420 protein-coding genes, 13 tRNA genes and 1 pseudogene (1 of these 434 running past the window's edge) are annotated in these 442,582 nt (G+C 66.0%); 220 read left to right on the top strand and 214 right to left on the bottom strand.

What is annotated here, in order from left to right; all coding sequences use genetic code 11:
* Nucleotides 1-46 precede the first annotated feature (46 nt).
* Entirely contained in the window at nt 47-316 is a 270-nt protein-coding gene (locus tag ACSFBF_RS14225; protein WP_435467963.1) for a hypothetical protein, read from the top strand.
* A 29-nt stretch (nt 317-345) separates the two neighbouring features.
* On the opposite strand, the gene ACSFBF_RS14230 is transcribed toward ACSFBF_RS14225, so the two are convergent.
* The 7 genes from ACSFBF_RS14230 to ACSFBF_RS14260 all read right to left on the bottom strand — a co-directional run bounded on the left by ACSFBF_RS14230 (nt 346) and on the right by ACSFBF_RS14260 (nt 3,443).
* On the bottom strand, nt 346-777 hold the full coding sequence (locus ACSFBF_RS14230; RefSeq protein WP_435467965.1) for a hypothetical protein: 432 nt from the start codon (nt 775-777) through the stop codon (nt 346-348).
* A gap of 86 nt (nt 778-863) precedes the next feature.
* Nucleotides 864-1,148, bottom strand: coding sequence for a hypothetical protein (locus ACSFBF_RS14235; RefSeq protein ID WP_435467967.1), 285 nt, complete (start codon nt 1,146-1,148; stop codon nt 864-866).
* Between the two features lie 47 nt (nt 1,149-1,195).
* Complete coding sequence (locus tag ACSFBF_RS14240) at nt 1,196-1,486, bottom strand: hypothetical protein (protein WP_435467969.1); 291 nt, start codon at nt 1,484-1,486, stop codon at nt 1,196-1,198.
* Between the two features lie 131 nt (nt 1,487-1,617).
* Nucleotides 1,618-1,896, bottom strand: coding sequence for a barstar family protein (locus ACSFBF_RS14245; protein WP_435467971.1), 279 nt, complete (start codon nt 1,894-1,896; stop codon nt 1,618-1,620).
* Nucleotides 1,897-1,995: 99 nt separating this feature from the next.
* Nucleotides 1,996-2,271 carry a hypothetical protein gene (locus ACSFBF_RS14250; RefSeq protein ID WP_435467973.1) on the bottom strand — a complete coding sequence of 92 codons (276 nt, stop codon included), beginning with the start codon at nt 2,269-2,271 and terminating at the stop codon, nt 1,996-1,998.
* 394 nt (nt 2,272-2,665) lie between these two features.
* Nucleotides 2,666-3,118: a hypothetical protein gene (locus ACSFBF_RS14255; RefSeq protein WP_435467975.1), complete on the bottom strand. Its 453-nt coding sequence runs from the start codon at nt 3,116-3,118 to the stop codon at nt 2,666-2,668.
* Nucleotides 3,108-3,443 (bottom strand): DUF6959 family protein, encoded by a 336-nt coding sequence (locus ACSFBF_RS14260; RefSeq protein WP_435467977.1) that lies wholly within the window; start codon nt 3,441-3,443, stop codon nt 3,108-3,110. The genes ACSFBF_RS14255 and ACSFBF_RS14260 overlap by 11 nt, the downstream gene beginning before the upstream one ends.
* A 270-nt stretch (nt 3,444-3,713) precedes the next feature.
* Between ACSFBF_RS14260 and ACSFBF_RS14265 the strand changes: the two genes are divergently transcribed.
* Genes ACSFBF_RS14265 through ACSFBF_RS14275 form a run of 3 tightly spaced genes read left to right on the top strand, consistent with a single transcriptional unit; the run spans nt 3,714 to nt 6,582 of the window.
* The gene (locus ACSFBF_RS14265; RefSeq protein WP_435467979.1) at nt 3,714-4,757 is read left to right on the top strand and encodes an SAM-dependent methyltransferase; all 1,044 of its coding nucleotides are present in this window, start codon (nt 3,714-3,716) and stop codon (nt 4,755-4,757) included.
* The gene (locus ACSFBF_RS14270; RefSeq protein ID WP_435467981.1) at nt 4,754-5,557 is read left to right on the top strand and encodes a DUF1295 domain-containing protein; all 804 of its coding nucleotides are present in this window, start codon (nt 4,754-4,756) and stop codon (nt 5,555-5,557) included. The genes ACSFBF_RS14265 and ACSFBF_RS14270 overlap by 4 nt, the downstream gene beginning before the upstream one ends.
* Before the next feature lie 23 nt (nt 5,558-5,580).
* On the top strand, nt 5,581-6,582 hold the full coding sequence (locus ACSFBF_RS14275; protein WP_435467983.1) for an alpha/beta fold hydrolase: 1,002 nt from the start codon (nt 5,581-5,583) through the stop codon (nt 6,580-6,582).
* Nucleotides 6,583-6,591: 9 nt separating this feature from the next.
* Here ACSFBF_RS14275 and ACSFBF_RS14280 read toward each other — a convergent pair whose 3' ends face one another.
* From ACSFBF_RS14280 to ACSFBF_RS14290, 3 genes are all read right to left on the bottom strand, one after another.
* A complete protein-coding gene (locus ACSFBF_RS14280) occupies nt 6,592-9,624 on the bottom strand; it encodes an autotransporter outer membrane beta-barrel domain-containing protein (protein ID WP_435467985.1) in 3,033 nt (1,010 codons plus the stop codon).
* Between the two features lie 322 nt (nt 9,625-9,946).
* The gene (locus ACSFBF_RS14285; protein WP_435467987.1) at nt 9,947-10,585 is read right to left on the bottom strand and encodes a LysE family translocator; all 639 of its coding nucleotides are present in this window, start codon (nt 10,583-10,585) and stop codon (nt 9,947-9,949) included.
* On the bottom strand, nt 10,573-10,815 hold the full coding sequence (locus ACSFBF_RS14290) for a DUF2917 domain-containing protein (protein ID WP_435467989.1): 243 nt from the start codon (nt 10,813-10,815) through the stop codon (nt 10,573-10,575). Before ACSFBF_RS14290 ends, ACSFBF_RS14285 begins: the two co-directional genes overlap by 13 nt.
* A 214-nt stretch (nt 10,816-11,029) precedes the next feature.
* Here ACSFBF_RS14290 and ACSFBF_RS14295 point away from each other — a divergent pair, with 214 nt between their 5' ends.
* Complete coding sequence (locus ACSFBF_RS14295) at nt 11,030-12,484, top strand: aminotransferase-like domain-containing protein (protein ID WP_435467991.1); 1,455 nt, start codon at nt 11,030-11,032, stop codon at nt 12,482-12,484.
* Here ACSFBF_RS14295 and ACSFBF_RS14300 read toward each other — a convergent pair.
* The gene (locus ACSFBF_RS14300; protein ID WP_435467993.1) at nt 12,470-13,147 is read right to left on the bottom strand and encodes a TetR/AcrR family transcriptional regulator; all 678 of its coding nucleotides are present in this window, start codon (nt 13,145-13,147) and stop codon (nt 12,470-12,472) included. The genes ACSFBF_RS14295 and ACSFBF_RS14300 overlap by 15 nt on opposite strands.
* An 82-nt stretch (nt 13,148-13,229) precedes the next feature.
* Here ACSFBF_RS14300 and ACSFBF_RS14305 point away from each other — a divergent pair, with 82 nt between their 5' ends.
* Together ACSFBF_RS14305 and ACSFBF_RS14310 are read left to right on the top strand one after the other, a co-directional pair.
* Nucleotides 13,230-13,895 carry an O-methyltransferase gene (locus tag ACSFBF_RS14305; protein ID WP_435467995.1) on the top strand — a complete coding sequence of 222 codons (666 nt, stop codon included), beginning with the start codon at nt 13,230-13,232 and terminating at the stop codon, nt 13,893-13,895.
* A gap of 149 nt (nt 13,896-14,044) precedes the next feature.
* Complete coding sequence (locus ACSFBF_RS14310) at nt 14,045-15,250, top strand: MFS transporter (RefSeq protein WP_435467997.1); 1,206 nt, start codon at nt 14,045-14,047, stop codon at nt 15,248-15,250.
* Here the strand turns inward: ACSFBF_RS14310 and ACSFBF_RS14315 are convergent.
* The 6 genes from ACSFBF_RS14315 to ACSFBF_RS14340 all read right to left on the bottom strand — a co-directional run bounded on the left by ACSFBF_RS14315 (nt 15,213) and on the right by ACSFBF_RS14340 (nt 21,117).
* The gene (locus ACSFBF_RS14315) at nt 15,213-15,554 is read right to left on the bottom strand and encodes a hypothetical protein (protein ID WP_435467999.1); all 342 of its coding nucleotides are present in this window, start codon (nt 15,552-15,554) and stop codon (nt 15,213-15,215) included. The two genes, ACSFBF_RS14310 and ACSFBF_RS14315, sit on opposite strands and share 38 nt — an antisense overlap.
* 36 nt (nt 15,555-15,590) lie before the next feature.
* Nucleotides 15,591-16,898: a c-type cytochrome gene (locus tag ACSFBF_RS14320; protein WP_435468001.1), complete on the bottom strand. Its 1,308-nt coding sequence runs from the start codon at nt 16,896-16,898 to the stop codon at nt 15,591-15,593.
* Nucleotides 16,895-19,150: a xanthine dehydrogenase family protein molybdopterin-binding subunit gene (locus ACSFBF_RS14325; protein WP_435468003.1), complete on the bottom strand. Its 2,256-nt coding sequence runs from the start codon at nt 19,148-19,150 to the stop codon at nt 16,895-16,897. Before ACSFBF_RS14325 ends, ACSFBF_RS14320 begins: the two co-directional genes overlap by 4 nt.
* The gene (locus tag ACSFBF_RS14330) at nt 19,147-19,650 is read right to left on the bottom strand and encodes a (2Fe-2S)-binding protein (RefSeq protein WP_258353721.1); all 504 of its coding nucleotides are present in this window, start codon (nt 19,648-19,650) and stop codon (nt 19,147-19,149) included. Before ACSFBF_RS14330 ends, ACSFBF_RS14325 begins: the two co-directional genes overlap by 4 nt.
* 164 nt (nt 19,651-19,814) lie before the next feature.
* Nucleotides 19,815-20,036 (bottom strand): DUF1059 domain-containing protein, encoded by a 222-nt coding sequence (locus ACSFBF_RS14335; RefSeq protein ID WP_093059467.1) that lies wholly within the window; start codon nt 20,034-20,036, stop codon nt 19,815-19,817.
* A gap of 19 nt (nt 20,037-20,055) precedes the next feature.
* Nucleotides 20,056-21,117, bottom strand: a complete 1,062-nt coding sequence (locus ACSFBF_RS14340) for a class I SAM-dependent methyltransferase (protein ID WP_435468005.1) — start codon at nt 21,115-21,117, stop codon at nt 20,056-20,058.
* A gap of 147 nt (nt 21,118-21,264) precedes the next feature.
* Here ACSFBF_RS14340 and ACSFBF_RS14345 point away from each other — a divergent pair, with 147 nt between their 5' ends.
* On the top strand, nt 21,265-21,741 hold the full coding sequence (locus ACSFBF_RS14345) for a helix-turn-helix transcriptional regulator (RefSeq protein WP_435468007.1): 477 nt from the start codon (nt 21,265-21,267) through the stop codon (nt 21,739-21,741).
* A 17-nt stretch (nt 21,742-21,758) separates the two neighbouring features.
* On the opposite strand, the gene ACSFBF_RS14350 is transcribed toward ACSFBF_RS14345, so the two are convergent.
* Together ACSFBF_RS14350 and ACSFBF_RS14355 are read right to left on the bottom strand one after the other, a co-directional pair.
* Complete coding sequence (locus ACSFBF_RS14350) at nt 21,759-23,072, bottom strand: MFS transporter (protein ID WP_435468009.1); 1,314 nt, start codon at nt 23,070-23,072, stop codon at nt 21,759-21,761.
* A gap of 59 nt (nt 23,073-23,131) precedes the next feature.
* Complete coding sequence (locus tag ACSFBF_RS14355; protein WP_435468011.1) at nt 23,132-24,772, bottom strand: GMC family oxidoreductase; 1,641 nt, start codon at nt 24,770-24,772, stop codon at nt 23,132-23,134.
* Between the two features lie 115 nt (nt 24,773-24,887).
* Here ACSFBF_RS14355 and ACSFBF_RS14360 point away from each other — a divergent pair, with 115 nt between their 5' ends.
* The gene (locus tag ACSFBF_RS14360) at nt 24,888-25,706 is read left to right on the top strand and encodes an IclR family transcriptional regulator (RefSeq protein ID WP_435468013.1); all 819 of its coding nucleotides are present in this window, start codon (nt 24,888-24,890) and stop codon (nt 25,704-25,706) included.
* 12 nt (nt 25,707-25,718) lie between these two features.
* Here ACSFBF_RS14360 and ACSFBF_RS14365 read toward each other — a convergent pair whose 3' ends face one another.
* The gene (locus tag ACSFBF_RS14365) at nt 25,719-26,774 is read right to left on the bottom strand and encodes a DNA methyltransferase (protein WP_435468015.1); all 1,056 of its coding nucleotides are present in this window, start codon (nt 26,772-26,774) and stop codon (nt 25,719-25,721) included.
* On the bottom strand, nt 26,767-27,951 hold the full coding sequence (locus ACSFBF_RS14370) for a hypothetical protein (RefSeq protein WP_435468017.1): 1,185 nt from the start codon (nt 27,949-27,951) through the stop codon (nt 26,767-26,769). The genes ACSFBF_RS14365 and ACSFBF_RS14370 overlap by 8 nt, the downstream gene beginning before the upstream one ends.
* Nucleotides 27,952-28,054: 103 nt before the next feature.
* On the opposite strand from ACSFBF_RS14370, the gene ACSFBF_RS14375 reads away from it, so the two are divergent.
* Entirely contained in the window at nt 28,055-29,266 is a 1,212-nt protein-coding gene (locus tag ACSFBF_RS14375; RefSeq protein WP_435468019.1) for a DUF2252 domain-containing protein, read from the top strand.
* Between the two features lie 21 nt (nt 29,267-29,287).
* Here the strand turns inward: ACSFBF_RS14375 and ACSFBF_RS14380 are convergent, their stop codons facing one another.
* From ACSFBF_RS14380 to ACSFBF_RS14395, 4 genes are read right to left on the bottom strand one after another with little or no spacing between them, the layout of a single operon-like run.
* Complete coding sequence (locus ACSFBF_RS14380) at nt 29,288-29,707, bottom strand: Lrp/AsnC family transcriptional regulator (protein ID WP_435468021.1); 420 nt, start codon at nt 29,705-29,707, stop codon at nt 29,288-29,290.
* A 24-nt stretch (nt 29,708-29,731) separates the two neighbouring features.
* Nucleotides 29,732-31,141: an amidase family protein gene (locus ACSFBF_RS14385; protein WP_435468023.1), complete on the bottom strand. Its 1,410-nt coding sequence runs from the start codon at nt 31,139-31,141 to the stop codon at nt 29,732-29,734.
* A gap of 37 nt (nt 31,142-31,178) precedes the next feature.
* A complete protein-coding gene (locus ACSFBF_RS14390) occupies nt 31,179-32,501 on the bottom strand; it encodes an MFS transporter (RefSeq protein WP_435468025.1) in 1,323 nt (440 codons plus the stop codon).
* 55 nt (nt 32,502-32,556) lie between these two features.
* The gene (locus ACSFBF_RS14395) at nt 32,557-33,732 is read right to left on the bottom strand and encodes a M20 aminoacylase family protein (RefSeq protein ID WP_435468790.1); all 1,176 of its coding nucleotides are present in this window, start codon (nt 33,730-33,732) and stop codon (nt 32,557-32,559) included.
* A gap of 190 nt (nt 33,733-33,922) precedes the next feature.
* Here ACSFBF_RS14395 and ACSFBF_RS14400 point away from each other — a divergent pair, with 190 nt between their 5' ends.
* The gene (locus ACSFBF_RS14400; RefSeq protein WP_435468027.1) at nt 33,923-34,819 is read left to right on the top strand and encodes a LysR substrate-binding domain-containing protein; all 897 of its coding nucleotides are present in this window, start codon (nt 33,923-33,925) and stop codon (nt 34,817-34,819) included.
* Here the strand turns inward: ACSFBF_RS14400 and ACSFBF_RS14405 are convergent.
* From ACSFBF_RS14405 to ACSFBF_RS14440, 8 genes are all read right to left on the bottom strand, one after another.
* Nucleotides 34,803-35,600, bottom strand: a complete 798-nt coding sequence (locus tag ACSFBF_RS14405; protein ID WP_435468029.1) for a sulfite exporter TauE/SafE family protein — start codon at nt 35,598-35,600, stop codon at nt 34,803-34,805. The two genes, ACSFBF_RS14400 and ACSFBF_RS14405, sit on opposite strands and share 17 nt — an antisense overlap.
* Nucleotides 35,597-37,114 (bottom strand): AMP-binding protein, encoded by a 1,518-nt coding sequence (locus ACSFBF_RS14410; RefSeq protein ID WP_435468031.1) that lies wholly within the window; start codon nt 37,112-37,114, stop codon nt 35,597-35,599. Before ACSFBF_RS14410 ends, ACSFBF_RS14405 begins: the two co-directional genes overlap by 4 nt.
* Before the next feature lie 2 nt (nt 37,115-37,116).
* Nucleotides 37,117-38,553 (bottom strand): acylating sulfoacetaldehyde dehydrogenase, encoded by a 1,437-nt coding sequence (gene sauS / locus ACSFBF_RS14415; RefSeq protein WP_435468033.1) that lies wholly within the window; start codon nt 38,551-38,553, stop codon nt 37,117-37,119.
* A gap of 17 nt (nt 38,554-38,570) precedes the next feature.
* Nucleotides 38,571-39,560: a tripartite tricarboxylate transporter substrate binding protein gene (locus tag ACSFBF_RS14420; protein ID WP_435468035.1), complete on the bottom strand. Its 990-nt coding sequence runs from the start codon at nt 39,558-39,560 to the stop codon at nt 38,571-38,573.
* Nucleotides 39,557-40,369, bottom strand: coding sequence for an IclR family transcriptional regulator (locus tag ACSFBF_RS14425; protein WP_435468037.1), 813 nt, complete (start codon nt 40,367-40,369; stop codon nt 39,557-39,559). Before ACSFBF_RS14425 ends, ACSFBF_RS14420 begins: the two co-directional genes overlap by 4 nt.
* A 136-nt stretch (nt 40,370-40,505) precedes the next feature.
* Complete coding sequence (locus ACSFBF_RS14430) at nt 40,506-42,242, bottom strand: cobaltochelatase CobT-related protein (protein ID WP_435468039.1); 1,737 nt, start codon at nt 42,240-42,242, stop codon at nt 40,506-40,508.
* Entirely contained in the window at nt 42,239-43,231 is a 993-nt protein-coding gene (locus tag ACSFBF_RS14435; RefSeq protein ID WP_435468041.1) for an AAA family ATPase, read from the bottom strand. Before ACSFBF_RS14435 ends, ACSFBF_RS14430 begins: the two co-directional genes overlap by 4 nt.
* 28 nt (nt 43,232-43,259) lie before the next feature.
* Complete coding sequence (locus ACSFBF_RS14440) at nt 43,260-44,090, bottom strand: IclR family transcriptional regulator (protein ID WP_435468043.1); 831 nt, start codon at nt 44,088-44,090, stop codon at nt 43,260-43,262.
* 159 nt (nt 44,091-44,249) lie between these two features.
* Between ACSFBF_RS14440 and xsc the strand changes: the two genes are divergently transcribed.
* Together xsc and ACSFBF_RS14450 are read left to right on the top strand one after the other, a co-directional pair.
* A complete protein-coding gene (xsc, locus tag ACSFBF_RS14445; protein WP_435468045.1) occupies nt 44,250-46,073 on the top strand; it encodes a sulfoacetaldehyde acetyltransferase in 1,824 nt (607 codons plus the stop codon).
* Between the two features lie 8 nt (nt 46,074-46,081).
* The gene (locus ACSFBF_RS14450) at nt 46,082-47,284 is read left to right on the top strand and encodes an acetate/propionate family kinase (RefSeq protein ID WP_435468047.1); all 1,203 of its coding nucleotides are present in this window, start codon (nt 46,082-46,084) and stop codon (nt 47,282-47,284) included.
* A 3-nt stretch (nt 47,285-47,287) separates the two neighbouring features.
* Here the strand turns inward: ACSFBF_RS14450 and ACSFBF_RS14455 are convergent, their stop codons facing one another.
* Nucleotides 47,288-48,232, bottom strand: a complete 945-nt coding sequence (locus tag ACSFBF_RS14455) for a LysR family transcriptional regulator (RefSeq protein WP_435468049.1) — start codon at nt 48,230-48,232, stop codon at nt 47,288-47,290.
* Nucleotides 48,233-48,314: 82 nt separating this feature from the next.
* Between ACSFBF_RS14455 and ACSFBF_RS14460 the strand changes: the two genes are divergently transcribed.
* Genes ACSFBF_RS14460 through ACSFBF_RS14470 form a run of 3 tightly spaced genes read left to right on the top strand, consistent with a single transcriptional unit; the run spans nt 48,315 to nt 53,027 of the window.
* A complete protein-coding gene (locus ACSFBF_RS14460) occupies nt 48,315-51,254 on the top strand; it encodes a molybdopterin oxidoreductase family protein (protein WP_435468051.1) in 2,940 nt (979 codons plus the stop codon).
* Nucleotides 51,251-52,090 carry a 4Fe-4S dicluster domain-containing protein gene (locus ACSFBF_RS14465; RefSeq protein WP_435468053.1) on the top strand — a complete coding sequence of 280 codons (840 nt, stop codon included), beginning with the start codon at nt 51,251-51,253 and terminating at the stop codon, nt 52,088-52,090. The genes ACSFBF_RS14460 and ACSFBF_RS14465 overlap by 4 nt, the downstream gene beginning before the upstream one ends.
* A gap of 4 nt (nt 52,091-52,094) precedes the next feature.
* The gene (locus tag ACSFBF_RS14470) at nt 52,095-53,027 is read left to right on the top strand and encodes a dimethyl sulfoxide reductase anchor subunit family protein (protein ID WP_435468055.1); all 933 of its coding nucleotides are present in this window, start codon (nt 52,095-52,097) and stop codon (nt 53,025-53,027) included.
* On the opposite strand, the gene ACSFBF_RS14475 is transcribed toward ACSFBF_RS14470, so the two are convergent.
* The 3 genes from ACSFBF_RS14475 to ACSFBF_RS14485 form a co-directional block, all read right to left on the bottom strand.
* On the bottom strand, nt 53,024-53,953 hold the full coding sequence (locus tag ACSFBF_RS14475; RefSeq protein ID WP_435468057.1) for an SMP-30/gluconolactonase/LRE family protein: 930 nt from the start codon (nt 53,951-53,953) through the stop codon (nt 53,024-53,026). The two genes, ACSFBF_RS14470 and ACSFBF_RS14475, sit on opposite strands and share 4 nt — an antisense overlap.
* 25 nt (nt 53,954-53,978) lie before the next feature.
* Complete coding sequence (locus ACSFBF_RS14480) at nt 53,979-55,421, bottom strand: DUF2314 domain-containing protein (protein WP_435468059.1); 1,443 nt, start codon at nt 55,419-55,421, stop codon at nt 53,979-53,981.
* Nucleotides 55,422-55,491: 70 nt separating this feature from the next.
* The gene (locus ACSFBF_RS14485; RefSeq protein ID WP_435468061.1) at nt 55,492-56,022 is read right to left on the bottom strand and encodes an Lrp/AsnC family transcriptional regulator; all 531 of its coding nucleotides are present in this window, start codon (nt 56,020-56,022) and stop codon (nt 55,492-55,494) included.
* Between the two features lie 92 nt (nt 56,023-56,114).
* On the opposite strand from ACSFBF_RS14485, the gene ACSFBF_RS14490 reads away from it, so the two are divergent.
* On the top strand, nt 56,115-59,723 hold the full coding sequence (locus tag ACSFBF_RS14490; RefSeq protein WP_435468063.1) for an indolepyruvate ferredoxin oxidoreductase family protein: 3,609 nt from the start codon (nt 56,115-56,117) through the stop codon (nt 59,721-59,723).
* 10 nt (nt 59,724-59,733) lie between these two features.
* On the opposite strand, the gene ACSFBF_RS14495 is transcribed toward ACSFBF_RS14490, so the two are convergent.
* Nucleotides 59,734-60,687, bottom strand: coding sequence for a phosphate acetyltransferase (locus ACSFBF_RS14495; RefSeq protein WP_435468065.1), 954 nt, complete (start codon nt 60,685-60,687; stop codon nt 59,734-59,736).
* A gap of 135 nt (nt 60,688-60,822) precedes the next feature.
* Here ACSFBF_RS14495 and ACSFBF_RS14500 point away from each other — a divergent pair, with 135 nt between their 5' ends.
* The 19 genes from ACSFBF_RS14500 (at nt 60,823) to ACSFBF_RS14590 (ending at nt 72,838) form a co-directional block, all read left to right on the top strand.
* Nucleotides 60,823-61,032 carry a hypothetical protein gene (locus ACSFBF_RS14500; RefSeq protein WP_435468067.1) on the top strand — a complete coding sequence of 70 codons (210 nt, stop codon included), beginning with the start codon at nt 60,823-60,825 and terminating at the stop codon, nt 61,030-61,032.
* Nucleotides 61,033-61,240: 208 nt separating this feature from the next.
* Nucleotides 61,241-61,317: transfer RNA gene (locus tag ACSFBF_RS14505), tRNA-Leu, on the top strand.
* 8 nt (nt 61,318-61,325) lie between these two features.
* A tRNA-Pro gene (locus tag ACSFBF_RS14510) sits at nt 61,326-61,403 on the top strand.
* A 33-nt stretch (nt 61,404-61,436) separates the two neighbouring features.
* Nucleotides 61,437-61,512 (top strand) — tRNA-Trp (locus ACSFBF_RS14515).
* A gap of 13 nt (nt 61,513-61,525) precedes the next feature.
* Nucleotides 61,526-61,602: transfer RNA gene (locus ACSFBF_RS14520), tRNA-Glu, on the top strand.
* A 106-nt stretch (nt 61,603-61,708) separates the two neighbouring features.
* A tRNA-Asp gene (locus tag ACSFBF_RS14525) sits at nt 61,709-61,784 on the top strand.
* Nucleotides 61,785-61,792: 8 nt separating this feature from the next.
* Nucleotides 61,793-61,866, top strand: a tRNA-Cys gene (locus ACSFBF_RS14530).
* A 25-nt stretch (nt 61,867-61,891) separates the two neighbouring features.
* A tRNA-Asn gene (locus ACSFBF_RS14535) sits at nt 61,892-61,968 on the top strand.
* Nucleotides 61,969-62,040: 72 nt separating this feature from the next.
* On the top strand, nt 62,041-62,757 hold the full coding sequence (locus ACSFBF_RS14540) for an SIR2 family NAD-dependent protein deacylase (protein ID WP_435468069.1): 717 nt from the start codon (nt 62,041-62,043) through the stop codon (nt 62,755-62,757).
* Between the two features lie 490 nt (nt 62,758-63,247).
* Nucleotides 63,248-63,730: an Hcp family type VI secretion system effector gene (locus ACSFBF_RS14545; RefSeq protein WP_435468071.1), complete on the top strand. Its 483-nt coding sequence runs from the start codon at nt 63,248-63,250 to the stop codon at nt 63,728-63,730.
* Between the two features lie 110 nt (nt 63,731-63,840).
* Nucleotides 63,841-65,886 carry a type VI secretion system Vgr family protein gene (locus ACSFBF_RS14550; RefSeq protein ID WP_435468073.1) on the top strand — a complete coding sequence of 682 codons (2,046 nt, stop codon included), beginning with the start codon at nt 63,841-63,843 and terminating at the stop codon, nt 65,884-65,886.
* A 24-nt stretch (nt 65,887-65,910) separates the two neighbouring features.
* The gene (locus ACSFBF_RS14555) at nt 65,911-67,590 is read left to right on the top strand and encodes a DUF4150 domain-containing protein (protein WP_435468075.1); all 1,680 of its coding nucleotides are present in this window, start codon (nt 65,911-65,913) and stop codon (nt 67,588-67,590) included.
* Nucleotides 67,591-67,626: 36 nt separating this feature from the next.
* Nucleotides 67,627-68,631 carry a hypothetical protein gene (locus ACSFBF_RS14560; RefSeq protein ID WP_435468077.1) on the top strand — a complete coding sequence of 335 codons (1,005 nt, stop codon included), beginning with the start codon at nt 67,627-67,629 and terminating at the stop codon, nt 68,629-68,631.
* Nucleotides 68,632-68,644: 13 nt separating this feature from the next.
* Nucleotides 68,645-69,028 carry a hypothetical protein gene (locus ACSFBF_RS14565; RefSeq protein ID WP_435468079.1) on the top strand — a complete coding sequence of 128 codons (384 nt, stop codon included), beginning with the start codon at nt 68,645-68,647 and terminating at the stop codon, nt 69,026-69,028.
* Between the two features lie 115 nt (nt 69,029-69,143).
* Nucleotides 69,144-69,446: a sulfurtransferase TusA family protein gene (locus ACSFBF_RS14570; protein ID WP_435468081.1), complete on the top strand. Its 303-nt coding sequence runs from the start codon at nt 69,144-69,146 to the stop codon at nt 69,444-69,446.
* 57 nt (nt 69,447-69,503) lie between these two features.
* Entirely contained in the window at nt 69,504-70,652 is a 1,149-nt protein-coding gene (locus ACSFBF_RS14575; RefSeq protein WP_435468083.1) for a DUF2169 family type VI secretion system accessory protein, read from the top strand.
* Nucleotides 70,653-70,683: 31 nt separating this feature from the next.
* The gene (locus ACSFBF_RS14580) at nt 70,684-71,175 is read left to right on the top strand and encodes a hypothetical protein (RefSeq protein WP_435468085.1); all 492 of its coding nucleotides are present in this window, start codon (nt 70,684-70,686) and stop codon (nt 71,173-71,175) included.
* A 322-nt stretch (nt 71,176-71,497) separates the two neighbouring features.
* The gene (locus tag ACSFBF_RS14585; RefSeq protein ID WP_435468087.1) at nt 71,498-71,752 is read left to right on the top strand and encodes a hypothetical protein; all 255 of its coding nucleotides are present in this window, start codon (nt 71,498-71,500) and stop codon (nt 71,750-71,752) included.
* 153 nt (nt 71,753-71,905) lie between these two features.
* Nucleotides 71,906-72,838, top strand: a complete 933-nt coding sequence (locus ACSFBF_RS14590) for a restriction endonuclease (protein ID WP_435468089.1) — start codon at nt 71,906-71,908, stop codon at nt 72,836-72,838.
* Between the two features lie 144 nt (nt 72,839-72,982).
* On the opposite strand, the gene ACSFBF_RS14595 is transcribed toward ACSFBF_RS14590, so the two are convergent.
* The 7 genes from ACSFBF_RS14595 to ACSFBF_RS14625 all read right to left on the bottom strand — a co-directional run bounded on the left by ACSFBF_RS14595 (nt 72,983) and on the right by ACSFBF_RS14625 (nt 80,372).
* Nucleotides 72,983-73,058, bottom strand: a tRNA-Thr gene (locus ACSFBF_RS14595).
* A gap of 25 nt (nt 73,059-73,083) precedes the next feature.
* Entirely contained in the window at nt 73,084-74,097 is a 1,014-nt protein-coding gene (locus ACSFBF_RS14600; RefSeq protein WP_435468091.1) for a class 1 fructose-bisphosphatase, read from the bottom strand.
* A 23-nt stretch (nt 74,098-74,120) separates the two neighbouring features.
* Complete coding sequence (gene pepN / locus ACSFBF_RS14605; RefSeq protein WP_435468093.1) at nt 74,121-76,814, bottom strand: aminopeptidase N; 2,694 nt, start codon at nt 76,812-76,814, stop codon at nt 74,121-74,123.
* Nucleotides 76,801-77,487 (bottom strand): HAD family hydrolase, encoded by a 687-nt coding sequence (locus ACSFBF_RS14610; protein ID WP_435468095.1) that lies wholly within the window; start codon nt 77,485-77,487, stop codon nt 76,801-76,803. Before ACSFBF_RS14610 ends, pepN begins: the two co-directional genes overlap by 14 nt.
* A gap of 3 nt (nt 77,488-77,490) precedes the next feature.
* Nucleotides 77,491-78,595, bottom strand: a protein-coding gene (prfB, locus tag ACSFBF_RS14615; RefSeq protein WP_108137465.1) for a peptide chain release factor 2 whose coding sequence is annotated in 2 segments (ribosomal slippage) — nt 77,491-78,513 and nt 78,515-78,595 — 1,104 coding nt in all. Because the reading frame shifts where the segments join, the coding sequence is not laid out codon by codon here.
* Nucleotides 78,596-78,665: 70 nt separating this feature from the next.
* Nucleotides 78,666-79,415: an SIMPL domain-containing protein gene (locus ACSFBF_RS14620; protein WP_435468097.1), complete on the bottom strand. Its 750-nt coding sequence runs from the start codon at nt 79,413-79,415 to the stop codon at nt 78,666-78,668.
* Between the two features lie 144 nt (nt 79,416-79,559).
* Nucleotides 79,560-80,372, bottom strand: coding sequence for a MetQ/NlpA family ABC transporter substrate-binding protein (locus ACSFBF_RS14625; RefSeq protein ID WP_435468099.1), 813 nt, complete (start codon nt 80,370-80,372; stop codon nt 79,560-79,562).
* Nucleotides 80,373-80,609: 237 nt separating this feature from the next.
* Between ACSFBF_RS14625 and ACSFBF_RS14630 the strand changes: the two genes are divergently transcribed.
* The 4 genes from ACSFBF_RS14630 to ACSFBF_RS14645 are packed head-to-tail and all read left to right on the top strand — an operon-like array spanning nt 80,610 to nt 83,369.
* Nucleotides 80,610-81,479 carry a methionine ABC transporter ATP-binding protein gene (locus ACSFBF_RS14630; RefSeq protein WP_435468100.1) on the top strand — a complete coding sequence of 290 codons (870 nt, stop codon included), beginning with the start codon at nt 80,610-80,612 and terminating at the stop codon, nt 81,477-81,479.
* A complete protein-coding gene (locus tag ACSFBF_RS14635; protein WP_007835547.1) occupies nt 81,472-82,134 on the top strand; it encodes a methionine ABC transporter permease in 663 nt (220 codons plus the stop codon). Before ACSFBF_RS14630 ends, ACSFBF_RS14635 begins: the two co-directional genes overlap by 8 nt.
* 31 nt (nt 82,135-82,165) lie before the next feature.
* Nucleotides 82,166-82,993 (top strand): MetQ/NlpA family ABC transporter substrate-binding protein, encoded by an 828-nt coding sequence (locus ACSFBF_RS14640; RefSeq protein ID WP_435468101.1) that lies wholly within the window; start codon nt 82,166-82,168, stop codon nt 82,991-82,993.
* A gap of 25 nt (nt 82,994-83,018) precedes the next feature.
* Nucleotides 83,019-83,369: a cupin domain-containing protein gene (locus ACSFBF_RS14645; protein ID WP_093176862.1), complete on the top strand. Its 351-nt coding sequence runs from the start codon at nt 83,019-83,021 to the stop codon at nt 83,367-83,369.
* A 288-nt stretch (nt 83,370-83,657) separates the two neighbouring features.
* Here ACSFBF_RS14645 and ACSFBF_RS14650 read toward each other — a convergent pair whose 3' ends face one another.
* From ACSFBF_RS14650 to ACSFBF_RS14660, 3 genes are all read right to left on the bottom strand, one after another.
* Nucleotides 83,658-85,010, bottom strand: a complete 1,353-nt coding sequence (locus ACSFBF_RS14650) for an LLM class flavin-dependent oxidoreductase (RefSeq protein ID WP_435468102.1) — start codon at nt 85,008-85,010, stop codon at nt 83,658-83,660.
* Complete coding sequence (locus ACSFBF_RS14655) at nt 85,007-85,840, bottom strand: MetQ/NlpA family ABC transporter substrate-binding protein (protein WP_435468104.1); 834 nt, start codon at nt 85,838-85,840, stop codon at nt 85,007-85,009. Before ACSFBF_RS14655 ends, ACSFBF_RS14650 begins: the two co-directional genes overlap by 4 nt.
* A gap of 113 nt (nt 85,841-85,953) precedes the next feature.
* Entirely contained in the window at nt 85,954-86,853 is a 900-nt protein-coding gene (locus tag ACSFBF_RS14660) for a LysR substrate-binding domain-containing protein (protein WP_435468106.1), read from the bottom strand.
* Between the two features lie 136 nt (nt 86,854-86,989).
* Here ACSFBF_RS14660 and ACSFBF_RS14665 point away from each other — a divergent pair, with 136 nt between their 5' ends.
* Nucleotides 86,990-88,009 (top strand): aldo/keto reductase, encoded by a 1,020-nt coding sequence (locus tag ACSFBF_RS14665; protein WP_435468108.1) that lies wholly within the window; start codon nt 86,990-86,992, stop codon nt 88,007-88,009.
* Nucleotides 88,010-88,012: 3 nt separating this feature from the next.
* Here ACSFBF_RS14665 and ACSFBF_RS14670 read toward each other — a convergent pair whose 3' ends face one another.
* Nucleotides 88,013-88,942, bottom strand: a complete 930-nt coding sequence (locus tag ACSFBF_RS14670; protein ID WP_435468110.1) for an alpha/beta fold hydrolase — start codon at nt 88,940-88,942, stop codon at nt 88,013-88,015.
* A gap of 126 nt (nt 88,943-89,068) precedes the next feature.
* On the opposite strand from ACSFBF_RS14670, the gene ACSFBF_RS14675 reads away from it, so the two are divergent.
* Nucleotides 89,069-90,130: an aldo/keto reductase gene (locus ACSFBF_RS14675; RefSeq protein ID WP_258353773.1), complete on the top strand. Its 1,062-nt coding sequence runs from the start codon at nt 89,069-89,071 to the stop codon at nt 90,128-90,130.
* 3 nt (nt 90,131-90,133) lie between these two features.
* Here the strand turns inward: ACSFBF_RS14675 and ACSFBF_RS14680 are convergent, their stop codons facing one another.
* On the bottom strand, nt 90,134-90,679 hold the full coding sequence (locus ACSFBF_RS14680; RefSeq protein WP_435468113.1) for a hypothetical protein: 546 nt from the start codon (nt 90,677-90,679) through the stop codon (nt 90,134-90,136).
* A gap of 145 nt (nt 90,680-90,824) precedes the next feature.
* On the opposite strand from ACSFBF_RS14680, the gene ACSFBF_RS14685 reads away from it, so the two are divergent.
* From ACSFBF_RS14685 to ACSFBF_RS14695, 3 genes are read left to right on the top strand one after another with little or no spacing between them, the layout of a single operon-like run.
* On the top strand, nt 90,825-91,319 hold the full coding sequence (locus ACSFBF_RS14685) for an aminoacyl-tRNA deacylase (protein WP_435468115.1): 495 nt from the start codon (nt 90,825-90,827) through the stop codon (nt 91,317-91,319).
* 44 nt (nt 91,320-91,363) lie between these two features.
* A complete protein-coding gene (gene plsY, locus ACSFBF_RS14690; protein WP_435468117.1) occupies nt 91,364-92,002 on the top strand; it encodes a glycerol-3-phosphate 1-O-acyltransferase PlsY in 639 nt (212 codons plus the stop codon).
* 12 nt (nt 92,003-92,014) lie between these two features.
* Nucleotides 92,015-92,368 (top strand): RidA family protein, encoded by a 354-nt coding sequence (locus ACSFBF_RS14695; RefSeq protein WP_093051722.1) that lies wholly within the window; start codon nt 92,015-92,017, stop codon nt 92,366-92,368.
* Nucleotides 92,369-92,378: 10 nt separating this feature from the next.
* On the opposite strand, the gene ACSFBF_RS14700 is transcribed toward ACSFBF_RS14695, so the two are convergent.
* Nucleotides 92,379-93,023 (bottom strand): retropepsin-like aspartic protease family protein, encoded by a 645-nt coding sequence (locus tag ACSFBF_RS14700; protein ID WP_435468119.1) that lies wholly within the window; start codon nt 93,021-93,023, stop codon nt 92,379-92,381.
* 11 nt (nt 93,024-93,034) lie between these two features.
* Nucleotides 93,035-93,520 carry a YajQ family cyclic di-GMP-binding protein gene (locus ACSFBF_RS14705; protein ID WP_435468121.1) on the bottom strand — a complete coding sequence of 162 codons (486 nt, stop codon included), beginning with the start codon at nt 93,518-93,520 and terminating at the stop codon, nt 93,035-93,037.
* 45 nt (nt 93,521-93,565) lie between these two features.
* Between ACSFBF_RS14705 and murB the strand changes: the two genes are divergently transcribed.
* Both murB and ACSFBF_RS14715 read left to right on the top strand, forming a co-directional pair.
* Complete coding sequence (murB, locus tag ACSFBF_RS14710) at nt 93,566-94,618, top strand: UDP-N-acetylmuramate dehydrogenase (RefSeq protein WP_435468123.1); 1,053 nt, start codon at nt 93,566-93,568, stop codon at nt 94,616-94,618.
* A 4-nt stretch (nt 94,619-94,622) separates the two neighbouring features.
* Nucleotides 94,623-95,465, top strand: a complete 843-nt coding sequence (locus ACSFBF_RS14715; protein WP_435468125.1) for a glycine-rich domain-containing protein — start codon at nt 94,623-94,625, stop codon at nt 95,463-95,465.
* A gap of 80 nt (nt 95,466-95,545) precedes the next feature.
* Here ACSFBF_RS14715 and argG read toward each other — a convergent pair whose 3' ends face one another.
* The 4 genes from argG to ACSFBF_RS14735 all read right to left on the bottom strand — a co-directional run bounded on the left by argG (nt 95,546) and on the right by ACSFBF_RS14735 (nt 98,368).
* Nucleotides 95,546-96,886: an argininosuccinate synthase gene (gene argG / locus ACSFBF_RS14720; protein WP_093051703.1), complete on the bottom strand. Its 1,341-nt coding sequence runs from the start codon at nt 96,884-96,886 to the stop codon at nt 95,546-95,548.
* A 30-nt stretch (nt 96,887-96,916) separates the two neighbouring features.
* On the bottom strand, nt 96,917-97,243 hold the full coding sequence (gene ppnP / locus ACSFBF_RS14725; RefSeq protein ID WP_432726527.1) for a pyrimidine/purine nucleoside phosphorylase: 327 nt from the start codon (nt 97,241-97,243) through the stop codon (nt 96,917-96,919).
* Nucleotides 97,244-97,368: 125 nt separating this feature from the next.
* The gene (locus tag ACSFBF_RS14730) at nt 97,369-97,956 is read right to left on the bottom strand and encodes a hypothetical protein (RefSeq protein WP_435468128.1); all 588 of its coding nucleotides are present in this window, start codon (nt 97,954-97,956) and stop codon (nt 97,369-97,371) included.
* Nucleotides 97,957-98,014: 58 nt separating this feature from the next.
* A complete protein-coding gene (locus ACSFBF_RS14735) occupies nt 98,015-98,368 on the bottom strand; it encodes an ArsC family reductase (protein ID WP_435468130.1) in 354 nt (117 codons plus the stop codon).
* 36 nt (nt 98,369-98,404) lie between these two features.
* On the opposite strand from ACSFBF_RS14735, the gene folC reads away from it, so the two are divergent.
* From folC to ACSFBF_RS14800, 13 genes are all read left to right on the top strand, one after another.
* The gene (gene folC / locus ACSFBF_RS14740; protein WP_435468132.1) at nt 98,405-99,712 is read left to right on the top strand and encodes a bifunctional tetrahydrofolate synthase/dihydrofolate synthase; all 1,308 of its coding nucleotides are present in this window, start codon (nt 98,405-98,407) and stop codon (nt 99,710-99,712) included.
* 61 nt (nt 99,713-99,773) lie between these two features.
* Nucleotides 99,774-100,649, top strand: a complete 876-nt coding sequence (locus tag ACSFBF_RS14745; protein WP_435468134.1) for an SPOR domain-containing protein — start codon at nt 99,774-99,776, stop codon at nt 100,647-100,649.
* 21 nt (nt 100,650-100,670) lie between these two features.
* Nucleotides 100,671-101,156, top strand: coding sequence for a CvpA family protein (locus tag ACSFBF_RS14750; RefSeq protein WP_435468136.1), 486 nt, complete (start codon nt 100,671-100,673; stop codon nt 101,154-101,156).
* 12 nt (nt 101,157-101,168) lie between these two features.
* The gene (purF, locus tag ACSFBF_RS14755) at nt 101,169-102,671 is read left to right on the top strand and encodes an amidophosphoribosyltransferase (protein WP_435468138.1); all 1,503 of its coding nucleotides are present in this window, start codon (nt 101,169-101,171) and stop codon (nt 102,669-102,671) included.
* Between the two features lie 11 nt (nt 102,672-102,682).
* Nucleotides 102,683-103,903 (top strand): O-succinylhomoserine sulfhydrylase, encoded by a 1,221-nt coding sequence (locus ACSFBF_RS14760; RefSeq protein ID WP_435468140.1) that lies wholly within the window; start codon nt 102,683-102,685, stop codon nt 103,901-103,903.
* A 7-nt stretch (nt 103,904-103,910) separates the two neighbouring features.
* Nucleotides 103,911-105,299, top strand: a complete 1,389-nt coding sequence (gltX, locus tag ACSFBF_RS14765; RefSeq protein ID WP_435468142.1) for a glutamate--tRNA ligase — start codon at nt 103,911-103,913, stop codon at nt 105,297-105,299.
* Nucleotides 105,300-105,335: 36 nt separating this feature from the next.
* Nucleotides 105,336-105,411, top strand: a tRNA-Ala gene (locus tag ACSFBF_RS14770).
* Nucleotides 105,412-105,462: 51 nt separating this feature from the next.
* Nucleotides 105,463-105,538, top strand: a tRNA-Glu gene (locus tag ACSFBF_RS14775).
* Nucleotides 105,539-105,608: 70 nt separating this feature from the next.
* Nucleotides 105,609-105,685: transfer RNA gene (locus ACSFBF_RS14780), tRNA-Asp, on the top strand.
* A gap of 74 nt (nt 105,686-105,759) precedes the next feature.
* Complete coding sequence (locus ACSFBF_RS14785) at nt 105,760-107,025, top strand: phage integrase SAM-like domain-containing protein (protein ID WP_435468144.1); 1,266 nt, start codon at nt 105,760-105,762, stop codon at nt 107,023-107,025.
* Between the two features lie 121 nt (nt 107,026-107,146).
* Nucleotides 107,147-107,362 carry a ribbon-helix-helix domain-containing protein gene (locus tag ACSFBF_RS14790; RefSeq protein WP_435468146.1) on the top strand — a complete coding sequence of 72 codons (216 nt, stop codon included), beginning with the start codon at nt 107,147-107,149 and terminating at the stop codon, nt 107,360-107,362.
* 269 nt (nt 107,363-107,631) lie between these two features.
* Entirely contained in the window at nt 107,632-108,732 is a 1,101-nt protein-coding gene (locus tag ACSFBF_RS14795) for a plasmid recombination protein (protein WP_435468148.1), read from the top strand.
* A 31-nt stretch (nt 108,733-108,763) separates the two neighbouring features.
* Entirely contained in the window at nt 108,764-109,201 is a 438-nt protein-coding gene (locus ACSFBF_RS14800; RefSeq protein WP_435468150.1) for a hypothetical protein, read from the top strand.
* 63 nt (nt 109,202-109,264) lie between these two features.
* Here the strand turns inward: ACSFBF_RS14800 and ACSFBF_RS14805 are convergent, their stop codons facing one another.
* Nucleotides 109,265-109,675, bottom strand: a complete 411-nt coding sequence (locus ACSFBF_RS14805) for a hypothetical protein (protein WP_435468152.1) — start codon at nt 109,673-109,675, stop codon at nt 109,265-109,267.
* Nucleotides 109,672-110,199, bottom strand: coding sequence for a hypothetical protein (locus tag ACSFBF_RS14810; protein ID WP_435468154.1), 528 nt, complete (start codon nt 110,197-110,199; stop codon nt 109,672-109,674). The genes ACSFBF_RS14805 and ACSFBF_RS14810 overlap by 4 nt, the downstream gene beginning before the upstream one ends.
* Nucleotides 110,200-110,320: 121 nt before the next feature.
* Between ACSFBF_RS14810 and ACSFBF_RS14815 the strand changes: the two genes are divergently transcribed.
* Entirely contained in the window at nt 110,321-110,674 is a 354-nt protein-coding gene (locus tag ACSFBF_RS14815; protein WP_435468156.1) for a helix-turn-helix domain-containing protein, read from the top strand.
* Nucleotides 110,675-111,547: 873 nt separating this feature from the next.
* Here the strand turns inward: ACSFBF_RS14815 and ACSFBF_RS14820 are convergent.
* Together ACSFBF_RS14820 and ACSFBF_RS14825 are read right to left on the bottom strand one after the other, a co-directional pair.
* Nucleotides 111,548-111,748, bottom strand: coding sequence for a hypothetical protein (locus ACSFBF_RS14820; RefSeq protein WP_435468158.1), 201 nt, complete (start codon nt 111,746-111,748; stop codon nt 111,548-111,550).
* Between the two features lie 14 nt (nt 111,749-111,762).
* Nucleotides 111,763-112,305: an NYN domain-containing protein gene (locus ACSFBF_RS14825; protein ID WP_435468160.1), complete on the bottom strand. Its 543-nt coding sequence runs from the start codon at nt 112,303-112,305 to the stop codon at nt 111,763-111,765.
* 363 nt (nt 112,306-112,668) lie between these two features.
* On the opposite strand from ACSFBF_RS14825, the gene ACSFBF_RS14830 reads away from it, so the two are divergent.
* The gene (locus ACSFBF_RS14830; RefSeq protein WP_435468162.1) at nt 112,669-112,878 is read left to right on the top strand and encodes a DUF2158 domain-containing protein; all 210 of its coding nucleotides are present in this window, start codon (nt 112,669-112,671) and stop codon (nt 112,876-112,878) included.
* Between the two features lie 161 nt (nt 112,879-113,039).
* On the opposite strand, the gene ACSFBF_RS14835 is transcribed toward ACSFBF_RS14830, so the two are convergent.
* Nucleotides 113,040-114,032, bottom strand: coding sequence for a LysR family transcriptional regulator (locus tag ACSFBF_RS14835; protein ID WP_435468164.1), 993 nt, complete (start codon nt 114,030-114,032; stop codon nt 113,040-113,042).
* Between the two features lie 64 nt (nt 114,033-114,096).
* Between ACSFBF_RS14835 and gstA the strand changes: the two genes are divergently transcribed.
* Both gstA and ACSFBF_RS14845 read left to right on the top strand, forming a co-directional pair.
* On the top strand, nt 114,097-114,708 hold the full coding sequence (gene gstA, locus ACSFBF_RS14840; RefSeq protein WP_435468166.1) for a glutathione transferase GstA: 612 nt from the start codon (nt 114,097-114,099) through the stop codon (nt 114,706-114,708).
* A gap of 132 nt (nt 114,709-114,840) precedes the next feature.
* Nucleotides 114,841-115,218, top strand: coding sequence for an HU family DNA-binding protein (locus ACSFBF_RS14845; protein ID WP_130428910.1), 378 nt, complete (start codon nt 114,841-114,843; stop codon nt 115,216-115,218).
* A gap of 73 nt (nt 115,219-115,291) precedes the next feature.
* On the opposite strand, the gene ACSFBF_RS14850 is transcribed toward ACSFBF_RS14845, so the two are convergent.
* Nucleotides 115,292-115,501, bottom strand: coding sequence for a hypothetical protein (locus ACSFBF_RS14850; protein WP_093051663.1), 210 nt, complete (start codon nt 115,499-115,501; stop codon nt 115,292-115,294).
* A gap of 163 nt (nt 115,502-115,664) precedes the next feature.
* On the opposite strand from ACSFBF_RS14850, the gene ACSFBF_RS14855 reads away from it, so the two are divergent.
* Nucleotides 115,665-116,138 carry a hypothetical protein gene (locus ACSFBF_RS14855; protein ID WP_435468169.1) on the top strand — a complete coding sequence of 158 codons (474 nt, stop codon included), beginning with the start codon at nt 115,665-115,667 and terminating at the stop codon, nt 116,136-116,138.
* 97 nt (nt 116,139-116,235) lie between these two features.
* Nucleotides 116,236-118,065, top strand: coding sequence for a bifunctional metallophosphatase/5'-nucleotidase (locus ACSFBF_RS14860; RefSeq protein ID WP_435468171.1), 1,830 nt, complete (start codon nt 116,236-116,238; stop codon nt 118,063-118,065).
* Here ACSFBF_RS14860 and ACSFBF_RS14865 read toward each other — a convergent pair.
* Entirely contained in the window at nt 118,049-118,741 is a 693-nt protein-coding gene (locus ACSFBF_RS14865; protein WP_435468173.1) for a DUF418 domain-containing protein, read from the bottom strand. The two genes, ACSFBF_RS14860 and ACSFBF_RS14865, sit on opposite strands and share 17 nt — an antisense overlap.
* Nucleotides 118,742-118,976: 235 nt before the next feature.
* On the opposite strand from ACSFBF_RS14865, the gene ACSFBF_RS14870 reads away from it, so the two are divergent.
* Complete coding sequence (locus ACSFBF_RS14870; protein WP_435468175.1) at nt 118,977-119,561, top strand: BPSL1445 family SYLF domain-containing lipoprotein; 585 nt, start codon at nt 118,977-118,979, stop codon at nt 119,559-119,561.
* A gap of 13 nt (nt 119,562-119,574) precedes the next feature.
* Here the strand turns inward: ACSFBF_RS14870 and ACSFBF_RS14875 are convergent, their stop codons facing one another.
* On the bottom strand, nt 119,575-120,420 hold the full coding sequence (locus ACSFBF_RS14875) for a ParB N-terminal domain-containing protein (protein WP_435468177.1): 846 nt from the start codon (nt 120,418-120,420) through the stop codon (nt 119,575-119,577).
* Between the two features lie 267 nt (nt 120,421-120,687).
* Here ACSFBF_RS14875 and ACSFBF_RS14880 point away from each other — a divergent pair, with 267 nt between their 5' ends.
* From ACSFBF_RS14880 to ACSFBF_RS14925, 10 genes are all read left to right on the top strand, one after another.
* Nucleotides 120,688-121,209 carry a sigma-70 family RNA polymerase sigma factor gene (locus ACSFBF_RS14880; RefSeq protein ID WP_258353795.1) on the top strand — a complete coding sequence of 174 codons (522 nt, stop codon included), beginning with the start codon at nt 120,688-120,690 and terminating at the stop codon, nt 121,207-121,209.
* Between the two features lie 48 nt (nt 121,210-121,257).
* Nucleotides 121,258-121,530: a DUF4880 domain-containing protein gene (locus tag ACSFBF_RS14885; protein WP_435468179.1), complete on the top strand. Its 273-nt coding sequence runs from the start codon at nt 121,258-121,260 to the stop codon at nt 121,528-121,530.
* A 134-nt stretch (nt 121,531-121,664) separates the two neighbouring features.
* Nucleotides 121,665-121,916: an MbtH family protein gene (locus ACSFBF_RS14890; protein ID WP_435468181.1), complete on the top strand. Its 252-nt coding sequence runs from the start codon at nt 121,665-121,667 to the stop codon at nt 121,914-121,916.
* A complete protein-coding gene (locus tag ACSFBF_RS14895; protein WP_435468183.1) occupies nt 121,916-122,662 on the top strand; it encodes a thioesterase II family protein in 747 nt (248 codons plus the stop codon). Before ACSFBF_RS14890 ends, ACSFBF_RS14895 begins: the two co-directional genes overlap by 1 nt.
* 115 nt (nt 122,663-122,777) lie before the next feature.
* Nucleotides 122,778-128,075 carry an amino acid adenylation domain-containing protein gene (locus tag ACSFBF_RS14900; RefSeq protein WP_435468185.1) on the top strand — a complete coding sequence of 1,766 codons (5,298 nt, stop codon included), beginning with the start codon at nt 122,778-122,780 and terminating at the stop codon, nt 128,073-128,075.
* The gene (locus ACSFBF_RS14905; RefSeq protein ID WP_435468187.1) at nt 128,075-132,703 is read left to right on the top strand and encodes a type I polyketide synthase; all 4,629 of its coding nucleotides are present in this window, start codon (nt 128,075-128,077) and stop codon (nt 132,701-132,703) included. The genes ACSFBF_RS14900 and ACSFBF_RS14905 overlap by 1 nt, the downstream gene beginning before the upstream one ends.
* A gap of 13 nt (nt 132,704-132,716) precedes the next feature.
* Nucleotides 132,717-139,199: an amino acid adenylation domain-containing protein gene (locus ACSFBF_RS14910; protein ID WP_435468189.1), complete on the top strand. Its 6,483-nt coding sequence runs from the start codon at nt 132,717-132,719 to the stop codon at nt 139,197-139,199.
* Nucleotides 139,199-148,231, top strand: coding sequence for an amino acid adenylation domain-containing protein (locus tag ACSFBF_RS14915; protein ID WP_435468191.1), 9,033 nt, complete (start codon nt 139,199-139,201; stop codon nt 148,229-148,231). The genes ACSFBF_RS14910 and ACSFBF_RS14915 overlap by 1 nt, the downstream gene beginning before the upstream one ends.
* Nucleotides 148,232-148,235: 4 nt before the next feature.
* On the top strand, nt 148,236-151,421 hold the full coding sequence (locus ACSFBF_RS14920; protein ID WP_435468193.1) for a non-ribosomal peptide synthetase: 3,186 nt from the start codon (nt 148,236-148,238) through the stop codon (nt 151,419-151,421).
* Between the two features lie 52 nt (nt 151,422-151,473).
* Nucleotides 151,474-155,508, top strand: coding sequence for an amino acid adenylation domain-containing protein (locus ACSFBF_RS14925; protein ID WP_435468195.1), 4,035 nt, complete (start codon nt 151,474-151,476; stop codon nt 155,506-155,508).
* 64 nt (nt 155,509-155,572) lie between these two features.
* On the opposite strand, the gene ACSFBF_RS14930 is transcribed toward ACSFBF_RS14925, so the two are convergent.
* From ACSFBF_RS14930 to fhuF, 4 genes are all read right to left on the bottom strand, one after another.
* Entirely contained in the window at nt 155,573-157,960 is a 2,388-nt protein-coding gene (locus tag ACSFBF_RS14930; RefSeq protein ID WP_435468197.1) for a TonB-dependent siderophore receptor, read from the bottom strand.
* A 167-nt stretch (nt 157,961-158,127) separates the two neighbouring features.
* Nucleotides 158,128-159,429, bottom strand: coding sequence for a lysine N(6)-hydroxylase/L-ornithine N(5)-oxygenase family protein (locus ACSFBF_RS14935; protein WP_435468199.1), 1,302 nt, complete (start codon nt 159,427-159,429; stop codon nt 158,128-158,130).
* Nucleotides 159,430-159,520: 91 nt separating this feature from the next.
* On the bottom strand, nt 159,521-160,357 hold the full coding sequence (locus tag ACSFBF_RS14940; RefSeq protein WP_435468201.1) for a N(5)-hydroxyornithine transformylase PvdF: 837 nt from the start codon (nt 160,355-160,357) through the stop codon (nt 159,521-159,523).
* 54 nt (nt 160,358-160,411) lie between these two features.
* Entirely contained in the window at nt 160,412-161,176 is a 765-nt protein-coding gene (gene fhuF / locus ACSFBF_RS14945; RefSeq protein WP_435468203.1) for a siderophore-iron reductase FhuF, read from the bottom strand.
* A gap of 268 nt (nt 161,177-161,444) precedes the next feature.
* On the opposite strand from fhuF, the gene ACSFBF_RS14950 reads away from it, so the two are divergent.
* The 7 genes from ACSFBF_RS14950 (at nt 161,445) to ACSFBF_RS14980 (ending at nt 169,998) form a co-directional block, all read left to right on the top strand.
* Nucleotides 161,445-163,136, top strand: coding sequence for a cyclic peptide export ABC transporter (locus ACSFBF_RS14950; protein ID WP_435468205.1), 1,692 nt, complete (start codon nt 161,445-161,447; stop codon nt 163,134-163,136).
* Entirely contained in the window at nt 163,133-163,717 is a 585-nt protein-coding gene (locus ACSFBF_RS14955) for a Fur family transcriptional regulator (protein ID WP_435468207.1), read from the top strand. Before ACSFBF_RS14950 ends, ACSFBF_RS14955 begins: the two co-directional genes overlap by 4 nt.
* Before the next feature lie 21 nt (nt 163,718-163,738).
* The gene (locus tag ACSFBF_RS14960) at nt 163,739-164,902 is read left to right on the top strand and encodes an efflux RND transporter periplasmic adaptor subunit (protein WP_435468792.1); all 1,164 of its coding nucleotides are present in this window, start codon (nt 163,739-163,741) and stop codon (nt 164,900-164,902) included.
* A complete protein-coding gene (locus tag ACSFBF_RS14965) occupies nt 164,899-166,911 on the top strand; it encodes an ABC transporter permease (RefSeq protein ID WP_435468209.1) in 2,013 nt (670 codons plus the stop codon). The genes ACSFBF_RS14960 and ACSFBF_RS14965 overlap by 4 nt, the downstream gene beginning before the upstream one ends.
* Entirely contained in the window at nt 166,908-168,365 is a 1,458-nt protein-coding gene (locus ACSFBF_RS14970; RefSeq protein WP_435468211.1) for an efflux transporter outer membrane subunit, read from the top strand. The genes ACSFBF_RS14965 and ACSFBF_RS14970 overlap by 4 nt, the downstream gene beginning before the upstream one ends.
* The gene (locus ACSFBF_RS14975) at nt 168,356-169,642 is read left to right on the top strand and encodes a PepSY-associated TM helix domain-containing protein (RefSeq protein WP_435468213.1); all 1,287 of its coding nucleotides are present in this window, start codon (nt 168,356-168,358) and stop codon (nt 169,640-169,642) included. The genes ACSFBF_RS14970 and ACSFBF_RS14975 overlap by 10 nt, the downstream gene beginning before the upstream one ends.
* Nucleotides 169,643-169,818: 176 nt before the next feature.
* The gene (locus ACSFBF_RS14980; RefSeq protein WP_435468215.1) at nt 169,819-169,998 is read left to right on the top strand and encodes a hypothetical protein; all 180 of its coding nucleotides are present in this window, start codon (nt 169,819-169,821) and stop codon (nt 169,996-169,998) included.
* Between the two features lie 247 nt (nt 169,999-170,245).
* On the opposite strand, the gene ACSFBF_RS14985 is transcribed toward ACSFBF_RS14980, so the two are convergent.
* Together ACSFBF_RS14985 and ACSFBF_RS14990 are read right to left on the bottom strand one after the other, a co-directional pair.
* Nucleotides 170,246-171,310, bottom strand: coding sequence for a FecR family protein (locus ACSFBF_RS14985; RefSeq protein ID WP_435468217.1), 1,065 nt, complete (start codon nt 171,308-171,310; stop codon nt 170,246-170,248).
* Nucleotides 171,307-171,924 carry an RNA polymerase sigma factor gene (locus tag ACSFBF_RS14990; RefSeq protein WP_093051594.1) on the bottom strand — a complete coding sequence of 206 codons (618 nt, stop codon included), beginning with the start codon at nt 171,922-171,924 and terminating at the stop codon, nt 171,307-171,309. The genes ACSFBF_RS14985 and ACSFBF_RS14990 overlap by 4 nt, the downstream gene beginning before the upstream one ends.
* 304 nt (nt 171,925-172,228) lie before the next feature.
* Between ACSFBF_RS14990 and ACSFBF_RS14995 the strand changes: the two genes are divergently transcribed.
* A complete protein-coding gene (locus ACSFBF_RS14995) occupies nt 172,229-172,981 on the top strand; it encodes a siderophore-interacting protein (RefSeq protein ID WP_435468219.1) in 753 nt (250 codons plus the stop codon).
* A gap of 15 nt (nt 172,982-172,996) precedes the next feature.
* Here the strand turns inward: ACSFBF_RS14995 and ACSFBF_RS15000 are convergent, their stop codons facing one another.
* Together ACSFBF_RS15000 and ACSFBF_RS15005 are read right to left on the bottom strand one after the other, a co-directional pair.
* Nucleotides 172,997-174,430, bottom strand: coding sequence for an FAD-binding oxidoreductase (locus tag ACSFBF_RS15000; RefSeq protein WP_435468221.1), 1,434 nt, complete (start codon nt 174,428-174,430; stop codon nt 172,997-172,999).
* A complete protein-coding gene (locus tag ACSFBF_RS15005) occupies nt 174,427-174,900 on the bottom strand; it encodes a DUF2069 domain-containing protein (protein ID WP_307614962.1) in 474 nt (157 codons plus the stop codon). The genes ACSFBF_RS15000 and ACSFBF_RS15005 overlap by 4 nt, the downstream gene beginning before the upstream one ends.
* On the opposite strand from ACSFBF_RS15005, the gene ACSFBF_RS15010 reads away from it, so the two are divergent.
* A complete protein-coding gene (locus ACSFBF_RS15010) occupies nt 174,899-176,110 on the top strand; it encodes a YihY family inner membrane protein (RefSeq protein ID WP_435468223.1) in 1,212 nt (403 codons plus the stop codon). The genes ACSFBF_RS15005 and ACSFBF_RS15010 overlap by 2 nt on opposite strands.
* Before the next feature lie 3 nt (nt 176,111-176,113).
* On the opposite strand, the gene ACSFBF_RS15015 is transcribed toward ACSFBF_RS15010, so the two are convergent.
* Nucleotides 176,114-176,452: an Mpo1-like protein gene (locus tag ACSFBF_RS15015; RefSeq protein ID WP_435468225.1), complete on the bottom strand. Its 339-nt coding sequence runs from the start codon at nt 176,450-176,452 to the stop codon at nt 176,114-176,116.
* Nucleotides 176,453-176,566: 114 nt separating this feature from the next.
* Between ACSFBF_RS15015 and ACSFBF_RS15020 the strand changes: the two genes are divergently transcribed.
* Both ACSFBF_RS15020 and ACSFBF_RS15025 read left to right on the top strand, forming a co-directional pair.
* Complete coding sequence (locus ACSFBF_RS15020; protein ID WP_435468227.1) at nt 176,567-176,953, top strand: thioredoxin family protein; 387 nt, start codon at nt 176,567-176,569, stop codon at nt 176,951-176,953.
* A gap of 15 nt (nt 176,954-176,968) precedes the next feature.
* Nucleotides 176,969-177,631, top strand: a complete 663-nt coding sequence (locus ACSFBF_RS15025; protein WP_435468229.1) for an NAD-dependent epimerase/dehydratase family protein — start codon at nt 176,969-176,971, stop codon at nt 177,629-177,631.
* 9 nt (nt 177,632-177,640) lie between these two features.
* Here the strand turns inward: ACSFBF_RS15025 and ACSFBF_RS15030 are convergent, their stop codons facing one another.
* Nucleotides 177,641-178,582 carry a LysR family transcriptional regulator gene (locus ACSFBF_RS15030; protein ID WP_435468231.1) on the bottom strand — a complete coding sequence of 314 codons (942 nt, stop codon included), beginning with the start codon at nt 178,580-178,582 and terminating at the stop codon, nt 177,641-177,643.
* A gap of 116 nt (nt 178,583-178,698) precedes the next feature.
* Between ACSFBF_RS15030 and ACSFBF_RS15035 the strand changes: the two genes are divergently transcribed.
* Both ACSFBF_RS15035 and ACSFBF_RS15040 read left to right on the top strand, forming a co-directional pair.
* Nucleotides 178,699-180,126 (top strand): M20 family metallopeptidase, encoded by a 1,428-nt coding sequence (locus ACSFBF_RS15035; RefSeq protein WP_435468233.1) that lies wholly within the window; start codon nt 178,699-178,701, stop codon nt 180,124-180,126.
* Nucleotides 180,127-180,134: 8 nt separating this feature from the next.
* Nucleotides 180,135-181,124, top strand: coding sequence for a Bug family tripartite tricarboxylate transporter substrate binding protein (locus ACSFBF_RS15040; protein ID WP_435468235.1), 990 nt, complete (start codon nt 180,135-180,137; stop codon nt 181,122-181,124).
* A gap of 12 nt (nt 181,125-181,136) precedes the next feature.
* Here the strand turns inward: ACSFBF_RS15040 and ACSFBF_RS15045 are convergent, their stop codons facing one another.
* Together ACSFBF_RS15045 and ACSFBF_RS15050 are read right to left on the bottom strand one after the other, a co-directional pair.
* Nucleotides 181,137-181,943, bottom strand: coding sequence for an alpha/beta fold hydrolase (locus ACSFBF_RS15045; RefSeq protein ID WP_435468237.1), 807 nt, complete (start codon nt 181,941-181,943; stop codon nt 181,137-181,139).
* 1 nt (nt 181,944) lies between these two features.
* Nucleotides 181,945-183,255 (bottom strand): O-acetylhomoserine aminocarboxypropyltransferase, encoded by a 1,311-nt coding sequence (locus ACSFBF_RS15050; RefSeq protein WP_435468239.1) that lies wholly within the window; start codon nt 183,253-183,255, stop codon nt 181,945-181,947.
* A gap of 164 nt (nt 183,256-183,419) precedes the next feature.
* Between ACSFBF_RS15050 and ACSFBF_RS15055 the strand changes: the two genes are divergently transcribed.
* Entirely contained in the window at nt 183,420-183,872 is a 453-nt protein-coding gene (locus tag ACSFBF_RS15055; RefSeq protein ID WP_093051560.1) for a CBS domain-containing protein, read from the top strand.
* A 15-nt stretch (nt 183,873-183,887) separates the two neighbouring features.
* Here ACSFBF_RS15055 and ACSFBF_RS15060 read toward each other — a convergent pair whose 3' ends face one another.
* From ACSFBF_RS15060 to ACSFBF_RS15070, 3 genes are read right to left on the bottom strand one after another with little or no spacing between them, the layout of a single operon-like run.
* Nucleotides 183,888-184,973 carry a nucleoside hydrolase gene (locus ACSFBF_RS15060; protein WP_435468794.1) on the bottom strand — a complete coding sequence of 362 codons (1,086 nt, stop codon included), beginning with the start codon at nt 184,971-184,973 and terminating at the stop codon, nt 183,888-183,890.
* A 16-nt stretch (nt 184,974-184,989) separates the two neighbouring features.
* Entirely contained in the window at nt 184,990-185,967 is a 978-nt protein-coding gene (locus tag ACSFBF_RS15065; protein ID WP_435468241.1) for a Bug family tripartite tricarboxylate transporter substrate binding protein, read from the bottom strand.
* Between the two features lie 8 nt (nt 185,968-185,975).
* Nucleotides 185,976-187,076, bottom strand: a complete 1,101-nt coding sequence (locus tag ACSFBF_RS15070) for an adenosine deaminase family protein (RefSeq protein WP_435468243.1) — start codon at nt 187,074-187,076, stop codon at nt 185,976-185,978.
* A gap of 88 nt (nt 187,077-187,164) precedes the next feature.
* On the opposite strand from ACSFBF_RS15070, the gene ACSFBF_RS15075 reads away from it, so the two are divergent.
* A complete protein-coding gene (locus ACSFBF_RS15075; protein WP_435468245.1) occupies nt 187,165-188,127 on the top strand; it encodes a LysR family transcriptional regulator in 963 nt (320 codons plus the stop codon).
* On the opposite strand, the gene ACSFBF_RS15080 is transcribed toward ACSFBF_RS15075, so the two are convergent.
* Nucleotides 188,124-189,344 carry a polyhydroxyalkanoate depolymerase gene (locus ACSFBF_RS15080; RefSeq protein WP_435468247.1) on the bottom strand — a complete coding sequence of 407 codons (1,221 nt, stop codon included), beginning with the start codon at nt 189,342-189,344 and terminating at the stop codon, nt 188,124-188,126. The genes ACSFBF_RS15075 and ACSFBF_RS15080 overlap by 4 nt on opposite strands.
* An 81-nt stretch (nt 189,345-189,425) precedes the next feature.
* On the opposite strand from ACSFBF_RS15080, the gene ACSFBF_RS15085 reads away from it, so the two are divergent.
* Complete coding sequence (locus ACSFBF_RS15085; protein WP_435468249.1) at nt 189,426-190,082, top strand: glutathione S-transferase; 657 nt, start codon at nt 189,426-189,428, stop codon at nt 190,080-190,082.
* Between the two features lie 10 nt (nt 190,083-190,092).
* Here the strand turns inward: ACSFBF_RS15085 and ACSFBF_RS15090 are convergent, their stop codons facing one another.
* Entirely contained in the window at nt 190,093-190,920 is an 828-nt protein-coding gene (locus ACSFBF_RS15090; RefSeq protein WP_435468251.1) for a helix-turn-helix domain-containing protein, read from the bottom strand.
* Between the two features lie 110 nt (nt 190,921-191,030).
* Between ACSFBF_RS15090 and ACSFBF_RS15095 the strand changes: the two genes are divergently transcribed.
* The gene (locus ACSFBF_RS15095) at nt 191,031-192,017 is read left to right on the top strand and encodes a tripartite tricarboxylate transporter substrate binding protein (RefSeq protein WP_435468253.1); all 987 of its coding nucleotides are present in this window, start codon (nt 191,031-191,033) and stop codon (nt 192,015-192,017) included.
* A gap of 24 nt (nt 192,018-192,041) precedes the next feature.
* Nucleotides 192,042-193,358, top strand: coding sequence for a Rieske 2Fe-2S domain-containing protein (locus ACSFBF_RS15100; protein ID WP_435468255.1), 1,317 nt, complete (start codon nt 192,042-192,044; stop codon nt 193,356-193,358).
* Nucleotides 193,359-193,363: 5 nt separating this feature from the next.
* Here ACSFBF_RS15100 and ACSFBF_RS15105 read toward each other — a convergent pair whose 3' ends face one another.
* The 6 genes from ACSFBF_RS15105 to ACSFBF_RS15130 are packed head-to-tail and all read right to left on the bottom strand — an operon-like array spanning nt 193,364 to nt 197,517.
* Complete coding sequence (locus ACSFBF_RS15105; protein ID WP_435468257.1) at nt 193,364-193,711, bottom strand: DOPA 4,5-dioxygenase family protein; 348 nt, start codon at nt 193,709-193,711, stop codon at nt 193,364-193,366.
* A gap of 7 nt (nt 193,712-193,718) precedes the next feature.
* Nucleotides 193,719-194,342: a DUF4166 domain-containing protein gene (locus tag ACSFBF_RS15110; protein ID WP_435468259.1), complete on the bottom strand. Its 624-nt coding sequence runs from the start codon at nt 194,340-194,342 to the stop codon at nt 193,719-193,721.
* A gap of 2 nt (nt 194,343-194,344) precedes the next feature.
* Nucleotides 194,345-195,394 (bottom strand): SRPBCC family protein, encoded by a 1,050-nt coding sequence (locus tag ACSFBF_RS15115; protein ID WP_435468261.1) that lies wholly within the window; start codon nt 195,392-195,394, stop codon nt 194,345-194,347.
* A gap of 52 nt (nt 195,395-195,446) precedes the next feature.
* Nucleotides 195,447-196,403 carry an SAM-dependent methyltransferase gene (locus ACSFBF_RS15120; RefSeq protein WP_435468263.1) on the bottom strand — a complete coding sequence of 319 codons (957 nt, stop codon included), beginning with the start codon at nt 196,401-196,403 and terminating at the stop codon, nt 195,447-195,449.
* Between the two features lie 35 nt (nt 196,404-196,438).
* Nucleotides 196,439-196,861, bottom strand: a complete 423-nt coding sequence (locus tag ACSFBF_RS15125) for a thiol-disulfide oxidoreductase DCC family protein (RefSeq protein WP_435459996.1) — start codon at nt 196,859-196,861, stop codon at nt 196,439-196,441.
* A gap of 59 nt (nt 196,862-196,920) precedes the next feature.
* Complete coding sequence (locus ACSFBF_RS15130) at nt 196,921-197,517, bottom strand: GbsR/MarR family transcriptional regulator (protein ID WP_435468265.1); 597 nt, start codon at nt 197,515-197,517, stop codon at nt 196,921-196,923.
* Nucleotides 197,518-197,638: 121 nt separating this feature from the next.
* Here ACSFBF_RS15130 and ACSFBF_RS15135 point away from each other — a divergent pair, with 121 nt between their 5' ends.
* Entirely contained in the window at nt 197,639-198,733 is a 1,095-nt protein-coding gene (locus ACSFBF_RS15135) for a PA0069 family radical SAM protein (RefSeq protein WP_435468267.1), read from the top strand.
* Here ACSFBF_RS15135 and ACSFBF_RS15140 read toward each other — a convergent pair.
* Nucleotides 198,730-199,287: a MarR family winged helix-turn-helix transcriptional regulator gene (locus ACSFBF_RS15140; protein ID WP_435468269.1), complete on the bottom strand. Its 558-nt coding sequence runs from the start codon at nt 199,285-199,287 to the stop codon at nt 198,730-198,732. The two genes, ACSFBF_RS15135 and ACSFBF_RS15140, sit on opposite strands and share 4 nt — an antisense overlap.
* A 331-nt stretch (nt 199,288-199,618) precedes the next feature.
* Here ACSFBF_RS15140 and ACSFBF_RS15145 point away from each other — a divergent pair, with 331 nt between their 5' ends.
* From ACSFBF_RS15145 to ACSFBF_RS15200, 12 genes are all read left to right on the top strand, one after another.
* Nucleotides 199,619-200,563, top strand: a complete 945-nt coding sequence (locus ACSFBF_RS15145) for a LysR family transcriptional regulator (protein WP_435468271.1) — start codon at nt 199,619-199,621, stop codon at nt 200,561-200,563.
* 396 nt (nt 200,564-200,959) lie between these two features.
* Nucleotides 200,960-201,418, top strand: coding sequence for a type IV pilin protein (locus ACSFBF_RS15150; protein WP_435468273.1), 459 nt, complete (start codon nt 200,960-200,962; stop codon nt 201,416-201,418).
* Nucleotides 201,415-202,005, top strand: coding sequence for a pilus assembly FimT family protein (locus ACSFBF_RS15155; protein ID WP_435468275.1), 591 nt, complete (start codon nt 201,415-201,417; stop codon nt 202,003-202,005). The genes ACSFBF_RS15150 and ACSFBF_RS15155 overlap by 4 nt, the downstream gene beginning before the upstream one ends.
* Entirely contained in the window at nt 202,002-202,424 is a 423-nt protein-coding gene (gene pilV / locus ACSFBF_RS15160; protein WP_435468277.1) for a type IV pilus modification protein PilV, read from the top strand. Before ACSFBF_RS15155 ends, pilV begins: the two co-directional genes overlap by 4 nt.
* Entirely contained in the window at nt 202,421-203,578 is a 1,158-nt protein-coding gene (locus ACSFBF_RS15165) for a PilW family protein (protein ID WP_435468279.1), read from the top strand. Before pilV ends, ACSFBF_RS15165 begins: the two co-directional genes overlap by 4 nt.
* The gene (locus tag ACSFBF_RS15170) at nt 203,575-204,168 is read left to right on the top strand and encodes a pilus assembly PilX family protein (protein ID WP_435468281.1); all 594 of its coding nucleotides are present in this window, start codon (nt 203,575-203,577) and stop codon (nt 204,166-204,168) included. Before ACSFBF_RS15165 ends, ACSFBF_RS15170 begins: the two co-directional genes overlap by 4 nt.
* Nucleotides 204,169-204,185: 17 nt before the next feature.
* Entirely contained in the window at nt 204,186-207,956 is a 3,771-nt protein-coding gene (locus ACSFBF_RS15175; RefSeq protein ID WP_435468283.1) for a pilus assembly protein, read from the top strand.
* Between the two features lie 21 nt (nt 207,957-207,977).
* The gene (locus tag ACSFBF_RS15180; protein ID WP_435468285.1) at nt 207,978-208,658 is read left to right on the top strand and encodes a hypothetical protein; all 681 of its coding nucleotides are present in this window, start codon (nt 207,978-207,980) and stop codon (nt 208,656-208,658) included.
* Nucleotides 208,655-209,197, top strand: a complete 543-nt coding sequence (locus tag ACSFBF_RS15185; RefSeq protein WP_435468287.1) for a GTP-binding protein — start codon at nt 208,655-208,657, stop codon at nt 209,195-209,197. Before ACSFBF_RS15180 ends, ACSFBF_RS15185 begins: the two co-directional genes overlap by 4 nt.
* A complete protein-coding gene (locus ACSFBF_RS15190; protein ID WP_435468289.1) occupies nt 209,194-209,589 on the top strand; it encodes a roadblock/LC7 domain-containing protein in 396 nt (131 codons plus the stop codon). The genes ACSFBF_RS15185 and ACSFBF_RS15190 overlap by 4 nt, the downstream gene beginning before the upstream one ends.
* A gap of 145 nt (nt 209,590-209,734) precedes the next feature.
* Nucleotides 209,735-210,094 (top strand): hypothetical protein, encoded by a 360-nt coding sequence (locus tag ACSFBF_RS15195; protein ID WP_435468291.1) that lies wholly within the window; start codon nt 209,735-209,737, stop codon nt 210,092-210,094.
* A gap of 28 nt (nt 210,095-210,122) precedes the next feature.
* Nucleotides 210,123-211,049 (top strand): LysR family transcriptional regulator, encoded by a 927-nt coding sequence (locus ACSFBF_RS15200; RefSeq protein ID WP_435468293.1) that lies wholly within the window; start codon nt 210,123-210,125, stop codon nt 211,047-211,049.
* A gap of 32 nt (nt 211,050-211,081) precedes the next feature.
* On the opposite strand, the gene ACSFBF_RS15205 is transcribed toward ACSFBF_RS15200, so the two are convergent.
* From ACSFBF_RS15205 to ACSFBF_RS15215, 3 genes are read right to left on the bottom strand one after another with little or no spacing between them, the layout of a single operon-like run.
* Nucleotides 211,082-212,581, bottom strand: a complete 1,500-nt coding sequence (locus ACSFBF_RS15205) for an efflux transporter outer membrane subunit (RefSeq protein ID WP_435468295.1) — start codon at nt 212,579-212,581, stop codon at nt 211,082-211,084.
* Complete coding sequence (locus ACSFBF_RS15210; RefSeq protein WP_435468297.1) at nt 212,578-213,843, bottom strand: efflux RND transporter periplasmic adaptor subunit; 1,266 nt, start codon at nt 213,841-213,843, stop codon at nt 212,578-212,580. The genes ACSFBF_RS15205 and ACSFBF_RS15210 overlap by 4 nt, the downstream gene beginning before the upstream one ends.
* A gap of 4 nt (nt 213,844-213,847) precedes the next feature.
* Nucleotides 213,848-217,066, bottom strand: a complete 3,219-nt coding sequence (locus tag ACSFBF_RS15215; RefSeq protein WP_435468299.1) for an efflux RND transporter permease subunit — start codon at nt 217,064-217,066, stop codon at nt 213,848-213,850.
* Nucleotides 217,067-217,175: 109 nt separating this feature from the next.
* Here ACSFBF_RS15215 and ACSFBF_RS15220 point away from each other — a divergent pair, with 109 nt between their 5' ends.
* Nucleotides 217,176-217,682, top strand: a complete 507-nt coding sequence (locus ACSFBF_RS15220; protein ID WP_435468301.1) for a gluconokinase — start codon at nt 217,176-217,178, stop codon at nt 217,680-217,682.
* On the opposite strand, the gene ACSFBF_RS15225 is transcribed toward ACSFBF_RS15220, so the two are convergent.
* The gene (locus tag ACSFBF_RS15225; protein WP_435468303.1) at nt 217,672-218,166 is read right to left on the bottom strand and encodes a MarR family winged helix-turn-helix transcriptional regulator; all 495 of its coding nucleotides are present in this window, start codon (nt 218,164-218,166) and stop codon (nt 217,672-217,674) included. The genes ACSFBF_RS15220 and ACSFBF_RS15225 overlap by 11 nt on opposite strands.
* Nucleotides 218,167-218,223: 57 nt before the next feature.
* Between ACSFBF_RS15225 and ACSFBF_RS15230 the strand changes: the two genes are divergently transcribed.
* The gene (locus ACSFBF_RS15230; protein WP_435468305.1) at nt 218,224-218,751 is read left to right on the top strand and encodes a thioesterase family protein; all 528 of its coding nucleotides are present in this window, start codon (nt 218,224-218,226) and stop codon (nt 218,749-218,751) included.
* A gap of 3 nt (nt 218,752-218,754) precedes the next feature.
* On the opposite strand, the gene ACSFBF_RS15235 is transcribed toward ACSFBF_RS15230, so the two are convergent.
* Nucleotides 218,755-219,312, bottom strand: a complete 558-nt coding sequence (locus ACSFBF_RS15235) for a GNAT family N-acetyltransferase (RefSeq protein WP_435468307.1) — start codon at nt 219,310-219,312, stop codon at nt 218,755-218,757.
* A gap of 17 nt (nt 219,313-219,329) precedes the next feature.
* Nucleotides 219,330-220,757, bottom strand: coding sequence for a decarboxylating NADP(+)-dependent phosphogluconate dehydrogenase (gnd, locus tag ACSFBF_RS15240; protein ID WP_435468309.1), 1,428 nt, complete (start codon nt 220,755-220,757; stop codon nt 219,330-219,332).
* Nucleotides 220,758-220,911: 154 nt separating this feature from the next.
* On the opposite strand from gnd, the gene ACSFBF_RS15245 reads away from it, so the two are divergent.
* Nucleotides 220,912-221,871 carry an AraC-like ligand-binding domain-containing protein gene (locus ACSFBF_RS15245; protein ID WP_435468311.1) on the top strand — a complete coding sequence of 320 codons (960 nt, stop codon included), beginning with the start codon at nt 220,912-220,914 and terminating at the stop codon, nt 221,869-221,871.
* Between the two features lie 14 nt (nt 221,872-221,885).
* Here ACSFBF_RS15245 and ACSFBF_RS15250 read toward each other — a convergent pair whose 3' ends face one another.
* Genes ACSFBF_RS15250 through ACSFBF_RS15285 form a run of 8 tightly spaced genes read right to left on the bottom strand, consistent with a single transcriptional unit; the run spans nt 221,886 to nt 227,123 of the window.
* Nucleotides 221,886-223,079 (bottom strand): MFS transporter, encoded by a 1,194-nt coding sequence (locus ACSFBF_RS15250; RefSeq protein WP_435468313.1) that lies wholly within the window; start codon nt 223,077-223,079, stop codon nt 221,886-221,888.
* A gap of 16 nt (nt 223,080-223,095) precedes the next feature.
* Complete coding sequence (gene arsH / locus ACSFBF_RS15255) at nt 223,096-223,809, bottom strand: arsenical resistance protein ArsH (RefSeq protein WP_435468315.1); 714 nt, start codon at nt 223,807-223,809, stop codon at nt 223,096-223,098.
* Nucleotides 223,799-224,857, bottom strand: coding sequence for an ACR3 family arsenite efflux transporter (gene arsB, locus ACSFBF_RS15260; RefSeq protein WP_435468317.1), 1,059 nt, complete (start codon nt 224,855-224,857; stop codon nt 223,799-223,801). Before arsB ends, arsH begins: the two co-directional genes overlap by 11 nt.
* Before the next feature lie 4 nt (nt 224,858-224,861).
* Nucleotides 224,862-225,350, bottom strand: a complete 489-nt coding sequence (locus ACSFBF_RS15265; RefSeq protein WP_435468319.1) for an arsenate reductase ArsC — start codon at nt 225,348-225,350, stop codon at nt 224,862-224,864.
* Complete coding sequence (locus ACSFBF_RS15270) at nt 225,347-225,856, bottom strand: arsenate reductase ArsC (RefSeq protein WP_435468321.1); 510 nt, start codon at nt 225,854-225,856, stop codon at nt 225,347-225,349. Before ACSFBF_RS15270 ends, ACSFBF_RS15265 begins: the two co-directional genes overlap by 4 nt.
* Nucleotides 225,849-226,349, bottom strand: a complete 501-nt coding sequence (gene arsN2, locus ACSFBF_RS15275; RefSeq protein WP_435468323.1) for an arsenic resistance N-acetyltransferase ArsN2 — start codon at nt 226,347-226,349, stop codon at nt 225,849-225,851. Before arsN2 ends, ACSFBF_RS15270 begins: the two co-directional genes overlap by 8 nt.
* A gap of 10 nt (nt 226,350-226,359) precedes the next feature.
* Nucleotides 226,360-226,776, bottom strand: a complete 417-nt coding sequence (locus ACSFBF_RS15280) for an ArsI/CadI family heavy metal resistance metalloenzyme (protein WP_435468325.1) — start codon at nt 226,774-226,776, stop codon at nt 226,360-226,362.
* 11 nt (nt 226,777-226,787) lie between these two features.
* On the bottom strand, nt 226,788-227,123 hold the full coding sequence (locus ACSFBF_RS15285; RefSeq protein ID WP_435468327.1) for an ArsR/SmtB family transcription factor: 336 nt from the start codon (nt 227,121-227,123) through the stop codon (nt 226,788-226,790).
* Between the two features lie 143 nt (nt 227,124-227,266).
* Between ACSFBF_RS15285 and ACSFBF_RS15290 the strand changes: the two genes are divergently transcribed.
* Nucleotides 227,267-227,995, top strand: a complete 729-nt coding sequence (locus tag ACSFBF_RS15290) for an alpha/beta fold hydrolase (protein WP_435468329.1) — start codon at nt 227,267-227,269, stop codon at nt 227,993-227,995.
* Between the two features lie 9 nt (nt 227,996-228,004).
* Here ACSFBF_RS15290 and ACSFBF_RS15295 read toward each other — a convergent pair whose 3' ends face one another.
* Genes ACSFBF_RS15295 through ACSFBF_RS15340 form a run of 10 tightly spaced genes read right to left on the bottom strand, consistent with a single transcriptional unit; the run spans nt 228,005 to nt 235,119 of the window.
* Complete coding sequence (locus tag ACSFBF_RS15295; protein ID WP_435468331.1) at nt 228,005-228,613, bottom strand: 3'-5' exonuclease; 609 nt, start codon at nt 228,611-228,613, stop codon at nt 228,005-228,007.
* On the bottom strand, nt 228,610-229,020 hold the full coding sequence (locus ACSFBF_RS15300; protein ID WP_435468333.1) for a TfoX/Sxy family protein: 411 nt from the start codon (nt 229,018-229,020) through the stop codon (nt 228,610-228,612). The genes ACSFBF_RS15295 and ACSFBF_RS15300 overlap by 4 nt, the downstream gene beginning before the upstream one ends.
* Nucleotides 229,017-229,406: a VOC family protein gene (locus ACSFBF_RS15305; protein WP_435468796.1), complete on the bottom strand. Its 390-nt coding sequence runs from the start codon at nt 229,404-229,406 to the stop codon at nt 229,017-229,019. The genes ACSFBF_RS15300 and ACSFBF_RS15305 overlap by 4 nt, the downstream gene beginning before the upstream one ends.
* A 22-nt stretch (nt 229,407-229,428) precedes the next feature.
* Nucleotides 229,429-229,923: a GNAT family N-acetyltransferase gene (locus tag ACSFBF_RS15310; protein ID WP_307614993.1), complete on the bottom strand. Its 495-nt coding sequence runs from the start codon at nt 229,921-229,923 to the stop codon at nt 229,429-229,431.
* Nucleotides 229,924-229,971: 48 nt separating this feature from the next.
* Nucleotides 229,972-230,850 carry an S-formylglutathione hydrolase gene (fghA, locus tag ACSFBF_RS15315; RefSeq protein ID WP_435468336.1) on the bottom strand — a complete coding sequence of 293 codons (879 nt, stop codon included), beginning with the start codon at nt 230,848-230,850 and terminating at the stop codon, nt 229,972-229,974.
* Nucleotides 230,847-231,770 (bottom strand): alpha/beta fold hydrolase, encoded by a 924-nt coding sequence (locus ACSFBF_RS15320; RefSeq protein ID WP_435468338.1) that lies wholly within the window; start codon nt 231,768-231,770, stop codon nt 230,847-230,849. The genes fghA and ACSFBF_RS15320 overlap by 4 nt, the downstream gene beginning before the upstream one ends.
* A gap of 19 nt (nt 231,771-231,789) precedes the next feature.
* Nucleotides 231,790-232,896 carry an S-(hydroxymethyl)glutathione dehydrogenase/class III alcohol dehydrogenase gene (locus tag ACSFBF_RS15325; RefSeq protein ID WP_435468340.1) on the bottom strand — a complete coding sequence of 369 codons (1,107 nt, stop codon included), beginning with the start codon at nt 232,894-232,896 and terminating at the stop codon, nt 231,790-231,792.
* A 52-nt stretch (nt 232,897-232,948) separates the two neighbouring features.
* Complete coding sequence (locus ACSFBF_RS15330; protein WP_435468342.1) at nt 232,949-233,593, bottom strand: glutathione S-transferase family protein; 645 nt, start codon at nt 233,591-233,593, stop codon at nt 232,949-232,951.
* Nucleotides 233,590-234,432, bottom strand: a complete 843-nt coding sequence (locus tag ACSFBF_RS15335) for an aromatic ring-hydroxylating dioxygenase subunit alpha (RefSeq protein WP_435468344.1) — start codon at nt 234,430-234,432, stop codon at nt 233,590-233,592. Before ACSFBF_RS15335 ends, ACSFBF_RS15330 begins: the two co-directional genes overlap by 4 nt.
* Nucleotides 234,433-234,441: 9 nt before the next feature.
* Complete coding sequence (locus ACSFBF_RS15340) at nt 234,442-235,119, bottom strand: Rieske 2Fe-2S domain-containing protein (protein WP_435468346.1); 678 nt, start codon at nt 235,117-235,119, stop codon at nt 234,442-234,444.
* Between the two features lie 109 nt (nt 235,120-235,228).
* Here ACSFBF_RS15340 and ACSFBF_RS15345 point away from each other — a divergent pair, with 109 nt between their 5' ends.
* Entirely contained in the window at nt 235,229-236,197 is a 969-nt protein-coding gene (locus tag ACSFBF_RS15345) for a LysR family transcriptional regulator (RefSeq protein WP_435468348.1), read from the top strand.
* Nucleotides 236,198-236,224: 27 nt separating this feature from the next.
* The gene (gene aroQ, locus ACSFBF_RS15350) at nt 236,225-236,665 is read left to right on the top strand and encodes a type II 3-dehydroquinate dehydratase (RefSeq protein WP_093051415.1); all 441 of its coding nucleotides are present in this window, start codon (nt 236,225-236,227) and stop codon (nt 236,663-236,665) included.
* 7 nt (nt 236,666-236,672) lie between these two features.
* Here aroQ and ACSFBF_RS15355 read toward each other — a convergent pair whose 3' ends face one another.
* The 19 genes from ACSFBF_RS15355 to ACSFBF_RS15445 all read right to left on the bottom strand — a co-directional run bounded on the left by ACSFBF_RS15355 (nt 236,673) and on the right by ACSFBF_RS15445 (nt 258,364).
* Entirely contained in the window at nt 236,673-238,205 is a 1,533-nt protein-coding gene (locus tag ACSFBF_RS15355; RefSeq protein ID WP_435468350.1) for a SpoVR family protein, read from the bottom strand.
* Nucleotides 238,202-239,494 (bottom strand): YeaH/YhbH family protein, encoded by a 1,293-nt coding sequence (locus ACSFBF_RS15360; RefSeq protein WP_435468352.1) that lies wholly within the window; start codon nt 239,492-239,494, stop codon nt 238,202-238,204. Before ACSFBF_RS15360 ends, ACSFBF_RS15355 begins: the two co-directional genes overlap by 4 nt.
* 51 nt (nt 239,495-239,545) lie before the next feature.
* Complete coding sequence (locus tag ACSFBF_RS15365) at nt 239,546-241,468, bottom strand: PrkA family serine protein kinase (protein ID WP_093051862.1); 1,923 nt, start codon at nt 241,466-241,468, stop codon at nt 239,546-239,548.
* Between the two features lie 762 nt (nt 241,469-242,230).
* Entirely contained in the window at nt 242,231-243,370 is a 1,140-nt protein-coding gene (gene dnaJ / locus ACSFBF_RS15370; RefSeq protein ID WP_435468355.1) for a molecular chaperone DnaJ, read from the bottom strand.
* Between the two features lie 108 nt (nt 243,371-243,478).
* Entirely contained in the window at nt 243,479-245,416 is a 1,938-nt protein-coding gene (gene dnaK / locus ACSFBF_RS15375) for a molecular chaperone DnaK (protein ID WP_435468357.1), read from the bottom strand.
* 128 nt (nt 245,417-245,544) lie between these two features.
* The gene (grpE, locus tag ACSFBF_RS15380; RefSeq protein ID WP_435468359.1) at nt 245,545-246,120 is read right to left on the bottom strand and encodes a nucleotide exchange factor GrpE; all 576 of its coding nucleotides are present in this window, start codon (nt 246,118-246,120) and stop codon (nt 245,545-245,547) included.
* A 151-nt stretch (nt 246,121-246,271) separates the two neighbouring features.
* The gene (locus ACSFBF_RS15385) at nt 246,272-246,622 is read right to left on the bottom strand and encodes an FKBP-type peptidyl-prolyl cis-trans isomerase (protein WP_435468361.1); all 351 of its coding nucleotides are present in this window, start codon (nt 246,620-246,622) and stop codon (nt 246,272-246,274) included.
* Between the two features lie 84 nt (nt 246,623-246,706).
* The gene (locus ACSFBF_RS15390) at nt 246,707-247,138 is read right to left on the bottom strand and encodes a winged helix-turn-helix transcriptional regulator (RefSeq protein ID WP_435468363.1); all 432 of its coding nucleotides are present in this window, start codon (nt 247,136-247,138) and stop codon (nt 246,707-246,709) included.
* Nucleotides 247,139-247,274: 136 nt separating this feature from the next.
* Nucleotides 247,275-248,126: an archaetidylserine decarboxylase gene (gene asd / locus ACSFBF_RS15395; RefSeq protein ID WP_435468365.1), complete on the bottom strand. Its 852-nt coding sequence runs from the start codon at nt 248,124-248,126 to the stop codon at nt 247,275-247,277.
* 104 nt (nt 248,127-248,230) lie between these two features.
* Complete coding sequence (locus ACSFBF_RS15400) at nt 248,231-249,226, bottom strand: Bug family tripartite tricarboxylate transporter substrate binding protein (protein WP_093077771.1); 996 nt, start codon at nt 249,224-249,226, stop codon at nt 248,231-248,233.
* A gap of 48 nt (nt 249,227-249,274) precedes the next feature.
* Nucleotides 249,275-250,342, bottom strand: a complete 1,068-nt coding sequence (locus tag ACSFBF_RS15405) for a lactonase family protein (protein ID WP_435468367.1) — start codon at nt 250,340-250,342, stop codon at nt 249,275-249,277.
* 11 nt (nt 250,343-250,353) lie between these two features.
* A complete protein-coding gene (locus ACSFBF_RS15410) occupies nt 250,354-251,331 on the bottom strand; it encodes a tripartite tricarboxylate transporter substrate binding protein (RefSeq protein WP_093077768.1) in 978 nt (325 codons plus the stop codon).
* A gap of 81 nt (nt 251,332-251,412) precedes the next feature.
* Nucleotides 251,413-252,174, bottom strand: coding sequence for an SDR family NAD(P)-dependent oxidoreductase (locus tag ACSFBF_RS15415; RefSeq protein WP_093051385.1), 762 nt, complete (start codon nt 252,172-252,174; stop codon nt 251,413-251,415).
* Nucleotides 252,175-252,197: 23 nt separating this feature from the next.
* Nucleotides 252,198-253,781, bottom strand: coding sequence for a galactarate dehydratase (garD, locus tag ACSFBF_RS15420; protein ID WP_435468370.1), 1,584 nt, complete (start codon nt 253,779-253,781; stop codon nt 252,198-252,200).
* 14 nt (nt 253,782-253,795) lie between these two features.
* Nucleotides 253,796-255,091: a TRAP transporter large permease gene (locus ACSFBF_RS15425; RefSeq protein ID WP_435468372.1), complete on the bottom strand. Its 1,296-nt coding sequence runs from the start codon at nt 255,089-255,091 to the stop codon at nt 253,796-253,798.
* Between the two features lie 6 nt (nt 255,092-255,097).
* On the bottom strand, nt 255,098-255,586 hold the full coding sequence (locus ACSFBF_RS15430; RefSeq protein ID WP_435468374.1) for a TRAP transporter small permease: 489 nt from the start codon (nt 255,584-255,586) through the stop codon (nt 255,098-255,100).
* 64 nt (nt 255,587-255,650) lie between these two features.
* Entirely contained in the window at nt 255,651-256,631 is a 981-nt protein-coding gene (locus ACSFBF_RS15435; RefSeq protein ID WP_435468376.1) for a TRAP transporter substrate-binding protein, read from the bottom strand.
* 37 nt (nt 256,632-256,668) lie between these two features.
* Complete coding sequence (locus ACSFBF_RS15440; RefSeq protein WP_435468378.1) at nt 256,669-257,559, bottom strand: SMP-30/gluconolactonase/LRE family protein; 891 nt, start codon at nt 257,557-257,559, stop codon at nt 256,669-256,671.
* Nucleotides 257,549-258,364, bottom strand: coding sequence for an NAD-dependent epimerase/dehydratase family protein (locus ACSFBF_RS15445; protein WP_435468380.1), 816 nt, complete (start codon nt 258,362-258,364; stop codon nt 257,549-257,551). Before ACSFBF_RS15445 ends, ACSFBF_RS15440 begins: the two co-directional genes overlap by 11 nt.
* A gap of 228 nt (nt 258,365-258,592) precedes the next feature.
* Here ACSFBF_RS15445 and ACSFBF_RS15450 point away from each other — a divergent pair, with 228 nt between their 5' ends.
* The 7 genes from ACSFBF_RS15450 (at nt 258,593) to ACSFBF_RS15480 (ending at nt 265,864) form a co-directional block, all read left to right on the top strand.
* On the top strand, nt 258,593-259,459 hold the full coding sequence (locus tag ACSFBF_RS15450) for a FadR/GntR family transcriptional regulator (RefSeq protein ID WP_435468798.1): 867 nt from the start codon (nt 258,593-258,595) through the stop codon (nt 259,457-259,459).
* Nucleotides 259,460-259,571: 112 nt separating this feature from the next.
* Nucleotides 259,572-260,582: a Bug family tripartite tricarboxylate transporter substrate binding protein gene (locus ACSFBF_RS15455; RefSeq protein WP_435468382.1), complete on the top strand. Its 1,011-nt coding sequence runs from the start codon at nt 259,572-259,574 to the stop codon at nt 260,580-260,582.
* A 55-nt stretch (nt 260,583-260,637) separates the two neighbouring features.
* Nucleotides 260,638-261,549 carry a 5-dehydro-4-deoxyglucarate dehydratase gene (gene kdgD, locus ACSFBF_RS15460; RefSeq protein WP_258353885.1) on the top strand — a complete coding sequence of 304 codons (912 nt, stop codon included), beginning with the start codon at nt 260,638-260,640 and terminating at the stop codon, nt 261,547-261,549.
* 45 nt (nt 261,550-261,594) lie between these two features.
* Nucleotides 261,595-262,044: a nuclear transport factor 2 family protein gene (locus tag ACSFBF_RS15465; RefSeq protein WP_435468384.1), complete on the top strand. Its 450-nt coding sequence runs from the start codon at nt 261,595-261,597 to the stop codon at nt 262,042-262,044.
* 5 nt (nt 262,045-262,049) lie between these two features.
* Nucleotides 262,050-263,036, top strand: a complete 987-nt coding sequence (locus ACSFBF_RS15470) for a Bug family tripartite tricarboxylate transporter substrate binding protein (protein WP_435468386.1) — start codon at nt 262,050-262,052, stop codon at nt 263,034-263,036.
* A 16-nt stretch (nt 263,037-263,052) separates the two neighbouring features.
* Nucleotides 263,053-264,414, top strand: coding sequence for a glucarate dehydratase (gene gudD / locus ACSFBF_RS15475; protein ID WP_435468388.1), 1,362 nt, complete (start codon nt 263,053-263,055; stop codon nt 264,412-264,414).
* 13 nt (nt 264,415-264,427) lie between these two features.
* Nucleotides 264,428-265,864, top strand: coding sequence for an aldehyde dehydrogenase family protein (locus ACSFBF_RS15480; protein WP_093077759.1), 1,437 nt, complete (start codon nt 264,428-264,430; stop codon nt 265,862-265,864).
* A gap of 7 nt (nt 265,865-265,871) precedes the next feature.
* Here ACSFBF_RS15480 and ACSFBF_RS15485 read toward each other — a convergent pair whose 3' ends face one another.
* Nucleotides 265,872-267,425: an ABC transporter permease/substrate-binding protein gene (locus ACSFBF_RS15485; protein WP_435468391.1), complete on the bottom strand. Its 1,554-nt coding sequence runs from the start codon at nt 267,423-267,425 to the stop codon at nt 265,872-265,874.
* 105 nt (nt 267,426-267,530) lie between these two features.
* Here ACSFBF_RS15485 and ACSFBF_RS15490 point away from each other — a divergent pair, with 105 nt between their 5' ends.
* Nucleotides 267,531-268,601 (top strand): ROK family protein, encoded by a 1,071-nt coding sequence (locus ACSFBF_RS15490; protein ID WP_435468392.1) that lies wholly within the window; start codon nt 267,531-267,533, stop codon nt 268,599-268,601.
* Between the two features lie 8 nt (nt 268,602-268,609).
* On the opposite strand, the gene ACSFBF_RS15495 is transcribed toward ACSFBF_RS15490, so the two are convergent.
* The 6 genes from ACSFBF_RS15495 to ACSFBF_RS15520 all read right to left on the bottom strand — a co-directional run bounded on the left by ACSFBF_RS15495 (nt 268,610) and on the right by ACSFBF_RS15520 (nt 277,187).
* Nucleotides 268,610-270,256 carry an Ig-like domain-containing protein gene (locus tag ACSFBF_RS15495; protein WP_435468394.1) on the bottom strand — a complete coding sequence of 549 codons (1,647 nt, stop codon included), beginning with the start codon at nt 270,254-270,256 and terminating at the stop codon, nt 268,610-268,612.
* Nucleotides 270,257-270,557: 301 nt separating this feature from the next.
* Nucleotides 270,558-272,090 (bottom strand): efflux transporter outer membrane subunit, encoded by a 1,533-nt coding sequence (locus ACSFBF_RS15500; RefSeq protein ID WP_435468396.1) that lies wholly within the window; start codon nt 272,088-272,090, stop codon nt 270,558-270,560.
* A 15-nt stretch (nt 272,091-272,105) separates the two neighbouring features.
* A complete protein-coding gene (locus tag ACSFBF_RS15505) occupies nt 272,106-273,233 on the bottom strand; it encodes an ABC transporter permease (protein ID WP_426389376.1) in 1,128 nt (375 codons plus the stop codon).
* A gap of 11 nt (nt 273,234-273,244) precedes the next feature.
* Nucleotides 273,245-274,381 carry an ABC transporter permease gene (locus tag ACSFBF_RS15510; RefSeq protein WP_435468398.1) on the bottom strand — a complete coding sequence of 379 codons (1,137 nt, stop codon included), beginning with the start codon at nt 274,379-274,381 and terminating at the stop codon, nt 273,245-273,247.
* Nucleotides 274,378-276,168, bottom strand: a complete 1,791-nt coding sequence (locus ACSFBF_RS15515; RefSeq protein ID WP_435468400.1) for an ATP-binding cassette domain-containing protein — start codon at nt 276,166-276,168, stop codon at nt 274,378-274,380. Before ACSFBF_RS15515 ends, ACSFBF_RS15510 begins: the two co-directional genes overlap by 4 nt.
* On the bottom strand, nt 276,168-277,187 hold the full coding sequence (locus ACSFBF_RS15520) for an HlyD family secretion protein (RefSeq protein ID WP_435468402.1): 1,020 nt from the start codon (nt 277,185-277,187) through the stop codon (nt 276,168-276,170). Before ACSFBF_RS15520 ends, ACSFBF_RS15515 begins: the two co-directional genes overlap by 1 nt.
* A 100-nt stretch (nt 277,188-277,287) precedes the next feature.
* Between ACSFBF_RS15520 and ACSFBF_RS15525 the strand changes: the two genes are divergently transcribed.
* Nucleotides 277,288-277,968: a TetR/AcrR family transcriptional regulator gene (locus ACSFBF_RS15525; RefSeq protein WP_435468404.1), complete on the top strand. Its 681-nt coding sequence runs from the start codon at nt 277,288-277,290 to the stop codon at nt 277,966-277,968.
* Here the strand turns inward: ACSFBF_RS15525 and ACSFBF_RS15530 are convergent.
* The 3 genes from ACSFBF_RS15530 to ACSFBF_RS15540 are packed head-to-tail and all read right to left on the bottom strand — an operon-like array spanning nt 277,946 to nt 281,193.
* The gene (locus ACSFBF_RS15530) at nt 277,946-279,334 is read right to left on the bottom strand and encodes a phospholipase D-like domain-containing protein (protein WP_435468406.1); all 1,389 of its coding nucleotides are present in this window, start codon (nt 279,332-279,334) and stop codon (nt 277,946-277,948) included. The two genes, ACSFBF_RS15525 and ACSFBF_RS15530, sit on opposite strands and share 23 nt — an antisense overlap.
* A 44-nt stretch (nt 279,335-279,378) precedes the next feature.
* Complete coding sequence (locus ACSFBF_RS15535) at nt 279,379-280,044, bottom strand: glutathione S-transferase family protein (protein WP_435468408.1); 666 nt, start codon at nt 280,042-280,044, stop codon at nt 279,379-279,381.
* Between the two features lie 27 nt (nt 280,045-280,071).
* A complete protein-coding gene (locus tag ACSFBF_RS15540; protein WP_435459949.1) occupies nt 280,072-281,193 on the bottom strand; it encodes a 5-methyltetrahydropteroyltriglutamate--homocysteine S-methyltransferase in 1,122 nt (373 codons plus the stop codon).
* Nucleotides 281,194-281,340: 147 nt separating this feature from the next.
* On the opposite strand from ACSFBF_RS15540, the gene ACSFBF_RS15545 reads away from it, so the two are divergent.
* The 8 genes from ACSFBF_RS15545 (at nt 281,341) to ACSFBF_RS15580 (ending at nt 289,245) form a co-directional block, all read left to right on the top strand.
* A complete protein-coding gene (locus ACSFBF_RS15545; protein WP_435468410.1) occupies nt 281,341-282,447 on the top strand; it encodes an aromatic ring-hydroxylating dioxygenase subunit alpha in 1,107 nt (368 codons plus the stop codon).
* Nucleotides 282,444-283,220: a GntR family transcriptional regulator gene (locus ACSFBF_RS15550; RefSeq protein ID WP_093051306.1), complete on the top strand. Its 777-nt coding sequence runs from the start codon at nt 282,444-282,446 to the stop codon at nt 283,218-283,220. The genes ACSFBF_RS15545 and ACSFBF_RS15550 overlap by 4 nt, the downstream gene beginning before the upstream one ends.
* A 42-nt stretch (nt 283,221-283,262) precedes the next feature.
* Nucleotides 283,263-284,249 carry a PDR/VanB family oxidoreductase gene (locus ACSFBF_RS15555; protein ID WP_435468413.1) on the top strand — a complete coding sequence of 329 codons (987 nt, stop codon included), beginning with the start codon at nt 283,263-283,265 and terminating at the stop codon, nt 284,247-284,249.
* A gap of 166 nt (nt 284,250-284,415) precedes the next feature.
* On the top strand, nt 284,416-285,591 hold the full coding sequence (locus ACSFBF_RS15560) for an ABC transporter substrate-binding protein (protein ID WP_435468415.1): 1,176 nt from the start codon (nt 284,416-284,418) through the stop codon (nt 285,589-285,591).
* Between the two features lie 319 nt (nt 285,592-285,910).
* The gene (locus ACSFBF_RS15565) at nt 285,911-286,783 is read left to right on the top strand and encodes a branched-chain amino acid ABC transporter permease (protein WP_435468417.1); all 873 of its coding nucleotides are present in this window, start codon (nt 285,911-285,913) and stop codon (nt 286,781-286,783) included.
* On the top strand, nt 286,783-287,790 hold the full coding sequence (locus tag ACSFBF_RS15570; RefSeq protein WP_435468419.1) for a branched-chain amino acid ABC transporter permease: 1,008 nt from the start codon (nt 286,783-286,785) through the stop codon (nt 287,788-287,790). The genes ACSFBF_RS15565 and ACSFBF_RS15570 overlap by 1 nt, the downstream gene beginning before the upstream one ends.
* Nucleotides 287,787-288,548, top strand: a complete 762-nt coding sequence (locus ACSFBF_RS15575; RefSeq protein WP_435468421.1) for an ABC transporter ATP-binding protein — start codon at nt 287,787-287,789, stop codon at nt 288,546-288,548. Before ACSFBF_RS15570 ends, ACSFBF_RS15575 begins: the two co-directional genes overlap by 4 nt.
* Nucleotides 288,541-289,245 carry an ABC transporter ATP-binding protein gene (locus ACSFBF_RS15580; RefSeq protein WP_435468423.1) on the top strand — a complete coding sequence of 235 codons (705 nt, stop codon included), beginning with the start codon at nt 288,541-288,543 and terminating at the stop codon, nt 289,243-289,245. The genes ACSFBF_RS15575 and ACSFBF_RS15580 overlap by 8 nt, the downstream gene beginning before the upstream one ends.
* Here ACSFBF_RS15580 and ACSFBF_RS15585 read toward each other — a convergent pair.
* From ACSFBF_RS15585 to ACSFBF_RS15595, 3 genes and pseudogenes are all read right to left on the bottom strand, one after another.
* Nucleotides 289,242-289,934, bottom strand: a complete 693-nt coding sequence (locus tag ACSFBF_RS15585) for a DsbA family protein (RefSeq protein WP_435468425.1) — start codon at nt 289,932-289,934, stop codon at nt 289,242-289,244. The genes ACSFBF_RS15580 and ACSFBF_RS15585 overlap by 4 nt on opposite strands.
* Nucleotides 289,928-290,821, bottom strand: a pseudogene (locus tag ACSFBF_RS15590) (MBL fold metallo-hydrolase); the annotation flags it as partial. The gene ACSFBF_RS15585 and the pseudogene ACSFBF_RS15590, both read right to left, overlap by 7 nt.
* A gap of 135 nt (nt 290,822-290,956) precedes the next feature.
* Nucleotides 290,957-291,859, bottom strand: coding sequence for a LysR family transcriptional regulator (locus ACSFBF_RS15595; RefSeq protein ID WP_435468427.1), 903 nt, complete (start codon nt 291,857-291,859; stop codon nt 290,957-290,959).
* A 100-nt stretch (nt 291,860-291,959) separates the two neighbouring features.
* Between ACSFBF_RS15595 and ACSFBF_RS15600 the strand changes: the two genes are divergently transcribed.
* The 3 genes from ACSFBF_RS15600 to ACSFBF_RS15610 are packed head-to-tail and all read left to right on the top strand — an operon-like array spanning nt 291,960 to nt 295,138.
* Nucleotides 291,960-292,907 carry a hydroxymethylglutaryl-CoA lyase gene (locus ACSFBF_RS15600; RefSeq protein WP_435468429.1) on the top strand — a complete coding sequence of 316 codons (948 nt, stop codon included), beginning with the start codon at nt 291,960-291,962 and terminating at the stop codon, nt 292,905-292,907.
* Nucleotides 292,904-294,112: a CaiB/BaiF CoA transferase family protein gene (locus ACSFBF_RS15605; RefSeq protein WP_435468431.1), complete on the top strand. Its 1,209-nt coding sequence runs from the start codon at nt 292,904-292,906 to the stop codon at nt 294,110-294,112. Before ACSFBF_RS15600 ends, ACSFBF_RS15605 begins: the two co-directional genes overlap by 4 nt.
* Nucleotides 294,113-294,151: 39 nt before the next feature.
* On the top strand, nt 294,152-295,138 hold the full coding sequence (locus ACSFBF_RS15610; protein WP_435468433.1) for a tripartite tricarboxylate transporter substrate binding protein: 987 nt from the start codon (nt 294,152-294,154) through the stop codon (nt 295,136-295,138).
* 11 nt (nt 295,139-295,149) lie between these two features.
* On the opposite strand, the gene ACSFBF_RS15615 is transcribed toward ACSFBF_RS15610, so the two are convergent.
* The 3 genes from ACSFBF_RS15615 to rpoD form a co-directional block, all read right to left on the bottom strand.
* Nucleotides 295,150-296,277 (bottom strand): HPP family protein, encoded by a 1,128-nt coding sequence (locus ACSFBF_RS15615; protein WP_435468435.1) that lies wholly within the window; start codon nt 296,275-296,277, stop codon nt 295,150-295,152.
* A 19-nt stretch (nt 296,278-296,296) separates the two neighbouring features.
* Complete coding sequence (locus tag ACSFBF_RS15620) at nt 296,297-297,532, bottom strand: multidrug effflux MFS transporter (protein ID WP_093051261.1); 1,236 nt, start codon at nt 297,530-297,532, stop codon at nt 296,297-296,299.
* A gap of 90 nt (nt 297,533-297,622) precedes the next feature.
* Nucleotides 297,623-299,809, bottom strand: coding sequence for an RNA polymerase sigma factor RpoD (gene rpoD / locus ACSFBF_RS15625; protein ID WP_435468437.1), 2,187 nt, complete (start codon nt 299,807-299,809; stop codon nt 297,623-297,625).
* Between rpoD and ACSFBF_RS15630 the strand changes: the two genes are divergently transcribed.
* Nucleotides 299,802-300,134, top strand: a complete 333-nt coding sequence (locus ACSFBF_RS15630; RefSeq protein ID WP_435468439.1) for a hypothetical protein — start codon at nt 299,802-299,804, stop codon at nt 300,132-300,134. The genes rpoD and ACSFBF_RS15630 overlap by 8 nt on opposite strands.
* Before the next feature lie 123 nt (nt 300,135-300,257).
* On the opposite strand, the gene dnaG is transcribed toward ACSFBF_RS15630, so the two are convergent.
* Nucleotides 300,258-302,285 carry a DNA primase gene (gene dnaG / locus ACSFBF_RS15635; RefSeq protein WP_435468441.1) on the bottom strand — a complete coding sequence of 676 codons (2,028 nt, stop codon included), beginning with the start codon at nt 302,283-302,285 and terminating at the stop codon, nt 300,258-300,260.
* Nucleotides 302,286-302,367: 82 nt separating this feature from the next.
* On the opposite strand from dnaG, the gene ACSFBF_RS15640 reads away from it, so the two are divergent.
* On the top strand, nt 302,368-303,315 hold the full coding sequence (locus ACSFBF_RS15640; protein WP_435468443.1) for a YihY/virulence factor BrkB family protein: 948 nt from the start codon (nt 302,368-302,370) through the stop codon (nt 303,313-303,315).
* Here the strand turns inward: ACSFBF_RS15640 and ACSFBF_RS15645 are convergent.
* Together ACSFBF_RS15645 and ACSFBF_RS15650 are read right to left on the bottom strand one after the other, a co-directional pair.
* The gene (locus tag ACSFBF_RS15645) at nt 303,263-304,021 is read right to left on the bottom strand and encodes a 3-hydroxyacyl-CoA dehydrogenase (protein WP_435468445.1); all 759 of its coding nucleotides are present in this window, start codon (nt 304,019-304,021) and stop codon (nt 303,263-303,265) included. The genes ACSFBF_RS15640 and ACSFBF_RS15645 overlap by 53 nt on opposite strands.
* 129 nt (nt 304,022-304,150) lie before the next feature.
* A complete protein-coding gene (locus ACSFBF_RS15650) occupies nt 304,151-304,702 on the bottom strand; it encodes a phasin family protein (protein ID WP_093077725.1) in 552 nt (183 codons plus the stop codon).
* Between the two features lie 230 nt (nt 304,703-304,932).
* Between ACSFBF_RS15650 and ACSFBF_RS15655 the strand changes: the two genes are divergently transcribed.
* Complete coding sequence (locus tag ACSFBF_RS15655) at nt 304,933-305,379, top strand: acyl-CoA thioesterase (protein ID WP_435468447.1); 447 nt, start codon at nt 304,933-304,935, stop codon at nt 305,377-305,379.
* Between the two features lie 33 nt (nt 305,380-305,412).
* On the opposite strand, the gene ACSFBF_RS15660 is transcribed toward ACSFBF_RS15655, so the two are convergent.
* The gene (locus tag ACSFBF_RS15660) at nt 305,413-305,820 is read right to left on the bottom strand and encodes a hypothetical protein (RefSeq protein WP_435468449.1); all 408 of its coding nucleotides are present in this window, start codon (nt 305,818-305,820) and stop codon (nt 305,413-305,415) included.
* Nucleotides 305,821-305,867: 47 nt separating this feature from the next.
* On the bottom strand, nt 305,868-306,101 hold the full coding sequence (locus ACSFBF_RS15665; RefSeq protein ID WP_258353921.1) for a CsbD family protein: 234 nt from the start codon (nt 306,099-306,101) through the stop codon (nt 305,868-305,870).
* A gap of 177 nt (nt 306,102-306,278) precedes the next feature.
* Here ACSFBF_RS15665 and pncB point away from each other — a divergent pair, with 177 nt between their 5' ends.
* The 8 genes from pncB to ACSFBF_RS15705 all read left to right on the top strand — a co-directional run bounded on the left by pncB (nt 306,279) and on the right by ACSFBF_RS15705 (nt 315,382).
* The gene (pncB, locus tag ACSFBF_RS15670; RefSeq protein WP_435468452.1) at nt 306,279-307,499 is read left to right on the top strand and encodes a nicotinate phosphoribosyltransferase; all 1,221 of its coding nucleotides are present in this window, start codon (nt 306,279-306,281) and stop codon (nt 307,497-307,499) included.
* A gap of 37 nt (nt 307,500-307,536) precedes the next feature.
* A complete protein-coding gene (locus tag ACSFBF_RS15675) occupies nt 307,537-308,955 on the top strand; it encodes a sodium:proton antiporter (RefSeq protein ID WP_435468454.1) in 1,419 nt (472 codons plus the stop codon).
* A 25-nt stretch (nt 308,956-308,980) separates the two neighbouring features.
* Nucleotides 308,981-309,961, top strand: a complete 981-nt coding sequence (locus ACSFBF_RS15680) for a 2-hydroxyacid dehydrogenase (RefSeq protein WP_435468456.1) — start codon at nt 308,981-308,983, stop codon at nt 309,959-309,961.
* A 20-nt stretch (nt 309,962-309,981) separates the two neighbouring features.
* Nucleotides 309,982-311,367 (top strand): DNA recombination protein RmuC, encoded by a 1,386-nt coding sequence (locus ACSFBF_RS15685; protein ID WP_435468458.1) that lies wholly within the window; start codon nt 309,982-309,984, stop codon nt 311,365-311,367.
* On the top strand, nt 311,364-312,527 hold the full coding sequence (locus ACSFBF_RS15690) for an MFS transporter (protein WP_435468460.1): 1,164 nt from the start codon (nt 311,364-311,366) through the stop codon (nt 312,525-312,527). Before ACSFBF_RS15685 ends, ACSFBF_RS15690 begins: the two co-directional genes overlap by 4 nt.
* A gap of 112 nt (nt 312,528-312,639) precedes the next feature.
* Nucleotides 312,640-314,169: an MFS transporter gene (locus ACSFBF_RS15695; RefSeq protein ID WP_435468462.1), complete on the top strand. Its 1,530-nt coding sequence runs from the start codon at nt 312,640-312,642 to the stop codon at nt 314,167-314,169.
* 83 nt (nt 314,170-314,252) lie between these two features.
* Complete coding sequence (locus ACSFBF_RS15700) at nt 314,253-314,708, top strand: hypothetical protein (RefSeq protein WP_435468464.1); 456 nt, start codon at nt 314,253-314,255, stop codon at nt 314,706-314,708.
* Nucleotides 314,709-314,716: 8 nt separating this feature from the next.
* Nucleotides 314,717-315,382, top strand: coding sequence for a TetR/AcrR family transcriptional regulator (locus ACSFBF_RS15705; protein ID WP_435468466.1), 666 nt, complete (start codon nt 314,717-314,719; stop codon nt 315,380-315,382).
* Nucleotides 315,383-315,399: 17 nt separating this feature from the next.
* Here ACSFBF_RS15705 and ACSFBF_RS15710 read toward each other — a convergent pair whose 3' ends face one another.
* The 3 genes from ACSFBF_RS15710 to earP form a co-directional block, all read right to left on the bottom strand.
* Nucleotides 315,400-316,263: an LOG family protein gene (locus tag ACSFBF_RS15710; RefSeq protein ID WP_093051216.1), complete on the bottom strand. Its 864-nt coding sequence runs from the start codon at nt 316,261-316,263 to the stop codon at nt 315,400-315,402.
* A 120-nt stretch (nt 316,264-316,383) separates the two neighbouring features.
* Nucleotides 316,384-316,938 carry an elongation factor P gene (efp, locus tag ACSFBF_RS15715; protein WP_007830687.1) on the bottom strand — a complete coding sequence of 185 codons (555 nt, stop codon included), beginning with the start codon at nt 316,936-316,938 and terminating at the stop codon, nt 316,384-316,386.
* 172 nt (nt 316,939-317,110) lie between these two features.
* A complete protein-coding gene (earP, locus tag ACSFBF_RS15720) occupies nt 317,111-318,199 on the bottom strand; it encodes an elongation factor P maturation arginine rhamnosyltransferase EarP (protein ID WP_435468469.1) in 1,089 nt (362 codons plus the stop codon).
* A 74-nt stretch (nt 318,200-318,273) separates the two neighbouring features.
* On the opposite strand from earP, the gene ACSFBF_RS15725 reads away from it, so the two are divergent.
* Complete coding sequence (locus tag ACSFBF_RS15725) at nt 318,274-319,716, top strand: M20/M25/M40 family metallo-hydrolase (RefSeq protein WP_435468471.1); 1,443 nt, start codon at nt 318,274-318,276, stop codon at nt 319,714-319,716.
* 10 nt (nt 319,717-319,726) lie between these two features.
* The gene (locus ACSFBF_RS15730; protein ID WP_435468473.1) at nt 319,727-320,617 is read left to right on the top strand and encodes an alpha/beta fold hydrolase; all 891 of its coding nucleotides are present in this window, start codon (nt 319,727-319,729) and stop codon (nt 320,615-320,617) included.
* On the opposite strand, the gene ggt is transcribed toward ACSFBF_RS15730, so the two are convergent.
* The gene (gene ggt / locus ACSFBF_RS15735) at nt 320,607-322,673 is read right to left on the bottom strand and encodes a gamma-glutamyltransferase (RefSeq protein ID WP_435468475.1); all 2,067 of its coding nucleotides are present in this window, start codon (nt 322,671-322,673) and stop codon (nt 320,607-320,609) included. The genes ACSFBF_RS15730 and ggt overlap by 11 nt on opposite strands.
* A gap of 143 nt (nt 322,674-322,816) precedes the next feature.
* On the opposite strand from ggt, the gene uvrC reads away from it, so the two are divergent.
* From uvrC to ACSFBF_RS15750, 3 genes are read left to right on the top strand one after another with little or no spacing between them, the layout of a single operon-like run.
* The gene (uvrC, locus tag ACSFBF_RS15740; protein ID WP_435468477.1) at nt 322,817-324,781 is read left to right on the top strand and encodes an excinuclease ABC subunit UvrC; all 1,965 of its coding nucleotides are present in this window, start codon (nt 322,817-322,819) and stop codon (nt 324,779-324,781) included.
* Nucleotides 324,782-324,829: 48 nt separating this feature from the next.
* On the top strand, nt 324,830-325,396 hold the full coding sequence (pgsA, locus tag ACSFBF_RS15745) for a CDP-diacylglycerol--glycerol-3-phosphate 3-phosphatidyltransferase (RefSeq protein WP_093051202.1): 567 nt from the start codon (nt 324,830-324,832) through the stop codon (nt 325,394-325,396).
* Complete coding sequence (locus ACSFBF_RS15750) at nt 325,393-326,280, top strand: DMT family transporter (RefSeq protein WP_435468479.1); 888 nt, start codon at nt 325,393-325,395, stop codon at nt 326,278-326,280. Before pgsA ends, ACSFBF_RS15750 begins: the two co-directional genes overlap by 4 nt.
* Before the next feature lie 21 nt (nt 326,281-326,301).
* On the opposite strand, the gene ACSFBF_RS15755 is transcribed toward ACSFBF_RS15750, so the two are convergent.
* Nucleotides 326,302-327,261, bottom strand: coding sequence for a LysR substrate-binding domain-containing protein (locus ACSFBF_RS15755; RefSeq protein ID WP_435468481.1), 960 nt, complete (start codon nt 327,259-327,261; stop codon nt 326,302-326,304).
* A gap of 38 nt (nt 327,262-327,299) precedes the next feature.
* Here ACSFBF_RS15755 and ACSFBF_RS15760 point away from each other — a divergent pair, with 38 nt between their 5' ends.
* The 6 genes from ACSFBF_RS15760 to ACSFBF_RS15785 all read left to right on the top strand — a co-directional run bounded on the left by ACSFBF_RS15760 (nt 327,300) and on the right by ACSFBF_RS15785 (nt 332,716).
* On the top strand, nt 327,300-328,253 hold the full coding sequence (locus ACSFBF_RS15760; RefSeq protein WP_435468800.1) for an alpha/beta fold hydrolase: 954 nt from the start codon (nt 327,300-327,302) through the stop codon (nt 328,251-328,253).
* Entirely contained in the window at nt 328,250-329,335 is a 1,086-nt protein-coding gene (locus tag ACSFBF_RS15765) for a tartrate dehydrogenase (protein WP_435468483.1), read from the top strand. The genes ACSFBF_RS15760 and ACSFBF_RS15765 overlap by 4 nt, the downstream gene beginning before the upstream one ends.
* Before the next feature lie 210 nt (nt 329,336-329,545).
* On the top strand, nt 329,546-329,818 hold the full coding sequence (locus tag ACSFBF_RS15770; RefSeq protein ID WP_007830705.1) for an HU family DNA-binding protein: 273 nt from the start codon (nt 329,546-329,548) through the stop codon (nt 329,816-329,818).
* Nucleotides 329,819-329,847: 29 nt separating this feature from the next.
* Nucleotides 329,848-329,923 (top strand) — tRNA-Val (locus ACSFBF_RS15775).
* Between the two features lie 77 nt (nt 329,924-330,000).
* On the top strand, nt 330,001-331,917 hold the full coding sequence (locus tag ACSFBF_RS15780; RefSeq protein ID WP_435468485.1) for a SurA N-terminal domain-containing protein: 1,917 nt from the start codon (nt 330,001-330,003) through the stop codon (nt 331,915-331,917).
* Between the two features lie 124 nt (nt 331,918-332,041).
* Entirely contained in the window at nt 332,042-332,716 is a 675-nt protein-coding gene (locus ACSFBF_RS15785) for a histidine phosphatase family protein (RefSeq protein WP_435468487.1), read from the top strand.
* A gap of 12 nt (nt 332,717-332,728) precedes the next feature.
* Here ACSFBF_RS15785 and ACSFBF_RS15790 read toward each other — a convergent pair whose 3' ends face one another.
* On the bottom strand, nt 332,729-333,061 hold the full coding sequence (locus ACSFBF_RS15790; RefSeq protein ID WP_093051185.1) for a hypothetical protein: 333 nt from the start codon (nt 333,059-333,061) through the stop codon (nt 332,729-332,731).
* Nucleotides 333,062-333,101: 40 nt separating this feature from the next.
* Nucleotides 333,102-333,350 (bottom strand): GlsB/YeaQ/YmgE family stress response membrane protein, encoded by a 249-nt coding sequence (locus ACSFBF_RS15795; protein ID WP_435468489.1) that lies wholly within the window; start codon nt 333,348-333,350, stop codon nt 333,102-333,104.
* Between the two features lie 208 nt (nt 333,351-333,558).
* On the opposite strand from ACSFBF_RS15795, the gene ACSFBF_RS15800 reads away from it, so the two are divergent.
* The 3 genes from ACSFBF_RS15800 to ACSFBF_RS15810 all read left to right on the top strand — a co-directional run bounded on the left by ACSFBF_RS15800 (nt 333,559) and on the right by ACSFBF_RS15810 (nt 334,980).
* Nucleotides 333,559-334,191 (top strand): YbhB/YbcL family Raf kinase inhibitor-like protein, encoded by a 633-nt coding sequence (locus ACSFBF_RS15800; RefSeq protein ID WP_435468491.1) that lies wholly within the window; start codon nt 333,559-333,561, stop codon nt 334,189-334,191.
* A 78-nt stretch (nt 334,192-334,269) separates the two neighbouring features.
* Nucleotides 334,270-334,345: transfer RNA gene (locus tag ACSFBF_RS15805), tRNA-His, on the top strand.
* A 290-nt stretch (nt 334,346-334,635) separates the two neighbouring features.
* Entirely contained in the window at nt 334,636-334,980 is a 345-nt protein-coding gene (locus tag ACSFBF_RS15810; RefSeq protein WP_093051178.1) for an H-NS histone family protein, read from the top strand.
* A gap of 84 nt (nt 334,981-335,064) precedes the next feature.
* Here the strand turns inward: ACSFBF_RS15810 and ACSFBF_RS15815 are convergent, their stop codons facing one another.
* Nucleotides 335,065-336,051 carry an NADPH:quinone oxidoreductase family protein gene (locus ACSFBF_RS15815; RefSeq protein ID WP_435468493.1) on the bottom strand — a complete coding sequence of 329 codons (987 nt, stop codon included), beginning with the start codon at nt 336,049-336,051 and terminating at the stop codon, nt 335,065-335,067.
* A gap of 128 nt (nt 336,052-336,179) precedes the next feature.
* Between ACSFBF_RS15815 and surE the strand changes: the two genes are divergently transcribed.
* From surE to rlmD, 5 genes are read left to right on the top strand one after another with little or no spacing between them, the layout of a single operon-like run.
* The gene (gene surE, locus ACSFBF_RS15820) at nt 336,180-336,938 is read left to right on the top strand and encodes a 5'/3'-nucleotidase SurE (protein WP_435468495.1); all 759 of its coding nucleotides are present in this window, start codon (nt 336,180-336,182) and stop codon (nt 336,936-336,938) included.
* 1 nt (nt 336,939) lies between these two features.
* Nucleotides 336,940-337,713 (top strand): protein-L-isoaspartate(D-aspartate) O-methyltransferase, encoded by a 774-nt coding sequence (locus ACSFBF_RS15825; protein ID WP_435468497.1) that lies wholly within the window; start codon nt 336,940-336,942, stop codon nt 337,711-337,713.
* 11 nt (nt 337,714-337,724) lie between these two features.
* Nucleotides 337,725-338,639: a peptidoglycan DD-metalloendopeptidase family protein gene (locus ACSFBF_RS15830; protein WP_435468499.1), complete on the top strand. Its 915-nt coding sequence runs from the start codon at nt 337,725-337,727 to the stop codon at nt 338,637-338,639.
* A 4-nt stretch (nt 338,640-338,643) separates the two neighbouring features.
* Nucleotides 338,644-339,690 (top strand): sigma-70 family RNA polymerase sigma factor, encoded by a 1,047-nt coding sequence (locus ACSFBF_RS15835; RefSeq protein ID WP_435468501.1) that lies wholly within the window; start codon nt 338,644-338,646, stop codon nt 339,688-339,690.
* A gap of 31 nt (nt 339,691-339,721) precedes the next feature.
* Nucleotides 339,722-341,158, top strand: a complete 1,437-nt coding sequence (gene rlmD / locus ACSFBF_RS15840; protein ID WP_435468503.1) for a 23S rRNA (uracil(1939)-C(5))-methyltransferase RlmD — start codon at nt 339,722-339,724, stop codon at nt 341,156-341,158.
* Between the two features lie 52 nt (nt 341,159-341,210).
* Here the strand turns inward: rlmD and ACSFBF_RS15845 are convergent, their stop codons facing one another.
* Nucleotides 341,211-341,912 carry a Bax inhibitor-1/YccA family protein gene (locus ACSFBF_RS15845; protein ID WP_435468505.1) on the bottom strand — a complete coding sequence of 234 codons (702 nt, stop codon included), beginning with the start codon at nt 341,910-341,912 and terminating at the stop codon, nt 341,211-341,213.
* 164 nt (nt 341,913-342,076) lie between these two features.
* On the opposite strand from ACSFBF_RS15845, the gene ACSFBF_RS15850 reads away from it, so the two are divergent.
* Nucleotides 342,077-342,484, top strand: coding sequence for a GlcG/HbpS family heme-binding protein (locus tag ACSFBF_RS15850; RefSeq protein ID WP_019655898.1), 408 nt, complete (start codon nt 342,077-342,079; stop codon nt 342,482-342,484).
* Between the two features lie 181 nt (nt 342,485-342,665).
* On the opposite strand, the gene hemP is transcribed toward ACSFBF_RS15850, so the two are convergent.
* From hemP to bfr, 13 genes are all read right to left on the bottom strand, one after another.
* Nucleotides 342,666-342,878, bottom strand: coding sequence for a hemin uptake protein HemP (gene hemP, locus ACSFBF_RS15855; protein ID WP_093051151.1), 213 nt, complete (start codon nt 342,876-342,878; stop codon nt 342,666-342,668).
* 95 nt (nt 342,879-342,973) lie between these two features.
* Nucleotides 342,974-343,387 carry an ExbD/TolR family protein gene (locus ACSFBF_RS15860; protein WP_013540501.1) on the bottom strand — a complete coding sequence of 138 codons (414 nt, stop codon included), beginning with the start codon at nt 343,385-343,387 and terminating at the stop codon, nt 342,974-342,976.
* A 5-nt stretch (nt 343,388-343,392) separates the two neighbouring features.
* The gene (locus tag ACSFBF_RS15865; RefSeq protein WP_435468508.1) at nt 343,393-344,109 is read right to left on the bottom strand and encodes a MotA/TolQ/ExbB proton channel family protein; all 717 of its coding nucleotides are present in this window, start codon (nt 344,107-344,109) and stop codon (nt 343,393-343,395) included.
* 22 nt (nt 344,110-344,131) lie between these two features.
* Entirely contained in the window at nt 344,132-344,824 is a 693-nt protein-coding gene (locus ACSFBF_RS15870) for an energy transducer TonB (RefSeq protein ID WP_435468802.1), read from the bottom strand.
* Between the two features lie 114 nt (nt 344,825-344,938).
* Nucleotides 344,939-345,211 (bottom strand): (2Fe-2S)-binding protein, encoded by a 273-nt coding sequence (locus ACSFBF_RS15875; RefSeq protein WP_093051142.1) that lies wholly within the window; start codon nt 345,209-345,211, stop codon nt 344,939-344,941.
* A 114-nt stretch (nt 345,212-345,325) separates the two neighbouring features.
* Nucleotides 345,326-346,006 carry a Fe2+-dependent dioxygenase gene (locus ACSFBF_RS15880; protein WP_435468511.1) on the bottom strand — a complete coding sequence of 227 codons (681 nt, stop codon included), beginning with the start codon at nt 346,004-346,006 and terminating at the stop codon, nt 345,326-345,328.
* A gap of 91 nt (nt 346,007-346,097) precedes the next feature.
* Nucleotides 346,098-348,494, bottom strand: coding sequence for a catecholate siderophore receptor Fiu (locus ACSFBF_RS15885; RefSeq protein WP_435468513.1), 2,397 nt, complete (start codon nt 348,492-348,494; stop codon nt 346,098-346,100).
* Between the two features lie 232 nt (nt 348,495-348,726).
* A complete protein-coding gene (locus ACSFBF_RS15890) occupies nt 348,727-350,106 on the bottom strand; it encodes a sulfite reductase subunit alpha (protein WP_435468515.1) in 1,380 nt (459 codons plus the stop codon).
* Nucleotides 350,082-351,086: an FAD:protein FMN transferase gene (locus ACSFBF_RS15895; protein ID WP_435468517.1), complete on the bottom strand. Its 1,005-nt coding sequence runs from the start codon at nt 351,084-351,086 to the stop codon at nt 350,082-350,084. Before ACSFBF_RS15895 ends, ACSFBF_RS15890 begins: the two co-directional genes overlap by 25 nt.
* 14 nt (nt 351,087-351,100) lie before the next feature.
* The gene (locus tag ACSFBF_RS15900) at nt 351,101-351,910 is read right to left on the bottom strand and encodes a DUF4198 domain-containing protein (protein ID WP_435468519.1); all 810 of its coding nucleotides are present in this window, start codon (nt 351,908-351,910) and stop codon (nt 351,101-351,103) included.
* Between the two features lie 56 nt (nt 351,911-351,966).
* A complete protein-coding gene (locus ACSFBF_RS15905) occupies nt 351,967-352,467 on the bottom strand; it encodes a DUF2271 domain-containing protein (RefSeq protein ID WP_371127353.1) in 501 nt (166 codons plus the stop codon).
* Nucleotides 352,468-352,539: 72 nt separating this feature from the next.
* Complete coding sequence (locus ACSFBF_RS15910) at nt 352,540-353,184, bottom strand: PepSY-associated TM helix domain-containing protein (RefSeq protein ID WP_435468521.1); 645 nt, start codon at nt 353,182-353,184, stop codon at nt 352,540-352,542.
* 121 nt (nt 353,185-353,305) lie between these two features.
* Nucleotides 353,306-353,782: a bacterioferritin gene (gene bfr / locus ACSFBF_RS15915; RefSeq protein WP_007830763.1), complete on the bottom strand. Its 477-nt coding sequence runs from the start codon at nt 353,780-353,782 to the stop codon at nt 353,306-353,308.
* 255 nt (nt 353,783-354,037) lie between these two features.
* On the opposite strand from bfr, the gene ahpC reads away from it, so the two are divergent.
* The 7 genes from ahpC (at nt 354,038) to ACSFBF_RS15950 (ending at nt 362,502) form a co-directional block, all read left to right on the top strand.
* Nucleotides 354,038-354,610 (top strand): alkyl hydroperoxide reductase subunit C, encoded by a 573-nt coding sequence (gene ahpC, locus ACSFBF_RS15920; RefSeq protein WP_093051124.1) that lies wholly within the window; start codon nt 354,038-354,040, stop codon nt 354,608-354,610.
* A 91-nt stretch (nt 354,611-354,701) separates the two neighbouring features.
* Nucleotides 354,702-356,258, top strand: coding sequence for an alkyl hydroperoxide reductase subunit F (ahpF, locus tag ACSFBF_RS15925; protein WP_093051121.1), 1,557 nt, complete (start codon nt 354,702-354,704; stop codon nt 356,256-356,258).
* 147 nt (nt 356,259-356,405) lie between these two features.
* Entirely contained in the window at nt 356,406-358,619 is a 2,214-nt protein-coding gene (locus ACSFBF_RS15930; protein ID WP_435468523.1) for a TonB-dependent hemoglobin/transferrin/lactoferrin family receptor, read from the top strand.
* Nucleotides 358,620-358,662: 43 nt separating this feature from the next.
* Complete coding sequence (locus tag ACSFBF_RS15935) at nt 358,663-359,763, top strand: hemin-degrading factor (RefSeq protein WP_435468804.1); 1,101 nt, start codon at nt 358,663-358,665, stop codon at nt 359,761-359,763.
* A complete protein-coding gene (locus tag ACSFBF_RS15940; RefSeq protein WP_435468525.1) occupies nt 359,760-360,662 on the top strand; it encodes a heme/hemin ABC transporter substrate-binding protein in 903 nt (300 codons plus the stop codon). Before ACSFBF_RS15935 ends, ACSFBF_RS15940 begins: the two co-directional genes overlap by 4 nt.
* Nucleotides 360,659-361,693 carry a FecCD family ABC transporter permease gene (locus tag ACSFBF_RS15945; RefSeq protein ID WP_435468527.1) on the top strand — a complete coding sequence of 345 codons (1,035 nt, stop codon included), beginning with the start codon at nt 360,659-360,661 and terminating at the stop codon, nt 361,691-361,693. Before ACSFBF_RS15940 ends, ACSFBF_RS15945 begins: the two co-directional genes overlap by 4 nt.
* 26 nt (nt 361,694-361,719) lie before the next feature.
* The gene (locus tag ACSFBF_RS15950) at nt 361,720-362,502 is read left to right on the top strand and encodes a heme ABC transporter ATP-binding protein (RefSeq protein WP_435468806.1); all 783 of its coding nucleotides are present in this window, start codon (nt 361,720-361,722) and stop codon (nt 362,500-362,502) included.
* A 49-nt stretch (nt 362,503-362,551) separates the two neighbouring features.
* Here ACSFBF_RS15950 and ppsR read toward each other — a convergent pair whose 3' ends face one another.
* A complete protein-coding gene (gene ppsR, locus ACSFBF_RS15955; RefSeq protein ID WP_435468809.1) occupies nt 362,552-363,373 on the bottom strand; it encodes a posphoenolpyruvate synthetase regulatory kinase/phosphorylase PpsR in 822 nt (273 codons plus the stop codon).
* 184 nt (nt 363,374-363,557) lie between these two features.
* On the opposite strand from ppsR, the gene ppsA reads away from it, so the two are divergent.
* The 7 genes from ppsA to dnaB all read left to right on the top strand — a co-directional run bounded on the left by ppsA (nt 363,558) and on the right by dnaB (nt 369,731).
* A complete protein-coding gene (gene ppsA / locus ACSFBF_RS15960) occupies nt 363,558-365,951 on the top strand; it encodes a phosphoenolpyruvate synthase (protein WP_435468529.1) in 2,394 nt (797 codons plus the stop codon).
* Nucleotides 365,952-366,074: 123 nt separating this feature from the next.
* Nucleotides 366,075-366,572, top strand: a complete 498-nt coding sequence (locus tag ACSFBF_RS15965; RefSeq protein WP_435468531.1) for a hypothetical protein — start codon at nt 366,075-366,077, stop codon at nt 366,570-366,572.
* A gap of 116 nt (nt 366,573-366,688) precedes the next feature.
* On the top strand, nt 366,689-367,063 hold the full coding sequence (rpsF, locus tag ACSFBF_RS15970) for a 30S ribosomal protein S6 (protein ID WP_093051100.1): 375 nt from the start codon (nt 366,689-366,691) through the stop codon (nt 367,061-367,063).
* Nucleotides 367,064-367,067: 4 nt separating this feature from the next.
* Nucleotides 367,068-367,382: a primosomal replication protein N gene (gene priB / locus ACSFBF_RS15975; protein WP_093051097.1), complete on the top strand. Its 315-nt coding sequence runs from the start codon at nt 367,068-367,070 to the stop codon at nt 367,380-367,382.
* Between the two features lie 21 nt (nt 367,383-367,403).
* Complete coding sequence (rpsR, locus tag ACSFBF_RS15980) at nt 367,404-367,685, top strand: 30S ribosomal protein S18 (protein ID WP_007830781.1); 282 nt, start codon at nt 367,404-367,406, stop codon at nt 367,683-367,685.
* Between the two features lie 12 nt (nt 367,686-367,697).
* Nucleotides 367,698-368,150, top strand: coding sequence for a 50S ribosomal protein L9 (gene rplI, locus ACSFBF_RS15985; RefSeq protein WP_258353962.1), 453 nt, complete (start codon nt 367,698-367,700; stop codon nt 368,148-368,150).
* 174 nt (nt 368,151-368,324) lie between these two features.
* Nucleotides 368,325-369,731 carry a replicative DNA helicase gene (dnaB, locus tag ACSFBF_RS15990; RefSeq protein ID WP_435468535.1) on the top strand — a complete coding sequence of 469 codons (1,407 nt, stop codon included), beginning with the start codon at nt 368,325-368,327 and terminating at the stop codon, nt 369,729-369,731.
* Nucleotides 369,732-369,748: 17 nt separating this feature from the next.
* On the opposite strand, the gene ACSFBF_RS15995 is transcribed toward dnaB, so the two are convergent.
* The 8 genes from ACSFBF_RS15995 to ACSFBF_RS16030 all read right to left on the bottom strand — a co-directional run bounded on the left by ACSFBF_RS15995 (nt 369,749) and on the right by ACSFBF_RS16030 (nt 375,415).
* Nucleotides 369,749-370,498: a helix-turn-helix transcriptional regulator gene (locus ACSFBF_RS15995; protein WP_435468537.1), complete on the bottom strand. Its 750-nt coding sequence runs from the start codon at nt 370,496-370,498 to the stop codon at nt 369,749-369,751.
* Entirely contained in the window at nt 370,498-370,965 is a 468-nt protein-coding gene (locus tag ACSFBF_RS16000) for an MGMT family protein (protein WP_435468539.1), read from the bottom strand. Before ACSFBF_RS16000 ends, ACSFBF_RS15995 begins: the two co-directional genes overlap by 1 nt.
* On the bottom strand, nt 370,962-371,411 hold the full coding sequence (locus ACSFBF_RS16005) for a GyrI-like domain-containing protein (RefSeq protein WP_435468541.1): 450 nt from the start codon (nt 371,409-371,411) through the stop codon (nt 370,962-370,964). The genes ACSFBF_RS16000 and ACSFBF_RS16005 overlap by 4 nt, the downstream gene beginning before the upstream one ends.
* A 13-nt stretch (nt 371,412-371,424) precedes the next feature.
* Complete coding sequence (locus tag ACSFBF_RS16010) at nt 371,425-371,874, bottom strand: EVE domain-containing protein (RefSeq protein ID WP_435468543.1); 450 nt, start codon at nt 371,872-371,874, stop codon at nt 371,425-371,427.
* A gap of 7 nt (nt 371,875-371,881) precedes the next feature.
* Nucleotides 371,882-372,259: a VOC family protein gene (locus ACSFBF_RS16015; protein WP_435468545.1), complete on the bottom strand. Its 378-nt coding sequence runs from the start codon at nt 372,257-372,259 to the stop codon at nt 371,882-371,884.
* Nucleotides 372,260-372,412: 153 nt separating this feature from the next.
* Nucleotides 372,413-374,194 carry a PhoH family protein gene (locus ACSFBF_RS16020; protein WP_435468547.1) on the bottom strand — a complete coding sequence of 594 codons (1,782 nt, stop codon included), beginning with the start codon at nt 374,192-374,194 and terminating at the stop codon, nt 372,413-372,415.
* Nucleotides 374,195-374,405: 211 nt separating this feature from the next.
* A complete protein-coding gene (locus ACSFBF_RS16025) occupies nt 374,406-374,882 on the bottom strand; it encodes a peroxiredoxin (protein ID WP_007830801.1) in 477 nt (158 codons plus the stop codon).
* Nucleotides 374,883-375,031: 149 nt separating this feature from the next.
* Nucleotides 375,032-375,415, bottom strand: a complete 384-nt coding sequence (locus tag ACSFBF_RS16030; protein WP_093203314.1) for an Mth938-like domain-containing protein — start codon at nt 375,413-375,415, stop codon at nt 375,032-375,034.
* Nucleotides 375,416-375,548: 133 nt separating this feature from the next.
* Between ACSFBF_RS16030 and ACSFBF_RS16035 the strand changes: the two genes are divergently transcribed.
* From ACSFBF_RS16035 to moaD, 8 genes are read left to right on the top strand one after another with little or no spacing between them, the layout of a single operon-like run.
* Entirely contained in the window at nt 375,549-376,781 is a 1,233-nt protein-coding gene (locus ACSFBF_RS16035; RefSeq protein WP_435468549.1) for a pyridoxal phosphate-dependent aminotransferase, read from the top strand.
* The gene (locus ACSFBF_RS16040) at nt 376,778-377,809 is read left to right on the top strand and encodes a DUF1176 domain-containing protein (RefSeq protein ID WP_435468551.1); all 1,032 of its coding nucleotides are present in this window, start codon (nt 376,778-376,780) and stop codon (nt 377,807-377,809) included. Before ACSFBF_RS16035 ends, ACSFBF_RS16040 begins: the two co-directional genes overlap by 4 nt.
* A gap of 14 nt (nt 377,810-377,823) precedes the next feature.
* Nucleotides 377,824-379,146, top strand: coding sequence for a homoserine dehydrogenase (locus ACSFBF_RS16045; protein ID WP_435468553.1), 1,323 nt, complete (start codon nt 377,824-377,826; stop codon nt 379,144-379,146).
* Between the two features lie 26 nt (nt 379,147-379,172).
* Nucleotides 379,173-379,487 carry a response regulator gene (locus tag ACSFBF_RS16050; protein ID WP_435468555.1) on the top strand — a complete coding sequence of 105 codons (315 nt, stop codon included), beginning with the start codon at nt 379,173-379,175 and terminating at the stop codon, nt 379,485-379,487.
* 9 nt (nt 379,488-379,496) lie between these two features.
* Complete coding sequence (gene thrC, locus ACSFBF_RS16055) at nt 379,497-380,912, top strand: threonine synthase (RefSeq protein ID WP_435468557.1); 1,416 nt, start codon at nt 379,497-379,499, stop codon at nt 380,910-380,912.
* 18 nt (nt 380,913-380,930) lie between these two features.
* Complete coding sequence (mobB, locus tag ACSFBF_RS16060; protein ID WP_435468559.1) at nt 380,931-381,476, top strand: molybdopterin-guanine dinucleotide biosynthesis protein B; 546 nt, start codon at nt 380,931-380,933, stop codon at nt 381,474-381,476.
* On the top strand, nt 381,469-382,755 hold the full coding sequence (locus ACSFBF_RS16065) for a molybdopterin molybdotransferase MoeA (protein WP_435468561.1): 1,287 nt from the start codon (nt 381,469-381,471) through the stop codon (nt 382,753-382,755). Before mobB ends, ACSFBF_RS16065 begins: the two co-directional genes overlap by 8 nt.
* Nucleotides 382,756-382,760: 5 nt before the next feature.
* Complete coding sequence (gene moaD / locus ACSFBF_RS16070; RefSeq protein WP_435468563.1) at nt 382,761-383,012, top strand: molybdopterin converting factor subunit 1; 252 nt, start codon at nt 382,761-382,763, stop codon at nt 383,010-383,012.
* Here moaD and dapA (ACSFBF_RS16075) read toward each other — a convergent pair.
* Complete coding sequence (dapA, locus tag ACSFBF_RS16075; protein ID WP_435468565.1) at nt 382,999-383,895, bottom strand: 4-hydroxy-tetrahydrodipicolinate synthase; 897 nt, start codon at nt 383,893-383,895, stop codon at nt 382,999-383,001. The genes moaD and dapA (ACSFBF_RS16075) overlap by 14 nt on opposite strands.
* A gap of 255 nt (nt 383,896-384,150) precedes the next feature.
* On the opposite strand from dapA (ACSFBF_RS16075), the gene ACSFBF_RS16080 reads away from it, so the two are divergent.
* Entirely contained in the window at nt 384,151-384,711 is a 561-nt protein-coding gene (locus ACSFBF_RS16080) for a molybdenum cofactor biosynthesis protein MoaE (RefSeq protein ID WP_435468567.1), read from the top strand.
* 6 nt (nt 384,712-384,717) lie between these two features.
* Here the strand turns inward: ACSFBF_RS16080 and ACSFBF_RS16085 are convergent, their stop codons facing one another.
* A complete protein-coding gene (locus ACSFBF_RS16085) occupies nt 384,718-385,710 on the bottom strand; it encodes a Bug family tripartite tricarboxylate transporter substrate binding protein (protein ID WP_435468569.1) in 993 nt (330 codons plus the stop codon).
* A gap of 109 nt (nt 385,711-385,819) precedes the next feature.
* Between ACSFBF_RS16085 and clpB the strand changes: the two genes are divergently transcribed.
* From clpB to arfB, 4 genes are all read left to right on the top strand, one after another.
* Complete coding sequence (gene clpB, locus ACSFBF_RS16090) at nt 385,820-388,441, top strand: ATP-dependent chaperone ClpB (RefSeq protein ID WP_435468571.1); 2,622 nt, start codon at nt 385,820-385,822, stop codon at nt 388,439-388,441.
* 9 nt (nt 388,442-388,450) lie between these two features.
* Nucleotides 388,451-388,780, top strand: coding sequence for a hypothetical protein (locus ACSFBF_RS16095; protein WP_256216808.1), 330 nt, complete (start codon nt 388,451-388,453; stop codon nt 388,778-388,780).
* A 109-nt stretch (nt 388,781-388,889) separates the two neighbouring features.
* Complete coding sequence (locus ACSFBF_RS16100; RefSeq protein ID WP_435468573.1) at nt 388,890-390,074, top strand: acetyl-CoA C-acyltransferase family protein; 1,185 nt, start codon at nt 388,890-388,892, stop codon at nt 390,072-390,074.
* A gap of 5 nt (nt 390,075-390,079) precedes the next feature.
* Nucleotides 390,080-390,487 carry an alternative ribosome rescue aminoacyl-tRNA hydrolase ArfB gene (gene arfB / locus ACSFBF_RS16105; protein WP_354339363.1) on the top strand — a complete coding sequence of 136 codons (408 nt, stop codon included), beginning with the start codon at nt 390,080-390,082 and terminating at the stop codon, nt 390,485-390,487.
* Here the strand turns inward: arfB and ACSFBF_RS16110 are convergent.
* Nucleotides 390,456-390,989 (bottom strand): DUF2306 domain-containing protein, encoded by a 534-nt coding sequence (locus ACSFBF_RS16110; RefSeq protein WP_435468575.1) that lies wholly within the window; start codon nt 390,987-390,989, stop codon nt 390,456-390,458. The genes arfB and ACSFBF_RS16110 overlap by 32 nt on opposite strands.
* A 129-nt stretch (nt 390,990-391,118) precedes the next feature.
* Between ACSFBF_RS16110 and ACSFBF_RS16115 the strand changes: the two genes are divergently transcribed.
* Nucleotides 391,119-391,700, top strand: coding sequence for a DUF3299 domain-containing protein (locus ACSFBF_RS16115; RefSeq protein ID WP_435468577.1), 582 nt, complete (start codon nt 391,119-391,121; stop codon nt 391,698-391,700).
* 26 nt (nt 391,701-391,726) lie between these two features.
* Here ACSFBF_RS16115 and ACSFBF_RS16120 read toward each other — a convergent pair whose 3' ends face one another.
* The 4 genes from ACSFBF_RS16120 to ACSFBF_RS16135 form a co-directional block, all read right to left on the bottom strand.
* Nucleotides 391,727-392,611, bottom strand: coding sequence for a LysR substrate-binding domain-containing protein (locus tag ACSFBF_RS16120; RefSeq protein ID WP_435468579.1), 885 nt, complete (start codon nt 392,609-392,611; stop codon nt 391,727-391,729).
* A gap of 13 nt (nt 392,612-392,624) precedes the next feature.
* The gene (locus ACSFBF_RS16125) at nt 392,625-394,346 is read right to left on the bottom strand and encodes a SulP family inorganic anion transporter (protein WP_435468581.1); all 1,722 of its coding nucleotides are present in this window, start codon (nt 394,344-394,346) and stop codon (nt 392,625-392,627) included.
* Nucleotides 394,347-394,428: 82 nt separating this feature from the next.
* On the bottom strand, nt 394,429-394,881 hold the full coding sequence (locus ACSFBF_RS16130; RefSeq protein ID WP_435468583.1) for a DUF2501 domain-containing protein: 453 nt from the start codon (nt 394,879-394,881) through the stop codon (nt 394,429-394,431).
* Between the two features lie 86 nt (nt 394,882-394,967).
* Complete coding sequence (locus ACSFBF_RS16135) at nt 394,968-396,323, bottom strand: M20/M25/M40 family metallo-hydrolase (RefSeq protein WP_435468584.1); 1,356 nt, start codon at nt 396,321-396,323, stop codon at nt 394,968-394,970.
* Between the two features lie 124 nt (nt 396,324-396,447).
* Between ACSFBF_RS16135 and ACSFBF_RS16140 the strand changes: the two genes are divergently transcribed.
* A complete protein-coding gene (locus ACSFBF_RS16140) occupies nt 396,448-397,356 on the top strand; it encodes a LysR substrate-binding domain-containing protein (RefSeq protein ID WP_435468586.1) in 909 nt (302 codons plus the stop codon).
* On the opposite strand, the gene ACSFBF_RS16145 is transcribed toward ACSFBF_RS16140, so the two are convergent.
* From ACSFBF_RS16145 to ACSFBF_RS16160, 4 genes are all read right to left on the bottom strand, one after another.
* Complete coding sequence (locus tag ACSFBF_RS16145; RefSeq protein WP_435468588.1) at nt 397,353-398,561, bottom strand: beta-ketoacyl-[acyl-carrier-protein] synthase family protein; 1,209 nt, start codon at nt 398,559-398,561, stop codon at nt 397,353-397,355. The genes ACSFBF_RS16140 and ACSFBF_RS16145 overlap by 4 nt on opposite strands.
* Nucleotides 398,558-398,800 (bottom strand): acyl carrier protein, encoded by a 243-nt coding sequence (locus ACSFBF_RS16150; RefSeq protein WP_093050999.1) that lies wholly within the window; start codon nt 398,798-398,800, stop codon nt 398,558-398,560. Before ACSFBF_RS16150 ends, ACSFBF_RS16145 begins: the two co-directional genes overlap by 4 nt.
* Nucleotides 398,801-398,944: 144 nt before the next feature.
* Entirely contained in the window at nt 398,945-399,631 is a 687-nt protein-coding gene (locus ACSFBF_RS16155; protein WP_435468590.1) for a phosphatase PAP2 family protein, read from the bottom strand.
* A 63-nt stretch (nt 399,632-399,694) separates the two neighbouring features.
* Nucleotides 399,695-400,576: an AraC family transcriptional regulator gene (locus tag ACSFBF_RS16160; RefSeq protein WP_435468592.1), complete on the bottom strand. Its 882-nt coding sequence runs from the start codon at nt 400,574-400,576 to the stop codon at nt 399,695-399,697.
* Nucleotides 400,577-400,665: 89 nt separating this feature from the next.
* On the opposite strand from ACSFBF_RS16160, the gene ACSFBF_RS16165 reads away from it, so the two are divergent.
* Together ACSFBF_RS16165 and ACSFBF_RS16170 are read left to right on the top strand one after the other, a co-directional pair.
* Nucleotides 400,666-401,934, top strand: a complete 1,269-nt coding sequence (locus ACSFBF_RS16165; RefSeq protein ID WP_435468594.1) for an MFS transporter — start codon at nt 400,666-400,668, stop codon at nt 401,932-401,934.
* 40 nt (nt 401,935-401,974) lie between these two features.
* Nucleotides 401,975-402,724 carry a sulfite exporter TauE/SafE family protein gene (locus tag ACSFBF_RS16170; protein ID WP_435468596.1) on the top strand — a complete coding sequence of 250 codons (750 nt, stop codon included), beginning with the start codon at nt 401,975-401,977 and terminating at the stop codon, nt 402,722-402,724.
* 615 nt (nt 402,725-403,339) lie between these two features.
* Here the strand turns inward: ACSFBF_RS16170 and ACSFBF_RS16175 are convergent.
* On the bottom strand, nt 403,340-404,257 hold the full coding sequence (locus ACSFBF_RS16175) for an AEC family transporter (RefSeq protein WP_435468811.1): 918 nt from the start codon (nt 404,255-404,257) through the stop codon (nt 403,340-403,342).
* A 107-nt stretch (nt 404,258-404,364) separates the two neighbouring features.
* Between ACSFBF_RS16175 and ACSFBF_RS16180 the strand changes: the two genes are divergently transcribed.
* The 6 genes from ACSFBF_RS16180 to ACSFBF_RS16205 all read left to right on the top strand — a co-directional run bounded on the left by ACSFBF_RS16180 (nt 404,365) and on the right by ACSFBF_RS16205 (nt 409,742).
* Nucleotides 404,365-405,339 (top strand): tripartite tricarboxylate transporter substrate binding protein BugE, encoded by a 975-nt coding sequence (locus ACSFBF_RS16180; protein ID WP_258353987.1) that lies wholly within the window; start codon nt 404,365-404,367, stop codon nt 405,337-405,339.
* 74 nt (nt 405,340-405,413) lie between these two features.
* A complete protein-coding gene (gene xerD / locus ACSFBF_RS16185; RefSeq protein ID WP_435468598.1) occupies nt 405,414-406,322 on the top strand; it encodes a site-specific tyrosine recombinase XerD in 909 nt (302 codons plus the stop codon).
* 50 nt (nt 406,323-406,372) lie between these two features.
* A complete protein-coding gene (locus tag ACSFBF_RS16190; RefSeq protein ID WP_435468600.1) occupies nt 406,373-407,365 on the top strand; it encodes a Bug family tripartite tricarboxylate transporter substrate binding protein in 993 nt (330 codons plus the stop codon).
* A 55-nt stretch (nt 407,366-407,420) separates the two neighbouring features.
* Complete coding sequence (locus ACSFBF_RS16195; RefSeq protein WP_435468602.1) at nt 407,421-407,996, top strand: TetR/AcrR family transcriptional regulator; 576 nt, start codon at nt 407,421-407,423, stop codon at nt 407,994-407,996.
* A 94-nt stretch (nt 407,997-408,090) separates the two neighbouring features.
* Nucleotides 408,091-409,224, top strand: a complete 1,134-nt coding sequence (locus ACSFBF_RS16200) for a thiolase family protein (protein ID WP_435468604.1) — start codon at nt 408,091-408,093, stop codon at nt 409,222-409,224.
* Between the two features lie 38 nt (nt 409,225-409,262).
* Nucleotides 409,263-409,742 (top strand): MaoC family dehydratase, encoded by a 480-nt coding sequence (locus tag ACSFBF_RS16205; protein WP_435468605.1) that lies wholly within the window; start codon nt 409,263-409,265, stop codon nt 409,740-409,742.
* A gap of 2 nt (nt 409,743-409,744) precedes the next feature.
* Here ACSFBF_RS16205 and ACSFBF_RS16210 read toward each other — a convergent pair whose 3' ends face one another.
* Together ACSFBF_RS16210 and ACSFBF_RS16215 are read right to left on the bottom strand one after the other, a co-directional pair.
* Entirely contained in the window at nt 409,745-410,431 is a 687-nt protein-coding gene (locus ACSFBF_RS16210) for a pentapeptide repeat-containing protein (RefSeq protein ID WP_435468607.1), read from the bottom strand.
* Nucleotides 410,428-411,240, bottom strand: coding sequence for a ferritin-like domain-containing protein (locus ACSFBF_RS16215; RefSeq protein WP_435468609.1), 813 nt, complete (start codon nt 411,238-411,240; stop codon nt 410,428-410,430). Before ACSFBF_RS16215 ends, ACSFBF_RS16210 begins: the two co-directional genes overlap by 4 nt.
* A 41-nt stretch (nt 411,241-411,281) precedes the next feature.
* On the opposite strand from ACSFBF_RS16215, the gene ACSFBF_RS16220 reads away from it, so the two are divergent.
* The gene (locus ACSFBF_RS16220; RefSeq protein ID WP_435468611.1) at nt 411,282-411,806 is read left to right on the top strand and encodes a gamma carbonic anhydrase family protein; all 525 of its coding nucleotides are present in this window, start codon (nt 411,282-411,284) and stop codon (nt 411,804-411,806) included.
* Nucleotides 411,807-411,843: 37 nt separating this feature from the next.
* Entirely contained in the window at nt 411,844-412,842 is a 999-nt protein-coding gene (hslO, locus tag ACSFBF_RS16225) for an Hsp33 family molecular chaperone HslO (RefSeq protein WP_435468613.1), read from the top strand.
* A 24-nt stretch (nt 412,843-412,866) separates the two neighbouring features.
* On the opposite strand, the gene ACSFBF_RS16230 is transcribed toward hslO, so the two are convergent.
* Both ACSFBF_RS16230 and ACSFBF_RS16235 read right to left on the bottom strand, forming a co-directional pair.
* Entirely contained in the window at nt 412,867-413,721 is an 855-nt protein-coding gene (locus ACSFBF_RS16230; protein ID WP_435468615.1) for an NAD(P)-dependent oxidoreductase, read from the bottom strand.
* 34 nt (nt 413,722-413,755) lie between these two features.
* Nucleotides 413,756-414,526: an SDR family oxidoreductase gene (locus ACSFBF_RS16235; protein WP_435468617.1), complete on the bottom strand. Its 771-nt coding sequence runs from the start codon at nt 414,524-414,526 to the stop codon at nt 413,756-413,758.
* 138 nt (nt 414,527-414,664) lie between these two features.
* On the opposite strand from ACSFBF_RS16235, the gene ACSFBF_RS16240 reads away from it, so the two are divergent.
* Nucleotides 414,665-415,462: a helix-turn-helix domain-containing protein gene (locus tag ACSFBF_RS16240; RefSeq protein WP_435468619.1), complete on the top strand. Its 798-nt coding sequence runs from the start codon at nt 414,665-414,667 to the stop codon at nt 415,460-415,462.
* 6 nt (nt 415,463-415,468) lie between these two features.
* Here ACSFBF_RS16240 and ACSFBF_RS16245 read toward each other — a convergent pair whose 3' ends face one another.
* The 7 genes from ACSFBF_RS16245 to ACSFBF_RS16275 are packed head-to-tail and all read right to left on the bottom strand — an operon-like array spanning nt 415,469 to nt 421,378.
* On the bottom strand, nt 415,469-416,428 hold the full coding sequence (locus ACSFBF_RS16245) for a hypothetical protein (RefSeq protein WP_435468621.1): 960 nt from the start codon (nt 416,426-416,428) through the stop codon (nt 415,469-415,471).
* 36 nt (nt 416,429-416,464) lie between these two features.
* Nucleotides 416,465-417,136 (bottom strand): AAA family ATPase, encoded by a 672-nt coding sequence (locus tag ACSFBF_RS16250; protein WP_435468623.1) that lies wholly within the window; start codon nt 417,134-417,136, stop codon nt 416,465-416,467.
* Nucleotides 417,133-417,756: a nicotinamide riboside transporter PnuC gene (gene pnuC / locus ACSFBF_RS16255; protein WP_435468625.1), complete on the bottom strand. Its 624-nt coding sequence runs from the start codon at nt 417,754-417,756 to the stop codon at nt 417,133-417,135. Before pnuC ends, ACSFBF_RS16250 begins: the two co-directional genes overlap by 4 nt.
* A gap of 22 nt (nt 417,757-417,778) precedes the next feature.
* Nucleotides 417,779-418,057 carry a cell division protein FtsB gene (gene ftsB, locus ACSFBF_RS16260; RefSeq protein ID WP_435468627.1) on the bottom strand — a complete coding sequence of 93 codons (279 nt, stop codon included), beginning with the start codon at nt 418,055-418,057 and terminating at the stop codon, nt 417,779-417,781.
* Nucleotides 418,058-418,076: 19 nt separating this feature from the next.
* Nucleotides 418,077-419,360, bottom strand: a complete 1,284-nt coding sequence (eno, locus tag ACSFBF_RS16265; RefSeq protein WP_435468629.1) for a phosphopyruvate hydratase — start codon at nt 419,358-419,360, stop codon at nt 418,077-418,079.
* Between the two features lie 48 nt (nt 419,361-419,408).
* Entirely contained in the window at nt 419,409-419,699 is a 291-nt protein-coding gene (locus tag ACSFBF_RS16270) for a DUF1330 domain-containing protein (protein WP_435468631.1), read from the bottom strand.
* Nucleotides 419,696-421,378 carry a CTP synthase gene (locus tag ACSFBF_RS16275; protein ID WP_435468633.1) on the bottom strand — a complete coding sequence of 561 codons (1,683 nt, stop codon included), beginning with the start codon at nt 421,376-421,378 and terminating at the stop codon, nt 419,696-419,698. The genes ACSFBF_RS16270 and ACSFBF_RS16275 overlap by 4 nt, the downstream gene beginning before the upstream one ends.
* Nucleotides 421,379-421,502: 124 nt before the next feature.
* Between ACSFBF_RS16275 and coaBC the strand changes: the two genes are divergently transcribed.
* From coaBC to ACSFBF_RS16295, 4 genes are all read left to right on the top strand, one after another.
* Nucleotides 421,503-422,726, top strand: a complete 1,224-nt coding sequence (gene coaBC, locus ACSFBF_RS16280) for a bifunctional phosphopantothenoylcysteine decarboxylase/phosphopantothenate--cysteine ligase CoaBC (RefSeq protein WP_435468635.1) — start codon at nt 421,503-421,505, stop codon at nt 422,724-422,726.
* Nucleotides 422,726-423,193 carry a hypothetical protein gene (locus tag ACSFBF_RS16285; protein ID WP_435468637.1) on the top strand — a complete coding sequence of 156 codons (468 nt, stop codon included), beginning with the start codon at nt 422,726-422,728 and terminating at the stop codon, nt 423,191-423,193. Before coaBC ends, ACSFBF_RS16285 begins: the two co-directional genes overlap by 1 nt.
* Nucleotides 423,194-423,640 carry a dUTP diphosphatase gene (gene dut, locus ACSFBF_RS16290; protein ID WP_007835673.1) on the top strand — a complete coding sequence of 149 codons (447 nt, stop codon included), beginning with the start codon at nt 423,194-423,196 and terminating at the stop codon, nt 423,638-423,640.
* Between the two features lie 183 nt (nt 423,641-423,823).
* On the top strand, nt 423,824-424,324 hold the full coding sequence (locus ACSFBF_RS16295; RefSeq protein WP_093080054.1) for a glycine zipper 2TM domain-containing protein: 501 nt from the start codon (nt 423,824-423,826) through the stop codon (nt 424,322-424,324).
* A 77-nt stretch (nt 424,325-424,401) separates the two neighbouring features.
* On the opposite strand, the gene ACSFBF_RS16300 is transcribed toward ACSFBF_RS16295, so the two are convergent.
* A complete protein-coding gene (locus ACSFBF_RS16300; RefSeq protein WP_435468641.1) occupies nt 424,402-424,926 on the bottom strand; it encodes an FKBP-type peptidyl-prolyl cis-trans isomerase in 525 nt (174 codons plus the stop codon).
* Nucleotides 424,927-424,940: 14 nt separating this feature from the next.
* Here ACSFBF_RS16300 and ACSFBF_RS16305 point away from each other — a divergent pair, with 14 nt between their 5' ends.
* The 3 genes from ACSFBF_RS16305 to ACSFBF_RS16315 all read left to right on the top strand — a co-directional run bounded on the left by ACSFBF_RS16305 (nt 424,941) and on the right by ACSFBF_RS16315 (nt 426,931).
* Entirely contained in the window at nt 424,941-426,083 is a 1,143-nt protein-coding gene (locus tag ACSFBF_RS16305) for a JmjC domain-containing protein (RefSeq protein WP_435468643.1), read from the top strand.
* The gene (locus ACSFBF_RS16310; RefSeq protein ID WP_435468645.1) at nt 426,073-426,579 is read left to right on the top strand and encodes a hypothetical protein; all 507 of its coding nucleotides are present in this window, start codon (nt 426,073-426,075) and stop codon (nt 426,577-426,579) included. The genes ACSFBF_RS16305 and ACSFBF_RS16310 overlap by 11 nt, the downstream gene beginning before the upstream one ends.
* 94 nt (nt 426,580-426,673) lie before the next feature.
* A complete protein-coding gene (locus ACSFBF_RS16315; protein ID WP_435468647.1) occupies nt 426,674-426,931 on the top strand; it encodes a hypothetical protein in 258 nt (85 codons plus the stop codon).
* Nucleotides 426,932-427,013: 82 nt separating this feature from the next.
* On the opposite strand, the gene ACSFBF_RS16320 is transcribed toward ACSFBF_RS16315, so the two are convergent.
* The 6 genes from ACSFBF_RS16320 to ACSFBF_RS16345 all read right to left on the bottom strand — a co-directional run bounded on the left by ACSFBF_RS16320 (nt 427,014) and on the right by ACSFBF_RS16345 (nt 431,956).
* A complete protein-coding gene (locus ACSFBF_RS16320; RefSeq protein ID WP_435468649.1) occupies nt 427,014-427,790 on the bottom strand; it encodes an MBL fold metallo-hydrolase in 777 nt (258 codons plus the stop codon).
* A gap of 5 nt (nt 427,791-427,795) precedes the next feature.
* Nucleotides 427,796-428,875, bottom strand: a complete 1,080-nt coding sequence (gene bamC / locus ACSFBF_RS16325; protein ID WP_435468651.1) for an outer membrane protein assembly factor BamC — start codon at nt 428,873-428,875, stop codon at nt 427,796-427,798.
* A gap of 141 nt (nt 428,876-429,016) precedes the next feature.
* Complete coding sequence (dapA, locus tag ACSFBF_RS16330) at nt 429,017-429,943, bottom strand: 4-hydroxy-tetrahydrodipicolinate synthase (RefSeq protein ID WP_371127351.1); 927 nt, start codon at nt 429,941-429,943, stop codon at nt 429,017-429,019.
* Nucleotides 429,944-429,986: 43 nt separating this feature from the next.
* The gene (locus ACSFBF_RS16335; RefSeq protein WP_435468653.1) at nt 429,987-430,556 is read right to left on the bottom strand and encodes a class I SAM-dependent methyltransferase; all 570 of its coding nucleotides are present in this window, start codon (nt 430,554-430,556) and stop codon (nt 429,987-429,989) included.
* A 13-nt stretch (nt 430,557-430,569) separates the two neighbouring features.
* Nucleotides 430,570-430,710, bottom strand: coding sequence for a hypothetical protein (locus tag ACSFBF_RS16340; RefSeq protein WP_200936025.1), 141 nt, complete (start codon nt 430,708-430,710; stop codon nt 430,570-430,572).
* A gap of 16 nt (nt 430,711-430,726) precedes the next feature.
* Nucleotides 430,727-431,956, bottom strand: coding sequence for an MFS transporter (locus tag ACSFBF_RS16345; RefSeq protein WP_435468655.1), 1,230 nt, complete (start codon nt 431,954-431,956; stop codon nt 430,727-430,729).
* 166 nt (nt 431,957-432,122) lie between these two features.
* Between ACSFBF_RS16345 and ACSFBF_RS16350 the strand changes: the two genes are divergently transcribed.
* The 5 genes from ACSFBF_RS16350 to ACSFBF_RS16370 are packed head-to-tail and all read left to right on the top strand — an operon-like array spanning nt 432,123 to nt 438,834.
* On the top strand, nt 432,123-434,120 hold the full coding sequence (locus ACSFBF_RS16350) for a DNA topoisomerase IV subunit B (RefSeq protein WP_435468657.1): 1,998 nt from the start codon (nt 432,123-432,125) through the stop codon (nt 434,118-434,120).
* Between the two features lie 14 nt (nt 434,121-434,134).
* Nucleotides 434,135-435,043: a lytic transglycosylase domain-containing protein gene (locus ACSFBF_RS16355; RefSeq protein WP_435468659.1), complete on the top strand. Its 909-nt coding sequence runs from the start codon at nt 434,135-434,137 to the stop codon at nt 435,041-435,043.
* 14 nt (nt 435,044-435,057) lie between these two features.
* On the top strand, nt 435,058-436,179 hold the full coding sequence (locus ACSFBF_RS16360) for a Kelch repeat-containing protein (RefSeq protein ID WP_435468661.1): 1,122 nt from the start codon (nt 435,058-435,060) through the stop codon (nt 436,177-436,179).
* Nucleotides 436,180-436,234: 55 nt separating this feature from the next.
* Nucleotides 436,235-438,643, top strand: coding sequence for a DNA topoisomerase IV subunit A (parC, locus tag ACSFBF_RS16365; RefSeq protein WP_435468663.1), 2,409 nt, complete (start codon nt 436,235-436,237; stop codon nt 438,641-438,643).
* Nucleotides 438,643-438,834, top strand: coding sequence for a hypothetical protein (locus tag ACSFBF_RS16370; RefSeq protein WP_093050889.1), 192 nt, complete (start codon nt 438,643-438,645; stop codon nt 438,832-438,834). The genes parC and ACSFBF_RS16370 overlap by 1 nt, the downstream gene beginning before the upstream one ends.
* A 21-nt stretch (nt 438,835-438,855) precedes the next feature.
* Here ACSFBF_RS16370 and ACSFBF_RS16375 read toward each other — a convergent pair whose 3' ends face one another.
* Nucleotides 438,856-439,977 carry an MBL fold metallo-hydrolase gene (locus tag ACSFBF_RS16375; RefSeq protein WP_435468665.1) on the bottom strand — a complete coding sequence of 374 codons (1,122 nt, stop codon included), beginning with the start codon at nt 439,975-439,977 and terminating at the stop codon, nt 438,856-438,858.
* A 471-nt stretch (nt 439,978-440,448) separates the two neighbouring features.
* Here ACSFBF_RS16375 and ACSFBF_RS16380 point away from each other — a divergent pair, with 471 nt between their 5' ends.
* The 3 genes from ACSFBF_RS16380 to ACSFBF_RS16390 all read left to right on the top strand — a co-directional run.
* Nucleotides 440,449-442,041 (top strand): esterase/lipase family protein, encoded by a 1,593-nt coding sequence (locus tag ACSFBF_RS16380; protein WP_435468667.1) that lies wholly within the window; start codon nt 440,449-440,451, stop codon nt 442,039-442,041.
* 66 nt (nt 442,042-442,107) lie between these two features.
* Nucleotides 442,108-442,524 carry a hypothetical protein gene (locus ACSFBF_RS16385; RefSeq protein ID WP_435468669.1) on the top strand — a complete coding sequence of 139 codons (417 nt, stop codon included), beginning with the start codon at nt 442,108-442,110 and terminating at the stop codon, nt 442,522-442,524.
* Between the two features lie 5 nt (nt 442,525-442,529).
* On the top strand, nt 442,530-442,582 hold the 5' portion of the coding sequence (locus tag ACSFBF_RS16390; protein ID WP_435468671.1) for a cysteine hydrolase family protein. It continues 478 nt past the right edge of the window; the window shows 53 of its 531 coding nt (coding positions 1-53); its start codon is at nt 442,530-442,532; the stop codon falls past the right edge of the window.

Genomic DNA, 442,582 nt, shown 5'->3' on the forward strand with positions numbered 1-442,582 from the left:
CGGTGACGAACGCTATCCTCTCACTCCCAACCGAGGAGCTACTGACATGGGTGCTAGCAAGATTCGCTTTAACGATGTTCCCTATCGACAGGGATTCTTGGAAGTCACCAATATTCACCCTGGTCACATCAACATCGAGACCTGGGAAATTCATCCTGATCTCGACATCTCCGAAAAGCAATTCGACGACAAAGCGATCACCGACGATTGTGTAGTGGCGAACACGGAGATCGAGTTGAGCGTCGAGCAGGCAAAGGCATTGGTTGCAGGCCTTGAAGCCGCTATCGCGAATGCCTCAGAAAGCGGACGTGATTGAGCGGCAGGTAGTGGCCGACGGCGGCCATCCTAGCTGCCCAAGGCCACCCGATCTACACGCCCGGCGTCTAAGGTCTTGCCAACGATCCTCGTGGCCAGCGCAGCAACCCGAAGGGACGGCGGCAACTGGTCAACTGTCAAAGGACTGACAGGTCGGCAAACCATTTCGTACGCGGACGTTGCATGGATGGAAGTCTTGTGCACATCCGTCCAGTCGAACGAAAAAAATCCTCGCTCAGCCAACGCCACGAAATCATCGGGTCGGGGATAGGGAATTTTCAACTCGACTGCACACACAACCGACAGCATCAGTGCCTGTTCTTCCGCGTTGTGAATCCAAGGCCGTGCAGTCCAGGGGATAGGGCCATCACCGCCAGTCGCAAACATGCCGACTTGCTGCAGTGAATCAGCAGCTATCCAGAAAATATCGAATCCTTCAGATGAAGGCGTGTCAGGTTGCATGGTGAGACCGTACTTGGATTTCCGCTTCTGGCCGACATTGGCCGGTCGCCTGGCGGTTTCGATGCAAGCATCTCAGATGCTTGGCTTCAGCGGTAATCAGAAAGACGGGTTGGATTGCCGGCCTTGATAACTCGGCCTCTGAATCTGACGTGCCAATCCGGGTCCCACTCTTTGTGTGCGTGTATGTGGAGACCGTCCTCCACGGGGGCCACGTCGAGAGGCAGCAGGTTGTCAGTGGGTTGCGCAAGCAGTTCCACCTCATCGCCAGGCTCAAGGATTACCTCTTCAGGGGCCATTTCAAGATACAGCGTCATAGCGAAAGCGGTTTCGTTCTTGAATCTGCCAACCACTGGGTAATTTTCTGACGTCATGGCGAAGGTCTGTTATGGCCGATAGCAGGCTTGCTCGCAGCGTGCCATTACTCAAGTGTCGATGACTGCTCCAGCCATTGGCTCGCCGTCATATCTCCAGTCCCGATCACATGATGGATGTACATCTTCGCACTCTGCAGGCCGCCTCGTCCGTCCAGTCGGTGCAAAAGGTAGGTAGCTGTGATCACTCCTCCACTCGACCAGAGCCGGCGCAAGTCGTCTAAATCGGCGTCAGCGATTTCGTTATAGCCAGCTAAGTCACCACGCTGCGTCGCGATTGAGCGGCCAAGAATCCGCTCGATCGTGTTTCGAGTCCCCTCGTCTATCTCGAATGCCATTTGCACCTCTCTGTGTGTTATGTCTTGGTTGTGCCCGGCATGAAGGAATATCTGCTACTAGTCAATGTTCACCCAACGGGTGAACGGCTGGTTGTGGCCGCGAGGCGTCATGCCTCGCGGCGCCCTGGAATCTAGTTCATATGGATCACGATGGCCTTCGAATCGATCGCAATCTTTCGCAGCGCGTGATAGAACTTGCCGTCCTGCCAAAGGCGCAGAACGTCGGTGTTCACAAAGCGGAGCACGCACTCCCCAGGCCAACCTGGCCCCCCTGCGCTCAGTGCATCCCAGAGCGCGTCGAAATTGCGACCAAAGAACGTTGCGCCCTCCGGTTGCGTCGTCGAAAGGTAAGCCGTCCAAAAATCTGCTTCGTTGTTGAGCCCGCTGCAGTCGATGATGAATTCACGCATTGCTCATGTCGGTCGAAATTGTGAGACAGGGATGAACGTCTGCTCTTGACCGGATTCTGCCGTCCCACGGCAGACCGAGCAGGCCTGTAGTAAGCATCATTAACCTGCGATGTCGCAGAAGCCATTGGTGTCAAATCGGCAGCACCACTTGACGTGAGACCAGGTGCCTGTGGAGTTGGCCTCAACGACTCCCCGAGCAAACAGCACTTCGTGCGTGCCGTTGTCATAGAGGTTTTCTTCTTGGACCTCAACAGGTAGACCTTCAACGAGTAGCACGGACGAGCCGTCGATGTCCTTCCGGACATCGGTCTGGGACAGCATTATGAGATCGCGCTCAAGGAGTTCGTTGAAATCAACGGAGAAGCGAGGTGTCATGTCGAATGTCTGGTTCTGGCTGATAGTCGTCAACGGCTCCTGGTGCGTCGCGTTCGTCCAATCAGCACTAGCAAAATTCCGAGCACAGAGAGAGCTACTGCCATGATCCAACTGCTCTCGGCGGGCGCTACACGGTAGTAATGATGCTCTCCACCGAAGAGATTGATCGGTAGGACAACGCTAAGCAGTATCAGCAGCAAGATGCCAACGCCGGCTAGAACATAGCCTGTCCGTTCAAGCCATGTTCGGCGCGTCCGTGTCACCTTATTCGACGTATTTCGCATGAAGTCTTGAATGTCCGGTAGCACCACTCGAGTTTTTCAACAGAATCGGCCGAAAAGAACCGCGGGAACTGTCTCGAAACGGCTATGGCAAAACAAGAAAGGGCTCACTCTCAGCACAAGCTCCATGTGGACATCGACACTCTCTCTTTGGCGGTGCGCCACGCCCATTGCATGTTCCCCAGCAGCCTTTGGTCGGATTGTTCGAGCACCAACTGGGCATTGGAGCGCCGAAAACTCTCTGTCGAAACATTGACTAGAAGCTCATACGTACAAGCTGCGACACGATGTTGAATCTCGTTGATCCGGCGAAGATGAGTGGGGTGCTCCAGCTCTGCGGTCTGAGGGACGTAGCTATCACGGCCGGCGACGGTCAAAGTGTGACTGAGTGCCGTCAGGAAAAGAACTTGATGTTTGGGTGGCAGAGACACCATCCACTCGCCTTGCACTTCATACTCAGCCATCTTGTGATTCTTTTGTTGAACGCCGGCTTCCGGCCGACTGTGGCCGGAGCACCGTTGACGGCGCCGGGCCAAATCCAGACGCCAGTGGCCGTCAATGATCACCGCCTCTTTCCTGTTCGGTCAAGACAACTAGATCCGAACGCGCAGCGGCTTTCATGTATGGCAGATCGATTCCGTTTTCCTTCAACACCGTCTGATAGTGGAGCAGGCGGGAGAGAAGAGCCTCTTGAAGCCCTTGTGCCAGCCAACGCACATCGTCATTCGCATCGCTGTTCACCTTGATCCACAGAGAAAGCCGTTGCGCATCCGCACAAAGATTTGCCAGTGAATCACCTTGAATTACAGAGCCCGGAAAACTACGACCAGGTGCTTGAACAACGGCTTGATTCGGAGCGTCAGAGTAAACCTCAAGTTCCACCTTCACCATCGAGCGTTCCTTTGTCCATGCCACACAGAATGTCCGAATCCGGGCTGCATTGTGCCGGCATGGCGAGCGGCAGGTTGTGGCCGATAGTACCTATCCGCGCACACCCCATCGAACGACGGCAACCAGTCTGAAGGGGGCGGAGCCCGATCCCGAACGACCGCTCTTGGTGCTGATGCCCACAATTGACAAAGGCTCATCCAAAACTCATTCAGCCGCGTACACGCACCTACGGCACACACTCCGACGTGCCCCTCAACGAGGAACCCGCACATGCCGCAGGACATCGCATTCGCCATCCGCTGGGTCGAAAAGGGCCTGGTACCCGACACTGTCGTCCGCCAGGGCATCCGCCGCCTGCTGAAAGACCGGCTCACCGAACTGCACGCCGGCAACGCCCTGGCAGTGGCCGATCTAACGCAAGACTTCGTCGCCCGCATGGGCGCAGCGAACCTGGCGCCCCTGCCCGAGAAGGCCAACGAACAGCACTACGAAGTCCCCGCCGCCTTCTTCGCCGAGGTGCTGGGCAATCACCGCAAGTACAGCAGCTGCTACTGGCCCGAGGGCACCCGCACGCTGGAAGATGCCGAGTCCGCCGCGCTGGCCGCCACCTGCGAGCGTGCCGGCCTGGGCAACGGGCAAGACGTGCTGGAGCTGGGCTGTGGCTGGGGCTCGCTCACGCTGTGGATGGCCGAGCGCTATCCGGGCAGCCGGATCACGGCGCTGTCGAACTCGAATTCGCAGCGCGAGTACATCGAGACGCAGGCGGCGCAGCGGGGGCTGGGCAACGTGCGCGTGCTGACGCGCGACATCAACGTCTTCGACACCGACGAGCGCTTCGACCGCGTGGTGTCCGTCGAAATGTTCGAGCATCTGCGCAACTGGCCGCAGGCCTTTGCCAATGTGGCGCGCTGGCTCAAGCCCGGGGGGCGCTTCTTCATGCATGTGTTTGCTCATCGCGAGGCGCCGTACCCGTTCGAGGTGCGCGACCCGAGCGACTGGATGAGCAAGTATTTTTTCTCCGGCGGCATGATGCCCAGCGACGATCTGGCGCTGCACTGCCAGGACGACTTGCGGCTGCTGCGCCGCTGGCGCTGGGAAGGCAGTCACTACCAGCGCACGGCCGAGGCCTGGCTGCGCAACATGGACGAGCGACGCGACGCGCTGCGTCCGCTGTTCCAGGCCACCTATGGCGCCGAGGCCAATGTGTGGTGGACGCGCTGGCGGTTGTTCTTCATGTCGGTGGCGGAGCTGTTCGGTTTCGACCATGGGCAGCGCTGGTGGGTGAGCCACTACCTGTTCGAGCGCAGGGCATGAGCGGCACGGCGGAGGTAGCGCTGGCGGGCCTGGCATGGACCGCATCGCTGGCGCTGCTGACGTGGGCGGTGAGCCTCGTGCGGCACGACGCGAGTCTTATCGACCGCATGTGGCCGGTCTTCATCGTGGGCGCGGGCCTCGTGTATTTCGCGCTGCTGCCGGTGCACACGGTGCGCGGGTTGTGGATGGCGGTGCTTGGCGCAGCGTGGGCAGTGCGGCTGTGCCTGTACATCACCTGGCGCAACTGGGGCCACGGTGAAGACCGGCGCTACCAGACGATTCGCGCGCGCAATCAGCCGAACTTCGGCCTCAGGAGCCTGTACCTCGTGTTCGCGTTGCAGGCGGTGCTGGCGTGGATCGTCTCCGCGCCGTTTCTGCCGGGCATGGCTGCGGCACGGCCGCTGGGATTGTTCGACGTGCTGGGCGCAGCACTGGCGCTGTTCGGCATTTTCTTCGAGGCCATCGGCGATGCGCAGATGGCGCGCTTCAGGGCCGACCCGAAGAATGCGGGCCAGGTGATGGACCGCGGCCTGTGGCGCTACACGCGGCACCCCAACTACTTCGGTGAGGCCTGTGTCTGGTGGGGCATCTGGCTCATGGCTGTGGGCGGGGCAGGGTGGAGCGGCGCGTGGGGCGTGGTGTCGCCGCTGCTCATGACGTGGCTGTTGCTCAAGGTTTCGGGCGTGCGCATGCTCGAGGCCGACATCGGCGAGCGTCGCCCCGCATACCGCGAGTACATCGCGCGCACCAATGCCTTTGTTCCGGGGCCGGTGCGGCGGTGGCACTATCCGGATCAGTGAAGCTCTCGTTCAAAAGTCTGGTGATGCGCATCGTTCTCTGGAGCACGGCAATCGTCGCGCTGGTCGTCCTCGTGGGCGTCGTGTACGAGCAGGTCGGCCGCTACCGCGCGGCGCGCGACTTTCCCGCGCCAGGGAAGATGGTCGACATCGGCGGGCGAAAAATCCAGCTGGACTGCCGGGGCTACGGCTCGCCCACCGTCGTGTTCGAGGCGGGGTTGAGCGTCGACGGTTCGTTGAGCTGGTCGGCCGTGCAGTCGAAGATCGCGGCACACACGCGTGCGTGCTCGTACAGCCGCGCGGGCCTGATGTGGAGCGACGCTTCGGACGAGCCTTACAGCGCAAGGCAGGTGGCGCAAGACCTTCACGAGGCGTTGACCCGCGCGGGCGAGCACGGCCCCTTCGTGCTGGTCGGCCAGTCGCTGGGCGGCCTTTATGCGACGAGCTTCACGCAGTACTTCGGCGCCGAGGTGGCGGGGCTGGTTCTTGTCGACCCGTCGCATCCGGACCAGGTCGCGCGTGTCGCGGCCTTCATGACGGAAACGCGCTCGCTGCGCTCCCGCATCGCCGTGTGGCTGGCGTGGTCTGGCCTGTTGCGCGCGGCGGCTCCCTCGCTCTTGCCGCAGGCGCCGAACCAGACGGCGCGCGATGCGCAGGCGGTTCGCGCCTTTGCACCGAAATCGATGGTCACGCAACTGGTGGAGAGCGATGCGACCGATGCCTCGCTCGCCGAGGCCAGCGCCTTCCGGAATCTGGGCAGCCGCCCGCTGGTGGTGCTCACCGCGATGGCGCCTTACACCGAGGCGGAACTCCGGGGAATGAAGATCACGCCAGAGCAGGGCAAACAGGTGCAGGCCATCTGGGAGAAGCTGCACGAGGACATGGCGACATGGTCCTCGCGAAGCACGCACCGGCTGTTGCCGAACGCTGGGCACGACATCCAGTTCGACGACCCGGCAGCGGTGATCGACGCAGTGCTGTCAGTCGTCGAAACGGTTCGTGCGGACCGCGACAACGGGTCGCACTGACGCCGCGCCTCACCAGCGGATCTTCACGCCCACGCTGCCGTTGACACCGCTCTTCGTGCGCGTTGCGCCTCCCGAGTCCCACAGCTTGCCCAGTTCCGCATACACGCTCGTGCTTGGCGTCACTTGCAGCGTGGCGCCCACCGCGAGCTCGGTGCTCGTGCCGCCCGTGCGGGTGGCGATGTCGGTGTACGCCGCCGGACCGATGAAGCGGCTGACGTCGGTGCCACTGCTGCTGCGGTAGACATTGGCCCGCACATAGGGCTGCAGCAGGCCGGCGGATGTGGCGATCTCGCCCTTGACCCGCACGCCCGCGCGCGCCAGCCAGCCGTTGTGGCTGTCTTGCTGCACCAGGGCGCCGGCGATGCTGCCGTCGTCGAGGCTCACGCGCTGGTGCACCAGCTGCAGCTGGGGCTCGATGGTCCAGCCCGGGGCAATGCTGAAGGCCTGGCCCACCTCGATGGAGGCCAGCAGGCTGCTGCCCTTGCCGGAACTGCCGAAGCCCAGCGTGGGCGACACCGTGTAGCGGTGGCGCCCGGCTTGCAGCACGCCGTCGACATACAGGCCGCTGTCGTTCTTCCATGTGGCGTAGGCGCCCAGGTACTGGCTGCGCAGGTCGTTCGAGCCGGCTGCGTAGTTCACGATGCCGCGTGCGAAGCCGGTCACGCTCATGTCGCCGTCGAGCTGGCCGACGTAGACGCCGGCGCGCCAGTTGGCGTCGGCCCACAGGTCGGTGCCGGCCTGGAAGCCCGTGAGGCGCCCCTTGCTGGTGGGGCTGACGGTGCCGCTCTGGCTGATGGTGCGGTCGGTGCTGATGATGCGGGCCCAGGCCTGGCGGTAGCCTTGGTCGGGGCTGGCGGTGTTGGCGCCGGCCGTGCCGTCGTCGCCCACGCGCTGGTGCATGTTGCCCAGCATCGACAGGTTGGCTTGGCGGAACTGCTCGGGCAGCGCGGCGTAGAGCGGTACTTCGGTGCGGTAGGTGGGCACGGTCACGCCGCCGCCACCGGCCGGTGGAGTGACGGTGGCTGTGGAGCGCAAGTACCAGTTCTCGCCCGCGCCATTCGCGTCGGCGGCGTACAGCCGGTACTCGTAGGCGCCGGCATCGACGTGGCCGCCTGCCAGGGCGAAGGCGCTCTTCGTGGTCTGGGCGGTGGTCGTGGCCCCGTTCAGCGCGCTGACGACTTCGATGCCGCTGCCGCTGGTCAGCGCGCCCAGGCCTCCGAGGTTGGTGATCTGCATGTTGGTCGTGCCGCTGGCAATGGCGGTGCTGCCGCTGAGGATCAGCCGGTCGCTCGCGCTGCTGCTGTCGCCCAGCGCGGTGCCAAGGCGCAGCATGCCGCCGCTGCCCACCCACGGGCCGGTCACCGTGAGGGTGGTGCCGGGTGCGGTGCCCACCAGCGAGACGGTGCCGCTGTTGGCCATCGATGCGATGGTCTGGCTCCGGCCGGCCAGGTCGAGCGTGGCGCCCGATGCGACCGTGAAGGCGCTGGCGCTGCTGAAGGTGTTGGCCGCGCCAGCGCGCAAGGTGCCGGCGGCGACGTTGGTGGCGCCGGTGTAGATGTTGGCGCCGGCCAGGGTCAGGGTGCCCGCGCCGCTCTTCACCAGATCGCCGGCGCCCGAGATCGGGCCCGACCAGCCCATGTCGTGGCCGTTGGTGTTGATGGTGCCGGTGCCGCCCAGCAGAAGGGCATTGCTCAGGCTCAGGCCGTCGGCGCCGGCAATCACGCTGGCAGTGGCGCCGCTGTCGATGGCAACGGCGCCCGTCAGCGCCGCGCCGGCGTTCAGGGTCAGGCTGTTGCTGCCGCTGGTGAATTCCACGGCCGATGCACGGGTGAGGCCGTCGCCACCCAGGCCGCCCGAGATGGCGCCGCTGTTGGCGATGGTGAGGTTGGCGCCCATCACGCCCACGCCGCCAACGCCGTTGGCGCCGCTCGCGCCCCCGTTGCTGTTGGCTCCGCCGGTGCTGCCGGCCCCGCCGGCGATGGTGCCGCTGTTGGTGATCGTTGCGCTGGCGCCCGTGGCCCACAGGCCGGTGCCGCCGTCGCCGCCAGCTCCCGGCGCACCGGTGCCGCCCGCGCCGCCGCCGCCGGCTCCGCCTGCACCCCCCGCGCCACCGGTGACCGTGCCGGTGTTGGTCACCGACACCGCGCTGCCTGCGAGCGTGATGCCGTTGCCGCCGGCCCCGCCGCCGCCGCCCGATGCGTTGCTGCGCGCCGGCAGCAATTCTGATCCGCCGGTGCCACCCACACCGCCCGCGATGGTGCCGCTGTTGGTGAACGTGAGCCCCGACGTGGTGGCGTTCAGGAAGAACCCACCGCCGCCACTGCCGCCGCCACCGGCTTGCGAGAAGGCATCGCCGCCGTTGCCGCCCGCGCCGCCCGTGGAACTGCCGGAGGCCGTGTAGTTGCCGGTGGGGCCGATGAGGATGGAGCCGAACCCGCCCGCGCCGCCGCCGCCAGCGGCCCAATAGCCGTTGCCGCCCAGGCCTCCGGTGCCGCCGGTGTAGCTGTCGGAAGAGGAAGTAACGGCGCTGCCAATCGACGAGCCCTGGAATCCGCCGCCGCCACCGCCGCCGTACCCGTTGCCGCTGGTGGCGTCGCCGGTCTGCGATTGGCCCGCGCCGCCGTTGTCGCCTTGCAGCACGCCGGGGCTGACGACGTTGCTGGTCGTGCCCGCCGCGCCGCCCGTGCCCGCGGTGGCGCCGGCGAAGGAGCCGATGTTGGCAGCGGAGCCCGCCGTGACGCCGGCATCGGTCGACGATCCGCCGGCTCCGCCGTTCGCACCCACCGTGGTGTCGTTGAGCCCGCCGCTGCCACCGCTGCCGTTGCTGCCGCCCGCGCCGGCGTGCAGCGACGTGTCTCCGATGGGCTGGCCGCCAGCGCCGCCGGCAGCCATCGCCGGCCCGGTGCCCAGGAGCAGCGCCGCGACGGCGACGGCCCCCAGTTCGCCCAGTCTGGCCGATCGCGCGTGGCCACGCGAGGTTTCGGGGGCGGCTACCCAAGTGCCGAGCGTGGGATTCCAGAGGGTGCGAAAAATCTTGTTCATGGCTTCAATTTGTTCGTTTGTTGTTACCTGACAGGCAGGCTCCCGTGTGCAGGTGCGCTCTCTCTTGCGCCTGCGCGTTCCGTCGTTTTCCATTTACAAGTCAAAAATGTAAGTACGCGTACACGCTGGCGATATGCCTGAAAGCGGGTACCCCCTGAGGGGGCGATTGGCGAGAGACGGGAGCACCAAGCCCGTCCCGAGGCTGCGTACTGAGGCCTACGGCACTACAGGCGCAGCGCCGCCTGACGCAGGTCTACCCTGAACTGCGTCTGAAAGTAACCAATGATTCGTGGCGGATACAAAGATCCGGCCGCAAGGCGAGCTATGCGCCTGGCTTTTGAGAGACCGCCAGGCGTGCGGCCAGGCCGGCCAGCACCGAGCCCATCGCATAGCGCTGCACGGCCAGCCAATGCGGGTTGTGCTCGAACCATCCGGCAATGCTGGAGGCAGACATCGCCATGGCCAGCAGCACGACGAAGCTGATCGCGATCTGCGTGGCGCCGAGGATCAGGCTCTGCGCGAACAAGGAGCCGTGCTCCGGCGAAATGAACTGCGGGAACAGCGAGAGATAGAAGAACGCGACCTTCGGGTTCAGCAGGTTCGTCAGCAGCCCCATGACGAAGAGCTTGCGGGGTGAGTCATGCGGCAGCTCCCGCCCCTGGAACGGCGAGCGCGCGCCGGGCCGCACGGCTTGCCAGGCCAGATACGCCAGGTACACGGCGCCCACCCACTTCAGCAGCTCATACGCCAGAGGCACCGTCACGAACAGCGCAGACAAGCCCAGCGCGGCCGCCATCATGTGCGCGATGAATCCGGCGAGCACGCCGAGCAGCGAAACAAAGCCGGCCTGGCGGCCCTGGCAGATCGACCGCGAGATCAGATACACCATGTTGGGCCCGGGCGTGATGGCCAGCAGAACCACCGCACCGGCAAAGATCGCCAGATCGGTCAGGGGGACCATGGCAGCCTCCGTGAGGAAGATGTGGCGACGATGCGCAGCACCGCGTCGCTTGCACCGTCGCTTTGGACCACGACCGGCCCGTTGTGGTGCAGCAGCAGCGATTCGCCGCTGGCGACGAAGTAGTCGTCGAGGTCGCCGGGTTCGGTGAGCCACACGCGGCCGCTCGTCACTTCGAGGCGTGCGCCGGCGCGGTGGCGCAGCGTGCGCGCCTCGCCGATGGGTAGCGTCATGAGAGACGGGGCGGAAGCGCCGTGGCGTGTTCCGGACGATGGGGTTTGGGTGTGTGTGTTCATGGACTCGACGGTAAAGATCGGGCCCCGTGTCGCACAGCCACAGGCATGAGCCATCTGATGTAGTACAGCGTGGGCACAAGCGCATCTGTGCCAGTCGCTACGGGCCCCGTCTGTACCTGTCGGTCTGCGACGCACCGGTACAGAATGCGCCATGCCCGAGCACGACCACGCCGAAATGCTGTACCTGCAGATCGCCGAATCGATCGCCATGCCGATCCGTGCCGGCACGCTCGCGCGAGGCGAGCGCATTCCGTCGGTGCGCGAGTTGGCGCGCCACCACAGCGTTTCGCTGGGCACGGTGGTGCAGGCCTACCGCATGCTGGAGGACTCGCGCCTGATCGTGGCGCGGCCGCGCTCGGGCTACTTCGTCGCGGCGCGCCCGCCGAGACCGCCCGAGCCCGAAGCCTCCAACCCGCCCCCGGACTCCATGGCGGTGGACGTCAGCTCGCTCGCGGCGCGCGTGATGCAGCTGGCGCACGATCCGGGTTACGTCTCTTTCGGCGCTGTATGCCCGAGCCCGGACCTGTTCGCCGAGGAGCGCGTGCGCCGCGCCGTCAGCCGCGCCGTGCAGCGCCACCGCGCGACGCTCACCCAGTACACCATCGGCTCCGGCGACGAGAGCCTGCGCCGCGCGGTCGCGCGCCACGCGCTGCGCATGGGCTGCCAGCTCGACGCGCGCGACGTCATCGTGACGAACAGCTGCCTCGAATCGATCGCGCTGTGCCTGCGGGCCGTGACGACGCCCGGCGACGTGGTCGCGCTCGAATCGCCGACGCTCTTCAGCTTTCTGGAGATCCTCGAAGACCTGCACCTGCGCGCGCTCGAGATACCGACGCATCCGCGCACCGGGCTCTCGCTGGACGCGCTGCGGCTGGCCTTCGACACCCAGCCGGTGAAGGCCGTGCTTGCCGTGCCCACGCTCTCGAACCCGATGGGCGCGAGCATGCCCACTGCCGAGCGTCGGCGCCTCGCGCAGATGGTTGCCGAGCGGGGCATCCCGCTGATCGAGGACGTGATCTACAACGACCTCGCCGAGCAGGACGAGCAGCGCCGCGCCGTGCGCTCGTTCGACACGACGGGGCACGTGATGATGTGCGGCTCCTTCTCCAAGACCATTGCGCCCGGGCTGCGGCTGGGCTGGGTCGATGCGGGGCGCTGGGGCACGAAGGTGGCGCGCATGAAGCAGGTGACCAGCGGCAGCCAGTCGGCGATGCTCGAGCGCGCGATGGCCGACCTGATGACGCAGCCGGGCATCGAGGCCAACTACCGGCAGATGCGCGCGACCATCGCGGCACGCGTCGACGAGGTGCGGGGGCTGATCGCGCAGCACTTTCCGAAGGGCACGCGCGTTACCGATCCGCCGGGCGGGTTCATCCTGTGGGTCGAGCTGCCGCAAGGCGTCGATTCGCTTGCGCTGTTCCAGGCCTGCCTTGCCGAGGGCATCGTCATTTCTCCGGGCACGATGTTCAGTGCCACGAATCACTTCCGCAATTGCATCCGGCTGGCACTGGCCGGCCTCTGGGACGACGCGCATCGCCATGCGCTGCGGCGCGTGGGCGCGTTGGCCGCGACGATGGTGCGGCCGGGGGATTCAACGACGCGTTGAGCGGCGCGGGCGCTTCTCTTGCCCATCTCCATGCCTGTGTCCGAGGCTTTGGAGGTAGGCACAGAACATGTCGGCCATGGCATCGGCATAGGCCTCGATCTCCGCGTCGGTTCGCGGGCTCTCCGAGAACTGCTTTCCCACCGCGCTGAACGTCGTCGTGATCAGGTCGCCGGCCAATGCGCGCGTGGCTTCGGAGGCGTCGGGCAGGGCCTCTTGCATGAAGGCCTGCACGGTGCGGTCTCCGGCGGCCCGTGCCTCATGCGCCTCGGGCGCATCGCGGTAGAGCGGGGCGGCGTCGCTGAGCGCCACGCGCATTCCGGCCTCTTCGCACTCCGAGCGGATGAAGGCGTGCACCAGCATGCGCAGCCGCTCCAGCGGCGGCCTTTGTGCGTCTTCGAGGATGCCGCAGAGCATTTCGGTCGTTTGCCGCCATTCATCGCTTTGCAGGCGAAAGAGGATCGACGCCTTGTTCGGAAAGTACTGATACACCGACCCCACACTGACGCCGGCTCTCTCGGCCACCCGCGTGGTGGTGAAGCGGTTTGCGCCTTCCTTCGCCAAAACCTGAAGGGCAGCTTCGAGGATCGTGGCGACGAGCCCGGTCGAGCGGGCCTGCTTGGGCTGTCTTCTAGAGGAGATCGGTGCGCTTTTGCGTTCGGTCATCGGTGGGGCTCGCAACGCGAATAGGAAATGTGAATGTTCCTTCATATTATGAGCACTCGTTCACTCCAACACGAAGACCCCTGTGACAACCCTGACCACCACACCGCTCGCACCCTTGCTGGAGCGCCTGTTTGAAGAGTCCTCTGCTGCATCGCCCGCGATGAGTTCCGCGGTCGCCGATCTTTCCACCGAAGAGCGCATGCGCCTGATGCGCAGCAAGACCGACTACCTCGACTTCTACGCAAAGTTGAAAGACGTTCCGCTGCCGGTCTCGCGCGAGACCGGCGCGCTGCTCTACATGCTGGCGCGCAACAGCGGCGCGCGAACCGTCGTCGAGTTCGGAACCTCGTTTGGCATCTCCACGCTGCACCTCGCCGCGGCCCTTCGGGACAACGGCGGCGGGCGCCTCATCACCACCGAGTTCGAGCCCTCCAAGGTGGCGCGGGCTCGCCAGAACCTGTCGGCAGGCGGCCTCGATGACCTGGTCGAAATCCGCGAGGGAGACGCGCTCCAGACTTTGAGCACTGATCTCCCGGAATCGATCGACCTGCTGCTGCTCGATGGCGCCAAAGCGCTCTATCCCGAGATCCTGGAGCTGGTCGAAAGCCGCCTCAGGCCGGGCGCTTTCATCGTCGCCGACAACGCCGACTACAGCCCTGAGTACCTGGCGCAGGTGCGTTCGCCTGGGGCGGGCTACATGTCTACGCCGTTCGGCGAAGACGTCGAGCTGTCGATGCGGCTCGGCTGACAACAACACCAGCGCGGACACAGCGTCCGCAGTGCCAGTCGCACTGGCCGTAAGCGTCTGACGTCAAGCAACGCACTCAACGATCCTTGTCGATCGGAGTGCGTTCGCTGGCGCGCTCAGGTCGATGGAGGAACAACCTGGACAACACCATGACTTCCCAATCGACACAGCCAACATCAACGACGCGCCACCCGGCGCAGGGCCGCCTGCTGCTGCTGACGGCCGTCCTTTTCATTTCCTATCTTTGCGTTGGCATGTCCCTGCCCATCGTGCCGATCTTCGTGACCGGGCGGCTGGGGCTCGGCAATGTGTGGGCCGGGCTCGGCGTCGGCATCGCCTTTCTCGCCACCGTCGTCAGCCGGGCGCATGCCGGCAGCCTTTCGGACCGTAGCGGGACCAAGGTCGCGGTGGCGCGCGGGCTGGCCTTCTATGTAGCCGGGGCGCTGGTCTCGCTGGTCGCAGGCCTGTCGTTCCTGGCGCCGTGGACGGCCTTTCTTGTCCTCATCGCCGGCCGGCTGCTTATCGGGCTTGGCGAGAGCCTTGTTGCGGTCGGCGTGATCGGCTGGGGCATCGGCCTTGTCGGCCCGGCGCGCTCGGGGCAGGTGCTGGCTCTGGTCGGCGCAGCCATCTACGGCGCGCTCGCGGTCGGTGGGCCGATCGGCCTGGCATTGCTCGATCGGTTCGGATTTGCCGGCGCGATGGGCGTCAGCGCTGTCTTGCCCTGCCTCGGGTTGCTGGCCATCTGGCGCATCGCCGGCGTTGCCCCGCACCCCGGCGCCGAGCGCCCGCCGTTCTGGAGCGTGATCGGCAGGATCTGGCCGCATGGGTCCATCGTCTGCCTCCAGGGCATCGGCTTCGCTGCGATCGGAGCGTTCTTCACGCTCCATTTTTTGGATCAGCACTGGCGCTATGCCGGGCTGGGCCTGACGGCCTTCGGCAGCGGATTCGTGCTGGTTCGCGTGCTCTTCGGCCACCTGCCGGATCGCGTGGGCGGCCTGCCCGTGGCGATCGGATCGCTCGCCGTCGAGACGCTTGGGCAGGTCCTGATCTGGAGCGCGGCCGATCCGGTTCTTGCCCTCGTCGGTGCGTTCCTCACGGGGCTCGGCTGCTCGATGATCTTTCCGGCCATGGGGCGCGAGGTCGTGCGCCTTGTAGAGCCGCATCTGCGCGGCACGGCCCTTGGCGGGTTCTCGGCATTCCAGGACATCGCCTACGGCCTGACGGGGCCTGTGGCCGGCCTGCTGGCCGACCGGGCGGGTTACAGCGGCGTCTTCCTCATCGGCGCAGGTGCTGCAGCGGCGGGTCTTGTGATTGCGATCAGCCTTCGCCGAGCGCAGACAACGGCTCTACGTTGAGTTCGCAGGCCGCCTGCAACGCGGCCGCGACCTTCTCCGGCTCCTGGCGCAGTTCAGCGATGTCGCGCTCCCCGACGCAGAGGCCGTCGAGCCGCACGTAGATACGCGAGAAGTCGCCGCCGAGTGCCCGCGCTACGTCGCTCAGGCAGTCGGCAAGCGTGGCGAAGCCGCCGTCGCGGTACGAGCTGGGCGGTATCACGCCCTTGGACCGTGGCGCGCGAACGGAGTAGGCGTACGACGCGGCTTCTTTCCGAAGCTCGACCACGGGCTGCAGGCAGCGCTGGACTTCCAGGGTTCTATCCATGGCCTCAGTTTAGATGCGGCGCTGCGCCCCATCCAGCTAGCGCGTGCGCTGCTTTGCAACGAATTCCGGCGTCACCGTGCCCTGCTTGTTGCCGAACTGCGCGATGACGTAGTTGGCCAGCGCCGCGACTTCGGTGTCGGTGTAGGCCTTGCCGAACGCCGGCATGTAGACCTCCCTGTCGTGCACGTGCATCCGCACGCCCTGCAGGATCATCTGCGTGACGTTGGAGCCGTCAGGGTCGTTCACGCCGCGCGTTCCAAGCAGCGATGCGTTGGCGGTCTGCTGGCCTTGTCCGTTCCACTGGTGGCAGCTCGCGCAGGCTGCCGCGAAGAGCCTTAGGCCTTGTTCGTGGCCCTCGGCAGTGTTGGCGGCGGGCGCCGCCGCGCTCGCGGCCACGGCCCATGGCGCCTTCGCATCGACCTCGATCGGGTCCTTGCCGGCCTTTGCAGGCACCGTGCGCAGATAGCTCACAAGCGCCGAGGCGTCTTCCGGCTTCAGGTACTGCAGGCTGTGCTCCACAGCCTCGCCCATCGGCCCCGAGGCCGAGCCGCGGCCATCGGCATGGCCGGTCGTCAGGTACGAGGCAATCTCTGCGTCGCTCCATGCACCGATGCCGTTCTTCGCATCCGACGTGATGTTGTAGGCGCGCCAGCCCTGGATCGATTCGCCCGCGAGGTTGTTGCCCGCATCCATCGCGAAGGCAAAGTTGCGCGGCGTGTGGCATTCAGCGCAGTGGCCGAGCGCCGTGGCGAGGTACTTGCCCTGGTTCCACGCAAGCGGCTTCGACGCATCGGCCTCGAAACGGCTGCTCTTGAAGAAGGCCGCATTCCAGAAGCCCATGGCCCAGCGCTGGTTGAACGGAAAGCCCAGGTCGGCTTCCCTGTTCGGCTGGTTCACCTTGGGCAGGCTGAAGATGTAGGCCTTGATCGCGAGCACGTCGTTGCGGCTCAGCGTGGTGTACGAGGTGTACGGGAACGCCGGGTACAGGCGTTTGCCGTCGGCGCGCACGCCGTCGTGCAGCGCGCGCACGAAGTCGTCGTCGCTCCATTTGCCGATGCCCGTTTCCGGGTCGGCGGTGATGTTCGACGAGTAGATCGTGCCGAATGGCAGCACGAAGGGAAGGCCGCCCGCAAAGGGCTGCCCCTTGCCGCCGGGCACCGTGTGGCATGCGATGCAGTCGGCGGCCTTGGTGAGATATTCGCCGCGCACGAGCAGCGCCGCATCGCTGGGCGCGCCGGCCAGCACCGGCGCCTCGCCTTCAGACTTGTCGGTGCGGTTCAGGAAGAAATACAGCGCCGCGCCAACGACGAACACCGCCACCAGAAGTTGGAGAAGCCGCTTCATGCTGCGCTCCTTTCGCCGAGCCCGGTGGGCCCAGCATCGGCAATCTTTTTCTTCAGCGCTTCCTTGTCCTGCGCCAGCAGCGCGCGGTTTACCGGCAGCTCGCGCAGGCGCACGCCCGTGGCCGCGAAGATCGCGTTGGCCAGCGCCGGTGCGGCAATGGCCGTGCCGACTTCGCCGAGCCCGCCGGGGGCTTCGCCGCTCTTGACGGTGTGCACCTCTATCGGCGGCGCTTCGTTGATGCGCAGCATCCGGTAGTCGTGGAAGTTGCTCTGCTCGATGGCCCCTTCACGCACCGTGATCTCGCTGAAGAGCGCCGAGCTCAACCCGAACAGCAGCCCGCCCTGGATCTGCGCTTCGATGGAGCTCGCGTTCACCGCAATGCCGCAGTCGAGCCCGACCACCGCGCGCCGCATGCGCACTTCGCCCTGCGGCGTGACCTCGGCCTCGACGATGGCGCACACGCGGCTGCCGAAGGCATCGCCCACCGCCACGCCCCGCCCGACGCGCGCCGGCAGCGCACCTTGCCCCCAGCCGATCTTGCTGGCCGCCAGGTCGAGCACCGCGAGCGTGCGCGGGTTCTTCTTCAGCATGGCGCGCCGATAGGCCACCGGGTCTTTCTTCGCGCGGTGCGCCAGCTCGTCGATGAAGCTCTCCATGACGAAGAGGTTGTGCGTCGGGCCCACGCCGCGCCACCAGCCGACGTTCAGGCCCGGCGGCATGTCGTGCCGCACCCACTCGACCTTGAGGTTCGGCAGGTCGTAGCAGGGCTCGGCCACGCATTCGATCAGGTCGCCGTCCATGCCGTCCTTGCCCATGAAGGCGGGGGCCCAGCGGCCCAGCACCGTGCCACCCGAGATGCGGTCGCCGAACCAGAGGATCTGGCCCTCGCCGTCGACCACGGCCGAGATGTCGTCGTGGTACATCGGGCGAACGATGTCGTGGCGGATGTCTTCCTCGCGCGTCCACACCACCTTGAGCGGGTAGGGCACCTGCTTGGCGAAGGCCACGGCCTGTTCGACCGAATCGGTTTCGAGCCGGCGGCCGAAGCCGCCGCCCAGGTACTGGTTGTGCACCACGACCTTGTCTTCGGCCAGGCCGGTGATCTTGGCCGCGGCGCTCACGCAGCGCGTAGGCACCTGCGTGCCGACCCATATCTCGCATTGGTCGGGCCGCACGTGCACCGTGGTGTTGAGCGGCTCCATGGTCGCGTGGGCCAGCATTGGCAGGTCGTAGGTAGCTTGCACCACCGTGCCCTCGGGCCGCTTGCCGGCCTCCTTGCCGATGATGGCCTTGTCTTTTGCCAGCGCGTTGGCCAGCGACGCGCGCAGCTGCTGTGTGGTGAGCGTGGCGTTCTGCCCCGGCGTCCACTGGATGTTCAATGCATCGAGGCCGCGCTTCGCGGCCCAGAAATGCTCGCCCACCACCGCGACCGCGTCCTTGATGCGCAGCACATCGATCACGCCGGGAATCGCCCGCGCCGCCTTGTCGTCCACCGAAGCCAGCACGCCCCCGAGCGTGGGGCTGGCCTTGACCGTTGCCACCTTCATGCCCGGCAGGCGCACGTCGATGCCGAACTGCGTCGTGCCGTTGACCTTGCCGGCCGAGTCGACGCGCCGCAGCGGCTGGCCGATGAGCTTGAAATCTTTCGGCTCCTTCAGCGTCACCTTGGCCGGCATCGGCAGCTTGGCCGCTGCACCGGCAAGCGCGCCGAAGCCGAGCTGCCGGTTGGATGCCGCATGGCTCACCACACCGCGCGCGACCGTGCAGCTCGCGGGGTCGACCTTCCACTGAGCGGCGGCGGCGCTCACCAGCAGCGTGCGCGCCACGGCGCCCGCCTCACGCAGCACGCCGTAGGTGCCGCGCGTGCTGGTCGATCCACCGGTAATCTGCCCGCCGAGCAGCGGCATGCCGTAGAGCGCCTCGTTCGGCGGCGAATGCTCCACGCGCACCTGGTCGAGTTCGACGCCGAGTTCCTCGGCCAGCAGCATCGCCGAACCGGTGTAGATCGCCTGGCCCATCTCGGCCATCGGCATCACGAGGCGCACGCCGCCATCGGCGTCAATGCGGATGAAGGCATTCGGCGCGAATGCCGGGTTGCCGTCAGCGAGTGCGGCGGCCGCGTCGGCCGGTTGCTGCCTGGGGCTGATCGCGGCGAAGGCCTTGCTGCCTCCGACCCAGGTGAAGGCCAGCGCAAGGCCGCCGGCCTGCAGGGCGGCGCGCCTGCTGATGCCACCGGTATCGGCGGCCTTCACGATGCGCTCCTTGCCGGCATCGCGACCACCGACTGCAGCACTTCGGCCTTGCCGGTGGCAGCCTGCTTGATGGCCGCGCGAATGCGCGAGTAGGTACAGCATCGACAGACGTTGCCCGACATGGCTAGGTCGATGTCGGCATCGCTCGGATTCGGCGTGCGCTGTATCAGCGCCGCCGCCGACATGATCTGCCCCGACTGGCAGTAGCCGCACTGCACCACGTCGACGTCGAGCCAGGCTTTCTGGATGCTCTTGCCCGCAGGCGTCTGCGAGATGGCTTCGATGGTGGTGACGGCCTTCTTGCCGATGGAGCCGACCGGCAGCACGCATGAGCGCACGGGCTGGCCGTCGAGGTGCACGGTGCAGGCGCCGCACTGCGCGATGCCGCAACCGAATTTGGTGCCGGTCAGGCCGACGATGTCGCGCAATGCCCAGAGCAGGGGCATGTCCTCGGGCGCGTTGAGGGCAACGGACTGGCCGTTGATGTTGAGATCGATCATGGGCCCCGCCTTTTTTCTGGTTCGCCGTGGGTGGCAGCGCGAACCATAGCGCGACTTCGGAAAGTGCGCTTGGCGGGCAGGGCAACGCTCAACCGGGTTACCCGGATTTCATCGACGGGCGCCTATCGAAAGCACCCGAAGGTATTCATCGCCGTGCAAGATCGTCAGGCCGGCACCTTCTGTGCGGGCGCCTGCAGCGGCGGCGTGCCGGTCTTGAACAGGCTTGCCAGCTGCGTGCGCAATTCCGGCGTGTCGGCATGGCCGTGGACGGCCACGGCGTGCTGCACGGCAGCATCGAGCAGTTCGCTCTCGCTGTCGGCCGAGAGCGCAACGCTGCAGTTCGTCGTGCTCGGATACTCGCGGCAGTCGATGTATTGGCGTGACATGGTGGCTCCTTGAATGTCCTCACGGACGTGCTTCGAAGATCAGGTTGAACGGGGTCTCGCTGGCGCGGCGGAAGTGCGAGAAGCCGCCCTGCGCGGCCACGTCGCGAAGGCGCGCCTCGCCGGCCTGCGCACCCAGGCACAGGCCCACTTCCTGGGAGCGCGAGGCCGGCGTGCAGATGAAGTTCGACGCCGAATAGAAAACCCGCCCCACGGGATTCATGTTGTCCTGCAGCCGGTCGTTGGCGAAGGGCTCCACGAGCATCCACGTGCCCTGCGGCTTCAGGCTGCCGCGCACGTGCGCCGCCGCGCCGACGGGGTCTCCCATGTCGTGCAGGCAGTCGAAGAACGCAACGAGGTCGTAGTCATTGCCCGGAAAGTCCTTCGCGCTCGCGACCTCGAAGCGCAGGCGCCGCTCGTCGTCGATGCCGGCCTTGCGCGCCGTCTCGCGCGCATGCTCGATCGAAGGCAGGTGATAGTCGAAGCCGACGAAGCTGGACTCGGGATAGGCCTGTGCCATCAGCAGCGTCGACGCACCGTGCCCGCAGCCCACGTCCGCCACGCGCGCGCCGCGCTTCAGCAGGGGCTCGACGCCTTCGAGCGCCGGGATCCACTGGCTCACCAGGTTGGCTGCATAGCCGGGTCGGAAGAAGCGCTCGGTGCCGTGGAAGAGCGCGGGATCGTGCTCGTGCCACCCGATGCCCAGGCCGGTGCGCATGGCCTGGACCATCTTGGGAATGGCCTTGAACTGCGCCACCGCGATCTGGAAGGCGCCGGGCACGAAGGCCGGGCTGCCTTCCTCGGCAAGCGCGAAGGCCTGTTCCTCGGTCAGCGAGAACAGCTCGCCTTTAGGCTCGTACTCCACGTAGCCGCTCGCGGCCTGGGCCGAGAGCCATTCGCGCAGGTAGCGCGGATCGGTCTCGGTGCGTTTGGCCAGTTCCTCGACGGTGCCGGGTCCCTTGGCCATCTCCTTGTACAGGCCCAGCTGGTCGCCCACGACGATGGTTGCCGCGTGCATCACGGCGCCGATGTCGTGGACGAAGTTACCCATGAACGCGTTAAGCCGTGTTTCGTCGATGGCCATGTGTATCCCCTTCGCCGGCAAGCGGTTTGCACGGCCCATGCATGCCTATACTGAATTTCGGCAAGGGGCCAGCGAGCATCCTGTGTCTCGATGCGAGCGGGCGCCATACGCAGCAATGCGTATGCATCGTGAAAGGGGCGTGCCGCTATGACGCATCTGACGCGCAACGATCGTGCGAGCGCACTCCGCCTGCTGGAGCAGCTCGAGTCAGGGCATTCGCCCGTGCGGCATCGCGTCAGCGGCGGCAGCAGCAATGGCTTGCGCACGACCCACCGCGTCGCGGCGAGGGCATTGGGCCGGCGTGAGTTCCGCCGCGCCACGCAGCAGGCCGACTACTACCGCCGCGTGGGGCTGGAGCATGCGGTAGCGGTCGCCTTCCTGTACCGGCTGGCCTGCCGCGCCGAGGCGCCGCTGCCCGAAGCACCGGCTGCCGGCCTCACACCCCGCGAGGGCGACGTCATGCACTGGCTCTCGTGCGGCAAGACCGACGCAGAGATCGCCGCCTTGCTGGAGATCAGCCCGCGCACCGTCCACAAGCACCTGGAGCATGTGTACGTGAAGCTGGGCGTCGAGACGCGCACGGCAGCCGTGATGCGCGCGCTCGCCATGGGCAGGGCCCCATAAGGAAGAAGGCTCCGCCGTCAGCGCGAGGCCACTGCCACCGGCGCATCGGCCGGCGAGGCAGACCGCCCGATCATCCACGCGCACACCGCCGACACCACACCCGCGAACAGCACATACAGGCAGATCTGCCATGGCTCGCCGCCGCCAGACTTGAGCAGTGCGGTTGCGATGATCGGCGTGATGCCCGAGGCGAAGATGCCCGAGAACTGGTAGACGAAGCTGATGCCCGTGTAGCGCACCTTCGCATCGAACAGGTCGCAGAACAGGGCAGCCTCGGGCCCGTACACAGATGCATACAGGATGCCGAAGGGCACGATGATCGACAGCCAGATGAGCAGCACGTTTCCGCCGCTGTGCGTCATGAGCCAGAAGCCCGGAAACGCCGACACGGCAGTAATGAGCGAACCCCACATGTATACACGCGGTCGCCCCAGCCGGTCGGACATGCGCCCGAAGAATGGAATGGCGAAGCACATCACCACCGCCGCGGCCATCACGCCCAGCAGCGCCTCGGTGCGGCTGATCTTGATGGTGGTCGTGAGGTAGTTGATGGAAAACACGCCGAAGATGTTGAAGAACACACCGTCGATGTAGCGCGCGCCCATGCCCTTGAGCACATTGCCCGGGTAGCGCCGGATCATGTCCATGAACGGAATGCGCAGCTCGGCGTTGCGTGCCTTCACTGCCGCGAACTCCGGCGTTTCCTTCACGTGCAGGCGGATGTACATGCCCACCATCACCATCGCGCCCGAGATCAGGAAGGCGATGCGCCAGCCCCACGAGAGAAACTGCTCGTCGGTCAGCAGCGACGACAGCAGCGCCACCACACCCGAGGCCAGGCACAGGCCGATGGCCAGCCCGATCTGCGGCAGCGAGGCATAGAAGCCGCGCTTTTCCTTCGGCGCGTATTCGTATGCCATGAGCACCGCGCCGCCCCATTCGCCGCCCAGGCCGATGCCCTGCGCCACGCGAAGCAGCAAAAGAAGCAATGGCGCCGCAATGCCGATCTGCGCATAGGTGGGCACCAGCCCTATGAGGAAGGTGGCCACGCCCATGATCATCAGCGTGATGATGAGCATGCTCTTGCGGCCGATCTTGTCGCCGAAGTGGCCGAAGATCACGCCGCCCAGCGGCCGCGTGACGAAGCCCACCGCGAAGGTCGTGTACGCCAGCAAGGTCGACACCACCGGGTCGCTGCCCGGAAAGTAGAGCTTGTTGAACACGATGCCGGCCACCACGCCGTACAGGAAGAAGTCGTACCACTCGATGGTGGCACCCACCAGGGCCGAGACCACCACCCTGCGAATCGCTTTCTCGTCGCTTGCGCTCATGTCGTTGTCTCCGATGAGGTTGTCGTGGCGGTCTCTGCGGACCGTGGTTTTGCAAAAACTCAGTGCGCGGCGGCTGCCGCTCTCACGTCCTCTCTGATCAGGTCGACGGCCTTCTCGGCCATCATCACGGCGGGTGCGTTGGTGTTGCCCGACACCAGCGTCGGCATCGCCGAGCAGTCGATCACGCGCAGGCCCGCCACGCCGTGCACGCGCAGCCGCGCATCGACGACCGCGAGCGCATCGCTGCCCATGCGGCAGGTGCCGGTGGGGTGGAAGATGGTGGCGCCGTTGTTGCGGCAGAACTCCAGCACATCGGCGTCGCTCGCGGCATCGGGACCGGGCTTCACCTCGCGCTTGACGTAGGGCCGCATCGCGGGTGAATCGGCAATCGCGCGAGCAGCCTTCACGCCGGCCACGGTGGTCGCGCGGTCGAGCTCGGTGGCGAGGTAGTTGGGCTGCATCTCGGGCGGCTCGGCCGCGTCGAGCGAGCGGATGCGCACATGGCCGCGCGACTCGGGCCGAAGCTGGCACACCGACATCGTGAAGCCCGAGTACGGATGCACCTTGCCGCCCGCCATGTCGGCCGAGAGCGTGGCGACGTGGAACTGGATGTCGGGCGTGGCCGCCACCGGCCTGCCGTTGTCGTCCTTCAGCGCGCGCATGAAGCAGCCGCCCTGGTTGATGCCCACTGCCAGCGGGCCGGTGCGGTGCAGTAGCCATTCCAGCCCCATGCCCACCTGGCCGAACCAGGAGTTGAGCTGGTCGTTGGTGGTGATGGGCTTGGTGCACTCGTAGCCAAGGCGAATTTGCAGATGGTCTTGCAGGTTCTCGCCGACGCCGGGCAGCTCGTGCACGACCGGAATGCCGAAGCGGTCAAGCAGTGCGCGCGGCCCGATGCCCGAGAGCTGCAGCAGCTGCGGCGACTGGATCGAGCCGGCCGACAGCAGCACCTCGGCGCGGCAGCGGGCGGTCTTCAGCTCGCCGCCTTGCCGGTACGTGACGCCGACGGTGCGCCGGCCATCGAACACCAGCTTCTGCGCCATCGCCTCGGTTTCGATGCGCAGGTTGGGCCGCCGCTTCACGGCCGGCGTCAGGTAGGCCTTGGCCGTGCTGCAGCGCCAGCCTTTGTGCGTGGTCAGCTGGTAGTAGCCCGCGCCTTCCTGCGCGGCACCGTTGAAATCGTCGGTGCGCGGCACGCCGGTCTGCCCGGCGCCGTCGATGAAGGCCTCGATCAGCTCATGCTTCGCGGCGATGTCCGAAACCTTCAGCGGGCCGCTGCCGCCATGGAAGGCGTCGCCGCCGCGCTGGTTGCCTTCTGATTTGATGAAGTAGGGCAGCACGTCGTCGTAGCCCCAGCCGGCGTTGCCCAGTGCGGCCCAGTGGTCGTAGTCCTCGCGCTGGCCGCGGATGTAGATCAGCCCGTTGATTGCGCTCGATCCGCCCAGCGTCTTGCCGCGCGGCCAGTAGATGCGCCGGCCGTTCATGTTCGGGTCGGGGTCGGTCTCGAAGCGCCAGTTATAGGTGGGGCTCCACATCGTCTTGCCGTAGCCGATGGGCAGATGAATCCACAGCGAGCGGTCGGCAGGCCCCGCTTCCAGCAGCAGCACGCGCGTGGCCGGGTCTTCGCTCAGCCGCCCAGCCAGCACGCAGCCGGCCGAGCCGGCACCGACGACGATGTAGTCGAACTCTTCTTCAGGCATGAAGGGGGTCCTGTAGGGGCCTGCGGGGTCCGGGAGTGGAACAATCGCTTCGCTCGGCCGCATCCTAGGCTAATGATTTTCGGAACGCAATGTTCCATTTTTAAGGTTTACCCGCATGCCCCGTCCCGCGCGCACGCCCGCCGCAGTGATCTCCGCAGTGATTTCTCCAGAGGAGCCTGAGTCCGCTTCCGGCTCCGGTTCCTCGGCCGAGCGCAGCCTGCGCCTGCTGGCGCTGCTGGCCAACGAAGGCCGTGCGCTCACGCTCGCCGAACTGGCCGCGCAGCTCGGCTTGCCCAAGGGCACGGCGCACCGCATCTGCACCCAGCTGCTGGCCACGGGCTTCCTGGCGCGCGACGTGGACGAGCGCTCGTTCAGCGTCGGCCCTGCGCTGCGCAAACTTGCCTTCGACACGCTGAACCACGGCGTGGTGCGCGGGCTGCGGCACGAGGTGCTGTCGGAACTGGTGCGCCAGGTGGGTGAAACCTGCAACCTCACCACGCTCGACGGCGCGCAGGTGCTGTATCTGGACCGCGTGGAAGCGCAATGGCCGCTGCGGCTGACGCTCGACGTGGGCTCGCACGTGCCGCTGCACTGCACGGCCAGCGGCAAGCTGTTTCTCGCGCAGATGCCGAAGAAGGAACGCGATGTGCTCATCGGCAAGCTGCCGCTGGAACGCATGACGGCCAACACCATCGTCAAGGCCGATGCGCTGCGCACCGAGTGCGAGGCGATCGCCAAAGGCGGCTACTCATGCGACCGCGAAGAGTTCATCGCCGGGCTGGTGGCGGTGGCCGTGCCGGTGCGCGATGCGGCGGGCGAGGTGCGTGCCGCGCTGGCGGTGCATGCGCCCACGGCGCGGATGTCGATGGACGATGCGGTCAAGCGCATCGACGCGTTGAAGGCGGCGGCCGAGAAGATGGGGGGGCTGCTCTGAGCTTGCCTGCTTCTATTCTTCGTAGCCGATGTCCAGCCTCACCATGGCGCCGCTGCTGTCGACTCTTTCCGCGCGGAAGTAATAGCGCCCGCGGTAGCTCTCGAAATGCAGGGGAAGGGCGACGGGTTCGTCCCAGCTCGTCAGCGCGAAGCCCTGGTTGCGTAGCTCATGCAGCAGTGCGTCCAGCCGCTGCGGATCGGGGTCGACGCGAATGTCCGCATCGGCCGGCGGTGTGCCTCGCGGGTCGTGCAGCCAGCGCGCGAAGCTGCCGATCAGGGTGAAGACGTGGCCCTGCGCGCGTAGGCCGTCGAGCAGCTGCGCCGTGGCCTGCAGGTCGATGCGGGCGCGTTGCTTGCGGAACACCAGCGCGTACTCGTGACGGCGATCCGTATGTGCTGCGAAAGCTTCGCTGTCGGCGGTCTGTTCCTCCTGATGCGGATAGATCAGCACACGCTCTTCCTCCATGGTGAAGAGCGCACCGAGGATGCGCGCGAGGTCGAAGGCCAAGGGCAGCACGCGTTCGCCGAGGCGAATGTTCTGCACCATCGCAATGCAATGGCCGTCTTCGCGCAAGCGCGTGCGAACGGCGTGGAACACGTTGCGCAGGCCCTCCAGGTGCTGCGCATAGCTGTGGCTGTCGTAGAGCTGCGAAGCCGCAGGGGCGCCCGACCACTGGCATCCGAAGTAGGGCACGTTGGTGAGGCAAAGCTCGAAGGGCTGCAGCGCGGTGGTGTCGAGCGCGTCGCATGAGCCCTGCAGCAGGGTGACGCCATCGTCTCCGATGCCGTGGCGCGCTAGCCGTTCGCGGATGAGCTGGATCCGGTCTGCGTCGACTTCGCAGCCGGCCGCCAGCCGGTCTTCCAGGTGCGCCGCAAGCAAGGTCGTGCCGAAGCCCGAGAAGGGATCGAAGACCGTGTCCCCGCGCTGCGAGAACTGGCGCACGAACGGGGTCATCTGCTCGACCCACCCGCAGTCGCGTGCACCCAGCGGGTCGCGCGCGCGCAAGTCGTCGGGCAGCCGGTGAAGCGGCGACTCGTGGTCGAGCATCAGCCAGCTGGGGCTAGGCATGGGCATGCACCTGAATCGAACGGGTGTCGAGCAGCACGTCGCGCCCGGGCTCCCAGCCGGCGCAGAGCTGTCCATCGGGAAAGTAGACCAGCTTGTAGATGTCTTCGGTCGCATGGCGCGCGTGCATCGCGCCGTAGTCGGAACTCTCGAAGATCACCGCCAAGCCATTCGCTGTGCGCAGGCGCAGGTTCCAGAAGTAGTAGCCCTCGGTCAGGCTCTCGACCGTCCAGCCGCGCGAGACGGCGGTGTCGTCGAGGCAAGCCGTCAGCAGCGCGTCCATTGGCACCCGCTGGGCGTGCAGGTAGCGCGCCGTGGCGTTGTCGCGGTAGCTGCCGTCGAGCCGGGAGAACTCCCGGAAGACGATGGTGCCGGCGCCGCAGTGCTGCTGCGCCCACGAGAGGTAGGCCGACACGTCCTGCGGCCGTGCGACGCCGTCGCGCTGAAGAATGCACACCATGCGCAGCGGCATCGCGTCGGCCAGTTGCCGTGCAGTGCGCTCGAACACCGTCTGGTCGCCGATCTCCAGCCTGGGCCTGAAACGCATGATGGCCTGGTTGGTTGCACCTTCATGGTGGTGGCGGGACAGTTCGAGCCAACTCAAGCCGAAGTCCTGCAGAGCACGCGTCAGAGTGGCTCCGCCCGCCTTGGCAAAGCCGGCGCCGTTGGTGTACAGCACGCGGTCTTCGACGCACGGTCCGTCGCCAGCTTCGGCGGCGGCCAGCGTGTCCAGCAGTTGCAGCATCCAGCCGGCGTCGTCGCTGGTTTCCAGGCCCGAGAGCGACCACGAGAGCGGCACGCCGCGCAAGGCCCGCAGCGCACGGGCAAGGCCATCGAAATACGTGCCGTCGGGCCGCAGCCGGGAGGCCGGCACACCGCCATCGGTCTTGCGAAGGTTCTCCGAGCAGAAGCCGCAGCGTGCCGAGCAGGGCTGAACGGCCGCATAGGGCGTGAAGGTCAGGGGTTGCGCAAGGCGCCGCCGGACACCGCCGATGGTGTGCGAGTGCCAGCGCGCCGCCTGTCGCGGGTCGGGCGTGCGCATGTTGACCTGTCCGACGGTGGCGCGCAGGCGCTCGAAGAACGGAGAACTTGCGCTGCGCGGCAGGTCGGCGACGGCCACGCTGTCCATGGGAATGGTGGGCGCGCGCGTGGCACTGTCGCAAGGCGTTGCGGAAAGCATGTCGGGCGGAGGGACCAAGAGTCGATGCACCCGCAACGATACGACACTGCGCTGCGCGCGTTGAACGAGAATCTGCCGCTCACCAACCGGGAGAAGCAACGCCATGGTCAACGTCGTCAAAACCATCCGCAACTTCAACGCCGGCCGTGACCCCGAACGCCTGGCGATGAAGTACGAGAAGCTGCGCTCCAGTCCGTTCGTCTTCCTGCGCGGCACCTGCCACCTGTTCTACGACCGTCTGCCGGCCGATGCACTGTTCACCAGCAAGGCGCCGACGGCATGGCTGTGCGGCGATGCCCACCTGGAGAACTTCGGCAGCTACAAGGGCGACAACCGGCTCGCGTACTTCGATCTCAACGACTTCGACGAAGCGGCGCTCGCGCCTGTGACGTGGGAGCTGGTGCGATTCCTCACCAGCATCCTGGTGGCCGGCGACAGCCTGCGTGCCTCGCGCGACGATGCGAATGCGCTGTGCAAGGTGTTTCTCGATGGCTATGCCGGCGCACTGGCGCTCGGCAAGGCCCGCTGGGTGGAGCGCGACACAGCCAGCGGCCTGATCCATGAGCTGCTCGCGAAGCTCAAGGCTCGCAGTCGCCCCGATTTCCTGAACAAGCGCATTGAGCGAAAGAACGGTCGCCGAAGCATCCTGCGCGACGGCGAGCATGCGCTGCCAGCCAACAAGGCCGAGCACGAACGGGCGAAGAAGCTGATCGCCGCATTCGCGGCAACGCAGGACAACCCCGACTTCTTCAAGGTGCTCGACGTGGCGCGGCGCATCGCCGGCACCGGCAGCCTGGGCGTGGAGCGCTATGTCGTCCTCGTCAAAGGCAAGGGCTCGCCCGACGGCAACTACCTGCTCGACCTGAAGCAGGCGCCTGTGTCGTCGCTCGTGCCGCACCTGAAGAAGATCAAGCAGCCCGCGTGGCCGTCGAACGCGCACCGCGTGGTGGGGCTGCAGCGCCGCATGCAGGCCGTGTCGATGGCCTTCCTGCACCCGATCGTCGATGGCAAGTCTTCCTACGTGCTGCGCGACCTGCAGCCCAGCGAAGACCGGGTGACCCTCGACGTGCGCCACACCGGGCTCGACCAAGTCCGCGACGTGATCGGGGAGATGGGGCAGATGATGGCCTGGGCGCACCTGCGCAGCTCGGGGCGCCAGGGCTCGGCCATCGCGGATGCGCTGGTCGATTTCGGCGCTTCGGCGAAGTCGTGGCGCCGCGACCTGCTGGACGCGGCGCATCAGTGTGCCGCGCAGGTCGAGAGCGACTGGGAGGTCTACTGCGAGGCCTACGATGCCAAGGCCTTTGCGCCGTAAGCTGCGCGAAGGAAAACCCGCTCAGCGATAGGTAGCGAGCAGGATGCTGGTCTCGGTGTTCGCAATGCCCTTGATGAGGCGCACGCGCTCCAGCACGTTCGACAGTTCGGCCATGGTCGCGGCGCGCAGTTCGGCCAGCAGGTCCCAGCGCCCGTTGGTGTCGTGCAGCGCCTCCACCGCGGGTTCGCCCAGCAGGCTGGCAATTACCGCGCGGGTCTGGTTGCCCTCGACGAGAACGCCCATCCACGCGCGGATCTTTCCGGGTTCGGCGTCGGGGCGCAGGCGCACCGAATAGCCGACGATGACCTGCTCGTCCTCGAGCTTGCGCAGCCGGTTCGTCACCGTACCGCGCGACACGCCCAGTTTTGCGGAGAGCGTAGCGACGGTGGTGCGCGCATCCTTGCGCAGCAGCGCAATCAGGGTGCGGTCGGTGTCGTCCATGGTCCGCAAATCCAGCTCCTCAGCTCAGCCCGCGAGATGGTCCAGCGCCGAGAAGCCGGCGGCGCGTTCGATGATCTCGCCCGCGTCGAGGCACAGGTCTTCGCGGTAGCGCGTGGCGCACAGCTGCACGCCTACCGGCAGGCCGTCGACCACGCCGGTCGGCACCGACAGGCCGGGCAGGCCCAGCATGGCGAGCGTCGTCATCGGGGACTGGGCCGCGAGCATCTGCTCCATGCGCGCCTGCGAGCGCGTGTCGTCGTCGATGGGAAACTGCCGTTCCCACGACACAGGCATCAACAGCACCGGGTACTCCTCGAAGAAGAACGACCAGGCGCGTGCTACCGTCAGGCGACGCTGCAGCGCGGTCAGGAACTGGTCGCGGTTCCAGTTGGGTGCGCCGGCCAGGATGAATCCGAAGGCCGCCTTCACCGATGCGTCGCCGAGCGCGTCGATGGCCGGGGCTGCACTGCGGCGCAGGTCGTCGTGTAGCAGGTCGCGCCACAGCACGGCAGCCTCGTCGAAATGCGGTGGCTCCGCCTCCTCGACGATGCAGCCGGCCTGTTCGAGCCAGGCCGCTGCCTGGTCGAGCGCAGCGATCACCGAGGGGTGCACGCCGGGGCCCGGCGCGCGCTTGAAGAGCGCCACCTTCAGGGGCTTGCGGGTGGGCGGGTATTGCAGCGGCGCGGGAACCCACAGCGGGTCGCGCACGTCGCCCTCGGCCATGACCCGCAGCGCCAGCCGCGCGTCGGCCACCGTGCGCGTCAGCGGGCCCTGCACCGACATCAGCTGGTTGGTGATGGTGCGGTCTTCCTTGGCTGTGGCGTTGACTGCCGGCACGCGGCCCGGCGTGGTGCGTAGCCCGACCACGCCGCAGGCCCATGCGGGGTAACGCACCGAGCCGCCCAGGTCGTTGCCGTGGTGAATGGGGCCCATGCCGAGTGCGGCGGCCACCGCCGCGCCGCCGCTGGAGCCGCCCGGCGTGACCTGCGCGTTCCAGGGATTGAGCGAGCGGCCATGCAGGTCGTTGTCGGTGAACCAGCGCAGCGAGAACGACGGCGCGTTGTTGCGCCCGACGATCACGGCGCCCGCGCGCCTGAGGTTTGAGACCACCGGCGCGTCGGTCTCGGCCACGAGGTTTTTCAGCGCGACGATTCCGCCGTCGGTGGCGCCGCCGGCAACGTCCACGTTGACCTTGATGGTCACCGGCACGCCGTGCAACGGGCCGACCGCGTCGCCGCGCGCAAGGGCGCCGTCGCCCTTGTCGGCCGCCGCCAGTGCCTGGGCGTGCAGCACGGACGACAACGCGTTGAATTTCGGGTTGACCTCGTCGATGCGGGCCAGCACGCTGGCCGTGGCTTCGCGGCAGGACACATCCTTCTTGCGGATCAGCGCGGCGAGTTCTGTGGCGTCCAGGCGCCAGAGGGGAGTGGTCATGGAGGGGTTCCTTGAATGGGCAAAGAGGAAGGCGCGGTCAGTCTTCCAGCGCGCGATTGCGGCTTTCGGGCAACGCGAGCATCGCGACGATGGCGATCACGCTGGCCGCCGCCATGTACCAGGCCGGCGCGGCAGGGTTGCCGGTCGTGGCGATCAGCCAGGTGATCACGAATTGCGTCGTGCCGCCAAATATCGACACGCCGACGGCATAGGCAATCGACATGCCGGTGGCGCGAATGCCGCGCGGCAGCAGTTCCGGAATGGCAACGAACGAGGCGGCCCCGGCGATGGCGGTGAGCGCGGACAGCAAGGCCGCCACGCCCATCAGCATGCCGATGCCCGGATACGCCACCAGCAGCAAGAAGGCGGGCACCACGATCAGTGCGGCGAGCACGCGCGGCCAGAGCATCGTTGCCTTGCGGCTGAAGCGGTCGCTGAGCCAGCCACCCAGGAGCGCGCACAGCATCGAGACGAAACCGCCGACCACGGTGGCGCTCAGCGCCACGCCCGGCGACATCTTCAGCGTGGTGATCGCATAGGTCGTCATGAAGTTGATGACGTAGGTCGACACCGTGCCGCCAAGCACCAGCAGCACTGCCAGTGCGATCAGCCCGCGGTGCTTGACGAGCCCGGCCTTGCCGCGGTTCTCCATGCGCACCGGCGCGGCGTGCAGCGTCTCGGGCATGCTGCGGCGCAGGTAGATGGCCAGCGGCACCAGCAACAGCCCGACCAGGAATGGCACGCGCCAGCCCCAGGCGGCCATGTCCTGGGGCGTCAGCAGGCCGTTCATGGCCATGCCCACCAGGCCTGCCACGCATGCGGCACCGCCCTGGCTTGCGAGCTGCCAGCTTGCATAGAGGCCGCGTTGTTTTGGGGGCGCGGCCTCGATCAGGAAAGCACTGGCCGGGCCCACTTCGCCGCCGAGCGCAAGGCCCTGCACCAGCCGGCAGATCACCACGATCACAGGCGCCGCAATGCCGATGCTGGCGTAGGAAGGCGTAAGCGCCAGGCCCAGCGTGCCGACGGTGATCAGCCCGATGGTCAGCAGCATGGCCGGCCGGCGACCGGCGCGGTCGGCGTACGCCCCGATCAGCACGCCGCCCAGCGGCCGGGCGAAGAACCCGACACCGAAGACGGCAACCGACAGCAGCAGGCTGCCCATCGGCGTGGAGGCCGGGAAAAAGGCCTTGCCGATGTACACGGCAAAGAACGCATAGGTGACGAAGTCGTAGAACTCCAGCGCGTTGCCCGCGACCGTGGCCGCGACGACGCGCGTGGGCACGCGTTGCCCGCTGGCGACCGGCGCTTGCGCGGCGCCCGGGTTCAGGGAATGGGCACTCTGGCCGATGCTGGCGTTCATGGCGATGGCTCGCTTTCCGAAGAGTAAGACCTTGGGGCAAAAACAGGGGAAGGATTCAGGAGGCCACGAGGAAGCGCTGCGCAAGCAGCACCCAGTACGCCGCGCCGATGGCAACGTTGTCATCGTTGAAGTCGTAGCCCGGGTTGTGGACCATGCAGCTGCCCGGTCCGGCGCCGTTGCCAATCTGCAGGTAGCTGCCGGGGCAGTGCTCCAGCATCACGGCGAAGTCTTCGCTGCCGGTGGCCGCGAGGCCGTGCAGGATCACGCGTTCGGGCCCGAGCAGCTCCAGCGCCACCTTGCGCGCGAAGTCGGTCTCGGCGAGCGTGTTGACCAGCACCGGGTAGTCGCGCCGGTAATCGACCACGGCATGCACGTCCAGGCTTTGCGCCTGCGCCGCCACCAGCGCGCGGATGCGTGTCTCCAGCAGGTCGCGCACCACCGGGTCGAGCGAGCGCACGCTGAGCTCCAGCGTCGCCTGCTGCGGAATGACGTTGTTGGCGCGGCCCGCGTTGATGGCCCCGACGGTCACGATCGCCGTCTGCTGCGGATCGACGTTGCGCGACACGACGGTCTGCAGCGCCATCACGATGCTGGCCGCCGCCACGATGGGGTCGGCCGCCAGGTGCGGCATGGCGCCGTGGCCGCCGGTGCCTTCGAGCGTGATCGTCACGTCGTCGGAAGACGCCATGGTGGCGCCATCGCGAAACACCAGCGTGCCCTGCGGCGTGCCCGGCATGTTGTGCATGGCAAAGATCGCGTCGCACGGAAAGCGCTCGAACAGGCCCTGCTCGATCATCAGCTTCGCGCCGCCGGGGTGCTCCTCGGCCGGCTGGAAGATCAGATGCAGCGTGCCGTCGAAGTCGCCTTCCTCCGCGAGCTGGCGTGCTGCCGCGAGCAGCATCGCCGTGTGGCCGTCGTGGCCGCAGGCGTGCATCAGGCCGTCGTGCAGGCTGTGCCATGCCACGCCACTGCGCTCCTGCAGCGGCAGCGCGTCCATGTCGGCCCGCAGGCCGAGGCGCTTGCCGCCGGTGCCGCGGCGCAGCGTGCCGACCACGCCTGTCATCGCGAGACCGCGGCTCACTTCGTAGCCCCAGGCGGTCAGCCGTTCGGCAATCAGCTGCGACGTGCGGTGTTCGTTCAGGCCCAGTTCGGGGTGTTGGTGAATATCGCGCCGGACTGCGACGAACTCCGGTGCGCGGTCCTGCATGCGTTGAAGAAGAGAGGTGAACATCATCCGGGCGAATGCTAGGCTCGCGCACCAGAAACCATAAGACGATAAATTTGCGTCGTGAAAACCTTTGGTTGTCAGGTAAACACGGGTTTTGCCCTAGGCTTTGCGAGTGCCCTACAAAGGGGCTTGCGGTCTACCGACGGCACTGTGTCAGTGCGCTGAAACCTCACTTGAAAAGTTGTCGCTGATCATGAAACTGAGCCAACTCGAATCCCTGGTGGCCGTGGTCGAACACGGCGGTATCCGCGCGGCAGCGCGCGAACTCAACGTCTCGCAGGCGGCCGTGACCAAGTCGATGCGGCTGCTGGAAGAAGACGCCGGCATTCCGCTGCTGGTGCGCCAGTCGCGCGGCATTGCGCTCACCGCGGCGGGCACCCGCCTGCTGGAGCGCGCGCGCGTCATCACGCGGCAGACGGCACTGGCGCGCGAGGAACTGCGCCAGGGCAACGGCGAAGACTTCGGCACCGTGCAGATCGGCGTCACGCCCTTTCTCACCTTCACGGGGCTGGGCGAGGCGTTCAACTGGTTCCGGCACCGCTATCAGAACGTGCAGCTCAACGTGATCGAAGGCCTCATGTCGCGCGTGCTGCCGCGCCTGCGCAACGGCACGCTCGACATGGCCGCCGTTGCCGCGGACGTGGGCGAGGTGCAGGGCGACGAGTTTCGCGTGCAACGCATCTTCCAGGCGCGCCAGTGCATCGTGGTGCGAGAGGGCCACCCGATGCAGAAGAAGCCGACCGCGCGCGGACTGGCGTCGTGCGAATGGGTGCTGACGCAGCCCATCGGCGGCGGACAGCAGCCGCGCATCGAGGCCATGTTCAGCCTGGCCGGCGTGCCGCCCCCGTCACGCGTGGTGGTGTGCGAGGCACTGTCGGCCATGGCGCTCGTGCGCAGCACCGACGTGGTGAGCATCGTGCCCGAGCCGCTGCTCGGGCACTTCGAGTCGAGCGGCATCGTGCCGATCAGCGAGGCGGTCTTTCATCCATGCGACGTGGAGCTGCTGATCCTCACGCGCGCAGACGTGCCGTTGACGCCCGCTGCCGAGTACTTTGCGCACTGCCTGTCGAAGGTCAGCCAGCCAGGCTGACCAGCGCACGCACCACACTCACCGCCGCCAGCGCAATCAGCAAGTTCAGCACATGCCTCCTGAACTGCTCCGGCGACACTCCCTTGAACGAACGCTGCCCGTACCAGATGCCCGCAAGCATCGCCGGTGCCAGCCACAGAGCCCACTTGAGCGTGTCCGGCCCCAGCAGGTTGCCCGACGCATGGGTTGAAGAAGGCATCAGCGCCGCGCAGATCAGCGACACCACGTCGCTGAACAGCAGCAGTGCAATCAGCGTGGCCCTCAATGCGGCCGGTGCCATCTTCGCGGTGCTGAGCAACACCGCGATCGCGATGCCGCCGATGGCCGCCACGCCATTGATGAAGCCCGATGCCAGCCCGGCCGCCAGCCGCACGCTGCGCGTAGGCACCAGCGTGACATGCGCGCCGCCGCGCAGCAGCAGCGCGGCCGCCATCAGCAGCGCGCCTATCAGCAGGCGCAGCGGCGTCTCGGGCAGCCATGCGAGTAGCGCGACGCCAATGGGAATGCAGATCAGATTGCCCAGCATCAGCCAGCTGAGCCATGGCATGTCGACATCGCGCGCGATGCCGCGCAACTGGCTCAGGCTTGCCAGGATTTCGAGCATGAAGATCGCGGGCACCACCAGCGCGGGCGACACCACCAGCGACATGCCCGCCACGGTGATGGCCGAGAAGCCGAAGCCCGCGAAGCCGCGCACGATGCCCGCTGCGAACACCACGCACAGGCTGTAGACCAGCGTTACCGGCGCCAGCGGCGGCACCAGAAGCTCGGCCGCCGTCATGCCTCGAACAGCGGCAACAGCTTCAGGCGTTGCACCTTTCCGGAAGGGCCGCGTGGCAGGTCTTGCACGAAGCGGTAGTGGCTGGGCGTCTTGTAGCGGCCGAGTGCGGTGGCGCTGAATTCGCGCAGTTCGTCTTCGGTGCAGGCGCAGCCTTCGCGCAGCACGATGCACACGCCGATCTCCTGGCCGTAGTGGCGGTCGGGCACGCCCACGGCGGCAGCTTCGAGCACGGCGGGGTGCCGCAGCAGGGCTTCGTCGATCTCGCGCGGCGCGATGTTCTCGCCGCCCTTGATGATCAGCTCCTTGATGCGGCCGGTGACGAAGAAGAAGCCGTCCTCGTCGCGGTGGCCGAGGTCGCCGGTGCGCAGCCAGCCGTCGGGCGTGAAGCTCGCGCGGGTGGCTTCCTCGTTCTTGTAGTAGCCGAGCATCACGTTGGGCCCGCGAATCACGATCTCGCCGGTCACGCCGGTGGGCACGGCTGCGTGCTTGGCATCGACCACGCCGGCCATGCAGCCCGACGCACGGCCCACCGAACCTAGCTTGCGCGCGGCCGGGTCCATCGGGTTGGAGAAGGAGGGTGCCGCAGTTTCGGTGAGGCCCATGGTCTCGACGATGCCGATGCCGAACATCCGCTCGAAGGCACGCAGGTGCTCGGGCGGCAGCGCGGCCGAGGCCGAGCGGCAGAAGCGGATGGCGAGCGTCTGCGCGAGTGGCGGCTTCGGGCCTTCGAGCAGGTACGAGATCATGGTGGGCACCACGTTGATCCAGCTGCACTGCGTTTGCGTGGCTTGTTCCCAGAAGCGGCCAGCCGAGAACTTCGGCGGCATCGCAAGGCTGCCGCCATGCGCGAGCGGCGCGAGCATGGTCACGGCGAAGGCGTTGATGTGATACAGCGGCAGCACAGCGAGCACACGGTCGGAGGGCCGCAGCGCATGCTCGACGCTGATGGCGTGCGCGTTGGCCGCGAGGTTGCGCTGCGTGAGCATCACGCCCTTGGGCACGCCCGTGGTGCCGGAGGTGTACATCAGCAGCGCGACGGCGTCGGGTGAGGGCGGTGGCACGTCGATTGCCGCCTCTTCTTCGCCGGGCAACGCATCGCCTTCCGGGTCGACCACGAGCAGCGTCACGGGCCGTTCGAAGGTGTCGACGATGCCGCGCACGCGCGCCTCCCACTCGGGCGCGACGCAGACCACGCGGCAGTCGGAGTGCGAGAGCACATAGCGCATCTGCTCCGGCTGCGACAGCAGGTTGACGGGGTTCACGCAGAAGCCGCCATGCATCGCGCCCAGCAGCAGGCACAAGGTTTGCAGGCCGTTGGGCATGACGACGGACACGGTGTCGCCCGGCTGCATGCCGTGGCCACGCAGCACGGCGGCCACACGGCGGCAACCGGTCGCGAGGTCGCCGTAGCCCAGGTGGCGCTCGGTCTCGGTGGCGCGCGCATACACCGCGTGCGGCTGCTGCCGCGCCTGTTGCTCGATCAGCGCATGAACCGTTGTTGCAGCCGCCGTCATGCTTACTTCGCGCCGTGCTCGGCGAAGAAGGCGCCGAAGATTTCTTCCTCGCTCGGCACCTTCTCCGGAATCGGCCGCGACACGCGCGTGATGTTCAGGTAGTGCCGGTAGTTCATGTTGTCCGAGAAGTTGTTCTTGCCCCAGGTGCCGCAGCCCATCGACAGCGAGAACGGCAGACCGTTGTCGAAGCTGCCGCCGGTGGCGATGCAATGCGCCTGGTCGACGATGACGCGCGACACCGGCAGCGTGAGGCCCAGCGTGAGTGCGCGTTCGGGCACCGCACTGTGCAGGCCCACCGAGTGGCCCGCGCCTTCGTAGGCGTAGATGCGTTCGACAGTGGCCATGGCGTGCGCGAAGTCGCGCGCGGCATACACGGCGAGCACGGGGCTCAGCTTCTCGCCGGAGAACGGGTGGTCGTGGCCCACGCCGTCTTCGGCCACCATGAGGATGCGCGGATCGGCATCGGCAATTGCCAGCCATGCGGCGCGGTTGGCGCCGTCGATGGCGGCCGCGCGCTCGGCGATGGTGCGCGCCGACTGGCCGATGACTGCGGGCGACAGCTTGCCCTCGGGCCACATCAGCGCCTGCAGCGTGGCCTTCTGCGCATCGGCGAGCATGACGGCGCCGCGATCTTTCAGCGCGGCGAGCGTCTGCGCGCGCACCGCGTCGATGATGACGAGGCTGTTCTCCGACGAGCAACTGGTCGCGTTGTCGAAGGTCTTCGAACGCACGATGCGGTCTGCGGCCGCGGCGATGTCCGCCGTTTCGTCGACGATGCCCGCCACGTTGCCCGCGCCCACGCCGAAGGCCGGCGTGCCGCTCGCATAGGCCGCGCGCACGTTGGCCTGCGAGCCGGTCGCCACCACCAGGTCGCACAGGCGCATCAGCTCGGCGGTCGATTGCTTGTTGACCGGCGAGGGCAGCAGCTGCACCAGGTCGCGCGGCGCACCGATGCGATCGAACTGCTGGTGGATGAATTCGATGAGTCGCGCCGCCGTAGACCAGCCCTTGGGCGAGGGCGCGACGATGACCGCGTTGCGCCCCTTGAGCGCATTGATGATCTTGTTGGCCGGCGTGGCGCCCGGGTTGGTCGAGGGCGTGACGGCGCACACCACGCCCACGGGTCGCGCAATTTCGATGATGCCGCGCGCCGGGTCTTCGGCGATCACGCCGACCGAGCGCGCGCCGTGCAGGTCGCGCAGCAGGCCGAAGGTCTTGCGGTGGTTCTTGCGCACCTTGTCTTCGACGTTGCCCACGCCGGTGTCGGCCACGGCCAGCTCGGCCAGCTCGCGGTTGCGCGCCGGCTCGATGATGGCCCAGCCGGCCGCGACCACGGCGGTGTCGACCTGCGCCTGCGACCAGGTTTCGTAGATGCGCTGCGCGGCGCGTGCGCGCGCCACGAGTTCGGCGATGGGGGAAGAGGGGGCTGCGTTTTCCATAGGGTTGTCCGTGTCGATCAATCGACTTTGATGCTGGCTTCCTTGGCGAGCTTCTGCCAGCGCACGAGTTCGGTAGTGACGACCTTGCCGAGTTGCTCGGGCGTACCGCCGACGCCTTCGCTGCCCTGTGCGAGCAGCTTGTCGCGGATGTCCGGTTCCTTCACCACGGTGTTGATCACGCGGTTGAGCTTGTCGATGGCCGGCTGCGGCGTCTTCGCGGGCACGAACACGGCGTACCACGAGTCCACGTCGAAGTCGGGCACGCCGGCTTCTTGCATCGTCGGCACGTCGGGGAAGGCTGCGCTGCGCTTGGTGGTGGACACCGCGAGCGCCTTGAGCTTGCCCGCCTTCACGAACTGCGCGGCCGCCGGAATCGACACCCACAGCAACGGCACTTGCCCGCCCATCACGTCGGTCACGGCCGGGCCGCCGCCGCGGTAGGGGATGTGCGTCATGTGCGTGCCGGTGCGCAGCTTCAGCAGTTCGCCCGCAAGGTGCCCGGGCGAGCCGTTGCCCACCGAGGCGAAGGCGATGCTGTCGGGCTTGGCCTTGGCCAGCGCAATGAGTTCGGCCACGGTGTTGGGCGCAAACTGCGTGTTGGCCACCAGAATCTGCGGCAGCGAGGCGACCATGCCGACCGGCGCGAAGTCTTTGGCGGTGTCGAAGCCCAGCTTGGCGTAGATGGCCGGGTTGATGGTGTGCGAAGACAGCGTGAACAGCACCGTGTAGCCGTCGGGTGCCGACTTGGCCACCACCTCGGTGCCGATGGAGCCGGCTGCGCCGCCCCGGTTGTCGATCAGCACCGGCTGGCCCAGCAGCGTTTGAAAGCGCTCCTGCACGATGCGCGCAATCACGTCGGTGCCACCGCCGGGCGGGTAGGGCACGATCAGGCGGATCGGCTTCGTCGGGTAGTCGCTGCCGTTCTGCGCCTGTGCGGCGAAGGGCGACGACAGGGCGGCGAGAGCCAGCAGCCCGGCGTGCAGCCAGGGGGCGAAGAACAACTTCATTCGGATCTCCTTCTCTTGGTGATGGACGTCGGCGGCAACGGCGTGAGCGGTGCTGCGTTCAAGCGGTAGCCCAGCGTGACGCTGGCGTCGCGCGCGCAGGCCATCAGGTGGTCGGCCAGCCCGCGCGCCTGTGTGCGCGCGAAGCGGATCGAGGGCACGCTCATGCCGACGGCGGCCACGGCTTCGCCGCGCGCATTGAGCACGGGCACGCCGAGGCCGCAGACGCCGATGCGCCACTCTTCCCGGTTCTCGGCATAGCCGCGGGCGCGCGAGCGTTCGAGTTCGGTGAAGAGGGCGTCGAAGTCGGTGATGCTGTTCTTCGTGTGCGCCACCAGCGTGCCCAGGCGCTCTTGCAGCGCCGGCACGTCGAGCGCGGCCGCCGCGAGCAGCGCCTTGCCTGAAGCCACGCAGTACGCCGCCGCACGGCCGCCGATGCGCGAGTACGCGGCCACGGGCAGCGGGCTGTCGAACTTGTCGAGGTAGACGATCTCGGCGTCGTCGAGCACTGCGAGGTGGATGGTCTCGCCCGTGGCCTGCGCCAGCAGCGCGAGGTGGGGTCGCAGCAGCGCGCCGATGTCCGATGCATCGGACACCATGGCCCCCAGCTCGAACAGCCGCAGGCTTGGCCTGTAGGCGCTCGTGTCCGGGTCTTGCACGGCCCAGCCGCATTCGACCAGCGTCTGCAGCGTGCGGTGCGCATTGCTGCGTGCCATGCCGAAGGCCTGGGCCAGTTCGGTGACGCGGCAGTCGCGCTGCTGGCGCACCATCCATTCGATGGCGGCGAGGCCCTTGGCAAGCGTGGAGTCCATGAGGCTTTCTATGGCATATCCGATGTTCCAAATATTGGAACTGCGTTCCCGGATGTGAAACGCAATGTAAGAACCCTGGGTGCCCTTTGTCAATCGGGGACTTGGATGTAGTTCAAAACGCCTCAGGTCGAAGGCCTCAGCGGCGGTGGCGTCCGGCCATGAGTTCGATCACCTCGCGGAAGATGGTGTTGCCGCTGGAGGTGGCCAGGTCGAGCACGTGGCTGCGGCTGTAGTAGGTGCTCAGGTCGAGGCCCACGCCGATGCCCGCAATGGCGATGTCGCCGCGCTGTTCCTGGCGCGCGACCACGTCGCGCAGGTGGTGGTCGAGGTAGTGCGCGTCGTTGGCAAGATGCGTGGCGCTGTCCATCGGCGAGCCGTCGGAGATCACGAGCAGCAGCTTGCGCGCCTCGCTGCGCTGGCGCAGCCGCATGCAGGCCCAGTCGATGGCCTCGCCGTCGATGCCTTCGCGGAACAGGTCGGCTTTCAGCAGCGCAGCCATCGCGGGGCGCGCGCGCCGCCATGGCGTCGCAGCACTCTTGAAGACGAGGTGGCAGCGCTCATTGAGCCGGCCCGGGTGCGGCGGTCTGCCCGCGCGCACCCATTCGCGCTGCGGGCGCCCGCCGTTCCATGCGCCGGTGGTGAAGCCCAGTACCTCGCTGGTCACGCCAGCCTGTTCGAGCGCACGCGCGAACACGTCGGCCATCATCGCGACCGATTCGGCGTGCTCCTTCATCGAGCCCGAGCAGTCGATGAGAAAGGTGACGACGCAGTCGGCCACCGGCTCCATGCGCTCGGTGCGGAACAGGCGGCGCTCTGTGGGCGAGGCCACGAGTTGCGCGAGGCGGCGGCCGTCGATCAGGCCTTCTTCCTGCGCGCCGTCCCAGCCGTCGCGCTCGGGCTCGGCCAGCAGGGCGCGCAACTCACGCGCGAGGCGGGCGATGTTCACGCCCTGCGCAGCGATGCGGCGGTCGAGCTTTTCACGGTGGTCGGCGAGCACTTCCTTGCGTGCGAGCGTGGCGGCATCGTGTTCGCGGTCGTAGGCGTTGGAGAAGACGCGATACGCGCCGCCCGCGTCGTCGAGCACCGCGCTGCGGCCCGACTCGGCGGTGGTGAAGCGCTCGACGATCTCCTGGTCCATGTCGGCCACGAGGCTGAACACGCTGCGCTTGTCGTCCACATGCGGGTCGCGCGCGGCGTTGCTGCCTTCTTCATCGGCCTCGTGCAGCATCGCGGCGACGGTGCGTGCAATGGCGCGGGCGTGCACGGCGTAGGCGGCCTGGTCGGCGCGGTCTTTGCGCAAACCTGCCAGTGCGTGGCCGATCAATGGCGCGAGCGCGAAGCGCGTGGCTTCGAGCATGTCTTCGGTTTCTTCCACCACCTGCTGGCCGCTGACGCGGGCGCGGCAGATCTGCGCCACGGCGTACAGCAGCAGGCCGCGCGCGGTGTCGGTCAGGCCGGAGTGATGAAAGGAAAGCGACCACTGCTCGTGGCGGTGTCGCAGGTTGTGCCGCATGCCGGCCATGACCTCGGGCGCCATGGCCTCGACGCGGAACTGTTCGAGCATTTCGAACAGCATGCGTTCGACAGGCTCCTCGGGGCGCAGGCTTTCGTGCAGCGCCGCGTCCGATTCGGTGAGCCGCAATGCAAGCCCGTCGGCCACGCCGCGAAACGACGCAAAGTCGTCGGTGTCGGGCGAGGGATGCAGATGCGGCGCAAACCACGGCAGCGCCACGCGGCCACGGTGCAGCCGCCGGCCACGAAAGTGCAGGTCGCGCTCGCCGCTGAAGGCGCGCACCACCGCCGCGCAAAGCTCCGCAACCTGCTCCTCCTGCCGCACGCGGCGCTGCATCGCGCTCGCGGGTTCGGCAGTCATTCGCGCGGGCCCGCAGAGAGCTGGTGCGACTCCTTCAGTTCGCGGTCGAAGCAGCGCTGGAAATACTCGGCCACCAAGGGCCGCTCGGCGTCGTCGCACTTGTTGACGAACGACAGGCGAAACGCCAGCGCCGGGTCCTTGAAGATCTCGATGTTCTCGGCCCAGGTAATGACTGTGCGCGGCGACATCAGCGTAGACAGGTCGCCCGCCGCAAAGCCCTTGCGCGTGAGGTCGGCCACGGCCACCATCGATGCGACCAGCTTCGTGCCCGCCTCGTCGGCTAACGATGGCACACGCGCCTGCACGATGGCGATCTCTTCGGCGGCCGGCAGGTAGTTGAGCGAAGCCACGATGTTCCAGCGGTCGATCTGCGCATGGTTGAGCCGCTGCGCGCCGTGGTACAGGCCGTTGAGGTTGCCCAGGCCCACCGTGTTGGCGGTGGCGAACAGCCGGAAGAAGGGGTGTGGCCGCAGCACCTTGTTCTGGTCCATCAGCGTGAACTTGCCGTCGCGCTCCAGGATGCGCTGGATGACGAACATCACATCGGGCCGACCGGCGTCGTACTCGTCGAAGACCAGCGCCACGGGGCGTTGCAGCGACCAGGGCACGATGCCTTCCTGGAACTCTGTGACCTGCTTGCCTTCGCGCAGCACCACCGCGTCTTTGCCGACGAGGTCGAGCCGGCTGATGTGGCCGTCGAGGTTGAGCCGTACGCAGGGCCAGTTCAGCCGCGCCGCTACCTGCTCGATGTGCGTCGATTTGCCGGTGCCGTGCAGGCCCTGCACCATCACGCGCCGGTCGCGCGTGAAGCCCGCGAGGATGGCGAGCGTCACGTCGGGGTTGAAGCGGTAGACCGCGTCGACCTCGGGCACGTGGTCGTCGATGGCTTTGGACGGGCTGAAGGCGGGCACCTGCAGGTCGGTGTCGATGCCGAACACGTCGCGCACGCTGAGCATCCTGTCGGGTCGAAGGTCGGCGGTGTCGGTCACGGTGGGCTTTCGGGGAATGTGGGGTTCTTCAGGCCTGTGCGCGGTCGGGGGCCGCGTCGGCATCGATGCGGCTCAGCGCCTGTGCCGCGCGTTGCAACGCGGGCAGCAGCGTCTTCGCCTTGGCCGCGTCGAGCCGCATCACTGGCGCCTGCACCGCGATGCACAGGTTGGAGGGCGCGTCGTCGCCGGACGGCACCAGCGTGGCAATGCACAGCAGGCCCGGCAGGAACTCTTCATGGTCGATGGCGTAGCCGTCCTTGCGCACGCGCTGCACTTCCTTCTCCAGCGCCTCGGGGTCGGTCAGCGTCCTTGGTGTGTACGGCTCGAGCGGCGCGTTCGACAGCAGCCGGCGGCGCTGCGCCGCGCTCATCTGCGAAAGAAAGATCTTGCCGCTGGCCGAGCAATGCGCCGGCACGCGCGAACCCGAGTGCAGGTAGAAGCGCAGCGGCGCGGCGGTCTCCACGCGGTCGAGGTACACCACCTCGCTGCCCGAGAGGGCCGTGAGGTTGCAGCTCTCGCCGATTTCTTCCACCAACTGGCGCAGCACCGTGTGGCGCGCGCCGTGCAGGCTGTCGTTGAGCAGCAGGTTCTCGGCCAGCCGCCGCAGCCGCGTGCCGATGCCGTAGTGCCGGCCATCGCCTTCGCGCTGCAGCAGCCCCGCGCCTTCGAGCTGCTGGAGCATGCGGTGCAGCGTGGGCTTGGGCAGGCCGGTTTCTTCCACCAGGCCCTGCAGCGAATAGCGCTGGTCTTTTGCGGCCATGACTTCGAGCAGCGCGAACAGGCGCATGGTGGGCGTGTCGCCCGCCGGTTCCTGCGCTTCCGGTGAGAGGCCTTTGACGATCTTCATGGCGCGGATCATATGCTTTTTACAAAAAAAGAGACAAGGCGTACCGTTTTTTGTAAATTGTTTGACGCGAGGCCGATGCCGTCCTATATTCCGCCGAAACGAATTCCGGAACAAGAAGTTCCGACTTTTCGCGTTGCAACCACCGCCCCATCCCTTCAGGAGACGCCTTCCATGAGCCAGAAGCAACCCACCGCACCCGCACGCGAAGCCGTCACCGGCGTGCAGAAGATGACGCCTTCCGAGGCCTTCGTCGAGACCATGGTCGCCAATGGCGTGACCGACATCTTCGGCATCATGGGCTCGGCCTTCATGGACGCGATGGACATCTTTGCGCCCGCCGGCATCCGCCTGATTCCGGTGGTGCATGAGCAGGGCGGCGCCCACATGGCCGACGGCTATGCGCGCGTGTCGGGCCGCCACGGCCTCGTGATCGGCCAGAACGGCCCCGGCATCAGCAACTGCGTGACGGCCATCGCGGCCGCCTACTGGGCGCACAGCCCGGTCGTGATGATCACGCCCGAGACCGGCACCATGGGCATGGGCCTCGGCGGCTTCCAGGAAGCCAACCAGCTGCCGATGTTCCAGGAGTTCACCAAGTACCAGGGCCACGTGAACAACCCCAAGCGCATGGCCGAGTACACGGCGCGCTGCTTCGACCGCGCCATCTCCGAGATGGGCCCGACGCAGCTCAACATTCCGCGCGACTACTTCTACGGCGAGATCACCACCGAGATCCCGAAGCCGATGCGCGTGGAGCGCGGCGCGGGCGGCGAGAACAGCCTGAACGCCGCCGTCGAACTGCTGGCCTCGGCGAAGTTTCCGGTGATCCTCTCGGGCGGCGGCGTGGTCATGGGCGATGCGGTGGAAGAGTGCAAGGCACTCGCCGAGCGCCTGGGCGCGCCGGTGGCCAACGGCTACCTGCGCAACGACTCCTTCCCCGCGAGCCACCCGCTGGCAGCGGGGCCGTTGGGTTATCAAGGCTCCAAGGCCGCGATGAAGCTCATCGCGCAGGCCGACGTGGTGCTCGCACTCGGCTCGCGCATGGGCCCCTTCGGAACGCTGCCGCAGCACGGCATGGACTACTGGCCGAAGGACGCGAAGATCATCCAGGTAGAGGCCGATCACACCAACCTCGGCCTTGTGAAGAAGATCACTGTGGGCATTCACGGCGACGCCAAGGCCACCGCCAAGGAACTGCTCAAGCGCCTGCAAGGCAAGACGCTGGCCTGCGACGCCAGCAAGGCCGAGCGCGCCGCGAAGATCAAGGCCGAGAAGGCCGCATGGGAGAAAGAGCTCGACGAGTGGACCCACGAGCGTGACCAGTTCAGCCTCGACGCCATCGAGGAAGCCAAGGGCGAGAAGACGCCCACCGGCGGCAGCTATCTGCACCCGCGCCAGGTGCTGCGAGAACTCGAAAAAGCCATGCCACCACGCGTGATGGTCTCGACCGACATCGGCAACATCAACGCCATTGCCAACAGCTACCTGCGCTTCGAGGAGCCGCGCAGCTTCTTCGCGCCGATGAGCTTCGGCAACTGCGGCTACTCGCTGCCGACCATGATCGGCGCCAAATGCGCGGCCCCCGACCGCCCGGCCGTGGCCTATGCCGGCGACGGCGCCTGGGGCATGAGCATGGCGGAAATCATGACGGCCGTGCGCCACGACATCCCGGTGACGGCCGTGGTCTTCCACAACCGGCAGTGGGGTGCGGAGAAGAAGAACCAGGTCGACTTCTACAATCGCCGCTTCGTGGCTGGCGAGCTCGAAAGCGAAAGCTTCGCGGGCATTGCAAAGGCCATGGGCGCCGAGGGCATCGTGGTCGACAAGCTCGAAGACGTGGGCCCTGCACTGAAGAAAGCCATCGACATGCAGATGAATGAAGGCAAGACCTGCGTGATAGAGATCATGTGCACGCGCGAGCTGGGTGATCCGTTCCGCCGCGACGCGCTGTCGAAGCCGGTGCGCTTCCTCGACAAGTACAAGGACTACGTCTGAGCCATTCCATGACCGACTCGCTGCTGACGCTGAACGCGGGTTCGTCGTCGATCAAGGTCGCATTGTTCGATGCGGCCGGCGATGGCGATGCATCGTTGCCAGCAGCGCGTTGGTCGGGGCAGGCGGATGGACTTGGCGCAGGCCTGAAGGCGCGGCTGCGTGTTCGCGATGCCCAGGGGCAGACGTTGCACGATGCGGCGCTCGATGGCGCGCAGGCTTCGCATCAAGGTGCGTTGGCGGCTTTGCTCGAATGGCACGCGCAGCAGGCCGATGGCAGGCGCATCGCGGCGGTCGGGCACCGCATCGTGCATGGTGGTGCGGACTTTGTGACGCCGGTGCGTATCGATGCCTCGGTGCTCGATGCGCTCGCCAAGCTTGAGCCACTGGCGCCGCTGCATCAACCGCACAACCTTGCGGGCGTGCGTGCGGCGATGGCTGCGTTCGAGGGTGTGCCGCAGGTGGCGTGTTTCGACACGGCCTTTCATGCGGTGCAGCCCGAGGTCAATCGCCGCTTCGCTTTGCCGCGTGCGCTGCACGATGCGGGTGTGCGGCGCTATGGCTTTCACGGACTTTCCTACGAATCGATCGTCGCGCAGTTCGCGGGCATTGCGCCCGAGCTGGCGCAACGTCGCGTGATCGTCGCGCACCTCGGCAACGGTGCGTCGATGTGCGGCATCGCGCAGGGCCAATCGGTCGCGACGACGATGACTTTCTCGCCGCTCGACGGACTGACCATGGGCACGCGCTGCGGCCACATCGACGCGGCTGTCGTGCTGTACCTGATGCGCTCGCACGGCATGTCGGCCGACCAGGTCGAGGCGCTGCTGTTCCGCGAATCGGGCCTGCTCGGCATCTCGGGCGTGTCGAGCGACATGCGCGCACTGGAAGCATCGGCCGAGCCTGCCGCGGCCGAGGCCATCGGGCATTTCGCCGAACAGGTGGTGCAGCACATGGGCAGCCTCGCGGCCGCGCTGCGCGGTGTCGACGCCATCGTGTTCACCGGCGGCATCGGCGAGAACGCAGCCCCGCTGCGTGAACGCATCCTCGAAGACTGCGAATGGCTGGGTGTGAATGTCTATGCGGCGGCCAACAGTGGCGGTGCTGCGCGGCTCACGACGGCTGAGAGCCCGGTCAGTGCCTGGGTATTGCGCACCGACGAAGAAGCGGTGATTGCGCGGCACACGGCGAACGTGCTGCGCGCTACCGCCTGAGGGTCAGCGCGCCGATGACGCGCGCGGCACGCTGGCGCCGCAGTGGCGCAGGAAGTCGGCCGTAGCGCGGCCGAGCAGCTTGTCGCGGTGCATCACCGTCGCCAGCCGCCGCATGCCCGCCGGCAACCGCGTGCGCAGCTCGATCAGATGACCGTCTTCCAGCGCCTGCGCCACCGTGTAGCGCGACAGGCAGGCCAGCCCGGTGCCCGAGGCCACCACGCGCTTGATGGCCTCGGTGCTGCCCAGCTCGAAGCCCACGCGCACCTGTTCGAGGTTCTGGATCAGCCATGCGTCCGTTACCTGCCGTGTGCCCGAGCCATGCTCGCGCAGCACCCACGTGGCCTGCGACAGCTGCTTGTGCGTGGCGATGCGGCCCGCCAGCGGGTGGCCGGGTGCGGCGACGATCACCAGTTCGTCATCGCGCCATGCGCGCACCACGAGGTCGGGGTGCGTCTGCGGGCCTTCGATGAAGCCGACGTCCACGTCGAAGCCCGCAACCGCCTGGATCACGTCGTGCGTGTTCGCAATGTGCAGGTGCACCTGACTCTGCGGATGCAGGTGCGTCCATTGCGACACCTTCTCGGGCAGCAGGTATTCGCCGATGGTGAAGCTGGCCGCCACCCGCAGCGGCGCCGCATGCTCGCCGCTGAACAGCGCCTCGACCTCGCCCGCCTGATCGAGCAACGCCTGTGCCTTGGGCAGCAGCGCGCGGCCGTTCTCGTTGAGCACCAGCCGGCGCCCGAGCCGGTCGAAGAGCAGGGCGCCCACCGAAGACTCCAGGTCGGCCAGCGCGCTGCTTGCGGCCGACTGCGAGCGTGCGATGCGGTCGGCTGCGGCGCGGGTGCTGCCTTCGCGCGCGGTGGCGACGAACACTTCAAGCTGCCGCAGGTTGAGGCGCAGGCGCTGGCTTGGGGCCGGGCTCTGGAGCTGATCTGTTTTTCCGGTCATGGTGAGCGATATTCTCTGCTTTTTCGTTTGATCGAGGCTGCATAACATCGCACGGACCCCGCCTGAAAACAAAGGACCGCCAGTGTTCAGCTTCCTGTCTCGCGAGCCGGTGCATGACCCGTTGGTCGCGCCCACGCCCACGGCCGACACCACGGTCAAGACCACCACCTGCTACATGTGCGCCTGCCGCTGCGGCATTCGTGTGCACCTGCGTGAAGGTGAAAAGGGCCCCGAGGTTCGCTACATCGACGGCAACCCGAACCACCCGCTGAACCAGGGCGTGATCTGCGCCAAGGGCTCCTCGGGAATCATGAAGCAGGTGTCGCCCGCGCGCATCACGCAGCCGCTGCTGCGCAAGGCCGGTAGCGAGCGCGGGGCCGGCGAGTTCGAGCCGATCAGCTGGGAGCGCGCCTACGACATGCTCACAGAGCGGCTCGGCAAGATCCGCGCGACCGACCCGAAGAAGTTCGCGCTGTTCACGGGGCGCGACCAGATGCAGGCGCTCACGGGCTTGTTCGCGCGGCAGTTCGGCACGCCCAACTACGCGGCGCATGGCGGCTTCTGCTCGGTCAACATGGCCGCGGGAATGATCTACACCATCGGCGGCAGCTTCTGGGAATTCGGCGGGCCCGACCTGGAGCGCGCCAAGCTGTTCGTGATGATCGGCACGGCCGAGGACCATCACAGCAACCCGATGAAGATCGCGATCAGCAAGTTCAAGCGAGCTGGTGGGCGCTTCATCTCGATCAATCCGGTGCGCACGGGCTATTCGGCGATTGCCGACGAGTGGATTCCGATCAAGCCAGGGACCGATGGCGCGCTGTTCATGGCGCTGCTGCACGAGCTGATCGGCAATGAGCTGGTGGACCACGCCTTCCTCAAGCGCTTCACGAACGCGCCGCAGCTCGTGGTGCTCGACAACTGCGAGCGCGAAGGGCTGTTCGCCTTCGACCCCGAGCGCGGCCCACCGGGCGATGGCCGCAACCCGCACAACAAGCTGGTGTGGGACAAAGCCAGCGGCACCGTGAAGCCCGCATACCCCGAAGGCATTGCCGACGGCTGCGATCCGGCGCTCGAGGGCCACTACACGCTGGCCGATGGCACGCGCGTCGCACCCTCGTTTCAGCTGTTGCGCGAGCGCGTGGCGAGCTGCACGCCGGAGTGGGCACAGGCCATCACCGGTATCGACGCGGCGCGCATTCGCAAGCTGGCGCGCGAGATGGGCGAGACGGCGCTGCAGCAGGCCTTCGAGCTGCCCATTCCGTGGACCGATGCGTGGGGCAAGAAGCATGCGACAACGCAGGCGCGCCCCGTGGCCTTCCATGCGATGCGCGGGCTGGCGGCACACTCCAACGGCTTCCAGACCGTGCGTGCACTGGCAGTGCTGATGAGCGTGCTCGGCACCATCGACGCACCTGGCGGCTTTCGCCACAAGGCGCCGTACCCGCGTCACATCGTGCCGAACTACCGGGCCTTCAACGACCCCGGAATGATCCAGCCGAACACGCCGCTCAATGCCGCGCCGCTGGGTTTTCCGGCCAGCCCGGAAGAACTGGCGATCAACCCCGACGGCTCGCCGATCCGCATCGACCATGCCTTCTCGTGGGAGCACCCGTTGTCGGCGCACGGGCTCATGCACAACGTGATCACCAATGCGGCAAAGGGCGACCCGTACCGCATCGACACGCTGCTGATCTTCATGGCCAACATGGCCTGGAACTCCAGCATGAACACGATGGCGGTGCGCGAGATGCTGAACCGCAAGGACGAGAAGGGCGAGCACATGATCCCCTTCCTGGTGGTGTGCGACGCCTTTCAGAGCGAGACCGTGGCTTTTGCCGACCTGGTGCTGCCAGACACCACGTATCTCGAACGCCACGACGTGATGGGCATGCTCGACCGGCCGATCTCCGAGTTCGACGGGCCGGTGGATTCGGTGCGCGTGCCGGTGGTGCCGCCGACGGGGGAGTGCAGGCCGTTTCAGGAGGTGCTGATCGAGTTGGCTTCGCGGCTGAAGTTTCCGGCCTTCACCACGCCGGAGGGCGGGCGCAAGTTCACGGGCTACCCCGACTTCGTCGTCAACTTCGAGCCGCAGCCGGGCATCGGCTTTCTCATGGGCTGGCGCGGCAAGGATGGCACCGAGCACCTGCGCGGCGCGCCGAACCCGAAGCAATGGGAGGCCTATGCGCAGAACAACTGCGTGTTCCAGTACCACATGCCCGAGACCATGCACTACATGCGCAACTGGAACCGGGAGTACCTCGACTTCGCAAAAGACAAGGGCTGGCGCCAGCGCAACGACCCGGTGCAGCTGGCGCTGTACTCCGACACGCTGCAGAGCTTTCGCCTTGCGGCGCAGGGCAAGAGCGCGGGGCGGCAGCCGCCCGATGCGCTGCGCGAGCGCATCGACAAATACTTCGACCCGCTGCCGTTCTGGTACGCGCCGCTCGAAGAGGCCGCGACCGATCTCGACGCGTACCCGCTCAACGCGCTGACGCAACGGCCGATGGCGATGTACCACTCGTGGGACTCGCAGAACGCCTGGCTGCGGCAGATCCACAGCCACAACTACCTGCACGTGAACCCGCTGACCGCGCAGGCCGCGGGCATTGCCGACGGTGGCTGGTGTTGGGTAGAGAGCCGCTGGGGCAAGGTGCGTTGCATGCTGCGCTACAGCGAGGCGGTGGAGCCGGGTACGGTGTGGACATGGAATGCCATCGGCAAGGCGGATGGTGCATGGCAGCTGGCACCGGGTGCCGATGAGGCGCGCAAGGGCTTTCTGCTGAACCACCTGATCAGTGAAGAGCTGCCTTGCGCCGGCACCGCGAGCGGGACCATCAGCAACTCCGACCCGATCACCGGGCAGGCCGGCTGGTACGACGTGCGCGTGCGCATACGGCCGGCCGAGCCCGGCGAGCCCCAAGAGAGCTATCCGCAGATCGCGAGCATGCCGGCGGTGCCTGGGGTGCTGGGCAAGGCGGCGAGCGTGTTGACGTACTTTGCGGGGAGGGGGAAGAAATGATGCAGTGGTTGAAGGACTTGATGTCGTCGGCTCCGGTCTTGCCCCCTCTCCCGCAAGCGGGAGAGGGCTGGAGTGAGGGCGGCGGCGCTGGAGCTGGAAGCCTTGCCGTGATGAAGGCTGCTGCACCCTCACCCCAACCCTCTCCCGCAAGCGGGAGAGGGAGCAACACAGTGCGCGCGGCGCAGGGCGAGACACTCGCCAAGCAACTCGCCCTCGTCATCGACCTCAACGTCTGCGTCGGCTGCCATGCCTGCGTCACCTCGTGCAAGCAATGGAACACCTCCGGGAGCGCAGGCCCGCTCGCCGACGAGCGCCCCTATGCCGCCAACCCCACCGGCACCTTCTTCAACCGCGTGCAGACCTACGAGGCCGGCGCCTTCCCGGTCACCGAAACCATCCATTTCCCCAAGAGCTGCCTGCACTGCGAAGACCCTCCGTGCGTGCCCGTGTGCCCCACGGGCGCGAGCTACAAGCGCAAGGAAGACGGCATCGTGCTGGTTGATTACGACAAGTGCATCGGCTGCAAGTACTGCGCGTGGGCTTGCCCGTACGGTGCGCGCGAGCTCGACGAAGAGCGCCAGGTGATGACCAAGTGCACGCTGTGCGTGGACCGCATCTACGACGAGCAACTGCCCAAGGAAGACCGCAAGCCGGCCTGCGTGAAGGCCTGCCCCACGGGCGCGCGCATCTTCGGCGACGTGAAGGACCCAGACTCCGAAGTCTCGAAGGCGATCCGCGAGCGCGGCGGCTACCAGCTGATGCCCGAGTGGGAAACCAGCCCGGCCAACCAGTATCTGCCGCGGCACATCACGCAGGCCACGGACGCGAGGGAGTAGCCGGATGCATCCCGCGTTCTCCATTCTTTTCTTCACCACGCTGGCCGGCGCGGCTCAGGGGCTGGTCTTCACGCTTGCACTTGCGGCGCTGTTCGGTCTTGCGCTGGCACCGGGCTTTCTGACGCTGGCACTTGGTGTTGCCGAAGTGCTTCTCGTGGCCGGGCTTGCCGCATCGTTCATGCATCTGGGCCGCAAGACGCGTGCATGGCGCGCGGTACTGATGTGGCGCACCTCGTGGATGTCGCGCGAGGTGATCGTGCTGCCTGCGTTCATCGCGCTGGTGGCGCTGTGGTGGTTGTCGCTGCGGTTCGGCGTCGGTGCGCCGTGGTCGTGGCTGTTGCCGCTGCTCGTGCTTTTCGGGGCCGTCGCCCTTTGGTACTGCACCGCGATGATCTACGCCTGCCTGCGCTTCATCGAGGAATGGGCGCATCCGCTCACCGTCGTCAACTTCACGCTGATCGGGTTGTCGTCGGGGCTGGTGCTGGCCTGTGCGATGGCGGCATTGGCTGGCGAGGCGCGCTTCCTGCAGGTGTTCGGGCCGTGCGCGTTGGTTGCCACGTTGGCGGCATGGGGCGCGCGAGGATGCGCGCTGAGGCGAAACGCCGGGCTGCGCCACAAGTCGACGCTGCAATCGGCCACCGGCATCCGCACGCAGAAGCTGGTTCAGAAGTCGATGGGCATGTCGGCCGGGTCGTTCAACACGCGCGAGTTCTTTCATGGCGCATCGATTGCCGTGCTGAAGAACATGAAGCTCGGTTTTCTGTTGCTGGCCTTCGCGTTGCCAGCGTTGTTGTCGGTATGGGGTATTGCGAGTGCCGCGGTGTTGCCGTGGTTGCTCGCGGTGCTGGTGCAGGCGCCGGGCCTGCTGGCCGAGCGCTGGTTCTTCTTTGCGCAGGCGAAGCACCCGCAAAACCTGTACTACCAGGTCGTGTCCTAGGCTTCGAAGTTCAGAGCAAGGCCCGGAGTCGGCCAGTCGTCGATGGCAATCAGTCTCCCGCTGCCCGAGAGCGTGACGTAGGCCGTGCGCCGGTCGCGCCCGCCGAAGCAGATGTTGGTGGTGTAGCGGTCGGGCAGCGGCACATGCTCGACTGTGCTGCCATCGGGCGACACGATGCTGATGCCGCCGTGCAGCAGCGTCGCCACGCACAGGTTGCCGAGCGCATCGACCGCCATCGAATCGAAGCGCTGGTAGTGCCCGCCCGGCGAGGCACAGAGCATGCGGCCCCCGTGCGGCGAGGGCCAGCCGTCCTTGCGCACGCGGCCCGGCGCGGTGACGTCGAAGGCCCAGACGCGGGCGCCTTCGGTCTCGGCGTAGTAGAGCGTGTTGCCGTCCGGCGAAAGGGCGATGCCGTTGGGCGTCATCACCGGTCGCGCGATCGTGCTTGCGGCGCCGCCGCCGGCATGGCCGTAGAAGAGACCGCCGCGGTCCATGTCGCGCTCGCGCACCTTGCCCAGGTCTGTGAAGTAGAAGCCGCCATGTGCATCGAACACGATGTCGTTCGGGCCGCACAGCGCAGCGCCCTCGACCGTGTCGTACAGCCGCTCGGCGCGGCCGGTGGCGAGGTTCACGCGTTCGATGCGGCCGCCCGAGTAGTCGTCGGCCTGGCCGACCGGCCGCAGGCAGCCGTCGGCTTCTGTGTGCCACTTGAAGCCGCCGTTGTTGCAGACATAGACCGCGCCATCGGGCCCGATGGCTGCACCGTTCGGTCCGCCGCCGAGGTCGGCAACCACCTGCACCAGTCCGTCGGCGCGCACGCGCGTGAGCGTGCCGCGCGCGATCTCGACCAGCAGCACCGAGCCATCGTCCATGGCGATCGGGCCTTCGGGAAACTGCAGGCCGGTGGCGAGTTCGCGGATGTGCATTGGAGGGCCTCCGTGATCGATCCTCTTACTTTTTCGGATTCTGCATGCGCGCGATGATCTTCGAGGTCTCGTTGCCTTCCTCGCGGCCATCGGGATGCCGGCGCATGTAGTCGAAGACCTTGGCCTGCGAGACCTTCACCATCTGGCCCGCATGCAGGTTCGGCACCTCGACCGGCTCGTTCTTCAGCAGGCCTTCGATGACGTCGCCGTTCCAGCGCGCAATTTCGACCCACATCCATTCGTTGCCGCCGGTGCGTGTGGTGAAGGGCGCCTTCACGAGGATGTATTCGCCGGGCTGCAGGCCCTTGGCGAAGGCGTCGCGCAGCTTGGGTAGCTGTGCGTTGGCCGCCTTGCTGGCGGCGAGCAGTTCGTCGTTGTGCTTGAGCCGCGTGACCGCGTCTTCGTCTGCACCGAAGACCGAGACCAGCATGGCGGTCTGCTGCGCATAGCGGTCGGGGCCCTTGTAGCGGTCGAAGCGGATCTCGTACAGCCGGTTCTGCGGATCGCCGCTTTCCCATGTGCCATTGACCAGCGAGAGCCTGGCCACCGCGGCGGCATTGGGCTTCAGGTGCGTGAGCTGTGGGTCGCGCGCCGCGGCGTGCTTGAGTGCGCGCAGGTCCAGGTCGTACTGGCCGGGCTGCGCCAGCGTGGCGCCTTCGACCATTGCCTGCGAGAACATGTTGACGAGGTTGCCCATCGGCCGGTTGCTCGACCACGAGAAATCGCTCACCACCACGTCGGGCAAGCCGAACTTCGACATGCCGAGCGTGATGGCCCGCACGAGGTCGCCGCTGCGGTAGGCATGAATGGTCGTGTGCTGCGACATGTCAGGCACGCCGCCGGCCCAGGTGTCGATGCGCCGTTTCTGCCATTCGTCGGGGGAAAAGACCTCGCGCGTTTCTTCGTCCCACAGCAGGCCGTTGGTGTCGCGTGCGACCTGCAGCGTGATCTGCAGGGCTTTCTGCATGGCGGCCGAAGACTGTTGCACCGGGTGCGCGAAATCGAGGATCAGCGCCTTGTCCGCGGTCTGCAGGGCTTCGGCCTGCTCGCGCGAGATGCCGCGGCCGAAGCGCTGCAGCATCTCCATGCTCGGCGCGCGGTAATCCTTGAGCACCGTGGTGGTGTTCCAGTTGGCGTAGACCACGGGCTCGGTGGCCGTCGCTGGCGTGGGTGCCGCCTTCAGCAGCTTCGGGCTGCCGCCGAGCTTGGCAAGCCGGCTGCGCAACGCGGCCATCGGGTCGGTGGCCGGGGTCTTGGCGTAGTAGATGGCGAACTGGAAGCGGACCGGGCCGGTCTGCTGTGGCGAGCCTGCAGGCACCGGAGCGCCCGGTACGGCCTTGGCTGCGCTTTGCGCAGTCGCTGGTGCCGCGGTCGGCGTGGCCGCGAAGGCGACGGCACCGGCAGAAGAAAGAATCAGCGCGGCGAGCGCGAGGCGGGGGAAGAAGGCGGTCGTCTTTGGCGAGGGCATGGTCGGGACGTCTTCGTTGCTGCGGATGCCGGCATTCTCCACACGGCCAGAGGCAGGCCGAAGTCCTACCCTAGCTTCGCCGGCTCCCCGTCGCGCGAGGCTTACCCGGCGTGCCCGGCAGCAGGTGGTCGAGCGGCAACGCCGTCTCCGACTTGATCTCGCGCAGCACGATGCTCGAACGCACGTGCGTCACGCCGGGCAGGCTGAACAGCACCTCGTGCAGGAAGCGCTCGTAGTGCTTCATGTCCGGCACGGTCACGTTGAGGATGTAGTCCGCGGGCCCGGTGGCCGACACGCAGCGAATGATCTGCGGGCTCGCGGCCACGGCCTCCTCGAAGCGCTGCACCATCGCCTCGCTATGGCGGTCGAGGTTCACCTCGGCCACGGCAGACACGTGCAGGCCCACCAGTTCGGGGTCGACCAGCGCCGTGTAGCCGCGGATGACGCCGGCCGTTTCCATGTCTTTTATGCGCTTCCAGCAGGGCGTGGGCGACAGGCCGATGGTGTCTGAAATCTGCTGCACCGTCTGGCGGCCGTCGTGCTGCAGTGCAGAAAGGATCTTGAGGCAATGCTCGTCAAGGGAAAGAGAATCGACGTTCATGGCAAATTCCGAGAAGATTATTCTTCAAACAAGGGTCTGCGCCAGTGTATTGAAGAAGCACTTCCCTGGTGTGTCGCAGAACAATTCCGGGCATGAACGCCCCACACGACACAGCCGCACTCAGACGGCCCGGCTACCAACTCTCCGACAACCTCTGGGCCCCTTCGGGCTCGGTCTTCATCACGGGCACGCAGGCGCTGATACGCGTGCTGGTGATGCAGGGCCGGCGCGACGCGCAACGCGGCCTGCACACGCAAGGCTTCGTCAGCGGCTACCGCGGCTCGCCGCTGGGCATGGTCGACCAGGCGATCTGGAAGGCCGGCGAGCGCTTCAAGGAAACGGGTATTCGCTTTGTGCCGGCGGTCAACGAAGAACTGGCGGCCACGCAGGTGCTGGGCACGCAGCGCGTCGAGTCTGATCCGGAGCGCACCGTTGAAGGCGTGTTTGCCATGTGGTACGGCAAGGGGCCGGGCGTGGACCGCGCGGGCGATGCGCTCAAGCACGGCAATGCGTATGGCTCGTCGCCGCATGGCGGCGTGCTGGTGGTGGCGGGCGACGACCACGGCTGTGTGTCGTCGTCGATGCCGCACCAGAGCGACCATGCCTTCATGGCCTGGCGCATGCCGGTGATGCAGCCTTCGTGCGTGGCCGAGTACCTGGAGTTCGGGCTGTACGGCTACGAGCTGTCGCGCTACTCGGGCGCCTGGGTCGGCATGGCGGCGTTGTCTGAAGTGGTCGAAAGCGCCGGCACTGTCGACCTGGACGTGGTCAACGAGCGCGTCGATGCCTGGGAAGACGCCGACACCGTGAGCGCCGCCACCGGCCACCGCGCGCCGCCGGACGGCCTGCATTACCGCTGGCCCGACCTGCCGTCGCTGCGCATCGAATCGCGGCTCGAAGACAAGCTGGCGGCCGTGGCCGCCTTCACCAAGCGCAACAGCATCGACCGCGATGTGATCGTGAGCCCGCACGCGAAGGTGGGCATCGTTACCTGCGGCAAGGCGCATCACGATCTGATGGAGGTGCTGCGCCGGCTAGAGCTCTCGCCGGAGCAACTGGCCCGTGCCGGCGTGCGGCTCTACAAGATCGGCCTGAGCTTTCCGATCGAGCAGACGCGCATCAAGGCCTTTGCGCAAGGGCTCGAAGAAATTCTCATCGTCGAGGAGAAGGGCGCGGTCGTAGAGACGCAGCTGCGCGACATCTTCTACAACGCACCGGCGGATGCACGGCCCGTGCTCGTGGGCAAGCACGATCGCGATGGCCAGCCGCTGGTGTCGGCGCTGGGCGAGCTGCGCCCATCTCGACTCATCGAACTGGTGGCGCACTGGCTGGCCGTGCACTTCCCCGACAACCACGACCTGGGCGACCACCTGCAGCATGTGCGCGACTTCACGCCGCCGGAGCTACTCGGCAACGCGAGCGACGCGGTCAAGCGCGTGCCGTATTTCTGCGCCGGCTGCCCGCACAACACCAGCACCAAGGTGCCCGAAGGCTCGACGGCGCGCGCCGGCATCGGCTGCCACTTCATGGCGAACTGGATGGACCGCAGCACGGCGGGGCTGATCCAGATGGGCGGGGAGGGCGTCGACTGGATCTCGCACGCGATGTTCACGAAGACGCCGCATGTGTTCCAGAACCTGGGCGACGGCACGTACTACCACTCGGGCTATCTCGCGATCCGTCAGGCCGTGGCGGCCAAGGCGACGCTTACCTACAAGATCCTGTTCAACGACGCGGTGGCGATGACGGGCGGGCAGCCGGTCGATGGCGTCATCAGCGTGGATGCCATTGCGCGGCAGGTCGAATCGGAAGGAGTGCGGCAGGTTGTCGTCGTCAGCGATGAAATCGGCAAGTACGACGACATCAAGGACCGCTTTCCGAAAGGCACCGAGTTCCACGACCGAGCCGCGCTCGACGACGTGCAACGCCGCTTGCGCGAGATGCCGGGCGTGACGGTGCTCATCTACGAACAGACCTGCGCGGCTGAGAAGCGCCGCCGCCGAAAGAAGGGCGAGCTGGCCGACCCGCCCAAGCGTCTGTTCATCAATGAGGCCGTGTGCGAAGGCTGCGGCGACTGCACCGTGCAGAGCAACTGCGTGGCCGTGCTGCCGCACGAAACGCCGATGGGCCGCAAGCGCAAGATCGACCAGACCAGCTGCAACAAGGATTACTCCTGCGCCAAGGGCTTCTGCCCCAGCTTCGTGGGCGTGACGGGCGGCAAGCTGCGCCGCAAGAGCGGCGCGCTGGCGGCCGGGCGCGATGCCTTCCTGCATCGGGTGGCCGCATTGCCGCATCCGGCGGAGCATGCGTGGACCGGCCCCTACGATCTGCTAGTGACCGGCGTGGGCGGCACCGGCGTGGTGACGGTCGGCGCGGTGATCGCGATGGCCGCGCACCTGGAAGCCAAGGCCGCGAGCGTGCTCGACTTCATGGGCTTCGCGCAGAAGGGCGGCTCGGTGCTGAGCTTCGTGCGGCTGGCCGATTCACGCGAGCGGCTGCATCAGGTGCGCATCGACACGCAACAAGCCGATGCGATCCTGGCCTGCGACGTGGTCGTAGGCGCGTCGGCAGATGCGCTGCAGACCGTGCGGCATGGGCGCACGCGCGTGCTGGCCAACATCCACGAGATTCCGGTGGCCGAGTCGCTGCGCAACCCGGATGCGGATCTGCATGTGGACCTGCTGCTGGAGAAGATGCGCTTCGTCGCTGGCGAGGAGCAGGTCGAGACCTTCGATGCGCAAAGCCTGGCGGAAGAATTCCTGGGCGATACGCTGGCGGCGAACATCGTCGCGGCCGGCTATGCGTGGCAGCGCGGGCTGGTGCCGCTGAGCCTGGAGGCGCTGATGCACGCGATCGAGTTGAACGGCGTGGCGGTGACGGCCAATCAGTCGGCGTTTTCGCTGGGGCGGCTTGCTGCGGGCGACCCTGCAGCGCTTGATGGGTTGCGCGCCGCACCTGTCGATGCGCAGGCATCAACTGCTGACGAGCGCCCGCTTGACGTGTTGCTCGCCGATGCGCGCCGCCACCTGACCGGCTACCAGAACGCCGCATGGGCGGCCCGCTTCGAGACACGTATCCGCAGCCTGCAGGCGCGCGAGGCGGCACTGCCGGGTGGCGATGCGAGCCTGCCGTTCACGCGCAATGCAGCGCGCAGCTTGCTCAAGCTCATGAGCTACAAGGACGAGTACGAGGTGGCGCGCCTATACACCGACGGTGCGTTCATGCAGAAGCTGAAGGATCAATTCGAAGGCGAGCTGAAGCTCGAATTCCACATGGCACCGCCGCTGGTTTCTCGTGCGGCACACGGGCAGGCACCCGCCAAGATCCGCATCGGCGGCTGGATGCTGTCTGCGATGCGATGGCTGGCGCTTGGCAAGCGGGTGCGCGGCACGGCCTTCGATCCGTTCGGGCGCACTGGCGAACGACGCGCAGAGCGCGAGTTGATCGCGCATTTCGATGGCCTGCTCGAAGCCATGGCGGATGAGCTCTCGGCCGACAACCAAGCGACGGCCGCGCGCATTGCCGCACTGCCGCTGTCGATTCGCGGCTTCGGCCACGTCAAGCTCGCAAACCTCGAAGCCGCGAAGGTGCGGGAGGCGGAGCTGCTGCACCGGTTTGCACCGGCGCGCTATCCGAAGCCGGAGCGTGCGGTGGAGGCAGGGCAGATCCGGGGGATTGCGATCGTGGCCGGCGCGCGCTGACCTTGGCCGCTCAGCCGACCGCCTTGATGAGCTTGTCGCGCCCCGCCTTCGCCAGCATGGACGCGACGGCGCAAGAGGCGAGCCGCGCAGGTTCGGAATCGGCGCGGCTCGTGAGGATCACTGGCACTTTCGTGCCCAGCACGATGCCCGCCGCATAGGCGCCACCGAGAAAGGTGAGGCTCTTGGCGAGCATGTTGCCCGCGTCCAGGTCGGGCACGATGAGCACATTGGCGCGGCCCGCCACCGGCGAGGTGATGCCCTTGATGCGCGCGGCTTCGGCGTCGATGGCGTTGTCCATCGCAAGCGGACCGTCGAGCACCGCGCCGGTGATCTGGCCGCGGTCGGCCATCTTGCACAGCACTGCGGCATCGAGCGTCGATGGAACCTTGGGGTTGACGGTTTCCGTTGCCGAGAGAACGGCCACACGCACCGCCGGCATCTGCAGCGCATGCGCGAGATCGATCGCGTTCTGCACGATGTCGACCTTCTCTTCGAGCGTGGGTGCGATGTTGATGGCCGCGTCCGAAATGATCAGCGGCTGCGCGTGGCCGGGTATGTCCATCACGAAGCAATGGCTGATGCGGCGCGAGGTGCGCAGGCCGCCTTCGCGGCGCACGACGGCGCCCATCAGTTCGTCGGTGTGAAGGCTGCCCTTCATCAATGCATCGACTTCGCCACGCAGTGCCATCGCGACGGCGGCGTCGGCTGCGGCGTGGCTGTGTGGTGCATCGACGATGGCTATGTTCGAGAGATCGGCGCCGATCTCTCGTGCCGCGGCTTCGATCTTTGCGCGTGGGCCAATCAGCGTTGGAGCGATGAGGCCCAGTGCTGCGGAGGAGAGAGCAGCTTCGAGCGACACAGCGTTGGCGGGGTGGACCACCGCAACGCGCAATGGAGGCAGGTTGCGTGCGGTTGCAATCAGACGGTCGTAGTGCGGATGGGCTGCGAGGGTCGAAGACGCCATGCGGGCTCCTGGAGGTGAAGGGGGAGGGGATGTGTTGCCGCAACGGTACTTGAAAAAAAGTTGATCGAGGCGGTTGACGATCTTGTAAAGACTATTTACAGTCCAAACCCAGTCAACGCCAACAGGACACACATCGTGAAAGCCGCACAGATCCGCATCTACAGCACTTGCCCCGCATCGGGCAATGTGTTCGTGCGTGTCGCATCGCATGCCGGCCTCAGCTTTGGTCTGCTGCCGTCGTCGCAACAGCTCGATCAGTCCCCGTATTCCATGCAGAAGCCGCAGACCAATCTGTGGTCGTGCGATTACGAGGATCAGGTGCAACCGGGTGGAGGAAGCGCATAGGCGCAGACCTTCCAAGCTCTCTCGAAAAGAGGCCCGGACACCGCAAGGTTCCGGGCCTCTTTGTTTTTCGCTTCACTCAGTTTCTCAAGCAGCGATCGTGCTGCATGACACCGGGCTCCGGCCTCGTGAACGTTCCTTAAAAATTCGCAAGCACCGAGGCGAGACCGGCCACTGGAACGGATCGTCGCCTCGCACCATTTTTCATTCAGCCCTGGTGACGCAATTGGTAGACGTGTCCGCCTTAGAAGCGGAATTCTGGGAGTTCGAGTCTCCCCTGGGGCACCAAATTTTCTCTGGGTGTAGTGTCAATCTGGTAGACGGCCTGCCTTGGAAGCAGGAGGCTGCAGGTTCAAATCCTGCCACTCAGACCATCTCTTTTTTCTTCGTCTTTTCTTTTCTTCCACGCGTGTGTAGCTCAACTGGCAGAGCACTGGACTCCAAACCCAACGGTTGAAGGTTCGACTCCTTCCGCGCGCGCCATTTCTCTTTTCACGTCTCGTTCGTCTAGCGGTCAAGGACCTCGGAGTTTCATCCCGAAGATCGTGGGTTCGAATCCCACACGAGGCACCATTTTTTACTGGCCCTTCGCCTAGTGGCCCAAGGCACCGGGTTTTGATCCCGGCATCCAAGGTTCGAATCCTTGAGGGTCTGCCAGTTTTCTCTTCTCCGTCTTTTCGTTCCGCTAACTCAGTGGCCAGAGTGCCTCCCTGTCCAGGAGGAAGCCAGGGGTTCGACTCCCCTGCGGAACGCCACATATTCCGGCGCGATAGCAAAGTGGCTATGCAACGGATTGCAAATCCGTCCACCCCGGTTCGACTCCGGGTCGTGCCTCCATTCATCCATCGATCCATCCACTTTTTCCCCGATAGCTCAGTTGGTAGTAGCAGCGCACTGTTAATGCGCGTGTCACACGTTCGATCCGTGTTCGGGGAGCCAAAAACCTGCCCATCCTTCGCATGGGCGCCAGCGCCATACTCGAACGCAAAAATCCCAAAGGAGCAGCGAAGCATGAAACCCGAAGTCCAACCGAACAAGATCGTCGTGCTCTCTGGCTCCGGCGTGAGTGCCGAAAGCGGCCTGCCCACGTTCCGCGATGCCAAGGGCTTGTGGAACACCTACTCGTGGCAGGAGCTTGCAAGCCCTGAAGGCTGGCGAAAGCACCCCGAGGCGGTGCTGGCCTTCTACAACGAGCGGCGCGCGAAGGCGTGGCAAGCGCAGCCGAACGCCGCGCACCTTGCCATTGCGTCGCTCGAGTTGGCGTATGAAGTCGTGATCGTCACGCAGAACGTCGATGCGCTGCACGAGCGTGCGGGTTCGCGCAACGTGCTGCACGTGCACGGACAGCTCGCGTATGCGCGCGGCACGTCGGAGCCTGAACCCAGGCGCTACCGCATCGACGGCGAACCCATTGCCATGGGCCAGTTGTGCGAAGACGGCACGCAACTGCGGCCCGACATCGTGTGGTTCGGTGAAGCGGTGCAGCACTTCGAAGAAGCTGAGCTGCATGTGGCCACCGCGGCGCGCGTGTTGGTGGTGGGCACGTCGCTCACCGTCAACCCCGCGGCATCGCTTGTGCGGTACGCGGATCGCTCTGCCCAGAAGGTACTGGTTGCGCTCGACATGGAAGACGTGCCGTACGGATTCACCTTCCTGCAAGGCAAGGCCACCGATGTCGTGCCTGTGTTGGCGACGAGGTGGTTGAGTGAAGCGCAGACGGTTTCGTAGCCGCATCCAGCGCCGGCAAATTAAAACAAAAGGCCCGCCATCGTATCGATGGCGGGCCTTTTTACATGCGCGAAGAAATTAGGCTGATGAATTGTTTTGTTTTAAATGGCGCCAAGCTAATTCTTTTTTCCGATGCCTTAAGACTCTGGTGAACGTCGTGCGGCCTGGCTATCTTTGTCACGGACTCGATCGCATGCACCGAGGCCACTGTCGCTGGCCTCTCTTCGATACGGCACTGGTCAGAGGCTCCGCAGCACGTGCCAAGAGGCAATCTAAAACTAATTGCTTTATTTCTTGGATACCCACGAAAAGCTGTGAAAAATAAATCGTGAGGAATAACGTAATCAGGGAGGAAATTATTCAAATTCAATAGATTTGTCACAGTCAGACCCGAACATCGCAGCTAAGCGTTTTCGAGGTTGTCGTCCGTCACGACGGCAACTGTTCATCGTGCCCCGGCAGGGCATCACAACTGAGGGAGCAATCAATCATGGCAGTAGACATGTTCATGCGCGTCGAAGGCGCAAATGGCGAATCGAAGGACTCGAACCACAAGGAGTGGACGGACATCAAGTCGTTTGCGTGGGGAGCAACGCAGCCTGGAAACATGGTCAGCGGCGGCGGCGGCGGTGTGGGCAAGGCGAGCTTCAATGACCTGCAGGTGGTGGCACGCATCGACAAGGCGGCGCCGTCCGTCCTGAAGAACTGCGCCAGCGGCAAGCACCTGGCGAAGATCGAAGTGTCGGTCTGCAAGGCCGGCGGCGCGCAGATCGAATACACGCGCGTCACGCTCGAAGAAGTGCTGGTCACTTCGGTGCAGTACACGGCAGAGCAAGGTTCGGATGCCGTGCTCGTGCAGTACGCCTTCCAGGCCGCAAAGGTGAAGCAGCAGTACTGGGAACAGACCGACAAGGGCGGCAAGGGCGCCGAGACGGTGCTGGGCTGGAATATCAAGGAAAACAAAGAGGCTTGATGCCTCTTCGCGCATGAAACGGAAGCGAAGCGCTTCCGTTTCATCGAGCTGCAGGAGCCGGCTCGCTGTCTTGCCTTTCGTGCGTTGATCCGATTTCCGGGGAGAGTGTCATGCCAACAGGCGCAGCGCGAGCAATCCGCGTTCTGACCGCTTCTTGTGCCGCCTTGCCCACGCTGGGCGGGCAACCCGCACTGGAGCCAGTGGCCATAGAAGGCGACGAAGGCCTGAGCAGCCTGTTCCGCTACACCGTCACGTTCAGCACGCCCGAGCAGGCGGGCTACAACGAGCGGCAGGCCGCCAACGTGGACATCAAGAAGTTGGTGGGCGAGACGCTCACGGTGCACGTCGTGCTCGACGGGCGCCCCGGCGCGGACGGGGGCAAGCGCCACATCTCGGGCCTGGTCACGCGCGTTCGCTTCCTGCGCCTGGAGAATCGTCGCGCGCTGTACGAAGGCGTGATCGAGCCCTGGCTCACCCTGGCCACGCGCACGAGCGACTACCGCATCTTCCAGAGCAAGACCGTACTCGACATCCTGCGCGAGGTGCTGTCCGATTACGACTTCGCCCACGAAGTGAAGACCACCCACAGCTATCCGACGCGCGAATTCCAGGTGCAGTACGGCGAGAGCGACTTCGACTTTGTCGCACGCCTGATGCACGAGTGGGGGCTGTATTACTACTTCGAGCATGCCGAGGACAGCCACAAGCTCGTGATAGTCGACGACGTGTCCGCGCACCAGCCGTACGCCAATGCGGGCTACCAGAAGATTCCCTTCTACGGTGCCGACGACACCGTGCGCGCAGAGCACTGCGACCGGTTCAACGCCTGCGAGACTCTTCAAAGCGGCCGCTGGGTCACGGACGATTTCGATTTCAAGCGGCCGAAGGCGCGGCTGCAGCAGGTGAGTGCCATGCCGCGCAAGACCGCGCAAAGCAGCCAGGAGCGCTACGGCTGGCCGGGCGACTACGTCGTGGAGTCCGAGGGCGAGCAACTGGTGCGCACCCGCATGGAAGAAACCGGCAGCCAGGGCGAGCGTGCGAACGGTTCGGGCAACCTGCGCGCCGTGGTGCCGGGCTGCCTGATGTCGCTGGAGCGGCATCCGCAGAACGACTCCAACCGCGAATACCTCGTGACCGATGCGCACCTGCGGCTGCAGGACATCGGCGATGCCAGTGCGCAACAGGAGTTCGAATGCCGGGTTGACTTCGAAGTGATCCCGTCGAGCAAGGTCTTTCGCGCACCTGCACCCGAAGCGCCGCGCCCACGCACCACGGGCCCGCAGACCGCCATCGTCACCGGCCCGGCTGGGCGCGAGATCTGGACCGACGAATACGGCCGCGTGAAACTCAGCTTTCACTGGAACCGCTACTGCACCAAGGACGAGAACAGCTCGTGCTGGGTGCGCGTGTCGTCGCCCTGGGCTGGCACGAATTTCGGCGGCATCCAGATCCCCCGCATCGGGCAGGAGGTGATCGTCGATTTCGAGAACGGCGACCCTGACCGGCCCATCGTGACCGGCCGCGTCTACAACGCCGACAACATGCCGCCGTGGGAGCTGCCCGCCAACGCAACGCAAAGCGGCCTGCTTACGCGCAGTTCCGAGGGGGCGACCGACGCCAACGCCAACGCACTGCGCTTCGAGGACAAGAAAGGCGCCGAGCAACTGTGGCTGCATGCCGAGCGCAACCAGGACATTGAGGTCGAGAAAGACGAAACCCACTGGGTGGGCCACGACCGCACCAAGACCATCGACAACGACGAAACCGTAAAGGTGGGCCACGACCGCACCGAGACCGTGGGCCACGACGAGACCATCACCATCGGCAACAACCGCATGGAGACGATTAAGGCCAACGAGCTGCTGACCGTGCTGCAGAACATGAACCGCTTCGTCGCGCTCACGTCGTCGGAGGAAGTCGGCATCGCCAAGACCTCGCTGGTCGGCCTGACCCAGACGGTGGCTGTGGGCAAGAGCAAGAGCGAAACCATCGGGGAGGATTTCTCGCTCGATGTGGGCGACAAGCTCGTCATCACCGTGGGCAAGAGTCGGCTGGAGATGACCAAGGACGGGCAGGTGACACTCACCGGTTCGCGCTTCGACTTCCGCGCCACCGGCGCGGTGCGGATCAACGGCAAGGTCATAGATCTCTGCTGAGGACGCGGCGGAGACCTACCGAAGATGACGCTCGATCCCAAGGCCGGCACGTCACTCACCAAGCCTGACGGGATCACCGATGGCCTGTCTGGCATCTCTGGCGGCAACCGCATCACACGCGTGGCAGTGATCCTAGGCAAACCGAGGCCGAAGACGCCAGCCAGTGATGCAGCCCCCGAAGCCGGTCGCGACGTCAGCAAAGCGATCGTGGTATGTACCGCGCCCGACGTCTGCAAGACGCCCATCGGCTCGTCGACGCCGCCCATTCCCTACCAGATCACCGGCAAGCTCGGCGACGACGCCAGCACTTCGCAGAACGTGTTTCTCACAGGGCTCAAGGCTTTTAAGTTCGACAGCGTCGTCACCCACGTCACTGGCGACGAGCCTGGCACGGCCACTGGCATCAAGTCGGGCACGGTAGGCGACATCGCTGAGCCGAAGACCGCTTCCTCCGTTGTGCGCGTCAACGGCCAATGGCTGGTGCGCGATGGCGACACCTTCTGGATGAACAAGCGCAACACCGTCGGCGAGTTGATCTACAAGAAGGATCGCGGCAAGTACTGGTCGTCCGAGGATGGCGCAGCCATCGACGATAGCGAGGTACAGGCGCTGCTGGCAAAGGCGCAGGCGCAAGGCGCGATCATCGAGACGTACGAGACCGAACGGGAGAAAACGGGGAAGGCTCGCATCACTACTGCTGCCAGTGCCACGGGGTATGCGAGTCTTGTGCGAACAGCCCTTGGAGAAAAGCCGATCCTGCTGGCGCAGGCGCAACCGTTGCCGAATGCGCCAGTGACGGACGTGCCCAATCCCACGATCCCGCAGACCCGGCCGAACCCGGTATTTCAGCCGGGGCCGGCGGCCAACGACAACATATTCAAGCCATCCACGCCGCCCGACCTGAAGAGCCCCTATGAGCCGAGCCTCCTGAGGCCGATGGGTTGGGCCGGCATCATCATGGTCATCCTCAGCATGGAAGGCGACACCCCTGTCGACCTCCGGTTGCTGGGTCCGCGTCCTGGACCGGACGCTGATCCGGTCGAGCGAGAAATCGATCAGAAGGCACGCGATGCGCTCGGCCCGTTCCAGAGCACCGATGCGCGCCGGCAGATCAAGGAATGGAGAGATACCGAACTGGAACGGTACAGGGCGTCGAAGGTGAAGGCTGCCAGTCCGCAGCCGCAGCCGCAGCCGCAGCCCCAGGCCACGCCCAACCCGACGCCACAGCCTGACGCCGGCGTGCGGGTCGAGGGCAAGCCCGACCCTTGCAATCCGGGTGCGCACGGCAAGAACGAATGCCCGCCCGGTCAGGACTCCCATCACATCATTGCGGACTACATCCTGCGGCTCGGAACCCGCAAAGCGCCCGGCGCGCGCGTGCCGGGCGCGCCTTCGCTGGACGAGGGCCCGGCGATCTGCCTCAGTGAGGACGAGCACCGCGAGGTGCACCGCCTGATGGACAACGCGATCCGCGCCGCCGGAGGCGCCAGTGGCACCGTGCCCTTCGAGAAGGTCAAGCAGATCGCCTACGACGCGCTCGGGAAGGCCAAGCCCGACTGCAAGGGCAAGTTCGAGGCCGCCACCGACGAGTTCTTCAAGAAGATTTCGAACGATGCGCTGGTGCGGGCCTACAAGTCGGCTTCCAAGGCCGTGAAGGCGGCTGCGCGCGAGGCCCTCAAGGCCGCAGGTTGGCCAATCGAATAGAGTGAAGCGAAGCACCCCACCGACATCACCACGCACATGGAACAGTTCCCACCACCTCCCTCCACGCCCCAGTTGCGCATTGAAACCGGTATCGCGGTGAATCGCCAGTTCCTGATCGTCTCGTGCTCCAGGCTCGAGGAGCGCTTCGACGGTTTCGCGCGTCTTTGCCTCTTCACGCCCGACAAACCCCTGCAGTGGCGCTACTTCGACCTGCCGCTGACGATCAGCGCCGCCGCATTGCAAAGCGCGGCCGGGCCTGATGGCGAGGCGCAGGCCTTTGTCTTCGCGGCCGAGGACGGCGACGTCGTCCGGTTGCCGGTCGGCAAGCCGCCGGTGATGGAGCGCATAGCCGGCGCGGGCCTTTGGGACGACGACTCCGAGGGCTGGGGCTACATGAATGCGGTGCGCCAGATCGGTGGCCACCTCTACGCCTGCGGTGACGGCGGCCAAGTCTACCGCTGCGAAGGCGAGGGCGAGGGTGAGCGCGATTGGGTGCACGTCGACGACGGCATCCTGCAACCCGCGCAAGGCGAGCACAACCTGATGCTGAACGCGATCGGAGGACCTGGCGAGGACTCGATATACGTCGCCGGATGGGACTCGGACCGCAGCGCCGGCGTGCTGTTCCACCGTGGCACCGATGGTGCCTGGGTGAAGGTTCCGATCGAGGCGGCGAAGCTCACCGGGCTGTGCGTGGAAGGCCCCGACGCAGTCTGGGCCTGCGGCCACGGCGGCGTGCTGCTGCGCGGCAGCCATGCGGCGGGCTTCACCGACGTCTCGGCGCTCGACGATACCCGCAACTACAGCGACGTGGCGATCTACGGCGGCAAGGTCTACCTGGCCACCTCCGAGGGCCTGTTCGTGCGCGAGGGCGACGCAGTCAAACCGGTGGATACCGGCCTCGTGCCGGCGCACGGCGACGGCCATGTGCTGCAGGCGGTAGATGGCGTGCTCTGGTCGATTGGCTACCGGGACATCGCCCGCTTCGACGGCACCCGCTGGGAGCGCATTGTCTTCCCGGGCAATCCGCCCATCGCCTGAGGCAGGCGGCGTTATGCCCTTGTGGAAGCGCGACGTCGAATGGGTAGCCGAGGCTGCCCAGCGCATCGGCTGCCACGGCCTCGGCGACTGGCTGCCCGGCTTCGCCAACTGGGCGGAGTTCACGCCTGCGGCATGCCCGCCGCCCGAACCTTCATGCGCACCTGCGCACTACGCCAGCCTGTCGCGCGGCCTTCGCATGCTGCTGCGCAGCGCCTTCGCAGCGCAGGCCGTCGACCCGGAGCACTGGGTGCTGCACGAACTCGAGATCGATGCCGCCAGGTTGCCGCTGCCCTTCGGCCTCGATGTCGAGCGAGAGACTCCGCAGGGCGCGCGAAGAAAGCTGTCGGCCGCAGCGTCGATCTGCGTGCAGGCAAGCGCCGCATCGTTCACTTCCTGACAGACGGTCGCGTAGTTGGCGTGGACTTCAAGGTACCGATGGTGGGAATCGAATCCGTGCTGCTGCAGCGCGTGGTGGCCATGCCCGATTTCCGGACCATGAAGGCGGAGGCGCAGTGAAATCCTCCGATGTAGACCCGGCACGGTCCGCCACCTTCCTGCCGGTGCGCACTGCGCCTGGAGCCGGCGCCGAAATCCGTACGCTGCATGTCGACACCTGCGGCACTCGCTGCCCGACACCGCTGCTGCGTCTGCGCAAGGCGCTGCGGCGCTGTGAACCAGGGCAGGTGCTCGAACTCGCAGCCGACGATCCCGCCGCCTTCATCGACATTCCGCGCGCGCTCGCCGAACTGCCGGCGCAGTTGTTCGCCACGCGTGACGAGGGCGCATACCGGGTCTTCGTGGTCCTGCGGTGTTGATGAGGCGTGGCCGTCTCTTGTTCACTACCGTCTCACGACTCCCTGTTGCAACCTGACATGGCTCCCCATCTCGAGAACCGCACGCCTTTTCCTGCCCTGGCTTTCTCGCAGTTCCATCGTGACGGCACCGACATGGCCGTACTGACGGTGCGCGGCAGTTTCCATGTTGTGCCGAATGCACCGCTGGTGCTCGCACCCCGGCAGGACGAGCTTGAGTTCGCCGACCGCTACAAAGGCGATCCCGCCGATGGTCTGCTCGTGCGGACCTGCGACATCGTGCCCTTCAGGCCGGCAGCCGATCTCACCATCCTGGGTGCGAGCTGGGCACCGCAAGGCGTTGAGGCTCGTTCGTGGCTTGCCGGAGTGCGCCTGGGCAGGCTCGAGAAAGTCTTGCGGGTGCACGGCCCGAGAGCCTGGCAGTGCGCCGCGAGGCAAAAGGGCGATGACAAAGACGGAGCGTCCGGGAAGAAGAAGGATTGGGTGCTCTCACCAGCCCGGCCGGTAAAGGCCGTGGCACTCGACTGGCGCGGAGCTTTCGGGGGAGCGATACCCGGCACGGGCGACGAGCAGACGCCCGTCGACGTTCATCGCCACAACCCCATCGGATGCGGCATCGTGGACGCGGAGCACAGCCTCGGGGACGCTGACATTCCTGCCCCTTGCATCGAAGACCCCGCCGACCCGGTTCTCGACTGGCGACGCCACGACTATGTGCCGCAAGGCTTTGGCCTGCTGCCACCGGTATGGCGACCGCGCCAGCAGTTCACGGGCACCTTCGACGATGCGTGGCTGGAGACAAAGCATCCTCTGTTGCCCGACGACTTCGACTACCGCTTCTACCAATACGCCGCGCCGGGTCTCATTCACGAGGGACGGTTGAACGGCGATGAAGAACTGCAGCTTCTTCACATGCACCCTGACCACGCTCACATCCAGGTTTGGCTGCCCGGCGTGCGCTTGTCCGCCGCCGCGCATTGGAACGATGGAGACGCTGCCACGCTTGAGATGACCCTCGATGGCGTTCACGTGGACATGAACTCCGATCTGGCGTCGGTCTATCTGACATGGCGTTGTTGGGTGCCCAAGCGATCCGGCATTCACCTGATGGAACTGCAGATCGAGAATCCGTCCAGGCTTCTGGAAATCGGGAGTCGGTATGTCGGGCACGAGCGTGTGGTGGGGGCGCCGTATCCATTGGCCGCATAAACTTGAATTGCACCGATCAAGCGAACAACCCATGCAGCGAAATCCCTACAGTCCTCCGGAGAGCACCGTCCTCGCAACGCCTGAATCGCCGCGCAGTCCGCGGCCCATCTCGGCGTGGCTTCTGTTGATCCTCCTGGCACTGACGGAGCTCGCGCTTGCAACCGGAATCGTGCGGGAAGTCTTCCTGCTTGCGCCTTATTTCAGGCAGATACCCAATCAGTGGAGCATCTTGCTGGGTTTGGGCTTTCGCCTCGCTATCGCTGGAGTGATCTTGGTCGTCCTGGTAGGCATCTTCAAGCGAAAGCAGTGGGGGCGCTGGTTGGGCCTGCTGGCGTTGGCGCTTCTTGCCGCTACAGGCATCTTTGGGAATGACACAACCGTCTATGACAACCAGGCACAGCGGGCAGGCGGCCTGCTTGCCCAGTTCGTCCTTACACCACTGCTGATTGCGTGGTGGGTCTATGCATTCGGGTTCTCGGCCAAGGCCAAGCGATATTTCGGACTGCCAGACAAAGTGGCCTAGCCCTTTCTTGATATCTCCCGGCGCTTCAGGACGGGTTGCCCCGCTTGCTTGATCAAGGGAACGAGCTTGTGCATCGTCGAGCGCAGCAGCGATCACGGTGATGCGCTCAAAGTCGACGCGATCCCCAATTTGTTCACTGCATGGAGGCGTTCGCCAGCGCGCTTCTCCCATACATTTGAAGGTCCGCCGCGCCTCACGGCGGGACATCGATGCACACCGCAGCGATGTCGATGTGAGGCACAAAAGGCGACGGCCAAGGTGCGCTAACACCATGGCCGTCTGACCAAGTGACGTGCATGACTTTGGAAAGAGAGCACACCAGATGGCTGATCGAATTATCGCCGGGCAGAACTCGCCCGTTTCTGACGACGCAATCCACGAGCAGGACGCGTCAGGCACTCTTGAGAACAAGTTGACCCAATTGCAATCTCTGTTGAGTTGCTGCTATGGGGACGGGTGTGAGTGGTTCGATGCGATTGGGGCGACGCACCGGGACAACATCATGTGGATTGCGGCGGATTTGGCGGACGATGCGCTGCGCCTATTGCATGAAATATTGCCGCTAGTCGAGTCCTAGGAGGACGATCGCCACAGGCAAAGGAGCCTTAGCTCGGGAACGGTGATCGCGGACGTTGCCATGTCGTTGAACACTCGCTCCGGCTACGCTCGATCAATTGGGGCAGCGCAGCAAAAGCGGCGATCTCTCGCACCGTTTAGTTGAAAATGCGTCATGACTGTTCCCACCTACGATAAGTTCATCGAGCCGGTCCTTCGGTTTCTTGCCGCAAAGCCAAATGGTGCGCCGGCTCGCGATGCGCATGAGGCGGCGGCGCAGGCGCTCGGCGTCTCTGAGCCCGATCGCCAAGAACTGCTTCCGAGTGGAACGCAACCTATATATAAGAATCGGGCCGGCTGGGCGCACGATCGCCTAAAACGTGCTGGACTTTCTAGCAGCCCTCGCCGTGGATTTTGGCAACTTACCGATGAAGGCAGGGCCTTTGTGGCACAGCATCCAGCCACGCTCTTGCCAAAAGAAGTGGAGCAGCTGGCAATTGGATTCATCGATGTTCGACTGAAACCGTCGCCGACTGGCGAATCGCTCGCGTCGCCCTCGTTGCTCCAAGTTCCTCCTGCCGAATCTGCCGTCACTAGCCCTGATGATCGCCTCGGGGAAGCTCTTTCAGAGTTACGTCGATCTGTTGCAGCGGAACTCTTGGACTCGCTCAGCTCTGTCTCACCTTCTTTCTTCGAGACGATCGTTCTTGATCTACTTCACCGAATGGGATACGGCGCCAGCCGCGCAGACCTTCAGCGTGTCGGTGGTTCAGGCGATGGCGGTATTGATGGTGTTATTTCCCTGGACAAGTTGGGTCTGGAGAAAGTCTACGTTCAAGCCAAACGTTGGCAGAGTACCGTTGGGCGTCCTGAGATCCAAGGCTTCTATGGTGCCTTGGCTGGTCAGAGAGCCAACAAGGGCGTCTTCATTACGACGTCTAGCTATACCTCCCAAGCAATTGAATTTGCCAAATCGGTTGAGCGCATAGTTCTGGTTGATGGGCCGCGGATGGCTGAACTCATGATCGACCATGAGGTTGGGGTTTCAGCCCGAACGATCAAAGTACCCAAATTGGACAGTGATTACTTTGATGAAGAATCTGTCTAGTCAGCCTGTGGCGTAGGGCCTTGAAAGGCCTGATTCATAAAGAGGTGCAGTGGAAAACGAGGCGACACGCCGGTCAGGTGTGACTGCGCGGAGGCAAAAACGCAAAAAGCCCGCTATCTTTTGGATAGCGGGCTTTTGCTTTTTTGGTGCCGGAGAGATGAATCGAACACCCGACCTTCTCATTACGAATGAGCTGCTCTACCGACTGAGCTACACCGGCGAAGCCTCAGATTATAGCCAAGAAATCACGCCTTCTCGGCGTGGTACTGGGTCAACCGCTCAACTTCGTTACGCGAACCCAACATCACGCTCACCCGCTCGTGCAGTTTGGTGGGCTGCAGGTCCAGGATGCGTTGCTTGCCATTGGTGGCCGCGCCGCCGGCCTGCTCGACCAGCCAGCTCATGGGGTTGGCCTCGTACATCAGGCGCAGCTTGCCGGCCTTTTCGGGCTCGCGCTTGTCCCACGGGTACATGAAGACGCCGCCGCGCATCAGGATGCGGTGCACGTCGGCCACCATGCTGGCAATCCAGCGCATGTTGAAGTCCTTGCCGCGCGGGCCTTCCTTGCCGGCCAGGCATTCGTCGATGTAGCGCTTCATGGGCTCGTCCCAGTGGCGCATGTTGCTCATGTTGATGGCAAATTCCTTCGTGTCCGGCGGAATCTGGATGTCTTCCTGCGTCAGCACGAAGCTGCCTTGCTCGCGGTCTAGGGTGAACATGGCCACGCCGTTGCCCACGGTCAGCACCAACGTCGTTTGCGGGCCGTAGATGCAGTAGCCGGCGGCCACTTGTTGGGTGCCGGGCTGCAGAAAGTCGCCTTCCTGCACGCCGGGGTGGTCGTCGGGCTTCTTCAGCACGCTGAAGATGGTGCCGATGCTGACGTTCACGTCGATGTTGCTGCTGCCGTCGAGCGGGTCGAACATGAGCAGGTATTCGCCCTGCGGGTAGCGGTTGGGCACCACGTAGATGCTGTCCATTTCTTCGCTGGCCATGGCCGCGAGGTGGCCGCCCCATTCGTTGGCCTCAATCAGCACTTCATTGGCGATGATGTCCAGCTTCTTCTGGATCTCGCCCTGCACGTTCTCGCTCTCGGCGGTGCCGAGCACGCCACCCAGCGCGCCCTTGTTGACGGCCTGGCTGATGCTCTTGCAGGCGCGGGCGACCACTTCGAGCAGCAGGCGCAGTTGGCCGGGAATGAGGCCGTCGGCACGCTGTTGTTCGACGAGGTAGCGGGTGAGGGAAATCTTTTGTTGAGCCATGTGTCTTGTGGGGTTCGGTTGCTTCAGTTTCCGGCCAGGGCGCGGGTCACGACTTCGTGGGTGTCCTTGCTCAGGTCGGGCTTGGCGGCCACGCGGGCGATCGCTTCGCGCGCGGCGCTGCGGTACGGCTCGGCCAGCTTGCTCCAGCGGTCGAGTGCGCGCGCGAGGCGGGCAGCCACTTGCGGGTTGATGGCGTCGAGCTCGATCACGCGCTCGCTCCAGAACACGTAACCGGCCGCGTCGGGGCGGTGGAAGGCGCCGGGGTTGGCGCTGCAGTAGCTGAAGATCACGCTGCGTGCGCGGTTCGGGTTCTTCAGCGAGAAGTCGGGGTGCTTCATCAGCTGTTTCACCAGCGGCAGGATGTCGCCGCCGCGGTCGCTGGCGCCGGCCTGCAACGAGAACCACTTGTCGATGACCAGCGCTTCGTCTTTGAAGATCGAATGGAAGCGGGCCAGCGCCTGCGCCGCCAGGGTGTTGCCCGACGACACCAGTGCGTTGAGCGCATTGAAGCGGTCGGTCATGTTGCCCGCGTCTTTGAAGCGCTGCAGCGTCTTGCCCGGCCACACGACGTCGCCCGAGGCGCGCGCCGCCAGGCACAGAAAGTTGAGCGCCATGCCGGCCAGCGCGCGGCGGCCCGACGAGGTCGGGTCGGGGCTGTAGGCGCCGGTGTCGTGGTTCTCTTCATAGGCCCACTGCCAGTCGGCGAAGAGAGCGGTGGCCAACTGGGCGCGCATGGCTTCGCGCACGAGGTGCACGCGCTGCGGGTCGACCACGTCGAGCTGTTCGGCAATGTAGGTTTCCGACGGCAGCGTGAGCACCAGTTCCTTGAAGGCGGCGTCGAGCTGCGGGTTGCGCAGCACGCTGCGCATGGCGTCGATGTACGCGTCGTTAAGCACCGGCGTGGTGTCGGTGGCCAGTGCTGCAATGCCTTGCAGCGCGGCGCGCAGGCCCAGGCGCTGGCCGGCTTCCCAGCGATTGAACGGGTCGGGGTCGTTGGCCAGCAGGGTGAGCAGCTGGGCGTCGGTGTACTCGAAGTCGAGGATCACCGGTGCGCTGAAGCCGCGCAAGATGGAAGGCACGGGCTCGGCGTCGAGGCCCACGAAGGTGATCTGCTCGCCGGCGCGCGACAGCACCAGGGTGCGGGTGCCGCGGGTCACGTCGTTTTCGCCTTCGAGCTGCATCGGCAGTTCGCGGCCGTTGGCGTCGAGCAGGCCAATGTTCAGCGGAATGACGAAGGGCTCCTTCGTCGGCTGGCCCGGCGTGGGCGGGCAGCTTTGCACCACGCTCAGGGTGTAGCTGCGGTTCTGCGCGTCGTACACGCCGTGGGCTGCAAGGCGGGGCGTGCCGGCCTGGCTGTACCAGCGCTTGAACTGTGGCAGCAGGCGGGCGAGTTCCGATTCAGGGTTGGCATCGGCAATGGCCTGTGCAAAGTCGTCGCAAGTCACGGCCTGGCCGTCGTGGCGCTCGAAGTAGAGCGTGATGCCCTTCTCGAAGCCCTTGCGGCCGACCAGCGTCTGCATCATGCGCACCACCTCGGCACCCTTTTCGTAGATGGTGACGGTGTAGAAGTTGCTGATCTCGATGTAGCTGTCGGGCCGCACGGGGTGGGCCATGGGGCCCGCGTCTTCGGGGAACTGGGCGGTGCGCAGCACGCGCACGTCTTCGATGCGCTTCACGGCGCGGGCCGAGGCGTCGGCGCACAGGTCCTGGCTGAATTCCTGGTCGCGGAAGACGGTGAGGCCTTCCTTCAGCGAAAGCTGGAACCAGTCGCGGCAGGTCACGCGGTCGCCGCTCCAGTTGTGGAAGTACTCGTGGCCGACCACGCTTTCGATGTTGCTGTAGTCGGCGTCGGTGGCGGTGGCCTGGTTGGCCAGAACGTACTTCGTGTTGAAGATGTTCAGGCCCTTGTTCTCCATGGCGCCCATGTTGAAGTCGCTGGTGGCAACGATCATGAAGCGGTCCAGGTCCAGCGGCAGGCCGAAGCGGGCTTCGTCCCACAGCACCGAGTGAATCAGCGAGTTCATCGCGTGCTCGGTCTTGTCGAGGTCGCCGGCGCGCACGTACACCTGCAGCAGGTGCTCTTTGCCGTTGCGCGCCTTGATGCGCTGCTCGCGCGCCACCAGCTTGCCCGCCACCAGGGCGAACAGGTAGCTGGGTTTCTTGAAGGGGTCGACCCACTTGGCGAAGTGGCGGCCTTCGGGCAGTTCGCCCTGCTCGACCAGGTTGCCGTTCGACAGCAGCACCGGGTAGGCGGCCTTGGCGGCGCGCAGCGTCACGGTGTACATCGCCATCACGTCCGGACGGTCGAGGAAGTAGGTGATGCGGCGGAAGCCCTCGGCCTCGCACTGCGTGAAGAAGGTGTCTTCGCTCACGAACAGGCCCATCAGCTTGGTGTTCTTGATGGGGCAGCAGGTGGTGAAGATCTCGAGCTCGAAGGCATCGGGCAGGCCGTCGATGACGAGCTGTTCGCCTTCCATGCGGAAGGAAGCACCCTGGCCGTTGACCAGCACGCGCGCCAGGTTCAGCTCGTCGCCGTCCAGGCGCAGTGGCTGCACCGGCATCTCGGGGTTGCGGCGCATCTGCATGCGGTTGAGCACGCGGGTCTTGGCGGGGTCGAGGTCGAAGGTGAGGTCGACGGTGTCGATCCAGTACGCCGGAGCGGCATAGTCTTCGCGGCGGATGGCAATGGGTTGCCCTTGAGCGTCACGTAGCAGCATCGAGTGTCTCCAGAAAATTCGAATGGGCGAGTTCGTTGTAGTCGCGAACGGCGGCAATCACATGGGGGCCGGCAAGCTCGGCGGCGGTATGGGTGCTGCACACAGCCACGGCACGCATGCCGCCGCGGCGGGCGGCTTCTATGCCGAAGGGTGCGTCTTCAAAGACGATGCAGCGCTCGGGCGCAATACCGATGCGGCGCGCGGCTTCGAGAAAAATGGCGGGCGTGGGCTTGCCCGAGAAGCCTTCGTCGCCGCCCACGATGGCGAGCGGCAGCGGGTCCATCTTCAGGCGCGACATGGCGAAATCGATGTTGCCCTTGTCGCCGGCAGTGCCCACCGCCACCTTCAGGCCGCGCGCAACGGCGGCCTTGGCAAAGGCCGTGAAGCCTGCCACTTCAGTGAAGTTGTCGCTGAACATGGCGCGGTAGATCTCTTCCTTCTCGTGCACCAGCGCCTGGCACTCCTCGTCGGAGAGCTCGCGTTCGAACAGCTCGCGCATGCACTCGGTGCCGGTGCGGCCCGTGGTGCGCGCGAGGATGTCGCTCACGTCGAGCTTCAGCCCGTGGCGCGCCACGAACTCGACCCACGAGCGCGCATGCCAGGGCATGGAGTCGATCATGGTGCCGTCCATGTCGAAGATGAAGGCTTCGACCTTGCCGTGCGTCAGGCTCATCGTCTACACGCCTTGTTTCAACGAGGCTTCGATGAACACGTCGAGGTCGCCGTCCAGCACCTTCTGTGTGGCCGAAACTTCGACGTTGGTGCGCAGGTCCTTGATGCGGCTGTTGTCCAGCACGTAGCTGCGGATCTGGTGGCCCCAGCCCACGTCGGTCTTGCTGTCCTCGAGCTTCTGCTGCTCTTCCTGGCGCTTGCGCATCTCGTGGTCGTACAGGCGCGAGCGCAGGCGCTTCCACGCCACGTCGCGGTTGCTGTGCTGGCTGCGGCCGTCCTGGCACTGCACCACGATGCCGGTCGGAATGTGCGTCAGGCGCACGGCCGAGTCGGTCTTGTTGATGTGCTGGCCGCCCGCGCCGCTGGCGCGGAAGGTGTCGGTGCGCACGTCGGACGGGTTGATCTCGATCTCGATGGAGTCGTCGATTTCCGGGTACACGAAGATGCTGGCGAAGCTGGTGTGGCGGCCGCCCGACGAGTCGAACGGCGACTTGCGCACCAGGCGGTGCACGCCGGTCTCGGTGCGCAGCAGGCCGAAGGCGTAGTCGCCCTCAACCTTGATGGTCGCGCCCTTGATGCCGGCGGTGTCGCCGGGCGTTTCGTCTTCGATCTGCGTCTTGAAGCCCTTGCGCTCGGCGTACTTCAGGTACTGGCGCAGCAGCATGCTGGCCCAGTCGCAAGCCTCGGTGCCGCCGGCGCCAGCCTGGATGTCGACAAAGGCGTTCAGCGGATCGGCCGGGTTGTTGAACATCCGGCGGAATTCGAGTTGCTTGATGTCGGCTTCGAGCGTGGCGGCGTCATCGGCAATGGCCTGCAGGCCGTCCATGTCGCCGTCTTCCTTCGACATCTCGAAGAGTTCGGTGTTGTCCGAGAGCCCGTTGGTGAGCCGGTCGAGCGTGACGACCACGTCGTCGAGCGACTTCTTTTCCTTGCCCAGTTCCTGGGCCTTCTTCGGGTCGTTCCAGACGTTGGGATCTTCGAGCGATGCGTTGACCGTCCTCAGACGTTCGGCTTTGGCATCGTAGTCAAAGATACCTCCGTAAATCGACCGTACGGACGCTCAGGTCCGCGAGCATTGCGCCGATTTGGTTGATCTGTTCTGCGTCCATGGGGTGTCCTGACTGTGTTCGGGGAAACCGGGCATTTTCTCACGGGCCGGAAAGTGCCCCCGCGGCGGTGCTATTCGAGCTGGAAGTCGACGTTGATCGTGGCCGTGACGCTGATCTGGCCCACCGAAAGGTCGCCGTCCGCGCCTTCGCCCTGGCCCTCGGAGCGCGGGGCGGACTGGATCACGTTCTGCTGCATCATGCTTTGGTCGCCCCGGTAGCGGGCGCTCCAGCCACCCCAGTTCCAGCCGGAGTTTTCGCTGATCCGTATGGCCTTGCCGCGCTTCACGCCCAGCTGGGAGGTCAGCGCATCGGCTTTCTCGCGCGCGGCCACCGCGGCCAGCTCGCGGGCCTTGTCGCGGTGCTTGCGCATGTCGGAGTTGCGAAACTCGATGTTCTCGACCTGGTTGACGCCCACCCCGTACAGGTCGGTCAGCAGCGGCTCGAAGGTGTCGAGCCTGGTGATCTTGATGCCGATGCTCTTGTGGGCCCGATAGGCCACGGGGACGGTGCGGCTGACCCGGCTGTCGAACTCCGGCTCGACCTGGATGAAATTGAGCTGCACGTTCTTTTCGGGGATGCCGTAGCGCTGCTTGATCAGCGCGAGCGCCTTGGCCACGCGGTCGCTGTTGTCGCGGGTGGCCGTTTGCAGGTTGGCGTCGCGGCTCTCGACGCCTATCGTCAGGAACACTTCGTCGGGCGCTACACGCACAGCGGCCGAACCGCTCACGCTGATCTGGCCCGGCAATTGCGCAGAAGCAGCGCCGGCGCCCAGCAGCGCCAGCAGGCCGAAGCCAGCGGCGAGGATGTGTCGGGAAAACATGGTGCGTACCCTCCGGAATGGATGAAGCCCGGAAGATACCTTCAGATACGTGTCAGCAGTAAAAAGCCCTCTGGGCGTGGCGTGGGCGCACAGAGGGCAAGGGGGCAAGAAGTAAGGGGGAGCGTCGTCTGTCGGATCAGCGCCTCAGAACGCCGGCACGAGCGAGCCCTTGAACTGCGTCTCGATGAAGCTCTTCACTTCGGGCGACTGGTAGGCCGCCACCAGGCGCTTGGCCCAGGGCTTGTCCTTGTCGGCGCGGCGCACGGCGATCAGGTTGGCATACGGGCTCTTCGGCGATTCCTTGATCACGGCGTCCTTGTTCAGTGACAGGCCGGCCTTCTCGGCGTAGTCGTTGTTGATGGAGGCAATGGTCAGGTCGTCGAGCGAGCGCGGCAGCTGGGCTGCATCGAGAGCGACCAGCTTCAGCTTCTTGGGGTTCGTCACCACGTCCAGCGGCGTGGCCGTGTTGTTCTTCACCGCCTCGGGCTTCAGCGTGATCAGGCCGGCCTGCTGCAGCAGCAGCAATGCGCGGTTGCCGTTCGACGGGTCGTTCTGGATGCCGACCGAGGCGCCATCGGGCAGCTGGTCGATCGACTTGATCTTGCGCGAGTAGAAGCCCAGCGGCGCGGTGATGGTCAGGCCCACGGGCACGATGTCGAAGCCGCGCGCCTTGTTCTGGTTGTCGAGAAAGGGCTGGTGCTGGAAGGCGTTGGCGTCGAGGTCGCCCGAGGCCAGCGCCGCATTCGGCAGCTGGTAGTCGTTGAACACCACGACCTGGATGTTCAGGCCGTCCTTGGCGGCGACCTTCTTGACCACCTCGAAGATCTGCTCGCCGTTGCCGACGGAGACGCCGACCTTGAGCGTGTTCTTGTCCTGCGCGAAGGCGGCGCTGCCGGCGAAGAGGGCGGCGGCCAGCGTGGCAAGGGCGAGGGTGCGGCGGCGGAAAGTGGTGTGCATGTCGTTGCGCGAAATCAAAAAAAGAAGGCGCGAATGTGGCATTGCCGCCAGCGTTTGGGAACGAACCAATGCGCATATCGATATGGCGTGTCTTGCCCGCTACAAGATTTCCTTATGTGCATATGCGTATAAACAGCATCCTTTTTGTTCGTTCCCTTCTGGCGCTTTTGTTTTCATACTCGGCACCTTTTTGCGAACCTCCGCGACCTGCCTTTGCGCGGGCTGCGCTTCTTTTCCATGACCCACCCTACGCCTGACACGGGCCGCGGCAATCACGCGGCGCCAGTCATCCGTCTTCAATCGGTGCAGAAATCGTTCGCCTTGCCCAATGGCGAGGTGTTCGACGCCGTGCAGTCGCTGTCGCTCGACATCCAGCAGGGCGACGTGTTCGGCCTGATCGGCAAGAGCGGCGCCGGCAAATCGACGCTGCTGCGCCTCATCAACCTGCTGGAGCGGCCCGACTCGGGCCAGGTCTTCGTCGGCGGGCGCGACCTCACCACGCTCTCGCGCAGCGAACTGCGCGATACGCGCCAGAACATCGGCATGATCTTTCAGCAGTTCAACCTGCTGCAGAACGCCACGGTGTTCGACAACGTGGCCTTCCCGCTGAAGATTCACGGCCGCCATTCGAAGGCCGAGATCAACGCACGTGTGCGCGAGTGCCTGGCCCTCGTCGGCTTGGCCGAGAAGATCGACACCTACCCGGCCCAGCTCTCCGGCGGCCAGAAGCAGCGCGTGGCCATTGCCCGCGCACTGGCGCCGCGCCCGCAGGTGCTGCTGTGCGACGAGCCCACTTCGGCACTGGACTCCGAAACCACGCGCTCGCTGCTCGAAACGCTGCGCGAGATCAACCAGAAGATCGGCGTGACCATCGTGATCGTTACGCACGAGCTGTCGGTGGTCGAGGTGCTGTGCCGCAACGTGGCCATCCTCGAAAAGGGCCGGCTGGTGGAGCAGTTCGCGGTCGACGCGCCGAGCGTCGAGCGCAAGACTGCGCTGGGCCGCGAAATCGACGAACTGGTGCGCCGCCGCGAACGCGAAGCGCGCGAACCCTATTCGCCGCGCCCGCCGTCGCAGCTTGGTGCACAGGAGCTGGCCTATGTTTGAGAACATCGCCCCCATCCTCCCCGAGCTGTGGGTCGCCACCGGTCAGACCTTCATGATGCTGGCCATCGGCCTTTCGGCCGCCGTGCTCATCGGCGGGCCGCTGGGCATCCTGCTGTTCCTGCTGGGGCCCGGCCAGTCGCTCGAGAACAAGCCCGCGTTCCTGGTGCTCAACTGGCTCGTGAACACGGTGCGTTCGTTCCCTTTCATCATCCTGCTGGTGGCCCTGGTGCCGTTTACGCGGGTGATCGCGGGCACGTCGATCGGGCCACTGGCGGCCGCGGTGCCGCTGTCGTTCGCGGCCATTCCGTACCTGGCCCGGCTGGTCGACCAGTGCCTGCGCGAAGTGCCGCGCGGCGTGATCGAGGCGGCCCACGCCATGGGCGCGACCGAGCTGCAGATCGTCTGGCGCGTGCTGCTGGTCGAGGCCCGCTCGGGCCTGGTGCTGGCGCTGACAGTGCTGGCCGTGAGCTTTCTCTCGTACTCGGCCGTGGCCGGCGTGGTGGGCGGCGGCGGCATCGGCGACCTGGCCATCCGCTACGGCTACTACCGTTTCCAGACCGACGTGATGGTGCTCACCGTGGCGCTGCTCGTGGTGCTGGTACAGATCCTGCAATTCGTGGGCAACACCACGGCAAGCAGGCTCGACAAGCGTTGATCTTTCTTTTCTCCCAAGCTTTTTCTATCTCATGAAGACCGTATTCCTGCGTCGTTCCGTTCTCGCCCTGTCCCTGGCAGCCCTCTCTCTGGGCGGCCTTTCTCTGCAGGCCCACGCGCAAGACCCCGCCAAGAAGAACCTCGTGATCGGCGGCACCGCCGGCTCCAATACCGACCAGCTCAAGGCCGGCATCGTGCCGATCCTCGAGAAGAAGGGCTACAAGGTGAAGCTGGTCGAGTTCAACGACTACGTGCAGCCCAACCTTGCGCTGGCCCAGGGCTCGCTCGACGCCAATTTCTTCCAGCATCAGGTCTACCTGAAGAAGTTCGCTGCCGACCAGAAGCTCGACCTCGCCGAACTGGTGCAGGGCCCGATCGCGCCCATGGGCGTGTACTCGACCAAGCGCAAGACGCTGGCCGACGTGAAGGAAGGCGACCGCGTGACGCTGCCGAACGACCCGAGCAACCTGGCCCGCGCGCTGGTGCTGCTGGAGCAGAACAAGCTCATCACCATCAAGGCCGGCGTGGACCCGATCCGCGCGTCTGAAAAAGACGTGGCCGAGAACCCGAAGAAGCTGAAGTTCATTCCGCTCGAAGCCGCGCAGCTGCCACGTTCGCTGGGCGACACCGAATACGCCATCGTCAACGGCAACTTCGCGATCTCCTCGGGCCTGAAGCTCACCGAGGCTGTGGTGCTCGAGAAGACGCCCGACTACTACCTGAATGTGGTCGCCGTGAAGACCGCCGACAAGAACACCCAGTGGGCCAAGGACATCGCCGATGCCTACCGCTCGAAGGAGTTCAAGGCGGTGGTCGACAGCAAGTTCCAGGGCTACGCCAAGCCCAGCTTCCTGCAATAACCTTCCTTCAAGAAAAGGACGCCTCATGCCCGTTCTGGCCGTATTCGATGCTCAGGGAAGCTGGCGCGACACGCATGTGTGCGACGGCTGGATCACCGAACACCTGGCCGGGCAGGGCGTGAGCTGGGGGCGCGGCAAGAAGAAGGGGCAGCGCGTGCTCGACAGCGCGGGGCTGTTCTATGTGCCGACTGCCGACGGCTACCTGGGGCTGCTGCTGGAAGCCGGCGAGTGGGCAGCGATGCCGGCGGGCAAGCCGCATTTCTTCGATGCGGGCGAAGCCGAGTCGCTTGACGGTCTGCCTGCCGCGCTGCCGCTGTTCGAAGCCTTTGTCGAAGAAGTGCTGTCCCTCACGGGTAACGACGCCGACGAGGAGTGAAGGAGGGCGTTCTTGTTCGGGGTGCGTGCGAATGACACCGGGTGCTCCCCTCCGCGAATGTCCCCCGGCCTTCGGCCTCCTCCTTTATTTCGCTGCGGGGAGCACCCGATGCCATTCGCACATGGGCGCTGCCGGTGTGCGGCTGGATCAAGCGCTGCGCTGAACGATCACGTCGATGGGGTGCCTTGCGCAGCGAAATAAAGGGGGAGGCCGCAGGCCGGAGGACATTCGCGGAGCAAGGTACCCCATCGGCGTGATCGCACCCCCAACGGTGCCCCCCAACAGCCCTCAAGCCGCCAGCCGCTGCGCTGTCCGCCCGGCAGGCCGCGCCAGCCCCAGATGGTCGCGCAGCGTGCGGCCTTCGTACTCGGTGCGGAAGATCCCGCGCTTCTGCAGGATCGGCACCACGCCGTCGACGAAATCCTGCAGCCCATGCGGCAGCGCATCTGGCATCAGGTTGAACCCATCGGCTGCACCTGCCTTGAACCAGCGCTCGATATCGTCAGCGATCTGCTCTGGCGTGCCGACGATCACGCGGTGCCCGCCGCCGCCTGCCAGTTCGCGAATCAGCTGCCGCACTGTGTAGCCGTGCGTACGGCCTGCCGCGACCACGGCGTTGAAGAAGGTGTGGTTGCCGTTGCCATTGCCTGGCAGCGGGAGGTCTTCAGGCAGGCGCTCGTCGAGCTTCAGGCGGTCGGGGGTGATGCCCAGCGTGCCGGCGATGCGCGTCAGGCTGTAGTCCCACGGGATCAGGTCGACCAGCTCGTCGCGCCGGCGGAGGGCTTCGGCCTCGGTGCTGCCGACGATGGTGGTCAGGCCCGCGAGCACCTTCACTGCGTCAGGGCCGCGGCCCAACTCGGCGGCGCGCGTCTTCAGCGCGCGGGCATACGCGAGCGATTCCTCGAACGACTGCGAGGCCGAGAACACCGCCTCTGCATGGCGCGATGCCAGCTCGCGCCCGTCGGCCGAAGCCCCGGCCTGTACCAGCACCGGGTGGCCCTGCGGCGGGCGCGGCAGGTTCAGTGGGCCCTGCACCGCGAAGTGCTCGCCGCGGTGCGCAATGGGGTGCACCTTGGCCGTGTCGATGAAGCTGCCGGTGGCCTTGTCGCCGATGAAGGCGTCGTCTTCCCAGCTGTCCCACAGCGCCTTCACGATGTCGGTGAACTCCGAGGCGCGTGCGTAGCGCTTCGCATGGTCGGGCGTGGCGTCGAGGCCGAAGTTGCGTGCCGACGGCAGGTCAGCCGTGGTCACCACGTTCCAGCCCGCGCGGCCGCCGCTCACATGGTCGAGCGTGGCGAAGCGGCGGGCGATGTTGTAGGGCTCGTTGTAGCTGGTCGAGGCGGTGGCGATCAGGCCGATGTGCGTGGTGGCCGCGGCCACGCAGGCCAGCAGCACCGTGGGCTCCAGCGCGGTGATCGGGCGGAAGTTGATCTGGTCGACGATGGCCGCGTTGTCCGCGAGGAACACCGCATCGAGCTTGGCCGACTCGGCGATCTGCGCCGTGCGGATGTAGTGCTGGATGTCGGCAAAGGCCCACGGATCGCTCTCCGGCAGGCGCCAGGCCGAGGGCACGAAGCCCGAATGCAGGATGTTGACGTTGAGGTGCAGTTGCCGGGGCCTGGGGCTGTTCGAAAGGCTCATTGGGAGAAGTAGTCGGGCAGCCGGTAGCCGGCCCATGTCGGGTTGGCCCTGAAGAAGCGTTGGAACTCGGCCGACTGGTAGGCCGCCGCGATGTCTTTTGCGAACTGGGCTTGCTCGTTGCTGCGCTTGACGGCCACCACGTTCACATAGGGCAGCGTCATGTTCTCGAGCTTGAGCGCATCGGTGAGCTTCAGGCCCGAGGCCACTGCGAAGTTGCCCTGCACGGCGGCAATGTCTGCATCGGCCAGCGAGCGCGGGGCCTGCGCGGCTTCGAGCGGCACCAGCTTCAGGCGCTTCGGGTTGTTCACGATGTCGCGCTCCGAAACCGCGAGCGGGCTCACGCCCGGCTTGAGCGTGACCCAGCCGATGGCCGCGAGGATGTTGAGTGCGCGCGCCGCGTTCACCGGGTCGGACGGCAGCGTGACCGTGGCGCCGTCGGGCACCGCATCGAGCGACTTGTGGCGCTGCGAGTACAGGCCCATCGGCGGCGTTGGCACATGCACCACCGGCACGAGGTCGAAGCCCTGCTGCTTGTTGGTGGCGTTGAGGTACAGCGTGTGCTGGAAGATGTTGGCGTCGATCTGGCCGCGCTCCACCGCATCGTTGGGCTGCACGCCCTGGCTGAACTCGACGTACTTGACGGTGTAGCCCAGTTTCTTCAGCTGGGGCTCGATGCCGTTCGTGAAGGCATCGCGGTACGGGCCGGGCATGAAGCCCACGCGCAGGTCGGCGGCGTGGGCGGAAACCTGGAGAAGCAGGCTCAGGGCAAGGCTGCCGAGCAGCGGGGCGGACCAGCGCGCCAGCGAGGGCGCGCGCGAAGAAAAGCGCATGACAGGCAACTCCGGGGGAGGCAAAGGGAGCTGGGCACTCTAGGCCGCGGTGCCGGCGGCGCGAACGAAGATTCGCGCGCTTCTATATCCGCTCGTCGAATATCGAAGCAGCCTCAGCCACCGGCTTCGCTCTTCAGGAAGTCAACGAACGCGCGCAGCGGCGCAGGCATGTGCGTGCGGCTCGGGTAGTACAGGAACGGCCCTGAAAAACTCTGCCACCAGTCTTCGAGCACGGGCATCAGCGTGCCGCGGTCGATTGAGGGCCGCAGGTATTCATCGAAGGTGTAGATCACGCCCAGGCCCGACTCGGCGGCGTGCAGTCCGAGGTCGAGCATCGACGAGATCAGCGGCCCGACCGGCGTGATCTTGATGGCCTTGCCCTTGCGCACGAAGCCCCATGTCGCGAGCACGCCGCTCGGAAAGCGGTGGGCGATGCAGGCGTGCTGGAGCAGGTCGGTCGGGTGCTTGGGTGTGCCGCGTGCGGCCAGGTAGGCCGGCGATGCCGCGGCCACGAAGCGCTGTGTGCGCGGGCCCAGGGGCACGGCGATCATGTCGCGCGCAATGCTCTCGTCGTAGCGGATGCCGGCGTCGAAGCCTGCGGCGAGCACATCGATGAAGGTGTCGTTGGTCGTGATCTCCAGCGTGATGCCCGGGTGCTCCGCCAGGAATCGGCTGGCCAGCGGCGGCAGCACGCGCTGCGCCACGATCGTCGGCACGTTCAGCCGCAGCGTACCGGTGGGGCTGTCGCGAAAGCTGTTGAGCGTGTCGAGCGCACCCGCGATGTCGTCGAGCGCAGGCGAGATGCGGTCCAGCAGCCGCTGACCGGCTTCGGTGGGTGTGACGCTGCGCGTCGTGCGGTTCAAAAGCCGCACGCCGAGTTGCGCTTCGAGCCGCCGCATGGCCTCGCTGAGCGAGGAGGGCGATACGCCGCGCAGAGCTGCGGCACCGCGAAAGCCACGCGCCCGGGTCACGGCCACGAAGGCGCCGAGGTCGGAAAGATCGGGGTCGGTCATGGCGGGATTGTGCGTTTTCCTGCACAACCCGTGCGCTGCCGGACGGATTATCGAACGGGACGATTCCTTCCAGACTAGCGCCATGCCGTTCGCAGCCGCGTCCGGCCACAGCCAGAAAGTCAGAAAGGACACTGCAATGAAGACACTTCAACTCGGCACCAAGGGCATGAACGGCCCCAGGGTCTCCGCCTTCGGCCTCGGCTGCATGGGCATGTCGGGCATGTACGGCCCCTCGGACCGCGCGGAAAGCATCGCCACCATTTACGCCGCAATGGACGCGGGCATCACGCTGCTCGACACCGGCGACTTTTATGGCAGCGGCCACAACGAAATGCTGATCGGCGAGGCGCTCAGGGGCCTCAAGGGCTCGCAGCGCGACGCGGCGCTGGTCAGCGTGAAGTTCGGCGGCCTGCGCGATCCGGCCGGCGGCTGGGTCGGCTACGACGCGCGGCCAGCGGCGGTGAAGAACTTCGCTACTTACTCGCTGCAGCGCCTGGGCGTGGACCACATCGACATCTACCGCCCGGCGCGGCTCGACCCGAACGTGCCTATCGAGGACACCATCGGCGCCATCGCCGACCTGGTGAAGGCAGGCTACGTGCGTCACATCGGCCTGTCGGAAGTGGGCTCGCAGACCATCCGCAAGGCGGCGGCTGTGCACCCGATCTGCGACCTGCAGATCGAGTATTCGCTGATCTCGCGAGGCATCGAGGACGACATTCTCGCGACCTGTCGCGAGCTGGGCATCGGCATCACCGCGTACGGCGTGCTCTCGCGCGGCCTGATCAGCGGGCACTGGAAGAAGGATGCGGCGGGCGCGAAGGATTTTCGGGCGCACAGCCCGCGCTTCCAGGGCGAGAACGTGGACCGCAACCTCGCGCTGGTCGATGCGCTGCGCAAGATCGCCGAGGCCAAGGGCGTTACCGTCGCGCAGATCGCCATTGCATGGGTGGCGGCGCAGGGCGACGACATCGTGCCGCTGATCGGTGCACGGCAACGCACGCGGCTGGAAGAAGCGCTGGGCGCGCTGGACGTGAAGCTGGCGGCCGACGATTTCGCGGCCATCGAGCGCGCGGTACCGAAGGGCGCCGCAGCCGGCGACCGCTATGCGGCGGCGCAGATGGCGAGCCTGGACAGCGAGCCGCGCCGCACCTGAGCCTCAGTTCGCCAGGAACTCTTCGATCATCCGCGCCACGCGCTGCGGCTGATCGTGGTGGAGCATGTGACCCGCGTCTTCGAGGCGCTCGATGCGGGTGTCGGCAACCGACTTCAGGCGCTCGTGGAATTCGTCGAGCGTGTAGCGGTTCTTCCACCAGCCCTGCAGGCTGTCGTCCGAGGCCTCGACCATCAGCAGCGGCGCGGTGATGCGCGCGTAGAGCGCCAGCGTTTCGTCCACACGAAAGATGTGCGCGTTGACGATCTTGTGCGCCGCCTCGCCGAGGATCTGCCAGCGTTCGCTGCCGTCGGGCTGGGCATGGTTCACCGACCAGTGGCTGGCCAGCCAGTTGGCTTTGTCGGGCGTGAGGCGCGGGTTGGTCTTCATGAGGCGGCGCGCCACGCCGTCCACCGCCGAATAGCCGGCCAGCGCCATCTCGCCACTGTGCAGGCGCTTGAGCTCGTCGATCCACTGGCCGTAGCGCGCGGGTGCTTCCTCGGGCTTGCGCGCGGGCATGCCGAAGCCTTCGAGATTGACGAGGCGGCGGATGCGCTGGGGCCGCACGCCGGCGTAGTGCATGGCGACGTTGCCGCCCATGCTGTGGCCGACGAGGTCGACTTGCCTTGCGTTGTCATCCTCGCCCGCGTAGTGGTCGAGCAGCCATTCGAGGTCGGCCAGGTAGTCGGCGAGCCAGTAGTTGTCGACACCGCCACCATCGGTCAGGCCGAAGCCGCGCCAGTCGGGGGCGATGATGAAGCGGTCTTCCTCCATCGCATCGACCACAAACTGCCACGATGCGGCCACGTCCATCCAGCCATGCACCAGCACCAGCGGCGGGCGCGTGTCGGAGGGCTGGCCCCAGAGGCGCACGTGGTAGCTGAGGTTGCGCACGGGCACGAATTCGCTGCGGGAGGGGCGGAGGGCTTGGTACATGGACGTCGATGATAAGGAGGCCTTTGTGCTGACGCAGTCCGGCACAGGACAGCGGGTGGGGGCGGAACGCTCGGGTTTTGACGGGGCGGCCAGCGGGGTGTGGGGCGGGGCGGTAGCATCCCGCGCATGAAAAAGATCCAACTCGGTCAAAGCGACCTGCACGTCACCCCGATCTGCCTTGGCACGATGACCTTCGGCGAACAGGTCGACGAGCCCACCTCCCACGCCATCCTGAGCCGCTCGCTCGAGCGCGGCGTCGACTTCATCGACACCGCCGAGATGTACTCGGTGCCCACGCGCAAGGAAACCTACAGCGTCACCGAGACCATCATCGGCAACTGGTTCGCCGCCAACCCCGGCGCGCGCGAGAAGCTGGTGGTCGCGACCAAGGTGGCCGGCCCCTCGCGCGGCATGCCCTGGGTGCGCGAAGGCAGCGGCATGACGGCGGCCGACATCGAAGCCTCGTGCAACGCCAGCCTGAAGCGGCTGCGCACGGACGTCATCGACCTTTATCAGATCCACTGGCCGGAGCGCCACGTGCCGCTGTTCGGCAACATGTATTACGACCCGGCGAAGGAAACCTCGAAGACGCCGATCCACGAGCAACTCGAGGCGCTGGGCAAGCTGGTGAAGGCGGGCAAGGTGCGCGCCATTGGCCTGTCGAACGAAACGCCCTACGGCGTGCACGAGTTCGTGCGGCTGGCCGAGCAACACGGGCTGCCGCGCGTGGCGACGGTGCAGAACGTGTACAGCCTCATCAGCCGTGGCTACGAGAACGGGCTGGACGAGACGATGCACCGGCTGGGCGTGTCGCTGCTGGCGTACTCGCCGCTGGCCTTCGGCCTGCTGACGGGCAAGTACGACCAGAGCGGCATCGAGGGGCCGGATGCGCCGAAGGGCGCGCGTATTTCAAGCTACGAATCGGTGCGCAAGCAGCGTTGGGGCCGCCCCGATTCGCTGCGCGCGGCCAAGCGCTACAACCAGCTGGCCCGCGACAACGGCCTGACGCCGACTCAGCTGGCGCTGGCCTTCTGCTACACGAAGTGGCAGGTGGCGAGCACGATCATCGGCGTGACCTCGGTGGCGCAGCTGGAAGAAGACCTGGATGTGTACGGCACGACGCTGTCGCCGGAAATCCTGGCGGAGATCGATAAGATCCGCTGGGACATCCGCGACCCCGCGGCGTAATTTTCAACGGCCGCACTCGCCTTGGGCGGCGGCCAGCGCGAGGGCTGGCAGGCTCAGCAGGCCCATGTTGCTGCCTTTGAACTGGCCTTTCATGCAGTCGCCGTGTGCAGAGCTTGCGACGCCTGCGCTCAACCTGGAATCGAATGCGGAGCGTGGGCTGCCGTTGAGGTCCTGGCCGGCACGGTCGGCGAAGGAGCGTTCGCGGCCGATGTCGCGCAGGGCGCGGCGGGTGCTTTCCGAATGAAGGATCAGTGGCGCTGGGCTCGTTGTGGTTTGCGGCGATTCTGTGGCTGGTGCAGCGGGGGCGGTGGTCGCCTTGCCGCGAGCAGCTCGGGGCATGCGAGTGGTTGTCGCGCGTGTGGCCGTAGTCGTGGTTCGAGGGGGCTCGGCCTTCGCGGGGGCCTCGACCTGCACCACCTCCATGACCATCCGCTTCACCGGAACGGTCTTGCGGCCATGCGGCTGCGTGGCGACCAGCAGCAGCCAGAGCACCGCTGCGTGCATCGCCACCACGGCCAGCACGAGCACGGTCAGGGCGGGGCGGCGCATCGGTGCCCGAGGTAGAACGAAGCCGTGGCCACCGGGGCTGGCGTATGCTGCATGGCTGGACCGGAATTCAATGTAGTGCGGCAGATTTTTTGCCGTGGAACGCCAGGTTTTCTGAAGCGATCCTGAACCCGCAATTGCCACCGCGATGGCCAAGAAAAGCACCCACACCTCCGAGACGCCCGCCACCCAGCTGCTGCGCGCGCACAAGATCACTTTCACCGAGCACCCCTACGAGTACGTCGAGCACGGCGGCGCGCAGCGCGGCGCCGAGATGCTCGGGCTCGACCCGTTCACCGTCATCAAGACGCTGGTGATGCAAGACCAGGACGCCAAGCCGCTGATCGTGCTGATGCACGGCAACCGCACGGTGTCTACCAAGAACCTCGCGCGGCAGATCGGCGCCAAGTCGGTCGAGCCTTGCAAGCCCGAAGTGGCGCAGCGGCACAGCGGCTACATGGTGGGCGGCACCTCGCCGTTTGGCACGCGGCGCGAGATGCCGGTGTACGTGGAGTCGACCGTCCTCGAACTGCCGAGGATCGTGCTCAACGGCGGGCGCCGCGGCTACCTGATCGGCATCGATCCGCAGGTGTGCGTGGAGCTGCTGGGCGCGAAGCCCGTGCAGTGTGCGCTGGCAGAATAGCCGGCGCCGAACAGAACAACAACCATCCCCCGCGGAGTGCCGTCTTGAGTTTCAACTTGCCTTCCCTCATCGCCATCGTGGCGTCGTACCTGATCGGCTCGCTGTCCTTCGCGGTCATCGTGAGCAAGGCGCTCGGCATGGCCGATCCGCGCAGCTACGGCAGCAAGAACCCCGGCGCCACCAATGTGCTGCGCTCGGGCAACAAGGGCGCGGCGCTGGCCACGCTGCTGCTCGACGCTATCAAGGGCTGGGTGCCGGTGTTTTTGATTCACCGGTTCGGCGCGCAGTGGGGGCTGGGAGAGGGCGTTGCCGCGCTGGCTGGCCTGGCGGCGTTCCTCGGCCACCTGTATCCGGTGTTCTTCGGCTTCCAGGGTGGCAAGGGCGTGGCCACCGCGGCGGGCGTGCTGGTGGGCATTGCGCCCTGGCTGGGGCTGGCGACTGGCGCCACCTGGCTGATCATTGCGGTCTTTTTCCGCTACTCGTCGTTGTCTTCGCTGGTGGCGGCCTTCTTCGCACCGGCCTACTATCTGATCGGCGGCGGCATCGCGTGGACGCTCGACCGCACAGTGCTGATCGCGCTCATCGTCATGAGCCTGCTGCTGATCTGGCGGCACCGCGAAAACATCCGCCGGCTCGCGGCCGGCACGGAGTCGAAGCTCGGCTCCAAGAAGAAACAGGACTGAAGAAAGAACACCATGGCCTCCATCACCCGCTTCCACGTCGGCCCCCGTCTCTCGGAGACGGCCGTGCACAACGGCACCATCTACCTCGCGGGCCAGGTGCCCGACGACACCTCGCAGGACATCCGCGGCCAGACCACGCAGGTGCTGGGCATGGTCGATCGCCTGCTGGCCGAGGCCGGCAGCGACAAGTCGCGCATTCTCATGACGCAGATCTTCCTGGCGGACATCACCGACATCACGGCAATGAACGAGGTGTGGGACGCCTGGATTCCGGCCGGCAACACGCCGCCGCGTGCCACCGTGCAGGCCAAGATGGCCAATGCGGCCTACAAGATCGAGATCGTGGTGACGGCCGCGCAGGCCTGAGCGGCTGCGATCAGTACCGCTTCTCGAGGACCATCTGGTCCGCGTCGCGCCGCATCGAGAAGCGGTTGATAAAGCTGTTGCCCAGCAGCACGAAGGGCATGGCCTGCGGCGAGATGATGGCGTCGATGTCGTAGACCTCGACGTCGCCCACGCGCACCGATTGCAGGCGCAGCCGGTAGCCCGTCGTCGCGCCGTTGGCGGTGTTCATCATGACGCGCTCGCCCTTGCTGTAGTCGAGCCCGATGCGCTGGGCGTCGTCGGCCGAGAGCGCGACGGCCGTCGCGCCCGTGTCGAGCATGAACGTGACCGGCCGGCCGTTGATGGCGCCTTGCGTCATGAAATGCCCACGGCTGTCGGCCGACAGCACGACACGGTTTCCGCCTCCGCCCGAGCCACCCCCGCCGCCGATGCTGACCGGCGTGTCCATGCGCAGGCTGACGCGCTTGCCGTCGAGTTCGACCACGGCCTGCTCGGCCTGCAGCGAGAGCAGTTTCACGCCCTGGTAGCTCTCGCCGACCGCCACGGTCTTGGGCGGGTTGCCGTTCACGATCAGGATCGCGCGGCTGCCGATGCTGCCGGTCAGGGTGACCGAGCCGGCGGCATGCGCCACTGCAGCGGCAGCCAGCAGCTGCGCTGCGACGACGAGGGCTTTCATGAAGGAGCCGCTCAGTCGCGGAAGTTGTTGAACGTGAGCGGCATGTCCGACACGTCCTTCTTGATGAGCGCCATGGCGGCTTGCAGATCGTCGCGCTTGGCGCCGGTGATGCGCACTGCGTCGCCCTGGATCGCCGCCTGCACCTTGAGTTTGCTGTCCTTGACGATGCGGGTGATCTTCTTGGCCTGCTCGCTTTCGATGCCGCTCTTGACCTTGATGACCTGCTTGACCTTGTCGCCGCCCATCTTCTGGACGTCGCCCTTGTCGAGGAAGCGCACGTCGACGCTGCGCTTGGTGAGCTTGCTGCGCAGAATGTCTTCCACCTGAACGAGCTGGAACTCGGCGTCGCCGATCATGGTGATCTCTTTGTCCTTGAGCTCGACGGCGGCGGCCGTACCCTTGAAATCGAAGCGCGTTCCGATTTCCTTGGCGGTGTTCTCGACCGCGTTCTTCACCTCGGGCAGGTTGGGCTCGCAGACGGTATCGAAGGACGGCATGGACTCTCTCCTGAATTCACTGGTGCTGGATGCGACAATTCTCCCATGATCGTGGAGTCCAACGTCCCGCTGCAGCCCTACAACAGCTTCGGCATCGTCGCGCGTGCGCAGCATCTGGCGCGCATTGCAGGCGAGGCCGACCTGATTGCGCTGCGCGCCGATCCGACATGGCGCGACGCGCCCCGGTTCGTGCTGGGCGGCGGCAGCAACATCGTGCTCACGGGCGACGTCAAGCCGCTGGTGCTGAAGATCGAGATCAAGGGCCTGCGGCTGGTGGAAGAAACGCCACGCGCCTGGATCGTCGAGGCCGGTGCCGGCGAGATCTGGCACGACGCCGTCGAGTGGATGGTGCGCAGCGGCTACCCGGGGCTGGAAAACCTGGCCCTGATTCCGGGCACGGTGGGCGGCTCGCCGGTGCAGAACATCGGCGCCTACGGGGTCGAGCTGCAAGACCGCTTCGATTCACTCGACGCTTTCGACCTGGAAACCGGCCGCAGCTTTACGCTCGACGCCGCCCAATGCGCCTTCGGCTACCGCGACTCGGTGTTCAAGCACGTGCGCAGCGGCCCGAACGACTTCGGCCTGGCGGGCAGGGCGGTGATCACCCGGGTGCGCTTTCGCTTGCCCAAGCCCTGGAAGGCCGTGGTCGGCTACCTCGACCTCGAACGCAAGATGGAAGAAGCCGGCAACTTCACGCCGAGCGCGCAGGACGTCTTCGACTGGATCTGCGCCATCCGCCGCGCCAAGCTGCCCGACTGGCGCGTGCTGGGCAACGCCGGCAGCTTCTTCAAGAACCCGACCGTCACACCCGAGCAATGCGCCGACATCATTGCGCGCGACCCCAAGATCGTTCACTACCCGATGGACGACGGCAGCATCAAGCTGGCAGCCGGCTGGCTCATCGATGCCTGCGGCTGGAAGGGCAAGTCGGTGGGCAATGCCGGCGTGTACGAGCGGCAGGCGCTGGTGCTGGTCAACCGCGGCGGCCGCGAGAACCCGGTGACCGGCGGCGAAGTGATGACTCTGGCCAAGGCCATCCAGACCAGCGTGTACGAGCGTTTCGGTATCCGGCTGGAGCCGGAGCCGGTGGTCGTCTGACGGCATGGGTCTCGACTTTCTGCACCTGAATTTCCGCCGCCGCATCGGCGCGCTGCTATGGGCCCGGCGGGCGGTGCCGCTCATTGCGCTGCTCGCCCTGTTCCTGGGCTCGCGCCGCTGGGGCTCGGTGGTGGCTGTGATCGTGGTGGCGCTGCTGTTCTCGGCGGTGCTCAAGTTTCTCGAAACCAGCTTGCGGCGCCAGTTCATCCGCGAGGCGCGACTGCCGCCCTTCCTCGTCGGCAAGCTGTGCGAAGCGCACCCGCAACTCAGCCGGCGCGATGCCGAACTGGTGCTGCGCGGCCTGCGCCAGTTCTTCATGGCGCACCTGCGCAGCGAGCGCAAGTTCGTGGCGATGCCTTCGAAGGTGGTCGACACGGCCTGGCACGAGTTCATCCTGCACACGCAGGGCTACCAGAACTGGTGCAAGGCGGCCTTCGGCGGCATGCTGCACCACAGCCCGGCGGAGGTGCTGGGCAAGGATGCCCGGCGCAACGACGGCCTGCGCCGCACCTGGTATTGGGCCTGCAAGGAAGAGAGCATCGATCCGCGCAAGCCGGCGCGCCTGCCGCTGCTGTTTGCGCTGGACGTCAAGTTCGCGATCGATGGCGGCTTTCACTATGTGCCCGACTGCCGGGCGGTCGAGCGGTACATCGGCTCGGACGCCCAGTGCGGCACCAGCTTCGGGGAATCGTCTTCGTCGGATGGAGGCAGCGCGGGCGATGCCGGTGGGTTCGGCGGCAGCGAGTCGTCGAGCAGCAGCGGCGATGGCGGCTCCAGCGATGGAGGCGGCTCGTCCGACGGCGGTGGTGGGTGTGGCGGTGGCTGCGGTGGAGGCGGCGGCGACTGACCCTCGCAGCGCAACAATGAAAAACGGGCCCCGAGGGGCCCGTTGTCGTTTCTGCCTCGCTGAAGAGGCAGAGGCGGCGATCAGCTTGCGTCGCCGTCGTTGGCCAGCTTCGGCAGCGAAGCGCCTTCGCCCGACGACAGCAGGCCGACCCGGGTGTAGATCGCCAGCTTCTCGCGCGTGTCGACGATGTCGAGGTTGCGCATCGTCAGTTGGCCGATGCGGTCCAGCGGCGTGAACGCGCCCTCGACCTTTTCCATGCTCAGGCGCTCGGGCTTGTACGTGAGGTTGGCCGATTCGGTGTTCAGGATCGAGTAGTCGTTGCCGCGGCGCAGCTCGACCGTCACTTCGCCGGTGATGGCGCGCGCCACCCAACGTTGCGCCGTCTCGCGCAGCATGATGGCTTGCGGGTCGAACCAGCGGCCCTGGTACAGCAGGCGGCCGAGGCGGCGGCCGTTGTCGCGGTACTGCTCGATGGTGTCTTCGTTGTGGATGCCGGTGACGAGGCGTTCATAGGCGATGAACAGCAGCGCGAGGCCCGGAGCCTCGTAGATACCGCGGCTCTTGGCCTCGATGATGCGGTTCTCGATCTGGTCGCTCATGCCCAGGCCGTGGCGGCCGCCGATGCGGTTGGCTTCGAGGATCAGGTCGACCAGGTTCGCGTAGCGAACGCCGTTCAGCGCAACGGGCACGCCTTCTTCGAAGCGCACCGAGACGGTTTCGCGCTTGACTTCGACCTCGTCCTTCCAGAAGGCCACGCCCATGATGGGCTGCACGATCTGGATGCCGCTGTTCAGGTGCTCGAGGTCTTTGGCCTCGTGCGTGGCGCCGAGCATGTTCGAGTCGGTCGAGTAGGCCTTTTCGGCCGACATCTTGTAGGCGAAGCCGGCTTTCTGCATGAACGCCGACATTTCGGCGCGGCCGCCCAGCTCGTCGATGAAGACCTGGTCGAGCCAGGGCTTGTAGATCTTGAGGTTGGGGTTGGTCAACAGGCCGTAGCGGTAGAAGCGCTCGATGTCGTTGCCCTTGTAGGTGCTGCCGTCGCCCCAGATGTGGACGTCGTCTTCCTTCATGGCGGACACCAGCATCGTGCCGGTGACCGCGCGGCCCAGCGGCGTGGTGTTGAAGTAGGTGACGCCGGCGGTGGTCACGTGGAAGGCGCCAGCCTGCAGCGCGGCGATGCCTTCGTTGGCCAGCTGCACGCGGCAGTCGATCAGGCGGGCGTTCTCGGCGCCGTAGAGCATCGCCTTGCGCGGGATCTCGTCGTAGTCGGGCTCGTCGGGCTGGCCGAGGTTGGCGGTGTAGGCGTAGGGGATCGCGCCCTTGTTGCGCATCCAGTGGAGCGCTGCGCTGGTGTCCAGGCCGCCCGAGAAGGCAATGCCGACCTTCTGGCCGGCGGGAACGTTTTGGAGGATGGTCGACATGTCAGGGAGGTCCGGTTAGCGGTTCGCGGTTCAGCCGAAATGGCAGATGTAGCTGTAGGGCTCGCCGCTCACGCGGATCTGGAAGCTGGAGTTGCCCGGCACGCTGAACTTCTGGCCAGGGCCCGAGGCCACCCATTCGCTGGTGCCCGACAGCAGGTATTCGCAGCTGCCGGCGGTGCCTTCCATGATTTCGGGGGCGCCGGTGTTGAAGGTGAGGGTGGACGGCAAGATCACGCCGACCGATTTCTTCGTGCCGTCCGCGAGCGTGAGGCTGTGGCTCACGCATTTGCCGTCGAAGTACACATTGGCCTTGGTGGCCACTGCGGCGCTGTTCAGAGTGTCGGTAGTCGTCGTCATTGGGTGGCGCCGGCGCCTGGGCGGTCGGCAAATCGAGGACGCACCGCACCGGCGGCGCACCCGTCAAGGGTTGGAAAAGTCCTCGATTTTAGGGGCTCGGGCGGCATGGGCCGCCGGCCGGCGGCTCAGCGGTGCCAGCCGCGGTATCCGCCACCCCAGCCGCCGCGGTAGCCACCGCCGCCCCAGCCGCGCGAATAGCCGAGGTTCAGCGAGATGCCGACCGGCGGGTAGACGTAAGGATAGGCATAGGGGTACGGATAGGCCGGCTGCACGTAGACCGGAGCGGCATACACCGGCGCCGGCTGGTAGACCGGGGCGGGGGCGTTGGAGACGACGACGCCCGGTTCGGGCACCACGCTGTCCCAGGGGGAGCCGCCGGACTGCGGGTAGTAATTGCCGCTGTTGGCCTCGACCGGATAGGTTTGCACCTGCGGCTGCGGCGCCACCGGCGAGGTCGTCACGCCGTAGCCGCTGGCCTGGATCGGAATGGTCGCGCCGGGCTGGCTGTTCATGCGGGTGGTGTACTGGCGCCCGTTGTATTCGTAGGTGACGTTGTAGTTCACGTCGCTGCCGGTCGTTTCGCGGATCGGTGTGGCGGAGATCACCCGGGCCTGGACCACCTGGTTCTGCTGGGCGTGCACGAGGCCGGTGCCCGCGGCCAGCGCGCCGGCCACGGAAATGCCGGCGAAGGTGCGAAAAACGTGTTTGTTCATGGTGTGTTTCTCCTGCAGATCGCGATTTGACGCCGGGCCGCAGGCCGGGTTCCGGGGTTTACACGGCGTTGACAGCCCAGGATTCGGTGTCGAACCCTGTCGTAACGGGCTTTTTCGGGCCCCAGTTGACCACCGGCCGCTTGATCAGGCTGGGGTTGGCCAGCAGCACCGCGCGGGCCGAGCCAGCATCGATTACGCCCTCGCGGGTGGCGTCGTCGAGTTTGCGCCAGGTGGTGCCCTTGCGGTTGACCAGAGCCTCCCAGCCGGGCTTCTTCAGCCACTGGTCGAGCTCGGCCTCGGGCACGCCCTGTTTCTTGAAGTCGTGGAAGGTGTAGGCCACACCATGTTCATCGAGCCAGGCGCGGGCGCGCTTGACGGTGTCGCAGTTCGGAATGCCGTATAGGGTTGTCATGGCCGCGATGATGCCCCGAGCAGCGGGTCGGCGACAATGCCGGCCTCCATGGAAACCCTTAACGACTGGCTCGCGCGCGCCGAGCAACTCCATCCCAAGAACATCGAACTCGGACTGGAGCGCGCCAAAGAAATGGCGCAGCGCCTCGGCCTGCGCTTCGGCTGCCCCGTCATCACGGTGGCGGGCACCAACGGCAAGGGCTCGACCTGCGCCATGCTCGAATCGATCCTCACGCACGCGGGCTACCGCACGGCGGTATTCACCTCGCCGCACCTGGTGCGCTTCGAAGAGCGGCTGCGGCTCAAGGGCGAAGCCGTCGATGCTTCCAAACTGATAGCAAGCTTCGAAGTGGTGGAGAAGGCGCGCGGCGACATGGCCCTGACCTACTTCGAATTCACCACGCTCGGCATCCTGCATTGCATGATCGAGGAAAAGCCCGACGTGGCGATCCTCGAAGTCGGCCTGGGCGGGCGGCTCGATGCGGTCAACATCATCGACACCGACTGCGCGGTCATCACCAGCATCGACCTTGACCACATGGAATACCTCGGGCCCGACCGCGAAAGCATCGGCTTCGAGAAGGCCGGCATCCTGCGCCCGGGCAAGCCCGCCGTTGTCAGCGACCCGATGCCGCCGCAGAGCGTGATCGATCATGCGAACGCCATCGGTGCCGACCTGTGGCGCTTCGGGACCGACTTCAACGTGTCGGGCGACAAGCAGCAGTGGGGCTGGTCTGGGCGTGGCCGGCGCTACAGCGGGCTGGCCTATCCGGCACTGCGCGGGGCCAACCAACTCATCAATGCGGCCGGCGTGCTCGCGGCGCTCGAGGCGCTGCGCCCGCAACTGCCGATCACGGCGCAGGCCGTGCGCAACGGGCTCGCGATGGTCGAGCTGCCGGGCCGCTTCCAGATCGTGCCGGGCGAACCGGCGCTTGTGCTCGACGTGGCGCACAATGCCCACGCCGTGGCCGCGCTGGCCGAGAACCTCGATGCGATGGGCTTCTACCCCACCACGCACGGCGTGTTCGGCGTGATGGCCGACAAGGATCTCGCACCGATCCTCGCGCGCATCGGGCCGCTGATTGACCGCTGGTACTTCACCGACCTGCCCACGCCGCGCGCCGCCAAGGCGGCCGACCTGCTGGCCAGCTGGCAGGCGCAGAACACGCGCACCGATGCCTCTGGCAGCGTGTATGCGGGCCCGATGGAAGCGTTGCGCGCAGCCATCGAGCAGGCGGGGCCCGCTGATAGAATCGTGGTCTTCGGATCGTTCTTCACCGTGGGTGGCGTGCTCGAAAACGGCACCCCCCGGCTGCAAGCCAAACACCTGCTGCCAGGCGGCTGATCGTCGGGCTGTCCATACCATCTGGCACCACCTCGCTGCACTCCTTCAGGGATCGAACTTCATGGCGTTTTTCAAGTTCCGCACGCGCGGCCCACAAGGCAACGAAGGACGCAGCGCCCCGGCCGCTGTCCCCGCGGAAAGTGTCGAAACCATGCGTCGGCGTGCGCGCCACCGGCTGCTCGGCGCAGCGGTGCTGGTGCTGCTCGGCGTGATCGGTTTTCCGCTGCTGTTCGATACGCAGCCGCGCCCCGTGTCGGTCGACATTCCCATCGAGATTCCCGACCGCAACAAGGTCAAGCCGCTGCCCGTGCCCGCCACGCCGGCACCTGCCACGAGCACCGCGCCGGCTGCACCCGACAACAGCAGCTCGCGCGTGGCCTCGGCATCGGCCTCGTCCAGCGGCATGATCACCGAGACCGCCGACGGCACGGTGATCGACTCCGGCAAGCCCGTGCCCAGCACGCCGCCCGTTGCCGCCGTCGAGCCCAAGCCTGAACCGAAGCCCAAGCCCGAGCCCAAACCGGAGCCGAAGCCCGAACACAAGCCGGAACCCAAACCCGAGCCCAAGCCAAAGCCCGAAGCCAAGCCAGACCCCAAGCCCGAAGCGAAACCCAAGCCGGCCGCCTCTGATGATGGCGCCCGCGCCCGTGCGCTGCTCGAAGGCAAGCCTGTCACCACTGCCGCCAAGCCCGCCGCTGCCGATGAAGGTGGCCGCTTCGTGGTGCAGGTGGGTGCTTTCGCCGATGCCGACAAGGCGCGCGAAGTGCGCCAGAAGCTCGAAAAAGCCGGCCTCAAGACCTATGTTCACGTGGCGAAGACTGCCGATGGCGAGCGCACGCGTGTGCGTGTCGGCCCCTTCAGTTCACGTGCCGAGGCCGACCGCGCGGCGGAGAAGGTCAAGGGCTTGTCTTTGTCGGCCGCGATCCTCACGTTGTAAGAGCCGTCGCCTGCTGTTGCCGTGGCCTTGCTCGACTGGATCGCCGTCGCGCTCATCGGGGTGTCGATGCTGTTCGGCCTGATGCGCGGGCTGGTGTTCGAAGTGATTTCGCTGATCGGCTGGGTGGCAGCCTTCATTGCAGCCCAGTGGCTGGCTTCTGGTGTGGCGGCATGGCTGCCGTTCGGCGATCCGCAGGGGGCGTGGCGTTATCCGCTGGCCTTCGTGCTGGTGTTTGTGGCGGTGGTGTTCGGCGTGGGCCTGGTGGCCGCGCTCACGCGCAAGTTGATCACGGTCGTGGGCCTGCGGCCGGTGGACCGGATTTTGGGAGCAGCGTTCGGAGCGGCGCGGGGTGCGGTGGCCCTGCTCGTGCTGGCCGTCGTTGTTCATTTGCTGGTGTTGAGCGACAGTGCCTGGTGGCACGAGTCGCGCTGCGCCATTGTTCTCGATGCGGCATTGCAGGGCCTCAAACCCTCGTTGCCTGAAAAGTTGGCAAGCTACCTGCCCTGAGAGGAATCGTTCATGTGTGGAATCGTCGGCGTTGTCAGCAGCGCACCCGTCAATCAGCTGCTCTATGACGCGCTGCTGCTCCTGCAGCATCGCGGCCAGGATGCCGCTGGCATCGTGACCTTGCTCGAACGCAAGTTCTTCATGCACAAGGCCAAGGGCATGGTCCGCGACGTGTTTCGCACGCGCAACATGCGCGCGCTGCCGGGCAACGTGGGCCTGGGCCAGGTGCGCTACCCGACCGCCGGCAATGCATACAGCGAGGAAGAGGCCCAGCCCTTCTACGTGAACGCGCCGTTCGGCATCGTGCTCGTGCACAACGGCAACCTGACCAACGCGCATGCGCTGCGTTCGGAGCTGTTCTCCACCGACCACCGCCACACCAACACCGAGAGCGACTCCGAAGTGCTGCTCAACGTGCTGGCGCACGAGCTGGAGCGCTCTTCGCGCGGCGTGCCGTTGCATCCGGCCGAGGTGTTTGCTGCGGTCAAGAACATGCACAAGCGCCTGCGCGGCTCGTACGCCGTGGTGTCGCTGATCGCCGGCCACGGCCTGCTCGCTTTCCGCGACCCGTACGGCATCCGCCCGCTGTGCATGGGCCGCAGCGCCGACGGCACCGTGATGGTGGCGAGCGAATCGGTCGCGCTGGAAGGCTCGGGCCATGTGTTCGAGCGCAACATCAACCCGGGCGAGGCCGTGTTCATCGACCTCGAAGGCAACGTGCATTCGATGCAGTGCGCCGAAGCGCCGACGCTGAACCCCTGCATCTTCGAATTCGTGTACCTCGCGCGTCCGGACTCGGTGCTCGACGGCATCTCGGTCTACCAGGCGCGCCTGAACCTTGGCGAGACGCTGGCCAAGCGCGTGGTGTCTACCGTGCCGCCGAACCAGATCGACGTGATCATCCCGATTCCCGAGTCGAGCCGCCCGAGCGCCACGCAACTCGCGCACCTGCTGGGCGTGCCGTACCGCGAAGGCTTCGTGAAGAACCGCTACGTTGGCCGCACCTTCATCATGCCGGGGCAGGGCGTGCGCAAGAAGTCGGTGCGCCAGAAGCTCAACGTGATTGCCAGCGAGTTCAAGGGCCGCAACGTGCTGCTGGTCGACGACTCGATCGTGCGCGGCACCACCAGCCGCGAAATCGTGCAGATGGCGCGCGACGCCGGCGCCCGCAAGGTCTACCTGGCCAGCGCCGCGCCGCCGGTGCGCTACCCCAACGTCTACGGCATCGACATGCCGACCAAGGACGAGCTGGTGGCGCACGACCGCACCATTGAAGAAATCCGCGAACTGATCGGCTGCGACGCGCTGATCTACCAGGACGTCGACGCCATGAAGCGCGCCATTGGCTCGCTGAACACCAAGCTCGACGGCTTTGACGCCTCGTGCTTCGACGGCGTGTACGTGACCGGCGACATCGACACCGACGCCATCTCGCGCATGAACGGCAACCGTCCCCGCGTCGAAGAGACCGAAGAAGATTCTTCGCGTCTCGCACTCCCCAACCACAGCGAGTGAGAGCCCAAGAAGTGACCGACGAACGAACCCTGCCACCCGGACTGCATCGCGACACGCTCGCGCTGCGCACCGGACTGGCGCCGAGCCAGCACGGCGAGCACTCCGAGGCGCTGTTCCTGACGAGCGGCTTCGTGCAGCCTGATGCCGAAACCTCGGCGCGCCGCTTTGCGGGCACCGAAGCGGGCTTTACCTATTCGCGCACGTCCAACCCGACGGTGGCGAGCTTCGAGCAGCGCCTTGCTGCGCTCGAAGGCACCGAGGCAGCCATCGGCGCGTCGACGGGCATGGGCGCGATCCTCATGATGTGCATGGGCCTGCTGAAGGCCGGCGACCACGTGATCTGCTCGCGCTCGGTGTTCGGCTCCACGCTGAACCTGTTCGGCAAGGAGTTTGCCAAGTTCGGTGTGGAAACCACTTTCGTCTCGCAGACCGACGTGGCGGAATGGCGCGCTGCGCTGAAGTCCAATACGAAGTTGCTGTTTGCCGAGACGCCGACCAATCCGCTGACCGAGGTGTGCAACATCCGTGCGCTCGCCGATCTTGCGCACGGCGCTGGCGCGCTGCTGGCTGTAGACAACTGCTTCTGCACGCCGGCGCTGCAGCGCCCCACCGAGCTGGGCGCCGATCTCATCATCCATTCGGGTACCAAGTACCTCGACGGCCAGGGCCGCGTGATGGCCGGCGCGATCTGCGGGCCGTCGAAGCTCATCGTCGACGTGTTCGGCCCCGTGGTGCGTACCGCCGGCATGGCGCTGTCGCCGTTCAATGCGTGGGTCGTGCTCAAGGGCATGGAAACGCTGGGCATCCGCATGCAGGCCCAATGCGCGAACGCACTGGCCGTTGCGAAATGGCTCGAAGCGCAGCCGGGCATCGCTCGCGTCTATTACCCGGGGCTCGCTTCGCATCCGCAGCATGAACTGGCCATGCGCCAGCAGGCGGGGCAGGGCGGGGCGGTGGTGTCCTTCGACGTGGTCGGCAATGACCCCGAGACGGCGCGCGCCAATGCGTTCCACGTCATCAACAGCACGCGCGTGGTGAGCGTCGCCACCAACCTTGGCGACGTGAAGACCATCATCACGCATCCCGGCACGACCTCGCACGGGCGCCTCACCGAAGCACAGCGCCAGGCCGCAGGCATCGGCCAGGGGCTGATCCGCCTCGCGGTCGGCCTCGAGTACATCGACGACATCACGGCAGACCTCTCTCGTGGTCTCGGCACCCTGACAACCTGATTGATTCATGACCGGCAAAGTTCGCACCCGCATCGCACCGTCTCCCACCGGCTTTCTTCACCTGGGCACGGCCCGCACTGCGCTCTATTCGTGGGCCTATGCGCGCCACCACGGCGGCGAGTTCGTGCTGCGCATCGAGGACACCGACGTGGCCCGCTCCACGCAGGACTCGACCGACCAGATCCTCGCGTCGATGCACTGGCTCGGCCTCGACTACGACGAAGGCCCGATCTACCAGATGCAGCGCCTGGAGCGGTATCGCGAAGTGATCGCGCAGATGCTCGCGGCCGGCACGGCCTACCACTGCTACTGCACGCCGGCCGAGCTCGACGAGATGCGCGAGGCGCAACGCGCACGCGGCGAGAAGACGCTTTACGACCGCCGCTGGCGTCCCGAGCCGGGCAAGGTGCTGCCGCCCGTGCCCGAAGGCGTGCCGCCCGTGGTGCGCTTCTGCAATCCGCCTGAAGGCGACGTGACGTGGAACGACCTCGTTAAGGGCGAGATCACCATCAACAACCGCGAGATCGACGACCTCATCATCCTGCGGCCCGACGGTGTGCCGACCTACAACTTCGCGGTGGTGGTCGACGACTGGGACATGAACATCACGCACGTGTTCCGTGGCGACGAGCACATCAACAACACGCCGTGGCAGATCAACATCTTCCGCGCGCTCGGCGCACCGCTGCCCGAGTTCGGTCATGTGCCCGTGATCCTGGGCGACGACGGGCAGAAGCTGTCGAAGCGCCGCGGTGCCGTGAGCGTCACGGCCTACGAAGACAACGGCTACCTGCCTGAGGCGATGCTCAACTACCTCGCGCGCCTCGGCTGGAGCCACGGCGACGACGAACTCTTCACACGCGAGCAGATGGTGAGCTGGTTCGACGGTTCGCACCTTTCGAAGAGCCCCGCGCAGTGGGATGCGGCCAAGCTCGCGTGGGTCAACGCGCAATACATCAAGGCGAAGAGCGGTGAAGAGCTCGCACCGCTTGTTGCAGCACAGTTGCAAAAGCGCGGCATCGTGGCCGACGAGCGTTTGCCCGCGATCTGCGCGCTGTTCAAGGACCGTTGCGACACCACGGTAGCGCTGGCCGACTGGGCTGCGGCGTTCTATGCGGACATCAACGTGAGCGATGCCGATCGTGCGCAGCACATCACCGATGCAGTGAAGCCCGCGATCGCAACGCTCGCAGAAAAATTGATGACGGCTGCCTGGGATAAGGCCTCAATCGCAGTTACCATCAAGGAAGTTCTCGCCGCACATGCATTGAAAATGCCGGTGTTGGCGATGCCAGTACGAGTGCTTGTGATGGGAACATCGCAGACACCGTCCCTCGATTCAGTGCTCGAAATTTTTTCCCGCGAAAAAGTTATCGAGCGATTGAAAAAGGCCTGAAAAATCGGGCTATAATTCGAGGCTCGACACCCACACGGGGGTATAGCTCAGCTGGGAGAGCGCTTGCATGGCATGCAAGAGGTCATCGGTTCGATCCCGTTTACCTCCACCATCAAAGTGTCGAGAAGGTATGAAGTGCTGATCGCAGCACGTCCAAGGTTTTGACCCTATCGTCTAGAGGCCTAGGACACCACCCTTTCACGGTGGCTACCGGGGTTCGAATCCCCGTAGGGTCGCCAGTTTCACTTCGGTGAAGCAGGCACAAGTGGCAACACTTGGCTCCGTCAAACGAGCGAACGTTGTCTACCAGGAGTGGTAGTTCAGTTGGTTAGAATACCGGCCTGTCACGCCGGGGGTCGCGGGTTCGAGTCCCGTCCACTCCGCCAGCATTAAAGCCCTTGTAAGTCAATGACTTGCAAGGGCTTTTCCTTTTGGGTGGTAGCAGTTTTGGTAGCAATCTATGCTGAAACTGCCTGTGTACCTCAGGGGGCACACTTACTACTTTCACACCCGCATTAGTGGGGTTCAGTTCAAGCGCAGCCTTGGAACGAGCGACCCCCTCACCGCTAAACTGCGAGCAATCGAGTTCTTGCGTGTGATTGATATGCACAAACCCAAGCTGGAAGATTTCAAGTTCGAAGGTGTCGATCCGTCGAAGTATGAAATCGATTTGTCTCGGGGTATCGCCAACGCGACGGACCCGGAAGACCACAAGCGCCTCATGCAAGCTCTGAAGCTCATGGCTAAGGCTGCGCAAGGCCCACAGCCTACGGCTGTCGTTGAGCCCCTGAAGGTGGCTGCTCCCACAGAAGGCGCGTTGACACTGCCCGAGTTGGTGGGCAAATTCTTCACCCTGAAGAGCACCTTGAGCGACGCCACCAAGACCGACTACACGGCGACGGCTAACGAGCTGGACGAGTACCTGAAGAGCCCCGGGCTGGTGGATATTGGCGAAGACAATATCACCAGCTACATGGAGTTCCTGGCGGCTCGTGGCAACACGCCGCGCACCATTGATAAGAAGGTTGGCGCTGTCCGTGCACTGTTCAACTTCGCCAAGAAACAGAAGCTCTTCAAGGGTGAGAACCCGGCAGCAGATCGCAACTTGCTCACGCGCAAGCAAAAGAACGCGGCAGGCTCCAAGGCCTTCGATCTGGCAGACATTCAAACCCTCTTTGGGAATGAGCAGTTCGCAGAGTACAAGGCCAAGGAGCCGGCCTTCTACTGGATTGCTACAGCAGGCTTGATCACTGGTGTGCGTGTCTCTGCACTGGCAGCTATCACCAAAGCTTCTTTCAAGATCTCACCAGCGGGCACGCACTACATTTATATTGACTCGGACAAGACCGAGGCGGGCAAGCGCCCCGTTCCCTTGCCCAAGGGGTTTTTCGTACCCTTCTTCGAGTTCATTAAGTCGAGCGGCGGGTTTGGGTTCAAGGTGCGCCCAGACGGCAAGGGCGCCAGTGATCCGGTGCGCAAGCTCCTAGACGCTCACAAGAGCGCCATTGGCTATGAAGGCGGCAAGCAGACTTTCCACAGTCTCCGCAAGACCTTCAATACCTACCTCCAACACAGCAAGGTTCCCCTTGAAGCGCGCTGCCAAATCATTGGGCATGAATTGGATCACGTAAACGTCCAAGTTTACGGCGAGGAATATTCGCTTGAAGAATTGGCGGGCATGGTTGTACCGTGCCAACAAGAGCTTCTGAAAATTATCAAGTTCTGAAATGGTTTGAATCTGTGAAGCCTTCCGGGTCGCGTGCCCGGGAGGCTTTTCCTTTGCCTGCACTTGACAAATAGAAAGAAATCCACTTTATTAATCGATATAGATTTTTATGGAGGATTCTATGACAGAGAAAAAATTTCCAAAAAGTGTGTCAGTCGATTTTGATCAACAAACTTTTGACTCACTTAAAAAACTTGCAGACGCAGACGAAAGATCACTGAGCTGGGTTGTCAGGAAGGTTGTAAAGGAATTTTTGGTGAGGAAAGATTCTGAGCGGAATAAAATTCAATCAACCGCACCAGAAGCGCAGTCAATGATAAATAGATCAGTGAAATAATGATTGGCCGACCAGTAAAACAAACCCGCGTTCAGCGGGTTTTTTTATGGTCGGAAGGGAGATTCCAAAGAGGGTGAAACCCTTTTTGGCTTAAAAAGGAAAACGCCAGTTTTCCGCTACCAACCCAGAGGAAAAAACGCCAGTTTTTTTGAGGGTTGGTATTTTAAGTAATACCATGGCAAAAACCCCCTTTCGGAGGTTTTTTGACATTGCCGCACAACTCTGCTTTAATATAAGAAGCCAATCAAAACTAAAACAAGGAGGCATTTATGTATTGTATAGCACAATTCGAAAAAATCAAGGGCGCGGGGAATATGTCAAATATAGCCAAACATAACCTGCGAACACATCTAAGCGAGGCTGACAAAGAGAGGGTTGACTCTAGCCTGAGCCACTTAAATAAAATTTTATTTAACCCCTTGGGGATTGATGAAAAGTCGGCGCCCAGTGTCTGGGCAAAGCTGGAAGAGCATTGGGAAAAAAATAAAATTGAGCGCAAGTCTGATAGCGTTCACGCCGTAGATTTAATTCTGTCTACCTCGCCGGAGTTTTGGGGCGACTGGAGAGTTAAGGGGGTAATAACCCATGAGGGGCAAAAGAAGATAGACGATTGGTGCAAGGTACAGCTGGATTTTATCCAAAAACATTTTGGACCTGAAGCATTGAAGTTCGCAGTTTTGCACCTAGACGAGTCGAACCCGCACATTCACCTAATTTTGTCGCCAGAGCAAACCAAGATACTGCGATATAAAAACCAATACGGCTCCCAAGAAAAAAGAGTCACCAGCCTAAATGCGAAGCGTTGGAATCCGGTTTTTTGGAGAAAATTCTTGACGAGCTACGCCGCTGCAAATAATATGTTTGGATTAAAAAGAGGAACGGAGTTTAGTATGCTTGAAAAAATAACTATAAAAGACTACGCTAAATTGACGAAAATTGCAGCAAGCTTTGATTATGAAACTGCGCTTGGAAAAATTATCGCTGATGTAGTGAAAGGTTTAGGCATGGTGAATACCAAGGCCTCTGTCAAAGAGCTAATGGAGAAAAAGCTTGCCCCTAGATTAAAAATCTTGGCCGAATCTAACAAGGCACTGAAAAATCTCTTGGCATTAGATCGCGCTAAGGAATACGAGCTTTTGAAAAAATTGCAAGAAAAAGCCGAAATCCAACTAAAAGAAGCCCTGGCGTCGAAAGAATACCATGGCAATAAATTGAAAAAAATCGTGGAGTTAGAGGCTCAGAATAAAGAGCAGGCTAAAATTATTAAGGCTAAAGACGAGGTTATTGAGGCGCAACGATTAGAAATCGAGCGACTGGAACTCAAGCAAAAATTGACAGCCAACGACCCCAGCTACAAACTGAAAGCCTAATGATGCAAATTTTTCCAAGGATTTATTGCTAATGGAATACGTAGTCGGAGCGGTGATCGCTAGCATTCTTATATTTTTCTCTCTAGCCAAAAAGAAAACGGACAGTTTCAACAAACTATCTCGACTTCCATTTCCGGCTTGGCATTCTATTTACTCTTCTAGCAACACGCCCGAAACGATAGGAATAGCTAGGGCTTTAATACTCCAAACTTTCCATCTTGCAACAGAGTTAGGTGTTTTGAGTCAAGCCGAGAAAAAAGAGCTTGGCGATGGTTCCATGAAAGAAAACCCCGCTCAAGTTGTAAACGGATGGTTTGAGATTGGAATTCCCAATGTCTTGAAAGTTGTTGATGAGAAAAAATTGCTGGAATTCGAAGCTCGATTAGTAGGCGTACTTATTCTAATAACACTAAAAGGAGTTAACCCGGAAGCTGATTTGAGGCGTTTTTTAGAGCATCTTAAAGGCTAAATTGGTTGGCCCCGCCAAATAAGAAGGCCGCTTCACAGCGGCCTTTTTATTGGAGTAAATGAATTAACGAGCAGTCAACCCATAATTTTGGGTTTCGTCATTCTGCCATTGGGGGTTATCTTTCTTTCCCATGAGGGTCTGCTGAATCCCACCAGTTCCGTCTTTCTTGATCACAAGCCTGATCTTCTCGCAGTTGCCAAAGCGCGGGGTAGGGGTGATCGTGATAGTGGCGGTGTCTTCCTCCACCTGGGCGGCCTCGGCAGTCGAGTAGCAGCTGGGAGCAGTGTTGCCCCGGATACGGAAGGTGTAGCCGTCCTTTTCCTTGAAAAGCTCTGCCTTGTTCACACCGGAGGTGGGGCGTTGCGTACCGCTGGCGGGGCTGGTGCTCTGCATTTTGTAATCCCATTCTTGAGATTCTGCGGCCTGTGCCGCAAACGAACCAAAAGCGAGCGAGAGAGCGATAAGATTTTTCATGCTGAATTGCTGGGTTGATAATTCCAACGGGTGCCAGAAGCGGCGCGAATTTCGTTGGCTATAGCTTCTGCAAGGTGCAACGGAACATATTTCGTGATTTGGATCTGTTGCCCATGGGTGTTTGCATATACGTACGCGGTTCCCTTGGGGTTATTTGCTGCAATTTCATTGGCAGTGCCAATGTCGTCAATGTCCTTGTAGGGAAGATTTTTCCCGTCAAACGACAAGCCCACGCTTGGCAAAATTTTGAGAGTGCCTGTGGTTTTCAAAATTGCTTTAATTGCGAAATACATCAATGCCATTGAGATAATTGGCCAGACAACGAGCAAGAATTTTGCTTGCATTGCAAAAAACAAGATGGGTGAGGTGACGGCGCAGGAGGCGGGCACCAAAACAAGAATAAGAAGAAGTCCAAGGGCGCCAGCACCTTTGTGCGAGCCCCAGCGTTCTGCCTTGTAAGAAATGCTGATCGAGCCGTCGACACCGTGCAGTTTGTCGTAGCCCTTTGCGAAGCTGCTTTCCATGTGTTCCCTTAAGTTGAAGGACTTGCAACAGGCTGTCAACCTGTTGGGTTGATTTCAACCCATGAAGTCCTTCACGTCAAGAGGTGGAATCTCAACCATATGGGTTGACTAGGAGAAGCCCTTGAATGCAGACGAAGAAACCACACTCGCCAAGCTTGTAGGCGCCGCTCTGACGCAGAGCCGTACAGCAGCGGGCTTCACTCAAGAGCAAGCGGCCGAGGCACTAGGCATAGGCGCTGAGGCTGTATCGCGTATGGAGAGGGGGGTGGTGATTCCGTCGCTACCTAGGCTCGTAGAGTTCGCAGAACTCTACGAATGTTCGGTTGAGAGCTTCCTAGGCAAGGCTGCTGGCCAGCCTGCCGGCTTGGCTCTCACAATCGAGCGAATGCTGGGGAACTTGGATCGCGTTGATCGCCAATTTGTTTATGAACTGGTCGAAACTTCCTGCGAGCACTTAATTACGAGAAAAACGTAATTTTTTCGATTTGCCATTTTTTGTTCTCTTTTTGAATGGGAGAACTCAATGCATATTGAAAATGGTCTTGAGCTGCAAATACCCCGGAACTTGTTCTTTGTACCGGTTGCCTGACTCTTTGTCTCCCGTGTGCTATCACACGGTACGACAAAGTCTTACCCTAACCCAAATTAAAAATTTTGGGCTGGGACTTTGCCGGCGAGTGATAGCTACCACATAGCACGAGTGAAGAGCGCATAGACCGTCTTCAACTTTCCAGTTCGTGAGGTTCTATCTCACAGTAGCGGGGTCTGGTGATTGTCTTCCCTGTGGCTTTGCTACTAATCCATTCTGACCACTTTCCAAGATTACTCCTGGTTCAACCATTCTTGTGGCCTGTCCCAACCCCTTGCAGTTAGATTTTAATTGGGGTTCCTCTGCTAACAGGCTTTACTCAAGCTGTTGAGACTATATTGAATCGGGAATGGTACTGCAGAGAACAAGTTCCTGAGGAAGAATAACTGCATACTCACTGACGCTTAATAATAGTGATCAAGAGATAAATCTGATTATTCGATTTGTCAACCCCGGAAACAAAAAAACCAGAACTTTCATTCTGGCTTTTCTGCACTATTGTCAAAACGCGTCAGCGAGCTTGACAAAATACAATTTACAGGTAGATTGTTTAAATGTCAAGCTTTAGGAGATTTTAAATGAACGCAAGAGAAGTGCAAGAGTATTTTTATGCCAGACTGTTGGCGGAGCTTTATCGTTGTATGGCTGATCTAACTGCAACGGGAGGGAAGGACATACAAGACGATTTGGTCAGTTGTTTCAATTACTACCTGCCTGTCCTGACGCAATCTCCAAAGCTCAGCTTTGAGCAAAAGATAGCTAAGGGGCGGGCCCCTCAAGCATAATCCCTAGGTCTTTGGCGCGCTGGTCGTCGTCTTTGGTCCAATTTAGCCCTGCAAATTCCTGGCTAGTGATTGTGTAAATTTTGGCTCTGAATTCGTTGCCCGATTTGTAGCGCTCAATTTTTTTGATGTTGCTGACAATGAATTGATCACCTGCGTCAGTCTTGAAAATAGTCATTGCTTCGAATCTCCTTACAGCCTTAAATGATCGAGATGCGCATCAAGGCTTACAAATCGTGAGGCCGCTTCCCGCAATTCTCGCGATGCATGGTCCCAAAAGACGACTTCAACAAAGTACCCGTCCTTCTTCAATTCGTTAATGGTAGGAACGTAGTCTGCGTCGCCTGCTACTAGCACAAACACGTCCTCACTAACCTTGCCATGTTTGTATGCATCCTTGGTCAGAAGTGTTGCGATTCCTGTGTCGATTTTTTTCTCTTTGTTCCTGATATTTCTGTCTTCGAGGTGTAATTCAAAGCCGGCTCTCTTCGCATAGTCCCAGATTCCGTCATTGGGTGGGGGGCGAGAGCCAAACAATGCCGCGCGTTTCAGCGTGCGTTTGTCTTGGCCACAAAGGAATTCGTGCAGCTTTCCAAAGCTAATTGTGTACCCGTGGTCAAATATTCTATTTTCTATCGCGTCCCGAATATCGGTTGCAAGCCCTTGCCTCACTGCACTTGCTCGTCGCCCTTCAATATAAAGATTGGAATTGTCAACATAAACATAATCTGCCATGACATTCTTTCCCAAGTTTGATTGATTTTAAAAAAGCACCCAAGGGTGCTTCTTATTTATCCATTGCTCTAACTAGCAATTTCCATTGCATGGGTTTGCCGCCACAGTTGCTGCAAGGAGGCAGGGAGGTGCACTCTCGATTTATTACATCCTCGTAGCTGCAAATCTGGCATTTATAAACCCCAGGGTAATCGGGATTTTGACCAGGCTTCCAGATTTGATCGTATTTTTTGGCATTCTCACCAGTGGTTTGTTTGACGTTGGTCGCGTCACCATAAAAGGCCATAAATCCTCCAAGAATGAGTAAACCATAGTAGCATTTGGCTACTCAGATTACGAGTTGTTCTAACCTAGGAGAAACCCATGAGTGATGTCAAGCCGGGCGACGTTGTGAAGCTTAAGTCTGGTGGTGTAGCTATGACGGTCCAGTGGATCAGCGGGGAGGCCGCTTTATGTGTGTGGCAGGAGGGGGCTAGGCCAATTGAGCAAAAGTACAACGTGGTGGTCCTGGAGAAGTTCGAACCTGTAGACCTCAAAGCTTCCTTCGAGAAGTTGGGGAAAGCTTTGGGGTAGCATCTCTGCACTCGGTTTTTCGAGTGTTTTTGCTACCACCCCTAGCAAAATCAACGACTTACAACGGTCTGGGCAGTCCCGTCCACTCCGCCAGTCAGAAGCCCTTGCAGCTCAATGAGTTGCAAGGGCTTTTCACTTTCTGACGCCTCCACGCAATCACCTCATCCTGCTGTTTTGGGCTGTGTCACACCAGCGAGTTGCTGCTCGCTCGACAGCAGAAAGTCGATGAAGGCGCGTACGCGCCGTGGCATTGCCCAGCTCGCCGGATAGACCAGCGACGCGAGCTTCGGCGCGGGCTCGAAGTCTTGCAGCAATCTTTCGAGCCGGCCGTTGGCTAAGTGCTCGCCCACAACGAACATCGGCAGGTGCGCGATGCCCAACCCGGCCACCGCCATCGCCGCAAGGTGGTGCATGTCGTCCGACCGCACTGTGGCTCGTGGCTCGATCTGCAGCGGGCCCTCCGGTGTCTTGAAGCTCCACGGATCCTCGCGACCATCTGGCCGCGTGTAGGTCATGCATCGATGCTCGAGAAGCTCTTCAGGTCGTGATGGCCGCGACATCTCCCGAAAGCAGGCAGGTGCCGCGACGGTGACGAATTGACCGTATCCGAGCGGCCGCGCCACAAGACTCGAGTCGGGCAGGGCGCCCACCGCGATCGCGACATCCAGCCCCAGGTCGAAGAGGTCTGACAGCCGCATCGTCGACACGATCTCGATGCGCAGCTTCGGATGCCGCGCGAGCAGTGCTGGTAGCAACGGCGCCACGAGAAACGTTCCGAAGAGCGGCGGCAACCCCACGCGCACGGTGCCCGCTACCGCACGCGTGCCCGCGCCCGCTTCTTCCGCAGCTTCGGCTAGCAGGTCGAAGGCCCTTGCACAACGTTCGTGAAACGCCATGCCTTCCTCGGTCAGATGCAAGGCCCGCGTCGTGCGCGTCAGCAACTGCACGCCGAGATCGTTTTCGAGCCGGCCAATCGCCTTGCTCACGGCCGACGGTGTCATTGCGTGCAGCGCCGCGGCGGCGGTGAAGCTGCCCGCATCGGCCACGGTCACGAACACGCGCGCATCGGCCTCCGAGATCGGCAACTCGTGAGTCCGGCTCATCAATCTTGTGCCCTCAACCCGCTTTTTCATGAAGCCCCTCGCGGCCACCATTCGTGGCGTGCATATCGATCACGTCAACACACAACCCGTCTGACCTCACCAACAGGAGCCGATCATGAAACTCTTCTACAGCCCCGGCGCTTCTTCATTGTCCCCGCACATCGTGCTGCGCGAGGCCGGCCTGACCGCGGAGATGATCCGCGTCGACCTCGAGACCAAGACGCTGCCGGCCACAGGACAGAGCTATCTGTCGATCAACTCCATGGGCAAGGTGCCCGCGCTCGAACTCGACGACGGTGCGGTGCTCACCGAAGGCCTTGCCGTGCTGCAGTACCTTGCCGATCTCGCACCGGCCTCGCGGCTCGCGCCGGCTGCCGGCAGCATGGCCCGCTATCGCTTGGCCGAAGCCCTGAGTTTCGTGGCCACCGAACTGCACAAGGGCTTCGCGCCGATGTTCGATCCAGACGTGCCGGCAAGCTACAAGCACAGCCTGATCGCCGACACCCGCGCCTTCGACCGCATCGCATCGCTGGTGCAACCGGGGCCGTACATCCTCGGCGAACACTTCACTGTCGCGGATGCGTACCTCTATCCGATCCTGCGCCTCGGCCGTCACGCAGGACTCGATTTTTCCTCATGGCCGGCGATAGGCCACTACATGGAGCTGGTTGCTAAACGCCCCTCCGTGCGCGCCGCGATACAGGCCGAAGGCCTCATTGAAGACTGATCGACGAAGGCCTGAAGCGACCGCGTTACATCCGGGCTCTCGCAGTCGAATAAACTCCGCCCCGCTTGCAGCTTGCATTCGCGCTGCGCCGCCATAGGCAACATGGCGAAATCAAACCTAATAGGAACTCAGTTGAACCGCATCGAACTCGTCGAAAAAATCGTCACCGCCCACAACGTCAGCAAGGCAGAAGCCGCGCGCATTCTCGAGACCGTGACCGGCTCGATCGTCGCCGCAGTGAAGAAGGGTGACCCCGTCCAGATCGTCGGCTTCGGCACTTTCAAGCAAGTGGCGCGCGCCGCACGCTCGGGCTTCAACCCCAGCGCCGGCACCAAGATCAAGATCGCCGCACAGAAGGTGCCGAAGTTCGTGCCGGGCGCTGCCTTCAAGGCCGCCGTGGACCCGAAGGCTGCAAAGCGCAAGGCCGACAGCAAGGCCGTGGCCGCGAAGCCCGCAGCGAAGAAGGCCGCAGCACCCGCCAAGAAGGCCGTGGCTGCCAAGAAGAAGTAAGAAGCTGCGAATGCAGAAATAAGAACGGCCCCTCGGGGCCGTTTTTTATTTGGTGGCGCATTTATGCACCGCTTCAGTCGGGTTCGATCACGCCCTCGCTCAGATAGCGCTGGTACTCGGCAATGGGAATCGCCGTCGTCTGCGTGCTGCCGCCATCGCCCCAGCTCAGCACGGCGCTGTCGGGCGCCAGCTGGACCTCGATCGGTCCCTGGGGAATGAGGATCAGGGGGCCGTCGCCGGCCCGGTATTCGACATTTCCTGTGACTTTCGCGTTCGCTGCCATGGTTTCGTTCCTCGGGATGTTGGGGAATGCGGGGGCGGGCCTCAAGCGTATCGGATATGGCGGCTCGTGGGGCATCGCGCTGCCGCGATGCGTGTAGGTGAACGTCCATCGGAAGCGCCCGTCACACCGGCGTAACGCGCGGCGTGGCACGCTCGTGCCTCGAATGACGAAGCGTTTCAGAATTCTTGTTGCAGTCTCCGTGGCCTGCCTGGCGATCCTGGCCGCAGCCGTCGCGTGGCGCCTGGCTGCCGGCAGCGACGCTCAAGCCCGTGCGGCCGATGCATCCCCGTCGCTCGAAATCCGCTGGCATGGCGGCGGCATCGTGTTGCAGGGCGCGGTGCAGGACGTCGCCACGCAGCATGCGCTCGCAGAGGGCGCGGCCGCGCGCCTGGGCGGCGAGAGCGACCAGGTGACCGACTGGCTCGACATCACGCCCACAGCGCTGCCGGTGGCCGATGCAGCGTCGCTCGCCCGGCTCATCCTGCTTGGGCAGGAAGGCTGGCACTTGCAGCGGCGGCCGACCGAGGGCTGGCTCGCCGTGCAGTCGCTGACCGACGAGCGCAGCGTGCAGGCGAAGGCGCTGCTGCAGGCGGCCTTCGGCCCCGGCGTTGCGATGCGTCTCGTGCTCCTGCCCTGAGCGACCGATCTCCTTGTGGGGCAGAGGGGCCTTCATGGCACCGTCATCTGCCGTGCCCAGCATCCGCTGCATTCCAAAACAAAGGAGAGAGGTCCCCATGCATCCATCGTTCAAGCACCTTGCCGTTGCCAGCGTGGTGGCCGCCACCCTGACCGCCTGCGGCGGCAGCGGCAATTCAAACAATTTCATTCCTTTCGTACCACCGCCCGCGGCAACCAACCCGCCGCCAGCGTCGCCCGCAGTGCCTGGCACCATGGACGTGAAGCTCATCGCCTTCAACGACCTGCACGGCAACCTCGAGCCGCCGAAGCTGTCGATCAGCGCGCCCGCCAAGGGAGGCGGCACGGTGCCGGTGCCTGCCGGCGGCGCGGCCTATCTCGCCTCGGCCATTGCTTCGCTGAAGGCCAAGAACCCGAACAACGCGGTGGTGTCGGCCGGCGACATGATCGGTGCTTCGCCGCTGGTGTCGGCGCTGTTCCTCGACGAGTCGACCATCGAAGCCGTGAACGCGATGAAGATCGACTTCAACGCGGTCGGCAACCACGAGTTCGACAAGGGCCAGACCGAACTGCTGCGCATGAAGAACGGCGGCTGCGCGAAGAACACCGCGCTCGAACCCTGCCGCGTCAACAAGAGCTTCCCTGGCGCCAACTTCGGCTTTCTCGCGGCCAACACCGTGAAGGGCGACGGCAACACGCTGTTCCCCGCCACCGGCATGAAGAGCTTCACGAAGGATGGTGCCACGGTGAAAGTGGCGTTCATCGGCATGACGTTGAAGGGCACGCCGAACATCGTGACGCCGGCAGGCGTTGCGGGCCTGACTTTCAAGGACGAGGCCGACACCGCCAATGCGCTGATCCCGCAGCTGAAGTCGCAGGGCGCGGACGCCATCGTCGTCGTCATCCACGAAGGCGGCACCACCACCGTGGGCTACAACGACAAGAGCTGCGCCGGCCTGAGCGGCGACATCCTGCCGATCCTCAACAAGCTCGACACCTCGGTCGACGTCGTGATCTCGGGCCACACGCACCGCTCGTACGTGTGCGACTACGCCAAGACCAACCCGGCCAAGCCCTTCCTGCTGACCAGCGCCGGCCAGTACGGCACGCTGCTGACCGACATCAACCTCACCATCGACACGCGCACGCGCAAGGTGACGGCCAAGGCGGCCGACAACGTGATCGTGCAGGGCGAGGCCTACACCAGTGGCACAACCACCGTCGCGCTAACCGACCAGTACCCGACCTTCGACAAGAACCAGGAGGTGGCTGCGCTCATCAACCAGTACCTCACCATCGCCGGGCCGCTGGTGCAGCGCGTGGTGGGCTCGCTCACCGCGACGGCCACGCGCGCGCAGGTCGAGCCGTCGAAGGAAAGCGTGCTGGGCAATCTGATCGCCGACGCGCAACTCGCCGCCACCAGCCCGACCGGCAAGGGCGCGGCGCAGATCGCCTTCATGAACCCGGGCGGCGTGCGCGCCGACCTCGCGCCCGCTGGCGACGGCAGCGTGACCTACGGCCAGATCTTCGCCGTGCAGCCCTTCGGCAATAGCCTCGTGGTGAAGACCATGACAGGCGCGCAGATCAAGGCCGTGCTGGAGCAGCAGTTCAACAGCGGTTCCAACACCGTGAATACACCGAAAGTGTTGCTGCCTTCCGCAGGGTTCACCTACAGCTTCAGCGCCTCGGCGCCCGGTGGCTCGCGCATCAGCAACTTGTCGCTCAACGGCACTGCGATGGCCGATGGCACCAGCTACCGCGTGACGATGAACAGCTTTCTGGCCACCGGCGGCGACAACTTCACCGTATTCAACCAAGGCACCGACGCGCTCGGCGGCGACCAGGACGTGGATGCTCTGGAGGCTTATATCAAGGCGAACAGCCCGCTGGCTCCGCCGGTAGTGGGCCGCATCACGGTTCTGCCCTGAGCGGCTGGCGAAGGGGGCGGGCCGTATTCAGCCGGCCCGCCTGCCGGGATGACCAGCGCGCCAACCACCAGCAGCTGAGCATCGCCTGAAGCACGGCGATGCTCAACAAGAATCCGAAGCTCGGCCCGAGGGCGTAGAACAGGCCCAGCCCGAGCAGTGCCTGCGCGAGCCAGTTCGTCAGCGCCATGCGCCCCATGGGCGCGAGCTTGCGCAACCAGTGCCGCCAGCGGGTCTGCTGGAACAGCAGCACGAAGGCGGCCATGCAGAACAGGCCGAGCGCGACCTGATGCAGCAGGCGCACCACCCAGATGCTCGCACCGCCTGAGCTCCACAACATCACCAGCGTGGTCGCGATCAAGCTGATGGCGAGTGTCACCTTCAGCAGGCGGACCCAGAGGCGCCGGCAGGCGACAGACTCCTGCAGCATGCGTCGAACGAGCAGGCGTATGGCCCCGGGCTTCTTCCCAGGGCGCACCGCCTGCATCGCGAAGCCCACGCCGAGGAGTAGTGCGAGCAGCGCGATCGACGCCGCAATGAATTCTGGCAATGAGGAGTTGCGCAGATTGAACAGCGGTACGCCGAACAACGCGAAGCCGCGTAGCGCGTCCAGCAGTTCAAGGCGACGGATGCTGTTGGCGTTTGGGTAGCGCTGCGGCCTTGCGAGGTCGAATGTCATGGGAGTGCGCAAAGTTGGGTCGATGCCATGCTATGAATCAGCATTGCACGAACATTGCGTTTGGGGCGCCTCCAGACATGCCCTGGGCGCATCACCGTTCGCCTATGCCGTGACCTTGCGTAGGCCGATGTCTCCAACCGGATTTGCGCTGGTTTGGCGGTCTTAGCATGAGCAAATCTGCTGTCGAAGGCAGAGACTTCTTCGCCGACTCATGTTCTTTGCAAAGGATTTCGTCATGAAAACCATGAACCTCCGCATGCTGGCGCTTTCATCCGCCGTGGCGGCGTGCAGCCTGGCCTTTGTCGGGTGCACCACCACGCGACCGCAGGATCAGTCCAGCAGCGCGTCTTCTCGCGCCTCCATCGACGCCCAGGTCGATGCCTCGCTGTCCAAGCTGTACGACTCCGTGAGAGGCTCGCGTGAGTTGGTCGCCAAATCGAGCGGCGTGCTGGTGTTTCCCGCGGTGATGGGGGCCAGCTTGGGCGTGGGCGCCGAATACGGCCGGGGCGCCTTGCGTGTGAACGGGCGCACGCAGTCTTACTACAGCACCACCGCCGGGTCGGTGGGCTTCCAGGCAGGCGCGCAGTCGAAGGCCGTGATTTATCTGTTCACCACGCAGGCGGCGCTGGACAAATTCCGCAACAGCAAGGGCTGGACGGCAGGCGCTGACGCCACGGTGGCGCTCGCGACCATCGGGGCCAACGGCAGCATCGACACGAACACCCTGCGCCAGCCCGTGGTGGGCTTCGTGATGACGAACGTGGGGCTGGAAGCCGGCGTCTCGCTGTCGGGCGCGAAGATCAGCGAAATCCAGCCGTAGCAGGCTGCTGAGCTCAGTGGCCGAGCCGGGCCTGCAGCTCGGCCACTTGTTTGCGCAGGGCCTCGTTCTCGGCTGTGAGTTCGGCCACGCGCTGTTCCAGCGCCTGCACTGCGTCTGGCTTGGCCTGTTGCTGTTCGTCGTCCAAATGCGCTTCGGCGGACTCTTCACGCGGCTTCTTCTTTGACTCGCGCACGCGCTTGGCGGCCTGCTTGAGTTCGTCCTTGCCGGCGTTCGCCGCTGAGACCTGCTCCTCGGCCGGCAGTGTGGCTACGGCAGCTGCGGTGTTGATCGAGATCACGCCCGACTTCACGGCTGCCACCAATTCTGGCGCGGCCTGCTTCTGGATCTTTTCGATCATCCCGACCTGGCTGCTGCTCAGGCGTGCGGCCTTGGCGATCGCTTCGCGGCTGCTCAGCGGCGCGGGCGGCGGCAGGACGGGGGCTGACGCACTGCCGTCCGGCGAGCCGTCGGCGGGGGGATCGACGTCGAACGGGGCGTCGGACGCCGAGGCTGGCTCAGTAGCGGCACGGCTGCGCTGCTTGTCGACGATGTCTTTCTTCCGCAACGCCAGCACGCCGCGCAGGAAATCCGAAATGCTGCGCCGGCCCAGGTGCTGGTCGATCATCCAGAGATGCACGTCCTCGATGGTCTTGAAGCGCGTGTTCTGCACCGTTTTGAACGGCAGGTCGTGTTTCTGGCAGATGCCGTAGCGGTTGTGGCCGTCCACCAGCACGTCGCCCCACAGTACCAGCGCATCGCGGCAGCCCTCGGCCAGGATGCTCCTTTCCAGCGCCTCGTGTTCCTCCGGCGTCATGGGGTCGATATAGGCTTTGAGTTCTTCGTTGACGACGATGTTCATGAGGGGCGGGAAGCGGAACGGGGCAAAGGGGCGGAATTTTAGATGCGCCCGGCTGGCGGCTTTCGAGACGTCGCCGGGTGTCTCTGTTTGGTGCATCCAAACGTCTATAGAGGTAAGGACACAGTCGCAAATTTGCGCTGTCATCCTTTTGTAAATATTAATGATTCTTATTTAAATATGTAGCTGGAGAGCTGCAGATACGCCGATGCGCCCGACGCGCGCTGTTTCGAATTTCGACGCCTGGCCCTCATCTGGAGTTGTTCAAAAATGCTGTCACTCACGTCCGAATCTTCTCTGGGAGATGTTTTCGTCGCCAACCGGGCTCAGCTTCTGCACGTGGCCCGCAGGATCGTCCGCACCACGGACCTTGCCGACGATGTCGTGCAAGACGCCTACCTTCGCATTGCCGACGGCGCCTGCGACCGCAAGGTCGACAAGCCCATGGGCTACTGCTGCCAGGTGGTGCGCAATCTCGCGCTCGACCACTGCCGCCGCCAGTCCCTCGAGGCCACCTACCGCACCTTCGACGTGGACGTCGAGACGCTCGATGTCCCGGGACCAGCATCGCCAGACCGCGTGATGCGAGACCGGCAAGTCGTTGGCCTGATCGAGAAGGCGCTGTCGGCGCTGTCCCCGAGGACGCGCGTGGCCTTCCAGCTCTACCGTCTCGAAGGCCTCACGCAGCGCGACATCGCGGCGCAGATGGGCTGCGCGCTCGGCCTCGTGAACCGCCTGATCGCCGAGGCGGACGAGGCCATCGGTGCGATGCGCCACCTGATCAAGGATTGACGCAGAGAAGCTCTCGTGCCGCTTCGTGTAAGGTAAAACCGTACACGCATGGCACAAGAGCAAGACGACCTCATCTGGCGCACCGCATGGGACTGGGTGCGGCGCGAGCACGACCGCGAGAATTTCGGCGAAGGTGCGCGTGTCGAAATGGTGACATGGCTTCTTGCCGACCCTGCCCACCGCAAGGCCTACGACAAGGCCGCCCGGCTCTGGCTGCTCGCGGGGCTGGTGCCACCCACCATCGACGTCGATGCGTGGAAGAAGAGCCAGAAAAACCGGGCAACACCAGAAGACGCAGCACCCGGCGACGACGACGCCTGATCGTCGTCAGCACCCCGCACCGGGGGTGAACAGATTCGGTCCCGAATCGTCATGTTGATCAGAAGCGCAGCAATCGGCCGCCCGTCGGCCCGCTTGCCCGCCTGCTTCCTCAATCAACCGCACAAGGACTGCCCATGTCTACCAGCTGCTTCGATCGCGAAGACGAAACCTTCATCGTCCTGGTCAACCAGGAAGACCAATACTCCATCTGGCCGCACTGGAAGGCTGTGCCCAGCGGCTGGCAGGCTGTCGACGGCGTGAAGGGCGACAAGAAGACGGCGCTCGATTTCGTCGAGAAGAACTGGACCGACATGCGCCCCAAGTCGCTGCGCGACTGGATGGCCGCGCAAGACCTCACGCCGTCCGCGGAAGCTGCCGCAAGCTGATGGCCGGGCCGGCGAGGGTTTCGCTGCTGTGCCTGCCCTGCGCGGGCGCCAGTGCGACGATGTATTTGCGCTGGCGGCATCAGCTGCCGCGCTGGATCGAGCTCGTGCCCGTCGAACTGCCGGGCCGGGGCATGCGCATGGGCGAGCGCTTCGTCGAAACCTACGATGCCCAGGTCGCGCGAATCTGCGCCGAGCAGGCAAGCGCGATGCACGGCAGCTTCGCGATCTTGGGTCACAGCATGGGCGCTTTGCTGGCCTATGGCGTCGTGCAGCGGCTGTGCGCGCTCGGCCGGCCGTTGCCGCTGGCGCTTTTCGCGTCGGGCAGTTCCGCGCCGTCGCAGCGCGACCCGAACCGACTTCCCGACACGCACGACGACGCCGCGCTGATCGCCGACCTGCGCAAGCAGGGCGGCACTCCCGAAGAAGTCTTCGCCAGCGCCGAGCTGGTGCGCATCACCCTCGACACGCTGGGCGCGGACTACCGCGTCTGCCAGAGCTTCGAATACACGGCGGCGGATGCGCCTCTGCCCATGCCTGTGCATGCCTTCGCGGGCCGGCAGGACGACATCGACGCGGCGCGCATCGAGGCCTGGTCGGCGCATGCCGGCGGCGCGTTCACGCTCGACTGGTTCGATGGTGGCCACTTCTTCATCCGTCAGCACGAGGCGGCTTTCCTGGCCGCACTGGCGCGCCGTCTGGGGCAGACCATGGCCGGAGGACGACATGCGCCTCATGCAACTGCATGACGCCTTGCCGGCAGGCATCGAGGCTCATCGCATGGGTATCGACTTGACGCGGCATGAGTGAACGCTGCCGGCCCGGTGCCGGCCGCGCCCCTACTAATTTTCTGGAGTGAGCGAGATGGCACGCACGGCAGCAACGACGGTGAATCTGGGGCATCACCCGGTGTCCGCGAACTTTGTGGAACACCTGCAGGCATTGGCGCAAAGCCGGCCGGACGACGTCTGGCTCACGGTGGCGGGCGAGGCGGATGGCGCCTACTTCGAGAAGCCGATCACCTACGCCGTTTTCGAGGCGCGCGTGCGCGCGCTGGCATCCCGCCTGCAGCAACAGTTTGCGAAGGGCGAGCGCGCCCTCGTCATGCTGGACAACGACGACCATTACGCGGTGAGCATGCTGGCGTGTTTCTACGCCGGCGTGATCGCGGTGCCGGTGTTCCCGCCCGAATCCATGCGGCCGCAGCATCTCGCGCGGCTGACGGGCATTGCGCAAGATTCGCAGGCGCGCTGCGTGCTGACCTCGGCGGCGATGCGCGCCGCGATGGACGGCGCAGCCGAAGCATTCGCAGAGGCGGCAATGATTTCCGTTGACGAGGTGAGTCTCGCGCTCGCCGATGCATGGACGCCGTTCGCACCCGCAGCGGACGACGCCGCATTCCTGCAATACACCTCGGGCTCGACCTCCGCCCCCAAGGGCGTGATCGTGACCCACGGCAACCTCATCGCCAACGAGCGCGCCATTCGCGACGGCATGGGCATCGGGCCGGACGACAAGTTCGTGTCGTGGGCGCCGCTCTATCACGACATGGGCCTGATCGGTGGCCTCATGCAGCCGCTCTACAGCGGCATTCCGCTGGTGCTGACCTCGCCGCGCTACTTTCTCGAAAGCCCTGTGCGCTGGCTCGAACTGATCTCGCGCCACCGCGCCACCCTCAGCGGTGGCCCCGACTTTGCCTACCGTCTCTGCCTCGATCGTGTGAAGGGCGCGCGGCTGGCGGGGCTGGACCTTTCGACATGGCGTGTCGCCTACACCGGCGCCGAGCCCGTGCGCGCCGACACCGAAACCGAATTCATCGAGCGATTCGCGCCCGCGGGCTTTGGCCCCGACGCCGTGTATGCCTGCTACGGCCTCGCGGAAGCGACCCTGTTCGTCACCGGTGGACAGCGCGGCGCCGGGCTGGTCGCGCGCACCTTCTCCGCCGATGCACTTGCCAGGGGCGAGGGCGTGGAAGGCACGCAGGGCGCGATGCTGGTCGGCTGCGGCGCAGCGCCGGACGGCCACGACGTGCGCATCACCGACCCCGATTCACTGGCTGCGCTCGACGTCGGCCGCGTCGGCGAAATCTGGGCCAGCGGCCCGAGCATCTGCGCCGGCTACTGGGGCAAGGAGCGCGAAACCCGCGAGACCTTCGCCATGCACGAAGGGCAGCGCTGGTTGCGCACCGGCGATCTCGGCTTCATGCACGACGGGCAGCTCTACGTGACGGGTCGCATCAAGGACCTGATCATCGTGCGCGGCCACAACATCTACCCGCAGGACATCGAGCGCACGGTCGAGGCCGAGATCGAGGCCGTGCGCAAGGGGCGAGTCGCTGCCTTCGCAGTGTCTGGGCCGGATGGCGAAGGCATCGGCGTGGCAGCGGAGGTTTCGCGCAGCATGCAGAAGCTCGTGCCGCCGCACCTGCTGGTCGATGCGCTGGGCGCGGCGGTCAGCGAAGTGTTCGGCGAGGCGCCTGCCGCCGTGGTGCTGCTCAACCCGGGCGCGCTGCCCAAGACTTCGAGCGGCAAGCTGCAGCGCCAGGCGTGTCGCGCGGGGCTTGCTGCGCGCAGCCTCGATGCGTATGCGATTCACGAGCACGGCGTCTTCACGCACGGCGGCAGCGGAGCTTCGATTCCGGCGGAAGCACCGGTGCTCGACGAAATCGGAGAGGCGGTCTCGGCCATCTGGAAGGAAGTGCTCAAGTGGCCCGAAGACCGTGCGCTGGCGCATGACGCGCACTTCTTCACCTCGGGCGGCAATTCGCTGGCCGTGGTTCAAGCGTGCGCGCGTATTGCCCGGCACTGGAACATCGAATTCGATCTGCGCGACTTCTTCGAGCAGCCCCGGCTGAACGCTTGCGCGACCATCGTGCGCAGCCGCAAGGACCGTCCGGGCCGCGTGGCTGGCTCAACCACCATCGAGCCGCTGTCCGCCGAGCGCCGGCTGCAGCCCTTGCCGCTGTCGCACGCACAGGAGCGTCAATGGTTCCTGTGGAAGCTCGCGCCGCAGAGCACGGCGTACCACATGAGTGGCGCGCTGCGCCTGTCGGGCGCGCTGGACGCCGCCGCAATGCATGCCGCGTTCGAAGACATCGCCGCGCGCCACGAGTCGCTGCGCACGGTATTCCTGGCAGGCGCTGACGGAACGGCAGAGCAACTGATCAGCCCGTCGTGGGCGCCGCTTCTGAACCTGATCGACCTGCGCCACCTCGCGGCCAGCGAGTGCGAAGCACGTGCCGCAGAAGAAGCGCAGCGCCTGCATGCCACGCCATTCGATTTGACGCAGGGGCCGTTGCTGCGCGTGGCGTTGATCCGCCTGTCGGACACCTCGCATCTGCTGGTGGTGGTGATGCATCACATCATTTCCGACAGCGCGTCGATGCAGGTGCTGCTCGATGAGCTGGCGGCCGGCTATGCCGCGCGGCTGAAGGGCGATGCCCCGTCGCGCCGCGCAGTGCCGCGCATCCAGTACGTCGATCATGCGGCGTGGCAGCGCAACTGGCTGGCAGCGGGCGAGGCCGAGCGGCAACTGGCCTGGTGGCGCGCGCAGCTCGGCGAAGAACATCCTGTGCTGGCGCTGCCGATCGACCGCCCGCGCACGGCGCAAATCGGCTACCGCGCGGCACGCCACAGCGTAGAAATGCCCGCGGTGCTGCTGGCCGGCTTGCGCCAGGCCGCAGCGACCGAGGGCGCCACGCTGTTCATGGTGCTGCTGGCCGGCTTCCAGGCGCTGCTGTACCGCTACACCGGACAGGAAGACATCCGCGTCGGCGCGCCGGTGGCCAACCGCAGCCGTGTCGAGGCGGAAAACATCATCGGTTTCTTCGTCAACACGCTGGTGCTGCGCAACCGGGTCGGTGGGCGCATGCGGCTGTCGGATGTCGTGGCGCAGGCGAAAGAAGCGGTGCTGGGCGCGCAGACGCACCAGGACCTGCCCTTCGAGCAACTGGTCGAGGCGCTGCAGCCGCAGCGCAGCCTGAGCCAGAGCCCGCTGTTCCAGGTGATGTTCAACCACCTCGTCGAAGACTATCGGGCGCTGGCGCAGTTGCCGGGGCTCGAGGTTGCGCACCATGCGCTGCCCGATGGAACGGCGCAATTCGAACTCGTACTCGAAGCCCGCGAGACACCCGACGGCCGGTTGACGCTTGGGCTGGTCTATGCGGCGGAGCTGTTTGATCGGGAGACGGTCGAGCGGATGGCGGGGCACTACCTGTCGGTGCTGGAGGCATTGACTGCTCAGCCTGAGCTGGCAGTGGGTGACGTGGCGCTGGTGGGGGCTGCGGAGCGCGCACAGCTTGCAGCATGGAGCGAGAACCCGCGCCGCCACGAAGGTGCACAGCCCGTGCACCGCCAGATCGAGGCGCACGCGAAGCTCAAGCCGCAGGCGCCCGCTTTGGTCTTCGGCAACGAAGCCCTGAGCTATGCCGAGCTCAATGCCCGAGCGAACCGGCTTGCGCATCGCCTGATCGCATCGGGCGTAGGCCCCGATGTGCTGGTGGGCATCTGCGTGGAGCGCTCCACCGAGATGATGGTGGGCATCCTGGCAGTGCTCAAGGCGGGCGGTGCCTATGTGCCCCTGGACCCCGAGTACCCCGCAGACCGTTTGGCGTACATGGTCGAAGACAGCGGCATCGCGTTGCTGCTGACCCAGAGCCACCTGCGTTCGCTGATCCCGGGTGCCGACGCATTGCAGGTGCTGGAGCTCGACACGCTCGATACCTCTGCTGAATCCGAGGCCGACCCACAAGTCGCATTGCACGGCGAACACCTCGCCTACGTCATCTACACGTCCGGTTCGACCGGCCGCCCCAAGGGCGCAGCCATCCGGCATCAGGCCCTCTTCAGCTGCATGGCCTGGATGCAGGAGTTCTACACCCTTGCAGGCGCAGATACAGTCCTGCACAAAGCTCCCTTCGGCTTCGACGTGTCGGTCTGGGAGATGTTCTGGCCGCTCACCTCGGGTGCCCGACTGGTCATCGCCAACCCGGGCGATCACCGCGACCCGGTGCGCCTGGTCGAACTCATCCAGAAGCACCAGATCACGACGCTGAACTTCGTGCCCTCGATGCTGCAGGCGTTCCTGGCCTACGAGGGCATCGAAGCGACGACCAAGCTCAAGCACATCATCTGCGGCGGAGAGGCCATGCCGGCAGCCACGCAAAGAGAAGCACTTCAACGCCTGAGCGGCGCGACGCTGCAGAACCTGTACGGCCCGACCGAAACGACGATCCACGTGACGCAGTGGACGTGCCGTGACGATGGCAGCAGCCAGGTGCCAATCGGCCGGCCGATCAGCCAGACGCAGGCGTACGTGCTGGACGCAAGCTTGAACGAAGTTCCTGCGGGCGTGGCCGGCGAGTTGTACCTGGGCGGCATCAACCTCGCGCGGGGCTACCTGAAGCGGCCAGGGCTGACGGCAGAACGCTTCATCGCAACAAACGATGGCGCGCGTCTTTACCGCACGGGCGACCTGGTGCGTTGGAACAACGAAGGGCAGCTGGAGTACCTGGGCCGCATCGACCACCAGGTGAAGGTGCGGGGGTTCCGCATCGAGCTGGGGGAGATCGAGGCGCAGTTGCAGGCGCAGCCCGAAGTCAGAGAGGCGGTGGTGGTTGCGAGCGAGGGCCCTGCAGGAGCGAGGCTGGTGGGCTACGTGTCCGGCGATGACATCGACACCGTAGTGCTGCGCGAACGCCTCGCAGAAGCACTGCCGGACTACATGGTCCCCAGCGTCATCGTCGTACTCGACGCACTGCCACTGAACGCCAACGGCAAGGTCGACCGCAAGGCGCTCCCCACCGCAGCCATCACCAGCGACAAACCCTACGAGGCCCCGCAAGGCCCCATCGCCGAAACCATCGCCGCCATCTGGGCCGAAGTGCTGCAGATGGACAAGGTCGGCACTCACGACAACTTCTTCGACCTCGGCGGGCACTCGCTCCTGCTGGTTCGCGTGCATCGCCTGCTCGAAGACAGGCTGCGCACCACCGTCGCGCTGGTCCAGCTTTTCAAGTACCCCACGGTCGGTTCGCTGGCGCAGTGGATGTCGCGCGGCGCCGATGCGCCCGCAGCGTTGTCGCCCACAGCCGGCGACGACCGTGCGCTGCGCCAGCGCGCCGCCTTGCTTCAACGTCGCAAATCCGCGGAAAGAGTCAACTGATGAACACCCTCAACGAGCAGGCCACGCAGGCCGATGCAGCCACCGGCATCGAGATCGCCATCGTCGGCATGGCGGGGCGCTTTCCGGGCGCCGACGATGTCGATGCGTTCTGGCGCAACATCCGCGACGGCGTGGAGTCCATAGCCGGCTTCACCGACGAGCAACTGCGCGCGCAAGGCATTTCGCAGGAGTTGCTCGACGACCCCGCCTATGTGAAGGCAGGCGTCCAGTTCAAGGGCTTCGACCAGTTCGATGCCGGCTTCTTCGGCTACTCGCCGCGCGAAGCCGAGTACCTCGATCCGCAGCAGCGCATCTTCCTGGAGTGCGCATGGGCCGCGCTCGAGCATGCAGGCTGCGATGCGAACACCTGGCCGGGCAAGATCGGCGTCTACGCGGGCGAGGGGCCTAACCTGTACCTCATGCGGCACCTGCTGCCCGCATTCGGCCTGGGCGACGGACGCGGCATTGCCGACCTGCTGGGCCTCATGAGCGGCAACTCCGGCGGTTCGCTGTGCACCCGCGTGGCCTACAAGCTCAACCTGCGCGGCCCCGCCGTCACGGTGCAGACCGCCTGCTCGACTTCGCTGGCCGCGGTGCACACCGCCTGCCAGGCGCTGCTGGGCTACGACTGCGACATGGCGCTGGCCGGCGGCGTGTGGCTCAACCTGCTGCAGGACGGCGGCTACCTCTACCAGGCCGGCGCCATCCTCTCGCCCGACGGCCACTGCCGCGCCTTCGACGAAAAAGCCGCAGGCACGGTGATCGGCAGCGGTGCGGGCCTCGTGGTGCTCAAGCGCCTGGACGATGCGCTGCGCGACGGCGACACCATCCACGCCATCATCAAGGGCACCGCCGCCAACAACGACGGCGCCGACAAGGTCGGCTTCACCGCGCCCAGCGTGAACGGCCAGGCGGAGGTCATCCGCGCGGCGCAACTGATCGCTGGAGTAACGGCCGAATCCGTGGGCTACATCGAGGCACACGGCACGGGCACGGTGCTCGGCGACCCCATCGAGCTGGCCGCACTGACGCAGGCCTTCCGGGCCGACTCGGACAGCACCAACTACTGCGCCATAGGCTCCGTCAAGACCAACGTCGGCCACCTCGATGCGGCGGCTGGCGTCACCGGTCTCATCAAGACGGTGATGGCGCTCAAGCACAAGACACTGCCGGCCAGCCTGCACTACGAGCGGCCCAATCCGCAGATCGATTTCGCGGCGAGCCCGTTCTACGTCAACGCTGCCACCAAGGCCTGGCCTGCGGGTGCCACGCCGCGCCGTGCGGGGGTCAGCTCGTTCGGCATCGGTGGAACCAATGTGCATGTGGTGCTCGAAGAGGCGCCGGCCGCGAAGCTGGCCGAGAGCCCATCCAGCTGGCAGGTGCTGCCGCTGTCGGCGCAGAACGCCGCCGCGCTGCAGGAAGCCGGCCAGCAACTGGGCCGTCACCTGGAAGCGGCGAGCAACCAGTCGCTCGCCGACATCGCACACACCTTGCAGAGCGGTCGCCGCCCGCTGCCGCTGCGCGCGGCCATCGTCGCCAACGGCCACGCCATGGCCGCGCAGACCCTGCTGTCGCCCGAGGGCGGCTTCGAGCAGGTGATGCGCGCGCCAGCCACTGCGCCCGAGGTCGCCTTCCTGTTCCCCGGCGGCGGCACGCAGCACGCCAACATGGGCGCCGCGCTGTACCGCGACGACCCGGTGTTCCGCGGCGAGGTCGACCGCTGCTGCGCCTTGCTGAACGACGCGATGGGCATGGACCTGCGCCAGCTGCTGTACCCGGCGGCCGGCGCCGAAGCCGCGGCCGACCAGAAGCTGTCGTGCATCGAATACACGCAGCCGGTGCTGTTCATCGTCGAGTACGCCATGGCCCGCGCCTGGATGGCGCGCGGCGTGCAGCCCGCCGTGATGCTGGGCCACAGCCTCGGCGAGTACGTGGCCGCCTGCCTGGCCGGCGTGTTCAGCCTGGAAGATGCGCTGCGCATCGTCACTGCGCGCGGCCGACTGATGCAGTCGATGCCCGCCGGTGCCATGACGGCCATCGCGCTGCCCGAGGCCGAACTCGCACCGTTCCTCCAGGCCGGCTGCGACATCGCCGCGATCAACGGCCAACAACTGTGCGTGCTCGCAGGGCCGCTGCAGGCCATCGAAGCCGCAGAAAAGCAATTGCTCGCCGGCGGCCTGATGCCGCGCCGCCTGCATGTCGCCATCGCGTCGCACTCGGCCATGACAGAGTCCATCGTGGCCGAACTGCAGCAGGTCGTCGCCTCGGTGCCGCGCCATGCACCGCGCATTCCTTTCATCTCCAACGTCACCGGCCAGCCGATCACGGCCGAGCAGGCGGTGGACCCGGCCTATTGGGGCAGCCATCTGCGCAGCACCGTGCGCTTTGCCGACGGACTGGCTGTGCTGCTCGGCGTGGCCGGGCGCGTCGTGCTCGAAGTGGGTCCAGGCGAAACGCTGGCCGGCCTCGCGCGCCAGCATCCGATGGCCGGGTCGGCCGCGGGCATCTGGGCGAGCCAGGCGCATCCGCAGCAGCAGGCCCGCAACGAGCGGCAGCTGGCCAGCGTGACCGGTGCACTCTGGTGCGCCGGTGTCGAGATCGACTGGGCCGCCTGCCGCGCGGGCCAGCCACGCCGCCAGGTGCCGCTGCCTACCTATCCGTTCCAGCGCCAGTCGTACTGGGTCGAGGCGGGCACTTTCGAGGGCGGTGCCAAGGCGGGGCCGGCGGCCGACGCCTTCTACGTGCCCACCTGGAAGCGCACCGAGCCGCTGCTTGCAGTGCACACCCCCGCGCCCGCCGGCACCTGCACGCTGGTGTTCGGCGAAACGCGCAGCCTCACCGACAGCCTGATCCGCCACCTGCATCGTGATGCCGACACGCATCCCGTGGTCTGGGTTGAGCAGGGGCCGGGCTTCGTCGAGATCAGCCCGCGCCACTACGCGGTGCGCCCCGGCGAGCGTGCCGACCACGAGCAGGTGCTGCGCAAGGTGCAGGCCGAGCTGGGGCCGGTCTCGAAGGTTTATCACCTGTGGAGCGTGGACGACGAGCTGGCAGCGCCTTCGCAGTCGAGCGAGATGCTGGAGCGCGGCTTCTTCAGCCTGCTGGCTCTCGCGCAGGCACTCGACAGCGCGTCGGCCGGCAGCGAGCGCAAGCTGGCGATCCAGGTCGTCACCAACCAGATGGAAGACGTCAGCGGGCTGGAGCCCCTGTGCCCCGAGAAGGCCACGCTGTTCAGCCTGGCCAAGGTGATCGGGCAGGAATATCCGCACATCGACTGCCGTGTCGTCGACGTGGTGCTGCCCGTGGCCGCCAGCGATGCCGAGGCATGGCTGGTGAAGCAGCTTGCGGCCGACATGCCGGCGCGCGGCGACGAGCCGCTGGTGGCGTACCGCGGACCGCACCGCTGGGTCAAGGCCTACGAGCCATTGGCGCTGCCGGCGCCGGGCGCAGGGCCGCAGCAGCGGCTGCGCACCCATGGCGTCTACCTGATCACCGGCGGTCTCGGCGGCATGGGTCTCTCCGTGGCGCGGCACCTCGCCAGATCGTGGCAGGCGAAGCTGGTGCTGTTCGGGCGCACGCCCTTGCCCGAGCGCAGCACCTGGGAGGCGCTGGCCGCATCGCCGGAGCAGCCGGCGGCATTGCGCCAGAAGCTTCTGCAGCTGCTCGAACTCGAAGCCCTGGGCGGCGAAGTGCTGGCACTGTCCGCGGACGTGGCCGATGCCGCGCATATGAAGGCGGCCGCGGCGCAAGCCCGTCTGCGCTTCGGCGCCATCCACGGCGTCATCCACGCGGCGGGCCATGCCAGCAGCGGAATGATCGGCCAGCGCACCCGCGCCATGGTCGACGCCGTGTTCGCACCCAAGCTGCGCGGCACACAAGCGCTGCTCGAAGCGGTGCGCGAAGACGCACTCGATTTCGTACTCTTCTGTTCGTCGATTTCCAGCATGGCCGGCGGCCTGGGCATGAGCGACTACGCCGCGGCCAACGCGTACCTCGATGCACTGGCCGCGCAGGTGCAACGCAGTGCGCGACACGCGGTCTTCTCGGTCAACTGGGACGCCTGGCGCGACCTCGGCATGGCCGCGGGCATGGTGCTGCCTGAAGGCGTCGGCATGGACGGCCCCGAAGGCGCGCTGGCGCTGGAACGCATCGTCAACGGCCCGGCGTTCTCGCAGATCGTGATCTCCACGACCGATCTGACGCAGCGCCTTGGCAAGCTCGACAGCGGCATGCTGGAGCTGATCGAGTCCGGCCCGTTGGCGCACGCGGCACGCGCCGGTCGGCGCAACCATCCGCGCCCAGCGCTCGACACGCCCTACGTCGCGCCCGACGGCGACCTCGAGACCGGCCTCGCCGCCGTCTGGCAGGACATGCTGGGCATTACAGCCATCGGCCTCCACGACAACCTGTTCGAGCTGGGCGGCGACTCGCTGCTCGCCATCCAGATCCTGGCGCGCGTGCGCAAGGCCTACGAGATCGAACTTCACCCGGCCGCCTTCTTCAAGGCGCCAACCATCGCCGACCTGGCCCTGCTGGTCGAGACCCGCCTGATCGAAGAAATCGAGAACAGCGAGAACAGCGACCCGGCCGATGCCGCCACACCGGACCGACTGTCCACCACCGTCTGAACCAAGCACCGTCATGCCCGAAATCCAGGATATCTCCGCACGCCGCGCCAGCCTGAGCGCCGAACAACGCGCCAGGCTGAAGGAAAGACTGCGCGGTGCGAGCGTGGCCGGCACGCGCGAGGCCGAGAGCGCCATTCCCCCGCGCCCGCGGAAGGACCGGGCGCCGCTGTCTTTTGCCCAGCGCCGGCAGTGGTTTTTGTGGAAGCTGGACCCAGCCCGCACGGCCTATCACCTGAGCGGCGGCCTGGTGCTCACTGGGCAGCTGGACACCGAGGCCCTGCGCGCGAGCATGCAGGCGCTGGTCGACCGCCACGAATCGCTGCGCACCGTGTTCCGCGAGGAAGGCGACGGCGAGGCGGAGCAGGTCATTCTTGAGGCCTTGACGGTTGAACTGCCGTGCATCGACCTCAGCACGCTGGATACCGGCGCGCGCGAGATGGCCATCCAGCATGAGGTGCGCAGCATTCGCACCGAGCCCTTCGACTTCACGCGCGGTCCGCTGATGCGCACCGTGCTGCTGAAGACCGGCGCGCAAACGCATCAGCTGCTGGTCGTGATGCACCACATCGTGTCGGACGGCTGGTCCGTGCAACTCACGCTGGACGAACTCGCCGCGCAGTACGCCGCGCGCGTGCAGGGGCGCTCTGCGCTGCAGCCCGCGCTGCCGGTGCAGTACGCCGACTACGCCGTCTGGCAGAACCAGTGGCTCGACGGCGGCGAGGGCGAACGTCAGCTCGCATGGTGGCGCGATCACCTGGGCACCGAGCAGCCGGTGATCTCGCTGCACACCGACCGCCCGCGCAACGCCGATGGCCGCTACGGCTCGGCGCGCGTCACCATCGCGCTGCCGGTCGACACCGTCGCGCGGCTGCGCCAGCAGGCACAGGGGCAGGGCGCTACCTTGTTCATGGCACTGCTGGCTGGCTTCAATGCGCTGCTGTTCCGGCACACAGGGCAGACCGATGCGCGCGTCGGCGTGCCCATTGCCAACCGCAACCGGGCGGAGACGGTGGGCGTCGTGGGCTTCTTCGTCAACACGCAGGTGCTGCGCTCGCAAATCGGCGCACGCACGACGCTGGCCGAATTGCTGGTGCAGACGCGCGACACGGCCATCGGCGCGCAGACCCATCAGGATCTGCCGTTCGAACAGCTGGTCGGTGCACTGCGGCCCGAACGCAGCCTGAGTGCGAACCCGTTGTTCCAGGTGATGTTCAACCACGTGCGGCGCGACCATCGCTCGCTGGCCGAATGGCCGGGCGTGTCGGTGCAGCGGCTGGACTTCGAGGAAGAGGACGCGCAGTTCGAGCTGACGCTGCAGACACTGGAGCTTGAAGACGGCCGGGTCGATGCGACCTTTCTCTACGCGGCGGAGCTGTTCGATCGGGAGACGGTCGAGCGGATGACGGGGCACTACGTGGCGGTGCTGGAGGCATTGACTGCCCAGCCTGAGCTGGCAGTGGGCGACGTGGCGCTGGTGGGTGCGGCGGAGCGGGCGCAGCTCGCGGCATGGAGCGAGAACCCGCGCCGCCACGAAGGTGCACAGCCCGTGCACCGCCAGATCGAGGCGCACGCGAAGCTCAAGCCGCAGGCGCCCGCTTTGGTCTTCGGCAACGAAGCCCTGAGCTATGCCGAGCTCAATGCCCGAGCGAACCGGCTTGCCCACCGCCTGATCGCCTCGGGCGTAGGCCCCGATGCGCTGGTGGGCATCTGCGTGGAGCGCTCGACAGAGATGATGGTGGGCATCCTCGCCGTGCTCAAGGCAGGCGGTGCCTACGTGCCCCTGGACCCCGAATACCCCGCAGACCGTCTCTCCTACATGGTCGAGGACAGCGGCATCGCATTGCTGCTGACCCAGAGCCACCTGCGTTCGCTGATCCCGGGTGCCGACGCATTGCAGGTGCTGGAGCTCGACACCCTCGATACGTCATTCGAGTCCGATGCCGATCCGCAAGTCAGCCTGCACGGTGAACACCTCGCCTACGTCATCTACACCTCCGGTTCAACCGGCCGCCCCAAGGGCGCAGCCATCCGCCATCAAGCCCTGTTCAGCTGCATGGCCTGGATGCAGGAGTTCTACACCCTCGCAGGCGCAGATACGGTCCTGCACAAAGCTCCCTTCGGCTTCGACGTGTCGGTCTGGGAGATGTTCTGGCCTCTGACCTCGGGTGCCCGACTGGTCATCGCCAACCCGGGCGATCACCGCGACCCGGTGCGTCTGGTCGAACTGATCCAGAAGCACCAGATCACGACGCTGAACTTCGTGCCCTCGATGCTGCAGGCCTTCCTGGCGTACGAGGGCATCGAGGCAACGACCAAGCTCAAGCACATCATCTGCGGCGGCGAAGCCATGCCTGCGGCCACGCAGAGGGAAGCGCTGCAGCGCCTGAGCGGCGCCACGCTGCAGAACCTGTACGGCCCGACGGAGACGACGATCCACGTGACGCAGTGGACATGCCGGGACGACGGCAGCACGCAAGTGCCGATCGGCCGGCCGATCAGCGACACGCAGGCGTATGTGCTGGACGCAAGCCTGAACGAAGTGCCGGTGGGCGTGGCGGGCGAGCTGTACCTGGGGGGCATCAATCTGGCACGGGGCTACCTGAAGCGACCAGGGCTGACGGCGGAGCGCTTCATCGCAGCGGCCAACGGAAGCAGGCTGTACCGCACGGGCGACCTGGTGCGCTGGAACAACGAAGGGCAGCTGGAGTACCTGGGTCGCATCGACCACCAGGTGAAGGTGCGGGGCTTCCGCATCGAGCTGGGGGAGATCGAGGCGCAGTTGCAGGCGCAGCCCGAAGTGCGCGAAGCGGTGGTCGTTGCCAACGAAGGCCCGGCAGGAGCGAGGCTCGTGGGCTACGTCTCAGGGCAAGGAGTCGATACCGCCACGCTGCGAGAGCGCCTCGCAGAAGCACTGCCCGACTACATGGTGCCCAGCGTCATCGTGGTGCTCGATGCACTGCCACTGAACGCCAACGGCAAGGTAGACCGCAAGGCACTGCCAGCACCGGAGTTCACGAGCGATAGGGCGTATGAAGCACCGGAGGGCGAAGTCGAACAAGCGCTCGCAGCCATCTGGGTCGAGGTGCTGGGCGTCGCCCGCGTGGGCCGCAACGACAACTTCTTCGAACTCGGCGGCGACTCCATCCTCAGCCTCAAGGTGGCGGCGCGCGCTGCCAGGGCCGGCGTGCAACTGAATCCCCGACAGGTTTTTGAACACCAGAGCCTGTCGCGTATCGCCCATGCCATCAGGATCGATCACGCTTCGCAAGCGCCGGCAATTCCCGTACTGACGACAACACAGCGCGCCGACACCCTTGCGCTATCCCACGCGCAGACGCGCCAGTGGTTCCTGTGGCAGCTCGATCCCGCAAGCACCGCGTACCACATCAGCGGCGCACTGAAGCTGGAAGGCAAGCTCGATGTAGAGGCCGTGCGCGCGAGCTTCGAAGCGCTGGTGCAGCGCCACGAGTCCCTGCGCACCGTGTTCCGCTCTGACGCGCAAGGCCTGGCCCGGCAACTCATCCGCGAAGCCGGACCGCTAGACATCGCCATGGTCGATCTCGCGGCGCTGCACACCGGGCAGGAACGCGAAGCGCGCAGCAGGGAAGAAGCCCTGCGCCTGAGCCACACGCCCTTCGACCTGGGCGAAGGCCCGCTGCTGCGCGTAGGCCTGATCCGCCTGGCGCCCGAGGAGCACATGCTCGTCGTGGTGATGCATCACATCGTGTCCGACGGCTGGTCGATGCAGGTCATCGTCGACGAATTCGTGGCGCAGTACAGCGCACACGTGCAGGGCACGGTCACGGCGCTCCCTCCATTGCCGATCCAGTACGCCGACTACGCCGCATGGCAGCGCGACTGGCTCGAAGCCGGCGAGCGCGACCGCCAGCTGGCGTACTGGACGCAGCACATCGGCACCGAGCAGCCCGTGCTGCAACTGCCCACCGACCACGCAAGAAAGGCCGACGGCCGATACAGCGCGGTGCGGCATGGATTCGAACTGCCGGGCGACCTCGTGCAGCGGCTGCACCGGCGCCTGCAGGGCCAGGGCGCGACGCTGTTCATGGGCTTGCTCGCGGGCTTTCAGGTACTGCTCAGCCGCTACACCGGCGAGCCCGACATTCGCGTGGGCGTGCCGATTGCCAACCGCCACCGCGCCGAAACCGAAAGCGTGATCGGCTTCTTCGTCAACACGCAGGTGCTGCGCAACGTGCTCGACGGCCGCGAGAGCCTGAAGCAGGTGCTGATGCGCGCCAAGGAGGCCGCGCTCGGCGCGCAGGCCCACCAGGACCTGCCGTTCGAGCAACTGGTGGAAGCGCTGCAGCCCGAGCGCAGCCTGAGCACCAGCCCGCTGTTCCAGGTCATGTTCAATCACCAGCGTGGCGACCTGAAGGCGCTGCAGAACCTGCCCGGACTCACGCTGACCGAGTGCGACCTGGGTGCGCAGGCTGCTCAGTTCGAACTGACGCTGGAAACCAGCGAGAGTGACGACGGTCGTGTGCGGGTGAATCTGCGCTACGCGGCGGAGCTGTTCGAACCGCAGACCATCGAGCGCATGGCGGGCCACTACCTTGCGGTGCTGTCCGCCCTGGCCGATCACCCCGAACAGCCGGTGGGCGACGTGGCATTGCTGGGCGAAGCCGAGCATGCGCAGCTGGCCGCATGGGGCGCGCGCAAGCAGGCGACTGCAACGAGTGAGCCGATTCATCGGCTGATCGAGAAGCAGGTTCGTGCGCATCCCGAAGCGCCTGCGCTGTCCTTCGGCGAACAGACGCTGAGCTACGCGGAACTCAACGCACAGGCCAACCGCCTCGCACACCGGCTGATCGCCTTGGGCGTGCGGCCCGAGACCAAGGTGGGCATTGCGGTGGAACGCTCCATCGAGATGATGGTGGGCATTCTTGCGATCCTGAAGGCCGGTGGTGCCTACGTGCCGCTGGACCCGGAATATCCGGCCGACCGGCTGGCCTACATGGTCGGCGACAGCGGCATCGCCCTGCTGCTCACGCAGAGCCATCTGCAGGTGCCCGACACCGAAGCGCTGCAGCTGCTGGCGCTCGACACGCTCGACCTGTCCGAAGAGCCATCCCACGATCCGCAGGTCGAACTGCACGGCGAGAACCTCGCCTACGTCATCTATACCTCTGGCTCCACCGGCCGCCCCAAGGGTGCGCAGCTGTGCCACCGCAACGTGAGTCGCCTGCTGAGCGCCACCGATGCATGGTTCGGCTTCGGCGCGGACGACGTCTGGACGATGTTCCACTCCTACGCCTTCGACTTCTCCGTGTGGGAAATCTTCGGCGCGCTGTGCACCGGTGGCAAGCTGGTGGTCGTGCCGTTCTGGGTGAGCCGCTCGCCCGAAGACTTCCTGCAGCTGCTGCGCAAGGAGCGCGTCACGGTGCTCAACCAGACGCCCTCGGCCTTCGGCCAGCTGACCAGTCTGCCCCAGGCCCATGAAGGCGGCCTGGCGCTTCGCACGGTGATCTTCGGCGGCGAAGCGCTGGACCCGCAGCGCCTGCGCGGGTGGATCGAGCACCACGGCGACGACAGCCCGCAGCTGATCAACATGTACGGCATCACCGAGACCACGGTGCACGTGACCTGGCGGCGCATCACCGCTGCGGACGTTGGCGAAGCGCGCAGTCCGGTGGGCATCGCAATCCCGGACCTGGGGCTTCGGGTGCTCGACGGGCAGCTCAACCCGGTGCCGTTGGGCGTGGCGGGCGAGCTGTATGTCTCGGGTGCCGGGTTGGCACGCGGTTACCTGAACCGCGAGGGCCTGACGGCGGAAAGATTCATCGCGGCAGAAGATGGAGAGCGGCTGTACCGCACGGGCGATCTGGTGCGCTGGAACGCGGAGGGCCAACTGGAGTACCTGGGCCGCATCGACCACCAGGTGAAGGTGCGGGGCTTCCGCATCGAGCTGGGCGAGATCGAGGCAGGGTTGCTGGCGCAGCCGGAGGTGCGCGAAACCGTGGTCGTTGCGAACGATGGCCCTGCGGGTACGCGGCTGGTGGGCTACGTGTCGGGACAAGACATCGACACCGCCGTACTGCGCGAGCGTCTCGGCGAGGCGCTGCCCGACTACATGGTGCCCGCGGTGCTGGTGGTGCTCGACGCACTGCCGCTGAACGCGAACGGCAAGGTGGATCGCAAGGCACTGCCGGCGCCGGAGTTCTCGGCAGGCAATGCGTACGAAGCGCCACAGGGCGAGACCGAAGAGAAGCTCGCCGCCATCTGGGCGGAGGTGCTGGGTGTCGAGCGCGTGGGCCGCAACGACAACTTCTTCGAGCTTGGCGGGCACTCGCTGCTTTCCGCGCGGCTCGTGGCGCGCCTTCATGCCGCCATGCAAAGCGAACTCACGATCCGCGACGTCTTCCAGTACCCGACCCTGGCCGCCATGGCCGCCCGGATCGCCGAGGCCCTTCGGGACAGCCCCGTGGTTCAGGCCCTTTCAGAAATCGATTCGCTGATCGACAGCATGGAGACCGTTTGATGGAAACCACAGCAACCCGTCGCATCGCCGAGCGCTTCTCCCGGTTGTCGACCGAGCAGCGCCGCGTGGTGTACGAGGGGATCCGTTCCAAGGGCCTGACGCTCGACCAGTTTCCCATCCTCCCGCGCGAAGACGCGGCGCAGGACCGCTGCCATGTCTCCTACGCGCAGCAGCGCCAGTGGTTCCTTTGGCAGCTCGATCCGCAGAGCACGGCCTATCACATCAGCGACGCGCTCAAGCTCACGGGCGCACTGGACGTGGACGCGGTACGCACGAGCTTCAAGGCCTTGGTGGCGCGCCACGAATCGTTGCGCACGGTGTTTCGCGCCGATGCCGACGGGCTCGCCGAGCAGGTGATTCGCGAAGACGGCGAACTCGACTTCTCGCTGCTCGATCTGAGCCTGGCAGACCCCGACGCCCGCGAGGCGATGGCCCGCGAAGCAGCGCACCGCATCGGCAACACGCCCTTCGACCTGACGCAAGGACCGCTGATGAGGGTGGCGCTGATCCGCCTGGCGCCCGAGGCGCACGTGCTGGTGCTGGTGATGCACCACATCGTCTCGGACGGCGGGTCGCTGCAGATCATCGTGGACGAGTTTGTGGCGCAGTACCGCGCCTGCGTGCAGCACGAAGCGGTGGCGTTGCAGGCAATGCCGATCCAGTACGCCGACTACGCCGTGTGGCAGCGGCACTGGCTGGAAGCCGGCGAACAGGAGCGCCAACTCGCCTACTGGAAGACGCAGCTCGGCGAGACGCAGCCGGTGCTGCAACTGCCGCTCGACCGCGCCCGAAGGCCCGATGCCCGCTATGGCGCGGCCGCCTATCGGGTCGAGTTGCCCGTGTCGCTGGTTCAAGGCCTGCAGAAGCGGGCCCGGAGCCAGGGGGGCACGGTGTTCATGGTGCTGCTGGCCGGCTTCCAGGTGCTGCTCGGTCGCCACAGCGGCCAGCAAGACATTCGCGTGGGCGTGCCGATTGCGAATCGCCATCGTGTGGAGACTGAAGGCGTCGTCGGCTTTTTCGTCAACACGCAGGTGCTGCGCGCCGTGGTGGACAACCGCACCAGCCTGCTGCAGGTGCTGGCACAGGCGCACGAGGCGGCACTGGGCGCGCAGATGCACCAGGACCTGCCATTCGAGCAATTGGTCGAGGCACTGCAGCCCGAGCGCATTCCGGGAATCCAGCCGCTGTTCCAGGTGCTGTTCAATCATCAGCGCGCGGATTTCTCGGGGCTGGAGGGGTTGCCGGGGCTTGCGCTGGAGCCCTACGACCTGGGCGCCCAGGCCGCGCAGTTCGAGCTGATGCTGGTCACCGACGAGAGCCCCGACGGCCGGCTGCATGCGAAGTTCAGCTATGCGGCGGAGCTGTTCGATGCCTCGACCATCGAGCGCATGGCCGGCCATTACCTTGCGGTGCTGCAGGCACTGGCGGACCACCCCGAACAGGCCGTGGGCGAGGTGGCGTTGTTGAGCGAAGCCGAACGCACGCAGCTCGCGGCCTGGGGCGCCAATACGCAAAGCTTTCCGGATGCGACGCCGGTGCACCGGCTGATCGAGCGGCAGGCCGCGGAGCAGCCCGAAGCGGCAGCGCTGGTGTTCGGCGACGAGATGCTGAGCTACGGCGAACTCAATGCCAGGGCCAATCGTCTTGCGCACCACCTGATCGCGCTGGGCGTCAAGGCGGAGACGAAGGTGGGGATCGCGGTGGAGCGTTCCATGGAGACGGTGGTGGGTCTGCTGGGCATCCTCAAGGCCGGCGGCGCTTATGTTCCGATGGACCCGGAGTACCCCGCGGAGCGGCTGGCCTACATGGCGCAGGACAGCGGCGTTGCGCTGCTGCTGACGCAAAGCCATCTGCAGTCGCAGGTGCCGGGTGCCGAGGGATTGCGCGTGCTGGCGCTCGACACGCTGGACCTGGACGCACAGCCCGCAAGCGACCCGCAGGTCACGCTGCACGGCGAGAACCTCGCCTACGTGATCTACACCTCGGGCTCCACCGGCAGGCCCAAGGGCGCGCAGATGAGCCATCGCAACGTGACGCGGCTGCTCGGCGCAACCGATGGCTGGTTCCGGTTCGGCCGGCAAGACACCTGGACCCTTTTCCATTCCTATGCCTTCGATTTCTCGGTGTGGGAAATCTTCGGCGCGCTGTGCACCGGCGGCAAGCTGGTCATCGTGCCGTTCTGGGTCAGCCGGTCGCCCGAAGACTTCCTGCAACTGCTGCGGGCGCAGCAGGTGACGGTGCTCAACCAGACGCCTTCGGCGTTCGGCCAGTTGATCAGCCTGCCGCAGGCCTACGAGGCTGGCCAGGAGCGCCTGGCGCTGCGCGCGGTGATCTTCGGCGGAGAGGCCCTGGACCCGCAGCGGCTGCGCCAGTGGATTGAACACCATGGAGACGAAAGCCCGCAGCTGGTCAACATGTACGGGATCACCGAGACGACGGTGCATGTGACCTACCGCCGGATCACGAAGGCGGACCTGGGCCGGCAGCGCAGTCCGGTCGGCCTTGCCATTCCGGACCTCGGGCTGCGGGTACTCGATGCGCATCTGAACCCGGTGCCGGTCGGCGTGGCCGGCGAGTTGCATGTCTTCGGCGCCGGCCTCGCGCGCGGCTATCTGCACAGGGCCAGCCTGACGTCGGAACGCTTCGTCGCCGGAGCGAGCGGAGAGCGGCTGTACCGCACGGGCGACCTGGTGCGGTGGAACAACGAGGGCCAACTGGAGTACCTGGGCCGCATCGACCACCAGGTGAAGGTGCGGGGCTTCCGCATCGAGCTGGGGGAGATCGAGGCGCAGCTGCTGGCGCTGCCCGAAGTGCGCGAGGCGGTGGTGGTGGCCGACGAAGGCCCCGCCGGCACGAGGCTGGTGGGTTACGTATCGCCGCATGCCGGCCACGCGATCGACGTTGCGCAGCTGAAGGAGCAACTGGGTCAGGCGCTGCCCGACTACATGGTCCCCGCGGCAATCGTCGTGCTGGAAGGATTGCCGCTCAACACGAACGGGAAGGTAGACCGCAAGGCGCTGCCGGCCGCGGAATTCACGAGCGAGCAGGCGTACGAAGCGCCCGAGGGCGAGGTGGAAGAGAAGCTCGCGGCGATCTGGGCCGAGGTGCTGGGCGTGGCGCGCGTGGGGCGGCAGGACAGCTTCTTCGAACTCGGCGGCCATTCGCTGCTGGCGCTGCGGCTGTTGGAGCGCATGCGCGCCCAAGGCTGGGCGGCACAGGTGCGCACGCTGTTCCAGCAGCCCCGGCTCGGCGCCTTCGCGCAGGCGCTGGCGCAGGAGCCGGTGCGGCGGGAAGTGATTGTTCCGCCCAACGGAATTCCGGCGGATTGCCGGGCGATCCAGCCAGAGATGCTGACGCTGTTGGCGCTGGATGCGCGGCAGATCGCGCGCATCGAGGCGGCGGTTCCGGGCGGGGCTGCCAACATACAAGACATCTATCCGCTGGTGCCGATGCAGGAGGGAATGCTCTTCCACCACATGCTGCAGACCGAGGGCGATGCGTACATCACGCTGAACCGCCTGAGTTTCGAGAGCCGCGAAAGACTCGAGCATTTCGTCGCCAGCTTCAACGAAGTGATCGCACGCCATGACATCCTGCGAACGGCCGTGATGTGGGAAGACCTGCCCGAGCCGGTGCAGGTGGTGCATCGCAAGGCGTTGCTCGAGCTCCAGTGGCTGGCAGATGCCGGGCCGGGCGGTGCGAGCGCGGCCGTGCGGCTCGATGCGCACGTCGACCCGGCCCGCTACCGCATCGACGTGCGCAAGGCGCCGATGCTCAGGGCCATTGCGGCTCACGACACAGACAACGGCCGCTGGCTTCTTCAACTGGCGAACCATCACCTGGTGGTGGACCACACCACGCTGGAGCTGGTCGTCGAGGAAATCGCGCTGATCCAGCAAGGGCGAAAGGCCAAGCTGTCGACACCCGTGCCGTTCCGGCGCTTCGTCGGGCAGGCCAGGCTGGACGTGAGCCAGGCCGAGCACAAGGCCTTCTTCAGCCGGATGCTCGCCGATGTGGAGGAGCCGACAGCGCCCTTCGGCCTGCTCGACGTGCAAGGCGATGGCACCCGCGTGCGGGAAACCTCGCTCGCGCTGGATGGCCAACTCGCATCGCAGGTCAGGCGCCAGGCGCAGAGACATGGCGTGAGCGCCGCGGCGCTGTTCCACCTGGCCTGGGCGCTGGTGCTGAGCAAGACCACGGGCAGGGACGACGTGGTGTTCGGCACCGTGCTGTTCGGCCGCATGCAGGGCGGCGCGAATGCCGACCGGGCGCTGGGCATGTTCATCAACACGCTGCCCGTGCGCGTTCGGCTGGGAACGCAAGGCGTGCAGGCGTGCGTGCGCCAGACGCATGCGGCGCTGATCGAGCTGATGCATCACGAATACGCCAGCCTGTCGCTGGCCCAGCGCTGCAGCGGACTGCCGGAGCGGATGCCACTGTTCACGGCGCTGCTGAACTACCGCTACGGCGCGCAGCAGGGCAAGGCGGCGCAGAAGGGCCCGCTCTGGGAGGGCATGGAGGTTCTCGGCAGCAGGGAGCGCACCAACTACCCGATCGAGATGTCGGTGGACGACCTGGGCGAGGGCTTCGGGTTGGTCGCGCAGATTCACGAGGCCGTGGATGCCGGGCGCGTGTGCGGGCTAATGGTTGCCGCTGTCGAGGCCGTCGTACAGGGCCTGTCGCTGCAGCCCGACTGGCCGGTCTGCGAACTCGGGGTGATGTCCGATGGCGAGCAGCGCCAGCTTGCCGCGTGGGGTGAAAACTCCGTGCGGTATGCAGGAGACGTGCCGGTGCATCGGCTGATCGAGCGTCAGGTCGCGGCACATCGCGACGCTGTGGCGCTGGTCTTCGGCGACGAGATGCTGAGCTACGGCGAACTCAATGTGCGAGCCAACCGCCTCGCGCACCATCTGATCGCCCTGGGCGTGAAGCCGGAGACGAAGGTGGGGATTGCGGTGGAGCGCTCCATCGACATGGTGGTCGGCGTCCTCGCGATCCTGAAGGCTGGCGGTGCATATGTGCCGCTGGACCCGGAGTACCCGGTGGACCGGTTGGCCTACATGGTGGCCGACAGCGGCATCGCGCTGCTGCTCACGCAGAGCCACCTGAGAGCCCTGGTGCCGGGCACCGAGGCGCTGCAGGTGCTGGCGCTGGACACGCTGGACACCGGTGGCCATTCCGATGCGGACCCGCAGGTCGCGCTCGGCGGCGAGAACCTGGCCTACGTCATCTACACCTCCGGCTCCACGGGAAAACCGAAGGGCGTGATGGTGCGGCACCTGTCGCTCAGCCACTTCATGCTGAGCATGAAAGACGCACCCGGCATGACGCAGGACGACGTGCTGGTCGCGGTCACGTCCCTGTCGTTCGACATCGCGGCCCTGGAGCTGTATCTGCCGTTGCTCAGCGGCGCGCGCCTCGTGCTGGCATCGAGGGATGTGGTGCGAAGCGGCAGTGCGCTCGGGAAACTGATGGATGACTGCGGCGCCACGGTGCTTCAGTCCACGCCCGCGGGCTGGCGGCTTTTGCGGGCCACCGGATGGAATGGTGGCCGGCTTGCGAACTTCAAGGGCCTGTGCGGTGGAGAAGCGCTGCAGGAGGACCTTGCAGAAGACCTGCGGGCGATCGGTGTCGAGCTCTGGAACATGTACGGCCCCACCGAAACGACCATCTGGTCGACGGCGGTCGAGGTTCGCGGCAGGCCTCGCATCGGCGGACCGATTGCGGCCACAACGCTCCACGTGCTGGACGGATTCCTGAACCCGACACCGGTAGGTGTGCCAGGCGAACTGTTCCTGGGCGGTATCGGCCTGGCGCGCGGCTACTTCCAGCGCGCGGGCCTGACGTCCGAGCGCTTCATTGCGGCGAAAGACGGTCAGCGGCTGTACCGCACGGGCGACCTGGTGCGCTGGAACGCCGAGGGGCAGCTGGAGTACCTGGGCCGCATCGACCACCAGGTGAAGGTGCGGGGCTTCCGCATCGAGCTGGGGGAGATCGAGGCGCAGCTGCTGGCGCAGCCCGAAGTGCGCGAGGCCGTGGTGGTGGCGCGCGAAAGCGCGAGTGGCGCATCCCTGGTCGCCTACATCGCATTGCAGGCGGAACAAGCGATGGGGACGGCGATGGAGACGGCGATGCTGCGCGACCGGCTCGCGGTGGTGTTGCCCGACTACATGGTGCCGGCCGCCATCGTCGTGCTCGACCGCCTGCCCTTGAACAGCAACGGCAAGGTCGATCGCAAGGCACTGCCGGAGGCAGAGTTCACGAGTGACCGTGCATACGAGGCGCCCGAGGGCGAGGTGGAACAAAAGCTGGCCGCGATCTGGGTCGAGGTGCTGGGCGTCGCACGCGTGGGGCGGCATGACAGCTTCTTCGAGCTCGGCGGGCACTCCCTGCTGGCCGCACAACTTGCGTCGAGGGCGCGCGTCGACGGCGGCTTCGAGTTGCCGTTGCGCAAGATATTCGAGCACCCGGTGCTTCGCGACCTCGCGAATGTCGCCCGGCAGACGAGGCACGGCACCCCGTTGTCCAGCCGGGCACCGGTGCTGCAACCGGTCGAGCGTGTGGCCGACATGAAGCTCTCGCCTGCGCAACAGCGCTTGTGGCTGGTGAACCGGCTGTCGGACGGATCGACCGGCAAGCACTCGGCCTACAACATTTCAGCGGCGCTGCGGTTGTCGGGAGCACTCGATGTCGATCTGGTCCGGGCCACGCTCGATGCCATCGTGCAGCGACACGAAGTGCTGCGGACCTGCTTCCCCGAGAACGACGACGGAGATCCGGTGGCGCGCATCGCGCCAGAGAGCGACCTCGTCGTTCCGTTGACGGATATTTCGCACTTGTCGGGCGAGTTCCGGGAGGCAGCGATGAACGACGCGCTCGCCGCGCATGCGGGCACTGCGTTCGACCTGACCACCCGCCCAGCCTTCGCGGCGGCCGTGCTGCGCTTGCAGCCCGAGGAGCATGTGCTGCTGCTGTGCGTGCATCACATCGTGTTTGACGGTTGGTCGGAAGCCGTCTTCATCCAGGACTTCATGGCCCTGTATGCAGCGCTGCGGGAGGGACGGGCTTCGCCCCTTGCACCGCTCGCGATCCAGTACGCGGACTACGCAGATTGGCACCACCGCAAGCTCGCGCAGAACCTTGCGCAAGACACCGCCTTCTGGCGCGACTACCTCGATGCCGCCCCCGCCGTTTCCACACTCAAACCCGATCGCACCCGGCCCCCCGTGGCTTCGGTGGCGGGCGACACGGTCGGCATCGACATCGGGCGCGAACTCGCGCAGGCGCTGCAGGGCCTGGCGCGGGAGCAGAAGACTTCGCTCTACGTGCTGCTGCTGTCGGCCGTCCTGCTCGTGCTGCACCGGCAGGCCGCATCGGACGACCTGGTGGTCGGCACCGACGTTGCAGGGCGTGACCATCCGGCGCTCGAAGACCTGATCGGCTTCTTTGTCAGCGTGGTGCCGCTGCGTTCCCGGCTCTTGCCCGCGCTGCCATTCGTGCAGTGGCTCTCGACGGTCAAGGAGAGCACGCTGTCGGCCTTCGAGCACCAGGACGTGCCTTTCGACCAGATCGTCGAGCTGGTCGGCGCGCCCCGCAGCCGCCAGCACAACCCGCTGGTGCAGGTGCTGTTCGTCATGCAGAACATGCCCGAAGAACGCTTCGAGATCCCGGGCGTCGTCATCGAGCCGATCGCGAAACCCGTGACTACATCGAAGTTCGATCTCGCGGTCTTCGTGAGCGAGAACGAAAGCGGCCTGCGGGCCGAGTGGACCTTTGCCTCCAGCCTGTACCTGCGCGAAACCATCGAACGCGCATCTGCCGCGTGGCGCGATCTCCTGCAGCAGGTTGTCGCGACACCCAAGGGCGTGCTGGAGAGTTTCGTCATTCAATCCAACCCGGAAAGAAAAATCATGTCATCTACTTCGCCTGCGCTGGGCAAACTGCAGAAGCTCAAGAAATTCGCGGACAAAGACCGCGACATCCAGGCGGCACCGCGCTCGCTCGTGCGCACGTCCTTCCTGTCGGACCAACGGGCTTTCCCGTTGGTCATCGAGGCCACGAGCAGCGACATCGACGCGGTGGCATGGGCCCGGGAACAGCGTGACTACATCGAGGCCAGCCTGCGCAAGCACGGCGGCATTCTGCTGCGCAATTTCGGCCTGCGTACGCCGCAGGAATTCGAGGCTTTTGCAGAAGTGATCGAGCCCGAGCTCTACGGCGGCTACGGCGATCTGCCGAAGAAGGAAGGCGGGCGCAACACCTATCGCTCGACGCCGTACCCCGAGCGCCAGATGATCCTGTATCACAACGAGAGTTCGCACCTCGACCGCTGGCCGCGCAAGCAGTGGTTCTTCTGCGAGCAGCCTTCGCCCGTGGGCGGCGCCACGCCCATCGTCGATTGCCGCGAGATGCTGCGCCACCTGCCGGCCGACATGGTGGCCGAGTTCGAGCGCAAGGAACTGCTGTACGTGCGCACCTTCGTGCCCCGGTTCGATGTGAGCTGGCAGGACTTCTTCAAGACCGACAGCAAGGCGGAGGTCGAGGCGCGTCTCGCACTGGCCGGCACCGCCTGGCGCTGGCTGGACGAGGAAACCCTGCAGACCCGTACCCGTTGCCCGGCGGTGATCACGCACCCAGTCACGGGCGAGCGTGTTTTCTTCAACCAGATCCAGCTGCACCACGTGAGTTGCCTGGAGGCGGACGTGCGCGAAGACCTGCTGGTCATGGCCGGTGGACTGGATCGCCTGCCGCGGCACGTGACCTATGGCGACGGTACGCCGATCGATGACGAGACGATGGCGATCGTCGGCCGTGCCTACGAGGCTTGCGCCGTGCGCTTCGACTGGCGTCAGGGCGATGTGGTGATGCTCGACAACATGCTCGCGGCACACGCGCGGGACCCGTACGAGGGGCCGCGCAAGATCGTGGTCGCCATGGGCGCGATGTTCGACCGCGCTGCGCTTGCGCAAGCTTCCGCAGCGGATGCGAAGGTGGGCGGCGCTGCCCAGCAACCCGTTGTGTCCGAGGGTTGAAGCCATGGCTGCCATCCTTGAAACCACGAGTTCCGCTTTGCCGCTCAGTCCGGAGCAGCGTGCCATCTGGGCCCAGCATGGGGAACAGGCCGCGACCGGCGCGCCCAAGCTCGTGCTGCTGGCCGATCTCGACGGCGAGCTCGATGCGGCGCGCCTGCAGGCTGCGGTGCAGTCGGTGGTGCAGACCCATGTGGCCCTGCGCTCGGCTGTGTTGCAGGTTCCCGGCTTCCGGGGCCTGCGGCAACAGGCACTCGATACGGTGGCCGCGCCGGGCTTTAAAAAAATCGACCTTCGCGGCAACGCCGACAGCGCGGCCGCGCTGGCCGACTGGATCGCCGTGTGCACGGAAGAGCCGCTGGATGTCGCGAGTGGCGCGCTGCTGCGCATCGGAATCGCCCGGCTCGGAGAAACACGGCACAAGCTCGTGTTGGTTGCCAGCGTGCTCGCCGCGGACAAGGGCAGCCTGCAGGGCTTGCTGGATCAGATTGCCACGGCTTACCTAACAGGGCAGGCCGTCGATGCAGACGAGGTCTTCCAGTACGCGCAGTTCGTCGAATGGCGCCAGGACCTCGACAGCGACGACGAAGCGGCCGACGGGCGTGGCTACTGGCATGCCTACATCGACCGCGCCGACATGCCGCAGGCACCGCGCCTGAACACCCGGGTGGACGGAGAGTGCGAAGGCACACCGACTCGCATCAGCCTCGCCCTTCCTCTTGATGCGGCGCTCGCCGCCCGCATGCAGGGCGTGGCCGGGCAACTCGGGTGCGGCACCGACTTGCTGCTGCAGGCCGTTTGGTGGCTGCTCCTGGCCCGGCTGACGGGTCACCGGCCGTTCGTTGCCGGCTGGCAGAACGATTGCCGGCGCAACTACGAAGTGATGCAGGGAGCAGTGGGCGTTTTCGAGAAGATCTTGCCCGTGGTCGTGGACGTTGCGCCTGAAGAGCGTTTCTCCGACTGGATCGGGCGCCTGGGCAAAACGGTCGAGGCGCATACCGAGGCACAGGAGTACTGGGCGATCGACGCGCCGCCGATCTCCGCGCACCTCGACGTGGGCTTCGGTTTCGACGAGGCGCCGGTGCGGTCGCACGGCGCCATGGCTTGGTGTGTGGACACCGCACCCGGGCCGCAGCCTTGTTTTGAACTGGCCCTGCAGGTCGGCCAGGCCGGGCACGCGTTCACGCTGTCCGTGCATGCGGACGCATCGCGCTATTCACCGCAGGCCGTGGAGCGGTTGCTGTGGCAGTACGGCACGTTGCTCGAAGATGCCGTGGCGCAGCCTCGCGCGCCGGTTGGCAGCCTCGCGCTGGTCGGTTCGCGCGAGCGCGAATTGCTGTTGCTCGCAGCCCGTGGCGAGGAGGCGGATTTCGGAACCCTCACGCTGGCCGAACAGGTCGCCGGCTGGGCGCAGACGACGCCGGACGCGCCCGCGCTGGAGGCAGGCGATGTGCTTCTGAGCTATCGCGAATTCGATGCGCGAATCAACCAGATGGCGCACTGGCTGCAGGCCCGGGGCGCCACGGCCGGAACGCTGGTGGCGCTCAACCTTCCGCGGTCGGCCGACTTGCTGGTGGCGATGTTCGCTAGCTGGCGCATCGGGGCGGGCTACCTGCCGCTGGACCCTGAGTGGCCCGCTGCACGCCGCCAGGCCGTGCTGGAAGACGCCGTGCCGTCGCTCGTGCTCCATGCCATCGGGTCGGCTTCGCCCGGCGATGCGCCGTGGCGGCAGGCATCGCTGAGTGAGATGGATCTAGACGGTGTTGCCGACAGCGCACCGGCACACCAGTCTGCGATGCGGGACCTGGCCTATGTGCTCTACACCTCGGGTTCGACGGGAACGCCCAAGGGCGTGGTCATCGAGCAGGGGCAATTGCTCAATTACGTGGCGGCGGTGTCGTCGGCCATGGACTTGGGTCGCTGCCGTCGCTGGGCGCTCACCAGCTCAGTCGTTGCGGACCTGGGCAACACGGCGCTCTTCGGTGCGTTCCACAACGGCGCTTGCCTCGTCGTGGCGGGCCCCGGCGACGTGAAGGACGCACGCGCTTTCGCGGGCTTCATGCGCGAGCGTCGGATCGACGCACTCAAGATGGTGCCCTCCCATCTGGAGGCCTTGCTCGAGGACGATGCACCGAAGCTGCCCGGCACGCTGGTGCTGGGCGGCGAGGCCGCGCCGCGCTCGCTCGTCGAGCGCATCGCCCGGCTTGCACCGGAGACCGTGGTCTACAACCACTACGGCCCCACGGAAACGACGGTGGGTGTGATGGTGCATCGTGTGCCGGCAGACGGGGCCGCGTCTTCGGTGCTGCCGCTGTCGCGCGTGCTGGCGAACAACCGCATCCATGTACTGGATGAGGCCTTGCACGTGGTGCCGAGCGGTGCGCTGGGAGCGGTGTATGTCGGCGGTGCGCAGCTGTGCCGCGGCTATCTGAACCGGGAGGTGGAAGGCGCTTTCGTGGCCGATCCATTCCAGCCGGGGCAAAAGCTCTACCGCACGGGCGACCTGGCTTGCGTGCTGCCCGAGGGGGGCATTCGCCTGGCAGGGCGGGCTGACGACCAGATCAAGATCCGGGGCTTTCGTGTCGAGCCGGCCGAGGTGGAGGCGGTGTTGCTGTCGCAACCCGGCGTACGGCAGGCCGTGGTGCTGGCGGTGCCGGGTGGTGGAGGCGACGCCGAACTCCGGGCCTTCGTCGTGGCAGACGAGGTGCTCGCATCGGAGGCCGACCGTTCGGCGCTGACCGGGCGGCTGGGCATGCTGCTGCCCGCGCACATGGTGCCCGCACGCTGCACCTTCGTTGCGGAGTTCGCGCGACTGCCGAACGGAAAAATCGACCGCCAGTCGTTGCTGTCCGCAGCAAGGGTCGATGACCGGAAGCCGGTGGCAACGGCCCCGCGCGACGCGCTCGAATCGGTGCTGGCGCAGTGCATGGCCAGCCTCGTTCAGCGCGACGTTATCGGCGTGGAAGACGACTTCTTCGAACTGGGCGGGCATTCGCTGCTCGTGATCAAGCTGGTGGCGCGCATCCGCAAGCTGCTGCGACTCGATATTGCGCCGGGGCTGGTGTTCGACCATCCCACCGTCGCCACGCTGGCGGCGGCGCTTCGCGCGCTGGAAGGGCAGGACGTCGAGCGAATGGAAGCGTTGGCGCACACGCACGAGAAAGCTCGCCTCAAGGATGCGGTTGCCGGGTGAATGCCGGCTTGCAAGGACACAGGATCGGTTTGATATGCAGGATGGAACAGTGATGAACAGCACCCATGCGGCGCAGCGGATTTCGGCAGAAGACGAATGGGCGGAGGACGACGACGAAATCCGCCATCGCGTGTCGAACGGCGACGAGGTGCCGTTGTCGCATGCGCAGGAGCAGCTCTGGTTCCTGCAGAGCCTGGAGCCGGGGCTGACGGCCTACAACCTGCCGAGGATGCTCCGCCTGCAGGGCCCGCTGGATGCGGATGCGCTCGAGCGGGCGTTCCAGGCCGTGATCGATCGCCACGGCATCCTGCGTACCCGCTTCCTCGAGAAAGACGGCGTTCCCATGCAGCAGATGGTGCGGGACGTGGCGTTCGTGCTGGAGCGGTTCGACCTGTCCCTGGAGTCCGGGGCCGTGCGACAGGCGCGTGTCGATGCGCTGGCGAGCGAGACGGCCCTGCACGTGTTCGACCTCGGCGCCGCGCCTGCACTGGTGGCGAGGTTGATCCGGCTGTCGGACGAAGAGCATGTGCTGGCGGTCTGCCTGCATCACATCGTGTCGGATGCCTGGTCCAACCCCATCCTCGCGGCGGACCTTGCTTCGGCCTACCGCCTGGCATTGGCCGCGGGCGCGGGCGTTCGGTTGCCGGCCTTGCCGGTTCAGTATGCCGACTACGCACTGTGGCAGCGGGAACGCTTGCAGGGTGAAGCCCTGGCGACGCAGCTGAACTACTGGAACACGCATCTGGGGGCCGATGTGCCGCCGCTGGAACTGCCACTGGACGGGGTTCGTTCCTCGCGGCAGACCTTCAACGGCGCCGTGCATCGCTTCGAGCTGGAGCCCGCACTCGCAATGGCGTTGCAGAAGTTCTGCCGCGCGGAAAAGTGCACGCCCTTCGTGGTCCTGCTCGCGACGTGGCAGATGCTGCTGGGCTGGTACAGCGGCCAGAACGACTTTGCCGTCGGCGTGGCCAATGCCGGTCGTCATCGCGATGAGGTACGCGATCTGGTGGGGTTTTTCATCACGACCCAGGTGTTTCGCGCGCGGCTGGAGCCGCGCGCCACGTTGCTCGAAATCTGCCGACGGGTGCGGCGCGATTCGTTGTCCGCGCTGGAGCATGCGGACCTTCCCCTCAAGGCGCTGCTGGCCAGCCGCAACGTGAAGCGCGACGCGTCGCGCAATCCGTTGTTCCAGGTGATGTTCGGCGTGCAGATGGGCGACAGCGCTGCCGGCCTCGCGTTCGGTGACGCGCGCACGGAGGAGATCGGTGCTCGCAATGCGAGTGCCAAGTTCGACCTGTCGTTGGATTTCTTCATCGAACCGACGCGGGCGCACGCGCAGATCGAATACAACACGGGCCTTTTCGGCGAGGCGACCGTGGCGCGGCTGGCAGGCTGGTACGTGCGCCTGCTCGAGGCATTGACGGTCGATCCGGGGCAGGCCTTTTCGGGTGTGGATCTTTGCAGCGCGGCGGAGCGCGCGCAACTCGTGGCGTGGGGTGTGAACACGCAGCGCCATGAAAACGCAACGCCGGTGCATCGGCTGATCGAACGGCAAGTTCAACGAACTCCGGATGCGCCGGCCTTGAGCTTCGGCGAAGAGACGCTGAGCTACGCGCAGCTCAACGCGAGGGCGAACCGCCTCGCACACCATCTGATTGGCCTTGGCGTAAGGCCCGAGGCGAAGGTGGGTATCGCGGTGGAGCGCTCCATCGAGATGGTGGTGGGGATCCTGGCGATCCTGAAGGCAGGCGGTGCGTACGTGCCGCTGGACCCGGAGTACCCGGCGGAGCGGCTGGCCTACATGGTGGCCGACAGCGGCATCGGGCTGGTTCTGACGCAGGGCCATCTCGCCGTGCCGGGCACCGAGGCTGTGCAGGTGCTGTCGTTCGACATGCTGAACATCGGCGCTGAATCCGAGGCCGATCCGCAGATTGCGTTGAGCGGCGAGAACCTCGCCTACGTCATCTACACCTCCGGCTCCACCGGCAAGCCGAAGGGCGCAGCCAACCGTCACGACGCCTTGTACAACCGCCTTGCCTGGATGCAGCAAGCCTACGCACTCGGCGCCAACGACACGGTGCTGCAGAAGACTCCCTTCAGCTTCGACGTGTCGGTATGGGAGTTTCTCTGGCCCTTGATGTTTGGCGCCCGCCTGGCGGTTGCTCTTCCGGGCGACCACCGCGACCCGGCACGTTTGCGAACTTTGATCGGGCAGCACCGGGTCACGATCCTGCACTTCGTGCCCTCGATGCTGCAGGCCTTCTTGGCCCACGAGGGCATCGAGGCCTGCACCAGTCTGCGGCGCATTGTGTGCAGTGGCGAGGCCCTGTCGGCCGAAGCACAGAACGAAGTGTTCAGGCGGCTGCCGCAGGCAGTGCTCTGCAATCTCTATGGCCCGACCGAGGCAGCGATCGACGTGACGCACTGGACCTGCCGGGACGACGGGCGCAGCCAGGTGCCGATCGGACGACCCATCAGCGACACCCAGGCGTATGTGCTGGATGCGCAACTCAACCAGGTAGCTGCAGGAGCGGCGGGAGAGTTGTACCTGGGCGGGGTCAACCTTGCGCGCGGCTATCTCAACAGGGCAGGCCTTACCGCAGAACGCTTTATTGCGGCGGAAGATGGAGCCCGGCTGTACCGCACGGGCGACCTCGTGCGCTGGAACGCAGAAGGCCAACTGGAGTACCTGGGGCGCATCGATCACCAGGTGAAGGTGCGGGGCTTCCGCATCGAGCTCGGCGAGATCGAGGCGCAACTCCTGGCGCAGCCCGAAGTGCGCGAAGCGGTGGTGGTGGCACGAGATGCCGCAAGCGGAGCCCGACTGGTGGGCTATGTCTCTGCCCACGCCGGGCAGGCCATCGAGACAACCGTGTTGCGTGAACGTCTTGCCGGGACGCTGCCGGACTACATGGTGCCGGCGGCGCTGGTGGTGCTGGATACATTGCCGCTGAACGCCAATGGCAAGGTCGACCGCAAGGCGTTGCCGGCGCCGGAGTTCGGCGAGGCCCGGGCAGGCGAAGAGCCACAGGGGCTGGTGGAGGGCGCGCTGGCGGCGATCTGGGGGCAGGTGCTGGGTGTGCCGCACGTGGGACGCCACGACAACTTCTTCGAGCTCGGTGGGGATTCCCTTGTCGCGCTCAGGCTGCTGGCCAGGATCAACAAGTCCCGTGCGGTGGGTGTGAAGATCACCCTGCAGGACCTGCTTCAGAAACAGACGATCGCCAGGCTGGTTGCACAGCTGGAGATCGGAGCGACTCCGCAGCCCGTTCAGTTGCTGAACGCATATGCCGGGCCGGCAGAAGCAATGCCGCTCTTCTGCGTGCCGCCCGGGCTGCGACACCCGGTCGACTATCGGCCGATGGCGCGCTACCTGGAAGACTCGCGTGCCGTCTACGGCCTGAGCTACACGGACGACATCACCGGGCTGGAATCCATCGGGCAGATGGCCCGGTACTACGTCGATCTCATCCGCAAGACGAGGCTGCAGGGTGCCGTTGGCATCGTCGGCTGGTCACTGGGAGCGGTTGTTGCTGTGCATGTCGCCAGCCTGCTGGAGCAGGAGGGCGTGGAGGTCGCCTTCCTCGGCATGGTCGACAGCTTCCTGCTGGACGAGAGCTTCGATCCGGATGGCTGGTACCAGGATTTCAGGGACTTCGTTCTGGACACCGCGAACGGCAGCATGGGCCGCGAAGCCGTCGACGCGATGCTCGACAGGTTCGAACCGATCCGCTCGGGATCGGACGAGACCGTGTGCGAGGCTGTCGAAGAAATCGTGGCTGCGGCCGGCATGAGCATGAAGACGGCCGACATCGTCCAGGGGATCGTTGCAACCCGGCGCATGAACGCGATCACGGAAAAGATCGCCGCATTCCCGCGCTTGAACGTGGCGCCGCATTTCTGGTGGAAGAAGGGGAGAGCGGCTGCAGAGAAGACCGCGCTCCTGTCGCAGTTCGACGGCGAAGCGCGTGCTTCAGTCGAAGTGGATGCCGACCATCAGGGCATCGTGCGCAACGCTGCGATGTTGAGCCATCTGCATGCGGCCATGTGCGATGCGCAGCGCAGGGAGACAGCGGGCGCGCGCTGACGGATTGATGGATGGGGCCTTGCCCCCCGCATTCACGCGGGGGGCAAGGTAGGGGCAAGGTAGATCAGAACTTGTACCGGGCGGTCAGGGTCGCCGCGCGGAGGGTGCCCTGGTAGCACTCGCCGTGGTAGCAGATCGAGTTGTACTTCTTGTTCGCCAGGTTGGAGACGTTGAGCGCGAAGCGCCACGGACCGGTTTCGTAGTGCACGGCCGCATCGAAGAGCGTCACGCCGCGTTCGAACGTGGTGTTGTGCTCGTCGTTCTGGCGTTTGCCGATGTAGCGCACGCCGCCGCCGAAGCCCAGGCCGTTGCCCAGGGTGTAGTCGAGCCACACCGAGGCGGACTGCTTGGGCACGAGCGGCGGGATCTTGCCGATTTCATCCGGATCGGCGCTGGCGAGCACCTTCATGTCCAGCCAGGTGTAGGCCGCAGCGATGTTCAGGCCGGGTGCGAGTTCGCCCTTGGCCTCCAGCTCGATGCCGCGTGAGCGCTGCTTGCCGATCTGGCGCCCCTCGGAGGTCGCCGGGTCGTAGGTGACCACGTTGGTCTTGCGCAGGTCGAAAGCCGCGGCGGTGAACAGGGTGCGCGTGCCTTCGGGCTGGAACTTGACGCCGACCTCGACCTGCTTGCCGCGGCTGGGATCGAAGGGCTGGTTGTTCGCGTCGACGCCGCTGTTGGGCAGGAAGGACGTGGTGTAGCTCATGTAGGGCGCCCAGCCGTTGCCGAGCAGGTAGGTGAGGCCTGCCCGGCCGCTGAACGCACTGTCCGATTTCCGGGTGAAGGTCTCGCTCAGGTAGTTGCTGGTGCTCTGGCGTACCTGATCCTGGCGGCCACCGACGGTGAGGACCCATTTGTCGCCGAACTTGATCTGGTCCTGGGCGTATATGCCGATCTGGCGCGTCGACTGCGACAGATCGGTCACCGGGATGGTGGGGGTCGCCACGGCCTGGCCGTAGACGGGTGCGAGCACGTCGAGGTCTGGTGCCGCGCCGCGGAAACGCCGCTGCTTGCCGTTCTGGTCGGTGTAGTCGAAACCGAGCAGCACCGTGTGCTGGACGGAGCCGTATTGCAGCTTGCCCTGCACGTTGGTGTCGAGCGTCGCCAGGTTCACGGGGTCGTTCCAGCTTCTGGCAACGCGGGAGAGCGTGTGCAGGTCATCGCCGAGCGAGCCGGCCCAGACCGCTCGCCTGTTCAAGTCAATCCTGCTGTAGCGGAAGTTCTGGCGAAGGGTCCAGGTGTCGTTCAGGGCCGTTTCGAAGCGGTAGCCGATGGCGGCCTGTTTCTGCTTGAGCTGGCCGAAGCTGTAGTCGCCCACCTTCACGGGGTAGAGAACGTAGTCCTGGGTGAGGTAGTACGGGTCTTCAGCCGTGTTGTTCTTGAGGTACTCCGCAAAGACGGTCAACGAGGTCGTTGCATTGGGCTGCCAGCGCACGGAAGGCGCGATGTAGGTGCGCGTGTGGTTCAGCTTGTGGCCGTCGGGGTATCTGTCCTGGTCGTTGCTGTCGAGGCCTACGCCGACGACGCGATAGCTCAGGTCGGTGTTGCCGATCTTGTCGCCGAGGTCGAACGCCAGTTGCTTGCGCTGAAAGCTGCCGTACTGGAGTTCGATTTCGCGGATCTGCTCGCCGGTCGGCTGCTTGCTCACGCGGTTGACGATGCCGCCCGCGTCGCCCTGGCCGAACACCATCGACGACGGGCCGCGCAATACCTCCACGCGCTCCAGCCCATACGGTTCGCTCAGGTAGTAGGTGGGGCCGAACGCCGGCTGGGCGAGCCCGTCCCGATAGACGCCGTTGGCGGAAGTGCTGAAGCCCCGCAGCAGGATGTATTCCCAGCCGCGGTTGTCGGGGCCGTACGTGTTCGTTGTGACGCCAGGCGTGTAGCGAATGGCCTCCATGACGTCCTGCGCGCCGCGCGCCTCCATTTCATTGCGGCCGATGATGGAGATCGACTGCGGCACTTCGAGCACCGGCGTGTCGGTCTTGGTGGCCGTGCTGCTGCGGCGGGCCACGTAGCCGGTGACCGGGCCGGTGGGCGATTCGTCGGCGTTGGCCACCACCTGCACCGCGGGCAGAGTGCCCTGGGAGCCGGGAAGGTCGGCGGTGCGGCGGATTGTGAAGCTGCCGTTGGCGGCGCGCGTCGCTTCGAGCGAGGTGCCGGCGAGCATCTGGCCCAGGGCCTGGTCGATCGTGAGCTTGCCTTGCACGGCGCGCGAGTTCGTGCCCGCAACCACCTCGCCGGCAGCAAACACCGGCACGCTGGTCTGGCGCGAGAGCTCGTTGAGCGCTGCGCCGAGCGCCTGCGACGGCACTTTCACGTCGAACACCTGCGCCACGGCCTGGCCGGAAGCCTGCGCTTGCGCTGAAGCCAGGGGGGCCCAGACGGTGAGAACGGAACCGAACGCCGCGGCAAGCGCGGCATTCAGCAGATGTTGACGAGGCAGGGGACGCATAAAAGAACAACTCCAGTTTTTTGAATTACGACGCATTCACATTCAGGTGCGGATGCCGGCCCAACTTCCGGTCTCTGGCGCATCTATGAGTAAGACGTTCGAACTCATCAAACAGAGACACTCCCCCTTCACAATTCTTTAGTACGCCGGGGTCCGGCGTCGGAATTTCAGGTCTGGACGGCCTCGGGTTCCGGCCGGAGGTGCACTGCCGCGCCGGCCGGCGTGGCCAGCAGGGCGCTGCCGATTTCACCGGTTCTGACCGAGGTGACGGACAGCAGGGTGTCGCTCAGGCCATGCGAATCCTCGCAGGCGCCCTGCAGGTAGATGGCCGGATGGAAGTCGGGCGTGGCCAGGACGCGGTAGTGCCGGTCGACCTCGTAGCTGCCGAGGTAGCCTGCCAGCGGTGCGAGCAGAGCCTTGTGGTGCTCCCGTACATAGCCGGTGGCGAGCACCACGGCGTCGTAGCGCACGGTGTGCTCGCGCAGGGCGTTCTGGTCCCACAGCGCAAGGTGCACGCCCTGGTCGTCGGCCGTGACGTTGCGGATGTCGTGCCGGCGCAGGAAGCGCAGGCGGTTGCCGCCAGTCACTCGCTGTTGGTAGAAGGCTTTGTAGATCTGCTGGATCAGCTCCAGGTCGGCCACCGCATAGTTGGTGTGCCAGAACTCGTCGAGCAGCGCGGCGCGCTCCTCGTCGGAGCGGCTGAAGGTGTAGTCGGTGAACTCGGCGTTGAAGATCTCGTTCACGAAGGGGCTGTCGTCGGCCGGGCGGATCGAGCGGGCGCGCGTGACGAGGTCGACCTGCGGCGCGCCGGGCCGGCCCTGCAGGTCCATGAAGATCTCGGCCGCGCTCTGCCCCGCGCCCACCACGGCGATGCGGCGGGCGTCCGGCAGCTGTGCGATGTCCTGCAGATAGCTGCTCGAATGGAAGACGCGCGGGTCGTTCCGGAGTGTGCGAAAGCCCTCGGGGATGTTCGCCATGCCACCGATGCTGACCACGAGGTTGCGCGTGAGCCGCTCGACCAGCTTGCCCGCATGGTTGCGCGAGCGCACGCGCAGCAGGGCCACCTCGCCGCCCTTTTCTTCGGGCAGCACCTCGAAGACCTCCTCGCCGTAGGCGCAAGCGTCTTCGAACTGCTCGGCGGCCCACGAGAGGTAGTCGTTGAACTCGTGGCGACTGGGGAAGAAGCTCTTCAGGTTGGCGAAGTCGGTCAGCCGGCCTTTTTCGTGCAGGTAGTTGATGAAGGTGAAGCGGCTGGTCGGGTTGCGCAGCGTCGCCAGGTCCTTCAGGAAGGAGATCTGCATGTGCGCGTGGTCCAGCAGCATGTGCGGGTGCCAGGCGAAGCTCAGCTGCTTCTCGATGAACAGCGCATCGAGCGGGCGGCCGGCATGGCGTTTTTCGTCGAGGGCGATGGCCAGGGCGATGTTGGACGGGCCGAACCCGATCCCGACCAGATCATGGACGTGTGGCATTGAAATCAACTCCTGTGGTGGAGGGTGGCGCGCCGCATGCGGCAGCCCGCCCTGGGCCGTGTGTAAGAAGACGCTCGGCGGCGCGGGATGTTCACGCTTCCACGGTCTCGGCCATCAGGGCCAGGCCCTGGTGGAGCGTGGGAAAAAGGCTGCGGTTGAAGTTGTTCCAGCGCAGCTCGAGGATGGTGTCGGTGGGGTCGATGTCGGTGCCCAGCACGTCGAAGATGACTTCGCCCGAATCGATGCCGGTGTCCACGTAGTGGAAGGAGGCGCCGGTCTTCAGCACCGGCTCGATCGCGACCGTCTCGCGCGTGCGCCAGTCGACCACCCGCTGGCCCTTGGCGCCGTACAGCGCGTCGAGCGTGGCCCAGGCGCCGCGGCGCTCGAAGGGCGACTCCAGGCGCGTGATGCCCGGATGGATGTTCACGATCCGGCGGAAGAAGGGGCTTTCGGGGCGCGCCAGCTGGTCGAGGATCACCAGCAGGCCGTCGAGCACGACGAGGTCGGCCTCCAGCGCGGTGAGCCGCTCGAGCAGGCGCTGCTCGAACTCCTTCTTTCCGGCTGCGCGCTCGGCGGCCGCGTCCAGAGGCAGCCGCCGGTAGGTCGAGGGCACGTTGTGGAAGATGTCGTTGGCCCGGCGGCCCTGCACCTGCAGATCGCCCGGGTAGATCCATTGGCGGGCCGGATCGAAGCCGAAGCCGTAGTCCTGCAGCGCCTGGAGGTCACGCGGCGAGCCCTCGTCGTCGTCGAAGAGCACGGCCTCCAGCGAGTAGGCATCGCCCAGCGGCGTGCGCTCGAGTGCCTCGGCCAGGTATTCCAGCGGGGACTTCATGTAGCGCTGCCCGCCCTTGTAGTCGATGTACTGGCCGGCCTTGTCGGCCGCCGCATTCCTCAGGGACATGATGTAGACGAGTTTTGCCTTGGACATGGATATGCGCTCGATGGGTGGATGGAAGGAAGAAGTGATGACGTGATGGCGTTGTCAGCGGTGCGCCGGCGACAGCGGGCAAGCACCGCAGTAGCCTTCGCGTGGCAACAGATGGAAGAGGCAGCACTGGCGGTGCAGCTTCACGGTCCGCTCGCGGCCCTCGAGGCGCACGCGGATTTCGCGTTGCCGGCCGGGCAGGGGGTTGCTCCACGCCGCCTCGGCGGATGGGCTGCAGGCGGGCCAGGCGGGGTTGTGCAGCAACTGCTGCCTGTCGCCGGCGATCGGCGGCGACCCGCCAGTCAACGCAAGCGCCTGGTCGAGCACCGGTTCGAGGTTGCGCGCAGCGTTGCCCCAGAGGATCTTGGCGGCGATGCCCGTCAGGCGGCACAGCGCCGAGAACAGCGGCTCCAGGTGCTGCCGCAGCAGCGCCGAGTAGCGTTCCTCGGTGGTCGCGCCGCGTTGCGGCTGGCCCAGCTCTCGGATGTGGAAGCTCAGTGGGTGGGCGTGCGGGCCGAGGCGCACCCAGATCTGGTCGGCGGCAACGGGAAATCCATGCTGCAGCACGCTGGCGGCGGCCGCGACCGGCGGCAGCAGCATGCCGAGGTAGTCCAGGCTCCAGGCTGAAGCCACTGCGCGCAGGTCCTTGCCTTCGATCCCCAGGTGCGACGCATGCAGACGCAGCACACGGCCCAGCAGTTCGGGCGAGTGCACCAGGTCGGCAACGCGCAGCGCGCCCGCGGGCGGCTGCGGCGCGCACTGCAGCGCCTCGCCGTGCCGCGCCAGGTCGCCCTGGAACAGGGGTTCCAGCATGGCGATCATGGCGTCGTCGCGAAAGAGGGGGCGCCGGCGGTGCGGCGGTTTGCAGGGGGCATGAAGCTAGGACGGATGGGCCGCGCAGGTGTTCATGCCGCGCGGCGTGAACATTTGCGCGGGCCACCCGTCAAGTGGGGTACAGGCGGCTCGTTGCCGCCCGCAGCCCTGTGGCCCAGCTGGCGCGGCAGGGGTGCATCCATCCGTTTCGCGTCCGGCGGCAGGGCTTGCCCATGCCGCCGGACCCCAGTCGCCCAAGGGCGGAAAGAGTTCTTGCATGACAACTGCCCCCGCTCCCGACGGCGAGTTCGCACGCCTGCTCAAGCCGTTCCTGCCGTGGATCCTGCTGTCGGCGGTCACGGGCATTGGCGCGGGCGCGGCCACGGTCGCGCTGCTGAGCACCATCAACCAGGTGCTCAACCGGCAGGGCGGTCTGTCCGGCAGCCTGCTGCTGACGTTCATCGGGCTGTGCGCGGTGGCGCTGTTCGGGCGCATGGTGTCCGATGTTTCGACCAACTTCGTCGGTCAGCGGGTGGTCGCGCAGGTCCGCAAGAGCCTGGCGCAGAAGATTCTCTCGGCGCCCATCGATGCGCTGGAGCGCTACCGCACCCATCGGCTGATGCCGGTGCTGTCGCAGGACGTGGACATGGTCAGCGACGTGGCGTTTGCGCTGGCCGCGACGCTGATTGCCTGCGTCACGGCGCTCGGCTGCCTGGCCTACCTGGCCTACCTGTCGCTGCCGCTGTTTGGTGTGCTGCTGGTGGCGCTGGCGATCGGCGCAACGGTGCAGGCCATGGCGCAGTTCCGCGGTGTGAGCGGTTTCTGGAAGGCGCGCGAGCACGAGGATCAACTGCACAAGGCCTATCGCGCGATCAGCGAGGGCGCCAAGGAGCTGCGCATGCACCGCGTGCGCCGCCAGCGTATGTTCGGCGGCCAGATCGAGCGCATCGTCGACAACATCCGCACGGTCAACGGGCGCGCGATCAACACCTTCGTCATTGCCGCCGCATTCGGCTCGGGCCTGTTCTTCCTGCTGATCGCGCTGATCCTGGGCTGGGCCTCGTTCCGCCCGACCGAGCCCGCGGTGCTCAGCGGCTTCGTGCTGGTGCTGCTGTTCCTCAAGGGGCCGATGGACCAGATCGCTGGTGCCTTGCCTGCCGTGGGGCGGGCCAGGGTCGCATTCCGGCGCATTGCCGACCTGTCGGCGCGATTCGCCACGCCGGAGCCGCACCTGCACGTCGGCCATGCCGGCAGCGAGCTGAAGTTCGAGCATGAGATCGCGTTGCGCGGCGTGCGCTATGCCTTCGATGCGCCCGAGGGCGGCGAGGCCTTTGCGCTCGGGCCGATCGACCTGCGGCTTCGCCGCGGAGAGATGGTTTTCGTGGTGGGCGACAACGGCTCCGGCAAGACCACGCTCATCAAGCTGTTGCTCGGCCTTTACGCGCCGCACCAAGGCGAGGTGGCAATCGACGGCACCCCGGTGGGCCCCGAGCGCCGCGACGACTACCGCCAGCTCTTCACCACTGTGTTTTCCGACTTCTACCTGTTCGAGGACCTCGCAGCCGGCCCGGACGAAGAGCAGGGCGAGGCCAGCATGCAGGTGCTGCCGCAGCGCGCCTTGCCCTACCTGGAGCGCCTGGAAATCGCACACAAGGTGAGCCTGAAGAACGGTGCGTTCACCACCACGGACCTGTCGACCGGCCAGCGCAAGCGGCTGGCGCTGGTGCACGCCTACCTCGAGGGGCGCCCGGTGCTGGTGTTCGACGAATGGGCCGCCGACCAGGACCCGACCTTCCGCCACCTGTTCTATACCGAGCTGTTGCCCGAGCTGCGTGCCAAGGGGCACCTGCTGGTCGTGATCTCGCACGACGACCGCTACTTCCACCTGGCCGACCGTGTCATCACCATGCGCGCCGGCCGCATCGCGGACGACCGGCCCCGCGCCCACCTGGAGAGTCTTGCTGCATGAACGACGGCCCGCAAACCAACGATACGCAGCGGCCGGTGTTCATGTCGCAGCTGCGGGCGGCGCGAATCCGGCCGTCCGTGGTCCGGCTGTGCGTGCTCCAGACGCTGGCAGACGCGGGCAGCGAATGGCAGCGCGGTGAAGAAGTCTTTCGCCGCATGCTGCTGCGCGGCACCTCGGCCAGCCTGACCACGGTCTACCGCATCCTCAAGGAGTTCGAACATTCGGGGCTCATCGAGCGCGAATGGGCGCGCAGCCGCGGCGGTGCGCTGGCGGTGTTCCGCTACGCCGCGCCCGGTGCGAATGCCGACGCCTTGAGCGTGCGCATGCGCTGCAACGGATGCGGCACGTTCACCGAGGTGCAGGACCGCGAGCTTCACGAGGCGCTGATGCGCGTGGCCCAGAGCAAGGGCCTGCCGCTGGCGGGCACCTTCGACGTGCAGATCCACGGCTCCTGTTCGTCCTGCCAGCACCGGTCCACGGGGGAATCGCCGGGCGAGGACCAGTCGTCGCGCGAGCACGGCAGGATGCTGCCGCTCGTGGGTTTCCGGGCTCGCCCGCGTGCACAGCGCCTTGCCGCTTGACGAGGAGCCGGCGTGAGTGATGTGCGTCAAGGCGCCTGGCGTCGCCGTGCGGTCGCCGCGGTGCTCGTGTTCGTTTGCGCGGCGGCCGGCGCGGGGTTGCTCTGGGGAAGAGGCGAGCCGATGGACGTCGACTCCGTGCCGGTCGCGCGCGGCACCATCGAGTCCAGCGTCTCGGCACTCGGGGTGCTGCAGCCGCGGCACTACGTGGACGTGGGCGCGCAGGTCTCCGGGCAGATCCTTCGGCTGCACGTGCAGCCAGGCGACGTCGTCAAGCGGGGACAGTTGCTGGTGGAGATCGATCCCAGCGTGCAGCGGGCCACGGTCGATGCGGGGCGTGCCTCGCTGGCCGGGCTGCGCGCACAGCGCGACGACCAGCAGGCCCAGCATGTGCTGGCGCAGCAGCAGCATGCGAGGCAACGCCAGATGGCGGCCGACGGCGCCACGCGGGACGAGGACGTGCAGGCCGCGCAAGCCGCGCTGGCGTCGGCCGGCGCGCGCGTAAGGCAGCTCGAGGCGCAGATCGCACAGACCCAGGCGACGCTGAAGGCCGACGAGGCCCGCCTCGGCTACACCAGCATCTACGCGCCGATGGCCGGCACCGTCGTGTCGGTGGAGGCGCGCGAGGGCCAGACGCTGAACGCGACCTACCAGACACCCAATGTGCTGCGCGTTGCAGACCTGTCTTCGATGACGGTGTGGTCGGAGGTTTCAGAGGCCGACGTGCGGCGCATCAAGACCGGCATGCCGGTCTACTTCACCACGCTCGGCGAGAGCCAGCGCCGTTGGCAGGGCCACGTGCGGCAGCTGCTGCCCGCGCCGCCGGTGCCCGAGAGCAAGACGGGCAGCGACAGCAGCGCCAAGCCTTCCAGCGCGGCGAGCAAGGTGGTGGTCTACACAGCGCTGTTCGATGTCGACAACGCCGACGGCGAGCTCATGCCGCAGATGACGGCCAAGGTCGCCTTCGTCGAATACGCCGAGAAAGACGCGCTTTCGGTGCCGCTCGCCGCGCTGGTGCCGGTGGCCGGCAGCAGCGACCGCTTTACGGCGCGCGTGCTTCGCCCTGACGGCAAGGTCGAGGTCCGGCAACTGCGCGTCGGGGTGCGCAACCGGCTCGCTGCGCAGGTGCTGGAAGGCGCGCAGGCCGGAGACCGCATCGTCATCGCCGCCAAGGCTCCAAAGCCATGACAGCAGCGGCGCATGCGCCCGGCGATGCGCCGCGGCCGCTGATCGAGCTGCAGGACATTCGCAAGTCGTACGGCGGGCGCGGTGGCCGGGCCGGCAAGGAAGCCGGAGCGGGCAGCCCGGCAACAACCGTGCTGCATGGCATCTCGTTGCGCCTGTACGCGGGTGAGTTCGTGGCCGTCGTCGGGGCTTCGGGCTCTGGCAAGTCCACGCTGATGCACATCCTGGGTTGCCTCGATCGGCCAAGCGCCGGACGCTACCTGTTCGACGGCCAGAACGTGGCCAGCTTCGATGCCGACGCGCTCGCCTGGCTGCGCCGCGAGGCCTTCGGTTTCGTGTTCCAGGGCTACCACCTGGTGCCCAGCGAGTCGGCGCGCGAGAACACGGAAATTCCCGCGCTCTATGCCGGCATGCCGGAGGCCGAGCGGCGTGCGCGTGCCACCGCGCTGCTCGAACGGCTGGACATGGGCGCGCGGCTCGACCATCGCCCGCACCAGCTTTCGGGCGGGCAGCAGCAGCGCGTGGCAATCGCGCGTGCGCTGATGAATGGCGGGCGCATCATCCTGGCCGACGAGCCCACCGGCGCGCTCGACAGCAAGAGCGGCGCCGAAGTGATGGCGCTGCTGCACGAACTGGCGGATGCGGGCCACACCATCATCCTCATCACGCACGACCGCTCGGTGGCCGCGCAGGCACGGCGGATCATCGAGATTCGAGACGGGCGCATCGTGGCGGACTCGGGTGAGCACACCGACGAAGGCGCGGCGGCAATCGCTGCCGTACCGGCCCCGGTCTTCAGTCGTCCATCGGTCACTGGCGGCGCCTCGTTGCCTGCCGACATTCGCGAGGCGACACGGGCCGCATGGCGCGTGATGTGGAGCAACCGGTTCCGCACCGGGCTCACGCTGCTGGGCATCGTGATCGGCGTGGCCTCGGTCATCGTGATGCTGGCGGTCGGCGGCGGCTCGCAGCGGAAGGTGATGGCGCAGTTCGAGACCTTCGGCACCCGCACCATGTTCGTTTCCGTGCAGCTCGCCAGCCTGCGCAACCCGAGCGCGCCGCTCACGCTGGACGACGCGCTGGCCATCCGCGAGCTGCCCAATGTCGAAGGCGTCGCGCCCTACATCGAGGACAGGGTGGTCGTGCGCCGAGGCAATATCGACCACCTCACCGAGGGCGGCGGCGCCACGGTCGATTTCTCGCGAGTGCTCGGCTGGGGCGTGAGTTGGGGAGTGATGTTCGACGCCGAGGACGAACGGCGCATTGCCAAGGTCGCGGTGATCGGCGAGACGGTGCGCAAGCGCCTGTTCGCCGACGGGCAGGACCCCGTCGGACAGGACATCCTGGTGGACAAGGTGCCGTTCCAGGTCGTCGGCGTGCTGGCTTCGAAGGGCGCCACCAACGGCGAGGACCAGGACGACCGGGTGGTGGTGCCGCTGTCTTCCGCGGCCACGCGCGTGTACGGCCATCCTCACCCGACGTGGCTTGCGGTGCAGGTGCGCGATATCGACAAGGCGCAGGAAACGGCCGCCGCCATCGAGGCGCAGCTCGAACGGCAGCAGGCCGGGCGCCACGTGCTGATATGGAACCGCGTCGAGGCGCTGCGCGTGCAGACCGAAACCGCGCGCGCAATGACGCTGATGCTGGGGCTGATCGCCATCGTGTCGCTGATCGTGGGCGGCATCGGCGTGATGAACGTGATGCTCATGACGGTGCGCGAGCGCACGCGCGAAATCGGCATTCGCGTGGCGACGGGCGCGCGCCAGCGAGACATCCTTCGGCAGTTCATGACCGAGGCGGTGCTTGTGACGTCGGTGGGCGGCACCGTGGGCGTTGTCGCCGGGCTGGGCATTGTCGTGGGGCTGATGCTGGCCGGCGTGCCGGTGCTGTTCTCGCTGGCGGCGAGCGTGGGTGCGTTCGGCTGCGCGGTGCTGACGGGCGTGATCTTCGGGTTCATGCCGGCGCGCAACGCTGCGCGGCTGGACCCTGTGGTGGCGCTGGCGGGGGAATGACGGTGTTGCTGCGAACGCGCTCTGGATGCGGCGGTTGGTGGGCGGCCTTGTTGTGCGCGGCGCTGTCGTCGGGCTGCGCGCTGCAGGGCGATCGCGCAGAGCGCGCGGTGGAGCTTCCCTCTGCATGGCGTCATGCGCAGGCACGCGCCGACACGGCCCCGGTCGAGGCGCAGTGGTGGCGCAGTTTCGGCAGCACGGAACTCGATGCACTGATTGCGCGTGCGCAATCGCAAAGCAACGATCTCGCGGCTGCTGTCGCGCGGGTGCGGCAGGCCGATGTACGGGCGCGCATCGCCGGCGCAGCGCTGCGGCCACAGGTCACGGCCACTCTCGGCGCCAGCCGCGAGGCCCGCCTGGGCGGCAACGCCACGGTTGCCGGCAGCACCTATGCGGCAGGTTTTGCCGCCAGTTATGAACTCGACCTGTGGGGCCGCGACGCCGCGCTGCGCGACGAAGCGCTGCAAGGCTGGCGCGCGAGTGCCTTCGACCGCGACACGGTGCGGCTCACCGTGACAGCCGATGCCGCCGCCACCTGGCTGCTGGCGCTGGCCCTGCGCGAGCGCACCGAAATTGCAGCGCGCAACCTCGACAACGCGCGCCGCGTGCTGGCGCTGGTGGAGTCCCGCAGCCGCGCCGGCGCGGTGTCGCCGCTGGATCTTGCACAGCAGCGCGGTCTGGTGGCCGCGCAGCAACGCGCGCTCGCGGCGCTGCATCAGCAGGCGGGCGACGCCGAGACCGCGCTGGCGTTGCTGCTGGGCACAACGGTACCGGCGTTCGAACTGCGGGGGCCGCGACTCGATGCGCTTCAGGTTCCCGTAGTCGGCGCGGGCGCGCCTTCTGCATTGCTGGTGCGGCGCCCGGACATCGCACGCGCGGAGGCGCATCTGGCTGCAGCCGATGCCAACGTGCTGGCGGCGCGCGCCGCGCTGCTGCCTACCGTGTCCCTGAGTGCCAAGGTAAGTACCGGAGAGAGCCGCTTCGGCAGGCTCTTCGACAACCCGCTCTACAGCCTGGCTGCCGGGCTGGCCGCGCCGGTCTTCGACGGAGGGCGCCTGGCGGGCGGCCAACGCCTGGCCGAGGCGAGGCGCGAAGAACTGCTAGCCGCCTACCGGGGCGCGATCGTCGGTGCGTTCGCGGATGCGGAGACTGCGCTGAACGGCGTGTCGGCCATCGATGCGCAGGCAACGGCGCAAGGTACCGAATTGGCAGAGGCGCGCCGCGCGGCAGAATTGTCCGAAGCCCGCTACCGTGCGGGCGCCGAGACACTGCTGACCTTGCTCGACACGCAGCGCACCCTGTATGTGGCGCAGGACCTGGCGGTCCAGTTGCGCATGGCGCGCTTGCAGGCACGGGTCTCGCTTTACCGTGCGATGGGTGGCGGATGGCAGCAGGCCCGGTGCGCGGATGTCGCGCCCGCCGCAGCAGCCGACGAAGGACATACCGAATGCGTTTGATGCTCGTGGCCCTGCATCGCTGGGCCGGCCTCCTGATGGCCGCTTTTCTTTTCGTTGCCGGCGTGACGGGCGCGGTGATTTCGTGGGACCACGAAATCGACGAATGGCTCAATCCGCATCTCACCGATGCCCGCGCTACGGGGCCGGCATTGCCGTCGCTGGAGCTCGCACGGCAGATCGAGGCGCGGCATCCGCAGGTGCAGGTGTCGTCGCTGCCGATGGCGGCCGAGCCGGGTCATTCGCTGTCGTTCGGCGTTCAGGCGCGTGTCGATCCCGCCACGGGCCAGCTCTTCAAGCCCGGCTTCAACCAGGTCTTCATCGATCCGGCTTCGGGCGAGGAACTCGGCCGGCGCGAATGGGGCGCGGTCTGGCCGATCGGCAAGGAGAACTTCGTCTCCTTTCTCTACGTGCTGCACTACAGCCTGCATCTGCCCAAGTTCTGGGGCATCGACCGCTGGGGCGTATGGCTGATGGGCGCGATCGCGCTCGTCTGGACCATCGACTGCTTCACCGGCTTCTACCTTACGCTGCCCATGCGTCGGCCAAAGAAGTCTGCGGCCGATGGGGCCCGAGGGTGGTGGCAGCGCTGGAAGCCCGCGTGGAAGATCCGCTGGGGCGGTGGCACATACAAGCTGAACTTCGACTTGCATCGCGCCGGCAGCCTGTGGACGTGGGCGTTGCTGTTCATCATGGCCTTCACCGCCTTCTCGCTGAACCTGTACCGCGAGGTGTTCTTTCCGGCGATGTCGCTGGTGTCGGACGTGACGCCCACGCCGTTCACGCAACGCCAGCCCACCCCCGAGGAAAAGCCCGTGATTCCCCGGCTCGGCTATGCGGAAGTGCTCGGCAAGGCAACGCAGGAGGCGCAACGCCGCGGCTGGGAGGAGCCCGTGGGTTCGCTCTTCTATGCCGAGCTTTTCGGCATCTACGCCGTGCAGTTCTATACGCCGGAAGACGAGCACGGCGCAGGCGGCGTGGGGCACCGGATGCTGTACGTCGACGGCCTGGACGGACGCTTTCTCGGCGTCAGAGAACCCTGGAAGGGCACGGCGGCCGACATCTTCGTGCAGGCCCAGTTCCCATTGCACTCGGGCCGCATCCTGGGGCTGCCGGGGCGCATTCTGATTTCCGTCATGGGCCTGGTGGTGGCCATGCTCAGCGTGACCGGCGTCGTGATCTGGCTGCGCAAGCGCAAGGCGTACATGAAGTCCCGGCAGCAGCAGCCCATGGCGCCTCTCGTGTCGCCGCCCGTGGCGGGTGCGGGAACACCTGGCTGAACATCCGGGGGCGTGGATCGTCTTTTTCTCTAGACGCCCGCGCGCCGGCATTTCCCGGTGTGCATCGGCCTCGACGGTCATCCCCCTGAATCAACAACACAGCGCCTGGAGTAGCAGTGGCCCCGCAAAACCATCCGGAGGCGCCGTCCGCCGAAGAGACCGCATGGCGTCTCTACATGGACCTCCGAGAGAATCCATGCCGCACGGGCGCGTTGAAGCTGACGCACTGGCTGCGGGAAGACCAGGCGCATCCGCCCGCATTCGACCGCGCCCTGCGCCTCTGGGCGCTGGCGGGTGCCGCTCTGGTCGTCAGCCGCCGCAGGAATCTTCATCCGCCCACGGGCGGGCTCGAATGAGGCGCGCCGGGTTGGCCGCGCACTGCCTCGTGCCCGACGAATGCGTTCGCACCGCGGCGTCGCTTTTCGCTTGCATGCACGCCTCGCCGACTTTGCAGAACACGGAGGAACTGGCCCGGTGGCTTGGGAAAGACCCACGGCACCTGCGCGCGCTCGACATCGCGCTGGCGGAGTGGGGCCTTGTGCAGTCCGGCCACCCCGTGGGGAACGTGCGCGGCGCCTGACACGGCCTGAAGCGGCGAAGGACTCAGCGCGTTCGCAGGGTCACGCTGCCGTCCGGCTGCGGTTCGGCGGCCAGAGGCAGGATCGTCGGCAGGGCGGCCACGAGGCCGTCGGAATCGTTGGTGCGGAAACGGCCCGACAGCCGCATCGCATCGATGCGCGGGTTCGTGCTGACGATGGGCCGCGCGCGGTAGCTGTTGACCGCGGCCAGGGCGTCGCCGAGCGGCGTGTTCTCGAAGACCAGCCAGCCATTGCGCCACGCGGACAGGGCTGCCGTGTCGGTTTGCCGCACTGCGGCGGCCCGGTCGTCGTCGATTTCAAGCAGGTCGCCCACGCGCAGGTCGATCGCTTCCTCCCCCGTGCCGGCCGATTCGTTGCGGGGCGAGACGTGCACGCGCACATGGCCATGCTCCACGCCCACGGTGATCGGGCCGCCACGGTCGCGCACGGTGAACGCGGTGCCGACCACTTCGATGGTGGCGCTGCGCGTGCGGACCCTGAAGGGGCGGTCTGCATCGCGCGCCACCTCGAAGCGCACTTCCCCGTGCGCCATGTCGACGGCGCGGTGCTGGCGATAGAGCGCCACGTCGATCGCGCTCTGCGGTGCCAGGTCGAGCTGGCTGCCGGGCGCGCCGCTGCGGCCGTCGGTCAGCGTCACCTTCAGCATCTGCGCGGTACGGGTTTCGTAGGCTGCGCGGAACACGGGTTGCTGCCAGTACCACTGCACGCCCCGGCCCGCGACAAGGCCGGTGCCCAGCAAGGCGGCAACCGAAAGCAGCATCTTGCGGCGCTGCTGCCGGTGCGTCGATGCGGCAGCAGCGGCAGCCGCGTTGGCCATCAGCGCGGCTTCGGGTTCGTCGAAGTGCGCGCGCAAGTCGTTTGCCATGCCGCCGAGTGCGTCCCAGCGCTCGCGTGCCTCCTGCACGGCCGCTGCATGTTCCGCCGATTTGCCGCGCCACTGGTTGAGCAACGCGCGGGCGCGGCCTGCGGCCTCGCCGGGTGCGATCTCTCCTTCGACGATCAGCGCGAGCGCGCGCTCGATCAGCCGTTCGCGCGGAGGAGCGCTTGCCGCCATGCTGCCGCCGTTCACGAGAAGTCTTCGGCCAATGCCGCGTCGAAGCCTGGCCGGCTCAGCACGACCTGCGGCTCGATCAGCTCCGAGCGCAACTCGGCGAACACGCGCGAGCAATCGATGGTGGCGCGCAGCAGGTGCTTGGCCACAGCCATCTCGGTGATGTTCAGCCGCTGCGCAATTTCAGCGCGCGTGTGGCCGTAGGCGCGGAACAACAGGAACACCTCGCGCCGGCGCGGCGGCAGTTGCTCCATGGTTTCGACCACCCGCGCCAGCACCCGTTGCTGGGCCACGACGTATTCGCTGGACTGGGCCGTCTGGTGCGTGCCGATGCCCGCATGCGTGCTGACCCATTCCTGCGCGACCTTGCGCCGGCGTGCATCGTCGACGCACAGGTTGCGCGCCACGCGAAACAGCAGGGCGCGGGGCGATTCGATGGAATAGGCGGCGTCCTGCAGATCGGGCAGTGCATCGCCGCGGTTGCCGCCGCGCGTCTTGAGCGATGCCGCATAGACCCGCTCGAAGCTGGACTGCGCGATGTCGGCCGCGTAGTGCGGATCTCTCAGGTCGCGAGTGAGCTGCCGGCGCAAGTCCGCGTAGTGAGCTACCAGTTCCTGAACGAGGTCGCGCATCCGGCCGCCTTCTCGCAAGCATCGACGATGGACCCCGGGGCCATTCGCCAGAACGCACCGACGGATTCGCCTCGACTTCCGCATGGGAAGAGGCGAGCTGGCCGCAGAAGCATTTGGTTTTGAAAATCCCCGGGAAGGGTGAATAAGAACTATTCTTATTGGAGTGTATCACTGAATTGTTGGCTGAAGACATGACTGTGGCGCGTCACGGATGACCCCCGTCCCCGCCCACTGGCTGTTGAAAACTAACGTTGTCAGGTTCTCGCGGCGTTGCCGCATCCACTCACACTCCAGAGAGATCCTCATGTCTTCTTCCCGTTTCGTGGCGCCTTCGCCCGATGCCCCCCAACCGGGGCTGATCGAACGCACGTTCACCCGCCTGTTCCTGCGTCCGGTGCGCGTCATCGCGGCCACCAGCCTGTCGACGCGCTTCCGCTTCATCGACCTCGAAGGCGCGGCCTTCGAAGGCCATCGCTGGTCGCCTGGCCAGAAGCTCCAGATCAAGGTCGGCGGCGGGTTCGAGGCGCGCACCTACACCCCTGTGTGCAGGGATGCCGCGCGCGGAGTCATGCGCATCGTGGCGTTTGCGCACGGCGAGGGGCCGGGCAGCGAATGGGTGCGGCGCACCCAGCCCGGCGACGAACAGCAGGTGTTCGGGCCGCGCCGCTCGCTGGAACTCGAGCCGCTGCCGGCGTCGACGATCCTCTTCGGCGACGAGACCTCCTTCGGCCTCGCGGCGTCGCTGTGCGGCAAGGACGCGCCTGGGCAGGGCGTTCGCGCCGTGTTCGAGGTGGACGCCATCGCCGAATCTCGGCAGGTGCTGGATGCGCTGGGCATCCAGCCGCTCGCGCTGATGGAGCGTCGCACCGACGACTCGCACCTCGGCGAACTGCTGGCCGCGATGGTGCCGCCCATGGACGGCAGCACGCACTATGTGCTGACCGGCAAGGCCGCGTCGATCCGGCAGATGAGTCGGGCGCTCAAGGCGCAGGGCGTCGAGGCGCGGCGCATCAAGGCCAAGGCCTACTGGGCGCCGGGGAAGACCGGGCTCGACTGAACGCGGGCCGTCAGGCTAGACCCGGATCACGCGGCCCGGGTTCAAAATGTTCTTCGGATCGAGCCCGCGCTTGATCGCCCGCATCATCTCCAGCGCCACCGGCGACTTGTGCTTCTCAAGCTTGTCGACTTTGAGCGAGCCCACGCCATGCTCGGCCGAGAACGAGCCGCCGAACTTCTCGACCGCGTCGTACACCAGCGTGTTGATGCGCTCTTCTTCGTTCTTCAAAAACGCCTTGGTGTCGATGTTCTCCGGCGCCTGCACGTTGTAGTGCAGGTTGCCGTCGCCCAGGTGGCCGAAGTTCACCAGCCGCACGCCGGCGATCTCGCGCGCCAGCAGCGCGTCGGTTTCTTGCACGAAGGCCGGAATGCGCGACACGGGAATCGAGATGTCGTGCTTGATGTTCAGGCCTTCCTCGGCTTGCGCGAGCGGAATGCTTTCGCGGATATGCCACAGCTGGTGCGCCTGCGTGAGGTTCTCGGCTACCACCGCGTCGGTCACGCAGCCGTCTTCGAAGGCGGTTTCGAGCAGCGCCTCGAAGCGCGCGCGCGCGTGGTCTTCGGATTCGCTGTCGGAGTTTTCGAGCAGCACGCAGTACGGCACGGCCTCATCTTTGATGAAGGGCACGCGCAGCTGCGGTATGTGCTTGTCGACCAGGCTCAACGCAAACTTGCCCATCACCTCGAAGCCCGTGAGGCCCGAGCCCAGGTGCTTGTGCGCCAGGCCCAGCAGCGTGACCGCGTGGTCGAGCGATGGCACCGCAGCCCAGGCCGTGAGCTGCGCGGCCGGCAGCGGGTAGAGCTTCATGGTCGCAGCGGTGATGATGCCGAGCGTGCCTTCGCTGCCGATGACGAGGTCGCGCAGGTCGTAGCCGGTGTTGTCCTTGCGCAGGCCGCTGGTGCCTTCCCAGATCTCGCCCTGCGGCGTGACCACTTCGAGGCCCAGGCACAGCTCGCGCGTGTTGCCGTAGCGAACCACCTGCGTGCCGCCTGCATTGGTCGCGAGGTTGCCGCCGATGGTGCAGCTGCCTTCGGCCGCGAGGCTCAGCGGGAACAGGAAGCCGGCCTTCTCGGCCGTCTCCTGCAGCGTTTGAAGGATGCAGCCGGCCTCGACGGTCATCGTGAGGTTGGCACCGTCGATGGTGCGGATCGCGTTCAGGCGCTGCAGGCTCAGCACGACTTGCGTGCCGCTGTCGTCGGGCGTGGAGCCGACTGCCAGGCCGGTGTTGCCGCCTTGCGGCACGATGGCCGTGCCGGCCGCCGCGCAGGCCTTGACCACGTCGGCCACCTGCTGCGTGGTGCCGGGCCGCACCACGGCCAGCGACTTGCCGCGCGCGCGCTTGCGCCAGTCCTGCTCGTAGGCGGTGAGGTCGCCCTCGTTCAGCACGTTCGCCGCGCCGACGATGGCGCGCAGTTGATCGATCAGGGAAGAAGAAGCAGCAGTGGTCATTGGGCGGAAGCCTCCAGTTGGCGGGCAGCGTTCTTGGCGTGGCGCAGGCGCAGCCGCACATGCCATGCGCAGGCCGCGAAGAGCACGAGGCACAGCAGCACCTCGACGAGCGCGAGCACCTGGCCCACGCCGTTGGTGTCGCTCCAGGCGCGCACCACGCCCTCGGTGAAATAGAGCCAGATCATCAGGCTGACCCAGCGGTAGGTGTACATGCGGTTCTTCCACAGGCCCGCGAGCGGAATGACGAGCGGCAGCACCTTCAGCGCCAGCAGCGAGCCGCCCGGGCGCAGCGGCGCCAGCCACAGCTCCCACGCGAGGCCCAGCACGATGAGGCCGACGAGGCTGCCCACGGCGGCCCAGCGGGTCGCGCGAACGGAGGAGGGCGGGAGCGGAGTGTCGGACACGTTGGGCGGCGAAGAGAAGAGAGCGCCCGGCAGGCGGCCAGCGGCGACGAAAAGAGCGGATGGCATGATAGCCGCCATGAATCGCAGGCAACTCTGGAGGGATCTTTCGCGCTTTCCGTGGCGCAACACCGCAGCGGTGCTGGGCGAGCGCTTTCGCGAAGACCGGCTCGGCCTCACGGCCAGCAGCCTGACCTTCACCACCACCATCGCGATGGTGCCGTTCTTCACCGTGGCGCTGGCGCTGTTCACCGTGTTCCCCATGTTCGCGAAGATGCAGGGCCGGCTGCAGCGCTGGCTCATCGAGAGCCTGATTCCCGACAACATCGCGCGGCAGGTGCTGGGCTACCTGAACCAGTTCGCGAGCAAGGCCAGCGGGCTGGGCATCGCGGGCCTGATCGTGCTGCTGATCACCGCCATTGCGCTGATCCTCACCATCGACAAGACGCTCAACAACATCTGGCGCGTGCGCTCGCCGCGGCCGTTCGCGCAGCGGGTGCTCATCTACTGGGCAGCCATCACGCTGGGGCCGATCATCCTCGCGGTGAGCCTGTCGACCACTTCGTACGTGGTCTCAGCCACCAGCGACGTGGTGGGGCGCGGCATGGTCAAGCTGTTCTTCGACACCTTCGAGTTCGCGCTGCTCGCGGTCGGCATGGCCTCGCTGTACCACTACGTGCCCAACACCAACGTGCGCTGGTCGCATGCATGGGCCGGCGGCATCTTCGTGGCGGCCGCCATCGAGATTGCCAAGCGCGTGCTGGCCTACTACCTGAGCCTGGTGCCGACCTATTCGGTGCTGTACGGCGCCTTTGCCACGGTGCCGATCCTGCTGGTGTGGATCTACGTGGCCTGGGTGATCGTGCTGCTCGGCGCGGTCATCGCGGCCTACCTGCCGAGCCTGCTCACGGGCGTGGCACGGCGCGGCGGCACCGCGGGCTGGCCCTTGCAACTGGCAATGGAAACGCTGCAGCACCTGGCCCGCGCGCAGGCCACGCCGGCCAAGGGCATGGGCGCGACCGAACTGGTGACGCGCATGCGGGTCGATGCGCTGCAACTGGCGCCGGTGCTCGAAACGCTGGTGGCGCTCGACTGGATCGCGCCGCTCGCGGAAGAGCCCGCCAACGAAGACCCGCGCTATGTGCTGCTCGCGGACCCTTCGACGCCCATCGAGCCGCTGCTGAAAGAACTGCTGATGCCGCAGGCAGAGCCGCTCGAAGACCTCTGGCAGAAAGGTCCGTTGCGCTCGCTGCGCCTGGGCGACGTGCTCCTGATTTAAGAGCTAGATCTTCACGCGGCCCAGCCAGATGTCGCGGTACATGGCCCAGTCGCCCATGAAGGAATAGAGCGGCCGCTTGAACGAGGCCGGCTTGTTCTTCTCGAACCCGAAGTGCCCGACCCAGGCAAAGCCGTAGCCCGCCACCAGCCCGGCCAGCAGCCACAGCGGATTGAGCGTGACCACCAGCGCCACCAGGCACAGCAGCGAAATGGTCGAGCCCGCGAAGTGCAGCCGCCTGCAGGTGAGGTTGGCGTGCTCGGTCAGGTAGAAGGGATAGAACGCCGCAAAGCTCTTGAATTGACGCGGATCGACGGCAGATCCTGGGGCAGTCGTGGTGTTCATCGTGCGAGTCTCCTGTGCCCTTGAAACCCGGTGAGGGAGGGCCTTGTCCATAATAGCCACGACCTTCCGGCCGCACCACCCCGGCCTTCCGATCACACCACTGACGCATCAGCCTTGAGCGCCCTTCCAAGCACCCCCGAATCCGTCGAGCCGGCCAGCAACGATGCGCCGTGGGTCGTGTGCCTTTGCGCCGAATGGTGCGGCACCTGCCGCGACTACAGGCCGCTGTTCGAAGAGGTGGCGCGCGCGCACCCGCAGTTCCGCTTCGCCTGGGTCGACATCGAAGACCACGCCGACATAGCCGACGCCTTCGACGTAGAGACCTTCCCGACCCTGCTGGTCGCGGGCGCCGACGGCACGCGTTTTCTGGGCCCGCTGCTGCCGCATGCCGAGACGTTGTCGCGCATGCTCTCCGCGCTGCAGCCGCCGAAGCCTTCGAGTTTCGACGTCGACCTGCTGCTCGCCGTGCTCAACAAGAAACCGACCGTTTTCACGGTCTGACCGGAAGCCCCTCTCATGAAAATCCTGATCTTCGGCGCCACCGGCATGGTGGGGCAGGGCGTGCTGCGCGAGTGCCTTCTGGCGCCCAACGTCGAGAGCGTCGTTGCGGTCGGCCGCAATGCCACGGGTCAGCAGCATCCCAAGCTGCGCGACCTGGTCCACAAGGACATGTACGACTACAGCGCCATCGAGGCGCAGTTGCAGGGCTTCGATGCCTGCTTCTTCTGCCTCGGCGTGTCGTCGGTGGGCATGAAGGAGCCCGAGTACAAGCGCATCACCTACGACCTGACGCTGGCCGCCGCCACCGTGCTCGCTCGGCTCAACCCGGCCATGACCTTCACCTACGTGACGGGTGCCGGCACCGACAGCAGCGAGCGTGGCAGCAGCATGTGGGCGCGTGTGAAGGGCGCGACCGAAAACGCCCTGCTACGCCTGCCGTTCAAGGCGGCCTACATGTTCCGACCCGGCATGATCCAGCCGCTGCATGGCGTGCGCTCGAAGACGCCGCTCTACGACGCCGGGATCTTCATACTCAAGCCCGTGCTCGGGCTGGCCCACAGCCTGTGGCCGAACAAGGTGACGACCACCGAGAAGATCGGCCGCGCCATGCTGGCCGTGGCGCGCAACGGCGCGCCGAAGAAGGTGCTCGATCCGGCGGATATCAACGCGCTGGGCTGAGGAGCTTCTTCAGGCCGCGGCGGCCCGCGCCCGCCCCAGCTTGCGCCGGCCCGCGCTGGCGATCGCGCTCACCAGATGCCGCACGAAGTCCTGCGCCAGCGGCGGCAGCGTGCGGCCTTCGAGCGCCAGCACCTGCAACTGGCGCTGCTGAAGCGGCGCCTCCGCAAAAGGCCGCGCCACCACCGTGCCCGCGTCGATCAGGTGCATCACTGTGAGAAGGCCCGACAGCATCACGTCGGGCGTGCGCAGCAACGGCAGCAGCACCGACGAGAAATTGCTCACGAACAGCGCGTGGTACTGCAGCCCTTGCAGGCTGCAGGCCTGGTCGAACAGCTGGCGCGCGGTCACGCCCCTGTCGCCCACGGCCAGCGGGTAGCGCACCGCGTCGGCCACCGACACCACGCGCTGGCGCGCCAGCGGATGGTCGGGGCGCAGCACCGCGTACACCGGCGCGGTGGCCGTGTGTTCGATCTTCAGGCCGGGCTCGGGCGCGACCACGTACTTGAGCGCAATGTCGGTCTCGCCGCGCGCCAGCAGCGCGCTCACGCCGTCGGGCGAGCCCACGTGCAGTTCGAGTTGGCAGCCCGGATTCGCCGTCTCGAAGCTGCGCATCACCAGCGGCATGAAATGCCCCGCAAAGCCCTCGGTGCAGGCCATGCGGATGCGCCGTGCGCGCTGCCCGCCGAGGTCGCGCACCTGCTCGACCACCTGCTCGATGTCGATCTGCGCATTGCGCAGGTGCGCGGCCAGCCGTTCGCCGGCGGCCGTGAGCGCCATGCCGCGCGCATGCCGCTCGAACAGCGGCGTGCCCAGGCTGTCTTCGAGCTTGGCGATTTGCCGGCTCACCGCCGACGACGCCACGAACAGCCGCGCCGCCGCCTGGTTGACCGAACCGCTGCGCGCCACTTCGAGGAAGTGGCGCATCGGGATGCTGAGGAGCGGGAGCGTCATGACGTTGGAGTATTGCTTTCAAGGCAATGGTAGCTTGCCAAAACGATGCTGGAAGCATCGGCCTTCAGGCCTTGTACTTGCTGCACCCGATGGACAGATAGACAAGGAAGCCCTTCATGCAACGCACAGACAGCCTGGCCGCTGCCGCCGCCTACTTCGACGGGGGCGGCTTCTTCGCCGACCTCCAGCGCCGCATCGCCTTTCGCACCGAGAGCGATACCGGCGCAGCCACGCCCGCGCTGGAGGCCTACCTGCGCGAAGAAATGATTCCGCCGCTCGCGGCGCTCGGTTTCGTCTGCGAGGTGATCGCCAACCCGGTGCCCGGCGGCGGGCCGTTCCTCATCGCGCGCCGCATCGAAGACCAGTCTCTGCCCACGGTGATGACCTACGGCCACGGCGACGTGGTCAGCGGGCAGGACGCGCAGTGGGAAGAGGGCCTCGCCCCGTGGGCGCTGACCGTGCACGGCGAGCGCTGGTATGGGCGCGGCACCGCCGACAACAAGGGCCAGCACAGCATCAACCTCGGCGGTCTCGCCGCCGTGCTCGAAGCGCGCGGCGGGCGCCTGGGCTACAACATGACGTGGCTCGTCGAGATGGGCGAGGAGGCCGCCTCGCCCGGCCTGCACGCGGTGTGCGCGCAGGAGCGCGACAAGCTGCGCGCCGATCTGTTCATCGCCAGCGACGGTCCGCGCGTGAGCGCCGCACGGCCCACGCTGTTTCTCGGTTCGCGCGGCGCGGTCAACTTCAGCTTGCGGCTGCGCGCCCGGCCACGTGGCTATCACTCAGGCAACTGGGGTGGCGTGCTCGTCAATCCGGGCACGGTAATCAGCCACGCGGTGGCCTCACTGGTGGATGCGCGCGGCCGCATCCTCGTCGAGGCGCTGCGCCCGCCTCCGGTCACGCAGGCCGTGCGCGATGCGTTGGCCGACATCGCCATCGGCGGCGGCGCGGACGACCCCGCGGTCGACGAGGGCTGGGGCGAGCCCGGCCTGAGCCCGGCCGAGCGGCTGGTGGCGTGGAACACCATCGAGGTGCTGGCGCTCGGCGCGGGTTCGGCGCAGCGGCCCGTCAATGCGATTCCCTCTGAAGCCGTGGCGCATTGCCAGCTGCGCTTCGTGGTCGGCACGCCGTGGCAAGACCTGGAGAAGATCGTGCGCGCGCACCTGGACGCGCACGGCTTCGGTCAGGTCGAGGTGCAGATCACGCTGACCGGCGCAGCGACGCGGCTCGATGTCGAAAACCCGTGGGTGGGCTGGGCGCGCCGCTCCATCGCACAGAGCAGCGGGCAGCGCGTCGACCTGCTGCCCAACCTCGCGGGCTCGCTGCCCAACGACGTGTTCGCCGACCTGCTGGGGCTGCCCACGCTGTGGGTGCCGCATTCGTACCCGGCCTGCGCGCAGCACGCGCCCAACGAGCACCTGCTTGCGCCGCTGGCGCGCGAGGGCCTGCAGATCATGGCTGGCCTCTACTGGGACCTGGGCGAGCCGGGGCTCGCGCCGTGGGCCGCCGGGCAGCTGCCGCCATCCGTTTCCTCCCTTTCCTGACACGCACCATGAACCTCGTCATTTCCCGTCGCGCCTTCGGCCTGCTGCTTTCCGCTTCTGCCGTCCTGAGCGTCCAAGCCCCCGCCTTCGCGCAGAACGGCTGGCCCGACCGGCCCGTCAGGCTGGTCGTGCCCTTTCCGCCGGGCGGCGGCACCGACATCGTGGCGCGGGCGATGGGGCAGACGCTGTCGGAGCATCTGGGCCAGCCCATCGTGGTCGACAACAAGCCCGGCGCCTCCACCATCATCGGCACTGACGCGGTCGCCAAGGCCGCGCCCGACGGCTACACGCTGCTGCTATCGGGCTCTACCAGCTACAGCGTGAACCCGGCGCTGCGTACGAAGCTGCCGTACGACCCGGTGCGCGACCTTGCTCCCATCGCTATCGTGGCGCGCACGCCGCTGGTGCTGGTGGTGGGCAAGGGCACGCCGTGGCACTCGATGCCCGAGCTCATCGCTGCGGCCAAGGCCAAGCCGAAGAGCATCCGCTACGCCACCTTCGGCGCGGGTTCGGGCCCGCACCTAGCCGGTGAACTGCTCGCGCTGGCCGCCGGCATCCAGCTCCAGGACATTCCGTACAAGGGCAGCAGCCAGAGTTCGATGGCGGTGATCGGCGGCGAGATCGAGATCGGCATCGACACCGTGGCCGCCGTGGCGCCGCATGTGCGCTCGGGCAAGCTGCGCGCGCTGGGCATCGTGGGCGCGACGCGCTCCAGCATGCTGCCCGAAGTGCGCACGCTGGCCGAGCAGGGGCTGCCTGACGCGACCTTCGATGCCTGGTACGGCTTTGCCGCGCCCGCCCGAACTCCGGCGCCGGTGATCGACAAGCTCGCCCGCGCGGTCACAGCGACCATGGGCAACCCGGCGCTGCAGGCGCAGTTGCGCGCGCAGGGCATGGAACCGGTGGCGATTGGCGCAGCGGCGTTCCGTGCGCAGATGGAGGGCGAGATCTCGCGTTACCGGGCTCTTGCGCACCGCGCGGGGATCGCGGCGGAATAAGGGCGTGCCTGCTCAGGCTGTCGCGAAGTCACGCAGCGCGAACAGCACCTCGTCGGGCGCCTCGCTCATCAGCGAGTGGCCGGCGTGCACCGTCACCACCTTGGCGTTGCGCGCCTTGCCCACCAGCGCCTTGGTGGCGCGCGGCGGCGTCATCTGGTCGGCGTCGCCGAGCAGGAACAGCACCGGGCACTGCACTTTCTCCATCGCGGCCTCGCCGTTGGCGTAGTCGTTGCAGGCCTTGAAGCCGATGTGGAACACGTTCGCATCGCGGTTGCTCGCGAGCACGCGGCGCATCAGCGCGCGAGAGCTGCCATAGAGCCAGGTGCCCGGGCCGAGCGAGGAGGGCGGCGGCGCCAGCAGCGAGTGCGAGAAGGTGTTGACCATCGCGATGGCGCGCTGCGGGTCGCTCACCGAGCTTTCGAGCAGCGCGGGCGACACCACCATCGGGTAGGCCGTGCCGACCATCGCGAGGTGCGTGATGCGGTCGGGTGCGCGCGAAGCTGTTTCGAGCGCGATCAGCGAACCGAAGCTGTGGCCGACCAGCGCGGCCTTCTGCACGCCGGCCGCGTCGAGCAGCGCGATGACGAACTGCGCTGCGTCTTCCACGCTGGCGGGCGGGGGGCCTTCGCTCTTGCAATGGCCCGGCAGGTCGACTGCGAGCACGTTCCAGCCGTGGTTGGCGAACCAGCGGCTCTGCAGGATCCACACGCTGTGGTCGTTGAGCACGCCGTGGATGAACACCACGGTCGGCTTGGCCGCATCGAAGGGCTTGCCGCCGGTGTAGCAGTAGGTGGTGTGGCCGTTGACGGTGTAGTTCATGTCAGGCGCCCGCCTTTTCCGCAGCCTTCAGGGCACGCTTCAAGTCGTCGATCAGGTCGGCCGGGTCTTCCAGCCCGATGGAAAGGCGGATCGTCCCCTGAGAGATACCCGCCCCCGCCAGCGCCTCGTCGGTCATGCGGAAGTGCGTGGTGCTCGCGGGGTGGATGACCAGGCTGCGGCAGTCGCCCACGTTGGCCAGGTGGCTGAACAGCTTCAGCGCCTCGATGAAGGCCTTGCCCTGCGCGCGGCTGCCCTTGATGTCGAAGCTGAACACCGCGCCCGCGCCGCGCGCACCATGGCGCAGCAGCTTCTGCGCGAGCACATGGCTCGGGTGCGATTCGATCAGCGGGTGTCCCACGCGCGACACGAACGGGTGTGTGGACAGGAGCTCGACCACCTTCTGCGTGTTGTCGATGTGGCGCTCCATGCGCAGCGGCAGCGTCTCGATGCCCTGCAATATGAGCCAGGCGGTGTGCGGGCTCATCGAGGCGCCGAAGTCGCGCAGGCCCTCGCGCCGGGCGCGCAGCAGGAAGGCGCCGACAGTGCTTTCCTCGCTGAAGACCATGTTGTGGAAGCCGTCGTAGGCTTGGGTCAGCTCGGCGAATTTGCCCGACTTTTCCCAGTCGAAGCTGCCGCCGTCGACCACCACGCCGCCGATGACGGTGCCGTGGCCCGACAGGAACTTGGTGGCCGAGTGATAGACCAGGTCAGCGCCCCAGTCGAAGGGCTTGATCAGGTAGGGCGAAGTCAGGGTCGAGTCGACCAGCAGCGGCACGCCGGCCTCGTGGGCGATGTCGCTCACGGCCGGAATGTCGAGCACATCGAGCCCGGGGTTGCCCACGGTTTCGCCGAAGAACAGCTTGGTCTCGGGGCGTACCGCGGCGCGCCAGCCGTCGAGGTCGCCGGGCTTCACGAAGGTGGTGTCGATGCCGAAGCGGCGCATCGTGTAGTGCAGCAGGTTCTGCGAGCCGCCGTACAGGGCCGTGCTGGCCACGATGTGCGAGCCCGCGCCCATCAGCGTGGCTACCGACAGGTGCAGCGCCGCCTGCCCGCTGGCGGTGGCGATGGCGCCGATGCCGCCTTCGAGCGCCGACACGCGCTGCTCCAGCACCGCGTTGGTCGGGTTGCTGATGCGCGAGTACACGTGGCCCGCGCGCTCCAGGTTGAACAGGGCGGCCGCATGGTCGCTCGACTCGAAGACGAAGGAGGTGGTCAGGTGGATCGGCACCGCCCGAGCGCCGGTGGTGGGGTCGGGCGCGGCGCCGGCGTGCAGCGCGAGGGTGTCGAAACCGGGGTCGGAATATCCGGGCATGAGGGCCTTTCTGGGTCTGGGCAGTTGTCTCCTGGCAATGCTCCGTTACGTCTGCAATTCATGCGTCCGCGACATGGGCGCTCAGGTCGGCGTCGATTGTGGGCTATATTCAAAAACGGCACGCCCGCCGAGATAGCCGAGATTGAGTCCGAGAGGAGCACACGATGAAAGTCAGCGACATCCTTCGCGTCAAGGGCAATACGCTCTTCACCATCACGCCAGACGACCTGCTGGCAGAAGCCGCCAACACCATGGCGGAAAAGGACATCGGTTCGCTGGTGGTCATGGAGCACGGCGACCTGGTCGGCATGCTCACCTTCCGGGAAGTCATCGTGGCCATCGTCGGCAACGGCGGCCAGGTCGGCACCACGCTGGTCCGCAAGGCCATGGACGACGCCCCCGTCACCTGCACGCTGGAAACCGACCTCGACGAAATCCGCCGCATCATGCTGGAGCGCCACGCGCGCTACATGCCCGTGATGGACAAGCGCATGCTGATGGGCGTGATCAGCTTCTACGACGTGGCCAAGGCCGTGGTGGACAGCCAGAACTTCGAGAACAAGATGCTCAAGGCCTACATCCGCGACTGGCCGGCGGAAGACGAAAAGGCCGGTTGATCCCGGCCAGCCCGCTCAGGGCAGCCGCGCGATCTGCGCGCGCAGCAGCGTGTAGAAGCCTTCGGTGTCGGCCTCGCTGATCCACAGCGTATTGGGCGCGCGGCGGTTGTAGCCGCGAAAGTCGACCACCGTCGCGCCGGTCGTGAACTCGCCCTTCGTTTCCACGTCGACGCTCACCTTCGCACCCTTGAAGAGCTCGGGCTTCAGCAGATACGCGATCACGCACGGGTCGTAGATCGGTCCGACCGCCACGCCCCGGCGCCGCAGGCCGTACGCCATCATCGAATCGAAAATATCCGCCACCACCTTGCCGGCGTTGTTGCCCATGGTGCGAAAGGGCACGATGCGCTCGGGCGTGAGCAGCACGCGGCGCGCCGCGTCGTGCGACATGGCCGTCACCGGCACGCCGCTGCGGAACACGATCGAGGCCGCCTCAGGGTCGGCGTACACGTTGAAGGTGGCAGCGGGCGTGATGTTGCCGCCCACGCCCCAGGAGCCATCCATCACCACGATCTCGGCAATGGCGGGCTTGATGTCGGGCGCCGAGTTGAGCGCGGCCGCAAAGTTGGTGAGCGGCCCCAGGCCCACGAGCGTGATGCTCTTCGGGGGCGCGGCGCGCAGCGTCTCGATGATGTACTGCACCGCGTGCGTGGGCATCAGCGGGCCGCGCGGCTCGTGCAGCGTCGGGCCTTCCATGCCTGTCTTGCCGTGCACGTCGTCGGCGAAGATGGGTTCGCGCACCAGCGGGCGCGGGTAGCCGGCGTAGACCGGAATGTCGGGCCGGCCGGCCCAGTCGCGCACGATGCGCGCGTTCTTCTCGGTCACGGTCAGCGGCAGGTTGCCCACGCTCACCGTCAGCGCCTTAATGTCGAGCCGGTCGGTTGCGGCCATGGCCATCAGCAGGGCAATGGCGTCGTCCTGGCCGGGGTCGGTGTCGATGATGACCTGGCGCTTGCCTGCCACGGGCGGCAACCGCGTGGCGGGTGTGCCCGCGAGCGCCTGTGCCAGTTCGGCGGGGCTGGGGCTCTGCGCGAAGGCCATGCCTGCAAGGCCGGCAGCGGACACGCCCAGCAGGGCGCGGCGGGACAGCATGGGCAGCATCGTCTTCGTCACACGCTCACTCCTTGATGTTGGCCGTCTGCACGATCTTCTGGTTGCGCGCGTACTCCGTCTGCACGAACTTCGCGAAGCTCTCGGGCGTGCCGCTGCCCGGCAGCGCGCCTTGCTCCATCAGCTTGCTGCGCACGCCTTCTTCCTGCAGCACCGCGTTGAGCTCGTGGTTGATCTGCGCGACCACGGCCGGCGGCGTCTTCGCGGGCGCGAAGATGCCGGTCCAGCTCACCATGTCGAAGCCCTTGAGGCCGGGCATCTCGTCGAAGGTGGGCACGTTGGGCAGCGCGGCCAGCCGCTTGCTGCTGGTGATGCCGAGCGCCTTCAGCCGCTTGCCGTTCACGTGCGGAATGGCGCTGGTGCTCACCAGCATCGCCAGGTCGACCTGGTCGCCGATGACGTCGGTGGCAATCTGCGCGCCGCCGCGGTAGGGCACGTGCGTGACGAAGATGCCGCTGCGCTCCTTCAGCAGTTCCATGGCCAGCTGCAGCACCGTGCCCACGCCCGAGGTCGCGTAGTTGTATTTGCCGGGCCTGGCCTTCGCGAGCTTCACGAAGTCGGAAAAAGTCTGGGCCTCCAGGCCGGGGCGCGCCACCAGCACCATCGGCGCGGTGTTGAGCAGGCCGACCGGCGCCAGGTCTTTCAGCGGATCGAAGCGGAAGGCCGTGGGGTTGACCAGCTTGCCGATGGCGATGGCGCTGTCGGGCCCCACCACCAGCGTGTAGCCGTCGGGCGTGGCGTTCACGGCCTTGGCCACGCCGATGGCACCGCCCGCGCCGCTCACGTTCTCGATCACCACCGATTGCTTGAGGCGTTCTCCGAGGCGCTGCGCGACGAGGCGCGCATTCACGTCCACGCTGCCGCCGGCCGTGTAGGGAACGATCAGCGTGATGGGCTTGGCAGCGGGCCATGCCTGCGCGAGGGCCGCGGTGGGAAGCGCGGCGCAAAGTGCGGCGGCAAGGAGCAGGCGGCGGGGTGTGTTCATGGCGTGGGTCATTCGAGGATGGTGGGGGCGGGTTCAGTGTCGAGGCGGGCGCGCAGCGTGTCGAATTCATCGCTCCACTGCGTGCGCCATGCGCGGCGCTGCGTGTCGTCGATCCACGCGCCGTCGAGGCCGTTGTGCATGAAGCCGCGCAGGTCGTCCAGGCCGAAGCCGAAGTCGCGCACCATCATCAGCCAGGCCTGCGTGGGCGTGACCTTGTGCAGCGTCGGGTCGTCGGTGTTGGGGTGGATGCGCAGGCCCAGGCCGGGCATGCGGCGGATCGGGTGATCGATGGCCCATCGCTCGGGCGGCAACGTGCGCAGGTAGTACGAGTTGGTCGGCACCACCGTGAAGGTCACGTCGCGATCAGCACATTCGCGCGCGAAGTCGGGCTGGTCGACCACCGTGTAGCCGTGGTCGATGCGGTCGACCTGCAGCACGTCGAGCGCGGTGCGCACGTTGGTCCAGGGCATGCCGAACTCGCCCGCGTGCGCGGTGGTCTTCAGGCCTGCCTTCTTCGCATCGACATAGGCCTGCGTGAACAGTTCAGGCGGACGGTCGACCTCGCGGTAGTCGATGCCGATGCCGATCACCTCGTCGCAGCGATGCGCCTTGACCCACTCGACCATCTCCACGGCCGCCTCGGGGCTGGCTTCGCGGTCGATGGCGGCGATGAGGCGGCCGGTGATGCCGAACTCCTGCTGCGCGTCCTGGATCGCTCGGACGATGGCGCCTTGCGCGAGCGGATAGGCAATGCCCGACTCGTGCACGGTGCCGGTCGGGTTCCAGAAGAACTCGGCGTAGCGCACGTTGTGCGAGGCCGCGTCCTGCAGGTATTCGAGCGTGAGCTGGTAAAGGTCGCCGGCGCTGCGTACCAGCTGGGCGTCGAGCGCGCGCAGCACCCGCAGCACGCCGACCGGTTTTTCGCCGCGCGTGTAGAAGCCCTCGATCTCGTCGGCCGCCAGCGGCGAGCCGGCGCGCAGATTGAGCTGCTTGAAGGTTTCGTGGCGCACCGTGCCGAACAGGTGGCAATGCAGCTCGGCCTTGGGCATGGCGCGGAGCATCGATTCCAGCGTGAGAGGCGCTTGGGGGGCGGGCGTGGGGCTGGTCATGCTGACCAGTCTAGTAACGGCGCTCTCATAAAGAAAATTTTGAATTTCTATAATTTGATTCACTGAATCAATAACCAGAGATTCGCCCATGACCGCCTTGCCCCTGCGTGCGCTCACCTTGCGCCAGCTGCAGTTCTTCTCGGTGCTGGTGGAAGAAGGCCAGTTCGGCCGCGCCGCGCGCCGGCTCGCCATCACGCAGCCGGCCCTGAGCAACGCCATCAAGCAGATGGAGAAGCTGCTCGGTGCCGAACTGCTGACCCGCTCCACCCACCGGCTGGAACTCACGCCCGTGGGCGCCGAGGTGCTGGCGCGCACCGATTTCCTCGTCAACACCTTCGAGGTGGCGCTGCGCGACATCGAAAGCACGGTGCAGCGCGGCCGCGCCTTCGTGCGCATCGGCGTGATTCCCTCGGCCAGCGCGCGCGTGGCTGCTGCTGCCAGCGAGTTTCTGCAGAGCGGGCAGCGCGAGGTGGAGCTGGCCTGGCGCGATGCCCCCTCGAACACGCTGCTGGCCGAACTGCGCAGCGGGCAGATCGACATGGCGGTGGCCGCCATCACCGAGCCGCCCGGTGGGCTGACCTGCATCGACCTGTTCCGCGATCCGCTGGTGCTGGTGGTGCGGCGCGACCACGCGCTGGCGGCGGCTGGCGATGCCCAGTGGGAGGCCATCGGCAAGGAGCGACTGGTGCTGTTCGAACGCGGCAGCATGCCTGCGCTGGGCAACCCGGCGCGCGCGCAGTTTGCGCAGGGCCCGGAGCCGTACCGCGTGAGCTATTCCGAAACGCTCTACGCGCTGGTGCGCAGCGGGCAGGCGCTGGGGTTGATGCCGCGCCTGTACACCTCGTCGCTGCGCGACCCCGAACTGGTGGTGGTGCCGCTGCTGAAGCCCCGCGTCGAGCGCCGCGTGGTGCTGGCCTACCTGCCGGGGCCGATGCGCAACGTGGTGGCGCAAGAGTTGATCGCGTTCCTGCGCGAGCGCCTGCCGCAGGCCGGCGAGGCGACGGTGCGGCGCGTGAGCGGCAAGGGCGTGCGCGCGCGGCGCCAGTCCTAGCCGTTCAGTTCGGCCGCGGCGTGGATCGTCTCGCGCACGCGCGGATAGATCTGCGCATTCCACTTGCTGCCGCTGAACACCCCGTAGTGCCCCACGCCAGCTTGCAGGTGGTGCGTCTTGAGGTACGGCCGGATGCCCGTGCACAGGTCTTGCGCCGCCACCGTCTGGCCCACGGCGCAGATGTCGTCGCGCTCGCCTTCGACCGTCAGCAGCGCGGTGCGGCGGATGGCGGCGGGGTTCACGGTGCGGTCGCCCACGGTGAGCACGCCTCGTGGCAGGTCATACGTCTGGAAGACACGTTCAACGGTCTCCAGGTAGAACTCGGCCGGCAGGTCGTTCACGGCCAGGTACTCGTCGTAGAAGGTGCCGATAGTGCGGGCCTTCTCGATGTCGCCCTCGACCAGGTGGCTGTACATGTCCTCGAACTGCTTCTTGTGCCGCTCGGGGTTCATGCTCATGAAGGCCGACAGCTGCAGGAAGCCTGGGTACACGCGCCGCATCATGCCCGCGTGCGGCCACGGCACATGGCTGATGAGGTTGCGCCGGAACCACTCGATGGGCTTGCTGGTGGCCAGCGTGTTCACACCGGTCGGGTTGATGCGGCAATCGACCGGGCCGGCCATCAGCGTGAGGCTGCGCGGCGTGGCGGGGTTGTCGTCTTCGGCCATCAGCGCGGTGGCGGCCAGCGCGGCCACGCAGGGCTGGCAGACCGCGACCATGTGCACGCCCGGCCCCACGGCCTCCAGGAAGCTGATGAGCTGCAGCGTGTAGTCGTCCAGGCCGAAGCCGCCGTGCCACAGCGGCACGTCGCGCGCGTTGTGCCAGTCGGTCAGGTACACGTCGTGGTCGCGCAGCAGGGTGCGCACGGTTTCGCGCAGCAGCGTGGCGAAATGGCCCGACAGTGGTGCGGCCAGCAACACCGGCGGATGCACCGCATCGGTGTCCTTGCGGAAATGCAGCAGGGTGCCGAAGGGCGAAACGAGGGTTGTCTCCTCGTGCACGGCCACTTCCGCGCCGTCGACCGTGACGCTATTTATGCCGTAGTCGGGCCGCGTGTGGGTCAGCCGCATGCGCGAGAACACCTCGAACTGGGCGGCCATGCGCCGCAATATGGTGCGCTCCGTGCCGTCTTTCCACAGGGCCTTGCTCATGTACTGCGCCGCGAGCCGCGCCGGAGAGAGCAGGTCGGCTTGGTTCTGGTAGGCCCGGTACAGCATGAATACCTCGCAGGCAAGTTGCGGGCCAACCGCATGGCATGGCGCTTGCACGCAACGGCACAACGCCCAAGGAGCTTCACGATGGCCAAACCCGTTCTCACCATCAGCAGCAAGAACTACGGCGCGTGGGCGCTGCGCGGCTGGCTGATGTGCAGGCTGGCCGGGTTGGACTTCAGCGAGAAGGTCATTCCGCCTGATGACCCGGCCATGAAGGCCGAGATGCTGCTGCTGTCTTCGTCGATGCTGGTGCCCTCGCTGCAGCACGGCAGCGTGAAGGTGTGGGACACGCTGGCCATCGGCGAATACCTCAACGAGATCAAGCCCAAGGCCGGCCTGTTGCCGGACGACGTGGCGGCCCGCGCCCATTGCCGCGCCATCTGCGGCGAGATGCACTCGGGTTTCGGCTCGATGCGCGGCGCGCTGCCGATGAACATCAAGGCCCACTTCAAGAGCTTCAAGGTGTGGTCGCGCGCGCAGGCCGACATCGATCGCATCGTCGCCATCTGGCGCGAATGCCTCAAGGCCTATGGCGGCCCCTTCCTGTTCGGCAAGCAGCCGGGCATGGCCGACGCGATGTATGCACCGGTGGTCACGCGCTTCCTGAGCTACGACGTGGCGCTCGACAGCGTCTGCGCGGCTTACTGCAAGCGCGTGATGGAACTGCCGGCCATGAAGGAATGGGTGACAGCCGCGAAGCAGGAGCCCGACGAGATCGACGAGCTCGACGCGGAGTTCTGAGCAGCGCGCTTCATGAACTCGCCGGGGGCGGCTCGAAGTTGGCCTGCGCCAGCTTGCGTTCGATGTTCTGCGCGGCCTGCTGCAGGTCGCCCAGGTGGGCCGACACGATCTCACGCTCGCTCTTCACCGCCGGCAGCCAGGCGCAGCTGAGGCAGCCCACCACCAGCTCGCCCTTCCGCAAGGGCACCGAGATCGCGCCGAAGCGGTCGGGCGAATCCATGCTGGTCGAGGTCGGGTCACGCGCCACGTAGCCGAGGTCGCGCGCGTGCGCCACCATGCGCCGGATGTTCTCGGGCCGCCGCGCGCTGCGGTCGAAGTCGTTGGGCGAACGCGCCAACGCCGCGAGGATTTCGCGCCGCTCGTCCTCCGGACAGAACGCCAGGTAGCAGCGCCCCAGCGAGGACAGCAGCATCGGTGGGCGAAAGCCCAGCGCGCGGTAGTTGACGGCCAGGCCGTTGCGCGGCCGGTCGGTGTCGAGGATGAGCATGGCCGTGCCGTCGCGCACGCCCAGGTCGATGGGCCATGGCACCACCCGCTGCAGCGTGGCACGCGCCGGTGCAGCCAGTGCCGACAGGCGTGTGCGCCATGCCATCGCGGGGCCCGACTGCCCTGTGGCCGACGTCGGCACGTAGCGCCTGTCGTGCTCGCTGCGCTCGGCCCAGCCTGCCTGCTGCAGCGTCTTGAGGATGCGCAGCAGCGTGGCCTTCGACAGGCCGGTCTGCCGGTGCAGCTCCTGCAGCGTGACTGCCGACGAGCGCTGGATGGCCAGCATCACGTCGAGCCCGCGGCGCAGCGCGTCGATGGCTTTCACGCTCTGCGCGCCCGTGGTGTCCGACATGCCGGTCTCCGAAAAAAAGTTCACTGAGTGAAACTATATCTTCTGGCTTCGCGGCCCCGTTCCTACAGTGCGGACGACACCAACGTCGTCCCACAGAGAAGGAAAAGAGCATGATGTTTCACCCGCGAAACGCGGTCCGTGCCGCTGCAGCAGCCGTTCTTTCGCTATGCGCCGCCAACGCGGCCTTGGCGCAGGCCTGGCCCTCGAAGCCGATCACCATCGTCGTGGCCTACCCGGCCGGCGGCGACACCGACGCCATTGCGCGCACCTACGCCGAGAAGCTGTCGCAGCGCACCGGCCAGCCGGTGCTGGTCGACAACCGACCCGGCGCGAGCGGGATGATCGGCAACGTGTGGGTCGCCAAGGCGCCGGCCGACGGCTACACGCTGCTCTTCACGCCCAGCACCTTTCCCATTGCGCAGCATGTGCTGAAGACCGGCCCCGGCGTGGCGCACGACGTGGTGAAGGACTTCACGCCCATCGTGAAGACCGGAAACATCCCGCTGCTGCTGGTGACCGCGCCGTCGACCGGCATCCAGAGCGCGGCGCAACTCGTTGCCGGCGCGAAGGCCGGCAAGGCCACGACCTACGGCACGCCGGGTGCCGGTTCGCCGATGCACATTGCGGGCGAACTGCTCAACAGGGACGCGGGCATCGCGGCCACGCATGCGCCGTACCGCGGCGTGGCACCGGTGGTCAACGATGCATTGGGCGGCCACGTCAGCGTGGGCTGGATCACGCCCGGCGCCGTGGCGGGCCACATCGCCGCGGGCAAGCTCATTCCGCTCGCGGTCGCGGAGCGCCAGCGCACGAAGCTGATGCCCAACGTGCCCACCTTCATCGAGCTGGGCTACAGGGACGTGGATGTGAGCGCATGGATGGGGCTGCTCGGTCCAAAGGCGATGCCGGCCGACGTCGTGCAGGCACTCAACAAACACTTCAACGAGATCCTGAAGATGCCCGACGTGCAGGCCAAGATGGCCGCGCTCGGCATCGAGCCCGTGGGCGGCGCGCCCTCCGTGCTGGCGCAGCAGATTGCAGATGACGACCAGCGCTTCGGCAAGCTGGTGCGCGAGTTCGGCATTCGCGCCGACTGAAGAAGAACGACAAGGAGACGATGCATGCTGAGCGAAGAAAAGAATCGCCTGCTGACCGAGGTGGGCCCCGGCAAGCCGATGGGCGACTACCTGCGCCGCTACTGGCATCCGGTTGCCGGCGCCAGCGAGTTCGACGACAAGGCCGTGAAGCCGTTGCGCATCCTCGGCGAGGACCTGGTGCTCTACAAGGATTTGAGTGGCAACTACGGCCTGGTCGACCGCCGCTGCCCGCACCGCAATGCCGACATGTCGTACGGCTACGTCGAGCAGTGCGGCCTGCGCTGCAGCTACCACGGCTGGCAGTACGACCAGAGCGGTCAGTGCGTGCACCAGCCCTTCGAGGAAGCGCTGGACCCCGGCGCGCGCATGCGCAAGAACACGAAGATCAAGGCCTATCCGGTGCAGGAGAAGGCCGGCCTGCTGTGGGCCTACATGGGCCCGCAGCCCGCGCCGCTGCTGCCCGACTGGGAGTTGTTCAACTGCAGGAACGGCTTCGCGCAGGTGGTGTTCGCGGAGATTCCGTGCAACTGGTTCCAGTGCCAGGAAAACTCCATCGACCCCGTGCACTTCGAGTGGACCCACAACAACTGGACCACGCGGCTGCAGGGCGAAGAAGGGCCGTATGTGCCCACGCACCTGAAGCTGGCCTTCGAGGAGTTCGAGCACGGCTTCGTCTACAAGCGCCTGCGCGGCGGCGAGCGTGAAGACAACGTGATGTGGACCACCGGGCGCGTCACGCTGTGGCCCAACGGCTTCTTCCTCGGTCATCACTTCGAATGGCGGGTGCCCATCGACGACCACCACACGCTGAGCGTGCTGTGGGTGCTGAGCCGCGTGCCGAGCGAGCAGGAGCCCTATGTGCAGGAGCGCATTCCCTCGTGGTACGGGCCCATCAAGGACCCGGTGACCGGGCGGTGGATCACCAGCCATGTGGCCAACCAGGACTTCGCGGTGTGGGTCGGGCAGGGCGCCATCACCGACCGCACGCGCGAGAAGCTGGGCCAGAGCGACAAGGGCATCGTGATGATGCGCCGCCGCTTCTTCGAGGAACTTGAGGCGATGCAGGCCGACCCAGCACACGAGCCCAAGGGTCTGATCCGCGATCCGGAGAAGAACCGCGATGTGTTCCTGCCCTCAGCCTGCCGCGACGAGATGCTGAATGGCCTGCCGCGTGCCGAGCTGGCGGCGCATCCGCTGCTGGGACCGTACCTGAAGGACTTCTTCGGCCAGGCCGGGCAACCCGACGAGGTGCGCGCGGCCTACGAGAAGGCCATTGGCCAGAAGGTCGAGGGCGCGACCTTCTTCAAGGTGCACGGCGCCGGGGTCGAAGAAGAGGTCTAGTGGGTCTAGTGGCGGAACATCCGCAGGTCGAGCGCGCTTTCTTCGCCCAGCCACATGGCATGGGCTGTGTGGTCGGCAAAGTCGTCGCCCGTCACGCCGTGCACTAACACGTCGAGCCCGTTGCGGTTGGCGTCGAGCCAGCCGATGACCTGGTCGAACTCGGCGGCGTCGAAGGCGAGCTGGCAGCTCCAGTGCGGATGCGGCCCCACCAGCCGTTCGTGCACGCGGCCGACCACCACCATCAGCTCGTGGCCCGCCCGCTCGCAGAGGGCGCGCGCTTGCACGACCGTGTCGGGTGCGAAATAGACGTGGGCGTGGTACTGGGCGTAGAGGTTTTCGGGGCGGCGTGGCATGGTGCACTCATTGTGGCCCTAACCGCGGGCCCAGGTGAAAACGCCCGCTGTAGCGGAACACGTCGCCGAACCAGCGGTGGCGCAGCAGCATCTTCATGGTGAAGTGGTCGGCATCGGTGGGGTCGGGCCGCTCCTCGACATAGGCGGTACCGAGAAGGAGGCCCAGCGGAAGCGGAATGCGCAGCCCTGCAATGCGCCAGATGTAGCCCATGTCGCGAAACACCACCGCGCCGTCTTCAGCGCTCACCGCCAGGCGCATGCCGATGCCGAAGCGCACGTATTCGATCACCTCGCTGCCTTGGCCTGCGTCGTGTTCCATGTGCGAGCGGAAGTGGAAAGGCGGCTTGCCCGGAAAGTGGAAGACGCGGTCCCAGTAGAGATTGGCGTCGTCGGAATGGCAGCGGTAGTGCACCTCGATTGGTACGTCTTTGCCCTGGTGCGGAACGAGCGCGCCGAACAGCCGGCCGAAGGGCATCAGCAGCGCGGCCCAGGGGGCGTGCCAGACCTCGTTCATCGTGCCGCGCACGCACACGTAGTCGCCAGAGAACGGCGTCATCGTGTAGTGGCGGCGGATGACGTTGCCGAGCCGGTCCCACGCGGGGCCGAGCGCCTGCTGGAAGACGGGTTGCATCGTCATCCTGCGGCCGTCGCGCTGGCTTCGCTGCGCGCCTTGTAGAAGCGCAGGATGTTTTCCGAGGCGTCATTGAGCAGCAGCTGCATGACCCGGTCCGCATACCAGTTGAAGCGCGTGCTCAGGCGCCACGACACTTCTACGCGCAGCTCGGTGCCGCCGTCGCGCGGGGTCAGCGTGTAGGTGGCGTCGCGCAGGTCGAAATACTGGCCGCCGATCATCACGTGGTCGTCGAGCGCGCCGGCGGGGAAGGAGTCTGGCATGAAGCGAAAGCGCCACTTCAGCAGGCGGTTGGGCTGCCACTCGGTGACGATTTCTTCGAAGTGCACGTTCTTCTGCCACTGCACCTGGCGCACGCGGCCCTCGGGCGTGTCGACGGTCACGCCCGACACCGGCATCGGCACGCCGATGCGGTAAGCCCATGCATCGCCGACTTCGCTGGGACGGATGTCGCGCGCGGCGTTGAGTTCATGCCACACGCGCTCGGCCGGCGCGGCGATGAAGAGCGTGCGCGAGGTGTTCGAGAACTGGTCCGGGTTGGGCAATTGGGTCTCGATGCCGCCGAGCAGCAACGGCATCAGGGCGAAGCTGTAGAGCGCGGGTTTCGGCCAGTTGGTGATGCGGCACACGATGCCCATCGCCAGCCCGCCGACGCTGCCCATTACCGCGAACAGCGGCACGATGACGATGGCGCAGATGAGCCCCTCGATGAACACCGCCAGCGTGCCGGCGACGAAGAGCGCGGTCGCCACCCACGGCGCCCAGAGGTAGTAGCCCCAGCTGCGGCGCTCGATGCGCTCGGCCATGTATACCGTGACCGCGCCGCACACCGAGGGCACGAAGTAGACGAAGGAGCCGAGCATCGGCGAGAAGCGCTCGCCCGGTCCTCCGACGAAAAGGATGCGAAGCACCAGCGCGACGGCTGCGCCCGCCAGGATGGGCCAGAACCAGGCGAAAGGCATCCCGCCGCTGACTCTGCCGGGTGTTTCGTTTGCGGGCTGTTCGATGGGGGCGAGCTCGGAAAGTCTGCTTTCTTCGGATTTGTTGTGCATGCGGAAACCTCTTCTTCTCCTCGTTGTGTTTTCGTGGGGCTCGCTCGCTCGCTCAATCGGCGCTGCGAGTTGCGGTGACCATGCAGTAGTCGAAGTCGCGCCAGAACATACCCAGCGCGAGCGCGCAGTAGCTGGCAACGATGTGCTTGCGCCGCCACGGGCTGAGCTTGCCGCGCGCCTTCCAGAGCTCGGCCAGCGTGAAGCGGGTGGCCAGCACCGGGATGTGCAGCGCACTGGGCGCGACGCGCCAGCGCAGCGACTTGACTTCGATGTCGTCGAAGCCGTGCTCGCGCAGTGCGGCGACGAAGTCTTCGCGCACGGCCAACGTGGGCACGGCCCAGCTGTCGGCCCACAGGCGGTGCAGCCAGCTGGCCAGGCGGCCGGGCTGGGGGCGCAGCAGAAAGCCATCAACAACAGCCAGCCGCGCGCCGGGCTTCAGCAGCCGCGCGGCTTCGCGGATGAAGTCGGCCTTGGCGGTGCCGTCGGCATAGCAGGCGCTCTCGACGGCCCATGCCCCATCGGCCTGCGCGGCGGGCAGGCCGGTGCGTGTGTAGTCGGCTTCGAGGTGAGCCATGCGGTCGGCCACGCCTGCGGCGGCGTCGAGCTTCGCGGCGATGCGGTTCTGCACTGCGACGTTGGTCACAGTGATGGCATACAGCGATGGATCGTCGCTTACCAGCGTGCGCGCGGTGGCGCCGGCGCCGCAGCCCATGTCGATCACGCAGCGGCGTTGTGTGGTGCCGGGCTGTGCGTCGCCGAGCTGCAGCGCACTGCCGACCACGCGGTTCATCTCCACCAGCATGCCTTCGCGCCGCAGCGGGTTCAGGCCCGCGCGCCAGAAGCCGAAGTGCATGTTGTAGCTAGGGCTCCAGGCGCTGTAGTCGGTCGCGACTTCGGTGAAGTAGTCCTGCGTGTCCTCGGCTGTGATGGGCGCGCTGGCTTGGCTTGCCGGGGTGCGCAGGGGCGTTTCGTGCGGCACGCGGAAGTCGGGCTGGAAGACTGTGGGCATGGCGGTTCCCTCGGTGGTTGCTTGTTCGTTGGTTCTCAGAGGCGGCAGTTGCCGTCGTCGCAGGAAGGCGCGACGCGCCCGGCCAGCCTTGCGGCCAGCCAGCGCGGAATGCGGTAGCGGTTGCGCGCCAGCAGCGCATAGGCGCGGTCGGCCAGCGGCGCGACGATCGGCAGGTCGAGCAGGAAGCTGCCGCTCGATAAGCCCACCGCCGTTCGGCAGATGCGGATTGCGGGCACGCCGACGAAGACCCGGCCTTCGGCGTCCGACACGTGGATGGCCGCCATCAGCGCGTCGCGCGGAGCCGGGCCGTTGCTGAACGCTGCCGGCGAGCAGTCGACCAGTTGCAGTCGGCCCGCCACATCGCGCGCCTTGAGGCTGCCCATTTCGGCCGAGCAGATCGCGCAGCTTGCGTCGAAATAGATCGTGAGCGGGTAGGCAGGAAGGGCGGTGTGGCTCATGGCGTTCTTGGTTATCGATATTTCTGTCAAAACAGAAACTAGAGGGCAAAAAAAGGGGCTCAGATCATCGGCAGGCTGGCGTGGTGTGCGTCCGGGTCTTCGTCCTTGCCGCCACCTTTGCCGGTCGCAGCCGCATCGCCGCGCACAAACCTCTGCACGCTCGCGCCCAGCGTCATCACCTTGTCGAGTGTGCCGGGCGACAGCCGCAGCATTTCGTCGGCCCAGGTGGCGAGCTTGTCCATGAGTTCCATGGTGGAGCGGATGCGGTCCTGTGCATCGGCCGGTTCCTTCTGGAAGTCGGGGCTGGAGACCAGCTCGCGCAGCACGCGCACGGTGGGGTCGAACTCGCGTTCCTTGCGTTCGCGCACGACGGTGCGGAACAGCTCCCACACGTCGACGCTGGTCTCGAAATAGTCGCGCCGGTCGCCCAGCGTGTGGGTCACACGCACGAGGTTCCAGGCCTGCAGCTCCTTCAGGCTGTTGCTGATGTTGGAGCGGGCGACGCCGAGCGTTTCGCACAGTTCCTCGGCGTTCATCGGCTTGCCGTGCGCGAAGAGCAGGGCGTGGATCTGCGAGACGGTGCGGTTGACGCCCCACATGGAGCCCATTTCGCCCCAGTGCAGGACGAACTTGCGTTGAATGTCGGTGAGTTCCATGGCTTCGAGTTTAGGATTTACGAAATTTCTGTCAATAGAGAAATTGAAAAATTAGCGGCAATGGTGAATCAGTGGAATACTGTATGAATAAACAGTAAATTGAGTCCTCCAAGGAGTTGCCATGCCAGCTGCCAGAGTCCCCATTCACGCCATCAAGGGCCGCGGCGCGGCCACGCACATCGCACACCGCTTTTCGAAGGACGAGCGCAACGCCTTCGACGACGGTTGGGGCACGCTCGAAGAAGGCGTGGCCGAGGCCGATGAGCTGCAGCCCATTGCCACCGAGGTGCGTTTCGAAGACGTGAAGTCGGTGCTCAATGAAAACGACTCGCCCGACATCTACTTCGACCGCTCGCTCAATCCGTACCGCGGTTGCGAGCACGGCTGCATCTACTGCTTCGCCCGGCCCACGCACAGCTACCTGAATCTCTCGCCCGGCCTCGACTTCGAGACCAAGCTGATCGCCAAGCGCAACATCGTCGAGGTGCTGCGCACCGAGCTTGGGCGCAAGAGTTACAAGCCCAGCTACATCGCCATCGGCACCGCCACCGACTGCTACCAGCCCATCGAGCGCGATCTGCGGCTCACGCGCTCGATCATCGAACTGCTGCAGGAAACGCGGCACCCGTTCGCGCTGGTTACCAAGTCGAGCGCCATCGAGCGCGACCTCGACCTGATCGCGCCCATGGCGGCCGACCACCTGGTGGCCGTGTACGTGACCGTGACCACGCTCGATGGCGAACTTGCCCGCAAGCTGGAGCCACGCGCAGCCGCGCCGCACCGCAGGCTGCGCACCATCCGCACACTCACCGAGGCCGGTGTGCCGGTGGGTGTGAGCGTGGCACCGCAGATTCCCTTCGTGACCGAAGACATGGAACAGGTGCTCGAAGCCGCGTGGGAGGCCGGCGCGCGCAGCGCCTTCTACACGGTAGTGCGGCTGCCGTGGGAGGTGGCGCCGCTCTTCAAGGAGTGGCTGATGCTGCACTACCCGCAGCGCGCCGACCGCATCATGGCGCGCATACACGAGATGCGCGGCGGCAAGGACTACGACGCCGACTTCGCTACGCGCATGAAAGGCTCGGGCCTGTGGGCCGACCTGATCCACCAGCGCTTCGAGAAGGCCACGAACCGCCTCGGCTACAACCGCGAGCGCATTCCGCTGGACGTCACTGCGTTCCGGCCGCCTGGGGCCGTGGGGCAAGGCAACCTGTTCTAGCCGTACCCAGGCGCCACACGCTCGGGCCACCGATGGCGCGTGCCGCCCGAGCGGCGGTCGGCCTTTTCTGGCACCACGCCCAGTTCGCTCAGTTCCCTGCCGCGTAGTTCGAGTCGGCGCAGGCACTCGAGAAAGATGTCGAGGTGCTCGGCGTCGATGCCGTCGAGAAGATCCATGTTGAGACGGGCGACCCGCGGAAACAGCGCATCGCATAGCTGTTGGCCGGTGTCGCTCAGGCGCACATGCACTTCGCGGCCGTCCTGCGCATCCTGCCGGCGCTCCACCAGTTTCTTCTCGCTGAGGCTGCGCAGGCCGCGCGAAGTGCGCACGCGGTCCAGTTGCAGGCGCTCGGCGAATGCGGAGGAGGTGATCTCGCCGATCTGCGCGAGCATGCCGATCATTCCCCACTCGCGATGTGTGATGCCGAAGCCGCCTTCGACCAGGCGGGTTGCCATACCGCCACAGGCACGCACCGCGCGCGACAGCCGATACAGGAGCAGGTCGTCCAGGGAGCGCGGATCGCGCAAGGCATCTGCATTGGGAAAAGCTGGCATACGAATCGGAACTGAAGGGTTGTGGCCAGCCCGCCTTGGTGGCGGGTAATGGATTAGATTAATTATTGGTTATTGCCTATAACCAGGAAACAACGCTGAATATTGCCGCAACGACGACCGATTTGCGACTGTACCCGACAAAACATCCGTCAATGCCAATTGGTCAGCTACTGCTCAGTCTTGATTTAACTATCTTCCGCAATGGGCGGGAATTCATGAATCTGGATGGATTTGAATGATTGCAAATCAGTGATCGATTGATAGCAAATACGTAATTAAAACCTTCCACGCCGTAAGCGTATTGCATTCGGCATTCAAGGAAAGAATCTCCGTGCTTGACCTGAACGAAGTCGCAATGTTCGTGCAAGTTGCGCGCCTCGGCAGCTTTGCCGAAGCGGCGCGACAGCTGCGTATGCCGTCGGCAACGGTGAGCCGGCGCATCCAGCAACTCGAGGCGCGCCTGGGAACCCGGCTGATGCAGCGCTCGACCCGCAAGCTGACGCTGACGAGCGCGGGCCAGACCTTTCATGAGCGGTGCGGCCCGGCGGTCGAGGAACTGATCGAAGCTGGGCAATCGCACGTCGCGGGCAGCCAGGCGCCTAGCGGCCCGATCCGGGTGGCGGCCTCGGCCAGCTTCTTCGAATACTTCGAGATGAAATGGGTGTCGGCTTTTCTCGCCACGCATCCCCTGGTGCAACTCGATTTCGTTCTCAGCGATATCCCGGCTGACCTCATTACCGACCGCATTGACGTCGCGTTTCGCATCGGGCCCTTGCCGGACTCGAGCTACGTGGCCCGCAGGATATTCGCGAGCTACGGGGGCCTTCTTGCCAGCCCTGCCTATTTGGCGACGCACGGAGCGCCCGCCAATCTGGAGGAATTGAGCAGGCACGCATGCGTGACACAGCCGCCAGACACCGGGAATTTCACCACCTGGCGTCTCCAGGGGCCTGACGGCGTGGAAGAAGAAGTGCGGGTGAGAGGGGGCTTCACCAGCAACATGCAGGTGGCATTGCGCGAGGCCGCGTGCGCCGGACTCGGCATCGTCGCGCTGCCGGCGATCCTGACGGCAGCAGAGGTGGCGGCCGGCCGCCTGGTGCCGGTGCTGCCGCAGTACATGCGGGCCGGCCGCGGCCTGAGCGTCGTCTATCCCAGTCGCCAGCAGAGGCCGCGGGCAGTCGCCGCGTTCGTCGACATGGCCGTGGAAAAGCTCAGCCTGCAGGAGTGGACGCCGCAGTCCAACGCAGAGATAGAGACAGAGACAGAGACGGCTTGAGTGCCGGGCGCGGCACGCCAATTGGCGTGCCGCAATTCGGCGACGCATTGCATTTCTGCTATCGACTCAATTCCCGCGCCTGCGCGACCCATATCGGAGCAATGCGCCTGATTTTGGTGCATTTCACCGATTCAGCGTCGCGATTACCTCGAAACTTGAGCGGCTGAATTTCATTTAGAGCGCTAGTAGGAAGCGACAAAGATCGTAAACAATTGTCACATGCGATCTCCCAATAGAGATACGCATTGGTGATTCCATTTTCGTCCCGCCTGGAACGAATTTGCGGATTGCTTGAATTGGACCAGTCTTTCAGCGCCTGTCCAATTCATTCGTTTTCATCGTTTCTCCAATCTGGAGGCGAACGGATCTTCTTTGTTTTGCAAGGGTGGACAGCGGATGCAGACACGGTCTTTGAGCGCAGCGGGCTTCACGTTGATCGAAGTCATGATCACGGTGGCCATCGTGGCCATCCTGGCGTCCCTCGCCCTGCCCAGCTATCGCGACTACGTGCTGCGGGGGCAGCTCGTCGACGGCACCAATGGCCTGTCGGCCATGCGCGCCGACATGGAGCGCTTCTACCAGGACAACCGGAGCTATCTCAAGACCGGCACCTTTGTTCCTCCCTGCAGCAAGACCACCGTCGTCGGCTATTTCACGCTGTCCTGTACCACCGACCCCGCGGCGACTTCGACGAGCTACACGCTGCAGGCCGTGGGCAGCGGCCCGACCACCGGCTTCACCTTCTTCGTGGACCAGCTCGGGGTCCAGTCGACCACCATCGATAGCAAGGTGTCGGGGTGGACCGGCTGCAAGGCGGCTTGGGTGACCCGGCGCGGCCAGGCGTGTCCGGCATGAAGGGCCATCCGCGCCACGCATCGGGCTTCACCCTCATCGAACTGATGGTGACGATCGTGCTGCTGGCCGTCCTGACGATGCTGGCCATGCCTTCGTTCATGACGTGGATCAACAACAACAAGGTTCGCACCGTGAGCGATTCGCTGCAGAACGGACTGCGGTTCGCGCAGAGCGAAGCCTTGCGCCGCAGCCGGCCCATCGTGTTTTCGCTGACCAACAGTCCGGCGCCGCAAACCAGCCTGACGGCCGTTGCCAACGGCAGCAACTGGTCGATCAATGTCTCCAAGTCGAGCCTGGATGCGAAGAGCGCCTTCGTGCAGGCCGGCGTGCTCACGGATGTTGCATCCGGCGTTCAGATCACGGGGCCCGTGGCCGTCTGCTTCAACGCCATGGGGCGCGTGGTCGCGAACACCGACACCGATGTGAACGGCGCCAGCTGCGGCACCGCCTCGGCGTTGCAGACCTACAACGTCACCCTGACTCCCGGTGCCGACCGCCCGTTGCGCGTGCTGGTCGCCCTGGGCGGCCAGATCCGCATGTGCGATCCGGCACGCAAGCTGACCGATTCTCCCGACGGTTGCCCATGAAGAAAAGCCTTTCTCCCGCTCCTGGAGCCCCGCAAACGGGCTTCGCCCTGCTCGAAGTGCTGGTCTCCCTCCTTCTGTTTTCGTTCGGCATCCTCGGCCTCATCGGCCTGCAGGCGCGCGCCATCAGCCTGTCGACGGATGCAGAAGACCGCAACCGGGCCGCCTTGCTCGCCAACGACGTTGCCAGCGCGATGTGGCTCGGCAAGTCGATTTCCGTGAACACGGGCAAGGGCTCGGTCTGGCAGACGCGCGCCAGCGACGCCACGAAAGGCGGGCTGCCGAATGGCGCCGTGACGGTCACCGCGGTGAGCGGCACCACCAATAGCGCAGACATCCAGATCACCTGGAAGGCGCCTTCCCGCTCAAGCGCAAGCACCGAGCAGAGCAGCACGTTCACCACGCGGGTGACGCTGCCATGAGGCCCGCTTTCTCATCGGCGCTGCCGCGGCAGCGCGGCCTCTCGCTGATCGAATTGCTCGTGGCCATGGTCATCGGACTGGTGCTGACGCTGGCCGTCACCAGCATCGTCACGGTCGGGGAGGCGCAAAAGCGCAGCACCACTTCCACCAACGACATGGACCAGGCAGGCGCCTATGCCGCCTATGTGCTCGACCGAGCGCTGCGCAGCGCCGGCTCGGGCCTGAGCCAGTCGACCCAGCCGACGGACCGGGGTGTGTTCGGCTGCAAGCTCAACGTGGCCGCGTTGCTGCCGGCCGCCGCCGCATTTCCGGCACCCTTCAACAAGAACTTCCTGCCCAGTGACAAGGCCGATCTGCGCGTTGCGCCCGTGCTCATCGGCAAGAACCAGTCCGACGCCGGCTCCGACGTGCTGGTGGTCATGGGCGGCGATGCCGTGGCAGGCGGCGTGCCGCGCGGCCTCACGGACCCCGGCAGCGCCAAGACGCTCTCGATGGACAACACGGTTGGCATCTCCACTGACGACGTCGTCCTGGTGAGCCAGAACGGTGTTACGGACTGCCTGCTCGAACAGGTGTCCGGAGCCACGGCCAAGGTGTTGACCCTGGATGGCACCTACTACACGGCGGGCAAGACCACGCCGCTGGAGACACTGGCCGCGAGCACCTCGACCTACGTCACGCCGCTGGGCAATCCCGAGAACGGCAACGTCCAGTTCCAGCTCTTCGGCGTGGGCGACAACCGCACGCTCTACGGCTACGACCTGCTGCAGGGCGCGGGAACCACCACCGCGCAGGCGCTCGCGGACGGCGTGGCCGAGATGCATGCCCTCTACGGCCTGGACACCAACGGCGACGGCATCCTCGACGCCTGGGCGGACCCGGGCGCGAAGGGCTACGACATCGCCACCGTCATGAAGACGACGGCCACGCTCCGGCAGATCGTGGCCGTGCGCGTCGCGCTGGTCATGCGCAGCGCGAGCAGGGAAAAGGATCCCGTTTCGCCCGGCACGCTCACCCTGTTCGACGGCGTGCTGGATGCATCGAAGAACTCGCTCGCACAGAGCGTGACCCTGAGCGCCGCGGAAGACCAGCACTACCGCTACCGGGTCGTCGAATTCACCATCCCGCTGCGCAACATGCTGCTGCTCCCATGAAGATTCCCATGCCTCGCGCAGCGATGCGCCAGCGCGGCGTCGTGCTGCTGTTCTGTCTCGTCATCCTCGTGATCCTGCTGGCTGGCGGAGTCGCGGTGGTGCGCTCCATGCACACCTCGCTGTCCACGGCCGGAAACCTGGCCTTCAGGCGCGACCTCGTGAACCAGGGCGAACGGGCGGTCTCGGCGGTGCTGGCCAAGTTCGCCACCAGCGGAGCGCTGGCCACCGCGACGACCGATGTGCAGGCCGAGAACTTCAAGGCGACCAAGCTCGACACCAACGCACAGGGAGTGCCAAAGGCGCTGCTCGACGACACCACCTTTGCCACTGTCGGCAAGGCGTCCAACGACATCACGGACAGCACCGCGCAGGTGAGCATCCGCTACGTGATCGATCGCCTCTGCACCAGCAGCGGCACCGCCACCAGCACGGGCTGCGTGCAGTCCTCAGCGGCGCCGAGCGGCGGCACGGCCGGCCCCGTGCCGCCGCCGCCCCCACCGACGGCCACCGTCTACCGCCTGAGCATGCGGGTCAGCGGGCCACGCGACACGCAGGTGTTCGTGCAGTCGACGTTCACCAAGCCAGATTGAGAAAGCACCGCATCACCATGACACGCGTTTTCCGTCGTCGCTCGCCTCTTGCGGTCTCCGGCATCGTTGCTGCCGCCTTCGCATTGCTGGCCTTGCCATGCGTGACCGCGATGGCAGCGCTGAAGCTGTCCGATCAGCCTGTGTTCGCCACGTCAGACGTTCCGGGCAACCTGGCTCTGGCGCTGTCGGTCGAATACCCCACGGCGATCAGCGTGGCCAATCTCGGCGACTATGCCGACGCCAGCGAATACCTCGGCTACTTCGATCCGAAGAAGTGCTACACGTACCAGTACGTCAAGCCGGCGGTGGCGACCAATGCGGCGTCCGACAGCTACTTCCAGCCAGCGGGCGCATCGACCGGCACCAACAAGCACAGCTGCTCGGGCCAGTGGAGCGGCAACTTCATGAACTGGGCCACGATGCAGACCATCGACCCGTTCCGCTGGGCGCTGTCCGGTGGCTATCGCAGCGTCGACACCACGAGCCAGACCATCCTCGAGAAGGCATGGGGCTCCAGCCAGGGGGGGCTGAGCAATTTCCCCTTGCGCGGGACGGACCAGTGGTGGACGGGCCATCGGCTGCCGGCAGCGCTGGTTTCATCCGTCACGCCTTTCAGCGGGTGGAGCAATTTCAATTCGAGCATCTGGTCGCGCGGCAACACCATGGTGTTCACGGGCACGGGCGATCCCACCCAGGCGGGGGACGACCTGAGCGACCTCGACAAGGCCAATCAGTCAAAGAAGGCTGGCTCCGTTTATCAGGTCTATGTTCGCGTCAAGGTCTGCGACACCAGCACGACCGCCGGCGGGCTCGAAGCCAATTGCGTCAAGTACGGGAGCAACTACAAGCCGGAAGGGCTGCTGCAGCAGTACGCCAACAAGATCCGCTACGGCACTTTCTCGTTCCTGAACGATAGCGGCATCGTGCAGCAGGGCGGTGTGATGCGCGCGCCGATGGGCTTCATCGGCCCGACCTATCCACAGCCGCTGTCCACCGCGGTGGTCACCAACGCCCGCGGCGAGTGGGACGCCACGACCGGCATCATGACCACCAACCCCGACACCGTTTCCGCCACCGCCAGCGGCGTTTCGCAGAGCGGGGTGATGAACTACCTCAACAAGTTCGGCCAGTCCGCCAAGAACTACATGATGTATGACAACGTCAGCGAGCTCTACTACGCTGTCGTGCGGTACTTCGAGAACCTGGGCAACGTGCCTGAGTGGACCAACTCGGTGGCCACCGGCGTGGCGGGCAGGGACGCCAAACTCGACGGCTTTCCCGCCGTGATCGACTGGAGCGGCAAGGACCCTATTGCCTACTCTTGCCAGAAGAATTTCATTCTGGGCATCGGCGACGACCACACGCACTACGACTACGACGTGGGCGGCAGCTCGGTCAAGAGCTGGCGTGCCGCGCCCTCGGCGGTCACCGCGGATACCTTCAACAAGGCCGACGTCTGGACGAAGAACCTGCAGACGCTGGAAGGCTTCACGACACCCACGCCGTGGTGGGGGGGCGGCGGGAACGATTCGACCTACTACATCGCCGGCCTGGCCTACGGCGTACACGTCAACGACATCCGCCCCGACCTCACCGGCACCCAGAACATCTCCACCTACTGGATGGATGTCATGGAATACCAACGGGCCGAAGACCTGAACCCCTACTACCTGGCGACCAAGTACGGCGGCTTCAGCGCGCCCACCAACTACGACCCCGCCAACACCAAGACGCCGCTGGCGCAGAGCTGGTGGAACTCGTCGGGCGACAGCATCAACATGAACGGCAACACCCGCCAGCGGCCCGACAACTACTTCCTGGCAGGCAACGCGGGGCAGATGGTGAGCGGCCTGAAGGCGGCCTTCACCGACATTGCCAATGCCATCCAGGCATTCACGACATCGTTCTCGCTCTCGAGCGCGCAGGTTTCTTCCACCGGCAGTGCGTCCTACGCATCGCAGTACGACTCCAAGGGTTGGACGGGCGTGCTGACGGCCAGCACGCTCAGCTTTGCCAGCGACGGCACCCCGTCCACCGCAGCGGCCTGGACCAGCAGCACCACGCTCGAGGCCCAGTTGGCCAGCGGCGGCTGGGACACGGCGCGGCGCGTTGCCACCTGGAATGGCAGCAAAGGCGTGGCCTTCCGCGCCGGCAGCGTGACATCGGCCCAACTGGCCGCGCTGGCGCCTTCCTATGCGAAGAGCAACACCAGCACCGACTACCTCAACTACCTGCGAGGCGATCGCACGAACGAATCCACGTCGACCGTTGCAGGCAGCACCAAGGCCCTGCGCAGCCGCACCCTCCTGCTCGGCGATATCGTCAACGCCAAGCTGACGCCCGTCGGGCCGCCCGCCACGAACTATTCGGAAAACAGCAACCCGGGCTACGCAGCCTTCAAGACCAAATGGGCCGCCCGCCCCACCATGGTCTATGCCGGCGCCAACGACGGAATGCTGCATGCGTTCAACGGCGCGCTCACGGGGAGCACCGCCGGCACCGAGCAGTTCGCCTATGTGCCGAGCGCCCTGTTCCAGGGCCCGAACGGCACGCCGCAGGTCGACGGGCTGGCGCAGATCGGCAACCCCAGCTACGCGCATCACTACTACGTGGACGCGACGCCGCTGGCCTTCGACATCGACCTGGGCAATGCCGGCGGCACCGTCACCACCAAGAGCGACGGCAGCGGCGCCGACTGGCACACGCTGCTGATCGGCGGCCTCGGCAAGGGCGGCAAGAGCTACTACGCCATCGACGTGACCGATCCCGCCAGCATGAGCACCGAAGCCGCCGTGGCGGGCCAGGTGAAGTGGGAGTTCACTGACACCACCATGGGCTACAGCTACGGCGCCCCCACGGTCGTGAAGACGAAGAAGTACGGTTGGGTCGTGCTGCTGACTTCGGGTTACAGCAACAGCGACGGCAAGGGCTACCTGTACGTCGTGAATCCGAAGACCGGCGCGCTGCTCGAGAAGGTGGCCACGCCCACTTCCTCCAACGGGCTGGCGCAGGCCTCCGCCTATGTTGCCGACTTCGGCGACAACACGACCGACTCGGTGTACGCGGCGGACCTCGACGGACAGCTCTGGCGCTTCGATCTCACGGCAGAAAAGGGCAGCCCGGGCTCTTATCCGGCACCCACCAAGCTGGCCACCTTCGCCGACGGATCCGGCAATGCGCAACCCGTGAGCACGGCGCCGCTGATCGAGGTCCACCCCGTCACGCGCAAGCGTTTCGTGCTGCTCGGAACCGGCAGGCTGCTCGATTCGTCCGACGTGAATTCGACGGCTGCGCAGACCTTCTACGCCATCCTCGACGGCACGGCCGGGGCCTTCAATGCCGTGAGCACGCCCATCACGCGCACGGATCTCACGCAGGTGACCGACGTGACCGCAGGCATCACCCTGTCGAACACTTCGAAAGGCTGGTACCTCGACCTCGGCGCCACCAGCGGCGTTGGCTGGCGCATGGTGATCAATCCGACCGCCTTCAACGGCATCGTGGGCTTCGCGAGCCTGCTGACCACCGGCGACGCCTGCAGCCCCTCGGGGCAGAGCCGGGTCTATGCCGTCAACTACGGAACCGGCCGGTCGGTGCTGCTGCCGTCGTCTACCGGCTACGTGAGTGTCTCCAGCTCCATCACCGATCTGAAATTCGTCAGCGTGGATGGAGTCACCAAGATCGTCACCGGAACGGCCAAGGGCGACACCAAGAAGGTCGACGCCGACCTGACGAGCGGCATCTCGCTGCGTCTGCTGAACTGGCGCGAAGTGCCGGCGGTGAACTGACATGAGCGTTGCAGGCGGAGCATGGCCATGCTGAGGCTCGGCGTCTACAAGTTGCCGGTCGCCGAAGTCGTGGTGATCCAGACGATCGTCCGGCTGTATGCGAGCGACGCTGCCTTTCCGTGGCAGTTGGTCAATGCACCGCCGTACGACGCGCTGCTTGTCGATGCCGCCGCCGTGGAGCACGAATATCCCAAGGTGGTCGGCATGGCCGCGGCCGTGCTCAGGCTCACGCGCATGAATTCGGGCGGACAACCCAACGCGCTGGAGCGGCCGATACGTGCCGACAAGCTGCAGCGCTGGCTCAAGAGCACCGAACAAGCGCTGCGCCAGGCGCAGCCCATGGGGCTGACCCTGGACGAGCAGACCGCCCTGGAGGTCGAGGTTTCCGATGCGGTCCGCTTCATGCTGCGCCGCTGGCCGCCGGCCATGCTGCTGCGCAACGACCTCGACAACATCCGCATGGCGAGCCTGCTGGCGCGGCGCGCGCTGAATGCAGACGAGCTGGCCGACATCAGCCAGCTTCCGTTTGCCCAGTGCGTTGCTTTTCTGCAGGCGCTGCGCAAGGCCGGCGTGCTCGAACTGCATGTCGAGCAGGCCGTGCCGCCGCTGTTCGCGCCGAAATTCGACAGGCCGGTGCGCGGCGACTTCGCGCGTGGCCTCCTCAACGGCATTCGTCGCCGGCTGGGCCTGAGAACGTCATGAAGGAATACAAGATCCTTCTCACGGGCACCGTGGGCGCAGGCAAGACGACGGCAATCGGATGCGTGAGCGACACCTCGCCGGTCATGACTGAGGTGCAGAACTCCGACACGTCGATCGACAAGGAGCGCACCACCGTGGGCCTGGACTTCGGCCAGCTCACGCTGGACAACGGAGACCGGGTTCGCCTGTTCGGCACGCCCGGGCAGGCCCGCTTCGACTTTCTCTGGAAGATTCTCGTCAGGAACGCATTGGGCGTGATCGTCCTGATGGACAACTCGCGGCCCGATCCGCTGGGCGACCTGTCCACATACATGCAGGGCTTTGCCGAAGCCCTGCGGACCTTGCCTTGCGTGATCGGCGTGGGGCGGATGGACGCGCATCCCGTGCCGACCCTCGACGACTACGCGGAAAGACTCGCGGCCACGGGCCGGGTGTTTCCGATTCTTGATGTGGATGTGCGAAGCAGGGCCGATGTGATCCTGCTGATCGACGCGCTGCTGATGCAACTTGAAGCCGACATGCGGGGAGAAACAGATTGAGTGTCAGACATGGGTTGTCCAAGACGGCAACCGCGCACGCGCAACGCGAAGTGCAGAAGCTGGTCGACGAACTGAGTGGCGTGACGGCCGCCGTGGTGGCCACCGTGGACGGTTTCGACGTGGCGTCCGCGGCCTCAGGCGATGCGGACCCCGCCCGCGTGGCTGCCATGGCCAGCTCCATCGTGGCGATCAGCGGCGTTGTCGCCGACGAGGCCCGTCTGGGCCGCCACCAGAGCGTGATGGTCCTGACGGACTCCGGCTTTGCGGTTTTCTACAGCGTGCACCGGCGCGATGGCGAACTCGTCATCAACGTGATCGCCCGCGAAAGCGCGGTCCCGGCGCTGGTGGCCTACCGGGCCGCCCAACTCGCCAAGACCCTCGCCGAGGCATGACGACGGCAGGTTCCCGCGCGAAGCCTGCCTGGTGCAGCACCCTTTAGAGATTCCCGACCCTTCAAGGCCCCTGCGTATTTGCGTAGCGCAGCGGCTTCCTTTTGGTACGCAGCAAACTTTTCAATGATCTGACTGGAGAAACGACTTGGCATCCATCAAGCAAACGCTCGACGACATCCTGACCATCGACGGCGCCATGTGCGCGGCCGTCGTCGACTCGGGCAGCGGCATGATCCTTGGCTCCGCGGGGTCGGGCGTGGACATGGAGATCGCCGCCGCCGGCAACACGGAAGTCATGCGCTCCAAGCTCAAGACCATGCAGGCGCTGAGCCTGAACGACGTGATCGAGGACGTGTTGATCACCCTGGGCAGGCAGTACCACATCATCCGCCCCTCGGCATCGAAGGAGGGTGTCTTTCTCTACGTCGTGCTCGACAAGCAGCGCGCCAACCTCGCCCTGGCCCGCCGCAAGACGCAGGACGTCGACAAGCTGATGGACTTCTGAAATCAGCAGAAAGGCAGAAAGAATCTCCGTGCTCGACCTGAACGAAGTCGCAATGTTTGTGCAAGTGGCGCGTCTCGGCAGCTTCGCGGAAGCTGCGCGGCAGCTGCGCGTACCGTCGGCGACGGTGAGCCGGCGCATCCGGCAACTCGAGGCGCACCTGGGTACCCGGCTGTTGCAGCGCTCGACCCGCAAACTGGCGCTGACCAATGCCGGCCAATCCTTCCAGGAACGATGCGGCCCGGCGGTCGAAGCGTTGATCGGCGCCGGGCGGCTTCAGGTCGCGGGTGGCCAGGAACCGAGCGGCCTGGTACGGGTGGCAGCGCCAGCCAGCTTTTTCGATTTTTTCGAGATGGAATGGGTTGCCGATTTCCTGGCCGCGCATCCGCGGGTGCGGCTCGACTTCGTTCTCGACGATGTCGTGGCCGATCTCATCGGCGATCGCATCGACGTCGCCTTTCGCGGAGGGCCCTTGCAGGACTCGAGCTACGTGGCCCGCAAGATCTTCGCGAGCTACGGGGGGCTTCTTGCCAGCCCCGCCTACCTGGCAGCGCGGGGCGCACCCACAAGCCTGCAGGAGCTCCTCGAGCACGACTGCGTGACGCAGCCGCCGGACACCGGCAATCTCTCGACCTGGCGCCTGCAAGGCCCCGGCGGCGTGGAAGAAGACGTGCGGGTAAGGGGGCGCTTCATAAGCAACGTGCAGGGCGTGCTGCTCAAGGCCGCATGCGCCGGGCTGGGCATTTCCGCGCTGCCGTCGATCCTGACGGCGTCCGACGTGGCCGCTGGCAGGCTGGTGCCGGTGCTGCCGCAGTACATGCGGGCGGGACGCGGCCTGAGCGTCATCTACGCCAGCAGGCAGTACGTTCCGCAAGCGGTTTCGACGTTCGTCGACATGGCGATGGAGAAGCTCAGCCAGCAGGATTGGGCGCCTGCATCAAGGGGCGTGGCCGCCTGAGCCTGAGCGCCGAGCGCGACCGCCTGTTGCGTTCAGCCCGCCTTGGCGGAGCGGTCGGCGACGGTGATGGGGCAGGACGATGGCGCCTTGTCGAGTGCCCCGGTCGCGTCGGCGCCGCACCAGTCACCACCCAGCGCCTTCACCAGAAACACCGAGGTCAGCAGCCGCTGCCCCTGCAACTGCGCGGCCTGGCGCTCGACCGTGAGCAGCGACTGCTGCGCGGTGATCACGTCGAGATACGTCGAGGCGCCGCCTTCATAGCGGCTGGTCGCCATGTCGAGCACGCGCCGCGCCGCCGTCACGGCCGACTGCGCCTGCGTGGTCGCGCTGTCGAGCGCCGACAAGCCAGTGATGCCGTCTTCGACTTCCTGCATCGCCGTCAGCACGGTGCGGCGGTAGTTGCCCACGGTGGCGTCGTAGCCGGCCTTGGCAAAGTCGACGTTGGCGCGCACGCGCCCGCCGTCGAACAGCATCTGCGTGGCCGACACGCCCACCGACCACAGCAGGCTGGGCCCGTTGAACAGCGTCTCGATCGTTCGGCTGTCCACGCCCACGGTCGGCGAAATGATGAAGCTCGGATAGAAGGCCGCCGTGGCCACGCCGATCTGCGCATTGGCCGCAGCCATTGCGCGCTCGGCCGAGGCCACGTCGGGCCGGCGCTGGAGGATTTCCGAAGGCACGCCCAGCGGCACCGCGGGCGGCTTGATCTCGCGCAGATCCACCGGCAGAGCGAAGTTCGGCGCGGGGGTGCCGGTGAGTGTGGCCAGCGCGTGCTCGTACTGCGAGCGCTGCTTCTTCAGCACGTCGACCTGCGTCAGCGTGGTTTCGAGCAACGCCTGCTGCTGCGCCACGTCGAGGCCCGACACCGCGCCCAGGTCATGCCGCGCGGTGACCAGCTCCAGCGCGCGGCGTTGCAGGCCGATGGAGCGCGAGAGCACGTCGAGCTCGATGTCGGTCGAACGCAGGTTGAAGTAGTTGTTGGCCACGTCGGCGCTCAACAGCAACCGCGTGTTGGCCAGGTCGGCGGCCGATTGCTCGGCGGAGGCCGAGGCGCCCTCGACGGTGCGCTGCACGCGGCCCGCGAGGTCGAGCTCGTAGCTGGCGTTCAGCGAGACGGTGAAGTCGTTCTGCACCGTCGACGCGTTGGCGGTCGAGTAGTTCGTCAACGGCCGGTTGGCGGAAATCTTCAGGCGCGAGGCGCGTGTGCCGAGGCCCAGCTGCGGGTACTGGCTGGCCGCGTTGGACGCCAGCGCGGCGCGCGCCTGCGCCAGCCGCGCATTGGCAATGACCAGCGTCGGGCTGCCGGCCAGGGCCTGCGCCTGCAATGTGTCGAGCGTGGCGTCGTCGAAGCGCTTCCACCACGGGCCCTTGTCGGCGCTGTCGCTGGGCGCACTCACGCGCCAGGGCTCCTCGAGCTTCCAGCTGACGGGCAGGGGCGTGTCGGGTGTCTTGTAGTCGGGGCCGACCGCGCAGCCCGCGACGAGCGCGAGCACCGCGGCAGCCACTGCAACGGCCGGCGATCGCAACCTCACGCCGGTTCCTTCTTCGGCATGACGGGCGGGGCAGCCTTTGCGGCGGCCGGCGGCGCTTCGGGCGCGACGGCCACGATGTCGCCTTCGGCCAGCGAGTCCGAAGGGTTCAGCACCATGCGGTCGGTGCCTTCGAGCCCGTCGATCACTTCGACGTTCTCGCCGTAGTTGCGCCCCAGTGTCACGGCGCGCAGGCCCACGCGGCCCTTCGCATCGACCACCGCGATGCGCGTGCCCTCGGCGCGGAACAGCAGCGCGTTCGACGGCACGGTGAGCGTGCGGCTCGCGGCCAGCGGCAGCGACACCTGCACGTAGGCGCCCGGCAGCAGCGCACCGTCCTTGTTGGGCAGCGACACCTCGACCTGCATCATCCGCGTGGTCGTGTCGATGGAGCCTGCGGTGCGCGCCACCTGGCCCTTGAAGCTCTGGCCGCGCAGTTCGGCCTGCGTGACGACCACCGGCTGGCCCGCCTTCACCAGTTGCGCATAGGCCTGCGGCACGTTGATGTACACGCGCAGCGGGTCGGTCTGCGCGAGCAGGAAGAGGGCGCGCCCGGCACCGCCACCCGCGCCCGCGTCGATCAGGTCGCCCACGTCGACGTTGCGCCGCGTGATCACGCCCGCGAACGGCGCCACCACGCGCTTGAAGCCTTCGGTCTGTTTCAGCCGCTGCACGTTGGCATCAGCCGCTGCCACGTTCGAGGTGGCCTGCGCCACCGCGCTGCGGCGTTCGTCCAGGTCTTGTTGCGAAACCACGTCCTTCTTGCGCAGCGCCTCCCAGCGGTCGGCGGTGCTGCGCGCCAGGTCCAGCCCCGAAGCGGCCTGCGCACGCGCGGCCACGGCCTGCGACAGCTGTTGGTCGATTTCGGGCGTCTCGATCTCGGCGAGCAGTTCGCCCTTTTCGACGCGGCTGCCGATGTCCTTGGTCCAGCGCTTGAGGTAGCCGCTGGCGCGCGCCGAGATGGGCGACTGCACGAAGCCCTGCAGCGTGCCCGGCAGCGCCAGCGTCTGGCCGGTGGTGGGTGTGCGGGGCAGGGCGGTCTGCACGTACTGCCTGGCGCGCTCACTGGTGCCCGCTTCGAGCGCGCGGGCGTTGGCGATACGCACGAACACGGTGCGCGCCGCACCGAACGCCAGCAGCACTAGAACGATCAGCACCAGCCAGCGCGTGCGCCGCACGATCTGCCGGCGGCGCAGCAGTTCACCGTCGCCCTCTTCAACGGCGATGGGGTGAATGGCCAATGCCGAATGGCGTTGCTCCGTCATGAAATCAGTTCTCCTGGGGCGCTGCGCCCGCTGGCAGTTGTGGCTGGTGAGCGGCTTCGCGTGCCGCTTTGCGGTGCGCAAGCCGACTGTGCACCCCCGCGAACACGGCGGGTACGAAAAACAATGTCGACACCGTGGCAAAGATCAGGCCACCGATCACCGCGCGGCCCAGCGGCGCGTTCTGCTCGGCGCCTTCGCCCAGGCCCAGCGCCATCGGGATCATGCCGATGATCATGGCCAGCGCCGTCATCAGCACCGGCCGGATGCGCGTGGCGCCGGCTTCCAGCGCGGCCGACAGCGGCGGAATGCCCGCCTGCAGCCGCTCGCGCGCAAACGACACCAGAAGAATCGAGTTGGCCGTGGCCACGCCCATGGTCATGATCGCGCCTGTGAGTGCGGGCACGCTCAGCGTGGTGCCGGTGATGAACAGCATCCACGCAATGCCCGCCAGCGCAGCCGGCAGGGCGGTGATGATGATGGCTGCGTCGAGCCACGACTGGAAGGTGACGACGATCAGCAGGTACACCAGCACGATTGCCATTGCCAGCCCCACGCCCAGGCCGATGAACGACGACTGCATGGTCTGCACCTGCCCGCGGATCTCGACCCGGCTGCCGCGCGAGAGCTTTGGCCGCATCTCGTCGACCAGCTTCTGCACCTTCGACGCCACGCTGGCCAGATCGGTGCCCTGCACGCTCACGTACACGTCGATCACCGGCGCGATGTTGTAGCGCGACATCACGGCCGGCTGGCGGTCGGCCTGCGTGCTCACGAGGTTGCCCAGCAGTTGCTGCGCGCCGGTTCCCCCCGCTGCCGCACCTGTACCTGCGCCCACCGGAATGTTCAGCAGCGAGTCGAGCGAGTCGACGGTGTACTGCGGCGTCTGAACCGCGATGCTGTAGACCACGCCGTTCACCGGGTTCAGCCAGAAGGCCGGCGCCGTCTGCGAACTGCCCGACAGCGCAATGAGCACGTTCTGCCCCACGTTGGAGGCGGTCAAGCCGTATTGCTGCAGCCGCGTGCGGTCCATCTGCAGGCTCAGCGCCGGGCCGTCGAGCCGCTGGTGCACGTGGGCGTCGACCGCGCCCGGAATCTGGCGGATCGCCTTGGTCAGTTCGGCCGCGCGCAGGGCGTTGCCGGCCATGTCGTTGCCGCTGAACTGCACGTCAATGGCCGCGGGCAGGCCGAAGTTCAGGATCTGCGTGACGATGTCCGCCGGCTGGAAGAAAAACTCGATGCCCGGAAAGCGCTTGGGCAGCTCGGCCCGCAGGAGCGACACGAACTGCTCGGTCGGCTTGTGGCCCTCTTTCAGCGACAGCAGCAGCTCGCCGTCGAAGGTGCCGATGGTGCCGGCGTTGCTGTACGACAGGTTGATGCCGCTGTTGGGCACGCCCAGGTTGTCGAGGATGGTTTCGAGCTGGTCCTGCGGCACCAGCTCGCGGATGGCGGCCTCCACCTGGTCGGTGAGGCGCGCGGTTTCCTCGATGCGCGTGCCGGTGGGCGCGCGCAGGTGCAGGCGGATCTGGCCGGCGTCGACGGTCGGGAAGAAGTCGCGGCCCAGCGCCGGGTAGAGCAGGCAAGACAGCAGGCAGAAGCCGAGAAACAGGCCGATGAACCCGGCGCGCTTGGAGAGCACCGCGGACAGCACCAGCGTGTAGGCACGGCGCACGCGCTCGAAGCGGCGGTCGAAGGCGCGGTACAGGCGCTGCAGGGCGCTCTGCTTTGCACCTTCAGCCGGTGCTTGGGCATGCACGCCGCCCATCAGCAGCATCACCAGCGTCGGCACCAGCGTGCGCGAGAGCAGGTAGGACGCCAGCATGGCGAACACCACGGCTTCGGCCAGCGGCACGAACAGGAAGCGCGCCACGCCCGAGAGGAAGAACATCGGCACGAACACGATGCAGATGCACAGCGTGGAAACGAAGGCGGCCGAGCCGATCTCGCCCGCGCCGACCTCGATGGCCTCTTTCAGCGGCGTGCCCATGTGCAGGTGCCGCTCGATGTTCTCGATGGTCACGATCGCCTGGTCGACCAGGATGCCCACCGAGAGCGCCAGCCCGCCCAGCGTCATGAGGTTGAGCGTTTCGCCGAGCGAATACAGCACCAGGATCGACGCCAGGATCGACAGCGGAATCGTCAGCCCGATGATCAGCGTGCTGCGCCAGTTGCCCAGGAACAGCAGCACCATCGCGGCCGTGAGCGCTGCGGCCAGGATGGCTTCGAACACCACGCCCTTCACGGCTGCCTTGACGAACACCGACTGGTCGAACAGCGGCGTGATCTTGATGTCTTCCGGCATCGTCTGCGCGGCGATGGGCAGCATGGCGCGAATGTTGGAGACGATGTCCAGCGTGGACGCGCCGCCGTTCTTCAGCACCGACAGCAGCACGCCGCGCACGCCGTCCTGGCGCACTACGTTGGTCTGCGGCGAGAAACCGTCGCGCACGTAGGCCACGTCGCGCAGGTAGGTGGTGGCGCCGTTCACCGTGCGGATCGGCAGGTCGTTCAGGCCCGCGATGGCGTCGGGCGAGCCGTTCATCTTCACGTTGTATTCGGTGGCTCCGAACTTGGCCGTGCCCGAGGGAAGAATCAGGTTCTGCGTATTCACCGCGTTCACCACGTCGGCCGGCGAGAGGCCGCGCGCCTGCATTGCCTGGGTGTCGAGGTCGACCGAGATCAGCCGGTTCTTGCCGCCGTAGGGAAAGGGAATGGCCGCGCCCGGCACCGTGATGAGCTGCGGGCGCAGCTGGTTGACGGTGGAGTCGAACAGCGAATTTTCAGAGCGCGTGGGGCTCGACAGCGCCAGCTGGATCACCGGCACGCTGGAAGCCGAATACTTGATGACCAGCGGCGGCGTGATGCCCGGCGGCAGTTGGCGCACCTGCGCCTGCATGGAGGCCACCACCTGCGAGATGGCCATCTCGATGTTGGCCGTGGGCTGGAAGAACACCTTGATGATCGACACGCCCGCCAGCGACTGCGACTCGATGTGCTCGATGTCGCTCACCGTGGTGGTCAGCCCGCGCTCGACCTGCCCCGAGATGCGCTGCCCCATCTCCTGCGCCGGCAGGCCGGTGTAGTTCCAGATGACGCTGACCACCGGGATGTTGATTTCCGGGAAGATGTCGGTCGCCATGCGTGCGAGGACAAAGGGCGTGGCCAGCACGATCAGCATCGCCATGACGATGAAGGTGTACGGACGACGCAACGCAAGCTGGACCATGGAGGGGGCTCTCTGCTTCCGACGGAAAAAGGTTTCGCATCATAAGGAAGTAGATTTAAGTTTGCCGACGCCGTGGAATAGGGTGTGGCGCTTTACCAAAAGGGTGCATATGGACAGGGTCTGGCTGGTAGTGATGGGGGTTTCGGGGTGCGGCAAGTCGAGCCTGGGCGCGGCGCTGGCTACAGCCCTCGGGCTGCCGCTGATCGAGGGCGACGACCACCATCCGCCGGCCAACGTCGAGAAGATGAGCCACGGCATCGCGCTGACCGACGCTGACCGCGCAGGCTGGCTCGCGACGCTGGGCCGCGCGCTGGCCGATGCGCCGCAGGGCGCGGTGCTGACCTGCTCGGCGCTCAAGCGCATCTACCGCGAGCAGCTGCGCGCGGCCGTGCCGGGGCTGCGCTTCGTGTTCATGGAGATCGAGCGGGCCGAGGCCGAGCGCCGCGTGGCCGCGCGGGCTGGGGCTGGCGAACACATGTTCCCGGCCAGCCTCGTGGCCAACCAGTTCGCCACGCTGGAGTCGCCGGTGGGAGAGTCGGGCGTGCTCGCGGTGGATGCGACCGCGCCGCTGGCGCAGTCGGTGGGGGCGGTGAAGGCGTGGCTGCTCAGCCCTTGAGTTCGGCGCGCATACCTTCGAGCGTGGTGGCCACGCGGCCCATCACGTCGGCCACTGCGTCCAATTCGTCGCGCGTGGCCGGCGCGACCATCGCGGTCACCATCTCCGCCTGAACCGCCAGGCACTTCTGCGCCATTGCCATGCCGTCGTCGGTGAGCGTGAGGCGACGCACGCGCGCGTCGGCGCCATCGCTGTCGCGCCGCACCCAGCCCCGGGCCTCCATCTGCGTGAGCAGCATGCTGACGCCGCTCTTCGCCACGAAGCAGCGCGCGGCCAGCGCCTGCTGCGTGATGCCCGGCGTGGTCGCGATGGTGGCCAGCACCTCGTGCTCGCCCACGCGCAGGCCGATGGTGGCGAGCCGTGCCGTCATCACCGCCTCGCAGAGGTTGTAGGCCCGCACCACCGCCAGCCATGCGGCCGTGCCGTGGGGCGAAGAGGGCGTCTTGTCGGTCTTGCTGGGCTTGGGCTGCTTTGCTGCGGGCATTGAAATGGTTCAGTCTTGAACTAGAATGTTCTGAATTGAACCAATTCTAGGCTTTTCATGAACCTCTACCTGCGCTTGCTGATGACTCTGCTGCGTGCTTGGCGCGCACCTCGCCTTGCGCCGGGCGACACGCTGGAGCGGCAACTGCGCGTGCTGCCGAACGACCTCGACATCAACGGCCACATGAACAACGGCCGCTACCTGACGGTCGTCGACCTGATGCTGGTCGAGTACTTCGTGCGCACCGGCTTTGCAACCGCCATGCTGCGCCAGGGCTGGAGGCCGATGTCCGGCGGCTCGCTCATCAGCTACCGGCGCGGGCTCAACCCCTTTCAGGTGTACACGCTGCGCTTTCGGCTCGACGCCACCGACCAGCACTGGAACTACATGCGCTTCGAGTTCGTGCGCGGCGACAGGGTGTGCGCGGCCGGCTACATGAAGGGCGCGGCCGTGGGACGCGGCGGGCTGGTGCCGAACCAGGAGTCGTATGCAGCCATGGGGCTCGTGCCGCCGGCGCATGCGCTGCCGGGGCCAGTGCGTGACTGGATCGCGGCCGAGCAGGGCGTGATGAACGCAGCCTGGTAAGGCTCAACGCGTTGGCGGCGCATCGAGCGCCAGCCGCAGCCGCGTGACGTTCGGGTTGCCCGGATCGCGCTGCAGCTTGAAGCCCAGCTTGCGCGTCAGCGCCAGCATGCCGGTGTTGTCGTAGAGCGTGATGTCTGCCAGCTGCTTCACGCCGGCCGCCGCGGCCGCGTCGATCAGCTTGCGCATGAGCTTGTGGGCAACGCCGTGGTGCTGCCAGGCATCGGCGATGACCACGGCGAATTCGGCGACATGCGCAGTCTCGGGTGTCTCGCCGCGCACGTAGCGCACCACGCCCATCTGCTGCTCGGTGCCGTCGATTTCGGTCGTTGCGATGAGCGCGAGTTCGTGGTCGTAGTCGATGTGCGTCATGCGCCACAGCTCGTCGGGCTGCGGCTTTCGCGGCGACAGCAGGCGGTGGTAGCCCGTCTCTTTCGAGAGGCCGTCCACGAAGGCCGTGTGCATCGCTAGGTCATCGGCGCGGATCGGGCGGATGCGCACCGGGGTGCCGTCGCTCAGTTGCCAGTCCTCGACCAGGTGGCTGGGGTAGTCGAGGGCCGGCATGGCATCACTCAGTCGACTCAGCCGATCACTTCGGGCCAGTCTGTGTGGAAGAACTGGCCTTCGGGCTTGTCGGTGCGCTCATACGTATGCGCGCCGAAGAAATCGCGCTGCGCCTGCAGCAGGTTCGCCGGCAGGCGCTCGGTGCGGTAGCTGTCGTAGTAGGCCAGCGAGGCGCTGAAGGCCGGCACCGGAATGCCGTTGCTCACCGCCAGCGCCACCACTTCGCGCCAGTTCTGCTGCGTGCGGTTCAGCAGGTCCTTGAAGAACGGGTCGAGCATCAGGTTGCCCAGTGCAGGGTCGGTGCGGAAGGCGTCGGTGATGCGGTTCAGGAAGCGTGCGCGGATGATGCAGCCGCCGCGCCAGATCGATGCAATGCCGCCCAGGTCGAGACCCCAGCCCTTTTTGTCGCCCATGGTCTTGATGAGGTCGAAGCCCTGCGTGTAGCTGATGACCTTCGATGCATAGAGCGCGTCATGCACCTTGGCCACCAGCGCCTTCTTCTCGACCGACAGCTCGATCTTCGGCCCCTGCAGCAGCTTGCTGGCCGCCACGCGCTGCTTCTTCTGCGACGAGAGCACACGCGCTTCCACGGCCGCGTTGATGGTGCTGATGACCACTGCGTTCTCGGCCGCGTTGATCAGCGTCCACTGGCCCGTGCCCTTCTGGCCGGCCTTGTCGAGAATGACGTCGACGATGGGCTTGCCCGTTTCCGGGTCCTTCTGTTCGAGCGCCTTGGCGGTGATCTGGATCAGGTAGCTCTGCAGCTCGCCGTCGTTCCATTCGTTGAAGATGGCGGCCATCTCGTCGGTGCTGAAGCCGGCCGCCTTGAACAGGCTGTAGGCCTCGCAGATCAGCTGCATGTCGCCGTATTCGATGCCGTTGTGCACCATCTTCACGTAGTGGCCCGCGCCGCCGGGGCCGATGTGAATGACGCAGGGTTCGCCGTCCACCTTGGCCGCGATGCTCTCGAAGATCGGCTTCATCACCTCCCAGGTGGAAAGCGGCCCGCCCGGCATGATCGACGGCCCCTTGCGCGCGCCTTCTTCGCCACCCGACACGCCTGCGCCGATGAAGCGCAGGCCTTTGCTGCTCAGGTAGGCGTCGCGGCGCTCGGTGTCGGTGTAGAGGCTGTTGCCGCCGTCGATGACGATGTCGTCCTTGTCCAGCAGTGGAATGAGCTGCTCGATCACCTGGTCGACCGGCGCGCCTGCCTTCACCATGATCTGGATCTTGCGAGGCTTCGCCAGGCTCTGCACGAACTCTTCCAGCGTCTTTGCGCCGACCAGCTTCTTGCCGGGGTTGGCGGCAACGAAGGCTTCGGTGGTGGCCTCGGTGCGGTTGTACACGCTGACCTGGAAGCCGCGGCTTTCCACATTCAGCACGAGGTTCTGGCCCATCACGGCCAGGCCGATCAGTCCGAAATCGCTTTGCTTGTTGCTGCTCATGACCCGTCTTGCCCTTCTTTCATGTGCGTGCGCCGGAATGCCCCGCGCACGGGTTGGTTCGCGGGTCATTTTGCCGGTGCCTGCCGAGGGGCGGCGTCGGAGGAGGTCTATACCCGCTTGGCAAGCGGGCACGGCATGGGTATGTTTGGCGCGCATGAGCGATGCCATCGACACCATTCACCGCTGGTCTACCGACGCCGTGCCGCCCGCGCAGCGGCTGGACTACTGGGTGGGCGCGGTCTGCGAGGGCTTCCTGGAGATGGACGTGACCAGCCCGGTGGCGGGCAGCTTCGGTGCCACGCTCGAATCCGCGCCGCTCGGCCCCATCGTCGTCAACCAGGTGCGCGGCAGCGCGCAGGACGTGTACCGCACGCGCCGCGCCATTGCCCACAGCCGCAACAACTACTTCTACCTGCTGTGCAAGACCGATTCGGCCTGGGTGGCCGTGCAGGAAGACCGCTCCGCGCGGCTGCTGCCCGGCGATGCGGTGCTGGTCGATTCGCGCCGGCGCTACGAATTTCACCTGCTGCAATCGGCCGACACCATTTCGCTTGAACTGCCGACCGCCTGGGTCGATGCATGGATTCCCGATGCCGGCGACCAGGTGGCGCGGCGCATCGACGGGCAGGCGGGGTGGGGCGGCGTGCTGTGCAGCTTCGTGCGCCAGCTGACACCGCAGGTGGCCGCGAAGCCCCCGCTGCCGGTGGCGTTGCTGAGTGACCAGCTCGGTGGCCTGCTGGCGCTGGCCACGGGGCACGGCCCTTCAGAGTCTGGGAGCGAAGGGCGCGCCGCGCTGCGCCGCCGCGTGCTCGACGCCACGCGCGAACGCCATGCGGAGCCGGGCCTCACAGCCGCGGGCGTGGCGCGCGGGCTGGGCATATCGGAGCGCAGCCTGCACCGCTGCCTGGGCGAAGGCGGCACCACCTTCGCCACCGCGTTGGCGGGCTTTCGCATGCAGGCGGCGCGGCGCATGCTGGCCGATGCGCGCTTCGACCGCCTGGGCATCGCGGAGATCGGCTTTCGCGTGGGGCTGACTGACGCCTCGCACTTCGTGCGCCAGTGCCGCAGGCACCTGGGCGCCACGCCGGGTGAGCTGCGCCGCTTGCTCCGCTGAGCCGGTGCGGGCCTTCATTGCATTGCTGCGTTCAGCCGCGGCGCGCCAGCGGTCATGACCATCAATGCAATGCAGGCGGACAGGCCAAGGGCAGCGGAGAACCACAGTGCCCCGTCACCCCATCGCTCCACCGCGATGCCGAACAAAAACGGTGCCCCGGCCTGCACGATGCGCGCCGGCACCATCAGGAATCCCTGGCGCTGCCCGTAGCCCTCGGCACCAAAGATCAGCAGTGGAAGCGTCCCGATGGCGATGGTCAGGATGCCATTTCCCAAGCCGTGCAGCACTGCGAAAGCACCGGCGGCCGAAGTACCGAGCAGGCCGAGGCAGAGAGCGCCCAGCGGGTGAGCCAGCGTGGCCAGCCGGGCCGACAAAAGCGGATGCGCACGCTTGAGAAAAGTGAACTCGATCACCCGTCCCACCACCTGAGCTGGGCCGACCAAGGCGGCGATGCCAACTGCCGCGCCCAGCGTGGCACCACTGGCGAGCAACAGTTCCGGCAGATGCGCGGCCATTGCCGTGCTGATGAACCAGGTGACGGCAAAGACGTAGGCCATCAGGAAGGCGGCGCGGCGCTGCTGCGCTGGCGCAAGACCAGCGCCAACGTCCTTGTTGGCGACAGTTGCCTCCTTCGAAGCCTGATCGGTCCGGGCAGCGCGTGGCAGCAGCACATTGAGTGGAAGGCCGATCAGCAGGTGCATGGCCGCCCAGGCAAGGCACGCCCCGCGCCAGCCCACGGTGCTTTCCAGGTATGCGGACAGCGGCCACCCCACGGTGCTCGCAAAGCCTGCGAACAGCGTGATGCCGGTGATGGCTCGTCGCGCATCCTGGCCATGCAGGCGTACCACGGTGGCGAACGCGGCCTCGTAGAGTCCGCTGCCCATGGCCAGGCCCATCAACGCCCAAGCGGCGAATGCATGGGCGGGATGCGTGGCCTGGCTCAGCGCTGCCAACCCTGCGGCAAACACCACGTTGCTGGCGATGAGCACCGGGCGTCCGCCCAAGCGGTCGATGAGCCGGCCGGCGTAGGGTCCAATGCCGGCGGCAACGAGCAGCGCCACCGAGAAAGCACCGAAGACCGTGGACGTGGAAATGCCGATGTCCTTGCCGATGGCACCGGCCAGCACTGCGGGGAGGTAATACGACGAGGCCCACGCCAGGGTCTGAGCCACACCCAGCATCACTGTCGTCGTGGTCTTGCTTTGCACCCTGGGTTCGCCTCGCTCAGATGCTGCGCAGGTTGACCCGCTTCGAGAGGGCCTCCGCACTCTCGCGTCGTTCGCTGTAGCGGTCGACCAGGTAGCCCGCGCAGTCGCGCGTGAGCAGCGTGAACTTCACCAACTCTTCCATCACGTCGACCACTCGCTCGTAATACGGTGAGGGCTTCATGCGTCCGTTCTCCTCGAACTCGAGGAAGGCCTTGGCCACCGACGACTGGTTGGGGATGGTGATCATGCGCATCCAGCGGCCGAGCACGCGCAGCTGGTTCACGGCATTGAAGGACTGCGAGCCGCCCGAGACCTCCATGACCGCGAGCGTCTTGCCCTGCGTGGGCCGAATGGAGCCCATGGCCAGCGGAATCCAGTCGATCTGGGCTTTCATGATCCCGGTCATGGCGCCGTGACGCTCGGGCGAGGTCCAAACCATGCCCTCTGCCCACTGGGCGAGCCCGCGCAACTCCGCCACCTTGGGATGGTCGTCGGGCTCCGAGTCTGGCAGCGGCAGGCCCCGAGGATCGAAGGTCCGCGTCTCGGCGCCGAGCGCGCGCAGGAGCCGCGCTGCTTCTTCGGTCAACAAGCGGCTGTAGGAGCGCTCGCGGACCGAGCCATACAGCAGCAGGATGCGGGGCGCGTGCGTAGAGCGCTGCGCCGGCATCAACAGATCCGGATCGGCTTTTACGAGCAAGGCCGGATCGATGTTCGGCAGCTCACGACTCATACCAACCTCGCGACGAGTTCACGACCTTCACCACCGCCAGCATGATCGGCACCTCGATCAGCACGCCAACCACGGTGGCCAGCGCCGCGCCCGAGTGGAAACCGAACAGGCTGATGGCGGCAGCCACCGCCAGCTCGAAGAAGTTGGATGCGCCGATCAGCGCGGAGGGGCATGCAATGTTGTGCTTCTCGCCGAGCTTGCGGTTGAGCCAATAGGCCAAGCCGGAGTTCAGCACCACCTGAATCAGGATCGGCACCGCAAGCATCGCGATCACCAACGGCTGCTTGATGATGGCCTCGCCCTGAAAAGCGAACAGGAGCACGAGCGTCAGCAGCAGCGCCGCAATCGACCACGGCCCGATGCGATGCATCGCTCGCTCGAAAGCCGCAGGCCCGTTCTTCAGCAGTCGTTTGCGCAGCACCTGCGCGAAGATCACCGGCAAGACGATGTAGAGCCCCACCGAGGTGATGAGCGTGTCCCAAGGCACTGTGATGGCCGAGAGGCCCAGCAGCAACCCGACGATGGGAGCGAAGGCGAACACCATGATGGCGTCGTTCAAGGCGACCTGCGACAGCGTGAAGACAGGGTCGCCGCCAGTCAGGCGGCTCCAGACGAACACCATCGCCGTGCAGGGAGCGGCGGCCAGCAGGATCAAGCCTGCGACGTAGCTGTCGAGCTGGTCGGCTGGCAAGTGGCCCGCAAAGACCTGGCGCACGAAGAGCCACGCCAGGAAGGCCATCGAGAACGGCTTCACCGCCCAGTTGATGAACAGCGTCACGCCGATACCGCGCCAGTGGTTTTTCACCTGCGCAAGGGCTGCGAAATCGACTCGCAGCAGCATCGGGATGATCATCACCCAGATCAGCACGCCCACGGGGATGTTGACCTTGGCGACCTCGAGGCGGCCAACGGCCTGGAACACGGCCGGGAACAACTGCCCCAATGCGATGCCGACGACGATGCAGAGGAACACCCACACCGTCAGGTAGCGCTCGAACACGCTCATGGGAGCCGCACTGGCGCGCGGGCTTTCGATGACTGCGCTCATGGTGTCAGTTCGTGGAGATGCGCTTCAGCCGCTCTTGCAGCTCGGCGTCGCTCATTGCTTGCGGGTTGTCCAGTGCGAGCAGTTGCAGCATGCGATAGGAGATCGCCTGGCGCGTCAGCTCGAAGGCCTGGCGCTTGGCGACATCGCCGCCCTCGGTATTCGACGGGTCCGGATATCCCCAATGCACCTTGACGCGCGTGCCTGGCCAGTAAGGGCATGCCTCCTGTGCCGCGCTGTCGCAGACGGTGATGACCACATGCATGACCGGCGTGGCGAACTCGTCCCAGCTCTTGCTGCGAAAGCCCTCGGTGTTCACGCCGGCCGCCTGCAGCACATCGATGGCGAACGGATTGATTCTTCCGCTGGGCGCGCTGCCGGCGCTGAACGCCTTCACGTCCTTGCCGAGCTTCTGGGCCCAGTGGTTGAGCATGCCCTCGGCCAGCACGCTGCGAGCCGAGTTGTGGGTGCAGAGGATGAGTACGTTGAGTGTCATTGGGGAGCCTTCTGAACCTTGCCGATGTCGCGGATCTCGCGCTGGATGGCCATCGAGTCGAGCCGGGCCAGAGGCAGCGCCAGCATCAGCTCGATCCGGCGCTTCAGCGTGAGGGCCGTGTCCATGAACTGACGCTCGGTGGCCTCTTCCGGCCCCGCGAATGCTGCAGGGTCGGCCACGCCCCAGTGCGCGGTCATCGGCTGGCCGGGCCACACCGGGCACACCTCGCCCGCGGCCTTGTCGCAGACGGTGAGAACGAAGTCCATCTCCGGCGCGTCCGGCTTCGCAAACTCGTCCCAGTTCTTGCTGCGATAGCCGGTGGCGGGAAGGTGCATCTTGTCCAGAGTGAGCAACGCGTAGGCGTTGACCTTGCCAGCAGGGTGGCTGCCAGCGGAGTAGGCCTTGAATCGCCCTTTGCCCAGGTAGTTGAGCAGGCCCTCGGCCAGGATGGAGCGCGCAGAGTTGCCTGTGCAGATGAAGAGGACGTTGTAGGTCTTGTCAGCCATGACGATGTTTCTCGGTGGAAGTCGGGGTGATCTCTTTGAACATGCAGACGGCCGAGGCCGGGCACAGGCTCTTGAATTCGGTGCTCGCCTGAACAGATGCCGGCAGCGCCATGCGGTCGCAGCGCTCGAAGCCTCGGGCCTCGAAGAATGGCTCGGCCGTGGTGGTGAGGATGCAGAGGCGATTCACGCCTTTCGACGCGGCGAAGGTTTCCATGGTCTGCAGGGCCTGGTCGCCCAGACCATTGCCGCGTGCATCGGCGCGAACGGCGAGGGAGCGGAGCAAGGCGGTGTCGCCGAATCGCTCCAGACCGACACAGGCAAGAATGCCTTCGTCGCCGGCACGACTCACGAAGAAGGCCTCCATGTGCTCTTCCCGAAGGTCAGATTCGGGCAGGCCGACATCCCGAAGAAGAGACCGCACGGGCGGCAGAGACGCGGCCTCTGCGCGAACGAACAGCGATCTGACCAGCGATTCGGATGGTGCTTGGGGCATGGCGCAGCCCTCAGCAGCAGGCGGACTCGGCCTTGGCGACGGACTTGGGCTGACCGTAGACCGGCACGGCGCCATCCAAGGTCTGGAAATGCTCCCACGCGATCCCCTGCGGATCGGTGACCCAGTGCTTCTCGCTGCGTGCGTAGCAACACACGGTCTCGCCTTCGTCGAGCAGGGTCCGGTCGGCCGCCTGGCCGCGAGCCTTCAGTTCGGCGAGTTCCATTTCATCCTCGGCCTGGATGCCGAGATGGTCGATGCCTTTGCCCTGTCCGACCGTGGAGATTGCGAAATTGACGCGCGGATCTTCGAGCATCCATTTCGCATAGTCGGCCTCTACACGCGCCGGCGGCGACGCAAACAGGTTGGAATAGAAGTCGATGCTCTTGGCGAGGTCATCGACGTGCAGATGGACGTGGAAGCGCTTCATGGGGTTCTCCTTCAGCATTCACAGGCGGTGGCGGTGGCGGTGGCGCTGGCAGGCAGGCAAGCCTCGCCTTGGCAGCAGTTCTCGGTGAGGTAGGCGAGCAGGCCATTCATCTGGTCGAACGCCGCGCGGTAGATGAGATTGCGACCCTGCCGCTCCTGCGAGACCAGCCCCGAATGCATGAGCTCCTTGAGATGGAACGACAGGCCTGTGGCCGGCACCTCGAGCGCTTCGGTCAGCGCGCCGGGCGTGAGGCCGGCAGGGCCTGCCACCACCAGCGCACGAAACACCCGCAGGCGAACGGGTTGCGCCAGTGCGGCAAGGGATCGGACAACGTCATTTTCTTCCATGATTCAAGTATCGTTGAATAATTGAATTGAGGCAACCCGTCTGGCACGAACCGGCCATCGCGCTGGCACACATCGGCCATGCGCAAGTCACCGATGTTCCTTACAGTCGTGCTCCGTCACAAACAAAAGGAGACACACCCACCATGTCCGACACCTATGTTCTCGTCCACGGCGCCTGGCACACCGGCGCAGAAATCGAAGCCGTGGCCGACGGCCTGCGCGCCGCGGGGCACACCGTGTATTGCCCGACGCTCGCTGGCAACAACCCCGGCGACGACCGCTCCAGCATTGGCCTGGAAGACGCCATCGCTTCCGCCGTGCGCTACATCGAGGAGAAAGACCTCACGCAGGTCCGCCTCGTGGGCCACAGCTACGGCGGCATGGTGATTTCGGGCGTGGCGGATCGCATCGCGCCGCGCCTGAAGCGGCTGGTGTACATCAACGCCTTCGTGCCGCTCGACGGCGAATCGCTCAACGACATGGTGCCGCCGCACTACGTGACGATGTTCGACGCCGTCGCGGCCGACAACGGCAATGCCGTGACGCTGCCCTTCGAGATCTGGCGCGAAGCCTTCATCAACGACGCAGACCTGCCGACCGCGACGGCTGCCTACGACAAGCTCAACCCGCACCCGTACCGCACCTTCACCGACAAGATCAGGCTGCAGCAGCCGCTGGCCGCGCTGGCGCTGGGTAAGTCGTATGTCAACTGCCTGCAGGACACCGCGCTGCCGCACGGCATGCCATGGCATCCGCGCCTGTCGGAGCGGCTGGGCCTGTTCCGGCTGGTGGAGTGCCCCGGCAGCCACGAGATGTTCTTCTCGAACCCCCAGAGGCTTGCGCAGGCCATTCTGGAGGCGGGGCGGGACTGACTTTACCGATCAGTTGCCGCTGAAGAGCGCGTCGTACACGCGGATCGACGCATAAGCGTCGTTCGCGGCGTAGCGGATCTGAGCCTCGGTGAGCTGCTTGTTGGCCCAGTTCGAGGTGGTCGCCTTGCGCGACTTGATGAAGCGGCGGTTGAACACCAGCGCCACCGCCGCCTTCACGCCGACCGACTTGCGGTAGCCGCGATGGCGGAATTCGTTATCGATGTCGAACACCGCCTTCGGCTCGATGTTGAGCCGGTTGCGGATCAGCGTGAGGTCGCCCGACAGGCCGAAGCCGACCTTGCGCAGCTCGGTGGAGGCGATCAGCGCGGCCACCACCGGGTTGCACTCGGTGCGATGCAACTGGAACAGCCACGCGGTGTCGCGTGTCGAGAACTGCACGACGTGCGGGCCACCCGACACCTCGTTCTTCGCGAAGGTGGGTTTCGATTCGGTATCGAAGCCGGCGATGCCCGCGGCGAGCAGCGTGACGGCGGCGTGTTCTGCGTCTTGCAGCGTCTGCACGACCACGATGTCTTTCAGGCCGAGGCCTTCGAAGGGTTCGAGCAGCGCGATCTGTTCGCGCTCGGGTAGGGGCGGGAGCTTTGGGTTCTCGCTCACCGGGAGGCTGCTTTCGCTGTCTTTTTCTTCACTGCGGTTTTCTTCACTGCGGCTTTCTTTGCGGGTGTTTTCTTCGGCTTCGGTGGCTGGCCCGAGCGCAGCGCTGCTTCGTAGGCAAGGCGGCCCCACAGGGCGGCTTCCTCGCGGTCTTCGAAGAGATCCGCCGGGGCTTGCCGGTACGACATCGGCATTGACTTGCCCTGGCGCACGTAGGTGAAGGGCGGCAGGTTCAGCCTGTCGAAATGCGCGGCGCTTTCGGCATCGGCCTTGAGGTAGAGCGTGTCCCTGGCGACCAGCGCGATCATGCGGCCTTCATGCCAGATGCCGTGGCCGCCGAACATGCGGCGCGTTTCGATGCGGCCCAGGCGTTCGAAGGTTTCGTGCAGGCTTTCGACGAATTCGCTCATGCGGTGATCTCGATGCGGTTGCCATCCGGATCGAGCACCACGCTCTCATAGTAGCCATCGCCGGTGCGGCGCGGGCCGTCGAGCAGCGGGTAGCCATCGGCCTTCAGGCGTTGCGTGAGTTCGTCGACCGCGGTGTCGGAGCCCACGCTGATCGCCAGGTGCGTCCAGCCCATGCGCTGCGCGCCGGCTTCGGCCGTCACGGGCGAGAGCGTGCTCGTGGTCATGGCCTCTATGCGTGCGCCATCGCCCAGGCTCAGGAAGCACGAGGCGAAGCCCTTGGCTGGGTTGACGTAGCCTGCGCCAGCGGTAGCGCCGAAGTAGTCGACATAGAAGCGCTTGCAGCGTTCGAGATCGGTGGTCCAGAGTGCGATGTGGTCGATGCGCATGGGCACGAAAAGAAGGATGGGTTCAGCCGATGCGCCACGGCGGGCGCGAGGGCGACCAATGGTAGGCGATGCGTTCGCGGCCGCTCGATGGGTGCCGGTCGACCGCACCGCGCTCAAGGCCATAGCGTTCGTAGAAGCGCTGCGCCGACGTGTTGGTGGCCGCCACGTGCAGCCACCAGCCTGTGGGAATGCGCACGCAGGCTTCGTCGAGCAACGCCTTGCCCAGGCCCTGGTTGCGCAGATGGGGCTCGACGAAGAGCTGTGCCACGTACTCGCGCCGCTCCAGCAGCACCATGAACGCCAGCACCTGCCCGTCGCGCTCCGCCAGCACCACTTCGGCGGGCGGGCCGAACTCGGTCTGCACGCGGTGCAGCCAGTAGCCGATCGGCTCGAAATGGGGAACGCCCCGGTTGGCCGCGATCCACGCGCGGCGCCAGATGCCGGCCAGCACCATGTTCTCTTCGGCGCTGCCTTCGCGCAACCGCAGGTGGAAGGCGGGAATTTGGGCGGCGGACATGCGAACCATGATACGGCGCGGGGCCGCTGTGGTCGATGAGGCGCGGCCCTAAGAACGCAGGGTTTGCGCGTGGTGCGCGATGTGGTCGGCCATGAAGCTCTGGATGAAGTAATAGCCGTGGTCGTAGCCCGCATGGCGGCGCAGAGTGAGCGGCTGCCCGGCGGCGAAGCAGGCGGCCTCGAAGGCCTCGGGGTGCAACTGCTCGGCGAGGAATTTGTCGGCCAGGCCCTGGTCGATGAGGATGCCCTGCGGGTAGGGCGCTACCACCTGCGACTTCATGAGCGCGCTGGCGTCGTGCGCGAGCCACTGCGCGCGGTCAGCGCCGGGCTGGCCCAGGTAGCCACCGAGCGCCTTCTCGCCCCACGGGCACTGCGTGGGCGCGCAGATCGGCGCGAAGGCCGAGAGCGACTTGAAGCGCCCCGGATGCCGCAGCGCCAGCGTGAGCGCGCCGTGGCCGCCCATCGAGTGGCCGAAGATGCCGATGCGCTCGCCGTCGATGGCGAAGTGCTTGGCGACCAGCGGCAGCAGCTCGTGCACGACCCAGCTTTCCATGCGCCAGTGCGTGGCCCATGGCTCGGCGAGCGCGTCGAGGTAGAAGCCGGCGCCGATGCCGAAATCCCAGTCGTCCTTCGCACCCGGAATGCTTTCCACCTCGCGGCCGCGCGGGCTGGTGTCGGGCGAGATGAGCGCGAGGCCCAGGCTCGCGGCCATGCGCTGCGCACCGGCCTTCACCGCGAAGGTTTCTTCGTTGCAGGTCAGGCCCGCGAGGTAGAGCAGGGCGGGCACCCGCTCGTGCGCGACCTGCGGCGGCAGGTAGACCGAGAAGCGCATCGGCAGGCCGATTTCATGCGAGCGGTGCTCGAGAAAGCGCTGCACGCCGCCGAAGGCGTGATGCTCGGAAAGCGTCTTTGGGGTGTTGTCGGTCATTGCGGGTTCTTGCCGCGCAGGGCGGGCACGAGTTCGAGCACGGCGTCTGCAAAGGTGCGCGGCGCTTCCTGCGGCATGTTGTGGCCCGCGCCGGGCACGAGCCGGTGCGAACGCGGGCCGCTGAAACGGTGTGCGTGGGCCGATGCGTCGGCCGGCGGGCGTACGCCGTCGTCGATGCCGTCGAAAGTGATGGCGGGCACGGTGATCGCGGGCTGGGCCGCGAGGCGGCGTTCGATGTCTGCATAGGCCGGGTCGCCCGGCACGAGGCCGAAGCGGTGGCGGTACGACTGGATCACCACGTCCACGAAGTCGGGGTGGTCGAAGGCGGCGGCGCTGCGCTCGAAGGTGGCGCCGTCGAACTTCCAGGTTGGCGACCAGAGCTTCCACAGCAGCTTCGTGAGCGCCTTGCGGTTTTTCTCGAGGCCGGCGCGGCCGCGCTCGCTGTGGAAGTAGTACTGGTACCAGAGGCTGTACTCGTTGGCAGGCGTGTCCGGCTCCATCGCTTTCGCGATGTTCTGGATGTTGTAGCTGTTGAGGGACACCAGCCCCGCGCAGCGTTCGGGCCACAGCGCCGCGACCACGCAGGCGGCACGGCCGCCCCAGTCGTAGCCGGCAAGCACTGCGCGCTCGATCTTCAGCGCGTCGAGCAGCGCGAGCAGGTCGGCGCCCAACGCGGCCTGTTCGCCCGAGCGCGGTGTGGCGTCGCTCAGGAAGCGCGTGGCGCCGTAGCCGCGCAGGTACGGCACGATCACGCGGCAGCCCTGGTCGGCCAGCATCGGCGCGACTTCGGCGTAGGTGTGGATGTCGTATGGAAAGCCGTGCATCAGCAGCACGGGCGGGCCGTCGACAGGGCCTGCCTCGTAGTAGGCGACTTCGAGGACGCCCGCTTCGATCTTGCGCAGGGGTTCCATGCGATTCATGGCGAGCGCCTCCCGGGGTTTAGTAGAGAACCACGCCGCGGATCGACTCGCCGCGCTTCATCAAATCGAAGCCCTTGTTGATGTCCTCCAGCGGCATGGTGTGCGTGATCAGGTCGTCGATGTTGATCTTGCCTTCCATGTACCAGTCGACGATCTTCGGCACGTCGGTGCGCCCGCGCGCACCGCCGAAGGCCGAGCCTTCCCACTTGCGGCCCGTGACCAGCTGGAACGGCCGCGTGCTGATCTCGGCGCCCGCCTCGGCCACGCCGATGATGATGCTGCGGCCCCAGCCCTTGTGCGTGCATTCCAGCGCCTGGCGCATCACCTTGGTGTTGCCGATGCACTCGAAGCTGTAGTCGGCGCCGCCGTCGGTCAGCTGCACGATGGCGTCGACGACGTTTTCGGTGTCCTTCGGGTTGATGAAATGTGTCATGCCGAACTTGCGGGCCATGGCTTCGCGCTCGGGGTTCAGGTCCACGCCGATGATCTTGTCGGCGCCCACCATCTTCGCGCCCTGGATCACGTTCAGGCCGATGCCGCCGAGGCCGAACACCACCACGTTGGCGCCGGCTTCCACCTTGGCCGTGAAGATCACAGCACCGATGCCGGTAGTCACGCCGCAGCCGATGTAGCAGACCTTGTCGAAGGGGGCGTCCTCGCGGATCTTGGCGAGGGAGATTTCAGGGGCGACTGTGTAGTTGCTGAAAGTGCTGGTGCCCATGTAGTGGGCGATCGGCTTGCCGTCGAGGCTGAAGCGGCTGGTGCCGTCGGGCATCTGGCCCTTGCCCTGCGTGCCGCGGATCAGCTGGCACAGGTTGGTCTTGCGCGAGAGGCAGAACTTGCACTGACGGCATTCGGGCGTGTACAGCGGAATGACGTGGTCGCCCTTCTTGAGCGTGGTGACGCCGGGGCCGACATCGACCACGATGCCCGCGCCTTCATGGCCGAGGATCGCGGGGAAGATGCCTTCGGGGTCGGCGCCCGAGAGCGTGTAGTAGTCGGTGTGGCAGATGCCGGTGGCCTTGATCTCGACCAGCACTTCGCCGAATTTCGGGCCTTCGAGGTCCACGGTTTCGATGGTGAGCGGGGCTCCGGATTTCCAGGCGACGGCAGCTTTGGTTTTCATGGCGAGTGTGATTCTTCAGAAAGGCGAAGCGGTAAGGATACCCAGACGACGTTCAAACAGGGCCGGCAGGAAAGATTCCCGACATTCCCACAAAGCCGGGCAAGTGGCGAAAGTCCCAGACCCAGTTTCGCAGTGCGGGAAATTCATCGAGCGAAATGCCGCCTTCGCCGGCGAGTGCGACGTAGGGGAAGCAGGCGAGGTCGGCAATGGTCGGTTCGGGCGCGGATGCGAGCCAGTGCAGGCCCGCGCTGGCTTGCTCGGCAAGATGGTCGTCGAGCACGCGGAACACGGTGTGCGCGCCGCGGCGGCAGGCTTCGATGTCGAGGTGGTGGTAGCCGAGCGCGTCGTGCAGCCGCGCGGCCGAAGCGGTGCGGGTGATCTCGTCGGCGGTGGCGAGCCACATCGCGACCTGGCCGCGCAGCTTGGGGTCGTCGGGGTACCAGTGGCCTTGCGCGTCGTAGCGGCTCGCCAGGTAGATCAGGATGGCCTGCGCATCGCGCAGCACGAAGCCGTCATCGTCGATCACCGGGATCTGGCCGAGCGGGTTGATGTTCGCCAGGAAGGCGGCGGACTTGTGTTCGCGGCCGGGAAAGAAATCGACCGGCACTGTTTCGTGCGCGAGGTCCAGCCAGGCCAGCATCTGTCGCACCTTGAAGCAGTTGCCCGACAGCGGGTAGTCGTAGAGCCTGATCGTCATGCCGCAGCCCTCACGCCGAAACGCATGCCGCGTTCGCGCAGCCATCGCCGGTAGGTGACGGAGGATGTGTCGCCGCGCGTCGGCGTCTCGGCGCGGCCTTCGAGCGGCATGCGCTTGAAGGCGTGGTTCTCCAGGATGGGCTTGTCCTGGCCGAAGATGGTGTGCTGGAAGGCGATGAGCTCGGCATCGGTGGAGTCGTCGTCGTAGCAGGCGAGCAGCGTGTGGGCGATCACGTGCTCGTCGTCGATGGGCTGCAGGAAGAGGCCGATCGCGTCGAGCTCGCCGGGGCGGAAGCTCGACTTGTAGAGCATGGCCGAGAAGGGCTGCATCACTCGGTACTTGTAGAGCACCTCGCTGCCCGAATCATGGGCGGCGGAGGCGCGCGGCTGCCAGAAGCGGCAGTCGGTGGCCCAGATCTCGCCGGTGGCGGGCTCGACCTGCACCTGGTATTGCGCTACCTCGGTGTGCGGCACCTTGCCGAGGTAGTCGGCATGCACGAAGGGAAAGTGCGCCATGTCGAGAAAGTTCTCGATCACGCGCAGGCCCGACACCGCGACGCCGATGCCGCCGCAGTCGATGATGCGGCGGCCGGGCTCGCTGTGCTCCGGAAAGTCGAACAGAGCGCGCGCGGGTTGGCCGCTGGGGCAGACCCAGAGGTAGCCGTAGCGCGATTGCACGGTGAGCGGCTGGTCGCCGAGGCGGCATTGGGGCGTGCCGTCGGCGTCGGTCCACAGCTGCACGGTTTCGCCGAGCAGGCGGGTTGTGCGCGGCGTTGTCGTCGCGGGTCCGACGACCAGCCAGTCGTCGAGCATGTTCGGGTCGTCGGTGACGAAGGGCATGGGGTGCTTTCAGCCTTGGGGCAGGGCTTCGATGTCGGCGCGCAGTTCGCGGGCCGCCGTGTGCAGGGTCTTCATGGCGGGCGAGTCGGGGGCTGCATCGGTCCACAGGTGGACAAAGGCAAGCCGGGGCTGGGCGTCGAGGACGAGGGCGACGGTGTTCACGTTGTCGAGCAGGCCGCGCCAAGCGCTCGAGACCGCATCGGCTGTCAGGCCGCGCTGTGCCAGCGTTTCTCGCACCGTGCCGGCGGGTGTGCGCACGGTCAGTGTGCGGCAGAAATGCCAGCCGATGGGAATGGCGCCGTCCAGTGCGGCGGGCGCGGGCGGCGTCTCGGGTGACAGGTGAACCCACAGCATCCCCGCGGCCTCCGCTGTGCCGAAGGTCTTCGCGCAGACGTTGCGCGGCGCCTGCATGGCCGGGTGCGCCGGAATGTTGGTGCACTGCCCGCTGCCCGCCGCGTACTGCCAGCCGTGGTACGCGCAGGCCAGGCGGTTGTCGACGACCTGGCCCAGCGTGAAGCGCACGCTGCGGTGCGGGCAGCGGTTCTCCCAGGCCTGGGCGGTGCCGTCGGCGGCGCGCCAGAGTGCGAGCTCCTGGCCCTCGGCAAAGCCGGCGACGATGTTGGCTCCGGCGCGCAGGTCGGCCGAGCGCGCGACGGGGTGCCAGGTGGCGGTGTTCTGTGTGTTCATGAGTCGTGGGGGCGCAAGACAGGGCGCCGGTGATACCGTACCGCTTCCGCCGCACCGATGAAAGCCACATGAAGAGACGCTACTTTTCATTCCTGCAACGCCGGGCCTCATGAGCCGGATCGATCTCGCTCTGGTCGAGGCCTTCGTACTGATCGCCAGGAGCGGCAGTCTCACCAAGGCCGAAAGCCTCTCGGGTGTGTCCAAGGCCACCTTGAGCCGGCAGCTCACGCGGCTGGAGAAGTTGCTCGGCGCGCAGTTGCTGATGCGCAGCCCGCGCCGCATCGCGCTCACCGAGGCCGGCCGCGCTTTTTTCGCGCGCGGCGAAGGGCTGCTCGACGAAGTGACGGGCCGGCTCGAAGCGGCCAGCACCGAGATCCACGCGCTGACGACGGGCGTCTCGGGCGGCCTCTCGCTGCTGTCGGACACGCAGTTCAGCACCTCCTTCGTCTGCCATGTCGTCAAGCTGTTCCTGGAGACGCATCCGGACGTGCGCTGCCAGCTCGACGTGGCGAACGGCTTTCACGCGCCGCAGATCGGCGATGTCGACTGCTACGTGTGCTCCGAGCCGCCCGATGCGCCGAACCTCGTGGCCAAGCTGCTCGGGCGGCTGAACTACGGGCTGTATGCGAGCCCGCAGTACCTGGCGCGCCGCGGCACGCCGTCGTCGCCGGAGGAACTGGCCACGCACCAGTCCATCGTGATGAAGGAGCCTTCGGTGCGCTCGCAGGTGCTGCTGGTGTCGGGTGCATCGAGCTTTGCCTTCCAGCCCGAGCCCGCCTTCGAGACCAACGACCACTGGGTCATGAAGACCTTCTGCATCGATGGGCTGGGCATCGCGCTGCTGCCGGCCTTCTTCGTGCGGCCCGAGGTGGAGCAGGGCGTGCTGGTGCAGGTGCTGCCGCAGTGGCAGCCCGAGCCGCGGCGCATCTACTGCGCCTACCAGCGGCAGCGCTACATGGGGCAGAAGCTGCGCTCGTTCGTCGACCTGATGGCGCGCTGCGTGGTCGACATCGATTCGTACAACTACTACGTCGGATCGTCCACGGCGCGACGCCGCAGGACGGCCGCGAGACCATAATTGCAGTCCGCCAGACCCTCATCCATCATGAAGAAAATCCTCGTCCTCAACGGCCCCAACCTCAACCTGCTCGGCACGCGCGAGCCCGAACAGTACGGACGCGACACGCTGGCCGACGTCGAGCGCCTGTGCAAGGACACGGGCGCGAAGCTGGGCGTAGAGATCGAATGCCGCCAGTCGAACCACGAAGGCGTGCTGATCGACTGGATCCAGGAAGCCGGCCGCGAAGTGGCGGCGGGCAACATGCTCGGCGTGGTGATGAATCCGGGCGCTTACACCCACACGTCGATTGCGCTGCACGACGCCATCAAGGGCGCGAGCGTGCCGCTGATCGAGCTGCACATCTCGAACGTGCACGCGCGTGAAGAATTCCGCCACCACTCGTACATCTCGCCCGCGGCGAAGGGAATCATCGTGGGGCTGGGGGTGAAGGGCTACACCCTCGCCATCGCGGCGCTGGTGCCCTGAGCCTCTTCTAGTACATCTGCTTCGGCGCCGTGGCCTTCCAGCTGCGGCTGATGCGCCCGGCGCTGTCGATGCTTTCGAGGTGCACGTCGAAGCCCCAGAGCCGCGCGACGTGCTTCAGCACTTCTTCAGCCCCGTCATGCAGCGGCAGGTTGTTGCGCTGCGTGTGACGCAGCGTCAGCGAACGGTCACCGCGCGTGGCCACGCTCCACACCTGGATGTCGGGCTCGCGGCTGCTGATGTCGTACTGGCGTGACAGCGATTCGCGCAGCGCCTGGTAGCCGCTGTCGTCGTGGATGGCGGACACCTCCAGCTCAGCTTCGCTCTGATAGTCGCGGATCGAGAACAGGCGGAAGTCGCGCATCGTCTTCGGGCTCAGGAACTGGCCGATGAAGCTCTCGTCCTTGAAGTTGCGCATTGCGTAGTCGAGCGTCTTGAGCCAGTCGCTGCCCGCGAAGTCGGGGAACCAGCGGCGGTCTTCCTCGGTCGGCTTCTCGCAGACGCGCCGCAGATCGGTGTACATCGCGAAACCCAGCGCATACGGGTTGATGCCGCTGTAGGCGCGGTGCCCCACCGGTGGCTGGAAGATCACGCCCGTGTGCGAGCTGAGCCATTCCATCATGAAGCCGTCGGCCAGCTGGCCGCGGTCGTACATGGTGTTGAGCAGCGTGTAGTGCCAGAAGGTGGCCCAGCCTTCGTTCATCACCTGGGTCTGGCGCTGCGGGTAGAAGTACTGCGCGATCTTGCGCACGATACGCACCACCTCGCGCTGCCAAGGCTCGAGCAGCGCGGCGTTCTTCTCGATGAAGTAGAGCAGGTTCTCCTGCGGCTCTGACGGAAAGCGCTTTGACGAATCGGACTCGGCCGCCTGCTCGCTCTTGCGCGGCAGCGTGCGCCAGAGGTCGTTCACCTGCTGCTGCATGTGACGCTCGCGCTCCGTGCGCTGGGCGCTCTCTTGGGCCAGCGAGCGCTTCTGCGGGCGGCGATAACGGTCGACGCCGTAGTTCATCAACGCGTGGCAGGAGTCGAGCAGTTCCTCGACCGCATCGAGGCCGTGGCGCTCCTCGCACTCGGCGATGTAGTGCCGCGCGTACACGAGGTAGTCGATGATGGACGACGCATCGGTCCACATCCGGAACAGGTAGTTGCCCTTGAAGAAGCTGTTGTGGCCGTAGGCCGCATGCGCGATCACCAGGGCCTGCATGGCCATGGTGTTTTCTTCCATCAGGTAGGCGATGCACGGATCGGAGTTGATGACGATCTCGTAGGCCAGCCCCATGTGCCCGCGGCGGTAGTTCTTCTCGGTGGCGATGAACTGTTTACCGTACGACCAGTGGCGATAGATCATGGGCATGCCCACGCTCGCGTAGGCGTCCATCATCTGCTCGGCCGTGATGACCTCGAGCTGGTTCGCGTACACGTCGAGGCCATAGCCCTTGGCGGTCTTGGCGATCTCGGTGTGATACGTCTCGATGAGGTCGAATGTCCAGTCGGACGGGCTGGGCAGGCGTTCGAGCCGAGGGGGGACGATGATGGCGCTCATGACGTGACCCCTTCCTTCTTGAACAGGTCGCGGAAAACCGGATAGATGTCTTGCGCGTCGGACACCTTGCGCATGGCGAAGTTGGGCGCGACGCCCTCGAGTTGCTGGTACTCCTGCCACAGGTTCTGCTCGGTCTCGGCCACCTGCACGTAGGCGTAGTAGCGCACCACCGGCAGGATGTTCTCGACCAGCAGCTCGCGGCAGCGGCCGCTGTCCTGGTGCCAGTTGTCGCCGTCGCTGGCCTGCGCGCCGTACACGTTCCATTCGCCGCTGGGGTAGCGCGCCTTGATGATCTCGTCCATCAGCACCAGTGCACTCGACACCACGGTGCCGCCGGTTTCGGTGGCGTGGAAGAACTCTTCTTCCGTCACTTCCTGCGCCTGCGTGTGGTGGCGCAAAAACACAAGATCGATGGTCTCGTAGTGCCGCGTGAGGAACATGTACAGCAACATGAAGAAGCGCTTGGCCATGTCCTTGCGCGCCTCGTCCATCGAGCCCGACACGTCCATCAGGCAGAACATCACGGCCTTGGCGCTGGGCACCGGCGTCTTCACGCGGTTGCGGTAGCGCAGGTCGATGGGGTCGATGTAGGGCACGTGCCGCATGGTGCGGCGCAACTCGGCAATGCGCTCTTCGGTCTCGCGGATTTCCTTCTGGATAAAGGGCTGCGCGGCCTGCGGATGCAGCTTCAGGTGCTCGAGGTGCGCCTCGAGGCGCTTGAGCTCCTTGCGCGGCTCGCCGCCCAGCGCGATGCGGCGGGCCAGTGCGCCGCGCATCGAGCGCACCACGTGCAGGTTGTTGGGCGAGCCGTCGCTGGTGAAGCCGGCGCGGTGGCTCTTCCACTCGGGCACGTCGGCGATCTGCGTGCGAATGAGGTGCGGCAGCGCGAGGTCGTCGAAGAACACGCGCATGAACTCTTCGCGCGTGAGGCGGAAGACGAAGTCGTCTTCGCCTTCGCCGCTGTCGCTGGCCTCGCCGCTGCCGGAGCCACCGCTGCCCCCACCCTCGGGGCGCTTGATGCGGTCGCCCTTCAGGTACTCCTGGTTGCCCGGATGCACGTACTCGCGGTCGCCGCCGCGTGCATGCCCGAACACAGGTTCGGACACGTCGTGGCGCGGCAGGGTCACGTCTTCGCCTTGCTCCAGTTCGCGGATGTTGCGGCCGCTGACGGCGCGCCTCACCGCTTCCTGGATCTGCCCCTTGTAGCGCCGAAGGAAGCGCTCGCGGTTGCCAATGGACTTGTTCTTGCCCGATAGCCGGCGGTCGATGATCTGCTGCAGGATGGCCACGATGTTGTCAAAGCTCCTTGCAAAGAGAGAACGAACGAAGGGTCGTCTTTTTTATGAACTCTTGCGCACCCGCAGATACCACTCGCAGAGCAGGCGAACCTGCTTGGCCGTGTAGCCCTTCTCGACCATGCGGGTCACGAAGTCTTCGTGCTTCTTCTGTTCGTCGGCGCTGCTCTTGGTGTTGAAGCTGATCACCGGCAGGAGCTCTTCTGTGTTGGAGAACATCTTCTTCTCGATCACCGCGCGCAGCTTTTCGTAGCTGGTCCACGCCGGGTTGCGCCCCGCGTTGCCGGCCCGCGCGCGCAGCACGAAGTTGACGATCTCGTTGCGGAAGTCCTTCGGGTTGCCGATGCCGGCGGGCCGCTCGATCTTCTCGAGTTCGCCATTGAGCGAGGCGCGGTCGAATACTTCGCCGGTGTCGACGTCGCGGAACTCCTGGTCCTGGATCCAGTAGTCGGCGTAGGTGACGTAGCGGTCGAAGATGTTCTGGCCGTACTCGCTGTAGCTCTCGAGGTAGGCGGTCTGGATTTCCTTGCCGATGAACTCGGCATAGCGCGGCGCCAGCAGCTCCTTGATGTAGCTGATGTACTTCTGCTCGATCTCGGGCGCGAACTGCTCGCGCTCGATCTGTTGTTCGAGCACGTACATCAGGTGCACCGGGTTCGCGGCCACTTCGGAGCTGTCGAAGTTGAAGACCTTCGAGATGATCTTGAAGGCGAAGCGCGTGGAAACACCGCTCATGCCTTCATCGACGCCCGCGTAGTCGCGGTACTCCTGGATCGACTTGGCCTTGGGGTCGGTGTCCTTGAGGTTCTCGCCGTCGTACACCTGCATCTTGCTGAAGGTGCTGGAGTTCTCGGGCTCCTTCAGGCGGGTGAGCACCGAGAGCTGGGCCATCATGCGCAGGGTGCCGGGCGCGCAGGGCGCCTGGGCCAACGACGAGTTGCGCACCAGCTTTTCGTAGATCTTGATTTCTTCCGAGGCGCGCAGGCAGTAGGGCACCTTGACGATGTAGATCCGGTCGAGGAAAGCCTCGTTGTTCTTGTTGTTGCGAAAGGCCTTCCACTCGCTCTCGTTGCTGTGCGCGAGCACGATGCCGTCGAACGGGATGGCGCCGAAGCCTTCGGTGCCCTTGAAGTTGCTTTCCTGCGTGGCCGTGAGCAGAGGGTGCAGCACCTTGATGGGCGCCTTGAACATTTCCACGAACTCAAGCAGGCCCTGGTTGGCCAGGCACAGGCCGCCGGAGTAGGCGTAGGCGTCCGGATCGTCCTGGGCGTAGGTTTCGAGCTTGCGGATGTCGACCTTGCCGACCAGCGAGGAAATGTCCTGGTTGTTCTCGTCGCCGGGCTCCGTCTTGGCAACGGCGATCTGACGCAGCACTGATGGGAAGCGCTTGACGATCTTGAACTGGCGGATGTCGCCGCCGTACTCCTCGAGCCGCTTGACGGCCCAGGGCGAGAGAATTCGATTCAGGTAACGGCGCGGGATGCCGTATTCTTTTTCAAGGATCTCGCCGTCTTCAAGCGTGTCGAAGAGGCCGAGCGGGGATTCGTTCACCGGCGAGCCCTGGATGGCGTAGAAGGGCACGTGCTCCATCAGCTGCTTCAGGCGCTCGGCGATCGAGCTCTTGCCGCCGCCGACCGGGCCCAGCAGGTAAAGGATTTGCTTCTTTTCTTCCAGCCCCTGGGCTGCGTGGCGGAAATAGGACACCACCTGTTCTATGGCGTCTTCCATGCCATAGAACTCCTTGAACGCCGGATAGATCTTGATGACCTTGTTGGCGAAGATGCGCGAAAGACGGGGGTCGTTGCGCGTGTCGACCAGCTCCGGGTCGCCGATGGCCTTGAGCATGCGCTCGGAGGCGGTGGCGTAGGCCGTGGGGTCACGCTTGCAGATATCCAGGTAGTCCTGCAGCGAGATGACTTCCTCGCGGGTGCGCTCGTAGCGGGCGGCAAAGTTGCTGATCACATCCATGGTCACGCCTCCATCAAGTCAGTGGGCTTTTAGCCCGATGGCGTGCAGCAAAGGCCTTGCGCAACATTTAAAGGTGTGCCTGCCCATGGCTGCATGCCGCGGAAAACTCCCTTACAACAATCTGCTAACAATCAGCATAAAGCAAAGATTGAACCCGGCAAATCATTTGTTAATTCAGAACCACACGGACGAGTAAAGTTCAACGAAAAACAAGGAACAAATTTCCGGATTTCAGTTAAATTCAAAGGCTCGCTTTCCCAATTCTCCCCGGGTGAAAACACCTATGCCAAATGGCTATCGTCCGTTTTTGCCTTTTCTCCGGGAAAGCATCGCCTATTGAGCCTCGGGGCTCAAAAAAACGGGCGTCTCCTGCAATAACGCGCGGTCTGTCGTTTGGTTTATTGCGCAGCCAAAAAAATATAAAAGCAATCCTCGCGCCACTTTTTGATGGGCCACTTGCGCGTGTTGGCGTGGGAAGGAAGCTTGGGCGCGGGTCGGCATGTACCGCAGAGGTGCAAGACGCACTGCCAATGTGCCTGCTGCGGGCTTAGGAGGCCTGCGTGCACCAGTCCGGCGACTCCAGCATGACAAAGGGCCGCTGTGCGGCCCTGGCTGGAGGTGGTGGCATCCACTGAAAGTGAAGCCCCCAGCGTTACATATCTCAGATGGAAAACAGGTCCGGCGCGTAACGCTGGCACCGGACGGCGCGGGGATTCAGGCCGTTGGCCAGTCCCTGCACGCCTTTGGTGCTCGTGGGCCGACTCAGCTGAAGAATTCTTTCGCCTTGTCGAACCAGCCCTTGTCGGTTGGGCTGTGCTTCTCGCCGCCCTTCTTGAGCGACTCGTCGAGGTCCTTGAGCAGCTTGCGCTGGAACTCGGTGAGCTTCACCGGCGTCTCGACGCGCACGTGGCAGTACAGGTCGCCGGGGTAGCTCGAGTTCACGCCCTTGATGCCCTTGCCGCGCAGGCGGAACTGCTTGCCGCTTTGCGTGCCTTCGGGAATGTCGATGGCCGCCGCGCCCTTGAGCGTGGGCACGTTGATCTCGCCGCCCAGTGCCGCCGTGGTCATGCTCACAGGCACCACGCAGTGCAGGTTGTCGCCGTCGCGCTCGAAGAGGTCATGCTTCCTGAGCCTGATCTCGATGTACAGGTCGCCCGGCGGGCCGCCGTTGACGCCTGGCTCGCCGCTGCCGGTCACGCGCATGCGCTGGCCGTCGTCGATGCCTGCGCGGATCTTCACTTCGAGTGTTTTGTTGCGCTTGATCTTGCCCTGGCCGTGGCACACGGTGCAGGGCTCGGGAACGATCTTGCCGCTGCCGTGGCAGGTGGGGCAGGTCTGCTGCACGCTGAAGAAGCCCTGGCGCATCTGCACCGCGCCCGCGCCATGGCAGGTGGTGCAGGTGATGGGCTTGGTGCCGGGCTTGGCGCCCGAGCCATGGCAGGTGTCGCACTCGTCCCAGGTGGGAATGCGGATCTCGGTGGTCTTGCCTTCTGCAGCCTCTTCGAGCGTGATTTCCATCGCGTAGCTCAGGTCGCTGCCGCGGAACACCTGGCGGCCACTGCTGGTGCGGCCTCGGCCGCCGCCACCGAACACGTCACCGAAGATGTCGCCGAACGCCTCTGCGAAACCGCCGAAGCCTTCCGCACCAGGGCCGCCGCGCATGTTGGGGTCTACGCCGGCATGGCCGTATTGGTCGTAGGCCGCGCGCTTCTGTCCGTCGGACAGCATTTCGTAGGCTTCCTTCACCTCCTTGAACTTGGCCTCGGCCTCCTTCGAGGTGTCGCCGTGGTTGCGGTCGGGGTGGTGCTTCATCGCGAGCTTGCGATAAGCCTTCTTGATTTCTTCCTCGCTCGCGTTCTTGGGGACGCCGAGGGTTTCGTAGTAGTCGCGTTTGGTGGCCATGGCAGGTCGATCAACAGATCAGGGAAGCAGCGGGAACTCGGGTAACTTGAAGCGAGAAAGGCTGGAGCACCTTTTCAGGTGTTCCAGCCTTGCTCAAGGGGCTGAAGATCAGCCCTTCTTGACTTCCTTCACTTCGGCGTCGACCACGTTGTCGTCGGCCCGTGCGCTTGCAGCAGCTTCCGCGCCACCTGGGCCGGAGGCGGCCGAGGCGCCGGCCGCAGCCTGCGATTCGGCGTACATCTTCTCGCCCAGCTTCTGGCTTGCGGTCATCAGCGTGTTGGTCTTTTCCTCGATCGCGGTCTTGTCTTCACCCTTGAGGGCTTCTTCCAGGTCCTTGATCGCTGCTTCGATCGCATCCTTCTCGGCGGCTTCGAGGCTTGCACCATGTTCGCCCAGCGACTTCTTCACGCTGTGCACCATTGCCTCGCCCTGGTTGCGCGCCTGCACGATTTCGAGCTTCTTCTTGTCGTCGGCCGCGTTCAGCTCGGCGTCCTTCACCATCTTCTGGATCTCGTCCTCGGAGAGGCCCGAGCTCGCCTTGATGGTGATCTTGTTTTCCTTGCCGGTGCCCTTGTCCTTCGCGCCGACGTGCAGGATGCCGTTGGCGTCGATGTCGAAGCTCACCTCGATCTGCGGCGTGCCGCGCGATGCCGGCGGAATGCCTTCAAGATTGAATTCGCCGAGCGCCTTGTTGCCCGCGGCGATGTCGCGCTCGCCCTGGAACACCTTGATGGTCACGGCCGGCTGGTTGTCTTCGGCGGTCGAGAAGGTCTGCGCGAACTTCGTCGGGATCGTCGTGTTCTTGGCGATCATCTTCGTCATCACGCCGCCCATCGTTTCGATGCCCAGCGACAGCGGGGTCACGTCGAGCAGCAGCACGTCCTTGCGGTCGCCCGAGAGCACCTGGCCCTGGATGGCGGCGCCAACAGCCACGGCTTCGTCGGGGTTCACGTCCTTGCGCGGTTCCTTGCCGAAGAAGGCCTTCACCTTGTCCTGCACCTTGGGCATGCGGGTCATGCCGCCGACCAGGATCACGTCGTTGATGTCGCCCACGCTGATGCCGGCGTCCTTGATGGCCACGCGGCAGGGAGCGATGGTGCGCTCGATCAGCTCATCGACCAGGCTTTCGAGCTTGGCGCGGGTGAGCTTGATGTTCAGGTGCTTCGGACCCGAGGCATCGGCCGTGATGTAGGGCAGGTTGATGTCGGTCTGCGCGCTGTTCGACAGTTCGATCTTGGCCTTTTCAGCAGCTTCCTTCAGGCGCTGCAGGGCCAGCACGTCCTTGCTCAGGTCGACGCCCTGGTCCTTTTTGAACTCGCCGATGATGTAGTCGATGATGCGCTGGTCGAAGTCTTCGCCGCCCAGGAAGGTGTCGCCGTTGGTCGACAGCACTTCGAACTGCTTCTCGCCGTCAACGTCGGCAATTTCGATGATCGACACGTCGAAGGTACCGCCGCCGAGGTCGTACACGGCGATCTTGCGGTCGGCCTTGTCCTGCTTGTCGAGGCCGAAGGCCAGGGCAGCAGCGGTGGGCTCGTTGATGATGCGCTTGACGTCGAGGCCCGCGATGCGGCCGGCGTCCTTGGTGGCTTGGCGCTGGGCGTCGTTGAAGTAGGCCGGCACCGTGATCACGGCTTCGGTCACGGTTTCGCCGAGGTAGTCTTCGGCGGTCTTCTTCATCTTGCGCAGGATGTCGGCGCTGACCTGTTGCGGGGCCATCTTCTTGCCGCGCACTTCCACCCATGCGTCGCCGTTGTCGGCCTTGGCGATGGTGTAGGGCATCAGGTCGATGTCCTTCTGGACTTCCTTTTCCTCGAACTTGCGGCCGATCAGGCGCTTGATCGCGTACAGCGTGTTCTTGGGGTTGGTAACGGCCTGGCGCTTGGCCGAGGCACCGACCAGCACTTCACCGTCTTCCTGGTACGCGACGATCGACGGCGTGGTGCGTGCACCTTCCGAGTTCTCGATCACACGCGTGGTGTTGCCTTCCATGATCGACACGCACGAGTTGGTGGTGCCGAGGTCGATGCCGATGATCTTTGCCATGTTCTTTACTCCTGAAAGCCTGAAAAATATGTTGTTATGAACTTGTGGATAACCCGTCGCGATTCAAGGTATGAAGCGGGGATTTCCTGTGGGAATCTTGTGTGCTGGCGAACGCTGGTGCGCGCTGCTTACTTCGGCGCGCTGACCGTGACCAGCGCCGGGCGCAGCACGCGCTCGTTGATGGTGTAGCCCTTCTGGAGCACGCTCACCACGGTGTTCGGTTCCTGGTCGGCGGCGGGCACCACCGAGATGGCCTGGTGCTGGTGCGGGTCGAACTTGGTGCCGGGCGCGGGGGCCACTTCGATCACCTTGTTGCGTTCGAGCGCGCTCTTGAGCTGGCGCAGCGTGGCTTCGGCGCCTTCGCGGATCTGCTCAGGGGTGGCGTCCTTGATGGCCAGGCCGGCTTCGAGGCTGTCGGTCACCGGCAGCAGGCTCTCGGCAAAGGCCTCGACGGCGAACTTGCGGGCCTTGGTGATCTCGTCGTCGGCGCGGCGACGGGCGTTCTGCACATCGGCCTGGGCGCGCAGGTACTGGTCGGCCAGTTCGGCATTCTTGGTCTGCAGGGCGGCGAGCTCGCCTTGTGCCACGGCCAGGGCGTCGAGCGCCTCGGCTTCATTGGCGGCGTGCGCAGCCTCCAGTTCTTCGGGGCTTGGCTCGCCTTGCAGCATTTGAGAATTCTGTGCGGATTGTTGCGGGTCAGACATTTTTCAAAGAACCGGCATGTGCCGGAAAACAAACGTTAGCCAGCCACATGGGGCTGGCCCAAAGCATTTCAAGCGAAAAAACGCGGCCAAAAGGGCCGCGGAGGCATGAAAAAGGCCCGAAATCGGGCCTTGGAGCCATCGGCTCGAATGCTCAGTGAGCGTCCAGGAGTTCGACGTCGAACTTCAGCGTGGCGTTCGGGGGAATCACGCCGCCAGCGCCGCGGGCGCCATAGCCCAGCGATGCGGGAATGATCAGCGTGCGCTTGCCGCCGATCTTCATGCCGGCCACGCCTTCGTCCCAGCCCTTGATGACCTGGCCCGCGCCCAGCGAGAACGCGAATGGGTCGTTGCGGTCGCGGCTCGAGTCGAACTTGGCGCCTTGCACGCCGTCGTTGTAGAGCCAGCCGGTGTAGTGCACGTGCACGTGCTGGCCGGCCTTGGCTTCGGTGCCGGTGCCGACTTCGGTGTCTTCGTATTGCAGGCCGGAGGGAGTGGTGGGCATGAGAAACGCTCCTTGCGTCGATGTGAGATCAGTGGATCGAAGGCGCGGAGTTTACCGATGCCGGGAAGGCCGGCCTGTGGTCCGTCAGCTCTGGCTGGTGTCGTCGGAGGGGGGCGCGGGTGTGGACGCAGGCGCCGCCACTGGGGCCGGAGCAGGCGCGACCGCTGGCGAAGCCGGCGCGGCGGGCGGTGCGACCGGTGCGGGTGCCGCTGCTTTCTTGAGTTGTCCCAGTTGCCATTTGCCGGCAAAGGCCTGCAGGTCGGAAAGGCGCTTGAGCAGGTCCTGCCCGCTGAGCGTGAGGCTGTAGCCATCACTGCCGTGGCCGACGATGCCGGCCTCGCGCAGTTCCTTGATGCGGGTGTTGAGCGTGTTGGGAGTGATGCTGCCCACGCTGTCCTGAAGCAAACGGAAGGTCTGCGCATGGCCGTCGCGCAGAGCCCAGAGCACGCGCAGTGCGTAGCGGGCTTCGAGCAGGGCGAGCAACTGGCTGACGGCTGCGTTTTCCTTGGTACTCATCGACATCATCTCCTCGAAGCGTTCTTGTGGTTGGTATGAACCGTCTCGTTGGCCGGCGACTATAGCGCAATCGATGAGGATGCTACTAGTTTTATAGCTGTCAGGGCATGCTGCATGCGGGTTGTGAGACAAACACTCACAAATTGGTGTAGTTGGCCATGGCTTCGCCCAGGCGGATCGCGCGGGTGGGCGACCAGTCCGGATTGAAGGCCAGCGCGGGCGCCGGGAACAGCATGACGACCGTCGAACCGAGCAAGAAACGGCCCATCTCGTCGCCCTTGCGGATGTCGATCTGCTTATCGGTGTAGTGCCACTCGCGCAGCTCGCCCACGCGCGGCGGATTGACCACGCCATGCCACACGGTGGCCATGCTGCCAACGATGGTGGCGCCCACCAGCACCAGCACGAAAGGCCCGTGCGCCGATTCAAAGACGCACACCACGCGCTCGTTGCGCGCGAACAGGCCGGGCACGCCACGCGCCGTGGTGGGGTTCACCGAGAACAGGTCGCCCGGCACATGGATCATGCGCACCAGACGCCCATCGCAAGGAATGTGGATGCGGTGGTAGTCCTTGGGGCTCAGGTAGAGCGTGGCGAAGCTGCCGTGCGCGAACTTCGCGGCCAGCGCGGCGTCGCCGCCGACCAGTGCGGTGGTCGTGTAGTTGTGGCCCTTGGCCTGGAAGATCTGGTCGCCCTGGATCGCGCCGAACTGGCTGATCGCGCCGTCCACCGGGCAGACCAGGTCGGCCTGCGCGAGCGGCCGCGCACCAGGCTTGAGCGCGCGCGTGAAAAACTGGTTGAAGCTCTTGTAGTGATGGATGTCCGACTCGAGAGCCTCGCCCATGTCCACGCCGTACTTGGCCACGAAGCGCCGGATGATCCACGTCGTCACGGCGCCCCGTTCCTTGCCCGCAACCCAGCCGGCGAAATTGGTCAGGGCCTGCTTGGGGAACAGGTATTGGGGCAGTACGGCAGAGCGGTCGGACACGTGGGGAAGGCCTGGAATGCGGAATCGGAGGGGCATTCTATAAAGCGCTTCTCCCCCGGGGCGTAGGAAGCTTCCCTTGGTTCGTCCGACCCGCCGTCAGCCGGTCAGTCGGCCTTGATGCCCGCCGCCTTGATCACCTGCGCCCACTTCTCCACTTCGGCCTTCTGGAACGCCGCGATCTGCGTGGTGCTCAGGTCGGTCGGCTCCATGCCGAAGCCCTTGAGCTTGTCCTGCATCTCGGGCGTCGCGAGGATCTTGCGGATCTCGGTGTGCAGCCGGTCGACTACCGGTGCAGGCGTGCCCGCGGGCACGAAGATCGCCTGCCACGACACCACCTCGAAGTCTTGCAGGCCCGGCACGCCCGATTCGGCCACCGTCGGTACATCAGGCATCGAGGCCAGGCGCTTCGACGATGTGACCGCAATCGCGCGCAGCTTGCCGCTCTGGATGTGCGGGCCCGCGACCACCGTGGTGTCGAACATCATGTCGACCTGTCCGCCGATCACGTCCTGGATCGCTGGGCCGCTGCCCTTGTACGGAATGTGCGTGAACTTCACGCCCGACTTGAAGGCCAGCAGTTCCAGCGCCAGGTGCTGCGAGGTGCCCGTGCCGGCCGAGGCCGACGAGAGGCCGCCCGTCTTGGCCTTGCTGGCCGCGATCACGTCCTTCAGCGTCTTGTAGGGGCTCGCCTGGTTCACCACCAGCACCACCGGGTTGGTGCCGATGAGCGTCACCGGAGCGAACGACTTCTGCGGGTCGTAGCCGATCTTCGGATACAGGCTCACGTTGATCGCGTGCGAGCTGATGGTGCCGCCGATCAGCGTGAAGCCATCGGGCGCCGCGCGCGCGCCGACTTCCGAGCCCACGCTGCCGCCGGCGCCGCCCTTGTTGTCGATGATCACGCTCGTGCCCAACACCGTGCCGAGCTTCTGCCCGATCAGCCGGCCCAGCACGTCGGTGGTGCCGCCTGCGGGAAAAGGCACGAGGTAGGTGATGGCCTTGCCCGTGGGCCAGTTGTTGCTGCTCTGCGCAAAGGCGACCGGAAGACCGGCGGCGAGCGAAGAGGCGAGGGCGGTGCGAATGAGTGTGCGGCGTTGCATGCAAATGTCTCCTTGGGTTGTCGGGTGTGCGAGTCGGTCGAGGCCCGTTCAGGGCATGTCGACGATCTCGATCCAGTTCGGGTTCTTGCCCACGTCCAGGTGCTGGGGCTTGCCCAGCGCGCCGGTGGCGGCGTCGATGGCGTAGAGCGAGATGCCGTTCGATTCCTGCCCCGCGGCGATCAGGTAGCGCCCAGTGGCATCGATGGCGAAGCCGCGCGGCGTTTTCTCGGTCGGGGTCTGTCCGAGCGGCTGCAACTGCCCCGTGACGGCGTCGACCTTGAACGCCGACAGCGTGCTCGACGTGCGCTCCGACGCGTACAGGTAGCGCCCGTCGGGTGTCAGGTGCAGGTCGGCGGCCCAGGGCTTGCCGGTGAAGCCGGCGGGCAGCGTGGTCGTGCTCTGTTCGAGCTTGAGCGTGCCGCGCGCGGCATCCCACGCGAACACGTGCAGCGCCGCGTCGAGCTCGTCCAGCAGGTAGACGTGGCGCTGAGTCTTGTCCCAGACGAAGTGGCGCGGGCCCGCCTTTGCGGCGGTGGTGGTCAGCGGCGGATCGTTGGGCGACAGCAATCCCTTTTCCGCATCGAAGCGCCAGCTCGACACGTTGTCGCCGCCGAGGCTTGTCGCGAGCACGAAGCGGTTGCTTGCGTCTGCATGGATCGCGTGCGCGTTGGGCCCGGTCTGGATCAGCTGATGGATAGGGCCCACCGCGCCGTCCTTGCCGATGGCGTTGACCGTGATCTTGCCGCCCTGGTACGAGGCCGCGAAGAGCCACTTGCCACTCGCGTCCAGGTCGATGTTGGCCATGCTGTCGGCCAGCGGCGCTTCGCCAAGCTTCTGCAGCTTGCCGGTGGCGCCGTCGATCGACAATGCCGTCACGCGAAAGGGCTGCGAGCGCAGCGCGGCATACAGCACGCGCTTGTCGCGGCTCACCACCATCGGCATCACCGTGCCGCCGACGTTCAGCGTCTGCACGGGCTTGAGCGCGCTCTGGGAACGGTCGAGTTCGAGCACCGAGATTTCCTGGCTGTCGGCGTTCGACACATAGACCCAGGTCGCGGCCGAGGCCGGGCCGATGGCGGCCAGCCACAGCAGCGATGCGATGGTTGTTTTCTTCATGGCTGTGCGGCTCAGGGTTTGATGTTGAGCTTGGTGATGAGCTGCTTGAAGTACACGTTGTCCTTGGCCAGCGTTTCCTTGAACACAGCACCGTCGGTGTAGACGTAGCCCAGGTTCTGCTTGTCCATCACCTCGTGCATCAGCGGTTCGGCGGCGGTCTTCGCGGTGATCTCGCGCAGCTTTGCCATCACTTCGGGCGGCGTGTTCTTCGGCGCGCCCAGGCCACGCCAGGTGCCTATCGACAGGTCGATGCCGCGCTCCTTGGCGGTAGGCACTTTCTCGAAGCCCTTCACGCGCTTGTCGGCCATCACCATCAGCACCTTGAGCTTGCCGCCCTGCACGTGCGTCGTCACTTCGGCCGGGCTCACCGCCACGGCTTCGATGTGGCCGCCGAGCAGCGCCAGCACCGCGGGTGCCGCGCCCTGGAACGGGATGTGGCCAAACTTGGCGCCGGTCTTGTCTTCCAGCGCCGCGGCGGCAAGGTGCCAGATCGAGCCGTTGCCCGAATTGCCCACGCGCACGCTCTCGGGCGACTTCTTCGCGGCGGCCAGGAACTCCTCGATGGTGTTCCACGGCGCATCGGCCTTCACCGTGATCGCGGCCGGGTCGGCGTTGAGCTGTGCGATGGGCTGGAAGTCGTCGTAGTTGAACTTGGCCAGGCCCAGGTGCGGCAGCGTCAGCAGCTCGACCGTGAGCACCGCGAGCTTGTAGCCGTCGGGCTTGGCGTTGATCACTTCCGTCCAGCCGATGGCGCCGCCCGCGCCGGGGCGGTTGACGATCACGATGCTTTGCGAGATGTGCTTGCGGCTCGCCTCGGCGAACGCGCGCGCCAGGCCATCGGTGCCGCCGCCGGGCTGGTAGGGCACCAGCAGCTCGATGGTGCGGTTCGGAAAATCGGCCTGCGCCGCGGCCGGCGCGGCCAGTCCGAGCGAGAGCGCGGCCGTGGCCGAGAGGGCGGCGATGCCGCGAAGAAGTTGGCTTCTCTTCATGATGTCTTTGTCTCCGTTGTTGATCTGATCCTTCAGCCCCGGGGGTGTCTCCTCTGTGGGCTTCCTCACTGTCCTCGCGCGTCAGGGCATGTACTGCCCGCCATTCACTTCGATCACCTGCCCGGTGACATAGCCCGAGAGCTGCTCCGAGGCGAGATAGAGGAAGGCGCCCACGCATTCCTCGGGCTCGCCGATGCGGCCCATTGGAATGCTGGCGCGGAAGTTCTCCAGCATTGCGGGCGTCGAGAAGCGGTCCTGGAACGGCGTCTGAATGACGCCCGGTGCCACCGCGTTCACGCGGATGCGGTCGCCCACCAGTTCCTTCGCCAGCCCGTGCGTCGCCGTGCTCACGAAGCCCTTCGAGCCCGCGTACAGGTACGCGGCCGGCCCGCCGCCCGTGCGCGCCGCGACCGAGGTCACGTTGATGATGTTGCCGCCGCCCTGCGTGCGCATCAGCGGAACCACCTCGCGGCAGAACGCGAGCACCGAGCGCGCGTTGATGTGCATCACCTCGTCGAACAGCGCATCGTCGAACTCGGCGATGGGCACGCGCTTGACCAGGCTGCCGGCGTTGTTCACCAGCACGTCGATGCGACCGAACTGCGCCGCGGTCTGCTTCACGCAGTCGCGGATCGCGGCCGTGTCGCGCACGTCGGCCTTCAGCGCGAAGGCCGTGCCGCCGGCTGCGCGGATGGTGTCGACCACCCGGTTCGCCGCATCGGCCGAGCTGTTGTAGTGCACCGCCACGCGCATGCCGCGTGCGGCGAATGCGATGGCCACCGCGGCGCCGATGCCGGTGCTGGCACCGGTGACGAGCGCGGTCTTGTCCTTGAGGTCTTCCATGCCGTTGCTCCGTGTGAGGTTGTTCAGGTGACCGGCGCCGGGTTGAACAGCACCAGCGCGTTGTGCAGCTTCCAGTGTTCGGCCCAGGTTTTCTTCCGGCCGCTGGCCACGTCGAGCATCAGGTGGAACATCTCCCAGCCGATGTCCTCGATGGTGGCTTCGCCATCGGCGATGCGGCCCGCGTTCACGTCCATCAGGTCGTGCCAGCGACGTGCGAGGTCGCTGCGCGTGGCGACCTTGATTACCGGCACTTCGGCCAGCCCGTAGGGCGTGCCGCGGCCGGTGGTGAATACGTGCAGGTTGATGCCGGCCGCCAGCTGCAGCGTGCCGCAGATGAAGTCGCTGGCCGGCGTGGCGGCGTAGATCAGGCCCTTCTGCATTGCCTTTTCGCCGGGCGCGAGCACGCCGGTGATCGGTGCCGAGCCCGACTTGACGATGGAGCCCATCGCCTTCTCGACGATGTTCGACAGCCCGCCTTTCTTGTTGCCCGGCGTGGTGTTGGCGCTGCGGTCGACCAGGCCCTTCTGCAGGTAGGCGTCGTACCAGGCCATCTCGCGGATCATGGCCTCGGCCACCTCGGGCGTGGATGCGCGCGAGGTGAGCTGGTCGATGCCGTCTCGCACCTCGGTCGTTTCCGAGAACATCACGGTGGCGCCCGCGCGCACCAGCAGGTCGGTGCAGAAGCCCACGGCGGGGTTGGCGGTGACGCCCGAGAAGGCGTCGCTGCCGCCGCACTGCACGCCCACCACCAGCTCGCTGGCGGGCACGGTTTCGCGCTTGCGCTTGTTGAGGCGCGCGAGGTGCTCTTCGGCTTGCCGCATGACCGAATCGATCATCGACATGAAGCCGACATGCTCGTCGTCCTGCAGGCAGACCACGTCGAGTTCCGCGTCACCTTCCTTGCCTTCGGTTTCGCCGCGTTTGTCGACGATGGGAATGCTCCCCGGCGGCAGCAGCCGCTCGGGCTGCAGCTTCTCGCAGCCCAGGCTCACGACCATCACCTCGCCGCCGAAGTTGGGGTTGAGGCTGATGTTGCGCAGCGTGCGGATCGGCACGATGGCATCGGGCGCGTCGATGGCCACGCCGCAGCCGTAGGTGTGCGCCAGCGCCACAACGTCGTCGACGTTCGAATACTTTGGCAGCAGCTCGGCCTTGATGCGCTGCACCGCGAAGTCGGTCACGCCGGCCACGCACTGCACCGTCTGCGTGATGGCCAGGATGTTGCGCGAGCCCACCGAGCCGTCGGCGTTGCGGTAGCCCTCGAAGGTGTAGCCCTCCAGCGGCGGCAGGGCAGGGGGCTTGACCGTGGCGATGGGCAGGCCGTCGAGCCCGGGCGCGGCCGGCATGCGCATCACGCGCTCGTGCACCCAACTGCCGCGCGGCAGCGCCTTCAGGGCGTAGCCGATCACCACGTCGTAGCGGCGGATGGCTTCGCCTTCGGCCAGGTCGACCAGCGCGACCTTGTGGCCTTGCGGCACGTTGTCCACCAGCACGAGGCCGTCGGCGAACTCGGCGCCGGCCTTCAGCCCGCCGTCGTTCGCGACGATGGCCACGTTGTCTGCCGCGTGGATGCGGATGTAGAGCGGTGGGCGGGTGGGTTCGGTCATCGTGGGCTCCTTGCTTACTTCACCACCATGAACATGCTGGGCAGCCAGGTGGAAAACGCGGGAACGAATGTGACCACTCCCAGCGCAAAGATCAATGCCCCGTAGAACGGCCAGATGGTCTTCATCACCGTTCCCACCGACACCCCGCCGATCGCGCAGCCGACGAACTGCGTCGTACCCACTGGCGGCGTGTTCAGGCCCAGCGCGCAATTGATCAGCATCACGATGCCGAACTGCACCGAGGTCATGCCGTAGTGCTGGGCAATGGGCAGGAAGATCGGTGTGCACAGCAGGATGGTGGCCGCCATGTCCAGGAAGGTGCCGAGCACGAACAGGATGATGTTGATCAGCAGGAAGATCACCCAAGGTGTGCTCGTCACCTGCGACAGCATCTGGCCCGTGAGCTCGGCCACGCCGTACAGGCTGATGAGGTAGCCGAAGGTGCTGGAGATGCCGATCAGCAGCAGGATCACGCCCGTGGTGCGCACCGCCTTCGAGGCCGCCTTGATGAAGTGCTCCCACTTCAGCGTGCGGTACACGAAGATCGTGAGGCCCAGCGCATACAGCACTGCCACCGCCGCAGACTCGGTTGCCGTGAACACGCCCGACAGAATGCCGCCGAGAATCAGCACCACGATGAACAGGCCCGGCAGCGCCGCCGCGAACGAGCGCGCCACGATGTCCCAGCCCGGGAACTTGCCGGCCGGGTAGCCGCGCTTTACCGCCACCAGATAGGCGGCTGCGAGATTGCTGATGGTGAGCACCGCCGCCGGCAGCAGCGCCGCCAGGATCAGCGCCGCGATCGACACCTTGCCGCCCGCCGCGAGCGAATAGATGATCAGGTTGTGGCTGGTCGGCATCAGCGCGCCGACCAGTGCCGCATGGGTCGTCACGTTGACTGCGTAGTCGGCGTGGTAGCCCTCCTTCTTCATCATCGGGATCATCACGGCGCCCATGGCCGAGACGTCGGCCACGGGCGAGCCCGAGACGCCGCCGAACAGCGTGCAGGCCACCACATTCGACATGCCGAGGCCGCCGCGCACGTGGCCCACGAGATCGCGCGCCAGGTTGACGATGCGGTCCGCGATGCCGCCGTAGAGCATCAGCTCGCCGGCGAAGATGAAGAACGGAATGGCCAGGAACGAGAAGATGCCCATGCCGGAGGTCATCTGCTGGAAGCCGACCGCCAGCGGCAGGCCTTCATAGAGCAGCGTGGCCAGGGCCGACAGGCCGATGGAAAAAGCGACCGGCACGCCCAGCAGCAGGAAGAGCGTGAACGAGATGCAGAGAATGAGCAGAGGAATGGTCATGGTGGCTCAGGCCCAGGCAGGTTCGATTTCGCGGCCTTGAGCGAGCGCGATGATGTGTTCGATGGAGAACATCACGATGAGGACGCCCGACACGGCGGCGGGCACGTACTTCCAGCCCTCGGAGATCCAGAGCGTGGGCAATCTGTAGTCCCACACCGATTCGGCGAGGGAGGCGCAGTTCCAGGCCATGGCAATGCCGAACAGCAGGATCAGCGCGTGGATGAGGTATTCCATCTTCAGCCGCAGCCAGTCGGGCGCGAGCACGAGGAAGGATTCGAGTCCGATATGGCCCGCGTCGCGCACGCCCACGGCCACGCCGAGCATGGTGACGTAGAGCACCAGCAGCAGCGCGAGGCTTTCGGCCCAGGTGGGGGTGTTGTTGAGCACGTAGCGGCCGAACACCTGCCAGCTCACGGCGCAGATCACCGCGACGAGACCGAAGATGCCCAACCACATGCAGGCACGTGCGAGGGTGCGGCAAAGTTTGGTGTACATAGATTTTCTTTGCCCTTCCCCGGAGGGGGAAGGAGGGGAGCGGGTCGAATCGACGAGGGCGGGCTTACTTCGTTTCCTGCACGCGCTTCACCAGGTCTTTCAGCTTCGCGTCGGTGATGAACTTGTCGTACACCGGCTTCATCGCAGCCTGGAACGGGGCCTTGTCGACTTCGATGATCTCGGCGCCGCCGGCCTTCACCGTGGCCAGCGACTTCACTTCACGCTCTTCCCACTGCTTGCGCATGTAGGGCACCGATTCCTTGGCGGCCTGGCGGATCCAGCCTTGCTCTTCGGTCGAGAGCTTGTCCCACACGCGCTTGGAGAACAGCAGCATCTCGGGGGCCATCGAGTGCTCGGTCTTGCTGTAGTACTTGGCCACTTCGAAGGCGCGCGCGCTTTCGTACGTGGGGTAGTTGTTTTCGGCGGCGTCGATCAGGCCGGTCTTCAGGCCCGTGTAGACCTCGCCCATCGGCATCGGTGTGGCATTGGCGCCCATGGCTTCGAGCATCGACACCCACAGGTCGGACTGCTGCACGCGAACCTTCAGGCCCTTCATGTCGGCGAAGGTGCGCACCGGCCTCTTGGCCGTGAACATCGAGCGCGCGCCGCTGTCGTAGTAGGCCAGGCCGATGAAGCCCTGCTTCTCGCACGACTTCAGAATCTCTTCGCCGATCGGGCCGTCGAGCACCTTGTGCAGGTGGTCGACCGAGCGGAACAGGAAGGGCATGGTCGGCACCTGCGTCTCGGCGCAGATGTTGTTCATGGGCGCGATGTTCACGCGCACCATCTGCAGCGCGCCGATCTTGGTCTGCTCGATGGTGTCCTTCTCGCTGCCGAGCGAACTGTTGTTGAACACCTTGATGCTGTGCTTGCCGCCCGACAGCACCTTCAGACGCTCGCTCATGAACTTCACCGCGGTCACGGTGGGGTAGTCGTCGGGGTGGATGTCGGCCGAACGGAACTCGGTGGCGTGTGCAGCCAGTGTGGTCAGCGCGGCTGCGGCGCACGCGGAAAGTGCGATCAGGGTCTTCTTGGTGAATTTCATTTGTCTCATCCTCTGCTTGGTGGTTGTCGAAAAAGGTTCAGGTGCCGAAGGCCGGCTCCGGGACGCCCTGCGCGCCGGGCCGCAGCGCAAACACGCCGCCGGCCAGCGGCTGGTCCGACAGGTCGATGCCGCCGGGGCGGATCGAGGTGACGAACAGGGTGTCGAGGGCCGGGCCGCCAAAGGCGCACATCGCGGGCTTCTTCACCGGCACTTCGAGCGAGCGGTCGAGCCGGCCGTCGGGCGTGAAGCGGTGCACCAGGCCCGCGTCGTTGCCGCAGATCCAGTAGCAGCCGTCGGTGTCCATGGCCGCGCCGTCGGGGCGACCGGGCAGGGGCTTCATGTCGATGAAGAGGCGGCGGTTGCTTGGCGTGCCGGTTTCCGTGTCGTAGTCGAAGGCCCAGACGGCCTGCACCGTGGGGTGCGAATCCGAGAGGTACATCGTGCGGCCGTCGGGGCTGAAGGCCAGGCCGTTGGGCACGATGAAGTCGTCGAGGCGCAGGGCGGCGCGCTCGTCGCCCTTGCCGTAGCTATAGAGGCGGCCGACGCGCGCGCCTGCGGCCATGTCGAGCAGCATCGTGCCGGCCCAGAAGCGACCCTGGCGGTCGCAGCGGCCGTCGTTGAAGCGCATGGCCGGGGCCGCGTGTTCGACCGGGGCGAGCGAGGTGGTGGCCAGCGTGCCGTCGGCCTGCGGCTTCAGCGAGAACAGGCCGCTTTCCATGCCGGCGATCCATTCGCCCGGCGCATCGGCGCGCGGCGCGATGCAGGCGATCATTTCGTTCGCCGTCCACTTCGCATGGCCTTCGCTCGCGTGCCAGCGGTTCAGCGTGCGCGCCGGAATGTCGACCCAGTACAGCGCTTGCTGCGCGGCATGCCACACCGGGCTTTCACCGGTGCCGTTGCGTGCGTCGAGAACGAGCTCAGCGTTCATCGCCGAATGGGCCTTGGGCTGTGAAGGCGCCGCCCTGGTAGATCGCATTCGGGTCGGTGGGCGCGACTGGCGGCTGTGCCTCGACCTTGTCGCGGAACACTTCCGAGCTGTCCTGCGGCACGAAGCCCAGGTGCGCGGCCGCGCTGTTGTCCCACCACACGTCGCGGTTGTTCGACATGCCGTAGACCACGGTGTGCTTCACGCCGGGCGTGAACAGTGACTTCTCGATCAGCGAGGTCAGGTCGCGGTAGCTGAGCCAGGTGCTCATCATCCGGCGGTTGGCCGGCTCGGGGAACGACGAGCCGATGCGGATGCTCACGGTCTCGATGCCCCAGCGGTCGAAGTAGAACTGCGCCATGTCCTCGCCGAAGGACTTCGACAGGCCGTAGTAGCCGTCGGGCCGGCGCGCGGCGTGTGCGTCGATGTGCTCGGTCTGCTTGTGGAAGCCGATCACGTGGTTGGAGCTCGCGAACACCACGCGCTTCACGCCGTGGCGGCGCGCGGCCTCGTAGACGTTGAAGATGCCCTTGATGTTGGCTTCGAGGATTTCCTCGAACGGGCGTTCGACCGAGACGCCGCCCAGGTGCACGATGGCGTCGCAGCCTTCGAGCAGCGCATGCACCGCGGCCTTGTCCGAGAGATCGCAGGGCACGACTTCCTCGTGCGCATCCACAGCCGGGGTCAGCGACGCGATGTCCGACAGGCGAAGCACGTTCGCATACGGCTTGAGCCGCTCGCGCAACACCTTGCCCAGGCCGCCGGCCGCGCCGGTCAGGAGGAGGCGGTTCATCTTGTTGTGTTTCATCGTTGCCAGTCCATACACGGAAGAGTCATGGTTTCCGAGGGCCTACCGTCGCGGTGCTTTTCCGAAAGCGGCCGGTACGATGCCGACAGAGGAGCAAAGTCGAAAGGGCGCTGCATGGTCGGTGCCGTGGAGACCGGAAAGCCGCTGGCGAAATGGCCGGCGGCGCCAGGAGTTGAGTGATAAGTTATCTGTTGTCGTACAACTAGTTTGAGGATTATCATCGTGGCCATGGTTCAGTCGACTGCGGGTAATCCCTTGATATCGGAAGCGGAGGCGCCGGCGGAAGCGGCGTCCGCTGCTTTCGTGGGGCGTCCGCGCCAGCGCGCACGTGGTCTTGCGCATGGGCTGGTGGAAGACCTGGGCGAGAAGATCCGCAACCAGTCGCTGCGCCCCGGCGACAAGCTGCCGACCGAGTCGGCCATCATGCAGGCCTATGGCGTGAGCCGCACCGTGGTGCGCGAGGCGCTGTCGAAGCTGCAGGCCGGCGGGTTGGTCGAGACGCTGCACGGCGTGGGCACCTTCGTGCTGCAGCCGCGGGCGGGCGGGGTGTTTCGCCTCGACCCGGGCGAGATCGCCGCCTCGGTGGACGTGCTGGCCGTGCTGGAGCTGCGCATCAGCCTGGAGACCGAATCGGCCGGCCTCGCCGCCACCCGCCGCACCGACGAGCAGCTGGTTGCCATGCGCCAGGCGCTCGACGACTTCGAGCACAACGTGGCAGTGGCGGGGGACACGGTGGCGCCCGACTTCCGCTTTCACCTGCAGATTGCGCAGTCGACCGGCAACCCGTATTTCGCCGACATCATGCGGCACCTGGGTACCACGCTCATCCCGCGCACGCGCATCAGCGCCATCCGCACGCACGAGGGCGGTGGCGCGCCTTATCTGAGCCGCGTCAACCGCGAGCACGAAGAGATCTACGCGGCCATCGCGCGCCGCGATCCCGAGTCGGCGCGCGCTGCCATGCGCATCCACCTGACCAACAGCCGCGAGCGGCTGCGCATGGCGCAAGAGGCCGCGCAGCAGAAGGCGAAAGCCGATGCGGCTGCCGGCACGGGTGCGGCCGCACCGTCGCCTGACGACACTCCTTCCCGCTGAGTTTTTCTTGTCCGGCCTGCTGGACAAGTTGTTTTTCTAGTTGTACGATGACTGATAACTCGCGCGGCCAGCCGTGCGTAACCACGACGACCATCGAACAACAGGAGACAGCATGTCCATCAACCGACGCGGGGCACTTAGCGGCGCATTTAGCGCCGCACTGGCCACGACGCTGGCCGCCAGCCTGCCCCTGCGCGCCATTGCGCAGGGCACGCAGGGCGGCACCGGCAACTGGCCCTCGAAGCCGATCAGGATCATCGTTCCGTACCCGCCGGGCGGCTCGTCCGACATCATTGCGCGCGCCATCAGCCAGCCGCTGTCGGAGGCGCTGGGCCAGTCGGTAATCATCGACAACCGAGCGGGCGCCAACGGCAACCTCGGCGCCGACCTGCTGGCCAAGGCGCCGGCCGACGGCTACACGCTGATGCTGTGCGACCTCGGCGCGCTGGCCATCAGCCCGTCGCTGTACCCCAAGCTGCCTTTCGATCCGTCGAAGGACCTGCGCAGCGTGTCCATGCTGGCCTACTCGCCGCATCTGCTGGTGGTGCATCCTTCGGTGCAGGCCAGCACGCTGAAGGAGCTCGTCGAGCTTTCGAAGAAAAGCGATCTCAACTTTGCCGTTACCGCCAGCGGCAGCACCGCGCATCTCGCGGGCATCGAGCTGCAGCGCAAGGTTGGCGCCAAGTGGGAATACGTGCCCTACAAGGGCGGCGTGCAGGCCGTGCTCGACACCGTGTCGGGCCAGACGCAGGTGCTGATGAACGGCATGCTCGCGACCTACCCGCAGGTGCAGGCCGGCAAGCTCAAGCTGATTGCCGTGTCCAAGGCCACGCGCATGCCGCTGATCGGCAACGTGCCCACCATCGCGGAGCAGGGCGCGCCCGGCTACGAGTCGGGCACCTGGCAGGGTGTGGTCGCGGCGCGCGGCGTGCCCGACGCGGTGATCGCGCGGCTCAACAAGGAGCTGGTCCGCATCATCCGCACGCCCGACATCCGGGCCCGACTCGCAGGGCAGGGCGCCGAGGTCGTAACCATGACCGCGCCCGAGCAAGACCAGTTCTTCGCCAAGGAGCGCGCGCGCTGGGCGCAAGTCATCAAGGAAGCCAACGTCAGGCTCGACTGACTGGCTGCCGCACAACCCATTTTTCTTTTTTCAAATCATCACTGGACGATTCCCGATGAACCCGCAAGAACTCAAGACCATCATGGGCTCCGGCCTGCTCTCGTTCCCGCTGACCGACTTCGACAGCAACGGCGACTTCAACCCGGCGGGCTATGCCAAGCGCCTCGAATGGCTCGCCCCCTACGGCGCGAGCGCGCTGTTCGCGGCCGGCGGCACGGGCGAGTTCTTCTCGCTCACCGGCGAGGAGTACCCCGGCATCATCAAGACGGCAGTGGACACCTGCCGCGGCGTGGTGCCGATCATTGCCGGCGCCGGTGGTCCCACGCGCTTTGCCATCCAGTGCGCGCAGGCGGCAGAAAAGGCCGGCGCGCACGGCATCCTGCTGCTGCCGCACTACCTCACCGAAGCCGGCCAGGAAGGCTTGGCCGCGCACGTCGAAGCCGTTTGCAAGAGCGTGAAGTTCGGCGTGATCGTCTACAACCGCGCCACCAGCCGCCTGAAGCCCGACACGCTGGCCGGCCTGGCCGAGCGCAACCCCAACCTCGTCGGCTTCAAGGACGGCGTGGGCGACATCGAAGCCATGGTCGCCATCTACCAGAAGATGGGTGACCGCTTCGCCTACCTGGGCGGTCTGCCCACGGCAGAGGTCTATGCCGCCGCCTACAAGGCAATGGGCACGCCGGTGTATTCGTCGGCCGTCTTCAACTTCATTCCGAAGACCGCCATGGATTTCTACAAGGCAGTTGCCGCCGACGACCTGCCCACGCAGCACCGCCTGCTGAAGAACTTCTTCATGCCCTATCTCGAGCTGCGCAACCGCGTGCCGGGCTACGCCGTGAGCATCGTGAAGGCCGGCGCAAAGATCGTCGGCCACGACGCAGGCCCCGTGCGCGCACCGCTCACCGACCTGAAGCCTGCCGAGATGGAACAGCTCAAGGCGCTGATCGACGCGCTCGGCCCGCAGTAAGCCCGCAGCGTCGAACACCACAAACAACAACGGAGACAAGACGCCATGTTCCTCAAGAAGTTTTTCCTGATCGCCGCTTCGGCAGCCCTGTTCTCGGCCTGCTCGATGATGCCCGCGGGCAGTGCGGCATCGGCCGCGCCTGACGTGGCTGCCGCCGCAGAGAGCCTGCGCATCGCGATGATCGACCCGACCCCCGCCGCACTCGGCACGCTGGTGTCCGACGACCTCAGCTACGGCCACTCGGGCGGCAAGGTCGACACCAAGGCCAGCTTCATCAGCGATCTGCTCGATGGCAAGTCGGACTTCGTGTCCATCGCCATCACCGAGCAGACCATCAAGGTGGTCGATGCAAACACTGCCATCGTGCGCCACACGCTCGCGGCCGACACCAACGATTCGGGCAAGCCGGGTAAGGTGGCGCTGAAGATCCTCGGCGTGTGGCAGAAGCAGGGCGGAAGCTGGAAGCTGCTCGCCCGCCAGGCCGTGCGGATCTAGTCCGCATGAAGAAGAGACTCCTTCTTGCCGCGGCCCTTGTGGCTGCTTCGACCGCGTTACTGCCCCTGCATGCCTCGGCGCAAGCCGATGCATGGCCGCAGCAGAAGCCGGTGACCATCATCGTGCCGTTCCCGGCCGGTGGCTCCACCGACATGGTGGCGCGCGCAATCGCGCTGCAGATGCAGACCAAGCTCGGCGGCAGCTTCGTCGTCGACAACCGGCCTGGCGCCACAGGCACCATCGGCACCGGCTTCGTCAAGCGCGCGGCGCCTGACGGCTACACGCTGCTGGTGTCCTCGCTCGGCGCCTTCGTCGTCACACCGCATCTGCAGAAGAGCGTGCCCTACGACGCGACCAAAGACTTCGACTACATCAGCGTGCCCGTGCAAGCGCCCAACGTGCTCGTCGCGAATGTCGCGCGGCCCGAGCACACGGTGGCCGACGTGCTGGCGCTGCTGCGCAAGACGCCGGGCAAGGTCTCGTTCGCGAGCTCGGGCAACGGTTCTTCCGACCATCTCTCGGCTGAACTCTTCTGGCAGCAGACCAAGACCGAAGGCGTGCACGTGCCCTACAAGGGCGGTGCGCCGGCGGTCAACGACCTGCTGGGCAACCAGGTCGACTTCTCGTTCCAGAACGTGAATGCCGTGCTGCCGCACATCCGCGCGGGCAAGCTGCGCGCTATCGCAGTCACTGGCGACAAGCGCTCGCCCGTGTTGCCCGACGTGCCCACGCTCGCCGAAGCCGGCGTGAAAGGTGCGGAGGTCTATTCGTGGCAGGGCATGGCCGCGCCCAAGGGCCTGCCGCCTGCCGTGAAAAAGAAGCTGAGCGATGCAGCGATCGCCGCCATGCAAGACCCCGAGACGAAGAAGCGCATGCTCGACCAGGGCCTGGAAATCGTCGCCAGCACGCCTGAAGAATTCACCGCCTTCCAGTTGCGCGAATGGACGCGATGGAAGACATTGATCGACACCCGCCACATCACCGCAGACTGAGGCACCGAGCCCGAAGATGACAAGTCCTGAATCCGTTGTTTCCAAAGTCGTGTCGGGCGCTCCCGTCGTCACCGGCATGCGCGTGGTTCCCGTCGCGGGCCACGACAGCATGCTGATGAACCTCAGCGGCGCCCATGGCCCTTTCTTCACACGCAACCTGCTGATCCTGACCGACAGCGCTGGCCACACCGGCGTGGGCGAAGTGCCCGGCGGCGAGAAGATCCGCCAGACGCTCGAAGACGCGCGCGACCTCATCGTCGGCCAGTCCATCGGCCGCCACAACGCCGTGCTCAACAGCCTGCGCAGTGCCTTTGCGGGCCGCGACAGCGGCGGCCGTGGCCAGCAGACCTTCGACCTGCGTGTGACCATTCATGCGGTGACAGCCGTCGAGGCCGCGCTGCTCGACCTGCTCGGCCAGTTCCTCGAAGTGCCCGTGGCGGCCCTGCTCGGCGAAGGCCAGCAGCGAGACGCGGTGCAGATGCTGGGCTATCTCTTCTACGTGGGCGACCGCAAGAAGACCGACCTGCCGTACGAGAGCAACCCCGGCGCCGACAACGACTGGTTCCGCCTGCGCCACGAGGAAGCCATGACGCCCGAAGCCATCGTGCGCCTGGCCGAGGCCACGCATGCGCGCTACGGTTTCACCGACTTCAAGCTCAAGGGCGGCGTGCTGCGCGGCGAGGACGAAGTCGAGGCGATCCGCGCGCTGCACGAGCGCTTTCCGAAGGCGCGCGTCACGCTCGATCCGAACGGCGGCTGGCTGCTGCAGGACGCGATCCGCCTGTGCCGCGACCTGCACGGCGTAATGGCCTATGCCGAAGACCCCTGCGGCGCCGAAGGCGTGTTCTCCGGCCGCGAGGTAATGGCCGAGTTCCGCCGCGCCACCGGGCTGCCCACCGCGACCAACATGGTGGCCACCGACTGGCGCGAGATGGTGCACAGCCTGTCGCTGCAATCGGTCGACATTCCGCTGGCCGATCCGCATTTCTGGACCATGCAAGGCTCCGTGCGGGTGGCGCAGTTGTGCCAGGCCTGGGGCCTGACCTGGGGCTCGCATTCGAACAATCACTTCGACGTGTCGCTGGCGATGTTCACGCACGTGGCGGCAGCCGCGCCGGGCAAGGTGACGGCCATCGACACGCACTGGATCTGGCAGGACGGCCAGCGCCTGACGAAGGCGCCGCTGCAGATCGAAGGCGGCTTCGTGAAGGTGCCGACGCGTGGTGGGCTGGGCGTGGAGCTCGACATGGACGAAGTCGAGAAGGCGCACCAGCTGTACCTGAAGCATGGCCTCGGCGCGCGCAACGACGCGCAGGCGATGCAATATCTGATTCCCAACTGGACTTTCGACAACAAGCGCCCGTGCATGGTGCGCTGAAGGAAACGACGCAATGCAGAATTTCGACAACCTCATCGCCGGCGAATGGCGTGCCGGCGCAAGCTACAGCCCCAACGTCAACCCGAGCAACCTGTCCGACGTGCTCGGCCAGTACACGCAGGGCGATGCCGCCCATGTCGACGCTGCCGTAGCAGCCGCCACCGCCGCGTTCCCGGCCTGGGCCACGGGCAGCGTGCAGGCGCGCTCCGATGCGCTCGACAAGATCGGCAACGAGATTCTCGCGCGCAAGGAAGAGCTGGGCACGCTGCTGGCGCGCGAAGAAGGCAAGACCAAGGCCGAAGGCATCGGCGAGGCCACGCGCGCAGGCCAGATCTTCAAATTCTTCGCGGGCGAATGCCTGCGCCTGTCGGGCGAGTTGTTGCCTTCGGTGCGCCCCAACATCGGCGTGGAAATCACGCGCGAGCCGGTCGGCGTGGTCGGCCTCATCACGCCGTGGAACTTTCCCATCGCCATTCCCGCATGGAAGATCGCACCGGCATTGGCCTTCGGCAACTGCGTGGTGCTCAAGCCCGCCGACCTCGTGCCGGGCAGCGCCTGGGCGCTTTCCGAAATCATCAGCCGCTCGGGCATTCCGGCCGGCGTGTTCAACCTGGTGATGGGGCGCGGCAGTGTGATCGGTGAGGCGCTGGTCAACCACCCCGGCATCCACGCGATCAGCTTTACCGGTTCGGTGGGCGTGGGCCGCAACATCGCGATCCAGTGCGTCACCAAGCACAAGAAGGTGCAGCTTGAAATGGGCGGCAAGAACCCGCAGGTGATTCTTGACGACGCTGATCTCGCCCAGGCCGTCGAGCTCAGCGTGCAGAGCGCGTTCTATTCGACAGGCCAGCGCTGCACGGCCTCGAGCCGACTCATCGTCACCGAAGGCATCTACCCGAAGTTCATTGCCGCCATGAAGGAACGCATGGCGAAGATCAAGGTGGGCGATGCGCTCGCGCAAGGCACCGACGTGGGCCCGGTCTCGTCGAAGTCGCAGCTCGAGCAAGACCTGAACTACATCGAGATCGGCCAGAGCGAAGGTGCCACGCTGGCCGCAGGCGGCGAACGCCTGAAGCTGGAGACCGACGGCTACTACATGTCGCCAGCCCTCTTCAGCGAATCGGCCGCGGCCATGCGCATCAACAAGGAAGAGATCTTCGGCCCGGTGGCGAGCGTGATCCGCGTGAAGAACTACGAAGAGGCGCTGGCCACGGCGAACGACACCGAGTTCGGCCTGTCGGCCGGTATTGCCACCACTTCGCTGAAGTACGCCACGCACTTCAAGCGCCACAGCCAGGCTGGCATGGTGATGGTCAACCTGCCGACTGCCGGCGTGGACTATCACGTGCCGTTCGGCGGCCGCAAGGGCAGCAGCTACGGTCCGCGCGAGCAGGGCCGTTATGCGCAGGAGTTCTTCACGACGGTGAAGACGGCCTACACGTTGGCCTGATCTTCATTCAGGCGGGTGGCAGCGAGCTCGGCGGGGCTCGCCGCCTGCGCCGCATCAGGTACTCCACGAGCTCGAAGATCCCTTCGCTCAGCAGCGCCAATGCCGCCGCCGGCAGCGCGCCCGCCACGAGCAGTTCGCGGTCATTGAGCGCCAGCCCCGTCACGATGCGCTCGCCGAAACCGCCCGCACCGATGAAGGCCGCGATGGTCGCCGTGCCGATGGCAATCGCAGTGGCGGTGCGCACGCCCGCCAGCAGCGTAGGCAGCGCCAGCGGCAGCAGCACCAGCTGAAGGCTCTGCGGCGGCGTCATGCCGAGCGCGGTGCCGGCAAGCCGTAGGCCGTTGGGCACTTCGGCCAAACCCGTCACCGTGTTGCGCATGATCGGAAGCAGCGAATAGAGCGTGAGCGCGATCAGCGCGGGCAGCGCGCCGATGGCGCCCAGCATCGAGATCAGCACGGCCAGCAGCGCTAGCGACGGCACGGTCTGCAGCAGGCTCGCCAAGCCCAGCACCACCGCGCGCAGCCGCACGTGCGGGAACACCAGGATCGCGATCGGCACGCCGATCAGGATGGCGATGCCGACCGACAGCGCCACCAGCAGCAAGTGCTGGCGCGCGAGCTTCCACAGGTCGGGCCCGAACAGCTTGGCCATGAAGCCGCGACGCGCTTCCTGCGGCTGTGCCTTCGCGTCCTTGCCCGTGTTCGCCAGGAAGTCGCGTGCGATCACGTCGAAGGGCACGCTCTGCAGCTCGGCGCGTGCGTTCATCGCGATCATCGCGTGCTCGTCGACCTTGCCTTCGAGCGTCTGCAGCGCGGCCCAGGCCTTGGGCAGCCGCGTGGGCAGGTCGAGCTTGTAGAGCACCACGGCGTCGTAGCGCGGAAAGTATTTTTTGTCGTCTTCCAGCACGCGCAGGCCGAAGTGGTCGATCTTGGCGTCGGTGGTGTAGATGTCGATCACGTCGATCTGCTTGGCAGCCACCGCGTCGTAGGCCAGCCCGTGGTCGAGGCCGGTCGGTACCTGCGTGAAGCCGTAGCGGTCGGCCAGGCCCTTCCAGCCGTCGGCGCGGCCGATGAATTCGTTTGACAGGCCGAGCTTGAGTTCGGGGTGCTTCGCCAGGTCGCTCAGCGTGCGCAGGCCCAGCCGCTCTGCATCGGGCGCGCGCACCGCGAGCGCGTAGCCGTCGTTGAAGCCCAGCGGAATGGCCACGCCCAGGCCCATCGGCGCGAGCGCCGCGTTCATGGCCTCGCGCGTGTCAGCAGGTGAGCCCTTGAGAATCTCGAGCGCGATGGTGCCCGTGTATTCGGCGTACAGGTCGATGGCGCCAGAGCGCAGCGCCTCGTAGACGATGGCCGTGTTGCCCAGCCCCTGCCGCACGACGGGCGGCGACGCGGTGTGCGGCGCCGCCGTCTGCGCCAGCAGCTCGGCCAGGATGTACGACTCGGTGAAGCGCTTGGAGCCGACGCGCAGCGTCTCGTCCGCGGCCCGTGCGGCGCCGGACGCGGCAAGCCAGGCAAGGGCGAACAACAGGGCGGCGCGCCAGAGGCTGCGGGGCAAGTGCATCCGGGCCAGTGTATAGACATCGCCCCGTTCGGCGTACCCGTCAATCTCCTACACGCCGTGGTGCGCGGTGCCGATGCGGCGGGCCGCCGATCGGCCCCACAGTCGATGGCCATGAAGACCCAGCCCAGGAAAGACAAACTCCCCGGCCCCGACGTCCACGGCCTGCGCGAACTGCCGGGCGTGCAGGTGGACGGCTACAGCCTGCAGTTGCGCGACAAGGACGGCTTCGTTGGCGACCAGGCCAGCCAGACGGCCTTCCGCGAACTGCTCGAACGCTGGCGCAAGCGCCGCCGCAGGAAGGGGAAAGACCCGCTGGGCCCCTCGCATTCGCGCGACCTGAGCAAGAGGCAGCTCGACCAGGCGCTGCAGGAGAAGAAGGCGTCCGAAGCCACCGACGTGATGCATGCAGCCATCGAAGAGTTCGCACAGGAGCTGGCCTTCGTGATCCAGCGCTTCATGCGCCAGCCCTCGTGGCAGAAGGTGCAGCGCATCGTGATCGGCGGCGGCTTTCCCGAGAGCGATGCGGGCGAGCGTGCCATCCTGCAGGCCGGCGCCATCCTCGAAGAGATGGGCCTGCACGTGCAGATCGGCCGCCTCTCGCACGACGTGGACGACGGCGGCCTGATCGGCTGGGCGCACCTCGTGCCGCCCGCCATGCTGAAGGGGCACGACGCGATCCTCGCGGTGGACATCGGCGGCACCAACGTGCGCTGCGGCATCGTGAAGACGCGCCACCGCAAGGCGCTCGACTTCTCGCTCGCGAAGGTGGTGCGGCGCGAGAAGTGGCGCCATGCGGACGAGGACCCCAACCGCGGCGGCATGGTCGACCACATCGCCGGCATGCTCGAGGACATGGTGCGCTACAGCGAGCGCAAGAAGATCCGGCTGGCACCCTTCGTCGGCATCGGCTGCCCGGGCCTGATCCGGCAGGACGGCTCGATTGCGCGCGGTGCGCAGAACCTGCCGGGCGACTGGGAAGGCCACGCCTTCCACCTGCCGAGCCAGCTGTGGCGCCGCATGCCGATGATGGGCTCCGGCCCGACGCTGGTGCTGATGCACAACGACGCGGTGGTGCAGGGCCTGAGCGAGCTGCCCTTCATGCGCGATGTGCGGCACTGGGGTGTGTTGACCATCGGCACGGGGCTGGGCAACGCGAGCTTCACCAACCGCCTCTAGAAGCGGCGTTACAGGTCCTCGGGCCGCAGGCCTTCGATGCGCATGCTGGCCGAGACGGTGGCGACGTTGCCTGCTGCATCGATGGCGCGCACTTCGATGTTCGCGGCGCCGGGCCTCTTCGGCGTCCACGTGCAAACGTACGGCGCGGCGTGCAACGTGCACGCGGTCTTGCCATCGACGACGAACTTCAGCTCGGCCACGGCGACGTTGTCGGATGCGGTGGCGGAAAGCCTTGTCGCCATGCCTACCGCGGCGGTCGGCGGCGGAGCCAGCGCAACTGTCGGCGCCACCGTGTCGGAAGGCGGATTGACGATCACGTTGGCAGAGGCCACAGCGGCATTGCCCGCCGCGTCGAGCGCGACCACGCGGATCGTCTGCACGCCGGGCGAGGTCGGCGTCCAGCTGCAGGTGTAGGGCGGGGCGGTGAAGGTGCAGATCGGGATGCTGTCCCTGCCCAGCACCTTGACGCCCCACACGCCCACGTTGTCCACCACGGCTGGCGCGATGGTGGTGGGCTGGCCAACTACGGCCATGGAGGGCGCGGCCAGCGAAACGGTAGGCGGCGTCGCGTCGGTGCCGCCGAGCGCCAGGTCGATGGTGAACATCGGCTGGCCCTGCACGGCCTTCTGCTCGAACGCATCGAAGATGGTGAACCAGCTCGCACCGGGCGCGCGGTTGGCGGCGCGCGCCTTGACCAGCAGCGTCGTCTTGCCGACGGCGAAGCAGCTGAAGCCGCAGTTCCAGTCGAACGCGAAGCGGCCTGATGCATCGGCCACGCCGGTCACCAGCATGACCAGCGGCTTGCCGGCCCCGGGGTCGCGCCACACCGACACCTGTGCGCCGGGCAGCGCAGCGCCGGTGTCGCGGTCGGTCACGCGCACCTGGGTGCCGGTGGTGGCCGCCATGAACTTCGAGCTGCCGAGCTTGGGCCAGTCGGTCCAGTCGGTGTCGATGTTGGCCTTGGTGCCGGCCGTGAAGCGGATCATCTCCAGCGTGGCGATGCGGTTGGCCGCTGGGTCGCGGCGTTGTTCGAACACAGTGCCCAGCAGCGGGTCGAGCCGCCAGTGCTGGCGCGTCCACCAGTAGCGGTCGTTGTCGTTGGCTAGGGCGAGGTCGACGATGGGCGCGACGCCGGTGGTGTCGGCTACCGCCACGCCGTTGTAGTACTCGCCCGCGCCGGCGCCGAACACGTGCTCCAGCTCGTGCAGCAGGGTCTTGAGCTGGCGGCCGAGGTAGTCCTTTTCGGTGGACTCGGGCGCGCCCGGGCTGGGCGCGCGCGACAGGCGCAGCGGGTCGTGGATGGCGATCCAGTTCAGGTTCCAGGTCACGCCCTTCTGCGGAAAGGTCCAGCTGGTGGACAGCCCGCCGTGGCTGTAGCCGCGGGTGGACTTCGAGACGCACACCACCACTTCGCCGTTGACCAGGCCGTTGTAGCTGCACTGCGGCGCACTGGCGGGCGCGGCGAGCTGCAGGTCAGCGGCGGGGTCGAAGGTAAAGTTGCGCACCGTCTCGCGCGTGAACACCGTGTTGACGTCGGCCACGTACTGCGCGAGCCGGCGGGCGGCTTCGGCGGGGCCGATGTCGGTGGCCAACTCGGGGTCGACGATGAATTTCAGGCGGTGGGTGCTGGGGGCCGCCCGGCCGACTTCGTCCATGGCGGCGAAGGCAGGCGCCATTCCAGAAAGTGCGAATAGAACTGGTAGCACGAGCGCCAGATTCGCGAATGCACGCAGCGAGAAGAAAGCTCGCATCGGTTTTCCCCCGGGGCAGGGGCGCAGGACTCAAACGGATGGCGCCTCGGTCGGCCTTTTCAGGGGCCGGGCCCAGGCGGGCTGCCCCGCAATGCAGGGGGTGCCGGAAGATCCGTTCGCGCCTGCCCGATGACGAATCAGTGGGCAGGCAGGCTTGTCAATCCCGGAAACCGGTGGGTATTTTAGTGCACATGTTCAACTTGTTTCAATTGTGTTGCATTTGTGCTTCTGGCGCCACAGTGCTACCACCCAGTGCCTTGTAGACCGCCACCAGGCCCACCGAGAGCCGGCTGGTGCTCTGCGCCTGGTCGCGCCGCGCCTGCAGCAAGGTGCGGCGCGCATCGAGCTCGACGCCGAAGTCGGTGAGCCCACCTTTGTAGCGAGCCGCCGCCAGCACCAGCGCATCGCGGCTGCGGCGTTCGCGCTCGGCCAGCTCGGCCTGGCGCTGGCCCTCGGCGGCGTAGGCGCTGAGCGCTGAATCGATCTCGTGCCAGGCCTTGAGCACGGTCTGCTGGAAGGTCACGGCCGCTTCCTGCTGTTGCAGCTCGCGCAGTTCGATGGTGGCGCGACGGCGGCCGTTGTCGAAGATCGGCAGGCTGATCGACGGGCCCACCTGCCACTGCCGGCTGCCCCATTCGCCAAAACGCTCGCTGCCCACCGATTCGTAGCCGAAGCCGGCGCCCAGCGTCACGCGCGGATAAAGGTCGGCCACGGCCACGCCGATGCGGGCGGTGGCGGCGTGCAGTTGCGCCTCGGCGGCTGCGATGTCGGGGCGGCGGCGTGCGAGGTCGGCGGGCAAGCCCAGCGCGAGAGGGGGCAGCACGGGGGCGTCGAGTGCATCGCCGGTGGCGGTGTCGGCCAGCTCGGTGTTCAGCGCGCCCGGCGCGGCGCCAGCCAGCAGCGTAATGCGGTTCATCGCATCGGCTTCCTGCTGCAGCAGCGCAGGAATGCGCGCGCGCAGTTCGGCCACCAGCGCGCGCTGGCGCACCGGGTCCAGGTCTGTGACGAGGCCGCCGTCGGCGCGCGCCTGCACCAGTTCGAGCGACTCGGCGGCCGCCGCGATGTCGGCGCGCGCAATGCGCAGTTCGCGCTGCGTGCCGCGAAGCTCGAAGTAGTTGCGCGCCAGCTCGGCCTGCACGCTGAGCCGGGCCTGCTGTAGCAATGCCGCCGATGCGCCCGCGTCGGCATCGGCCGCCTCGATGGCGCGGCGCACGCGGCCCCACAGGTCGATTTCCCACGAGGCGTCGAAACCGGCCTGGTAGAGGTTGTAGGGCTCGCTGAGCGTGCGGATGAGCTGGTCGCGGTTGGAGACCGACGAGCCCAGCGCATCGATCATCCGCGTGGCGGCGCCGCTCTCGCTCTGGCGCTGCCGGGTGACGCCGGCGCTTGCATTCAGCTGCGGCCCCTGCTGGGCCGCGGTGGTGGTGCGCTGCACGCGGCTTTGCGCGAAGCGCAGGGCGGCCGTCTGCAGGTCGGGGTTGCTCGCGAGCACCATGGCTTCGAGGCGGTCCAGCACCGGATCGTTGAAGGCCTTCCAGTCGCCGGAAGCGATGCCACCGGTGGAGGTGCCTTGCCGTTCCGCGCCGAGCAGCGCAGGCGAGCCGCCATGCCATGCAGACCAGTCAGCGGGCGCGCGGGCCTCGGCCGGCTTGTGATCGGGCCCCACGGCGCAGCCGGAGAGAACGAGAGCGAGGGCGAGCGCGGTCACTGCCGCGCGAAGAGCAAAGGGAAGGGGCATGACGTGCTCCCGTTTTCAGACAAGACGATTGCGAAACAGCCACGCCGCCAGCGGCAGCGTGACGGCGGCGATGACGGCGAGCGGAATCAGGTTGTGCCAGACCGTGCCCAGCCCCACGCCTTCGAGATACACGCGCTGCACCAGGTCGATGGCAAAGCGCAGCGGGTTGGCCAGCGTTGCCACCTGCAGCGCGTGCGGCATGTTGCGCACCGGCGTGGTCAGGCCCGACAGCAGCATCAGCGGCATCAGCAGCACGAAGGCGTAGAGCATGGCCTGCTGCATGTTGGCCGACACGGCCGAGATCGACAGGCCGATGCCCACGCTCGCCACCGTGAAGAACAGCAGCCCCGTGTACAGCGTGACGAGCGAGCCCGCCATCGGAATGCCGAACCAGAAGAGCGCCACCAGCAGGATCAGCGACGACTGCACCAGCCCCACCAGCACAGGCGGCAGCGCCTTGCCGATCATGATTTCGAGCGGCGACATCGGCGTTACCAGCAACTGGTCGAAGGTGCCTTGCTCGCGTTCGCGCGCCACCGACAGCGCGGTGAGCAGCAGCGTCTGCAGCATGCTGAGCGCGGCGATCATGCCGGGCAGCAGGTTCCAGCGCGTCTCGAGGTTCGGGTTGAACCACGCACGCGATTCCACGACCAGCGGCGACGGCGGTGCGCCCACGCGCGTGCGCAGCTCGGCGTTGTAGCGCTCGACCACCGCACTCACGTAGCCGGCCGCCGAGCCGGCAGTGTTGGAGTTGCGCGCATCGAGGATCAGCTGAATGGCCGCCGTCTGCCCCGCGCTGAGCTGCTGCTCGAAGTTGGCGGGTATCTGGATGACGAGCAGCGCCTTCTCGGTGTCGATCACTTCGCGGATGTCGGCCTGCGAGCGCAGCGTGGCCACGCGGTGGAACACGCCGGTGCTGTCGAGATGCGCAATCAGCTCCGTCGAGGCGCCGTTGTGGCTCTGGTCGAGCAGCGCATAGGGCACGTTGGTGAGGTCGTAGGTCGCGCCGTAGCCGAAGACCAGGCTCTGCATGATCGCCGGCGCTATCAGGATGGCGCGCGTGGCCGGGTCCTTGAGAATCGTCAGCAGCTCTTTGCGGCAGAGGTTGGCAACGCGCAGGAAGAAATCGATGAGGGCGTTCATGGCCGGGGCTTTCAGTCGAGGCTCTTGCGCGTCACAGCGCGCGCCACCAGCAGCAGGCCCACCGCGTACGCCATCAGGATCGCGCAGTTGCGCCACACCAGCGGCCAGACGTCGCCCGCGAGGAACAGCGTCTTGATGAGATCCATGAAGTAGGTGGCCGGCAGCAGGTGGCCGATCAGCCAAACGGCGGTGGGCACGTTGCGCAGGTCGAACAGGAAGCCCGACAGCATCATCGAGGGCATGAAGGTCGCGATCAGCGCCACTTGGCTCGCGAGGAACTGGTTGCGCGTGACCGACGAGATCACCAGGCCCAGGCTCACCGCCACGATCAGGTACAGCATCGAGCTGAACACCACCACCAGCAGCGAGCCGTACATGGGCACCGCGAACAGGTAGCGGGCAGAGAGCAGGCACAGCGCAAGGCCCAGCATGCCGACCGCGAAGTACGGAATGATCTTGGCCAGCAGGATCTCGACCGGCCGCACCGGCGTGACGAACAGCGCCTCCAGCGTGCCGCGCTCCCACTCGCGTGCCATCACCAGCGCGGTGAGAAAGGCGCCGACCAGCGTCATGATGAGCACGATGAGCCCCGGCACCAGATACCAGGTGCTGGTGTTCGCCGCGTTGAACCACATGCGCTGCTCGACCGTGACGCTGCCGACCAACGGGGCGTCGGCGCCGGAGGCGTTGCCATTACGGTCCATCTGCCGTATTGCCGATTGCGCGAGGGCACCCGTCACGTACGCCTGGATGATGCTCGCGCGCCCTGCGTCCGAACCATGCACGATGAGCTGTATGCGCGCGTTGCCTGCGGCGAGCGAGCGCGAGAAATCGGAAGGCACGCGCACGATGCCGTCGATCTCGCGCTTGCGCATCAGCTCTTCGGCGTCGTGCATCGAGCCCAGCAGCACCGGCGCAATGGTGGGCGAGAGCTGCAAGCCGGCGATGGCCTCGTGCGCGGTTGGCGAGGCGTCTTCCATCACCACCGCGACGGGCGCATTCTTCACGTCGAGCGACATGCCGTAGCCGAAGATCAGGATCAGCACCATCGGCAGCAGGATGCCGATGGCCAGGTTGCTGCGGTCGCGCAGGAGCTGCCGGAATTCCTTGCGCGTGAGGGAGATCAGGCGGGACCAGAGGCCGCTCATGCTGGCACCTCCGCATTTGTTTTTTGCCGCGCCTTCTCGACGATGCCGATGAAGGCCTGCTCCATGTCGATGCGCCTGCCGCTGTCTTCCTCTTCGCCAAGCGCTTGCGCGCGCACCTCCTGCGGCGTGCCGATGGCCAGCACCTTGCCCGCGTCCTGGATCACGATGCGGTCGCAGTATTCCGCCTCTTCCATGAAGTGCGTGGTGATGACGACCGTGGTGCCGCCTTCGGCCAGCGCCGTGATGCGCCGCCAGAACTCGCGGCGCGCGAGCGGGTCGGCGCCGCTGGTGGGTTCGTCGAGGAACAGGATCTCGGGCTCGTGCAGCAGGCCCGTGGCCATGGCCAGGCGCTGCTTGTAGCCGCCGGGCAACTGGCCGCTGGGCGAATCGAGCGAATGGGCGAGGTCGAACTGGCGCAGCACCGTGTCCATGCGCTCGCGTAGCTTCGCGCCGCGCAGGCCGTAGGCGCCGCCGAAGAACGAGAGGTTCTCGCGCACCGTGAGGTTGCCGTAGAGCGCGAATTTCTGCGAGACGTAGCCGATGCGCTGGCGTGCTTGCGCGCGGGCATGCCGCAGATCGACGCCGGCCACGCGCAACTGGCCGCCGCTGGCGGGCAGCAGGCCGCAGAGCATGCGGAATGTGGTGGTCTTGCCCGCGCCGTTGGGGCCGAGCAGGCCGAAGATTTCGCCGCGCCGCACCGAGAAGCTGGTGCTGGCCACGGCCACGAAATCGCCGAAGCGGCGAACGAGGTCCTTGACTTCGATGACCACTTCGCCGGGCTGGCCTGTGTTCGGTTGAGCACTGACCGCGGCAGCGACCGGATTAGTGTTGTCACTGGACGATGGTTGTGCGCGCAGCAGCGTCATGAAGCCGTCTTCGAGGCGCGGCGCAACCGGCTCGGTGCGCGCGCCTTCGAGCAATGCATCGAGCCGTGCAGCGTCCGCCTCGTCGCGGCGGATGAAGCGCACCTCGCCGCCTTGCGGCACCGCATCGACGATGTCCTGCCGCGCGTCGAGCAGGCGGGCCTGCAGCAACCGTGGCGGCTCGCCGTCGGGCGGTGTCGCGATGAAGCAGAGGCCGTGTGCCCGGTCACGCAGCTCGGCGGGTGCGCCTTGCGCGAGTAGCTTGCCGCTGTGCAGCACGAACACATGGCTGCAGCGCTCGGCCTCGTCGAGGTAGGCGGTGCTGACGATGACCGAGAGCTTTTCTTCGTCCACCAGCTGCTGCACGATCTCCCACAGCTCGCGGCGCGAGAGCGGGTCCACGCCCACGGTCGGCTCATCGAGCAGCAGCAGGTCGGGCGAACGCACCAGCGTGCAGGCCAGCCCCAGCTTCTGCTTCATGCCGCCGGAGAGCTTGCCGGCCGGGCGGTCGGTGAAGCGGCCGAGGTCGGTCATTTCCATCAGCCGCGCATAGCGCTCGCGCCGCTTGTCGCGGGGCACGCCGTGCAGGTCGGCGTAGAGGTCGAGGTTCTCCTGCACGCTCAGGTCGTCGTAGAGGCCGAAGCGCTGCGGCATGTAGCTGATGCGGTCCTGCACCGCCTGCGGATCAGCGGACACGTCGATGCCGAGCACACGCAGCTCGCCCGCGTCGGCGCGCATCAGGCCGGCCATCAGGCGCAGCAGCGTGGTCTTGCCGGCGCCGTCGGGGCCGACCAGCGCGGTGAGCGTGCCGGCGGGTACGTCGAGCGATACGTCGTCGAGCGCGTGCACGGCCGCGGCCGGCGCTTTCGGCACGAAGCGCTTGTGCAGCGAGCGTCCGGCCACGGCCGGCCCGGTGGCGGTCATCAGGGCTTGCCGGTGGCGGGAGCGGGCGATAGCTGCAGCCGAACGGTGGCTGGCATGCCGAGCCGCAGCCGGTCTTGCGGGTCGTCGACCATCACGCGGATCTCGTAGACGAGGCTGCTACGCAGTTCCTCGGTCTGCACGGTCTTGGGCGTGAACTCGGCCACCGAGGAGATGTAGCCGACCTTGCCCGCGATGGCTTCGCCGGGCTGGCTGTCGGTGCTCACGCTGGCCTCTTGCCCGGCGCGCACGCGGCCGAGGTCGGGCTCGGCCACATAGGCGCGCACCCACTTGGGATCGGTGATGGCAAGTGTGAAGGCCGGGCGCTGCGGCGAGGCCATGTCGCCGGGCTCGAGCAGGCGGGCGCGCACGATGGCATCGATGGGTGCCTTGAGCTCGGCCTCGGTGAGCTGGTGGTTCATGAGCGCGAGCTCGGCACGGGCCGATTCGAGCTGGGCCTGCGCCTGCCCGATGTCTTCCTTGCGCGGACCGTTGACGACCAGTTGCTGCGCCTTGCGGGCGTTGTCGAGCTGCGCCAGCGCCACCTTGCGCCTGGCCTGCGCGCTGTCGAGATCCTGCTGGCTCACGGCGCGTCCGGCTGTGGTGGCGCCGATGGCCTGCAGGCGCGCGAGCTGCTGCTGCGCCAGATCGGCATCGGCCTGCGCACTGGCCACCTGGGCCTTGGCCTGCGCCACCTCTTCGGGGCGGCTGCCGGTCTTCAGGCGCAGCAGGGCCTGTTCCTGCACGCCGATGCGCGCCTGCGACTGCGCCACGCGAAGCACCAGCGAGCGGGTGTCGAGCCGGCCCAGCACCTGCCCGGCGCGCACGCGGTCGCCCTCGCGCACAGCCAGCTCAGCCACGCGATCGTTGGCGTTGAAGGCCAGCGAGACCTGGCGCAGGTCGACGTTGCCGTACAGCACAAGCTGGTCAGAGGGCGTGGCCGAGCGGTGCGCGTACCACCAGCCGCCCACCGCCGCGACGATGGCCACGGCGGCGATGGCAATGAGGGGTTTCTTGTTCATGGCGTGTGTCCTGACTGGGCTGCTGCCCGGAAGTCGGCGCGATGTTATCAAATTCAAATTTGAATTTGAAGTATTTTTTTGTTTGGGTTAGCCTCGGGGCATGGCAACCCGCACTCCGCGTCCCGACGGCAACACCACGCGCCTGCACATCCTCGAAACCGCCGGCCGGCTGTTCGCGGCGCAGGGTTTTGCAGAAAGCACCAGCAAGGAAATCTGTACCCGCGCCGGCACCAACATGGCCGCCATCAACTACCACTTCGGCGGACGCGACGGGCTCTACGAGGCCGTGCTGGTCGAGGCGCACAAGCAGCTGGTGAGCCTCGACGAGCTGATGGCGCTGTCATTGGAGTCGACCGATCCGCGCCTGAAACTGCGCGCCTTTCTCACGCACATGGTCGAGATGAGCGCCCAGCCGAAGGCGCCGTGGGGGTTCCGCGTGGTGCTGCGCGAGGCGCTGTCGCCGTCGCCGGCCATGCCGGCGCTGATCCAGCGGGCGGTGCTGCCCAAGGCCAAGCTGCTGCGCGGCATCGTCGGCGAGATCATGGGCCTGCCCGACGACCATCCCTCGGTGCAGCGCAGCCTGCTGCTCACGGTGCTGCCGTGCCTCGTGATGACGGTAGCGCCCAAGGACCTGAGCAGCAAGGTTCTGCCGGCCCTGAAGGACACGCAGGCCCTGGCCGAAGAAGTTGTGCGCTATGTGCTCGCGGGGCTCGATGCCGTGGCGAAAGAAGCTAAGGCCGTTGAGTCGCCCGCAGCGCCTAAAGCTGGAAAGCGACGGTGAGCAGCAGCCCCTCGGCCACGTCGCGCATCAGCCCCGGGCGTCGCGCGCGATAAGGCTCGCCGGCCGAGGCGGTGGTTTCGATCCACTCGGCCAGCCATTCGACGTTGTCGTGGCCGTAGAACACCACGGCCGCCTCGTGGTTCAGCAGCAGGCTGCGCAGGTCGAGGTTGATCGAGCCGCACATGGCGAGTTCGTCGTCCACCACCACGGCCTTGGCATGCGCCATGAACGGCAGCATGCTGAAGCTCACGCCCGCGCGTGCCAGGTCGCGCATGGCGCGTGCGCGCACGAAGTCGGCAAGGCGGTGGTTGGACTGCGCGGGCATCGCGATGGTCACCTGCACGCCGCGCCGCGCGGCCAGCCGCAGCGCATCGCGCAGGCCGTCGCCGGGAACGAAGTAGGGCGTGATGGCCAGGATGCGGTGCTCCGCGCGAAAGCACGCGTCGATCAGCAGCGCATGTGCCGTGTCTTCGGTCTGGTCGGGGCCGCTCGGCAGGAACTGGGCCATGGCCGTGCCCGGGCCCGCGGGCACGTCGTCGGCCGTGATGGCGCGGGCCTTGCGGCTGCGCACCGAGGCCCAGTCGTGGTCGAACTGGCGTGCCGCCGCCGCGGCCACGCTGCCGCGCAGGTCGAACGACAGGTCGCGCCAGGCCTCGGGGTGCTTGTCGTTGCCGGTGAAGTATTCGCCCGCGAGGTTGCGTCCGCCCGACCAGAGCCAGCCGTCGTCGGCGATGGTGAACTTGCGGTGGTTGCGCAGGTTGCGCGGGCCGATGCGGCGCAGGCTGAAGAAGGGGCGGAACACGGCCACCTCACCGCCTGCCGTGCGCAGCCGGTCGAAGTGATGGCGCGGCAGCGACAGCGCGCCGAAGCCGTCGAGCAGCACCCGCACCTTGATGCCCTCGCGCGCGCGCTTGGCGAGCCGGTCGATTACCGCATGACCGAGCGGGTCGTCGCCGATGATGAAGGTGCACACATCGATGCGCTCGCGCGCGCCGTCGATCACCTGCCACAGTGCCTCGCGCGCGGCCTCGCCGTCGGCGTGCATGCGGATTGCGCAGCGCCCCGGCGGCGCAAGGCCGAAGCTCTCGATCAGGTCGGCGGCCCAGTGGCCCGGCGGCACCGAGCGCGGCGGCCGGGGAGAACCCGCCGGGCGCAGCTTGCGCTGGCCGAACAGCAGGTACATCGGCAGGATGAAGTAGGGCATCAGCACCAGCCCCATGACCCAGGCGATGGCCGTGGTGGGGGCGCGCTGCTCGCGGCGCGCGCGCGTGGTCAGCACATAGACCAGCAGCGCGAAAGTGACGACGAGGAAATGCTGCGAAGCAGAAGGCAGCCAGTCGAACCTCGAGACGCTTGCATTGGGCATGGGTCGATGATGCCTCAGCGCTGCCGGCGCCGTGCCCAAGTCCCTCAGCGTTGAAGGAAGGCTGGCACCCCGCGCCCTTCCGAGGCCAGGAACCGCATCATCGGATCGACCACCGCGCGCACCGCGGGCCGCTCTCCCACGCGCGTGCGCCATGCCAGCAGGCGCGGCGTGGCATCGGTCATGCCGGCGCCCTTGCGGTCGGCGAACACATAGGCCATGTAGAAGGCGATGTCGGCGAAGGAGTAGGGGCCAGCCAGGTACTCGCGCGTGGCCAGCAGGCCTTCCAGCTCTTCGTAGAAGCGCGCGCAGCCGGCGCAGGCCGCGACCGCGGGAGCGCTCTGCATGGCCTCCTGCAGGCCGAAGAGCTTGATGACGTTCGGGAAGAAGACCTCGTCGGACTTCTGCTCCAGCTGCCGCGCGCGGGCCCGCTCGGCGATGCCTTCGGGCCACAGCGCGAGGCTGGGGTAGCGGTCTTCGAGGTACTCGAAGATCTGCGTCGAGTCGAACAACGAGACCTCGTCGTCGACCAGCACGGGCACCTGCTGCTTGACCGGGTTGACCCGCAGCACCTCGGGGTGCTTGGGCTCGTAGGCGTCGTCCTTGGTGAAGGGCACCATGACCAGTTCGAAGGGCACGCCTTTTTCGCGTGCCGCGATCTCGACCTTGGCGCCGAACATGCTGAGGGGACCTGAGTAGATGTGAGTCGTCATGCCCCCGACTTCACCAGAAACGGCGCGTCAGGTCGAGCCCCAGACCTCCTGCGCGGTCTCGACCACCAGGCGCAGCTTGTTGCGCTGCGCTTCCACCGCGATGTTGTTGCCGTGCACCGTGCTGGAGAAACCGCATTGCGGCGACAGCGCGAGCTGGTCGAGCGAGGCGTACTTGGCGGCGTCCTCGATGCGGCGCTTGAGTTCGTCCTTGTCTTCCATCTCGCCGAACTTGGTGGTCACGAGGCCGAGCACCACGGTCTTGCCCTTGGGCAGGTAGCGCAGCGGCTTGAAGTCGCCCGAGCGGGCGTCGTCGTATTCCATGAAGTAGGCGTCGAGGTCCATCTCCTTGAGCAGCGCCTCGGCCACCGGCTCGTAGTTGCCGGCCGCGGCGTGCGTGCTCTTGAAGTTGCCGCGGCACAGGTGCATGGCCAGCAGCATGCCCGGCGGCTTTTGCGCCACCACCTTGTTGATGAAGGCGGCGTAGCGGTGCGGCAGTTCGTTCGGGTCGTCGCCGCGCTTGCGGGCGGCTTCGCGCATGTGCTCGTCGCACAGGTAGGCGAGGTTGGTGTCGTCCATCTGCACGTAGGTGCAGCCGGCGGCGGCCAGCGAGCGCAGTTCGTCGCCGTAGGCCTTGGCCACGTCGTCGTAGAAGGTCGGGTCGAGCTCGGGGTATGCCTCCTTGCTGATGCCGGCGCGTCCACCGCGAAAGTGCAGCATGGTCGGCGAGGGGATCGTCACTTTCGGCGTGCGGCCTGCCGAGACCTGGCTCTTGAGGTACTGGAAGTCAGCGAGCTGGATGTCCTTGATGTGGCGCACCTTGTCGAGCACGCGCATCGCGGGCGGAGCGAGTTCTTCAGTGCCATCGGGCTTGCGGATGGTGACCGGAATGTCGGTTTTCACGCCGCCGAGCTGGTCGAGAAAGTCGATGTGAAAGTAGGTGCGGCGGAACTCGCCATCGGTGATGCTCTTGAGCCCGATGTCTTCCTGGAACCGGACGATCTCGGTGATCGCCTTGTCCTCGACGAGGCGAAGCTGCTCGGGCGTGATCTCGCCCTTGGCCTTTTGCTCGCGGGCTTCGAGCAGGTACTTGGGGCGCAGGAAACTGCCCACGTGGTCGTAGCGGGCAGGCAAGGCGGCGTGCTGTGACATGGATGACTCCGTCGTGATCTTGGGGAATGAACGGAACATCGTATCGCCTTCGAAATGCCGATGTCTGTATACAGATATCTCGGTGTTTACCCTTGAAATGCTTCAAAAGACTGGAAATTTCTGCTTTTCTGTATACATTGAGTATTCATGAAAACGCCCACGACCGCCTTTCCACTGAACGCTTGGTATGCCGCCGCCTACGACGTCGAAGTGCGTCACGCACTGCTGCCGCGCACGATCTGCAACCAGAAAGTGGTGCTGTTCCGCCGCACCGACGGCCAGGTGGCCGTGCTCGAAGATGCCTGCTGGCACCGGCTGATGCCGCTGTCGCTGGGCCGCCTCGAAGGCGACGAACTGGTCTGCGGCTACCACGGCCTCGTCTACAACAGCCAGGGCCGCTGCATCCACATGCCGAGCCAGGAAACGCTCAACCCCTCGGCCTGCGTGCGCAGCTTTCCGGTGGTCGAGAAGCACCGCTTCGTGTGGATCTGGCCCGGCGATCCGGCCAAGGCCGACCCGGCGCTGGTGCCCGACATGCACTGGAACGACGACCCCGCCTGGGCCGGCGACGGCAAGATGATCCGCGTCAACTGCGACTACCGCCTCGTGGTCGACAACCTCATGGACCTGACGCACGAGACCTTCGTGCACGGCTCGTCCATCGGCAACCGCGAAGTGGCCGAGGCGCCTTTCGTCGCCACGCACGGCGACCGCTCGGCCACCGTCACGCGCTGGATGGAAGACATCGACCCGCCGCCGTTCTGGGGCAACCAGATCCGCCACGCGCGCGGCTACACCGGCAAGGTCGACCGCTGGCAGATCATCCGTTTCGAAGGCCCGTGCACTGTGAACATCGACGTCGGCGTGGCCGAGGCGGGCAGCGGCGCGGTGCCCCAGGGCAGCAACCCCGGCGACCGCAGCAAGGGCGTGAACGGCTACGTGCTCAACACCATCACGCCCGAGACCGACAAGACCTGCCTCTACTTCTGGGCCTTCTCGCGCAACTACTGCCTGGGCGAGCAGCGCCTCACGCACGAGCTGCGCGAGGGCGTCGCCGGCATCTTCCGTGAAGACGAGCTCGTGCTCGAGGCGCAGCAGAAGGCGATGGACGACCACCCCGACCACAAGTTCTACAACCTCAACATCGACGCCGGCTCGATGTGGGCGCGGCGGCTGATCGACCGCATGATCGAGAAGGAAAAGCCCGCGCGCGCGGCGATCCCGATCCGGCCGGCCGAGAAGGAAGCCGCGTGAAGGTCGCTGCCGTCTCCACCGCCGCCGAGCCCGGCGACAGCGGCAGTTCGCAGGCCGTGAAAGCGCAGCTGCGGCTGCGCGAGATGATCCTTGCGGGCGAGCTGCCCGGTGGCGCGCGCATTGCCGAAGTGGCCATCTCCGAGCAGCTCGGCGTGTCGCGCACGCCGGTGCGCACCGCGCTCATGCGGCTCGAACAGGAGGGCTTGCTCGAAGCGCTGCCCAACGGCGGCTATGCAGTGCGTACTTTCTCGGAGCGCGACGTGGCCGACGCCATCGAGCTGCGCGGCACGCTCGAAGGGCTGGTCGCCCGGCTCGCGGCCGAGCGCGGCGCGGCGCCCGTGGTGCTGCGCGAGGCACGCGCCTGCCTGCAGCGCATCGACGAACTGCTGCGCGAGCCCGCGCTCGACGACGCGGCCTTCTCGCGCTACGTGACGCACAACGAGCGCTTCCACGCGCTGCTCTGCGAAATGGCGGGCAGCCCCGTCATCGCGCAGCAGCTCGAGCGCGTGATCAACCTGCCGTTTGCGTCGCCCTCGGGCTTCGTCATCGTGCAGGCCAACTCGCCGGCCGCGCGCGACATGCTCGTGATCGCGCAGGACCAGCATGTGCAGGTGCTCGACGCCATCGAGTCCGGCGAAGGCTCGCGCGCCGAGGCGCTGATGCGCGAGCACAGCCGCATCGCGCGGCGCAACCTGCGCGACGCGCTGCACGGCACGCCCACCGCCGAGCAGCGCCCGCTGCCGGGTGTGCAGTTGATCCGCCGGCGCGGCTGATCGGTTTCTTCTTTTTCCCTCCTCTTTCGTGTTGCTCCCCCGATGAAAAGCGATCTTCAATGGATGCAGGCGCAGGTCGTTGCGCTGCGCGACGTCACGCCCACCGTGCGCGAATTCGAACTGCGCCCCGACGGCGGCTTTGCCGAATCCCATGAACCCGGCGCCCACCTGCAGGTGCAGGTGCTGACGGCGCAGGGCAAGGTGCAGACCCGCTCGTATTCGCTGGTGGGCGAGGGCGATGGTCAGTGCTGGCGCATCGCCGTCAAGCGCCTTGACGACGGCCGTGGCGGTTCGCTCGCCATGTGGCGGCTGGCCGTGGGCGACCGCCTGCAGGTGAGCGCGCCGCAGAACCACTTCCCGCTCGACCTCTCGGCGCCCGGCTACCTGCTGGTGGCGGGCGGCATCGGCATCACGCCGCTGGTGCTGATGGCGCAGCGGCTGGGCGCGCATGCAAGGCGCACCGGCGTGCCGGTGAAGATGCTCTACGGCGCGCGGCATGCGGGCGAGCTCGGCTACCTGTCGCATCTGCGTGAAGCACTGGGCGAGGGCGTCGAAGCTCATGAAGGCTCGGCTCCCATCGACTTCGCCGCCGCCATTGCCGCATTGCCGCCCGGCGGCCAGCTCTACACCTGCGGCCCGGTGCCCATGCTCGAAGCCGTCAAGCGTGCGTGGCACGCAGCCGGCCGTGCCATCGAAGACCTGCGCTTCGAAACCTTCGGCAGCAGCGGCCGCCTGGCCACGCAGTCCTTCCAGGTGCGCATTCCCCGGCACGACCTGGCCATTACCGTGCCGGCCGACTGCACGCTGCTCGAAGCGCTCGACGCGGCCGGCGTGCAGACGCTCTCGGACTGCAAGCGCGGCGAATGCGGCCTGTGCGCCATGGACGTGATCGCCGTCGACGGCGAGATCGATCACCGCGACGTGTTCCTCAGCGAGCACGAAAAGAAGTCGACCACGCGCATCTGCGCCTGCGTGTCGCGCGCCGTGGGCACCCTCACGCTCGACTCCGCCTACCGCGCCGACAGCTGACCCGCGCGCTCCGCAAGCCACCTTGCGCGATGATCGCGCAGTTCATTTGGCAATCGCGCAACAAAGGTCAACGATGGTGGCCGGCTAGGTGATTGCCTGCTCCGCCGGATGTTGCAAAGTGTTGAAAATAGCCCCGGTTCGCGTTCCGCCCCTCAAAGGAAAAAACATGCAAAGACGCCATCTCATCCAGACCGCCGCCCTCTCGGCACTTGCGCTTTCAATGTCGCTGGCCAGTGCCCAGGACGCCAACAAGTTCAAGATCGGCCTGATCCTTCCAATGACGGGCCAGTCGGCCTCCACCGGCCGCCAGATCGAAGCCGCTGCGCGCCTGTACATGGCCCAGAACGGCGACACCGTGGCCGGCAAGAAGGTCGAGCTGATCGTCAAGGACGACACCGGCCTACCCGACGTGACCAAGCGCCTCGCGCAGGAACTGGTGGTGAACGACAAGGTCAACGTGCTGGCCGGCTTCGGCCTCACGCCTCTGGCCCTCGCCGTGGCGCCCATCGCCACCCAGTCGAAGACGCCCGAGGTGGTGATGGCTGCTGCCACATCGAGCATTACCGAGGCATCGCCCTACATCATCCGTTCGAGCTTCACGCTGCCGCAGGTGTCGGTGGCCATGGGCGACTGGGCGCCGAAGAACGGCGTGAAGACCGTCGTCACGCTGGTGGCCGACTACGGCCCCGGCAACGACGCCGAGAAGTTCTTCAGCGAGCGCTTCCAGCTCAACGGCGGCAAGGTGCTCGACAAGCTGCGCGTGCCGCTGCGCAACCCCGACTTCGCGCCGTTCCTGCAGAAGGTGCGCGACGTGAAGCCCGACGCGCTGTTCGTCTTCGTGCCCTCGGGCGCGGGCGCGGCGGTGATGAAGCAGTTCCTGGAGCGCGGCATGGACAAGGCCGGCATCAAGATGATCGCCACCGGCGACGTGACGGATGACGACCAGCTCAACGACATGGGCGACGGCGCGCTGGGCGTGGTCACCTCGCACCACTACTCGGCCGCGCACCCCTCGGCCCTGAACAAGAAGTTCGTCGAAGCCTTCGAGAAGGCCAACCCCAAGATGCGCCCCAACTTCATGGCCGTGGGCGGCTATGACGGCATGCGCGTGATCTACGAAGCGCTCAAGATCACCAAGGGCCAGGGCGGCGGCGAAGCGCTGCTGGCTGCCATGAAGGGCCAGGTCTTCGAGAGCCCGCGCGGCCCGGTGCTGATCGACGCGCAGACGCGCGACATCGTGCAGGACGTGTATCTGCGCAAGGTCGAGAAGAAGGACGGGCAGCTTTACAACGTCGAGTTCGATGTGATCAAGGGTGTGAAGGATCCGGGCAAGGCAAAGTGAGGTTTGTCTCTGGGGGATGTTGTTGTTCGGGGCGCGCTCACGCCGACGGGGTACCTTGCTCCGCGAATGTCCCCCGGCCTTCGGCCTCCTCCTTTATTTCGCTGCGCAAGGCACCCCATCGACGTGATCGTTCAGCACAGCGGTTAAACCTCCGGCACAACGGCAGCGCTCATGTGCGAATGGCATCGGGTGCTCCCCGCAGCGAAATAAAGGAGGAGCCGAAGGCGGGGGACATTCGCGGAGGGGAGTACCCGGTGTCATTCGCACGCACCCCGAACGAAACGAACAGCCCCAGAAATAGCTTCGTAAAAAACACGACATGCTGACCATTCTTTTCGACGGCATCGCCTACGGCATGCTGCTCTTCGTGCTGGCGGTAGGCCTCGCCGTGACGCTAGGCCTGATGAACTTCATCAACCTCGCACACGGCGCCTTCGCCATGGCTGGCGGCTACCTCACGGTGTTCGCCATGCAGAAGCTGGGCGTGCCGTTCCTGGTGTGCCTGCCGCTCGCATTCATAGTCGTGGCGCTGGCAGGGGCGCTGCTCGAACGCACGCTTTACCGGCCGATGTACGGCAAGCCGCACCTCGACCAGGTGCTTTTTTCCATCGGCCTCGCCTTCATGGCGGTGGCGGCCATCGACTACTTCGTGGGCTCGTCGCAGCAGAACGTGCAGCTGCCCGAATGGCTGCGCGGGCGCACCGAGATCGGCGACGGCGCATTGCTGCTTGGCATGGGGCACTACCGGCTCTTCATCATCGGCGTGTGCGCGGTGCTCACGGTGGTGCTGCAGCTCATTCTTTCGAAGACGCGCTTCGGCAGCCGGCTGCGCGCTGCGGTCGATGACCCGCGCGTGGCGGCGGGCCTGGGCATCAACGTGAACATCGTGTTCCTGCTGACCTTTGCGGTGGGCTCGGGGCTCGCGGGGCTGGGCGGTGCGCTGGGCGCGGAAATTCTCGGGCTCGACCCGACCTTTCCGCTCAAGTACATGATCTATTTCCTGATCGTGGTGTCGGTCGGTGGCACCTCGTCGATCACCGGGCCGCTCGCGGCGGCGCTGCTGCTGGGCATTGCCGACGTGGCGGGCAAGTATTTCATTCCGAAGATGGGTGCGTTCACCGTCTACCTGCTGATGATCATGATCCTGATGTGGCGGCCCCAGGGCCTGTTCACGCGCAAGGGAGGCCGTTGATGAGTGCGCCTTCCACCGCCGAGTTTCAGTCGGCCCTGCTGCGCAAGGCGCGCTGGCACCCGCTCGAGTTCGTGGCCTGGGCCGCGGCCTTCGCGCTGCCGCTCGTGATGCCTTCGCACTCGTTGCTGGTCAACGAGATCGCCATCGTCGCGCTGTTCGCGATGTCGCTCGATTTGATTCTTGGCTACACCGGCATCGTGTCGCTGGGCCATGCCGCCTTCTTCGGTTTCGGCGCGTATGCAGCGGCGCTGTTCGCCAAGCTCGTGATGCCGGACCCGACCGTGGGGCTGGTGGTCGCGACCGTGCTGTCGGCCTTGCTTGGCCTCGTGGCCAGCGTGACGATCTTGCGCGGCAGCGACCTCACGCGGCTGATGGTCACGCTCGGCACCGCGCTGCTGTTGCTCGAGCTCGCCAACAAGCTCGACTGGCTCACTGGCGGCGCCGACGGCCTGCAGGGCGTGGTGATGGGGCCGGTGCTCGGCCTGTTCGAGTTCGACCTGTACGGCCGCACGGCCGCCTGGTATTCGCTGGCCGTGATGCTGGTGCTGTTCCTCGTGATGCGCCGGCTCGTGCATTCGCCGTTCGGTGCCACGCTGAAGGCCATCCGCGACAACCGGCTGCGCGCCATGGCCATCGGCATTCCGGTCGTGTCGCGGCTCGTGGTGATCTACACCGTGGCGGCCGGCATCGCCGGCGCAGCGGGCGCGCTGCTGGCGCAGACCACCGGCTTTGCCTCGCTCGACGTGCTGGCCTTCGACCGCTCGGCCGACGTGCTGCTGATGCTGGTCATCGGCGGCGTGGGCTGGCTCTATGGCGGCGTGGCGGGCGCCATCGTGTTCAAGCTGCTGCAGACCTGGCTGTCGGCCGTGACGCCGCAGTACTGGATGTTCTGGATCGGCCTGATCCTGGTGCTGCTGGTGCTGGTGGGACGCGATCGCCTGCTCAAGCCGTGGACATGGTTCGGCTTGGGGGGCAAGAAGAAGGGCGAGAAAGGTGGTGTGGCATGACCGACACCGTGCTCTCCACCCACGGCCTCGTGATGCGCTTCGGCGGCATCACGGCCACCAACAACGTGACGATGGAGCTCAAGCGCGGCGCACGCCACGCGCTGATCGGCCCCAACGGCGCGGGCAAGACCACGCTGATCAACCAGCTGACGGGCGTGCTCACGCCGACCGAAGGCCGCATCACGCTGCTGGGCGAAGACATCACGACGCTCGCGCCGCACAAGCGCGTGGCGCGCGGGCTGGTGCGCACCTTCCAGATCAACCAGCTGTTCGACTCGATGACGCCGCTCGAAACGCTGGCGCTCGTGGTGTCGCAGCACCGGGGCATTGGCGCGCAATGGTGGCGGCCGCTCGGTGCCAGCAAGGCGATTGCCGTGCGCGCGGGGCAACTGCTCGAACAGTTCCACCTGGGCGACGTGGCGCAACAGCAGGTAAAGCACCTGGCCTACGGCAAGCGCCGCCTGCTGGAGATTGCGATTGCACTCGCTTGCGAGCCGCGCGTGTTGCTGCTCGACGAGCCCGTGGCAGGCGTGCCTGCCGGCGAGCGCGAAGAGCTGCTGCAGACCGTGGCCGCACTACCGGCCGATGTGTCGGTGCTGTTGATCGAGCACGACATGGACCTGGTGTTCAGCTTTGCCGACCGCATGACGGTGCTGGTCAACGGCACGCTGCTGACCGAAGGCGACCCCGAAACCATCGCCAACGATCCGAAGGTGAAAGAGGTCTATCTGGGCCACGGGGAGGCTGCTCATGTCTGAGCTGCTGCGCATCGAGAACCTGAGCGCCGGCTACGGCGAGGCCGTGGTGCTGCACGACGTGGCGTTCGCGCTCGGCGAAGGCCAGACGCTTGCGCTGCTGGGCCGCAACGGCACGGGCAAGACGACGCTGATCAACACGCTCGCGGGCGCGACGCGCCAGCACGGCGGAAGCATCGCGCTGGGCGGCCAGGCCCTGCACAAGCTCGCGCCGCATCAGCGCGCGGCGGCCGGCATCGGCTGGGTGCCGCAGGAGCGCAACATCTTCAAGTCGCTCACGGTGCACGAAAACCTCACGGCGGTCGAGCGGCCCGGCAAGTGGAATCCGCAGCGCGTGTACGAGATGTTCCCGCGCCTCGCCGAGCGCAAGACGAACCTGGGCACGCAGCTCTCAGGCGGCGAGCAGCAGATGCTCGCCGTGGGCCGCGCGCTGGTGCTGAACCCGAAGCTGCTGCTGCTCGACGAGCCACTCGAAGGGCTGGCGCCGATCATCGTGGAAGAACTGCTGCGCGCCATCCGCCGCATCACGCAGGACGAAGGGCTGGCCGCGATCATCGTTGAGCAGCATCCGCAGGCGATCCTCGCGATTTCCGACGAGGCGGTGGTGCTCGACCACGGCACCATCGTGCATACCGACAAGGCCGCGACATTGCGCACGCAGCCTGAAGTGCTCGACCGCCTGCTGGGCGTCGCGCGCTAGATAAGTTCCGCCAGGCGCGCCTTCCAGTCTTCCGCTCGGCCGAGCCATGGGCCGATGTCGATGCGGTTGGCGCGGCCATCGGCCTGCGTCAACACGAAGGTTGGAAAGCCCTGGCCGCCTGCGCACTGCAGGAACTGGCGGCTTTCGGCGATGTGCCGCGAGGTCGCTTCTCCCGACAGGTGCTCGAAGGCCAATGCGAAGGCTTCGGCATCGAAGCCGAGTTCGCCGGCTATCGCTTTCAGTACTTGCTCATCGGCGATGCGCCGGCCTTCGACGTAGTGCGCCCGTTGCAGGCGGTGGATCATGTCCAGCCCGCCGCCCGCCCGCAGCGACTCGGCCGCGAGGATGGCCGTGGTCGGCGGTTCGGAGTCCATCGTCGCGCCGGTGTCGCGCAGCAGTCCCTCGAAGTAGCCTTCGCCGAAGGGCTGGCCCGTGAGTTCGGCGATGCGCCGGTCGTGCGGCATCACGTACTCACGCCACTGCGGCGTGATCGCGCGCCGGTTGGCGCCGGTCATCATGCCGCCGCCGTGGAACTCGACCTTCAGGCCCGGCACGCTGCGCGCCGCGTCGACCAGCGGCGCGGCGGCGTAGCACCAGCCGCACAGCGGGTCGAAGACGTAGTGCAGCGTGGCGCCTTCGTTCACTGCTTCGTTCACTGCTTCGTTCACTGCTTCGTTCATTGCGGCCATTTCATTTCTCCCTTGATGACCTTGGCGCCGAGTTCCAGCGACGAGGCGTCTTCCAGCTTCGGGTAGCGCTTCTTCATTGCGGCGATGAGTGCGGCCGAGTCCTTGGCCTTGGCGGCTTCGGTCTCGAAGGCTTGCAGATAGCTTCGCGTGAATTTCACCGAGGCGAGCGAGTAGGGCGCGCTGCCGTCCGCATTCGGCAGGTAGTGGCCGGGCACGACAGTCTTCGGGTGCAGGGCCTCGATGCGCCCCAGCGTCTTGATCCATTCGCGGCGCGATTCGGGCGTCTGCGTGTCGGCCACCCACACGTGGATGTTGGCCGACACCGGAATGCCGCCAACCACCGCCTTCAGCGAGGGAATCCACGCGAAGCTGCGTTTGGGCGTCGGGCCGTCGAGTCCGACGACCTGGATCTTGCGGCCTTCGAGCGTGAGGCTGTCGCCAGTCAACGGCTGCGGCACGACCAGCGCCTTGGGCGCGTTGTCCTTCAGGATCGGGCCCCAGTGCGCGAGCTTGCCGTCCTTCGAGGCCTGGATGGCGGCCGCGGTCTGGGGCGTGGCGACGATCTTGGCGTCGGGGAAGGCGGCCTGGATCACATCGAGGCCGAAGTAGTAGTCGGGGTCGCTGTGGCTGATGTAGACCGTGGTGAGCTTCTTGCCCGTGGCCTTGATCTTCTGCACCAGCGCCTCGGCGTCGTTGCGCTGGAACTGCGCGTCGATTAGCACGGCGTCGGTCTGGCCTGTGACGATCTCGGAGGAGACCGGGAACATCGACTTCGTGCCGGGGTTGTAGACGTCGAGCTTGAGCGGCTGCGCGGCCTGTGCGGCGAGCGGGGCAAGGCTCAGGGTGGTGGCGAGGGCGGCGGCGGAGAGGAGGGCTCTGCGGAACATGCGGTGGTCTTTCTGTATGCGGTGTGAAGGAGTGACAGCTCTGACCGTTCGAATGTAGGTTGCGCGAATCGAAATAAAAACCTGCTCCAGGGTAATGAATAGTTTCAGATTCCGGTCGAATGGGGCGATTGGCCGTCAGTCCGTGGCGCGCCGCTCCAGGTGCGCGACCAGCAATTGAGCAGACGGCGACAGTGCCGCCTCACTGCGGAAGCAGATCGCAAAGCGCCGCCGTGCCCACGCATCGGTAAGCGGCATCAGGCGCAAGCCGAAGGCATCGGTGAAAGGCCGGGCTACCTCCGCCGGCACCACGCTGATCGCCAGCCCGGCGCGCACCACGCGCAGTGCCGCGTCGAAGTTGGACACCAGCACCCTGTACACCAGCGGCTTGCCCGCCACCGCGGCCTCGCGCGCCAGCATCAACTGCACGGCGCTCAGCGCGGGCATGCCGACAAATTCATGGTCGAGCACCTGCTCGAAGCGCACCTGCTCGTGCTTCGCCACCGGGTGCGAAGGGTGCGCGACGATGGCGAGGTGGTCGGTGCGGTAGTCGTGCCGCTCCAGGCCTTCGAGGTCGGCCGCGTCCCAGCATAGGCCGATGGAGGCGCTGCCCTCGCGGATGCCGCGCACGATCTCGGGGCTCACGCGCTCTTCCATGTCGACGCGGATGTTGCGGTGGGCCGGGTCTTGCAGAAAGTCCGCCACGTCCTCGGCCAGCGATTCGGCCATCACCGACGCCGAGGCCAGGATGCGCACGTGCCCGCGCGCGCCGCCGGCATAGGCGGCCATGTCACGCTCGATACGGTTCACGCTGCCGAGCATCGCGCGGGCGTGCTCCAGCAGGGTCTCGCCGGCGGGAGTGGGCAGCACGCCGCGGCGCTTGCGCAGCAGCAGCGGCGTGCCGACGGCTTCTTCGAGCTGGGCCAGCCGCTTGCTGATGGCCGAGCCGACGATGCTGGCCTGCTCACCGGCGCGCGCGATGCTGCGCGTTTCGCAGACGGCGACGAAGAGGCGCAGGGTGGTCAGGTCTAGGTCTCTCATGATGTTCCGTTCCGGAATCAGATGGCTTCCAAAATATACCTTCTGGATCAAATCGGAACTTCTAACATCGACTCCGTACCCTCACGACGGAGACAAAGTCTTGATTCACGCATTCCTGCCGCCGCGCGCGGTCGTCCGCGAAGTGGGCCTGCGCGACGGGCTCCAGAGCATCGCCCGCGTACTGCCCACCGAACGCAAGCTCGAATGGATCCGCGACGCGCACGCGGCCGGGCAGCGCGAGATCGAGGTCGGCTCGTTCGTGCCGGCGCACCTGCTGCCGCAGCTCGCGGACACGGCCGAGTTGCTGGCGTACGCGAAGACGCTGCCGGGGCTCTTCGCCTCGGTGCTGGTGCCCAATCTCAAAGGTGCCGAACGGGCCATTGCAGGCGAGGCCGACCTGATGGTCGTGCCGCTCTCGGCCAGCCACGCGCACAGCCTCGCCAACCTGCGCAAGACGCCCGACGAGGTGGTGACCGAGGTCGCACGCATGCGCGCGGCGCGCGATGCGGCGGGCTCGAAGACGCTGATCGATGGCGGCGTGGGCACGGCCTTCGGCTGCACGCTGCAGGGCCATGTCGCGCCCGACGAAGTGCTGCGGCTGATGCAAGCGCTACTCGACGCGGGCGCCGATCGCGTGAGCCTTGCGGACACCGTGGGCTATGCCGATCCAGCGATGGTGCGCAGCCTGTTCGAGCGCGCCCTGCGCATCGCTGGCGACAGGCTGTGGTGCGGCCATTTCCACGACACGCGCGGCATGGGGCTCGCGAACGCGTATGCCGCGCTGGAAGTGGGCATCACGCGCTTCGACGCCTGCCTGGCCGGCATCGGCGGCTGCCCGCATGCGCCCGGTGCCAGCGGCAATGTCGACACCGAAGACCTTGTCTTCATGCTCGAGAGCATGGGCGTTGCAACCGGCGTCGACCTGCCGAAGCTGCTCGACCTGCGCCGGCGCGTGGCGGGCTGGCTCGAAGGCGAGACCCTGCAGGGTACGGTGTGGCGCGCGGGCTTTCCGAAGACCTTCGCGGCAACAGTGGGAGTCGCGGCATGAGCGCGGCAAACACCGAAGAAAAGCGCCTGCCGCTCACCGGTATCCGCGTGGTCGAGTTCACCCACATGGTCATGGGCCCGACCTGCGGCATGGTGCTTGCGGACCTGGGGGCGGAGGTCATCAAGGTCGAGCCCATCGAGGGCGACCGCACGCGACACCTGCTGGGCGCGGGCGCGGGCTTCTTCCCCATGTTCAACCGCAACAAGAAGAGCATCGCGCTCGACCTGCGGCACCCGCAGGGGCTGGAAGCCGCGCTGCGCCTGTGCGCCACGGCCGACGTGGTGGCGCAGAACTTCAAGCCCGGCACCATGGACAAGTACGGCCTGGGCTACGCCGCCCTCGGCAAGCTCAACCCGCGTCTCGTGTACGTGAACCACGCGGGCTTCTTGCCCGGCCCCTACGAACATCGCACCGCGCTGGACGAGGTGGTGCAGATGATGGGCGGGCTGGCCTACATGACCGGCCGCCCCGGCGATCCGCTGCGCGCGGGCACCAGCGTCAACGACATCATGGGCGGCATGTTCGGCGCCATCGGCGCGATCGCCGCGCTGATGCAGCGCGCGGAGACCGGCAAGGGGCAGGAGGTGCAGTCGGCATTGTTCGAGAACAACGTGTTCCTGGTCGGACAGCACATGCTGCAGTACGCGATCACCGGGCAGGCCGCTGCGCCGATGCCGGATCGCATCTCGGCCTGGGCGCTGTACGACGTATTCACCGTGAAGGACGGCGAGCAGATCTTCCTGGCCGCGGTGAGTGACGCGCAGTGGAACACCTTCTGCGACGCGTTGGGCTTCGACGACCTGAAGGCCGACCCCGCCTTGCGCACCAACAACGACCGCGTGCGCCTGCGGCCCACGCTGCTGGCCGATTTGCGCGAGCGGTTGGCCGGGTGTTCGGCGGCGGAGCTGTCGGCGATCTTCGAGGCCAAGGGCTTGCCGTTCGCGCCGATCACCCGGCCCGAAGATCTCTACGACGACCCGCACCTGAAGGCCACTGGCGGACTGGCAGACATCCGCCTGCCGGACGGCGAGCGCGCCGGAGAAATGGCGCAGACGACGCTGTTCCCGATCACGCTCGGCGGCGAACGCCTCGGCGTGCGGCTGCATCCGCCGACGCTGGGCGAGCACACGCGCGAACTGCTGGCCGAGCTGGGCTACGCGCGCGAGCAGGTCGATGCGCTGCACGCCGAGTCGGCGGTGGCCTGATCGAAGCGCTTTTCAAAACCATAAAGAGAGACAAAACCGATGACCAAGACACTTTCCTCGATGAACCGCCGCGCGGTGTTAGGCCTCGGCGCGTGCGCCGCCGCCATGGCCGCATGCCCCGCACTCGCGCAGGGCTCCGACAAACCCATTCGCTTCATCCTGCCGATCAGCGCGGGCTCGGGCGTCGACACCATCGTGCGCGCCGCATCGGTCGCGCTCGGCAAGGCCTTCGGCCAGCCGGTGGTGATCGAGAACCTGCCGGGCGCGGGCGGCATTACCGGCGCCGCGGCCATCGTCAAGGCCGCGCCCGACGGGCTCACGCTGGGCATGGTGTCGAACAACCACGTCATCAACCCGGCGGTGTTCAGGAAGATGCCCTTCGACGCGATCAACGACGTCACGCCGATCAGCGTGGTGGGCGCGACGCCGCTGGTGCTGGTGGTGAACCCGAAGCTGCCCGCGAAGAACGTGAAGGAACTGGTCGCGCTGCTGCGCGCGAAGCCCGAGAACTACAACTACGCCTCGTCGGGCAACGGCACCATCATTCATCTGGCCGGCGAGATGTTCATGGACGAAGCCGGCGTGAAGGCGCGGCACATTCCCTACAAAGGCACCGGCCCGATGGTGACCGACATGATCGCGGGGCAGGTCGAGATCGGCGTGGTCGCGCTGCCGGCCGTACAGCAACACATCAAGAGTGGTGCGCTGCGCGCCATCGGCCTGTGTGGCGCGGCGCGTTCGCCAGCCGCGCCGGACATTCCGACCATCGCGGAGCAGGGGCTGCCGAACTACGCGGTCGAAGGCTGGTTCGCGGTGATCGGCCCGCCGAAGATGCAGGCGGCTGACGTCCAACGCGTGCACGACGCGGTCGCCGCTGCGTTCACCAGCGCCGAAGTGCGCGATGCAATGGACAAGCAGGGCAACGTCATCAAGCCCTCGACGCCGGAGCAGGCGGCGAGCTACTTCCGCAGCGAGGCGGCGCGTTATGCGGTGCTGGTGAAGAAGGCGAACGTGGTCCTTGAGTAAGGCGAGGTTGCCTACGCCGGCGCCACCGCGCGGTAGAGAGCGCGCACGAAGTCCGACTGCGTGATCATCCCCGCGAGGCGCTTCTCGCCGTCGATGATCGGGATGTGGTGGTGGCCGCCTTCGGAGAACAGCGGCACCAGATCGACCACGGGCCGGTCGGCGCTGGCCACGCGCACCTGGCGCGTCATGATCTGGCCGACCACCTCGGGCTTGTTCGAGATCACCGTGCGCGTGGCGCGGATCAGGTCGCGCAGCTTGCCGGCGATGCCTTCGTGGTGCTGCAGGTCGAGCTGGCGGAAGAAGTCGGCCTGCGTGACGATGCCCACCACGCGGCGCGTGCGGTCGGTGATGGGCAGGGCCTTGATGCGGCGTTCGTGCATCAGCGCCCAGGCTTCCTGCAGCGGCGTGCCGAACTCCACCGAGATGGGAGTGCGCGACATGATGTCGGCGCAGTGAAGCGTGCCCAGGCGCCGCTTGTACGACTCGAGTTCGGTCTGCTGGATCAGCGATTGGAGGTCGTCGCGGCTGATGTCTAGAACCTGGTTGTAGCGGGCCAGCACGGCGTCGATGTCGGCCTGGCTGAAGCGCGCATCGGACGCGGGCGGGCGTGCCACCTGCACATGCGGATAGCGCCGCCCGGTCAACGAGTTGTAGGCCACGCCGGCCAGCACCAGCAGCAGCGAGTTGGTGAAGAACGGGAACAGGGCGGACGAGAAATGCGTGGTGTGCGTCAGCACCGCGAGCAAGGCTGCGGCGCCACCCGGTGGGTGCAGGCAGCGCGCGCTGAACATCAGGCCGATGGCAGCGGCCACTGCAACGGCGGCGCCCAGCGCGGGGTCGGGAATCCAGTTGGCGGCCGCGATGCCGACCACCGCCGACAGCGTGTTGCCGCCGATGACCGACCACGGCTGCGCGAGCGGACTGGCCGGAACCGCGAACACCAGCACGGCGCTGGCGCCCAGCGGCGCGATCAACCAGACAGAGGCGGCGAGCGGGCCGGCCAGCCAGCGGCACAGCAGGGCAGTGACCAGCAGGCCGAGGCCCGCGCCCGCCACTGCGCGCAAGCGTTCGCGGGCATCGACGGTGGTGCGGCCCGGCAGCCAGGCGCGCGCATGAGTCAGGAATGCTTCGAAGCGCATCGGAGCCTCGTTCCTGCTGTCAGCCTTCGTGCGCCACCATGCGCCCGATCTCGGGCCAGCGGTCATGCAGCCACACCCAGGCGACCAGGCCGATGGCGAGCATGCCCATGGAGGTCAGCGCTAGCGCGAGCGTCGAGTGCATCACCAGCGGCGCCACCGCGCCAGCCACGATGCCGTTGGCGGTGGAGCCGATCACGGCCTGCAGCGACGAGGCCATGCCGCGGCGCTCGGGGTGCAGGTCGAGCACCAGCAGCGTGACCACCGGCACCATCAGCGCCCAGCCGAAGGCAAACACTGCGAGCGGCCACAGCGCCCAGGCCACGTGCGCCTGGAAGAAGGTGTTGGCCACCACATTGACCACCGAGGTGGCCAGCATGATGACGAAGCCGTCGCGGATCTGCCGCTTGGGTGCGACCTTGCCGGCCATGCGGCCGCTGGCGCGCGCACCGAGCATGATGCCGCCGATGGTCAGCAGGAAGAACCAGAAGAACTGCTGCGGCTGCAGCGCGAGGTGGTCGCCGAGGAATGCGGGCGCGGCCAGCACGTAGAGGAACATGCCGTTGAAGGGCACGCCGCTGGCGAAAGCCAGCAACAGAAAGCGCGGGTCGGAGCACAGGTCCCAGTAGCCGCGCATCAGGTGCCGCACCTGGAAGGGCTGGCGGTGGTCCTTGTGCAGCGTCTCGGGCAGCAGCTTGTAGTTGGCCGTGAACAGCACCACGCCCACCGCCACGAGAAACCAGAACACCGCATGCCAGCCCGCGTGCACGAAGAGAAAGCCGCCCACGATGGGCGCGATGGCCGGGGCCACGCCGAAGTAGATCGTGACCTGGCTCATCACCCGCTGCGCCTCGGCGGGCGGGAACATGTCGCGGATCACCGCGCGCGAAACCACGATGCCGGCACCGGTCGACAGGCCCTGCAGCCCGCGGAACAGCACCAGCTGCGTGATGTTCTGCGAGAGCGCACAGCCCAGCGAGGCCAGCGTGAACACGGCCAGGCCCCACAGCACCACCGGGCGGCGGCCGAAGCTGTCCGACAGCGCGCCGTGGAACAGGTTCATGAATGCGAAGCCGAACAGGTAGGCCGAAAGCGTCTGCTGCATCTCGGCCGGCGTCGCGCCGATGGATTGCGCAATGCCCGAGAAGGCCGGAATGTAGGTGTCGATGGAAAAGGGCCCGAGCATGCCGAGCACCGCGAGCAGCACGGCAAGCGCCCAGCGCGGGGCTTGCCAGAGTTTGTCTGCATCGGGATTCATGAGGTTTGCTCCGTTCTTTTTATCGCAAGGGCCAAAAAAGAAAGCGCCCTTGCGGGCGCCTCCTCGTCGGGGAAATACCGGGAGACCGGCTTAGAGCGTATCAATAAAGCTGCGCAGCTTGTCCGAACGCGACGGATGCTTGAGCTTGCGCAGTGCCTTCGCCTCGATCTGGCGGATGCGCTCGCGGGTCACGTCGAACTGCTTGCCGACTTCTTCCAGCGTGTGGTCCGTGCTCATCTCGATGCCGAAGCGCATGCGCAGCACCTTGGCTTCGCGCGGCGTGAGGCTGTCGAGAATGTCCTTGACCACGTCGCGCAGGCCGGCCTGCATCGCGGCTTCGATAGGAGCCGTGTTGCTGCTGTCCTCGATGAAGTCGCCCAGGTGCGAATCGTCGTCGTCGCCGATGGGGGTTTCCATCGAGATCGGCTCCTTCGCGATCTTCATGATCTTGCGGATCTTGTCTTCCGGGATCTCCATCTTCGCGGCCAGGATGCCGGCGTCGGGCTCGAAGCCGAACTCCTGCAAGTGCTGGCGCGAAATGCGGTTCATCTTGTTGATCGTCTCGATCATGTGCACCGGGATGCGGATGGTGCGCGCCTGGTCGGCGATCGAGCGGGTGATGGCCTGGCGGATCCACCACGTGGCGTAGGTCGAGAACTTGTAGCCGCGACGGTATTCGAACTTGTCGACCGCCTTCATCAGACCGATGTTGCCTTCCTGGATCAAATCGAGGAACTGTAGGCCGCGGTTGGTGTACTTCTTGGCGATGGAAATCACGAGGCGCAGGTTGGCCTCGATCATTTCCTTCTTGGCATCGCGCGAAGACGATTCGCCTTCGTTCATGCGCTTGTTGATGTCCTTCAGCTCGGACAGCGGCACCACCACGCGCGACTGGATGTCGGCGAGCTTCTGCTGCAACTCTTGCACCGGCGGGATGTTGCGCGAGAGCACCGTGCTCCAGGGCTTGCCGGCGGCGGCCTGCTTCTCGACCCACTTCAGGTTGAGCAGGTTGGAGGCGATGCGGTTGCCGTTCTTGTCGTAGCCGCTGAAGTCGCGGATGAACTCATCCTGCGGGAAGCCGCACTTGTCCACGATGATGCGGCGCAGCTCGCGTTCCTTCTTGCGAACGTCGTCCACCTGCGTGCGCACCAGGTCGCACAGCTTCTCGATGGTCTTGGCGGTGAAGCGGATGGTCATCAGCTCGTCGGACACGGCCTGCTGAGCCTTGACGTACGCCGGCGTGCCGTAGCCTTCCTTCTCGTAGATCTTGTGGATCTTCTCGAACATGCCGGCGATGCGGTCGAAGCGATCGAGCGCTTCACGCTTGAGTTCTTCGAGCTTCTTGGTCAGGGCCTTGGAGCCGCCCTTGCCGTCGTCGTCGTCTTCTTCGTCGAATTCGTCGAAGTCTTCTTCGGCCACGTAGTCGTCGGCCTCGTTGGGGTTCGAGAAGCCGTCGACGATGGTCGAGATGACGACCTTGCCTTCACGAATCGTTGCGGCCATTTCGAGGATCGCGGCGATGGTGGCGGGGGAGGCCGAAATGGCTTCCATCATGGCCATCAGGCCGCCTTCGATGCGCTTGGCGATTTCGATTTCGCCTTCGCGCGTCAGCAGCTCGACCGTGCCCATTTCGCGCATGTACATGCGAACCGGGTCGGTGGTGCGGCCGAATTCGCTGTCCACCGTGGAGAGCGCGGCTTCGGCTTCTTCCTCGGCTTCTTCCACCGTGGTGGCGGTGGGCGCGGTGTTGTTCAGCAGCAGGGTTTCGGCGTCGGGCGTCTGCTCGTACACCGCCACGCCCATGTCGTTGAGCATGGTGACCACGACTTCCATGGTCTCGGCGTCGACCAGCTTGTCGGGCAAGTGGTCGGAGATTTCGCCGTGCGTGAGGTAGCCGCGGGTCTTGCCCAGCGTGATCAGGGTCTTCAGGCGCGAGCGGCGCTTGGCCAGGTCTTCTTCGGAAAGCACGGTCTCGTCGAGGCCGAACTCCTTCATCAAGGCGCGTTCCTTCGCCTTGCTGATCTTCATGCGCAGCGGCTTGACCTTCTCTTCGGTGGTCGTGGCAACCGCGGGTTCGTCGCCGGCCAGGTCGTCTTCGATGTCCGACAGGTCGACGTCGCTCTCGGGGGCTTCCTTGTCAGCCTTGGGCTTGCGGCCGCGCTTGGCGCCGGTGGCGGGCGTGGCGGCGCCGGCGGCCTTGGGCGGGCGGCCGACTTTCTTGGCTGCGGGGGCGGCTGCTTTTTTGGGATCTTCGAGAGAGGTCGATTTCGTGGGCACGGTTTTCACTTTCGTTGCGGCTGCCGATTTGGATGCGGCGGCGGCCGTCTTGGTTGCCGGCTTCGCGCCGGCTTTCAACGGTTTTTCTGCTGCGGGCTTGGTGGCGACGCTTTTGGCAAGTGAAGGAGCAGGCTTCTTTGAACTGGGCATACGACCTCGTTACGGCAAGAAAGAACAAGCGGGATCACAGGCGCACCGTCACGCGGACAGCGCCACCACAGCCCGTGCACAGGCACGGACTAAAAACAAATGGGAAAGAGGAACTAATTCCTCAACAGGCAAGATGTCGGGCGAACATTTGGTATGCAGTCCTTGCGGTTATTGACCCTTTCCGCCGGAATTTACCGTTGGAGTGCGTTGCGCTAGGGGTCGGCCCGGAGGTGCTGCTGTCGCTCTTGCCTAATTTCGCCAGTTGCGAAGCCCTACATTATAGCGTGTTGCGCAAATTTCAAGCGGTTTCTGAACCCGAGGCGCGCAGACGGGCACGCAATTCGAGCCGCCGGGTTTCCAGCGCCTTGTAGCGCTCCAGGGCTTTCGGGTCTTTTCCCACGGCGGCGATGGCCTCGCTTTGCTGGGCCTTGAGAAGGTCGTCGAGCATGAAATCGAGCACGCTGGAGAGTTCTCGGGCGGCGTCGGCCAGATGCTGCGCCTCCTCGCCCTCGGGTACCGGACCGGCTTCGGAGACGGACATCAGCCGCTCGGCCAGCGGCTCGAAGTCGAGTCCGCGCAGGCCTTCGCGCAGGGCCGCCCAGGGCTGGACGCCGTGCTCGTGCAACTGGCTGTCGAGCCAGGTGAAGAGCGCGCCATGCGAGCCGGGCAGGTCGCACAGCATCACGTGGAGCTCGTGCGACAGGGCTTCCCATTGCGCCATGTTCGACAGCAGCAGCCGCACCGCCACGTCCGGGCGACTGGGCGGGGCGCCGCGTCCGCGCAGCGGCTCGATGGGTTCCTCGAACTTGCCGCCCCAGCGCTTGCCCTTGACGAACTTGCGCGGCTGGAACTTGGGCTTGCTATCGCTTTCATAGCGTGGCGGCTCGAAGTCCTGCGGCGGGGGCATGTCCGGGTAGTAGTCGTCACCGCCACCACCGCCGCTGTAGCTGGAGGGCTCGCCGTGGCGCTGCTGCTGCGCGGGTGCGCCGCCAGCCTTGCGCGGACCGGGCGTGGAGGCCCAGAGCTCCGACAGCGCCGGCGCGTCGAGCTGCACCAGCGTCGCGATCTCGCTCAGCAGCTGCCGCTTGAGCGCGCCGTCGGGCATGGCGCTCCAGAGCGGGCGCACGTTGCTCGTCATGTGGGCGCGGCCCTCGGCGGTGGTCAGGTCGCAGCCTTCGCGAGCGGCTTCGAGCATGAAGCGCGACAGCGGCGTGGCCTCGTTGACGAAGCGGGCGAAGGCCTCGGCGCCGTGCTCGCGGATGAAGCTGTCGGGGTCGTGTTCGGCCGGCAGGAACAGAAATTTGATGCTGCGCACGTCGGTGGCGTAGGGCAGGGCACCGTCGAGCGCCTTGCGCGCGGCGCGGCGGCCGGCGGCGTCGCCGTCGAAGCTGAACACTACTGATTCGGTGAAGCGAAAGAGCTTCTGCACGTGCTCCGTGGTGCAAGCCGTGCCGAGCGTGGCCACCGCGTTCGGAAAACCGAGCTGGGCCAGCGCCACCACGTCCATGTAGCCTTCGGTGACGAGCGCATAGCCGCGGTCGCGGAAGGCGGCACGGGCTTCATAGAGGCCATAGAGCTCGCGGCCCTTGCTGAACACGGGCGTTTCGGGCGAGTTCAGGTACTTGGGCTTCTCGTCGCCCAGCACGCGGCCGCCGAAGCCGATGCACTCGCCCTTCACGTTGCGGATCGGGAACATCACGCGGTCGCGGAAGCGGTCGTAGCGCTTGGCTTCTTCGTCGCTGAGCTTGCCTTCTTCGTTGTTGACGATCACCAGCCCGCTCTCGGCGAGCAGCGGGTCGTCGTAGTCGGGGAAGACGCTGGCCAGCGCGCGCCAGCCGGCCGGCGCATAGCCGATGCCGAACTGCTTGGCCACCTCGCCCGAGACGCCGCGGCCCTTCAGATATTCGATGGCGCCGGGTGCCTGGCGCAGGTGCTTGCGGTAAGCGTCGCCGGCTTTTTCGAGCACGTCGGTCAGCGTGGCCTGCTTCTGACGCTGGCTGGCAGCGCGGGCGCGCTCGGCGGGGGAGGCGTCGTCTTCGGGCACCTGCAAGCCGTACTGGCCGGCGAGGTCGTGCACCGCCTCGACGAAGCCCATGCCCGCATGCTCCATGAGAAAGCCGATGGCGTTGCCATGCACCCCGCAGCCGAAGCAGTGATAGAACTGCTTGGTCGGGCTGACGGAGAAAGAGGGCGATTTCTCGCCGTGGAACGGGCACAGCCCCATGAAATTGGCGCCGGCCTTCTTGAGCTGCACATAACGGCCGACGATCTCGACCACATCGGCGCGCGCGATGAGTTCCTGGATGAATGAAGCGGGGATGGTCATGTAGGCGAAGAGCGGCAAATCATACGCAAGCGGCCGAAGGCTCGCGGCCGGACGGCATACTGAATGCGACCGGAATCAACGCATGACGACGCCCAAACCCCTGCAACACATCGCGCCGCTGCTGCGCCATCCGCTGAGATTTGCCTGGGATGCCCTGAAGGAATTTCGCGCCAACCAGGGGCTGCTGCTCGCGGGGGCGGTGGCGTACTACGCGCTGCTGTCCATCGTGCCGCTGCTGATCGTGAGTGTGATCGCGCTGTCGCACGTTATCGAGCAGGCCGAGCTGCTGCGCACCATCGGACAGTACCTGGGCTGGCTGCTGCCGGGGCAGTCGAAAGCCATCGTGGCCGAACTGTCGAGCTTTCTGGACCACCGCGACGTGCTGGGGCCGGTGCTGCTGGTGACGATGCTCTTCTTCAGCTCGCTGGCCTTCAGCGTGCTCGAAAGCGCGATGGCGGTGATCTTTCACCACCGCAAGGCCGACCACAAGCGCCACTTCCTGGTGTCGGTGGCCATGCCGTACATCTACATCCTGTGCCTGTGCGTGGGGCTGCTGCTGGTCACGCTGGTGTCGGGCGCGCTGCAGCTGGTGGGGCGGGAAAGCGTTGACCTGCTGGGGCGCAGCTGGTCGCTGTCGGGCGTTTCGGGGCTGCTGCTGTACCTGCTGGGGCTGGGCGGCGAGATCTTCATGCTGACCTCGCTCTACCTCGTGATGCCGGCCGGGCGCATGTCGCTGCGCCATGCCCTGCTGGGCGGCATCACGGCCGCGCTGCTGTGGGAGGCCACGCGGCGTGTGCTGATCTGGTATTTCTCGACGCTGTCGCAGGTGAACGTGGTCTACGGCTCGCTCACCACGGCCATCGTGGTGCTGCTGAGCCTGGAGATCGCCGCCATGCTGGTGTTGCTCGGGGCCCAGGTGATCGCGAACTACGAGCGCCTGGATCGCACCGGCAGCACGAAGCTGCCAGCCTCCGAGGTCAGCGGGGCGCCAATCGAATCGCTCCGTCCAGACGAATCACTTCGCCGTTGAGCATGTCGTTCTCGATGATGTGCTTGGCGAGCTTGGCGTAGTCCTCGGGCGTGCCCAGGCGGGAAGGGAAGGGCACGCTGGCGGCCAGCGCGTCTTGCACTTCCTGCGGCATGCCGAACAGCATGGGCGTGCCGAAGATGCCGGGGGCGATGGTCATGTTGCGGATGCCGCTGCGCGCGAGGTCGCGGGCGATGGGCAGCGTCATGCCGACCACGCCGCCCTTCGAGGCGCTGTAGGCGGCCTGGCCGATCTGGCCGTCGTAGGCGGCGACCGAGGCGGTGGAAATCAGCACGCCGCGCTCGCCGGTGGCTTCGGGCTCGTTCTTGCTCATGGCGTCGGCCGCGAGCCGGATCATGTTGAAGCTGCCGATCAGGTTGACCGTGACGGTCTTGCTGAACACGGCCAGCGCGTGCGGGCCGTTCTTGCCCACCGTCTTCTCGGCTGGCGCGATGCCGGCGCAGTTGACGAGGCCGACCAGCTTGCCGAGCTTGAGCGCGGCGGCCACGGCTGCCTGCCCGTCGGCTTCCTGGCTCACGTCGCACTTGACGAACACGCCGCCAATTTCCTTTGCAACGGCTTCGCCCTTGTCAGCCTGCATGTCGGCGATCACCACCTTGGCGCCGTTGGCGGCCAGCATGCGCGCCGTGCCTTCGCCGAGGCCCGAAGCGCCACCGGTCACGATAAAAACCTTGCCATCGATCTGCATTGAAGTCTCCTGGATTAGACCGGCATTATCGAAGACGCCCGCCGGGCCAAAAAAAAGGCCTCATCCGAGGATGAGGCCCTGAATTGGATCCGTGAGGACCCAAGGAGACAACTGGTGGTGGTCGGCGGCTTAGCGCTTGCGCGAAGCGGTCGCGGTCTTCGCAGCGGCAACGGCTTGCGTCGACACGGCGTTGAAGTTGGCTTCGGCGACGTCCGACGCTTGCTTGACGGCCTTTTGAACCGATTCGAAAGCGTTGTTGGCGGCAGCCACGGCGCTCTTCAGGACGGCAACGGCGGTTTCCGAACCGGCGGGGGCGTTCTTGGAAGCGCTGTCGACCAGGCCGACGAAGGCTTGCTGGGCTTCAGCAGCCTTGGCTTCGAAAGCCTTGGAGAATTCGGCGCCGGTGCCTTGGGCGATGTCGTACAGGTGACGGCTGTAGGCAGCGGTCTTTTCAGCCAGGGGCTGGAACAGGCTGGCTTGCAGCGTCAGCAGTTCTTGTGCGTCCTTGACGCTCAGGGCAGCCTGGGCGGTGTTCTGGGCTTCGGCCAGGGCGGCCTTCGAAGCGGTCACGTTCAGTTCGACGAGCTTTTCGACGCCTTCGAAAGCCTTGGTGGTCAGGCCGAACAGGGTTTCGAGGTTTGCTTTTTGAGCGGCGAGGATTTGGTCAGCGGTCAGGGCCATTTGGGATCTCCAGAAGGGATGATTGAGTGGTCGGTTCACGTTGCGCTGTCTCGCCGTCTATGTTGCGGTGCAGCATGGCCTCAAGTATAGGCAGCTGAGTTTTGCGATCAAGGGGTTTTTGCTGCCCTGCAGCAATTTAGAAGCCGTCTTCTAAATTCGGTCGTCGGGCCGGCCCGTTCAAGTCCTAGGCTGCCTTCGACGGCGTCTGGCCACTGGCAAAATGCCGCGCGATGAGCAGTGCCCCCACCAAACCCACCCCGCACGCACGCAATGGTTACCGCGCGTTTCGCAGCATCCCGACGCGCTGGGCCGACAACGACATGTACGGCCACGTCAACAACGTCGTTTACTACAGCTGGTTCGATACGGCAGTGAATGCGCTGCTGATCGAGCGCGGCGCGCTCGACATCCACCAGGGCCAGGTCATCGGCTTCGTGGTGGAGACGCAGTGCAACTACTTTGCGCCAATCGCGTTCCCGCAGACGGTGGAAGCTGGCGTCCGGGTGGCCCAAGCGGGGCGCTCGAGCGTGCGCTACGAGATCGCGTTGTTCGCCGAGGGGGCTGATACCGCCGCGGCGCAAGGCCACTTCGTCCACGTCTACGTGGACCGCGCCACGCAGCGGCCGGTGCCGCTGCCCGAGGCGCTGCAGCGGGTGGTCGATTCGCTCAAGAACTGACCTGAGCAAGCGAGGCCACCCGCCACGAAGACCTTACATGGTCTTCTTCATGGCCTTGATGTCGGCCTTGCCCTGGGCTTCATCCGCCTTGGCCTGCTTCACGCAGGCGGTCTTGGCTTCGCCCTTCTGGTCGTCGCACTTTTCCTTCGCGACTTCGTAGATGGCCTTCACCTTCTCTTCAGCCACGTTGCGGGCGTGGCTGTCGCTCGGCTGGTACTGCTGCTCGAGCTCCGCCTTGGCAACGTCTTCCTTGCCCTTGGCTTCCTTCTGGCAGACGTCCTTGGCGTTGTCCTTCATCGTGTCGCACTGGGTCTTGGCGACCTTGTAGTCGGCCTCGATCTTTTCCTTGGAGACCTTGTATTCGTCCTTGGTCATGGCGCTGGCTTGCGTGGCCACGAAGCAGGTGGAGGCGAGGGCCAGCATGAGTAGATGCTTTTTCATGGGATGTTTTCCTTTGGAAGTTGATGGAATTCAGGGGCGCTCAGCGCTCAGTAGCGTTCGAACCAGATCGCGTCCGGCGTGCGGCCGTCGCGCGATTCCCAGTCCTTGACCTGCTTCTCGGCCTCTTCGCGGCTGATGCCGTGGCGTTCCTGGATGCGGCCGAGCAACTGGTCGCGCTTGCCGGCGATGACGTCGAAGTCGTCGTCCGTCAGCTTTCCCCATTGCTCCTTGACCTTGCCCTTGAGCTGTTTCCAGTTGCCTTCGATGGTGTCCTTGTTCATGCGAATCTCCTTGAGACAGTTGATTCGACGGGCTGTGTGCGCCGCCGTGAAATCACTGTCGCGGGGGCGATTCACCCTCCCGGTAGGACGTGCTGTCCAGGCCCCGTAGGCAGAGGCCGACGCGCCCCGTGATAATCGAACGGCCGCCGAAAAGTTTGAGACACCGCGCCCAGCACCATGATCATTCACAGCCTGCTCGACACCGACCTCTACAAGTTCACGATGATGCAGGTGGTCCTGCATCACTTCCCGGGGGCCCGGGTCGAGTACCGCTTCAAGTGCCGCAACCCCGGTGTCGACCTGGCCCAGTTCGCGGGCCAGATCCGCGACGAGGTGCGCAGCCTCTGTTCGCTGCAGTTCCGCGACGCCGAGCTGGCCTACCTTCGCTCGATGCGCTTCATCAAGAGCGACTTCGTCGACTTCCTCGGGCTCTTCCGGCTCAACGAGAAGTACATCAACATCATTCCCCAGCCCTCGGGCGAGCTCGAGATTCGCATCAAGGGGCCGTGGCTGCACACCATCCTGTTCGAGATCCCGGTGCTGGCCATCGTCAACGAGGTGTACTTCCGCAACACGCAGAAGAAGCCAGACATCGCGGAAGGCCGCCGCCGCCTCGAAACCAAGATCACCCAGCTGCAGGACGCCGGCCTCGCCGACCTGAAGATCGCCGACTACGGCACCCGCCGCCGCTTCTCGAAAGACTGGCACGAAGAGGTGCTGCGCACTCTCACCGCGCGCCTCGGCGCCGTCACTTCGCCGCCGGTGCAGGCACCGCCCGGCACGCGGCTGCCGCAGCTCGCGGGCACCAGCAACGTGCTGTACGCCATGAAGCTCGGCCTGATCCCGCTGGGCACCATGGCCCACGAGTACCTGCAGGCCTGCCAGGCGCTCGGCCCGCGGCTGCGCGACAGCCAGATCTTCGGCTTCGAGAGCTGGGCGCGCGAGTACCGCGGCGACCTGGGCATTGCGCTGTCCGACGTGTACGGCATGAGCGCCTTCCTGCGCGACTTCGATCTGTACTTCTGCAAGCTCTTCGACGGGGCGCGCCATGACAGCGGCGACCCGTTCCAGTGGGGCGAGCGCATGCTCGCGCACTACATCGCCAACCGGGTCGACCCGCTCACCAAGACGCTGATCTTCAGCGACGGCCTCACGGTGCCGCGCACCATCGAGCTGTACCAGCAGTTCCGCGGCCGCTGCCAGCTGGCCTTCGGCATCGGCACCAACCTCACCAACGACCTGGGCTACGAGCCGCTGCAGATCGTCATCAAGATGATCCACTGCAACGATCAGCCGGTGGCCAAGCTGTCGGACACGCCGTCCAAGAACATGTGCGAGGACGAAAAATACCTGGCGTACCTGCGCCAGGTGTTCGAAATCGAACAACCCCCGGTTTGAAGGCTGTACTGACCTCTCTGGTACGGTACAGCCCCCCATGCAAAAAACGATTCGACTGAAGGCGGCCGCAGTGCCGCTGCCGCTGCTTTTTCTTCCCGCCCTGGCCTCGGCCGCCGACTTCGACGGCGGCAGCCTCTCGCCGCTGTGGGGTGTGCCGTTTGCCGGCATCCTGTTGTCGATCGCGCTGCTGCCGCTGCTCGCGCCCGTGTTCTGGCACCACCACTACGGCAAGATTTCCGCGGCCTGGGCGCTGGCGTTCCTGCTGCCCTTTGCCGGGGCCTTCGGCGTGCAGCTTGCCGGCGTGCAGCTCGTGCATGCGCTGGTGGCCGAGTACATCCCGTTCATCATCCTGCTGACGGCGCTGTTCACCGTGGCGGGCGGCATCCACATTCGCGGCAACCTGCACGGTGCGCCCGGCCTCAACACGGCGATCCTCGCCATCGGCGCGGTGCTCGCGAGCTTCATGGGCACCACGGGCGCCTCGATGCTGCTGATACGGCCGCTGATCCGTGCCAACGACAACCGCCTGCACAAGGTGCACGTGATCGTGTTCTTCATCTTCATCGTGTCGAACGCGGGCGGCGCGCTCACGCCGTTGGGCGACCCGCCGCTGTTCCTCGGCTTCCTGAAGGGCGTGGGCTTCTTCTGGACCGCGCAGAACATCCTGCCTGAAACGATCTTCATCCTCGGCGTGCTGCTGGTGCTGTTCTACGTGATCGACCGCCACTACTACCGCAAGGAAGGCGTGATGCCGGTCGACCCGACGCCCGACACGCCAGGCATCGGCTTCGACGGTGCCGCCAATTTCTGGCTGCTGGGCGGCGTTGTCGCGCTGGTGCTGCTCAGCGGCTTCTGGAAGTCGCCCGTGACCTTCGACGTGTTCGGCACCGAAGTCGGCCTGCCGGGGCTGGTGCGCGACGTGGGGCTGGCGCTGATCGCGCTGGTCTCGTACAAGCTCACCGCGCCCAAGGTGCACGCCGACAACCAGTTCGAGTGGGAACCCATGGCCGAAGTGGCCAAGCTGTTCGCGGGCATCTTCCTGACCATCATCCCGGTGATCGCGATGCTCAAGGCCGGCACGCAGGGCCCGTTCGGCGCCATCGTCTCGGCCGTGACGCGCGCCGACGGCCAGCCCGATCCCGCGATGTACTTCTGGGCCACCGGCGTGCTTAGCTCCTTCCTCGACAACGCACCGACCTACCTGGTGTTCTTCAACACCGCGGGCGGCGACCCGGCTGCGCTGATGACCACCTACGCCAGCACGCTGGCTGCCATTTCGGCCGGCGCGGTGTTCATGGGCGCCAACACCTACATCGGCAACGCGCCCAACCTGATGGTCAAGGCCATCGCCGAGAGCCGCGGCGTGCGCATGCCGAGCTTCTTCGGCTACATGGCGTGGTCGGTGGCCATTCTGGTTCCGCTGTTCGTCATTTGCACCTTCATCTTCTTCCGCTGACCTTCTTTCGCAGAGAGACAACATCATGAGCAAGCCCAAGATCCTGGTCGCGCGCGCGATCTTTCCCGAGACCATCGAACGCCTGTCGCAGCATTTCGAGGTCGAGTCGAACCAGTCGGACGAGAGCTGGAGCAAGGAACAGCTGATCGCCAAGCTGCAAGGCAAGCAGGGCGCCTTCACCACCGGCAGCGAGCGCATCGACACCGCGGTGCTCGACGCCTGCCCCGACCTGAAAATCTGCGCCAACATGGCCGTGGGCTACAACAACTTCGACGTCGATGCGATGGCCGCGCACGGCGTGCTCGGCACCAATGCACCCGACGTGCTGACCGAGACCACCGCCGACTTCGGCTTTGCGCTGCTGATGGCCACGGCACGCCGCATCACCGAGAGCGAACACTTCCTGCGCGCGGGCAAGTGGCAGAAGTGGAGCTTCGACATGTTCGCGGGCTCCGACATCCACGGCTCGACGCTGGGCATCATCGGCATGGGCCGCATCGGGCAGGGCATTGCCAAGCGCGGCGCGCACGGCTTCGGCATGAAGGTGATCTATCACAACCGCTCGAAGCTCGACGCGGCGCTCGAAGCCGAATGCAAGGCCAGCTACGCGAGCAAGGAAGAGCTGCTCAAGACCGCCGACCACGTGGTGCTGGTGGTGCCTTACTCGCCGGCTTCGCATCACACCATCGGTGCGGCCGAGATCTCGCTGATGAAGCCGACCGCCACGCTCGTCAACATCGCGCGCGGCGGCATCGTCGACGACGCGGCCCTGGCCGTGGCCCTGCGCGAAAAGCGCATTGCCGCCGCTGGCCTCGACGTGTTCGAGGGCGAGCCCAAGGTCCACCCCGACCTGCTGACCGTGCCCAACGTGGTGCTGACGCCGCACATCGCCAGCGCCACCGTGCCCACGCGCCGCGCCATGGCCGACCTCGCGGCTGACAACCTCATCGCGTACTTCGGCGGCAAGGGACCGCTGACGCCCGTGACGCCAGTGCCCGGCAAATAGGCAGAGGCGATACCGCAACCTTGGACACTTCACTGGTTCTTATCGCACTGGCCGTACTCGCGGTCATCCAGCTCGTGCTGGTGATCTGGCTGCTGGCCGGCCGGCAGCCCCCGCCCGACCACGGCGACGTGTTGCGCGTGCTGGCTGCGCTGGGCTCGGCCAACGAGCGCACCGAGCGCGAATTGCGCAACGACATCGGCGAGAGTTCGCGCGGCGCGCGGCAGGAAACCGCGCAGGCCTTTGCCACCTTCCAGCAGGCGCTGGTGCAGCAGGGCGCGGAAGCCACGCGCACGCAGAACGCGCAGCTCGATGCCTTCTCGCTGCAGCTCGCGTCGCTGCAGAAGACGCTGGCCGACACGCTCAACACCCAGCTGCAGGGCCTGAGCGAATCGAACGCACGGCGCCTGTCGGAAGTGCGCGAGACGATGGAAACGCAGCTCGCACAGCTGCAGCAGACCAACGCCGCCAAGCTCGACGAGATGCGCAAGACCGTCGACGAAAAGCTGCAGAGCACGCTCGAAGCGCGCCTCGGCGAAAGTTTCAAGCAGGTGGCCGACCGGCTCGAGCAGGTGCACAAAGGCCTCGGCGAAATGCAGACGCTGGCCGTGGGCGTCGGCAGCCTGCAGCGCGTGCTGACCAACGTGAAGACGCGCGGCATCTTCGGCGAGGTGCAGCTCGAAGCGCTGCTCGAACAGGTGCTCACGCCCGACCAGTACGCCAAGCAGATCGAGACCAAGCCGCGCAGCGGGCAGCGTGTTGACTTCGCAATTCGCTTTCCGGGCCGCGGCGACGACGGCGCGCCGGTGTGGCTGCCCATCGACGCCAAGTTCCCGCGCGACGACTACGAGCGGCTCATCGATGCGCACGAACGAGCCGACGCCGCGGGCGCCGAGCTGGCTGCCAAGGCGCTCGAAGCGCGCATCCGCACCGAGGCCAAGTCGATTGCCGACAACTACCTCGCGGCCCCACACACCACCGACTTCGCCATCCTCTTCCTGCCGGTCGAAAGCCTCTATGCCGAGGTGCTGCGCCGGCCCGGCCTGATGGATGCGGTGCAGCGCCAGCATCGCGTGACGCTGGCCGGCCCGACCACCTTGCTCGCGATGCTCAACAGCCTGCACATGGGCTTTCGCACCCTGGCGCTGGAGCGGCAGGCGTCCGAGGTCTGGAAGGTGCTGGGCGCGGTGAAGACCGAGTTCGAGCGCTATGGCGAATGGGTCGCGCGCATCAAGGAACAGGTGGCCAAGGCCTCGGACACGCTCGATAAGGCCGATACGCGCGCCCGGCAGATGCGCCTGGCGCTGCGCAAGGTCGAGGCGCTGCCCGAGGCGCAGGCCCAGGCGCTGTTGCCGCCCACGGCCGGCACCGACGCCGAACCCGACAGCGAGGGCGAAGACACCCCGTGAAAGGCTCCGAACTGCTGCGTGTCATCGGCGCCCAGGTGTGCCTGCACGCCACCATGGCCGGCATGCGGCTCGCCACGCCGCTGCTGGCACTTCAGCAGGGCTACAGCGCGGCAGCGGTCGGCGTGCTGATCTCGCTGTTTGCGCTGACCCAGGTTTTTCTCGCCTTGCCGGCAGGGCGTTTTGCCGACCGGTACGGCTTCAAGCGACCGCTGTGGCTGTCGGTCATCGCGGCGGTCGTCGGCGCGGGGCTGGTGGGGATCTTCCCGATCTTTCCGGTGATGTGCGTCGCAGCCCTGCTGACCGGCGGCGCGACGGGGGCGACAGTCATCGCGCTGCAGCGGCACGTGGGGCGCTCGGCCACCAACGCAACGCAGCTCAAGCGTGTGTTCAGCTGGCTCGCCATTGCGCCGGCCGTGGCCAATTTCGTCGGGCCGTTCCTGGCCGGCATGCTGATCGACCATGCGGGCCGCGCGCCCGCGGACATGCTCGCGTTCCGCATCTGCTTCGCGGTGATGGCGGCGCTGCCCATCCTCTGCTGGATGCTCGCGCGCGGCGCGCACGAGCCGCCGCCCACCGCCCCCGTGGCGGGCGCCAAGCCGACGCGCGCCTGGGACCTGCTGCGCGAGCCGATGTTCCGTCGCCTGCTGTTCGTGAACTGGCTGCAGTCGTCGAGCTGGGACGTGCACGCCTTCGTGCTGCCAGTGCTGGGGCACGACCGGGGCATCAGCGCTTCGGTGATCGGCTCGATCCTCGGCGCCTTCGCCATCGCGGCAGCGGTCATCCGCGTGGTTCTGCCGATGATTGCCTCGCGGGCGTCGGAGCGCAGCGTGATCCTGAGCTCGACGGCGGTCACGGCGATGGTGTTCGCGATCTATCCGCTGCTGGATTCGGCCTGGACCATGGGCATCTGCTCGGTGGTGCTTGGCTTCGCGCTGGGCGCGGTGCAGCCGATGGTGATGAGCATGCTTCACCAGATCACGCCGCACACCCGCCACGGCGAGGCACTGGGCTTGCGGCTCATGACGATCAACGCGTCGAGCGTGGCAATGCCGATGCTGTTCGGCTCGCTTGGCGCGGTGATCGGCATCGGCGGCGTGTTCTGGGTGGTGGGGGGCGTGGTGGCGATTGGCGCGCGCGCTACCTGGGGCCTCAAGGTCTGACGGGGTGAGGGCGGGAAATCCACGTTCCAAATAAGAGCAATTCTCATTTGATTGACAATTTACTGACTTGAAGTCAGTATCAGCGCCTTCTTCAACGACCTTGAAGGCGTTCATGGACTCCCACACTCAGGCTGCGGCCGACCCGCGCCGCCGTCTCGCGCTGGTTGCCGCGGTGTACCTCGGCAGCTTCATCGCCACGCTCGACGTGAGCATCGTCAACGTCGCGTTGCCCACGCTGCAGCGGGCGCTCTCCACCGACCTCGCCGGCCTGCAGTGGGTGATCGACATCTACGCGCTGTGCCTCTCGGCCTTCATGCTGTCGGCGGGGCCGCTGGGCGACCGCTACGGCCGCAAGCGCGCCTGGCTGGCCGGCGTGGCCGTGTTCACCATCGGCTCGGCGATGTGCGCGATGGCCGGCAGCCTGCCGGTCTTGCTGGCGGGCAGGGCGGTGCAGGGCGTGGCCGGCGCGCTGATGATTCCGGGCGCGCTGTCGCTGATGGCCCATGCATTTCCAGACCCGGCCGAAAGGGCGCGGGTGATCGGCGGCTGGTCGTCGTTCACGGCGCTGTCGCTGATCCTCGGGCCGTTGCTCGGTGGACTGCTGGTGGACCACGCGGGTTGGCAGAGCATCTTCCTCATCAACATTCCGATCGGTCTGCTGACGGTGGGGTTGGGGCTCTGGGGCATCAAGGAAAGCTCGCATCCCGAGCATGCGGCGCTTGATCCTGTCGGCCAGGTGCTCAGCGTGCTGTGGCTGGGCGCGCTGACCTATGGGCTGATCGTGGCAGGCGAGCATGGCTGGGGCTCGGTGCAGGCGGCGAGCGCACTGGTGGCGGCCGCCATCGGCCTCGCGCTGTTCCTGATGGTGGAGGCTCGCGTGGCGCGGCCGCTGCTGCCGCTCGGGTTGTTCCGCGATGCGCGCTTCTCGGTCACCAATTTCGCGTCATTCGTGCTCGGGTTCTCGGCGTACGCCAGCCTGTTCTTCTTCTCGCTGTTCCTGCAGCAGGTGCAGGGCTGGTCGCCCAGCGACACCGGCTGGCGGCTGGTGCCGCAGTTCGTCGCGACCGGCGTCGTGGCCTCGCAGTTCGGCCGTCTCGCAAAGCGCTTCGACGTGCACACGCTGATGGTCGTGGGCTACGGCCTCATCGGCGGTGCGATGCTGCTGCTGACGCTCTTCTCCGCCGACACGCCCTATGCCTTGCTGGCGCTGCTGTTCGTGTTCCTCGGCGCGGGTACCGGCCTCGCGGTGCCGGCCACGAGCACGGCCGTGATGGCGTCGGTGCCGGCGCAGCGCTCGGGCATGGCCTCGGCCACGATGAACGCGCTGCGCCAGGCCGGCATGCTGATCGGCATCGCGCTGCTCGGCACGCTGATGAGCACGCGCGCCACGTCGCTGCTTGCCGATGCGCTCGGGCAGGCGGGCCTGGCCAATGCGCGGCAGGCGGCCGCAGCAGCGGTTGGCAGGCACGACCTGAGCGCGCTGGCATCGCTCGACGCGTCTACCGCGCACAGCCTCCTGACCAGCGCACTGGCCGGTGGCTTCCACGCCGCCGTGGCCTGCGCCGGCATCGCCGGCCTCCTGGCGGCGGGGCTGCTCGTGAGCGTGCGGCCCCGCGCCGCCGCCTTGCCCGCGCGCGCCTGAGGCTTCGTCCAGCCATGCCCGCCGCATACGTGCCGGTGCGCTTTCGTGCGCGCCTTCGTTCGATTTTTCCCAAGGAGCTTTTCATGATCCATCACGAACTCAGCCAATGGCCTCTCGTCATCAGCGTTTCGGCCGGGCTTCAGACACTCGAAGGCATGCAGGCCTTCACCGAAGACTGGAACCGCTGGCTCGACCGCGGCGAGCCCTTTGCCTCGCTGCGCGTGTTCGCCGACGCCGATGCGCTGGTCCACCCCGAAGGCAGCGCGCAGAGCGCCAGGCAGTGGCTGCAGGAGCGCGGCGCCGACATCCGCCGCCATATGATGGGCATGGCGAGCGTGGTGCCCGCCGACCAGTACGAGAAAATGCGCAAGATGAATGTCGAGAAACTCTTCGGCGTGCCCGCCAGCATCTTTGCCGACGCCGACGACGCGCTGGTGTGGCTCGGCGAGCGCGTGATGGCGCCGCGCGGCCTGCCTTTCGATCTGGCGGCCGTGCGTGCGGCGATCCGCTCGGCCCGTCTGGCGGCGGCCGCTTCCTGAGGCAGCCGATGGTCAAGAGCAGCGACACCGTCACGATTCCCACGTCTCCCGAGGGAGAGGCTGCGCCACGCCGCCGCACCAAGGCGCCCGAAACGCGCGCCGCCGCGCTGATGGACGCCGCCGAGCGCCTCTTCATCGCGAAGGGCATCGCCACCACCAGCATCGACGACATCGCGGCCGGCGCGCAGGTGGCCAAGGGCACCTTCTACCTGTACTTTCCGTCGAAGGAGGCGATGCTCGGCGCATTGCAGCAGCGCTTTGTCGACACCTTCTGCGCGCGGCTGCAAGAGGCCATGGACCGCCACCGGCCCGACAACTATCACGCGCGCCTGAAGGCCTGGGTGGAAACGGGGCTCGAAACCTACCTGGACAACGTCGCCCTGCACGACGTGGTGTTCCACGAGTACCGGCCCGAAGACCGCCGCATGCGCAACGACAACGCGGTCATCACGCAACTGGTCGGGCTGCTGAAGCAGGGCGATGCCGCCGGCTTCTGGGACGTAGAGGACGCAACCCTCTCGGCCGTGATCCTCTTCAATGCGCTGCACGGCGTGGCCGACGATGCAGTGGCGATGGGGCAGACCGGCGAAGCGGAACGCCAGCGCCGCGCGCGCACGCTCACGAGATTCCTCGAGCAGGCGCTGCATCCGGCCGAGGATGACAGCGCCGACTGAACCCGGCGCGGTTCAGTTCAGAGCTTGTAGAAGCGCTTGATTGCGCTCCACGCGTCTTCCGGCGCGTCGACGTATTCGAAGAGCTTCACGTCGCCCGGCGAGATCACGCCCTCTTCGACCAGGAAGTCGAAGTCGATCAGCCGCTTCCAGTAGTCGGAGCCGAACAGCACGATCGGCACCGGCTTCGACTTCTTCGTCTGCACCAGCGTGATCACCTCGAAGAGCTCGTCGAGCGTGCCGAAGCCGCCCGGGAATGCGACCAGCGCCTTCGCACGCATCATGAAATGCATCTTGCGGATGGCGAAGTAGTGGAACTTGAAGCTCAGCGCCGGCGTGACGTACGGGTTGGCTTCTTCTTCCATCGGCAGCGCGATGGCCAGGCCGACGGAGAGGCCGCCGCCCTCGTGCGCGCCGCGGTTGGCCGCCTGCATGATGCCGGGGCCGCCGCCGGTGCAGACGAAGAGCTTGTCCTGCGGCTCCTTGTCGTTGCTGTACTGGGCGACCAGCTTGCCGAAGGCGCGCGCCTTCTCGTAGTAGTGCGAGTTGCGCGCGAGCCGGCGCCAGCGCTCGGACGCCGCTGCGTCGCCGCTGGCATCGGCCTGCGCGATCATGGCGGCAGCGTCTTCCTCGCTGCGAAAGCGTGCGCTGCCGAACACCACCACGGTGTTTTCGATGCCATGGGCGCGCTGCTCGATGTCGGGCTTCATCAGCTCGAGCTGCATGCGGATGCCGCGCGTCTCGCGGCGCAACAGGAATTCGGGGTCGGCGAAGGCGATGCGCGAGGGATCGGGGTCGAGCGGCAGGCCCTGGTCGGCATGGGACCGGAGGGTGGCCCAGGCATCGGCCAGGCGTTTGTCGTGAATGTTGTGCGTGTTGTTCATGGGGAAACCAGACAGAAGTACCTTGGAGATTGTGCAGCGTTGCAACCACCATGCCCACCAAACAAAAAAGGCTCCTTTCGGAGCCTTTTTCGAGGGTGGGGTCAGCGGGGGAGCCGGCACTCAGACGCGCTTGCGGTATTCGCCGGTGCGCGTGTCGATTTCGATCTTGTCGCCTTGCGAGACGAACAGCGGCACGGGCACTTCGAAGCCGGTGGCGATCTTGGCGGGCTTGAGCACCTTGCCCGAGGTATCGCCCTTGACGGCGGGTTCGGTCCAGGTGATTTCGCGCTCGACGCTGGTTGGCAGTTCGACCGAGATGGCCTTGCCGTCGTAGAACACCACTTCGACAGCCATGCCGTCTTCGAGGTAGTTCAGGGCGTCGCCCATGTTCTCGGCTTCGACTTCGTACTGGTTGTAGTCGGCGTCCATGCAGACGTACATCGGGTCGGCGAAGTAGGAGTAGGTGCAATCCTTCTTCTCGAGCACGATCTGGTCGATCTTGTCGTCGGCCTTGAAGACCACTTCGGTGTTGAAGTTGGCGATCAGGCTCTTCATCTTCATGCGCACGGTGGCGGAGTTGCGGCCGCCGCGGCTGTATTCGGTCTTGAGGACGACCATCGGGTCCTTGCCGTGCATGATGACGTTGCCGGCGCGGATTTCTTGAGCGATTTTCATAACAGGGTCTCTGGATGTTGGCCGCTCGGTGCACGGAGCCATCGGCGACCGTCTCAATGTGTTTGGACGTTTGCCGCTATGTCTGGCCCCGCGGTACAGGTCCCGCGGCAGGTTTAGCGGAGAGCATCTCGGATCGATGAGATCCGGGCCGAAATCCGCAAAGCCCACTATTTTAGCTTTTTTGGGCGATCAGTTTCCGCAGTTGCGTGACCAGATCGTCCTGCGCGAGCAGTCGCGTGCGGGCATCCAGGGCCGTTTCGAGCCACGGGCCTTGCGTTTGCGGCTCGGGCAGGGCGCCGTCGCCGAAGCCATTCCAGGCGTGGTGAAAAAGCCGCAGCGAGGCCGGGGCGCCGAGCCAGTCCAGCCAGGCGTTCAGCTTGACGTGGTGGGCATCGTCGTCCTGTGGGTAGATCTGCCAGACCAGCGGCGCGCCGGCCCACAGGGCGCGCACCAGCGAGTCTTCACCGCGCACGAAGTTCAGGTCGCAGGCCCACAGCAGGTGGTCGAAATCGGGCTGCGTGAGGTGGGGAAGGTATGAAATTGATAGCGCACCGCGCCCGTCGGGCAATGGCGTGCCCGCAAAGCATGCCTGGACTGCCTGCGTGGCGCGACCCGCCGTCACCAGCAGGCGCGTGGGCTCGGGGCCTTCCGCCAGCCGGGCCAGCAGGGCGGCCAGCGCGGGGGGCTCGTAGCAGAAGAGCGACACCAGCCGCTCATGGTTCTGCCACGGGATCTGCTGTGCGGCCAGCCACTGCGTGCGGTCGAAGTGCGCCCGGCGTTCCATCAGGTCGGGCTCCCGCAGCAGTCCTCCCGTGGCGGGGGTGAAGCCTGGATAGAAGAAGCGCTTCGTCAACCCGGCGCCGGGGCCCTTGAACACCGGCGAGGGCAGTCCGTGCAGCCGCTCCACATACGGCTCGGCCGACAGGTATTCGAGGTTGATCCAGGCAAGGCCCGGCCCTTCGGCGAAGCGGGCGATCAGTTTCGGCGCCGGCTCGCAACCGAAGGCTTCGATCAGCACATCGGGCGCCGGCCCCGCCACGGCCGTCTGAAGTGCGGCCGGATCGAGCCAGTCGATCACCTCCACGCCGTCACGGCCGGTGCGAGCCTCGGGCGCCATCCAGCGCAGCGCCGATGCGTCGTCGACCCACAGCCGCGCGCGTTCGCCAAGCGCAGCCAGTTGGCAGGCCAGCCTCCAGCAGACGCCGAGGTCGCCGTGGTTGTCGATGACCTTGCAGAAGATGTCCCATTGCCTGGATTGCATGGCCGCGAGTGTGCCCGTGTTCTCCAGCGGTGCTTGCTATGCTGACGGCACAACCACCACCGGAGAGAGAACCCATGAGGATGCAGACCCGTCGCCGCTCGCCCCTGTCCTTTCGTTCCGCGAGAACCGTACTCGCCCTGTCGCTGGCCTTGTGCGGCATGGCCGGTGCGTCGGCCCAGACTTCGGCTCCTGCGCTCACGCCGCAGCAGCAACGCTTTCACGACATCTACAAAGAGCTGATCGAGATCAACACCACCCACTCGGTGGGCGACAACACCGTGGCGGCGCGCGCCATGGAAAAGCGCCTGGTCGAAGCTGGCTTCGCGCCCGGCGAGATCCAGATCTTCGAACCCTTCCCGAAGAAGGGCAACCTGGTGCTGCGCTTCAAGGGCGACGGCAGCAAGAAGCCGCTGCTGTTGCTGGCCCACATCGACGTGGTCGAGGCCCGGCGCGAAGACTGGAAGACCGATCCCTTCAAGCTGCAGGAAACCGGCGGCTACTTCACCGCCCGCGGCGCCATCGACGACAAGGCGATGGCCGCGGCGCTGGTCTCGGTGGTGGGGCAACTGAAGCAGGAGGGCTTCAAGCCCAAGCGCGACCTCATCCTCGCGCTCACCGCCGACGAAGAGCGCGGCGATGCGCTCAGCAACGGCGCCTTCTGGCTCATCAACAACAAGCCCGAGCTGCTGCAGGCGGAGTTCGGCATCAACGAGGGCGGCGGCGGCGAGCTGCGCGGTGGCAAGCCGAACCTGCACCGCATGCAGGTCGCCGAGAAGATGTACACCACCTACATGCTGGAGGCGCGCGACGTGGGCGGCCACAGCTCGGTGCCGACGAAGAACAACCCGATCTATGCGCTCGCGGCGAGCCTGGAGCGGCTGGGCAACTACAGCTTCCCGGTCAAGCTCGCGGATGTCACCAAGACCTACTTCGCGCGCAGCGCGCCATTCGCCACCGGCCAGCTGGCCGACGACATGCGCGCGGTTGGCAACGGCAATCCCGATCCCGCGGTCATCGAGCGCATGTCGGCCAACCCGGCCTACAGCGCACAGTTCCGCACCACCTGCGTCGCGACGATGGTGCAGGCCGGCCACGCCGAGAACGCGCTGCCGCAATCGGCCAAGGCCACGGTCAACTGCCGCATCCTGCCGCACGACGACCCCGAGGAAGTGGAACGCCTGCTGACCCAGGCCGTCGGCAACGACAAGATCGTGGTACGCAACCTGGGCAAGCCGCTGCGCAGCCCGGCGTCGCCGCTGAACGGCGACCTCGTGAAGACGGTGGAGTCGATCACGCAGCAGATGTGGCCAGGCGTGCCCGTGGTGCCCGCCATGAGCACCGGCGCCACCGACAGCCGCTTCATGCGCAACGCGGGCATCCCGATGTACGGCGTGACCGGCATGTTCCTGGAGCCGGCCGATGCGCGGGCGCACGGGCTCGACGAGCGCATCGAGATCCAGCGGCTGTACGACGGCCGCGAGTTCCTCTACCGGCTGGTGTCGGAGTTGGCCAAGTAAGCGCGCGCCGATGAGCGACGCTTACGAACACCATTTCGTCCAGGCCAACGGCATCCGCTTCCACGTGGTGCAGGCCGGCCCTGTCGACGGGCCGGTGGCCTTGCTGCTGCACGGCTTTCCGGAGTTCTGGCGCGGCTGGGCGAGCCAGATCGACGCGCTGGCGGCTGCCGGCTATCGCGTGTGGGTGCCCGACCAGCGCGGCTACGGCGAGAGCGACAAGCCCGAGGGCGTTGATGCCTACGGCCTCGAAACGCTGGCGGACGATGTCTGCGCACTGATCCGCAGCACGGGCCGGGAGGCGGTGACGCTGCTCGGCCACGACTGGGGAGGCGCCGTGAGCTGGCGCGTGGCGGCGCGCAACCCGGCGCTGGTGGAGCGGCTGGTCATCGTGAACTCGCCGCATCTGGCGGTGATGCTCCAGCACATGTCGCGCGGACGGCAGCGGTTGCGCAGCTGGTACATGCATTTCTTCCGCATTCCGCGCCTGCCCGAACGCCTGCTGAGCCGCCACGGCTTTCGCGGGCTGGTCCGGGTGCTGACGCAGGGCAGCCGGGCCGGTGCGTTTACCGATGCGGAGCTTGCGCTGTACCGCGAGGCCTGGGGCCGGCCGGGCGCGCTGACCGGCATGCTGAACTGGTATCGCGCGCTGATGCGCAACCGGTCGAGCATCCGCGCCGATGCGCGCATCCCGGTGCCCACGCTGCTGCTCTGGGGCGTGCAAGACCAGGCGCTCGGCATCGAGATGGCCCAGCCCAGCATCGACCTGTGCGATCAGGGCGAGCTGCAGCGCATCGAGGGCGCGGGGCACTGGGTGCTGCACGAGGAGGGCGTCGACGTGAGCCGGCGCATCCTCGCGTTCATCGGCCCCGCGGCCGCTCCTGCTTCTGCCCTCAGGGCGTGAAGGTATCGCCCAGCACGATGCCTTCGCGCCGCGGGTCGGCGCCGCCGGTCAGCGTCGGCTTGCCACCCACGTTGGCACGGATGATGGTGCTGGTGCCGCTCGACTGCGCGCCGAAGTTCACCGTGTGACCCAGGGCGCGCAGCCCCGCGATCAGCGTGTCGTTGTTGCCGTTGTTGGTGATGTCCACGTTGGGATGCTCGCCGCCCACGTTGGTGGCGCTGTTCGGGTTGGCGGCGCTGATAGCGGTGTTGTTGGCGCCGAAGTCGACCAGCGACGTGGCTTGTTGCGCATCCAGACCCCAGTCGAGCGCACCGACCAGCGTCTTCACCACGTATTGGATGATGGTGCCGCCGCCGGGCGAGCCGGTGCCCATCACGAAGTCGCCCATGCTGCCGTCGGTGTTCTTTCTGAACACCAGCGTCGGCGCCATCGTGCTGCGTGGGCGCTTGCCCGGGGCGACGCGGTTGGCCACCTTGATGCTCGGATCGACTGTGTCGTTCGGGTTGGCCGAGAAGTCGGTGAGCTGGTTGTTCAGCATGAAGCCCTGCGTCATGTGGAACGAGCCCAGCGTGCTTTCCACCGTGGTGGTCATCGAGACCACGTTGCCCTGCTTGTCGACGATGGTGAAGTGCGTGGTGCCGTGCTCCTCGGTCTTGTCGATGCCCAGCGGCACTGCGCCCAGATTGCCGGCCTGGGCGATGCCCATGCTCTTCGTCAGGCTGATGAGGCTGGCGCGGCTTTGCAGGTAGGGCTTGTTGATCATCGTGTCGACCGAGCCGCCCGGCAGTGGCACGAAGTCGGTGTCAGCCACGTACTTGTCACGGTCGGCATAGGCCAGGCGCTCGGCCTCGCTCACCAGGTGCACGCCCATCACGGTCGGCTTGCCGCCTTCGATGTCGATGGCGGTCGGCTTGTACAGGCTCAGGTTGAAGGTCTCGAGAATGCCCAGGCTCGCCACCACCGCGATGCCGCCTGAGGACGGCGGCGACATGCTGCACACGTAGTAGTCGCGGTAGGTGCCGCAGACCGGGTCGCGCCGCTTGGCCCTGTAGTTGGCCAGGTCGGCCGTCGTGGTCATGCCGGGCGTGATGGCCGAGCCGTCGTTCGCGGCGGTCGTGATGCTGATCTTGTCGACGATGCCCTTGGCGACGTCGCCCGTATAGAAGGCGTTGGCGCCCTGCGTGGCGATGGTGGTCAGCGTCTTGGCGTAGGCCGGGTTCTGCAGCCGCGTGCCCAGCGCCTTCGGCGTGCCGTCGGCGTTGAAGAAGTAGGCCGTGGCTTCGGCGTCGCGCTTTAGGCTCGTGGCCGATGACGAGATGGCGGCGGCCATGCGTCCGCCGATCAGGAAGCCGTCGGAGGCCAGCGTGATGCCGTAGCCGAAGAGGTCTTTCCACGGCAGCTTGCCGTGGTCCTGGTAGGCGAGGTCGAGCATGCGCACCGCGCCGGGCGTGCCGATGGAGCGGCCGCTGGCGCGCGCGCCGCCGGGCACGGGCGGCGTGGTGTCGGCACCGGTCGGATCGATGTAGCGCAGGTAGTTCTCGTTGGCGGCGGCCGGCGCGGTTTCGCGGCCGTCGTAGGCCTGCACCTTCTTGGTTGCGGCGTCGTAATAGAGCATGAAGGCGCCGCCGCCCAAGCCGCTCGATTGCGGCTCGACCAGGCCCAGCACGGCCTGCACGGCCACCGCCGCATCGACGGCGCTGCCGCCGGCCTTCAGCACGTCGCAGCCGGCGCGGGTGGCGAGCGGATGGTTCGCGACCACCATGTAGGTCTTGGCATACACCAGCTTGTGGCCCGGTGCATAGCCCGACGCCGCCTCGGGTGCCGCTGGGTCGCCGGCGTCGCCCGAGCCGACCACCACGGATGAATTGCCGGTCGAGGTGAGGCAGCCGTTGTCGGGCGGGGGTGGCTGGTTGGCCGCGTTGATCGCGGCGATGGTGGCAAGAATCGTTGCCGTGTCTTGGGCGTCGTTGCGGGAGGCTCCGCCGCAGCCTGCCAGGCTCAGCGAGAGCGCGATGGGCGAGAGCGCCCACCAGACGCGTCTGTTGTTTTTGTTCATGCAGATTTCCCGAGTAGGTATGTTGAAAAAACCACGGGCGCTCCTCGCGCCCGTGGCCATCTTCAGCACATTCCATTCCAGCCACGTCGGGGTTTGCGCGCACGCGGGCGCCGCACCGCGTGCCGCGCGCCACAATAGCCGCCATGTCAGACGTGCATTCAGATCAATTGCTCAGCGAAGTCGCGGCCTTGCCGCAGCTGCCCGGCGTCTACCGCTATTTCGACGCGGCGGGTGCGGTGCTCTACGTGGGCAAGGCGCGCAACCTCAAGAAGCGGGTTGCCAACTACTTTCAGAAGAGCCACGGCGGCACCCGCATCGGCCACATGATCTCGAAGATCGTGCGCATGGAAACCACGGTGGTGCGCTCCGAGGCCGAGGCGCTGCTGCTTGAGAACAACCTGATCAAGACGCTCAAGCCGCGCTACAACATTCTGTTTCGCGACGACAAGAGCTATCCCTATCTCAAGATCGCGTCGCACCAGTTTCCCCGGCTGGCCTACTACCGAGGCGCGGTCGACAAGAAGCACCGCTACTTCGGGCCGTACCCGACTGCCTGGGCGGTGAAGGAATCGATCCAGCTGCTGCAGAAGGTGTTCCGCCTGCGCACCTGCGAAGACACCGTGTATGCCAACCGCACGCGGCCTTGCCTGCTGTACCAGATCAAGCGCTGCAGCGGGCCGTGCGTCGGCTACATCGCGCCCGAGGCCTATGCGCAGGACGTGGCCAGCGCCGAAGCCTTCCTGATGGGCGACACGCAACTCGTGCTCTCGAAGCTCGAGCAGCGCATGACGGCGCATGCCGAGAAGCTCGAGTTCGAACAGGCGGCCGAGCTGCGCAATCAGATGTCGGCCATCTCGCGCGTGCTGCACCAGCAGTCGATCGAGATCGCGTCCGACAAGGACGTGGACATCCTGGCCGTGAAGGTGCAGGGCGGCAAGGCCTGCGTGAACCTCGCGATGGTGCGCGGCGGCCGGCACCTGGGCGATCGGCCGTACTTCCCCGTGCACGTGGAAGACGCGGCGCAGATCCATCACGGCGAACTTGACGACGACGAAGACGATGCACCGCCCGTTGCCGCCGACCCGATCGAGGTGCAGGTGCTCGAAGCCTTCATCGCCCAGCACTACATCGACGTGCCCGTGCCGGCCACGCTGGTGCTGAGCGAGCAGGTGAGCCGCGAGCTGATCGAGGCGATTTCGCAGCAGGCCGGTGCGCGCGTGACGGCGGTGTTCCAGCCGCACGAGCAGCGCCGGCACTGGCTCGAAATGGCCGAGACCAACGCCAAGCTGCAACTGGCCCGGCTGCTGGCCGAAGAGGGTTCGCAGCAGGCACGCACGCGCGCGCTGGTCGATGCGCTGGAGCTGGCATCGGACGACCTCGAAAACTTCCGCGTCGAATGCTTCGACATCTCGCACACCGCGGGCGAGGCAACGCAGGCTTCGTGCGTGGTGTTCGAGCACCACACCATGCAGAACCGCGAGTACCGCCGCTACAACATCGAAGGCATCACGCCCGGCGACGACTATGCGGCCATGCGCCAGGTGCTGCATCGTCGCTACGGCAAGCTGGCAGAGGCCATGGCGGCCGAGACCGATGCGCTGCCCCCGGGTGACGCCGAAAGCGACAACAGCGACGCACCGCCGAAGCCCCGGACCGCACGCATGCCCGACCTGGTGCTGGTGGACGGCGGCAAGGGGCAGGTGTCGATGGCGCGCGAAGTGTTCAGCGAACTGGGCCTGCCGCTGTCGCTGATCGTCGGGGTCGAGAAGGGCGAGGGTCGCAAGGTCGGGCTCGAAGAACTCGTGTTCGCCGATGGCCGCGAGAAGGTCTACCTGGGCAAGGACTCGGCCGCGCTGATGCTGGTGGCCCAGATCCGCGACGAGGCGCACCGCTTCGCCATCACCGGCATGCGGGCCAAGCGCGCCAAGGTGCGGGTGGGTGGCAGCCAGCTCGAAGACATTCCGGGCATCGGGCCGAAGCGGCGTGCGCGGCTGTTGCAGCGCTTCGGCGGCATCCGGGGCGTGGCGGCGGCGAGCGTGGAAGACATCGCGTCGGTCGAGGGCATTGCCTCCGACCTGGCAGAGGAAATCTACAAGGCGTTGCATTGAGGGCGTGACCCCTGCAGGGGGTTACTGCCTCCATGACACAATCAAGCGATGTTCTGGACACTACCGACCATCATGACCTGGACGCGCATCGTCGCGATCCCTTTGATCGTCGGTGTGTTCTATCTGCCGATGGCCGAGCCGATGCGCAACCTGATCGCCACGGTCATGTTCATCGTCTTCGCGGCAACCGACTGGCTCGACGGCTTCCTGGCCCGCCGGCTCAATCAGACCTCGGCCTTCGGGGCCTTTCTCGATCCGGTGGCCGACAAGTTCCTGGTGTGCGCCTCGTTGCTGGTGCTGGTGCACCTGAACCGGGCCGACGTGTTCGTGGCGCTGATCATCATCGGCCGCGAGATCGCCATCTCGGCGCTGCGCGAATGGATGGCGCAGATCGGAGCCAGCAAGAGCGTGGCGGTCCACATGATCGGCAAGGTCAAGACGACCGTGCAGATGATCGCCATTCCGTTCCTGCTCTATGACGGGCGTCTGTTCAAGGTGATCGACACCGGCGTCTGGGGCCAGTGGCTGATCTGGATCTCGGCCGTGCTCACCATCTGGTCGATGGTGTACTACCTGCAGAAGGCCATTCCGGAAATCCGGGCGCGTACCAAATGACCTCGGCGGCCACGGCCCCCGGCGGGGGCTGGCTGCGGGCGATGCCGGCGGTCTTCGTGCTGATCTGGAGCACGGGCTTCATCGTCGCGCGCTACGGCATGCCGTATGCGCCACCCCTCAAGTTTCTGGCCGTGCGATATGCGTTGTCGCTGGCGTGCTTCGGCGTGTGGGTTGCGCTGGCGCGGGTCGAGTGGCCGAAGCAGCGTGCGCAGTGGGGGCACCTGGCGGTCACGGGCATCCTGATGCAGGCGGGCTACCTGGGCGGCGTCTGGGCCGCGGTGCATGCCGGCATGGGCGCGGGGCTCGTGGCATTGCTGGTCGGCATACAGCCGGTGCTGACGGCGGTGTGGATGTCGTTCAACGGCGGGCGCATCACGGGCCGGCAGTGGGCCGGGCTGGTGCTGGGCTTTGCGGGGCTGGTGCTTGTGGTGTCGCGCAAATTCGGGCAGGGCGCCGAGGTCAATGCGTTGACGATGACGCTGGTGGTGATGGCGCTGCTGTGTATCACGGCGGGCACGCTCTATCAGAAACGCTTCGTCGCGCCCTGCGATGTGCGCAGTGCCAGCGCCGTGCAGATGGCGGCGGCGTTGCTGGTCACGCTGCCGTTCGCTGCGCTGGAGTCCCAGGGCATCGAATGGAACGCGTACTCGGGCGGCGCGATGGCGTGGTCGGTGTTGGCGCTGTCGCTGGGCGGCAGTTCGCTGCTCTATATGCTGATCCAGCGCGGCACGGCGACGGCCGTTACGAGCCTGCTGTACCTGGTGCCGCCCTGCACGGCCGTGATGGCGTGGCTGCTGTTCGCCGAGCCGATCACGCTGGTGACGGTGCTGGGCATTGCGCTCACCGCCGTGGGCGTGAGTCTCGTGGTGCGCAGCGGCCGCTGAGCGGTCCGCGCTTTTCTTGCTTCAACGCGCGCCGGCCTTGCTCGGCTTCCAGGGCTCGCCGCGGAACTGTTCCACGAGGTGATCGACCAGTAGGCGCACGCGGCGCGGCGTCTTTGGCCGCCAGGGCGCGATCCAGTGGATGTCGGCTTCCGCCATCGCGTATTGCGGCAGCACGCGCACGAGTTCGCCGCTCGCCAGTTGCGGCGCGATGTCCCACAGGCTGCGCAGCATGACGCCGTGCCCGGCCACGCACCAGTCGCGCACCATCTCGCCCGAATTGCTGGCCAGCGGCCCTTGAACACGCACGCGCGCCGTGCTGCCGTCGCGCGCATGGCGCAGGGTCCAGAGCGCGTACTGGCGCTGGCTGGCATCGCCGTTCTCGCGCGCGACCAGGCAATCGTGAGAAGCCAATGCCTCGACGGTGGCCGGCGTGCCGCGGCGCTTCAGGTAGCCGGGCGAAGCAGCCAGCACGCGCTGATTGCGCGCGATGCGCCGTGAGACCCAGTCGGCCGCATGGCGCTGCTGTACGGCCCAGAGCCAGACCGCGCCGTCGTAGCCTTCGGCGCCGAGGTCGGGCAGCTGTTCGGTCAACATCAGCTCGATCTGCAGCGCAGGGTGCCGCGCCTGGAAGGCGGCCACTGCCGGTCCGAGCCAGCGCCGGCCGAAGCCGAATGTCGCTGCAAGGCGGACCGTGCCGGTCAACTCGTTCTGGCGTTCGCCGAGCTCGCTTTCGAGCGCGGCAAAGCCGTCGAGCAGCGTCCGTGCATGCAGGCAGACCGCTTCGCCTTCGGCTGTGACGCTGAGCCGCCGGGTGGTGCGGTCGAACAGGCGTTGGCCCAGGCGGGCCTCCAATGCACCCAGCCGCTTGGTGATCACGGAGGGCACGACATCGAGTGTGGCGGCCGCGCCCGCCAGGCTGCCCTGGTCGCGAATGGCCAGCATCAGCGCTAGATCGCTGCGGTCCATCGAGGGAGGATTCATGCCAAATGGGAAAGTATGAATTGGCTGATTGTTGCTTGATGATCGCCGGGGCGCAACGCACAATCGTTCCTGTGACGGCCTCTTTTCTTTCCCTTCCCACTTTCGACATCGAGCGCAACGGCGTGCGCATCCACGGCCGCATCGGCGGACGCGGGGCTCCCTTGCTGCTGCTGCATGGTCATCCGCAGACGCATGCGATCTGGCATCGCGTGGCGCCGGCATTGATGGAGCGATTCACGGTGGTCGCGGTCGACCTGCGCGGCTACGGCGATTCGGGTCGGCCGGCCGCCGATGCCGAGCACATGGTCTACAGCAAGCGGGAGATGGCGCTCGATGCACTCGCCGCCATGCGGCGTCACGGCTTCGAGCGTTTCGGCGTGCTGGCGCACGACCGTGGGGCGCGTGTGGCTCACAGGCTCGCAATGGACCACCCCGCGGCAGTCGAGCGCATGCTGCTGCTCGACATTGCGCCCACGCTCGCGATGTACGAGCAAACCTCAGAGGCATTTGCCAAGGCCTACTGGCACTGGTTCTTCCTGATCCAGCCGCCGCCGCTGCCCGAGGCGCTGATCGCGTCCGACCCCGTGCGCTACGTGCGCAGCGTGATGGGCGGGCGGCATGCCGGCCTCGCGCCCTTTGCGCCCGAGGTGCTGGCCGAATACGAACGCTGCGCCGCCATCGCGGGCACCGCCGAATCCATCTGCGAGGACTATCGCGCCTCTGCCACCATCGACCTCGTGCACGACCGCGAAGACATCGCAGCCGGCCGGCAACTGGCACAGCCGCTGCGCGTGCTGTGGGGCGAGCATGGTGCGGTGGGCAAGGCCTTCGATGTGCTCGCGCTGTGGCGCGAACGTGCCGCCGATGTGTCGGGCCGCGCCTTGCCGTGTGGCCACTACGTTCCCGAAGAGGCCCCGGACGAATTGCTCGCCGAGGCCCAAGCCTTCTTCTCTCTACCTCTACAACACGCACACGCAGGAGCCAACCCATGAGTACTCACAGAATCGCAGTCATCGCCGGCGACGGCATCGGCAAGGAAACCATGCCCGAGGGCGTGCGCGTGCTCGATGCCGTGGCGCGCAAATTCGGCATCGACCTGAAGTTCGACCACTTCGATTTCTCGAGCTGGGACTACTACGAGAAGCACGGCCAGATGCTGCCCGACAACTGGAAAGACCAGATCGGTGGGCACGACGCCATCTTCTTCGGCGCGGTCGGCTGGCCCGAGAAAATCGCCGACCACGTGTCACTGTGGGGCTCACTGCTGATGTTCCGCCGCGAGTTCGACCAGTACATCAATCTGCGCCCCGCGCGCCTGATGCCCGGCATCATCGCGCCCGTGGTGCGGCGAGACGGCACGCCGCGCGAGCCCGGCGAGATCGACATGTACATCGTGCGCGAGAACACCGAGGGCGAGTACTCCAGCATCGGCGGGCGCATGTACCAGGGCACGCCGCGCGAGATCGTGGTGCAGGAAACCGTGATGTCGCGCGTGGGCGTCGACAGGGTACTGAAGTTCGCGTTCGAGCTCGCGCAATCGCGGCCGAAGAAGCATCTGACCAGTGCCACCAAGTCGAACGGCATCTCGATCACCATGCCGTACTGGGATGAGCGCGTGGCCGAGATGGGCAAGAACTACCCGGGCATCACGCTCGACAAGTTCCACATCGACATCCTCACGGCGCACTTCGTGCAGCGGCCCGACTTCTTCGACGTGGTGGTGGCGAGCAACCTGTTCGGCGACATCCTGTCGGACCTGGGCCCGGCCTGCACCGGCACCATCGGCATTGCGCCGAGCGCCAATCTCAACCCCGAGCGCACCACGCCCTCGCTGTTCGAACCGGTGCATGGCTCGGCGCCCGACATCGCCGGCAAGGGCATCGCGAACCCCATCGGGCAGATCTGGTGCGGCGCGATGATGCTGGAGTTTCTGGGCCACAAGCAGGCGCACGACGCCATTCTTTCGACCATCGAGAAGGTGCTCGCGCCCCAAAGCGGAGCACCGCGCACCCCGGACATCGGCGGTAAGGCGAGCACCAGCGACCTCGGCAAGGCGATCGCCGAGGCGCTTTGAAAAAGGAGTTCACGAAAGGCCCCTAAAATCGCGCGCTCCGCTGATCGGCATGGCTCTGTGTCTTATTGACACCCTGCAGACCAGTGGTTGTAATCCTCGCTGGCAGTGCGCTGCCGAGGCGTCAGGCCTGCCAGGCTCTTGAGTCGCACCGTTTGCGGCCAGGTCGCAGCTGACGGAAGCCGACCAACTTTTTTTCTACAAGGGGCCCTTGTGAACAAGACCGAACTGATTGAGCACATCGCAAAGAACGCCGATATTTCCAAAGCCGCAGCGACCCGTGCGCTCGAATCCACCATCGGCGCCATTCGTACCACGCTCAAAAAGGGCGGCTCCGTTTCGCTCGTCGGTTTCGGCACTTTCGCAGTAGGCAAACGCGCGGCTCGCACCGGCCGAAATCCCCGCACCGGCGACGCGATTAAAATCAAGGCAGCCAAGATCCCGAAGTTCCGTCCGGGCAAGGCGCTGAAAGACGCGCTGAACTAAGACGTTAGACTCGGAAAGTATTCCCGGTGGGGTGCTTAGCTCAGTTGGTAGAGCGGCGCCCTTACAAGGCGTAGGTCGGGGGTTCGAGCCCCTCAGCACCCACCACCACCCGATGCAAAGGCGAACCACAAGTTCGCCTTTTTTATTGCCGTCCGACAGCCGTCGAAAAAGAGTGTTCAAGCATGTTTGATACCTTCCGCAAGTACAACAAAGTCGTCATGATTTTCTTGTTCTTGCTGATCATCCCGTCGTTCGTGTTCTTCGGCGTCGAGCGCTATCAGGGGTTCGGCCGCGACGAGAAGGTCGCGCGCATCGAAGGGCACGACATCACGAAGCCCGAATGGGATCAGCAGCATCGCGTCGAGACGGACCGCATTCGCCAGCAGTCACCCAACGTCGACCCGACGCTCCTCGACTCCGATGCCCTGCGCTACGCCACGCTGGAGCGCATGGTGCGCGACCGCGTGCTGGCTACCGCGGCTTCCAAGGCCAACATGACGGTGTCTGAAGACCGCTTGTCGCGCATGTTCGCGCAGGACACGGGTCTGGCTGCGTTCCGCACGCCCGACGGCAAGTTCGACCGCGAGGCTTTCCAGCGCGTGACCGGTCGTACGCCCGAGCAGTACGAAGCGTCGGTGCGTTCCGACATGGCAACGCAGCAGGTGCTGCTGGGCGTTTCGGGCACGGCCTTCACGCCGCCGGCACTGGCCGCCACCACTATCAATGCCTTCTACGACAGCCGCGAAATCCAGGTGGCTCGCTTCAGCCCCGAGAGCTTCGCATCGAAGGTGACGGTGAGCGATGCCGACATCGACACCTACTACAAGGACCACACGGCACAGTTCCAGGCACCCGAGCAAGCCAGCATCGAATACCTCGTGCTCGACCTCGAGGCGGCCAAGAAGAACGTCGTCGTGAACGAGGCCGACCTCAAGACCTATTACGAGCAGAACGGCTCGCGTTTCGGCACCAAGGAAGAGCGCCGCGCGAGCCACATCCTGATCACCGCGCCGGCCAGCATGTCTGCCGCCGACCGCGAAAAAGCCAAGGCCAAGGCCGAGCAACTGCTGGCCGACGTGAAGAAGGCGCCCAACACCTTCGCCGAAGTCGCACGCAAGAACTCGCAGGACCCGGGTTCGGCGGAGAAGGGCGGCGACCTCGACTTCGTGACGAAGGGTGCCATGGTCAAGCCTTTCGAGGACGCGATGTTCGCGCTCAAGAAGGGCGAGATCAGCAGCGTCGTCGAAACCGAATTCGGCTATCACATCATTCACCTGACCGACATCAAGCCGGCCGTGATTCCGCCCTTCGAGCAAGTGCGCGCGACCATCGAGAACGACATGCGCTCGCAGCAGGCGACACAGGAATTCGCGAAGGCCGCCGAGGCATTCACCGATGCGGTCTACCAGTCGCCCGAGAGCCTGAAGCCGGCCGCCGACAAGCTGAAGCTCACGATCAAGACAGCCGACAACGTCGCGCGCCTGCCTGCACTGGGCGCCACCGGCCCGCTGGCCAGCCGTAACTTCCTGAGCGCGCTGTTTGCGGCCGATTCGCTCGACCGCAAGCAGAACACCGAAGCGATCGAAGTCGGCCCCAGCCAGCTTGCTTCGGGCCGTGTGACGAAGTACACGCCGGCGCACCCGGTGCCGCTGGCCGACGTGAAGGACAAGATCCGTGCGCAGCTCGTTGCTGAGCGCGCCGCGGTGCTGGCCAAGACCGAGGGCGAGGCCAAGCTCGCCGCGTGGACCGCCAAGGCGGACGGTGCGACCTTCGGCGCGCCCATGACGGTGTCGCGCCGCGAAGCGCAATCGCAGCCGCTGCCGGTCATCGACGCCGCGCTGCGTGCGGATGGCTCCAAGCTGCCCGCGATCGTGGGCGTGGACCTCGGCGCGCAGGGCTATTCCGTGGTCCGCGTGACCAAAATTGTTCCCCGCACGCCGCCGCCGCCCGAGCTCGCAAAACAGGAGCAGGCGCAGGTCGGCCAGTCTGTGGCCGCGGCTGAAGATGCCGCCTACTACAACATGCTGAAGGACCGCTTCAAGGCTGAGATCCTGGTGCCGAAGCCGGCAGAGACGCTGCCGCCTGCCGCAGGCCGCTAATTCGCACAGAACGCGCTGCCAGACAGAGCCCGAGCCAATCAAAGGCTCGGGCTTTTTTCATGGCCGCGCGAACCGGTCGCACGAGGGACAAGCGGCGTCTTCGCTTCTTGCCAGAATCTCGTGCATGGGAACCCTCTACCTCGTGCGCCACGGACAGGCCAGCTTTGGCGCTGCCGATTATGACAATCTGAGCGAACTCGGACACCGGCAAGCTGTTCGCCTCGGTGAGTACTGGCGCGAGCGCGGCATGAAGTTCGATGCCGTCATCACAGGCACGTTGAAGCGCCACCGCCAGACCTGGGAGGGCATCGCCAAGGGCCTTGGTCTCGAGCGCGACGACGTGTTGCCGTGGCCTGGCCTCAACGAGTACGACAGCGAGGCGGTCATCGCCACCATCCACCAAGGCAAGCTGGAGAAGCCCGATTCGCCCGAGATGTACCGCCGTCACTTCCGCCTGCTGCGCGAAGGATTGAGTGCGTGGATGCAGGGCAAGACGGCGCCAGTCGGCATGCCAAGCTATGTCGACTTTCTGGCTGGAGTGACGACGGCGCTCGACCACGTGCGTGACAAGCACCATGGCGCGAAGGTGCTGGTGGTGTCGAGCGGTGGGCCAATCAGCACTGCGGTGGGCCATGTGCTCGGTACGAGCGCCGAGACGACGATCGAGCTCAACCTGCGCATCCGCAATACGTCGGTGACGGAGTTCGCCTTCACGCCCAAGCGGCACATGCTCATGACCTACAACACGCTGCCGCACCTGGATGGTCCGGCGTATGAAGACTGGATCACCTACTCCTGAAGGCTTGCCGCATCAGGCCTGCCAAACGCCGTAGCCGGCCTTGCGCAGCGCGATGCCGAGGTCGACTTCCATCAGGCGCGCGTCCTCGTAGGTCATCGGGTTGTAGCGTTCATAGAGCGCGGGCAGCAAGCGCAAGCCGAACTCCTGCACGAAGGTGTTGGCTTGGATGCCGGCCTTGTGCTTGTCGAAACGGATGTCGGGGTCCAGGCCGGTCATGCCGACGTAGACGAAGGGCTTGCCGAGTTGGTAGTCGGGGTTGGCGCGCCTGAAGCGGCCGTTGTTCCATACGCGGTCGTCGAGTTCGACCACATAGACATGATGCTTGGCGCGTGGTTTGCGGGGCATCACATTGGCCGTGCGCATGAAGCGGCACGGCCCCTTCGCATCAGCTCTTGCGCTTGATCAGGCTGTAGATGATGAGCAGCACGATCGCGCCCAGCACGGAGGCGATGAAGCCAGCGCCCTGGCCGGCGGTGTACCAGCCCAGCGACTGGCCGAGGTACGTGACGATCAGCGAGCCTGCAACGCCGATGATGGTGGTGACGATGAAGCCCGCGGAGTCGTCGCCCGGCTTGACGGCCCGTGCCACAAGACCCACGACGAACCCGATCAGAATAGTCCAGACGATGCTCATGAAGAAATTCCTTTGGTGGTGAAGTGGTGGAGGTGGCCGGAAGCCATGCCCGTCTGCGCGGGCCGCAATCATGATAGCGGAGCGATATGCGTGTCGGTGCTGGCGATGCACATCGAACAGGCGCGCGAGAATTTGTGCCGGACTTCGTGACGTGGAGGCTGCGCGGCGTCCTACAGGTCGGCCGCCAGCGCCGCGATACACCGTTCGCATGCTGGAAAAACTACCCGAAGTCATTGGTCAGGCGCTGCAGGGTGTGCGCGCCGGCTTGGACAACATCGTCTTCAACACTCTCGGCATGCGGGAAGGGATGGCTTCCATTGCGCTCACCAGTGTGGCCTTTGCGGACCATGCGCCGCTGCCGAGGCGCTATACCGCTGATGGCGAAGGCGTATCGCCGCCGCTTCAGTGGACTGGCTTGCCGGCTGGCGCGGCGTCGTTGCTGCTGATCGTGGAGGACGCCGATTCGCCCACGCCGAATCCGCTGGTGCACGCCATCGTGGTGAATCTGGCGGTGGATAGCGGGGCGCTGGCCCAGGCTGCCATTCCCAGTCAGGGCAATGAGGGCGCGGGATTGCACGTCGGGCGCAATTCGACGCTGCAGGCAGCTTGGCTGCCGCCCGATCCGCCTCCTGGGCACGGGGTCCATCGGTACGCGTTCCAGTTGTTTGCGCTTGCAAGCGTTCCGGAGCTTTCAGAAACTCCCGGCCGTGACGAAATCGTCGATGCCTTGCGCGAACACGCTATTGCCAGCGGACTGTTGATCGGCACCCACGAGCGATCCGATGGCTCGATCAAGATCCGCGAAGGCGTGACCCCGGGCGGGCCAATGGCGGCTGGGTGAAAATGTGGCTTTCAAGCCTCGCCATTGATTGCTGCCGTCAAAACCGCGATTTTTAACGCTACAATCGTAGGCTCTGCGGTGGCTGTAGCTCAGCTGGTAGAGTCCCAGATTGTGATTCTGGTCGTCGTGGGTTCGAGTCCCATCAGCCACCCCAAAAATATCTCATATCTCCTTTGTGCTATTGCGCAATAGCGTTCAAAGGATCACAGCGCCGGGCTTGCCCCGGCGTTGGCATTTCTGGCCGCCGCAACTTCTTCTTCTGCCTGCGCGCCGCGGACTCTTTTCCCCATCTCACTCGCATATAACGCGTCCAAAGTGGTGCGCTTTACGTTGCGAGTTGTTGCATTAATGCAATGCGCCGCCAATTTTTTCGCTCGGTAAGGTACTTGTGGCAAATGTAAACTGAATTAAAATCCACCCGTTTTCAATTTCAGGAGTCCAACAATGGCTTCGACCCTCGCCGATATCAATTCCCAGATCAAGAAGCATGATGAGCAGATTGCGCAATTGCGCAAGCAGGCCGAAGACCTGCGCAACCAGGAGCGCGCAGGCGTGGTTGAAGAGTTGCGCAAGAAGATCGCCGAATACGGTTTGACGGCTTCCGATCTGAAACTTACCGGCCGTGTGGGCGCGGCCAAGCGCAGCGCAGGCGCCGCACCGGCCAAGGCTGCCGCCAAATACCGCGGCCCGACGGGCGAAACCTGGTCGGGTGGCCGTGGTCGCAAGCCGCGTTGGGTGACTGAGGCATTGGCCGCAGGCAAGTCGCTTTCTGATTACGAGATCAAGTAAGTGCCCATGTTTTCGCTGGGCAGGTGCCCAATAAAAAAGCCCGCATGCGCGGGCTTTTTTATTGGGCGTTGAAGGATGGCGCGCTCAGTTCACCATCACCAGTTTTCCTTTAACGCCGCGCGAGCCCATGTGGGCGTAAGCGGCCTTCAATTCCGCCATCGGCATCGTGCTGTCGATCACTGGCTTGATCTTCCCCTGGCCGTACCAGTGCGCCAATTCCGCCATCATCTGTGCATTGGCCTTGGGTTCCCGCTTGGCGAAATCGCCCCAGAACACGCCAACCAGCGAAGCGCCTTTCAGCAGCGTCAGATTCAATGGCAGCGACGGAATCGGGCCGGACGCAAAACCGACGACCAAATAACGGCCGCGCCAGCCGATGGAGCGAAAGGCCGGCTCTGCAAAATCACCACCCACCGGGTCGTAAATGACATCCGGTCCTTTGCCGTCGGTGGCGGCCTTGATGGCGTCGCGAAAACCGTTGGGCAGTGCATGCGTCGTGTAGTTGATCGTCGCGTCGGCACCGATGGAACGGCAAAGCTCGCATTTCTCGTCGGTGGAGGCTGCCGCGATCACCTTGGCCCCTGCAGCCTTTGCGATCTGGATGGCCGCCGTGCCCACGCCGCCGGCCGCACCGAGCACCAGCACGGTTTCGCCGGCTTTGAGTTGCGCGCGGTCCATCAGTGCATGCCACGATGTGGCATAGATCATGATGAAAGCCGCCGCATCGACATGGCCGAAACCTTCGGGCAACGGCATGCACAGGGCCGCGGGCGCCAGCGTGTGGGTGCCGAAGCCGCCCGTGCCCGAAAGGCAGGCCACGTTCTGCCCGACCTTGAGGTGCGTGACACCGCCGCCAACCGCCTGGACGACGCCTGCATATTCGGAGCCCGGCACGAAGGGCAGGGGCGGCTTCATCTGGTATTTGTTCTGCACGATCAGCAGATCGGGGAAGTTCAGGCTCGCCGCCTTGATTTCGATCAGCACCTGGCCCGGGCCCGGTGTCGGTGTCGGCAGTTCTTTCCAGGTCAGCGCGTCGACGCCGGTGGGGTTTTCGCAAATCCATGCGTGCATGCTCGGGTCTCCTTCGGGTGGGTAATGTTCGGCCAATGAATGCGGGCGATGATAGGTGGCGCGGTGGGGTGTGCTTGTCCCTGCTGCGACGCACCCGACGCCTACAATCTGAGCGCATCCAGGACACCATGAAGATACTAATTTCCAACGACGATGGCTTTCAGGCGCCGGGCATCGTCGCGCTGCACGACGCGCTCAAGGACATCGCCGAGGTCGAGGTGGTTGCACCCGAGCACAACAACAGCGCCAAGTCGAACGCGCTGACCCTGGCGGCACCGCTGTACGTGCTCGAGGCGCACAACGGCTTTCGCTATGTGACCGGCACTCCGGCCGACTGCGTGCACATCGCGCTCAAGGGCTTGCTCGACTACCGGCCCGACCTGGTGGTTTCCGGCATCAACAACGGCGCCAACATGGGCGACGACACCATCTATTCAGGCACGGTCGGTGCGGCGATGGAGGCTTATCTGTTCGGCATTCCAGCCATTGCCTTCTCGCAGATCGAAAAAGGCTGGGCACATGTAGATGCAGCCGCCCAGGTGGCGCGCCGCCTGGTGCAGCAGATCGAACGCGAACGCATGCTCGAAGGCGGCGCCTTCCTGCTCAACGTGAACGTGCCGAACCTGCCTTTTGACGAGCTGAAGCCCGTCAAGGTCTGCCGGCTCGGCCGTCGCCATGCGGCAGAGAAGGTGATCACGCAGGACAGTCCGCGCGGCGAGACCATGTACTGGATCGCCAGCGCGGGCGGTGCCAAAGACAGCGGTGAAGGCACCGACTTCCATGCCACTGCAGCCGGCCACATCGCGCTGACACCACTGCAGATCGACCTGACCGACCACGCCAACCTCGGCCAATGGCGCGAGACGGTGGCCCGTCTCGGCAACTGACATGGCCACACAGCGGCCCAGTTTCCCCGTTCGCCTGACACCTACTGCTTCTGCCGCCACGCGTGGGCGCATGCCTGCCGTGCCGGCCAAGCCCTTGGTGCACTCCACGCCCTCGATGGCGTCCGATGCCGTGCGCGCGCGCATGGTGCAGAGGCTCGCGGCACAAGGTATTTCCGATCCGCGCGTGCTGCGCGCGATGGGCGCCGTGGAGCGACATCGTTTCGTCGACAGTGCACTGGTCAACCAAGCCTACGAGGACACGAGCCTGCCGATCGGGTTGGGGCAGACCATTTCGAAGCCCAATGTGGTGGCCCGCATGATCGAGCTGCTGATGGGTGCACCCGCACTGGCAGGAAAGCCGCAGGACAAGCTGGGCCGCGTGCTTGAGATCGGCACCGGTTGCGGCTATCAGGCCGCCGTGCTGAATCATGTGGCGACCGAGGTCTACAGCATCGAGCGACTGCGTGGCCTGCACGAGCGAGCGCGAGCTAATCTGCGGCACTTCCGGCTGGCCACGGTGCATCTGATGCTGGGCGACGGGATGATCGGCTATGCCAAGGGCGCGCCCTATGCCGGCATCATTGCTGCGGCAGGTGGCGAGGCGGTGCCCGAGGCCTGGATTACGCAGCTCGCGGTGGGCGGCCGCATCGTGGCGCCGACCCAATCAGCGAGTGGTGGTCAAGCCCTTGTCGTCATCGACAAGACCTCGCGGGGACTGGAGCGGCTCATTCTTGAGGCGGTTCACTTTGTCCCCCTAAAATCAGGTATCGCTTGAAGGAATAACAAATGCAGGGTTTTGGCAATCGGAGTTGGTTCGCTGGCGTCACGTTGGCCTTTGTGCTCGTGATCGCGGGCTGTTCCACACCGCGTGGGCCGGCACCGGTCGAAGACCGCGGCACCATGACGCGCGCGCCAGGCGCAGCAGTGCCCGGCGGCCCGCCCATCACCACAGATGCCAACGGCAAGCCACTCGCCGGTATCGAAAACTATGGCAAGCCTGGCTACTATGCCGTGCGCCCGGGCGACACGATCCGCCGTATCGGCACTGAAACCGGCCAGCGCTGGCAGGACATCGTTCGCTGGAACAACATCGATAACCCAGACCTGATCGAAGTCGGCCAGGTGCTGCGCGTGATTCCGCCAGTTGGCTCGGGAACGGCTGTCGCGGCCGCGCCCGCGACGCCTCCGGCTACTTCTTCCGAAGGTGCGGTCACGAAGCCTGTGACGCCGCAGCCTGCTGTGGTGCCCACGACGCCTGCCAGCGGTGCGAGCAAACCACCGGCCCCGGTTACGGCTTCCCCGGCCAGTCCTGGCAGCGGCAACTCGGGTGATGAAGACCTCGGCTGGATCTGGCCCGCCAGCGGTTCGCTGATCGCGGGTTTCGACGAAGCCAAGAACAAGGGCTACGACATCAGCGGCAAGGCAGGCGACCCCGTACTGGCCGCCGCCGACGGTCGCGTGGTCTATGCAGGCGCAGGCCTGCGTGGCTACGGCAACCTGATCATCCTGAAGCACAACAACACCTACCTCACGGCGTACGCTCACAACCAGACGCTGCTCGTGAAGGAAGACCAGTCGGTTCAGAAGGGCCAGAAGATCGCCGAGATGGGCAACAGCGACGCTGATCGCGTGAAGCTGCATTTCGAGATCCGCCGCCAAGGCAAGCCCGTCGATCCCTCGCGCTACCTGCCCGGCCGGTGATGCCATGGCTGCCTCCCGCCCCCGCCGCACGCTGTTGCCTGTGCGCGGGTTGGCGGGCAGGGGCAGCAGCCCATCTTCCAGCAATGGTCAGCGCGAGTTCACCAGCGAGAGTGCTGGTCCGCCGGAAGAAGGCGTAGATCCATCGTCGGCAGACACCGCGCTGCCCAATGGCGTCGCAAGAGAACTGATTGGCGGCGAGGGCGCGGATGCACTGACCATCTACCTGCGTCAGGTCCGGCGCACCGAGCTCTTCACGCCTGCGCAGGAATACCAGACTGCATGCGCCGCGCGGGCCGGCGACTTTGCGGCGCGGCAATCGATGATCGAGCACAACCTGCGGCTCGTGGTCAACATCGCCAAGAGCTACCTGGGCAGGGGCGTGCCGCTGTCCGACCTCATCGAGGAGGGCAATCTGGGCCTGATGCACGCCATCACCAAGTTCGAGCCTGAGCGCGGCTTTCGCTTTTCCACGTATGCGACCTGGTGGATCCGCCAGTCCGTCGAGCGCGCTGTCATGACGCAGGCGCGCGCGATCCGGTTGCCGGTGCATGTGGTGCGCGAACTGCAGCAGGTTCTGAGGGCTCGCCGCACGCTCGAAGGCGACGCCGAGTTCCTTGCGCACCGGCCCGACGGTGTGCGCGTGGAAGACATTGCCGCGTTGCTGGGCCGCGAGGTGCAGGCGGTGGCCGACTTGCTGGCCCTGTCCGAAGCCCCGCGCTCGCTGGATGCGGGCGACGCCCACGGAGACGAGGGCTTCACGCTGGCCGACACCGTGGCTTCCGAAGACGAGCAGGCTAGTCCGACCGGCGTGGCGCACACGCACGAGGTGGAACGCCTGCTCGACCAATGGGTGCACGCCCTCGACGCGCGCGAACGCGAGGTGCTGGAAGGGCGCTACGGCCTGCACGACCGCGAGCCCGAAACGCTGGAAGTACTGAGCGTGCGCCTCGGCCTCACGCGCGAGCGCGTGCGGCAGATCCAGAACGAGGCGCTGGCCAAGATGCGCCGCCAACTGGCCCGCTCGGGTGTGGGTCGCGACGCACTGTTCTAGGGGGCCCCGGCCACGCTGAGACAATCGGGGGATGACGGAATCCATCGAAGAAAAGAAAGTCCCCACGAATCCCGGCGAAGAATGGCTGCAGGTCGAGTCTCTCGACCTCGATGCGCAGGGCGTAGCGCACAAGGCCGACGGCATGGTCGTGTTCATCGAAGGTGCATTGCCTTTCGAGGAAGTGCAGTTCAATGTTCATCGCCGCAAGAACAACTGGGAGCAGGGCACGGTCACAGCCATCCGCCGCGAATCGTCGCAGCGGGTGCGCCCGGGCTGCCCGCATTTCGGCCTGCACACGGGCGCCTGCGGCGGTTGCAAGATGCAGCATCTGGACGCTGCCGCTCAAGTGGCCGTGAAGCAGCGAGCTCTGGAAGACAACCTGTGGCACCTCGGCAAGGTCAAGCCAGAAAACCTGCTGCGGCCGCTCGAAGGGCCGGCCTGGCACTACCGCTACCGCGCGCGCCTCTCGGTGCGCCATGTGGTCAAGAAGGGCACGGTGCTGATCGGCTTTCACGAGCGCAAGAGTCGCTATCTGGCCGACATGCAGGTGTGCCCGGTGCTGCCGAAGCAGGTCAGCGAGATGCTGATGCCGCTGCGCGCGTTGATCGGTTCGATGGACGCGCGCGAGACCTGCCCGCAGATCGAACTGGCCTGCGGCGACGCACCCGATTCCACGCGGCTCGGCACGATCGCCCTGGTGCTGCGTCACCTCGAGCCGCTCTCGCGTGCGGACATCGACCGGTTGAAGGCCTTTGCCGCAGGCAATGAAGGCGTCCAGTGGTGGCTGCAGGCCAAGGGGCCGGAAACCGTGAAGCTGCTGGAAGAGGGCGGCACGCCACTGGCCTATCGGCTGCCGGAATTTGGCGTCACGATGCCGTTCAAGCCTACTGATTTCACGCAGGTCAATCCGCACATCAATCGGGCGCTGGTGGGCAAGGCGCTGCGCCTGCTCGACGTGCAATCGGACGAGCGCGTGATCGACTGGTTCTGTGGCCTAGGCAACTTCACCCTGCCGCTGGCAAGCCAGGCGCGCGAGGTGCTGGGCATTGAGGGCAGCGACACGCTGGTGGCGCGCGCGACCGACAACTTCAAGAGAAATCAGCCTGCAACGTCTGCCCGCCGTGCCTTGTCACCGGCGACTTTCGTGGCGCGCAATCTGTTCGACATGACGCCGGCCATGCTGGTAGCCGACGGCAGCGCCGACAAGTGGCTGGTCGATCCGCCGCGCGAAGGCGCATTCGCGCTGGCAAAGGCCATGGCCGACCTCCATCAGCAGCCTGAGCTGCGCACCGATGGCTGGACGCCGCCCAAGCGTATCGTGTACGTGAGCTGCAATCCGTCGACGCTCGCGCGCGATGCGGGCTTGCTGGTGCATCAGGCGGGTTACCGCTGCACGTTCGCGGGGGTGGTCAACATGTTTCCGCACACCGCACACGTCGAGTCGATCGCGGTCTTCGAACTGGAATGAAAAAGGGCCCCTCGGGGCCCTTTGTTCTGGTGAGCGCGATTCGCTCGCTAGTTCAGTCGCGTTCGCCGCCGAAGATGCCAAGCAGCGCCAACAGGCTCTGGAACACGTTGAACAGGTCGAGGTACAGCGCGAGCGTGGCACTGATGTAGTTGGTTTCGCCGCCGTCCATGATCTGCTTCAGGTCGTACAGCATGTAGGCCGAGAAGATGCCGATGGCGGCCACAGAGATGGCCAGCATGCCCGTGGTCGAACCAACGAACACGTTGATGATGGCGCCGAACATCAACACCAGCGCGCCGACGAACAGAAACTTGCCCATGCCCGACAGGTCGCGCTTGATGACCGTAGCCAGCGAAGCCATCACGAGGAACACGCCGGCAGTGCCGCCGAAGGCCGTCATGATGAGTTCCGAGCCGTTCTTGAAGCCGAGCACCATCGCGATCAGCCGCGACAGCATCAGGCCCATGAAGAAGGTGAAGGCCAGCAGCACCGGCACGCCAGCGGCAGAGTTCTTGGTCTTCTCGATGGCGAACATGAAGCCAAAGGCGCCGCCGAGGAAGACGATGAGGCCCAGGCCACCGGTGAGCGAGCGGGTGATGCCGGTGCTCACGCCGACCCAGGCGCCCAGCACGGTGGGCAGCAGGCTCAGTGCAAGCAGCCAGTAGGTGTTGCGCAGCACGCGCTGGCGTTCAGCCTGCGCCAGCGGCTGGCCGTAGCCTGTTGAAGTGTCTAGGGTGGTAACGCGGTCGTTCATGGCCGGAGCTCCTGTGATTGCTGCAATGATGCAGTTGGGCGCATTCTAGGGGGCTGCAAGAGGGGGTGTCGCAAAGACCGTATGCGGGGTGTTCTCAAGCCCTGAAGACACCCTTGGCGGCATGGTCGTTATGCTGTCGGGTTTTCACGCAAACTGAGCTCATCATGAAGACCAAATCTTTCCTCGAACTCGCCGATGTCAAGGCCATTGCCGCAGCGGCCGAAGCCGAGGCCCTCAAGAACAACTGGGCCGTGACCATCGCGATCTCGGACGACGCCGGCAACCTGCTCTGGCTGCAGCGCCTGGACGGCGCCGCGGCGCTGTCTTCGCACATCGCTCCCGCCAAGGCGCACACGGCAGCCATGGGCCGGCGCGAAAGCAAGGTCTACGAAGACATCATCAACGGTGGCCGCACGGCGTTCCTGACGGCGCCCGAAGTGCAGGGCCTGCTCGAAGGCGGTGTGCCGATCGTCAAGGATGGCCACGTGATCGGTGCCGTTGGCGTGAGCGGCGTGAAGTCGAATGAAGATGCGCAGATCGCCAAGGCAGGCATTGCGGCTCTCGGCCTCTGAGTTTTTCTTCCGCTCAAAGCAAAACGCCGACTTCGAAGTCGGCGTTTTCTTTTGGAGGCTTCAGCGTGAAAAAAAGCTTGGCTAGTCGGCGAACCGTTGGCTAGCAAAAAACGACCCTTCGGAGATGAATCTCCTTGAGTCGCCCCACGATGAAACTTGCGCGAAGGGCGGGCTAAATGACCTACTTGGTCAGGATCAGCTTGCCGAGTTTGGTGGCTTGAAGCCGATAGAGAGAACCGTTGTGCATGATGCCCACGGTCTTGCTTCCTTTCAGAAGCTCCGTGCTTTCGACCATTGGCACCGGACGCGTTGCCTGGATGGACGCATGGCCACCACCCGACTGGTCGAGCGAAGGATGGTTCAGGACAGAAAAGGCATTCGGTGTGGCTGGCATCTGGAGTTCCCTTATCGAAGCGATGAGTGAATGATAATGATTCTCAATAAAAAGTCAATCGCTGCGATCAACTTTTTTTAGTTTGCGATTTCAGATCACTTCGCGTCGGGCTCGGTGATGAAGCCGATCTTGCGCACACCGGCTTCACGAGCTTCCGACATCGCCTTGGCCACGCGCTCGTAACGCACGGCCTTGTCGCCGCGGATGTGCAACTCGGGTTGCGGTTCCTTGGCGGCTTCGGCGGCAAGGCGATTGGGCAGCTCGCTGTCGTCGATCTTCTGTTCGTTCCAGTAGTAGGAGCCATCAGCCGTGACGCTGAACAGAATGTTCTGCGGTTTGGGCTGCTCTGGCTCGCTGGAAGCGCGCGGCAGGTCGATGTTGACCGCGTGCTTCATCACCGGCACGGTGATGATGAAGATGATGAGGAGCACCAGCATGACGTCGACCAGCGGCGTCATGTTGATCTCGTTCATCACCTCATCGGGTTCGTCTTGTGTTCCGAAGGCCATGTTGCTCAGCCCTTCTTGAGCGGGACCACGACGGCATCGCCGCTACCGCTCTGGACGCGGGCGCCGGTCACGAAGTAGGCGTGCAGGTCGTGGGCGAAGGCGTTGAGCTTGGTCAGCACGAACTTGTTGCCGCGCACCAGTGCGTTGTAGCCCAGCACCGCGGGAATGGCCACGGCCAGACCGAGTGCCGTCATGATCAACGCTTCACCGATCGGGCCGGCCACCTTGTCGATGGTCGCCTGGCCGGCCGAGCCGATGCTCATCAGCGCGTGATAGATGCCCCAGACGGTGCCGAACAGGCCGATGAACGGCGCGGTGGAACCGACCGAAGCCAGGATCGCGAGGCCGGTCTGCAGGCGGGCGGTGAAGGCGTCGATGCCGTTGCGTAGTGCACGCGTGATCCAGTCGCTCACATCGAGCGCATCGTGCAGATGGGCCTTGGTGTTGCGATGGTGGGCAGCCGCCTCGCGGCCTTCGAGGGCCAGCGCGCGGAACGGGTTGCTGTCGTCCTTGCCCAGTTTGTTCAGTGCGGTGGCGAAGTCTTCGCTGTGCCAGAAATCCTGCGAGTGCTTGGCGAGGCGCTTGTAGCGGATGACGTCGAGTGCCTTGACGATGATCACGATCCACGACGCGAGCGACATGCCGATCAGCAGCACGGCCACGGCTTTGGTGACGAAATCGCCCTGGTTCCAGACGTGCATCAAGCCAAATTGGGAATCCATACGAAGTTGCTCCAGAGAAAAATTAGTTCAGGACGTAGTTGACGGGGGCGTCATAAGACATGGCCTGCACCACGCCGTTGACCTTGCCGGGCACAAACCGGCATTTCATGATGTATTCCACGGCCGCCTCGTCGAGGCGATCGAAGCCGCTGGATTTCTTGACCTCGGCGCTCTTGGGCAGGCCGTCGACACCGACGAGCACCCGCACGATCACCTTGCCCTGTTCGCCGAGCCGTTTGCTCATGGCGGGGTAGGTGGCTTTCGGGTTCTGAAGATAGTCGGCGTTGCTCGACGGCAGTTGCACGGCTGGCGGTGCTGGGGGCGCAGGTGGTGGCGCGGGCGGTGCCGGTGGAGCGGGAGGTGCCGGCGGCGTTGCCGGGGGCGGCGGTTCCGTTACGCCAACGGGCGCCATGGGCGCCGGCGTGGGCTTTGGCTCGCGAATGGCCTGGGGCCGCGGCGGAGGCGGAGCCTTGGTCACCTTGGGTTGGGGTGGTGGTGGAGGGGGCGGCGGAGGCGGGTCCGCCTTCGGCTTCGGTGGCTCGACGAACTGGCTCAGTATTTCGACCGGAATCACCACTTCGGCGGCGCGGCGCAGTAATCCGCTTTGAAGCGCCCAGAGCGCGGCCGCGTGAAACAGGATGACACCGCCGGCGATGACGACATTGCGCGAAAGGCCGAGGACGGAGGGGGGGGGAGCAAAGCGGTCAGACACGATCAACCATTCGAATGCGGGCACCGCGAAAGGTGCCCCGATTGCAGCAAAAACCGCTACGAAGACGCCAGTTGCGTTACTTGCGAAAGATCCACCAGACCGAACCTGCGACCAGAATCAGGCTGCCGCCGAGTGCCGAGACGAGTTCCATGCCTTGCTTTCCTTGATGGAGTTGGCAAGCTGGATCGCTCTCGGACCCGAATCGCAATTCAGCGCGGCGACCGGATGCGAAGCGCTGCACTGCGCGACGATATCGCGCGCACAACCTTCACATTGACCACATTGAGTGGCCACGCCAAGTTCGAATTGCACTTCGTCAAAAGTCATGCCGGCCCGCACATGGCGTGCGATTTCTCGGTCGGAGACTCGGCGGCAGACGCAAACGATCATGGCTGTGAAAGCGGCAGTTGGCTGGCTGTTGGATGTGGCTGATTATAAATAAGAATCCATCGCATTTGCAATAACTATGTGTTACTGATTCATGCAACATCTTGTGCCCTGGGATCAGACCTCCGACCAGAGCCGCAGCAGGTTGTGGTAATGCCCGGTCAGCGCCACCGTTTCCTCGCATTCGCCGAGGCGCGCGCGCAGTTTCTGGATGTTCTGGTCGAGTTCGAACAGCATGCTGCGCTGCTGATCGTTGCGCACCATGCTCTGCAGCCAGAAAAACGAGCAGATCCGTGCTCCCCGGGTCACAGGGTGCACGCGGTGCAGGCTGCTGGCCGGGTAAAGAATGAGGTCGCCGGCCGGCAGCTTCACTTCGTGCGAGCCGTAGGTGTCGATCACCTCCAGTTCGCCGCCCTCGTAGTCTTCGGGATCGCACAGAAAGAGGGTGCATGACAGGTCGGTGCGCAGCTGCTGGCCGCTGCCGGGCAGGGCACGCACCGCACCGTCGACATGAACGCCGTAGTGCTCGCCCCCCTCGTAGCGGTTGAACAGCGGCGGCACGAAGCGCGACGGAAGCGCGGCCGAGAAAAAGAGCGCGTGCCGGGCCAGCGCGGCCAGCACGATGTTGCCCAGCTCCCGGCCGACGGGCGATTGCTCCGGCAACTGGCGGTTGCGCTTGACCTGCGCTCCTTGTGCGCCGACCGTCTCGCGCCCATCGGTCCATTGTGTGGCGTCGAGCGCGGCGCGCATTTCGCGCACCTGGTCAGGGCTCAGCACTTCGGGCACATGCAGCATCATTTTCAGGAACTCCGCAATGAGAAAAGCCCCGGCGCAGGCCGGGGCTCGAGTGTCGCACCGCACCGGGCGAACCCGGCGCGCGCAAGGACCGTCAGAACGCGAAGTTCGCGGTGATCTTGGCCGAGCGCGGCGTGCCCGGCGTGTAGCGGTAGCCGCTCTTGTTGATGGCCGCCACGTAGTCCTTGTCGAACAGGTTGTACAGGTTCAGCTGGATGTCGATGTTCTTGTTGATGCGATAGGAGGCCATCGCATCGAACACCCAGTACGAATCGACATACGCCGGCGTTCCCACCGCGCCGTCGGTGCCGCGCTGCAGCTTGCCGTTGTAGCGGGCGCCGCCGCCGACAGTCAGGCCGAACGGGAACTGGTAGGTAGTCCAGAGCGTGAAGGCCTTCTTCGGCGTGTAGGCGAGGGCGGTCGAGCCGTCGGCCAGCACCGAGGGGCCGCTCGCCACGCGGGTGTTCATGGTGGTGAAGCCCGAGCTCACGCCCCAGTTGTCGGTCAGCGCACCCGACACGCCCAGCTCGACGCCCTGCACGCGCTTCTTGCCGGTCTGGAAGTACTGCTGCGAGACCGTGTCCTGCACGACTTCGTTGCTCACGTCGGTGCGGTACAGCGCCGCCGTCAGGGCCACGCGCTTGTTCATCACGTCCCACTTGGTGCCGACCTCGTAGGTCTTGGCTTTCTGCGGCAGGAAGTCGGTCCGCCCGGTGTTGTTGCCGGTGCCGCTGGCGGCCAGCTGGAAGTTGGCGCCGCCCGGCGGCTGTGCGGCGGTGCCGTAGGCCGCGTAGATGCTGCTGTTCTCGGTCGGCTTGTAGACCAGGCCGATCTTGCCGGAGAGCAGGTTGTCCGACAGCTTCAGGTTGGTCGGCGTGATCGTCGAAGTCTGCGGGCCGTTGCCGGTGCGCGCGAGCGTCAGCGCGGTGGCGTTGTACGTGGTCGAGTAATGGTCGTAGCGCAGGCCGGCGGTCAGCTGCCATTGCTCGTTGAACTTGAGCGTGTCGAAGGCGTAGAGGCCGATGGTGTCGGTGCTGCCGTCCGAGCCAGTGCCGTTGGCGATGCGGTTGTAGCCGCTCACGTACGGGTTCGGGTTGTACAGGTTGGCGGCCGGCCACGAGCCGGCCGCTGCCAGCGTGGTGCCCACGCTGGGGTAGCCCGCGGCGTAGTAGTTATTGGCGCGCTGCGTCTCGCGGATGAATTCGAGGCCGCCGTTGAACGAGTGGCTGATGCTGCCCGTGTTGAACTTGGCCGACACGCTCGTCTGGTTGGTGAAGATCGTGTTTTCCTGGTCCTTGTTGGTGGGCAGGTTGCGCGTGACGGTCCAGCTCGCCGGGATCGTCGGGATCACCGTGTTGAGGAAGCCCGCGTTCGCTGCCGGCAACTGGCCGACACCGGTTGCCGATGCCGTGAGGCCGCCACCCATGAACGACGTCAGCATGTAGTCCTGCGAGGTCTTGCCGTAGCGCGTGGTGTTGCGGATGGTGATGTCGGGCGTCAGGTCGTGCTCGATGCGTGCGGTGAACATGTCGGCCGTCACGTTGTCGAAGTCCGAGCTGGTGCCGTAGAAGTTGCTCGAATCCACGCGCGCGGCGGCGTTCAGGTAGGTGCGGCGCGCCAGGCCGCGCGTGATCGCGGTGGCGTCAGGCGTGCTGTAGCCCGGTAGGCCGATGGTGGGCACGCCGCCATCGGGAATGTTGTTCTGCTTGACGTGCAGGTAGTCGAAGAAGATGCGCGTCGGACTGTTCAGGCCGAGGGCCAGCGACGGGGCGATCGCCGTGCGCTTGTTCTTGACGAAATCGCGTCCGGCCACGCCGCCGTCTTCGGTTACTGCATTCAGGCGGAACGCCGCGCCGATGCCGTTGGCGCTGCTCAGCGACTTGTTCCAGTCGACGCTGCCGCGCTTGAAGTCGGCGCTGCCGAAGCTCAGCGAACCAAGGAAGCTGTCTTCGAGCTTTGGCTTCTTGGTGACCAGGTTGATGTAGCCGGTGGGCGAGGTGCGGCCCACGTCGGTGCCCGACGGACCCTTCACGACCTCGATTTGTTCGATGTTGAACACGTCGCGCGACACCGAGCCCAGGTCGCGGATGCCGTCGACGAAGATCGCGCTCGAGCTGTCGAAGCCGCGCATGAAGACGGCGTCGCCTGTGTTGGTGTTGCCGTTTTCCCCGAGGAAGAAGGTGCCCACGCCGGGCGTGTTGCGCAGCGCCTCGGTCAGCGTGGTCGCGCCCTGGTCGCGAATGATCTGTTCCTTGATGACCTGGATGGTCTGGGGTGTGTTCACCAGAGGAGCCGTGAACTTGGGGTTCGACGAGTTGTCGGTCTTGTAGTCGGCGGCGGTGGAGTCCTGCACGCGGACTTCAGGCAGCGCGCCACCCGATTGGGCGAGAGCGGCTGGGGCTGCAAGGGCCATCAGCGTGGCGGCGGCAGCGCCTGAGAGGTGTGGAACGGCGCGCGCAACAGTGTGTTTGCGGCTCTTGATGTAGGCCATGAAGTTCTTCTCCGAAAAGGGCGGCGGCAGGACTCGACTGGCGATGTCCTGGCGGCCTGCGTTTTCTGGAGAAGCGAGGGCGGACTGGCTGGGTGAGTCGATTTACAAAGCGTTTGTAAATCGCTGCGAATGATATTGTTTCTCAATACGGAGAGGCGCAGATGGAGCCCTTTCTAATCCGAAAGTTTTGCTTTCTGTTGCTATCGCGCAACTGACGCAAGGCGCGCAGGCCTCAATAGACATCGCGGCGATAGCGCCCGCTGGTTGTCAGCTCATTCACCAGCGCCTCGCCCGCAACCTGCCGCAACGCGGCATCCACGCCCGACGCCATGCCTTGGAGGCTTCCGCAGACATAGACGGCCGCGCCGTCGTGCAGCCACCGCAGCAGGGTGTCGGCCGACTGCAGCAGCCGGTGCTGGACATAGAAGCGCTCCGCCTGATCGCGCGAGAACACCATGTCGAGCCGCTGCAGCACGCCGTTGGCTTGCCAGGCTTCGAGTTCTTCGCGGTAAAGAAGGTCGTGGGCGGCCTGGCGTTCGCCGAACACCAGCCAGTTGTCGTGCCTGCCCGCGGCGGCACGGGCCCGCAGGTGCGCGCGCAGGCCAGCCAGGCCGGTGCCATTGCCGATGAGGATCAGCGGCCGCGCTTCGTTGCCATCCAGGCGGAACCCCCGATGAGGCCGCAGCCGCAGGGCCACCGTGTCGCCGATGCTGAGGGTGGACGTGAGCAGTCCCGATGCCGCGCCAAGCGTGCCATCGGGATGCTGCTCCTGCCGGACGAGCAACTGCAGTTCGCCATCGGCGTGTACGGATGAGATCGAATAGTCGCGCGGGCGCGCCGGATCGCTCGCCACCGCCACCTGCGCCAGGTCGCCTGAAGCCCAATGCGGCATCGCGCCGGCCTGCGGTACCAGTCCGAGGTGGAATACCGGTGCACCCGCACTGCCTTGATTGAGCCGCTCGCGTGCAATGAGCCGCCACTGCGTGAAGCTGATAACCGCGCTGTCGTCGGCCGCTGGCGTATCGCCCCATTGCGCTTGCCATGTGGCCAGTGCAGCAGGGTCGCTGTTGTCGACCTCGATGCGATCGAACTCGCGCTTGGCGCCCGTCGCCAGCAGCCACTCGTCGAGCGCGCGGCCGAAGCCGCAGAAGTTGGCGTACTGGCGGTCGCCCAATGCCAGCACGGCATAGCGCAGCGAAGGCAGCTGGGGTGGCGAATTCATCACGCGCTCGGCGAACACGCTGGCGCCATCGGGTGCGTCGCCTTCGCCGTAGGTGCTGGCGATGAAGAGCGCGCGCCGCGCGCCGGCCAGCGTCGGGGTATCGAGCGCGTTCAGCTCCATCACGCGAGCCGGCATGCCTGCGGCGCTCAGCTGCCTTGCGGTCTGCCATGCGATGGCTTCGGCCTGGCCCGTCTGGCTGGCGAACAGCACGAGAACGGGGGGCTCGTCGCCGCTCCCCGAGAGCGCCACGGCGTCGCGCGCGACAGCGGCTTGACGCCTGCGCTCGCGCATGTAGATCGATGCGCAGAGCGCCGCGTACGCCGCTACGGTGGAACCCGCGCCAAGTGCGCGCAAGCCGAAGTCGTTCATGCCCCGGCCGGTGCGGGCCATGCGCGCGTGGCCTTCGCCGCAGGCGATGCGCCGCCATGGCTCACGAACAGCGCGGCAATGTCATGCTGCTGCGCAAAGTCGAATCCTTCATCCGGCCCCAACACCGTCAGCACGGTAGCCAGTGCGTCGGCCTGCATGCATTCCGCGTGCAGCACGGTGACGCTGGCCAGTGCATGAGTGACCGGCTCGCCCGTGCGCGGATCGATGGTGTGCGACCAGCGGCGCCCCTCGTGCGAGCGTTGATGCCATCGGTCGCCCGAGGTGGCGATGGCCATGTCGGCAAGCGCCACGCGACGCGCCTTGGTCGGGTCGCCGTCGACGAGCACTTGCCAAGGCTGCTCACCGGGGCGCCGCCCGATGCCTCGGAGTTCTCCGCCGACTTCAAAGAGAAGATCGACAAGGCCGAGTGCGCGCAGCGCCTCGACGCCATGGTCGACCGCGAAGCCCTTGGCAATGCCCGAAAGATCGAGTGCGATGCCGCCTGCTTGCAGCAGCGAGCCATCGGCCGCATCGAAGGCCAGCCGCGACCAGCCGACGCGCGCACGCGCATCGGCCAAGGCCTTTGCAGCGGGCAAGCCGCCTTCCTGCGCTTCGGGGCCAAAGCCCCAGCAAGCGACGAGCGGACCGACCGTCGGGTCGATCGCGCCACCGCTGGCCGCTCCCCATCGGGAAGCGCAGCGCATCACCTCGGCGAACTCCGCGGGCAGCACATACCGCGACCCGGCAGCCGCACGGTTGAAGCGGCTGATGTCCGAGTCCGGCTCCCAGTGGCTCATCTGCGCGATCACGCGCCCAAGCGCCGACTCGACGGCCGCGCGCACCTGCTCCAGCGGCAGCATCCGCGGATTGTCGAATCGCAGCGACCAGGTGGTGCCCATGGTCTGTCCGCCCAACTGCTGCAGGGTCGCGGGATCGGCGGGGCGCGGTACGGCTGCGTTGGCGTAGCCGCCAGCGCGCCAGGTGCTGAACGAAATGCCCAAGGTGGCTTGCTGTGTCAGGGCATCACTTCAAGGGTGGCCGCGTAGCTCAGGCGGCGTTCCTTGGCTTGTGGCACCGTGGTCTTGTTGTCCTTGGTGCTGGCGTCGAGCCAGTACATGCCGGCGGTTGGCCAGGTCACGCTGAACTGGCCCTTGTCGTCGGTCTTGAGCTTGATTTCCTCGAGCTTGTCGCGGTACTGGGTGTTGCCTGCCGTCACCGTCACTTCGAGGCCCTTGGCGGGCTGGCCGTCGAGGTTCAGCGTGAAGGTGGCCTTCTCGCCCTTGACCAGATCGGTCGGGCTGCCGGTGGCAATCAGCTCCAGCCCCTGGCCGGTCGGCTTGAGCGCAGAAGGCTTGCCGACCGTCACGAAGGTCTCGATGCGGCCGGCTGACTGGGTGACCGTCACGTCTTGTGCATCGGCCGGGATTTCCTTGCCGATGGTTTCGGCCGTGCCGCGCGCACGCTTGGTCTGGCCCGTGGCCTTGTCCTTCCAGCTCGCGAAGGCGCCGGCATTGACGACAGCGATGCGGTAGGTGCCCGATTGCGCCACGCTCACATCGAACACGTTGCGCAGCTTGAGCTTGGCTTCAGTCTCGGGCTTGATGGTGCTGCCATCGGGCGCGGTGATTTGCAGGCCGTCGAGCCGCAGCGGTGCGTGATTGGCCACGAACAGGTCGTTCGACACCGCGGCGTCGACGGTCACGGTGTCGGCCTTGGAGAACACGGTGGAAGAGGGCAGCAGCCAGGCGTTGTGGGCCTGGGCAAGCGAAGCGACGGCCGACAGGGCGATGGCGAGAGAGGCAACGCGCAAATTGAAATGAGTCATGGCAGTTCCTTGATGTGACGGGCTGGCGGTGAAAGCGGAAGGCTGGGCGGTGCCGCTCAGGGCTTGAGTTCGAGCTTGATCTCGCCGAGCTCTTCCTTGCCCGTGGCGGTCGGCTGCGCGGCTGCCGTCGGCGGCCACTGGAAGGGAATGCTCACGACCTCGCGGCCACCGACTTCGCGCGCGGCTTCCACCACGAGCTTGTAGGCGCCCGGTGCGAGCTTGGGCATGGGCGCCGTGCCCTCGGTGAAGCTCAACTGGTGCTTGCCGGCGGGCTTGGTAGCGCCCGTCACGCCATCGACCGGCACCGCGAGTTCGCGGCCGCCGCGGCGCCACCACTGGCGCATGTCCTTCAACCACTTCGTGCCTTCGCCCTCGGGGTTGTTGGTTTTGGTGCGCACGTCGTACCAGACGGCCAGCGTGCCGGCGACGGTGTTGTCGGCGCGCTCGATCCAGGTTGCCACGTAGGGGCGGTGGTACTCGGAGACGTTCAGCCGGGGAATCTCGATGTTGACGGCCAGTCCCGACGCGAAGGCCGGGGCCGCGAACAGCGCCGACATGGCCAGCGGAGCGAGTGAATAGCGAACGTGCACGGGAAACCTCTTTTCCTGGATCGACGATTGATGAATGAATCAGTGAATGAACAGCAGCGCGAGCAGCACCGGCACGACCAGCCCCATGCCCACCATCGGCCAGGTGAACGGCCGGTTGCCTGCATGCATCTTGAGAATGAACAGGCCGGTGATCGAGAAGATCAGTGCGGCGCCCGCGAAGATGTCTATGAACCAGCTCCACGCGGCGCCGGTGTTTCGGCCCTTGTGGAGGTCGTTGAAGTAGGAGAGCCAGCCGCGGTCGGTGCGCTCGTATTCGATCTCGCCGTCGGCCAGGCTCAGGCGCAGCCAGGCATCGCCGCCGGGGCGGGGGAGCGACAGGTAGATTTCGTCGTCTGACCACTCGGCCTCGCGGCCAGCGGTGCCGACGTCCCAGTGCTTCTGCACCCAGGCCTGGAGTTCAGGGGGCAGGGGCGCTTTCCCTTTCTGGGCCTTGGCGGCGGGTACCTGCTTTTCGAGCTGCGCGCGCAGGGTTTCGTCGACTGAACCGCTCAGCTTCGTGATTGCTGGCTTGGCCTCGATCTGCCCCGCGTGGTTGAGCGTGAAGCCGGTGACGCTGAACAGGATCATGCCGATGAGGCAGATGGCCGAACTCACCCAATGCCATTCGTGCAGGGTCTTGAGCCAATAGGCACGGCGGCGGTTGTCGGGGCGGGTGGCAGTCATCGAAGGCGCGGATTTTATCCGTGCGAATGAGAATGACTGTTATTCGTGCGTGGTTAAGTTACGTAAAGCAATAAAAAACGGGACCGAAGTCCCGTTGATTGGCTGGTGCGAAAGTCTCGCTTTATTCGAGCTCGCCCATCTGCGATTGCAGGTAGTTCTGTACCCCGACCTTGTCGATCAGGTCGATCTGGGTTTCGAGGAAGTCGATGTGCTCTTCGGTGTCGTCCAGGATCTCTTGCAGCAGATCGCGCGAGACATAGTCGCGCACCGATTCGCAATGCGCGATGCCGTCCTTGATGGTGGCCTGCGCGCCGGTTTCCGCGCCGAGATCGCAGCGCAGCAGTTCGGGCACGTCTTCGCCGATGTTCAACTTGCCCAGGTCCTGCAGGTTCGGCAGGCCGTCGAGCATGAAGATGCGGTCCATCAGCTTGTCGGCGTGCTTCATTTCGCCGATCGATTCCTCGTATTCCTTCTTCGCCAGCTTATCCAGACCCCAGTGCTTGAGCATGCGGTAGTGGAGGAAGTACTGGTTGATTGCGGTGAGCTCGTTCTTGAGCTGCGCCTGCAGATGTTCGATGACCTTGGGGTCGCCCTTCATGGTTTTTCCTTGTTCTGAAAGCAGCGATTGTCAGAGGGGCGCAGTGGCACTTGCAAGCAATCCCATGCTGCGCCGGTCTGCATGCGTGTGATGGTGATACACGTTCGTATTGCGACCTCGAAAAGGAGGCTCCAGGCTCATCGTGAACATAGCGACTTGCAATACTTTTGATAGATATCAACTATCAAAATATCTGGATTGGTAGTTATACTGATGCTTCGCCCTTTTCATCAGTCACCACCACTAGGAACCAGCATGTCCCTGATCAATACCGAAATCATTCCCTTCAAGGCCACCGCGTATCACAACGGCAAGTTCGTGCCCGTCAGCAACGACAACTTCAAGGGCAAATGGTCGGTCGTGGTGTTCTACCCGGCGGACTTTACGTTCGTGTGTCCCACGGAACTCGGCGACCTGGCCGACCACTACGCTGAATTCCAGAAGCTCGGCGTCGAGGTGTATGGCGTGTCGACCGACACCCACTTCACCCACAAGGCATGGCACGACACCTCGGACACCATCGGCAAGGTCCAGTACCCGCTGATCGGCGACCCGAGCCAGCAACTGGCCCGCGCCTTCCAGGTGCTGATCGAAGAAGGCGAAGACGCCGGCCTGGCCTACCGTGGCACCTTCGTGATCGACCCCGAAGGCAAGATCAAGACCATCGAAGTGCACGACAACGGCATCGGCCGCGACGCCGCCGAACTGCTGCGCCGCGTGAAGGCAGCCCAGTACGTCGCCGCTCACCCCGGTGAAGTTTGCCCCGCCAAGTGGACCGAAGGCGCCGAAACGCTGAAGCCCTCGTTCGACCTCGTCGGCAAGATCTAAGCGCTTCCCGCGCGAAAGCCCGGGCGCTCACGAGGCCCCGGGCTTTTTTGTCCCCAGTTGATAGTTTTCAGTTATCGAAAGAGAGTCTTTCATGCTCGACGCAAGCACCAAAGCCCAATTGAAGAGTTACCTCGAGCGCGCCACGCAGCCGATCGAGATCGTCGCCTCGCTCGACGACAGCAAGGCCTCGGGCGAAATGCTGTCGCTGCTGAAGGACGTTGCCGAATCGTCCCCGCTGGTCAAGCTGACCGAAAGCCGCGACGACAACCATCGCAAGCCCTCGTTCTCGGTCAACCGCCCGAGCGAAAACCACGGCCCGCGTTTTGCCGGCCTGCCGATGGGCCATGAATTCACGTCGCTGATCCTTGCGTTGCTGCAGATCGGCGGCTATCCCCCGAAGGTCGAGCAAGCAGTGCTCGACCAGATCAAGGCGCTCGACGGCGATTTCGAGTTCGAGATCTACGTCTCGCTCACCTGCCACAACTGCCCCGACGTGGTCCAGGCGCTGAACCTGATGGCGGTGCAGAACCCGCGCATCCGCACCACGATGATCGAAGGCGGCACCTTCCAGGAAGAAGTGAAGGAACGCCAGATCATGGCCGTGCCCACCGTGTTCCTCAACGGCACCGAGTTCGGCCAGGGCCGCATGAGCCTGGAAGAAATCCTCGCCAAGATCGACACCAGCGGCGTCGAGCGCGAAGCGAAGAAGATCGCAGCTAAAGACCCGTTCGACGTGCTGATCGTCGGCGGTGGCCCCGCCGGTGCCGCAGCCGCTGTGTACGCAGCGCGCAAGGGCATCCGCACCGGCGTTGCCTCCGAGCGTTTCGGCGGCCAGGTGCTCGACACCATGGGCATCGAGAACTTCATCTCGATCAAGGAAACCGAAGGACCGAAGTTCGCCCACGCGCTCGAAGAGCATGTGCGCGACTACGAGGTCGACATCATGAATCTGCAGCGCGCAAAAGCGCTGGTACCCGGCAGCGACCTCATCGAGGTGAAGCTCGAAAGCGGCGCGTCGCTCAAGAGCAAGTCGGTCATCATTTCGACCGGCGCGCGCTGGCGCAACATCAATGTGCCCGGCGAGCACGAGTTCAAGAACAAGGGCGTGGCCTACTGCCCGCACTGCGACGGCCCGCTGTTCAAGGGCAAGCGCGTGGCGGTGATCGGTGGCGGCAACTCGGGCGTCGAAGCGGCGATCGACCTGGCCGGCATCGTGGGTCACGTCACGCTGATCGAGTTCGACACGCAACTGCGCGCCGACGCCGTGCTGCAGCGCAAGCTCAGGAGCCTGAAGAACGTCGACGTGTTCACCAACGCACAGACCACCGAGATCACCGGCGACCAGAAGGTCAACGGCCTGGTCTACAAGGACCGCGCCACGGGCGAGCTGAAAAAGGTCGAGCTCGAAGGCGTGTTCATCCAGATCGGCCTCGTGCCCAACACCGACTGGCTCAAGGGCACGGTCGAGCTGTCGAAGCACGGCGAAATCATCGTCGACGCACGCGGCCAGACCTCGGTGCCGGGCGTGTTCGCGGCGGGTGACGCAACCACGGTGCCGTTCAAGCAGATCATCATCGCGGCCGGCGACGGCGCGAAGGCGGCGCTCGGTGCGTTCGACCATCTGATCCGCACATCGGCCCCTGCATGAGTAAGCCTTAAGTTGTTTAGATGAGAATTATTCTCATACAATAAAAAGCTCGGGCAACAGCCCTCCATTGCCAGCCAGGTCGTTCGCGCAGTCTTCTGCGCCCGAAGGTCCAGCAAGCAGTTCCTTAACTGTTTCTGGACCTTTTTCGTGGCCTCCAAACTCAACCGACGTCCCTCCCATCGCCTCGCTCTCCTGCCGTGCCTGATCGCCTCCGGGCTCGGTCTTTCGGCACCCTCGTGGGCTCAGCGCGTCGCGGCGCTCAATGAAGTGGTGGTGAGCGGCTCGCGCTCGGAGCAGGCGAGGGACGATCTTCCGGTGAGCACCGAGGTCATCAACCGCGACGACATCGAATCGAAGCAGATCACTGACATCCGCGACGCGGTGCGCGACTTGCCCAACGTGTCCGTCAAGCGCGCCCCCGCGCGCTTCGGCCTCGCGCAGGGCAACACCGGCCGCGACGGCAATGCGGGCTTCAACATCCGTGGCCTCGATGGCAACCGCGTGCTGCTGCTCACGGACGGCATCCGCACGCCACGCAGCTACGTCTTCAGCGCCAACGCCTTCGGGCGAGACTACTTCGACATCAGCCTCGTCGAGCGCATCGAGATCATCAAGGGCCCGGCCTCCGCGCTCTATGGCTCCGACGGCCTGGCGGGCCTGGTGAACTTCATCACGCGCGATCCGTCGTCCTACTTGCGCGACGGCAAGAGCTTTGGTGGCAGCGCCAGCATCGGCTACAGCGGCGACGACAACGGCACGCATGGCGGCGTCACGCTCGCGGGCAAGGCCAACGACACGCTGCAGTGGCTGATCTCGGCCAACATGGGCCGCTCCAGCGCGCTGGAGAACATGGGCACCAACAACGCCGCCAACGTCGACCGCACCACGCCTAACCCCGAGCGCGACCGCAACAAGGCGCTGCTGGCCAAGGTCATCCTCACGCCCAATGCCGACCAGCGCCACGGCTTCACCTTCGAGCACATCGAGAAGACCAGCCGCTACGACCTGCTCTCGGGCGTCGCCAAGCCGCCGTATGCGTCCACCTCGGTCATCGGCCTCAACGCGAAGAACGATCTGCAGCGCGACCGCTTCACCTACGACGGCCGCCTGCGCCTGAACTCCCTCATGGCCGACAGCCTGCTCGCCGTGGTGAGCTACCAGAAGGCGAAGTCGCGCGAGTTCATCTACGAAGACCGCTTCACCGCCGCCGACCGCACGCGCGACGTCACCTACGACGAAAGCACCTGGCAGTTCGGCCTGCAGGCCGACAAGACCGTGCGCACGGGCGACTGGGCGCAGAAGATCACCTACGGCTTCGACTACACGCGCACCAACGTCGAGAACCTGCAAACAGGCCTGGTGCCGCCGGCCGGCGAGACCTATCCGCTCAAGCGCTTTCCCGACACGCGCGAGACCTCGTCTGCGTTCTACGTGCAGGACGAGTTCATCCACGACCGCTGGAGCATCACCCCGGGCATTCGCTTCGACCGCTTTTCGCTTGACGCGAAGCAGGCCGGCTTCGGCGCGCAGGCCGTGTCGCTCTCGGGCTCGGCCGTGTCGCCCAAGCTCGGTGTGTTGTTCCGCGCAACGCCGCAGTGGAGCGTGTACGGTAACTACGCCTCGGGCTTCAAGGCGCCCAATGCGTTCCAGGTCAACAACTTCTTCGAGAACGTGATCTCGGGCTACAAGACGATTCCCAACCCGAATCTCAAGCCCGAGAAGAGCCAGAACATCGAACTCGGCCTGCGCGGGCGCACCGGCGTGCTGAGCTTCGACTTGGCCGCGTTCACCGGCGACTACAAGGACCTGATCGAGAACGACCGGCAGGTCGGCGGCGTGTTCGGCTCGCGCACCAATCCGGCGACCTTCCAGTCGGTGAACATCGGGCGCGCGCGCATCAGCGGCTTCGAGATCAAGGGCGAACTCGACTTCACCAACAACGGCAACGGCTTCTCCGTGCCCTTCGCCTACGGCCAGACGCGCGGGCGCGACCGCACCAACAACCGGCCGCTCAACTCGATCGACCCGAGCAAGGCCAGCGTCGGCGTCAAGTACCAGGCGCCGGTGTGGAGCGTGCGCCTCGACGCCGTGAATCACGCGCGCAAGAAGTGGTCGGACATCGACGGCACCGAGGTCACGACCGGCACCCAGTTCCGGACTCCCGCTGCCACAACCTTTGACCTGAGCGCACAGTGGCGCATCCGCAAGGACTTGCGCCTGAACGCGGCAATCGTCAATCTCACCAACAAGCGCTACTGGATGTGGAGCGACGTGCGCGGCCTGACCTCGACCTCGACGATTCGCGACGCCTACACCCAGCCGGGCCGCAGCTTCAACGTGTCGCTCGTGGCGGACTTCTGATCGCCGCACGACACCGCTTTCACCACAAAAAGGAAACCCGATGATGAACGCCGAAGACATCCGAGACCGCTTCGCCGAACTGCGCGCCAAGGGCATGCGCCACAAGGACGCCGCCGCTGCCATGGGCCTGTCCGAAGGCGCGGCGGTGGCTGCGCACACCGGCACCCACGACAAGGCCCTGCGCGCCACGCGCCTGCACGGCCCGTGGGTCGAGCTGCTGCAGGCGCTGGAGCTGTGCGGCCCCGTGCTGGCGCTCACGCGCAACGAGACCACGGTGCACGAGAAGACCGGCGTCTATGAAAAGGTGTCGGGCAGCGACGCGATGGGGATCGCGCTGGGCGAAGCCATCGACCTGCGGCTGTTCTTCAGCCGCTGGCATGCGGGCTTCGCGGTGAGCGAGGCGGCGGCCAACCCGGGTGTGCCGCCTTCGCTGAGCCTGCAGTTCTTCAATCCCCAAGGCGTGGCCGTGCACAAGATCTTCGTGCGCGACGCCACCGACCGCGACGCGTTCCAGTCGGTCGTCGACAGCTTCACCGCGCCCGACGAACCGGTGGTGTTCCTCGCGCCCGAGGACAAGGCTGTACCGCGCGAAGACAGCACCATCGATACGCCAGGCCTCGCCGAGGCCTGGCGCGGCATGCAGGACACGCACGAGTTCTTCGGCCTGCTGAACAAGTTCGGCGTGGAGCGCCAGCAGAGCTTTCGTCTGACCGAAGGCGAGTTCACGCAGCGCGCCGAACTGAGCGCCATCAGCGGCCTGCTGAACGAAGCCGCGTTCGACGGCACCCCGATCATGGTGTTCGTGGGCAGCCCGGGTTGCATCCAGATCCACTCCGGCCCGGTGGTGCGCATCGAGCCGATGGAAATGAAGGGCCACGGCGAGAACGCAACGCCGATGCGCTGGCTCAACGTGCTCGACCCGGGCTTCAACCTGCACCTGCGCGAAGACCGCATCGCCAGCGTCTGGATCGTCGAGAAGCCGACCAGCGACGGCGTCGTGACATCGGTCGAAGCCTTCGACCAGCAGGGCGAGCTGATGGCGATGTTCTTCGGTGCGCGCAAGCCCGGCATGCCGGAGCGCGAGGAGTGGCGGCGCATCGTGCGCGAGCTGCCGCGTCTTCAATCCACGACCGAAACCCCATGACCGCCTCTCACGAAATGAACGCCCGCTTTCCGCTGCATCGCCGCGACGTGTTGCGCCTGTTCGGCGCCTCGTCGCTGGGCGCCGCCGCGTTGCCCCTGTTCGCGCAGGACGCGAAGCTGCCCAAGCTCGTGACCGTCAGCGGCGCGATCACCGAAGTCGTCTACCTGCTGGGCGCGGAAGCGCAACTCGTCGGCACCGACACCACCAGCCTGTACCCCGCTGCCGCGCGCGCCACGCCGAAGGTGGGCTACATGCGCCAGCTGTCGGCCGAGGGCCTGCTGTCGCTGAAGCCTGACGCGATCATTGCGACCAATGAATCGGGCCCCGCCGTGGTGCTCGACCAGGTGCGCAGCGCGGGCGTGAAGGTCGAGATCATCGAGGCCGACCACAGCTGGGGCGAGGTGCAGCGCAAGGTGCAGGCCGTTGGTCGCGCGGCCGCGCGCGAGGCGCAGGCGCGCGAGCTGCAGGCGAAGCTCGATGCTGAATGGAGTCAGGTGCAGCAGCGTGTGACTGCTACCTCGAAGGGGCGCAAGCCGCGCGTGCTGTTCGTGCTGTCGCACAGCGCCAGCCCGCAGGTTTCGGGCGAGAAGACCGCCGCGCATTCGGTGATCGGCCTTGCGGGCGGGGTCAACGCGCTCGGCGGCTTCCAGGGCTACAGGCCGATGACCGCCGAAGCCATGGCCAGCGCCGCGCCCGACATCATCCTCACCAGCACGCAAAGCATCGAAGCCCACGGTGGCATCGACAAGTTCTGGCAACGGCCCGAGCTTGCGCTCACGCCGGCGTTCAAGAAGCGCAGCCTGATCACGCAGGACGCCTTGCTGCTGCTGGGCTTCGGCCCGCGCATGCCGGTGGCTGTCTCCGACCTGCACGAGAAATTTCTCGCAGCCCTGGCATGAGCCAGCGCTTCACGGCACGGGCCGTGCTGGGCGGCAGCGCGCTGCTGCTCGTCGCAGCCTTCGTGGTGGGGGCCGTTTCGGGTGCGTATGCCATCAGCCTGTCGCAGCTCTGGGGCGTGCTGACCTCGCTGGGGCAGGGCGCCGACAAGTCGCCCGAGCACCTGGTGTTTCTCAACATCCGCCTGCCGCGCCTCGTGCTCGGCGTGGCGGCGGGCGCGGGGCTTGGCATGGCGGGCACGCTGATGCAGGGGCTGTTTCGCAACCCGCTGGCTGACCCGGGGCTGGTGGGCATCAGCAGCGGCGCGGCGCTGGCGGCGGGCGTCACGATCATCCTCGGCGCATGGCTGTGGCCCGTGCTGCCGCGCACGCTCGGCAGCTGGACGCTGGTGCTCATGGCGTTCGGCGGCGGGCTGTCGGTGACTCTGCTGATCTACGGCCTGTCGCGCAGCGAAGGCGGCACGCGCATGGCGCTGATGCTGCTGGCGGGCATCGCGGTCAACGCGCTGGCGGGCGCGGGGCTCGGTTTTCTCAGCGTGATGGCCACAGACGAGCAACTGCGCAGCCTGCAGTTCTGGCTGCTGGGCAGCCTGGGCGGGGCGCGCTGGAGCGCCGTGCTGCTGGTCGGCGCGGCGGTGCTGCTGTCATGCGTGGCGGCGCGGTCGCTGGCCGCGCCACTGAATGCCATTGCGCTGGGCGAGGCGCAAGCGGCGCTGCTCGGCGTGGACGTCGAACGCATCAAGCGGGCCGCCATCGTCGTCACGGCCGTGGCCGTGGGGGCTGTGACGGCGACGACCGGGATCATCGGCTTCATCGGTCTGATTGCGCCGCACTGGGTGCGCATGGTGGCGGGGCCCGATCACCGCGTGGTGTTGCCGGCCTCCGCCCTGCTGGGCGCTGCTCTGGTGCTGGCGGCCGACACCGTGGCACGCACGGTGATGGCGCCGGCCGAACTGCCGCTGGGCGTGCTCACGGCGTTCATCGGCGTGCCGATGTTCCTGTGGATGCTGCGGCACTTCAAGGGGCGCATATGACTGCGGCGGTGACATCACGCGATCCGATGGCGCTGTGCTGCGCCGGTGTGGAGGTCCGCGTCGGGGCGAAGACGTTGCTCGCCGGCGCTTCGGTTCACCTGGCGCCGGGCCGGGTGACAGCCATCCTCGGCCCCAATGGCGCCGGCAAGTCGACGCTGCTCTCGGTGCTGGCCGGCCAGCGTGCGCCGACGCGGGGCAGCGTGACGCTCGACGGTCGCCTGCTCGAAGACCACGGCATGCCGGCGCTGGCGCTGCGCCGGGCCCTGATGCCGCAGGAGAGCGCGGTTGCCTTCGACTTCACCGCGCAGGAGATCGTGGCGCTGGGCCGCTATCCGCATCGCCGATCGCCGGGCCGCGACGAGGACGCGATCATCGACGAGGCGATGGCGCTGACCGACGTGTCGGCGCTGGCGCCGCGCATCCTCAACACCCTGTCGGGCGGAGAGAAAGCGCGGGCCCACATGGCGCGGGCGCTTGCCCAACTGTGGCATCCGCGGCCCGACGGCGCGACCCGCTGGCTGCTGCTAGACGAGCCCACCGCGGCTCTGGACCTCGCGCACCAGCATTCGGCGATGCGCCTGCTGCGCGCCTGGGCCGCGCGCGGTGTGGGCGTGGTGGCCGTGCTGCACGACCTGAACCTGGCGCGGCGCTATGCCGACGAGGTGGTGGTGCTGGGCGGTGCTTCGGGCGGGCTGATGCAGGGGGCGGCGGCTGAAGTGCTGCAGCCGGGGCTGATCGAGGCGGTCTGGGGCACGCCGTGCCAGCCCGTGACGAGCGCGGACGGCACGGTCCAGTATCTTTTCGGGTAGCTCTTGTCGCTGATGTCGCTGCTTGCTATCCAAAAGATAGCAACCGACCTCAGTAGACCAGCCGCTCGGGCCGCAACTCCTGCAGGATCGTGGTCGCGATTTCCTCGATCGACTTGGTGGTCGTCGACAGCCAGCGGATGCCGGCGCGCCGCATCATCGCCTCGGCCTCGCTCACCTCGTGGCGGCAGTTCTCCAGGCTGGCGTAGCGCGAATTCGGTCGGCGCTCATTGCGGATTTCGCTGAGCCGCTCGGGCTGGATGGTCAGGCCGAAGATCTTCTTGCGATGCGGGATCAGGGCCGGCGGCAGCTGCCGGCGGTCGAAATCTTCCGGAATCAGCGGGTAGTTGGCGGCTTTCAGGCCGTGCTGCATCGCCAGGTAGAGCGAGGTCGGCGTCTTGCCGCTGCGGCTCACACCCACCAGGATCACGTCGGCGCCCTCGAGGTCGCGGTTGCTCTGGCCGTCGTCGTGCTGCAGGCTGAAGTCGATCGCGGCGATGCGGTCGTTGTATTCCTTGCTCTTGCTGACGTCGCTGAAGCGGCCGATGCGGTGGTTCGACTTCACTGCCAGCTCGATCTCGAGCGGCCGCACGAAGGTGCCGAACATGTCCAGCAGCATGCCCTTGCAGCCGGTTTCGATCACTTCCAGCACGTCCATGTTGGCCAGCGTGGTGAAGACGATGGGGCGCACGCCCTCGAGTTCGGCCGTGTGATTGATCTGCCGCACCGCCTGGTGCGCCTTGTCGACCGTGTCGGTAAAAGGTAGTCGAACATGGCGCGGTTTCATCTCGAACTGGGCGAGAACGGCGTTGCCAAAGGTCTCGGCAGTGATGCCCGTACCGTCGGAAATGAAGAAAACAGTGCGTGAGTGCATGGTCATGCGGCCTTGTCCTGCGGCGCGTGCAACCTTGCCACGCCTACAATCCGGGCCATTATCGGGAATCCGCTTCCCAACCCCCCATTCTTTCCATGCACACCGCGACCGCACCCAAAGCAACGACAACGATCGTGCCGCGCCGTCTGCATGCGGCACCGGTTTCAACTTCTGGAGCTTCCCCATGTCTGCACTTTTCGACGCGACCGCCCTGGTCGTACCGTTTGAAAACCTGAGAATGACCGACGTCGAGGCGGTTGGCGGCAAGAACGCCAGCCTCGGCGAAATGATCTCGCAGCTGCCGCAAGGCGTGCGGGTGCCCACCGGTTTCGCGACCACGGCGCACGCATTCCGCCAGTTCCTGGCCCACGACGGCCTGGCCGACAAGATCAGCAAGCGGCTCGCCGCGCTGGACACCGAGGACGTGCGCGCACTGGCCACCGCCGGCGCCGAGATCCGCGCCATGGTCGAAGCCCAGCCGTTTCCCGCCGACCTGCAGAAAGCCATCGGCGAGGCCTTTGCCACGCTGAGCGCCGGCAACCCGGCTGCCTCGTTCGCCGTGCGCTCGTCGGCCACCGCCGAAGACCTGCCCGACGCCTCCTTCGCGGGCCAGCAGGAAACCTTCCTGAACGTGGTCGGCATCGACGACGTGCTGCACAAGATGAAGGAGGTGTTCGCCTCCCTCTACAACGACCGCGCCATCAGCTACCGCGTGCACAAGGGCTTCGAGCACGACGTGGTCGCGCTGTCGGCCGGTGTGCAGCGCATGGTGCGCTCCGACCTCGGCGCTGCTGGCGTGATGTTCACCATCGACACTGAATCGGGCTTCGACCAGGTGGTGTTCATCACATCGAGCTACGGTTTGGGCGAAACGGTGGTGCAGGGCGCCGTGAACCCCGACGAGTTCTACGTGCACAAGCCGACGCTGCGCGCCGGCAAGCGCGCGGTGATCCGCCGCAACCTCGGCTCCAAGCTGATCCAGATGGAGTTCGCCACGCCCGAAGAGAAAAAGGCGACCGGCAAGTTGGTGAAGACCACCGACGTCAAGGCCGAGCAGCGCAACCGCTACTCGCTGAGCGACGCCGATGTCGAGCAGCTCGCCAAGTACGCGCTGGTCATCGAAGAGCACTATGGCCGCCCCATGGACATCGAGTGGGGCAAGGACGGCACCGACGGCCAGCTGTACATCCTGCAGGCGCGTCCCGAGACGGTGAAGAGCCAGCAGCAGGGCAAGGCCGAGCAGCGCTACAAGCTGCTGGGCAAGGGCGCCGTGCTGGCCGAAGGCCGTGCCATCGGCCAGAAGATCGGCACCGGCCCCGTGCGGCTGGTGCACAACATCAGCGAGATGGACAAGGTGCAGGCCGGCGACGTGCTCGTCACCGACATGACCGACCCCAACTGGGAGCCGGTGATGAAGCGCGCTGCCGCCATCGTCACCAACCGTGGCGGGCGCACCTGCCACGCGGCCATCATCGCGCGTGAACTGGGCATTCCGGCCGTGGTCGGTTGCGGCGACGCCACCGACCTGCTGAAAGACGGCACGCTGGTCACGGTGAGCTGCGCCGAGGGCGACACCGGCTTCATCTACGACGGCCTGCTCGAAACCGAAGTGACCGAAGTGCAGCGCGGCGTGATGCCCGAGATCGACATCCAGCTGATGATGAACGTGGGCAACCCCCAGCTCGCCTTCGACTTCGCGCAGCTGCCGAACCACGGCGTGGGCCTCGCGCGGCTCGAGTTCATCATCAACAACAACATCGGCGTGCACCCGAAGGCGATCCTCGACTACCCGAACGTCGACAACGACCTGAAGAAGGCTGTCGAGTCGGTGGCCCGCGGCCACGCCTCGCCGCGTGCCTTCTACGTCGACAAGGTGGCCGAAGGCATCGCGACCATCGCGGCCGCCTTCTGGCCCAAGAAGGTCATCGTGCGCCTCTCGGACTTCAAGTCGAACGAGTACCGCAAGCTGATCGGCGGCAGCCGCTACGAGCCGGAAGAAGAAAACCCGATGCTGGGCTTCCGTGGCGCCGCGCGCTACCTGAGCGCCGATTTCGGCGAAGCCTTTGCCATGGAGTGCGAAGCGCTGAAGCGCGTGCGCAACGACATGGGCCTGACCAACGTGCAGATCATGGTGCCCTTCGTGCGCACCCTGGGCCAGGCCGAGCGCGTGACCACGCTGCTGGGTGAGCATGGGCTGAAGCGCGGCGAGAACGACCTCAAGCTGATCATGATGTGCGAGGTGCCGAGCAACGCCATCCTGCCCGAGGAGTTCCTGAAGTTCTTCGACGGCTTCTCGATCGGCTCGAACGACCTGACCCAACTCACGCTGGGCCTGGACCGCGACTCGGGCCTCGAGCTGCTGGCCGCCGACTTCGACGAGCGCGACCCGGCCATCAAGGCGCTGCTGAGCCGCGTCATCAAGGCCTGCAAGGCCGAGGGCAAGTACGTCGGCATCTGCGGCCAGGGCCCCAGCGACCACCCGGACTTCGCGCTGTGGCTGGCGGAGGAGGGGATCGAATCGATCTCGCTGAACCCCGACAGCGTGATCGACACCTGGCAGCAGCTCGCCAAGCGCTGAAGCCCGGACTGCGGAAATCCCCATGGGGGGATTCCCGCGGCAGTGGGGTGTTATTGAAACGAATTGCGTAATTGATGCCAGACTTGTGAGATTCACGGGCGCATCCCGGAAGGGAAGACCACCATGATTCTTGTCAAGACGCAAACAGGCCATCAGGTTCTCAAGGACCGCTCGGTCCCCCTGTCGCCGCGTCAGCGCTCGGCCTTCATCCTGTTCGATGGCAAGCGCTCGGTCGATGAGGTGCTGGCCAACGGCATGGGCATTGCCCGCGAAGACATCGACCAGATGGTGACGCTGGGGCTGCTCGAACCGGCGGAGGGCAGTGCAGCACCGCCGGCCGCTGGAGGCGCATCCGCCGAGGCAGTGGCGAAACCGGTCGCGCCGGCCGCACCCGCTGCTCCCGCTGTGGGCTCCTCCGGGCGCAGCAAGCAGCAGCGCTACAAGGACGCCTATCCCATCGCCACCCAACTCACCGGCAGCCTTGGCCTGATGGGCTTCCGGCTCAACCTGCAGGTCGAGGGCACGACGAGCTACGAAGACCTTCTGGCGCTGGCGCCCAAGATCCGGGCGGCGGTGGGCCCGGAAAAGGCCTCCGCCCTGGACAAGGCCCTCAACGACTGAGGCAGCTTGCCGAAGTGCGCGCTACAGGGCTATAATCGCCGGCTTTGCCTTGCCACACTGCGCCCGACGCTGCAGGTGGCTTTTCCTCTTCTTCGGAAGAATCCACAAGGAGTGCCATGCGTCACTACGAAATCATTTTGCTGATCCACCCGGATCAGAGCGAACAAGTTCCGGCCATGCTGGAGCGCTACAAGGGCCTGATCACGGCCGGCGGCGGCAAGATCCACCGCGTTGAAGACTGGGGCCGCCGTCAGCTGGCTTACCAGATCAACAAGCTCAACAAGGCCCACTATCTGTGCGTCAACATCGAAGCTGAGCAAACCGTGATGGGCGAACTCGAACACGCGTTCAAGTTCAACGACGCCGTGCTGCGCCACCTGACCGTTCAGAAGAAGAAGGCCGAAACCGGTCCTTCGTCGATGATGAAGACGGTCGAGCGCGAAGAGGCTCGCAAGGCCCAGCAGGCCGAATACGCCGCCAACAACAACTGATGGCGTGACTGCTGCCGCTGCGGCAACCGGGGTCAACCAGCTTCTGCTGACCGCCTCCGTTGCCGAACTCGGAGCATTGCGATTCACGCCAGCCGGCTTGCCCGCCATTGACCTGAAGCTCGAACACGAGTCGACGCTCCAGGAGGCAGGTAAACCCAGGCAGGTGAAGACGGCCCTCAAGGCCGTTGCCTTCGGCGCTATCGCCGAACGGCTCGCAAAGCAGTCGATGGGAAGTCTCTGGCGTTTTCAGGGTTTTCTCGCGACACCGGGCAACGGCAAGCATCCGGTCCTGCACATCCAGGATTTTCAGCAAGATTAATTTTCGACAAGAGGTCCCCAAATGGCCACGTTCAAGAAATTCAACAAAGACAAGCGCCCGAAGCGCAACACCCAGTCGCTGCTGTTCAAGCGCAAGCGCTTCTGCCGCTTCACCGTCGCTGGCGTCGAGGAAATCGACTACAAGGACATCGACACGCTGCGTGACTTCATCAGCGAAAACGGCAAGATCATCCCCGCCCGCCTGACCGGCACGCGCGCGATCTACCAACGTCAGCTGAACACCGCCATCAAGCGCGCGCGCTTCCTGGCCATGGTGCCGTACAGCGACCAGCACCGCGTCTAAGGAGTCGACACCATGCAAATCATTCTTCTGGACAAGGTTGTCAACGTCGGCGCCTTGGGCGACATCGTCAAGGTCAAGGACGGCTACGCACGCAACTTCCTGATCCCGACGGGCCGCGCCCGCCGCGCCACCGCCGCCAACAAGGCCGAATTCGAAGCCAAGCGCGCCGAACTCGAAAAGGCTGCGGCCGCCAAGCTGGCCGAATCGCAAGCTCAAGGCGAAAAGCTCGGTGGCACGACCATCAAGCTGACGCAAAAGGCTGGCGTCGACGGCCGTCTGTTCGGCTCGGTCACCAACGGCGACATCGCCGAAGAACTGGGCAAGCAAGGCTACAAGGTTGCCAAGTCGCAAGTGCGCCTGCCCAACGGCCCGATCAAGGTTGTTGGCGACAGCACCGTGAGCGTGGCCCTGCACACCGACGTCGTGGTCGACATCACCGTGACGGTGTACGGCGAAACCGCCTGATCTGATCGTCCACAGCGCCTGTGCGCTGCAGCAAAAGCCGCCTTCGGGCGGCTTTTCTTTTTCTGCGCCCGAGTTTTCCAGCCGACTGCACTGGAAGATCACCGTTTATTCACAACCTTGTCCACACGCGCATCGGCGCGCGCGGCTTAGCATGCAGGGTTGCAAGGGAAGTCCATGTCCGCCGTTTTCTCCTATGCCGACAATGATCCGTCGGCCGATCGCCAGGTTGCCCAACTGCGCATTCCGCCTCATTCCATCGAGGCCGAATCCAGCGTGCTCGGCGGCCTGCTGCTCGACAACGGTGCCTGGGACCGCATGGGCGACCTGCTGGTCGACGGCGACTTCTACCGCCACGAACACAAGCTGATCTATGCCGCCATCGGCGGGCTGATCAACGCCAGCAAGCCGGCCGACGTGATCACCGTCTTCGAGCGGTTGCAGAACCTCGGCAAGGCCGACGAGATTGGCGGGCTGGTGTACCTGAACTCGCTCGCGCAGTACGTGCCCAGCGCGAGCAACATCCGGCGCTACGCCGAGATCGTGCGCGAGCGCTCGATCCTGCGCAAACTGGTTTCCGCCAGCGACGAGATCGCGACCAATGCGTTCAATCCGCAGGGCAAGGCGGTCGACAAGATCCTGGACGAAGCCGAGCAGAAGATCTTCAACATCGGCGAAGAAGGCACGCGGATGAAGCAGGGCTTCCAGAGCATGGATGCCCTGGTGGTCGAACTGCTCGACCGCGTGACGGAGATGGCCGAGAACCCGAACGACATCACGGGCGTGCGCACCGGCTTCAACGACTTCGACAAGATGACCTCGGGCTTGCAGCCGGGCGACATGATCGTGCTGGCTGCGCGTCCCTCGATGGGGAAGACCTCGCTCGCGATCAACATCGCCGAGCATGTGGCGCTCGAAGAAGGGCTGCCGGTGGCGGTGTTCTCGATGGAAATGGGCGCCGCGCAGTTGGCGGTGCGTATCGTGGGCTCCATCGGCCGCATCGACCAGGGCCACCTGCGCACCGGCAAGCTCAGCGACGAAGAGTGGCCGCGCCTGACCGAAGCCATCGAGAAGCTGCGCACTGTGTCGCTGCACATCGACGAAACGCCGGGCCTCTCGACCAGCGAACTGCGCGCCAACGCGCGCCGCCTCGCGCGCCAGTACGGGCGCCTGGGCCTGATCGTGGTCGACTACCTGCAACTGATGTCGACCAGCACTTCGGGCGACGAGAACCGCGCCACCGCCGTGGGTGAAATCTCGCGCGGCCTGAAGATGCTGGCCAAGGAACTGAAGTGCCCGGTGATCGCGCTGTCGCAGCTCAGCCGCGGCGTGGAAAGCCGCACCGACAAGCGCCCCATGATGAGCGACTTGCGCGAATCCGGCGCCATCGAGCAGGACGCGGACATCATCATGTTCATCTACCGCGACGACTACTACAACAAGGAGTCGAAGGAGCCGGGCGTGGCCGAGGTGATCATCAGCAAGCACCGGAACGGCCCGACCGGCACCATCAAGCTGGCCTTCCTGAAGCCGATCACCAAGTTCGAGAACCTGGTGGGCTACAGCCACAACGACGAGTACTGAGCTGACGCGGAAGGTCGTCAGCTGGCGCCGTTGCCGGACCAGGGCGGCGAGGCCGGCGGCTCCTGGGGCACCACCTTGCCCTGCGCCGTCTTGGCCTTCATCTGCCGCAGCATGTCGGCCAGCGTCTTACCCGGCTCGTCGCGAAAGCGCTCGGGCAGTACCTCGATCGTGTCCATGCGATCCAGACGAAACCCCCGGAAGTCGTTCCGCAGTTCGCACCAGGTCGAGAGCGTCCAGACCTTGCCCCAATAGAAACAGCCGAGCGGCCGTACCGTGCGCTCACTGGCGTCGCCCGACACGTCGTGGTACTGCAGCAGCAGCTTGTTGTGCGACTGCACCGCTTCGCGCAGCGTCTGCAACCGCGCGCGCAGGGTTTCATCCAGGCCCATCGCCGGTGCGTAGAGCGCCAGTGCCTCGGCCGAAACGCGCGCCGCCGATGGCAGCACTGACAGGATCTTGCCCAGCCCGATCTCGATGTCGCGCGCCAGCGCTGGATCAACCCAACTCTGCGCGAGCCGCGCCGCAGCCACCAGCGCCGAGGCTTCGTCCTGCGTGAACATCAGCGGCGGCAGCTCGAAGCCTGCGCCCAGACGGTAGCCCACACCTGCTTCGCCCTCGATGGGCACGCCTTGGTGCTGAAGGTCGGCCACGTCGCGGTACACCGTACGCTCCGACACCTCGAGGCGCTGCGCCAGGAATGCGGCCGTGGTCAGCCGACGTCCGCGAATGAGCTGCACGAGTTGGAACAGGCGGTCTGCGCGGCGCATCAGCGTGTTCCGGTGAGCTTCTTCGCGAAGTCTTCGACGAAGTAGCGCTTGCCGCGCTGCACGACCGTGTGGCCCTCGGCTTCGAGCTTCGACATCTGCGCCTCGATGCCGCCGGGGTACTTGGCATTGAGCTCGCCGCCAGTCTTGAGGGTGCGCCAGTAGGGTGTCTGGTCTTCCGCCTTCGCTGCCTCCTCGGTCGCATGCGCGACCATGTGGGCAAAGATCGCCGTGGTCACCGTGCAGCCAATGGTCGCCTCGTGGCGCAGCGCGATGTCCTCGCCAATGCCCATTACCGTTGCGAGCCGGCCTTCCGGAATGCTGCGCATCGCGGCTTCCACTTCCTGCGGCGACGGCGTGGCGATGGTCCCTTCGCCGCGCCGGGGGCGCATGGCGGCGGGAATCTCCTTGACGTTCGGCAGGTGAGGGTAGCTGGCCAGCCGGTCGCGCCAGCTCTTCTTGGGGCTCATGAAACTCCGATGTGGATCGCCACCTTGTCCGGCCCTTCGTAGGCTTCGAAATCGCTGCGGTAGCGGCGCGCGACTTCCGGGTGCGCTTCGAAATACTGCCAGATGCGCTGCCATGTGGCGATGACCATCTGCGGCATTTCTCCCTGGCCGGTGAACACGAGGTAGTCGCCGGCCTCGACGGCGCGGCAGCCTTCGCCGCCCGAGACGGCGACGCCCGCCGTCACGTCGAAGGCGCCGTGGGCGTCGGATTCGTAGGCCGAGTAGATGCTGAAGATGCGGACGTCGCCGGTGCGATCCGGCGTCGATGCGTAAGTCTCTTCGCCGAAGAAGCGGCCCCACAGCTTGCCGATGCGGGCTGTTGCGGGTTCGTTCTCCTCGCGGTTGGTGGTGCGGATGGTGAGGCCTGCGACGTGAAAGGCATCCTGGTGTTGGCGGGTAGGTTCCATAGGGGGCTTCTCCTCAAAGCGACAGTGTTTTCAGATCGGCCTTCATGGCCTGGGCGATCAGCTTCATGTCGGCGTCGGTGACGTCGAACATGCCGAAACGAAACTTGTAGCCCCATTGCTTGGGGTTCTCGATAAAGGCCAGGCGTTCGATCAGTGGTGCGATCGGCGCCTCGTGCCCGGCTGCATAGGTCACGTCGCGCCGCCACGGCACGAAGCCGTTGCCCATGTCGAACTCATACGGCTCGCCGGGTTGCACGACGCCGATCGACACGAAGCTCTGCAGCCTGTCCGTGCCACCGAACACCGTGGACGGCGAATAGTAGGCGACGCGGTCGCCTGCCGCGAGCCGCTTGAGCGGCGAATGCTTGCCGTGGCCGACCTGCATGAAGCCGAGCGGTCGGTGGTCGCGGCCGAGCCGCGCGTGCTCGGCGCTGGCCACGGCGATCCAGTTGCGTTGCGTCATGACGGGATTACTCCAGCGAGTGCAGGCCGACTTCGTTGCCTTCGGTGTCGCGCAAGTGGGCGATGAAGCCCATGCCGGGCGGCAGCGCGGACTTGGGCACCACGATCTGCCCGCCAGCGGCCTCGACCCGCGCGAGCACCGCGTCGATGCTGGGCATGCAGTCGAGGTAGATGCGAATGCCCGTGCCGGCGCGCGCACTGGCGTTGGCGCCAGCCTGCAGGGCGCCGCCCGTGGCGGGATCGTCGTAGGGGAACACGGCCAGCGTCTCGCCGCCGAAGTTCTCGCGGCGCAGCTTGCGGGCCAGCACGGCTTCGTAGAAGGTCTGGGCGCGGTCCATGTCGGCGACCGGGATCTCGAACCAGCTGATGGCGTTCTGCTTTTGCATTTTTGAGCTCTCTCTCGTATCGGTTGAAGGAGCCTTGATGGTGCGAGCCGCCTACTGACAACGTCTTGTCAGTAGCCTGTCATGGTGGGCGAAAAAAAGCCCGCGATGCTCCGGGGAGCATGCGCGGGCTTGTGTCGGCTTGTGCCGCTGGTTTTAGAGCACGTCGCTTGCGAAATCCGCCAGCCGCGAGCGTTCGCCGCGCGCCAGCGTGATGTGCCCGCCGTGCGGCCAGCCCTTGAACTTGTCGACCGCGAAGGTCAGGCCCGAGGAGCCTTCCGTCAGGTACGGCGTGTCGATCTGCGCGAGGTTCCCCATGCAGATGATCTTCGTGCCGGGGCCGGCGCGGGTGATCAGCGTCTTCATCTGCTTGGGCGTGAGGTTCTGCGCCTCGTCGATGATCACGTACTTGTTGAGGAAGGTGCGTCCGCGCATGAAGTTCATGCTCTTGACCTTGATGCGACTGCGGATCAGCTCGTTGGTGGCCGCGCGGCCCCACTCGCCGGCGCCGCCGCCGTCGCCCTTGGCCAGGAACTCGAGGTTGTCGTCGAGCGCGCCCATCCAGGGGCCCATCTTTTCCTCTTCCGTGCCGGGCAGGAAGCCGATGTCTTCACCGACGCTCACGGTGGCGCGGGTCATGATGATCTCGGTGTAGCGGCGGTCGTCGAGCACCTGCGTGAGGCCCGAGGCCAGCGCCATCAGCGTCTTGCCGGTGCCGGCGGTGCCGGTCAGCGTGACGAAGTCGATCTCCGGATCCATCAGCAGATTCATCGCGAAGTTCTGCTCGCGGTTGCGCGTGTTCACGCCCCAGACCGCGTTCTTGCCCGAGCTGTAGTCCTTGAGCGTCTTGAGCACCGCGGTCTTGTCGCGGATTTCGGTGACGCGGGCGTACATGCTCGGCTCGCCGGGCGCCTCGAAGTACACGAACTGATTGATGTACAGGTTGGGCACCAGCGGACCGCTGATCCGGTAGAAGGTATTGCTGCCGCTCTGCCAGCTTTCGATCGTCTTGCTCTGGCGGGTCCAGAAGTCGGGCGGCAGTGCGAGCGAACCGGCGTAGAGCAGGTCGCCGTCTTCCAGTGTCTTGTCGTTCTGGTAGTCGTCGGCGGCCAGGCCCAGCGCGCGCGCCTTGACGCGCATGTTGATGTCTTTCGACACCAGCACCACTTCCTGCTTCGGCTTGCCCGGGCGGTCCTTGGCGTACTCGTCGCGCAGAGCGTGCACCACACCGAGGATCTGGTTGTCGGCCTTGCCCTGGGGAAGGCTGATCGGCAGCGAGTAGTCGAGCGGGGCGGTCTGGAAGAACAGCCGGCCGCCAGCTTCGCGGTGGCCGGTGGTGTCGAGCTTCAGGCCCTTGTCGATGTCGGCGTCCTGGGCACCGGCCAGGGCATCGAGCGTGCGGCTGGTCTGGCGACCGTTGCGCGCGACTTCGGTGGTACCTTTCTTGTGGCCGTCGAGCTCTTCCAGCACGATCATCGGCAGGAAGATGTCGTGCTCCTCGAAGCGGAACAGGCACATGGGGTCGTGCAGCAGCACGTTCGTGTCGAGCACGAACAGCTTGGCCGGACCGGTGGACTTGTTGCGTTTGGGGCGCGTCGGCGCTTGCGGCGCAGGGGCGGGAGCTGGTGCGACTTCGATGACCGGCGCCTTCCTCGTCTCGACCTGCACCAGGGCCTCCGGTTGCGGTGCGCTCACGGGCGCGGGGGCCGGTGCGGGTTTGGATCTGGCCCGACGCGTCGGGCGCACGGTGGTGCCGCCGGCGCCTTCAGTGCCGAGGCTGTCGAACAACTCCAGCGGCTGCGGGCTGTGCACCGTGGCTTCGTCAGCGCGCGAATCGCCGGAACGGCGCGAGCCCCTGTGCGAGGACCGGGCAGGCGCATCGAGTGCGTCCGGCGAGAGCAATGCAGCGCGTTTCGTGGGGGCGGGGGGCAGTGGCATGTGTCAGATCGCTCGCAGAAAGTGGGAACCAGAAAACGAAAAAGCCGCCTGAAGACCAAGGCGGCTTTGTTCGGGGGATGCGGTCGTGGAGCTCAACGGCATGAAACCATTATGCACACCGCAGATGACGAGCCGAAGGCTCTTTACGCGCTGCGTTGGGCATTCCCCACGCCAGAGCGGAAAAGTGCACGGCCGGCTCGCCGGGCGGTGGTCAGGCTGCCTTCTTGAGCGCCTTGACGGCCTTGAGCACGTCGTCGACATGGCCCGGAACCTTGAGCCCGCGCCATTCGGCCTTCAGGATGCCGTCGGCGCCGATCAGGAAGGTGCTGCGCTCGATGCCCTTGACCTTCTTGCCGTACATGATCTTGTTCTTGACCACGCCGAACATGTGGCACATTTTTTCTTCGGTGTCGGCGATGAGCTCGAAGGGCAGCTCGAGCTTGGCCTTGAATTCGTCGTGCGACTTCATGTTGTCGCGGGACACGCCGAACACCGTGGCGCCGGCCTTTTCGAAGTCCTTGTAGCGGTCGCGAAACTGCATGGCTTCGGTGGTGCAACCCGGAGTGTTATCTTTCGGGTAAAAATACATGACCAGCACGTGGCCGAGATGCGAGGTATTCGAGACCTTGAGGCCGCCCGTGGCGTTGGCGTCGAATTCAGGAATGGGTTTGTTGACAACGATCGCCATGAAACTTGTTTTCTCCGTTAGATTCCGTTCCCGAGCCCTCTCGTCCCGTTTCGGACGGGACTTGCTCAAGGAATGGAGGATTGGTCGTTGCTAACTTTGGGGTAGCGGGCCTGTTCGCAACCCGGTATTTTACCCCGAAAATACCTCTCTCAGCCACCTGCCGGGCTCTCGACCAGCAGGGCGGCAATCACATGCCGGCCTTCTCCGGCCAGGATGTTGTAGGTTCGGCAGGCTGCCGCGGTGTCCATGGTTTCGACGCCGGTGCGCTGCGCCATCAGGGGCTTCAGCCATGCGGGCTGGGGGAAGCGGATACGGTTTCCGCTGCCGAAAATGATCAATTCCGCACCCAGGGCCGCCAATTGCGCGAAATGTTCGGCGCCGAGCTGATCGAAGCTCGAACAATTCCATTCGAAGCGCTCGCCGCGCGAGCCAACCACTACGCTGCCTTCGACTTTTTCGTTGTTGATTGCCACCCAGCCGGGGCCGTGTGCGGTGAGGGACTGAGCGTCGGATTTGTCGGGCTGGAGCTTCATCTGGGCACTGGGAACTGTGGTCAAATTATAGGTTTTCCCTAGTGCCACGGGGCTCGCAAGGGCCTTTGACTCCGCGGTGACCCCGCATCAAGCGCATCCAAGCAACTCCGTAACCCGCGCCCGGGAGGGCCTTTTGAAGCAGCTCAAGAAATCGGCCAAGCTGGCCAACGTTCTTTATGACATCCGCGGTCCCATCATGGACGCCGCCAAGCAGATGGAAGAGGACGGCCAGAAGATCATCAAGCTCAACATCGGCAACCTCGCCGTGTTCGGCTTCGATGCCCCCGAGGAAATCCAGCAGGACATGATCCGCAACCTGCCCACCTCGGCCGGTTATTCGGACAGCAAGGGCGTCTTCGCCGCGCGCAAGGCGGTGATGCACGAGACGCAGAAGCAGGGCATTGCGGGCGTCACTCTCGACGACATCTACCTCGGCAACGGCGCCAGCGAGCTGATCGCCATGTCCACGAACGCGCTGCTCAACGACGGCGACGAGCTGCTGCTGCCGGCCCCCGACTACCCGCTGTGGACCGCCTCCACGAGCCTGTCGGGCGGCACGCCGGTGCACTACCTGTGCGACGAAGCCAACGGCTGGATGCCGAACCTCGACGACATCCGCGCAAAGATCACGCCGCGCACCAAGGGCATCGTGGTCATCAACCCGAACAATCCGACTGGCGCGCTGTACTCCACCGACCTGCTCAAGAGCATCGTGGCCATCGCGCGCGAGCACAGCCTCGTGATCTTCGCCGACGAGGTCTACGACAAGGTGCTGTACGACGGCGTCAAGCACACCGCCATTGCCAGCCTGTCGAGCGACGTGCTCACGCTCACCTTCAATTCGCTGTCCAAGAGCTACCGTTCGTGCGGCTACCGCGCCGGCTGGCTCGTGGTGTCGGGCGACAAGCGCAGTGCGCAGGACTACATCGAGGGCCTGAACATGCTCTCGAACATGCGCCTGTGCGCCAACGTGCCGGGCCAGTGGGCGATCCAGACGGCCCTCGGCGGCTACCAGAGCATCAACGACCTCGTGTGCGAGGGCGGCCGCCTGCGCCGCCAGCGCGACTTGGCCTACGAACTCATCACCGCCATTCCGGGCGTGAGCTGCGTCAAGCCGAGCGCTGCGCTCTACATGTTCCCCAAGCTCGACCCCGAGGTCTATCCGATCGAGGACGACCGCCAGTTCTTCCTCGAGCTGCTGAAGGAAACCCGCGTGATGCTGGTGCAGGGCACCGGCTTCAACTGGGCCACGCCCGACCACTTCCGCATCGTGTTCCTGCCCCACGAAGACGATCTGCGCGAGGCCATCAACCGCATCGCGAGGTTCCTGGAGCAGTACCGTTTGCGCCGCAAGTCGCGCTCATGAAGTCTGCTTGCATCGCTGCGGCGCTGTTGCTCGCCGCGTTGTCCGCCGGAGCTGCCGACAAGGAGACCGTCTCGTTCTCGCACAACGATTGGGAGCTGGCCTGCGACAACACGCGCACCTGCCGCGCCGCCGGCTACCAGCCGGACAGCGGGGCGAGCGAGCCGGTGTCGATGCTCATCACCCGCAAGGCCGGGCCCGGCACGGCAATCGACATCCAGCTGCAGATCGGCGATGACGACGGCGTCAAGGGCCCGCTGCGCTTCAAGGTCGGCAAGGCCACCGTCTCGGGCCTGGCTGCGGGCACCGCCAGCTTCGACGAGAGCCAGATCCGCACCGTCCTGCCCGAGCTGCTCAAGGGCGACGACGCCACGGTGACGGCCGGCGGTGGCAAGAAGTGGACTCTTTCGCTCGCCGGCCTCAACGCCGTGCTGCTGAAGATGGATGAGGCCCAGGGTCGCGTCGGCACGCCGGGCGCGCTGGTGCGCCGCGGCAGCAAGCCCGAGTCCTCGGTACTGCCACCAGTACCGGCCCCCGTCGTGAACGTGGTCACGCCGCCGAAGGCGCACCCCGGCGACGACGCACTGGCCGCTCGCATCTTCCCGTCCCTGAAGCTGGACAGCGCCAAGGAAGATTGCAACAACCGCGAAGACATCAACGCCAAGTCGCTGACCGTCTCGCGCCTGACCGACCGGAAGGTGCTGCTGTCGCTGGGCTGCGGCATGGGCGCTTACAACTATTCCAGCCTGCTCTGGATCGCCAACGACAAGCCGCCCTACGCGCCGGTGTCCATCGAGGCGAACGGCGACTTCGACGAGAAAGACGCCAGCGTCACCTCCGCCATGAAGGGCCGAGGCATCGGCGACTGCTGGTCGAGCGAGACCTGGCATTTCAACGGCAAGGACTTCGTGCGCACCGGCTCCACAGGCGACGGCATGTGCCGCGGCTTTGCCGGCGGCGCCTGGAGCCTGCCGCGCTACGTCAGCCGCGTCGTGACTTCCACGCCGTCCGCCACCCCATCCAAACCATGAACGCGACTCTCCCAATGAAACCCATCCAAGTAGGCCTGCTCGGCGCAGGCACGGTCGGCAGCGGCACCTTCAAGGTGCTCCAGCGCAACCAGGAAGAAATCAAGCGCCGCGCCGGCCGCGGCATCGAGATCACCATGGTGGCCGACCTCGACACCGCCCGCGCCCGCGAAGTGGTCGGCGAAGGCGTCAAGGTGGTCAGCGACGCGCGCGAAGTCATCGCCAACCCCGACATCGACATCGTCATCGAGCTCATCGGCGGCTACGGTATTGCCAAGCAACTGGTGCTCGAAGCCATCGCGGCCGGCAAGCACGTGGTCACGGCCAACAAGGCGCTGCTCGCGGTGCACGGCACCGAAATCTTTGCGGCCGCGCATGCCAAGGGCGTGATGGTGGCCTTCGAGGCCGCGGTGGCCGGCGGCATCCCGATCATCAAGGCGCTGCGCGAAGGTCTCACGGCCAACAGCATCCAGTGGCTGGCCGGCATCATCAACGGCACCACCAACTTCATCCTGTCCGAGATGCGCGACAAGGGCCTGGACTTCGCGACCGTGCTCAAGGAAGCGCAGCGCCTGGGCTATGCCGAAGCCGACCCGACCTTCGACATCGAAGGCGTCGACGCCGGCCACAAGGTCACGCTTATGAGCGCCATCGCCTTCGGCATTCCGGTGCAGTTCGACAAGGCCCACATCGAGGGCATCACCAAGCTGGCCGCGCAGGACATCAAGTACGCCGAGCAGCTGGGCTATCGCATCAAGCTGCTGGGCGTCACCAAGCGCACCGCCAAGGGCATCGAGCTGCGCGTGCACCCGTCGCTGGTGCCGTCGAAGCGCCTGCTGGCCAATGTCGAAGGCGCGATGAACGCGGTGGTGGTGCATGGCGACGCCGTCGGCACCACGCTCTACTACGGCAAGGGCGCCGGCAGCGAGCCCACGGCCAGCGCCGTGATCGCCGACCTGGTCGACATCACCCGCCTGCACACCGCCGACGCAGCTCACCGCGTGCCGCACCTAGCCTTCCACCCCGACGCAATGAGCGACCTGAAGGTGCTGCCGATGTCGGAGGTCGTCACCAGCTACTACCTGCGCCTGCGCGTGGCTGACCAGGCCGGCGTGCTCGCCAAGGTCACTGGCCTGCTCGCTACCGCCGGTATCAGCATCGACGCCGTGCTGCAGCGCGAAGCCGACGAAGTGGGCGGTGAAGGCTCGACGCAGACCGACCTCATCATCCTCACGCACGACGCGCGTGAAGGTACCGTCAACGACGTGCTGGCCGAACTGCAGGCGCTGCCCACGGTGCTGGAGCCGATCGTGCGCATTCGCAAGGAAGAGCTGTCCTGAGCGTGCAATGACCATGGAACGCCGCCGTGCCCACGCTCATTGCCACCTTCGCGCTGGTCGGGTTGCTCCGGTTCGCGCATGTGGAAATGCCTCGTTGGCACCTGGCGTTCTGGTTCGCGGTGCTGGTCACGCTGGCGCTGTTCGCCAGCCTTGGCTGGCGGCAGCTTGTGCTCAACGGCGCGGGCAGCTTTCTCGCCGCCTGGGCGTATTTTTCGGCGCTCGACGCAACCGACAATGTCGAGTACCGGCTCCCGCACTACTTCATTCTTTTCTTCGGCATGCTGGCGTTGATCGGCTCTCGCTTCTGGCTTGACATCCGCCACTATGGAATCGGTCTCTAGGAATATCCCGTGAACTACCTGAGCACCCGCGGCCACCCTGACCGCAAGCGCTTCTGCGAAATCCTCCTCGAAGGCCTTGCGCCCGATGGCGGCCTCTACCTGCCTGAAACGTATCCGCAGGTCGACACCGCAACGCTCGCCAAATGGCGTGCGCTACCGTATGCCGAACTGGCTTTCGAGATCCTCTCGCTCTACATCGACGACATTCCGCCGACCGACCTGAAGGCGATCTGCGCGAAGACCTACACCGCCGAAGTGTTCGGCACCGACGAAATCGTGCCGCTGCGCGAGCTCGAGGACGGCGTGTACCTCGAGGCCCTGTCCAACGGCCCCACGCTGGCCTTCAAGGACATGGCGATGCAGCTGCTGGGCAACCTGTTCGAGTACGAACTGGCCCGCCGCGGCGCCGAGCTCAACATCCTCGGTGCCACCAGCGGCGACACGGGCAGCGCGGCCGAATACGCCATGCGCGGCAAGAAGGGCGTGCGCGTCTTCATGACCTCGCCCGACGGCCGCATGAGCCCGTTCCAGCAGGCGCAGATGTTCAGCCTGCAGGATGCCAACATCCACAACATCGCCATCACCGGCGTGTTCGACGACTGCCAGGACATCGTCAAGGCGGTGTCGAACGACCTGGGTTTCAAGCGCAAGTACCGCATCGGCACGGTCAACTCGATCAACTGGGCGCGGCTGCTGGCGCAGGTCGTCTACTACTTCGCGGGCTACTTCCAGGCCACTGCGAGCAACGACAAGCCGGTGAGTTTCACCGTGCCCTCGGGCAACTTCGGCAACGTCTGCGCGGGCCATGTGGCGCGCATGATGGGCCTGCCGATCCAGACGCTGGTGGTCGCCACCAACGAGAACGACGTGCTTGACGAGTTCTTCCGCACCGGCGTCTACCGCGTGCGCGCTGCCGTCGACACGCACGAGACCTCCAGCCCCTCGATGGACATCAGCAAGGCCAGCAACTTCGAGCGCTTCGTGTTCGACCTGGTGGGACGCGATCCTGCAAAGCTGCGCAAGCTGTTCGTGGACGACCTGGGCCTGCAAGGCAGCTTCGACCTGAGCGCCGACCCCGCGTTCAAGCAGGCTGCCGGGCGCTTCGGCTTCCGCAGTGGCCGCAGCACGCACGCCGACCGCCTGGCCACCATCCGCGACACCGAGAAGCGCTTTGCCACGCTGGTCGATCCGCACACGGCCGACGGCCTCAAGGTCGCGCGCGAGCAGCTCGCGCCCGGCGTGCCGATGGTGGTGCTCGAAACCGCGCTGCCGATCAAGTTCGCCGCCACGCTGGTCGAGGCGCTGGGCGAAGAGCCCGCGCGGCCGAAGAAGTTCGAGGGCATCGAGGCGCTGCCCAAGCGCGTCGTCAAGCTGCCTGCGGACGCCGAGGCCGTCAAGGCCTACATCGCAGAGAACTGTGACTGATCACGGCCGGGCTCCCGCATGAAAGTCGTCGGTTTCGCCGGCTACTCGGGCGCGGGCAAGACCACGCTGCTTGAGCGCCTGATTCCGGCGCTCAAGCGGCTCGGCCAGCGCGTGTCGGTGGTCAAGCACGCGCACCACAAGTTCGACATCGACCATCCTGGCAAGGACACCTACCGCCACCGGGAGGCCGGTGCCTTCGAAGTGGTCGTAGCGTCCGACAAGCGGCTGGCCGTGATGCGCGAATTCGAAGCTCCGGTCGAACTCAGCGTGCACCAGTTGCTGGCCGAGGTGCACCCGGCGGCCGACTGGGTGCTGGTCGAGGGCTTCCGGCACAGCGACGTGCTCAAGATCGAGGTCTGGCGCGAGCCGGAGGCGGGCGAGCCTTCGCGGCCTGTGCTGTACACCAACGATCCCTTCGTCACCGCCGTGGCCACCGACGCGCCGGCCAGCCTGCCGTCGCCCACCGAACGGCCGCTGTTCGACCTCAACGACGCCGAGGCCATTGCGAAGTGGTTGATCGACAGCGGCGACCGCTTCGAATACAACCCCGATCACCATGGCTGAATCCCCCGTTCCTTTCTCCGCTTCTTCTTCGCGCCCCCCGCTGATGCCTTTGGACGAGGCCATCGCGGTCCTGCTCGCGAAGGCAACGCCGAGGCTGTCCACCGAGAGCGTCGGCACCTTCGACGCCGACGGCCGCGTGCTGGCGCAAGACCTCGTCTCCGGCCTCACGGTGCCGCCGCGCGACAACAGCGCGATGGATGGCTACGCCGTGCGCATCGCCGACTGCGCCGCGCCCGGTGCCGAGCTGACAGTGGCGCAGCGCATTCCCGCGGGTACCGTCGGCACGCCGCTCGCGTCCGGCACGGCGGCCCGCATCTTCACCGGCGCGCAAATTCCAGAGGGTGCCGATGCGGTCGTGATGCAGGAAGACACCACGGCCACGCCACAGGAAGGCAGCCTGGGCTCGGTACGCATCGCCATCGTTCCGGCGGCCGGCCAGTGGATTCGCCGCGCGGGCGAAGACGTGGCCTCCGGCGACATCGTGCTGAAGCAGGGCGAGCGCCTCGCGCCCGCCGCGCTCGGCCTCGCGGCCAGCGTCGGCTTTCACAAGCTGCAGGTGGCCCGCAAGCCGCGCGTGGCCATGCTCTCCACCGGCGACGAGCTGGTGATGCCCGGCGAGGTCGCGCCCGACGCGATGAAGCCCGGCGCCATCTACAACTCGAACCGCTTCTTCATGCGGGCCTTGCTGCATCGCCTGGGCTGCGAGGTGAATGACCTGGGCATCGTGCCCGACGACCGCGAAGCCACCATCGCCGCTCTGCGCAACGCGGCCGAGGCCAGCGATCTGATCATCACTACCGGTGGTGTCTCCGTCGGCGAGGAAGACCATATCCGCGCAGCGCTGCAGTCGCTCGGCGAGCTGCAGCTCTGGTCGCTGTCGATGAAGCCCGGCAAGCCTTTCGCCTATGGCTCCATTGCGCGCAGCAACGGGCAGGGCGCATGTCATGTGACGGGGCTGCCCGGCAATCCGGTGTCGAGCTTCCTCACCTTCCTGATGCTGGTGCGGCCCTTCCTGCTGACGCTGCAGGGTGCCGCGCGCATCGCGCCGGAAGCGGTGAAGATGCGCGCCGATTTCGACTGGCCGCGTGCCGACAAGCGCCGTGAGTTCCTGCGCGCGCGGCGCAATGCGGCCGGCGGCCTCGACCTGTTCGGCAGTCAGAGTTCGGGCGTGCTCACGTCGATGGTCTGGGGCGACGGCTTGGTCGACAACCCGTCGGGCCAGACGATCAAGTCGGGCGACACCGTCAACTTCATTCCCTTCGCATCGCTGCTGGGCTGAATCGCATGAAGGTCCAGGTCCGTTATTTCGCCTCGGTGCGCGAGGCACTTTCCAGCAGCGGCGAAACCGTCGACGCGCGAGCCGAAACGCTGTCGGCCCTGCGCGACGAACTCATCGCCAGGGGCGGCGCCTACGCCACCGCGCTTGCGCGCGGCAAGGCGGTGCGCATGGCGCTCGACCAGGCCATGAGCGATGAAGCCGCCGCCCTGAGCGAAGGCTGCGAAGTCGCTTTCTTCCCGCCTGTCACGGGCGGTTGAGCCGGGCGTCCAGCGCTACAAGGCGCTCTCGCAGGCCGTCGGACGCGCGGGTCATCGGCGAGCGCAGCTCGTCGCGCATTTCGCCCATGTGCGCCAGCAGTGCCTTCAGCGGGCCCGGGTTCGGCTCGGCAAACAGCATTTCCACCAGCGGTTGCAGTGCCTGCCATTCGGTGCGCGCCTCGGGCAACCGGTTTTCCGCTAGCAAGCGCACCAGCTGGACGAAGCGGCGCGTCTGCACGTTTCCGCTGGCTGCGATGGCGCCCACGCCGCCCTCGGCCATGGTGCCGAAGATCTGGTGGTCTTCGCCCGTCAGCACCTGCAGCCTGCCGTCGGCGATCACTGCGCGTGTCTTGGCCATGTCGCCGCCACAGTCCTTGATGCCACGAATGCGCGGATGCCCGGCCAGCGCCAGCAGCGTGTCGCGGGCGATGGTGACGCCCGTGCGGTAGGGAATGTCGTAGACCAGCACCGGCACCGTGCTCGCATCGGCGATGGCGCGGAACCATTCGAGCAGGCCGGCCTGCGACGGGCGGATGTAGTTCGGCGCGGACACCAGAAGGCCCGCCAGCGAGCGTTCCGAGAGCTTGCGCGCCCAAGCCGTGGCCTTGCCCAGGTGATAGCCCGAAATGCCCATGATGACCGGCAACCCGCCGGCCGCTGCCAGTACGGTGTCGAGCACAGCCAGTTGCTCGGCCTCGTCGAGCGCGGCGGCCTCGCCTGTGGAGCCACAGGGCACGAAACCCGTCACGCCGTCGTCGGCGAGCCGCCGGGTCAGCGTGGCGAGAGCGGCATGGTCCACCGCGCCGTCGCGGAACGGTGTGACGAGGGCCACCCAGAAGCCAGAGAAATCGGGGGTGATGGAGCTTGGTTGTTGATGAGGCACGCGGGTTTCCTTTCAGGAATCGACCGATGGAAAGAACCACCGTCCGATGCGCGCACAACCCAAGAGGGGCCAAAGCCTTTTGCAGGTTCCGTCGCTCATCCGACGACGGAACCTCGGCTCCGGTCAGACGAGCTTTGGTTTTTTGGCTTTGTTGCTGCCTTGGCGCGCACGGCGGCCTTCGGGGTGCGAAGGCACCGGGAAGAGCGTGGCGAGACAAGGCATTGCGGCAGTCTATCGCGATGCCACAATTCGGACATGAGCGTTGCGCGTGTTTCGATCCAGATGGCCGATTTCGACCTTTCGCAGGAGGTCGCCGCGTTGCGCGACGGCGACAAACGCGTGGGCGCCGTCTGCAGCTTCGTCGGCACCGTGCGCGACAGAAATAGTGCCCCCACGCTCGGCACTGGCGTGTCCTCGCTGCCCCCCGAGGGGGCGCTTTCGCCTTGGGGCGGCCCGGCGGCGAAAGACGACGGCGGCACCATCACCTCGATGGAGCTGGAGCACTACCCCGGCATGACCGAGAAGGCCATCGAAGCCATGATCGACGAGGCGCACAAGCGCTTCGACATCCTGGGCGCGCGCGTGATCCATCGCGTCGGGCTGTTGCAGCCGCTGGACCAGATCATGATGGTGGCGGTGATCTCGGCCCATCGCGGCCAGAGCTTCGAGGCCTGCGAGTTCCTGATGGACTATCTCAAGACCCAGGCGCCGTTCTGGAAGAAAGAGCAGACGCCCGAAGGCGCCCGCTGGGTCGATGCGCGCGTGGCCGACGACGCGGCGCTGGCGCGCTGGGGCATCAGCGCCCCGAATGCCTGAAGACGCTCAGAGGGGCTTGAAGCCGCTCGCCTGGATGATCCGTTCCCAGGTCTGCGTGTACGTGCGCACGCGGCCCGCGAACTGGCCCTGCGGCTCATAGCCGACCGTCAGCCCCATCGTCGTCAGTTTCTGCTTCACGTCGGGCATTGCCAGCACCTTCTGCAGCGCATCGCCGTACTTGTCGATGATCGGCTGTGGCGTGCCCACCGGCGCGAAGATGCCGTAGTAGGGCAGGTCTTCCAGGTTCGCGAAGCCCAGCTCGGTGAAGGTCGGCACGTTCGGAATCACGGCCTGGCGTTTGGCGCCGATGGAGGCCACGATGCGCACCTTGCCCGCCTTGTGGTTCTCGATGAAGTCCGGCACCGAGGCGATGCCCGCGGTGATCTGATTGCCCAGCATGTCGGCCGTCATCGGCGCGCTGCCGCGGTAGGGGGCGGGCTGCACGTCGATCTTGTACTTGTCCGAAATCATCTTCACCAAAAACTCGGGGATCGAGGCCGGCGCAGGGATGCCGATGGTCTCCTTGCCGCCCTTCTGCGTGCGGACCCACTTCACGTACTCGTCGATGGTCTTGGCTGGCGTTCCGCCCGACACGGCCAGCACATTGGCAAAGGTGGCGAAGCCGGCCACGGGCACGAAGTCGGTGGCGGGGTTGAAGCCCGGGTTCTTCACCACCTGCGGCAGGATCGAGATGGTGTGGTCGTGCGACAGGAACAGCGTGTGGCCATCTGCCGGGGAAGACTTCAGCACCGTTGCCGCAATCTGCCCACCCGCGCCGGCGCGGTTTTCGACCACCACGGGCACGCCCAGCACGTCCTTGAGTTTTTCGCCCAGCGTGCGTGCAATGGCGTCGGTGCCGGCGCCGGCGGGGAAGCCCACCAGCAGGCGGATCGGTGTGCCGCTCTGGGCCTGCGCCGGGGCCAGCACGGCGCCCGACAGACCCAGCGCCAGCAGCAGCTGCACCCCGCGCGACACGACATTGCGCCTTGAAAAGGACATGATGAACTCCAAAAACTGCAAAAGTGGAAAGAACAAGAAAAAGCCCCCCAAGCGGTTTTGCACTTGAAGGGACGGCGAACGGCCCTATTTTGAATGCAGGAATCAAGCCATGCGACAAGACAAATTCACCACCAAATTTCAGGAAGCCCTGGGCGACGCTCAGTCGCTCGCACTGGGCAACGACAACGCCTACATCGAGCCAGCCCACCTGCTGGCGGCGATGCTGCATCAGGACGACGGCCCGCGTGCCCTGCTCGAACGCGCCGGCGTCAACGTGCCTGGCCTGACGCAGGCGGCCGAGGCCGCCATCAAGAAGCTGCCGCAGGTGCAGGGCCACGACATCGTGCAGGTCGGCCCCGAGCTGGGCAAGCTGCTGCAGGCCACCGAGAAAGAGTCGATCAAGCGCAATGACCAGTTCATTGCCGGCGAACTCTTCCTGCTCGCACTGGCCGACAGCAAGGCAGACATCGGCAAGACCGCCCGCGAAAATGGCCTGAGCCGCAAGTCGCTCGAAGCCGCCATCGACGCCGTGCGCGGCGGGCAGGGCGTGAACAGCGCCGATGCCGAAGGCCAGCGCGAAGCGCTCAAGAAATACACCACGGACCTCACCGAGCGCGCCCGCCTGGGCAAGCTCGACCCGGTCATCGGCCGCGACGAGGAAATCCGCCGCGCCATCCAGGTGCTGCAACGCCGCACCAAGAACAACCCCGTGCTCATCGGCGAACCGGGCGTGGGCAAGACCGCCATCGTCGAAGGCCTGGCGCAGCGCATCGTTGCGGGTGAAGTGCCCGATTCGCTCAAGGGCAAGCGGGTGCTGTCGCTCGACATGGCTGCGTTGCTGGCTGGTGCCAAGTTCCGTGGTGAATTCGAAGAGCGCCTGAAGACCGTGCTGAACGAACTCGCGAAGGACGAAGGCCAGACCATCGTCTTCATCGACGAGCTGCACACCATGGTCGGCGCAGGCAAGGCCGAAGGCGCGATGGACGCGGGCAACATGCTCAAGCCCGCGCTCGCACGCGGCGAGCTGCACTGCGTAGGTGCCACCACGCTCGACGAATACCGCAAGTACATCGAGAAGGACGCCGCGCTGGAGCGCCGCTTCCAGAAGATCATCGTGGGCGAGCCCAGCGTCGAGGCCACCATCGCCATCCTGCGCGGCTTGCAGGAAAAATACGAAGTGCACCACGGCGTGCAGATCACCGACCCGGCCATCGTGGCCGCGGCCGAACTGTCTGACCGCTACATCACCGACCGCTTCCTGCCCGACAAGGCCATCGACCTGATCGACGAGGCCGCGGCCAAGATCAAGATCGAGATGGACTCCAAGCCCGAGGTCATGGACCGCCTCGACCGCCGCCTGATCCAGCTGCAGATCGAGCGCGAAGCCGTGCGCCGTGAAAAGGACGAGGCCTCGCAGAAGCGCTTCGGCCTGATCGAGGACGAGATCGAGAAGCTGCAGAAGGAAATTGCCGACTACGACGAGATCTGGCAGGCCGAGAAGGCCCAGGCCCAGGGCAGCGCGCAAGTGCGCGAAGACGTCGACAAGATCAAGTTCCAGATCGAAGAGTGGAAGCGAAAGGGCGACTTCAACAAGGTCGCCGAGCTCCAGTACGGCCAACTGCCTGCGCTCGAAAAGCGCCTGAAGGAAGCCGAGGCCAACGAGGCGAACAAGGGCAAGTCCAGTGCGCCCACGCTGCTGCGCACCCAGGTCGGCGCGGAAGAAATCGCCGAGGTCGTGGCGCGCGCAACCGGCATTCCGGTTGCCAAGCTGATGCAGGGCGAGCGCGACAAGCTGCTCGTGATGGAAGACAAGCTGCACGAGCGCGTGGTCGGCCAGGACGAGGCCATCGGTGCGGTCGCCAACGCGATCCGCCGCTCGCGCTCGGGCCTGTCCGATCCGAACCGCCCGACCGGTTCGTTCCTGTTCCTCGGCCCTACGGGCGTGGGCAAGACCGAGCTGTGCAAGGCGCTCGCGGGCTTCCTGTTCGACAGCGAAGACCACCTGATCCGCATCGATATGAGCGAGTTCATGGAGAAGCATTCGGTCGCCCGCCTGATCGGCGCGCCTCCGGGCTACGTGGGCTATGAAGAGGGCGGCTACCTCACGGAAGCCGTGCGCCGCAAGCCCTACAGCGTGGTGCTGCTCGACGAGGTCGAGAAGGCCCACCCCGACGTGTTCAACGTGCTGCTGCAGGTGCTCGACGATGGCCGCCTTACCGACGGCCAGGGCCGCACCGTGGACTTCAAGAACACCGTGATCGTGATGACGAGCAACATCGGCTCGCCCATCATCCAGGCCATGGTGGGCCAGCCTTCCGAAGAGATCAAGGAAGCGGTGTGGGACGAGCTGAAGAACTACTTCCGCCCCGAGTTCCTGAACCGCATCGACGAGACGGTCGTGTTCCATGCGCTCGACGCGAAGAACATCGAATCGATTGCCGCGATCCAGCTCAAGGTGCTGAAGGCGCGGCTCGCGAAGATGGACCTGGGCCTGGAGGTGTCGCCGGCGGCGTTGGCAGAGATCGCCAAGGTCGGCTTCGACCCGGTGTTCGGTGCGCGTCCGCTGAAGCGCGCCATCCAGCAGCGCATCGAGAACCCGCTCTCGAAGCTGCTGCTCGACGGCAGCTTCGGACCGAAGGACACGATCGAGGTCACGACCGACCCGATCCAGTCGCCGGGCAAGTTCTCGTTCGCCAAGGCCGGGGAACCAACGGCGGCGGCTGCAGCCTAAAGTTCGATGATGAACTTCATTTTTCGCGTCATTCTTCTGCTCCTGGGGCTGGTCTTCGCGGCCAGCCTGGCCGTCGCGGTCATGCTGCTGGCGGCCGTGTGGGGTGTGCGCTACGCCTGGGGGCGTCTCACGGGCAAGCCCGTGACGCCTTGGGTCATGCGTTTCAACCCGCGCTCGGGTTTCGATAAATTTCGTAATGCGGCACAACCGGCCGAACCGACCGCCGCCGACGTGGCCAACGCTCGCGCGCGCGGCGAATCGGTGGAGCGCCCGGTGCGCATTCGCGGCAGCGCCAGCGACGTGACCGACGTGTCGCCGAAGTCGGTCTCGCGCGGCTAAGCCGCCGCTATTTCAGGCGCGACAACCCGTCGCGCCTTTCGCCGTCAGAATCGTCCTCCTGCAGCCGCCGCTGAGTGCGGCTTTTCGCTTTCATCAGGAGAGACATTCCATGACCTCGCGCGACATCTTCGTGGTCGGCACCGCCCGCACCGCCATCGGCACCTTCGGCGGAGCGCTGAAGGACGTGCCCAACACCCAGCTTGCCACCACCGCCGTCAAGGCCGCCATCGAGCGCAGCGGCGTCGCGGCCGATGCCATCGGCCACGTGGTGATGGGCAACGTGATTCCCACCGACGTGAAGGACGCGTACCTTAGTCGCGTGGCGGCCATCGACGCGGGCTGCCCCATCGAGACACCGGCCTTCAACGTCAACCGCCTCTGCGGCTCGGGCCTTCAGGCCATCGTGTCGGCGGCGCAGGCCATTGCGCTGGGCGACTGCGACATCGCCATCGGCGGCGGCTCGGAATCGATGAGCCGCGGCCCGTATTTCGACACCTCGGCGCGCTACGGCGCTCGCATGGGCGACGCGGTGTTGGTCGACTACATGCTCGGCATCCTTCACGACCCGTGGGAGAAGATCCACATGGGCATCACGGCCGAGAACGTGGCTGCGCGCTATGGCATCACGCGCGATCAGATGGATGAGCTGGCCGTCGCTAGCCAGCAGCGCGCGGCAGCTGCCATTGCAGCGGGCCGCTTCAAGGAGCAGATCGTTCCGGTCGAAGTGAAGACGCGCAAAGGCATCGTCTTGTTCGACACCGACGAGCACGTGCGTGCCGACACCACCGTTGACACACTGTCGAAGATGAAGCCCGCCTTCAAGAAGGACGGCCTCGTCACCGCCGGCAACGCCTCGGGCATCAACGACGGTGCTGCCGCGGTGGTACTGGCCAGCGGCGAGAGCGTCAAGGCGCGAGGCCTGAAGCCACTGGCGCGCCTCGTCGGCTATGCGCACGCCGGTGTCGAGCCCGCATACATGGGCATCGGCCCCGTGCCGGCCACGCGCAAGGTGCTTGAGCGCACCGGCCTGAAGGTGAGCGACTTCGACGTGATCGAGTCGAACGAAGCCTTCGCGGCGCAGGCCTGCGCAGTCATCAAGGAGCTGGGCTTCGACCCTGCCAAGGTGAACCCGAACGGCTCGGGCATTTCGCTGGGCCATCCGGTGGGCGCGACCGGCGCGATCATCACGACGAAGGCGATTGCCGAACTGCAGCGTACGGGTGGCCGCTATGCGCTGGTCACGATGTGCATCGGCGGCGGCCAGGGCATTGCCGCCGTTTTCGAAAGAGTCTGAGCGCCATGCTCCGCCCACCCATCCTGATCGACCCCGACGAGGTCGACTTCAGCGCCATCCGGGCGCAGGGCGCGGGCGGGCAGAACGTCAACAAGGTGTCGAGCGCGGTGCACCTGCGCTACGACATCCACGCCAGCTCGCTGCCGGCCGACGTGAAGGAGCGGCTGCTCGCCCTGCGCGACAGCCGCATCACGCAGGAAGGCGTGTTCGTGCTGAAGGCGCAGCAGCACCGTACGCAGGAGATGAACCGCGCCGACGCGCTCGCACGCCTGCAGGCGGTGATCGACAGCGTGGCCACGCCGCCGCGTGTGCGGCGCGCCACCAAGCCGACTTACGGCTCGAAGCAGCGACGGCTCGAAGGCAAGAGCCAGCGCTCGCAGATCAAGAACCTGCGCGGGCCGGTGCGGGACTGAGCGCGCCAGCGCCGCCGCGCAGCCGGCGGATCTGCAGGCCGACGCCGATCAGGTACAGCACGAACAGCACGCCCGTGATCGCCTTGAGCTCCGGCGCGTCGGCGTTCGGCAGCAGCGGTGCGCCGAGCGGCAAGCGCGTCAGCGTTTCCGTGAAAGCCGGAATCCAGTGGAACAGGAAGCTCGCCGAGAACGCGATGGCCTCGACATAGCGCGCCGACTTGCCGAAGAGCGCGCCCCGGCCCGCGAGCGTGCCCACGGCCAGCGCCAGCAGCGTGATGATGCCCAGCGCGTGCGGCTTGCCGAAGCCGCCGTGCTGGAAGATGCCGAAGCCCGTGAGGCACGTGAGCACGGTGGTCCAGACGAAGACCTGGCCGAGCCCGGTGCGCATCGTGATCTCCTTGTAGCGGAACAGGGCCAGCAGGCCCGCAACGACGGCGATCAGGCTGATCGCGGTATGAACTGTGCCCAGGGACGTGAGTCCCAGCCATCCTGTCGGTGCCATGCGGATCCCCTCGTTGTTCGTGGTGCGGCATTCTGGCGCGTTGCAACGAATTTGTGCGATCTGGGATGAATTGAGTGCAAAAGGCCCTGCTTTACGGGCCTGAAACATCTCCCAAGCACAATCGTGCTCATGAGAAGGCTCTTTTCGCGCGCCGTGCTGGCTGCGCTCCTGCTTGTGCCGGCCGCGGCGCTCCTGACCGGCTGCGGTCCGGGAGCGGCGGCGCAGCAGGGCGCAATCGCCGCCCCGGCCCCCGAGCTCAAGTGGGAAGAGCTGATTCCCAAGAGTTGGGACCCGACCAAGCGCTACCGCAACATCAGCCTCGAAGCGCTGCGCGACAACGACCCGCGCGCGATCCAGATGCTCGACGAGATGCGTGCCGTCTGGGACAACGCGCCGGTCAACGTGGCGCTCGACGGCAAGCCGGCCAAGCTGGCGGGCTTTGTCGTACCGCTGGAGAGCACGCAGGACGGCCTCCGCGAATTCCTCTTGGTGCCGTATTTCGGCGCCTGCATCCACACCCCGCCTCCGCCCGCCAACCAGATCGTTCACGTGATCGCGGCCACCACCGTGAAGGGCCTGCACGCGATGGACACGGTGTACGTCAGCGGCACGCTGAAGGCGGCGCGCTATTCGTCGGTGGACATGGGCGTGAGCGGCTACGAGATCAAGTCGGCCGCGGTCGAGCGCTTCGTGGCCAGGCAGCCGCAGTAAGCCGCGGCAATCGCCGGCCACGCAGCTCAAGCCATGCGCTGCGACAGAAAGTCCAGGAACGACGTGATGCGTGCCGTCAACTGCGTGTTGCGGTAGTACACCGCGTTGACCGGCTGGCGCACGTCCGCCGTTTCTTTCGCCAGCACCTGCACCAGCGCGCCGCTCGCGCGGTCGGCACCCGTCATGAAATCCGACAGGCAGACGATGCCCACGCCGGCCAGCGCCAGCTGGCGCAGCGTTTCGCCGCTCGACGCCATCAGCGTCGGCGCGATGTTCCATTCGTCGCCATGCACGCCGCGCAGGGGCCAGCGGTTCAGCGACTCGGGCTGGGTGAAGCCCAGCAGCGCGTGCTCGGCCAGGTCGGCCACCTTGCGTGGCTTGCCGTGCGCTTCGAGGTAAGTCGGACTCGCGAGCACGCGCAGCCTGTGCGTGCCCAGCGGCCGCGCATGCAGCGTGGAGTCGCGCAGCGGCCCGATGCGAATCGCGATGTCGGTGCGGCGCTCCAGCAAATCGATGGGCAGGTCGTCGGTGTCGAGCTCCAGGCTGATCTGCGGGTAGAGCCTTCTGAACTCCGGCACCAGCGGCACGATGGCGTGCAGCATGAAGGGCGAGGCCGCGTTCACGCGCAGCCGGCCGGCCGGCTGCTGGCGGCGCGCGGCCATTTGCTCTTCGGCATCGTCGATGGCGTCGAGGATGGCGCGCGTGCGCTGCAGGAAGGCCGCGCCTTCCTCCGTGAGTTCGAGCCGCCGCGTGGTGCGGCGAAGCAGCGTGGTGTCGAGCTTCTGTTCGAGCCGGCTCAGCGCGCGGCTGATGCCCGAGACCGTTTGCGCCAGCTGCTCGGATGCGGCCGTGATGGAGCCCGTGTCCACCACCGTGCGGAACGCGACCAGTTCTTCGATGGTGGTCTTCATGGGCGCTGGCAGGTCAGGCTTCGGCTTCCTGCACCACGGGCATGTCGTCGATGCGCGGCATCAGCGCCGCGAGCGCCTCGCCGTCGGTGCGGTAGCTGAACAGCATCGGTCCTGGAGCCAGCAGGCCGGCGCGCTCCAGCACCTGCATCGCGGGCAGCTTCAGGCCACTCAGGTGCAGGCGGATGCCCTTGGATTCCATCATCCGGCGGATCGAGCCGAACACCTCGGCGCCGGTGATGTCGATGCGGTTGATGGGTTGCGCGAACAGGCACACGTCGGTGAGCTCGGGCCGCTCGGCCAGCGCCACGGTGAGCGCGCGTTCGAGCGTGGAGGCCGAGGCGAAGTCGAGTTCCGCGTCCATGCGCAGCGCATAGAGCTGAGGCGCCAGCGGCGGCAGCTTCCAAAGGTTGCGATCGCGCAGGCTGCCGTCGGGGTGCAGGCCCACTTCGATGATGCGCGGGTGCAGGTGCCGGTACATGTAGTGCGCCATGCTCGCCAGCAGTCCGCCGAGCACGCCCCAGTAGATGCTGGGCGCGGTCGCGATGGTCAGCACGAAGGTGCCGAAGGCAATGCCCGCCTCGATGCGTGACACGCGCCACAGCGCCGCAAAGCTCGCGGGCTTCACCAGCCCGAGGATGGCCGTGACCACCACCGCCGCCAGCACCGCCTGCGGCACGTGGTACAGCAGCGGCATCAGCCACAGCAGCGCACCGGCCACCACGACCACGCTGAACAGCGTCGCCCAGCCGGTCTGCGCGCCCGCATAGAGCGTGATGGCAGAACGCGAGAACGACGAGCTTGTGGGAAACGCGCCCGTGAAGCCTGAGGCCAGCTTGGCGAGACCCTGGCCGATCAGGTCCTGGTTTTCGTTCCACAGCGTGCCGGCGCGCGCGTTGTCGACCTTGGCGCTCGACGCGGTTTCAAGAAAGCTCACCAGCGTGATCATCAGCGCCGGCAGCACCAGCGCACTGAAGGTGCTCACAGGCAGCAGGCCGGGCCAGTAGAACGAGGGCAGGCCCGAGGGCAGGCTGCCCACCACCGCACCGCCGCGCAGCGCGTAGTCGATGACCCAGCTGATGGCGGCCGCGCCAGCCACCAGCGCCATCGTGGTCGGAAAGCGCGGCAGCATGCGCTTGCCCAGCCACAGCACCGCGATGCTGCCGAGCCCGAAGGCAATGGCCACGAGGTCGGGCAGCGGCCCGCCCTGCAGCACTTGCGGAATGGTGCGCCCCGTGAATCCGAGCAGCGCGGGCAACTGCGAGATAGCGATCAGCACCGCCGCGCCCTGCGTGAAGCCGATGAGCACCGGCGAATTGACCAGCCGCAGCAGCCAGCCGAAGCGCCCCGCACCCAGCACGATCTGGATCGTGCCCGACATCAGCGTGAGCCACACCGCCATCGCCACCCACTCGGCGCTGCCTGCCACCGCCAGCGGCGCGAGCGAGGCGCCGACCAGCAGGCTGGTGAGCGCCGTGGGACCGACCGACAGCCGCTGCGACGAACTGAACATCACCGCGATCAGCGCCGGGAACAGCGCCGCGTACACGCCCGTGACCAGCGGCATGCCCGCCAGCGCCGCATACGCCACGCCTTGCGGAATGACCATCAGCGCCACGGTGATGCCGGCCATCGCCTCGTTGCGCAGCAGCGCGGCGGAAGGGCGCGGCCAGGCGAGACAGGGAACCCAGCGCGCGAGGCGCTGGCGCAGGGAGGGAGAGGGGGTAGCCGGGGTCATGGAAATTTGCGGGCGCACTGGGGAAAACTGCAGGCACATGCGCGGTGCGCCGCGCGGGAGCGATGTGGAATGCGGGTCGAGGTCAGATCAGCGAAGTCGCGTTCTTGAGAACGTAGTCGCAGGCCTTTTCCTTCACCTTCGACGACAGGCCCTTGAAGTTCAGCGACTTGCCGTCACCGCCCTGCAGCAGGCCCTTGGCGCCGCTGGCGAAGCCGGTTTCCTGCTTCTTCTGCCCGGTGATCTTGGCGAGCAGCTTGTCTTTGACCGAGGCCGCGTCGCCGCCCAGGTAGTTGTTCTTCACGCAGTACTGCAGCACGCCGGCTGCGTTGCCCATGGTGCTGGAGCCGATGGCGGGCATCTTGAAGCCCAGGTTGCTGCCGAGGCTGCCGAGCGCAGACCCGCCAGTGTTGCCTTGCGAGTTGGCGCTGGCCGCTTCGCCGGCCTTTTCCTTCAATTGGTCGAGCAGGTCGTTGGCTTGTGCCGAGGCGCAAGCCGCGAGCAGCGCCAGGGCGATGAGGGTGGAACGAGCGTGCATGGTGTCCTCCTGTCGGTAAGCGTGATGGAAAGCGGCCACCAGCATACCGGAGACGCCGGGGGCGTAGCCCCGGTTGCGCGCGCTGTTTACTTCGAGCGTGGCGGGCGCTTTTCGAGCAGGGGAGCACTGGTGCCCTGTACACCGACCAGGCCAAGCACCGTCACCAGCGAGTTCTGCGCACCCTTCCAGCCATCGGTCACGTCGATCCACTCGGACAGCGCATGGAAGCCGCCGGTCTTGCCGCCGCCGCCGATGATGATGGCCGGAATGCCCAGCGACATCGGCACATTGGCGTCGGTGCTCGCGCCCGTCAGCAGCGTCTTGTGGCCGAAGGCGCTGTTCGCGCGCGTGGCGGCTTCGACGATCACGGTGTCCGACTGCGTGCGGCCACCCGGACGGTCGCCGATGAGCTTGGTGCTCACGCTCAGCGTGCTCACGTTCCAGCGCTTGTTTTCCTCGACCACGGCTTCGTCGATGGCCGCGAGGATCTTCTTTTCGGTTTCGAGCAGCGGCGCCATTTCGTCGGAGCGGATGTCGACCGCCATGCGGGCATCCGGCGCAATGGTGTTGACCGAGGTGCCGCCACCAACGGTGCCGACGGTGAACGTCGTCTTCGGGAAACTCGGCGTGCGGATATCGGCGATTTTGGCGATGGCGCGGCCCATGCCATGGATGGCGCTGGGCACTTGGCCGAAGGCGCCGTAGCTGTGGCCACCCGGGCCCTTGAAAGTCACTTCGTAGCGATGGCTGCCGGTGCCCAGCATCAGCACCGTGCCGTCCGGGGCGGGCTCCAGGCCGACCATGCCGTCGATGTCGAGGTTGTCGCGGAAGATGGCCTTGATGCCGCGCAGGTTGCCGAGTTCTTCTTCGCCGACGTTGCCCACGAACAGCAGATCGCCCACCGTCTGGACCTTGTTGTCGTTCAGCACCTTGAGCCACGACAGCAGCACCGACAGGCCACGCGTGTCGTCGGAGATGCCGGGCGCGTAGAGCTTGCCGTCGCGCTCCTTCACCTTTACGTCGGTGCCGGCAGGGAACACGGTGTCGAGGTGGGCCGAGATCAGCAGCTTGGGGCCGTTGCCAGTGCCCTTGCGCAGGCCGACGACGTTGCCTTCGGCGTCGATCTTCGCGTCCGTCAGGCCAAGGGCCTTCATTCGGGCGAGGAAGGCTTCGGCGCGCTTCTGTTCCTTGAAGGGCGGTGCCTCGATCTCGGTCAGCATCTTCAGGTCTTCGACCGAGCGATCGTGGTCGGCCTTGACGGCATCGAGCAGCTTCTGGATGGCGGGCGAGGCCATCAGCTGGGTGTAGGCCTTGTCCACGTCGGGCCGCACCTGCGTAGGCGTGGCCGCGACGCTGCCGCTCTGGGCGTGCGCGAGGCCGGCGGCCGCGGAGGCCAGGGCAATAACGAGCGGGGCGAGACGAAGCGACACGGGGCGGGGCATGGTGCGGGGATGTCCTTGTAGGCGAGCAACGCCGACGCGGCGTCTTCAGTGATTCTTACGGCTGTGTTAGTCGAGCGCTCTGGTTTAATCTTCGGCGTCGTCAGTTTTTCTAACAAAGCCCGCCATGCGCCGCCACATTCCCAGCACCCGTGCGCTGCTGATCTTCGACGCCGTGGCCCGCCACCATGGCGTGGGCAAGGCCGCGGAGGAGCTGTGCCTCACGCACAGCGCGGTGAGCCAGCAGCTGCGGCTGCTGGAAACCCAGATCGGCGTGCGGCTGGTGCAGCGCACGGCGCGCGGCACCGAGCTCACCGAGGCCGGGCGGCGCTATCACGGGCAGATTTCCGGCGACCTGCTGCGGCTGCAGAACCACACGCTCGAAGCCATGGCACAGCGCACTGACGGCCTTCGCCTGCTGGTGGGCGCGGTGCCGGTGCTGGCCGAGGGCTGGTTGACGCCGCGGCTGCCGGAATTCATCGCGCGGCACCCGGGCTGCAGCCTGCACCTGCAGGTGTTCCCGACGCATCTCTACATGGAGGACATGTCTTTCGACGTGGGCGTGCAGTACGACGATGCGGTGTGGCCCGGCGCGAATGCGTTGCCGTTGATGGGCGAGTCCTGCGTGGTGGTGTGCTCGCCGCAGGCAAAGGGGCGAGCGGCCATGGCGCGCGGCGATTTCCGCGCGGCGTCGTTGCTGCAACTGCGCACGCGTGTGGGCGCCTGGGAAGAATGGTTTGAACAGACGGCACATGCGCAGCGGCCCGAAAACCTGGTGACGGGGCACCGCTTCGACCTGTTCTCGTCGCTGGTCGCGGCAGTGCGCGCCGACCTGGGCGTGGGGCTGGTGCCCGAGTACTTCGTCGAGCGCGAGTTGCGTTCGGGCGAGCTGGTGCTGGCCTGCCCGCATCGGGCGCCGTCGAGCCGGGGCTACAGCGTGTTCGTGGCGCCGAGCCGCGCGGACGATCCGCTGGTCAGCGCTTTCGTGGCGTGGCTGTGCGCGGCGGCCGCACTGCCAGAGACCTTGCCTGCCTAGGCGCGGCGGAAGAGCAGCACGGAGTTCGTGCCGCCGAAGGCGAACGAATTGCTGATGGCGGCTTCGAGCGACGGCGCTGCCGCGTCGTCTTGCGTGACGAGGTTCAGCCTGCAGTCCGCGTCGATCTCGCGGCAGTTCGCGTTGGGCGGCAGTTGCCGCTGGTGCAGCGCCAGCACGGTGATGAGCGCTTCAATGGCACCTGCCGCTCCCAGCAGGTGGCCATGCAGCGCCTTGGTTGAACTCACGCGCAGCGTGTCGAGGTCGTCGCACCACACATCGGCCAGCGCATTGCGCTCGACCACATCGCCGATGCGCGTGGCCGTGCCGTGTGCGTTGCAATAGCCCACGTCGCGCGGCTGCAGGCCGGCCTGGCGCAGGGCGGTGCGCAGCGCGCGGGCCTGGCCGGGTGCGTCGGGCTTGGTGAGGTGGGTGGCATCGCTGCTCAGGCCCCAGCCGGCCAGCGTGGCATAGCTGCGGGCGCCGCGTGCGCGTGCCCGCTCGGCGGATTCGAGGATCAGGAAGGCAGCGCCTTCGCCGAGCGCAAAGCCGCTGCGGTCGGCGGCAAAGGGCCGCACCGCGCCGGCCGCCTCGCCGGGCTGGAAGGTGGCCAGCGTCTGCATAGCCTGCCAGGCCACGACCACGCCCGGCACGATCAGCGCTTCGCTGCCGCCGGCAATGGCGATATCGACCTCGCCGCGTTGCACGGCCTTGGCCGCTTCGGCAATAGCGGCCGAAGAAGAAGCGCAGGCGACAGAGTAGGTAAGCACCGGGCCCTGCACGCCCTGGCGCATTGCCACATGGGCAGCCGGTGCGTTCGGCATGAAGGCGGGAATGGTGAGCGGTGAAACGCGGCCATTGCCGCGGTAGGCCGCTTCGAGCGCCGCTGCTCCGCCCATGCCGCAGCCGGCAAAAACGCCCACGCGCTCGGGATCGGCGTCGGCAACGGTGAGGCCCGCGTCGCGCATCGCCATGTCGGCGGCGGCCACGGCCAGCTGGCTCACGCGGTCGACGCCCGCGAGCTGCAGCTTGGTGAACCAGCGGGTTTCGTCGAAGGCCACGGTGGCCGCGGCGGCCGGCTTGGGCAGATCCGCAAAGATGGGCTGGATGGCCGACCGGCCTTGCAGCAGGGCCTGGAACAACGCGTCGGGCTCGCCGCCGTGCGGCGCCATGACACCCAGTCCGGTGACGGCGACCTCGTGGTTCACGCGACTTTCGCGGCTCGTACCTTGTCGACCAGCAGCGCGAGTTCGGCTAGGGTGTCGATGCTCGCGTCCTCGTCGGGCATGGTGATGCCGAAGTGGTCTTCGATGGCGAACAAAAACTCGGCGAGGGCCAGCGAATCGAGTCCGCCGGTTTCCCGCATCGAGGCGTGGGGGTCGAGCTTCGACGGTTCGATGCCGTACTTCTCGTGGATCAGGTCCTGCAATTCCTTCAGCGAACTCATCGTGCAATGCCTGTCGTCATGTGCCGTTGATCGATTGCCACCGTGTGGTGGTGCCATTGAATCGATCCCTTCCTCGTCGGCCAGTGGTGAGTGTGGTCAGTGATTGCAGATGATATCCGCTCCGACCTGAGGGGCATCCCCTCGCTAACGCGCCCCTGGGCGCCAACGCAACGAGGGTAGTGCGAAGGCCATACCCAGCAGCGCGCCGGCCGCCACGTCCAGCGCCACGTGCTGCTTGACCGCCAAGGTCGAGTAGGCAATTGCGGCGAACCAGGCCCAGTTCAGCACGCGCCACAGGGCCGGCGTGCGCGCTTCGCGCAGCACGTGTTCGACGCGGATGGCGGTGAAGATGGCCACGGCCACGTGCATCGAGGGGCAGGCGTTGCCCGCCGCGTCCACGCCCTGCAGCATCGCGAAACCGGGGTAGCCGGTGCCGTCGATGGCCATAGGGGGTATCTGGGTCGGCCAGAAGTAGAAGAGGCTCAGGCCGGTGATGCACAGCGCACCGATCCACAGCCCGTAGACCACCAGCTCGCGGAACGTGAGCTGCAGTCCCGGCGCGATGCCCACGTACACCCAGAGTGAGAGATACGCGCCCAGCGTGTAGGGCTGGAACGGAATCAGGTGGTCCAGCGGCGTCAGTGGCATCACCACCACTGGAAAGGCCGGGTTGCGCAGCAGGTGGAAGTAGCCGATGAAGAACAGCCACGTGAAGACAGTGGTGCCGACCGCCTTCAGCAGGAAATGGCGGCGCACGCGCAACCAGATCTCGGCGGTCCACGTCGGGGGCCGGGCGTCGGGCGCCATGTGCAGGGGGATCGGTGAGTGCATGGTGTTGTCGGTCGCCGATCTTGCCAGAGCACCATGAAGCATCCCCTGCGATGCCCCGCTGCATCAGGGGGTGGCGGGCCGCTTGCGGTGCTGGAACGAAGTGGGCGAACGGCCCGTGGCGGCCTTGAACATCGCGCAGAACGCGCTGTCGGTGGCATAGCCGCTGGCGGCCGCCACCTGGCTCACCGCCATGCCGCGCGCCAGCAACGGCAACGCATGCGCCATCACGGCCTGCTGGCGCCATTGCTGCCAGCTCATGCCGAGCTGGTCGCGGAACAGGCGCGCCACCGTGCGCTCGCTGGCGCCGATGGTGGCGGCGCGCTCGGCCAGCGTGGCGCGGTCGGCCGGGTTGCGCAGCAGCGCCTCGCAGAGCTGCCGCAGGCGCTTGTCGGTGGGCAGCGGCACGTCGATGCGGATCTGCGTGGCGCGCTCCACCTCGTCGACCAGCAGCGGCGCGATCATGCGTTCGCGCTGCGGTGCGTGCGGGTCGGTCGGTGGCAGGCCGTCGGGCGTGGTGTCGAGCGCCAGCATCAGCGCGCGCAGCAGCGGGCTGATTTCCAGCACTTCGCACTTTTCCCAGGTGGGTGCAATCCAGGCGTGCAGGTAGACGGTGCGCAGTTCGGCATCTTCGATCAGCGTGATGCTGTGCGGCATGTTGGCCGGCACCCAGAGCGCGCGCGACGGCGGCACGATGTAGCTGCCGTCCTGCGTGCTCAGGCGGATCACGCCACGGGTGGAAAAAGTGAGCTGTGGCCACGGGTGCTCATGCAGCTCGACCAGCGTGTCCGCGCTCAGGAAATGCTCCTTCGCCCGCAGCGGGCGCACCGCGTCGGGGGCGTAGAGATGCGGCGTGAGGGAGGCAGCGCTGGTGATCGGGGCGGGGAGCGCGCCGCGCGGCCTGGCGGGCGCGGCGCTCCTGGAAGTGGGTGAGGCGGCGCTTGGCATAGTTTCGACAAATGTTGTCGCTGTATCGCCATTCTGCCGCGTCCCCGGCGCATAGCATCGGTGCCTGCCCCGTTTTTTTGTAGCAATCCATGTCTTCCACTTCGTCCGCGAGCGCCGTTTCTGTTTCTCCTCCTCACGCAACCACCTTGCGCACCGACGCCAAGCTGATCGGGCTGGTCGGCCTGGCCCATGCGGTCAGCCATTTCAGCCAGCTCATCCTGGCGCCGTTGTTCCCGTGGCTGAAGGACGCGTTCAACGTCAGCTATGTCGAGCTGGGCGCGGTGCTCACGGTGTTCTTCGTGGTCTCGTGCATCGTGCAGGCGGCCTCGGGCTTCATCGTCGACAAGCTGGGCCCGCGGCCGGTGCTGTTCGTCGGGCTCGGGGCGCTGGGGCTGGCGGCTTTCGGCTACGCCGCGGCGCAGAGCTACTGGATGCTGCTGTTGTGCGCGGTGGTCGGCGGCATCGGCAATGGTGTGTTCCATCCGGTGGACTACACGCTGTTCAACCGCAAGGTCGCGCCGACGCGGCTGGGCCATGCCTACAGCGTGCACGGCATCACGGGCAGCCTGGGCTGGGCGCTGGCGCCGGCGTTCGTGGTGCCGATCGCCATTGCCTTCTCTTGGCGCGTGGCGCTGGCTTCGGCAGGCGTGGTGGCTCTCGTGGTGCTGCTGGTGCTGTGGGCGTACCGCAGTGTGCTGTCGCTCGACGCAGCGGCCGTGCACAAGGCCACTGGGCAGGGCGAGCCCGCGCCCATCGGCGGCGAGTTCGACTTCCTGCGCATTCCGGCCGTGTGGATGTGCTTCGGTTTCTTCTTCTTCTATGCCGCGGTGATCAGCGTGGTGCAGACCTTCGCGCCGGTGGCCGCGGGGCACCTGCATGCGGTGCCGGTCGCGTTGGTGGCGGTGTGCCTCACGGTCTACATGGTGGCGAGTGCCGCGGGCATGGTGGTGGGGGGCTTCCTGGCTTCCGATCCGACGCGCTGCGAGCGCATCGTGGGCGCGGGTTTCGGCATCGCGGCCGCGCTGGCGCTGGTGCTGGCGTTTGCGAGCTTTCCGCCGGTTGTGGTGCCGGTGCTGTTCGGGGCCATGGGTTTCGTCTCGGGTGTTGCCGGGCCGTCGCGCGACCTGCTGGTGAAGAAGTCGACGCCACCCAATGCGACCGGGCGCGTCTACGGCGTGGTGTACGCGGGGCTCGACATCGGGCAGGCCCTGGCGCCGCTGGTGTTCGGGCGGCTGATGGACCACGGGCAGTACACGAGCGTGATCGTGGGGCTGGCGCTTGTGCAGGGCGTGCTGATTGCCAGCGCGTTCAACGTGCGCCGGGTGCGGCGCACGGCGCTGGTGCCTGCCTCGGCCTGAGCTTTCCTTCGATGAAAGCGCGGTCGATATCATCGGCCGCATGCAAGCCTTGTATGTCTATGTGATCGCCGGTGCGGTTCTGGCGGGGTTCGTGCAGGGCCTGTCGGGCTTTGCGTTCGGACTGGTGGCGATGTCGGTCTGGGCGTGGACGCTGGAGCCGCAACTTGCGGCGGTGCTTGCTCTCTTTGGCGCGCTGACGGGGCAGGTGATCGCGGCGGTCACCGTGCGGCGGTCTTTCGACAAGAGCGTTCTCTGGCCCTTCGTGCTGGGCGGGCTGGTCGGGGTGCCGTTCGGTGTCTGGCTGCTGCCGCACCTTGATCTTGTCGTCTTCAAGCTGTGTCTTGGTGTGCTGCTGGTGCTGTGGTGCCCGGCGATGCTGATGTCGCAGCATCTGCCGAAGGTTTCGTTCGGCGGGCGTTGGGCTGATGGCGTTGTGGGGGCCATGGGTGGCGCGATGGCGGGCATCGGCGGGTTCTCGGGGACTCTTCCCACGTTGTGGTGCACGCTGCGCGGCTTTCAGCGCGATACGCAGCGGGCTGTGATCCAGAACTTCAATCTGTCGATGTTGATGGTGGCGTTTGCCATTCATGTTTTCAGCGGGAGCATCGGGCGTTCTGTTGTGCCTCTGCTGGGGGTTGTTGCGCTGGCTGTTGCTGTGCCTGTGTTGCTGGGGGCGCGGCTTTATATCGGGATTAGTGAGGTGGCGTTTCGGAAGCTGGTGTTGGGGTTGTTGACTGCTTCTGGGGTGGCTTTGTTGGCTTCTGCTTTGCCTGCTTTGTTGCGGCGCTGAAGTTCTTTTTTGAATTGCGATGAGGGGTTGTTTCCCGGGGCCGGGACTCGCCCCGGCGGGCGACCTACTTTTCTTTGCTTCGCCAAAGAAAAGTAGGCAAAAGAAAGGCGACCCCACTGTCTGCGACCCCTTCGCTGTGCGAAGGGGCAACCTGTGGTGCTCGCGTTTCGCGGGGACTCGCCCAAACTCGCTTCGCTCAGACAAGGGCGAGCCCTGATCCGCGAAACGCTGCGCTCCTCGGCGCAGCCAGAGGGGAGGGGAGACGGAACGGACCTTTGCTTCGCTCGGCCGCGAGGCCACAACAGGCGCTTCGCGCCTGCTGTGGTTGGTATTGGCTACTCCGTGGCCGAGCGCAGCGATGGCCAGTTCGAAATCCCTTCTGGCTGCGCCGAGGAGCGCAGACGTAGGAGGGATCAGGGCCGCAGCTGTTTGAGCGAAGCGAGTTCTGCGGACCCCCTCCGGAGTCGAGCACCGCAGGTTGCCCGTAGCGAAGCGCAGGGACGCAGACAGTAGGGTCGCCTTTTCTTTGCTTACTTTCTTTTGGCGAAGCAAAAGAAAGTGAGTCGGCCGCCGGGCCGAGACCCGGCCCCGAAACGCACTACAGAAGACAGCACTTCACCGAGGCAATGCCAAAGCAAACGGCAAACTAACAACCCCCAACAAGGTAGACAACGTCACCAACCCCGCCACATAAGGCCCGTTGTACCCCATCCGAGCAGCCAGCACATAAGCACTGGAAGCCGTAGGCACAGCAGAAAAAGCCATCAACACGGCAGCATGCGTCGCATCCAGCCGCAACCAAAGCGCCAGCCCCCAGGCAACAAGCGGCAAGAACAGATGCCGTATCGCCAAAACCGAAACAGCCAGCACCTTCCCAGCCCCCAGCGTGGAAAACTTCATCCCCGCCCCAGCAGCCAGCAGCCCCAACGCCAACGAAGCAGCCCCGATACGCGTCAACGTAGGCGTCGCCCAGGCAGGCACAGTCAAGCCCAGCACATTCGCCAGCAGCCCGGCCACCGTCGCGACGATCAGCGGGTTGCGCACCAGCTGCCGCACGAATCCGGTCTGCGCATGCCGCGTCATCGGCCACACGGCCGCGATGTTGAAGATGGGCACGCACACGCCGATCAGCACCGCGATCAGCAGCAGGCCCTCGGGCCCGGCCAGCCGCTCCGCCAACGCCAGGCAGATGAACGAGTTGAAGCGGAACGCGACCTGCGCGCTGGCCGCGTGGTCGCGCCGGTCGATGTGCGAGCGCAGGCCCGGAACGAAGGGCAGGGCATAAGCCATCGCGATGCCGCAGGCACCGACGCCGACGCCCGCCGTGAGCAGGCTCGATGTCGCACCGAAGTCGAGCGGGCTGCGCACGATCGAATGGAACAGCAGTACGGGAAAAAGAAAGTAGTAGACGAGGCTCTCGACCTGATCCCACACACGGCGGTCGAGCGCGGTGTAGCGGCACAGGAGCCAGCCGATGGCAATGAGGGAGAAGTCGGGGAAAAGCAGCTGAGCGTAATTCACCGCTTCGAGGATAAACCCGCTTGACCATGGGTAATCCACAGCACGAAGAGCGCTCCTGAACCGCTAGCATGCGGGCTTCGTTTTTCGACATCATTCATTCAAATACCAAGGAGTTTTCGATGCAACGTCGTCAATGGAGCGCGCTGGTGGGAGGCGCCGCACTGGTCGCCATCGCGGGTCAGAGCTTTGCGCAGGGTTACCCCAACAAGCCCGTCGAGCTGAGCGTGCCCTTCGCACCGGGCGGCACGACGGACATCGTGGCGCGCGTGATCTCCGATCCGCTGGGCAAGGTGCTGGGCCAGCCGGTGGTGGTGATCAACCGCGCCGGTGGCGGCGGCATCGTGGGCGCGGCCGAAACGGCACGCGCCACGCCCGACGGCTACAAGCTCGGCATTGCCACCGTGTCGAGCACGGCGGCCAACCCGGCCATCAACCCGAAGACGCCGTACGACCCGATCAACGACTTCACGCCGATCATCAACATCGCGGCCACGCCGAACATCATTGCGGTCAACCCGAGCTTCCCTGCCAAGAACTACGCCGAGTTCGTGGCCGAGCTGAAGAAGAACCCCGGCAAGTATTCGTACGCCTCGTCGGGCACGGGCGGCATCGGCCACCTGCTGATGGAGCTCTACAAGAGCCTGACCAACACCTTCGTCACGCACATCCCCTACCGCGGCGCGGGCCCGGCGCTGAACGACGTGGTGGCCGGCCAGGTGCCGATCATGTTCGACAACATCCCCTCGGCCATGCCCTTCATCCAGAGTGGCCGGCTGATCCCCATCGTGGTGTCTGCACCGCAGCGCCTGGCCGCGCTGCCCAACGTGCCGACCTTCAAGGAAGTGGGCCTGGAGCCGGTGAACCGCATGGCCTACTACGGCATCCTCGGCCCCAAGGGCTTGCCGAAGGAAGTGGTCGAGAAGATCAGCGCGGGCGTGAAGAAGGCCGTGGAAGAGCCGGCGGTGCGCAAGCGCATCGAGGACACGGGCTCGCTGATCGTGGCCAACTCGCCCGAGCAGTTCGCCGCGCAGATCAAGGCCGAGTACGAGGTCTATAAGCAGGTCGTGAAGAAGCAGAACCTGAAGCTCGACTGACGAGAGTTTTTCTCGCACACGAAAGAAAGCCGCCCGCATGCCGGGCGGCTTTTTCTTTTGTTATCTTGCAAGGCATGACCGAGGCCGCCACGCAGACACCCGACATCGACGATTTCATCGACGCCCTCTGGCTCGAAGACGGGCTGTCGAAGAACACGCTGGCCGCCTACCGCCGTGATCTCGCGCTGTTCGCGCAATGGCTGCACACGCAGCGCAACGGCGCCGGGCTCGATGCCGCGAAAGAGACTGATCTGCAGGCTTACATGGGCGCGCGCCTGTCCACAAAGGGCAAGGCCACTTCGGCCAATCGCCGCCTCACCGTGTTCAAGCGCTACTACCGCTGGGCGCTGCGTGAGCGCCGTATCGTGGCCGACCCGAGCATCCGGCTCGCGCCCGCACGGCAGATGCCGCGCGCCATCAAGACGCTGTCGGAAAAGCAGGTCGACGACCTGCTGGCCGCGCCCGACGTCGAGTCGCCGCTCGGCCTGCGGGACCGCGCGATGCTGGAGCTGATGTACGCGAGCGGCCTGCGCGTGAGCGAGTTGGTGGCGCTCAAGGCCATCGACATGAGCCTGAACGACGGCGTGCTGCGCGTGCTGGGCAAGGGCAACAAGGAGCGGCTGGTGCCCTTCGGCGGTGAGGCACGGCGCTGGATCGAGCGCTATCTGGAGGAGTCGCGCCCTGCCATCCTCGATGGCCAGCAGACGCCCGACCTGTTCGTGACCGCGCGCGGCGCGGGCATGACGCGCGTGATGTTCTGGATCATCGTGAAGAAGCACGCCACCGCGGCGGGCATCCACGTGCCGCTGTCGCCGCATACGCTGCGCCACGCTTTCGCCACGCACCTGCTGAACCACGGGGTCGACCTGCGCGCGGTGCAGTTGCTGCTGGGGCATGCCGACATCTCGACGACGACGATCTACACGCACGTGGCACGCGAGCGACTGAAGCAGCTGCATGCGCAGCATCATCCGCGCGGTTGAAGGCGGACAATGAGAGACGACGCAACCCACGCAGACGAACGACAGACACCATGAATTTCCTTGCTTCCTCGAAGCCCTCGCACCGCCTGGCGACCCGTCTTCTCGCCGCCGCCGCGCTGTGCGCCGCTTCCGGCGCGCACGCGCAGGCCGTGCCCAAGACCGTGCGGCTCATCGTCGCCTACCCGGCGGGCGGCGTCAGCGACGTGGTCGCGCGCGCACTGGGCGACCGGCTCGCAGCGCAGATGGGCATCACGGTGATCGTGGACAACCGCGCTGGCGCGAGCGGTGCCATCGGCATGGACGCCGTCGCCAAGGCCGCACCCGACGGCGCAACGCTGGGCTTCTCGGCCATCAGCCCTCTGGTGCTGAGCCCGCACCTGAGTAAGCTGCCCTTCGACCCGCTGAAGGACGTGGCGCCGGTGGCGAGCGTGATGTATTCGCCGGTGCTGCTGATTGCCACGCCGGCCAGCAAGGCGAAGGACTTCCGCGCGCTGATCGACGATGCCAAGGCGCATCCGGGCGCGGTGCGCTGGGCCACCTCGGGGCCGGCCTCGCTCGGACACATCGTTCTGGAGCAGCTGCGCGCGGCGACAGGTGTCGACATCACGCACGTGCCCTACAAGGGCGGCGGCCAGCAGCTCAACGATGCGATCGGCGGGCAGTTCGAGATCCTGTCGACCAACGCGAGCCCGACGCTGTCGTCGCATATCCAGTCGGGCAAGCTGCGCCCGCTGGCGGTGGGGGCGCCCGCGCGGCTCGAGAGCCTGCCGCAGGTGCCCACGCTGGGCGAGCTGGGCTACAAGGCGGCCAACATCAACTCGCTGTTCGGCGTGTTCGCGCCAGCGGCCACGCCGGGCGCGCTGGTTGCGAAGTACAACGCCGAGATCAACAAGGCGCTGGCCAGCCCAGAGCTGCGCGCCAAGCTCACGGCCACCGACAACGTGCCGACCGGCGGCACCGCGGCCGCGTTTGCAAAAGAGATCGCCAGCGAGTTCGAAAGCAACGGCCGCATCGTCAAGGCCGCGGGCATCAAGGCCGACTGACGCCTGAATGACACCTCCGCTTGTGGTTTGATTTCCCCTACCTTATAGTAGGTAGATGACCAGCGCCACAGCCCTTGCCACCGGCAGCACCCGCGAGCAGATCCTCGCGGTGGCGCGCGGGTTCATCGAAACGCGTTCCTACCTGGGCTTCAGCTTTCAGGATGTGGCCGATGCGGTCGGCGTACGCAAGGCCAGCCTGTACCACCACTTCCCGACCAAGGAGGCGCTGGGCGTCGCGGTGATCCGCGCGGCCACGCAGGGCTTCAAGGACTGGGACGCCGCCCGGGCGCGCGAGCCGAAGGACGCGCTCGAATCGTATTTCCGCATGTACCGCAACACGCTGAGGGCCGGTTCGGGCATGTGTCCCGCCGGGGCGCTGGCGCCCGGCTGGGGCGTCATCAACGACGAACTGCGCCAGGCCGTGCAGGAGCTGCGCAACACGCAGGTGACGTGGCTCACCGGCGTGCTGGGCGCATTGATGCCGGAGCGGAAGAAGGGCACCTCGGTCGCTTCGCTGGCCGCCTATGTGTTTTCGGTCTGCCAGGGCGCGCTGCTGTCGGCGCGCATGACAGGGCGCGTGGACGACTTCGACGAAGCCGTCGCGCAACTCAGGAGTTCACTGCCCGGCTGACCGCCTGGCCTGACGCAGGCACGCTCCGGCGTGCCTATTTTTTGACCTTGAAGCCTACCGATTGGATGGTAGTCAAATTGCTGGAGCACATCCCATGAAAGCCGTCATTTCCGCCTACGCCCGTTCCCCCTTCCATTTCTCGAAGAAAGGCGCACTTGCCGAAGTGCGGCCCGACACGCTGGCCGCCGGCGTGGTGCGCGGCCTGCTGCAGCGCACCGACCTCGACCCTGCGCTGCTCGAAGACGTCATCCTCGGCTGCGCGTACCCCGAAGCCTCGCAGGGCAACAACCTCGCGCGCATCGTCGGGCTGCTGGCCGGTCTGCCGCACGAGGTGGGCGGCATGACGGTGAACCGCTTCTGCGGCTCGTCGATGCAGGCCGTGCACATCGCCGCAGCGCAGATCGAGGCGGGCATGGGCGAGGCTTTTCTGTGCGTCGGCGTGGAGTCGATGACGATGGTGCCGCAGGGCGGTTTCAACTTCTCGCCGAACCCCGAGCTGAAGGAGAACACCGACGCCTACATCTCGATGGGCGAAACCGCCGAGAACGTGGCACGGCGCTGGAACGTGAGCCGTGCCGACCAGGAGGCCTTTGCGGTGGAGTCGCACCGCAAGGCGGCCGAGGCACGGGCACAAGGGCGCCTGGCGGGCGAGATCGTGCCCGTGCGCCTGCCTTCGGGCGACATCGTCGATGCCGACGGCTGCATCCGGCCTACGACTTCGGCCGAGGCGCTGGCGAACCTCAAGCCCGCATTCAGCCCCGATGGCGTCGTGACTGCCGGTACCTCGTCGCCGCTGACCGATGGAGCGGCCGTGGTGCTCGTCACCAGCGACGCCTTTGCCGCCAAGCATGGCCTGCAGGCGCTGGCGCGCATCAGGTCGTTCGCGACCGTGGGCGTCGACCCGGCCATCATGGGCATCGGCCCGATTCCCGCGACCCGCAAGGCACTGGCGCGCGCCGGTCTGAGCGCGGCCGACCTCGACGTGATCGAGATCAACGAGGCCTTCTCCTCGCAAGCGCTGGCCTGCATCCGCGACCTCGGGCTCGACCCGGCGAAGATCAACCTCGACGGCGGCGGCCTGTCCATCGGCCACCCGTTGGGCGCGACCGGTGCCCGCATCACCGGCAAGGCGGCATCGCTGCTGGCGCGCGAGAAGGGGCGCTATGCGCTGGCCACGCAATGCATCGGCGGCGGGCAGGGCATCGCGACCATTCTCGAGCGGGTCTGAGCGTCCGAGAATGCGGGCAGTAACCACAAGGAGACCCGATGACGGCAAGCACTGAAGCCGGCGCGAAGCGCAAGCTGTACCTCGAAGACCTGGCGGTAGGCGACCGCTTCCAGAGCGGCGAGCACGCGCTGGACGTGGCGCAGATCAAGGCCTTTGCGCAGCAGTTCGACCCGCAGCCTTTCCATACCGACGAAGAGGCCGCCAAAGCCACCTTCTTCGGAGGCCTCGCCGCGAGCGGCTGGCACACGGCCGCCCTCACGATGAAGCTGCTGGTCGACAGCGGCATCCCCCTGGCCGACGGCATCATCGGTTCGGGCGGCGAGCTCCAATGGCCCAAGCCGACGCGCCCCGGCGATGTGCTGCATGTGGTGAGCGAGGTGATCGACATCACGCCCTCGCGCTCCAAGCCCGGCCGCGCGATGGTGACGATGCGCTGCCAGACGCGCAACCAGCGCGGCGAGGTGCTTCAGTACTTCACACCGAAGCTGGTGGTGCACAGCAGGCCCACGTCGGCCTGAGTTCAGACCACGCGCAGGCCCAGTTCCTCGACCAGCGAGGCGGCCTGCCGGTGCGAGATGGTGGCGCCCTTGAACTGGGCTGCGTTCGCGAGCTGCAGCCCGCCGAGATCGACTTCGCGCAGGTCCGCGCCTTCGAAGCGTGCGAGCTTCAGGTGCGCATTGCGCAGGCTGCCGCCTTCGAACACTGTCTCGCGGAAATCGCAACCCGACAGGTCGGCCTCCGAGAAGTCGAGCTGTTCGAGCTTCTGCTTGCGGAACGACATGCTGCGCAGGTGCGCATCGACCAGCAGCGAATCCTTGAAGCCGATGCCCAGCGCCGAGACTTCGCCGAAGTGCGCTCCCGTGAGCTTCACGCCGCTGAAGAACGCCGAGGCCAGCTTGGCGCGCGTCCACTGCGTGTTGTTCAGGTCGCAGTCCTGAAAGCGGGCGTTCGTCAGGTCCGCGAGGCCGAAGTCGGCTTGGCGCGCCCTGCATCCGGCCCAGCGCGCCTCCGACAGCAGGGTGCGGTCGAAGGAGGTTTCGGCGAAGTTGCAGAGCGTGAACTGCACGCCGCGCAGGTCGAGGCGCGACAGGTCGGCTTCGTCGAAATTGCAGCGTTCGAAATGCAGCGGCTCGGCGCCCTTGCGGTCCTTCAGGCAGGCCAGCAGGTCGGGGCGCGACCAGGTCTGGTCGGAAATCACGTTGCTCATTCGGGGCGGGAGTCGGTCAGCGCACGGAGTTCTTCGGGGCTGAAGCCCGCCCGGCTGCGTGCCTCGAGGTTGAAAGGCGGCTTGTGGCGCGGCGCATCGTAGCGCGCGACCAGTGCAGGGTAAGTTGCTTCTGCATCGAGTCCTGCGCCGTCGCACAGCCAGCGGTACCAGTGGTTGCCGATGGCCACGTGGCCCACTTCGTCGCGCAGGATGATGTCGAGGATCTCCACCGCGCGCAGCGCATCGGGCGTGTTCACGCGCTTGAGTTTGCCCTGGATGAGTGGCGTGGCGTCGAGCCCGCGTGCCTCCAGCGTGCGGGGCACCAGCGCCATGCGGGCGAGCACGTCGTCCTTCGTTTTCTCGCACATGTTCCATAGGCCGTCGTGACCGGGGAAGTCGCCATATCGCCAGCCCATGTCCTGCAGGTGCGCATGCAGCAGCGTGAAGTGCAGCGCCTCTTCGTCGGCGACGCGCAGCCAGTCGCGGTAGTAGGCCTCGGGCATGCCGTCGTAGCGCCACACGGCGTCGAGCGCGAGGTTGATTGCGTTGAACTCGATGTGGCAGATCGAATGGATCAGCGCGGCCCTGCCTTCGGTAGTGAAGGGCGAGCGCTTTTGCACGGCGGTGGCTGCCACGCGCAGCGGCCGTTCCGGGCGGCCCGGCACGCCAACATCGTCACCGGCAATGCGGATCGGGTCGGTTGCTATGGAATCGGTAGCGCCGAGCAAAGAGATGGCGCGCGTTGCAGCCACTTTTTCATCGGGGTCTGTCAGGCGTAGCGCGGCCAGCGCGCTCAATCGGGGGTGCATCCCTACAATTCTAGTTTTTGACCTTCCACGGACTGAAAGCAATGGCGCTCTACGAACTCGACGGCGTGGCCCCCCAGATGGGCGAAGGAGCATGGGTGGCCGACAGCGCGGAAGTCATGGGCAACGTCAAGCTGGCGGACAACGCCAACGTGTGGTTCGGCGCCGTGCTGCGTGGCGACACCGAGCTGCTGACCGTCGGGCGCAACAGCAACATCCAGGACTTGTCGGTGCTGCATGCCGACATCGGCTGTCCGCTGACCATTGGCGACAACGTGACCATCGGCCACCAGGTGATGCTGCATGGCTGCACCATCGGCGACAACACGCTGATCGGCATCCAGGCGGTGGTCTTGAATAACGCGAGGATCGGCCGCAATTCGATCGTTGGCGCCGGCAGCGTCGTGACCGAGGGCAAGGAGTTCCCGGACAACTCGCTCATCATGGGCTCGCCGGCCAAGGTGGTGCGCACCCTCGACGACGCCGCGGCCGCCAAGCTGCGCCAGGGCGCCGAGCACTACGTGTTGAACGCCCGTCGCTTCGCGAAGGGCCTGAAAAAGATCGCCTGACCGCCCCGGTTGCAGGCACACAGAGAAAGAAGACGTTTTGAGCGAGCTGCACAAATTCCTGTTCGATGGCCTGCCGGTGCGCGGCATGATCGTGCGCCTGACAGATGCGTGGCAGGAGATCCTTGCGCGGCGCGCCTCCAACACCGCCACCGGCGCCTATCCGCCGCCCGTGGCCGAACTGCTCGGCGAGATGACGGCTGCGGCCACGCTGATGCAGGCCAACATCAAGTTCAACGGCGCGCTGATCCTGCAGATCTTCGGCGACGGTCCCGTGAAGGTCGCGGTGGCCGAGGCCAAGCCCGACCTGAGCTTGCGCGCCACCGCCAAGGTGATCGGCGACCTGCCGGCTGATGCGCGCCTGCCCGACATGGTCAACGTGAACAACAAGGGCCGCTGCGCCATCACGCTCGACCCCAAGGACAAGCTTCCGGGCGCCACCCCCTACCAGGGCGTGGTGCCGCTCTTCGGCGACGAAGGCGAGAAGCTCGGCAAGCTCAGCGACGTGCTGCAGCACTACATGCTGCAGAGCGAGCAGCTCGACACCACGCTGGTGCTCGCGGCCGACGACAAGGTAGCCGCGGGCCTGCTGATCCAGCGCCTGCCGGTGAAGGGCGAGGGCAACCTCGAAGGCACCTCCAACAAAGACCACGACCAGGCCAACGAGGACCAGATCGGCCGCAACGAGGACTACAACCGCATCTCGATCCTCGCGTCGAGCCTGACGCGCGACGAGCTGCTGACGCTCGACATCGAGACCATCCTGCGCCGCCTGTTCTGGGAAGAAAAGCTGCTGCGCTTCGAGCCGCAGGCCGGCCTGCTGGGCCCCCACTTCGCGTGCACTTGCGGCCGCGAACGCGTGGCGCAGATGATTCGCGGGCTGGGCGTGGAGGAGGCCGAGAGCATCCTCGCCGAGCGCGGCGACATCGAGGTGGGCTGCGACTTCTGCGGCAAGCAGTACCGCTTCGACGCGGTCGATGCAGCGCAGCTGTTCAAGCCGCTGGGCGACCAGATTCCGGGAAGCCCGGTCGTCCAGTAGGCGGCAAGGCAGGCAGGCTGCGTTTCAGCGCAGCACCTTGACCATTGCGGCGAGGCGCTCATTCGCGAAGCCGGCCGCCAGCGCGCGGTCGAACATGCCAGCCAGGAAATCGGGAAAACTCGCATCGAGCCTCGCTTCGCGCGCCTGCTTCACGAACAGCCGGCCCGAGCCCGCGCAGGTGGCCATCGAGCTTTCGGGCTCGCCGTAGTGCCCGGCCTCGATGGCGTCGCCCTCGGCGCAGATCATTTCCCCCAGCACCGGCGATATCGCGCCGATCATCCGGCCGAACTCTCCCACCCCCAGCCCTTCGGACTCGCAGATGCGCGCGCCGTGGAAGAAGCCGCTCATCGCGCCGAACATGCACGACAGCGTGGCCAGGTCCCATGCCGCGGCATTGCCGATGGGCTCGCCCATGTACATGACGTGGCCGGCGATGGTTTCGAGCACCGGGCGGCAGATGGCCAGCGCGCGTTCTTCGCCGGAGATGAAGAGCGGCGTGTCGGGCCGGCCGATCTGGCCGGGCGTGGCGAGCAGGGCGCCGTCGAGATACGCCACGCCGCCGGCAGTCGCCCAGGCGTCGCGCGCGTCCTGCGGCGTGCCGGTGCTCAGTTGCACGAGCACCTTGCCGCGCAGGGCATCGGCCACGCCGGGCATGGCGAGGATCGAGCGGGCCGCCGCGTAGTCGGCCACGCACATCAGCATGATGGGGCTCGCTTCGGCGGCGCTGCGGGCATCCGTGGCGAGCAGGGTGCCCTGGTTCAGCAGGGGGCGGGCGCGCTCGGCCGTGCGGTTCCAGAGGGTCAGCGTGTACCTGGGCTGGAGGGCGCGCGCCAGGGCGATGCCCATGGGGCCGAGGCCGATGAGGGATACGTCGGTCATGTCGTGGTCCGTTCCTTGTTGCTCTTGAATGCCGTCAGGCCGCGGCGGGCGTCAGCTTCTGGCCCAGCCCGCCGTCGACGGTAAGCCGCGCGCCGGTCGTGAAGGTGGCCTCGAAGGCGAAGAACAGCACCGCACGCGCCACCTCGTCGGCGGTGCCGTGGCGCCGCATCGGCGTGATCTGGTCGCCCAGCCGGATGAACTCCGCGCGCTCGGCATCCGTGGCGTCGGCAACGCCGAGCGTGGGCGTGTCGATGAAGCCCGGGCTCACCACATTCACGCGGATGCCGCGCGCAAGCAGCTCCGCCGCAAAGCCCGAGGCGAAGGAGCGCAGCGCGGCCTTGGTGGCGCTGTAGACGCTCATGCCATGCATGCCGCCTTCGTCCGCGATGGACGAGGTGATGACGATGGAGCCGCCCTCGCGGATCAGCGGCGCGAGGCGCTGCACGGTGAAGAACGGGCCCTTGGTGTTGATGGCGAAGGCGCGGTCGTAGCCCGCCTCGGTCACCTGCTCGAAGGGCTCCAGCGTGGAGATGCCGGCGTTGATGTGCAGCAGGTCGATCTGGCCGAAGCGTTCGCGCACCGTGGCCGCCAGCGCGTCGATGTCGGTCAGCGAGCCCGCGTCGGATGCAAGCACGTGGGCACCTCGGCCGAGCGTGCGTCGCGCGCTTTCGAGATTCGCGGGGTTGCGCCCCGTCACCAGCACTTCGGCGCCGCCCGCCAGCAGCGCCTGCGCGGTGGCGAGGCCCATGCCGATGGTGCCGCCGGTGATGACGGCCTTCTTGCCGCCGTAGATGTCGTTCGTCATGATGATTCGCGTGCCTTGCAATGGATGAAGTTCAAGGCTGCGAATGATCCGGATCGGGGCCCGCCGGGTCGCGCACGTTCGGCCGCGCCGGAGCACGAACGGACGACGGCGTGCGGTGCCGCGCTCGATAATGTTTCGATGAGCAATACCGATCCGGATACCGGCCTTCGCGTGGACGTGCGGCAGACGCCCGGCGGCATGGTCGGCTACGACGCGCTACCCGACCACCGCATCAAGCTGCACATTGGCGCCCCGGTGGCTGGTGCCTGCAGGTTGCACAGCTTCCTGTACACCCGCGGCGATCTCGACATCCTGCCGGCCGGCATCACCGACATCTGGCACGAGGAAGCACCGAGCACATCGATCGTGGTACGCATGCCGCCCGCGCTGCTGAAGCGCACCGCTGACGAGATGGGGCTGCCGCCCGAGCGGGCGGTGCTCGACGAACGCCATCAGTTCCGCGACGCGCGGATCGAGCACGTCGCATGGGCGCTCGACGCCGAGCGGCGCGCGGGCTTTCCCAACGGAAGGCTCTACACCGACAGCCTGGGCACGGCGCTGGCGGTGCAGTTGCTCGCGGGGCAGGAGACGGCTGGCACGGCGTCGGCACAGGGCCTGACGCGGCCGCAGCTGCGACGCGTGACCGAGTACATCGAGGCGCATCTCGACGGCGATCTTTCGCTGGCCATGCTGGCCGACATCGCCGGCCTGAGTGCCTCGCACCTGAAGACGCAGTTCAAGCGCTCCACCGGCCTGCCGGTGCACGAATACGTGGTGCACCGCCGCGTCGACCGCGCACGCGGCCTGCTGCTGCGCAGCGAGATGCCGGCGAGCCTGGTCGCGCTGGAGAGCGGGTTTTCGCACCAGAGCCACATGGCGCGCTGTATGCGCCGCGTGCTCGGCCTCACGCCGGGCGAAGTGCGGCGCGCGGGCTAGCTGGACTCAGCGAGCTGCGTCGTCGAAGCCGCCGAACGCGATGTCCGGCGCGCTCGTGTTGTGTTTCGAGGGCAGGCTGCGGCCAAAGCGCACCTGCGTGGCCTGCAGGCTCTTCACCTCGGGCAGCGGCAGCACCTGCGGCGCGGCCTGAGGCGATGCCTGCCAGCGCACTTCGCTCACATCGGCGTTGTCGGGCGCAACGTACATCGAACGCAGCACCGCGAAGGGCTGTGCGCTCGCGGTGGGCTTCGACAGCGTCACATCGAGCGCGGTGCGTGCGCGGCTGATTTCGTCTACGCGCACCGCGGCACTGCCGCCATCTGTGAAGCGCACGTGGATGGCCAGCGGCCGGGGCACGATGCGGATCGATGCGATGTTCACCACCGGCCGCGCGGCCGCCTCGACGGGGCCGAGCAGGAACGACGAGCCATACACGCCATCGCCGAAGCGGGCCTCGGGCAGCGGCTTGATGCGCCAGTAGCCGTCGGACGGGTAGAGCACGATGGCTTCGAGCGCCTTGCCGTTTTCCTTCTTGAACACCTGCAGCAGGTGAAAGCCGCTGTCCTTCCGCTTGCCCACCTGCACGGGCACGCGCTGCGGCCGCCAGAAGGTCGGCAGCGTCATGCCGACGATGCGCCACTGGGCGTTGTCCATCAGCACCACGGTGCGCTTGCGGAAGCGGTGTGCCGGGTCGGTCGGGTGCGCGCCGCCGTCGAAGTTGCAGCCCGAGAAGTCGGGGGCGGTGACGTCGTTGCCGATCTTGTCGAGGTAGCCGGGCTGCAGCGCCTCGATGCGCATGCGGCGGATGCCGTCGCCGCGCAGGGTCAGCGAGACGTTGTCTTCCTCGGCGCAGGCAGTGGTCGTGGTGCCGTTCTCGACGGTGGCGGCGACGGGGGCTGCGGTGGCCACGCAGGCCGTCAAGGCGGTGGCGAGAACAGTGACGCGCGCGACAGTCGAAAGGGGCATCGGATCTCCGGTGAGAGGAAGGAGGTGTGGAGCGCGCTACTCGCGGCGCGCGATCAGGTCGCTGAAGAGCCTATGTTCGCATTCCGGGTCGGAGCATTTCTCGCAAGGCCACGACCATGAGGCGGGCTTCGCGTCGGACTGGGCGCGCGTGCGCGGACGGCCCTCGCTGCCCGCGATGGAATTGATGGCGTTCCAGGCATTGGCGAGCCGCTCGCCGCCGGTGCCGTGCACCACGGCATACGAGAGCTTCGCGCCCGTGAGCGCGGCGCGCACCAGCGTGTCGGTCGGCTGGCGTGCATGCGGGCCGTCGCGCATGTCGTCGGCCACCCAGGGCAGGTCGAGCGCGGTGAGCAGCGTGATGGCGTAGCGCCGTTGCGCGGCCAGGGCGCTGTCGTAGAGCGTGGTGTCGGCGAACAGCTGCTCGCTGTAGACGGCCGTCATGAGCGCCGTCGTGTCGGCCACCACCACGCCGGAGACTGCAGCCGCTTCGATGCGGCGGGTCTGCTCGTCGGCAATGGCCTGCTGCTCGTCGGGGCGGGGCGTGCGGCCTTCGCGCTCGCACCATTCGCGCAGGTACTCGCCCACCAGCGTGGCCGGCGTGCCGCGGTCCTGCAGGCGTTGCGCGATGGCGTGGGCCAACTCGGTCTTGCCGGTGCTCTCGGCGCCCACGAGCGCGATGACGCAGCCGGTCGGCAGCACGGGCGTCATGCGCGTACCGCCTGCGCGGGCATGCGCTGCCGCCAAGCGATGTAGCCGGCCACGCTGAGCACGGCGAACACCGCATACAGGCCCACGGTGAGCCACAGCCCCTTGTGGATGAACAGGCCCACGCTCACGACGTTCACGGCCAGCCAGATCAGCCAGTTCTCGATGAACTTGCGCCCGAGCAGGAACTGCCCGACCAGGCTCAGGCCGGTGGCGAAGCCGTCCCACCAGGGCACGTCGGTGTCGGTAAAGCGGCGCAGGAAGAGGGCGACGGCCGGCCACGCCAGTGCGCAGGCCACCAGGGTGAGCGCGACGCCGCGCGGCGAGAGCCGGCTGACGTGCAGCGCGCTGCCGTCGGCCCGGTGGCCGCGTAGCCATTGCGACCAGCCCCACAGCGCGACGAAGGCGAAGAAGACCTGGAGCGAAGCGTCGCCGTAGATGCGCGCCTTCGCGAATACCGCCACGTAGAGCAGGGAACTGATGATGGCCAGCGGCCATCCCCAGTGGATCTCGCGCATGTTGCAGCCGACCATGGCGAGCGCCAGGAGTGAGGCCACGAGTTCGAGCCAGCTGACAGGAGAGCCCCACAGCAGGAAGGCGGGGGCCGAGAGAAGCTCGGTCATCAGCAGGCGAAAAGGTGAAGGGTCAGTGAGCGATCTGTACGAACACTTCGTTCGGCTTCACCATGCCGAGTTCCGCGCGCGCGCGCTCCTCGACCATTTCGAGGCCGTCCTTGAGGTCGTTGACCTCCGAGGTCAGGCGCTCGTTGGTCAGCGCGGCCTTGGCGTTGGCTTCCTTCTGGTCGACCAGCTTGGTGCGCAACTGCGCCACGTCGCGCACGCTGCCGCGCCCGTTCCACAGCTGCCACTGCAGGATGGCCAACAGGAGCAGCAGGACGATCGGTGGAACGAGGCGGGCGCGCATGCCGCGTGGCGTCCGGGCGTTACTTCAGGTTGTAGAACGCGCCGCGGCCCGGGTAGCTGGCGATGTCGCCGAGGTCTTCTTCGATGCGCAGCAGCTGGTTGTACTTGGCGATGCGGTCCGAGCGCGACAGCGAGCCGGTCTTGATCTGGCCGGCGTTGGTGCCCACGGCGATGTCGGCAATGGTGCTGTCTTCGGTTTCGCCCGAGCGGTGCGAAATGACGGCCGTGTAGCCCGCCCGCTTGGCCATCTCGATGGCGGCGAAGGTCTCGGTCAGCGTGCCGATCTGGTTGATCTTGATCAGGATCGAGTTGGCGATGCCCTTCTCGATGCCTTCCTGCAGGATCTTCGTGTTGGTGACGAACAGGTCGTCGCCCACCAGCTGCACGCGCTTACCCAGGCGTTCGGTCAGGTGCTTCCAGCCGTCCCAGTCGCCTTCGTGCATGCCGTCTTCGATGCTGATGATCGGGTACTTGTCGACCCAGGTCGCGAGCATGTCGGTCCAGCTCTCGGCCGTGAGCGAGAGGTTTTCGCCCGACAGCACGTACTTGCCGTCCTTGTAGAACTCGCTGGCCGCGCAATCGAGGCCCAGGGCGATCTGCTCGCCGGCGGTGTAGCCGGCCTTGTCGATGGCTTCGAGGATCAGCTGGATCGCCGCTTCATGGCTCTCGACGCTGGGGGCGAAGCCGCCTTCGTCGCCGACCGCCGTGCTGATGCCGCGGTCGCCCAGGATCTTCTTCAGTGCATGGAACACTTCGGCGCCATAGCGCACGGCCTCGCGGAAGCTCTTGGCGCCCACGGGGATGATCATGAATTCCTGCAGGTCGAGGCTGTTGTTGGCGTGCGCGCCGCCGTTGATGACGTTCATCATCGGCACCGGCATCTGCATGCCGCCCATGCCACCGAAGTAGCGGTACAGCGGCAGGCCCGACTCTTCGGCTGCTGCGCGGGCCACGGCCATCGACACGGCGAGGGTGGCGTTGGCGCCCAGGCGGCCCTTGTTGTCGGTGCCGTCGAGGTCGATCATCGTGCGATCGAGGAAGGCCTGTTCGCTGGCGTCGAGGCCGAGCACGGCTTCCGAGATCTCGGTGTTGATGTTCTCCACGGCCTTGAGCACGCCCTTGCCGAGGTAGCGGCTCTTGTCGCCGTCGCGCAGCTCGATGGCTTCGCGCGAACCGGTCGATGCACCCGAGGGCACGGCTGCGCGGCCCATGGTGCCCGATTCGAGCAGCACGTCGCATTCGACGGTGGGGTTGCCTCGGCTGTCGAGAATTTCGCGGCCGACGATGTCAACGATTGCACTCATCTTTTGTCTTTCTCTTTCTGGTCTCTTTGGCGGATGAACAAATTGGGATCAGAGGCCTTCGACGGCGATCATGTTCATGATTGCCGCGCCGGCACGCGCTTCGCGCGCCTTCAGGTACTCGGGTGTTTCGTAGAAGGCCTTGGCCTTCTCGAAGCTGGCGAACTTGAGGATGACGATGCGCGTGGGCTTCCAGTCGCCTTCAAGCGGTTGAATCTGGCCGCCGCGGACGCACACTTCGGCGCCGTGCGCCTGCATCGCGGTGCTCGACCACTTCTTGTATTCCTCGTACTGCGTCGGGTTGGTCACCTCGACGTGGGCGATGACGTAGCCGCTGCTCATGCGACTGCCTTCAGTGTCTTGTTGGTGCTACCAGCGCCCTTGTCCTTGTGCTCGAGCGCCGCCTTGATGAAGGCGTTGAACAGCGGGTGGCCGCCCCATGGGGTCGACTTGAACTCGGGGTGGAACTGCACGCCAATGAACCACGGGTGCACGTCCTGCGGCAGCTCGACGATCTCGGTCAGGTGCTCGCGCTGCGTGAGCGCGGAGATCACGAGGCCGGCGTTGCGCAGCTCGTCGAGGTAGTTCACGTTGGCTTCGTAGCGGTGGCGGTGGCGCTCGGTGACCACGTCGCCGTAGATGCTGTGTGCCAGCGTGCCAGGAGCCACGTCGGAGCTTTGTGCGCCCAGGCGCATCGTGCCGCCGAGGTCGGACTTCTCGTCGCGTGTCTTCACCGTGCCGTCGCGGTCCTTCCACTCGGTGATCAGCGCGATCACGGGGGTGGGCGTCTCGGGGTCGAACTCAGTGCTGTTGGCGTTCTTCAGGCCGGCCACGTGGCGGGCGTATTCGATGGTGGCAACCTGCATGCCCAGGCAGATGCCGAGGTAGGGCACCTTGCCTTCACGGGCGAAGCGGGCGGCCGAGATCTTGCCTTCGACGCCGCGCTGGCCGAAGCCGCCGGGCACCAGGATGGCGTCGTACTTGGCCAGTCGCGACACGTCCTGCGTCGAGATGGTCTCGGAGTCGATGTAGTCGATCTTCACGCGGGCATGGTTCTTCATGCCGGCGTGGCGCAGTGCTTCGTTCAGCGACTTGTAGCTGTCCGACAGGTCGACGTATTTGCCGACCATGGCGATCGACACTTCCTTTTGCGGATGCTCGACTTCGTACACCAGGTCGTCCCAGCGTTGCAGCTTGGCGGGCGGGGTGTTGATGCGCAGCTTGTCGCAGATCAGGCCGTCCAGGCCCTGTTCGTGCAGCATGCGGGGCACCTTGTAGATGGTGTCCACGTCCCACATGGAGATCACGCCCCATTCGGGCACGTTCGAGAACAGCGAGATCTTGGCGCGCTCGTCGTCGGGGATCGGGCGGTCGGCGCGGCACAGCAGGGCGTCGGCCTGGATGCCGATGGCGCGCAGTTCCTTGGCGGTGTGCTGCGTGGGCTTGGTCTTCAGTTCGCCGGCGGCGGCGATCCAGGGCACGTAGCTCAGGTGCACGAAGGCCGAGTTGTTCGGGCCCATGCGCAGGCTCATCTGGCGCACGGCTTCGAGGAAGGGCAGCGACTCGATGTCGCCCACGGTGCCGCCGATCTCGACGATGGCCACGTCCACCTCGTGCGCCGTGCCGATGCCGGCGCCGCGCTTGATGTATTCCTGGATTTCGTTGGTGATGTGCGGGATCACCTGAACCGTCTTGCCGAGGTAGTCGCCGCGGCGCTCTTTTTCGAGCACGGTCTTGTAGATCTGGCCGGTCGTGAAGTTGTTGGCCTTGCGCATCCGCGTGTTGATGAAGCGCTCGTAGTGGCCGAGGTCGAGGTCGGTCTCGGCGCCGTCATCGGTGACGAACACTTCACCATGCTGGAAGGGCGACATCGTGCCGGGGTCGACATTGATGTACGGATCGAGCTTGATGAGGGTGACTTGGAGGCCGCGCGATTCGAGGATCGCGGCGAGCGAGGCGGAGGCGATTCCCTTGCCAAGGGAAGAAACGACACCACCGGTGACGAAGACAAATTTGGTCATGCCAGTTCCGGACGCTGTGAATCCGGGCAGTGGGAAATTGCGATTATAGGTGTGCCCTTCGCGACACCTTTCGCCAAGGGCTTGTTGCCGCTTGCCGGATGGCATGTGAGCAACAATACGGCCCATGCAAGATCTCGCCGGCAAACACATCGTCCTGGGCCTCACAGGGGGCATCGCCTGCTACAAGTCGGCCGAGCTGTGCCGGCTGTTCGTCAAGGCGGGCGCGACCGTCCAGGTCGTCATGACCGAGGCGGCGGAGCAGTTCATCACCCCGGTGACCATGCAGGCGCTCTCCGGACGCACCGTCTACACCTCGCAGTGGGACACCCGCGAGCCCAACAACATGCCGCACATCAACCTGAGCCGCGAGGCCGATGCGATCGTGCTGGCGCCCTGCAGCGCAGACTTCATCGCCCGGCTGGTGCAGGGCCGCTCCGACGACCTGCTAAGCCTGATGTGCCTGGCACGCCCCATGGACCGCGTTCCGCTGCTGATCGCGCCGGCCATGAACCGCGAGATGTGGGTCCATCCCGCCACGCAGCGCAACCTGATGCAGGTGTCGGCCGACGGCGCGACCGTGCTGGGCGTGGGCAACGGCTGGCAGGCCTGTGGCGAAACCGGCGACGGTCGCATGCTGGAGCCGGCGCAATTGCTGGAGGACATCACCGCCTTCTTCAGCCCCAAGCTGCTGGCGGGGCAGAAGGTGCTGGTCACGGCGGGGCCGACCTTCGAGGCGCTCGACCCGATCCGCGGCATTACCAACCATTCATCCGGCAAGATGGGCTTTGCCATTGCCCGTGCGGCCCGCGAGGCGGGCGCCGAGGTCACGCTGGTGGCCGGCCCGGTGCACCTGCCGACCCCGCGCGGCGTGACGCGCGTCGACGTGCTGTCGGCGCAGGACATGCTCGAAGCAACCACCCGTGCTGCGCAGTCTGCTAGCATTTTTGTAGCTACAGCTGCCGTGGCCGACTGGCGCCCGGCTACGCAGAGCGACCAGAAGATCAAGAAGGACGGCAGCGGCAAGACGCCGGTGCTGAACTTCGTGGAGAACGCTGACATCCTCTTCACGGTCGCCAAGAGCGAACGGGCCCAGTCGAAGAAGCTCTTCTGCGTCGGCTTTGCTGCCGAGAGCGAAAACCTCGCCGAACACGCCAAGGCCAAGCGCGAGCGCAAGGGCATTCCGCTGCTGATCGGCAACATCGGCCCGCTGACCTTCGGGCAGGACGACAACGCGCTGCTGCTGGTCGATACCAACGGCGTGCGCGAGCTCCCCCGCGCGCCCAAGCTCACGCTGGCGCGCGAACTGATGACCGAAATTGCAGCCCGGCTTACCGACTGGAGGGTCTGATGAACCTGAATCCCCAATGGAACACGCCGCCGAACGGCGACTTCGCCCGCTATGTCGAGCGGCTGTCGGCACAGGCGGCACTGCCGAAGAGGGCGGCGCAGCCCGGCGAGCCCGGGCTCGATGTCGGCATCACGACGGCACCTGGGCAGCAGGGCGGCCCTGTGACCGCCGCCATGCAGCAACGCAGCGAGGCGGCGTCGAACGGCGAAGTGCCGAAGTCACAGCCTGGGTCGTTCGACCCCATGACCCTCAAGGTGCTGGGCGCCGTCGGCGCGCTGGTGTTCCTCGTGCTGTGGGCGGCCGGCGTGCCATTCGGCGTGCTGGTCCTGCTGGCGGGCCTGGCCGTCTGGTTCGGCAAGAAATTGAAGGGCGTGAAGCTCACCCCTGGCATCGCCAAGTGGCAGCAGGTGCTCGAGGAAGCCGCCCGGAAGCAAAAAGAACAGCAACAGAAGCAAGGCAGCAAGTAAGTGAAAGTCGACGTTCGTATCCTCGATCCGCGCATGGTGGATCAATTGCCCGCGTATGCCACTCCCGGAAGCGCCGGCCTCGACCTGCGGGCCTGCCTCGATGCCCCCATCACGCTGGAACCCAACGGCTGGCAGCTGGTGGGCACCGGCATTGCCATCCATCTGGCCGACCCGGCCTATGCGGCGCTGATACTTCCGCGCTCCGGGTTGGGCCACAAGCACGGCATCGTGCTGGGCAACCTCGTCGGCCTGATCGACAGCGACTACCAGGGCGAGCTGAAGATCAGCGCCTGGAACCGCAGCGACACGCCCTTCGTGCTGCAGCCGATGGAACGGCTCGCGCAACTGGTGATCGTGCCGGTGGTGCAGGCGCAGTTTCGGGTGGTCACAGACTTTGCACCTTCGCAACGGGGTGAGGGCGGCTACGGTTCCACCGGCAAACATTGAGCGAATCCTGAAGGGGAGCTGAGTTTCCGGGTGGTAAAGAACGGAACCGGCGAAGGTCGGCGGCCTCGAAAGTATCAGTGTGTGTTTTGACGTCATCGCAGCGGGCGCTGCGGCGTTAGTCAGCCAGACACAAGCCGATGCATGCATTCTTCGTGCATCGTTCTATTCGAGGAGCCTCCCAACATGAAGATCTCAATGCGCTTTGTTTCCGTCACCGCTTCCGTGCTGGCCGTGGCCACGCTCACGGCGTGCGTGGCACCGGCGCCGGTCTACCAGACCTCGCGCTATCCGTACCAGGCGCCCCCGCAGGCCATTCAGTACCGCGAAGCTTCCTACGTCGAGTACGGCCACGTGGCCAACATCGAGGTGCTGCGCAGCGAAACCGCTGGCACCGGCACCACGGGCGGCGGCGCTGTCGCCGGCGGGGTCATCGGTGGGGTGGTGGGCAACCAGTTCGGGCGCGGCAATGGCCGTGCGGCGGCCACCGCACTGGGCATCGTGGGCGGCGCCCTGCTGGGCAACACCATCGAGGCTCAGCAGAACGGCCCGCGCGCCTATGAAACCTACCGCGTGTCTGTGCAGACCGACCGTGGCGGCTTCCGCGCCTTCGACGTGCAGAGCCCGGGCGACCTGCGCATTGGCGACCGCGTGCGCATCGACAACGGTCAGATCTCGCGCATGTAAGTCGTCTTGCCCCTCGGGGCGTGAAAAAGCCGGGCGCTGCCCGGCTTTTTCGTGGGCGCTCGCTGGCTGCCCTTCGGTCAGTGCAGCGTCTGGTTGCTCGGCGCCATCGGCGACACCTTGAAGAAGCCCGTGCCCGCCGAACCGCGGCCGACTTCCTCTTCGGTTGCCTCGCGCACCGAGCGCACCGTGATGTCGAGCCGGATCGCGATGCCGGCCAGCGGATGGTTGCCGTCGAGCACCAGGTGGTCGGGATAGATCTCGGCCACTGTGTAGATCGCGTCTTTTGGAATGTTGCTGTTCACGCCCTTGGGCAGGGCGGAGCCGTCGAAGGTCATGCCTTCTTCCGTGCCTTCGGGGAAGAGCGAGCGGGGCTCCAGAAAAAGCAGCTGGTCGTTGAAGTCGCCGAAGCCCTGTTCGGGTTCGACCTGCAACTGCACCCGGGCGCCGGGCTCATGGCCTTGCAGGGCCGCTTCGATCACGTCGAAGAGATCGTCGCCGCCGACCATGAATTCCACCGGCTCGTCGAGCACATCCAGCACGTCGCCAAGCGTGTCTTTCATGGTCCAGGTCAAGCCGACCACGCATTGTTCAGAGATTTCCATTGCAGAATTCTCCCATGGAGATTAACCAACCGCTGCCGTTGCTCGGCGGCCTGAGCGCCGCGCAGTTCATGCGGCGGTACTGGCAGAAAAAACCTTTGCTCGTCCGCCAGGCGATACCCGCGATGGTGCCACCGATCGAGCGCGGCGCGCTGTTCGCCCTGGCCGAACGTGAGGACGTCGAATCGCGTCTGATCCGCCATGGCAAGGCCGGCTGGTCGCTCAAGCATGGGCCGCTGGCCCGGCGCGCCTTGCCGCCGCTGAAGCAACCGGCCTGGACGCTGCTGGTGCAGGGCGTCGACCTGCATCACGAGGGCGTGCACGAACTGCTGCGGCAGTTTCGTTTCCTGCCCGATGCCCGCCTCGACGACCTGATGATCAGCTACGCGAGCGACACCGGCGGCGTCGGCGCGCATTTCGACAGCTACGACGTTTTCTTGCTGCAGGCGCAGGGGCGCCGCCGTTGGTCCATCGGCAAGCAGAGCGACCTGCGCCTGCAGCCGGGCGTGCCGCTCAAGATCCTCGAAAACTTCGAGCCCGAGCAGACCTTCGTGCTCGAGCCCGGCGACATGCTGTACCTGCCGCCGCGCTATGCCCACGACGGCGTGGCCGTGGGCGACGACTGCATGACCTGCTCCATCGGCCTGCGTTCGTCTGCCCTGGGCGAGCTCGGGGCCGACCTGCTGGCGCGCATGGCGCAGGCATACGCGGAAGACCTGGAAGATGCCGGGCCGGCCGAGCTGGTGCGCTACCGCGATCCGGCGCAGCCCGCGGTCGATGCGCCGGCCGCCATGCCTGCCGCACTCCAGGGCTTCGCGCGCAAGGCCATCGAGGCCGCGCTGCGCGACCCTGACGCTGTGGATCGCGCGCTGGGCGAGTCGCTCACCGAACCCAAGGCCAACGTCTGGTTCGGCGAAGGCGGCGAGGCGCCCGATGCAATGCAGCACGTGTCTTTGGACCGCCGCACGCGCATGCTCTACGACACGCGGCACATCTACATCAACGGCGAGAGCTTTCGCGCGGGCGGTGCCGACGCAACGCTGATGCGCCGTCTGGCCGACCAGCGCGCGCTCGGCGCACGCGAGCTGGCGCGCGCGAGCGAAGGCGCACTCGCGCTGTTGGGCGAGTGGTGCGAGGCAGGGTGGCTTCATGCCGAATGACGACACGCCCAGTCCACTGCTGCCCGAAGGGCGCTTCGATGGCCGCGAGGCCTTCGATGCACTCCTGCGCGGCGCGCTGTCGGCCGCGGCACAGCAGGGCTGGAAAGAGATCGTCTTCAGCGATCCCGATTTCGCCGATTGGCCCTTGGGCGAGCGCGCGACCATCGAAGCGCTGCAGGCCTGGGCGGCCAGCGGCCGCCGCCTGATGCTGCTCGCACAGCGCTTCGATGTTCTCGAACGAGGCCACGCGCGCTTCGTGCCGTGGCGCCGCATGTGGGACCACATCATCGAATGCCGCGCCACCGGCAAGGCTGCGGGCTCCGAAGTGCCGAGCGCCATCTGGACGCCCACGTGGTTCGTGCACCGCATCGACCCCGAGCGCAGCAGGGGCGTGAGCGGTGACGACGCGCGTGCGCGCCGTGCGTTGCGCGAGGCCATCGACGAGTGCTGGCGCCTTGGGCGGCCCGCGTTTCCGGCATCGACACTCGGCTTGTAAGCCAATGCCGCGAATGCGGCCGCGAGACATATTCAGGCGTGTATGCAGGTCTAGAATTTTTTCGTTCCAGACCTTCATTGCCAAAGGAGATTCCATGAAGAAGTCATCGTCCGTCCTGATTGCCTCGCTGATTGCCGCTGCCGCGCTTGTCGCCTGCGGAAAGAAGGAGGATGCAGCGCCGGCTGTCGTGACGCCGCCTCCTGCGCCCGTGACCGAACCAGCGCCCGCTCCGGCCGCTGCGCCTGCCGCAGATCCCGCTGCAGCAACGCCTGCACCTGGTGCTTCGTCTGCACTCGATGCCGCGAACGCAGCCACCGAGGCCGCGAAGAAGAATGAAGCACCGAAGCAATAAGCAGCAAGGCTTCGGCATCCGCCATGAAAAAGGCCGCCATGAGGCGGCTTTTTTTCTTAGGAGAGAGTGAGGACGCTGCGGCTCACACGTCGAGCCAGGGCGAGCCCTCCGACGCGGTGGCGGTAAGCATCTCGGCTTCATCAGCGCCGAGTGCTTCGGCCATCAGGCGCCGCACGATCTCGGGCCGGTTGTTCTGCTCGCTCAGGTGCGCCGCGACCACATGGCGCAGGCCGTCGTGCAGCACCGCGCGCGCGATCTCGGCCGCGGCCGTGTTCGACAAGTGCCCGTAGTTGCCGCCAACGCGGTGCTTGAGAAAAGGCGGATAGGCCGAGTTGGCCAGCAGTTCGCTGTCGTGGTTGAACTCCAGCAACAGCGCATGCACGCCGCTGAGGCGGGCCAGCACATGGGCCGTGGCGTGGCCCAGATCGGTCAACACGCCCAGCGTGCGGTTGCCGTCGGTGCAGCGCAGCTGCAGCGGCTCGCGTGCATCGTGGGGAACGGTGAAGGGCTGCACGCAGATGTCGCCGACCGCAAACTCCGCATCGTCGCGCGCCAGGTTCAGCAGGCCCTCGAAATCGCGGCCGCCGGTGGCGAGCCACGTGCCTTCGCTCATCCAGACGGGAATGCGGTTGCGCCGCGACAGCGAATGGGCGCAGCCGATGTGGTCGCCGTGCTCGTGTGTGACGAAAACCGCATCGATGTCGCTGGCGGCAAGGCCCGCCTGGGCCAGTCGCAGATCGAGCTGCTTGAGGCCGAAGCCGCAGTCGATCAAGAGGCGGGAGGTGCGGCCGCCGCTGGTCGCTTCAACCAGCGCGGCGTTGCCCGTGCTGCCGCTGCCGAGACTTCGGAAGCGGAGCATGCGGGTTACTTCAGGTCGTCGGCGATGACCTTGACGATGCGCTCGGCATTCGCCGAGGTTTCGGGCGCACCGGCTTCGTTGAGCACCGACACCGTGGTGGCTTCGCCCTGGCCCTTGACCGAGATGCGGAACTTGAGCGGCGCGTCAGCCTTGCTCGAGCTGCTGAACAGCTTGCCGAAGAAGCCGGGCTCCTTCTTGTCGGGATCGGGCGTCACGTAGCGCACGTAGTACAGGCCGGCGCTGCGGTCGCGGTCTTCCACGGTGAAGCCGGTGCGGTCGAGCGCGAGGCCGACGCGGCGCCATGCGCGGTCAAAGCCTTCGCTGATCTGCACGACCGGCTGGTTGCCGACCTTGGCGATGGTGGCGGTCTTGGTCGGCGCGGTGGTGGCGGCGAGGATCTTCGACTGCTCTTGCGAGACGCCGAGCTTGACCATCAGGCGGCGCAGGAATTCGGTTTCGAGTTCAGGATCGCTGGGGCGGGGCTGCCACACGGTCTGGTCCTGGCGCGAGTTGTTGTAGACCTCTTGCATGCCGCGGTGGCTGATGAAGATCTCGGTGCCGGTCGGCGTGCGCTCAAGGCGCGTGCGGAAGCGGTCGAGTTCACCGGTCGAGTAGACCGAGTCGACCAGCTTGCCCAGCGTGCCGCGGATGATGTCCTGCGGCAGCTTGGCGCGGTTCTCGGCCCAGTCGGTTTCCATGATGCCCAGGTTGCGCTGGTCGGTGGTTAGCAGGAAGCCGCTTTCCTGCCAGAAGTCTTTCACCGGGTCCCAGAGCTGGTCGGGCGTGCGGTTGACGATGATCCAGCGCTGCGTGCCCGAGCGCTCCATGCGCACGTCGCCGATGTTGCTCACGGCGGTGGGGATGCCGGGGGCGTTGGCGATGCCGGCCTGGTAGGCATTGGCAGTCACGGCGCCGCCGGGGATGGCGTAGCGGTTGTCGCGCGAGAGTTGGGAGAGATCGGGTGGGACTTCGAGCGTTGGGGCCTTGCCTGCGCTCTTGTAGTCGATCTTGTCGCTCTCGAGGACGGAGCAGGCGGCGAGGCTGGCAACGAGGGCCAGCAGTGCAAGTCGCGAAAGGTTCTTCAACGTCGTCTTCCTTGTTGGAATGGTTCGGTCTATCTATGGGCCGCAGTGCCCGCCATCTCAGAGCACGGTTCGGGCAAAAGGTTGCTTAACCTTGCTGCGACCAGGGAAAAGGCAGGTCCGGAATGTACGGGGGAGGGGTGCTCAGCCCTTCAGCAGGCCGGTGGCGCGCAGGGCGCCTTCGACTGCGGGGCGGCTCGCTTCGCCGAGTTCGGTAAGGGGCAGGCGCAACGCGCCACCGCAAAGGCCGAGCCGGGCCATGGCCCACTTCAGCGGAATCGGGTTGGGCTCGACGAACAGGTTGCGGTGCAGCGGCATGAGCTCGAACTGGATCTGCATGGCGCGCTTGACGTCGCCTGCCAGCGCCGCCACGCACAGTTCGTGCATCTTGCGCGGCGCGATGTTGGCCGTGACGCTGATGTTGCCCTGGCCGCCGCAGAGCATGAGCGCGACTGCGGTCGGGTCGTCGCCGGAGTAGACGGCAAAGTTCTTGGGCAGGTCGCGAATGAGCCACTGGGCCCGCTCGATGTTGCCGGTGGCTTCCTTGATGCCGATGATGCCGGGCACCTGCGCCAGGCGCAGCACGGTGTCGTGCGCCATATCGGCGACGGTGCGGCCGGGCACGTTGTAGAGCACGATGGGCAGGTCGCCCACGGCTTCGGCAATGGCCTTGAAGTGCTGGTACTGGCCCTCTTGCGTGGGCTTGTTGTAGTACGGCACGACCTGGAGCTGCGAATCGGCGCCAACGCCCTTGGCGAACTTGGCGAGCTCGATGGCTTCCTTGGTCGAATTGGCGCCGCAGCCGGCCATTACGGGCACGCGGCCCTTGGCCTGCTCGACCGAGACGCGGATGATTTCGCAGTGCTCTTCGACATCGACAGTCGGCGATTCGCCGGTGGTGCCGACCACGCCAAGGCAGTCGGTGCCTTCTTCGATGTGCCAGTCGATGAGCCGCCGCAGGGCGGGGTAGTCGACACTGCCGTCGTCGTGCATCGGCGTGACGAGCGCGACGATGCTGCCTGTCAGTTGCTCCAAGGGGGAATCTCTTTGTCGGTGGACGAAAGCGCCGATTCTACTTACTCCGGCGCCCCGCAAGACAGCCGCCCCGGCCCCCTCAGTTTCCCTTAAGGAGGTGGCGGGCCGGCTGGCCGGCGTCGGGTGCGGCCGGGCGGATGGCCGCGATTCGCTGCACGAAGCGCGCCGGTTCGGGGATGAAGCCGTCTTCGTAGGCCACCACGCGCAAGCCGGCGCAGGCCGCCAGCAGTTCGCCGGGCTGCAGCAGGAAGTCGGGGCGCGAGGGCTTGCCGACGGTCTCGTTGCCCACGGCAAAGGTTTCGTAAAGCAGTACGCCGCCCGGCGCCACCGCGTCCACGATGTCGACCATGCGCGGACGCCAGAGGTAGTTGGTGACGACAACGGCGCCGAAGGCTTGGCCGGTAAAGGGCCATGGGCCGGATTCGATGTCGGCCTCGACGGTGCGGCCGAAGGCGTCGGCCGCCTCGACGGCTTCGGGCGAGCGGTCGACACCGGTGACCGGATGCCCCCGGCCCGCAAACCACTGCATGTGCCGCCCGGCGCCGCAGGCCACGTCTAGCACCGAGGCCCCGGGCGCGAGCAGGTGCGACCAGCGGACGATCCATTCGGAAGGCGCGGACAGGCCGTGCATGGGAGCTGCGTCTTTCATGGCCGGCCTGACCTCAGAAGCAGGACCAGATCTGATCGACCAGCGTCACCAGAAAGTCCGGGTGCACGTAAAGCGCGAACACGCCGCCCAGCACCGCCAGCGCGGCGGCCAGCCAGCCAGCGTGGACGATGTGATGGCGCATTTGCGAAGTCATAGCCCTGATTTATAGATCAACCCGCGGCACCCGCAGGCTGCGGCGACGAGCGCGCAATGGCGCTTTCCTTCACCGGCAGGTTGATCAGCGCCGCGAACACGCCCAGCGCGATCGAGATGTACCAGACGATGTCGTAGCTGCCGGTGGTGTCGTACAGGTAGCCACCGAGCCACACGCCCAGGAACGAGCCGACCTGGTGGCTCAGGAACACGAAGCCGCTGAGCATCGACAGATGCGCCACGCCGAAGATGCCCGCCACGATCGCATTGGTTGCGGGCACCGTCGACAGCCACAGGAAGCCCATCGCCGCCGAGAACACATACACGCTGAGCGGTGAGATCGGCGCCATCAAGAACAGCGCGATCGACACGGCCCGCGCAAAGTAGATCGCCGCGAGGATCTTGCGCTTGGCCAGCTTCTGCCCCAGCAGCCCCACCGTGTAAGTGCCGAACACGTTGAACAGCCCGATCAGCGCCAGCGCGTAGCCCGCCACCTCGGCCGGCAGCGCGCGGTCGCGCAGGTAGGTCGGCATGTGGATGCCGATGAAGGCCAGCTGGAAGCCGCAGACGAAGTAGCCCGCCATCAGCAGCCCGAAGCTCGGGTAGCGGAAGGCTTCGCCCACTGCCTGCAGCACCGACTGTTCGCGGTGCCCGGCCAGCGCCGCCGTCTTCGGTTCGCGCAGGCCGAAGGCCAGCGGGATGATCACCAGCACCAGCACCGCCATGACCGCCAGCGCGGTCTGCCAGCCCAGATGGCCAATCAGCCGCCCCTCGATGGGCGCCATCAGGAACTGGCCGAACGAGCCGGCCGCCGCCGCCACGCCCATGGCCCACGAGCGTCGCTCGGCCGGAATCTGCCGCCCGATCACGCCGTAGATCACCGCATAGGTCGAGCCCGCCTGCGCCGCGCCGATCAGCACGCCCGCACTCAGCGTGAAGAGCAGCGGCGTCGGCGAATGCGCCATGCCGAACAGCCCCAGTGCATAGAACACCGAGCCGCCGATCAGCACCCGGAACGCGCCGAACCTGTCGGCCAGCATGCCCGCGAACACGCCGAAGATGCCCCACGAGAGGTTCTGGATAGCCAGCGCGAACGAGAAGGTCTGCCGGCTCCAGTCCTGCGCCTGCGTGATCGGCTGCAGCCAGAGCCCGAAGCCGTGGCGTATGCCCATCGACAGCGTGACGATCATCGCCCCGCAGAAAAGTACTTGCTTGACCGAGAGGGCGGGAGCGGCGGGGGATTGCATGACTTCGAATGTAACGACTCGCCTGCTCCGGCAGTCAGGCTGGCGGCCGAAGCCATTGATGATTTATCGGCTGCGTTTCAATGCGTGCCGGGCATCAAAGCACTTCTTGAGCGCCTCCTGTATGGGTATCCAGTTGTTTGGCGCCGACTGACTACAATCCGCCCCCATGGCGACTCCCCCCAAGACTCCCCCCAATTCATCGTCCGAATCCTCCGGCTACTCGGAAGGCTCCATCCGCGTGCTCAAGGGCCTCGAGCCCGTCAAGCAGCGCCCGGGCATGTACACCCGCACCGACAACCCGCTGCACATCATCCAGGAAGTGCTCGACAACGCCGCCGACGAGGCGCTCGCGGGCTACGGCAAGAAGATCAAGGTCACCCTGCACACTGACGGCTCCGTCAGCGTCGAAGACGACGGCCGGGGCATTCCCTTCGGCCTGCACCCCGAAGAAAAGGCCCCCGTGATCGAACTCGTGTACACCCGGCTGCACGCGGGCGGCAAGTTCGACAAAGGCTCGGGCGGCGCCTACAGCTTCTCGGGCGGCCTGCACGGCGTGGGCGTGTCGGTGACCAATGCGCTGTCGAAGCGGCTCGAAGTCACCTCGCACCGGGAGGGTTCGGCCGCCAAGCTGGCCTTCAGTGCCGGCGATGTGATCGAGGCACTCGAAATCCGCAAGCTCGAAGCGGGCGAGCGCAAGCAGGGCACCACCGTGCGCGCGTGGCCCGACGCCAAGTACTTCGAAACCGCCGTGCTGCCCATGGGCGAACTCACGCACCTGCTGCGCAGCAAGGCCGTGCTGATGCCCGGCGTGAGCGTCACGCTCACGAACGAGAAGACCAAGGAAACGCAGCAGTGGCTCTACAAGGGCGGCCTGAGCGATTACCTGATGCAAACGCTCAACGGCGACCCCGTCATCCCGCTGTTCGAAGGCAGCGGCCATGCCGACAAGAACGCCGACAACTTCGCCGAGGGCGAGGGCGCCGACTGGTGCGTGGCCTTCACCGAAGACGGCCAGCCGGTGCGCGAGAGCTACGTCAACCTGATTCCCACCAGCGCCGGCGGCACGCACGAAAGCGGCCTGCGCGACGGCCTGTTCACCGCGGTGAAGGGCTTCATCGAACTGCATTCGCTTTTGCCCAAGGGCGTGAAGCTGTTGCCCGAAGACGTGTTCGCGCGCGCCTCGTACGTGCTGAGCGCCAAGGTGCTCGACCCGCAGTTCCAGGGGCAGATCAAGGAACGCCTGAACTCGCGCGACGCCGTGCGCCTGGTGTCGAGCTTCGTGCGCCCCGCGCTCGAGCTGTGGCTCAACCAGCACGTCGACTACGGCAAGAAGCTTGCCGAACTGGCCATCAAGGCCGCGCAGACGCGCCAGCGCGCCGGCCAGAAGGTCGAGAAGCGCAAGGGCTCCGGCGTGGCCGTGCTGCCCGGCAAGCTCACCGACTGCGAGAGCAAGGACATCAGCCACAACGAAGTCTTCCTGGTCGAGGGTGACTCCGCCGGCGGCAGCGCCAAGATGGGCCGCGACAAGGAAAGCCAGGCCATCCTGCCGCTGCGCGGCAAGGTGCTCAACACCTGGGAAGTGGAGCGCGACCGGCTTTTTGCCAACACCGAAATCCACGACATCTCGGTCGCCGTGGGCGTCGATCCGCACGGTCCCAACGACACGCCCGACATGAGCGGCCTGCGCTACGGCAAGGTCTGCATCCTGAGCGATGCCGACGTGGACGGCTCGCACATCCAGGTGCTGCTGCTCACGCTGTTCTTCCGCCACTTTCCGAAACTCATCGAAGCCGGCCACGTGTATGTCGCAAAGCCGCCATTGTTCCGGGTCGATGCGCCCGCGCGCGGCAAGAAGCCGGCCTCCAAGGTCTATGCGCTGGACGAGGGCGAACTGATCGCCACGCTCGACAAATTGCGTAAAGATGGCGTGCGCGAAGGCGCCTGGAGCATCAGCCGCTTCAAGGGCCTGGGCGAAATGAGCGCGGAACAATTGTGGGAAACCACGCTCAATCCTGACACCCGGCGCCTGATGCAGGTCCAATTGGGCCGGTTCGACTTCACGTCCACCCAGGGCGAGATCACCAAGCTCATGGGCAAGGGCGAAGCGGCAGCCCGGCGCGAACTCATGGAGTTGCGCGCCGACGATGTCGACATCGATGTTTGACTCCTCCACCACGCATGTCAGTTTTCAAGCGCTTGTTGCTATTGGCCTTCCTGCTGTGTACGCAGCAGGGGCTGGCGCACGCCGCTGACATCTACGGCTACATCGACAGTAAGGGCATCGCGCACTTCGCTTCCGAAAAAATCGACGAGCGCTACCAGATCTTCTTCCGCGGCGGCCAGAGCTTCGACACGGCGCAAGGCATTTCTCCGCTGGGCCGTGGCGGCAGAAAGCTCGACGGCAAGGTGTCACCTGCCTCGCAGAGCCTGCTCGCCATGTTCGAGGCCTCGCCCGGCTACAAGACTGCCAAGACGGCGCTGCGCGACGCATCGAACAGGCATTCGATCGACTACGAACTGCTGCAGGCGCTCATCGCCACCGAATCGGGCTTCGACGCGCAGGCCGTCTCGCCCAAGGGCGCCATGGGCCTCATGCAGTTGATGCCCGCCACCGCGCAGCGCTATGGTGTGTCGGCGGACAAACGCACGACCATCGAGAAAAAGCTGTTCGACCCGCGCATCAACATCGCCGCCGGCTCGCGCTACCTGGGCGACCTGATCGCGATGTTCCCGGGCCAGATCGAGCTGGCGCTGGCCGCCTACAACGCGGGCGAGGGCGCGGTGCAGCGCGCGGGCAACAAGATCCCGAACTACAAGGAAACGCAGAACTACGTGCAGACCGTGCTGCAGCTGTATGCGTACCTGAAGCCGTCCGTGGCAACGGGCGGTAGTGGCGGTGGCGCCGTGCGCGGTGGCAAGACGCCAGGCCGCATTCGCATGGAGCTGACGGTGCCGCAGGGCGGCGCCATCGGCCGCGGCAACATGCCGTCCGACGCGCCGCGCAACATGCCGACCATGCCCGACATTCCCGAGCCTTCGGCGGTGCCGACCGGCGCGGCCAATGCGCCCGGCGCACCGCTGTCCTGATGGGGGAGACCACGATGCACCGTCGAAGCTTCGTTCTCGCGACAGCCGCCAGCGTGGTGGCGGGCACTGCACGGGCACAGCATCCGGCGACGCACGACATGCTGCCGGCGGTGCCTTCGTCGGCCGAACCCTATGCCAAGCTGCAAGGCGGCGTGCCGCACCACATGACGCCCGACCAGGAGGCGCAGCGCTTCACCGAGAGCACCGCGCCGCCCGGTCCGCAAGGCCGCTGGGAGCCGCGCGCGGCCTTGCCGATTCCGCGCAGCGAGATGGCCTGGGCCACTGCCGCGATGGGTCGCATGCATGTGGTCGGCGGCTACGGCGAGGGCAAGGTCAACCGCGACTACCACCACATCTACGACCCGAAGGCCGATCGCTGGCTCGACGGCGCACCCCTGCCGCGCGGCGCCAACCACGTCGCTGTGACGGCCGAGGGCGGCCGCGTCTATGCGCTCGGCGGCTTCGTCGAGCAGAACCGCCGCTCCGACACGAACGCCTACGTCTACGACATCGCCGCCAACCGCTGGACAACCATTGCGCCGCTACCGAGGCCGCGCGGCGCGGCGGCCGCAGTGATGCTCGACGGCGCGCTGCACCTGATCGGCGGCGCTTCAGAGCCCGCAGCGGAACGCGCGAGTGTCGGCTGGCACGAGGTCTACGACCCCAAGGCCGACCGCTGGTCCACCCGCAAACCGCTGCCTGGCGCGCGCGACCACGTCGGCTGCGTGTCTAACGGCGGCCAGATCCACGTGATCGGCGGGCGCTTCAACACCTTCGAATACAACACCGACCTGCACCACGTCTACCTGCCCGCGCGCGACACCTGGGAGCTGCGTTCGCCGTTGCCCACCGCGCGCTCGGGCCATGGCCTCGTGGTGTATCGCGGCCGTTTCTTCGCCATGGGCGGGGAGGGCGGCATCCTCATTAGCGGCGTACCGCGCCAGGCCAAGGTCTTCGGCCAGATGGAAAGCTACAACCCCGTGGACGACACCTGGCAACGCCACGCGCCCATGATCACGCCGCGCCACGCCGTGGGCGCGGCCGTCATCGGCGACTGGGTCTACGTCGCCGGCGGCGGCGCGGTGCTCGGCGGCGCCGTGCAGTCCGCGGTGCACGAGGCATTCACACTAGGCTGATCGCGACGACCCTCGCGCACGGCCCGCAGCAACTGTTTTTCTCACCTTCTCTTTCATGGATTCCCAACCTCCGCTCGATCCCCAGGGTCCCACCGACGGCGACACCACTCTCACCCTCGCCGACTACGCCCAGACTGCCTACCTCGAATACGCGCTCAGCGTGGTCAAGGGCCGCGCGCTGCCCGATGTGTCCGACGGCCAGAAGCCGGTGCAGCGCCGCATCCTGTACTCGATGTCGCGCATGGGCCTGGGCTTCGGCGGCACCAACGGCACCGTGGGCGCCAAGCCCGTGAAGAGCGCGCGCGTGGTCGGCGACGTGCTCGGCCGCTTCCATCCGCACAGCGACCAGGCCGCGTACGACGCGCTGGTGCGCATGGCGCAAGATTTTTCTCAGCGCTATCCGCTGGTCGACGGCCAGGGCAACTTCGGCAGCCGCGACGGCGACGGCGCCGCGGCCATGCGCTACACCGAAGCACGCCTGGCGCGTATCACCAGCCTGCTGCTCGACGAGATCGACGAAGGCACGGTCGATTTCATTCCCAACTACGACGGCAGCACCGAAGAGCCGCGCCTGCTGCCCGCGCGGCTGCCGTTCACACTGCTCAATGGCGCGAGCGGCATTGCCGTGGGCCTGGCCACCGAAATCCCGAGCCACAACCTGCGCGAGATAGCCGACGCCTGCGTGGCGCTGATCAAGTCGAACGGCAAGCTCAGCGAAGAAGAGCTCTTCGCCATCGTGCCTGGCCCCGACTACCCGGGTGGCGCGCAGATCATCAGCAGCGCGAGCGACATCGCCGACGCCTATCGCACCGGCCGCGGCTCGCTCAAGGTGCGCGCACGCTGGAAGATCGAGGAACTGGCGCGCGGGCAATGGCAGCTTGTGGTCAACGAACTGCCGCCGGGCGTCAGCACGCAGAAGGTGCTCGAAGAAATCGAGGAAATCACCAACCCGAAGGTCAAGACCGGCAAGAAGGCGCTGAGCGCTGAGCAGACCCAGTTGAAGGCCGCGATGCTGTCGGTGCTCGACGTGGTGCGCGACGAGTCCAGCAAGGACGCCGCCGTGCGCCTGGTGTTCGAGCCCAAGACCTCGCGCATCAGCCAGGACGAGTTCATCACCACGCTGCTCGCGCAGACCTCGCTCGAAACCTCCTCGCCGATCAACCTCACGATGGTCGGCATCGACGGCAAGCCCACGCAGAAGTCGCTGCGCCAGATGCTCAACGAGTGGATCGCGTTCCGCGAGATCACCGTCGAGAAGCGCTCGCGGTTCCGGCTCAGCAAGGTGATGGACCGGATTCACATCCTCGAGGGCCGGCAGCTGGTGCTGCTGAACATCGACGAGGTGATCGCGATCATCCGCGCGGCGGAAGACCCGAAGGCGGCGCTCATCGCGCGCTTCAACCTCAGCGAACGCCAGGCCGAGGACATCCTTGAAATCCGCCTGCGCCAACTTGCGCGGCTCGAGGCCATCAAGATCGAGCAGGAGCTGTCAGGCCTGCGCGACGAGCAGAAGAAGCTCGAAGACATCCTCGGCAGCCCGACTGCGCTGCGCCGCCTGCTGGTGAAGGAAATCGAGTCCGACGCCAAGACTTTTGAAGACGCGCGCCGCACGCTCATCCAGGCCGAGAAGCGTGCTGTGGCCGAAGTGAAGGTGGTCGACGAGCCCGTCACCGTCATCGTGTCGCAGAAGGGCTGGGTCCGTGCGCAGAAGGGCTGGGCCAGCGAGAAGGCCGCGGGCAACGGTGCGAATGGAGAAAAGGGCGCGACGCCCGAATACAGCTTCAAGTCGGGCGATGCGCTTTATGGTGCCTTCGAGTGCCGCAGCGTCGACACATTGCTGGTGTTCGGCAGCGCCAAGGACAAGAGCGTGCGCGTCTACACGGTGCCCGTGGCCTCGCTGCCCGGCGCGCGCGGCGACGGCCAGCCCGTCACCACGCTCATCGAGCTCGATGCCGGCACGCACGTCACGCACTTCTTCGCGGGCCCGGTGGGCGCCAGCGTGCTGCTGGCCAATACTGGTGGCTACGGCTTCATCGCCACGGTCGAGAACATGATGTCGCGCCAGCGCGGCGGCAAGGCCTTCATCGACGTGGGCGAGGGCGAGCAACTGTGCCGTCCGTCGCTTGTGGGCGGCGCGAGCGGCGCCGAGCCGATGCTCGCGGCCACGCATGTGGCCTGCGCCTCGACCGGTGGCCGCATCCTGACCTTCGACATCACCGAGCTCAAGAGCCTGCCGAAGGGCGGCCGGGGCCTCACGCTGATCGACCTCGACCCCAAGGACACCCTGGCCGGCGCGGCCGCCTACACGCGTAGCGTGAAGATCGAAGGCATCGGGCGCGGCGCCAAGGAGCGCGAAGAGACACTGGAAATCCGCACCCTCAACAACGCGCGCGGCAGCCGCGCGCGCAAGGGCAAGGCGGCCGACCTGGGCTTCAAGCCGACGAGCATCGTGCGGGTGCTGTGATGGGCGGTATCGACATCAGCGTCATCGGGATCTTCATCGCGGTGGTCACAGGCCTCGGCAGTTACGTGCTGGGCCGCCGCATGCGCGAGAAGCGTGCGGCGAAGAAGCGCGAGAAGAACCGCATTGCATCGCAGGCCAACGAAACGCGTCAGGTGCGGCGCGCGCGTGAGCGCAAGGAGCGCGGCGAGTAATCCGGTAGCAGGCAGGGCCGGTCAGCGCAGGCCGGTCCACCACCGCACGTTCGTGCGCGCCTGCCCGACCGTCACCACTTCGCCGATCACCGGCGTCGCCAGCTCGATCTTCTTCGCCTCCGCCAGATCCGCGATGCGGTCCAGCGGGTCGTGCCAGGTGTGGAAGGCGAGGTCGAAGGTGCTGTTGTGCACCGAGAAGAACACCTTGCCGCGCAGGTCCTCGAAGGCCTGCACGCTCTGCTCGGGCGTCATGTGCACGGCGGGCCACATGGTGTCGTAGGCGCCGTTTTCCATCAGCGCGATGTCGAAGCCGCCGAAGCGCTCGCCGATCTGCTTGAAGCCCGGGAAGTAGCCCGAGTCGCCGCTGTAGAAGAGGCGCTGGTCGCCGCTTTGCACTACCCATGAGGCCCACAGCGTGCGGTCGCGGTCGTTCAGCGTGCGGCCCGAGAAGTGCTGTGCCGGCGTGGCGGTGAGCTTTACGCCGTCGTGCTCGCCGCCTTGCCACCAGTCGAGTTCGGTCACGCGCTCGGCGGGCACACCCATCACGATCAGCCGCGCGCGCACGCCCAGCGGCACGAAGTAGCGTTGCACGCTCTTCGAGAGGTATTCGATGGTCGCCACGTCGAGGTGGTCGTAGTGGTCATGCGAGAGGATCACGCCTTCGATCGGCGGCAGCTGTTCGAGCGTGATCGGCGGCTGGTGAAAGCGCTTCGGTCCGGCCCATTGCACGGGCGAGGCGCGTTCGCTGAACACGGGGTCGATCAGCCAGTACTTGCCGCGCAGCTTCAGCAGATGTGACGAATGGCCGAGGCGTACGACGTGGTTGGCCTTGGTGTCGAGTGAATCGAGCGCGCTGCGGTCCAGCGCCTTCACCGGGATTGCATCGACCGGCACTGTGTCGACCTTGCTGCCCACGATGAAGCGCGACCAGATGCGCCATGCGCTGGCCTGCGCGGGCAGGTCGGGGTTGGCCATGTTGTGGAAGCCGCCGTCCTTGAATTGCGGCGAGCTGTCGTAGCGCGTCTCGCCGCTGCCGGCGGCACCACAGCCCGTGACAAGGGCGCAGCTGGCCGCGGCCAGCACGGTACCCCGGCGCAGCAGTTGGGGCAGGTAGGAGCCCTGGGAGCCCGAATCGTCAGCCATGAGAAAACCCTCTGAGTCTTTGTTTGCAGGATGGCGCGAGAGTAGCTACGACTGACGTTTCAATGGTTTCAGCGGTAGAAACATTTGGGGCGCGGGGGTATCTTGGTGGCGCTCCTGTTCGGGGCGCGTGCGAATGACACCGGGTACTCCCCTCCGCGAATGTCCCCCGCCTTCGGCTCCTCCTTTATTTCGCTGCGGGGAGCACCCGGTGCCATTCGCACATGGACGCAGTCGTTGTGCTGGCCGATCGACCGCTGCGTCCATCGATCACGTCGATGGTGTGCTCTGCGCAGCGAAATAAAGGAGGAGGCCGAAGGCCGGGGGACATTCGCGGAGCAGAGTACGCCGTCGGCGTGATCGTGCCCCGAACGAATCACGCACGACCAGTCCTATGCCATGCGCGATATGGCGGGCACATCCCCGGTCCGGCACACTGCCGGGCTTCATCGGCTTCGACGAGGCGGCAGATCCATGAGCAGCAATCGCTATCCCATCATCTACGTGCGCGGCTACGCCATGACCGAGTCCGAGCGGGACGAAACCGCGGCCGACCCGTTCTGCGGCTTCAACATCGGCTCCACGGTGTACCGCGCCACCGTCAAGAAAGAGGCGCCGGCGCAGAAATTCGTTTTCGAATCGCCCATGGTGCGCCTGCTGGCCGACTTCCAGTACCAGAGCGTCTACCAGAACGGCCTGGACATCCTCGACCCCGACTGGAAGCCCTCTCCCGATGAGAACGGCAATGACGTCGACGGCATTCCCTCGGCCTCGGTCATCATTTACCGCTACTACGACTCGGGCTCCGAACTGCTTGGCGATGGCCAGGCCAAGGACGTCAAGGTATACGCGCAGGGCCTGAGCCAGCTGATATTGCGTGTGCGCGACCTTGTGGCGCTGCGCGAGGGTCCGGGCTACTCGCCCGCCGACTTCCGCTGCTACCTCGTCGCGCATTCCATGGGCGGCCTGGTGGTGCGCGCCTTCCTGCAGAACCCCGCGCTCGGCGATGCGGCCGCGCGTGCCTGCGTCGACAAGGTGTTCACCTATGCCACGCCGCACAACGGCATCGACATGGGCGGCATCAACGTGCCGGCCTGGCTCACGGTGAACGAGATGAACACCTTCAACCGCGAGAAGATGTCGGAGTTCCTGGCCACGCAGCCGGTCAACGGCCGCATGGACTACCTGCCAGCCACCGCCTTTCCGGCCGAGCGCTTCTTCTGCATGGTCGGCACCAACCGCGGCGACTATGAAAGCGCCAAGGGCCTGTCGCGCATGTTCGCGGGCCACGGCAGCGACGGGCTCGTGCGCATCGAGAACGCCTCGCTCTGGTCTACCGACGCCGCGGGCAAGACACAGCCGGTGGCCACGGCCTTCACCTACCGATCGCACTCGGGCTTCTTCGGCATCGTCAATTCCGAGGAGGCTTACCAGAACCTCACGCGCTTCCTGTTCGGCGACGTGCGGGTCGACCTGTGGTTCGACATAGACGGCGTCACGTTGCCGCCCGACCTGCCTGCCGGCGCGGACATCGATGCGCTCTACCAGGTCGAGCTGCTCGCCGCGCCGCGCGGCAAGCGCTGGTACCTGAGCAGGCGCGTGGCTGAGGAAGACTCGCCCGCCTGCCGCACACACAAGGAGCTGACCGACCCGGCCAAGGCCGACCGCCGCTCCATCTATCTCTCGACCGTGTTCCTCGCCAACAAGGCCCGCGTGAAGCAGGACCGCCCGACGCTGGCCTACGCTATGACGCTCGGCGTGCGCGTGCCCGACTACCAGGTCAACAACAAGTTCTGGCTCGACGGCCACTACGAGGGAAGTTCGCTGTTCCGCGACACGCTGATCATCGAGATCGCGCCACCCCAGGCCAACGACCCGGCGCAGAACTGGAACGTCAAGTACGGCTGGCAGACCGACACGGCAGGGCGGGCCTCGCTGCCGATGAGCCCGAAGCAACTGGCCGGCGGCAAGCTGCAGTTCGTGGTGCCGCTGTCCAGCCTCGGCGCCGCGCCGGCCGCGCCCGGCATCAGCGGCAAGGTGCGCCTGGAGGTGAGCGCCTGGGAATGAGTGCCTGGGGTTGAGCGTCTCTGGGTAGGCCGCAGGTCAGGTCGGATCGTTCACAATCGCGCCGACATGCACTACCTGCTCTTCATCGGTGCCTTCCTGTTCTTCGCGTTCATGACGCCGTTGAAGCTCACGGTGGCCGTTTGCGCGCTGGTGCTGGTCGTCACGGTGGTGGTCAAGTTGTCGGCGCAGGTCGTCGCAGGTGCCTCGCCGACGCTGGGCGAGTCGTTCAAGTCGGTGTTCTATGCGTCGCTGCTCGTGGCGCTGGCGTTGCTGGCCTTCGTGAGCTTTTCGAGCGGCACGGGCATCCACCATGTCGACGGTTGGCCCGCTGTGGCCGTGCTCGCGGGGCTGTTCGTGGCCTACACGCTGGGCTTTCAGATCGGCATCGGCACCTCGTTCGGCGCCAGCGCGGTCATTGCGCTGATCTCGACGCTGCTGTCGGGCGCCATACTCTGGTCGGTCAAGAACCTCGCTTCTTTCTAATCCCCATGAAAACTGCCGTCCTCGTCATCGATGTCCAGCGTGGCCTTTGCGACGATCC

Source organism: Variovorax nivicola, assembly GCF_051216475.1.
GTDB lineage: Bacteria > Pseudomonadota > Gammaproteobacteria > Burkholderiales > Burkholderiaceae_C > Variovorax.

Bases quoted from the DNA above. Each gene is read 5' to 3' on its own strand.
- ACSFBF_RS15215 (WP_435468299.1), bottom strand. From the start codon at position 217,066: ATGGTCCAGCTTGCGTTGCGTCGTCCGTACACCTTCATCGTCATGGCG.
- ACSFBF_RS16170 (WP_435468596.1), top strand. From the start codon at position 401,975: ATGCAAGCCTTGTATGTCTATGTGATCGCCGGTGCGGTTCTGGCGGGG.
- ACSFBF_RS15225 (WP_435468303.1), bottom strand. From the start codon at position 218,166: ATGCCCGCAGCAAAGCAGCCCAAGCCCAGCAAGACCGACAAGACGCCC.
- ACSFBF_RS14330 (WP_258353721.1), bottom strand. From the start codon at position 19,650: ATGATCGATCTCAACATCAACGGCCAGTCCGTTGCCCTCAACGCGCCC.
- ACSFBF_RS14310 (WP_435467997.1), top strand. From the start codon at position 14,045: ATGACTTCCCAATCGACACAGCCAACATCAACGACGCGCCACCCGGCG.
- gltX (WP_435468142.1), top strand. From the start codon at position 103,911: ATGACCGGCAAAGTTCGCACCCGCATCGCACCGTCTCCCACCGGCTTT.
- ACSFBF_RS14610 (WP_435468095.1), bottom strand. From the start codon at position 77,487: ATGAGCCTGACGCACGGCAAGGTCGAAGCCTTCATCTTCGACATGGAC.
- ACSFBF_RS14490 (WP_435468063.1), top strand. From the start codon at position 56,115: ATGAACGCCCCACACGACACAGCCGCACTCAGACGGCCCGGCTACCAA.
- ACSFBF_RS16150 (WP_093050999.1), bottom strand. From the start codon at position 398,800: ATGAGTTCGCTGAAGGAATTGCAGGACCTGATCCACGAGAAGTACGGC.
- rpsF (WP_093051100.1), top strand. From the start codon at position 366,689: ATGCGTCACTACGAAATCATTTTGCTGATCCACCCGGATCAGAGCGAA.
- ACSFBF_RS16370 (WP_093050889.1), top strand. From the start codon at position 438,643: ATGGGCGGTATCGACATCAGCGTCATCGGGATCTTCATCGCGGTGGTC.
- ACSFBF_RS14295 (WP_435467991.1), top strand. From the start codon at position 11,030: ATGCCCGAGCACGACCACGCCGAAATGCTGTACCTGCAGATCGCCGAA.
- ACSFBF_RS16040 (WP_435468551.1), top strand. From the start codon at position 376,778: ATGAAGTCTGCTTGCATCGCTGCGGCGCTGTTGCTCGCCGCGTTGTCC.
- ACSFBF_RS15400 (WP_093077771.1), bottom strand. From the start codon at position 249,226: ATGCAACGCCGCACACTCATTCGCACCGCCCTCGCCTCTTCGCTCGCC.
- ACSFBF_RS15605 (WP_435468431.1), top strand. From the start codon at position 292,904: ATGAGCGCGGCAAACACCGAAGAAAAGCGCCTGCCGCTCACCGGTATC.
- eno (WP_435468629.1), bottom strand. From the start codon at position 419,360: ATGAGTGCAATCGTTGACATCGTCGGCCGCGAAATTCTCGACAGCCGA.
- ACSFBF_RS15150 (WP_435468273.1), top strand. From the start codon at position 200,960: ATGCAGACACGGTCTTTGAGCGCAGCGGGCTTCACGTTGATCGAAGTC.
- ACSFBF_RS14630 (WP_435468100.1), top strand. From the start codon at position 80,610: ATGACCCACCCTACGCCTGACACGGGCCGCGGCAATCACGCGGCGCCA.
- ACSFBF_RS16340 (WP_200936025.1), bottom strand. From the start codon at position 430,710: ATGACTTCGCAAATGCGCCATCACATCGTCCACGCTGGCTGGCTGGCC.
- dnaG (WP_435468441.1), bottom strand. From the start codon at position 302,285: ATGACCATCCCCGCTTCATTCATCCAGGAACTCATCGCGCGCGCCGAT.
- ACSFBF_RS15665 (WP_258353921.1), bottom strand. From the start codon at position 306,101: ATGAACAAGGACACCATCGAAGGCAACTGGAAACAGCTCAAGGGCAAG.
- ACSFBF_RS15345 (WP_435468348.1), top strand. From the start codon at position 235,229: ATGAGCCGGATCGATCTCGCTCTGGTCGAGGCCTTCGTACTGATCGCC.
- ACSFBF_RS15440 (WP_435468378.1), bottom strand. From the start codon at position 257,559: ATGAACGCTGAGCTCGTTCTCGACGCACGCAACGGCACCGGTGAAAGC.
- ACSFBF_RS15815 (WP_435468493.1), bottom strand. From the start codon at position 336,051: ATGCACGCATGGATTTGCGAAAACCCCACCGGCGTCGACGCGCTGACC.
- dnaB (WP_435468535.1), top strand. From the start codon at position 368,325: ATGTCCGCCGTTTTCTCCTATGCCGACAATGATCCGTCGGCCGATCGC.
- ACSFBF_RS14280 (WP_435467985.1), bottom strand. From the start codon at position 9,624: ATGAACAAGATTTTTCGCACCCTCTGGAATCCCACGCTCGGCACTTGG.
- ACSFBF_RS14895 (WP_435468183.1), top strand. From the start codon at position 121,916: ATGGCCGGGCCGGCGAGGGTTTCGCTGCTGTGCCTGCCCTGCGCGGGC.
- ACSFBF_RS15430 (WP_435468374.1), bottom strand. From the start codon at position 255,586: ATGTACACCAAACTTTGCCGCACCCTCGCACGTGCCTGCATGTGGTTG.
- ACSFBF_RS15580 (WP_435468423.1), top strand. From the start codon at position 288,541: ATGTCTGAGCTGCTGCGCATCGAGAACCTGAGCGCCGGCTACGGCGAG.
- mobB (WP_435468559.1), top strand. From the start codon at position 380,931: ATGAAAGTCGTCGGTTTCGCCGGCTACTCGGGCGCGGGCAAGACCACG.
- ACSFBF_RS15390 (WP_435468363.1), bottom strand. From the start codon at position 247,138: ATGAGTACCAAGGAAAACGCAGCCGTCAGCCAGTTGCTCGCCCTGCTC.
- ACSFBF_RS14975 (WP_435468213.1), top strand. From the start codon at position 168,356: ATGCGTTTGATGCTCGTGGCCCTGCATCGCTGGGCCGGCCTCCTGATG.
- ACSFBF_RS14925 (WP_435468195.1), top strand. From the start codon at position 151,474: ATGAACAGCACCCATGCGGCGCAGCGGATTTCGGCAGAAGACGAATGG.
- surE (WP_435468495.1), top strand. From the start codon at position 336,180: ATGAAGATACTAATTTCCAACGACGATGGCTTTCAGGCGCCGGGCATC.
- ACSFBF_RS14275 (WP_435467983.1), top strand. From the start codon at position 5,581: ATGCGCATCGTTCTCTGGAGCACGGCAATCGTCGCGCTGGTCGTCCTC.
- ACSFBF_RS14355 (WP_435468011.1), bottom strand. From the start codon at position 24,772: ATGCCTGAAGAAGAGTTCGACTACATCGTCGTCGGTGCCGGCTCGGCC.
- ACSFBF_RS14485 (WP_435468061.1), bottom strand. From the start codon at position 56,022: ATGAACGTCGATTCTCTTTCCCTTGACGAGCATTGCCTCAAGATCCTT.
- ACSFBF_RS15565 (WP_435468417.1), top strand. From the start codon at position 285,911: ATGCTGACCATTCTTTTCGACGGCATCGCCTACGGCATGCTGCTCTTC.
- ACSFBF_RS14540 (WP_435468069.1), top strand. From the start codon at position 62,041: ATGAAACCCGAAGTCCAACCGAACAAGATCGTCGTGCTCTCTGGCTCC.
- ACSFBF_RS16275 (WP_435468633.1), bottom strand. From the start codon at position 421,378: ATGACCAAATTTGTCTTCGTCACCGGTGGTGTCGTTTCTTCCCTTGGC.
- ACSFBF_RS15025 (WP_435468229.1), top strand. From the start codon at position 176,969: ATGAAAATCCTGATCTTCGGCGCCACCGGCATGGTGGGGCAGGGCGTG.
- ACSFBF_RS16380 (WP_435468667.1), top strand. From the start codon at position 440,449: ATGAGCAGCAATCGCTATCCCATCATCTACGTGCGCGGCTACGCCATG.
- ACSFBF_RS16305 (WP_435468643.1), top strand. From the start codon at position 424,941: ATGGAGATTAACCAACCGCTGCCGTTGCTCGGCGGCCTGAGCGCCGCG.
- ACSFBF_RS15405 (WP_435468367.1), bottom strand. From the start codon at position 250,342: ATGAAGAAAACAACCATCGCATCGCTGCTGTGGCTGGCCGCCATCGGC.
- ACSFBF_RS15335 (WP_435468344.1), bottom strand. From the start codon at position 234,432: ATGCCCTTCGTCACCGACGACCCGAACATGCTCGACGACTGGCTGGTC.
- ACSFBF_RS14675 (WP_258353773.1), top strand. From the start codon at position 89,069: ATGAAAAAGATCCAACTCGGTCAAAGCGACCTGCACGTCACCCCGATC.
- ACSFBF_RS15120 (WP_435468263.1), bottom strand. From the start codon at position 196,403: ATGCCCACAGTCTTCCAGCCCGACTTCCGCGTGCCGCACGAAACGCCC.
- ACSFBF_RS14320 (WP_435468001.1), bottom strand. From the start codon at position 16,898: ATGAAGCGGCTTCTCCAACTTCTGGTGGCGGTGTTCGTCGTTGGCGCG.
- ACSFBF_RS16360 (WP_435468661.1), top strand. From the start codon at position 435,058: ATGCACCGTCGAAGCTTCGTTCTCGCGACAGCCGCCAGCGTGGTGGCG.
- ACSFBF_RS16165 (WP_435468594.1), top strand. From the start codon at position 400,666: ATGTCTTCCACTTCGTCCGCGAGCGCCGTTTCTGTTTCTCCTCCTCAC.
- gnd (WP_435468309.1), bottom strand. From the start codon at position 220,757: ATGAGCAGCAACAAGCAAAGCGATTTCGGACTGATCGGCCTGGCCGTG.
- ACSFBF_RS14745 (WP_435468134.1), top strand. From the start codon at position 99,774: ATGGCGTTTTTCAAGTTCCGCACGCGCGGCCCACAAGGCAACGAAGGA.
- ACSFBF_RS14880 (WP_258353795.1), top strand. From the start codon at position 120,688: ATGCTGTCACTCACGTCCGAATCTTCTCTGGGAGATGTTTTCGTCGCC.
- ACSFBF_RS14235 (WP_435467967.1), bottom strand. From the start codon at position 1,148: ATGACGTCAGAAAATTACCCAGTGGTTGGCAGATTCAAGAACGAAACC.
- ACSFBF_RS16235 (WP_435468617.1), bottom strand. From the start codon at position 414,526: ATGACGAACGACATCTACGGCGGCAAGAAGGCCGTCATCACCGGCGGC.
- ACSFBF_RS14685 (WP_435468115.1), top strand. From the start codon at position 90,825: ATGGCCAAGAAAAGCACCCACACCTCCGAGACGCCCGCCACCCAGCTG.
- ACSFBF_RS15750 (WP_435468479.1), top strand. From the start codon at position 325,393: ATGACCTCGGCGGCCACGGCCCCCGGCGGGGGCTGGCTGCGGGCGATG.
- ACSFBF_RS15050 (WP_435468239.1), bottom strand. From the start codon at position 183,255: ATGCCCGGATATTCCGACCCCGGTTTCGACACCCTCGCGCTGCACGCC.
- ACSFBF_RS14655 (WP_435468104.1), bottom strand. From the start codon at position 85,840: ATGCGCTTTTCTTCGCGCGCGCCCTCGCTGGCGCGCTGGTCCGCCCCG.
- ACSFBF_RS14905 (WP_435468187.1), top strand. From the start codon at position 128,075: ATGAACACCCTCAACGAGCAGGCCACGCAGGCCGATGCAGCCACCGGC.
- fghA (WP_435468336.1), bottom strand. From the start codon at position 230,850: ATGACCGACAACACCCCAAAGACGCTTTCCGAGCATCACGCCTTCGGC.
- ACSFBF_RS15080 (WP_435468247.1), bottom strand. From the start codon at position 189,344: ATGCTGTACCGGGCCTACCAGAACCAAGCCGACCTGCTCTCTCCGGCG.
- ahpF (WP_093051121.1), top strand. From the start codon at position 354,702: ATGCTCGACGCAAGCACCAAAGCCCAATTGAAGAGTTACCTCGAGCGC.
- arsH (WP_435468315.1), bottom strand. From the start codon at position 223,809: ATGAGTCGTGAGCTGCCGAACATCGATCCGGCCTTGCTCGTAAAAGCC.
- ACSFBF_RS14410 (WP_435468031.1), bottom strand. From the start codon at position 37,114: ATGACGGCGGCTGCAACAACGGTTCATGCGCTGATCGAGCAACAGGCG.
- ACSFBF_RS15300 (WP_435468333.1), bottom strand. From the start codon at position 229,020: ATGAGCGAATTCGTCGAAAGCCTGCACGAAACCTTCGAACGCCTGGGC.
- ACSFBF_RS15660 (WP_435468449.1), bottom strand. From the start codon at position 305,820: ATGAAAAAGCATCTACTCATGCTGGCCCTCGCCTCCACCTGCTTCGTG.
- ppsR (WP_435468809.1), bottom strand. From the start codon at position 363,373: ATGCACTCACGCACTGTTTTCTTCATTTCCGACGGTACGGGCATCACT.
- ACSFBF_RS14375 (WP_435468019.1), top strand. From the start codon at position 28,055: ATGGTCAACGTCGTCAAAACCATCCGCAACTTCAACGCCGGCCGTGAC.
- ACSFBF_RS16080 (WP_435468567.1), top strand. From the start codon at position 384,151: ATGAGCGTTGCGCGTGTTTCGATCCAGATGGCCGATTTCGACCTTTCG.
- ACSFBF_RS14555 (WP_435468075.1), top strand. From the start codon at position 65,911: ATGACGCTCGATCCCAAGGCCGGCACGTCACTCACCAAGCCTGACGGG.
- ACSFBF_RS16045 (WP_435468553.1), top strand. From the start codon at position 377,824: ATGAAACCCATCCAAGTAGGCCTGCTCGGCGCAGGCACGGTCGGCAGC.
- ACSFBF_RS15860 (WP_013540501.1), bottom strand. From the start codon at position 343,387: ATGGCCTTCGGAACACAAGACGAACCCGATGAGGTGATGAACGAGATC.
- ACSFBF_RS14870 (WP_435468175.1), top strand. From the start codon at position 118,977: ATGAAAACCATGAACCTCCGCATGCTGGCGCTTTCATCCGCCGTGGCG.
- kdgD (WP_258353885.1), top strand. From the start codon at position 260,638: ATGAACCCGCAAGAACTCAAGACCATCATGGGCTCCGGCCTGCTCTCG.
- ACSFBF_RS16375 (WP_435468665.1), bottom strand. From the start codon at position 439,977: ATGGCTGACGATTCGGGCTCCCAGGGCTCCTACCTGCCCCAACTGCTG.
- ACSFBF_RS16085 (WP_435468569.1), bottom strand. From the start codon at position 385,710: ATGTCCTTTTCAAGGCGCAATGTCGTGTCGCGCGGGGTGCAGCTGCTG.
- ACSFBF_RS16220 (WP_435468611.1), top strand. From the start codon at position 411,282: ATGGCGCTCTACGAACTCGACGGCGTGGCCCCCCAGATGGGCGAAGGA.
- ACSFBF_RS15505 (WP_426389376.1), bottom strand. From the start codon at position 273,233: ATGAACGCCCTCATCGATTTCTTCCTGCGCGTTGCCAACCTCTGCCGC.
- ACSFBF_RS15330 (WP_435468342.1), bottom strand. From the start codon at position 233,593: ATGACGATCAGGCTCTACGACTACCCGCTGTCGGGCAACTGCTTCAAG.
- ACSFBF_RS15995 (WP_435468537.1), bottom strand. From the start codon at position 370,498: ATGCGCCGCGCAGACCGCCTGTTCCAACTCGTGCAGCTCATTCGCGGA.
- ppsA (WP_435468529.1), top strand. From the start codon at position 363,558: ATGTCTGCACTTTTCGACGCGACCGCCCTGGTCGTACCGTTTGAAAAC.
- parC (WP_435468663.1), top strand. From the start codon at position 436,235: ATGGATTCCCAACCTCCGCTCGATCCCCAGGGTCCCACCGACGGCGAC.
- ACSFBF_RS15280 (WP_435468325.1), bottom strand. From the start codon at position 226,776: ATGAAGCGCTTCCACGTCCATCTGCACGTCGATGACCTCGCCAAGAGC.
- ACSFBF_RS14635 (WP_007835547.1), top strand. From the start codon at position 81,472: ATGTTTGAGAACATCGCCCCCATCCTCCCCGAGCTGTGGGTCGCCACC.
- ACSFBF_RS14470 (WP_435468055.1), top strand. From the start codon at position 52,095: ATGCATCCCGCGTTCTCCATTCTTTTCTTCACCACGCTGGCCGGCGCG.
- ACSFBF_RS15130 (WP_435468265.1), bottom strand. From the start codon at position 197,517: ATGGAACTCACCGACATTCAACGCAAGTTCGTCCTGCACTGGGGCGAA.
- ACSFBF_RS14345 (WP_435468007.1), top strand. From the start codon at position 21,265: ATGACGCATCTGACGCGCAACGATCGTGCGAGCGCACTCCGCCTGCTG.
- coaBC (WP_435468635.1), top strand. From the start codon at position 421,503: ATGCAAGATCTCGCCGGCAAACACATCGTCCTGGGCCTCACAGGGGGC.
- ACSFBF_RS15415 (WP_093051385.1), bottom strand. From the start codon at position 252,174: ATGGAAGACCTCAAGGACAAGACCGCGCTCGTCACCGGTGCCAGCACC.
- ACSFBF_RS14990 (WP_093051594.1), bottom strand. From the start codon at position 171,924: ATGCGCGACCTCGTTCAGGAACTGGTAGCTCACTACGCGGACTTGCGC.
- ACSFBF_RS16125 (WP_435468581.1), bottom strand. From the start codon at position 394,346: ATGACCCCGGCTACCCCCTCTCCCTCCCTGCGCCAGCGCCTCGCGCGC.
- ACSFBF_RS16130 (WP_435468583.1), bottom strand. From the start codon at position 394,881: ATGCACGCTCGTTCCACCCTCATCGCCCTGGCGCTGCTCGCGGCTTGC.
- ACSFBF_RS15640 (WP_435468443.1), top strand. From the start codon at position 302,368: ATGACGACGCCCAAACCCCTGCAACACATCGCGCCGCTGCTGCGCCAT.
- ACSFBF_RS14830 (WP_435468162.1), top strand. From the start codon at position 112,669: ATGAGTGATGTCAAGCCGGGCGACGTTGTGAAGCTTAAGTCTGGTGGT.
- ACSFBF_RS15765 (WP_435468483.1), top strand. From the start codon at position 328,250: ATGAGTACTCACAGAATCGCAGTCATCGCCGGCGACGGCATCGGCAAG.
- arsN2 (WP_435468323.1), bottom strand. From the start codon at position 226,349: ATGCCCCAAGCACCATCCGAATCGCTGGTCAGATCGCTGTTCGTTCGC.
- ACSFBF_RS15100 (WP_435468255.1), top strand. From the start codon at position 192,042: ATGCTGAGCGAAGAAAAGAATCGCCTGCTGACCGAGGTGGGCCCCGGC.
- ACSFBF_RS14365 (WP_435468015.1), bottom strand. From the start codon at position 26,774: ATGCCTAGCCCCAGCTGGCTGATGCTCGACCACGAGTCGCCGCTTCAC.
- ACSFBF_RS14980 (WP_435468215.1), top strand. From the start codon at position 169,819: ATGGACCTCCGAGAGAATCCATGCCGCACGGGCGCGTTGAAGCTGACG.
- ACSFBF_RS16285 (WP_435468637.1), top strand. From the start codon at position 422,726: ATGAACCTGAATCCCCAATGGAACACGCCGCCGAACGGCGACTTCGCC.
- ACSFBF_RS15725 (WP_435468471.1), top strand. From the start codon at position 318,274: ATGAGGATGCAGACCCGTCGCCGCTCGCCCCTGTCCTTTCGTTCCGCG.
- ACSFBF_RS15115 (WP_435468261.1), bottom strand. From the start codon at position 195,394: ATGCACAACAAATCCGAAGAAAGCAGACTTTCCGAGCTCGCCCCCATC.
- ACSFBF_RS15320 (WP_435468338.1), bottom strand. From the start codon at position 231,770: ATGAATCGCATGGAACCCCTGCGCAAGATCGAAGCGGGCGTCCTCGAA.
- ACSFBF_RS15760 (WP_435468800.1), top strand. From the start codon at position 327,300: ATGATCGCCGGGGCGCAACGCACAATCGTTCCTGTGACGGCCTCTTTT.
- ACSFBF_RS15790 (WP_093051185.1), bottom strand. From the start codon at position 333,061: ATGCCCCGCAAACCACGCGCCAAGCATCATGTCTATGTGGTCGAACTC.
- ACSFBF_RS16110 (WP_435468575.1), bottom strand. From the start codon at position 390,989: ATGGCACCGACAGGATGGCTGGGACTCACGTCCCTGGGCACAGTTCAT.
- ACSFBF_RS15785 (WP_435468487.1), top strand. From the start codon at position 332,042: ATGGGAACCCTCTACCTCGTGCGCCACGGACAGGCCAGCTTTGGCGCT.
- ACSFBF_RS14265 (WP_435467979.1), top strand. From the start codon at position 3,714: ATGCCGCAGGACATCGCATTCGCCATCCGCTGGGTCGAAAAGGGCCTG.
- ACSFBF_RS14910 (WP_435468189.1), top strand. From the start codon at position 132,717: ATGCCCGAAATCCAGGATATCTCCGCACGCCGCGCCAGCCTGAGCGCC.
- ACSFBF_RS15105 (WP_435468257.1), bottom strand. From the start codon at position 193,711: ATGCCACGCCGCCCCGAAAACCTCTACGCCCAGTACCACGCCCACGTC.
- ACSFBF_RS15945 (WP_435468527.1), top strand. From the start codon at position 360,659: ATGAGCCAGCGCTTCACGGCACGGGCCGTGCTGGGCGGCAGCGCGCTG.
- ggt (WP_435468475.1), bottom strand. From the start codon at position 322,673: ATGAACAAAAACAACAGACGCGTCTGGTGGGCGCTCTCGCCCATCGCG.
- ACSFBF_RS15355 (WP_435468350.1), bottom strand. From the start codon at position 238,205: ATGAGCGCCATCATCGTCCCCCCTCGGCTCGAACGCCTGCCCAGCCCG.
- ACSFBF_RS16140 (WP_435468586.1), top strand. From the start codon at position 396,448: ATGCGCCGCCACATTCCCAGCACCCGTGCGCTGCTGATCTTCGACGCC.
- ACSFBF_RS16025 (WP_007830801.1), bottom strand. From the start codon at position 374,882: ATGGCGATCGTTGTCAACAAACCCATTCCTGAATTCGACGCCAACGCC.
- ahpC (WP_093051124.1), top strand. From the start codon at position 354,038: ATGTCCCTGATCAATACCGAAATCATTCCCTTCAAGGCCACCGCGTAT.
- ACSFBF_RS15705 (WP_435468466.1), top strand. From the start codon at position 314,717: ATGGTCAAGAGCAGCGACACCGTCACGATTCCCACGTCTCCCGAGGGA.
- ACSFBF_RS15875 (WP_093051142.1), bottom strand. From the start codon at position 345,211: ATGATCGTTTGCGTCTGCCGCCGAGTCTCCGACCGAGAAATCGCACGC.
- ACSFBF_RS15155 (WP_435468275.1), top strand. From the start codon at position 201,415: ATGAAGGGCCATCCGCGCCACGCATCGGGCTTCACCCTCATCGAACTG.
- clpB (WP_435468571.1), top strand. From the start codon at position 385,820: ATGCGACAAGACAAATTCACCACCAAATTTCAGGAAGCCCTGGGCGAC.
- ACSFBF_RS15500 (WP_435468396.1), bottom strand. From the start codon at position 272,090: ATGCCCCTTCCCTTTGCTCTTCGCGCGGCAGTGACCGCGCTCGCCCTC.
- ACSFBF_RS14825 (WP_435468160.1), bottom strand. From the start codon at position 112,305: ATGGCAGATTATGTTTATGTTGACAATTCCAATCTTTATATTGAAGGG.
- ACSFBF_RS14665 (WP_435468108.1), top strand. From the start codon at position 86,990: ATGAAGACACTTCAACTCGGCACCAAGGGCATGAACGGCCCCAGGGTC.
- ACSFBF_RS15880 (WP_435468511.1), bottom strand. From the start codon at position 346,006: ATGATGCTGCATGTGCCCGAAGTGCTGAGCCCTGACCAGGTGCGCGAA.
- ACSFBF_RS15290 (WP_435468329.1), top strand. From the start codon at position 227,267: ATGTCCGACACCTATGTTCTCGTCCACGGCGCCTGGCACACCGGCGCA.
- ACSFBF_RS15610 (WP_435468433.1), top strand. From the start codon at position 294,152: ATGACCAAGACACTTTCCTCGATGAACCGCCGCGCGGTGTTAGGCCTC.
- ACSFBF_RS15680 (WP_435468456.1), top strand. From the start codon at position 308,981: ATGAGCAAGCCCAAGATCCTGGTCGCGCGCGCGATCTTTCCCGAGACC.
- ACSFBF_RS16210 (WP_435468607.1), bottom strand. From the start codon at position 410,431: ATGAGCAACGTGATTTCCGACCAGACCTGGTCGCGCCCCGACCTGCTG.
- ACSFBF_RS15165 (WP_435468279.1), top strand. From the start codon at position 202,421: ATGAGGCCCGCTTTCTCATCGGCGCTGCCGCGGCAGCGCGGCCTCTCG.
- folC (WP_435468132.1), top strand. From the start codon at position 98,405: ATGCCGGCCTCCATGGAAACCCTTAACGACTGGCTCGCGCGCGCCGAG.
- ACSFBF_RS14875 (WP_435468177.1), bottom strand. From the start codon at position 120,420: ATGAACATCGTCGTCAACGAAGAACTCAAAGCCTATATCGACCCCATG.
- rplI (WP_258353962.1), top strand. From the start codon at position 367,698: ATGCAAATCATTCTTCTGGACAAGGTTGTCAACGTCGGCGCCTTGGGC.
- ACSFBF_RS15040 (WP_435468235.1), top strand. From the start codon at position 180,135: ATGAACCTCGTCATTTCCCGTCGCGCCTTCGGCCTGCTGCTTTCCGCT.
- dnaK (WP_435468357.1), bottom strand. From the start codon at position 245,416: ATGGCAAAGATCATCGGCATCGACCTCGGCACCACCAACTCGTGCGTG.
- ACSFBF_RS16385 (WP_435468669.1), top strand. From the start codon at position 442,108: ATGCACTACCTGCTCTTCATCGGTGCCTTCCTGTTCTTCGCGTTCATG.
- ACSFBF_RS14640 (WP_435468101.1), top strand. From the start codon at position 82,166: ATGAAGACCGTATTCCTGCGTCGTTCCGTTCTCGCCCTGTCCCTGGCA.
- ACSFBF_RS16190 (WP_435468600.1), top strand. From the start codon at position 406,373: ATGAATTTCCTTGCTTCCTCGAAGCCCTCGCACCGCCTGGCGACCCGT.
- ACSFBF_RS14240 (WP_435467969.1), bottom strand. From the start codon at position 1,486: ATGGCATTCGAGATAGACGAGGGGACTCGAAACACGATCGAGCGGATT.
- ACSFBF_RS15030 (WP_435468231.1), bottom strand. From the start codon at position 178,582: ATGACGCTCCCGCTCCTCAGCATCCCGATGCGCCACTTCCTCGAAGTG.
- ACSFBF_RS15110 (WP_435468259.1), bottom strand. From the start codon at position 194,342: ATGCAACCCGTCTTCCAGCAGGCGCTCGGCCCCGCGTGGGACCGGCTC.
- ACSFBF_RS15175 (WP_435468283.1), top strand. From the start codon at position 204,186: ATGACACGCGTTTTCCGTCGTCGCTCGCCTCTTGCGGTCTCCGGCATC.
- ACSFBF_RS15220 (WP_435468301.1), top strand. From the start codon at position 217,176: ATGGACAGGGTCTGGCTGGTAGTGATGGGGGTTTCGGGGTGCGGCAAG.
- rlmD (WP_435468503.1), top strand. From the start codon at position 339,722: ATGACGGAATCCATCGAAGAAAAGAAAGTCCCCACGAATCCCGGCGAA.
- ACSFBF_RS15650 (WP_093077725.1), bottom strand. From the start codon at position 304,702: ATGGCCCTGACCGCTGACCAAATCCTCGCCGCTCAAAAAGCAAACCTC.
- ACSFBF_RS15570 (WP_435468419.1), top strand. From the start codon at position 286,783: ATGAGTGCGCCTTCCACCGCCGAGTTTCAGTCGGCCCTGCTGCGCAAG.
- ACSFBF_RS14970 (WP_435468211.1), top strand. From the start codon at position 166,908: ATGACGGTGTTGCTGCGAACGCGCTCTGGATGCGGCGGTTGGTGGGCG.
- ACSFBF_RS14335 (WP_093059467.1), bottom strand. From the start codon at position 20,036: ATGTCACGCCAATACATCGACTGCCGCGAGTATCCGAGCACGACGAAC.
- ACSFBF_RS14270 (WP_435467981.1), top strand. From the start codon at position 4,754: ATGAGCGGCACGGCGGAGGTAGCGCTGGCGGGCCTGGCATGGACCGCA.
- ACSFBF_RS15285 (WP_435468327.1), bottom strand. From the start codon at position 227,123: ATGGAAGAAAATGACGTTGTCCGATCCCTTGCCGCACTGGCGCAACCC.
- ACSFBF_RS15270 (WP_435468321.1), bottom strand. From the start codon at position 225,856: ATGGCTGACAAGACCTACAACGTCCTCTTCATCTGCACAGGCAACTCT.
- ACSFBF_RS14565 (WP_435468079.1), top strand. From the start codon at position 68,645: ATGCCCTTGTGGAAGCGCGACGTCGAATGGGTAGCCGAGGCTGCCCAG.
- ACSFBF_RS14455 (WP_435468049.1), bottom strand. From the start codon at position 48,232: ATGACCGGAAAAACAGATCAGCTCCAGAGCCCGGCCCCAAGCCAGCGC.
- fhuF (WP_435468203.1), bottom strand. From the start codon at position 161,176: ATGATCGCCATGCTGGAACCCCTGTTCCAGGGCGACCTGGCGCGGCAC.
- moaD (WP_435468563.1), top strand. From the start codon at position 382,761: ATGAAGGTCCAGGTCCGTTATTTCGCCTCGGTGCGCGAGGCACTTTCC.
- ACSFBF_RS15235 (WP_435468307.1), bottom strand. From the start codon at position 219,312: ATGCCGGCCCTCGACTACCCCAGCCACCTGGTCGAGGACTGGCAACTG.
- ACSFBF_RS15950 (WP_435468806.1), top strand. From the start codon at position 361,720: ATGGCGCTGTGCTGCGCCGGTGTGGAGGTCCGCGTCGGGGCGAAGACG.
- ACSFBF_RS14400 (WP_435468027.1), top strand. From the start codon at position 33,923: ATGAAACTGAGCCAACTCGAATCCCTGGTGGCCGTGGTCGAACACGGC.
- grpE (WP_435468359.1), bottom strand. From the start codon at position 246,120: ATGTCTGACCCGCAACAATCCGCACAGAATTCTCAAATGCTGCAAGGC.
- ACSFBF_RS14230 (WP_435467965.1), bottom strand. From the start codon at position 777: ATGCAACCTGACACGCCTTCATCTGAAGGATTCGATATTTTCTGGATA.
- ACSFBF_RS14715 (WP_435468125.1), top strand. From the start codon at position 94,623: ATGGGTCTCGACTTTCTGCACCTGAATTTCCGCCGCCGCATCGGCGCG.
- sauS (WP_435468033.1), bottom strand. From the start codon at position 38,553: ATGGAAAACGCAGCCCCCTCTTCCCCCATCGCCGAACTCGTGGCGCGC.
- ACSFBF_RS14795 (WP_435468148.1), top strand. From the start codon at position 107,632: ATGTATTGTATAGCACAATTCGAAAAAATCAAGGGCGCGGGGAATATG.
- ACSFBF_RS14705 (WP_435468121.1), bottom strand. From the start codon at position 93,520: ATGCCGTCCTTCGATACCGTCTGCGAGCCCAACCTGCCCGAGGTGAAG.
- ACSFBF_RS14315 (WP_435467999.1), bottom strand. From the start codon at position 15,554: ATGGATAGAACCCTGGAAGTCCAGCGCTGCCTGCAGCCCGTGGTCGAG.
- dnaJ (WP_435468355.1), bottom strand. From the start codon at position 243,370: ATGGCCACCAAACGCGACTACTACGAAACCCTCGGCGTCCCCAAGAAC.
- ACSFBF_RS15340 (WP_435468346.1), bottom strand. From the start codon at position 235,119: ATGAACACACAGAACACCGCCACCTGGCACCCCGTCGCGCGCTCGGCC.
- ACSFBF_RS15540 (WP_435459949.1), bottom strand. From the start codon at position 281,193: ATGTCACAGCACGCCGCCTTGCCTGCCCGCTACGACCACGTGGGCAGT.
- ACSFBF_RS14350 (WP_435468009.1), bottom strand. From the start codon at position 23,072: ATGAGCGCAAGCGACGAGAAAGCGATTCGCAGGGTGGTGGTCTCGGCC.
- ACSFBF_RS16180 (WP_258353987.1), top strand. From the start codon at position 404,365: ATGCAACGTCGTCAATGGAGCGCGCTGGTGGGAGGCGCCGCACTGGTC.
- ACSFBF_RS15180 (WP_435468285.1), top strand. From the start codon at position 207,978: ATGGCCATGCTGAGGCTCGGCGTCTACAAGTTGCCGGTCGCCGAAGTC.
- ACSFBF_RS14465 (WP_435468053.1), top strand. From the start codon at position 51,251: ATGATGCAGTGGTTGAAGGACTTGATGTCGTCGGCTCCGGTCTTGCCC.
- pncB (WP_435468452.1), top strand. From the start codon at position 306,279: ATGATCATTCACAGCCTGCTCGACACCGACCTCTACAAGTTCACGATG.
- ACSFBF_RS15210 (WP_435468297.1), bottom strand. From the start codon at position 213,843: ATGACGGAGCAACGCCATTCGGCATTGGCCATTCACCCCATCGCCGTT.
- arsB (WP_435468317.1), bottom strand. From the start codon at position 224,857: ATGAGCGCAGTCATCGAAAGCCCGCGCGCCAGTGCGGCTCCCATGAGC.
- ACSFBF_RS14360 (WP_435468013.1), top strand. From the start codon at position 24,888: ATGCCCCGTCCCGCGCGCACGCCCGCCGCAGTGATCTCCGCAGTGATT.
- ACSFBF_RS15615 (WP_435468435.1), bottom strand. From the start codon at position 296,277: ATGCGCTTCGAAGCATTCCTGACTCATGCGCGCGCCTGGCTGCCGGGC.
- ACSFBF_RS15125 (WP_435459996.1), bottom strand. From the start codon at position 196,861: ATGAGCCACACCGCCCTTCCTGCCTACCCGCTCACGATCTATTTCGAC.
- ACSFBF_RS16135 (WP_435468584.1), bottom strand. From the start codon at position 396,323: ATGCCCCGCCCCGTGTCGCTTCGTCTCGCCCCGCTCGTTATTGCCCTG.
- ACSFBF_RS15410 (WP_093077768.1), bottom strand. From the start codon at position 251,331: ATGAAGAGAAGCCAACTTCTTCGCGGCATCGCCGCCCTCTCGGCCACG.
- ACSFBF_RS14625 (WP_435468099.1), bottom strand. From the start codon at position 80,372: ATGCACACCACTTTCCGCCGCCGCACCCTCGCCCTTGCCACGCTGGCC.
- ACSFBF_RS15305 (WP_435468796.1), bottom strand. From the start codon at position 229,406: ATGCGCATCGACCACATCGCACTCTGGACCACCGATCTCGAACGCTGC.
- pnuC (WP_435468625.1), bottom strand. From the start codon at position 417,756: ATGACCGAGCTTCTCTCGGCCCCCGCCTTCCTGCTGTGGGGCTCTCCT.
- ACSFBF_RS15485 (WP_435468391.1), bottom strand. From the start codon at position 267,425: ATGCACTTGCCCCGCAGCCTCTGGCGCGCCGCCCTGTTGTTCGCCCTT.
- ACSFBF_RS14805 (WP_435468152.1), bottom strand. From the start codon at position 109,675: ATGAAAAATCTTATCGCTCTCTCGCTCGCTTTTGGTTCGTTTGCGGCA.
- ACSFBF_RS15780 (WP_435468485.1), top strand. From the start codon at position 330,001: ATGTTTGATACCTTCCGCAAGTACAACAAAGTCGTCATGATTTTCTTG.
- ACSFBF_RS16020 (WP_435468547.1), bottom strand. From the start codon at position 374,194: ATGCCACTGCCCCCCGCCCCCACGAAACGCGCTGCATTGCTCTCGCCG.
- ACSFBF_RS14800 (WP_435468150.1), top strand. From the start codon at position 108,764: ATGGAATACGTAGTCGGAGCGGTGATCGCTAGCATTCTTATATTTTTC.
- ACSFBF_RS15470 (WP_435468386.1), top strand. From the start codon at position 262,050: ATGAAGAAGAGACTCCTTCTTGCCGCGGCCCTTGTGGCTGCTTCGACC.
- ACSFBF_RS14430 (WP_435468039.1), bottom strand. From the start codon at position 42,242: ATGACTGCCGAACCCGCGAGCGCGATGCAGCGCCGCGTGCGGCAGGAG.
- ftsB (WP_435468627.1), bottom strand. From the start codon at position 418,057: ATGCGCGCCCGCCTCGTTCCACCGATCGTCCTGCTGCTCCTGTTGGCC.
- aroQ (WP_093051415.1), top strand. From the start codon at position 236,225: ATGAAGAAAATCCTCGTCCTCAACGGCCCCAACCTCAACCTGCTCGGC.
- ACSFBF_RS16200 (WP_435468604.1), top strand. From the start codon at position 408,091: ATGAAAGCCGTCATTTCCGCCTACGCCCGTTCCCCCTTCCATTTCTCG.
- ACSFBF_RS15435 (WP_435468376.1), bottom strand. From the start codon at position 256,631: ATGAAATTCACCAAGAAGACCCTGATCGCACTTTCCGCGTGCGCCGCA.
- ACSFBF_RS15655 (WP_435468447.1), top strand. From the start codon at position 304,933: ATGAGCAGTGCCCCCACCAAACCCACCCCGCACGCACGCAATGGTTAC.
- garD (WP_435468370.1), bottom strand. From the start codon at position 253,781: ATGACCGAACCCACCCGCCCACCGCTCTACATCCGCATCCACGCGGCA.
- ACSFBF_RS14935 (WP_435468199.1), bottom strand. From the start codon at position 159,429: ATGCCACACGTCCATGATCTGGTCGGGATCGGGTTCGGCCCGTCCAAC.
- ACSFBF_RS15620 (WP_093051261.1), bottom strand. From the start codon at position 297,532: ATGAATCCCGATGCAGACAAACTCTGGCAAGCCCCGCGCTGGGCGCTT.
- ACSFBF_RS14450 (WP_435468047.1), top strand. From the start codon at position 46,082: ATGACCGACTCGCTGCTGACGCTGAACGCGGGTTCGTCGTCGATCAAG.
- ACSFBF_RS14405 (WP_435468029.1), bottom strand. From the start codon at position 35,600: ATGACGGCGGCCGAGCTTCTGGTGCCGCCGCTGGCGCCGGTAACGCTG.
- ACSFBF_RS16250 (WP_435468623.1), bottom strand. From the start codon at position 417,136: ATGACGCCCGTGCTGCCGACCGGCTGCGTCATCGCGCTCGTGGGCGCC.
- ACSFBF_RS15810 (WP_093051178.1), top strand. From the start codon at position 334,636: ATGGCTTCGACCCTCGCCGATATCAATTCCCAGATCAAGAAGCATGAT.
- ACSFBF_RS15935 (WP_435468804.1), top strand. From the start codon at position 358,663: ATGAACGCCGAAGACATCCGAGACCGCTTCGCCGAACTGCGCGCCAAG.
- ACSFBF_RS16095 (WP_256216808.1), top strand. From the start codon at position 388,451: ATGAACTTCATTTTTCGCGTCATTCTTCTGCTCCTGGGGCTGGTCTTC.
- ACSFBF_RS16160 (WP_435468592.1), bottom strand. From the start codon at position 400,576: ATGCCAAGCGCCGCCTCACCCACTTCCAGGAGCGCCGCGCCCGCCAGG.
- ACSFBF_RS15495 (WP_435468394.1), bottom strand. From the start codon at position 270,256: ATGGACGAAGTCGGCCGGGCGGCCCCCAGCACCCACCGCCTGAAATTC.
- ACSFBF_RS14560 (WP_435468077.1), top strand. From the start codon at position 67,627: ATGGAACAGTTCCCACCACCTCCCTCCACGCCCCAGTTGCGCATTGAA.
- ACSFBF_RS14920 (WP_435468193.1), top strand. From the start codon at position 148,236: ATGGCTGCCATCCTTGAAACCACGAGTTCCGCTTTGCCGCTCAGTCCG.
- ACSFBF_RS15535 (WP_435468408.1), bottom strand. From the start codon at position 280,044: ATGACGACTCACATCTACTCAGGTCCCCTCAGCATGTTCGGCGCCAAG.
- ACSFBF_RS15185 (WP_435468287.1), top strand. From the start codon at position 208,655: ATGAAGGAATACAAGATCCTTCTCACGGGCACCGTGGGCGCAGGCAAG.
- ACSFBF_RS15885 (WP_435468513.1), bottom strand. From the start codon at position 348,494: ATGGCCTACATCAAGAGCCGCAAACACACTGTTGCGCGCGCCGTTCCA.
- ACSFBF_RS15940 (WP_435468525.1), top strand. From the start codon at position 359,760: ATGACCGCCTCTCACGAAATGAACGCCCGCTTTCCGCTGCATCGCCGC.
- ACSFBF_RS14785 (WP_435468144.1), top strand. From the start codon at position 105,760: ATGCTGAAACTGCCTGTGTACCTCAGGGGGCACACTTACTACTTTCAC.
- ACSFBF_RS15965 (WP_435468531.1), top strand. From the start codon at position 366,075: ATGATTCTTGTCAAGACGCAAACAGGCCATCAGGTTCTCAAGGACCGC.
- ACSFBF_RS15900 (WP_435468519.1), bottom strand. From the start codon at position 351,910: ATGACTCATTTCAATTTGCGCGTTGCCTCTCTCGCCATCGCCCTGTCG.
- ACSFBF_RS15060 (WP_435468794.1), bottom strand. From the start codon at position 184,973: ATGCTGCCCATGCTGTCCCGCCGCGCCCTGCTGGGCGTGTCCGCTGCC.
- ACSFBF_RS15905 (WP_371127353.1), bottom strand. From the start codon at position 352,467: ATGTCGGCGCTGTTCGCGGCCCCGGCCTTCGCGTCGGGACTGGCCGTC.
- ACSFBF_RS14380 (WP_435468021.1), bottom strand. From the start codon at position 29,707: ATGGACGACACCGACCGCACCCTGATTGCGCTGCTGCGCAAGGATGCG.
- ACSFBF_RS14245 (WP_435467971.1), bottom strand. From the start codon at position 1,896: ATGCGTGAATTCATCATCGACTGCAGCGGGCTCAACAACGAAGCAGAT.
- ACSFBF_RS14695 (WP_093051722.1), top strand. From the start codon at position 92,015: ATGGCCTCCATCACCCGCTTCCACGTCGGCCCCCGTCTCTCGGAGACG.
- ACSFBF_RS15425 (WP_435468372.1), bottom strand. From the start codon at position 255,091: ATGACCATTCCTCTGCTCATTCTCTGCATCTCGTTCACGCTCTTCCTG.
- ACSFBF_RS14495 (WP_435468065.1), bottom strand. From the start codon at position 60,687: ATGGCGTCTTCGACCCTCGCAGCCCATCCGCACTACGACCGTCTGATT.
- ACSFBF_RS14390 (WP_435468025.1), bottom strand. From the start codon at position 32,501: ATGAACGCCAGCATCGGCCAGAGTGCCCATTCCCTGAACCCGGGCGCC.
- ACSFBF_RS15710 (WP_093051216.1), bottom strand. From the start codon at position 316,263: ATGAACAACACGCACAACATTCACGACAAACGCCTGGCCGATGCCTGG.
- ACSFBF_RS14835 (WP_435468164.1), bottom strand. From the start codon at position 114,032: ATGGTGGCCGCGAGGGGCTTCATGAAAAAGCGGGTTGAGGGCACAAGA.
- ACSFBF_RS16310 (WP_435468645.1), top strand. From the start codon at position 426,073: ATGCCGAATGACGACACGCCCAGTCCACTGCTGCCCGAAGGGCGCTTC.
- ACSFBF_RS14645 (WP_093176862.1), top strand. From the start codon at position 83,019: ATGCCCGTTCTGGCCGTATTCGATGCTCAGGGAAGCTGGCGCGACACG.
- xsc (WP_435468045.1), top strand. From the start codon at position 44,250: ATGAGCCAGAAGCAACCCACCGCACCCGCACGCGAAGCCGTCACCGGC.
- ACSFBF_RS14860 (WP_435468171.1), top strand. From the start codon at position 116,236: ATGCATCCATCGTTCAAGCACCTTGCCGTTGCCAGCGTGGTGGCCGCC.
- ACSFBF_RS16100 (WP_435468573.1), top strand. From the start codon at position 388,890: ATGACCTCGCGCGACATCTTCGTGGTCGGCACCGCCCGCACCGCCATC.
- ACSFBF_RS14955 (WP_435468207.1), top strand. From the start codon at position 163,133: ATGAACGACGGCCCGCAAACCAACGATACGCAGCGGCCGGTGTTCATG.
- ACSFBF_RS16295 (WP_093080054.1), top strand. From the start codon at position 423,824: ATGAAGATCTCAATGCGCTTTGTTTCCGTCACCGCTTCCGTGCTGGCC.
- ACSFBF_RS16350 (WP_435468657.1), top strand. From the start codon at position 432,123: ATGGCGACTCCCCCCAAGACTCCCCCCAATTCATCGTCCGAATCCTCC.
- ACSFBF_RS15230 (WP_435468305.1), top strand. From the start codon at position 218,224: ATGAACCTCTACCTGCGCTTGCTGATGACTCTGCTGCGTGCTTGGCGC.
- ACSFBF_RS14930 (WP_435468197.1), bottom strand. From the start codon at position 157,960: ATGCGTCCCCTGCCTCGTCAACATCTGCTGAATGCCGCGCTTGCCGCG.
- ACSFBF_RS15010 (WP_435468223.1), top strand. From the start codon at position 174,899: ATGATAGCCGCCATGAATCGCAGGCAACTCTGGAGGGATCTTTCGCGC.
- ACSFBF_RS16205 (WP_435468605.1), top strand. From the start codon at position 409,263: ATGACGGCAAGCACTGAAGCCGGCGCGAAGCGCAAGCTGTACCTCGAA.
- bfr (WP_007830763.1), bottom strand. From the start codon at position 353,782: ATGAAGGGCGACCCCAAGGTCATCGAACATCTGCAGGCGCAGCTCAAG.
- ACSFBF_RS14285 (WP_435467987.1), bottom strand. From the start codon at position 10,585: ATGGTCCCCCTGACCGATCTGGCGATCTTTGCCGGTGCGGTGGTTCTG.
- ACSFBF_RS15510 (WP_435468398.1), bottom strand. From the start codon at position 274,381: ATGAGCGGCCTCTGGTCCCGCCTGATCTCCCTCACGCGCAAGGAATTC.
- ACSFBF_RS15675 (WP_435468454.1), top strand. From the start codon at position 307,537: ATGCAAAAAACGATTCGACTGAAGGCGGCCGCAGTGCCGCTGCCGCTG.
- ACSFBF_RS15865 (WP_435468508.1), bottom strand. From the start codon at position 344,109: ATGGATTCCCAATTTGGCTTGATGCACGTCTGGAACCAGGGCGATTTC.
- ACSFBF_RS14730 (WP_435468128.1), bottom strand. From the start codon at position 97,956: ATGAACAAACACGTTTTTCGCACCTTCGCCGGCATTTCCGTGGCCGGC.
- ACSFBF_RS14260 (WP_435467977.1), bottom strand. From the start codon at position 3,443: ATGGTGAAGGTGGAACTTGAGGTTTACTCTGACGCTCCGAATCAAGCC.
- ACSFBF_RS15695 (WP_435468462.1), top strand. From the start codon at position 312,640: ATGGACTCCCACACTCAGGCTGCGGCCGACCCGCGCCGCCGTCTCGCG.
- ACSFBF_RS16240 (WP_435468619.1), top strand. From the start codon at position 414,665: ATGAGCAATACCGATCCGGATACCGGCCTTCGCGTGGACGTGCGGCAG.
- ACSFBF_RS14680 (WP_435468113.1), bottom strand. From the start codon at position 90,679: ATGCGCCGCCCCGCCCTGACCGTGCTCGTGCTGGCCGTGGTGGCGATG.
- ACSFBF_RS16155 (WP_435468590.1), bottom strand. From the start codon at position 399,631: ATGCACTCACCGATCCCCCTGCACATGGCGCCCGACGCCCGGCCCCCG.
- ACSFBF_RS14370 (WP_435468017.1), bottom strand. From the start codon at position 27,951: ATGCTTTCCGCAACGCCTTGCGACAGTGCCACGCGCGCGCCCACCATT.
- ACSFBF_RS14585 (WP_435468087.1), top strand. From the start codon at position 71,498: ATGGCTGATCGAATTATCGCCGGGCAGAACTCGCCCGTTTCTGACGAC.
- ACSFBF_RS15700 (WP_435468464.1), top strand. From the start codon at position 314,253: ATGATCCATCACGAACTCAGCCAATGGCCTCTCGTCATCAGCGTTTCG.
- ACSFBF_RS15005 (WP_307614962.1), bottom strand. From the start codon at position 174,900: ATGCCATCCGCTCTTTTCGTCGCCGCTGGCCGCCTGCCGGGCGCTCTC.
- ACSFBF_RS15065 (WP_435468241.1), bottom strand. From the start codon at position 185,967: ATGAACACACCCCGCCGCCTGCTCCTTGCCGCCGCACTTTGCGCCGCG.
- ACSFBF_RS16355 (WP_435468659.1), top strand. From the start codon at position 434,135: ATGTCAGTTTTCAAGCGCTTGTTGCTATTGGCCTTCCTGCTGTGTACG.
- ACSFBF_RS14735 (WP_435468130.1), bottom strand. From the start codon at position 98,368: ATGACAACCCTATACGGCATTCCGAACTGCGACACCGTCAAGCGCGCC.
- ACSFBF_RS15045 (WP_435468237.1), bottom strand. From the start codon at position 181,943: ATGAACTACACCGTCAACGGCCACACCACCTACTGCTACACCGGCGGC.
- ACSFBF_RS14995 (WP_435468219.1), top strand. From the start codon at position 172,229: ATGTCTTCTTCCCGTTTCGTGGCGCCTTCGCCCGATGCCCCCCAACCG.
- ACSFBF_RS14600 (WP_435468091.1), bottom strand. From the start codon at position 74,097: ATGGCTCAACAAAAGATTTCCCTCACCCGCTACCTCGTCGAACAACAG.
- ACSFBF_RS15520 (WP_435468402.1), bottom strand. From the start codon at position 277,187: ATGAACAAGAAACCCCTCATTGCCATCGCCGCCGTGGCCATCGTCGCG.
- ACSFBF_RS15890 (WP_435468515.1), bottom strand. From the start codon at position 350,106: ATGGCCCGCACCGGCCGGGGCATGAACGACTTCGGCTTGCGCGCACTT.
- ACSFBF_RS15595 (WP_435468427.1), bottom strand. From the start codon at position 291,859: ATGAGAGACCTAGACCTGACCACCCTGCGCCTCTTCGTCGCCGTCTGC.
- ACSFBF_RS14545 (WP_435468071.1), top strand. From the start codon at position 63,248: ATGGCAGTAGACATGTTCATGCGCGTCGAAGGCGCAAATGGCGAATCG.
- ACSFBF_RS14590 (WP_435468089.1), top strand. From the start codon at position 71,906: ATGACTGTTCCCACCTACGATAAGTTCATCGAGCCGGTCCTTCGGTTT.
- ACSFBF_RS14965 (WP_435468209.1), top strand. From the start codon at position 164,899: ATGACAGCAGCGGCGCATGCGCCCGGCGATGCGCCGCGGCCGCTGATC.
- ACSFBF_RS14290 (WP_435467989.1), bottom strand. From the start codon at position 10,815: ATGACGCTACCCATCGGCGAGGCGCGCACGCTGCGCCACCGCGCCGGC.
- ACSFBF_RS15015 (WP_435468225.1), bottom strand. From the start codon at position 176,452: ATGAACACCACGACTGCCCCAGGATCTGCCGTCGATCCGCGTCAATTC.
- ACSFBF_RS14340 (WP_435468005.1), bottom strand. From the start codon at position 21,117: ATGGCCATCGACGAAACACGGCTTAACGCGTTCATGGGTAACTTCGTC.
- ACSFBF_RS14660 (WP_435468106.1), bottom strand. From the start codon at position 86,853: ATGACCGACCCCGATCTTTCCGACCTCGGCGCCTTCGTGGCCGTGACC.
- ACSFBF_RS15575 (WP_435468421.1), top strand. From the start codon at position 287,787: ATGACCGACACCGTGCTCTCCACCCACGGCCTCGTGATGCGCTTCGGC.
- ACSFBF_RS16065 (WP_435468561.1), top strand. From the start codon at position 381,469: ATGGCTGAATCCCCCGTTCCTTTCTCCGCTTCTTCTTCGCGCCCCCCG.
- ACSFBF_RS15465 (WP_435468384.1), top strand. From the start codon at position 261,595: ATGTTCCTCAAGAAGTTTTTCCTGATCGCCGCTTCGGCAGCCCTGTTC.
- ACSFBF_RS14820 (WP_435468158.1), bottom strand. From the start codon at position 111,748: ATGACTATTTTCAAGACTGACGCAGGTGATCAATTCATTGTCAGCAAC.
- ACSFBF_RS14650 (WP_435468102.1), bottom strand. From the start codon at position 85,010: ATGAGCCTTTCGAACAGCCCCAGGCCCCGGCAACTGCACCTCAACGTC.
- pilV (WP_435468277.1), top strand. From the start codon at position 202,002: ATGAAGAAAAGCCTTTCTCCCGCTCCTGGAGCCCCGCAAACGGGCTTC.
- ACSFBF_RS16300 (WP_435468641.1), bottom strand. From the start codon at position 424,926: ATGGAAATCTCTGAACAATGCGTGGTCGGCTTGACCTGGACCATGAAA.
- ACSFBF_RS16215 (WP_435468609.1), bottom strand. From the start codon at position 411,240: ATGCACCCCCGATTGAGCGCGCTGGCCGCGCTACGCCTGACAGACCCC.
- murB (WP_435468123.1), top strand. From the start codon at position 93,566: ATGATCGTGGAGTCCAACGTCCCGCTGCAGCCCTACAACAGCTTCGGC.
- ACSFBF_RS16120 (WP_435468579.1), bottom strand. From the start codon at position 392,611: ATGAAGACCACCATCGAAGAACTGGTCGCGTTCCGCACGGTGGTGGAC.
- ACSFBF_RS15530 (WP_435468406.1), bottom strand. From the start codon at position 279,334: ATGCCCAATGCAAGCGTCTCGAGGTTCGACTGGCTGCCTTCTGCTTCG.
- ACSFBF_RS15455 (WP_435468382.1), top strand. From the start codon at position 259,572: ATGTCCATCAACCGACGCGGGGCACTTAGCGGCGCATTTAGCGCCGCA.
- ACSFBF_RS16115 (WP_435468577.1), top strand. From the start codon at position 391,119: ATGAGAAGGCTCTTTTCGCGCGCCGTGCTGGCTGCGCTCCTGCTTGTG.
- ACSFBF_RS14420 (WP_435468035.1), bottom strand. From the start codon at position 39,560: ATGAAGTTGTTCTTCGCCCCCTGGCTGCACGCCGGGCTGCTGGCTCTC.
- ACSFBF_RS16005 (WP_435468541.1), bottom strand. From the start codon at position 371,411: ATGGAACCTACCCGCCAACACCAGGATGCCTTTCACGTCGCAGGCCTC.
- ACSFBF_RS15135 (WP_435468267.1), top strand. From the start codon at position 197,639: ATGCCAGCTGCCAGAGTCCCCATTCACGCCATCAAGGGCCGCGGCGCG.
- ACSFBF_RS15310 (WP_307614993.1), bottom strand. From the start codon at position 229,923: ATGTCCGCCGCCCAAATTCCCGCCTTCCACCTGCGGTTGCGCGAAGGC.
- ACSFBF_RS15140 (WP_435468269.1), bottom strand. From the start codon at position 199,287: ATGCCAGCTTTTCCCAATGCAGATGCCTTGCGCGATCCGCGCTCCCTG.
- ACSFBF_RS15730 (WP_435468473.1), top strand. From the start codon at position 319,727: ATGAGCGACGCTTACGAACACCATTTCGTCCAGGCCAACGGCATCCGC.
- ACSFBF_RS14225 (WP_435467963.1), top strand. From the start codon at position 47: ATGGGTGCTAGCAAGATTCGCTTTAACGATGTTCCCTATCGACAGGGA.
- ACSFBF_RS15090 (WP_435468251.1), bottom strand. From the start codon at position 190,920: ATGTCGGACACCACGGGCGCGCAGAGCGTGAAAGCCATCGACGCGCTG.
- ACSFBF_RS16245 (WP_435468621.1), bottom strand. From the start codon at position 416,428: ATGCCCCTTTCGACTGTCGCGCGCGTCACTGTTCTCGCCACCGCCTTG.
- ppnP (WP_432726527.1), bottom strand. From the start codon at position 97,243: ATGACGACGACTACCGACACTCTGAACAGCGCCGCAGTGGCCACCAAG.
- ACSFBF_RS15555 (WP_435468413.1), top strand. From the start codon at position 283,263: ATGAAAAGCGATCTTCAATGGATGCAGGCGCAGGTCGTTGCGCTGCGC.
- ACSFBF_RS14475 (WP_435468057.1), bottom strand. From the start codon at position 53,953: ATGCACATCCGCGAACTCGCCACCGGCCTGCAGTTTCCCGAAGGCCCG.
- ACSFBF_RS14395 (WP_435468790.1), bottom strand. From the start codon at position 33,732: ATGTTCACCTCTCTTCTTCAACGCATGCAGGACCGCGCACCGGAGTTC.
- ACSFBF_RS16315 (WP_435468647.1), top strand. From the start codon at position 426,674: ATGAAGAAGTCATCGTCCGTCCTGATTGCCTCGCTGATTGCCGCTGCC.
- argG (WP_093051703.1), bottom strand. From the start codon at position 96,886: ATGTCGACCATCCTCCAAAACGTTCCCGCCGGCCAGAAGGTCGGCATT.
- ACSFBF_RS14575 (WP_435468083.1), top strand. From the start codon at position 69,504: ATGGCTCCCCATCTCGAGAACCGCACGCCTTTTCCTGCCCTGGCTTTC.
- ACSFBF_RS15645 (WP_435468445.1), bottom strand. From the start codon at position 304,021: ATGCAGATCGATGGCAAGGTTTTTATCGTGACCGGTGGCGCTTCGGGC.
- ACSFBF_RS16015 (WP_435468545.1), bottom strand. From the start codon at position 372,259: ATGCAAAAGCAGAACGCCATCAGCTGGTTCGAGATCCCGGTCGCCGAC.
- ACSFBF_RS14385 (WP_435468023.1), bottom strand. From the start codon at position 31,141: ATGACCACTCCCCTCTGGCGCCTGGACGCCACAGAACTCGCCGCGCTG.
- ACSFBF_RS14940 (WP_435468201.1), bottom strand. From the start codon at position 160,357: ATGTCCAAGGCAAAACTCGTCTACATCATGTCCCTGAGGAATGCGGCG.
- ACSFBF_RS15795 (WP_435468489.1), bottom strand. From the start codon at position 333,350: ATGAGCATCGTCTGGACTATTCTGATCGGGTTCGTCGTGGGTCTTGTG.
- ACSFBF_RS15830 (WP_435468499.1), top strand. From the start codon at position 337,725: ATGCAGGGTTTTGGCAATCGGAGTTGGTTCGCTGGCGTCACGTTGGCC.
- ACSFBF_RS15445 (WP_435468380.1), bottom strand. From the start codon at position 258,364: ATGAAACACAACAAGATGAACCGCCTCCTCCTGACCGGCGCGGCCGGC.
- pepN (WP_435468093.1), bottom strand. From the start codon at position 76,814: ATGCTGCTACGTGACGCTCAAGGGCAACCCATTGCCATCCGCCGCGAA.
- ACSFBF_RS15450 (WP_435468798.1), top strand. From the start codon at position 258,593: ATGGTTCAGTCGACTGCGGGTAATCCCTTGATATCGGAAGCGGAGGCG.
- ACSFBF_RS15545 (WP_435468410.1), top strand. From the start codon at position 281,341: ATGAAAACGCCCACGACCGCCTTTCCACTGAACGCTTGGTATGCCGCC.
- ACSFBF_RS15095 (WP_435468253.1), top strand. From the start codon at position 191,031: ATGATGTTTCACCCGCGAAACGCGGTCCGTGCCGCTGCAGCAGCCGTT.
- ACSFBF_RS15385 (WP_435468361.1), bottom strand. From the start codon at position 246,622: ATGCCCACCACTCCCTCCGGCCTGCAATACGAAGACACCGAAGTCGGC.
- ACSFBF_RS14900 (WP_435468185.1), top strand. From the start codon at position 122,778: ATGGCACGCACGGCAGCAACGACGGTGAATCTGGGGCATCACCCGGTG.
- ACSFBF_RS15845 (WP_435468505.1), bottom strand. From the start codon at position 341,912: ATGAACGACCGCGTTACCACCCTAGACACTTCAACAGGCTACGGCCAG.
- pgsA (WP_093051202.1), top strand. From the start codon at position 324,830: ATGTTCTGGACACTACCGACCATCATGACCTGGACGCGCATCGTCGCG.
- ACSFBF_RS15085 (WP_435468249.1), top strand. From the start codon at position 189,426: ATGGCCAAACCCGTTCTCACCATCAGCAGCAAGAACTACGGCGCGTGG.
- ACSFBF_RS15525 (WP_435468404.1), top strand. From the start codon at position 277,288: ATGGCAACCCGCACTCCGCGTCCCGACGGCAACACCACGCGCCTGCAC.
- purF (WP_435468138.1), top strand. From the start codon at position 101,169: ATGTGTGGAATCGTCGGCGTTGTCAGCAGCGCACCCGTCAATCAGCTG.
- ACSFBF_RS15850 (WP_019655898.1), top strand. From the start codon at position 342,077: ATGAAGACCAAATCTTTCCTCGAACTCGCCGATGTCAAGGCCATTGCC.
- ACSFBF_RS15825 (WP_435468497.1), top strand. From the start codon at position 336,940: ATGGCCACACAGCGGCCCAGTTTCCCCGTTCGCCTGACACCTACTGCT.
- ACSFBF_RS16270 (WP_435468631.1), bottom strand. From the start codon at position 419,699: ATGAGCAGCGGCTACGTCATCGCCCACGTCGAGGTGACCAACCCGACG.
- ACSFBF_RS14865 (WP_435468173.1), bottom strand. From the start codon at position 118,741: ATGACATTCGACCTCGCAAGGCCGCAGCGCTACCCAAACGCCAACAGC.
- ACSFBF_RS15075 (WP_435468245.1), top strand. From the start codon at position 187,165: ATGACCGCCTTGCCCCTGCGTGCGCTCACCTTGCGCCAGCTGCAGTTC.
- ACSFBF_RS15480 (WP_093077759.1), top strand. From the start codon at position 264,428: ATGCAGAATTTCGACAACCTCATCGCCGGCGAATGGCGTGCCGGCGCA.
- ACSFBF_RS16320 (WP_435468649.1), bottom strand. From the start codon at position 427,790: ATGCTCCGCTTCCGAAGTCTCGGCAGCGGCAGCACGGGCAACGCCGCG.
- xerD (WP_435468598.1), top strand. From the start codon at position 405,414: ATGACCGAGGCCGCCACGCAGACACCCGACATCGACGATTTCATCGAC.
- ACSFBF_RS15910 (WP_435468521.1), bottom strand. From the start codon at position 353,184: ATGACTGCCACCCGCCCCGACAACCGCCGCCGTGCCTATTGGCTCAAG.
- ACSFBF_RS16345 (WP_435468655.1), bottom strand. From the start codon at position 431,956: ATGCAATCCCCCGCCGCTCCCGCCCTCTCGGTCAAGCAAGTACTTTTC.
- earP (WP_435468469.1), bottom strand. From the start codon at position 318,199: ATGCAATCCAGGCAATGGGACATCTTCTGCAAGGTCATCGACAACCAC.
- ACSFBF_RS14890 (WP_435468181.1), top strand. From the start codon at position 121,665: ATGTCTACCAGCTGCTTCGATCGCGAAGACGAAACCTTCATCGTCCTG.
- ACSFBF_RS14580 (WP_435468085.1), top strand. From the start codon at position 70,684: ATGCAGCGAAATCCCTACAGTCCTCCGGAGAGCACCGTCCTCGCAACG.
- ACSFBF_RS15365 (WP_093051862.1), bottom strand. From the start codon at position 241,468: ATGGATGTGATCAGCAACTTTGCCGCCCGCTACGAGCGCACCCGCGAG.
- ACSFBF_RS14480 (WP_435468059.1), bottom strand. From the start codon at position 55,421: ATGCCCTCGCCAAAGACGACCGCCTTCTTCCCCCGCCTCGCGCTCGCC.
- ACSFBF_RS16335 (WP_435468653.1), bottom strand. From the start codon at position 430,556: ATGAAAGACGCAGCTCCCATGCACGGCCTGTCCGCGCCTTCCGAATGG.
- ACSFBF_RS14850 (WP_093051663.1), bottom strand. From the start codon at position 115,501: ATGGCAGCGAACGCGAAAGTCACAGGAAATGTCGAATACCGGGCCGGC.
- ACSFBF_RS14550 (WP_435468073.1), top strand. From the start codon at position 63,841: ATGCCAACAGGCGCAGCGCGAGCAATCCGCGTTCTGACCGCTTCTTGT.
- ACSFBF_RS16230 (WP_435468615.1), bottom strand. From the start codon at position 413,721: ATGACCGACGTATCCCTCATCGGCCTCGGCCCCATGGGCATCGCCCTG.
- ACSFBF_RS14440 (WP_435468043.1), bottom strand. From the start codon at position 44,090: ATGATCCGCGCCATGAAGATCGTCAAAGGCCTCTCACCGGAAGCGCAG.
- uvrC (WP_435468477.1), top strand. From the start codon at position 322,817: ATGTCAGACGTGCATTCAGATCAATTGCTCAGCGAAGTCGCGGCCTTG.
- ACSFBF_RS15490 (WP_435468392.1), top strand. From the start codon at position 267,531: ATGGCCATGAAGACCCAGCCCAGGAAAGACAAACTCCCCGGCCCCGAC.
- ACSFBF_RS14950 (WP_435468205.1), top strand. From the start codon at position 161,445: ATGACAACTGCCCCCGCTCCCGACGGCGAGTTCGCACGCCTGCTCAAG.
- ACSFBF_RS14425 (WP_435468037.1), bottom strand. From the start codon at position 40,369: ATGGACTCCACGCTTGCCAAGGGCCTCGCCGCCATCGAATGGATGGTG.
- ACSFBF_RS16000 (WP_435468539.1), bottom strand. From the start codon at position 370,965: ATGAGCCCCAAGAAGAGCTGGCGCGACCGGCTGGCCAGCTACCCTCAC.
- gudD (WP_435468388.1), top strand. From the start codon at position 263,053: ATGACAAGTCCTGAATCCGTTGTTTCCAAAGTCGTGTCGGGCGCTCCC.
- ACSFBF_RS15000 (WP_435468221.1), bottom strand. From the start codon at position 174,430: ATGACCACTGCTGCTTCTTCTTCCCTGATCGATCAACTGCGCGCCATC.
- ACSFBF_RS15055 (WP_093051560.1), top strand. From the start codon at position 183,420: ATGAAAGTCAGCGACATCCTTCGCGTCAAGGGCAATACGCTCTTCACC.
- ACSFBF_RS14700 (WP_435468119.1), bottom strand. From the start codon at position 93,023: ATGAAAGCCCTCGTCGTCGCAGCGCAGCTGCTGGCTGCCGCTGCAGTG.
- ACSFBF_RS15035 (WP_435468233.1), top strand. From the start codon at position 178,699: ATGCAACGCACAGACAGCCTGGCCGCTGCCGCCGCCTACTTCGACGGG.
- ACSFBF_RS15800 (WP_435468491.1), top strand. From the start codon at position 333,559: ATGCTGGAAAAACTACCCGAAGTCATTGGTCAGGCGCTGCAGGGTGTG.
- ACSFBF_RS14250 (WP_435467973.1), bottom strand. From the start codon at position 2,271: ATGACACCTCGCTTCTCCGTTGATTTCAACGAACTCCTTGAGCGCGAT.
- ACSFBF_RS15325 (WP_435468340.1), bottom strand. From the start codon at position 232,896: ATGAAAACCAAAGCTGCCGTCGCCTGGAAATCCGGAGCCCCGCTCACC.
- ACSFBF_RS15245 (WP_435468311.1), top strand. From the start codon at position 220,912: ATGAGCGATGCCATCGACACCATTCACCGCTGGTCTACCGACGCCGTG.
- gstA (WP_435468166.1), top strand. From the start codon at position 114,097: ATGAAACTCTTCTACAGCCCCGGCGCTTCTTCATTGTCCCCGCACATC.
- ACSFBF_RS14885 (WP_435468179.1), top strand. From the start codon at position 121,258: ATGGCACAAGAGCAAGACGACCTCATCTGGCGCACCGCATGGGACTGG.
- ACSFBF_RS14790 (WP_435468146.1), top strand. From the start codon at position 107,147: ATGACAGAGAAAAAATTTCCAAAAAGTGTGTCAGTCGATTTTGATCAA.
- ACSFBF_RS15560 (WP_435468415.1), top strand. From the start codon at position 284,416: ATGCAAAGACGCCATCTCATCCAGACCGCCGCCCTCTCGGCACTTGCG.
- ACSFBF_RS14670 (WP_435468110.1), bottom strand. From the start codon at position 88,942: ATGTACCAAGCCCTCCGCCCCTCCCGCAGCGAATTCGTGCCCGTGCGC.
- rpsR (WP_007830781.1), top strand. From the start codon at position 367,404: ATGGCCACGTTCAAGAAATTCAACAAAGACAAGCGCCCGAAGCGCAAC.
- ACSFBF_RS14810 (WP_435468154.1), bottom strand. From the start codon at position 110,199: ATGGAAAGCAGCTTCGCAAAGGGCTACGACAAACTGCACGGTGTCGAC.
- ACSFBF_RS16010 (WP_435468543.1), bottom strand. From the start codon at position 371,874: ATGACGCAACGCAACTGGATCGCCGTGGCCAGCGCCGAGCACGCGCGG.
- ACSFBF_RS15755 (WP_435468481.1), bottom strand. From the start codon at position 327,261: ATGAATCCTCCCTCGATGGACCGCAGCGATCTAGCGCTGATGCTGGCC.
- ACSFBF_RS14620 (WP_435468097.1), bottom strand. From the start codon at position 79,415: ATGTTTTCCCGACACATCCTCGCCGCTGGCTTCGGCCTGCTGGCGCTG.
- efp (WP_007830687.1), bottom strand. From the start codon at position 316,938: ATGAAAATCGCTCAAGAAATCCGCGCCGGCAACGTCATCATGCACGGC.
- ACSFBF_RS15070 (WP_435468243.1), bottom strand. From the start codon at position 187,076: ATGACCAGCCCCACGCCCGCCCCCCAAGCGCCTCTCACGCTGGAATCG.
- ACSFBF_RS15515 (WP_435468400.1), bottom strand. From the start codon at position 276,168: ATGACCGCCACCGGGCCGGCCGTGGCCGGACGCTCGCTGCACAAGCGC.
- ACSFBF_RS16195 (WP_435468602.1), top strand. From the start codon at position 407,421: ATGACCAGCGCCACAGCCCTTGCCACCGGCAGCACCCGCGAGCAGATC.
- ACSFBF_RS14855 (WP_435468169.1), top strand. From the start codon at position 115,665: ATGACGAAGCGTTTCAGAATTCTTGTTGCAGTCTCCGTGGCCTGCCTG.
- ACSFBF_RS15835 (WP_435468501.1), top strand. From the start codon at position 338,644: ATGGCTGCCTCCCGCCCCCGCCGCACGCTGTTGCCTGTGCGCGGGTTG.
- ACSFBF_RS15585 (WP_435468425.1), bottom strand. From the start codon at position 289,934: ATGGCCGCAATGAACGAAGCAGTGAACGAAGCAGTGAACGAAGCAGTG.
- ACSFBF_RS16030 (WP_093203314.1), bottom strand. From the start codon at position 375,415: ATGAAGCTCCAGCCCGACAAATCCGACGCTCAGTCCCTCACCGCACAC.
- ACSFBF_RS14300 (WP_435467993.1), bottom strand. From the start codon at position 13,147: ATGACCGAACGCAAAAGCGCACCGATCTCCTCTAGAAGACAGCCCAAG.
- arfB (WP_354339363.1), top strand. From the start codon at position 390,080: ATGCTCCGCCCACCCATCCTGATCGACCCCGACGAGGTCGACTTCAGC.
- ACSFBF_RS15265 (WP_435468319.1), bottom strand. From the start codon at position 225,350: ATGACACTCAACGTACTCATCCTCTGCACCCACAACTCGGCTCGCAGC.
- hemP (WP_093051151.1), bottom strand. From the start codon at position 342,878: ATGCCAGCCACACCGAATGCCTTTTCTGTCCTGAACCATCCTTCGCTC.
- ACSFBF_RS14915 (WP_435468191.1), top strand. From the start codon at position 139,199: ATGGAAACCACAGCAACCCGTCGCATCGCCGAGCGCTTCTCCCGGTTG.
- ACSFBF_RS15170 (WP_435468281.1), top strand. From the start codon at position 203,575: ATGAAGATTCCCATGCCTCGCGCAGCGATGCGCCAGCGCGGCGTCGTG.